The sequence below is a fragment of the Bradyrhizobium erythrophlei genome, assembly GCF_900129505.1.
Lineage (GTDB): Bacteria > Pseudomonadota > Alphaproteobacteria > Rhizobiales > Xanthobacteraceae > Bradyrhizobium > Bradyrhizobium erythrophlei_D.
Map to the genome: position 1 here is coordinate 3,673,730 of NZ_LT670818.1, position 448,358 is coordinate 4,122,087.

Sequence of the window (448,358 nt, forward strand, 5' to 3'; positions counted from 1 at the left end):
CAAAAGATCTTCAACGGCAACGCCCGCGCGCTGTACAAGCTTTGATCGCATGACCCGTCACATCGTTGCCCGCACCACGGAGATCCCGCCCGGCGGCAACAAGGTGGTCGGCGTGGACGGTCGCGACATCGTGGTGTTCCACGTCAACGGCGAATATTTCGCGCTGCTCAACCGCTGCCCGCACGCCGGCGCGCCGCTCGACAAGGCCGCCTGCGTGGCGCGGCTGACCTCGCCGGAGCCCGGGGTTTATCAGCGCTCGCGTGTCGGCGAACTGCTGCGCTGCGCCTGGCACGGCTGGGAATTCGACATGCGCACTGGCCAGTCCTGGTTCGATCCGAAACGCGTCAAGGTGCGGACCTATCCGGTCGTGATCGAGGACGGCGAGACGCTCGCCAAGGGGCCCTATGTGGCGGAGACGTTTCCGGTGCATATCGAAGACAGTTACGTCGTGATCGAGATCAACAGCCAATAAGGGACGTCATTGCGAGCGCAGCGAAGCAATCCAACTTCCTTTGCTGCCCAATGGATTGCTTCGCTGCGCTCGCAATGACGAAAATCTTAGCGCGCAGTTTTCCTTCGGCGACCTGTCACAGCCGCAGGTCCCGCGAGCACGTCGCCCGGGCGGTTTGAAGGCGGGGATAAGGTAACGATTTTCCGCCCCCCGTCGCAAAACCATGATCCCGGTGCTATAAGGCTGCCTGATTTTCCACGGCGGTGAGAAGAGAATGTCGAAGCAGTCGATGCGCGAGGAGGCCGAGCGCCTGATTCGCGAAACCATGGAACGCAAGACCATCGTCGTGAAGCAGGGCAATACCCGCATCGAGACGCTCTGCGGCAAATGCGGCGCGCCCAACCGGATCTCGGCGGAAAAAGGCGCCACGCGGGTGAAATTCGCCTGCAAGCAGTGCGGGCACCAGCAAGAGACGCTGTGACCGGCGACGCTGTGATGGCGACCGTGTGATAGCGACACCGTGATACCGAGGGTGTGAAGCCGGCCCCCGGCCGCTACTTCAGCACCTCGCAGACGGTCTGGTGATCGCGCCCGAGCATGCCGGCGTTGCGTGCTGACACCGCACTCCACCAGGCCTCCAGCGCCGTGCGGTCGCAGCGCAGCCTGACGCTCATGCCGTCGGCAAATCTGATCCAGGCCGCGAAGCGATGGCTCGGCACCGCGATCACGACCGGAATATCCGCGCTCAGCGCGCGCTCGACCAGATAGGACAGGCCCTTGCCCTCGCATTCCTGCCGTCCGAACCGGTTGACGATCACGAGGTCGGCGCCCTCATCGATCGCGTTGGCGATCTGGGCGCCGGCGTCGAGCAGCTTGCCGACATCCAGCCTGCAGCCGGTCGCGCCGGCCCCGAGGTTTTGAAATAGCTGCCGTTCCTCGCCGGTATGGACCAGCATCGCGGATAGTTTTGGCGCATCGACACAATGATGGCCTGTCTGCACAAGCCCGACCGCGCGATAGCCGCGAATGTTCAGGTCCGAGGCAAAATCATGCAGCACTCGATCAGGATCCTGATCCCGTTCGTAGACCAGTGCGGCAAGGTCGCATTGGGAATCGAACACGTCGGCATCTCCGCAAATTATGTGACCGGGGAGTGACCGCGGCGGCTTGGCTCTCCCTGCCGCGCGGGCCATTCGGAAACTTCGGTGTGTTTCGGCATATACCACTAAATCGCCCGCCAGACTACGGCCTGCCGGGCGGGTCCGATCAACAAACCGGGGCTAGACGCCGCCGACTGTAACGATATATTCGCAAGAATATAACGAAAAATTGTCCGGAGCGCGCCGATGAAGATCGACACCCAGGCCCTTACCACCTGCGAGGTCGCGGCCGATGGCGGCGCCGTTTCGCTCGGGTTCGTGGATGCCACCGGCGCGCCCGCGACCATCCGGCTGACGCTGAACCAGGTCGGCGCGCTGGCGATGACGCTGCCGGGTCTGATCGACAAGGCGCTGCAGGCCCGCTTCGGCGACCAGAGCCTGCGCTACGCCTACCCGCTGGCGTCGTGGCGCGTCGAGCAATCATCCGATCCCACCCAGACCATGGTGACGCTGCGCTCCGTCGACGGCTTCAGCGTCTGCTTTTCGATCCCGCGGCAGCAGCAGAGCGAACTCGGCGCGGCGCTGGTTGCGCATAGCCCGCCTGATGCTACGCTGCGGCCGCATTGACATCGGCATCCCGGGTTCGCGACTTCGTTGTGTGCCTGATGACGGGCGCCGCAAAGCAAGCAATCATGCGTTGCGGTGGACAGTAGACGGATCCTCCGACGCTCTGCGAACCCTGACACCGGTGCGCGCAGCCAGCATGGCCGGCGAAAGGCGCAAATATCGCAATCGATGTGTGGGCTATTTCACACCCTCAGATAGAGGATTGGACTAGATACGAGTTGATTGAGAGCAAGTGCCGTTCCGGTTTGGTATGATCAGGAGAGAGGCCATGCGTGCGATCAGGATTCTCGGAGTACTCGCAACGATCCTGGCGGCGACGTGCGTCGCCACGTCGGTGTCTGCTTGTCCCGCAGGGTACAAGGTGTGCGGGGGTGCCTGCTGCCCCGGCCGGTGAGCGTTGTCGATCGGTACCCGAGAGGAGGCAATCATGCGAAAAATGACCATGCTTGCGTTGGCCGCGGCCGTGTTGGCCGTTCCGTCGGCGGCGTACTACATGACGACGCCCACCAATGATCCTCTGGGCGACACGCTGCGAGGATATGGATTCGTACCGATCAATCCGCCGTCCAATCTGATGACCGTTGGATCGCTTTACTACGTCGATTCCAAGGTGAGGGACTTCACGACGATCTGTCCCGCCGAGAAATCGGATATCGAGGAAGCCGTGGTCTCGTCTCGCAGCCTGGAGATGCAGGAAAGTCTCGAACGCAACGGACAACTCGCCACCGGCGTCAAGATCGATGTGGGATGGCTGCTCAAAGGCAGTGTCGACAAGAATTATGTCGTGAAGGTGCATTCGTCGCTGACCGACGTCGTGCTGGACGAAATCCCGCTTGGCACCAACTGGTTGATTTTCGCCAAGCTGATGGAAAAGCCCCAGTGCAACCAAATTGCCATGCAATACCTTCGGGCAGGCGGTTACGTATGCCAGGGCCAAAAAATTCTGCGGGCCACCGCCGAGTTCAAGCTGGACCGCGACGCGCAGAGCAAACTCGGAGCCAATGCGACGGCAACTCCCGGCGATGTCAAGGACATCGTGAAACTTGCTGTCGAAACGCAGAGCGACCAGGCCGTGGTCGACAAGGAGGGCCGGCTGCTCGCCGGGAAGGCGTTGGAATACGGCGTCTCGATGACCCCTATCTGCCTCGCGCCACCGAATTCGCGCTTCGAACGTGTTCTTCCGCGCACGGCGCTGGGTCAGTTCACCAATTTCGTCCTGTTCAACATCCTCGAGCCAATCTTGCCGGCCAGACCCGACCATCTTGAGGTGGCGCAGGCTGCCAACGTCGAGGGACCGAAGTAAACGACCGCTCGCAACTCGAAAAAGCGGACCACAACGCGGCGTCGGATTCCCCGGACTCTTCGACGCCGAAGGTGCAAGCCGGCGGGGCATAGCGCAAGGCGTGGTCTCGGATCAAGGTACCCGGCCGCTCCTTCCGGTTTTGACGGCCCGAGAGATCGCAGGTCGGCGTCAGCCGGATGCCGCGCTAGGCGTTCGGGCGAATTCTCACCTGCACGTCGCGCGGTTTTGCCAGATAAGGCGACGAGGTGACCAGGACATCGGCACCCGCTTGCGCATAGGCGGCGGCATTGCCCGAATTGACCCCGCCGGCGACGGCGACCACGGGCCGGGGTCGCGCGCTTCGCAGCCGTTCAACCAGCGTGGCGACGTCAGGCGGTGCAAATTTCTCCAGCTGAACCACATCGAAACCCGCCTCCGCCGCGGCAATCGCCGCCGCGACGCTCGTCACCTCGATCACCAGCTTCTTTTCCGGACCAACCCGTCTCAGCCGCTCGACGGTCGCCGCAAGCTTCTCCTCGCCCAGGAAGCCACGGTGTTCGGGAAACACGAGCACCGTCTCGGACAGGCCCAGCCGGTGCATCACGGCGCCGCCTGCCTTCACCGCCGCGACCGCATAGCGCTTGGTGCCGGGTGTATTCTTGCGCGTGCAGGCCACGACGATGCCGGGAGAGACCGCAGTGGCGGCCTCGACGATCTCGCGGGCCGCGGTGGCGACGCCCGACCAGATCTCGATCAGGGTTTGCGCGACCTTCCAGCTTCGCAGCAATCCGCCGGCCGAACCTCGCGCCGTCAGAATGGGGGTGCCGGGCCGAAGCGTCGTGCCGCTGGTCGCCGAAAGGTCTACGCTGCACCCGGACATTTCGATGATGGCGGCGGCGTCCTCGGCAAGCGCGAGCACCATCGAATCGCGTGCGGCAAATTCCATCGTGCCCGCGGCGCCGCAGATGCCCAGCGCCTCGGTCGTGAGGTCGCCATACGGCACGTCGTCGGCCAGCAGGCATTCGAGTTCCGCGCGGGTTGCAACTGTCGGCATGGCAAGGCTCGCTTGACGCTATGTCCGCATGAATACATCGATGCCCGGACGATGTCAGCCTGATCGTAGCCCACAAAATCTCGAAACAGGAGCCTTGCGGCGGGGGACTGCGCAGCGAACTCGCCGACGCGGTCCTTGCCGGCCGCGCGGCGCTGATCGCGGTGTCGGAGAAATGCGTCGATGCCTCGAAGGATTTCACCGGCGAACGCGGTACCACGTTGCCCTATGCGCGCCGCGTCGTCGATGAATGGTGGCGGGTTTGCCGTCGCGATGCCATCATGCGCGGCATCCGCTGATGGCGCGTCCGGCGCCCGCCCTGAAACTACTTTCCGATCACGACGTCCGAAGACTTGATCACAGCCGACACGCTGTCGCCGACCTTAAGCGCGAGGTCGTCGACGGCCTCGTTGGTGATCGAGGAAAACACCGTCAGGCCGGAAGCGAGTTCGACCTTCACATGGGCCGTCGTCGTTCCCTTGGTGACGGCAACAACCTTGCCGGGAAGTATATTGCGTGCGCTCAATTTCATTTGTTCGTTCCTTGTTGACCCGGACAGCTTGATGGATTTCAGAATTCCCCAAGCGACGCGGGTTGCTCTGTCGGATTCTGCAAAACCGCTTTCGGCAGCCGTGCAGCAGTAGCCCACAATTCACGCGTTTCGTACTGCAACGATCCGGAGGTCATCATGACCGATTCTGCTCTGCCATCTGTCCCCCGGCATCGTCAACTGCCAATCGCCGTGATTTTGGGTGCCCACGAGATCGCCCCGGCCGGCCAGCCGGTCCTGGCGGTCTTTTCGTTGTCTGAAGCCGTGCGATCGCCGGTTTATGTCTCCGCGGGGGGAACGAACCGACCCGACGGGCAAATCAGCAAAAACCTGTCCAGCCCCGCCGCGAAAAATATTCTGGTTTTCCGAAGACCCAAATCAGCTTTATATCCGCCCCCGTCCCGTCCCACAGAGGGGCGGCTCGCGATCGTCACGAACGCGGGACGGGATGCGGTGGACGCTGATGTGCCTTTGACGAACGGCACCTGAGGCGGACGGCAAAATCGTGTGGTCCTGACGCCTCGACGCTGGCGTCAAGTTTGCGGGAAGCAATTTCCGCAAGCGACGGTGACAAGAAAGCCCGATCGCCGGGGAGAGTACGACATAAGCCGTAAAACCATTGCGCGGGGAATGCCGGGTGTTTCCCGGTGTGACCTGACAACGCGTGTGCGTTCTACCACACTCATTGCACACGCGGCTATCGGGCGCATCGGACGCCCGGCATTCCCTGCGCCCTCTGAACGGAGAGGGCGGAACGAGCAGGCAAGACTCGCGCGAATTGCGCGGCGAGATCGCGAAGGTGTGGCCATGGCTGTTTGAAATTTAACCTATGCCAACGCGTGCGTGCGAACGCGCTGCACTCTCACATCGTCCCTGCGAAAGCACTACTGCATGCACACATCTTTTGGTTCGCGCGACGGCTTCGACAAAATAGCGAGTCTTTTCAATGATCGCTGAATGAGCGACCGGAAAGCCGCTCCAAAGTCGGGGGTCATCTAAGTATCTGTATTTGAGTCGATTTTGGAGGTGTGGCATGCAGTAGTGCTTTCGCGGGGACGACGTTCAGGGATTTTCGCCCCAAAGGCCCCGATGCTTTCCTCACGCCCCTTCTACTGCCCCGGCAACTTCCCGACGCTGATCTCGATCGCCGCGTAATACGCCGCGAGATCCTCGATGTCCTTGTCGGACAAAGTCGGCGCGACCACGCTCATCGCGTCGTTCTTCCGCAGCCCCGATTTGAACGCCTGCAATTGCGCGACGAGATAGGGCTCGATCTGGCTCGCGATGTTCGGCGAGTCGGGGGTTTTCGAGAGGCCGTCGAGGCCGTGACAGGCCTGGCACATCATCGCCTTGGCGCGGCCGGCCTTGACGTCGCCGGCCTGGCTCATGCCGGAGGTCGCCGCGAGAACACAAATCGGTACAATCAGCTGGACGGCCAGCACGGCCGTCCTTGAAAACGCAATCATGACCATGGACCCTCGGGGAATTCGGACAGACGATGGAAGAAAATGGGATGGCCCCCATCCGTGGGGGCCATCCCGGAGATCGCGGACGTTACTTGCCGTCGTACCAGATCCGGTAGAGCGCGCCGACGAGGTCGTCGGACACCAGCAGCGAGCCGTCGGGCAGTTGCGCCACATCGACCGGGCGGCCGAGGTAATAGCCGTTGTCGTTCCAGCCTTCGGCGAACGGCTCGGATTTCCCGGCGGCGTGGCCGTCATCCTTGAGATACGTCACCAGCACCCGGGCGCCGACCGGCACGGTCCGGTTCCACGAACCGTGCTGTGTCGAGAAGATCGCGCCCTGATACTTCTTGGGGAACATGTTGCCGGTGTAGACGATCAGGCCGAGGTCGGCGGCGTGGGCGGCCTGCTCGACTTCCGGGAAGATCACGTTGGCCGGCGGCGTATCGTTCTTGTACTCGTTGGTGCGGGTGTGACCGCCGCCATACCAGGGAAAGCCGAATTCCTGGCCGATCGCGGTGATGCGATTCATCTCGCCGGGGGGAATATCGTCGCCCATGCCGTCGACCTGGTTGTCGTTGGTCCAGAGCGACTTGTCCTTCGGATTGAAGTCCATGCCGACGGGATTGCGCAGTCCGATCGCAAAGACCTCGCGGTTCTTGCCGTCGCGGTCCATACGGATGATGCCGCCGATGCCGAGCTTGCGGTAGGTGTCGACCTTCTCCTTGGCCGGCACGTTGTAGGGCTGTCCGAGCTGGATATAGAGCTTGTTGTCCGGCCCCACCCGGCAAACCCGGGCGGTGTGATTGTAGCTCTCATCCCCTTTCGGAATCAGCTCTCCTTCGGGAACCACGGCGCCGGCGACGACATCCGGGCTTTCATAGAAGAACTCGGCCGCGGCATATTCCAGCACCCGGTTTTGTTCGGCGATGTAGAGGAAGCCGTCCTTCGAGAAGCAGACGCCGTTGGGGATCTTCTTCGGCAGGGTCGGCGCGAATTCCTTGACCTCGTCGCCGACGCCGCCACGGGAGCGGTCGGTCACCACCCAGACCTTGGATTTGCGCGTGCCGACAAAGGTCGCGACGCCCTGCGGGCCGACCGCGATGTGGCGGGCATCGGGAACCAGCGCGTACAGCGAAATGTGGAAGCCCGGCGGCAGTTTGACCTTGGCCAGATTCTGTTTGACGGTATCGGCCTTCTGGCCGGTTTGCGGCACTTCGGGCCAGTCGATCGGGGTGCCCGTCTGGTGCATGGCACCCAGCGTATCGAGCGCACTCGGTGGGGTGGGCTGAGCAGGCTGCGCCGCCGCGGGAAAAGCGGCCAGCGACAAGATCGCAGCCGTCGTCTTCAAACTAAGCTTCATGGATTGCCTCCCTGTGTGATGCCCCCAATTCTAACGGGTGAACACCCGCCGCCGGGGAGTGCCGGTATCAATGCGCCGGCGCGCGCGATTGTCAAATGGCAACCGCTGTATTCCGCGACGAACAACGGCGGCCGTGCGGCGCGCGTGCGCCGGATTTGTGGAATGCTGCCCACACTCGCTCGCCTTCGCGCTTCAATGTTTTTAAATGGGAAACGCGCCAGCTTGCGCCGTTCGAACGGCGGACGTAACTATAGCGTCGTTCGGCACTCGCGCCGCAACATTGGAGAAGTGAAATGGCCTGGAAAGCACCGAAGATCCTTGAAGTCCCGGTTGGCATGGAAATCAACATGTACGCCTGCGCAGCGCGCAAGTAAGCCACGTTGCGACGACCTGCCCGGCTCCGGAGCGTCAGCCCTTAGTGTGGTGCCGTTTCCGGAGCCGCGGCGAGGCCGGCATCTCTCACTGATGCTCGCCTCACTGATCCCTCTTTCATTTATCCTTCACAAACGCAGCAAACGCCTCGGCGTAATCCGGATGCCAGCGCGACAGCGCGGGCCGGTTTTCGACGATGTCGCCGGCCGCCCAGAGAATCCGCCGCTCATCGAGCTGTCGCGGCACGTCGTTGTCCGGACAGAGAATATAGAAATCTCCGGCCCCGACCCGCTCGATCATGAAGTCGACGGTTTGCTCCGGCGTCCAGGCCCCGGCCGGCTTCTCGATGCGGCCTTTCGCGGTGAGACCGGTAAAGACGAAGCCGGGGATGAAAAGATGCGCGCTGATGCGGCCCTCGGCCGCGTTGCGCAGTTCGTGCTGCAGCGCTTCGGTAAACGCCTTCACGCCGGCCTTCGAGACATTGTAGGCGGGATCGCCGGGCGGGGTGGTGATGCCCTGCTTGGAGCCGGTGTTGATGATCAGCCCGGGCCGGCCGCGCTCGATCATGCCGGGCGCGAACACCTGCGCGCCGTGGATCACGCTCCAGAGATTGACGCCGAGAATGCGCTGCCAGTTCGCCAAGGGGCCGAAGATCTGGCTGCCCGGCTGAATGCCGGCATTGTTCATCAGGATATCGGCGCCGCCGAACCGTTTTCGTACCGCGGCCTCCAGCGCCGCGACGTCCTCGATCCGGCTGACGTCGACGGCGCTCGCCAGGATGTCGGCGGCCCCGCCAGGGGCCAAAGATGACAGTTTTGTTTCGGCCGCCGCGAGCCGGTCGCCGCCGAGATCGGCGATGCACACTTTCATGCCGAGCCGCGCGAACCGCATCGCCGCGGCAAAGCCGATGCCGGAGGCGCCTCCGGTGACGACGGCAACATTGTTCGGCGATATGGCTGGATGGGGCACGGTGGTTCCTCCCGATCGGGTGGGGTTGCGAAGGTCAACGATCGAACTATGCCGATGTGATGGCCACACCATGCACGAAACGGCATGGGAGGTCTTCGTCCGAAGCGAGCGCGGCGGCGGGAAGCACGCTTTACGGTTTTGCCTGGCCGCTGTAGGTTTTGAGATATAACGATCCCCACAACATCGATCGAGATCAAGGGAGTGCGAACATGGCTGTGACGCAGGCAATTCCGATCACACGTCATCCCTATGCGGATGGTTCCTACAAGAAAATGCTGATCGACGGTAACTGGGTCGACGCCGCCTCTGGGAAGCGCTTTGACACCCACAACCCCGCGACCGGCGAATTGCTCGCCACCGTCGCCGAGGGCGATGCCGAGGATATCAATCGCGCGGTTGCCGCGGCGCGCCGCGCCTTCGAAGGGCCGTGGAGCAAGGTCAAGCCGTTCGAGCGGCAGGCTTTGCTGCTAAAGCTCGCCGATCTCGTCGAGAAGAATTTTGAGGAGCTTTCGCAGCTCGATACGCTCGACATGGGCGCGCCGATCAGCCGCACCCGCGGCAACAAACTGCGCGTGCTCGGCATGCTCCGCTATTACGCCGGACAGGCCACCGCGCTGCATGGCGAGACCATCGAGAACTCGCTGCCGGGCGAAATCTTCTCCTACACCCTGAAGGAGCCTGTCGGCGTCGTCGGCGCGATCATTCCGTGGAACGGTCCGCTCGCCGCCAGTGTCTGGAAAATCGGCCCCGCCATCGCCACCGGCTGCACTGTGATCCTCAAGCCTGCGGAAGAAGCGCCGCTGACCTCGCTGCGGCTCGGCGAACTCGCGATGGAAGCCGGCATTCCGCCCGGCGTCGTCAACGTGGTGCCGGGCTTTGGCGAGACCGCGGGCGCGGCACTGGCTTCGCATCACGGCGTCGACAAGGTCGCCTTCACCGGCTCGCACGTGACCGGACAGTCGATCGTCAAGGCGTCGGCGGGCAATCTCAAGCGCGTGTCGCTGGAGCTCGGCGGCAAGTCGCCCGACATCGTGTTCGCCGACGCCGATCTCGACGCGGCGGTGCCGGGTGCGGCGATGGCGGTGTTCGCCAATTCCGGCCAGATCTGCAGCGCCGGAACGCGGCTGTTCGTCGAGAACAAGGTGTATGACGAGTTCGTCGGCCGCGTCGCCGAATTCGGCAAGAAGCTTCAGGTCGGCAACGGCCTCGACCCTAATACGCAGATCGGCCCATTGGTGTCGGCGCAGCAGATGGAGCGCGTCTCCGGCTATCTCGCCATCGGCCAGAAGGAAGGCGCTCACGCGCTGACCGGCGGGGCTCCGCTGACCGAGGGCGCGCTGTCGAAGGGTTACTTCGTGCCGCCGACGGTCTTCGCCAATGTTCACGACAATATGCGGATCGCGCAGGAAGAGATCTTCGGCCCGGTGATTTCAGCGATCTCCTTCAAGGATACCGACGAGCTGATCAACCGCGCCAATGCCACGACCTTCGGTTTGGGCAGTGGCGTCTGGACCAGGGACGTCAGCAAGGCGCATCGGGTGGCAAGAGCGCTGCGCGCCGGCTCGGTCTGGGTCAATTGCTATCAGGCGATGGACCCGGCGGTGCCGTTCGGCGGCTACAAGATGAGCGGTTACGGCCGCGAGTCAGGCAAGCAGCACCTGGAGGAATATCTCAACGTCAAGGCGGTCTGGATCAAGACCGCGTAGGCGGGCTTTGCGGGAAAGTGGGAGTGGCAGCGCTCGGCTGCCGCTCCCTTTGCGTATTTCAGCGGCTCAAGGCTTTTTTGGAGGGACTAATTTCTGCCCGCAACGCCACCAGCTCCTTGCGAACTGCGCTTGCGGCGGCGCGTTCGATTCGGCGGTACCGCGCGACGAGCGACGTGCCGAACGGCGTCAGCACCGCGCCGCCGCCATTCTTGCCGCCGGTCTGGCGTTCGACCGCGGCGTGTTTGCAGATGCGGTTGATCTCGTCCACCAGGTCCCATGCCCGCTTGTACGACATGTCCATCGCGCGGCCAGCGGCCGAGATCGAGCCGCAGGCCCGGATATTCTCCAGGAGCTGGATCTTGCCGGGCCCGATGCGCCCCTCGGTATCGAGGTCGATACGAACACTGAGGGAAGGAAGCGGTTTCGCGCTGGATTTTGCCATGGACAATTTGCTCTGATGGGCGAGGACGCCAGATTGCCATTGAAGCCTTTTGCGAACAAGGCGAACCGGTTACACATAAATATCGACAGAGATTGACGGGGCCCAGATGAATTTTCCCTCGCTGTTTTCACCATTGCAGGTCGGTCCCTACCGGCTCACTCACCGGGTCGTGATGGCGCCGTTGACGCGGATGCGAGCCGAACGGCCGAGCCTCGCGCCGCGGCCCCTGAACGCGGAATATTACGCGCAACGCGCGACGCCGGGTGGCTTGATCATCGCGGAGGCTTCGCCTGTCATGGCAGGCGGGTTCGGCAATCCCGGTGTGCCTGGCATCCACTCGGAAGCACAGGTCAAGGGCTGGCGCGCGGTCGTCGACGCGGTTCACGCCAGGGGCGGCTTGATTTTCCTCCAGCTCTGGCATGTCGGACGCGTCTCGCATTCCTCGTTCCAGCCCGGCGGCGCGCTGCCGGTCGCGCCCTCGGCCGTGCCGATTTCCGCCGAGCTGAAGACCATGACGGCTGATGGAAAGCCCGCTTCCTACGAGACCCCGCGCGCGCTCGAGACCAGCGAGATCGCCGGCATCGTTGAGGCCTTCCGGCAGGGGGCAAGCAATGCGATGAAAGCCGGCTTCGACGGCGTTGAGATCCATGGTGCCAACGGCTATCTGATCGAGCAATTCCTGCAATCGCGCAGCAATCTGCGCACCGACCGGTACGGCGGCGGAATCGAAAGCCGCGCGCGCTTCCTGATGGAGATCACGGAAGCCGTGATCGGGGTGTGGGGCGCGAGCCGCGTCGGCGTGCGGCTGTCGCCCTATGGCATCGCCAATGATTCCGGCGAAGCCGATCCGATGCCGCTTTACAGCCACGTGGTCCAGACGCTCAACCCGCTCGGGTTGGCGTACTTGCATTTCATCGAGCCGCGCTCGAGCGGCGCAGGGCGCGCCGAGGTCAACCATCAGAACGTGCCGTCGGCGATGGTACTGTTCCGCCCGATCTGGAAAGGGATCCTGATCACGGCAGGCGGTTTTACGGGCGAGACGGCGAACGCCGCGATCGCCGACGGTCACGCCGACGCCATCGCGTTCGGCCGCATCTTCATTTCCAATCCGGACCTGCCGCGCCGGTTGAGCCAAGGCCTCCCGTTGACGCCCTACAACCGCGCGACCTTCTACGGTGGCGAGGAGAAGGGCTATACGGATTACCCGGTCTATGGCGAACTGGAGCCGGCGTGAGATCTGATGTCATTCCGGGGCGATGCAAAGCATCGAACTACGATGTGCAATTGCACATCGGAGAATCTCGAGATTCCCCGATGCGCAATTGCGCATCTGAGGTCTGGTGCTTGACGCACCATCCCGGAATGACGGAGCCCGAGAGAGTTGAGATGTTCCCAGAGGATGACGCGCCGATAAAAAAGCCAAAAGCGGTTGCGCCGGGTAGGCCGGCTCAGGGCCAATGCCTGTGCGGCAGCGTCCGCTTCGAGATTGACGTACCGGCGCGCTGGGCCTGGCACGATCATTCCGCGGCGAGCCGGCGCGCGCATGGCGCGGCCTACGCCACCTATGTCGGAAGCTGGCGCAAGCGTTTCCGCATCACCAAGGGGGAGGCCGACATCCTCCGCTACGAGGACAAGGCCACAAAGACCGTGCGCAGCTTCTGCGCGCGCTGCGGCACGCAACTCGTCTACGAACGCGCGCGGTCGCCGCATATGGTGAACATCCCGCGCGCACTGTTCTCGGGCCGCACCGGCCGCCAGCCGCTCTATCACATCGCAATCGAGGAACTGCAGGAATGGGCCTATACCGGCGAGCCGCTCGTGCCGCTGAAGGGCTTTCCCGGCGTGGTCTGGCAGCGCTCGAAAAAGAAGAAGCGCACCGATCGTGAAGGGATGTTTTGAGCAGGAGCAATGGATTCGCGATGTCGAAACTCGCCCGGCTTCGTCCGCGCAGGGCAGCCATGACCGCGCTTCCTTGATCTCACCGTCTCCGATCGGCCATGATGCCAACGTCCCGTCGGTAACGGCCGCGGGAAGGGGAGGACTTTCATGAATCGCATCAGCGGGCGTTCCGCGTTCCTCGCATTGCTCAAGGACGAGGGCATCACGCATCTGTTCGGCAATCCCGGCACCACCGAACTGCCGATCATGCATGCTTTGAAGGAGCATCCCGACCTTACCTATGTGATGGCGATGCAGGAAAGCCTGGTGGTCGCCATCGCCGATGGTTTCAGCCGGGCTTCCGGCCGGCTGGTTGCCTGCAATGTCCATGTCGCGCCCGGGCTCGGCAATGCCATGGGCTCGCTTTTCAATGCGAGTTTCACCGGCACGCCGATGATTCTGACGGCGGGACAACAGGAGCAGGGCCACGGGCTGATGGAGCCGGTGTTGTACGGCCCGCTGGTGCAGATGGCGGAGCCGCTGGTGAAATGGGCGGTCGAGGTGACGCGGCTGGAAGACCTGCCGCGGATCGTGCGCCGCGCCGCCAAGATCGCGACCACGCCGCCGACCGGACCGGTGTTCATTTCGCTGCCCGGCGACATCCTCAATGCGGAGGCTGGGATCGATCTCGGCCGCTCCACCCGCGTCGATACCCGCGTCAGACCGTCCGATGAATCACTGCAGGCCCTCGCCGCGCGCATCCTCAAGGCCGAGCGTCCCGTCATCATCACCGGCGACGAGATCGTCAAGAGCGATGCGTTGAAGGAAGCAGCCCTGCTGGCGGAAACGCTCGGCTGCGCTGCTTACCAGTCGTCGACGCCCTACGGCGCAAGTTTCCTGTCGGAAAGCCCGTGCTTCATGGGTGCGCTGTCGCGCCTGCAGGCGCAGGTTCGCGAGGTGCTGTCGCCCTATGACCTGATGATCGTGCTCGGCGCCGATCCGTTGCGGATGTCGGTTTACAGCGAGGTCGACCCTTTGCCGGAGGGCACGCCGATCGTGCAGGTTGGCCTGGTCGAATGGGACCTCGCCAAGAACTACGGCGCCGAGATCGCGCTGAAGGCCGATGTCAGGGAAACCCTGCGCGTACTGGTTGCGGCGCTGAAGGCCGCCGGCGGCGCCGCACTCGAGGCCCGCGCCAAGCAAGGCATCGCGGCGCTGAAGCCGAAGAACTGGACGGCGCGGCGCGCTACCGTGATCGAGCAGATATCCAGGCACAAGGATCGCTCGCCGATCGATCCGGATTACCTGGCGCTGCAGGTGGTCGAGTCGATGCCTGATAACGCCATCCTGGTGGACGAGGGGCTGACCTCGTCACGGCAGATGCTGGCGCTGCGGCCGCATCGCGATCGCTACGGCTATCACGCGCTGGCGTCGGGCGGCATCGGCTGGGGACTGCCGGCGTCCGTCGGCGTCAGCATGGCGAACCCGCACCGGCCGGTGGTGTGCTATTCCGGCGACGGCAGCGCGATGTACTCGATCCAGGCGCTGTGGACCGCGGCGCATCAGAAGCTGCCCCTGACGGTGGTGATCGTCAACAATGGCGGCTACCGCATCATCAAGCAAAGGCTGCTGGCCTTTCACGGCGACGATCATTTCGTCGGCATGGATTTTGCCGATCCGCCGGTCGATTTTGTCGGCATGGCCAGGGCGCTTGGGCTGGAGGCGATGCGGATCACCGAGGCAAAGGATTTGAAGCCGGCGCTGTCGTCGGCGTTCAAGCGGCCCGGTGCGAAGCTGATCGAGGTGGTGGTGGATGGGACGGTGTGAGGCCGTCATTGCAAGGAGCGAAGCGACGAAGCAAACCAGCTTTTCTTCCGGGAAATGGATTGCTTCGCGGAGCCAGTCATCGGGGGCGCTTTGCGCCGACCCGTTGGCTCGCATGACGCTGAAAGAGCGGAGAACTACTCCGCCGCCTTCGCCGCGATGTGCGGACGATATCGCACGGCCGGATGCGGCGCGGCGAGGCGCGCGCGGCCGGCGCCGAACAGTTTTTCGCGCAGCGTTCCCGGCTGGTAGGCGGCCTTGTACCGCCCGCGCCGCACCAATTCCGGCACCAGCATATCGGCGATATCCTCGAAATCGCCGGGCGAGACCGCGAAGGGAACGTTGAGGCCGTCGACATCGGTCTGGTCGAACCAGGTTTCGATCGCGTCGGCGACCTTTTCCGGCGTGCCGACCGCAACCGGCCCGGCGCCGCCGATGCCGACATGCTGGGCGACCTCGCGCACGGTCCAGACCCGGTCCGGATCGGCGCGGGTGACGTTGTCCATCGCGCTGCGGCCGGCATCGTTCTCGATGTGGCGAACCTGCTGGTCGAGATCGTAGGTCGAGAAATCGACGCCGGTCCAACCCGACATCAGCGCGAGCGCGCCCTCCGGGCTGATGTGGCTGCGATAGTCGTCATATTTGGCTTTGGCTTCGGCTTCGGTGCGGCCGAGAATGACGGTGAACATGCTGAACATCAGGATCTCGGCCGGGTTGCGGCCGCCCTTGGCGGCGAGTTCGCGAATGGCGGAAACGCGCGGCGCGATCACCTTCGCCGAGGGTCCCGACATGAACACGCATTCGGCATGCCCGGCGGCGAACTGCCGTCCGCGCGGCGAGGTGCCGGCCTGGTACAGCACCGGCGTGCGTTGCGGCGATGGCTCGCAGAGATGAATGGCGTCGACGCGGTAGTTGCTGCCCTCGTGGCACACCCGATGCACTTTCGCAGGATCGGTGAAGATGCCGCGCGCCCGATCGCGCAGCACGGCGTCGTCTTCCCAGCTTCCCTCCCAGAGCTTGTAGACCACCTCCATATATTCGTCGGCGACATCGTATCGGTCGTCATGCGCGGTCTGCTTGTCCTTGCCGGCGCCCTTGGCGGCGCTGTCGAGATAGCCGGTCACCACGTTCCAGCCGATACGTCCCTCCGTGAGATGGTCGAGCGTCGACATCCGCCGCGCGAACGTGTAGGGCGGCTCATAGGAGAGGTTCGAGGTCACGCCAAAACCGAGATCCTTCGTGACTGCGGCCATCGCCGAGATCAGCAGCAGCGGATCGTTGCAGGGCGTCTGCGCGGCGTTGCGCAAGGCTGCGTCGGGACTGCCGCCGAACACGTCGTAGACGCCGAGCACGTCGGCAAGAAACAATCCGTCGAACCGCCCGCGCTCCAGCGTTTTGGCCAGATCGGTCCAGTAGGGCAGCCGGTTATAGTCCGCGGTGCGGTCGCGCGGATGGGTCCACAGCCCCGGCGATTGATGCGCGACGCAGTTCATGGCGAAGGCGTTGAGCCGGATTTCTTTCTTCATGTATCGATGGCCTCATTGGGAAGCTTTGGGCGCGTTGGCTTCCCCTCGAATTTGCCCAGTAGAACGCCGGGCTCTCGGCGGAAATTGTTGCACCCCGCTTTGTCCTAGCAAAGCAAATTGTCGGTGTCTTGCCACTTTCGGCCGGCATCGGTTCTCGATAGGTTGGCCGGCGCGAAGCCTCGCGACAGAGGAAAAAGGAAAACATGACCAGAATTGATGCGATCGAACGGGCGCGTCAAACGCTTCATTCCGGAGAATTCCTCGCCGATCTCGACCGCAGGGTTGGCTATCCCACGGAAAGCCAGAACCCCGGGCGGAGCGACGCGTTGCGGGCCTATCTCGTGGAGGAACTTTCCCCGGCTTTTGTGCGACTGGAGTTCTCCACCAAACTGATCGAATCGCCAACCGGCAAGAGTCCTTATCTGCTTGCGGACTATCGCGAGAGCGCCTCGGCGCCGACGGTTCTGATGTACGGACATGGAGATGTCGTCGACGGCATGGTCGGCGAATGGCGCGACAATCTCGATCCGTGGCGGACGACCGTGGTCGGCAATCGCGTCTATGGCCGCGGCACCGCCGACAATAAGGGCCAGCACAGCATCAATATGTCGGCGCTTGGCGCCGTGCGCGAGGCGCGTGGCGGCCGGCTTGGCTTCAATGTCAAATTCATCGTCGAGACCGGCGAGGAGATCGGGTCGCCGGATTTGCGCGAGGTATGCGAATCCTTGCGCGAGGAACTCAAGGCCGATCTGTTTCTGGCATCGGACGGACCACGGCTTGCCGCTGACCGCCCCACCATCTTCCTCGGCTGCCGCGGCGGGCTACGCATTCATCTCGATGTGAACTTACGCGACGGCTCGCATCATTCCGGCAATTGGGGCGGCGTGCTCGCGAATCCTGCGACCATCCTGGCGAACGCCATCGCAACCCTGGTCGACGGCCACGGCCGCCTGTTGCTCGATGCCTTGAAGCCGCCGCGGCTCACCAACCAGATCCGCGCCACCCTTGCCGACGTGAAGATCGAGCCCACGCAAGACGAGCCGGCGCTGGCGGAGAATTGGGGCGAGGAAGGCCTGTCGGCCGCCGAACGGCTTTTTGCCTGGAACACGCTCGAAGTGCTGGCGATGTCATCGGGCAATATCGACAAGCCGGCCAACGCCATTCCGGGCCGCGCGCAGGCCATGCTGCAACTCCGCTTTGTCGTCGGCACCAAAGTCGACGAGGTCGTTGACGCCGTCCGGGCGCATCTGCACGCCAGGGGTTTTCCGATGGTCGAGGTGCGCGCCACGCAAAGCTTTGCAGCCTCGCGAACCGATTTCGACAGTCCCTGGATCAACTGGGCGGCCGCCTCGATCCGGCAGACCACGGGAACGGCGCCGGCGGTGCTGCCGAATTTTGGCGGCTCGCTGCCGAACGACGTGTTTTCCGATGGCCTGGGACTACCGACGATTTGGGTGCCGCACTCCTATCCCGGGTGCTCCCAGCATGCGCCCAATGAGCACATTCTGCTCCCGGTAACCGAGGAAGCGCTCGGCATCATGGCGGGTCTGTTCTGGGATCTGGGCGAGATGCCGCACCCGTTCTAGCCGCTGGTTGGAATGCCGCCCGCGGCATCTCATTTGTCGCGTTTGACCAGGCGTTGGACGGCAAAATCGGCTTGTCGCCGGTGCGGTCCGGGGCCGGTTAACGGCCGAAAGTCACATTCTATTCCGGCCCGAATTATGCAAGCATCACGGAAGCTATCCAACGAGGAGAGGACGAAATGAAGCATTTGCCTATGATTGGCCTGGCGCTCGCCGCCGCGCTCTGCGGGAGCCAAGCCAGCGCCGAGGAGCTCACCGGGACCTTGAAGAACATCAAGGAAACCGGCGCGATCACCCTTGGTTTCCGCGACTCGTCGATCCCGTTTTCCTATCTGGACGACAGCCAGAAGCCGATCGGTTTTGCGATGGACATCTGCTACAAGATCGTCGACGCCGTGAAGAAGGAGCTCAGGCTCGACAAGCTGGAGGTCAAGCTCAATCCGGTGACGTCATCGACCCGCATTCCCTTGCTGGCCAACGGCACCATCGACCTCGAATGTGGTTCGACCACCAACAATGCCGACCGGCAGAAGCAGATTGCCTTCACCAACACCCATTTTCTGACCGCGAGCCGCTTCGTTTCGAAGATAGCCAACAAGCTCGACAAGATCGACGATCTCAAGGGCAAGTCCGTGGTCTCGACCTCCGGCACCACCAACATCAAGCAGCTCACCGAAGCCAACGCCGCCCGCAACCTCGGCATCAACATTATCCCGGCCAAGGATCACGCCGAGGCGTTCCTGATGGTAGAGACCGACCGCGCGGTCGCGTTCGTGATGGACGACATCCTGCTCGCGAGTCTGGTCGCCGGTTCGAAGGAACCGGGGGCCTATGTCATTTCCAGCGATGCATTCTCGAAGCCCGAGCCTTATGGCATCATGCTGCGCAAGGACGACCCGGCCTTCAAGAAGGTTGTCGATGGTGCCACCGCCGCGCTCTATACCAGTGGCGAGGGCACTAAGCTTTACGAGAAATGGTTCATGCAGAAGATTCCGCCCAAGGGATTGAATCTCAACGCGCCGATCAGCGCGGAGCTGAAGAACGAGTTCGCCAAGCCGTCGGATTCTCCCGATCCTGATTCCTACAAGGCGATGTGAGACCTCCCGGCTCATGCGATGGCCCGGCCATTGCATGAGCCCTTGGGAGATTTGGCGGCCGGAAGCAATGCGATTCCGGCCCGAATTTTGCAGGCATTGTCGCAGCAATTCAAGCGAGGAGAACACGAATGAAACGGCTGCGTATGGTGGGCCTTGCGGTTGCCGCCGCGTTCTGTGCAGGCCAAGCCAGCGCGGAAGAGCTCACCGGGACGCTGAAAAAAATCAAGGAAACCGGCACGATCACCATCGGCTACCGCGACTCGTCGATTCCGTTTTCCTATCTGGACGACAGCCAGAAGCCGATCGGTTTTGCGATCGACATTTGCTACAAGATCGTCGACGCCGTGAAGCAGGAGCTGAAGCTCGACAAGCTCGCGATCGAATTCAATCCGGTGACGTCGTCCACCCGCATTCCCCTCCTGGCCAACGGCACCATCGACCTCGAATGCGGCTCGACTACCAACAACGCCGACCGCCTGAAGCAGGTTGCCTTCACCAACACGCATTTTCTCACCGCGACCCGCTTCGTTTCGAAGAAGGCCAGCAAGCTCAACTCGATCGACGATCTCAAGGGCAAGTCGGTGGCGTCGACATCGGGCACCACCAACATCAAGCAGCTCACCGAAGCCAATGCCGCCCGCAACCTCGGCATCAACATCATGCCGGCCAAGGAACATGCCGAATCGTTCCTGATGGTCGAGACCGATCGTGCGGTGGCGGCGGTGCTGGACGATATCCTGCTCGCCAGCTTCGTCGCAGGATCGAAGGATCCGGACGCCTACGTCATCTCCACGGACGCGTTCTCAAAGCCCGAACCCTACGGCGTCATGCTGCGCAAGGACGACCCGGACTTCAAGAAAGTGACCGACGCCGCCACCGCGGCGCTCTATCAGAGCGCGGAAGGCCAGAAGCTCTACGACAAATGGTTCATGCAGAAGATCCCGCCCAAGGGGTTGAACCTCAATACGCCGATCGGTGCGGAGCTAAAGCATGAATTTGCCAAGCCTTCGGATTCCCCCGATCCGGATTCTTACAAGGCGATGTGAGTTCTTCCGGCTCACGCGATGGCGCGGTCATCGTATGAGGCGGGATCGGCGGCGTAGCTCTGGCGCACGGTAGGCTCTGTGAATTATCACTGGAACTGGCGAATCTTCTGGGAACCGGCCCCCAACGGGACCGGCACCTATCTCGACATGCTGCTGTCAGGGCTGGTCCTGACCATCGAGACCGCGCTGTGCGCCTGGATCCTTGCGCTGGTATCCGGTGCGATCGTCGGCGTGATGCGCACGCTGCCGTCGAAGACCGCGTCCTGGGCCGGCTTCGCCTGGGTCGAATTCTTCCGCAACATGCCGCTATTGGTGCAGCTGTTCATCTGGTTCTTCGTGTTGCCGGAACTTTTGCCGCAGGCGTGGGGGCTCTGGCTGAAGCAGATCCCCAACGCGCCATTCTACACCGCCGCGATCGGAATCGGTTTGTTCATGTCGGCACGCGTCGCCGAGCAGACGCGCGCCGGTATCAACTCGCTGCCGCGCGGCCAGCAACTGGCTGCGACCGCGCTCGGGCTGACGACGGCCCAGACCTACCGCTATGTGCTGCTGCCGATGGCGTTTCGCATCATCATGCCGCCGCTCACTTCCGAATTTCTCTCTACCATCAAGAATACCTCGGTGGCCATTACCATCGGCCTGATCGAACTGACCGGTGAGGCGCGCGCCATGCAGGAATTCTCGTTCCAGGTGTTCGAGGCCTTCACCGGCGCCACGGTGCTGTATCTGCTGGTCAATGTCGCGGTCGTCATCGCGATGCGCTTCCTTGAGCGCGCGCTGGCCGTCCCCGGCTACATCACCGGGAAGTGAGCCGGGCCATGTTCGCCAATTTCGACTTCGACGTGATCCGCCGCTCACTTGGATATCTGTTCTTCGACGGCATGACGTTCACGCTGACGCTGACGGGCCTCGGCGCACTGGGCGGCCTGATCTTCGGCACGCTGATCGCGCTGATGCGGCTGTCGGGCTTGAAGTTGCTGGGACGCGTCGCCGGGCTCTATGTCGACCTGATGCGGTCGCTGCCGCTGGTGCTGGTGATCTTCTGGTTCTATTTCCTGGTGCCTTATATCGGGCAGTGGCTGACCGGATCGTCGCGTCCGGTGCATGTCGGCGCGTTCACTTCCTCGCTGGTCACCTTCATCCTGTTCGAGGCGGCGTATTTCTCCGAGATCATGCGCGCCGGCATCCAGTCGATCTCGAAGGGACAGCCCGCCGCCGCGCAGGCGCTCGGTCTGACCTACAGCCAGACCATGCGCTATGTCGTGCTGCCGCAGGCGTTCCGGAACATGTTGCCGGTATTGCTGACCCAGGTCATCGTGCTGTTCCAGGACACATCGCTGGTCTACGTGTTGTCGATTCCGGACTTTCTGGGCGCGGCCAGCAAGGTCGCGCAGCGCGACGGGCGGCTGGTCGAAATGTATCTGTTCGCCGCGCTGGTCTATTTTGTCATCTCCTGTGCCGCCTCGTTCGGGGTCAGGCGCCTGCAAGCCCGCATCGCCTTCGTGCATTAGCGAGAACGTCATGATCGAGATCAGCCATGTCGACAAATGGTACGGGCCGAGTTTTCAGGCGCTGAAGGATTGCACGACCGGCGTTGCCAAGGGCGAGGTGGTGGTGGTGTGCGGCCCCTCGGGCTCCGGAAAATCGACATTGATCAAGTGCGTCAATGCGCTGGAGCCGTTCCAGAGCGGAAATATCATCGTCGACGGCATCAAGGTCAACGATCCCAAGACCGATCTGCCGAAGCTGCGTGCCCGGGTCGGCATGGTGTTTCAACATTTTGAACTGTTTCCGCATCTGAAGATCATCGAGAATCTTTGCCTGGCGCAGCAGAAGGTGCTGGGGCGGTCGCATGACGAGGCTGTTGCAAAGGGTTCAAAGCTGCTCGACCGCGTCGGTCTGAAGGATCATGCGTTCAAATATCCGGCCGAATTGTCCGGCGGCCAGCAACAGCGCGTCGCCATCGCACGCGCCCTGGCGATGGATCCGATCGCCATGCTGTTCGACGAGCCGACCTCGGCGCTGGATCCGGAGATGATCAGCGAAGTGCTGGACGTGATGGTCGATCTCGCCCGCGAGGGCATGACCATGATGGTGGTGACCCACGAAATGGGTTTTGCCAGCAAGGTGGCGCACCGGGTCATCTTCATGGACAAGGGTGAAATCGTCGAAGACGCGTTGAAGACCGATTTCTTCGGCAGCCCGCGCAGCGACCGTGCCCAGAAATTCCTGTCGAAGATCCTGTCGCATTGACGCTGCCGTCATTCCGGGGCGCGTCGAAGATGCGAACCCGGAATCTCGAGATTCCGGGTCTGGTCCTGCGGACCATCCCGGAATGACGCGGAACGACTCTGGTCGCGAATTCCGTTTCCAATTCGTCGATCAAGCTTTAAGAGTTTGCATGTACAATGCCGCATCCCCCCATCAGGAGAACTCGCTTGGAACAGATCGCTTACGTCAACGGGTCGTTTGTGCCGATGTCGGAGGCCAAGGTCTCGATACTGGACCGCGGTTTTCTGTTCGCCGACGGCATCTACGAGGTGGCCGCTGTGCTGGACGGCAAGCTGATCGACAACGCCTCGCATCTGGCGCGGCTGGAGCGCTCCGTTGGCGAGATCTCGCTGGCGCTGCCTGAGACCATCGAACGGATCCAGGAGATCCAGCGGGAGCTCATCGCGCGCAATAATCTCGCCAGCGGCCTGGTTTATCTGGAGGTGACGCGCGGCGCCGACAAAGGCCGCGACTTTGCATTCCCGAAAGGCGTCAAGCCGACGCTGGTCATGTTCACGTCCGTCAAGGACATCGTCAATGCGCCCTCGGCCAAGACCGGTATCGGCGTGGTCACGGTGCCCGACATCCGCTGGACGAGGCGCGACATCAAGAGCGTGGCGCTGCTGGCGCAGGTACTCGCCAAGCAGGCCGCCGCGGAAGCCGGCGCCGGCGAGGCCTGGATGATCGAGGACGGCAAGGTAACCGAAGGCGGTTCCTCCTCGGCCTTCATCCTGACGCAGGACGACGTAATCGTGACGCGGCAGAACTCGTCTGCGATTCTGCCGGGCTGCACCCGCAAGGCGGTGGTGGCGCTTGCCGAAGAACGTCAGCTCCGTGTCGAGGAGCGGCCGTTCACGATTGCGGAGGCGCTCGCGGCCAAGGAGGCCTTTGTCACCAGCGCCTCCTTGTTCGTGCAGGCAGTTGTGTCGATCGACGGCAAGACCGTCGCCAACGGCAAGCCGGGTCCGATGACCGCGCGCCTGCGCGAGATCTATGTCGAGTTCGCCAAGCAAACCGCGACGTAACTACGCCGCGGCCTTGGCCCTCACCGGCGGGATCGACCGGAAGCTGATGGCGATCCGGTTCCAGGCGTTGATGGTTGCCACCAGCATGGTCAGATTGACCGTCTCTTCTTCCGAGAATTGCTTGCGGACTTCCTCGTAGACATCGTCGGGCACGTGGGTTTCCGAAACCAGCGTCACCGCCTCGGTCCAGGCCAGCGCGGCGCGCTCGCGGTCGGTATAGACGGGGGCTTCCCGCCACGCATTCAAGAGATACAGCCGCTGCTCGGTTTCGCCGTGCTTGCGCGCGTCCTGGGTGTGCATGTTGATGCAGAAGGCGCACCCGTTGATCTGCGACGCCCGCGTCTTGACCAGTTCGATCAGCGACTGTTCGAGGCCGGTGCCCTGGACGTGGGCCTCCAGCGCGCCGAGCGCCTTGATCGTGTCGGGTGCGGCTTGATAGGCGTTCAATCGTGGTTTCATGGTCGTTCTCCTTTGACGTGAAGGGACTGAGGGATAATCCTAATGGGCGCCACCGGCTTCAAGATGGTTGGGCTTCTTCAGCAGCAGGGCTGCCATGAGCGCAACGATCAGCGCGGCGCCCAGCAAATAGAAGGTGTCACTGAAGGCCAGGATAAAGGCCTGCTTCTGCACGATGTGGCCGATCGCGACCACCGCGCGCTGCGAGGCCTCGGTGCGGTCGATGACGCCGTGGTTGACGAAGTACTGGGTGAGCGCTTCGATCCGCGAACGGGTCGCCTGTTCCAATAGCGACACCGACTGCATCAGCACGTTGGAATGATACTGCTCGCGCTTGGTCAGGAAGGTCTGCAGCATGGCAATGCCGACGGCGCCGCCGAGATTGCGCATCATGTTGAACAGGCCCGACGCCGAACCGGCATTCTCCGGCTCGATGCCTGCGGTCGCGACGGCGGATAGCGGCGCGAATGCCAGCGCCTGGCCCACGGCGCGGACGACATTCGGCCAGAACAGCTGGTCGGAACCGTAGTCCGATGTCATGTAGATGTTCATGAAATTGCTGGCTGCGAACAGCGCGAAGCCGACGCCGATCACGAGCCGCGGATCAAAGCGCTTCATCAGCCGCGGTACCATCGGGATCAACACCAGTTGCGGCAATCCGGTCCAGGCCAGCACCATCCCGATCTGTTCGGCATTGTAGCCCTGGATGCGCGACAGATAGACCGGCATGATGAACACCGAACCGTACAGCGAGACGCCGAGCAGGAAATTGGCGAGAACGCCGAAGCCGAAATTGCGCCGGCCCAACAGCCGCAGATTCAACAGCGGCGTTTTGGTCGTCAACTCGATGACCAGGAACAGCGCCAACGCAATGGCGGCAATGATCGACAGGCGGACGATGAAGGCTGAGCCGAACCAGTCGTCCTTGTTGCCTTCCTCGAGCACGGTCTGCAGCGCGGAAAGGCCGATCGCCATGGTGACGACGCCGGGCCAGTCGCCTTCACGCAGCAGCGAGAGCTTCATCGGCTTTGCTTCCAGAGAGAACCACAGCATGCCGATCATCAGCGCGCCCGGCACCAGGTTGACGTAGAAGATGTACTGCCAGCCCCAGTTTTCCGTGAGATAGCCGCCGATGGTCGGTCCGATCGCGGGCGCGAAGGTGGCCGACAGCGCGAACAGCGCCAGGCCAATGGGCTGCTTTGCCTTCGGCAATAGCGTGATGATCAGCGTGAAGGCCATCGGGATCAGCACGCCGCCCGAAAAACCCTGCAGCGCGCGCAAGCCGATCATCTGCGGCAGGTCCTGCGCCAGGGCGCACGCTGCGGAAAACAGCAGGAACAGGATCGCATTGGTCAGGAGATAGATCCGGATCGAGAACACCTGCGCGAGCCAGCCGCTCAAGGGAATCACCACGATTTCGGCGATCAGGTAGGAGGTCGAGATCCAGCCGCCATCGTCGATGCCGGCGCCGATCGCGCCCTGGATGTCGGCCAGTGACGCATTGACGATCTGGATATTGAGCACGGCCATGAAGGCGCCGAGGGTGGCGCCGAATACCGCAAGCCAGGTTTTGGCTGATACCGCGGACGTCGGCTGACTAGGCGCTGCGCTGATGCGCGGACGATCGGCCGGGGCGGAGGGAGCCGTGTCGATGGTGGTCTGGAGCGCGGTCATTGGTGTCTCCTCTTGGCTTGCGGAGGCAGAATGCATTGGGCGGCGTGTTTCGATAATCCGGGAAAAATTGGAAGGATTGTCCAGCAGGGATTGATGATGGCCCGCCGGAAAACCGGGATGCTCAGCTGCCGTTCGTGCGAACAAGAGCGGCGCCCGAGGCAAGCCGGTTCTGGGTTTCACGCTCGGCGAGCACGGTCGCCTTGGTGTCGACGGTCGGCTCCGCGGACATGCCCGGGCGCAGCAGCCCGGCCAGGCGGTGATCGTCGAGCGCGATCTTCACCGGCACCCGCTGCACGATCTTGGTGAAATTGCCGGTGGCGTTGTCCGGCGGCAGCAGCGCGAATTCAAGCCCGCTCGCAGGCGACAGGCTGTCGACATGACCCCTGAGCCTGGTACCGCTGAAGCCGTCGATGCTGATTTCGACGGGCTGGCCGTTGCGCACATAAGTGAGCTGGGTCTCCTTGAAGTTCGCCACCACATAGACCGCGTCGAGCGGGACCACCGCCATCAGCTGTGTTCCGGCCTGCACGAACTGGCCGACCCGCAGCGACCGCGCGCCGACGGTGCCGTCGACCGGCGCCGATATCTCCGTGTAGGAAAGGTTCAGCGCCGCCTGCTGTGCGACCGCGCGCGCCCGATCCAGTTGCGCGACGGCCTTGGCGCGGTCGGTGGTGAGAACGTCGACCTTCCGCTGCGCCGCCAGCAGACCGGACTGGCCGTGCTGAACTTGCGCGGTCTTCTCGCGTAGCGCCGCGTCGGTTTGCTGGGCACGCTGGATCGTGCCGGAGCCGCTCTTCATCAGATCGTCGTAGCGGGCGCGTTCTTCCTCGGCGAATTTCAGATTCGCTTGCGCCGCCGCGACGTCCGCGGTGCCCTGTTCGATGATCGGCTGCTGCAGGGCGAGTTGCGCATCGAGATTGCGTACCGCGGCCTCGGAGCCCGCGACGTCGGCCTGCGCCTGCTCCAGCGCGGTGCGGAAATCGCGGTCGTCGATCCGGGCCAGCAACTGCCCGGCCTTGACCGGCTGGTTGTCGCCGACCAGCACCGTGTCGATATAGCCGGACACCTTCGGCGAGATGATCGTGGAGTCGGCCTTGACGTAGGCGTCGTCGGTGGTTTCCAGGTAGCGCCCGGTGGTCAGGTAGCCGTAGCCGAAATCGGCCGTACCGGCGATTCCGAGGGCTACCGCCAGCGCCAGGGCCGCCCGCTTGATCGCCAGCCGGGACGGGAGGAGACTGGTTTTATTAGGTAAATCAGCGATATAGGATTGATCCGACATGGCATCCTCCTGAAACGGGAAGGCGTCCTCGCTAGAGGCCGTTTGAGATGCCCAATAGATGCAATGATCCCTGCGGTGTGATAATTGGAAAAAAAATGGAAGCATTATCCAGTGTCGACGGATAATCGGAGATGGGGATGGACCGGCTGACCAGTCTGACGGCCTTTGTCCGGGTGGTGGATAACGGCGGATTCTCGGCCGCCGGCCGCAAGCTCAACATGTCGACGACGATGGTGAGCAACCACGTCCAGGCGCTGGAAGAGCGGCTGGGTGCACGGCTACTACAGCGCACGACGCGCAAGGTCAGTCTCACCGAGGTCGGCAAGGCCTATTACGATCGCGCCACGCAGATCCTGGCCGATCTCGAACAGGCGGACGAGATTGCGGGCGCCTCGCAATCGACGCCACGCGGCACGCTGCGCATCTACGCCGCGACCCACATCATCCAGTTCGTAGCACCCGTGGTCGCCGAATTTCTCAGCTCATATTCCGAGGTCAAGGTCGACCTGACCATCGGCGAAAAAAACGTCGACCTGATCGACGAGGGCTACGATCTCGCGGTCCGGCTCACGCCGCCGCCGGATTCCAGCCTGATCGTTCGCAGCCTCGCGACCTGGCGCCATGTGCTGTGCTGTTCGCCGGCCTATCTGGAGAAACACGGACCGTTCCGGCAATTGTCCGAACTCGAGAATCATAATTGCATCCGCCACGAGCTCTATCCGTTTCAGGACGGCTGGCACTTCGTCGACCGCAAGGGGACGCCAGCAGCGGTGCGCGTGTCCGGCAATCTCGTCTCTAACAGCGGCGAGACGCTGCGCCGGGCCACGCTGCAAGGCGTCGGCGTTTGGCTGGGGGCGGGGTTTCTGGTCGGCGACGACCTCGATGCCGGCCGCCTGGTTCGTCTGTTGCCCGAATATCGGCCGGTCGAAATGGCGATGAACGCGATCTATCCGCATCGCCATCATCTGTCGGCCAAGGTCCGCAGCTTCATCGATCTCCTGGTCCAGCACAGCGCCGAACAGCAGAAGCTGATCAATCCCTATTCCTGATCGCCGCGCATGCATGGCGCTGCGCCGGCAGCCGTGATCTGTTATGGCGTCGTCGGGACGCGAAGCGAAACGGGTGCACATGGGAACTCAACTCAATTCAAAAAATGCCGCTCGTCTGTTCGCGCTTGCAGCATTGCTGCTGCCTGCGCTGTCGACGAGCTCCGCCTCGGCGGCTTATCCGGACCGGCCGATCAGGATCGTCGTGCCGTTTGCGCCGGGCGGCGGGACCGATGTGGTGGCGCGCACGCTGGCGCAGGAGATGGCCAGGGATCTCGGCGCGAGCATCGTCATCGAAAACAAGGCGGGGGCCGGGACCATCCTCGGCACGCAGGCGGTGGCGTCCAGTGAACCCGACGGCTACACGCTGCTGATGGGGACGTTTGCCAATGCGGTCAATCCGAGCCTAAAGGCCAGCCTGCCTTACGATCCGCACGCGGATTTCGCTCCCGTCGCGCTGATCGCGCGCTCCTTCAATATCGTCGTGGTCAATCTGAAATCCCCGTATCATTCGATCGCCGATCTGATCGCAGCCGCAAAGGCCGAGCCGGAAAAACTGTCCTACGGGACCTATGGCACCGGCACCTCGGCGCATCTGGCGGGCGAATTGTTCAAGAATCTCGCCAAGGTCAACTTGACCACGGTGCCGTACAAGGGCGCCGCGCCCGCTATCACCGATCTGATCGGCGGACGGATCCAGGTGATGTTCACGACGGTCGCCAGTGCCGCCTCGCTCGTCCAGGGCGGGCAGCTGCGCGCCTTGGCGGTGACCTCGGCGCAGCGCTCGCCGGCTTTTCCTGACGTGCCGACCGTCGCCGAGGCCGGCGTTCCCGGTTACTCCGCGGAGAGTTGGTATGGCCTGTTCGCGCCGGCTAAAACGCCCGCGGATGTCGTAGATCGCCTCAACAGATCCGCCGCCGCGGCGGTGCAATCCGAGGCGTTCAGGAAGCTCGGCGTCAACGAGGGCCTCGTCATGGTCGCGAGACCGCCGCAAGAACTCGACCGCTATTTCCGCGGCGAGGAGGCGCGCTGGCGCAAAGTGATCCAGGATGCCGGGATCACCGCCGAATAGCGGTTTCCCGCCGGAATATTTGCCAGTTGAGGGGGTTGCAGCCACTATCGACAGACTGGACAACGAAAACAAACGTCAACTGTGAGGATATAATGCGTTCGATCGTTTCGATGAGCCTGGCCGCCTGCGCCATGGCGGTACTGAGTTCGCCGAGCTTTGCCCAAACCCCGGCTCCGGCGGCGCCGCCGGCGCAACCTGCAGCAGGCGGAACGCCCGACGCGATTCCCTTCGACATTCCCTATGGCCAATCGATCGGGCTCGAACGCGCCAAGCAGGTGATGGCCGCGGCCGAAGCCGAAGCCAAGCGCCGAAACTGGAAGATGAACATCGCCGTGGTCGATACCAATGGCGAGCTTGTCCATTTCGAGCGGATGGAGGGTGCGCAGATCGCAGGCGTTGGGATCTCGCAGGGTAAGGCCCGCACCGCGGCCCGTTATCGTCGGGAGTCCCGGGCGTTCTACAATGCCTATGAAACCGGCCACGCCTATACCGGCACGCTCGATCCGACCCTGGTCGCGAGCCCCGGCGGGTTTCCGCTGGTCGAAGCCGGCAAGCTGATCGGCGCGGTGGGCTGCAGCGGCGGCACCGGCGATCAGGACGCCGCGATTTGCAAGGTCGGCGCCGAGGTTGTGAAATAGCGCGACACCTGTGCCGGACGCGGCACAGCGTCCTTCACGCTGCTCCGCAGAGCGGGGATCAACACCGACATATGGACCCCGGATCAGCAGCGCACCGCAGTGGCGTTGCGCTGCATCCGGGGCATACCCCGGTCGCCGCGCCGCAGTAGCGGCAAATTTGTCGGCCGGCGCAACAATTCGGTTCCAAAATCGTTTGATGCACGAAAGCCGGCTCGACAGGCCGGCAGGGATCCGGAGTACGTCCATGTGGCTATTGTTGCTGGTGCCGTTCGTCGGCCTGCTGTGGGTGCCGTTCTACAATTTCCTGGAGCCGGCACTGTTCGGCTTTCCGTTCTTCTATTGGTACCAGCTGGCATGGGTGCCGGTCAGCTCGCTGTTGATCTGGCTGGTCTATCGCAGCCGCGCTTCCGACGAAGCGCCCTGAGAGGGAGGCTGCATCATGGCCGATCGGATCGACTGGGTTGCGCTTGCGGTCTTCCTGTTCTTCTTCGCCCTCGTCACCGTGATGGGCTTCCTCGCCGCGCGCTGGCGATCGGGCCCGGTCAGCGCGCATCTCGACGAATGGGGTTTGGGCGGTCGGCAATTCGGCACCTGGATCACCTGGTTCCTGGTCGGCGGCGATTTCTATACGGCCTACACCGTGATTGCGGTGCCGGCGCTGGTCTACGCGGTCGGCGCCTTCGGCTTTTTCGCGCTGCCTTACACGATCATCGTCTATCCCTTCGTGTTCGCGGTCATGCCGCTGCTGTGGAAGACGGCGCATGCCAACGGCTATGTCACCGCCGCGGACGTGGTCCACGGCGCGTACAATTCGCACGGCCTCGAGCTTGCGGTTGCCGTCACCGGCATGGTCGCCACCATGCCCTACATCGCGCTGCAGCTGGTCGGTATGGGCGCGGTGATCAAGACCATGGGTCCGACCGGCGATTTGCCGATCATCGCCGCCTTCATCATTCTCGCGCTCTACACCTATAGCTCAGGCTTGCGGGCGCCGGCGCTGATTGCCTTCGTCAAGGACACCATGATCTATATCGTGGTGCTGGTCGCGGTTGTAGTAGTGCCGGCGAAGCTCGGCGGCTATGGCGCGGTATTCTCCGCCGCCAATGATGCGTTCGTGGCCAAGGGCGGCGACACCGGCCTGACCTTGAAGCCGTCGCAGATGCTGCCTTATGCGACGCTGGCACTCGGCTCGGCGCTGGCCGCGTTCATGTATCCGCATACGCTGACCGGAATCTTCGCCTCCAAATCGGCCGACACCATCCGGAAGAACGCGATCCTGCTGCCAGCCTATACGCTGCTACTGGGCCTGATCGCCCTGCTCGGCTACATGGCCCATGCCGCCCATATCAAGGTGACCTCGAACAATGATGTGGTGCCGGTACTGTTCCAGACGCTGTTTCCGTCCTGGTTCGCGGGCTTCGCGTTCTCGGCGATTGCGATCGGCGCGCTGGTGCCGGCCGCGATCATGAGCATCGGTGCGGCCAACCTGTTCACCCGCAATGTCTGGAAATCCTATGTCGATCCCGGCATCAGCCACGCCGGCGAGGCGGCGGTCGCAAAAATTGCCTCGCTGGTCGTCAAGTTAGGCGCGCTCATCTTCACGCTGTTCCTGCCGGTGCAATATGCGCTCGATTTGCAGCTGCTCGGTGGCTTGTGGATCCTGCAGACCTTTCCGGCGCTGGTCTTTGGATTGTTCACGCGCTGGTTCCGCGCCGAAGGCCTGCTGTTGGGCTGGGCCGCGGGGATTCTCTGGGGCTCGTGGACCGCGTGGGACAACGGGCTGAAGCCGCTCGCGACCATCGATCTCGGCGGCGCCAGTTATGTCTTCTATGTCGGGCTCGGTGCATTGATTCTCAACATAGCCGTTGCGGTGATCGCGACCACGGTCGTTGGGTTGATTTCGCCGGATCGCAGCCGCGCAGCGGTTCGGCCATAGGCACCGTCTGATCTTCCTAGATCTTCTCCGCAACAAACCGGTTGCGCAGCGTGCCGATGCCGGTGATCTCGATCTCGACGACGTCGCCCGCTTTCAGGTCGGGGGAGGCGCCATCGGTGCCCATCCAGATCACGTCGCCCGGCCACAGCGTGAAGTATGTCGTCAATTCGACGATGAACGGCTTGATGCCGAAGATCATGTCGTTGGTGCGGAAGCGGCCGGTCTCCTTGCCGTTGACCTTGACGATGGTTTCCATGCTGTCGAGATCGACCTCGGTTTCGATCCATGGTCCCATCGGCTTGAAAGTGTCGGCATTCTTGGATCGCCACAGCCCGCGATCGGCCTTCTGCCAGGTGCGCTCGCTGACATCGTTGCCGATGGTGTAGCCGAACACGCAGGACATCGCGTTGGCGTCGGTGAGATGCTTTGCCTTCTTGCCGATCACGACCACCAGCTCGCCCTCATAGTGGATCTTCTCGGTGGCGGTGGCCGGGATCACGACGTCTTCGTCATGCGCGATCAGCGCATTCTGCGCGCGGTAGCCGATTTCGGGGCGGTCGGGCACGTTGGGCACCTCGCCGCGCTTGTCCGCGGCTTCCTTGAGATGCTTGAGGTAATTGAGGCCGACGCAATAGAAGGTGCGCGGCATGACAGGCAGTTCGATTTTGACCTCTTTCAGGGCATGCGTGCGCTGGGAGCGCTGCCATTCCCCGAGAGGATCGCCGCTGACCGCAATCACGCGGTCGCCTTCGACGATGCCCCAGGAGGTCTGCCCATTCGCGGTGAACTGAAGCCAGCGCATGCTTTATCCTTATTGGTTTATTCCGCCGCGGCCTGCGGCTGCGTTTTCCAGGCGCCGGCTACGGGGCGCGGCAGACCCAAATTTTCGCGCAAGGTCTTGCCGGCATAATCGCGGTGAAACAGGCCGCGACGCTGCAATTCCGGAACCACGTGACGGACGAAATCCGCATACGACCCCGGCACATAGGTCGCGGCGATGACAAAGCCGTCGCAGCCGCGGCCGACGAACATCTCCTCCAGTTTGTCGGCGATCTCCTTTGGTCCGCCGACGACCGCGTCCGCGGTCTGGCCGCGGCCGGAGAAGGTGACGAAATCGCGCGCACTCGGGTTGGTCTTGCCCGAGGTCTTGAGCACGCCGTCGCGGATGCCGATGATGCCCTGCATGCTCTGGAGTTCTTCGGTCGTCAGCGGCTCGTCGATGCCCTTGGAGGCGAAATCGTAGTTCAGTCCCTCCGACAACAGCGACAGCGCGTCGATCTCCAGCGGCAGCTTTTCGATCAGCGCCATCTTGTCCTCGGCCTCGGATTTGGTCGCGCCACAGACCGGCGTGGTCAGGTTGCAGAGAAACATCTGGTCGGGATCGCGGCCAGCCTTGGCGGCCTCGTTGCGGACCGCGTCATAGCCTTGTTTGGCGCCGGCCAGATTGCGCGCGGCTGTGAAGATCACCTCGCCCCATCGTCCGGCAAAGCGCTGGCCGCGGCCAGAGGCGCCGGCCTGGATGATGACGGGATGGCCCTGGCTCGAGCGCGGCACCGTGAACGGGCCGCGCGACTTGTAGAAGGCGCCATGATGGCCGAGGCGCTTGACCTTGGTCGGATCGGCGAACCGGCCGCTCTTCTTGTCGATCAGCAGCGCGCCGTCTTCCCAGGAATCCCAGTGGCCGAGCACCACTTCCATGAATTCGTCGGCGCGGTCATAGCGGAAATCATGGTCGAGATGGGCATCCTTGCCCATGTTGTGGGCTTCGCCGTCGTTGACCGATGTCACCACGTTCCAGGCCGCGCGGCCGCCAGTCATCAGATCGAGCGTGGCGAAGCGGCGCGCGACGTCGAATGGTTCGTAATAGGTGGTCGAGCAGGTCGAGGCGAGGCCGAGATTTTCGGTCGCCATCCCCATCGCCGTCAGCACGATGACCGGGTCCATCTTGACGCAGCGGATGCCGTATTCGACGGTGTGGGCGTGGTCGTCGCCGTAGCGATCCGGCATCGCCAGCCGATCGTCGAAAAACGCCATGTGGAATTTTCCGGATTCCAGGATCCGCCCGATCTCCTGATAATAATCCGCCGACATCGAATCGTCGCGCGATTCCGGATGGCGCCATGAGCTCGGCAGGTTGGTGCAGTTCTGCGCCTGCAGGAAGCCGACCAGTACCATTTGCCGCGTCATGCTGTTCTCCCTGTGCCCGCCGGATGCGAAATCACCCGAGATCGAGTTCGGCGGTCAATTTGTATTCGCCCGCGAGCGCGCGCAATTTGTCCCAGGTGGCGTCTTCGATGTCGATGCCGGACGACCGGCGCTGCTGCTCCCGGAGATATTCGACCTCGCCCGGATAGAACACGCCGGTCGAGCCCTCCGAGGGCGGCGTCGCCTTGAGATAGCGCGCGAATTCGGCGACCTCTTTCTTGAAGTCCTTCAGGGGGCGGAACGCGGCGACGTTGAACACCGCCATGAAGCAGCCGTCATTATGCCGGCCGGTGGGTTCGACGCCGAAGCCGAGGCCGGTGAGGAGTCCGCAGAGCACCTCGACCATCGCCGCAAGGCCGCTTCCCTTGTAGCCCTCGGTGCCGCCGAGCGGCAGCAGCGCGCCGCCCTTGCGGAATGCCTTGGGATCGTTGGTCTGGCGTCCCTCGCTATCGACGATCCAGCCTGTCGGAATCTCCTCGCCGCGGGCGGCGGCAAGCTGGATCTTTCCGGCCGCGACCGCCGACGTCGCCATGTCCAGATAAAACGGCGCCTCGAGGTCCGACGGCACTGCGATCGAGATCGGATTGGTGCCGAGCCGCGCTTCGCGGCCGCCGAACGGCGCGACGTGTTTTGGCGAGCGGCCGGAATCGGCGGTGGCGATGCCGATCATGCCCTCGCGCATCGCCATCATGGGATAGGCGGCAAGCCGGCCGACATGGCTCTGGCGGAACACCGTGCAGGCCGCGACATTGGCGGTCCTGGCCTTCTCGATCGTGAGCGCCATCGCCTTGGCGTTGACGTGGAAACCGAAACCCCAATGGCCGTCGATCACGGTCGTGGTCGGCGATTCCTGCACGATGGTCCACTTCGCGCCGGGCACGATATGGCCGACCTTGATGCGGTCGATATAGGTCGGGATCGCGATCACCCCGTGCGAATCATGGCCGGCGAGGTTGGCGTTGACGCAGCCGATGGCGACGGCATGTGCTTCCTCCTCCGACGCGCCCGCCGCTCGAAGCAGCGCCGCGCCAAGGCGCGTCAGAGGTTCGGCCTGCACAAGCGGCATGGGGTTTCCTCAAGGGCTTAATGCCCGCGCGGGAAGCGGGTCTTGCTTGTTGTCGCCGGCATGGTCTCAAAGCGATCGCCTGTTAGCAATGACTTCAACTCAAAATCTTGGGTGCAATGCAGCGCCCACGTCTCGCTGCCTCCCGGCGACCGGTGGCGGCGCGGGCGATCGCGCCTGGCCGACCCGTAATTCTTCGGAGTTTTTCGCCTCGATATTCGTAGGCCATTTACTCTGAATCGCGACTTATTCCGGCCAATAACCGCGATTTAGGCCTCATTCGCGCAAATTCCCAGGGATTGGCAAGAATTGCCGAAGGGGTGCTAGTGGTTTTGGAGACGAACATCGCGCGTACGTTTGCGGCGTTGAGTGCAACCAACGAAGCAATTCTGTATGCGAAATCACCGGAGCAGCTATACCGTCAGGTCTGCGAAGCCGCATTTTCCAGCGGGGACTTCCTGGCGACGGCGATCTTTTTGCTCGAACCCGCCACCAACATGCTCCGGGTCGCCGCCGGCTTCGGCGACGACATCAAGCGGCTGCGCGCCATCGATATTTCGATTGCTGCGGATACCCCTGAGGGAACTGGGGTCTGCGGACAAGCCTTTCGCGACCAGAAGACCTGTATCAGCAATGACTACCTCAACGACCGCCGGTCGCTGGCGTGGCGGGAAGGGGCAACCGTGGCGCATATCGGCGCGGCGGCGGCACTGCCGCTAACCTGCGGCGGCCGCAGCGTCGGCGTACTCCTCGTCACCCAGCGCGCCGCTGGATCGATCACCGAACAGGTTGTCTCGCTTCTCGATCGGATGTCGGCGAACATTTCCTATGCGCTCGACAATTTCGAGCACGAGGCTGCGCGCAAGAGCGGCGAGCGCGCCCTGCGAAGGCTGAACCGGATGTTCGGCGCCATCAGCGCCACCAACGAGGCGATTCTTCGCGCCAAGACCAAACAGGAACTCTACCGGTTCGTCTGCGATGCCGCGGTTCACAGCGGAAAATCCGCCGCCACCGTGGTCCTGCTCGCGGAACCGAATTCGATCTGGCTGAAACCGGTCGCTGGAACCGGCGAAATTGTCGAACAGCTCAACCGCACGCGCTTCTCGATCGACCCCGGCAATATTTACGGGAACGGCATCTGCGGCAACGCCTTCCGGACGCAGAAGGCCTGCGTCAACAGCGACATCCTAAACTCGGCGCAGGCCCGACCGTGGCAGGAGTTGGGACGCGAAGTTGGCGTCACGGCCGGCGTTGCGCTTCCGCTCACAAAGGCCGGCAACAGCATCGGCGTGCTGCTGTTCCTGATCGGCAAATCCTGGGCCAGCGACGACGAGGTCATCGCGCTGATGGCGCGCATTGCGGAGAACGTGTCGGTCGCGCTGGAAAATTTCGATCGTGCCGACGAAAAGGCCAAAGCCGAAAGACAAAAGGATCGTCTGGCTGGCATGCTCGAGGCGCTCAGCGCGACCAACGAAGCGATCATGCGGGTCAAGAGCCGGGCGGAGCTGTTCGACGCGGTGTGCCATGCTGCGGTGCTCGGCGGAACGTTTACGTCCGCCACGCTGGCACTTGCGGAGCCCGGCGAAGAATTTTTGCGGATAGTCGCGACCAAGGGCACCGACTACGAGCGGATGCGAACCAAGCGCTTCGTCATTTCCGCCGACCTGCCCGCGGGGCGCGGACTGACCGGGACGTCGTTCCGTACCCGGCAACCCTGCATCATCAACGATTTCCTCGCGGATGAACGTACCTCTCACTGGCATCAGCAGGCCAGGGAAGACGGTACCCGGTCCGGCGCGAGCTTTCCTCTGCTGCAGAGAGGCGACAGGGCGATCGGCGTGCTTTTGTTTATCTCCCGTGACCGCGATGCCTTTACCGACGACCTGGTGGAGCTGCTGGCGCGACTGGCGGAGAACGTTTCATTCGCACTGGACAATTTCGACCGCGCCGACGAAAAGGCGAGGACCGAGGAACAGAAGGAACGGCTGACGCGAATGTTCGCGGCGCTGAGTGCGACGAATGAAGCCATCATGCGGGCCAAAACCCGCGCCGATCTGTATGAACTGGTATGCGTGGCCGCGTCGGCCGGCGGAAAATTCACTTCCACGACCATAGCGTTGCCTGTTCCCGGCAGCGATTTCCTCGACAACGTGGCCGCGGCCGGACCGACCGCGGAGACGACACGAAACGTCAGGCTCTCGATCTGCGCCGATCGTCCCGAGGGACGCGGACTCGCCGGCACGGCATTCCGCACACGGCAGCCCTGCATCAGCAATGATTATCTCGCCGACCAGCGCGTCAGTGCATTTCACGACATCGTTCGCGGTGATGGGGCAAAATCAGGCGCCGCATTTCCATTGATGGTTCGCGGGCAGCCAGTCGGCGTCATGATCTATCTGTCGGCGGAGAGAGATACGTTTGCGCCTGAATTCGTCGAGCTCCTGCAGCGGCTGGCCGAAAACGTGTCGTTCGCACTCGAGAACTTCGACCGCGCGGACGAAAAAACCAAGGCCGACGAGCGGATCGAGTACCTTGCGTCGCACGACAGCCTGACCGGTCTACCCAACAGGGAAACGTTCAACGAGCTGCTGCGTCATGCGATCGAGGCCGCTTTCCGCCACCAGCGGCAATTTGCAGTGCTTTTCATCGATCTCGACCGGTTCAAGGTAATTAACGATTCGCTCGGGCATGACGTCGGCGACATTCTGCTGATCGAGATAGCCGGCCGGCTGCGCCAATCGCTGCGTGCGAGCGATGTCGTGGCGCGGCTCGGCGGCGACGAATTCGTCGTCATCCTCGAGGAAGCTGCGGAACGCGATGACGTCGAACGCATTGCCCGTGATGTGTTGTCCGGTCTCGGCCAGCCGTCGCAATTGAGCGGCCATGAGTGCCACACCACTGCCAGTATCGGCATCGCGATGTATCCTTCCGACGGCGTCGATGTGCAGACGCTGACCAAGAATGCCGATATGGCGATGTATCTCGCCAAGGAAGACGGCAAGAACGGCTTCCGTTTCTTTACCAAGGAAATCAAGGCCCAGTCGATCGAGCGCCTGACGCTGGAAAGCGCCCTGCGCCGCGCCCTCGATCGTAATCAGTTCGAGCTGCATTATCAGCCGAAGGTAGATATGGCGACCGGGCGGATAACCGGCGTCGAGGCGCTGTTGCGCTGGACGCATCCCGGCCTCGGCGTGCTGCCGCCCATGCAATTCATACCGCTTGCGGAAGAAACCGGCCTGATCGTTCCGATCGGCCGCTGGGTTCTGAAGGAAGCCTGCGTGCAGAACATGGCTTGGCAGGGTCGCGGGCTACCGCCGATATCCATGGCGGTCAATCTCTCGCCGAGGCAATTTGCCGACGAACATCTTCTGGACGATATCGATGAGGCGCTGGTCGCGAGCGGCATGTCTCCGATGCTGCTGCAGCTGGAGGTCACCGAAAGCATGGTGATGCGGAATGTCCCCCGGGCGGTCAAGGTGCTCGACTCGATCCAGAGCCGCGGCATCCGTCTTGCGATCGACGATTTTGGAACCGGCTATTCGTCGATGTCCCTGATGAAGCAATTCCCGATCGACACCATCAAGATCGACCGTTCATTTGTTCGCGACCTGCCGAACGACACCGAGGACCAGGCTATCGCCCAGGCTATCATCAGCATGGGCAAGGCTCTGGGGATGACCGTCGTCGCCGAAGGCGTCGAGACCGCCGAGCAGGAGGCATTCCTGCGCGATCACGCCTGCGATGAAATGCAGGGTTACCTGTTCAGCAAGCCGCTCCCTTCGCTGCAAATGGCCGATCTGCTTCGCTCCGCGCCTCGCATGGTATCTCCACCGCTTCAGCCCAGTGCAGAAGGTCCCCCGGGAAAACCAGCTCCGCGGCCAAATCAGAAAAATGCCGCGACGGGGCGCTGATGGCTAGAGCGTTTTCGAGCGAAGTGGATACCGGCTCGCGTGAAGAAAACGCGTCAAAACAAAAACCTGGAGCCCGGTTCAGATCAATCAGAACCGATCAGGCTCTGGGCCGGGTCCGAGTGCCGCGCATGGCCCGGGAAATCGCCGGCCCAGGGCAGCGATGTCTGGTCGGCGAGGCAATTCAGAAAAACCTTGGCGCCATCGGCGAGCGTAGAGCCGTTTGGCAATTCCAGGCGGGCGCTCCAGTCGGCCGGCATCGGTTGCTGGAGGCCGAGCACCTCGAACGCCGATCCCCACCACCATGCCGGGGCGGCCGATCTGTCTTGCTCGGGGACGGCACGCCAGTGCGCGAATTCGCGTACCGCACGTTCGAATTGTACATTGGCGACTGGATGCATCGAATTCTCCCCGGAACCTCGATGATACACGCATTTTGATGCGAGCCAAAGCGCAGACGACGGCACGCATCTGAGCGGCCCGTTCACCTTGCAATAGGGTTCGGACGTAGTGAAGTTCCGAAAGGTGCAGGTCTAGCCGCTGTAATTTATGCTGCCGGAGGCAACGGCCCTACGTTCTCAGCGGGTGGGCCTTTTGATGCCAGGCCCAGGCGGTCCGGATGACGGCCGCCAGATCCGAATGCTGCGCGCGAAAGTTCAGGGTCTCGCGTGCCGCAGCAGGGTTGGCGACCAGATAGGTCGGATCGCCCGCTCGCCGCGGCTTGACGACATGAGGCACCTTGCGACCGGTCTCTGCTGCGATGGCGGAGAGAATCTCGCGCACCGAAAAGCCCGTGCCGGTGCCAAGATTAAAGGCGCCGCCGGCATGTCCCTGCATCAAGAGCTTCAGCGCCTCTACATGCGCCGTTGCCAGATCGGTGACGTGGATGTAATCGCGGATCGCGGTGCCGTCGGGCGTGTCGTAATCGTCGCCGAACACCGCGAAATCCCCGACATGGCCCTGCAGCGCCATCATGGCACGGGGAATGAGATGGGTTTCCGGATCGCGCAGTTCGCCGATTCCGCCGGCCGCGTCGGCCCCGCTGGCATTGAAGTAACGCAGGCAGAACGCGCCGAGCCGGTAGGCGCTGCGGTAATCCGCGAGGATGCGCTCGATCATCCATTTCGAAGCGCCATAGGGATTGATCGGTTCGCAAGGGTAAGTTTCGCTCAGGGCGTTGCTGTCGGCGTTGCCGTAGACCGCTCCGGTGGATGAGAAAACCAGGCGATGGCAACCCGCGGTGCGCATCGCATCCAGCAGCGACAGCGTACCAACCACATTGTTCCGGTAATATTTCTGCGGGTCCACGACGGATTCGCCAACCAGGCTCGCGGCCGCGAAATGCATCACCGCGACGATCTCGTGCCGGGCGAAGGCGCCATCGAGGGCGGCTTTGTCCAGCAGATCGCCGGTCACGAGCGGTCCGCCGACGAAACTGCGATGACCGGTCGAGAAATTGTCGAAAACCACGGGCTGGTAGCCGGCTGCGCGCAACGCGCGGCAGGCATGCGAGCCGATATAGCCGGCGCCGCCGGTGACCAGGATGGCCGGACCCTCACTCATATTGCAGCCTCATAACCCGCGGCCGGTGCCGCGGCTCTTGTTGAATAGCAGAAACAGCGCGCGCGGGTTGGTGGTAAAATAGCGCCAGAACAGGCGGCGCGGTTCCAGCCAGATCCGCCAGGCCCATTCAAGCCCGATGCTCTGCATCCACAACGGCGCGCGAATTCGGCTTCCCGACAGGAAGTTGAACAACCCGCCCGATGTCTTGATGACGCCGACATTGGAGAGCTGCGGCGTAAAATCCTCGACGAAGGACTGTTCGTAGGGAACACCGAGCGCCACCCACAGATAGTCCGGTGCCAGCGCGTTGATTTCGGCGACCTTGTCCCGCAGCGCTTGCCCCCTCAGATAGCCATGCGATCGTCCGACGATCCGCAAGCCGGGATACATCCTCCGGACGGTGCCGACCGCTGCGGCATTTTCCGCCTCGTCGGCGCCGAACATATAGAACGTCAGCCCCGCCGCTTGCGCCTTGCGCGCAACGACATGGAACAGGTCGGTGGTGGCAACGCGTTCCGGCAGCGGCGCCCTGGATTGCAGCCGCGACACCGTAACCAGCGGCTGACCGTCGGCGTTGATGAGATCGGCGCCACGGAACAACCGCCCCGTCATCGGCTCGGTCGCGCAGCGCGCCAGCACCTCGCCATTGGCCGAGGTGAGATACAGCGGACGGTCGATCCGGCGTGTCGGAAACACCATGTCGATCATGAAATCCGCGGTCTGCTCGATATCGAGCACGGCGAGCCGCAAGCCGCCCAGCGAGATTCGCGGGATGTTGGCGGTAGCGGCCCTTCCGACCGGATTGGCACGACGATCACGCATATTGTCTGCCTCGCTGGCGTTTGACGGCCGCGGGGGCGAGCTCGTTGAGGACGACGCCGACCAGCTTGCGCTCAGCGCCGCCGAGGGCCGCGATGACGTCTTCCATGCTGTCGTTGATGTCGAGATTGACCGGCAGGATCGCGATCAGGCCGTCGGCGACATCGATCGGCTTGCGGTCGGGCGCGGCCCAAGCCATCGCGGGCCCGTCGAGAATCACAAGATCATAGCCGCCGGCGGAACGCGCCTGCGCAATCGCCTTGCAGATGGCTTCGCTTGCCTTGGCGCCGGGCTCCCTGATCGCGGGCAGGATCGAGATGCCGTTGGTGGTCTTGATCGCGCGCGAAGCCTTGCTGCCGATGCTGAGCCAGCCGAGACGGCTCGGCTCGCTGGTGCCGAGGCCGCTCACCCTGTCCGAGAGCCCATGCGCTGCCGGATCGGCGTCGATCATCAGCACCCTTGCGCCGTCGCGTGCAGCCGCCAGTGCCACGTTCAAAGCGGCGATGTCCCGGTCCTCGCCGGCGCCGGCGCCAATTACGGCGATCACCGGCATGGTATTTCCGGGGGAACGCCGTGACACGGCCGCGCGCATCTCACGCATGGCATTGAGGAAGCCCATCAGCGGCACGGCCGCGCGCAGGGTTGGCCAGCCCACCCGCGTCAGGTCGGGGATCCCGCCCGTCCTCAGTATTCCGCCAAGCGTTCGCATCACGTCGGATTCCTGCAGGCGTGCGATCACCGGCTTTTCGACCGCTGCCAGCGCCGGCTGCGGCCTGGATCGAGCTTCAGGCGCTGGTTTCGACGGCGCCGGCGCTTTTTTGTCCGAGCTCGCCGGCTGCGGTTCGCCGGTGTCGGGCGACAGGCGATCGGTTGCGACCACCCAGGCGGAGGCGGCCAGCGCGCCCAACGTAAAGCCGATCATCGCGATCACGCTCATGGCCGGCGGGAACGAGCGGCGCCGCGGCACGGTGGCTTCTCCGATGATGCGCGCGCTCGAGGTGTTGAGGGTCTCCTGCTCCTCGGTTTCGCGCGAGCGCTTGAGGAAGGATTGATAGACGTCGCGGTTGGCGTCAACATCGCGTTCCAACTCGCGAAGCCGCACCGAGGCCTGGCTGAGCTGAACGCTCTGGCGCTTCTGGGCGTCCAGCGCCTTGCCGAGCGAGGCTTCGTAATCGCGGGCGCGAGTCAGGTCGTTTCTTGCCGACTGCGCGAAGCGTTCGACTTCCTCATTGATGGTGCGGCGCAGGTCGTCGACCTGCTTCTCCATCTGCCGCAGCGACGGATGCCGCGGCCCCAATTCGCCGGTGAGTTCCGCGTAGCGCTTGCGGGCTTCGGCATATTGCGCGCGCAGATTGGCGATGGTCGGCGATTGCAGCGCTTCCGGAATGGCGCCGGCGTCGGTCGCGGCGCGGCGGCTCGATTCGATCTGGTCGTACCGGGCCTGCGCATCGAGCGTCAGCGCGTGTGCCGCGGCGAGCCGCTGGTTGCTCGACGATAGCTGCTGATCGCTAATCGCGGTGTCCTGGGACCCGACGAAATTGTTCTGTGCCTTGTAGGTGGCGAGCGCGTTTTCCGAGTTGCGCAGCCGTTCCTGCAATTCCTTCAGCCGGCCCGACAGATCGGTGGTCGCCCGCCGCGCGGCAGTAGCCTGCGACTTCTTCGATTCGGCGAGATACGCGCTTGAAATTGCATTCGCGAGCATCGCCGCCTTGGCCGGGTCATGCGACCAGACCTCGACGTCGACGATGAAACTGCGATCGGTCTTCTTGACATTGATGTGGCGGCTGAGGATTTCCAGCGCCGCCGTCTCGCCGAGCTTGGCTTCCGCGGCGGAGCGGAAATCCAGCCCGAACAGGGCGAGCAGGGACGCCAGCACGCTCCTGGACTCGCCGCCGAACTCCGGATCCTTGTCGAGATGAGTGTCCTGTATCGCACGCAGCAGGACGCTGTTCGAAGTGATCAGGCGCGCCTGGCTTTCGACCACCATGGCGAGGCCGGAGAGATCCTGGGTGCGCGGCGTGAGCTCGCGGTCGACCAGTTGCAGTTCGCGGGGATCGACATAGAGCTGCGCGGTAGCGGAATATTTCGGCGTCAGGCTTTTGCCGATCGCGATCGCGGCGCAGGCGCAGATCAAGGCAGCCATCGCGATCGCTATTCTCTGTCGCCACAACAGTCGGGTGAGCTCAAGCACGCTGAAGCCCTTGGGGTCCCGCGGCGATGCCTGGCGGTCGTCCGGCCTGGCCTGAACTATCGGTTGGTCGTAGCTAAGCATGGGCCCCAGCTTCCATTCGAACTGCCGCACGCATCGGCTGAGGGGTTACTCTTCGGGTTACGCCACGCGCGCGCCGTTTCGGCATGGAACCAACGCAACAGGAAAAATTAACCATACTCACGGAGGGACTATTCACGGAAATCGGAAAAAAAGCGTTTAAGCGCCTGCGCATAGCGGCCTCTTCGCTCGATTTAAAACCGCGAGCAGCCGCACGCGGCGCCGTCTCGTGGCAATGGAAAATTAACCATCCGTTATCCATTCGCGCATCGCTTGCGGCGGGCGCAAGAAAGACCCGATCGACGCGCACGGCCGTCGCCGGCCGGCGGCGGACTTCTGCCCTGGCTCCGGATAGTGCAGCCTTCATAGTTCAGCGCTTTCGCAAGATCACGTGATAGTCGCCGTGCCGCACGTCGCGCTTTCCCGGAATCAGGAAATTCATGACGGTGGCTGCGGCATCAAGCAGGGCCGCCAGCGCCGGCTTGCGCGTCCGCATCTCCGGAAAGCGCGGGCTCTCGAATTCCTTCAGGTAGGTCACCTCGAGGCCATGGGCATTCGCGTAGGCTTCGAGATTCGAAAGCGTGACAAGCGGGTGGAAAAAGGTCGGGAACGGCGGCTCGCCGGGCTGGCCGGCCTGTTTCTCGCCGCGGACATGGCGGTAGAACCAGACATGGAACCAGTGCGGCGAATATTTGGTGACGACGCCGGAAAGCGAGTTCGGGTTCGGCGCGCCGATGAACATCAGCCCGCCTTGCTTCAGCGATTCGCAAAACCGGCTCAGCGCGGCCTCGACATCGGGCAGATGCTCGATGACGTTGTAGCAAATGACGAGATCGAAGCTGCCGGGCGCGAAGCGGTGGACCTGGACGTCGCCAAGGATGGCCTCCTGCGCGTAATCGTTGTTACGGATCTGGTCCTCGTCGATATCGACCACCGTGACGTGGGCGCGACGCAGCACGTCGAGCGGCAGGAAGCTGGTCGAGCCGCCGCCGGCTTCGTAGATGCTGAGTCTGGCCGGCGGCAGCCGGCTGCCGAGAATGCCGTGAACCGCGAGCAGGCTGTCGCGCGCCTCGCCGGGCGCCAGCTCGAGCAGTGCCTGCGGAAGCTCCGCCGCCGTCGCGCCGGCCATGACACGTAGATCGGCCGTAACATCGGCCGGCGCCGCGCGGGTGAGATCGATGGTGACTGTCTTGTTCACTGCTTCTTATCCGATGTTGATGTTGGCGAGTTTGGTTCTGAAGAGCGCGAGCACGAGTTTCAGACGGCGGCGTGTCCGCGAGACGTCGAGCAGCCAGCACATCGCCACATAGCTTGCGAGGCCCACGCCAACCAGAACGACGGATGCGGCGAGATCCGAAACGTGGAGGTTTCTGTCGAGGGCTCCCACCGTCAGTGCCATGACCAGTCCGGCGATCATCGTCAGCGCCAGCCGGCCGGGCGGAAATGGAACAGGGAATGCCACGCGGCTCAGGATCAGCGCGCCGGCAAATCCAATGACGTCGGCGCCGAGCCGGGCCCACGCGGCGCCCACGGTGCCGTGGCTGCCGATCAGAACGTAGGACAGGATCACATTGGCAGCGATGATCGAGGCGGTATTGATCAAATAAAACGAGTTGCGTCCCGAAAGCAGGAAGCTCGCGTGCAGATATTGCTGGGTCACGACCTGGAAGATGACGGCGACGGCCACGATTGGCATGGCCTGCGCGGCTACCTCGCGGAAATCAGCGCCGAGAACCACATTGGCGACGTGCGATGCAATGACGGCAAAGCCGAGGCAGGCCGGCAGCGTGATGCTGAGCAGCAGCTCCACGCATTCGCCGAGATGCGATCGCACCGCCGCGTCGCCCTGCTTGGCGTGGATTTGCACGGCGAGCGGAAAGAACGCCGCGGCCGCGCTCATCGCCGGCATCATCAGGGTCTGTCGGACCAGGTCGAGACCTGCGACATACTTTCCGGCTTCCGCGGCGCCGACGAGACCGGCGATCATGAATCGATCGGTGACGCTGGAGACGGCGAGCAGCGTCAGTGACAGCGCCAGCGGCAGGCCCTGCCGTGCCACCGCGGCAAGACCGGAAACATCGGGCTTGATGACCGTTCCCTGCCAGGCGGTCCGGGACTGAACCAGTACCGCCAGCAGATAGGCCAGGGCCGACGAGAGCAGCAGCAGGAATCCTGCCGGATTGTAAAGGGCAACGGCCGCGCCAAGGCAAAGTACCGCGGCGGCGCGAACCAGCGTGGCCTTCATCACCGTGAACGCCTTCAGGCGCGCGCGAACCAGATCCTGGGTCAGCTCGAACAGCCCGATCGCGAGCGCCAACACTACAGCGGCCAGCGCCGCCGAGACATCGAGGCCGACCAGGCGCCCCAATCCGTAAGCGATGGGCGCGGCGAGGCAGCAGATCAGATATCCCGATATCACGAGGCCGCGGACGTCGGTGCCGTCGTCCTTCGCGTGCCCGCTCAGGATCAGGTTGCGAAACCAGCCCGCCACGAAGACGCTGATCACCGACGCGAATCCGAGGCCGAGCAGATAGGTGCCGTAGTCGTGCGGCGAAAACAGCCGCGTGAAAACGAACACGCTGATCAGCCCCAGCAATGCCGAGAGGATATTGGCGGTCAGATTGATGCCGGCTTGTCCGATCAGCATAGCGCGGCGAGTCCTGCCCCGTTGCCGAGTGGAACGGAAGCCAGCCGCGCGGCTTCCGCGACCGCGGCCCGGATGGTCGCCACCGGCGTGCCGGAGAAAGATGCGACTGAGAAGGCGACGTCACCCTGATCGGCTCTGCGAAGCAGTTCGTTCAGTTCGCTCGGGCTGAGTTCGGGCGCATCCCAATAGCTGAGGCATGGCGTGCGCGAGGTGAGGGTGTGCTGGGCGGAAAGCCGCGCCTCGTTCTGCACGAAATAGCCGTACAGCATGTATTCCGAGAACCCGTGCGTTCGGCACAGCGCTTCGACCCAGTCGATACCGGTGACGGCCTCGATCCGCGAGACCATCGCGCGCACCGTCTGCTGGTCCCAGAGAATGACGTGGCCGATGAAATCGGGCGCCGGAAGTGGCGGTGGCGGCAATCCCAGGAGTTGATGGCTGATCTCGACCCAGTGCGCATGGTTGACGAAGCTGGATGTGACGGCGCCTGGCATGGTGAGGAGCGGAACCGGATTCGGCGCCTCAAACCGCGACAGGTCGAAATCCCGAAAGAACACGATGTCGGAATCCAGGACGCAAAATCGCTCGTGAGGCAGCGCGACGGCGGCCGCGATTTTCAGGAACTGCTGCACGTGCCAGCCGCTGACCGGCTTGGTCCGGAACGACCACCAATATTGGCGGCGCTTGCGCTGCACGAAACGCGGCAGCGGGCGCAGCCATCTGGGAAGGAATTGCGATGCCGGAAGAACGCCCCTGCGCTCGCCTTCGAAGCGGGCAAACAGCGGCAGGTCGCCATCCGGAACCAGCAGGTAGTGCTTCGCAAACGAACCGACGTGACGGTCGACACTCTCGCAGAGCAGGGTGCACAGCTCCAGGTCGCGCCCGTACGTTGGCGTTAACAGCGCGACTTGGTTCATCTTAACGGTCTCTCCGGCAGTAATATTCAGCGGCATCGGTTTTCTTAAGGGCACGGGTTCTCTGCGGTGAGAGACAGCAAGATCGGTGCCGGAGGGTTCCACCGCCTCCGCGGCGCTTCGAAGTTGGTTAACTCGACGCGCAGTAACCATTCCTTGCGCTGATGCGAGCGCGCCGCGCGATGCTGGACCGGTTATTGCAGTCATCGACGGCTGGTACCGAGATCAAAAGGCTGCGTGAACGCATGATTATACGGTCGCATTTCCGGCGTGACGTTGTTGCGCGCGGCAAGGAGCCCGCGTGGTCCGGTCGTTTTGGCACAACCGGAACGTCCGGGGTGTCCGCTTTTGCAACGCCGCCGACACCGCCGCGAGCGGTTGCCGCTGGCAGAAGGCTAACGGCTCCGTCGCGCCCTAGGTTTGAACGATGAAATACCGCGCCGATATCGATGGCCTGCGCGCGCTCGCGGTCCTTCCCGTGCTGTTCTACCACGCCGGCGTACCCGGCTTTCCGGGCGGCTTCGTCGGGGTGGATATCTTCTTCGTGATTTCAGGCTATCTGATCTGCGGCATGATCGATGGCGACATCCGCGACGGATCGTTCTCGCTCGCGAGGTTCTACAAGCGCCGGATCCTGCGCATCCTGCCCGCGCTGTTTTTGATGTTCCTGGTTACTAGCGCGCTCGCCTATCTTTACTGCCTGCCCGTCGAACTCGAGGACTATTCGAAGAGTCTCGCGAGCGCGGCCGGTTCGGTTTCGAACGTCTACTTCGCGGCGACCGCGGGATATTTCGACGCGCCCGCCGAAACAGAGCCGCTTTTGCACACCTGGTCGCTCGGCGTGGAGGAGCAGTTCTATCTGATCGTTCCGCTGTTGATGCTGCTTGCCTGGCGCGTTGCGCCGAAGCGGGCCGGGCTTCTGTTCGCCGCGGCTGCCGCCCTCTCCTTCGCGGCGGCTTTCGCGATCAGCTATCGCAACACCACGTTTGTGTTCTATCTCACGCCGTTTCGCGCCTGGGAGCTGGCGCTTGGTGCGCTATTGTCGATCAAATTCATTCCGGCGCCGCGGACCGAATTCAGCAAGAATCTTTGCGGCGGAATCGGCATGCTGTTGGTGCTCGGAGCGATCTTCCTCGGGTCGTCATCGGCCCCGCTGTTGCTGATGACATCGCTCGCCAGCATCGGCGCAACCCTCATCATTGCCTCCAGCGAACGCGGGACGTCGGCGGTGGGTAAATGGCTGTCGCTGCGGCCGGTGGTGTTCGTCGGCTTGATATCCTATTCGCTCTACCTGTGGCATTGGCCGCTGATCGTCTTTCAGCGGACGGGTGGGCTGCTTGCGGGCTCCTCCGGCGCGCTGACGAAACTGACCCTGATCGCCGTCTCGATCGGCATCGCCTGGCTGTCCTGGAAATTTGTCGAGATGCCGTTCCGCTCGAAGGCAAGGGACACTTCCGCGGGCGTCGTATTCGGCATCGCATCGACCGCGATGACATCGGTCGCAGCGCTTTGCGGCCTGGCGCTGATGGCAAGCGGCGCGCCGTTTCGGTTTCCCGAGCGGGTGGTCGCGATCGCCTCCTATCTCGCCTACGATCCTTCCCTGACCTTCCGCTCCGGCCATTGTTATCTCGCGACCAACCGGCAGCAGCTCGATGTGCAAACCTGCATGAAACTGGACGTGAAGCGGCCGAATTACCTTCTCGTTGGCGACAGCCACGCCGCCCATCTCTGGTTCGGCCTGTCTTCCGCCATGCCGGAAGTGAACCTGATGCAGGCGACGGCCAGTGCGTGCCGGCCGGCCGTCGAACGGACCTCGCTGCTCGATAGCCGGGCCTGCCCGAGGCTGATGCAGTTCGTCTTCAACGACTTCCTGGTCAACCACAGGGTCGACAAGATCCTGCTCGCGGCTTCCTGGAAGGACGAGGATATCCCGGGGCTGTCGGACACGCTGGAGACCCTGGTGTCGAGGGGGTTGGATGTCGTCGTGCTGGGGCCGATCGTCGAATATGACGGCGCGCTGCCGCGGCTTCTGGCCGACGAAATCCTGCGCGACTCTCCTTCGATCGCCAGCGCCATGCGCACACCGGGGATTGCAAAGCGCGATCGGGTGCTGAGGCGGACGGTCACCGCCAAGGGTGCGACCTATCTCTCGGTCTATGATTCGGTTTGCCGCGACGGCCGTTGCGATGAATTTGCGGAAGGCGACATTCCCCTGCAGTTCGATGCGGGTCATCTGACGGCCGAGGGGTCGGTCGAAGTGGGACGCCGGCTGGCGCCGTTCTTTGGCGGGAAGCTGGCGAGGGCGGACGATGTTTCGAACTGATCGACCCGCCGGCCGGAGAGGCTGCGGTCGCTGGATCACCAAAAAGCTGGCCGTGGCGCTGACGTTCTTCGCGCTCGCTGGAATGGCCGCGGTGGAAGGGGCGCCCCCTGCTGCTTCACGTATCGGGTCAGATTCGTCGAAACTGGCCGGCGCATTCGTCAACTGGGGGCTGGTCGGCCGCGAGCGTATGTTGCAGAGCTGGGAGAAATGGCTCAACCAGGCGCCGACATCGGTGGTGGGGCTAGACTTCTACGCCGAAAATACGTGGGATGATTTCACCCGATTGAGCTGGGTGCCGGGCATCTGGAAGAAGCTCAATCCGGAGCGCAACGTCGTCTGGTCGGTTCCGCTGACCGTGAAGGGGACGCCGCTCAAGGACGTCGCCGATGGCCTGCACGACGCCGAATTCGAAGCCGCCGCGAAAGCGATTTCCGACGCGCAGCCGAACGCCGTCATCCGTCTTGGCTGGGAGATGAACCTTGTTTCGATGGCCTGGTTTGCCAAGGGCCAGGAGGCCGATTACATCGCCGCGTTCAGGCGGGTGGTGCAGATCTTCAGGCGCCACTCCGTCGGCTTCAAATATGACTGGTGCCTGGGATGGGGAGCGCAGGACAGTCCTGCCGATCTCGCCTACCCCGGCGACGATTTCGTCGATTACATCGGCCTTGACGTCTACGATTTCAAATACGACGGCGCCGCCGGCGAGAGATGGGACAAGTTCTATCTGAAGGCACCCTTCGGCCTGCAATGGCACAGGGATTTTGCGGCCCGGCACGGCAAAAGCATGAGCTTTCCAGAATGGGGAGTCGGCAATTTCGGCGACAATCCGCTTTTCATCCGGAACATGCATGACTGGTTTGTGGCCAACGCCGACAGGATCGCCTATGCGGCCTATTTCGACGTCGATGGCCTTTGGCCGACGCAGATCGACAACGGCCGCTTTCCCAACTCGCAGCGGCTGTTCAGGGAGCTGTTCAAGCGCCGGTCATGAGTGGCCCCAGGCGCGCCGGTTTTTAACATTGGTTAACCCGTCCCGTTAACCGTCGCGAAAATTCTGTAGGGCAACCCACGCCGCTGGACCGGATATTGCAACCTTCTTTGCGTATGCTTTGGATGTCACGGCGGAGCCAGGCTGACCCATGTCGTTAGAGGCGTTTACCCGGCCCGATCTCTTGGCGAGCGCGGCCGAGACCCGGACGCTGGATGTTTTCGGTACAGCCGAGCCGTCCGGAGTGTCCGCATTTGCGACGGCGAAGCCGGACGCTTCCCGCGCCTGGGTAGCGGTGTCGCCTTCGCTCGACACCTCGATTCCGACCGTGGTCTGCATTCCCTGTTTCCGCCGGCCGGAGCATTTGCGCCTGACGCTGGAGTCGCTTGCCAATCAGCGCACCGACCGGCGCTTCGCGGTGGTCATGGTGGACAACGATGTCCTGGCGTGCGGCAGCGTACCAGTGGCCGCGGAATTTCTGGCATCCGGCAAATTTCCGGGCCTCTGTGTGGTCGAGCCGCGGCAGGGCAACTGCCAGGCCATCAATGCGGCCTTCGAGAGCGCACTGGCGACGTTTCCCGCCGCCGTTAACTTCCTGATGATCGACGACGACGAGATCGCTTCGCCGGATTGGCTGGAACGGATGCTGCGTGCAGCGGAAGCCAGCGGGGAGGACGTCGTCGGCGGGCCGGTATTTCCGGATTTCGATGACGAACGCAAACGCGGGCTTCGCCGTCACCCGGCTTTCTACCCGGCCTACGAAGTCAGCGGACCGGTGCCGGTCATTTACGGCTGCGGAAATTGTCTGATCACGCGCCGGGTGTTCACAAGGCTGGCGAAACCCGCGTTCGATCTCCGCTTCAATTTTCTTGGTGGGGGAGATACCGATTTCTTCGTCCGTTGCCGGCACGCCGGAATGAAATTTCACTGGGCCGCGGACGCGGTCATCACCGAAACGGTGCCGGTCAACCGGACCGATCCGCGCTGGCTTGCGCTGCGGGCCTTGCGCATCGGCGCTATCAATTATCACGTCCAGCGCAAATTGGCCCGGACCACCTGGTCGCGCGCCAGGCTCCTCGCCAAGATGCTGGGGTTATTGCCGCAATCGCTCTATCTCGCTGCAAGGCTGGCTGTCAGGGAGCACAAGGCCCTGATCGCACTGCATCCGATCATCGTCGCCGCAGGCAGCGCGCTGGCGGCGATCGGTATCGAACCGCAACCCTATAAAGCCTCGAAGATCGTGTCTTGAGCGAATTGGCCGCCACTTCCGAATTGCGGGCCGTCGTCGGAGAGCTGCGGCGTCAGCAGGTGATGGACCTGGTGCGCGGCGCCGCGTTCATAGGCACCCTGTTGCTGGCCTGGATAACACTGCATCCATTCGTCGACCTCGGTAACCAGCAGCTCAAGGATACCACCACCGGCAACGAGACGGCGACCTATCTGGTGTTCGGCGGCATCACCGTGCTGACGGTCGCGCTCGCGATGCGCGACAACATGCGGGGCCTCGCGACGCTGCTGACGCCGGCTTACCTCCTGTTTGGCGGCTGGATCGTCGTCACGGTGGTGCTGTCGCTGGACCCCGGCACCTCGGTCAAGCGCTTTGCGCTGACGGCCTGCGTCATTGCGGTAGCCGCGGCGCTGCCGCTGCTGGCGAAATCCCAGGGCGAATTGGTGCGCTGGTTCAGCATCGCCGCGCTGGCGCTGCTGGCGGTTTGCTATCTCGGGATACTGCTGGTGCCCAACCTGTCGATTCATCTCGCGACCGATATCCAGGAACCGCAGCTGGCGGGAAATTGGCGGGGCGCGTTCGGCCACAAGAATGTGGCGGCGTCCGTGATGGCGATGGTGGTGTTTCTCGGCATCTACGTCGTCCGCTCCGGCGCGTGGCTTTCCGGCGCCTCCGTCGTCGTGCTGGCGTCGCTGTTCCTGCTCAATACCGCCAGCAAAAGCTCGCTGGCGCTGATCCTGCTGGTGCTGGCGCTGACCTCGCTGACGTCAATCGTGCGCAGCTACTGGCTGCGCGCGGTGATGCTGTTGGCCCCATTGATGGTACTCGCGCTGCTCGGCGTCGGCACGGTGATGAATGAGAGCCTCGCCGCGATCGCAAAACTGCTGCCGCTGGATTCGAGTTTCACGGGCCGCACCGACATCTGGGAATTCGCACTGCAGTCGCTGCAGCTGCGCCTGGCGACAGGCTACGGCTTCGAGGCGTTCTGGGGCACCGACGCGATTCGCAATGTTCCGCAGGGCTTGGAGTGGGCGGAATACGCCTCGCACAGCCATAACGGATATCTCGACACCGCGTTGTCGATGGGGTTGCCGGGATTGGCATTGCTGATAGCCGTATTGGTCCTCGTACCCTTGAGGAATTTTCAGACTGCCGACAGCGGCGGCAACAACGGACCGCTGACAATGGCGTTCCTGCGCATCTGGCTGTTCGGCCTCTATCTCTCCTCGCTGGAGAGTTTCTTTCTCGATCGCGCCGATCCCACCTGGTTCACGTTTCTTGTGGCGGTGTTTGGCCTGCATTATCTGGCGCGATTCCGGGCGAGGGAGTGAGGCCGTCGAATTGCGCCCGCACAGCCATCGCGACCTCATGCCACCAGCCGTCGAAATCGAACCGGGCCTGCACCGAGGGTAATTCCAGCGCCGCCAGGATGCTGTCGGCATAGACCTCGTCATCCGATCCGCGCGGCACCAGTACGATCGCGCCGCGATCGATCAATTCCCTGAAACGCGGGTGATGGTCGAACTCGTCGGGCTCGGTCGGGCCGGTGACGATGACCGGGCGGCCCGTTTGCGCACAGGCAATGATGCTGGAACGCCGCGCGGTAAGGCCCTCATCGAGCGGGTAGCAGAAGGCGTCGACTTGGCTGAACAGGCCGAACACCTCATGGCCGGAGGCGACATAACCGCTGACCAGGACATCGTCGATGATGCCGAGTTCGGCGGCGCGGGCGTAAAACGTTTGTTCGACGTTGTCGACGCCGCGGATGAACGATCCGACATAGACGATCAACGGCTTCCGACCGCGCTCCCGCAGGATCGCGCCGATGCGGAGCAGCGCGTTCGGCTGCTTGCCCGGGTAGATCGATCCAAAATGGCCGATCACCAGTCGTCCATCCTCCCGCGCGGCGGCGATGCGCTGTCGCAATTTGGAATCGACGATCCCTGCGGGGGCTTCGATGTTCGGCGGCAGAGGTGCCAGCACGCATTTTCGCGCCGTCCAGCCGACCAGTGGATCGTCGGCGAGTTCGCGCCGCACCAGCGGCGAGAACATCACGATGGTGTCGGCAAGCAACAGCGCCGGAAGATAGGTGATGCGGCGCAGCCGGTGCAGGCCGGCCCATTCATGCAGGATCAGCATGACGCGCCGCCCGCGCAGCCGCGCGATCAATAGTGCCACGAGCGGCCGAAACAACACGCGCTTCCAGGCCACGATGGGGAAGTTGCAGACCACGTTCCGCGCCGACCCGATCGCGCGCCAGATCTCGGCGAGCGACCCTTCCGACCGGGTCAGGGTTAACGTGATGCAACTGCCGGGATCGAGCTTTTCGATGCCCTCGCCCAACAGGCGGGTGAATTGTCCGACGCCGCATTGCATTTGCGCGCCGGCGCCAAGAAACAGCGCTTGATATGCGGGTTCTGAAGCCATGTACGGTCGCGGCGCCTTCCTGAAGCGTTTTCGAGCGAGGTGGTAGCGGTTCTCACGAAGAAAAACACGTCAAACCAGACTCAAAAGTTCCGCATTAGCCATACATAGCAGACATTATCTTAACGTAAGCGGCGGTGATTGCCCCGGGCATCCATCTTGCCAGATAAAGGGGGCGGATCGGCCCTTCGCCTCATATCGGGACAAGGGACGCCCCGAGTTTGCGAGCGCATCGGGCGTTCCGGTACAGCGCGGAAAGCGCGCTGGATGAAGGTACGGGCGATAGGAATGGCAGAGACAGGTGCGATAGCGGTGCTGGCCGATGGGGGACATCCTACCGCGCGCGAAATATCCCGGGCGGAGGGGTTTCGAGTCGAGTTTGTCCGCGACTGGAAGCAGGCTTTCGCGCGCTGGAACGACATCGACTCGTCGACGCCGTTCCAGGATCGTCGCTGGCTCGATGCATGGTATGCGGCATTCGCCAATCTTTCCCAGGTCCAGCCGTTGATCGCCGTCGTCCACGACGCGGCCACGTCGGAACAGGTCGCCTTGTTGCCGCTGGTCCGGCGGATGCAGAACGGTGTCCGTATCGTGGAATTTGCCGACCTCAACCTGACCGATTACAACGCACCGCTGTTGGCCGCGTCAGCGCCGCGCAAATGCAGCGCGGGCGCACGTATTATGGCGCGATCTTCTGAGCGCGCTGAAGCGCCTGCCGGGCGGCGCCGATCTCATTCGGCTGCGCAAGATGCCGCTAGATCTCGCGAACGGGCCTAATCCGCTGGCGCTGCTCGATGGCGCAAGGCCGTGCCCGCTGAACGGCAATTTGGTCACGACCGGCGATGATTTCGACGCCTACCGCTATTCGCTGGAACGGACCGTCCGCAAGAACCTGGAGCGCAGCTGGCGCGTGTTCACGCGCGACCCTGCCGCACAATTCCGGATCATCACCGATCGCAACGAAGCGCTGCGCGTGCTTTCGACGATGGGGATCCAGCAGGGTGCGCGGATGCGGCACTTAGGTTTGAACTTCGTGCTCGACGATGAAACCTCGGTGGCGTTCTACCGGCATCTGGTCGGCGCAGGTCTGGACAGCGGCTATGCCGTGCTATCGGCGCTGACAGTCGGCGACGAAGTGGTGGCGACGTTGCTCGGCATTCGCAGCGGTTCGCGCTACGTGATGTTGCGCAGCAGCCATGCCGGCGAAAAGTGGTCGCATTGCTCGCCGGGCCGGCTGATCATCAAGCGCACGATGGCCGCGCTGCATCAGGACGGCGTCAGAAGCTTCGATTTCTCTATCGGCAATTATGCCTATAAGCGTCGGTTCGCGGTGGCGCCGCTGCCGCTCGTCGATCTCACCGCGGCATTGGGCTGGCGCGGAACGCCCTATGTGCTGCGCGACCACGCGGTGCGTCAACTCCGCCGCTTTCCGCGGCTGGCCGCCTGCCTGAGCCGCCTGATCGGAAAACGGCCGACGCGCGAAGAGAGCTAAATCAGCCGCACCACGCCCGGCTGGCCCAGTGCGCATTCCAGCGCGTCGCGGTCCCATTGCGCGGCGTTGGCCGCGGCTTCATAGGTGCTTTGCAGGAAATCGAGCAATGCCTGGTTCGGCTCAGCGGCGTTGCGTACGGCATCGTAGGGCAGAATGAATTCGCCTAACGCCTCGCTGAAGAATGCCGCGTCCGGCCGCACTTGGGTGGTGCGGAGGCCGGGTGGCTCCGGATAAGCTTAGGAATAGAACGCGGGATAGTCGATCGCGCCGCCGCCGGGCCAGAAGCCGGCGCTGCTCACCTCATGCGAATAGGCTTCGCACGCGACCTCGTCGGATAGATGCGGCACGCCGCCGGGATGCCGCGGCGCGCGTCGCCCCGAAAATCGCGTCACCGCGAGATCAAAGCTGCCCCAGAAGAAATGCACCGGGCTGGCCTTGCCGAGGAAGCCGGTGCGGAACTGCTTGAACACCCGGTCGGCATTGGTCAGGATCTGGAAGAACCGCCGCACTGCATCCGGGTCGTAACTGGCGTGCTGTTTGTCCTGGGAGAACCGGATCGGGTCCGGCAACTCGTTCGGCATCTCGTCGATGACGACGTGAATGCCAAGCTCCGCGAGCGCGGTCATGAGGGCGGCGTAGAAGCTCGAGACCGAGTGTCCGGCCAGAGCAAATTCCCGCGTGGTGCCGTCGCTGGTCGAAATCCGCAAGGCATGATCGATAAAGTCGAGATCGATCTGAAATGTGCCGGCGCCGTCTTGAATCGGCGAGGTCGTCAGGCCGCGCGCAGTGACGTACAGCGCGATATGCCATGAATGGTTCAGCCAGGGGGTGCGGACCAGGCGTATCTTGCCGATGATCTGGGTCCACAGATGCAGCGTTGCATAAGTCTCGCGCCACGCCGCGGCCGGCAAGTCAGGCCACGCGTTTTGCGAAGCGTCATTCATGGGTCACCATCTTTCATTGGCGTTTCCGCGCGAAAAGGCCGGGCGCGATCGGCCCGGCCTTTATATGCCAACTGACGGCTGAAAGGGATCGGTGCGTTACTTCTTCGCGTCCTTGGCGAAGGCGGCATCCACTTCGTCTTTCTTGATGCGGGCCGTGGGATCGCCGGGTTGGCCGAGATTTTGCTCCTCGGTGCCGTCCCCCATCATGCCGGGATGCGACGTGGCGGGCTTCTTCTTGGCGTCCTTGGGATCAGGCTTGCTGGTCATTTTTCAGGTCTCCGGGCGCGAATGCGCCTGAGCCAACCGTGCGAACACCGACCGGTTCCACGGAAGCACGGAATTGGGCATCACGAAAAACTTACCCCGGCGCCTCGAAGGGGAGGATGACCGATCACGACCCGGGACATTCCGGGCACCGCCGCTTGCCGCGCGAGGCACGGAACAGGCTGCGGCACCACCAGCGCCGCGCAACTGCCTGCACCGGATTGCGCGCCAGGTGATAGATAAAAAGAAGTTCGATCATGGCAAAGTCCGTCGTCCCCGGACGACACAGGTGGGACGGCATTCACGAATGAGAATGCCGCCCGCATCGCATCAGCCATGCATGCAGTTCAACCATGCAGTTTTTTGGCGGTCTCCGCGATCACGCGTCCTTGATAGCGGGCGCCGGCGAGTTCGTTCGCGGTCGGCTGGCGGCTGCCGTCGCCGCCGGTGATCGTGGTCGCGCCATAGGGTGAGCCACCGGTGACGTCGTTGAGCTCCATCTGGCCGGAGAAACCGTAGTTGAGGCCGATAATGGTCATGCCGAAATGCAACAGATTGGTGATAATCGAGAACAGCGTGGTTTCCTGGCCGCCATGCTGGCTCGCGGTCGAGGTGAAGGCGCCACCGACCTTGCCGTGCAGGGCGCCTTTCATCCAGAGGCCGCCGGCCTGATCGAGGAAATTCGCCATCTGCGACGACATGCGGCCAAAGCGCGTGCCGGTGCCGACGATGATGGCGTCGTAATTCGCAAGCTCATCGATCTTGGCCACCGGGGCAGCCTGGTCGAGCTTGTAATGCGACGCCTTGGCGACGGCTTCCGGCACCAGCTCCGGCACCCGCTTGATGTCGACCGTGGCGCCGGCCTCGCGCGCGCCTTCGGCGACGGCATTCGCCATCGCTTCGATGTGACCGTAGGCGGAATAATAGAGAACGAGAACTTTTGTCATGGTAGCGACCTTTTTGGTTGGGTGAGGAATGTTGTGGTTCAGGCGGGGGGTTGATCGAGGAACGTATAGAGCGCGGCGATCTGGTCGCCGCGAACGACGATCACGTCGAGCCCGGTGATTCGCTCTGGGTCTTCGGCGGGCCCGTAGCTCCAGGCCAGACGGCCCGAATCCGTGCGCACTTGAGCTGCGCCTCTCTCCTTGAATACGTAGCCGGGCAAGAGTTCATGCAGAGCCGCGACTGCCCCATCGAGCGCTTCGCGGCCTACGTGACGTTGGTGAGGATCGGAGAACACGACATCTTCGACGAAGATTTCTGCGATAGCGGCACGACGCCTTGACGTGTCGTTTTCTCCAAACACATCAAGGAGATTCCGCTTTAAAAGCGTTTCGATGGTTGATGTGTCGGCCATGAATGCCTCCCTTCAAAACGGATACGGTTCACGCCGCGTCGACCAGCACCAGTTCGGAATCCTCCAGCGCGGTGATCCTGAGCTGTTGTTCATCGCGAATCGCGGCGCCGTCGCGGGCGTTGACGCGCACGCCGTTGACCTCGACCGCGCCCGCCGCCGGCACCAGATAGAGATTGCGCGATGCGCGGGGCGCGTATTCGGCGGTCTCGCCGGCCTTCAGCGTGGTGGCAAGCACCCTTGCATCGGCGCGGATCGGCAGCGCGTCCTTGTCGTCCTTGTACCCGCTGGCGATGGTAACGAGCTTGCCGGAGCGATCCGGCTTCGGGAACGGCTTCGCGCCCCAGGTCGGCTGGCCGCCATCCGTCGTCGGCTCAATCCAGATCTGGAAGATCTTGGTCTTGGTCGGCTCCAGATTGTATTCGGAGTGGCGGATGCCGCTTCCCGCGCTCATCACCTGCACGTCGCCCGCCTCGGTACGGCCCTTGTTGCCGAGACTGTCCTGATGGGTGATCGCGCCCTCGCGGACATAGGTGATGATCTCCATGTTGGAATGGGGATGCGCGGGAAAGCCGCTGTTCGGCGCGATTTCGTCGTCGTTCCACACCCGCAGCGCGCCATGTCCCATATTGCCCGGGTCATAATAATTGGCGAACGAGAAGTGGTGTTTTGCCTTCAGCCAGCCGTGATCGGCGCCGCCGAGTTTTGCGAATGGTTTGAGTTCGATCATGGGATTCTTCCTTTGGAGTTTTGATATTAGTGCCGGCCGCGCCATGCGCCCGGCGTCGTACGAGAGGTTTCGAATTAGGCGCCGAAGCCGCCGTCGACATTCAGCACCGTGCCGGTCACGAACGACGCGCCGGGGCTGGCGAGGAAGACGACGCCGGCGGCGATCTCTTCCGCGGTGCCGAAGCGCTGCAGCGCATGCTGGCTGCGCTGGGCCTCGGCGAACGCGCCGCCGTCCTTCGGATTCATGTCGGTGTCGATCGAGCCGGGCTGCAGCACGTTGACGGTGATGCCGCGTGGGCCGAGGTCGCGCGCCGCGCCCTTGCTGTAACCGGCGATCGCGGCCTTGGTGGCGGCGTAGTCGGCAAGACCGGGAAACGAGGCGCGGGTGGCAATCCCCGACCCGATGGTGACGATGCGTCCGCCTTCGCCCATCAGCCGTGACGCCGCACGGATCGCGGTGATCACGCCGTGCACATTGATGGCGTCCTGACGGTTGAACGCCGCGACATCGCTATTGGCATCGTCGACCGCGCCGTTGACTGCCACGGCCGCGTTGTTGACGAGGATGTCGAGCCGCCCGAAATGCTTGGCGACATCCTTCACCAATTGATCGACTTCCGCGGACGATGCCTGATCGGCCCTGAAGGCGCGGGCTTCGACGCCCTTGGCTTTCAGTTCTTTTACGACCGCTTCCGCCTTGTCGGGGGAGGCGACGTAGCTGATAGCGACGTTGGCGCCTTCATCGGCGAGTGCGCGGGCGCTGGCTGCGCCGATGCCGCGCGAGCCGCCGGTGACGAGGGCAACCTTTGCCGTGAGGGTCTTGGCCATTGCATTTCTCCGTCGTTCGAATTCCGTTGACGTCTGGATATGGACTTCCCGGCGGCTTATAAATAGAAACTGTGGAAACGTATTGTTTCCATATTTGCTATAATGGGACGGCCCGCATGGCAAAACTTCCTGATTTCGAAGGCCTCGCTATTTTCGCGAAAGTCGTGGAATTACGGTCGTTTGCGGCGGCCGCCAGCGAGCTTGCGCTGTCCAAGGCCACGGTGTCGAAGGCCGTCACCCGGCTGGAAGAGCGGCTCGGCGCGCGGCTGTTCAACCGCACCTCGCGGCGCCTCGCTTTGACCGATGCCGGCCAAAAACTGTCCGAACGCGCCACGCGGCTTTTGGCTGACGGCGAGGCGGCAGAGAATGAGGCGCTGGCGCAGTCGGTGGCGCCGCGCGGGCTGGTGCGGTTCGCCGTGCCGATGACGTTCGGGGTCAAGACGGTAGCGCCGATCCTGCCGCAGTTTTTGGAGCAATATCCCGACGTCTCGATCGACCTGCATCTCAGCGACGCCATGGTGGATCTGATCGGGGAGGGTTTTGACGCGGGCCTGCGGATCGCGAGCTTGCCGGATTCCTCCCTCATCGCGCGCCGGCTGTGCGCGATGCCGCGCTACACCGTGGCGGCGCCCGCGTATCTCGAGCGTTACGGCCGCCCGACGCATCCGATGCATCTCGCGCAGCATAAGTGCCTCGGCTACGCTTATCTCTCGACGGCCGGCGTCTGGAATTACACCAATTCCGCCGGCGAGCAGGCGAGCGTGCGCCCCGCGGGACCGCTGCGCGTCAACAATGGCGAGGCGCTGATGCCGGCTCTATTGGCAGGGCTCGGCATCGCCGATCTGCCGGAGTTCATCGTCGGCGATGCCATCGCCTCGGGCGAGGTCGAGGTGATCCTGAAGGACTGGAAGCAGACCGAAGGCTCGGTGCATCTGGTGACGCCGCCCGGCGGCCCGCGCCCCGCGCGCGTCGAGGTGCTGGCGGATTTCCTGACCAAGCAGTTTGCGAAGGGAAAGAAACGGAAGTGACGAATGAAGCGCGGGCGCAGCGCCAAGGGCGTCTTTGCCGCACCCTGCGGTTCGGGCTATAGCTACACCTAACAACAAAATCAAAATCCCTGGGGGAAACTGTCGATGAATCGTCGTGAACTTCTGAAAGCCGCCGCGGCGTTGCCGCTGGCACAGCGCGTGCTCGCAGATCCCGCGTTCGCGCAAGGCGCGTGGCCGGCGCACAATGTCACCATGATCGTGCCGTTTCCGGCCGGCGGCCAGGCCGATCTCGCCGCGCGGCCGGTGGCGCAGGCGCTGGAGAAAATTCTCGGCAAGCCCTTCGTCGTCGACAACCGCGCCGGCGGCGCTGGCGGATCGATCGGCAACGCGGCGGCCGCGCGCGCCGAGCCCGACGGCTACACCTTGCTGATGACGCTGTCGTCGCTGGCGGTGCTGCCCGAAGCCGACCGCCTGTTCGACCGGCCCGCGCTCTATGAAGTCTCGCAATTCGCACCCGTCGCGCGCGTGCTCGCCGATCCGACGCTGCTCGCGGTGCCGGCCTCCGCGCCGTGGAAAACGCTGCAGGATTTCGTCGACGACGCCAAACAGCGTCCCGGCCAGATTCCCTACGGCTCCTCCGGTCCCTACGGCACGCTGCATGTGGCGATGGAGATGTTCGCCGCCTCCGCCGGCATCAAATTGCTGCACATCCCGTTTCGCGGCGCGGGCCCCGCGCTGACAGCGCTGTTGAGCGGCACGGTGCAGGCGCTGGCGGCGGCACCGGGCACGCTGAAGCAGCAGGTCGATGACGGCAAGATGCGGGTGCTGGCGAACTGGGGCGCGGAGCGGATTGCGAGCTATCCCGATCTGCCGACGTTCAGGGAACTCGGCTACAAGGATGTCGAATTCTACATCTGGGCCGGGCTGTTCGCGCAGGCCGCTCTGCCGGCGCCAATCATGACGCGGCTGCGCGAGGCGATGGCGCAGGCGGTGCAAAGCCCCGAGGTGACAAAAACCTTCGAGACCGCGGGCAGCCCGGTCGCCTATCTCGATGCACCGGAATTTTCGAAATTCGTCGCCGAGGATTCCGCGCGCCTGATCGCCGCCGTGAAAAAGATCGGCAGGGTGGAGTAGCAGCCGCCTACCGCGGTCGCGTGGTGCGGCAAACGCAAAAGCGCCGGCTGACCTTCCAAAATCCGTCGGCATCGGCGGCCGGTTCCGGCTGCGCGGGATTTAGGCAATTTCACATTTTATTGTCCGGGGCGAACCTTCCCATGCCTCATTTATTTCGAAGCCTGAGGGACCGGGGATAACCGCCAACTCCATCGTAAAAAGGATCGGATATGCGAGTGAACCGAATTGCCCTGAGCCTTGTGGTAGCGGCCGGCCTTGCCGTTCAAGGCGCGGCGTCCGCGCAGGAAAGCCGCGGAACCATGGAACAGCAGATGGCCTGCACGCCCGACGTCTGGCGTCTCTGCTTCGACCAGATTCCGGACGCCGGCCGGATTACGGCGTGCCTGCGGCAAAACACGCCGCAGCTGTCGGGCGCTTGCCGCGCGGTGTTTGAATCAAATGCCAGCGCGCAGCAACAGACGGCGCAGACTGTGCCGCAGCCGCGCCGGCGCCAGGCGCAGCCACAGGTACAGCCGCATGTCCAAGTACAGCCGCGGGTCTATGAGGTTTAGCCCGCGCCGCGGGATGACGACGACCAGTAGATCACCGTCAGGATTGGTGCTGGCAGACGTCGATCCATTCGGCATTGACGAGCTCAGCCATCCGCGCCGGCGTGATGCGCACGGCGCTATGGGTCGAGCCCGCCGCCGGCACCACCTCGTCGAATGCCCGCAGCGACACGTCGCAATAAACCGGCAGCGGCGTTTTCAGTCCGAACGGACAGACGCCGCCGACCTCGTGGCCGGTGATCCCGGCGACCTCGTCCAGGCCGAGCATCTTCGGTTTTCCCCCGAACAGGGCTTTCACTTTCTTGTTGTCCATCCGCGATGTGCCGGCAGCGACAATCAGCACCACGCGCTCGCCGACCCGGAGCGAAAGCGTCTTTGCGATGCGCCCCGGCTCGACGCCATAGGCCTCGGCGGCCAGCGCCACCGTCGCCGAACTTGACGGCGAATCGATCACGGCGATGTCGGGGGCTTTTTCCGCGAAAAACGCGCGGACCGATTCAATACTCATATACGAAAACTCGCATTCACGGCCGATGGGCGGCGACCACGCCGGGCAATTCCGACAAGGCGCGGATGCGGTAGTCCGGCTCCAACCCGAGTTCATCCATCTGCGTGCGGATCGCCTTGAACATCGTGAGCGGGGCCACGACGTCGCTTTTGACGCAGGCGAGCGCCATCGCCTCCACCGGCACCCGTTCGATCCAGGCGACGTTGAGGCCGAAGGCCTTGGCGCCGCAGGCGTCCCACGGGTTCGACGATACGAACAATACCTCGGCCGGCGGCACGCCGAGAACGGATTCGATCAGGGTGTAGGCCTCCGGCGCGGGCTTGAAGATCTTCCTGGAATCCACGCTGATGGTGGCATCCAGCACGCGGTCGAGGCCGCTGTTGGCGACCAGCGCATCGAGCATGGCGGGGCTGCCGTTGGAAAGGATGGCAAGCTTTCGATTTCGCATCGCTGCCAGCGCGGTTGTCGCGTCTGCATAGAGATCGAGATGCAGATATTTGTCCATGATCCGGTCGAACACGTCGTTGTCATGCGCGAGCCCGAGCACCCGCAGCGTGTAGGCGAGGGAATCCCGCGTCACGGCGGAGAAATCCTGATAACGCCGCATCAGCGACCGCAACCAGCTGTATTCCAGCTGCTTGATGCGCCAGATCTGCGTGACGATGTCGCCATAACCGGGAAACGCCTCCTCGGTCACGACCGCTACCGACTGAACGTCGTAAAGCGTGCCATAGGCGTCGAATACAACGGCTTTGATGGTCATCGGGAACTCGCGGTGGACATGTCGGAACGTGAGTGGATATTTCGCCAGCGCCGGAACGGATTATGGTTCTGCCGGGCGCCGCCGTCCATAGTGCAATACCACTCATGCGCAGGGCGGCAGTCACAAAGGAGATAGGTATGAAGGCCTGGCAGTTGCACCGGCTCGGTGGAGAGCTTCGTTTCAATGACGTGCGCACGCCGGAGCCGCGTCCGGGCAGCGCGCTGGTGCGGATCGAGGCCTCGGCGCTGATGTCGTACATCAAGGCCTATGTGGAAGGAAAATTGCCCGCCTACAATCCGCCGCCCGGCCCGTTCACGATCGGGACCAATGGGGTCGGAATCGTCGAGGCGGTGGGCAGGGACGTCTGGCATCTGAAACCGGGGCAGCGCGTGGTGCTGTCGTCGCATTTCGTCGCATCGGAGAATGTCGAGGATCCGGCGCAGGTCCTGATCGGCCTGACGGCGAGCCCGGACGCGGCGCCGGTTCTGGCAGATTGGCCGAACGGCACGCTTGCCGAATATGCACTGATGCCGGTTGAGGCGATCACGCCTGCGGAAGGACTGGACCACATCGATGCCGCCCAGCTTGTCGCCATCGGCCGCTGCATCATCCCTTATGGCGGGCTGCTCCGGGGCCGCCTCGCGGCCGGCGAGACGCTGGTCGTGAACGGTGCAACCGGTGCCTACGGCACGGCGGCGGTGCTGGTCGCGGTCGCGATGGGGGCGGGTCGTTGCGACCGGACGCGACGGAAACGCGCTCGAAGCGGTGGCGCGCGCCGGCGGTTCGCGCGTTATGACTGTCGTACTGAAAGGCGACGTGCAGAAAGACGCCAGCGCGCTCCGCGAGGCCTGCGGCGGCGGCGCCCACATGGCGTTCGACATGGTCGGCCAGGCGCGCGATCCGAAATCGACGCTGGCCGCGCTGCACAGCCTTCGCCGCGGCGGCAGGCTGGTGCTGATGGGAAGCATGACCATCGATCTGCCTGTTCCCTACACCACGGTGATGCTCAACAGCTGGGAAATCCTCGGCCAGTTCATGTACCCCGCGCGCGCCTACCGGCACCTGCTCGATTTGTTGCGTAGCGGGCTGCTCGACATCAGCCCGATCCGCCCGCGCGTCTATCCGCTTGCCGCTTTGCCGGAGGCGATGGAAGCAGCGGCCGACGCCGGCAATCTCGAATGTATCGTGATGCAGCCTTGAGCGCCGCAAGCTGCTTCAGATTCCCAAAAGCTTGCGCGCATTGGCCTTCAATACTTTCGGCCTGATGTCGTCGCGGATGTCGAGCTTGGCGAAATCCGCAAGCCAGCGGTCGGGCGTGATCACCGGCCAGTCCGAGCCGAACAGCATCTTGTCCTGCAAAATGCTGTTGATGTAGCGCACCAGGATCGGCGGGAAGTATTTCGGCGACCAGCCGGACAGGTCGATGTAGACGTTCGGCTTGTGGGTCGCGACCGACAGCGCCTCTTCCTGCCACGGGAATGACGGATGGGCGAGGATGATCTTGAGGTCGGGAAAATCCGCCGCCACGTCGTCCATGTACATCGGGTTGGAATATTTCAGCCGCATCCCCATGCCGCCGGGCATGCCGCTGCCGACGCCGGTCTGCCCGGTGTGAAACAGCGCGATCGCGCCGCCGTCGTTGATCGCCTCGTACAGCGGATAGGCCATGCGGTCGTTGGCGTAAAAACCCTGCATGGTCGGATGGAATTTGAAGCCCCTGACGCCGTATTCCTCGATCAGCTTCTTCGCCTCGCGCACGCCGAGCTTGCCCTTGTGCGGATCGATGCTGACGAACGGGATCAGCACGTCGGAATTCTCGGCGGCGACTTCCAGCATCTCGTAATTGTTGTAGCGGCGAAAGCCGGTCTCGCGCTCGGCGTCGACCGGGAAGATCACCGCGGCGATGTTCTTGGAGCGGTAATAGGCCGCGGTTTCCGGCACCGTCGGCGGATGCTTGTTGGGCGACTTGAAATAGTCGGCCATCTGCGCCTGGAAATCGTCGTAGCCGTCGTCGCCGTGCATGCCGCAGGGTTCCTCGGCATGGGTGTGGATGTCGATCGCCACGACGTCTTCGATGTTGGGCAGCTTCAATTTGGACATTTCACTTCCCCGGCGCAGGCTTGATTATGCAGGGCGAATTGATTATACGATATAACAAATTTGGCAAGTGGCCCGGAGTATCTGGCTCAATTTTCAGAAAGCCCGGCATGGTCATTAAGGCCGTCATTGCGAGCGCAGCGAAGCAATCCATCGTGCAACAGAAAGAGTGGATTGCTTCGCTTCGCTCGCAATGACGGTTTCAACACATGCACATTGACTCCAACACATGCGTATCACTCTCGCCGCGCAACGCGCCCGAGGCATGATAAAACTTCCGCCCCAAAGAGAGGGCGTGGGGAATGCCGGGTGCCCAGTGCACCCGCAGCCTCGTGTGCGAAGTGGTAGTAGAAGATGCACACGAGTATTCACAGCGGTCGCACCGGAAATCACCCGGCACCCCCGCACGCAATGGCTTTACGGCTTATGTCGTACTCTCCCCGGCGATCGGGCTTTCTTGTCACCGTCGCTTGCGAAAATCGCTTCCCGCAAACTTGACGCCGGCGTCGAGGCGTCAGGACCACACGATTTTGCCGTCCGCACGCAAAACGCTCTCGTCAGAAGCGCCGCTTGCGGCCACCGCATCCAGCCCCGCGTCCGTGACGATCGCGATACGCCCCTTAAGTGGGGTGGACGGCGGCGGATATACAAGTGATTTGGGGTTTCGGAAAACCAGAATATTTTTTCGAAAGGGGCTGGACAGGTAGAAACAGCTTGATCCGGCTCAGGAAATTAGATTTTACGCGCAAATCCGCTGGGCGGGGGCCGTAGCTTGAAGCCAGCGGGTCGGCGGGCGCGGAACATACGACACGAGGTTCCCGAAGGCGGCGCAGGTCAATTGTGTGCACTGTCACCGTAATTCAAAACCACGCCCTATGGCGGACTGATCGCGCCACCCTCGATCCACATCCTCCTGATGTTTGCCTGTACGCCAGCCGACGACTGGATGCGCAGTCCGGGCACCGTCAATGCCGGACAATCATGGAGCTACAACATCCCGGCGCGGCCCAGCGATGTCATCCGGCTCGAGGCCCGCGCGCTCGACAAGTTCATCAAGCGCGAGCGGCTGTTCGTGGTGCACGACAATGTCTTCTTCAACCAGCATGGCGAGGTGATCTGCTCGGGCCGTGGCTGGACCATCCGGCCGCAGTGACGGGGAGTGAAAATCATGACGACGAATTTCGAAACGCTTCAGGCCGGCGACACCATCGACGGGCCGACATTCGCGGTCAGCCGCGAATCCATCCGGCTGTTCTGCGATGCCTCGCTTGACTACAACCCGCTGCATCTCGACGACGACTACATGAAGGGCAATTTCGGCAAGACCAATTTCGGCGGCGTCATCATGCACGGCATGAACAATTTCGGGCTGATCTCGCGGATGATCACCGACTGGGCCTATCCGGCCGGCGCCGTTCACCGCCGCCTCGAAACCCGATGGGTCAAGCCGGTTCGGCCCGGCGACACCATCCAGCCGAGCGGAATCGTCAAGTCGAAGCAGGCCACCGCGAACTCGCGCTGGGTCCTGATCGACGTCATGGTGCGTAACCAGGCCGGCGAAAAAGTCGCCACCGGGGAGGCGATGGTCGAATTCCCGCGCTGATCGTTGCGAGGTGAAGGGCTCGCCGTTCACTCCGCCGGGACGCCGGTCGTTCCGCGGGTTGTCAGCCGGCTTCCCGGGGGCCGCCCGGCGAGATGGGCATTCGGCGCCACCACATCGGTCGCCAGTCCAAGCCAGGCGAGGAAGCGGATGGTCAGCCAGGTGTTGTCGATCTCCCAGCGGCGATGACCGTGGCGCGCCGAACGCGGATCGGCGTGATGGTTGTTGTGCCAGCCTTCGCCGTTGGAGATGAAGCCGACAAGGAAATTGTTGCGGCTGTCCTCGTCGGTTTCATAGTTCCGGTAACCCCACAGATGCGTCACCGAATTCACCGCCCAGGTGATATGCCAGACCAGCACCGTGCGTACGAACACGGCGAACATCATGATGCTGAGTCCGCTCTCGGCCGCAGCGCCCGGCGTCTGGCCTGACAGCCATGCCACGGCTAGTCCGGCGCCGAAGAACAGCGGCATCTGGCCAAGATTGATCCAGGCCAGCCAGTTGTTGCGCTCGAGCGCGAGGTAAAAACGATCGCGCAGGATGTCCTTGGCGTAGCGTTGGTAAATGCCAAGCCGTGCGAGCTCCGGCTGGTTGACCAGGATCCATCCCATGTGGGCCCAGAAGAAATTGGCCAGCGGGCTGTGCGGGTCCGGCTGCTCGTCGGCGAATTGATGATGCCTTCGGTGGACGGCGACCCAGCGCGCCGGCGTTTCCTGGAGGCAGGACATCGCGACGATCACCATGGCGTGTTCCAGCCATTTCGGACATTTCAGGCCGCGATGGGTGAGCAGCCGGTGATAGCAAAGGTTGATGCCGAACAGCCCGCACAGATGGGTGCCGAGCAGGGCGACGACGAGGCCGCTCCAGCTGAAATAGCCGGGCATGAAAGCCAATAGCGCCGCCGCATGATAGGCGCTGATCACGAGAATATGGGGCCAGTTGAACCGGAACGGTTTTACGCCCGCGGGCAGCGGCAGCCGCGCGGGCACGGCGAGCGGGAGGACGAGGTCAGCGGCGACCAGTGCCGCTGCCTTGGTTGCAGGCCGACGGGGTGTCGTCATAGCGAAATCGAGATACCAATCTCTGCGCCAGACGCAGTTGTCAGCCGAATAACCCCAACTCCTGATACACGAATTCTCGTGGGCGCGGGTATAAACCTTTGAGCAAATTTGCTTATTTTCCCAGGATCCGCCCCCGGGCCGGCCTCCCTGGAACGCAGATACCGGCCGCGCGGTGTCGTGTTTGGATTGACATTCGGCCATTCGATGGCTTAGAAACCGCCCGTCCCGGGTGGCTCGGCTACCGGCGGGATAAAGCCCATTTTGCCATTTTCGGCCTGTCCAACACGGCCTTTCAACGCATCAGGATTGTCCCATGAAGGTCCGTAACTCGCTGAAATCGCTGCGCGGCCGTCACCGCAACAACCGTCTGGTCCGCCGCAAGGGCCGGGTTTACGTGATCAACAAGGTCCAGCGCCGCTTCAAGGCGCGCCAGGGTTGATCGAGGCTTGATTCAGGGTGAGTCGAGCCTGATCCCGGCTATCCAACCCTTCGGCCCCTTCGGAAATTTCGCCCTCACGGGGGTTTGACGCGTTTGCTGCTTTGCAGCGCGTTTTTGCGGGTCTAGACTTTGAGGATGGCATTGAGATTCCCTGATCGCGGTCGTGCGGCCGCCATGCTCATTGCCGTCATGGTGGCGGCGGTGCCGGCGGTCGCGTCCGCCCAGGATCCGCATGGCGCGCCGCCGGCGCAGCAAAAAAGGCTCCCGGAACCTCCGAGCAAGCTGCCGAAGGTCGGTGCCGACAAGACCCGCGGACTGGACTTCCTGTTCGGCGCACTGAAGGTAGCGCCCGACGAAACCAGCGCGAAGCATGTCGAGGCCCGGATCTGGGCGCAGTGGCTGCAGACCCCGAGCGATACCGCCGCATTGCTGATGATGCGCGCCAAGGTCGCGATGGACGCCCAGCAGACGGACGTCGCGCTGAAACTGCTCGATGCCCTGGTCAAGTTGCGTCCGGACTGGGTCGAGGTCTGGAACCGGCGTGCGACGCTTTATTACCTGCAGAATGATTACGGCCGCTCGCTGCAGGATATCCAGCAGGTGCTGATCCGCGAACCCCGCCATTTCGGCGCGCTGGCGGGGCTGGGCATGATCATGCAGGATCTCGGCGACAACAAGCGCGCGCTTGATGCCTTCCGCAGGGCGCTCGCGATCAATCCGCACATGGACAAGGTGCCGGAGCTGGTCAAGACCTTGAGCGAAAAGGTCGAAGGCCGCGATATCTGATCGATTTCCCGGCGCGCTGTTCGCGTGCCAGCCACGGTCCCTCACGATCGATCGTGAGCCGGAGCATTTTGAGCCGGACCGTTGTGAGCCGGACCATTATGAGCCGGAGCCGACTTCGCCAATCCGCCGGCCGACGGCCAAGATCGTCGCGGCAGGCGGAACCGGGGCGTCTTCAAGCCAAGTCGAGAAGCCAAGTTGAGCTGATTTACCTGAAGAAGACGCGTCAAACGCAACAGGCCCTAGTGCAGCACCTCACTGCCGTGCTCGAACGGCCCGCCAAGGGCCACGGCCGCGTAAAGCTGTTGAAGCTCTGCCTCCAACTGCTCGTTGACCAGCAGCAGCGCCCTCAGCGCGCTATGCAGGTCGCCATTGCAGCTTGCCACGATCCGGTCGATGGCATTTTCGCTCGGTCTGGAACTCATCGAAGCACCCTCTAGTTGTCCCTGAACAAACAAATCCCTGGTGCCCGCTCCGCGTTCCTGTGGATTGCGTGGATAGGTCCCAACGACGACAGCCTGATGGCGCGCGCCCATCACTTCGCAACGCTGCGGCTGACCGATGAATATAAAGTTACTGATGACGGCGATATGAAGGCACGTTGCAGGCGGGTGCAAAAACCCGCACAGATTTTGTGGGTAACGGCAAAAACGGTATCCTTGTGGCAGAATGGGCGCCCACGAAACCGCACCGCTCCCGGAACCGTAGCTCAGGGGTGCCCACATTCATCCGGACATTGCAAATGATATCAATGGTTGTCGTGGCGGCGCTGGCGATCCTGGCGCTGATCACGCAGGCCGGGGTCCTTGTCCTGGAGCGCCTTTATCCTGCCCAGGGCAGGATGATCGAGGTCGCCGGCGCGAAACTCAACGTCCTCGAGATCGGGCCGCGCGATGCCGCCGGTCCGCCTGTCGTGATGATCCATGGTGCGAGCTCGAATCTCGAGGTGATGCGCGGGCCGCTCGGCGACAGGCTTGCCAAAAATCATCGGGTGATCCTGATCGATCGTCCAGGCCATGGCTGGAGCACGCGCGCGCGTCTGGAAGATTCCACGCCGGCCATTCAGGGCCGAATGATCGACGAGGCCCTTGATAAACTCGGCGTCGGATCCGCGATCTTCGTGGTGCATTCCTGGAGCGGCGCCCTCGGCGCGCGCATCGCGCTCGATTATCCCGAACGTGTCGCGGGCCTGGTGATGCTGGCGCCGGTCGCTTATCCATGGCGGGGCGGCGTCGGGTGGTACAACAGGGCCGTTGCCACGCCCTTGATCGGCCCGCTGCTCGCCTACACGGTCACGCTGCCGCTCGGCATCCTTCTGGCCGGGCCGGGGGCGCGCGATGTGTTCCTGCCGCAGATCATGCCGCCAAATTTCGTCGCCGATACCGCGACGCCGCTGTTGCTGCGGCCGCGCGAATCTCTTGCCAATGCAAGGGATCTGGTGACGCTGAAGGCGGCGGTTGACGAACAGGCGCCGCGCTACGGCAACATCAAGGCGCCGGTGGTGGTGATTTCGGGCGACGTCGACAAGACCGTGACGACCAGTATTCATTCCCTGCCGTTCGCAAGCGCGGTGAGCGATGCCAAACTGATCGTGCTGCCGGAGGTCGGCCATATGATCCAATACGCCGCGCCCGATCTCGTGACCGCGGAAATCGAAGCCCTGATCGGTGAGCGCGCACGGCGCGCCGCGGCTGTCGCCAAATAGGGCGGCCCTCAAACACGCAGGGCTCGATTGAAGCTGAAGCCTGGGTCTGCCGTGTTGGAACTGCAGCCGCGGGATGGTAAGCTGCCACCATGAAGAAGTCCGATATCATCTGCCCGCAATGCAATGCCGGTTACCGCCGGATTGAACTGGTTTCCATAGGTGGGCCAAGGGGCGAGTATCGTTGCCTGCTTTGCAACCATCTGCTCGAGGTTTTCGACGGCTCCACCGAAGTCGCCATTCGCCTCACGGTTCAGCCCGAAAAGACTTTCGAGCGAGGGTCCGAGTGAGCGTCGCGAGCGAGGCCGCCTCCGCTGGCGGCCTTACTGCTTTTGGGCGGCCGCAGTCGTCGGATTGGGGCCATCTTCCAGGCATCGGTTGATGGCCGCCGTCTGGTCTCGTGGCAGCACCTTTGCCACATCGACTTGATGACGGCATTGCATTTGCTTGATTTGCTCGGCACGGCGCTTTGCCGCAGCCTCGCGATACTCGGGAGCCACGGCATTCGGATCGACCAGCTTCTGCGCGAAGGCCGGTTCGGCGAACATGACCACGGCAACCAGACTCAACCGCCAAAACGATTTCATGGAAATGTCCTCAAGGCGTTTTCGAGCGAAGTGGACACCGGTTTGCATAGCGAAAACGCGTTAAAACAAAAGGCCAGGGTATCAGAAAAAGCCCGGACTGAGATCCAGTCCGTAGGACGCAAGCAGGAGAGACACGGTCAGGCCGACGCCGCAAAACATGATAATGGTCTTGAGCGTCTCGACGTCAACCCGTGTTCCGGATACGCGCGTAAGAACCTTTGCGAGAGCAGCCATTTGCGATCTCCAGGCTCGGCCCCCATCGTGGGGACCGTTCACCACTCGTAGCCCAGCCGGCGTTCGACGTGTGTGAACGAGGTCACATCCCGCCGGTGGATTCGACGAAATCGCAGCAAATTAATCGCTGCAGCGCAGGCGGAAAATGGTCGGCCGCGGCGTGATTTGAGCATCGACGGGCGGAGCCACCGACTGGCGAGAATCGCTGTGTGGGTGCAATCTGGCCGCTGGAGCCGGCGGGCCCCGGTGGGGTGCGGTCCGAGCCCGAGCCCATAACCAACAGCTGACACGGAGGGTTCATGCGACGCTTCGTTGTTTTAACCGTCGCAGCGCTGGCGATGACGTCCTGCTATCCAGAGGAGGAGGTGACGGGATCAATCCACAATAAATGCGCAACCGAGCTGTACAGCCGCTTCAATCCCAAAGCGATGGATCAGTGCATGGCGGTCTGCATCAAATGCGACCGTGGCACGACGACCACGTGCTCGACGTCGTGCACGCTCAAGGGCGCGCGCTGATTTCGCGGCCTTCGGCACCACCGTCGATGATGCCGAAAGATCGTCGTTCCTCGACCCGTTAAGCCGCTGAATCCCGGTTAACGGCGATCACGGCGCTACTGGCTCTTGATCTTGCCATCCTTGTCGAACTGCGAAATGAACGCCCAGAGATTGTTGATTTCGGTTTCGTTCTTGATGCCGGCGAAAGCCATCTTGGTTCCCGGAACTTTCGCCTTCGGATCCTTGATGTATTCCTTGAACTGGGCCTCGTTCCAGGTGATGCCGGAATTCTTGTTGGCGTCGGAATAGCTGTAGCCTTCGGCCGTGCCCGACTTGCGGCCGTCGAGGCCATTCAGTTCAGGGCCGACCTTGTTCTTGGCGCCTTCGCCGATCGAGTGGCAGGCCATGCATTTGTTGAAGGACGTCTTGCCGGCCGCAACGTCCTGCGCCAGCGCGCTCGATGCGGCTGCGGACGTTGCGATGACGAGCAGCGCGCTCAGGGTCGGGTTTTTCATGATGTGCTCTTCATGGGTTCGGGGGGAGGGGGCGACGATGCCGCAGCCCTTGTTGCATAGGCCGCTCGCGGTGGACAAGCCGTCAAAACGCCCAAGGGTTTCCTACGTCTTTCGGATTGCCTTCATTTCCGCGTGCGAGCTACCCAAAGCGGTCCAGACATGCTTGATTTGCCACGAGAAATCGGCGAGCAGAGAGTCGCTCGCCTGGTCAGGCGTCCCCGGGGAGAAGCAGACATGGCCATTCTGATGCCGGCATCGGATCAGGCGGTGTTGAACCGCCGCGAGGAAATCGTGACGGCGCTGCGCGCGATCGTGCCGGGCGAGGGCGTCATCGACAGTCCCGCCGAAATGCTCCCATACGAGTCCGACGGGCTGATGGCCTATCGCCAGCCGCCGATGGTGGTGGTGCTGCCGGACACCACCGAACAGGTCGCGCGGGTGCTGAAATACTGCTTCGAGCAGGGCATCAAGGTGGTGCCGCGCGGCTCCGGCACGTCGCTGTCGGGCGGCGCGCTGCCGCTTGCGGACGCGGTGCTGCTGGGCTTAGGCAAATTCAAGCGCATCCGCGAGATCGATTTCGACAACCGCGTGGTGGTGACCGAGCCGGGGGTGACCAACCTCGCCATCAGCCAGGCGGTCGCCCACGCCGGATATTATTATGCGCCCGATCCCTCGTCGCAGATCGCCTGCTCGATCGGCGGCAATGTCGCGGAGAATTCCGGCGGCGTGCATTGCCTGAAATATGGCATGACCACCAACAACGTGCTGGGCTGCGAGATCGTCCTGATCACCGGGGAAATCCTGCGGATCGGCGGCAAGTCGGCCGAGACCTCGGGCTACGACCTGATGGGGATCATCACGGGATCGGAAGGCCTGCTCGGCGTCATCACCGAGGTTACGGTGCGCATCCTGCAGAAGCCGGAGACCGCACGCGCCCTGATGGTCGGTTTTGCGCAAGTCGAGGCGGCCGGTCAGTGCGTGGCTGAAATCATCGGCGCCGGCATCATTCCCGGCGGCATGGAAATGATGGACAAACCGGCGATCCACGCCGCCGAGGCCTTTGTGCATGCCGGCTATCCGCTCGACGTCGAGGCGCTTCTGATCATCGAACTCGACGGCCCCGGGGTCGAAGTCGATGAACTGATCAGGCGGGTGGAAGCAATCGCGCAAGGCTGCGGCTCCACCACCTGCCAGATCTCCAATTCGGAGACCGAGCGCAATCTGTTCTGGGCCGGCCGCAAGGCGGCCTTTCCCGCCGTGGGGCGGATTTCGCCCGACTATCTCTGCATGGACGGCACCATCCCGCGCGGCAAATTGCCGGAGGCCCTGGCGCGGATCCGCGACCTCTCCGTCAAATACGATCTCCGCGTCGCCAACGTGTTTCACGCCGGCGACGGCAATCTGCACCCGCTGATCCTGTACGATGCCAACAAGCCTGGCGAGATGGAGCGGGCCGAAGCCTTCGGCGCCGATATCTTGCGGGCCTGCGTCGAACTCGGCGGCGTGCTGACCGGCGAGCATGGCGTCGGCATCGAAAAGCGCGATCTGATGCCGGAGATGTTCAGCGAGATCGATCTCAACCAGCAGCAGCGGCTGAAATGCGCGTTCGACGCGCAGGGCCTGCTCAATCCCGGCAAGGTATTTCCAACCCTGCACCGCTGCGCCGAGCTCGGGCGCATGCACGTCCATGGCGGCAAGCTGGCGTTCGCGGAGATTCCACGGTTTTAAAAGGCTTGGCGGGCCCTTGTGGCTTGCGATGCGGGTGGCGCGACATGGCTGACATCCCGATGCGTGCGACGATGGGGGCGGCGACGCAGGCGCGAAGCGCGAAGCGGCTGCTGTTTATCGACAACATCCGATGGACCATGATCATATTGGTGCTGAGCATGCACGCGTCTGACACCTACAGCCCGTTCGGGAACTGGTACTATACGGATCGGCAAGCGATGGGCCTCGGTGCGAAGCTTTTCTTCGGCGTCTACCAGAGCTTCCTGCAGGCGTTCTTCATGGCGCTGCTCTTCTTCATTGCGGGCTATTTTTCCGCGGCCGCCTACGACCGAAAGGGCTTCTCGCCGTTCGTGCGTGACCGGTTTATCCGGCTTGGATTGCCGACCCTGCTTTACATGCTGGTGATCGGTCCCCTGACCCAGTATTTCCTGTCGCGGACGTGGGGAACCGGCGGTTTTCTACACCAATGGCTGCTTCATCTCCAGGACGGGGAGTGGCTGTCGGAAACCGGGCCGATGTGGTTTTGCGCGGTCCTTTTGCTGTTCTCGGTCATCTACGGTTTGATCCGCCTGCGGGGATGGAACGAGCCCAGGATCGAACTCGGCAACAAAGGTCGCGACAGTCTGTCGATAGCCGCTTTCATCGCCCTCATGGCCGCGTCGACCTTTGTGGTTCGGATCGCCGTGACGGAGGATGCCTCCGTGCTCAATGTGCATCCCGGCGATTTCCCCCAATACGCCCTGATGTACACGGCCGGCGCGTTCGGCTATCGCGGCGGCTGGATTATGGGGCTGTCGGAACGTGTCTGCATTCTTTGGGCGTCGGCCACGCTGACGGCCGCGGTCCCCTTGTTCGCCGCGCTGCTTCTGTTTGGCGGCGCGCTGTCTGGCCAGACCGCGCAATATGTCGGCGGTTTCAACCCGGTCAGCGCCGGAAAATGCCTTTGGGAAGCGCTCGTCTGCGTCGGAATGGGCCTTCTGCTGCTCGCGGTCTATCGGCGCAATTTCGACCGGCAGAATGAGGGGGCGCGGTGGCTGTCGGACAATGCCTTCGGCGTCTATCTCATCCACCCGCCGATCCTGATCGGCTTTGCCATCCTTCTGCAAGGGCTCACGCTCCACCCGGTGGCGAAGGCCGCGGTACTGACCCTGCTCGCGGCTATCGGCAGTTTCGCCGCATCGGCGTTCGTCTTGCGGAAGTCGCCGCTGCGGCGGATCACCTAGAATTCGGCATGAGCCAATGTTTCGAGTAAGGGTCTCGCTTTGGCGGCGCTGATTTTTCAATCGTCATCCACGCGCTTGCGGAGTATCCATCATGTCCGGCCGACAGCAGCAACCTGGAGCTTGATCCAAAATCGTGGACACTTTGAAAGTACGTGACGCCAAGGACGTCGAAGAAGTGGTGCGCGCCGCGATCGCCGGCGAGCAGCCGCTCGAAATCATCGGCCACGGCTCAAAGCGCCTGATCGGCCAGCCGATGGCGACCAACGCGCTGCTCGACCTGTCGTCGCTCAACGCGGTGACCTCCTATGAGCCGAACGAGCTGATCATCACCGTTCAGGCCGGCGCGCCGCTCGCCGACGTCAAGTCACTGATCGATTCCAAAAATCAGCAGTTCGCCTTCGAGCCGATCGACACCGCGCCGCTGTTGGGCACGCCGAGCCTCGGCACCATCGGCGGCATGATCGGCGCCGGCCTCGCCGGACCCCGCCGCATCAGGGCCGGCGGCGCTCGCGATCATCTGTTGGGGGCGCACGGCGTGTCCGGTTTCGGCGACAGCTTCAAGGCCGGCGGCCGGGTGGTGAAGAACGTCACCGGCTACGATCTCTGCAAATTGCTGGCGGGGTCCTGGGGCACGCTCTCGGTGATGACGGAAGTGACCCTGAAGGTGATGCCGCGGCCCGAGACCGAGCGCACGCTGGTCTTGCGGGGGCTCGACGATGTCACCGCCAACCGGGCGATGACCGCAGCACTGGGCTCGCCGTTCGATGTGTCCGCCGCGGCGCATCTGCCGAACTCGGCGTTTCGCGCCGAAGGCAACGAGCTTGCCGGCCTCGGGTCGACGCGCGAGGCGGTTACCTTGCTGCGGCTGGAAGGGATTGCGGCGTCGGCCGCCCATCGCGCCGCTGCGCTCGACAAGCTCATGGCGCCGTTTGGGGCGGCACAGACGATCGATGACGTGGCCTCCGCCGCGATCTGGAGCTCCGTTCGCGACGTTGTTCCGTTCGCGGCCGCTGGCCCGCTGGGGGCGTGGCCGGTGTGGCGGATCGTTTGCCCGCCGGCTTGCGGCGGCGCGCTCGGCGAGCAACTCGCGCGCGACGCCGGCGGCGACGTGATCTACGACTGGGGCGGGGGCCTGATCTGGGCGGCGCTGCCCCCGAAGCCCGACGCTCAGGCCGCGCTGGTGCGCCAGCGCGTCGGGGCCGTCGGCGGGCACGCCACGCTGGTGCGCGCATCCGACGAGGTGCGCCGCAATGTCGATGTGTTCCATCCCCAGCCGGCCGGGGTCGCCAGCCTGAGCGAACGGGTCCGCCAAGCCTTCGACCCGAAGAACATCCTCAATCGCGGCCGGATGATACGAGGTTCCGCGGCATGAAAACCGAATTCAGCCTTGCCCAACTCGCCGATCCCGATATCGCGCAGGCCGACAAGATCCTGCGCGCCTGCGTGCATTGCGGGTTCTGTACGGCGACCTGTCCGACCTATGTGCTGCTCGGCGACGAGCTCGATAGCCCGCGTGGGCGGATCTACCTGATCAAGGAGATGCTGGAGAAGAACCGGCCGCCGACCGCTGATGTCGTCAAGCACATCGACCGCTGTCTCTCCTGCCTGTCCTGCATGACCACGTGTCCGTCGGGCGTGAACTACATGCATCTGGTCGATCAGGCGCGGGCCAGGATTGAAAGGGACTATCGAAGACCGCTTTCCGAACGGCTGTTCCGCGCGGCTCTCGCCTGGATTCTGCCGCGGCCCGGCCTGCTTCGCGCCGGCATGATTCTGGGACGGTTCGCCCGGCCGCTGGCCGCCCTGTTGCCGACCCCCAAAGCGGCATCGGGGACGCCGGCTTTATTGCGGCGAATCAAGGCGATGCTGGCCCTTTCACCGGCCAGCCTGCCGGCGGCCGGACCGGCTGGCGGAAGCGTTTTTGCGGCGAAGGGCGAACGACGCGGGCGGGTCGCCTTGCTGCAGGGCTGCGCCCAGCAGGTGCTGGCGCCGCGTATCAACCAGGCCGCCATCAACGTCCTGACCCGTCACGGCGTCGAGGTGGTGCTGGTCAAGGACGAGCAATGCTGCGGCGCGCTGACCCATCACCTCGGCCGCGACGACGACGCGCTGGCGCGCGCGCGCGCCAACATCGGCGTCTGGCTCAGGGAGGCCGAGCAGAGCGGTCTCGACGCCATCCTGGTGACGACGTCGGGCTGTGGCACCGTGATCAAGGACTATGGTTACATGCTGCGCGAGGACCGCGACTTCGCAGGTCCTGCCGCGAAGATATCGGCGCTGGCCAAGGACATCACCGAGTATCTCGGCAGCATCTCGCTGCAGCCGACGCAGCAGCACGGCGACATCGTGATCGCCTATCACTCGGCTTGTTCGCTGCAGCACGGACAGAAAATCACGCAAGCCCCGAAAGAATTGCTTTCCAAGAACGGATTCGTGGTGAAAGATGTCCCCGAGAGCCATTTGTGTTGCGGTTCGGCGGGGACCTACAACATTCTCCAGCCTGACATTGCGAACAAATTGCGCGATCGGAAGGTCGCCAATATTGCGATGGTCAAGCCGGACATGATTGCTGCGGGCAATATTGGATGCATGGTGCAGATTGCCGGCGGCACGTCAGTTCCTGTGGTGCACACGGTTGAGCTTCTCGATTGGGCGACAGGCGGTCCCCGGCCGGGATTGAACTGATCGTTGGGCCTTGAGCTTGAGGCGGACGACTTGAAACGCTCGATAGACATTGGTCGGCGGCAACAGGAGGATCACGATGGCTAAAGGCAAAAAGAAGAAGGCTGGCAAGAAGGCTAAAAAGGCCAAGAAGAGTCTGGTGACGGCGAGGAAGAAATCGGCGAAGAAGTCGGGTAAGAAGGCGGCCAAGAAATCCGCCAAGAAGTCCGCGAAGAAATCTGCGAAGAAATCGGCCAAGAAATCGAAGGCGGCCGCGCCGAAGAAATCCGCCAAGAAGGCCGCCGCCCCGGAGAGCCCGGTAAAGAAGGCGGCTGCCAAGCCCGCTATACCCAAGCCCGCTATACCCAAGCCCGTTAAACCCAAGCCCGTTAAACCGAAGCCTGCCGTTCCCGCGGCTGAGCCGACTCCGGCGCCCGCTCCGGCACCGAGCTGGGCCGCCCCCAGCCCCGCGCCGACATGGGGACATTCGGGTGAGAATTCATCGACCCCGTCCTCCACTGGCGGAGACGAAAGCAACTAACCGACTTGCCGGAGTTGCCGGAGAACTGGATTTCAAGGCCGCAGCGCCCGGCGCTGCGGCCTTTTTTACGGGGCCAACTCAACCTTTGATTCGATTGACTTCATCATGCATCCCCCAGGCCCGGCCAATTCCGTGGCGGAAATGTCGCCCAAGCGACGCTGAAACGGGTCAAAATTGTTGTCCGAATGCAACACCCGCTGACAACCTTCCCGAGAAAGCCCGTTCCGCCTAAAAAGTCGGCAGATGCTCGTCTTTTTTGCTTCACTGCGCGGGTGGCGCGTTCCAAATTGCGGCCACGTTAAGGAATTTCGCTACAGTCGGTTGTCGCTTGCCCTTGGGGGGCGCCGGAATCGGACTGATCTTTAAAATGTGATGGGGATCGTCATGAAGAAATTGGTTTTGTTAGCAACGGCGCTGGCAATGGTATCGGGTTCCGCTCTTGCAGCAGATATGCCCGTTAAGGCGGTCAAGGCTCCGCCGCCGGCGGCATTCGATCCATGGGATGTCGCTTTCGGCAGCGCGATCATGAACGATTACATCTTCCGCGGTGTCACTCAGTCCAACCACAACCCCTCGGTCGCTGCCTATTTCGAGCCGCGCTATAACGTTACCAAGGATCTGCAGCTCTACATCGGCACCTCGTTCGAGAGCATATCCTTCCCGAACCGCGCCGCGGCTGAGGTCGACATCTACGGCGGTATCCGTCCGACGTTCGGCGCGTTCGCGTTCGATATCGGCGTCTGGGGTTACCTGTACCCGGGCGGTAAGTGCTTTTTTGGCGCGCCCTTCGATACCGCTGGAAATGCGCTCAGCGCCGACTGCGCAAACCCGCTTAACTTCCTGCCCAACGGCAACGTCGCCAAGAAGGACGCGAGCTTCTTCGAAGTGTACGGCAAGGTTAACTACACCATCAACGACAACTGGCAGGTCGGAGTGAACGAGTATTATTCGCCGAACTTCCTCAACCTCGGCGCTTGGGGCAACTATGCGTCGATCACCGGCAAGTGGACCGCGCCGAGCACGACCTTCGGAACCAGCGGCGTTGGCATGTACGTCTCCGGCGAATTCGGCCGTCAGTGGCTCGGAACCTCGGATTCCTTCTACGGCGTCGTTCAACTTGCTGGCTTTCCCAACTTCACAAGAGGTATTCCTGAGCCCAGCTACAATACCTGGAACATCGGTGTCGGTTTCACCTACAAAGTGTTCACGCTTGATCTGCGCTACTCCGATACCAACCTGTCGAAGGGTAACTGCAACGCCTTCACCAGCGATTACACTGCCGGTGGAACGAACAACGTGACCTCGATCAATCCGGGCGGTGCGGGCTCGAACTGGTGCGGTGCAGCGGGCATCGCCAAGCTCTCGGCTGACCTGACCGCGATGACCAACCTGAAGTAAGTTTATTCCTTCGAGGCGACCGGGGCGGCAGAGCGATCTGCCGCCCCTTTTCGTTGGCGGCGAGGTTTCGCATGAGACGGGATTTGCGGCAGGTGGCGGCCGATGCGATCCGTCGCAACGATCGTCACAATGCGCTGGCGGGAGCGGTTGCCGGCGTCGGCGCGGCGATCGCGATCGGCGTCATGGAGTGGTTCTCGCTCGAATCGCACTACCCGCTGGTGATCATCCCGTTTGCCACCTCGATCGTGCTGGTCATCGGATCGCCCCAAGTGGAGCCGGCGCAGCCGCGTGCGCTGATCGGCGGCCATGTGGTTTCAACGCTGGTTGGCCTTGCCGTGCTCCATTGCACCGGGCCGCAGGCCTGGGCGGCCGCCGCTGCCGTCGGGTTGGCCGTGCTTGCGATGTATGTCACCGGCACGTTTCATCCGCCGGCGGGAATCAATCCGCTGCTGGTGGTCTCCAACAACCTGCCATGGTCGTTTCTTTTCGCACCGGTGCTGGCGGGCGCGTTGCTGCTGGCCGCCTTTGCTTATCTCTGGCACCGCTGGGTCCGCCGCCGGCCATGGCCGCAGCGCTGGCTATGAGGCACCTGGCCGGGCGGGGTACGTCAGGGGACCTTGACGTCTTCCTTGCGGTTCTGCAGTTCGAACCGGTCGCCGTCGCGGTTCAGCACCACATTGCGCTGGTGAAAGGCCTCCAGCGTCGAGCGATGGCCGATCGAGACGATGGTGGTGGCCGGCAATTTCTTCTCGATCAGTTTGTAAAGCGCCGCCTCCGAGGCCTCGTCGAGCGAGGCGGTCGCTTCATCGAGGAACAGATATTGCGGCTCGTGCAGAAAGGCGCGGGCAAGGCCGAGGCGCTGCTGTTCGCCCAGCGACAGCATGCGATTCCAATGCGCTTCCTCGTCCAGTCTTGCGGCGAGCTGAGGCAGGCCCACCGCGATCAGGACATCCCTGACCCGGTCCGAACTGAACGCGCCGGCTTCCGCCGGATAGACGATCGCAGCCTTGAGCGAGCCGACCGGAAAATACGGCCGCTGCGGCAGCATCATGAGCGTGGCCTTTGAAGGAATCGAAATCGAGCCGCTGCCGAACGGCCAGACGCCCGCGATCGCGCGGAACAAGGTCGACTTGCCCGCGCCGGATGGACCGGTGACCAGGGTGCGCTCGTTGCCGCTGATGCTGAAGCTGTCGGCTGCGACCAGCGGCGTTCCGTTGGGCAGGCTGACGACGAGTTTCTCGAGGTCGATGGCTCCGTGGCCGTCCGGCTTGACGTGAATGATGTTCTTGTCGACGTTCAGCGCGGCGGCATTTTCTATCGATCTCTCGAATCCGCTCAGACGTTCCACCACGGACCGCCATTCGGCGATCGTCCGGTACGAGGTGATAATGAACGACAGCGAATCCTGCACGCTGCCGAACGCGGATGCCGTCTGCATCATGCCGCCGAGCTGAATCTTCTCGGCGAAATAGGCCGGCGCCACCAGGATGTAAGGGAAGATCACCGCGGCCTGCGAGTAACTCGACGTGAATGCCGTCACCTTCTTGGTACGCTGCATGATGCCGATCCAGTTCTCGACCACCAGCGCGAAGCGCGACAACAGCCGTGTCCGTTCGGCCGGCTCGCCGCGCAGCAGTGCGATCTGCTCGGCGTTTTCCCGCGCGCGAACCAGATTGAAACGAAAGTCGGCCTCAAACCGCTGTTGCTGGAAGTTGAGCCCGACCAGCGGCCAGCCGATCAGATGGGTCAATAGCGTCCCGAGCAGCGCGTAGATCAGTGCGCCCCACACCAGGTAGCCGGGAATCGCAATGTCATTGCCGAACAGATGCAGCGGCGCCTCGTTGGATAAGCCCCACAGGATGAAGACGAACGAGGCCAGCGTCACGACCGAACTCAAGAGCCCGATGCCGAGCCCCAGCGTCTGCTCGACGAAACGCTGGGTATCGTCCGCGATGCGCTGGTCCGGGTTGTCGGCGGCGTCGCCGAGAAGCTGCATGCGATAATGATTGGCATCGTGCAGCCAGCCGCCGAGATAGCGGCCCGTCATCCACCGCCGCCACCGGATCTGAAGCCACTGATTGAGATAGAGCTGATAGACCTTCAATGCGACCCAGAACGTCGCCAGCACGCAGAAATAGCCGAGCTGGTACCAGAACACGGCCTGATTCCGCTCCTGCAGCGCATTGTAAAAAACATTGTTCCAGCGGTTGAACAGGACGGTGAGGAACACGCCCCCCAGCTCGAGGACAATGACCGCGGCCAACAGCCCGCGGCCGGCCCATTTATCTTCGGAGCGGAAATAAGGTGCGGCGATGCGCCATACCGCGGCGAGCGTCGAGCGAATGTTGTTCACAGATTGCCGTCTCCAAGAGATTGGCTTCAAAGGCCTGAAAGAATGGGAGAATTGGGAGAGCTTAGACTAAAGTCGTAGACCTCATGATCTGCGTTCGCTTGTCCCAGCCTCGTGATCAACCCTAGCATGGGTGCAACGGCGAGGGGCGGGGGACGTCCAGTTTTCGCGAGGTTGTGAGCGGATTTGGCATTTCCCAAATTCGCGGCCGATTTCGCGCATGGCAAAGACGCTCTCCTGCAACCACGCAGGCATGCCCGGCCGTCCACGCTGGTCGGGCCGCCGCATAATGGCGTGGGGAGGAAGTGCAATGTGGAACCAAATCTATAACCCGCTCGGCAACGCCGCGTTGTCGACGGTCGCCGCCGCAATCCCTGTGGTCACGCTGCTGGTCTTGATTGCCAGCGGCAAGGTCAAGGCTCACATCGCGGCCATCATTGCCGTGGTCCTGACCAACCTGATCGCGATCTTCGTCTTCACCATGCCGGCCAACATGTCGATTCGCGCGACGCTGCTCGGCGTCGTGGCCGGGTTCTTCCCGATCGGCTGGATCGTGCTGAACGTTATCTTCCTCTACCAGATTACGGTTGCGACCGGAAAATTCGAACTCTTGAAGCGCGCGGTCGGCGGCGTCACCGAGGACCGGCGCTTGCAGCTGTTGCTGATCGCGTTTTCCTTCGGTGCATTCTTCGAGGGCGCCTCGGGATTTGGCACGCCGGTCGCGATCACCGGTTCGGTCCTGATCGGCCTCGGCTTCTCGCCGCTTGCCGCTTCCGGCCTGTCGCTGATCGCCAATACCGCGCCGGTCGCCTATGGCGCGCTCGGCACGCCGATCCAGGGGCTGGCTTCGGTGACCGGTCTCGATCCCTACATTCTGGGCGCGATGGTCGGACGCCAGCTGCCGGTGTTCTCGCTGATCGTTCCGTTCTGGGTGGTATGGGCGTTCGCCGGCTGGAAGGGCATGAAGGACATCTGGCCGGCCATTCTGGTCACCGGCCTGTCGTTCGCGATCCCGCAATTCGTGATCTCGAACTACATCAATCCCTGGATCGTCGATATCGGCGCTTCCCTGATCTCGATGGGCTGCCTGATTCTGTTCCTGAGGGTCTGGCAGCCCAGGCAGCTCTGGCTGTCGCCGGCGCTGCGCGGCAAGGATGAATCGGCAGCCACCATGGCCGCCACGAAGCCCATGGATAAAACGCGGCTGACGCAAGGCGAACTGTGGAGCGCGCTGTTGCCATGGATCATCGTCTGCATCGTGATGCTGATCTGGGGCAACGGAGGTTTCAAGACCTGGGCGAACACCAACTTCGTCTGGAACTACCCGGTTCCCGACCTGCACAACATGATCAACAAGGTGCCGCCGGTGGCGGCGAAGCCGACGCCGGAAGGCGCCGTTTTCGGCTTCACCTATTTGTCGTTCACCGGAACGGGCATGCTGATCGCCGCGATCATCTCCGGCGCCCTGGCGGGCTTCTCGCCAATGCGGATGGTTGCGGAATATGGCCGTACCATCAGGCTGTGCGCGATCTCGCTGATCACGATCTCGGCGATGCTTGCGATCGGCACGCTGACACGGCTGTCCGGCGTCGACGCGACGCTGGGTCTGGCGTTTGCCGCGACCGGCGTGCTCTATCCCTTCTTCGGCACCCTGCTCGGCTGGCTTGGCGTGGCGCTGACCGGCTCGGATACGGCCTCGAACATTCTGTTCGGCAATCTGCAGAAGATCACGTCAGAGCAACTCGGCCTGTCGTCGGTGCTGATGGCCGCCGCCAACTCGTCCGGCGGCGTGATGGGCAAGATGATCGACGCACAGTCGATCGTCGTCGCGTCCACTGCCACCAACTGGTACGGTCATGAGGGAACGATCCTGCGCTTCGTGTTCAAGCACTCGATCGCGCTGGCGTGCCTGGTCGGCCTGTTCGTGATGCTGCAGGCCTATGTCTATCCGTTCACGGCGATGGTCCTGAAATAGCGCGCCATTCCAGCCGACACGAAAAGCCCCCGCGGGCGATGGTCCGCGGGGGTTTTGCGTTTGGAAAATTTTTGTGGCGGTCAATCTGGTCAATGTCGCGCCTGCCCATTAGAACAGCGCGCCGAGACAGTTTGAGGGATGAATGTTTTCAGTGACAGGTTTTGTGAGGCAGGCCGCAATCGCGCTGGCTTTCGCCACGGCTGCGTTTCATGTCGTCCCGGCTTGCGCCGACGAGGAGTTTCCGTTCGGGATGGTCATGACGCTGGAGGCCGCGCCTCAACCGGGATCGAAGCGGGTGCCGAACATGGAGATCGGCGACAATGGCGAGGCCGTGCTGGAACTGTGGTGCAAGGGCGCTAAGGGCCAGTTCTCGGTAGCGGGCAATACCGTGATCTTTGTCACCGGGCAGTTCGAGGATCGCGCCTGCCCGCCGGCCAAGGCACAGGCCGACGACGAGTTGGTTGCCGCGTTGAGCGAGGCCGGCACCTGGAAACGGCAGGGCGATCTCGTCACCTTTATCGGAACGACGACACTGCGCTTCCGTCTCGATACCAACTAGGGCGTTTTCAAGCGAATTGGACATCGGTTCGCGTTGAGAAAACGCGTCAAATCAAGAATCCAGAGCCCGGTTTCGATTCTATCGAAACGGGGCTCTGAGCGGCCTGACGAGATAAGCCGCAGCTTTACTTCCAAGCAGACTTATCCGAATCCCAGCGCTGGCCCTTGAATTCCTTCGCCAGCGCATCCACCGAGCCGTTGTCCTCGGTCTGGTCGCCTTCCTCGTCGCCGCTGGCTTCAGCGGCCAAATTGAGTTTGGCGCCCGCGGACTCGTCCGCCGTCGAAATCACCGGATTGCCGATCCACAGCATCAACTTGTCCGACCCGCCGGGCTTGTCGGGGGAGACCAGCGCCGTGACCTCGACCGTCTCGGTGAGGTCGAGCGCGGGATAGGCCTGGCTCGGCCGCTTGAATGTGAGTTGCAGCGTGCCGGTGTTGGCGTTCCAGGCGGCCGCGGACGATTTCGCCGCCAGCGTCCTGGTGAGGACGCCGGCGATCCCGGCGGCAAGCTTGTCCTTGTTGATCTTGTCGCCGTCGCGCCAGTCGACGGCGGAAAAGCGGATGGTGCGTTCCATGTCGACCATGCCGCTGGCCCAGCCGGCGGCGACCACGCCGGGCTGCGACTTGAACTTGGCAATCAGCGCTGCGGCGCGATCCGGGTCCGCCGACAGGGTGATGGTCTGCTCGCCGGCGCGCAGCGCATCGCAGGTGACGGCGAGGCTGCTGAGAGCAACCTCGAGATCCTGCCCCTTCAGGCTTTTGAGAAAATCCAGCGCCGCCTCCAGCTTCACCTTCACGCCGATCGATTCCGGCGACACTTCGCTGAAATCCTTTGGCGCCGATGTGATGACGTCGTCGACGGTCTGGTTATCCCTGAATTCCTTTTCACTGAGATCGGAATTGTCCGACGAGGCGACTTCGGTGACGGTTGGGCCGATGCTGATCTGGCCCTTGAATTCGAAGGTGTCGCCGGTCGGCTTGCGCGCCAGTTTGACCGTGACCGGCAATTTGCCGCCGAGGGTCTGCGTGGTTCCGGTCATGGCCTGACCGTTGACCGCGAGATCGGCGACGAAGCGGTCCTTGCGGTCCGAGCCCTTCTCGGCGGGATAGCAGACGTCGAGCACCGCCGAGGTGACCGTCTTGCCCTGCCGCGTCTCCTTGAGGATGACGTCGGCGTTGCCGTCCATCAAGCCGTCGATGGCCGTGAAATATCTGGTTTCGTTGGCGTTGGCAGGCTTGGTCGAAAGCTTCATCTGAGCAAAGGCAAGGTCCGACGACGCCGTCATCAGACCGACCACACAAAACAGAAGCGCGCGCATACTAAGTTCCCCGACAGCCAGAATCGGCCGCTAACGTAGAGCTTTTTGGCCAAAAAAGAAGGCCGCCCGGAGGCGGCCTTCTTCGATCCGTGATGTTGCCGTAAGGCTTTAGAAGCCCATTCCGCCCATGCCACCCATACCGCCGCCACCGCCGCCGGGCATCGCCGGCGCCGGCTCCTTCGGCAGTTCGGCGACCATGGCCTCCGTCGTGACCAGAAGGCCGGCCACCGAGGCCGCGTCCTGCAGCGCGGCGCGCACCACCTTGGCCGGGTCGATGATGCCCTTGGCGACCATATCGACATACTCTTCGGTCTGCGCGTCGAAGCCGAACGTCTCCGACTTGTCCTCGAGGATCTTGCCGACCACGATCGAGCCCTCGACCCCCGCATTCTCGGCGATCTGGCGGACCGGCGCTTCCAGCGCCTTCAGCACGATATTGATGCCGGCCTGCACGTCGGAGTTCTCGTTGTGGATACGGCCGACCGCCTTCTTGGCGCGCAGCAGCGCGACGCCGCCGCCCGGGACGATGCCTTCCTGCACCGCGGCGCGGGTAGCGTTGAGCGCGTCCTCGACGCGATCCTTCTTCTCCTTCACCTCGATTTCGGTCGCGCCGCCGACGCGAATGACCGCGACGCCGCCGGCGAGCTTGGCGAGCCGCTCCTGCAGCTTCTCGCGGTCGTAGTCGGAGGTGGTCTCCTCGATCTGCGCCTTGATCTGGCCGACCCGGGACTCGATGTCCTTCTTCTTGCCGGCGCCCTTGACGATGGTGGTGTTTTCCTTGTCGATCACGACCTTGCCGGCACGGCCGAGCATGTTGATCGTCACGCTTTCGAGCTTCATGCCGAGTTCATCTGATATCAGCTGGCCGCCGGTCAGGATCGCGATGTCTTCCAGCATCGCCTTGCGGCGGTCGCCGAAGCCGGGCGCCTTGACGGCGGCGACCTTCAGTCCGCCGCGCAGGCGGTTGACCACCAGCGTCGCCAGCGCCTCGCCTTCGACGTCTTCCGCGATGATGAGGAGCGGGCGGCCCGACTGCACCACGGCCTCCAGCACCGGCAGCATCGACTGCAGGCCGGACAGCTTCTTCTCGTGCAGCAGCACGTAGACGTCTTCCAGTTCGGCGGTCATCTTTTCGGCATTGGTGATGAAATAGGGGCTGAGATAACCGCGGTCGAACTTCATGCCCTCGACGATGTCGACTTCGGTTTCCAGCGACTTGTTCTCCTCGACGGTGATGACGCCTTCGTTGCCGACCTTCTGCATCGCCTGCGCGATCATCTTGCCGATCGCGGCGTCGCCGTTGGCGGAGATGGTGCCGATCTGGGCAACCTCGGACGACGAGGCGACCGGCTTGGCGCGCTTCTGGATATCCTTGACCACGGCGTGCACCGCGATCTCGATGCCGCGCTTGAGGTCCATCGGGTTCATGCCGGCGGCGACCGACTTGGCGCCCTCCCGCACGATCGCCTGCGCCAGCACGGTGGCGGTGGTGGTGCCGTCGCCGGCGGTGTCGTTGGTCTTGGAGGCGACTTCGCGCAGCATCTGCGCGCCCATGTTCTCGAACTTGTCGTCAAGTTCGATTTCCTTGGCGACGGTGACGCCGTCCTTGGTGATGCGCGGCGCGCCGAAACTCTTTTCGATGACCACATTGCGGCCCTTGGGGCCCAGCGTCACCTTCACCGCGTTGGCGAGAATGTCGACGCCGCGCAGCATGCGATCACGCGCGTCTCCGGAAAATTTTACGTCCTTGGCAGCCATTTGAATTACTCCTGATGAATTGGGTACGGTCGTTTGCCGCGCTTCCTCACCGACGTGCCCGGGGCGAAAGCGCGAAGCGCGTCTTCGGCCAATTGACCCGGGCATCCATGCTGTTCGGAAGAATCTTGCGAAGGTGATGGATTGCGGGGTCAGGCCCGGCAATGACGCGTGGTATGAGGCGGCTGTATTATTCGCCTCAGGCCAGTACGCCCATGATGTCGCTCTCCTTCATGATCAGGAGTTCCTCGCCGTCGAGCTTGATCTCGGTGCCCGACCACTTGCCGAACAGCACGCGGTCGCCGACCTTGAGGTCGATCGGAATCAGCTTGCCGGCTTCGTCACGGCCGCCCGGGCCGACCGCGGTGATTTCGCCCTGCGAGGGCTTTTCCTTGGCGCTGTCCGGAATGATGATGCCGCCCTTGGACTTTTCTTCGGCGTCGATACGTTTGACCACGACACGGTCATGCAGCGGACGAAATTTGGATTTAGCCATCACGGTTCCTCTTGCAGGCTCGGTTTTCGGATCTGGTCGCGAAGCGAAACTGGATCGGAATACGGGCGTATTCGACCCCCCAGCGGGGCAAATCAGCCCGTTTCCCTTAGCAATCGCTCTCTCGGAGTGCTAATTGTGCGGCCGGGAATATGGCTTGGCGCGGTTCCTGTCAAGCAAGCCGGGAGTTAATCCGTTGGTGAGGCCGATATAGGATGTTTGAGGAAGCCAAATCGGAGCGCCGGCGTATTTTACCGGACGTCATTGCTCCGACAGCAGTTTTACGCTTGGCTGCGGGACGGGCGCGGCCACGAATTTGTTCGGGGGAATATACTATGGTCAGGTCACTTAGCGCGCGGTCGGTTGCCAACCTGGGAATCGCCTCGGCGCTAGCGTTATTCCTGGGCGCGTGCGGAAGCTTCAGCCTGCCGTCCTTATCGTCATCCTCTCCCGAACCGGCTCCGGAGCCGGGCGTGGGGCCCGAAATGCCGGCGTCCATCCGCGCGGACGAAATTGTCGGCCGCTGGGGTCTCGCCTCCTACCAGAATCCCGCGGACCGGGCGCGCACCGAGGCGGCGGCGAAGGGGCAGTGCAAACAACCCTATGTGATCGGAGCCGGCACGTCGGGCGGCGTCATCATGCACCTGGCCGACCAGGCGACGCCGCAGGAGCTGCGGCTCAAGGGCAGCCCGGGCGGCAAGAACTTTATCGGTCCGCCCGGACCGGCCGGCGGCGAGCAGGATCGCGAGATCGTCTCGTTCGATGGACGGGTCCTGATCACCCGGTTCACCGACAAGGATGCGGCGACCCGCTACGGCAACATGGTCTATGTCCGCTGCTCGCCGCGGGCGTGAGCTGCTGAATCCGTCGGTGCATTTAACCCGACAAAAAACGCCGGCATCGGGCGGCGCAATTCGTCACGGACGACAAACAGGAGCGGTGCACACGTACGCGCACCGCTCCTTTATAAGTCTTCTCAGTTTGGAAGATTCTGTCGGTCCCCCACTACCAGGTTTTGAAGGAGGTTCTTTACCTCCTGCGCCCGGTCTTTGGCATAGTCGTCCGCGTCGTTCACGCAGGTGAAGCTTGCGGCTTGCGTGGGATTTCCCGCCTGGTACTTAACAACCTTCGGGTATGGGCACAAAGGCCGAGTCATAGCCACGCCTTGAGACGGGTCGCCGTTTTTGTACGCAGTGGCGAGCAATGTATCCGGCTCAGCGCGCTGTTCGACCCATTTCTCCAGAGCCGCGACCGCATCAAAATTGTTGGGACCAGGGCCACCACCACAGTGGCTCATTCCAGGCACCATGAACAATCGGAAATAGTCTGCGGTTTTGTGAATGTTCCCCGAATCGTTCGATAAAACGACGTTATTATAGTACTCGATGGGAAGGCTTTGGGCATTCAATGCGTCTATCCAGCCCTGGGTCATGATGAGCTTGTGACCAAGCTCCCTCAGTCTACTCAGATTCGGACTGGTAGCGTCGATCTTCGGGCTCAGCACTTGATCGACCCGCTTAGCGTCGCTGTCGTAGTTGAACGTCGTCCAATCCCAATTCGGGTTGTTAAACACCGTATTGGCGAGGAGGGGCTGAGCGAAAAATGCTATGAGCGAGCCTTGGATCAACGCCCACTGGCTCTCACTTCCCGGCGCAAAACCGGGATAAAGTTTCAGGCCGGTCCGCGGATTTGTGACCGGCGAATATAGATGCTTAACCGCGGCCAGCTGTGGCGCGGTAAGGCATGTGCCCGAGCTTTGACCCGCCGTGCAAAGAAGTGCCGACGGATCAAAATGACAATCTCGGGGATCGTTCAGGAAGGTATCCGTAACAAGCGCCTTCGCCGACGTGCAGGCGTTGAGCACCGCGGTATTTAGGGCGTTTAAGGTACTCTGCGGAACCAGGGCCGCCGGGTTTTGCGCGGACGGTAGGCCACCCCACAGGAAACTTTCCATGAGATGGGCATAATCCATCCCGGGAGAGCCGGCCCATAAGCCATCGAAATCCTCGGGATAGTATTCGGCTTCCTCCATGGCTTCCGCGCCACCGGTTGAACAGCCGGCGTAGTAGGAATATCGGATATCCTTCTTGTAAAACTGCTTGATAATGTCCTTTGCAGCGACCGTCATAAGATGGATGGAAGTATGCCCCCAATCATAAAGTGAGACCGGATTTTGCGCCCAGGGAAGCGGTGCGCCGATCGCTCCGATTGTACCCCCTTCGTGGCCGGTATCCGTAGTCGCCGCCGCAAAGCCGGCGTTCACGGGAGCGGCCAACGCTGCGTAACTTATGCTGCCGCCAAAGCCCCCGCTTCCTTGCGCCTCGTATTTGCCGTTCCAATCGGAAGCGGGCATCCATATTTCGATTTTGACTGCTTCGGTCGGCTGCGTACTTACGGTCGCGGCGACGCGACAAAACGCTGGCATATTGCCGACGTTTGTACCGTCGGGGGCGACGTAGGCGCCCGCGAATATCGATTGCGCCGCCGTAATGGTCGTATTGGCCACGTGTGCGTTTATCAGGCTCTCGCATGTAGCCGCGAATGACGCCGTCGGTGCGAGTGCGACTGACGACATCATAGCTGCAGCAAGTGCGGGAAGTAGACGATTGGCTTTCATCATTTGCTCCTTGAAAACGACAACTCTCCCACGACGCTTCAGATGAAGCGTCATCTTTTCGTTCGAAGCCTTTGAGGAGTTTTATTGAGGCGCGTCGCCCCCACCCCCCTTTTATTTTTCAAGACACGCCTTCTGCGTGCGTGCTCGATTCACTTGATTAACGCTGCTCCACCATCGATTTTGCAATTGAAACTTTTAGATCGCAGCAATAATCTTTCGTTATGGTTTTGGGTTGAGATGTACTGGCGCCTGATTTGAGGCTGAGATCGGTCGTCAGCGAAGCTGATCGCAGCGATGGTTGGTTGCTATTTCAACCGGCTTCAGTACGAAATCTGCGCGAAGCCGAAATCTCATGCGCGACTATATCCGGCAGATCCAGATCGAGCAGAGCTGAGCTCAAGCCTTTGCCGTGGGCATCAAGCGCGAGCGAGCGCGTCACGCCGCCGCCGAGCGCCAGGGTCAGTACAAAGTTGAGTGCCCCGATCGACGGCATTTCGTATCGCGTTACTTCGCCACGAACGATCTCTGCAAAATGTGCACTGACACGCTCAGCCGTAACATGCTGACACAGGAATTCGTAATTCTCCGAATCGAAGGCAATCACGGAAATATTCGAGATGTTTCCCTTGTCCCCGGTCCGGGAGTGGGCAATCTGACGAAGCTTCATCTGCCGTCTCCTAAAGGCGGTTGCTCAAGGATTGAACATTTGGAACGTCGGTATTGCGAATTCTTCTGGCACCAATACGGACGCGACGGCAATGATCTCTCGCGCCGACTTGAATGCACCGCCACCGCTTGCCGGACCGTTAGTGTAGAGTGTTTCCACCTCGTTGCCGATGCGCTCCGCTTCTCGAAGATTTTCGGTGCGGCCGGCAACGCGCAAACGAACTTCGTACGGCGCGCCGCCGCTTGACAGCATCGAGCCGTGCATTGAGTCTGCGCCTATTAGATCGAAACGGGACTCTGTCATTTGCACGCCGATCAGAGCGAGCCGCTCCCGGACGATTTCACGTGCAAGTTTGCCTCGTTCCAGCGCGCCTGGACCGGCATAGGAAATCTGGCCCTCACCGACATAACTGTCGATGTAACCAATGGAGGTTTTCAACTGACCTGTTTTTGGCTTCCCGCTGCCGCCCTGTACGCGCACTCGGTCCGGGCCGACCTGGGTCACGGTTACTCCTGAGAAATCACCGACCACATCGGGTTGAAGGTAGCGACTCGGATCATGCACCTCATAGAGAAGCTGCTCCTTGCAGGTCGCTTCAGTGACCGCGCCTCCCGATCCGGGTACCTTGGTCACGATGAGATCGCCATTTTCACTGATTTCCCCGATTGGAAACCCAAGCCGCGCCAAGCCCGCGACATCCTTGAAGCCCGGATCGGAAAAGTAACCACCCGTGATCTGGCCCGCGCATTCCAGCAAATGGCCGACGAGGGCGCCTCTGCCCAAGCGTTCCCAATCGTCCATTGCCCAGCCGAATTCGTGAATCAGGGGTGCCATGAACAGCGCGGGGTCGCCGACGCGACCCGTAATTACCACATCGGCACCCGCAGCTAATGCCTGAACGATGGGCGCCGCTCCCAAATAGGCATTAGCCGATAACAATCGATTGCCCAGATCCCTGACGCGTCCTTCAATTTCCAGAAATGGAAAATTGCCGCGCTCGCAGGCTTCCAGAACGTCGTCACCACCGACTGCAGCAACTCTCAGTCCCTTGATCCCGAGCTGCCTCCCGATCTCCGCAGTTCTGGCGGCTGCCGCCGCTGGATTCGCCGCGCCCATGTTCGTGATGATCCGGATACCCCGGGACTTGCAGATGGCGAGGATGGCCCGCATGCGCTGTTCGAGCATGGGATCGTAACCTGCCGTCGGATCCTTCAGCTTCTGTTGCTGTGCAAGCGCAATCGTGCGCTCGGCGAGGCATTCGAATCCGAGATACTGAATTTCGCCTTTCTCAGCGAGTTCGACCGCGGGCTCAATGCGGTCTCCAGAATAGCCTGCTCCGGAACCAATCCTGATCGTTTTCAAGGGAACTCCTCCAGAAGACCTACAACGGAAAGACGCCGAGCAGCACGCACGCGATCGTCATGACGACCGATGCGCCGAACAGGAACGGAAAGGTAAACTTCTGGTGGTCGCCGAGATCGATACCAGTCAAACCGACAATCAAGAAGGTCGCAGGCGTTAGCGGGCTGACGGGGAAGCCTGTGGTCATTTGGCCGAGCAGCGCAGCCTGGGCTATCTGCACGGGGGGCACGCCGAGCTGCTTGCCAACCTCGGCTACGACAGGAAGCACACCGAAATAAAACGAGTCCGGATCGAACAGCAGGCTCAGAGGCATTGAGATGAGTCCCAGTGCGACCGGCAGGTGATGCGCCATTTCTGCCGGCACAAACGTCACGGCCGTCTGCGCCATCGCCTTGAGCATTCCCGATCCCTGCATAATTCCGGTGAACACGCCTGCTGCCAGCAGGATACTGGCCATCATAAGCGCGGCCTTCGCATGTGCGTCGACCCGCTTTCGCTGCATATCGACGTTTGGATAGTTAATCATCAGCGCAATGCATGTTCCGACCATGAACATTAACGCCGGCGGAATTTTCTCACCCATGGCAACCATGGTTCCCAACACGGCCACCGTGAGGACGATGTTAATCCAGAAATTTCGTGGGCGCCGAAGATCGGCCTCATCCGCCGTAAGTTGGCGTTGCGCAGGAATTGCGTCGCTCTTCGAGCCGGTAAGGCCGAGCCGCCTTTCCTCCCGGCGTCCCAAAAGGTAAGCCGCGGTGAAGATGAAGGCGAGACCGACAAGTTGGACCCCGATCAGGGGATTGAATATCTCCGAGATCGGAAGCTTCAGCGCCGCTGACGCGCGGATCATAGGTCCGGTCCAAGGCAGGAAGTTGACGCCGGCTGCCATGGAGACGGCGCAGGCAAGAATGCGCTTGTCGATGCCAAGCCTGTCGTAAAGGGGCAGCGTTGCAGGAATTGTGATGAGGAAGGTCACTGCTCCCGAGCCATCGAGGTGGATGAGAAGCGCCAGCAAGGTCGTGCCCATCACGATGCGAGTGGGCCGCGTTCCAACTGTCCGCAAAATGCGGTCGATGACGGGATCCAGCATTCCGGCATCTGTGACGACACCGAAGAACAGGATCGCAAACACGAACATGCCGACGACCGGGGCAAGGCTTTTGAGCCCCTCGAGAACAAACTTGCTGGTATCGTAGCCGAAGCCTCCGACCAGTGAGGCGATGATCGGAATAGTGATAAGCGCGATAAGCGGCGACATTCGCTTGGAAATGATGACCGCCAACAAGACGACAACGGTCGTCAGGCCTAGAAGGGCCAGCATGGGATTTCCTCTTCAGAAAATATCTCGTTGACCAGCTGGGCCGTCGTAAGAACCGATGCAAAAAGCTTCGCAATAGCTGGTTCCCACAATTAGCGGGCGGTCATCTCATTTTGCAATTGAAATGTTCATATAGAAGCAATAACGTTTGGTTATGGATATAAACCTGCGCCAGGTTCGTGCGTTCGTTTCGGTTGCGCATCTGAAGAGTTTTACGCGCACCGCGCGGCTGCTTCACATCTCGCAGCCAGCGCTAACGGTCCAAATAAGAAAACTAGAGGAGGACCTTCAGATCAGACTGTTGGATCGCAATAGTCGAACGGTCGATCTCACACGGGTCGGCGTTGAACTTCTCCCGGTCTTTCAGCGCATACTCCACGAACTTGACTCGGTCGTCGTCGATACGCGCGCCCTCGCGACTACACAGCATGGCGTGGTGCGGATAGCCGCACTGCCTTCGTTCGCTGCCGGCATGCTTCCGACTGTCATTTCCCGGTTTCGACAGTCAAATCCCAGGATGACTTTCGTATTGAAAGACGTGGTCGCCAGCAGAGTTAACGACAGCGTGCGGTCGGGCCAGGTAGACCTCGGTGTTACCGGCGGCAAGGTTGCCGATCCTGAACTGGAGATTCTCCATACCTGGCAGGATCACATGCACGCCGTGTTTCCATCGGGACACCCGTTCGAGCGCAAGCGCCGGATTACGCTGGAGGATCTCGCGGAGGTTCCGTTGATCCTGATGGATTCGGAAACAAGTGTGCGTGCGATTGTTGATGCTGCCTTCGTCGCGGCCGGACGCCTTCCTATCCCAGCTTGTGAGGCGATCTACATGATGACTGCCGTGGGGATGGTCAAAGCCGGGCTCGGTGTCGGCATTCTGCCCGCGTCAGCAAAAGAGGTACAGGCCGAACCAAGCTTGGTGTCGCGCCTGATTGAGGACACGGCCCTCACACGACAGATAGCTATAATCAAGAAATTGAAGCGCACATTGCCGCCTGCCGCGCAATTGTTTCTTGATGAGGTACTCAAGGTCATTCGCGAACCGCTCGCCAAGGGCGACGTCAGTAAGGGCCGCGCTCGAAAGAAGCGGGCCTCTCTTCCCGGCTAGCCGAGGTCAAGATAACCGCCGATGGATTTGCGGATCGCCTTATAGGCAGCGATGTTTTTGAGAATCGAAGCCCTCGTCCGAGGCGTGATCAACGACGCGAGCTGCACGCGTTTTTTGCCGACGTTTTCCGTTTTATCCGGCGGTCAAAAGGATCAGTCGAACAGAGCGTCGATGTCGTTCTGCGAGGCGTGACCCTCGTCGCCGTCCAGCTTCGGGCCGTTCAAGAGCTTCGCGTCGCCTTCCCGGTCGTCGACGATCGGCGGCGCGTGCGCCTTGATCGCATCCACGCCACCCCAGATGTCCATCATGACGGTGATGTGGTTCTCGATGAACTTCATCGTGGTCATCACCTTGCTGATGCGCTGACCGGTGAGATCCTGAAAATTGCAGGCTTCGAAAATGGAGACGACGCGCTCCTGGATTTCCTCGCTGAGGATCTTCTGCTGGTCCGGTGAGGTCACCTTCGACAGCGCGCTCGACGCGTTATCGATCGCCTCGGCGGCTTCCAGGATTTGCTGGGTGGCTTCTTCGGTGCCGCCGACCACGGCGCCGAGTTCGCCATTGACCTTGGCCATCTCCTCGCCGTTGAAGCTCTTGCCGTGCAGCACCGCGATTTCCCGCTTGGTGCGGTTGATGGCGTCGTAGATCAGGTCGAGTTCAACCTTGAGCTTTTCGCACTGTTCGATCTGGGCGCGATAGGTTTCCAGCAAGGCGTAGGCCTCGGCGGCCTCGCGCGAAACCGAAGCATCGAGCGTCTCGACGGTCGCGCTACGGGCGCGGCCGGAGCTTCCCATTTGCGAGCGGATGGCGCGCAGCTCGTTCATGATCTCGCGATGCATGGGACCGACCTCGCCGTCAGCGCCGGCGGGCATCGGCATGTCGCCGCCGATGATTGCTTCTTCGATACGAAAGCGTCTGCGATGAATCGGCATGAGATTGTTCCTGACCTTCACTCCGTCCGTTTTAGGCAGATGCGATTTAACATCGGGTTCACGCCGGGAACTGTTGTCGAGTGCAAGGTTTGCCGCCGCACATCAACGATTAACCATGGGCGGCCATCGTTCATCGAAAATAAACGCTACCGGTCAAAACCGCGTCCAGTTGGCGGGATGGTGAATCCAAAAGCCGATTCTGTTTACCAAACCGACGCGGTTTTGATTTTAGTTGGTGGCGTGCAGGGGCGCTTTCGAAAGCGAGCGCCCGGCAAGGACAATTTCAACAAGACGAAACAGTACAGAGTACGTCGATGTTCAAAAGAATGTCTCTTGCGCTCCTTGCGAGCGCGTCTTGTCTCGGCGCCGGACTGCATCAGGCGCAGGCTATCGAAGCCGCGGCCGTCGGCGAGCCGACCGTGATCTACGCCGATCAACCTGCGCCGCCGCCCGCGCCGGTGCGGGTGGTCTATGCCGAGCGCTTCAATATGGGCGGCGGCTTCATCGAGTTTCTGTTCGGCGACGGACCGAACCAGGGCGAGCGCTATCAGCAGCAACCCGACTATCAGCGACCGCTCTATCAACGGCCCGGCTATCCACAACCCGGCTATCAGCAACCCGGCTATCAGCAGCAACCGTCGTACCAGCCGCAGGGCGCGCTGCTGCCGCAGCCGGAGCAGCAGGAAGAGGCCAGCGATCCCCGGCAGCGGCCGTTCGACCCGAAATACGAGAAACAGCTCGTCGACTATCACGGCACGGAAAGGCCCGGCACCATCGTCGTCGATACGCCCAACAAGTTCTTGTTCCTGGTGCAGGGCGATGGCAAGGCGCTGCGCTACGGCATCGGCGTCGGCAAGCCCGGATTCACCTGGTCGGGCGTCAAGGCGATCTCCGCGAAGAAGGAATGGCCGGACTGGACGCCGCCGCCGGAGATGCTGGTGCGCCGGCCGGATCTGCCGCGGCACATGGAAGGCGGCCCGCAGAATCCGCTCGGTGCCCGCGCGATGTATCTGGGATCGTCGCTGTATCGCATCCACGGCTCCAACGAGCCCTGGACCATCGGCACCAACGTCTCGTCCGGCTGCATCCGGATGCGCAACGAGGACGTCATCGACCTCTACGGCCGCGTCAATGTCGGCGCCAGGGTCGTCGTGATCTGATCGCCTTGCGACTGAGAAAACGAAACGGCCGCCCGATCGGGCGGCCGTTCTGATTGGTACCGTCCGAAAAATCGCTCAGGCGTAATCGCTGTCGCCGTCGTTGCCGAAGTCGTCGGAATCCAGATCCATGTCGTCGCGGTCGTCGTCATCGTTCGATGTCTGGTCATCGTTCGATGTCTGATCATCGTTCGAGGCCGTATCCAGCATTCCGGCGCGCGAATTGTCGTCGCCGCGATTTGCCGATGAACCGACGTCGCTAACTCCGGCGTCACGCGCCAAAGTGCTGCCGGATTGATCGCTCCAGGGGCTTGCGCCTGCAGCCTTGTCGCCAACGCCCGCATTGAGACCTGCGGCATCGCCGAAGCCGCGCTGGCCACCGCCCATCATCGAGCGGATGCTGCCAAGCAGCAGCGATCCGCCGATCGTTCCGGCCGCCGCGGCTGCTGCGGTGCCAAGGAACGAGCCGCCACCGCCGAGGGGGGGCGGCTGGGCCGCGCCATACGGCTGACCGTAGGAGGGAGGCTGACCATAGGAGGGTTGACCATACGGCGCCTGGTCATAACGTCCGGGCGACTGGGCCTGCTGCATCACTTGGCCACTGTTCCATACCGGACGGCTGGCGGGCGGCGGAACGTTCGGTACCGAACCGTGCGGCTGATTCTGTCCGTGGTCCTGCCCGAAGACGGCATCGCGCATCGAATCGAGAAACCCGCCGGACTGCTGTTGTGACGGCGCGCCGCCGGCCTCCAGTTCCTGGATACGGCTGCTGGCGCGCTTGAGCGCTTCGTCCTGGACCAGAACGGTCTGCACCAGCGCGTAAACCGCATTGGGCGCTTTCTGCAGGCCCTGCGCAATCGCGGAGGCCGCGTCCGGATCGCGCGGCGCACCCTCCAGCCTGGCGAGCCGGTCGAAAAGATCGTCGATCATCTGGCGTTCTTGCGGTGTCATGGATTCTCTCCTTCGCTCCGAAAGCGCAGGCGCCTGATGTAGGGGGGCTTTATGTCGCCAGTAGTGTGGGGTCCGATTAAATTTATGTGTCCTGCAACGCGTCCCGGAGCGGGCCGGGCGATCAGCCCAACGTAACTTTATTCGCCTCCAGGAGGCGCGGGAACTGCTCGCCGCCGAGGAAGGCATGCTCGTGCTCGCGATGGGTCGTCAGCGGGTCGAGGCTGATCAGGGTCTCATCGACAAAGCCGGGATGGCACATGATCAGGCCGCCGTCGGGCAGCCCGTCGAGAAACTGCGGCATCAGGGCGCCGAAATCGGGTCGTCTGGTGAAATCATAGGCGCCGGCGAAACCGGGATTGAAGGCGATCCCGGCCTGCGCGGCGCGGCGGCGGAACTGCGCGCTCAGCAGGTCCAGAACCAGCGCCTTGGGCGTGCCGAGCCGCCGGGCCAGCGGCTGGTTTCGCCCGCCCTGGCGCACCCAGGCCTCGGGCGCGGCCGTCTTCACCGCCGTCAGAAACGCGTCGCGCACCTGCGGGAATAGCTGCGCATGCTGGTGGCCGTCGACAAAGTCGGGCGCCCGGCCGAACCAATCGCGGAAGGCCTTTAGCTGCACCATCAGTTCGGCATGGATGATCTCGGGATCGAGCCGGCGCAGCAGGCCCGCGCGCAGCAGCTTCGGAAAGCCCGGGAACATGCCGCCGTCGAGCGGCCTGAAATGCATCGTCAGAGGGCGGAACGGCGCGGTCAGGGTGACGTGCAGGCCGATGGCGCAACGTGGACCGTTGGCGACGACGGCCTGAAGTGCTGCGATTTCGTCGCGGCCGATCGCAGGTCCAACCACCATCACCGATGTCGCGTTGAGACGGCCGCGTCCGATCAGATCGCGAATCGCGCGGTTGACGCCGGGGCTGAGACCATAATCGTCCGCACACAGCCAGATGCGGCGCGGCGCGGCGTCGCTCATTCGGCGGCCGTCCTTTCGCCGGCGCCCGTGCTTTCCTTGCTGCCTTCCTTGGCGTCGGCGCGCTTGTCCGAATGTTCGGCGACGAAATAGATCGGACGCGCCTTCAGCTCGGAAAGAATCTTCCCGATATATTCGCCGACGATGCCGATCATGATGAGCTGCACGCCGCCGATCGTCATCAGGCCGACTACCAGCGAGGGATAGCCCGGAACCGATCTTCCGGTGGTGAAGGTCTCCCACAGGATCGAAAGCCCGAACAGGAACGCGATGGTCGCGAGCACCACCCCGAGCAGGCTGGCAAAACGCAGCGGCGCCACCGAGAACGAGGTCAGGCCTTCGATCGACAGCCCGATCAGCCGGCCGGGGCTGAAGGTGGTGATGCCGTGCGCGCGTGCCGCGGGTTCGTAGTCGACGCGGATCTGTCGGAAGCCGATCCAGCTTGCCAGCCCCTTGAAGAAGCGGTTGCGCTCGGGCAATTGCCGCAGCGCGGCCACCGCGCGGGGCGACAGCAGGCGGAAGTCGCCGGCATCCTCGGGGATTTTTTGCCGCGCGCCCCAGTTGATCAGCGCGTAGAAGCCGTGCACGGCAAGCCGCCGCGGAAACGACTCATTGTCGCGATGCGCTTTGGCGGTATAGACTACGTCGTAGCCGCCATCGATCCAGTGGCTGACCAGTTGCTCGACCAGATCCGGCGGATGCTGACCGTCGCCGTCCATGAACAGGACCGCGCCGCGGCGGGCATGGTCCAGTCCCGCCATCAGGGCGGCTTCCTTGCCGAAATTGCGCGACAGCGACACTACCTGGACGTCGAGCGCATCGGCCTCGAGCGAGCGCGCGACCGCAAGCGTGGTGTCGGTGCTGCCGTCATCGACATAGACGACCTCGCAGGCAAGCCCGTAGCGCTGCCGCAGCGCCTTCGCCAGATCGGTCAAGCGTCCATGCAGCGGCGCAAGTCCGGCCGCCTCGTTAAAGACGGGCACGACGATCGACAGCCCCTGCGCCGCGGCGGTGGCCGCGGTGGTGGACAGGCTAGAAACATCCGTACCCAGCATCATCGATCAGGTTCCAATCCCCACTACATATGGCAATTGCTGCGCTTTGTCGCCACGGGGATAAGGCCGCGCGGCTGCGCCTCACTGCCGCAGGAATGCCTCAAGTCTGGCAAACAGCGGATTGTCGCGATCGAGCACATAGTCGAGCGACGCCACCGACACCGTGTCGGCGCCGTGCGCGCGAAGAAAACTGCCGAGCGCGTAAAGCTGCGCCGGTGGGCAGTGCAGCGTGACCATGCCGGAAGAGGTCGGGCCGCCGAAAGGCGACACCACGCCGAACCGGTTATGGGCTTCGGCCAGCAGCGCGGCGTCGCAGCCGGCAAAGCGGGTGCGGACCTCGCGATACTTGCTGGCGCGGGCGCGTGCGGCGATGTGGTCGAGGATGACGCGCGCGGTTTCTCTGGCCTCACTCGACCAGTCGGCGTCCCTGGATGCCACGAGGTTGGCCTGGCTGCGCAGGATGACGCCGTCGTCGAGCACCTTGAGACCGTTGGCGGCGAGCGTGGCGCCCGTTGACGTGATGTCGACGATCATCTCGGCCGTGCCGACCGCCGGCGCACCTTCGGTCGCGCCGGCGCTCTCGACGATGCGGTAGTCGACGACGCCGTGGGAGGCGAAGAAGGTCCGGGTCAAATTGATGTACTTGGTCGCCACCCGCATCCGCCGGTTATGCTGGGCGCGGAAGCCGGTGGTGACGTCGTCGAGATCGGCCATGGTGCGGACGTCGATCCAGGCCTGCGGCACCGCCACCACGACATTGGCGCCGCCGAAGCCGAGGCTGTCGATCAGCAGCACGCGCTTGTCGGCATCGGTAATGCTTTCGCGCACCAGATCTTCGCCGGTGACGCCGAGATGCACCATGCCGCGCGCAAGCTGCCAGGCGATCTCGCTCGCCGAGAGATAGGCGATCTCGACATTGTCGAGGCCCGCGATGGTGCCGCGATAGTCGCGGGCGCCGCGCGGCTTTGCCAACGCAAGCCCGGCCCGGGTGAAGAACGCTTCCGCGTTTTCCTGCAGCCGGCCCTTGGAGGGAACGGCGAGAACGAATGGCGTTGTCATGCGGAGCTCCCGCTTCCGCTCGCGCCGGGCTTGCGGCCGATTTTCGTCATCGCCTCGACCCAGACCGAGAAGCCGACCGCGGGGATCGGGGAAGGCGCGCCGAGCTGGGTCATCAGCCCGTCATAGCGCCCGCCCGCCACCAGCGGTTCGAGGCCGTTGCCCTTGGCATGCAATTCGAATTCGAAGCCGGTGTAATAATCGACGCCGCGCCCGAAAGCTGTGGAGAACCGCGTCGCCTTTGTGTCGATGCCGCGCCCGGCCATGAAGCCGATGCGGCTTTCGAACTGATCGATCGCAGCGTTGATGTCGAGTTTGGCGTCGCTGGCCAAAGCGCGCAGTTGCACGATGGCGTCGTTGGGGTCGCCGGCGATGGCGAGGAAACGCTTGATGATGCCGAGCGCGTCGCGCGGCAGGGCGCCGCCCTTCAGCGTCGATTGCTCGAGGAAGCGGTCGGCGATTTCCGCCACCGTGCGTCCGCCGACATTGGTGGTGCCGGCGATCGACATCAGGTCGGTCACCAGCGCGAGCGCCGCCTTGCGGTCGGAACCGGCGAGCGCGGCGAGCACGCCCTCGTATTCGTTGCGGCCGGGTCCGGTCGCGAGCGTCAGCCGCCCGAGATCCTGCTCGAGAGAGATCTTGCGGTTGAAATCCTTGATCAGCCGCCGCCGCCATACCGGATAGAGACCGAGCGCATCGATCAGCGCGTTGAACAGGGCGACATCGCCGGTGCGGATTTCGACGTCGCTGACGCCGAACGCCAGGGTCGCCTGCAGCGCCAGCGCCAGCATCTCGGCATCTGCCGCGGCGCGATCCTGCCGTCCGAAGGATTCAATGCCGGCCTGCAGGAACTCGCTCGGCCGGCCGCCGCGATAGCGGAACACCGGTCCAAGATAGGAAAATCCCGCCGGCTGGCCGCAGCGGTCGGAGGCGAGGTAATCCCGCGCCACCGGGATGGTCAGGTCGGGGCGCAGGCACAGCTCCTCGCCGTTGGCGTCGGTGGTGAGGTAAAGGCTTTTGCGGATGTCCTCGCCCGAGAGGTCGAGAAACGGCTCGGCCGGCTGCAGGATCGCAGGCTCCGCCTGGACGTAGCCGGCCTGGGCGAACGACAATAGCAGCGCGTCCGCCCATGCGGCGGATCCGGTCGCACGAGGGGCGGCGGTCAGGGTCATCTCGAAGTCCAAATCGTCCGAAAACGGTTACCAAAGCTTGAGCTGGCGCAGCCCCTTAGCACGGCTGCCGTCGGGTTTCGACAGGGATCGGCCAAGGATAGCCAAGGACCGCCAAGGATAGGCCAAGGATAGGCCAAGGATCGGTCAAGTGCCTTAACGATCCTCGCAAACTATCCGCCTACATGGTTACCGGTCCAGTCGCCCACCACGGCCTGGACCAGCGCCAGCGCCGCCACGGCGGCGGTATCCGCGCGCAGGATCCGCGGCCCCAGCGACAGAATCAGGGTTCGTGGTTGTCGCGTCAGGACCGCCCGCTCTTCCTCGGCGAACCCGCCTTCGGGACCGATCAGGACATCGATTCCGGTTCCAGCGGCGAGCTGGGCTTGCAGCGCCCGGACCGGATTGGCGACATCGGCGGCCTCGTCGCAGAAAACCAGCAGGCGCTGGCCGTCGCGCCCGCTCAAAAAGCGATCGAGCGTCACCGGCTCGGCAACGGTGGCAATGCTCAGGATGCCGCACTGCTCGGCGGCCTCGATGACATTGGCGCGCATCCGCTCGCCATTGACCCTGGATGCCTGGGTGAAGCGGGTCAAAACCGGCTGCAGCACCGCTGCCCCCATCTCGACGGCTTTCTGCACCATGTAGTCGAGCCGGGCGTGCTTGAGCGGCGCGAAGACGTAAGCAAGGTCGGGCAGGCGGTCCTGCGGCCTTGTAGATGCGACAACGCTGAGACTGTCGGGCCGTTTGCGGCCCGCGATCGAGGCCTGCCATTCGCCGTCGCGGCCGTTGAACACCAGGATGGTATCGCCGGCGGCCAGCCGCAGCACATTGCCGAGATAGTTGCTCTGGCTGTGCTCCAGCGCGACCGTTTCGCCGGTCGCCAGCGCGGCATCGACGAACAGCCGGGGCTGACGAAAATCGTTTTGAGGCATGCTCGATGGTCCAGTTCCTGCGGCCTTTTAGCCCAAAGGAGGACAATTAACCCAATAAATGGTGTCCAATCGCGGCCCAACGCCGTGCTCTCGCCAAATTCCACGGGTTGTTAAGAACCGGCAGGAATCGTAAATAGCCTCATCGGAAATCGCTCTTCCATCGGGAAGACGCTTGGGGGATCTTTGGACCTTGCCGGAGAAACAGCCTTGATCATCCGCCGCCTGATTGTGCCGCTGACAGTGGGCGTCGTGAGCGTCTGCGCCGGTCAGGCCTGTGCCCAAGGCGAATTCGTTAGACCGCAGTTGCAGGCGGACCCGGCGGAGGGCTGCAGGAGTGGATTTGCGTCCTTGCGTGAGGAGGCGGAGAAACGCGGCACCCTGATCAAGGCCGCAAGCGATCGCCATGCGCCTCCCGATGAGGCTTGCAAGCTGATCGGTAACTTTGGCCAAGCCGAAACCAAGATGATAAAATATATGGAATCATACGCTGCCAAGTGCGGGATCCCGGCGCAGATCTCGGACCAGCTCAAGGCCCGGCACCGGAACACCGAGACAATGCAGAAAAAGGTCTGCGCAATGGCGCAGCGAGTGCAGGGAAGGGGACCTGCAGGCCCGACGGGAGACTTTTGGACCTTGCCGGAGAAACAGATTTGATCATCCGCCGCCTGATTGTGCCGCTCGCCGCGGCCATCGTGATCGCCCATGCCGGTCAGGCCTTGGCGCAAAGCGCGTTTCCGGCGCCGCTGCCCAGCGGAGGCGTCATCAAGAACGATCCGGCATTTCCGCCGGTTAACGGCGCAGCCCCGTCCACCTCGGTCGGCGCTCCCCCTTCCAGTTCGTTTCCGGTGACCGGCGCAGCCCCAGTCGCCGGCTCGGCGTTCGAGCGCGGGCCGGCGCCTCCGTCGCAGGCGGGTCCCAGCGACGAGTGCATGAAGGGATTCCTGCCGCTGCGCGAAGAGGCGGAGAAGCGCGGCAAATTGATCAAGGTCGCCAGCGACCGTCATGCGCCGCCGGATGAAGCCTGCAAGCTGATCGGAAATTTCGGCCAGGCCGAGATCAAGATGATCAAATATGTCGAGACCCACGCGGCGAAATGCGGAATCCCGCCGCAGATTTCGGATCAGTTGAAGGCCGGCCACAAGAATACCGAGAAGATGCAGAAGCAGGTCTGCGCGGTGGCGCAGCAGGCTCAGCAAAGAGGCCCGGCCGGCCCGAGCCTGAGCGACGTGCTGGGTTCGTCGGCCGCTATGCCGGAGGCCACGGCCACGAAAAAGGGCGGCAGCACGTTCGATACCCTGAACGGCAACGTCCTCACCCGATGACCGGCATCGCATGAGCGACGCGGCCGGCCGCGTTGCTGACTCCACCGGCAATTGGGTCGACAGCCATGCGCCGCGATGGTCGCGGCCGTACTTGCGTCTCTCGCGTCTCGACCGGCCGATTGGCTCGTGGCTGTTGCTGATCCCGTGCTGGTGGTCGGCGGCGCTCGCCGCCGGCGTCGCCCACGACATCGGCCGGTTGCCCCTCGTCGTCGCGCTGTTCTTCGTCGGCGCCTTTGTCATGCGCGGCGCCGGCTGCACCTGGAACGACATCACCGATCGCGATCTCGACGCCAGGGTGGAACGGACGCGGTCGCGCCCGATTCCGGCGGGGCAGGTGAGCGTGACGCAGGCGCTTGTCTTTCTGGTCGTTCAGGCGCTGGTCGGATTGGCGGTGCTTTTGCAATTCAACCGCTTCGCCATCCTGACCGGCATCGCCTCGCTCTCCATCGTCGCGGTCTATCCGTTCATGAAGCGCATTACCTGGTGGCCGCAGATCGTGCTCGGCCTCGCATTCTCCTGGGGCGCGCTGATGGGATTTGCGGTGACGCTGGGCCGCATCGATGCGACGGCGGCAGCACTTTACGCCGGCTCGATCTGCTGGGTGATCGGTTACGACACCATCTATGCGCATCAGGACGCCGAGGACGACGCGCTGATCGGGGTCAAATCGACCGCGCTTCTGTTCGGCGCGCGCACGCAAGCCGCGCTGATCGTGTTCTACTCTCTTGCGGTGGTCCTGATCGGGGCGGCGCTCGCGCTGGCCCGCGCAGGCCTGCCCGCCTGGCTCGGGCTTGCCGCGTTCGCCATCCATCTCGGTTGGCAAATCTCGCGCCTTGAGATCGGCGATCCCGCTCTGTGCCTGCGCATCTTCAGATCCAACCGCGATGCGGGGCTGCTGCTGTTTGCAGGTCTGCTCGCGGACGCGGTGTTGCGGGCGGCGTTCGTCTAGTTTCAGGCAGCGTCAATCCCGCGCGATGATCTCGCGTTCGTTTCGGTGCAGGTTGGCCAGGTTGAGCAAATCGCCCGCACGCCGCCGCACCAAAAATTTCGGCCGCCGCGCGCGGATGGCGTTGTGACGACGTCGCCGTGCCGCCGGTTCGCGCAGTTTGTCCTCCGGCAATAGCGGGAGCGCGAAGATGTCGCTCCACATCTGCCAGGCGACGGCGATCTCTTCCCTGTCGGAGGAGACGCATAGCGGGATCGTCAATGACGGATCGCGATGAACCAGCACCAGCAGCTGGGCCTCGTCGAGGCCGCGCAGGGCCACGCCGAGAAAGTCGGATACGCGAAGGTTGATCGCCATCTGCATGCCGTGCAGGGCACGGCGCAGCACGATGCGTTCGCGATCAAGTTCGATGTGCCGCACGCCGCCGTCGGCACGGATATCGTGCGCTTCGAAGCGGACGGGCAGGGAAAGAGGGTCGAGCCGCAACGCGCGACTCGACCCGGCGGGGTTGATCCCGCTTGTTGCTGTTTGACGCCTCACGGCCCTTATCTCCCCGCCGGGATTATGTTCCCGGTCGACGTGCGAGAGCATGCCAGAGCGGCTTACGAAATCGCTTAAAAAGGCTGGTTAATCAGGCGTCACTTGCACTGCATCCGCCCGCATGATTGACAAGAGCTTGGCCGACATGATTGACGAGACCTTGCGGCATAATCGAAAATCTTTGGCTTTCGACGCGGGAAAATGCTTGAAATCCCTGTGAATCGGGCACATCTGGTGTGTTCCGCGATTGGCGTCCGGGCTTGCGCCAATCCTTTCTCCATCGCCGGGATTTTGTTCGTGAACTCTTCACCATCTGTCGTTTCGCCGCTTTCATCCGACGCCACCAATTCCGGCCTGTTCGATCAATCCGTCCTGAGCTCGCTGGCGGAGCGGCTGGTCGAGGCGGCCAAGCGCGCGGGCGCGGACGCCGCCGACGCGGTCGCGGTGCGCGGCGTTTCGCACGGGGTCGAGGTGCGCGACGGGCGCGTCGAGGAATCCGAGCGCTCGGAAGGCGACGATATCGGATTGCGCGTGCTGGTGGGACAGCGCCAGGCGGTGGTTTCGACCAACGACGTCAGCGGCGACGGCATCGCCAGGCTGGCCGAACGCGCGGTCGCGATGGCGCGCGTCGCGCCCGACGACAAATATGTCGGTCTCGCCGATCCGGCATTGCTGGCGCGCGATTTTCCGGATCTCGATCTGCTCGATCCCAAGACCCCCTCGACGGCGGAACTCGAACGCCGCGCCTGCGAAGCGGAAGCGGCCGGGCTCGCGGTCAAGGGCGTTACCAAATCCGGCGGCGCCTCGGCCTCGACCGGAATTGGCGGCATGGTGCTGGTGACCTCCACCGGCTTCCACGGTTCTTATTTGCGTTCGAGCCAGGGCATCTCGATGACGGCGATATCGGGCGAGGGCACCGGCATGGAGCGCGATTACGACTACACGTCGGCGCCGCATGCCGCCGATCTCGCCTCGCCCGAGAGCGTCGGCCGCAAGGCGGGCGAGCGCACGGTCGCGCGCGCCAATCCGCGCAAGGTCGAGACCTGCAAGGTCCCGGTGGTGTTCGACCCCCGGATTTCCGGCTCGCTGGTCGGCCATCTCGTCGGCGCGGTGAACGGCGCCTCGATCGCGCGCAAGACCAGTTTCCTGAAAGACCGTCTCGGCCAGCAGCTGTTTGCGAAGAACATCCGCATCATCGACGATCCCTTGCGCGTTCGCGGCTTGCGCTCGCAGACGTTCGACGCCGAGGGTGTCAAGGTGAAGAAGCTCGCCATTGTCGATGAGGGCGTGCTGACGACGTGGCTGTTGGACTGCGCCACCGCGCGCGAACTCGGCCTCGTCACCACCGGCCACGCCCATCGCGGCGTATCGTCGTCGCCCTCGCCCGGACCGTACAATCTCCACCTCGAGGCCGGCGAGCCGACGCCGGCCGAACTGATCTCGGACATCAAGCAGGGATTCTACGTCACCGACCTGATCGGCTCCGGCGTCAACGGCGTGACCGGCGACTACAGCCGCGGCGCGTCCGGCTTCTGGATCGAGAACGGCGAGATCACCTATCCGGTGAGCGAGGTGACGATCGCGGGCCATCTGTTCGAGATATTCAAATCGATGGCGCCGGCCAACGATCTGGAATTCCGCTACGGCGTCAATGCGCCGACCGTGCGCATCGAGGGATTGACGCTTGGCGGACGTTAGCACCGGCATCAGGCGCGACGATCTGATGAATCGCGACGCCGCCCTGCTGAGGGAAACCGTGCAGGAGGCCGGCGCGCTGGCGCTGTCGCTGTTTCGCACCGAACTGAAGAACTGGACCAAGGGCGCGTCGTCGCCGGTGTCGGAAGCCGATATCGCGGTCAACGACCTGCTGGAGCAGCGGTTGCGCTCCGCCACGCCGGGTTATGGCTGGCTGTCGGAAGAAAGCGCCCACGACGACAAGCGGCTTGGGAAACGGCTGGTTTGGATCGTCGATCCGATCGACGGCACCCGCGGCTATCTCGCCGGCCGCGAAGACTGGTGCGTGAGCGTGGCGCTGGTCGAGGATGCGTCGCCGGTGCTTGCCGCCGTATTCGCGCCGGCCAGCGGGGAATTCTTCTTTGCCGCGCGCGGACGAGGGGCTACGCGCAACAATGTCCCGGTTTATGCCACATCGGGCACCGAACTGGATTTTTCGCGGCTGGCCGGGCCGAAGCCGCTGGTCGAGCGACTCAACCGGTCGCCGGGCGAAATTACCCTGCACCCGCGAATCGGTTCGCTGGCGCTTCGGCTGTGCCGGGTCGCGCAAGGCAGCCTGGATGCCGCTTTTGCCGGCGGTCAAAGCCGCGATTGGGACCTTGCCGCGGCCAATTTGATCGTGCAGGAAGCGAATGGTAACATGACCGCGCTCTCGGGGGATCCGATCCTCTACAATCGCCGGGAAGTGGCGCATGGGGTGCTGGTGGCAGCGGGACGGGATCGTCATGGACGCATCGTCGAGCATTTTCGAAGCCATCCGTTGCCCTGAACGCGTACCCTGAGCGTCTTTGGAACCCTGAGCGGCTTTGGACTTGCGTCGGAAACCTGCCTGCCGGGCACCACATTGGGAAAAGGAATCATGCCAGATAGTGCCCAGCAATTGCTGCATCTCGTCATCGGAGGCGAACTGACCGACCTCACGGGCACGACCTTCAGGGATCTCGATAAAGTCGAGGTCGTCGGCGTCTACCCCAATTACGCCACCGCTTACACGGCCTGGAAGGCCAAGGCGCAGCAGACCGTCGACAACGCCCACATGCGCTATTTCATCGTCCACCTCCATCGGCTGCTCGACCCGGGTCACGACACGAAGCCTGCCAGTTGAAAAAGCTGCTTCGCAATGCGCTGCGCAGCAGCTGGGTCCAGCGCGCTGTGGGATTTCTCGCGGCCGAGTATCTGCGGCTGGTCTGGCTGACCAACAGATTCAGTTTCGATCCGGCCAACGTCTATGACATCGTCGAGCCGCAGATGCCGGCGATCTTTGCGTTCTGGCACGGCCAGCATTTCCTGACGCCGTTCATCAAGACCAAGGAGAGCCATCTCGCCAAGGTGCTGATCTCGCGGCACCGCGACGGCGAGTTCAACGCCATCGCCGCCGAACGGCTCGGCATCGGCACCATCCGTGGCTCCGGCGATCATGGCGGCGCGTTTCACCGCAAGGGCGGGGTCGGCGCGTTCAGGGAGATGGTGCAGGCGCTCGCGGAGGGCTATAACGTCGCCTCGACCGCGGATGTGCCGAAGCGCGCACGCGTCGCGGGGATGGGCATCATCATGCTGGCGCGGGAATCCGGACGGCCGATCATGCCCTTCGCCATGGCGACCAGCCGATTCGTCCGGTTGCGCAATTGGGACAGCACCACCATCAATTTGCCATTCGGGCGAGGCGCATTGGTGGGAATCGCACCGGTTCACGTGCCGCCGGACGCCGACGCCGAGACCATGGAAAGATTGCGCCTGCAGCTGGAGGCCTATTTGAACGAGGCGACCCGTCTCGCCTACGAGAAGCTTGGGCGGGCGGAGGCAGGTCCCTCGAAGGCAAGCCCTGCGAAGGCAAGTCCTGCGAAGGCAAGTCCTTCGAACGCAAGCCTGCCGACGAACAGCCTTCCGGAGAAAAGCCTCTCGGAGAAAAGCCTTCCGGAGAACAAGAGCCTTGGCTAACTCCCTGCCGATGACGCTGCGCGTCTATCAGAAGCTGTCGTCCGCGGTGGTGCCGCTGGCGCCGGCGCTGATCAAGCGGCGGCTGAAACAGGGCAAGGAGGATCCGGAGCGGATCGGCGAGCGCCGCGGCATGAGCCGGGACGTCAGGCCGCATGGGCCTTTGGTGTGGATCCACGGCGCCAGCGTCGGCGAGGTGCTGGCCGCGGCGGCTTTGATCGAAAAGCTGCGCGCACTCAACATCCGCATCCTCCTGACGTCGGGTACCGTGACCTCGGCCGCGATCGTCGCCAAGCGGTTTCCCGCCGACATCATCCATCAGTACGTGCCTTACGATTCGCCGCGCTACGTGGCGCGCTTTCTCGATCACTGGCGGCCTTCTCTGGCGCTGTTCATCGAATCCGATCTGTGGCCCAATCTGATCCTGTCGAGCGCGGCGCGGCGGCTGCCGATGGTGCTGATCAACGGCAGGATGTCGCATCGCTCGTTCCCGCGCTGGCGCAGGGTTGCCGACACGATCTCCGCGCTGCTCGGCCGGTTCGACGTCTGCCTCGCGCAGTCGCGGGTGGATGCCGAGCGCTTCACCGCGCTGGGCAGCCGCAACGTCGTGACCACGGGCAATCTGAAGCTCGATGTGCCGGCGCCGCCGGCCGATGCCGCCAGGCTGGAGCGGTTGACGGCGCTGACCCGCGGCCGCCCGATCATCGTAGCGGCATCGACCCATCCCGGCGAGGAGGACATCCTGCTCGAAGCGCACCGGGCGCTGGCGGGATTCTTCCCGCAGCTCTTGACCGTGATCGTGCCGCGGCATCCCGGTCGCGGCGAAGCGATCGCCCGCACCGTCGCGGCTTCCGGCCTGCAGGTGGCGTTGCGCTCGCGCGAGGGACTGCCGACGGCGGCTTGCGAGATTTATGTCGCGGACACCATGGGCGAACTGGGATTGTTCTATCGGCTGGCGCCAATCGTGTTCATGGGCGGATCGCTGGTCGAACATGGCGGGCAGAATCCGATCGAGGCGATCAAGCTCGGCGCCTCGATCGTGCACGGCCCTCACGTCTTCAATTTCACCGATGTCTACGAGGCGCTCGACAGCGCGGGCGGCGCGCGGCGGGCCGAGACGCTGGAAGCGCTGGTGAAACAGCTCGGCCAGTTGCTGGGCGACCCTGTGGCGCGCGAATCCTCGCTGGCCGCCTCGGAGCGCGTCGTCGAACAACTCGGCGGCGCGCTCGACCGTACGCTGGCCGCGCTCGAGCCGTATCTGTTGCAGCTGCGGATCGAAATGGGAGCGGCGAATGCGTGAGCCGGCCTTCTGGCACCGGCCGCCGTCGCTGTTATCCTCGTTACTGATGCCGCTCGGCGCGCTCTATGGCCTGGTCACCGCACAGCGCATGCAAAGCGAGGGACTTGAGGCCGGCATTCCCGTGATCTGCGTCGGCAATTATCACGTCGGCGGCGCCGGCAAGACGCCTGCGGTGCTGGCGCTGACCAAGCTGCTGCGCGATCTCGGCGAGACGCCGGTCGTGCTCAGCCGCGGTTACGGCGGACGGTTGCGCGGCCCGGTCAGGGTCGATCCGGCGCGGCACCGCGCCGATGATGTCGGCGACGAACCGCTGATGCTGGCCCGCACGGTGCCGGTCATGGTCGCGCGCGATCGCACCGATGGCGTCGCGCTGGCGAAGTCGCAAGGCGCGACCGTGATCCTGATGGACGATGGTTTCCAGAATGCGTCGATTGCCAAGGACGCCTCCCTGATCGTGATCGACGGCGAGCGCGGTCTCGGCAACGGCCGCGTCTTCCCGGCGGGCCCGCTGCGCGCGCCGCTCTCGCCCCAGCTTGCCCGCACCGACGCACTGATCGTCATCGGCGATGGATCCGCGGCCGCGCCCGTCGCCGCCGCCGTCGCCGCGGCAGGCAAGCCGGTGCTGTCGGCGCAGCTTCGTCCCGACGCGGCGTCGGTCACCTCGCTGCGCGGCAAGCGCGTGCTGGCCTTTGCCGGGATCGGCGACCCCAACCGGTTCTTCAGGACGCTGCGGGCCTGCGGGCTGGAGGTGGTGCGGCAACGCGCCTTTGACGATCATCATCCGTTTTCGGAAAGCGAGATCGCCGAATTGATCGCGCAGGCGAGAGGCGATGCGCTGACGTTGGTGACGACGGAAAAGGATCTGGTCCGGCTGCGCGACGTCGCAGGGGCGCAAGCTATCGTGGCGTTCCCGGTGACGCTCGAGTTCGCCGACCCCGTGCAGCTACGGAAGTTTATCGCCGGCCGGCTGTTTCAGGCCCGCGAAAAGAATTTTCGCACGAACAGCTGACACGTAAGGTGGGCAAAGGCGCATTTGCGCCGTGCCCACCATTGGCCAGATCAAGATAGACCGGACGTCATTTGGTGGGCACGCTGACGCTTTGCTCACCCTACGATCCGCGCCTGACGTTACGCCTTCAGCGCCCTCGGAAAATGCCGCTGCAGCACCGCGCTCGGGATGGCATAGGCCTCCTGCAGGTCGACGCTCCAGTATTTCAACTCGTCGAGCGGGATCCGCGCATCGGTCACGGCGCAGCGCACATAGGTCCCGGGCGAGATCACGCGGAAATCGCCATCCAGATATTGCACCTGCGCTTCGCCATTGCCCGAGGGGCCGAATTTATTGAGCACGGTTGAAGTCTCCGACCAGTTCCCGGCCGCCGGGGCCGGGCTGAATATTTTTTCGCAAACTGCGATTTATCATAAATAGGTCATGTTGTCCGCCGGTTAAACCCACCGATTTGTGATGAAATTTCGCTTCCTGCGCATGCTAGCCTTGCGGCGGTGGGGCGCTTTCATTAAGCATCATCGCGACCGGCAACGAAATGCGCCTTCTGTCAGCGATCATATTCCCGGCGCTTTTTGCCGTGGCTTTTGCCGCGGATGCGGCGCCATTGGCTGCCCCGCACCAGGTCGATATCCCCTCCGGCCACAGCATATTGCACGCGCAGCTCTACAAGCCCGAGGGCCAGGGCCCTTTTCCGGTGGTGATCGCGCTGCATGGCTGCGGCGGATTGGCCGGCCGGTCGGAGCCGGTGCAGCCCCGCTATCGTGATTGGGCCGAGCAATTGATCCGGGACGGTCACGCGGTGCTGCTGCCGGACAGCTACGGCTCGCGCGAACTCGGCCCGCAATGCCGCGCCAATGAACACAAGGTTCACGCCCGCCGCGAGCGGGTCGAGGATATCATGGCATCCCGGCAATGGCTGGTGGAGCAGCCCTGGGCGGCGCACGACCGCATCAGCCTGCTTGGATGGGCGAACGGCGCCAGCGCATTGTTGTGGGCGGTGCGTCCGCAACTGTCATCACACAGCGTCGAACCCGATTTCCGCTCGGCGATCGCCTTCTATCCGGACTGCCGCATTTCGGCGGGCCTGGGATGGAGCGCACGGGTTCCGACGCTGCTCCTGATCGGCGCCAAGGACGACGTCAGTTCGCCGCCGGCCTGCCGCCAGATGATCGACGGAGCGCACGGACGCAGCGCGCTGGCGCGGATCGTGGTCTATCCCGGCGCCTATCACGATTTCGACCGGGCGAATCTTCCGCCGCACGCCATTGCCGGCAGCGCTGACGCGACGGTGCCGGAGCACGGCTATCTCGGCACCGATCCCGAGGCCCGCGCCGATTCGCAAAAGCGCGTCGCCGAATGGCTGGCGCGGTGAGTAGTCTCTAAAACAAGCTGCCCTGATCGACCGGTTTTGCAGTGCGCTTGGGCGCGGCGGGCTTCGGCTCGTCCGAGGCCGGCTTCGCCGGACCCTTTGCCGCCGGGCGGTCCGCATCCGCGGTGGCCGCGACGCGTCCGTCGGAAAATTCCAGATCGAGCCGCGCCCCCGGTCCGACGCCGGCGGCGGCGCGCACGGCGCGGCCCTGCTCGTCGCGCACCAGGGCAAAGCCGCGCGCCAGCACGCTGCGATAGGACAGGGCTCCCAAAAGCTGCCCGCTATGGGCGACTCGCGCCTGCAGGCGCTGGGTTGCGGTTGCGAGCGCGCGCCGCGCCCGCTCGGCCAGGCGAGCCACGCGCTCGCGGTCGCGCGCGATGGCATTGCGCTGCGCCTGGGCGTTGGCGAGTTTTGAGGCCTTCAGCCGGATCTCCAATCCAGAGAAGCGGTCGCGGCGGTTGCGCAGCAGCGTCCGCGCCGAATGCGTCATGCGCTCGCCGGAGACGGTCAGCCGATGCCGCGCTTGCGTCAGCTGCCCGCGCAACACCCGCACGGTGAGCCGGGCGCTGACGCCGGCGAAATGGCGAAAATGCAGATGCGTATTGGCTTTCAGCGCACGCGGCAGCGAGGCGCTGGCACCATCCAGCCGCTGCCGCGGGATCGCCAGCAGTTCGCCCGCGGCGGGCAAGGCGCGGGCGGCCGCGCGCAGCTCGCTGCGGCGGCCTTCCTGGGCGCGCTGCCAGCACAGCATCGCGCGCCGCGCCATCGCGGTGACTTCGACGAACAGTTCGCTGCGCACGGGGACCGCCATTTCGGCGGCGGCTGTCGGCGTCGGCGCGCGCTTGTCGGCGGCGAAATCGATCAGCGTGATGTCGGTCTCGTGGCCAACCGCCGAGATCAGCGGAATCATGCTTTCCGCCGCCGCGCGGACCACGATCTCCTCGTTGAACGACCACAGATCTTCCAGCGAGCCGCCGCCGCGCGCGACGATCAGAAGATCGGGGCGCGGAATCCTGCCGCCTGCCGGCAGCGCATTGAAACCGCGGATGGCGGCGGCGACCTGTTCGGCCGAGCCTTCGCCCTGCACCTTGACCGGCCACACCAGCACGCGGCGCGGAAAGCGGTCTTCCAGCCGGTGCAGGATGTCGCGGATCACCGCACCTGTCGGCGAGGTGACGACGCCGATCACCTCCGGCAGCCACGGCAGCAGCTGCTTGCGCGCCTCGTCGAACAACCCTTCGGCGGCGAGCTTCTTCTTGCGCTCTTCCATCAGCGCCATCAGCGCGCCAACGCCGGCGGGCTCGATCGCCTCGATCACGATCTGGTATTTCGAGGAGCCGGGATAGGTGGTGAGCTTGCCGGTGGCGATGACCTCGAGGCCCTCCTGCGGCTTGAAGCGCATCCGGCTATGGACGCCCTTCCAGATCACCGCCTCGATCTTGGCGCTCTCGTCCTTCAGCGCGAAATAGCAATGGCCGGACGAATGCGGCCCGCGGAAGCCCGAGATTTCGCCGCGCACCCGGACATGCCCATAGGCATCCTCCACCGTCCGCTTCAGCGCGGAGGAGAGTTCGGACACCGTGAATTCCGGTGCGTTGATCAGGGCTTCGAGGGCGGCCATCTCGGACAATCGATTCGCGGTTTTGGGACAGGGCCACAAGGTAGGGATTTTGGCCGGCACCGCAAATCGGCGCTTGCAGGCGTGTTTACTCTGTATTACAGAGAACTCTGGAATTTTGGAGATTTCGCAAGGGAGGATTGCGTCATGATCACCAGGATGTTGTCAGTCGGCTTCAAGGCCGTTGTCTGGGGCCTTGCCGTGGTCGGTCTTGCTGGGTTGGCGTTGGCAGCGCTGATTGCCACGCCGCTGCGGCAGCCGCCGGAGCTGGTCTCGATCTCGGAGACGGCGCGGGCCGTCGATCGCAGTGGGATGCCGGGACTGGGCCGGTTTCACGCCCGCGACGGCATCGAACTGGCGTATCGACATTACCCGGCCCGCGCGCCGGCGACCGGGCAGGCCGCCGTCCTGGTGCACGGCTCATCGGGGTCGAGCGTCGCGGTCCACGCGCTGGCGAAGGGACTCGCCGAGGCCGGCGTCGAAACCTACGCGCCCGATATTCGCGGCCATGGCGCATCCGGCACCCGCGGCGATATCGTCTATATCGGGCAGCTCGAGGACGATCTTGCGGATTTCGTCGCCGAGATTCGCAAGACTAATCCCACAGCACCACTGACCCTGCTGGGTCATTCGGCCGGTGGCGGTTTCGCGCTGCGGGTCGCAGGCTCCCCGATCCAGAACCTGTTTGTGCGCACGGTGATGCTCGCGCCCTATCTCGGCTACGACGCGCCATCCAGCCGCCGGGACTCGGGCGGCTGGGCCAACCCCGACATTCCACGTTTCCTCGCTCTTTCGGTGCTGCACCGCATCGGCATCCTCTGCTGCGAGTCATTGCCGACCATCGCTTTCGCCGTCCCTGCGAATACCAGCGCGATCCTGGCACCGACCTATTCCTATCGCCTGATGCGCAATTTCGGAGCCTCGCGCGATTATCGCGAGGATCTCGCCCGCGCCGGCAAGCCGGTCGCTGTAATCGCCGGCGCCGTCGACGAGTTGATGGTGCCCGACAGGTACAAGGATGCCGTCGGCGAACGTGCCCAGGTCAGACTGATTGACGGAGTCAATCACATGGGAATCGTCAGCGATCCCGCGGCGAGTTCCGCTATCGCCGAGGACGTAACAAAAACAGGGAACGGGTCATGACGAGCATGGATTCAAGGGAAGCCTCCTCGGCGCTGTCGGACATCAACGATATCGCGCGCCGCGTTCGGCAATCGACGATCTACAATATTGCCAGCCTGATGTTGATCATGTGGGGCGCGCTGGTGTTCGCCGGCCACATCGTCGCTCATTTCTTTCCGCGGAGCGCGCTTCTCATCTGGCTTGCGGTGACCGTGCTTGGCAGCGCGGGTTGGTTCGCCATCAGTGCGTCGACGCGGGCGCGTACCGGCGTGCGGAGTTTCGATGCCCGTTTCTTCGCGGCGTTCCTGTTGTTCCTCGGTTTTGGCTATCTCTGGACGCTGGGCCTGGGGCATTTCACGCCACGCCAACTGGATACGTTCTGGCCGCTGTATTTCATGCTGGTTTACACGATCGCCGGATTGTGGATCGGGCCTGCCTTCGTCGCGATCGGGCTCGGCATCACCGCGCTGACCTTGGTCGGCTATTTTTTCGTCGGCGACTGGTTCCATTTGTGGATGGCCTTCGTCAATGGCGGCGGTTTGATGCTGGGCGGCCTCTGGATGCGGCGGAGCTGACGCCATGGCTGAACTCGACGACATCATCCACCAGCCGCTGCGGCTGAAGATCATGGCGGCGCTGAACGCCCTGCCGGCGGCAGCGCCGGGGCTGGAATTCTCCCGGCTGAAGAAGCTGACGGGCGCCACCGACGGCAATCTCGGCGCCCATATCGAAACGCTTTCGAAGGCAGGTTACGTCGCGGTCGAAAAGGCCTTTGTCGGCAAGAAGCCGCAGACCACGGTCACCGCCACCGCGGCCGGCCGCGGCGCCTTCGCCCGCCATGTCGCGACGCTGCAGGAGATCATCGCGGCCTCGGCCCGGCAGGCTTGACTAGGCCGTCATTCCGGGGCGATGCGAAGCATCGAACCCGGAATCCCGATCTAAAGGAGATGCGCCAGACAATCTCGGGATTCCGGATCGGCGCGTTTCACGCGCCGTCCGGAATGACGGTGTGCTCGATTAACTTCCCCCCTTGCAGGAGGAGGCGGACTCGTGCGACCGACAGCCGACAAAACCTGGTCTGGCTGATCGCATGCACATCCTCCTGCTCGGTTCCGGCGGCCGCGAACACGCTCTGGCGTGGAAGATCGCGGCTTCCCCGCTGGTAACAAAACTCTGGTGCGCGCCGGGCAATGCCGGCATCGCGCGGGAAGCCGAATGCGTGGCGCTGGATATCGCCGACCACGCCGCGGTGATCGGGTTCTGCAAACAAAACGCGGTGGCGCTGGTCGTTGTCGGTCCGGAAACTCCGCTCGCCGCCGGGATCGTCGACGACCTCGCCAACGCCGGTATCAAGGCGTTCGGGCCGAGCAAGGAGGCCTCGCAGCTCGAGGGCTCCAAGGGATTTACAAAAGCGCTCTGCACCGAATTCGCTATTCCGACCGGCGCATATGGGCGCTTCGACAACGCCGCCGACGCATTGGCCTACGTCCGCAAGCAGGGCGCGCCGATCGTGGTCAAGGCCGATGGCCTTGCGGCGGGCAAGGGCGTGGTGGTCGCCATGACCCCAGCGGAAGCGGAATCCGCCATCGCCATGATGTTCGACGGCGCGTTCGGTGCCGCCGGCGCCGAAGTGGTGATCGAGGAATTTCTCAGCGGCCGCGAGGTCAGTTTCTTCGCGCTGTCCGACGGCGACACCGCGATCGCGCTCGCCTCCGCCCAGGACCACAAGCGCGTGTTCGATCACGATGAGGGACCGAACACCGGCGGCATGGGCGCCTATTCGCCGACGCCGTTCGTGACGGATGAAATCCACAGCCAGATCATGAATCGCATCATTCTTCCCACCGTCGCCGGCATGAAGGCGCGCGGCACGCCGTTCTGCGGCGTGCTCTATGCCGGCGTGATGCTGACGGCCGAGGGCCCAAAACTGTTCGAATACAATGTCCGCTTCGGCGATCCGGAATGCCAGGTGCTGATGCTGCGGATGATGTCGGACCTCGTGCCGGCGATGCTGGCCTGCTGCGACGGCCAGCTGAAGCATTTCGACCTGCGCTGGTTTCCGGAAGCAGCACTCACGGTGGTGATGGCGGCGAAAGGCTATCCCGGCGATTACGCCAAAGGCACTCGCATCAAGGGACTCGACGACGCCGCAAACGTCGAGGGCGCCGAGATCTTTCACGCCGGCACGGTCGCGATGGACGGGCAAATTCTCGCCAATGGCGGCCGCGTCCTGAACGTCTGCGCGACCGGCAAGACGGTCGCGGAAGCGCAGCAGCGCGCCTATGCGGCGGTCGACCGCATCCGCTGGCCGGAAGGCTTCTGCCGCCGCGACATCGGCTGGCAGGCGGTGGAGCGGGAGAAGCAATAGAGGCGGCCGAACCCGGCGGGATAGGCTGGAATTGCTGGCTTGGCCGGTTGGTCCTGATTGGCACGACGTCCACGATGCCCGCTAACCGGACGTCGAGGGACATGCCAAAGTTCGGCGCGAATGATCCGACCGGACTCCGCGCCGCTTTGGTTTGGGGCAAAAATCAAGACGTATAAACGCCGCGCCGCGCGGGCCATCCAGCAGCGCATCGTGCTCTTTTGTGACAAGATGATCGGATATTCGCGGTCCCATCCATCGAATCGAAGCCGGGAGTACGATTAACTCTCTCCGCTCATGCCGCGACGCACGCCCTCAAGCATCGCCTCAACCCACCCCATGCCTTGACACGTGATCCGAGGCGGCTGAACCCTGATGATCGGCCCACAGTGTGGCCATCGATTACCCAGGGCCCTCGCTCCGCTGTTATTTCGTAATCATCCGGCTTGTGGGGGGTGGAGGCGCTGCTGCGGGTGAGATGGCAAATGTCAGCCATGTGTTCCAGCCGGTGGGCCGATCCGAGCCGCCAAATTCTGCGTAGCCCTTGAGATTGATGTAACCTTGAAGGGTCTCGCTAAGGGGGAACACGTAGCCAAACTGCGGCCCGATGCCGAACACCTGCGATTGGAAGCACCCGACGTGATCGCCCGAGCCGCTGTCGCAGCCGATGTCTTTGTAGGCGTAGCCAACCAGACCCACCTGAACCTGCTTGGTCAGGAATTGCGATGCGCCCCAATCGAAGTGCAGGTCGACGCCATTCTGATACTGTGTTGCAGTATTTTTGAAGTTATAGGTAAACCCAAGCACACCTGAGAACTCGTGGCCGGTCGCCGGATTGAAATAAGTGTAGCCACCGCCTGCGTCGATCGCACCGTGCCCGATACCTAAATTCGACAAGCGGTCGGATTGATAGGCTCCAACAGGTATGTCGCCGGTGATGTAGGTCATGTAGTTGTTAACGCCGGCATTCCAACGCAAAGCGAATTGTGGGACCAGATCGCCAAAGCCCCACGTCGTATCGCTGATACTGTCAGATCGCATGAACGGGATGCTACCGCCGCCCGGTCCCGTTAGGCTCCCCGCCAATTGGCCCGCCAGAGTGGTGCTTACGACACCGTAGGCACTCACAAGGGATGCGGAAGCCTGGCCGCCGAGCACCGGCGTTGCGAATACATAGGTCGGGATCACAAAGCCAAGATCGCCGGTGGCGTTGAGCCTCAAATTCAGATTTGCGTTTACTGTAGCGTTGGCCGGAACCCTGCCGAGCGTGAATTCACGCGCACGCGCGACGTCGGCGCCGGCCGAGACCGAGGTATGATAATAGATATTAGCCAGCGACCAACCCGGTTGCTGAGGAGCGGCTGCGAGGCTTCCAAAGAAACCGGGCACCCAGAAACTCACGCCGCCTTCATCGGCCAACGCACACTGGGAAAAAAACATAATCGCGGGTGCCAAGACGATTGCAGCAAGGCCAAGTCTGCGTCGATGTGCCGAGATAGGCCGCCGGCATTTCGCCGCAGTCAGCGCGATTCTCGCTGTCATATTGTGCCCCGCAAGTGTGTCGGCTACGAATACAACTCGCCGACATCGTAACCCTGGAGCAGGCGGGACTCACCAAGTAAATTCAGCAAGGGTTCAACTGCCAAAAAAAAGATGAACACTGCGGCCAAAGGGCAACAGTTACTACGGCTGGAGTGTGGGGGTTGCTGGCACGTTTGAGGATGCGATTGATGCGAATGCCAGAGGCGACTACGCAAAGGCTCTGCGTCTTATTCGTCCGCTGGCTAACGATGGCGACGCGGCAGCTCAGTTCAATCTCGGGTTAATGTATATCACTGGCCACGGCGTGCAGCAGGATGATGCTGCCGCAGCATTTTGGTTTCGGAAGGCTGCAGACCAAGGCGACGCCGTCGCCGAGTTTCTACTCGGCAACCAATACGCAAACGGCAAAGGCGTACCGCAGGACTACAGTGAGGCGATGATCTGGTTTCAGAGGGCTGCTGAGCAAGGCCATCCCCTCGCCAAGCTCTGTCTCGGGGTCATGTAGGCCGAAGGCAGAGGCGTGCCGCAGGACTATGTTCGTGCCTACATGTGGTTCAGTCTATCGGCGGCACAGGGTGAGCAAAGAGCGGTCAAGACTCTAGAAATGGCCGAACGGAGGATGACCCCAGCTCAGATAAACGAAGCGCAGAAGCTCGCACGCGACTGGAAGCCAGCTACGCAACCAACTCCTCATTAAAGCTCTGCGGCCTGTCCCCCAACTTGCAACCGGACGACGCCGCGCGGTCAGTTCCCCTGGGAACGCTATGGCACCGTCGGCCACATCGGCAGCTAACAAAGATTTTATTGGTGATGGTGCGGTTGTCTCTTATCTAAACAACGAAGGAGATAACCATGAAACTTACGGCAATGGCACTAGCCTGTGCGTTCGCGCTCTCCAGCACCTCCGCATTTGCCCACACAGTTCGTCACGAATCGAACGTCAGGACCCCTCCCATGTATAGGGATGCTGCGCCGAAAGATGGCAATCCAAACGGCAATTTCAGCGGGTACGGGAAACGCGATGTGTGGGGCCACTGGGGCGCCTACTATGGGCCCATGATCCCCACAGGCGCCGGCGGTCGGTGAATGCGCTAATGCGAGCGAGACCGTACGACGTCGAACGCACCTATGCCCCCAAGACGGCACGACCGCGAAGAAACGCTCCTCGCCGCCACCGACGAGGTGATCGAATGAGTGCGTTCACTTCCGCTCCTGGGCACCTTTCAGACCCCGCGCGATCTCTGACTTGAGTCCGAGATACGCTGATACGGGACATGGCCTATCCGCAGCTCAGCTAACCGATAAAGAATTTCAGGCCGCTGGCATGTCGCCTCCAAATCGCCGCGGGGCAGAAAAAGGACCCGACGGGCAAATCACTTGGGCAATTTACCGCCCCCTCTGTCCAGCCCAAATCGAAAAAATATTCTGATTTTCAGAAGCCGCAAATCAGTCCATATATCCGCCGTCTCGCGCCCACAGGAGGGGCGCTTCGCGGTCGTCACGGACGTTGGTGCGGGATGCGGTGGACGTGGAAGTGCCCGTGACGAACGGCACTGACGCGGACGGCGAAGTCGTGTGGTCCTGACGCCTCGACGCTGGCGTTCAAGTTCTTGAGAAGCAAGCTTCTCAGGGATGACGGTGACAAAAAAGCCGATCACCGGGGAGAGCTCGAAGTAAGCCGTAAACCACTGCGCAGGGAAGGCCGGACTGCTTCCGCTGAACCTGTATGCTCGTGTGCACTCTCTTTTGTGCTTTTTGCACGCGAGACCGCGGGTGCAGCGCGCACCCGGTCTTCCCTGCGCCCTGACGACCGGGGGCGGAACGTTTCCTCTCAAAACTCGCGCGAAACGCGCGGCGAGATCGCGAAGTTGTGTTTGCAGTTGTTTCTCTCCGTCGTCATCACCTGCGAATGCGGGTGATCCAGTATTCCAGAGACGTCAATGATCGAGCCGAGAAGCCGCGGCGTACTGGATACCCCGCCTTCGCGGGGTATGACGGCTCTGGTTGGCGGGCGACGCCTAAATCAAATCCCCGCCCGCCGCCGAGGCCGTGGTGCCGTGCTCGCGGAACGCCTTGATGACGTTGCGGCCGACCTTCCAGCGGTGCACCTCGTCCGGGCCGTCGACCAGCCGCTGCGAACGCACCTGGGTGTACCATTTGGCCAGCACGGTATCCTGGCTGAAGCCGAGCGCGCCGTGCAGCTGGATCGCGGTGTCGATGACGTGATGCACCATGTGCGCCAGGTACACCTTGGCGATCGAGTTCTCCTGGGTGAGGTCGAGCCCCTTTTCCGCCTTGTAGGCGATGTGCAGCAGCATCAGCCGGCCGATATAGAGCTGGCTGGCGCATTCGGCGAGCATGAACTGCACCGCCTGGCGGTCGGCGAGCAGCACGCCGAAGGTCGAGCGTTTTGTCACGTGCGCGACTGCCATGTCGAGCGCGCGCTGGGCTTTCGCGATGTTGTGCATGCCGTGGCGCAGCCGTCCATAGGCGAGGCGGTGCTGGCCCATGTTGAAGCCGTTGCCCTCGCCGCCGAGCAGATTGTCGGCCGGCACCTCGAGATCCCTGATTTCGATTTCGGAGTGGCCGCCGTGAATGGCGTCCGCGTGTGGGCCCTCGATCGCCATGTTCTTGATGTTGCGCTTGATCCTGTAGCCGGGGTTCGGCAATTCGACGATGAAGGTCGAATACTGCTTGTGGCGCGGCGCGGTGGGATCGGTCTTGGCCATCACCAGCGCGATGTCGGCGACGCTCGCCGAAGACGAGAACCACTTCTCGCCGTTGAGGATGTAATTCTCGTTGCCGTCCTTCACGGCGGACGTCTGCATCCCGGTAGCGTCGGCGCCGGCGGCCTTTTCCGTCATCGAAAAGCAGATGCGCTTCTCGCCGTTCAGCAGCGGTTTGAGGAATTTTTCCTTCTGATAGTCGGTTCCGTGGGCGAGGATGGTCAGCATCGAGGCGTCGTCGGGCCCCTGCGTGTTCATCGACAGCGCGCCCAGCATGCTTTCGCCGAGCTCCATCTGCACCAGCGCGTTGGCGAGCGGGCCGAGGCCCATGCCGCCATATTCCTTCGGCACGAACGGGCACCACAGCCCCTGCGCGCGGGCCCTTGTGCGCAACCTGCCGAGCACCTCGTCGAGCGGTTTGGTATCCAGCTCCTTCTCGGCGGGGATGCATTCCTCCTGCACCCATTTGCGCACCTTTGCGCGGATCGCCTTGGCCTCGGAAGGAATCTCGAAATCGATCGACATGGCGCTTCCCCGTTCTGCTTTGCTGTTGGTCGGACTTGCCGGATGGCATATATCCGGGACGTGCCAGCGGCAACGACAAACAAAGTTTGAAGCAAGAGCTCATCGTCGAAACGGCGATGCCGTGATGGCCGCGAAGGAGTGCCAGAGAGATGCCCGATCTCGCCGACCTCTACCCCGGTTACGCGTCCGAATGGATCAACACCAATTCCGGGCGCATCTTCGCCCGCGTCGGCGGCAACGGGCCGCCGCTGTTGCTGCTGCACGGCTTTTCCGAAACCCATGTGATGTGGCACCGCGTGGCGCCGCAGCTGGCCGACCAATTCACGTTGATCATCGCCGACCTGCCGGGCTATGGCTGGTCGGACATGCCGGAGAGCGACAAGGATCACATTCCCTACACCAAGCGCGCGATGGCGCAGACCATGATCGAGGCGATGGAGCAGCTCGGCCATGTGCATTTTGCACTTGCCGGGCACGATCGCGGCGGCCGCGTCGCGTATCGTCTGGCACTGGATCATCCCGGCCGGCTGTCGCGGCTGGCGGTGCTCGATATCCTGCCGACCTATGATTACTGGGAGCGCATGAACCGGCTCTATGCGCTGAAGATCTACCATTGGACCTTTCTGGCGCAGCCCGCTCCATTGCCGGAAACCCTGATCGGCGGCAATCCGGATTTCTTCTTGCGCCAGAAGATGGCGAGCCAGACCAAATCGAAAACCCTCGATGCGATCGACAAGCGCGCGCTGGAGCATTATCTCACCGCGTTCCGCGACCCCTCGCGCGTGCATGCGATGTGCGAGGACTATCGCGCCGGCGCCTATGCCGATTTCGAGATCGACAGGAAAGATCATGACGCCGGCAACAAGATCACGATCCCGATGCTGGCGTTGTGGGGCGACGCCGGCATCGCCAGATCAGCGGCGACGCCGCTCGACACCTGGAAGAATTGGGCAACTGATGTCATGGGTGCGCCGATCGATTCCGGGCACTTTCTCACGGAGGAAAATCCGGACGCGACCGCCAAGGCACTGAAGGCGTTTTTTGAGGCGTGAGGGGGTGCAAGTGGAGCCCCACACCCACTCGTCATACCCGCCATCGGGTCTCGCCTTCGGCGAGCCCGACGACAGGCTCCGCCGGGTATTCAGTACACCGCGGCCTATCGACCAATCCACTGGCGTCTCTGGAATACTGTCATCATCCGCTTACGCGGATGATGACAGCAGTGGTTGTTCTACCGTCGCACCCTGAAAAACTCCTTCAGCAGCGTCGCCGCCTCGGTCTCGCCCACGGCCGAATAGACTTCCGGCACGTGATGGCAGGTGGGCGAGGCGAAGAAACGCACGCCGGACTCGACCGCGCCGCCCTTGGGGTCGGGTGCGCCGTAATAGAGCCGCCTGATCCGGGCAAACGAGATCGCGCCCGCGCACATCGTGCAGGGCTCCAGCGTGACATAGAGGTCGCAATCGACCAGCCGCTCGGTCCCGATGGCCTCGGCGGCCTGCCGGATCGCCAGGATTTCGGCATGCGCGGTCGGATCGCGGTCGGTCAAAGTGCGGTTGCCGGCCGTGGCGATGACCTCGTAACCCCTGACAATGACGCATCCGATCGGAACTTCGCCGGCTTTTGCGGCGTTTTTCGCCGTTTTCAGGGCCAAATCCATGAAAGAAGGGGCGGTCATCCCTCGTATCATCGGAAGAAACCTGCTACTGGAGGGCCATTCAGCAAAAGTGGATACCGATTTTGCGTGAGATTGCGCCTTGAGCCAAGAGCGCGCGCGATGTCGCTATGACAGCCCATCCACATCCGCCTGATCGCCATTTCATCTTTAAACGAGAGACTATTCATGCCCCGCGATAACGACAAAAACAACGATTCCCGCGGCCGGCGTGACCGGCCGGGCGGCGGCAAGGGCCGTTCCGGCGCCGCGCGGGGTCCCGAGAAGAAGTTCGCCAAGCGCGCCGGCAAGGATTTCAAGGGCAAGGGTGAGGGCGAGAAGCGCCCCTATGCCGCCAGATCCGAGGGCGCCCGGTCGTACGACAAGAAGCCCTATGCGGGCGCCGGCAAGCCTTACGCCGGCAAGCGCGACGACCGCTCCCGCGAGGACCGTGGCGGCGAAAAGCGGTCCTACACGCCGCGCGGCGACCGCCCGGACTTCAAGCGCGATGACCGCGCGCCGCGTGGCCGGGATCGCAATGGCGCCCCTGGAGATCGCGGCGATGCGCGACCCGCCGCGCGTTTCCAGGACCGGAAATTCGGCGACAAGAAGCCGTACACGCCACGGGAAGGCGGCGGCGAGAAGCGGCCCTACACCCCGCGCGGCGAGGGTTTTCGCAAGGACGGCGATCGCCCGCGGGGAGACCGCCCGTATAGTCCGCGACCGCCGCGGGATGGCGATCGGCCGGCGAGAAAATTCGGCGGCGACAAGAAGTTTTCGCGCGGCGCGCCCGACCGTGGTCCGCGCAAGGATTTCGGCAGCCGCCCGGATCGGGGGCCTCGCAAGGATTTTGGCGGCCGCAACCGGGATCGCAACAGCGACCTGGGGGATCGCGGCGATTCAAAGCCCTGGCAGAAGCGCGATGCTGCTTCACCGGACCATGTCGGACGCAACTCGCGTCCCCCCCGCGACGGCGCCCGAACTTTCGAAAAGCGCAGTTACGACAAGCCGCGCTTCGACAAACCGCGTGAGGATCGCGGCGGCGACGAGCGTCCGCGGTTTTCGCGGCCGCGCGAGGATCGCCCGCAAGGCGATCGTCCGTTCCGCGAGCGGCCGAAATTCGATCGCCCCCGCGAGGACCGTCCGAAATTCGAGCGTCCACGCCGGGATCGCGACGACGACCGCGGGGAGGGACGCTCCTCCTGGCAGGAACATCCGCGCAGCGATGCCGACCGGCCGCGCCGCGACAATGAGGACGACAGCAAGGTTTTTGCAAAGCGCCCGGCCTTCGGCGGCCGCGGCGCCTATCGCGAGCGCGCGCCCGAGGAGCGGCGCACCGCGCGGCCGCCGCGGGTCAAGAAATCCGGCGAGCGCATCGCCAAGGTGGTGTCGCGGGCGGGTCTGGCCTCGCGCCGCGACGCCGAGGAATGGATCGTGCAGGGTCGCGTCAGCGTCAACGGCCGCGTCATCAATTCGCCGGCGCTCGATGTCACCGAGAGCGATGTCATCGCCGTCGACGGCAAGCCGTTGCCGCCGCGCGAGCGCACCCGGCTGTTCCTGTATCACAAGCCGCGCGGACTGATGACCACCCATGCCGACCCCGAAGGCCGGCCGACGGTGTTCGACAACCTGCCGGAAAATCTGCCGCGGCTGATCTCGATCGGCCGGCTCGATTTCAACACCGAGGGACTGCTGCTCCTGACCAATGATGGCGGGCTCGCCCGCGCGCTCGAACTGCCGGACACCGGCTGGCTGCGGCGTTATCGCGTGCGCGCCCATGGCGAGGTGACGCAGGCGCAGCTCGACGAGCTGAAGAAGGGCGTCGAAGTCGACGGCGTCAAATATGGTCCGATCGATGCTGTGCTGGAGCGCGATCAGGGCGCCAATGTCTGGCTGGTGTTTGCGATCCGCGAAGGCAAGAACCGCGAGGTCCGCAACGTGATGGCGCATCTTGGCCTCGAGGTGAACCGGCTGATCCGGGTGTCCTACGGTCCGTTCCAGCTCGCCGAACTCGAGGAGGGTCAGGTCGAGGAGGTCAAGACGCGGGTGCTGCGCGAGCAGCTCGGCGAAAAGATCGCAGCCCTCGCGGGTGCGGACTTCAACCGGCCGATGCCGGGCGACGTCGCGGCGGAGGCAGCGACCGATGAGGCTGCACCCCGCGGCAAGAAACCGTTCAAGCCGGCCGGCAAGAGCGGGCTGATCGCCGATCGCAAGGGCCGCCGCGTGCTGGTGCAGCGCACCGGCAGCGAGGAGGCGCGCGCGCGCAACGAGCTTGATGCTAGCGGCTACGGCCCGCCGCGCCGCCCGCAGCGCGGCTATCACGGCAAGCGCGACCTCAAGCCGCGGGACGAGTAAGGACCAATGCGCGTCGTCGGTGGACGCCTGAAGGGTCGCAATCTCGCGTCGCCATCGTCGCGCGACATTCGCCCGACGGCGGACCGCTTGCGCGAGTCGCTGTTCAATATCCTCGTTCATGCCTATGACGATCCGATCGAAGGCGCGCGCGTGCTCGATTTGTTCGCCGGCACCGGCGCGCTCGGCATCGAGGCGGTCTCGCGCGGTGCGGCGTTCGCGCTGTTCGTCGACAACGGCGCCGAGGCGAGGGCGCTGTTGCGCAACAATGTCGAGGCTCTCGGCCTCGGCGGGGTGACAAAAGTGTATCGTCGCGACGCCACCGACCTCGGTCCGGCGCACCCGATGGAGCCGTTCTCGCTGGTGTTTCTCGATCCGCCCTACCGCATGAAGCTCGCCGAAAAGGCGCTCGTCTCGTTGCGCGATGGCGGCTGGCTGACGCCGGGCGCGCTCCTGGTGGTGGAAGAGGCCAAGGCCGCGGCGTTCGCCGCGCCGGATGGTTTCGAGGAACTGGAACGGCGGGTGTACGACGATACGGAGTTCGTGTTGTTGCGAGGGGGCGAGGCGGGTGCCCGATCATAGCTCGTCATGCCCCGCGAAGGCCGGGCATCCAGTATTCCACAGACGTCAGTGATAAACTTCGAGCGGCGCGGCGTACTGGATCGTCCGCCTTCGCGGACGATGACGGCGGAGAAACGCCCCCTACCTTCGCCCGAACAGCTTCTCGATATCGCTCAGCTTCAATTCGACATAGGTCGGGCGGCCGTGGTTGCACTGGCCGGAATTCGGCGTGTCTTCCATCTCGCGCAGAAGCGCGTTCATCTCTTCCGGCTTGAGGCGTCTGCCGGCACGGACCGAGCCGTGGCAGGCCATGGTGGCCGCGACATGCATCAGCCGCCGCTCCAGCGGAAGTGCTTCGTCCCATTCTTCCATATGCTCGGCAAGATCCCGCAGCAGCGCGCCGGCGTTGGTCTTGCCAAGCAGCGACGGGGTCTCGCGCACCGCGACCGCGCCTGGACCGAAGGATTCGATCGCAAGCCCGAACGACGCCAGTTCCTCGGCACGGGCGAGCAGCCGCTCGATGGTGGCTTCATCGAGTTCGACGATCTCGGGTATCAGCAGGATCTGCCGCTGCACGCCGTTCCTCGCAAGCGAGGCCTTCAGCCTCTCGTAGACGATGCGCTCGTGCGCGGCGTGCTGGTCCACCACGATCAGTCCGTCGCGGGTCTGCGACACGATATAGGTCTCGTGGATCTGCGTCCGCGCCGCGCCGAGGGGACGGTCGATCAAATCCGCCGATGGCTGCGCCTCGAACCGCACGTCGGCGGTGGGCGTGCCGACATCAAATGCGGCCTGTCCGGGTTCGGCGAAGGCGGTCGCCGCCGAACCTTCGAAGCCAGGTCTTGGGCCGACCGGATAGGCCGGCGAGCGCCGCCAGTCCCAATTGCCGGGCCGCGGCGCAAAGGACGGGCGGAAGGAGGCGAGCGCGGCGCCGTCGCTGTTGGCGGCGGTGCGCTTGCCCTCGCGGGCCAGGCCCTCCTTCAGCGCGTGCACGATCAGCGCGCGCACCAGTCCGGCGTTGCGGAACCGCACCTCGGTCTTGGCCGGATGCACATTGGCATCGACCTCGGCGGAATCGAGCGTCACGAACAGCGCCACCACCGGATGGCGGTCGCGCGGCAGATAGTCGGAATAGGCCGCGCGCACCGCGCCGATGATGAGCTTGTCGCGCACGGGGCGGCCGTTGACGAACAGATATTGGCCGAGCGCGTTGGCGCGCGTCAGCGAGGGCACGGCGGCAAAGCCCTCGACCACGACGCCGTCGCGCTCGGCGCGCACTTCGATGGCGCAACCGCGAAAATCCGCCCCCAGGATATCGCCGAGCCGGGTCAGCCGGCCGCTGGCGCCGGGCAACGCGGCGGCCCAGGCGACCGGCGCGCGCTCCTCGCCGGCGAGCGTAAAGGCGATGTCGGGCCGCGCCATCGCGAGGCGACGCACCACCTCGCGGATCGCTTCCGCTTCGGTGCGGTCGGTCTTGAGAAACTTCAAGCGCGCCGGCGTCGCGTAGAAGAGATCGCTGACCTCGACGCGGGTGCCCTGGCCAAGCGCCGCCGGCATGATCGCGGATTTGATCCCGCCCTCGACCGACTGCGACCAGGCATGCGGCTCGCCGGCATGGCGCGTGGTGATGCCGAGCTTGGCCACCGCGCCGATCGAGGGCAGCGCCTCGCCGCGGAACCCGAGCGTGCGGATATGCAGCAGATCCTCATCGTCGAGCTTGGAGGTGGCGTGGCGATCGACGGCGAGCGCGAGATCGCTATGGCTCATGCCGCTGCCGTCGTCGGTGATGCCGATCCGCCGCCGTCCGCCACCATCGGTGAAGACATCGATCCGGCTGGCGCCGGCATCGATGGCATTCTCCACCAGTTCCTTGACCACGCTCGCCGGTCGCTCGACCACTTCGCCGGCGGCGATGCGGTTGACGACCTGTTCGGGAAGCTGGCGGACGGGCATTCGGATTCCAGGCGACTCGGGGAAGCGGAAGCCTCAATCTAGGGACTTTTGCAGTGCGGCGGGAGGGCGAAGGCGACTAATACCCAAGCGCTTTCGCCGGCTCTCCCGGCTGTTCACGGTCAGTCGGGCGCCCGTGGACCAGTCCAGGAAAGGCTCGTTCACGCAAAAAGGATGGGACGGCGGTCGCGCGCCCGATCCGCCTTCAAATGCACCTGAATGGCGGGAACATTGTGACCGGTGTCGACTGGGTATATCGTTTAGAAAAGTCAAAAAAGCGTCGGGAGGGATGTCCATGTGCCAGCTGTTCGCTCACCAGCCTCAACGGGACTATGAATCGCAGACCAGATCGCTTCGCATCGATGGTCATTCCACATCGATCCGGCTGGAGATGGCGTTCTGGGATACGCTGGAAGAGATCGCCAGCAAGCAGGACATGAGTCTCGCGAAATTCCTTTCACGCCTGCACAGCGAGGTTCTCGATCATTGCGGCGAAGTGCATAATTTCGCTTCGCTGCTGCGTTGTTCCTGCCTGATCTATCGGTCGAGAGCCGTGGCGGCTGCGCCCGATCTTTTGGACGGCCCGGCGCCGCGGCTGGTCGCGGCCGAATAGTCGCATCAAACGTCGACGGCTTCGCTCACCGGAATCGTCGCGGCCTTCCCGGATGCGCCATTGCGTATCCGGGGTAGCCGCTCGGGCGCCCGGCTAGATTTCCTTTCGCTGCATGGCGCCGGCGATGTGATCCGCCTGCCGGGTAGCAAGCGCCACGATGGTCAGCGTCGGATTGCAGGCCGCGCCGCTGGTGAACTGGCTGCCATCCGAAACGAACAGATTCTTGATGTCGTGGGTCTGCCCGAATTTATTCACCACACCATCCCTGGCCTTTGCGCTCATGCGGTTGGTGCCCAGATTGTGGGTGCTGGGATACGGCGTGGTCGGATAGGTAACCGTCGCACCGACCGCCTCGTAGACCGCGGCACCCTGCTTGTAGGCGTGGTTGCGCATCGCGACGTCGTTGGGGTGATCGTCGTAGTGGACGCTGGCGACCGGCAGGCCAAACTTATCCTTGGCTTTCGGGTCGAGCGTGACGCGGTTGGTTTCCTGCGGCATGTCCTCGCCGACCAGCCACATCCCGGCCATCCGTGGATAGCCCTCCATTGCTGACGTGAACGGGCGGCCCCAGGCGCCCGGATTGAGGAACGCCGCCATGAAGGGCAATCCAAGCGACAATGTTTCCATCTCATAGCCGCCCATGAAGCCTCGCGACGGATTGTGCCGCGCTTCATCGCGGATGATGCCCGCCATCGTGGTGCCGCGGTACATGTGAACCGACCTGTCGAACACCGCGTAGACGCTGCCGGTCATGTGACGCATGTAGTTGCGGCCGACTTGTCCCGAAGTGTTGGCGAGGCCATCGGGGAACATACTGGACGCACTGTTGAGCAGAAGCCTTGGGCTCTCGATCGAATTGCCGGCGACGGCGACAACACGGGCCTTCTGGCGATGCAGGTTTCCGGACACGTCGGCATAGAGCACGGCGACGACCTTGCCCGAGGCATCGTGCTCGATCTGCAGCGCCATGCTGCTGGGGCGGACTTCAAGGTTACCGGTCGCTTCGCCCTTCGGGATTTCCGCATAGAGCGTCGACCATTTCGCGCCGGACTTGCAGCCCTGGAAACAGAAGCCGATTTGCTGGCATGAGCCACGGCCGTCGCGTGGCTCACTGTTGATCGCCATCCGTCCGGTGTGGACTTCCTTGTAACCGAGCTTCTTGGCGCCGGCTTCCATCACCTTGAAATTGTTGTTGCCCGGCAATCCCGGAATGTTGTTGGTGCGGGTCACGCCCATCTTGTCTTCGGCCTTGGCGTACCAGGGCTCCATTTCGGCAAGCGTGATCGGCCAATCCAGCAGATTGGCGCCGGGCACGTTGCCGTACGTGCTCTTGACCCGGAATTCATGTTCGTCGAACCGCAGCGACGCGCCGGCCCAATGGACTGTCGAGCCGCCGACCGATTTGACGATCCACGCCGGCAGATTGGCGAAATCCTTGGCGACGCGCCAACTGCCCGATGTCGTTCGCATGTCGGTCCACGCCAGCTGTGTGAAGCTCTCCCACTCGTTGTTGATGAAGTCCTGCAGCTCGATGCGCGGGCCGGCCTCGAGGATCACGACCTTGACGCCCTTCTGCGCCAATTCGTTGCCGAGTGTTCCACCGCCGGCGCCGGAGCCGACGATCACGACTACGCCATCGTCATTTAGATCGAATTGTGCCATGTGCTGTCCTCCCAACTGATGTTCTGTCCGACGTCTTGCTCAGACCTTCGGCAGCCAGTCGATGTCGTTGAAACCGCGCTTGATGTAACCGCCATGTTCGGCGGACGAGCCCTCGTAGCCGAATTTCGGCCACAGCTCTTCCTGGTTGTAGAGAGAGACGACGAGGTCGGAGCGGACCTTCTTGAAGAAGTCGGTCTGCTCGATGCCCTGCAGCAGGACGACGCGGTCGGCCTCCCAGGGTACTTGCGCGTAGGCAACCTTGTGCCGGTCCTGCGCGTCCTGATCGAGACGCCGAACACCATCTTCAAGCAGCGCCTTGGTCGCGGGGTCCTTCGCGGCCTTGGCATCCCACGGCTTGATCGCCGTGATGTAGTAACTGTCGACCAGCATGTCGTGCGGATAGATATCGCGCGCCACCTTCACCAGCGTCTTCAATGTCGCGGGTGTCAGCGTGGTTGCATCAGCAGCCCACGCATCCTCGATGCCAAGCCCGGTGCTTGCGGCAACGGCGACGACAGGAACGGTGCTCGCCGCACCCTGCAGAAAGACCCGGCGGCTGTATTTGCCTCGACGATCGACTTCTCTCATGGGTATCCTCCATTGAACGTTTTTGTTGATTGCGTATTTAGCCGAAGCGACCACCTTTCTGGATCACCTCGATCTTGTAGCCATCGGGGTCGGAGACGAAGAAGAAGCGCGCCAGCGTGGCGCCGTCATGCTTGAAATCGCGCAGCGGCCCCGGCGACAGTTTCTCGCGCTCGAAGCGGGCGTGTTCGGCATCGAGATCGTCGATCACGACAGCGAGGTGGCCATATCCGTCGCCCACATCGTAGGGCTTCTTGCGATCGAAATTCACCGTCAGTTCGACCTCGAATCGCGACGACGGATGACGCAGGTAGATCAGCGCAAAGTCCGCGAATTTGAGATGGTCGGCCACCTCTAACCCGAACGCGCGCGCGTAGAAGTCGAGCGATCTGGCTTCGTCGAGTACGCGGATCATCGAGTGGACCGGCTTTGCCATTCAGTGCAGCTCCTCAAGATAACTCACGATCGCCGTGCGAATTTCGGATCTGGATTGCTTGTAGGGCATCACCGCGCCAGGAATCATCGCCTGCGGATCTGTCAGCCAAGCGTCGAGCCTTTGCTCGTCCCATTCGAATTTTGCCGTCGCAAAACCCGCCGAATAGCGAAATCCCTCGGCCGTTCCGGCCCCGCGTCCGACGATATTGAACAGGGTTGGTCCCTGCCGCGGCGGATCCGAGGCGTTGGTAGTGTGGCATGTGGCACATTGCTGCTTGAAGAGCGCGGCGCCGTCGGCCGGCTTTGCCGCCGGCAAGGACATTTGTGCCGATGCGACGCCGACAGTCGCTGTCGCGCTGCAAAATCCCAGTCCCATGGCGAGTATGACGCGTGGTGTCTTCATGGATATTACCGTTGGCGCGAACCGAGCTTAAGTCGTCGCTGACCCGCGGTGGTAGTAGCCGGCTGTTTTATGGTGCAACGAAATGGCCGCGGTGTCGCGAATGCTGCGCCGCGCAGAAGCCGCCTCTAGTCGTCCAGCCGCGCCGAGCCGCGCTTGGACTTGACGTCGCTGCGGCGCTTCTTGCCTTCCAGCCGGCGCTGTTTCGATCCCAGGGTCGGCCGGGTCGGCCGCCGCGGGGTGGGCCGCACCGACGCCTCGCGCAGGAGCTCGAGCAGCCGGTCGATCGCATCGGCGCGGTTGCGCTCCTGGGTGCGGAAGCGCTGGGCGTGGATCACGATCACGCCGTCCTTGGTCATGCGCTGGCCGGCGAGCCTGTTGAGCCGGGCCGCGACATCGGCTGCCAGCGCGATCCGGCGCGTATCGAACCGCAACTGGGCCGCCGTGGAGAGCTTGTTGACGTTCTGCCCGCCCGGCCCGGAGGCACGGACGAAGGAGACCTCGATGTCGTTCTCGTCGATGGAAAGGTCGCGGGAAATCCGCAGCATGGCGTCACCGGAGGGCCGCTTATCCCCCGATGGGATTCGGCTGAACGCAGGATAGCGGTTTTGTGCGGTGTGCGCTCGACGGATGGAAGGGGAGGGGCCCGTTCCTCGGACGTGGCGCAGCGCCCTTGGCCGTGGTGCGCCGCTGATCCGGGGTCCATCCGCGAATGAAGAGCGTGGGTCCCGGCTCTGCGGCGCACCGCCGCGAGGCGCTGCGCCGCGTCCAGGACATCGGACAGGAATAGTGGCTACGCTAGTCTTTCGCCGTCGGCGGCGGGGTCGCAGCCGCGGCCGCGGCGGGCTGGGCTGCGGCCTGCGGCGCGCGGCCGACAATCACGGTCAGCAGACCCTGGCCCCACAGTCGCTGCGCGGCCTTCTTGGCGTCGTCGAGGGTCACGGCGTCGACGATGGCGTTGCGCTTTTCGATGTAGTCGATCGGAAGCTTGTCGAGCTGGTATTGCAGCAGCGCGGAGGCGAGCTTCGAGGATGTATCGAGCGCCAGCATCTGGGAACCCTTCAGATAGGACTTGGCCTCGTCGAGCTCGGTCTGGGTCGGGCCATCCTCCGCGATCTTTCGGATTTCCTTTTCGATGGCGTCGACGGTTTCGCCGGCGCGATCGGCGCGGGTGCCGGTATTGCCGACGAACAGAGCGGAATGGTCCATCCACAACAGCGATTCATAGACCGAATAGGCGAGCCCGCGCTTCTCGCGGACCTCGTGATAGAGCCGCGACGACAGCCCGCCGCCGCCGAGAATGTGGTTGACGACATAGGCGGCCATGAAATTCGGATCGTGGCGCATGACGCCGGGGCCGCCGAAGGTCACGACCGTCTGCGGCACGTCGAGCGGGATGAACGCGCGCTCCGGCGGCTTGACGGCTTCAATGTCGGGGACCGGCGTCAGGCTGGCCTTGGCCGGCAATCCGCCGAAGGTCTTGTCGAGCAATGCGCCCAGCGTGCCCGGGTCGACGTCGCCAACCACGGCGATCTTCAGCGTATCCCTGGCCAGCACGCGATGGACATAGTCCTTCAGATCGGCGATCTCGATCTTCGGCACGCTTTCCAGGTTACCGTTGGCCTGCCTTCCATAGGGGTGGTCGCCATAGGCCATTTCCAGGAACTTGCGCCCCGCCAGCGCGGAAGGATTGGTGGTATCGCGCCTGAGGTTCGAGATTACCTGCGAGCGGATCCGTTCGACGTCGGCGCTGTCGAAATGCGGCGATGTCAGCGACATCCGCAACAGGTCGAACGCCTCGTCCTTGTTGTCCTTGAGCATGCGCAGGCTGCCGCGGAAGGAATCCCGCGTCGAAGCGAAGCTCAGTTCGATGGCGCGGCGGTCGAGCCGTTCGTGGAAGGTGTTGGAATCCAGATCCCCCGAACCCTCATCGAGCGTGTCGGCGACCATGTTGCCGACGCCGGGCTTGCCGGCCGGGTCCTGGGCGGCGCCGCCGCCGAAGGCATATTCCATCGCGATCAGCGGCACGGTCGCGTCCTGCACGAACCAGGCCTCGATGCCGCCTGGCGAAATCAGATGCTGGATCTTTGCCGCCGCGTGGGAAGGCGCCGACGAAAGCGACGCCGTCGCGAGGCCGGTTAAGACCATCAGGGCAAAGCGTCGTGCGAAAATTCCGATGTTGCTCACGAACGCTTCTCCTCGCGCTTGGCCGTGGTGTCCTTGATCAGATAGCCGGTCACGGAACGCTTCTTGTCGAGCCATTTCTGCGCGGCGGCTTGGACCTGTTCGGCGGTGACGGCGCGAATGCGGTCGGGCCAGCTGCGAATGTCCTCGATGCTCAGGCCCGTGGTCAGCGCGCCGCCATACCAGCGCGCCAGCGTCGCCTGGTTGTCCTGGGCGTAGATCGCCTCCGCGATCAGCTGGGTCTTGACGCGCTCGAGGTCCTCCGACCGTACCGGGTTCTGGCAGACCTCCGCGATCACGCGGTCGATCACCTGTTCGATCTGCGAGAACTCCACGCCCGGCTTCGGCGAGGCCGAGATCGAGAACTGGGTAGCATCGAGCGAGGTACCCTGATAGCCGGCGCCGGCACTGACCGCGAGCGGCTTGTCGACCACCAGCGCGCGGTAGAGATAGGAGTTGTTGCCGCTGCCCATCAACTGCGCCAGCACGTCGAGCGCCGGGCTTTCGCCGGCGGCGGCCGTGGTGGCGGAGGGCACCAGATAATAGCGCTTCAGGCTCGGCTGTTCGACCCTGGCATCGGCGAGCGTGACGGTGCGCGGCGCGACCGGCTCGGGCTCCTGCGGCCGTAGGCGCCGCGCCGGGATCGCAGGCTGCGGCGTAACCTGGCCGAAGGTCTGTTCCGCCATCGGGCGGATATCCTTGGCGTCGACGTCGCCGGCGATCACCAGGATCGCGTTGTTGGGGGCGTAGAAGCGCCGGTAGAACGCCAGCGCGTCTTCGCGGTCGAGCTTCTCGATTTCCTGGTGCCAGCCGATCACGGGGCGGCCATAGGGGTGATTGAGATAGAGCGCCGCCATGATCTGCTCGGTCAGCCGCGCTTCCGGATTGTTGGCAACGCGCATGTTGTATTCCTCGAGCACGACGTCGCGCTCGGGCAGCACGTTCTCGTCCTTCAGGATGAGGCCGGTCATGCGATCGGCCTCGAACTCCATCATCTTGCTCAACTGCTCGCGCGGCACGCGCTGGAAATAGCCGGTGTAGTCGACCGAGGTGAAGGCGTTCTCGTTGCCGCCGATCCGCAGCACGGTCTGGGAAAATTCGCCGGCCGGATGCTTGGCGGTGCCCTTGAACATCAGATGTTCTAGAAAATGCGCTAGGCCCGATTTGCCCGGCGTCTCGTCGGCGGAGCCGACCTTGTACCAGACCATCTGGGTGACCACCGGCGTGCGGTGATCGGGGATCACCACGACCTGCAGGCCGTTGCCGAGGGTGAAGCTTGCCGGGGGATCCGACGTCACCGTGGTCTGGGCGAGCGCGCGCTGCGAGGCGAGCGAGGGAACAATAACCAGCGCCAATGCGGCGGCGATCGGGAGTGCGATACGAAGTCGTGAAGTCATGGCGTGTGAAGTCATGGCGTGTGAAGTCATGGCGTGTCTTGACCGCCGTCAGCCCGGCTATCGGCCGATCGCGGTCGCTCCTTCTTGGCTTGAGCAATTTCGGGGCTGCAAAGCTCTGCCGCCGGTTCTGGATTCGAGACGTCGTCTCCGGTCATTCCGGCGAGCCCGGGGCAGGGGCCGACGTCAGCAGAAGCCGGCCGCAGCGACATGGCGCCAGACGTTCTCTGGGGCCCGCGCCACCGATCAATTGCCGACCTCTTTGCCCGTCATCACGTCGATATGCGTATCCAGCGATTTCCGGTCGTCCGGCCCGGTACCGTAAGCGAAATTCGGCGACGGCGTCTGGTAGCCGGCAGGTGGTTGGGTCAGGGTTTGGCGTTCCGGTTCGCCGGTGAACGGGACCGCCTCGGGCTTGTTGCCCTTGAATATGCCAAACAGGCCGCCGTTATAGCCGAGCTGGGCCGGGCTCAGCGCCGGGTTGGTGGAAACGCCCGGCTGGATCGGCTCGCTACTGGTGTGGGCCGGGGCGGCCGTCCTGCCGACATTGAGTTCGGCCGGGGTCAACGGACGCGCGGCTTCTTCGGGGGACTTGGCTCGTTCTTTCTTGCGCGCCGCGATCGCGGCCTTGCGCCGCGCCTCGTCGGGATCCTTCGGCCAGTTCGGATCCTTGATTTCGCCCCTGACGCTCTCCGGCGGTGGCAGATCGAGCTTGGGCGGCACCACCAGCGGGGACCGCTCGCGGTAGTCGATGCCCTTGTGCTCCATATTGGTGCCGCCGATGCCGGTCATGATGTTTTCGATGATCTTCTCTTCGAAGGTCTTGTCGTCCTCGTCGTCTTCCTGGGCGCGGGCGGCTCCCGCCGTCATCACCAGACCGACGCCGAGGGCGACCACGGCAAGCCGCAGGGCGCGCCTCGTCGTCTTCGACGAGTTCTGCACCATCCAACCGTTGGCTTCGGTGTCGCGCATCGCTATTCCCGTCCAAAGCTTCCGTGTGAGCCGCACGCCGATCAAGGCGCAAGCTTCGCACCTTCCGGGCACCATTCAGGGCTGCGTATCAGCCGGGATCAGGGCGCTTTTGCGGCGGGTACCCCCAGGAAAGAGTCATACAGCAGGCCCGCCACCCCGGCAACAATCGCCACGTCTGCGAGGTTAAACACGTACCAATTGAAGGGTTTTCCTCCGATCTCGACGTGGAACAGGGCGAAATCGACCACCGCGCCGTAGGCGAGGCGGTCGATGCCATTGCCGATGGCGCCGCCGATGATCAGGCCGAGCGCAAACGTCGCGAGCCGGCTCTGGGACCGGGCCATCCAGATCGCCAGCACGATCACTGCCACGACCTTGACCGCGAGCAGGATCAACTGGCCGGCCGCGCCCTCGTCCTGGAACCAGCCGTAGCTGATGCCGGTATTCCAGGCCAGCACCAGATCGAAGAACGGCGTCACCTTGACCGCGCCGTGACGGACGATATCGAACACGCGCAACAGCCACAGCTTCGACGCCTGATCGAGCGCGATCACGGCGAGCGCGGCGATGATTCCGGGGCGGAGGCGGGAGGTCAAACCGCCCCTCCCAGCTTCTTCCACTCCCGCAGCGCCTGGGCGTCGCGCGGCGAGACGTCGGGATATTCGGGGTCGCTGCCGACGGTGGGGAGGATTTTCCACGACCGCGCGCATTTGGTGCCGACGGCTTTTTCGACCACCACGGCGACGCCGGGCACGTCGTGGAGCCGGAACGCCGTTTCAGGCGCCGCGTCATTGCTCACCATCGCGTTCGAGGTGATGCAGACCTCGGCCAGGTCGATATCGAACAGCGTCCCGAAGATCTTCATGTCGGAGACGTAGACCAGCGGCGAGGCTTCCAGCGACGAGCCGATCCGCTTGGCCGCGCGCTCGACTTCCAGCGCGCCGGTGACGACGCGGCGGACATCGCGGATGGTCTCCCACTTCTTTGCCAGCGCATCGTCGCGCAGGCCTTCAAGCCCGTCCGGAAACAGCGTCAGGTGCACCGACGGCTCGGTGCCGGGCCGGAACAGCTGCCAGGCTTCCTCGGCCGTGAAGCTCAACACCGGCGCGAACCAGCGCAGGATCGCGTCGCAGATCATGTCGATCGCGGTCAGGGCTGCCTTGCGCGCCAGCGACGACGGCGGGTCGCAATACAGCGTGTCTTTCCGGATGTCGAAATAGAACGCCGACAGTTCGGTGTTCATGAAGGCTGCCTGACTCGCGACCACGGTCTTGTAGTCGAACTCGGCATAGGCCCTGGTCACGATCGCGGCCTGCTCGGCGAGCTGATGCAGCATCAGCCGCTCGAGTTCCGGCATGTCCGCGGGCGCGACCGCGTCACCGGGATGGAAGTGATGCAGCGTGCCGAGCATCCAGCGGATCGAGTTGCGCAGCTTGCGGTAGGTCTCGACGGTGTTTTTCAGGATTTCCGGGCCGATGCGCTGGTCGTCGGCATAGTCGGTGGCGCAGACCCAGAGCCGCAGGATGTCGGCGCCGGAGTCCTTCATCACCTTTTGCGGCTCGACAGTGTTGCCGATCGACTTCGACATCTTGCGGCCGTTCTCGTCCAGCGTGAAGCCGTGGGTGAGCACGACGTCGAACGGCGCGCGGCCGCGGGTGCCGCAGCTTTCCAGCAGCGACGACTGGAACCAGCCGCGATGCTGGTCGCTTCCCTCCAGATACATCACCGTGTCCGCGCCGCCATCGACCTTGCGCCTGATGCCGGCAAGGCCGGGGAAGTGCACGGGATCTTCCAGCACGAACGCGTGCGTCGATCCGGAATCGAACCAGACGTCGCAGATATCGTCGACCTTCTTCCATTCCTCGTTGGCGAGCGAGCCCAGGAAGCGTCCGCGGGCGCCCTCCATGTACCAGGCGTCGGCGCCTTCCACTTCGAAAGCATCCGCAATGCGCTTGTTCACGGCTTCGTCCTGCAGGATTTCGGCGGAGCCGTCGCCCTTTTCGCGCACGAACACCGCGATCGGCACGCCCCAGGCGCGCTGGCGCGAGATCACCCAGTCGGGCTTGCTGTTGATCATGCCGTTGATGCGGTTTTCGCCGGACTGTGGCACCCATTGCGTCACTGAGATTGCGTGCAGCGCGCGGGCGCGCAGCGTATCGCCGGACTTGGCCTCGCCGCCATCGGCAATATCCTTGTCCATCGCGATGAACCATTGCGGCGTGTTGCGGAAGATCACCGGCTTCTTCGAGCGCCAGGAATGCGGATACTGGTGCTTGAGCCGGCCGCGCGCCAAGAGCATGCCGGCGTCGACCAGCGCCTTGATCACGGCCTCGTTGGCATCGCCCTTCTCGCCCTTGTCGTTGATGACGCGCTTTCCGGTGAAGCCCGGGGCCTGATTGGTGAAGGCGCCGTTCTCGTCGACGGTGTAGGGGATCGTGGTCGAGATGCCGCGCGCTTCCAGTTCGCGCGCATTCGCCATCCAGACGTCGAAATCCTCGCGGCCGTGTCCCGGCGCAGTATGCACGAAGCCGGTGCCGGTATCGGCGGTGACGTGTTCGCCCGGAAGCAGCGGGACGGTGAATTGATAGCCGCCGGCGAGACCTTTCAACGGGTGCGCGCATTCCACCGCATTGATCGTCTCGGCCGGGATATCGCGGATCCTCTCATAGCCCGCAACACGCGCCTGCTTGAACACAGCTTCCGCCAGCGCATCCGCCAGGATCAGGAGATCGCCGTTCTTGGCCCAATTGTCGGCGGGCGCGTCGGTGACCCTGTAGAGGCCATAGGCGATTTTCGGCGAGAAGCTGATGGCGCGGTTGCCGGGCAGCGTCCATGGCGTGGTGGTCCAGATCACCACGCATGCGCCGGCCAGCGCGCCATGCACCGGCGACGTCACCGGAAACTTCACCCACACCGTATCGCTGGTGTAGTCCTCGTATTCGACCTCGGCTTCCGCCAGCGCGGTTTTTTCAACGACGCTCCACATCACCGGCTTGGAGCCGCGATACAGCGTGCCGTTGGCGGCGAATTTCATCAGCTCGCGCGCGATCTGGGCCTCGGCGAAGTAATCCATCGTGGCGTAGGGATGGTCCCAGTCGCCGATGATGCCGAGCCGCTTGAATTCCTCGCGCTGCACGTTGAGCCAGTGCGTCGCATAGGCGCGGCACTCTTTCCGGAACGCCACCATCGCGGCGGAGTCGCGGAAATCCGGCTTCTGCTTGCCCTTGGAGCGGTAGTTCTCTTCCTCGATCTTCCATTCGATCGGCAGGCCGTGGCAGTCCCAGCCGGGCACGTAGTTGGAATCGAAGCCGAGCATCTGCTGGCTCTTGGTCACGACGTCCTTGAGGATCTTGTTCAGCGCGTGCCCGATATGGATGTTGCCGTTGGCGTAGGGCGGCCCGTCATGCAGCACGAATTTCGCCCGGCCGCGGGCTTGCTCGCGCAACTTGTTATAGAGCCCGATCTCGTTCCACCTCTTGAGGATTTCCGGCTCGCGCTGCGGCAGGCCGGCGCGCATCGGGAATTCCGTCTGCGGCAGGAACAGGGTTTTGGAATAGTCGTTCGCTTCGGCTTTTTGCGGCTTTTCGGACATGAGGGCTCTGGTCTGGCTTGGAGGGCGCGTAATCGCGGGTGAACGAGGCAAATCCCGGTCTTGCGCCGAGCCGAAGCTCAGGCGGAAGCCGGGCCGCTAATGCCGATGGTGCGCCGCGCAAACATGGGGCTTTCCATAGCAGCCGGCCGCGGAAATCGCAAAGCCTGCCGGCCTTGAAGCCCCTGGCCGCTAACGCCGGTCATTTCGGCCGGGGTCGGGCCGGGTTTCCGGTGACCGTATCGCCGGAGGCGACGTCTCGCGTCACGACGCTGCCTGCCCCGATCACCGCGCCATCGCCGACCGTGATCCCCGGGAGGAGGATGGCTCCCCCGCCGATCCAGACATCGCGGCCGATACGGACCGGGCGGCCGAATTCGAGCCCGGCGCGGCGTGTCTCGGCGTCGCGCGGGTGATCGGCCGCATAAATCTGTACCGCCGGCCCGATCTGGGTGCGGTCACCGATCGTCACGTCCACCACATCGAGGATAATGCAGTTGAAGTTCAGGAACACGCCATCGCCCAGACGGATGTTGTAGCCGTAGTCGCAAAAAAAAGGTGGACGGATCACGGCGTCCTTGCCGACCTGGCCGAGACGTTCCCTTAGCAGGGTGTGGCGTTCGGATACCGGCAGCGCCAACGCTGCGTTGTAACGGACGAGCCACGACTTCGTGGCGGCTTGATCTGCTCCGAGTTCGGCGTCGGGGCGATAAAGCTCGCCAGCGAGCATTTTCTGCTTTTCGCTCTTGTTCAACCGATCATTCCTAGCCTTGGAAATGCATCGGGGGCCGCTTCCAGCATGGCGCGGGCACGTGCGCTGTCGTCGTTCATCTGGGTTACCAGGGCGACGACGCTGTCGAATTTCAGCTCCTCGCGGATGAAGCCGATGAAGGCAACGTCCAGCACGCTGCCATAGAGATCGCCCTTGAAGTCGAACAGGAACACTTCCAACAGCGGTGCGCCATTGTCGAAGGTGGGGCGGCGGCCGAAGCTCGCGACGCCATCGAAACGCACTTGGTCCTTGCCCTGGCCGCGGCCGACCCGCACCGCATAGATGCCGTGCCTGAGCCCGCAATTGGCGTCGAGGCGGATATTGGCGGTGGGAAAACCGAGGTCGCGGCCGCGCTTCTCGCCATGCATCACTTCGCCGGTGACGAACCACGGCCCGTCCAGCATTCTTGTGGCGTCGTCGATCTGGCCCTCCGCGAGCGCCATGCGGATCGCGCTGGAGGAGACCGGCCGTTCCTCGATATCGATGTGAGGCTGCACGTCGACCTCGATGCCGAGCCGGGGCGCCTCGTTGACCAAAAGGCTTGGCGAGCCGACGCGGCCCTTGCCGAAATGAAAGTCATAGCCGACCGCGATGCCGCTGATGCCGAGCCGCTCGATCAGATCGTGGTGAATGAAATCCTGCGCGCTGGTCCCGGCCCGCATCTTGTCGAAGGTCATGACCACGGCGCCCGCGAGCCCGGTCCCGGCGAGCAGCCGCAGCTTCGCGGCCTCGTCGGTGAGCCTGAACTGGGGGGTGTTCGGGCTGAAAAACCGGCGCGGATGCGGCTCGAAGGTCACCGCCAGCGCCGGCCGGCCGTGGCTATGCGCCATCTGCAGGGCGGCCCGGATCACCGCGCGGTGGCCGAGATGGACTCCGTCGAAATTACCCATCGCGACCACCGTCCCCTTTGGGATCGCGGCCGCGGGTGTGGTGTCGCGTATAACGATAAAGCCAGGCGTCATTTCAGGGATTCTTTAACCTAAATCGGATTGGCGGCGGGACCGTGACGCGGCGGCACCGATGAAGTCAAGCGACCCGCGGCAGCACCCGGCCGGGCCTGCGTCCATTTTCGGGTTAACGGGCTGTTTAACGGGTGATGCTACTGGTGGGGAAAGGGCTGCGGGGGGATCAACCCCGGGCAGGCTCGTTTGATCAGTGGCGTTAAAGTGTCGCGGGGAGTTCAAGATGGCGGTTGATACGTCGATGTCGGTTCTGGTGGTGGACGACTACAACACCATGATCCGGATCATCAGAAACCTTCTCAAGCAGCTCGGCTTCGAGAATATCGACGACGCCAGCGACGGCTCGGCGGCGCTGAACAAGATGCGCGGCAAGAAATACGGGCTCGTGATCTCCGACTGGAACATGGAACCGATGACCGGCTACGACCTGCTCAGGGAAGTTCGCGCCGATCCCAATCTCGCCACCACGCCGTTCATCATGATCACGGCGGAATCCAAGACCGAGAACGTGATCGCCGCCAAGAAGGCCGGCGTGAACAATTATATCGTCAAGCCGTTCAACGCCGCCACGCTGAAGACCAAGATCGACGCGGTGTTCCCCGATACCGTGAGCGCGTAAAGGTTTTTTCTCTTACCTCGCCCCGCTTGCGGGGAGAGGTCGCCGCGCTCTTTCGCGGCGGGTGAGGGGGACTCTCGGCGCATTCCTTATTCAAAGAACTTGCCGCAGCAGCCCCTCACCCCAACCCTCTCCCCGCAAGCGCGGGGCGAGGGAGAAGAGGGCCCTCCCCGATTTTTACCACCTCAGCTCGCGCGTCAGCGCCTTCGGCGGGTGGCCGAATAATTCCTTCACCGAAGCGGGGTCGAGCTGGTCGATGCCCTCGAATTCCTCGGCGTGGATGCCGCGGGTCACGAACAGGCAGTCGATGCCGAAGCCGTGCGCGCCGGCGAGATCCGTCCGCACGGAATCCCCGATCGCCAGCACACGGTCGAGCTTGATCGGATGGCCTTGGCGTTCGGCCGCGAGCTCGATGGCGCGCTCATAGATCGGCCGGTGCGGCTTGCCGTAGAAGATCACCTCGCCGCCCAGCTCGCGATAGAGCTCGGCGATCGCGCCGGCGCAATAGATCAGCCGGTCGCCGCGTTCGACCACGATGTCGGGGTTGGCGCAGATCAGCGTCAGCTGGCGCTCGCGGGCCTGCAGCATCATCGCGCGATAGTCTTCGGCCGATTCGGTTTCGTCGTCGAACAGCCCGGTGCAGACGATGTAATCGGCCTGTTCCAGCGGCGCGAGAATGGGATCGAGGCCGCGGTGGATCGAACTGTCGCGTTCAGGGCCGATCCAGAACAACTTGCGGCCGGGATGGCCGGCGATGAAATGCCGTGTCAGATCGCCCGAACTGACGATCGCATCATAAATCTCGTCGGCGACGCCAAACTTGCGCAATTGCCGCTGCACCGAATCCGCCGGCCGCGGCGCGTTGGTGATCAGGATCACGGTACCGCCCTGCTTGCGAAAATTATGCAGCGCCTCGCAGGCCTCGGGAAAGGCCTCCAGCCCGTTATGCACCACGCCCCAGATATCGGAGAGCACGACTTCCACGCTTCCCACGAGGTCGCGCAGTTTCTCGACGAATCGGAGTGACGTCATGGCGCCGCCGGCCGGTCAGCCCGGTCCGGCGATCCGGCGCGCCAGCGCGGCATTGCCGGTCGTCCGCGGGGGATCGATCGCCGGCCTATCGACGGAAACGGTTTTGCCGGTGCCATTGGATTCCTGCGCATTGGTCGGAGAGGTCCCGCCGGTAGCAGATGCGCCTTCGGGCCGCAACGGCCGGGGCGGCGCAAACAGAAACCCCTGGCCGAACCGCACGTCGTAGTCGAGCAAATCGACCACGGCGCGCTCTCCTTCGATCCGCTCGGCGATCAGGTCGATGCCGAAGCGGCCGAGCAGGTCGGAAAGATCGGAAGGGTGAATGTCGGAGCCTGCGTGCTGCCGCTGATTGAGCAGCAGCGCCGCCGGCACCTTGATGAAGCGGACGCCGCGGTCGGCGAGTTCGCGCGGCTCGATCCGCAGATCGGTGACGTGATCGATCGAGAAGCGGAAGCCGCGCTGCGCCAGCGCCGCGAGGTGCTCGGTCTCGATGGGCCCGAGATTGCGGAACGTGGCCTGCTTGAATTCGAGCACGAAGGACGGCGCCAGCGCGCGGTTGGCCTCGAGAAAATCCAGGCATTGCGTGAAGGTGGTGGGATTGCCGAGCGTCGCCGCGGCGACGTTGCAGAACACGCCGACGTCCTTGTTGCGCACCATCAGCCGGCGCAGCACCTGCACGCATTTCAGCATGACCATATTGTCGATCCGTCCGATCAGCCCGGCGGTTTCGGCCACCAGGATGAAATCGTCGGCGGCGAGAAGCTGATCCTTGTCGTCGCGCAGCCGGGTTACCGCCTCGTAGAAGCGCACCTTGCGCTGCGGCAGGGTCACCATCGGCTGCAGATAGATCTCGATCCGGTTCTCGTCGACGGCGCTTTTCACCGCGGCAAGAATCTGGGCCTGGCCGCGGGCGGGCACGGGAGCCGGCGGCGCAGGGGCCGGCGGCGCGACCGCGACCGGCGCAGCCGCAACGGGCGGCGGCGCGGCGTTCGCCGCCTGTTCCGACGACAGCGGCAGCTTACCCTGGTGTTCGTTGTCGGGCGTGTCGGCCGGCGCTGCGGCCAATGCGGCGGCGCCCGCCGCCAGCATGTCGTCATGGCTTGCGACGGATGCCGCGAGCTGCTTGACCAGCGCGCCGAGTTCGTTGATCTCTGCGGTTACGGCCTGGATCCGCTCGACGCCGGCGGAATTCGCCGACACCACCTTGCCCTCGATCGCGGCGAGGCGGCGGCCGAATTCGGCGACCTGGCGGGCCAGGTCGGCAGTGCCGCGCGACAGGTCCGCGATCTGGCTGCCGACGTCGGTACGGTCGCGCAGGCGCATCGATACGGCGTTGTAGAGGATCAGGAAGGTCAGCGCGGTGAGCGCCACGATCGCGGATTCTGTTCCGCTGATGCCGGCCACCGAATACAGAATCAGGCCGAGCGATGCTGCGACCAGCACCATGCATATGGCGATGAAAATCGTGGAAATGCGGATCATGTTGCGCGGAAGGCCCTCAAATCCCAGTGTCTGCCGGCAGAACGCGCCTCGCGCGAGCCCGCCAGCGCTTCCCCCAAGCGTTGCAACCTTAGCATTAATGTTGATTCGAAAAGCTAGTGTTCTTTCGACACGGCCGGAACTGCTTTTCCTGCTGTGTCGGCCATGACCGCGCCGCGGTCAGGACTAAGCCGGCCGGGATCTTGCGGTTATCCGCGGATGGGGATGGGGCGGCGGTTATTCCGCAGGGGACGGGCGCCGACGGAGCCGGCGGGATGACCGCAGTGGCGCCGCGCGCGGCCTCGACCCGATCGGATTTGACGGGACCGGGGCCTTGGGGGCGATGCGCAGGTGGTTGGTCAGGGAGTGGAACATGCGGCAGCGCTTCAATCCGGCGACGCCGATCGCCGCTGCCGCGATGGAACGTGGTTTGGATTCGAATGCTCCGCTGGAGTCGTAGCGTTCCCCGGATGCTGCGCGGCACGAAATGATGCGCTGCTGATCCGGGGTCCATCAGCATCGGGGCTGTGATGGGTCCCGGTTCTGCGGCGCACCGCCGAAGAGGCGCTGCACCGCGTCCGGGACACAGCGTCGCGGCGTGCTATGCCACCGCGCGGATCACCTTGGCGACCTTGCCGATGATCTCGCCGATCTGGTCTTCGGTGACGATCAAGGGCGGCGTCAGCGCCAGCGTATCGCCGGCGATGCGCAGCATCAGGTCGTTGTCGTGGAATGCGCTGTTCAGCGCATCGAAGCCGCGCTTGCCGGGCGCGTCCGCGCGCGGCGCGAGGTCGATGCCGGCCGTGAGACCGACCGTGCGGATATCCACCACGTTCGGCTCGCTCTTCAGCGACATCGCCGCGTCGGCGAATTTCGATTCGAGCCCATGGGCGCGCTCGAACAGCTTTTCGTCGCGGTAGATATCGAGCGTCGCCAGCGCCGCGGCGCAGGCGATGGGGTGGGCCGAATAGGTATAGCCATGGGTCAGTTCCACCATGTGCTCCGGGCCGCTCATGAAGGCGTCATGGATGGTGTCGCGCACCAGCACGCCGCCCATGGGGGCAGCACCATTGGTGATGCCCTTGGCGAAGGTCAGCATGTCCGGCAGCACGCCGTAACGCTCCGCGGCGAAGGCGAAGCCGAGACGGCCATAACCGGTGATGACCTCGTCGAAGATCAGGAGGATGCCGTGCTTCTGGGTGATCTCGCGCAGTCGCTTGAGATAGCCCTTCGGCGCCGGCAGCACGCCGGTCGAACCGGCCATCGGCTCGACGATCACCGCGGCGATGGTCGAGGCGCCGTGCAGATTGACCAGCCGCTCCAGCTCGTCGGCGAAATGCGCGCCATATTCCGGCTCGCCCTTGGTGAAGGCCTGCTTTTCGCGGTCATAGGTGTGCGGAAGATGATCGACGCCGGCCAGCAGCGTGCCGAACATCTTGCGGTTGTTGACGATGCCGCCCACCGAGGTTCCGCCGAAGCCGACGCCGTGATAGCCGCGCTCCCGGCCGATCAGGCGGCTGCGGGTGCCCTGGCCCTGGGTCTGATGATAGGCCAGCGCAATCTTGAGCGCGGTGTCGGCGGCTTCCGATCCGGAGTTGCAGAAGAACACGTGATCAAGGCCGGCGGGGGCGAGATCCGCGATTCGGCTGGCGAGTTCGAAGGCCTGCGGAATGCCGAACTGGAACGGCGGCGCATAGTCCAGCGCGGCGGCCTGTTTGCCGATCGCCTCGGCAATCTGGCTGCGGCCATGGCCGGCATTGCAGCACCACATGCCGGCGGCGGCGTCGATGATCTGGCGGCCGTCGACGGTGAAATAATGCATGTCCTTGGCGCCGGCGAGCAGCCGCGGGTTCTTCTTGAAGGCCCGGTTGGCGGTGAACGGCATCCAGTGCGCAGCGAGGTCGTTGGGCACGTTGACGGTGGCAGCGCGTGGGCTCTTGTCCAGCATGGTGGCCTCTTCAAGTTTTGGGGCGTGGCGGGTTAGCGGGCAAGCTATCAGCTTCGGTGCGCGACGGAAACGCCATGGAGCGCACTATTTCCGCCCAATCGGGCAGTTTTCTGGTCAGGTGCGACCGCGTGATGGCCTCGGCCACTCAGAGATCGGCAGCCCCGATCCAGAACACCTCGCCCTCGGAATCCTCGGTATCGAGCCAGAGCAGCGGCAATTGCGGAAAGGCGGCTTCCAGAACTTCGCGGCCCCGCCCGATTTCGCATAGCAGCCCGCCCTCGGGCGCCAGGTGCCGCCCGGCTTCCTGCAAAATGCGGCGGACAATATCGAGCCCGTCGGCGCCGCCGTCGAGAGCGAGTTTCGGCTCGGCGCGGCACTCGCGCGGCAGCTCGGCCATGCCTTCCGCGTCGACATAGGGCGGGTTGGAGATGATCAGGTCGTATTGCCGGCTGCCGACCGGCGCGAACAGGTCGCCGCGAAAGAGATTCAGGCGATCCTCGAGGCCGTAAATAGCGACGTTGCGGGCGGCGACGTCGAGGGCGGCCTTCGAAATATCGACCGCGTCAACTCGCGCATTCGGAAAATTCAGGCTGGCGAGGATTGCAAGACAGCCGGAGCCGGTGCAGAGGTCGAGCACACTCTCGACGGCGGCGGGATCATCGATCAGCGAGCCGTCCTGGTCGCTGTCGCCGGCAAAATGCGACTCCAGCAACTCGCCGATGAAGGAGCGCGGCACGATCACGCGCTCGTCGACATAGAACGGCAGGCCGCGCATGTAGATCTTGTTGACGAGATAAGCGGCCGGTTTCCGCGTGGTGACGCGGCGTTCGATCACCTCGAGGATCGCCTTGCCCTCGCGCGCGGTGATGCGGGCGGTGGCAAACATCTCGAACAGGTCTGGATGCAGATGCAGGGTTTCGCAGACCAGGAAGGCGGCTTCCGCCACCGGATCGGTGGTGCCGTGGGCGAATGCCAGCCCGGCCTCGAGGAAGCGGCTGACGGCATAGCGGACGAAATCGAGCACGCTCACGAGTTCGCCGGCGGGCACTTTTGGCAATGTCGCGGCGCGGCCGCGCTTCGCCGGCGGTTTGGCGCGTTTCGCCATCAGGATTTGGTCCAGCGCGCGGCGGCTTCGTCATCGTGGTGGCGCGCATCGACCCAACTGGTCCTGTCGGCGCTTTCCTCGCGCTTCCAGAACGGGGCGTTGGCCTTCAAGTAATCCATCAGGAACTCCGCGGCCTGGAACGCCGCCTGGCGGTGCTGGGACGAGGTTACGACCAGCACGATGTTTTCGCCCGCGGTGATGCGGCCGAAGCGGTGAATGACGGTCAGTCCTGTCAGCGGCCAGCGCGTCATCGCGGTCTCGGCGTGCCGCATGATCTCGGCTTCCGCCATGCCGGGATAATGTTCGAGCGTCAGCGCCGCGATCGCCTCGCCGCCTTCGCTGCCGCGGCAGATGCCGGAGAAGGTGACGACGGCGCCGATATCGGTGCGGCCCTTGGTCATTGCCGATATCTCGCGGGCGATGTCGAAATCGTCTTCCTGGATGCGAATGGTCACAATGGCGGTCATGGGATCATCGCAATGGTTCGAAGATGGACTTCTCTTTGAGCATGATCTTTTCGGAAAACCGGTTCCCACTTTTCCGGATCATGCTCTAGCCGCCGGTCATCGGCGGGAAGAACGCAATCTCGCCGGCGCCGGCGATCGCCGCATCCGGCTTGACATGGGCGTGGTCGATCGCGGCGCGGATCACCTTCGGCTTTTCGAATGCGTAGGCATAGGTCTCGCCGCGCTTCGAAAGCCAGGCGATCAGGTCGTCGACGGTGCGCACATCGGCCGGCGGTTCGATCGTTTCTTCCGATTTTCCGATCCGTTCGCGTACCCAGGCGAAATACTTGACCTTCATCCCTCGTCCTCCTCGATGAGGTGATGAATGCCGGCGCGAAAATAGTCCCAGCCGGTGTAGATCGTGAAGATCGCCGAGATCCACAGCAGCAACAGGCCCAGCTGGGTGACCACCGGGCCGAGCTGGGGGACGACGGCCCCGACCAGCTGGTCGCCGGCATCGCCGGCCAGCAGGAATCCGATCGCGATCAGCTGAATCGTGGTCTTCCATTTGGCGAGCTTGGTCACGGGCACGCTGACGCGGAGCGCGGCGAGATATTCCCGTAATCCCGACACCAGGATTTCGCGGCACAGGATCACGATCGCGGCCCACAGCGTCCAGCCGTGGATGATGCCGTCCGCGGCCAGCATCAGCAGGCAGGAGGCGACCAGGAGCTTGTCGGCGATCGGATCGAGCATCCGGCCGAACGCCGAATGCTGGTCCCAGATTCGCGCATAGTAGCCATCGAGAAAATCGGTAACGGCCGCCGCGATGAACACGGCCAGCGCCACCCAGCGCAGCCACAGCGGGCCGTCCATGATGGCCTGCGCGTAGATGCAGCCGACCACCACCGGGATGGCGGCGATACGCGCATAGGTCAGGATGTTTGGCAGGGACAGCGAACTGCGCGCGTTCCCCTTTGTCGTTGCGATGTTCATTCGTCTTACCAATACCGCCGAAGCCTGGAGGTCAACCATGGCTGCACCTGATCCGTCGGTGACGACGCCAGTATGACCCGAAATCCTGCCCACTCTTAGCCCGGTTGGGCGTGGAAAAACTCGAAAATCTTGCGCGCGCTTTCGGCGCTGACCCCCGGAACCTTGCCGAGATCGGCGATCGAGGCCCGTTCGATCTCCTTCAACGTTCCGAAATGGTGCAGCAAGGCACGTTTGCGTGACGGGCCGATGCCCGGGATCTCCTGCAGCCCCGCCTCGCGGATGTCCTTCTTGCGCAGCTTGCGGTGCGATCCGATCACGAAGCGATGCGCCTCGTCGCGCAGGCGCTGGATGAAATACAGCACGGGATCGCGCGGCTCCAGCTTGATCGCCTCCTTGCCCGGCATGAACAGGGTCTCGCGGCCGGCGTCGCGGTCCGGCCCCTTTGCGACCGCCAGCAGTGTCACCTGCGCAAGTCCAAGCGCGTCGAAAATCTCCTTGGCCGCGTTGAGCTGGCCCCGGCCGCCATCGATGATGACGAGGTCCGGCCATTGCGGGAACGAATCGTCGTCCGCCTTCGGGTCTGCCTTGTTATCCGCCTTGGGCTTGGCGGCGTCGCCATCCGCCGCCGGCGTCAACAGCCGCTTGAAGCGCCGCTGCAGCACTTCGCGCATCATCGCGTAATCGTCGCCCGGCGTCAGGCCTTCGGAGCGGATGTTGAACTTGCGGTACTGGTTCTTGGTAAAGCCGTCCGGCCCCGCCACGATCATGGCGCCGACGGCATTGGTGCCCTGGATGTGGCTGTTGTCGTAGACCTCGATTCGCTTCGGCGGATGCGGCAGCCCGAGCGTGGTGACGAGCCCCTGCAAGAGCCGGCCTTGCGTCGCGGTATCGGCGAGCTTGCGCCCGAGCGCCTCGCGGGCGTTGGTCAGCGCGTGCGTGATCAATTCCTTCTTCTCGCCGCGCTGGGGCGTGGTGACTTCCACCTTGAAGCCGGCCTTGATGGAGAGCGCGTCCGCCAGCAGCTCGCTTTCCTCGATCGCGTGCGACAGCAGAATGAGTTTCGGCGGCGGCTTGTCGTCGTAGAACTGGGCTAGGAACGAGGCCAGCACCTCTTCCGGGGTGAAGGATTTCTCCGCGCGCGGAAAATAGGCGCGGTTGCCCCAGTTCTGCCCGGTGCGGAAGAAGAACACCTCGACGCAGGAATAGCCGCCTTCCTGATGGATGGCGAACACGTCGGCTTCCTCCACGGTGCGCGGATTGATGCCCTGCTGCGACTGGATCGCCGAAAGCGCTGCGAGGCGGTCGCGGTAAAGTGCCGCAGTCTCGAATTCGAGTTCGGCCGAAGCCTTCTCCATCTCGACCGCCAGCTCCTTCTTTACGAGGCGGCTGCGGCCGGACAGGAACTCCCTGGCCTCGCGCACCAGTTCGGTATAGCCGGGAAAATCGATCTCGCCGGTGCAGGGGCCCGAGCAGCGGCGGATCTGGTAGAGCAGGCAGGGCCGGGTGCGGCTTTCGAAGAACGAGTCGGTGCAGGAGCGCACCAGAAAGGCGCGCTGCAGCGCCGTGATGGTGCGGTTGACGGCGCCGGCGGACGCGAACGGCCCGAAATACTGCCCGGGCCGGGTCTGTGCTCCCCGATGTTTGAGGATCTGCGGCGCCCAGTGGTCGCCGGTGATCAGAATGTAGGGAAACGACTTGTCGTCGCGCAGCTGCACATTGAATCGCGGCCGCAACTGCTTGATCAGATTGGCCTCGAGCAGCAACGCCTCGGTCTCGGTCGAGGTCGAGACGATCTCGACCGACACGGTGGCCGCGATCATGCGCAGGATGCGGGCCGGCTGCGGGGCGTTGACGCGCGCATAGGAGGAAAGCCGCTTGCGGACGTTTTTCGCCTTGCCGACGTACAGCACGTCGCTGGCCGCGTTCAGCATGCGGTAGACGCCGGGCGAGGTGGGCGCAAGCCGCACCGCTTGTTCGATCGCGGCATGGCCGACCGCAAGCGGGCCTTCCGCCACGCTCTCACCGGTCTCCTCGGGAACCTCCGGAAGCCGTGCCTCATCGTCTTCGTCAGTGGAGGCCATCGCGGGGTCGAGATCGGCAGCCGACAGGTCCTGCGGCGGCAGCTCCGCATTCCCCCCAGCCGGTCCGGAACCGCGCCGCGGCTTCCGCGGGGCCGGTGTTTTCGGGTCGTCGGTAGAATCGTGATCCATGGCCTCGAACTTAAGCGCCGGGAGCTGGCATCGCCAGACGTCGCGGGCCGCCCGGGGCCCGGTCTGCGACCGGCGCCCGTAACACTTTCTTAAGAATGCTGAGCGGGCGGTAACCGCCCTTAACAACCCTTTAACTTAAAAGTCTCGATAAATCTGATCGAAAAGAAGTGGAATTCCGTAACCATGTGGGCTCGCGGCGCGATGCGTCAGGCGAGCCAACCAGCGGTCACGGCAGTTGCGTTGGAGAGCAGGATGAGCAGGATCGCTTTGCGCGCGGTGGCCTCGATCGCCGCGGTCTGGACGGCGTCGGCGCAGGCCGGGGACCTGCCTTACCGCGCTCCTTACACCGTCAATCAGCCGCTCAATGCCTATAGCTGGGCCGGTCCCTATCTCGGCGGCAATCTCGGCTATAGCTGGGGCTCGGTCGACAACAACCCGACCAAGCCGTCGGGATTCGAGGGCGGCGTGCAGGCCGGCTACAACTGGCAGACCGGGCCGTGGGTGTTCGGCGTCGAAGGCGACATCCAGGCGACCGGCGCCGACGATACTTTCGCGCCCTGGAAGTTTTCCAACCCCTGGTTCGGTACCGTGCGTGGCCGTGGCGGCTATGCCTTCAGCAACATCTTCTTCTACGGCACCGCGGGCCTGGCGTTCGGCGAATTGCGCGGCCAGACGTTTGGCCTGACGGAATCCCGAACCAATTTCGGCTTTACCGCGGGCGTCGGCGCCGAATTCGGCCTCACCCAGAACTGGAGCGCCAAGGTCGAATATCTCTATGTCGACCTCGCCAACAGCAACTTCGTCGTCACCGGCGCATCGAATGGCTACCGGTTCGGAACGCTGCGCGCCGGCGTGAACTATCACTTCTAATAGCAACAAGAAAAGTTCCTGTCGCGACTCCCGGCCGTCAATCGCGGTCGGGATTTTTTTGTAGCCGACAAAATCTCGTACGTCATGGCCGGGGCAAGCCCGGGCATCACGTTGAATGGCGCAGCCCTACGACGAAATCACCAGGTTGACCGCTTTCGGGCCCTTGCCCTTCTTGTCCGGTTCGACCTCGAATGTAATGCGCTGTCCTTCGGTCAGGTCCTTCAATCCCGCCCGCTCCACGGCGGTGATGTGGACGAACACATCGCGGCCGCCGTCATCGGGCTTGATGAAGCCATAGCCACGTTCTCCGTTGAAGAACTTGACCGTACCAGTCATGGCCATCGGGAAACTCCTCCCCCGTACTGCTTCCGCCGCTGCGCGCTTGCGCACCGGCCCGACCGGACATTCGTGTTCGGAAAGCTTGGCCACCCGTCCGGATTAGGCACGCAATTGCCGATCCGTCTTCAAAAAGATTGTTCGAGGGCTTGTCAGTCCGCCGCTACCATTCGCGGAAGCGGAACGTGAAGCCGATCCTAATGGGACAGAGCATAATACGGTTCCCGGCAAATTGCCTACGGTCCAAATCGGAGTTTTCCCGGCGCGCGGCCGGGTGGATCCCGCCGTGGCTACGGTTTGGGCGTCTCGAGCCTGAACCGGGCTGCGCCGCCCTGGCCGAGCGGTTTTTCCAGTTCGGGCAGGATCGACTTCAATTCGCCGAGCAGCGTCCACGGCGGATTGACGATCAACAGGCCGGTGGAGACGAGCGCGGCGTCGGCTACTTGGGGGGCGACGCTGAATTCCAGGCGCAGGGCCTTTCCGGCGGGCTTGCTGCCGCCCACGACTTCGGCGACATGCCGCGCCAGCGTGTCGGTGGCCCGCCGGCTCTTGACCGGGTACCACAAAAGATAGCTGCCGGTCGGCCATTTGGCGCAGGCCTCCGCGAAGCCTTCGGCCAGCCGTTCGAACTCGTCTTTCTGCTCGTAAGGCGGGTCGATCAGGACCAGGCCGCGGCGCTCGTTCGGCGGCACGAAGGCCGACAATGCCAGCCAGCCGTCGAGATCGACCACGCGGGCCTGGGTGTCGCGGCGCAGCGCGTCGATCAGGCGCTTGCGGGCTTTCGGCTCGACTTCGCAGGCGGTCAGGCGGTCCTGCGGCCGCAGCAGCGCGCGTGCGATCAGGGGCGACCCGGGATAGGCCTTGAGATCGCGGTCCGGATTGAAGGCCCTCACGATGTCGAGATACGGTTTCATCAGCGGCAGCGTGGTTTCCGAAAAACGCGCCTGCATGATGCGCGCGATGCCGGTCAGCCATTCGCCGCTGCGCTGGGCTTCCTCGCCGGTCAGATCGTAGAGGCCGGCGCCGGCATGGGTGTCGATGACGCGAAACGGCGCCTGCTTCTCCTGCAGATAAGTCAGGATGCGCACCAGCACGATGTGCTTGATGACGTCGGCGAAGCCGCCGGCATGGAAGGCGTGACGGTAGTTCATGGGGGAGGGGTTACGACATCAGGCGTGGAAAGTAACCTGGAGTCATTCCGGGGCGATGCGAAGCATCGAACTCCGATGTGCAATTGCACATCGTAGAATCTCGAGATTCCCCGATGCGCGATTGCGCATCTGAGGTCTGGTCCTTCGGACCATCCCGGAATGACGTGTTCCGAACTTACCCGCCCCGCAGCGGCGGCATCACGACGTCGTCACGGCGGCAGGCGCGGCGGTCGAGTTCCTCGCAGGCGCGGAATTGCAGGTCCTTGCTCAGGCAGATCCGCACCTCGCTGAGCCGCTTGCGGTTGCAGGTCACTGATATCGCCGCATTGCTCAGGCCCGGATTGGCCTTGATGAAGGCCTCCTCGATGTCGGCCGGCGCAACCGTCTTTTCCTCCGACAATTCGAGATATTCCGGCGGAATTTTCACCGTCGAGCGGGCTTTTCGGATGGTTTCGAAATAGGCCCGCGCGCCAAGTCCCGAGCAGGTGCCGTGCTTGTCCCATTCGTTGAAAATCAACCCGGGCGCCGGCATCAGGTCCAGCATCGAGGTCATGATGTTGCGATCGAGCCGTGGCGAGGGCCGCTGGCAATAATCCGGGAAGCCGTGCTCATATTGCGGCCACAGGCCGTGGACCACGAAGGAATAGGGCCGTCCGCCGCACTGGGCCTGCGCCCGCCCCTCATTGCCGCGCTCGGCCGCCTCCTCGCAGAAGGACGGCGACCACGACAGCGACAGCACGTAAAAATCAAACTCGCCGGGGGCATTTTGCCGGCGGTCCTGCGCCGACACAGTTCCTGCCGCCAAAACCAGCAGACCCCCGGTGAGCAGTCCGAGCAGTCCCAGCGAGATCAAAAACCGCGAAATCCAGGCGAATCGAACATGCAACATGGTGACGCTCCCATACCCACGAATGGCCCGGAGCCTAGCAGCAGGTTGGAACATTTCAAGAACAAAATAGGAAAACAGGTCGAGCTTAGGCTCGGGCTCGCATTTCAGGCAGGAAGCAACAGCCGGGAATCAGGGCCGGGCGGCCCTGCAGTTGGGGCTAAAGGCCCAGTTGCGGTCGAGCCCGACCACGCACCATTCGACGCCCTGGTCGTAGCCGGCAAACCCGCCGTCCTCGATGATCGAGTAATGCACGGCACGGACCTTGCCGTCGCTGAGCATCGCCTCGGCGCTGCAATAGCGGCGCGGGATATTGTCCGACTGCCAGGGCCGGAACGCGGTTTCATGAACCTGGCCATAGGCGGTGATCTGCAGGCCGGAGTTCCAGAAGGTGCTTTCCTTCTCCCAGAACTGGTGGGTGATGGTCCCCAGCGCGCGCTCGCATTCGGCGACCCGCCCGTCATAACGCGGGCCAGATAGCCAGAAGTTCAGTTCCAGCGGATTGGCGGCCTGGGCGGGCTCGCCAAGGGACAACAGGCCGAAAAGCATAGCCAGTGCGGCGCCGAGGCCGGGTTTTTTCAACGATGTGAAGAGATCGCGCATGGGGAATCCGCCCGAAGAACCAACGGCCAGACGGTGCCGCGAAGCCCGCGCAAGGTCAAGTGCAACGCGGCAACACCTGCCGAGAACTCCACCGCGAAGGGCCGGCCGTTCTTTTCACGGGCTGCGATGCGCTCTAAGGTATCGCTTGAGCCGAATGGAGTCTGTGATGCGAATCATTGGGGCCGCGAGTCTGGTTGCGGTATGCGGGATGCTGGCGATCGCGCCGGCGCGGGCCGATTATGTGCCGCCGTTCAAAGGCAACGATACCGGCGGTATCATCGCCTATGCCATGGCCTCGCAGGTGGATGTCCGCCAGCTCGCGGTCGACCACTGCGCGTCCTACGGCAAGGTGGTGAAATTTTTGGCGGTGATCCCCCAATATGGCGGTTATATTTCCTTTGCCTGCCGCTGGGTGCCCTATGGCGCCAACGAGCGGCCGCTGGTCACCCGTTACTGAACCGGACCACCTGATCTGACCGAAGCTTTTCTTTCGGGGACTGCGAGAGCATGACGCGACGGCTTCTTTGGTTTTGTCTGGGGGCGAGCCTGCTGACGCTGGCAGCGGCGTCGGACGCGCGTGCGGTGGAAATACCCGTGCGCAAGGCGGGCCTGTGGGAACTGAAGATGGTCAAGACCGGTTCGCCGCTGCCGGAAATGACGATGCAGCATTGCACCGACGAGACCACCGACAAGGCGATGACCGACGCGGCCTCGCCGATGTCGAAGGATATGTGTTCCAAGAACGATCTCCAGAAGACCGCGACCGGCTATGTCAACGATTCCGTGTGCAAGGTCGCCGGCATGTCGATCACCTCGCATTCAGAGACCACCGGCGATTTCAATTCCGCCTACACCGTCAAGTCCACCTCGCACACCGAGGGCGGGCCGGCCGGCGCGCCGCGCGATACCACGACGACGATCGAGGCGAAGTGGCTGGGCGCCTGCAAGGCGGATCAGAAGCCCGGCGACATCGTGATGCCCGGCGGTTTCAAGATGAACGTCAAGGACGCCCAAAAGCTCAAGGGCCTGCTGCCGAAGTAGCCTCTTCTTCACCTCGCCCCGCTTGCGGGGAGAGGTCGACGCGCTCTTGCGCGGCGGGTGAGGGGGACTATCCACGAGTCCGGAATTTGTTGCTTGCCCCTCTCCCCGCAAGAGCGGGGCGAGGGAGTTCACCGCCGTTGCTGAGACAGATCGATTGCAATTGCTGCCTAGACCGGGATCCGCACCGTGGCGCGCAGGCCGCCCATCGGGCTGTCGCCGAGCGTGATGTCGCCGCCATGCGAGCGCGCGATGTCGCGGGCGATGGCTAGCCCCAGGCCGGTGCCGCCCTCATCCTGGTTGCGGGCGCCGTCCAGCCGCAGGAACGGCTTGAACACTTCCTCGCGCATGCCGGCCGGAATCCCCGGCCCGTCATCGTCGATCGTGACCGTCAGATAGCGGTGATCGCGGTGGCCGGTGATCGAGATCGCATCGGCATGACGCGCGGCGTTGGAGACGAGGTTGGCGAGGCAGCGCTTGAACGCCGCCGGTTTCACCGTCAGCACCGGCAGGCCGTGGAACGCCACGGTGGAGGCGTGGCCGTTGCGCTCGGCGTCGCTGCGCAACTCCTCCAGCGCCGTGGCCATGTCGGTCGGCTGCGCGTGCTCGCCGCTATCGCCGCGCGCAAACGCCAGATAGTCCTCCAGCATGCCGGACATCTCGTCGACATCGCGGCGCATGCCGTCGACCTCGGGACTGTCCCCGATCAGCTCCAGCTCCAGCTTGAAGCGGGTCAGGATGGTGCGCAGATCGTGGCTGACGCCGGCCAGCATCGCGGTGCGCTGCTCGATCGAGCGTTCGATGCGCGCCTTCATCTCGAGGAAGGCATGCGCGGCGCGCCGCACCTCGCGCGCGCCGCGGGGCCGGAAGTTCGGCGCCTCGCGGCCCTTGCCGAAGCTTTCCGCGGCGTCCGCCAGCCGCAGGATCGGCTTGATCTGGTTGCGCAGGAACAGAACCGAGACGATCAGCAGGATCGACGAGGTGCCGAGCATCCAGAAGATGAAGATTTCCGAATTCGAGGCATAGGCCGCGCTGCGCAGCGCGAAGATGCGCATCACGGCGTCCTCGAGCTGGATGCGGATTTCGACCTGGTTGGAGCGGCCGACGGTGTCGATCCAGAACGGCTTGCCGATCTTGCGGCCGAGTTCGACCGAGAGCGTCTGGTCGAGCAGCGAGAAGAACGGTTTCGGGCCGGGCGGGGGCAGGTCGCCGACGGGCAGGAAATCCACCAACATCTGCAGCCGTTGCTGGGCGATGCGGCGCAATTGCGCGCGTTCCTTGTCCTGCGGATAGGTCTGGTAGACGTCGATCAGGCTGGCGATGTCCTGCACGACGGCGGCCGACAGATGCCGGGTCACCGTGTTCCAGTGCCGCTCCATGAACACGAACGTCACCACCGACTGCAGCACCACCATCGGCACGATCATGATCAGCAGCGCGCGGGCATAGAGTCCCGTCGGCATCCAGCCCTTGAACGCGTTGCCCATCCAGTTGTTGGCCGCCCACACCCGCCGGGAGGCGGTGCGGAACAGGGTGATGCCGGTGTCGAGCGTGCTCATCTGACGGGGTTCACCTGCAACGGCTCACGGCGAGGCGACCAGGCGATAGCCGATGCCGCGCACCGCCTGCAGGAACAGGGGATTGGCGGGATCGCGCTCGATCTTGCGCCGCAGACGGTTGATCTGCACGTCGACCGCGCGTTCGTTGACGGTGCCGTTGCCGGTGAGCGCGCTGCGCGGCACGGTCTCGCCCGGCACCACCGCGAGAATGCGCAGCATCTCGCGTTCGCGGTCGGTGAGATGAACGGGCTCCTCGCCCTGCCGCAGTTCGCCGCGCTCCAGATGATAGACATAGGGCCCGAACGCGACCTGCTCCAGCGTCTGCGCCGGCGGCGGCGCGCTGCGCTTGAGGATATTGCCGATCCGCAAAACCAGTTCGCGCGGCTCGAAGGGCTTTGCCACATAATCGTCGGCGCCGATCTGCAGGCCCTCGATCCGGGCCTCCGCCTCGTGGCGCGCGGTCAGCATGATGATCGGCACCGAGGAAGAGGTGCGGATGAAGCGGGCGAGATCGAAGCCGGTCTCGCCCGGCATCATGACGTCGAGGATCAACAGATCGAAATGCAGGCCGTTGAGCTTGGCGCGGGCGTCGCTGGCGCTCATCGCGGTGGTGACGCGGTAGCCTTCGCCGCACAGGAAGCGCGACAATAGATCGCGGATGCGGCGGTCGTCGTCGACCAGCAAGAGATGCGGCGCATCGTCGGCCGGTTTCGGCGGGGTTCGCGTGAGGGTCGCTGCCTGGATCACGCTTATTCCTTTGCGGTTGCGGTGCCGGGCTTGAGGATCGTCTCCAGCACCTTGTCGGGATCGTCGTGATCGATCATCGCGCGCAGGAACGCGCGGACCGTGTCGGCGCCTTCGGGCGTGATGTTCCCGAGCGCGCGGTTGATGCGGTCGGTCTGCAGGCCTGCGAGCTTGCCCACCAGCGCCTCGCCCTTTGCGGTGGCAAAAAGAAGGCGCTGCCGCCGGTCGTTGTTGCCGGTCTTCTGCACGATATAGCCTTCGTCGAGCAGCTGCTTGAGCACCCGCCCCAACGACTGCTTGGTGATGCGCAGCACGTCCAGGAGGTCGGCGACCTTCAGGCCGGGATAGCGGTGGACGAAATGCAGGACACGGTGATGCGCCCGGCCGAACCCGAACGCCTCCAGTTCATGGTCGGCATCGCCGACGAAATCCCGGTAGGCGAAAAACAACAATTCGATGATGTCCCAGCGCAAATCGCCGGCCCTGGGGGCCGGGGACCGCCCGTCGGACGCCCGCGAATCAGGGTTGGGCGCGGCACTGGAGAAATTTATGTCAGCCATATTGACGTATCTTGGGTTCAATGTTACAAAACAATCAGTCTCGACGAAACATTAAGTCGTCTCGTCGGGAGTGATGGTTCGGGCGGCCGGAATAAGCCGCAGATGGCGGCCAGGGCCGCGAATGTGTTGACCGTGCGATTGTCGAGCGGCATGTCGGCAAACAATACTGGACTTCCGCCTTCCGCAAAAGCATGTCCTATGGGCCGTGCGGGCGGCAGGCCGGCCGCGAGGCCGGCCGCAGGCGTAGGGCCAGACCCAACCAACAGCGCTGCGGCGCCAGGCGCGTAATCAGCGCCAATCCGGGGGAGAGACCCATGGCAGTTTCGATCGAGCAGGCTCGGAGAGACAGGCCGGCGCCAGACATCGCGCCGGTTCCGACAGCGGGAAGCAGGGGAATGAGCTTGAAATTCGAAATCCAGCCCGCGGCTAATCCGACGTCCGAGCAGGAGCGCGCGGCACGGCTCGTGGACCCCGGCTTCGGCCGGATCTTCACCGATCACATGGCGGTGGTCCGCTACAATCAGGCCAAGGGCTGGCATGGCGCGCGCGTCGAATCCCGCGCGAATTTCCCGCTCGATCCGGCCGCAGCTGTCCTGCACTACGCGCAGGAGATTTTCGAAGGCCTCAAGGCCTACAAGCGCGACGACGGCGGCGTGAACTTGTTCCGCCCCGACGCCAATGCCCGGCGCTTCTGGAGTTCGGCCGAGCGCATGGCGATGGCGCCGCTGCCCGAGGCTGTGTTCATCGACGCAGTCGAAGAGCTCGTGCGCCTCGAGCGCGCCTGGGTGCCGGGCGGCGAGGGCAGTCTCTATTTGCGGCCCTTCATGATCGCGAGCGAGATCTTCCTCGGCGTCAAGCCATCCGCGGAATACATCTTCGCCGTCATCGCCTCGCCGGTCGGCTCCTATTTCAAGGGCGGACCTGCCCCGGTGTCGATCTGGGTGTCGGAGAACTACACGCGCGCCGCGATCGGCGGCACCGGCGCCGTCAAATGCGGCGGCAATTACGCCGCGAGCCTGCGCGCGCAGGCCGAGGCCATCGAACACGGCTGCGATCAGGTGGTTTTCCTCGACGCGGTCGAGCGCCGCTACATCGAGGAACTCGGCGGCATGAACGTCTTCTTCGTGTTCGATGACGGTTCGCTTTCGACGCCGCCGCTCGGCACGATCCTGCCGGGCATCACCCGCGATTCGATTATCGCGCTGGCAAAGGATTCCGGCACGCCCGTGCGCGAGGAGCCCTACACGATCGAGCAGTGGCGCGCCGATGCTGCCAGCGGCAAGCTGAAAGAGGCCTTCGCCTGCGGCACGGCGGCCGTGATCTCGCCAATCGGCAAGGTGTGTTCCGCGAGCGGCGATTTTCTCATCAGCGGGGGTGCTGCCGGCCCCGTCGCCATGGGGTTCCGCAAGAAGCTGGTCGACATCCAGTACGGCCGCGCGCCCGATCCGCACGACTGGATCAGAAAGGTGCTTTGACCGGCGCACCGTCATTCCGGGATGGTCCGCAGGACCAGACCTCAGATGCGCAATTGCGCATCGGGGAATCTCGAGATTCCGGGTTCGATGCTTCGCATCGTCCCGGAATGACAGCCCACCCGATAGATGCACCGGTTGCCGCGCCGCGCCTGCGCTGGTACCAACGCCCGCCATGGCCGAGAAACCGAAAAAACCCCAAAAACTCAAAGCCCGCCTGCCGCGCGGGCTGGAGGATCGCGGCCCCGCCGCGATCAACGCCACCCGCGCGATGGTCGAGAAGATCCGTGAGGTCTATGAGCGCTACGGTTTTGAGCCGGTGGAAACCCCGGCGATGGAGTACACCGATGCGCTCGGAAAATTCCTGCCCGACCAGGATCGGCCCAATGAGGGCGTGTTCTCGTTCCAGGACGACGACGAGCAGTGGATTTCGCTGCGCTACGACCTGACCGCGCCGCTGGCCCGCTATGTCGGGGAGAGATACGGAACGGATAGCCTGGTTCTTCCCTATCGCAGCTATCGTCACGGCTGGGTCTTCCGCAACGAGAAGCCCGGCCCGGGCCGCTTCCGCCAGTTCATGCAGTTCGACGCCGACACCGTCGGCAGCGCGTCACCCGCGGCGGATGCCGAGATGTGCATGATGGCGGCCGACACCATGGAAGCGCTAGGAATTGAGCGCGGCAGCTATGTGGTGAAAGTGAATAACCGCAAGGTGCTCGACGGGGTGATGGAGAGCATCGGGCTTAGTGGTGATGCAGGAGGTAGGCTCACGGTATTGAGGGCGATCGACAAATTTGATCGGCTAGGATCCGCAGGTGTGCGTCTTCTTTTGGGCAAAGGACGATGGGATGGGGGAGAGGAAGGAAAGGGCGACTTTACGAAGGGAGCCGAGCTTTCCGGCGAAGCAATCGATCGGGTGTTGCGGTTCGTCCATCCCGAATGCGAACTCGAGCATCTGACGTACGTGACATCTAACGACCCAGCGCCAACTAGCGACGAGCACATCTACACCGAGGGTGGCACGCCTCGCTTTCCCGATTTTGGAAAGACCTTGGAAGCTTGGTCAAGTCTTGTTGGCAACAGCGCTGTTGGGCAGGAGGGTGTTCAAGAGCTTACTGAAATGCTGAGCCTCTTTCGCTCCGCCGGCTATGGCTCCAGGCGGGTACGTATTGAATCGTCCGTCGTCCGGGGTCTCGAGTACTACACCGGCCCGGTCTACGAAGTCGAACTGCTGCTCGACACCAAGGACGAAAAAGGCCGCCCTGTTCGCTTCGGGTCGGTCGGCGGCGGCGGGCGCTATGATGGCCTGGTCTCGCGCTTCCGCGGCGAGCCGGTGCCGGCCACCGGATTCTCCATCGGCGTGTCGCGGCTGCAGGCCGCGCTGACGATGCTCGGCAAGCTCGACACCACACCTGAATTCGGCCCCGTGGTCGTCACCGTGTTCGACCGCGATCGTGTCGCCGATTACCAGAAAATGGTCGCTTCCTTGCGCGCGGAAAAAATCCGCGCCGAGCTCTATCTCGGCAATCCCAAGAACATGGGCAACCAGCTCAAATATGCCGACCGCCGCAATTCGCCTTGCGTGATCATCCAGGGTTCGGATGAGAAGGATGATCCCGCAGGCCCGCAGGTCATTCTGAAGGATTTGATCCTGGGCGCCGAGTTGGCGAAACTGGAAAAAGATCGCGACGAATATCTGCAGAAGCAGGGCGAGGCTCAAACCAAGGTGCCGCAATCTGCGCTGGTCAATGAAGTCCGCAAAATTCTTGAGAAGCATGGGGTGACGTGGAAGTAGCCTCAGTCGTCATGCCCGCGGGCATCCAGTACGCCGTGACGCCGGCGTTGAACACAACCGGCGCGGAATACTGGATCATCCGCTTTCGCGGATGATGACATCCGTGCAAGATGCGGCGCCGTTCGTAGCAAGAGCAAGGGAGTGACAAAGATGCCTGAAATCACCATCAGCATGGCCGCCGGCCGTACCGACGAACAAAAGGCCGGCATGATGCGCGACATCACGCAGGCGCTGGTGAAGAACCTCGGCGTCGATGCCGACGCCGTGGTCATCCAGATCAACGAAGCCCCGCTGGCGCACAAGATGAAGGGCGGCAAGACGTTCGTGGAACGCGCGGCGGCCGCGAAGAAGTAACGCTACAGCGCTAATGATCTTTGCATTGTCATTCCGGGATGGTCCGAAGGACCAGACCTGGAATCTCGAGATTCTCCGATGTGCAATTGCAGATCGGAGTTCGCGCTTTGCGCGCCCCGGTATGACGGACTGAATCCCATGGACGCGCGTGACATCATCACCATCGGCATGAGCGCCGAGCGCACGCTGGTCGTGCCGCCGGAGCGCACCGTCGGGCATTTCGTTCCGCATATGCCGATGGTCTACGCGACCCCGATGATGATCCTGGAAATGGAGATGGCATCCGGCGACGCCATCAGGGACTGTCTGCAACCGGGCTGGGTCACGGTCGGCACCGAGGTCGATATCCGCCATCTCGCGGCAACCCCGGTCGGTGCCACCGTGCGCACGACGGCGCGGGTGATCGCGGTGGAACGCCGGGTGATCCGCTTCGAGGTCGAAGCCTTCGATGACAAGCGCCGCATCGGCGAAGGCCGCCATGCGCGCGGGCTCGTCAATGTCGAGACGTTTACCAAGCGGTTGGGGACTGGGTAGTTACTTCGCCAATTCCTTCGAACGCCGCGTCGCCGCGGCGACGGCGCTGGTCAGCAGCGATTGCATGCCGCCTTCGCCCATCAGCACTTCCAGCGCCGCCGCCGTGGTGCCGCCGGGCGAGGTGACGTTCTGGCGCAAGGTCGCGGAAGCGAGATCCGAGCGAAACAGCAACTCGCCGGAACCGGCGACGGTTTCGCGCGCGAGTTTTGTCGCAAGCTGCTCCGGCAGGCCGGCCTCGACGCCGGCGCGCGCCAGCTCCTCGGCGAGCAGAAAGACATAGGCGGGACCGGAGCCGGAGACCGCGGTCACCGCGTCCATCAAACCCTCGTCGCCGACCCATTCGACCGATCCGGTGGCACGCAGCAGCGCGTCGGCGACAGCGCGCTGCGCAGCGCTGACAGTGTTCGCCGCGACCGCCACCGTGATGCCGCGGCCGATCGCCGCCGGCGTGTTCGGCATCGCGCGCACCACGGTGCCGCCGCAGACTTGCGCGATCGAAGCGATGGTCGTGCCCGCCATGATCGACACCACCAGCGTCGACGAGGCAACGAACGGCTTCAGGCCGGGGCCGGCCTCGCGAAACGTCTGCGGTTTCAGGGCGACCACCAGCGTGGCGGCATGGCCGACATCTTTTGCCGATGGATTGAGGCGAAAGCCCTTGGCCGCAAGTGCCATGATCTCCTCGGCAGGATGCGGCTCGATCACCGCCAATTGCCTGGGCTCGAGCCCCCGCGCCAGCCAGCCCGTCAGCATCGCCCCGCCCATCTTGCCGGCGCCGGCGAGCACGATGGGGCCTTCGACTTGCGTGAGCGCGCTAGCTGCAGTGACCGACGACGACATCAGAACATACTCTCTCGTCGTCCCTGCGAAAGCAGGGACCCATAACCACAGGCGGTTTTAGTTCATCGAGATATCTGCAACAAGCGCTGTGCGACGCAATTGCCGCCGCGGAGTATGGGTCCCTGCTTTCGCGGGGACGACACCTGTGTGTGGAGACGCAGGCGAAACGCCCTACGCCTCGCCCTCGGTGTCGAACATCGCCGCACTCATGGCTTCCGACGCGGTCTTGCCGGCCCAGACCACGAACTGGAACGCCGGGTAATAGCGCTCGCAGGCGTGGATGGCGCCGACCAGCATGCTCTCGCATTGCGCGGCGGAGGCGGTGAGCCCGCCGGGCAGCACCAGCGCCTGCCGGTACATGATCATGCCGGTATGGGTCCAGATATCGAAATGCCCGACCCATAATTGCTCGTTGACGGCGGCGATCAGCCGCTGCACTTCGCCCCGGCGGGCGGGCGGAATCTTCATGTCGAAGGCGCAGGCCAGATGCAGCGCCTCGATCTCGTTCATCCAGGTGAAGGACAATTGATAGTCGGTCCAGTCGCCTTTGGAGACGATCGTGACCTCGTCCTCGCCGGAGCGCTCGAACGACCAGTTGTTGTCGGCGGCGATGTCCTCGACGACCGCGAGCGGGTTGGTCCGGGAGTCGATGATGCCTTCGAGGAGGGACATGCCAGCTCGACCTTGCCTTTGCGGTTAAAGATACGATGGTTGCTACACACGCAGGCCGACACGTAATTGACGCCCGCTGCCAATTGCAATCCCTCGGGGTGCCCCGGAGCCTGCGCCGATCAAGTGATGTGATTTGCGGAATCGGCGCAACCGACCCCAGAGTCCATCCACAGGCAATCCGGAGATCTTCCACAGCTCTTCGAGCGCGTTAACTTTTGCCGTGAGAACAAACCAGAATCGGATTCGCGGGATGCGAGTCCGGCGCGCCGGATGCGCGTCATGCGGGGGCGGATCGGCCCGCCATCATCGTTGATTTGGTCATGGGGACATGCGCCTTGCCCATGGCAAGGTGCTTGCTGGCGACGCCGCCCTTCGCCATACTTGTTGGAGGCCGTCCATCCCGGGCGGCCGATGTTCTCAGGGCGGGGTGAAATTCCCCACCGGCGGTAAGGGTGACGAAGCCCAAGCCCGCGAGCGCCTCCTCCTCCCGGAGTTCCCTGGTTTGGAATCCCGTGGAGAAGAAGGGTCAGCAGATTCGGTGTGACTCCGAAGCCGACGGTTAAAGTCCGGATGAAAGAGAACGGTTGCGGCGGCCGCGCATGCACGTGGCCCGTTCGTTCCGTATGCCCTGATTCTGGTCCTGAAAGAGGAAAGCCATGAATCAGATGTTGCAAGATGCTCCCCAAAACGCTTCCGAACTACAAGACGCTTCCGAACTAAAAGACTCTCCCGAAACCATCGATCGCCCGCCTGACCCTGCGCATCCGCGCTTTGCAAAACCGCAGCGGGTCGCCTTCGTGCAATCCTCCTGGCACCGGGAGGTGGTCGAGGAATGCCGCATCGCGTTCCTCGCCGAGATCGCGGCGCGCCATATCAGCAATGTCGACGTGTTCGAGGTGCCGGGCTCGTTCGAGATTCCGCTGCACGCGCAGATCCTGGCCAAGACCCGGCGCTACACCGCGATCGTCGCGGCCGGGCTCGTGGTCGATGGCGGCATCTACCGCCATGAATTCGTCGCCGACACCGTGATCAAGGCGCTGATGGATGTGCAGTTGCGAACCGAAGTGCCGGTATTCTCCGCGGTGCTGACGCCGCAGCAGTTCCACGAGAGCGCGGCGCATTTCGAATTCTTCCGCAAGCACTTTGCCATCAAGGGCATCGAGGTCGCGGAAGCCTGCGCCAACACCCTGCTCAGCCTGGAGCGGCTGCGCGGTCAGGTTGCAGCGGGGATCATGTAACCGGCGGCGCGTTTGTCACCTCTCCCCGCTCGCGGGGAGAGGTCGCCCGGCGAAGCGCAGCGAAGTCGGGCGGGCGAGGGGGACGATTCGCGCATTCGGTATTCGTGGGAGCAGACTGTTGCGCCGCAGCAAAGTCGCCCGCGCGTTCTACCGCGCGGCTACAGCCAATTTTTTCCGGTCTCTGCCATCGCAACAGCATGCAGATACCTTTGGAAGCCTGCATATTTACGGGCAGTTATCCTTATTTCCGTATGAATTTGTCGGATGGAACGCTCGCAACCCGTCACGACATCGCGCTGGCCGGCATGGGTCAACGCCACCGGCTTGCTGATCGCGAGCTTTGTCGGGGTCGCGACGCTGTCGCTGCAGGCCCGGCCCGGCGCCGAGATTGTGGCGGTGGCCTTTCCGCCCTGGTGGAGTGCGCAACGGATTTTCGCAGCCGCGGCCTCAGCCGACGCCGCGATCGTCAGGACTACCGCCATACCTTCGATTCTCGTGGTGGAGCCGGACCACGACCAGGGATTGATGCGTCTACGTGAGGCCGGCGCGTGGCTGGCCATCGACCCGCAGGCGATCGCCGCCTGTCTCACGAAATAAGCCCCAAAAGGAATTTGAGCATGATCGTCGAGAGCAAGGAACTGGAAGCGCTGCGCGAAACCACCAGCAAGGCGCTGATCGCGCTGCTCTGGCTGCACCTTCCGATCGCGATGGCGATCGGCTTGGCGCGCGGCTCCGACTGGCTGTTGCCGGCGGTGTTCATGGCGGTGCTGGCCACTGCGGCGACGCTGTCATGGCAGATGGCAGGTAATGGGCTGTCGACCCGACTGACCTTTGCCGTCGCGCTGATGGGCGGCGTCTCGGTGTTCACCTTTCAGCTCTCCGGCTCCGCCTGGCAGATCGACGTGCACATGTATTTCTTCGCGGCGCTGGCATCGCTGGTCGCCTATTGCGACTATCGGCCGATCGTAATCGGCACCGCCGCGGTCGCGTTGCATCATCTCATCCTGAATTTTCTCTTGCCCGCGGCGGTCTTTCCGGGCGGCGCCGATCTCGGCCGCGTGGTTCTGCACGCGGTCATTCTCGGGATGGAAGCGGCCGTCCTGGTCTGGCTCGCCCACCAGCTAGCGCAGCTGTTCGAAGCCACGGCGCAGAAAACCGCCGAAGTCGAGGCTGTCTACGCCGCCGAGGCCCGCGCCCAGGCCGAGCGGATCGACGCCGACCACCAGGCCAAGCACGATCGCGACGCGGCACGGCGCAATCTGGCCGCCGACTTCGAACGCAAGGTCGGTCGTATCGTTGAGGCGGTGGCGGTCGCCGCCGGCGAGATGCAGGCCATCTCCGGTTCGATGAGCCGCAGCAGCGGGGAAACGGCGCGGCAGGCGGCCGCGGCCGCAACCGCCTCGACCCAGGCCTCGCACAGCGTCGGAACCGTCGCATCGGCCACGGAAGAACTCACCGCCTCGATCGGCGAAATCGGCAAACAGGTGACGCGCTCGGCGGACATCGCCGAAAAGGCCGCCGAGGAAGCGCGCCGCACCAATGCCGTCGTCGAGGGGCTGGCATCCGGCACCCAGAAAATCGGCGAAGTGGTTACGCTGATCCAGAGCATCGCGAGCCAGACCAATCTGCTGGCGCTGAATGCGACGATCGAAGCCGCGCGCGCCGGCGAACACGGCCGCGGCTTCGCCGTGGTGGCGAGCGAAGTGAAGGCGCTGGCCAATCAGACGGCGAAGGCGACGGAGGAAATTTCCGCGCAGATCCAGGACATCCAGAGCGCGACCGGCGAGGCCGTGACCGCGATCCAGACCTTCGTCGGCACCATCGCGGAGATCAACGAGATTTCCGCCGCGATCGCCAGTGCCGTCGACCAGCAGAACGGGGCGACACGCGAGATCGCCGGCAACGTTCAGCAGGCCGCCAGCGGCACCCTTGAGGTGAAAGAAAATATTCTCGGCGTCGAAAGGGCCGCCAGCGAGGCCGGCGTCGCCGCGTCCAAGCTGTTGGCGGCTTCGACCGGATTGTCGTCGCAGTCGGAGCATCTGAAAGCCGAGGTCAACGGTTTCCTCGGATCGATCCGCGCGGCGTAGCTTAGAGCGTTTTCCACCGAAAGCCTGCCCCGGACTTGATCCGGGGTGGACACCGGTTCGCGCGAAGAGACCGCGTAAAAACAAGAAACCGGAGCTTCGGTTCTGATTCGATCAGAACCGATCATGCTCCAAGATCAACTTTCGGTCATTTCCGCACCTCATTGTCATTTCCGCCACCGCGCCTATAAACTTGGCCGTGGGAGGAGGCACGCCCGTGGAGACGGGCGGCCGAGACGATCATGTTCGAAGGACACGATCCCTATCTCGTCGCGCTCTCGGTGGTGATCGCGATCCTGGGTGGCTACACCGGCTTTGGTCTCGCGGCGCGAATCCGCGGCACGCCCGGCGTGAGCCAGCGCGTCCTGCTGTCGGGCGCCGCCGCATTCCTCGCGATCGGCATCTGGACCATGCATTTCGTCGGCGTGCTGGCTGCGCCTATTCCGCCCGATGCCGTCTATCTCGTGCTGCCCACCATCGTCTCGTTCCTGATCTGCGCGCTGGTGGTCGGCGTTTCCCTGTTTTTCCTCTCGATCGGCGAGCCGTCGCAGCGCCGGGTGATCTCGTCCGCCGTGCTGCTCGGCGCCGGGATCGTGAGCATGCATTACGTCGGCATTCACGGGCTGGCCGGCAATTTCGCCATCCAGCACGATGGCGCGATGATCCTGCTGTCGATCGGAATCGCGATCGTCGCGGCCTATGGCGGCCTGCGGGCGTTCCTGGCCCGTCACGACGGCATCAGGCTGATCGCGAGCTCGATCGCGTTCGGCGTCGCGGTATCAGGCATGCACTACACCGCGATGTTCGGCATGCATTTTGTCCCGCTGTCGGAAGCAACGCACCAGCATGCGGGCGGACTTGCCGCGTCGCAGCAAATACTCTCGGTGATCGTGGCCGTGCTGTGTTTTGTGATCGCGGCCGGCTTCCTGCTGTCGCTGGTGCCGGATCCGCGACGGCAAGCCGCCGTGGCGGCTGCGGCCGCGATCGATCCCTCCGCTGCATCCCTTGTCGCTGCGTCGTCGCTGCCTGCAGCCGGCCCGGTCACCCCGAGCCTGCCGCGGCCGATGCCGGCGCCGCTCGGCGGCATCGGCCAGCCGCCGCGCGCCGCGCCGGCGCCGCGGCTGCCGATCGAGGGTGCCGACGGCACCCATTTCATCGATGTCGCGGATGTCAGAAGTGTTCGCGCCGACGCGCATTACACCCGGGTGCATGACGGCACCCGCGAGCGGATGTGCCCGTGGTCGATCTCGGAAGCCGAAGCCCAGCTCGATCCCGGCCTGTTCGTCCGGGTGCACCGCAGCCATATCGTGGCGATCCCGCATGTCAGCTTCGTCCGCAAGGAAGGCGATGGCGCGGTGATCGAGCTCGACGGCCCGTCGCCGCACCGGGTTCCCGTCAGCCGCGCCAAGATCGCCGAGGTCAAGGCGCGGCTGGGGCTGATCCGGCGCCACGCTTAGCGGTCACTTCGACAAGGACCGCAACCGGGCGAAATGGACAAGGCTCGCGAGAACCTCGCCATGGGGTCGGCTCGGCATCACTCGTGAAGAAAAACCGATAAGGTTCGCAACAGCTCCTTATAAGCGCGCGACCCGAGTTTTTCCGCGAGGGCTTCTTCGTGTCGCGCAATAAGTGACCGAAGCCGATCCAGCAGCGCCGCGCCAGCGGTCGTCAAATGCAGAACGTAATAACGACGATTGGTCGACGATGCGGTACGCGCCACCAGTCCTTGGCGTTCGAGGCGCTCGACCAAACGTCCCAGACCCGCGCGCTCGATCGAAAGGACCGACGCTATCGCAAGCTGATTGATCCCAGGATTGGTGTTGATGATGCTGAGCACGGAGTATTGTGCAATGCTTATGTCGAAGGGAGCCAACTGTCGACTGACATCCTTGAAAACCCATAATTGCGCTCGCCGAATGCGATAGCCCAAATTCTTCGAGAGGTCCCCAAGCGCGATTTGATCGTCCCGCAAGGGCGCCGGCGCCCTGACATTCCTTTTGCGGGTAGAGACTTTTCGCGACTTCGCCGGTTGTCCGATGAGGCGAGCGTCCTTGGCGGGGCTAGTCGTGCCTCGTCCGCTTTTAAATTTCATCAAAGAACCTCTTGAAGAAGCCGGCGATCAAGTCTCGGGAATTGATTTGTCGGTGTGCTTTATATCAGACCGCGCAAATTCCGCCCGAACTAATCACAGCCCCGATTCGCAACCCTGCACCTCTGTGGGCGGCCACGTAAACCGGATTGGATTGCGGGTCAAAGAATGCCGCGGTCCCGCACACCCGGCAGCCCTCGCATGTGCGAAATGGATCGACAATGGTCGACGCAGCCCCGCACATCCGCATTTGATGTTGACAGGGCTACATGGCCTTGATGTGATGAGCCCGCGACAACGAAGCTGCCGTCCGAAGAGCGGCTCGACGAGGAAACGTCCGTGCTTTCACAATTGGCAGCCTTACGGCTGCGAAAGCGGAATCTCGCGCGGCATGAGCCGCACGGGCCAGGAGCGCAGGCAACGCGCCATCGCTTCTACCTGTCGTTCTCGGTCTCGCCTTGCGGGCCCGGAACGACAATCACGGACAGTCAATCATCCTGGTCGGTCGGAGTGCTTGTTCGGCAGTCCCGTTCGGTTGCGCCGCCCGCGGCGTGGCCGAGTCAATATCGAGGAATTTCTATTCCGTCATCACAGGGGAGATTGACATGAAGCGTTTGTTCCTGGCGTCAACTATCGCCGCGAGTTGGATAGCATTCTCGACGCCGAATGCCCTGGCGGCAGGTCCTGGTGTCGTGCCGCGCGGCACATGTGCCGGCCTGATGGGGCTGCCGCTGCAAAACGCGCAAGTCCTGAGTGCGACGCAAAAGTCGGGCTATTGCAACGTTGTCGGCGTCATCAACAAGCGCGTCAGCGCTCAGGACCCCGATCATTTCACATATGGGATCGGGTTTTCGCTCAATCTGCCCGACACCTGGTTTGGTCGTTTCGAAATGATGGGTGGAGGCGGCACGGACGGCTCGCTCAACGCGGACCCGAAGGGTTCGGCCGGTGTCGAACTGGCGCAGGGATGGGCCGTTGCCGTCGATGACGGCGGTCATGAAGACAAAGCCGCCAACGCAGTCGGCGGATATCAAGACGACGATGCCAACGCCGGGGGCAGCGCGCATTTCGGCGTCGACGAGCAGGCCCGTATCGATTACGGCTACAATGCCATCGAGAAAACCGCGACAACATCGAAGTCGATTATCGCTTATTATTACGGACAGCAGGCCGCCTTCTCCTACATCATGGGCTGTTCGAACGGTGGCCGCGACGGAATGGTCGCTTCGCAGAAATTTCCCTGGCTGTTCGACGGTGTCATATCGCAAAATCCCGGCTTCAACCTGCCCCAGGCGGGGATTGCCGAAGCCTGGAACGAGCAGGCCCTTGCGCCTTTGGCGACCTCGAAGGATGTCAACGGGCAGCCCTTTATCCCCGATACATTCCCGTCTCAGGACCTTGAAGTCGCGTCGGCGGCGATCCTGGGCGCTTGTGACGCCCTCGATGGTCTCGTGGATGGAATCGTCGATAACTTCCACGCCTGCACCAATAAAAGGATATTCCCTGCATTGGATGCTGTGACCTGCGGCACCGGCGTGCACGGCGGGACGCCGCACGGGGGAACATGTCTCACCAGCGCGCAGGTCGGCGCGCTGAAGACGATCTATGCCGGACCGGTGAATTCGAAGGGCAAGCGGCTTTATTCAAACTGGTTCTGGGATGCCGGGATCTGGGCGCCGCCCACGGCGCCGGGACTCGGATGGACAGCATGGAATGTTGTAACCAGCCCTGTACCGAACGTGAACACGGCTGCGAACCTGACGCTTGGCGCCGGTGCGGTTCCGATGATTTTTGTTACGCCTCCGGTCGTGACGCCCGTTTCCGGGTCGGGCGGCCAGGAAGCCTATCTGTTCCACTTCGACTTCGATAAGGACGCGCCGAAGATTTTCGCCGAGACCAAGGAATATCCGCAGAGCTCGATGGACTTCATGACCGGGGTCTCTTTGAACCTGCGACCGTTCAAAAATCGCGGCGGCAAGCTGATTATCTCCTCCTCGGTGAACGACGGTATTTTCTCGGGAGCCTCCATTGCGCGCTGGTATCGATTAATGAACCGGGAAATGGGCGGGAAAGCGCCTGATTTCACCAGGCTCTTCATGGTGCCGAACATGGGTCATTGCGGCGGCGGCCCGGCGACCAACGATTTTGCCGTCAACGAGCTCAATGCCGTCACCGCGTGGGTTGAAAAAGGTACCGCGCCGGACCGAATTGTCGCCGCCAACCACAATACGAGCTCTCCGTTTCCGAGCGGGGGATTGTTCGATTTTCGAATCGCGCAGAATTTCCCGGCCGGTGGAACGCGTCCCCTTTGTCCCTATCCGCAAATTCCGAAGTACAAAGGCGCCGGTATGACCAATGATGCGGCCAATTTCGTCTGCGTCGGAGAGCTGGATCGGTTCAAGTTCGATGACAATGATGCTGACGACGACGACGACGGCCTGGACCACGGCGGAGACCGTCGTTAAGCGCGTTGCGGTGCAACGGCGCGCAGCTTCTCCGCTGCGCGCCGCCGGCCGAAATGAATAGAAAGAACGCCTGTTTCGAACCATTTCAGTTATGCCGCGGGCGGCCGCCATCTACGCAGGCGTCCCAGCTAAGGGGGCGTCGTCTTGGCCGCTCTTACTCGTCGAATTCCGCCGGCGTGCCAAATATCAAGGCATCGTTTAACGATCCCAGCCTCCGGCAGGGGGTGACGGAGGCCGGGTACTGGAGCCCGAAATTCTCGCATCGCGACAATTTCGGGCGGGCGCTTCTCTTCCATAGGATTTGCCAAGGCAGTCCTAACCCCAACCCTATCCCAACGCACTCGCCGCAAAGAGCGGGGAGAGGGAGAAGCACCGGCGATATCAGTTAGGTCGCAACGCCTGACGCATTTCGTGCCGCCAGGTCCGCCGTTCGTGCGAATTCCCTCCGCTGGTGACCTTGCGGCCGCCGCCGCCTTGCCTGCGAACAATTCCCATAAGAGCCTCCGCGCCGACGTCTGAAATCAAACGCGCATTCCGCAAAACTGGACTTCCGGCTTTGCGGCCGGAATACGCGCCAAAACACAAAGACGCATGGAGGAAACGATGATTCCTGGCCCGTTCAGCTATCACCGGCCTGAGACTGTGGCCGATGCGGTCAAACTGCTCGCGACATTGGGCGACGAAGCCCGCCCCCTTGCCGGCGGCCACAGCCTGGTCCCGATGATGAAGCTCAGGCTCGCCACCCCCGAACATCTGGTCGACCTGCACGGCATCGCCAGCCTCAAAGGCATCCGCCGCGACGGCAACAAGGTCGTGATCGGCGCCATGACCACCCAGCATGATTTGCTGGCGTCGGACGAAATCGGAAAATCGCTGCCGATCCTGCACGAGACCGCATTTCTCATCGCCGATCCCCAGGTGCGCTACATGGGCACGATCGGCGGCAATGTCGCCAATGGCGATCCCGGCAACGACATGCCGGCGCTGATGATGACCTTGGGCGCGAGCTATCGGCTCGAAGGGCCCTCTGGCGCCCGCGAGGTTGCGGCGTCGGAGTTCTATCAGGGCGCTTATTTCACCGCGCTCGAGCCCGGCGAGATCCTGACCGCGATCTCGATCCCTGCGCCGGCCGCCGGCAGCGGCTACGCCTACGAAAAACTGAAGCGCAAGATCGGCGATTACGCCACCGCCGCGGCGGCCGTGATGCTCACAATGGCCGGCGGCAAGGTCGCCTCTTGCGCGATCGGCCTTACCAACCTGCATGAAACGCCGCTGCTCGCGACCGACGCGGCCAAGGCCGTGATCGGCACCAGCCTGGATGCGGCGAGCCTGAAAAAGGCCGCGGCCGCGGCGGAGGCGATCATGTCGCCGGCGTCGGATGCCCGCGGGCCGGTCGAATACCGCAAGCATGTCGGCGGCATCATGGTGACGCGGGCGCTGCAGCGCGCCGCTTCGCGCGCAAGCTGAGAGGGGGAGGGAACAAAAATGGCAAAGACCCATGTGACCATGAAAGTGAACGGCGCCGAGGTCGAAGGCCTCGTCGAACCGCGCACGCTGCTGGTGCATTTCATCCGCGAGAACCTGCTGCTGACCGGCACCCATATCGGCTGCGAGACCACCCATTGCGGCGCCTGCACCGTCGATCTCGACGGCATGTCGGTGAAGAGCTGCACATTATTCGCGGTGCAGGCCCAGGGCTCCGAGATCACCACCATCGAGGGCGTCGCCAATGCAGACGGCACGCTGTCGGCGCTGCAGGAGGGCTTCCGCATGATGCACGGCCTGCAATGCGGGTTCTGCACCCCCGGCATGATCTTGCGGGCGCAACGATTGCTGCAGGAGAACCCGCGGCCGACGGAAGAAGAAATCCGGATGGGCATCTCCGGCAATATCTGCCGCTGCACCGGCTATCAGAACATCGTCAGGGCAATCCAGTACGCCGCCGACAAGATCAATGGCGTTGAATTCAAGGAGGCTGCGGAATGAACGACATGACTCCCACGCGGGAACAACGCGAAGCCAGTCTCGAAGGCATGGGCTGCAAGCGCAAGCGGGTCGAGGATGCGCGCTTCACCCAAGGCAAGGGCAATTATGTCGACGATCTGAAACTGCCGGGCATGCTGCACGGCGATTTTGTCCGGTCGCCGCATGCCCATGCGCGGGTGAAATCGATCAACAGCGACGAGGCTTTGAAAGTGCCGGGCGTATTGGCGGTCATCACCGCCGAGACGCTGAAGACCGTCAACCTCGCCTGGATGCCGACCTTGGCCGGCGACATCCAGATGGTTTTGGCCGACGGCAAGGTGCTGTTCCAGAATCAGGAAGTCGCCTTCGTGGTCGCCACCGACCGCTATGCCGCCGACGACGGCATCAACAAGGTGGTGGTCGAATACGAGCCGCTGCCGGTGGTGATCGATCCGTTCAAGGCGATGGACAAGGATGCGCCGGTCCTGCGCGAGGATCTCGCCGGCAAGACATCAGGCGCGCACGGGCCGCGCAAGCATCACAACCACATCTTCGAGTGGACCGTCGGCGACAGGGATTTGACCGACGCCGCGTTCAAGAAGGCCGATGTCACGATCAAGGAGATGATCTCCTATCACCGCACCCATCCGTCGCCGCTGGAGACCTGCCAGTGCGTGTGCTCGTTCGACAAGATCAGGGGCGAGCTTTCGATCTGGGGCACCTTCCAGGCGCCGCATGTGATCCGCACCGTGGTGGCGCTGATCGCGAAACTTCCCGAACAGAAGATCCATGTGATCTCGCCCGACGTCGGCGGCGGTTTCGGCAACAAGGTGGGCGCCTATCCCGGCTATATCTGCGCGGCCGTCGCCACTATCGTCACCGGCAAGCCCGTCAAATGGGTCGAGGACCGCATCGAGAACCTGACCGCCACTTCCTTTGCGCGCGACTATCATATGACGACCGAGATCGCCGCGACCAAGGAAGGCAAGGTCACCGGCTTGCGCGTTCACGTGCTCGCCGATCACGGCGCGTTCGATGCCTGCGCCGATCCGTCGAAATGGCCGGCCGGCTTCTTCAACATCGTCACCGGCTCGTATGACTTCCCGACGGCGCATCTGTCCGTCGACGGCATCTACACCAACAAGGCACCGGGCGGTGTCGCCTACCGCTGCTCGTTCCGGGTGACGGAGGCGGCCTACTGCATCGAGCGCGGCATGGACATTCTGGCGCAGAAGCTCGGGATGGATCCGGCGGAACTGCGGCTGAAGAATTTTATCCGGAAAGAGCAGTTCCCGTATCACTCGGCGCTGGGGTGGGAATACGATTCCGGCGACTATCACACCGCCATGAAGAAGATGATGGACACCGTCGACTATGCCGGCTTGCGCAAGCAGCAAGCGGCACAGCGCGAGGCGTTCAAGCGCGGCGAGACCCGCGAGATCATGGGCCTCGGCGTGTCGTTCTTCACCGAGATCGTCGGCGCCGGCCCGTCGAAGAATTGCGACATCCTGGGCATCGCGATGTTCGACTCGTGCGAGATCAGGCTGCATCCGACCGGCGCCGGCATTGCCCGGGTCGGGACGAAGAGCACCGGCCAGGGCCACGAGACCACCTGGGCGCAGATCATCGCCACCGAGATCGGAATCCCGGCCGACAACATCATGGTCGAGGAAGGCAACACCGACACCGCGCCCTACGGGCTCGGCACCTACGGCTCGCGTTCGACCCCGGTGGCGGGCGCCGCGATCGCCATGGCGGCTCGCAAGATCAAGGCCAAGGCGCAGATGATCGCCGCCTACAAGCTCGAGGTCCACGAAGGCGACCTCGAATGGGACATCGACGGTTTCCGCGTCAAGGGTCTGCCGGAAAAAACCATGTCGATGAAGGACATCTGCTGGGCGGCGTACAATTCGGTGCCGCCGGGCATGGAGCCGGGCCTGGAGGCGGTGAGCTATTACGATCCGCCCAACATGACCTATCCGTTCGGCGCCTATATCTGCGTGATGACCATCGACGTCGATACCGGGGTCTACAAGATCAAGCGCTTCTACGCGCTGGATGATTGCGGCACCCGCATCAACCCGATGATCATCGAGGGCCAGGTGCATGGCGGGCTGACCGAGGCGTTTGCGATCGCGATGGGCCAGGAGATCCGTTACGACCCGGAGGGCAACGTCGTCACCGGCTCGTTCATGGATTTCTTCATGCCGACCGCGGTCGAGACGCCGCATTGGGAGACCGATTTCACCGTTACCCCGTCGCCGCATCACCCGATCGGCGCCAAGGGCGTCGGCGAAAGTCCGAATGTCGGCGGCGTGCCGGCGTTTTCCAACGCCGTCAACGACGCCTTCTCGTTCTTAGGCTCGACCCACATCCAGATGCCGCACGACTACTGGCGCAACTGGAAGGCGGCGAAGAATCTGGGAGTGTTTGCGGCGTGATGATCTTCTCCCCTCCCTCCACGCGCTCTCGCGCGTGGCGGGGAGGGGTCGGGGGTGGGGGGTCTATCCGCTTGCTCCTCTGGCAGAGAGTTTGCCGAGCCGCCCCCCACCCCCGACCCCTCCCCACCGCGTTCCGCGGGGGGAGGGGGGAAGAAGCGAAGAGGAGAACGCTCCGACCATGAACAACCGCGAGGAGATCGCGCAATCGCTGGCGAAATCCGGCTATATCGCCGACGGCGAACTTGCGACCGCGATCGCGCTGATGCAATTGCTGCGGCGGCCGCTGCTGCTTGAAGGCGAGGCGGGCGTCGGCAAGACCGAGGTGGCAAAGGCGTTGGCTGGTGTGCACGACACCGAACTGATCCGGCTGCAATGCTATGAGGGGCTGGATCAATCGGCCGCGCTCTACGAATGGAACTACCAGCGGCAACTGCTTTCGATCCAGGCGCATCGCGGCGGGGATGCCGACGCGATCGAGGACCAGATCTTCTCGGAGAAATATCTGCTGGAGCGGCCGCTATTAGCCGCGATCCGGCGTGCCAAACCGCCGGTGCTGCTGATCGACGAGATCGACCGCGCCGACGACGAGTTCGAGGCGTTCCTGCTCGAACTGCTGTCGGATTTCCAGGTCTCGATCCCCGAACTCGGCACGATCTCCGCGATCACGATCCCACATGTGGTGCTGACCTCGAACGGCACCCGCGAACTCTCCGATGCGCTGCGCCGCCGCTGTCTCTATCATTATGTCGATTATCCCGACGTCGATCGCGAGGCCCGCATCATCATGGCGCGGATCAATGGCGCGACCGCGTCGCTGTCGCTACAGATCGCGCGCATGGTCGAGGGCATCCGGAAAGAAGAGCTGCGCAAGGTGCCGGGCGTCGCGGAGACGCTGGACTGGGCGGCGGCGCTGGTCGGCATCGGCGTGCGCGACCTGCAGGAGACGCCCGAGACGGTGCACGAAACCCTGATGTGCCTGTTGAAGACCCATGAGGACAAGTCGCGACTGACCCGTGAAGTCACGGAACGAATTTTGGGGAAGGTCGCATGAGCTGTTGCGGCGATAGTCCCGGCTATGACGATCTGGACGAGGTTTCAAAACTCGTCGCGACCAAACTTGCCGCGTTCCTCAGGACGTTGCGCGACAGCGGCTTTGCGGTCGGCCCGAGGGAAGGCCAGGATGCGGCATCCCTGATGGCGGCGGGCTATGTCGGGAAGCCGGGACTCTTGCGTTCCGCGTTCAAGCATCTGTTCTCGGCGCGCAAATCCGACTGGGACCGGTTCGACGGGCTGTTCGATGCGTTCTGGCTCGGCAAGCGCGCGCGCTCGCGATCCCGGACCATCGGCTCGACCAGGACGGCCAACAGCCCGTCGCTGAAAAGCCTGCAGGACCGCAAGTCCGAGCCGGCCGGCGGCGCCGCCGCTACCGACCAGATTCCATCCGATGGCAACGACGCGCCCGAGGATCGCGGCGGCGAAGGCCGCATGGAAGGTGCCTCGCGCGCGCAAAATCTTTCGGAAGTGGATTTCCGCAAGATGGCGGACCCCGACCAGATCGAAGAAGCCCACGAGGTCGCCGCAAGGCTGGCAAAAACCATGCGGACACGGCTGACCCGGCGCGATCTGGCGCGGCGTCGCGGCTACCGACTCGACCTCAGACGAACGATCCACAGCAATATCAGCCATGGCGGTGTGCCGATCAGCCTCGTCAAGCGGCAGCACAAGCCAAAACCGCTGCGGCTGGTGATGCTGCTCGACGCCTCCGGCTCGATGAGCATGTATACCGGCGTGTTCCTGCGCTTCATCCACGGTATGCTGGACGAGTTTCGCGAGGCCGAGGCGTTCCTGTTTCATACCCGGCTCGCCTACGTCTCCGACGCCATGAAGGAAAAGGACGCCGGCCGCGCGCTCGACCGGCTCTCGATCATGGCGCAGGGCGCCGGCGGCGGCACCAAAATCGGCGAGAGCCTGCAGACCTTCAATCGCTGGCATGCCGCGCGCGTGCTGCATTCGCGCTCCTGTGTGATGATCGTGTCCGACGGCTACGAGACCGGCGACGCGGCATTGCTCGGCCGCGAGATGGCGGCATTGGCCAGACGCTGTCGCCGCATCGTCTGGCTCAACCCGATGATGGCCTGGGAGGGCTATGCGCCCGAAGCCGCCGGCATCAAGGCCGCGCTGCCGTATGTCGATCTCTACGCGCCGGCCAATACGCTGAAAAGCCTGACCGAGCTCGAGCCGTACCTGGCGAAGCTGTGAGGAGCACATCCATGACAAAACATGTCGAAGTGATGGATCTGGTGGCCCAGCTCAAGGCCGCCGAGGAAGCGTTCGTGCTCGCTACCGTGGTGCGCACGGTGTCGGTGACCGCGGCGAAGGCCGGCGCCAAGGCGATCATCCGTCCCGACGGCACCATCGTCGCAGGCTGGATCGGCGGCGGCTGCGCCCGCGGCGCGGTGCTCAAGGCCGCCCGCGACGCGCTTGCCGACGGCGAGCCGCGCATGGTCTCGGTGCAGCCGGAAAATCTGCTCGCCGAGCTCGGCGTCAAGCCCGGCGAGAACCGCGACGGTGTCCGCTTTGCCAGCAACATGTGCCCGAGCAAGGGCACCATGGACGTGTTCGTCGAGCCGGTGCTGCCGCATCCTTCGCTGGTCATCCTCGGCGTCAGCCCGGTGGCGCTGTCGCTGGCCGCGCAGGCCCGCCAGCTCGGCTATCACGTCACGGTCGCGGCGCCCGCGGCTGACCTGACGGACGCGCCCGATGCCGACATGCTGATCGATGGCTTTGCGCTCGGACATTTGCACGAGGCGCGCCGCTTCGTCGTGGTCTCCACGCAAGGCAAGGGCGATGAAGCCGCGCTGCGGGCGGCGGTAAGGACGGACGCCGCCTATCACGCCTTCGTCGGCAGCCGCCGCAAGATGGCAGCCCTTCGCGAAAAACTGATCGGCGAGGGCATCGATGCCTCAGCCCTCGACCACATCAAGGCCCCCGCCGGCCTCGACCTCGGCGCCATCACGCCCGAGGAAATCGCGATGTCGATTTTGGCCGAGATCACGATCGAGCGCCGGCGCGGACAGCGAGCTCCAACCAACAAGTGAACGCTTAAGGAAATGCCACCATGCAGATGAAGGACAGCCAGCGCATCCCCGCGCCAAAGGACAAGGTGTGGGCGGCGCTCAACGATCCCGAGGTGCTGAAGCAATGCATTCCGGGGTGCCAAAGCCTCGAGATGTCGTCGCCGACCGAGATGACCGCGACCGTTGTTTTCCGGGTCGGTCCGGTCAAGGCGACGTTCGGCGGCAAGGTGACGTTGTCCGATCTCGATCCGCCAAACAGCTATCGCATTTCCGGCGAAGGATCCGGCGGCGTCGCGGGGTTTGCCAAGGGCGGCGCCACCGTGCGCCTGGAATCCGAAAGCCCTGACGTGACGATGCTCTATTACGACGTGGACGCCCAGATCGGCGGCAAGCTGGCACAACTCGGGCAGCGGCTGATCGATTCGACCGCGAACAAACTGGCGGGCGAATTCTTTTCGGCGTTCGGAGCGGCGGTCGTAGGTCCCGCGGACGTTCCGACGGAAGCGGACGCGCCGCGGAAGGGCTGGATCGGCAGGTTGACCGGCGCCGGTTGAAGCACGGCGAAGACAGCGCGCTCTGCGCGCACCCGACGGCATCGGGCGGACTTGAAGCCCGCCTGACCATGCTGCCGCTTTCAGTTGGTGATGCGCTCGTTGTCGTAGCAGCCATCCGACGGCAGGGCACAGGACGCGGCGTCGACACGCGGCGCGAACTGCGCGTTCTGGCCGGTCCTCCACGCGGCGACGTGGCGCTGCACCGTCGTGCGCGGCGAAAGCTGCGTCCGCCCAGTGTGGGCTAGGGCAGGGGCGGCGCCCATCGTGGCGAAGCCGAGCGACAGACCGATGATTGCAAATGCGGTAACTCTGCTGTTGATTCCGGACATGGCGATGTTCCTTCGTTTATGCGTCGTCTGCCGACCCGTCCTATCGATGACCTGAAGGTGGGCCCGGCCTGGCTTGATTTCCAACGCTTTTTCTCGCTCGAAATCATCTCGGATTATGATTGATCGAAGGCGCGCGCCGGCGGCGCCGCGGGCAGCGCGGGACGAAGCCGTAGGCGGTCAGCGGGGTTCGCCGGAGAACGGCTGCCGCAGCGCGGAGAGCCGGTCGAGCGCGGCTTGCGGCAACGGACCTTTCTGGACCGCGGCGAGCGCGTCCTCGAACTGTTGCGGCGTCGCCATGCCGACCAGGATGGTGCCCATCGCCGGGTGAGACAGTGCAAACCGCGTGGCGGCTTCGGTCAGGCTGGCGGCGAACCCCTCCTTGACCAGCGGCATCAGGCGGCGCGCGCGATCGACATCGGCCTCGTAGCTCATGGCCGAACCGATCGGCTCGGGCGCCGGACCCGCGATCGGGTGACGCTCGGCCGAGCCCGACAACGCGCCGCCGGCCAGCACGCGGATGCCGACGACCCCGACGCCCGCGGTCCTGGTGTGATCGAACATTCGTCCATAATCCTGTGCCGGATAGTTCGCCGGCAATTCCTCGCCCGCCGATGGATTGAGCATGTTGTAGACGATTTGGGCGCTGTCGAAGACGCGGGCATCGATCACCTGATTCAGTGCCGCCGTGTCGCCGACCGCCGTCATCCCGAGAAAACGAAGCTTGCCCTGCTGACGCAGGCGGTCGAAGGCCGGCACCACGTCGTCGAGCACCTGCCGGACGCTCAGCGCATTTCCGCCGCCTGTTCCGGTAATCGGATTGTGCAGGTGAAAGATGTCGACCCGCTCGAGCCCCAAACGCGCCAGGCTGCCTTCGAGCGACATCGCGACGGCATCGGCGATGCGGCCGTAATCGCCGGGCGGCAACCGCACCTTGGTGCCGACGGCAATGTTGGCCGGCTTCAGCTTTTGCAGAATACGGCCAAGGTTGCTTTCCGACTCACCGTTGCCGTACTGCACCGCGGTGTCGAAGTAGTTCACGCCGGCGGCGATTGCGCGTGCGATGACACGCTCCTGCTCGGCGGGATCGCCGCGCATCATGAAGCCACCCACCGCGCCGCAGCCGAAGCCCAGCACCGAGAGCCGCATTCCGGTGCGCCCAAAGACCCGCAATTGCATCGATGTTCCTCCCACTGACGGCATGCACGATATCGCAAATTACCCCTCAACACAGGCCCCTTGTCAGGCGGGATGAATCGATGCTTATTCCGCTGGTTCGCCCGCACCTCTGTCGCGGAAAAAATCCTGATGCCGAAAATCACGATCGTCGAAACCGGTCTCGTTTCACCCGAGCGTCGCGCGCGGCATGGCTCTTTTCCGCAGATGTTTGAGCGGATGATCAGTCAGGCGGATGCCTCGGCGAGCTTTGCGACGGTTCGCCTTGTTGACGGAGAAGCGCTGCCCGATCCAGCCGGGCTGGAAGCCATCCTGATCACGGGATCGTCCGCCGGCGTCTACGACGATCTCGACTGGATCGCGCCGCTCGAGCGTTTTGTGCGCGCGGCGTATCAGGCGAGAGTTCCAATGGCTGGAATCTGCTTTGGCCATCAATTGATCGCTCAGGCGCTTGGCGGAACGGTGCGCAAATCGGAGAGGGGCTGGGGGATCGGGCGCCACGTCTATCACGTCGTGCCCGATAACGGTGTGATCGACGGAGAGAAGATCGCGATCGCCTGTTCGCATCAGGACCAGGTCATCGAGCCACCGGCCGGCGCAACGACGATTCTGCATTCGGCGTTTACGCCGCATGCGGGACTTGTCTATGCCAACGGCGCTGTTCTGTCGGTGCAGCCACATCCCGAATTCACCGCGGCCTTCGCTCATATTTGTTGCGAGAAAGCCGGCCAGGACAGCGCTCCCGAAACATTGGTCGCGACGGCCAAGGCTTCGCTGCAACAGCCCCTCGATAGTGCCGACCTCGGCCGCGCGATCGCGCGCTTTCTGGCAAAGCCCCGCACATCGTGAGCCGTTCCGCCTGCGGTCGTTACGACGCGCCGGCTCCCGCGGGGATTGCATCGAAAGCCACACAGTCGTTGCCGTGCTGCGCCGTTGCAGCGCGGGGCTCCCGGTGCGCTTTATTCCCCGCGCCGGTCGCATACGTCCGTGCTGAACCTTTTGTCCGCTGCGCGTACCTATCGTTGGCACTGCGTCTGGGGAGACTGCATGACTTCGTTCCGTCCCACCGAAATCGGCCAATTGGCGATTGAAGCGAAACTCAACCTTGTCCTTGGGGCGGAGGCCTACGACAGGGTTTTTCCCGGCTTCGAGGTCCTGGAGGTCGTTGACGGAGAACTGCGCGCATGGGCTCCCTCGGAGCATCAGGCAGCCGTTATCGACATTCGGTATTCCGGCATGGTCGCCTGGATTGCGCAGACTGTGTTCAACAGCCCCATCCAGCGGGTCAACGTCCTGTTACGCGGATTGAAACACGACGGTTGCGAGCAGCCCGCCTTCGGGGCGGGTAGCCGGTTTCATGGAGACGTGGACAGGCTCCGCGAGGACCAGCGCTGACTCGAAGCTGGCATCGCGAACGACGACCCATTTGCGCAGCGTCGGCCCGCCTGACCGATCCGGGCGCCGTCACAGCGGATCGTTGCGCGGGACCCCGGGCTCTCGGGCAGCCGGACGCTGGGACGGATCGCGGCCGAGCTTCGATTTCAGCTCCATCAGATCGGTGAAGACGTCGGCCTGGCGCCGCAACTCGTCGGCGATCATCGGCGGCTGGCTGGAAATGGTCGAGACCACGGTGACCCGCACGCCGCGGCGCTGCACCGCTTCCACCAGCGAGCGGAAATCGCCGTCGCCGGAAAACAGCACGATCTGGTCGACATGCCCGGCGAGCTCCATGGCGTCGACCGCAAGCTCGATATCCATGTTGCCCTTGACCTTGCGACGGCCGCTGGAGTCGACGAATTCCTTGGTCGCCTTGGTGACGACGGTGTAGCCATTGTAGTCCAGCCAGTCGATCAGCGGACGGATCGACGAATATTCCTGATCTTCAATGACGGCCGTATAGTAGAACGCGCGCAACAGGGTGCCGCGGCTCTGGAATTCCCTGAGCAGCCGCTTGTAGTCGACATCGAAACCCAGGGTCTTGGCGGTCGCGTAGAGATTCGGCCCGTCGATGAAAAGCGCGATCCTGTCGGAGTGCTCCCGCGCCATGAGGAATCCTTCTTGCCGACCGGCATGCCCAACCGGTCAACACCATCAAAAGTTATTTTAAGTGTCAAGGAGTCTCTGCCGCGCGCGGGAGGCAAAGCGCTTCATCGTGCTTTCCATGCAACGCCGGGGCGGGGCGCGTTTTCAGCGGCTGCATCCGGCGGTCGGGTCCGAGCGCGCTGACACTTGGCTAAATAAGGCAGGCTCGTCCTTGCGCGAGAACGACCATCGGCGTTTCCGCACCGGCGCTACGCCCCCTTGACGCGTCCGCCCAGGAAATAAGTCAGCATCTCGCCCTTACCTTTCAAAGCCACCGGCCCGCGCAATTCGCAATGAAATGTATCCCTGATTTTTTGATACGTTGTCTCCGAAATCTGAATGCGACTGGGCAACCCGGAAGACTCCAGGCGGCTTGCGGTGTTCACGGTGTCGCCCCATACGTCATAGATCGACCTGTGCTGGCCGATCAGGCCCGCCACCACTTCCCCAGAATGGATTCCTATCCGCGCTTCGAGCGTTTCGCCGAATCGTTTGCCGGTATCGCGCACCGCATCGATCATGCCGAGCGCCATATCGGCGATGGCGTGCGCGTGACCGGGACGTTCTTCCGGTATTCCGCCCGCAACCATGTAGGCGTCGCCGACCGTTTTGATTTTTTCCAGCTTAAGCTCCTTTGCCAAAGCATCGAAAGACGAAAACAAGCTGTTCAGGAGGTCGACGATGCGCGCCGGCGAACATCTGCCGGCAAGGGTGGTGAAATCCACCAGATCGGCGAACAGGATGGTCGCATCGGCAAAGCTGTCGGCGATCGCAACGTCGCCCTTTCGGATGCGGTTCACGATCGTTTCTGGCAGAATGTTCAGCAACAGCGCTTCGGTCTTGCCCTTCTCGACCCGCAACTCGTCGATGAAAGCCAGTTCGCGATCGCGTAGCCGCTTTCGCTCCAGCGACGCTCCAATGCGCGCGCCGAGCAGCACGGGATCGAAAGGCTTCGGAATGTAATCTTCGGCTCCCGCCTCGATGCAACGAACGATGCTGTCGATCTCGTCCAGCGCCGAGATCATCATGACCGGAATATGCTGGTCAACTGGATGAGCTTTAAGCCGTTTCAGCACCTCCAATCCATTTATATCCGGCATCATCAGATCGAGCAGGACGAGGTCGAATTGGGATTTGGCCACTGCCTCCAGAGCCGATCTGCCGCCGTCAGCCGTATCGACGGCATGCCCTTGGCGCCGAAGCCTGCGTGAAAGCAGTTCGCGATTGGCCTCCGTGTCATCGACCACGAGGATCCGACCCGACAGTAGATTGGGCATGTGCTTGGATGTGATCGGCTGAATCGACCGCATAATCTCGCCGACCAGATCGCGAGATGCCTCGGCCGATGGAGCTGTGCCGGAAGGCCCCGGATTTCCCGTAGCCGTCGAGCCAATCAGATTGTCGATTTGCCCGAGCAGTTGGTCGGCGGCGGCCACAATCCTCGCGATATCGCCAAGCAGATCTTCGCGACCGCTTTCGCGGGCGTCCTCCATGATCAATTCGCTGTAGCCCTTGACGGCGTTGAGGGGCGTCCGAAGTTCATGTCGGAGCGTGGTCCTGAGGGCCGCAGAATTGTTGTTTCCAGCTCCCGACGAAGCTTGCGTAGCCAAGTTCACCAGCTGACCGAGCTGTTCCCGGAGCAAAAGGCCGGCCGAATGGACGCGTTCAAGGTCCGAGACCAGCGACTTGTCCTCGCTGCGGCGGGCGTCCTCGATCAGGATTTCGGTCAATTCCAGAATGGTAGCAATGGGGGCCGCGAATTCCTGGCGCAGGAAGGCAGCGCGCGCACGCTCGAGGCGCTGGTCGGGATCAGTCACGTTCGTTCTGAACCAACATGGTTTTCCCTAATGGCGCGCCAGCAGCGCGTCGATCTTTTCGAGCAGCCGCGGCATTTCAATCGGCTTGGTGTCGTAGTCGTCGCATCCGGCGCCGAGCGCTCTGTCGCGATCACCCGACATGGCATGTGCCGTAAGCGCAATGATGGGAATACGAGAAGACGTTTCAGCCGCCTTGACGCGCCGCGTCGCCTCCCAGCCGTCGATGACCGGCAAGCTCATGTCCATCAGAATCAGATCTGGCTTTTCACTTTGAGCCATGGCGACGGCTTGCTCGCCATCCACTGCCATCACAACTTCATATCCCTTGCGGAGCAGGCGGCGCGAAAGCATGTCGCGATTCATTTCATTGTCTTCAACCAGTAAAATCTTCGCCATCAAATCACCATCACGTCATCGCTTGACAATTACATCTCGGTATCGGCGCGCGCCGGACGCCGGCCCACTGCTTTGCTAATCGCTGTTGCAATATCCCTGTCGATTGAATCGCCTTTTTCGATAATGGTACGCACCGCCAGCAGGCCTCGTTCGGCCACGGTCAACTGCTTGGCGGTGATAACCACCACCGGGACATGCCGCCAAGCAGTGTGACTGTTGAACGTATCGAGGAACTCGAAACCATCCATCTCCGGCATCATCAAGTCGAGCAGGATCAATGCCGGTGGCGGATTTTCCGCGAGCCAGGACAGCGCCAACCGTCCATTGGTCACCTCTGCCACTGTTAGACCCATCCTCTCGATTGTACTACGCACGGTTTCGCGGGTCGCCAAGTCATCCTCGACAAGCAGGATAGGGCCGTCTCGAGACAGGAGATGGCGCAGCAGCGAGGTGAGTTCCGCGCGATCGACCGGCTTGGTCATGACTTCGGCCGCGCCCAGCGATAGACCAATGCCCCGATCCGGCGCCACCGTGACCATGACGACCGGGATATCGCGAAGTTCGGGGTGGGCCTTGAGGGCTCCCAGCACGGCCCAACCATCGGTTTTCGGCATTAAAACGTCGAGCGTGATCGCGTCCGGCCGCAGTTTGAGGGCAAGTTCGAGCGCCTCGTCGCCGCCGCGCGCCTGGACGGTGCGGTAGCCCTCGCGCCTGAGACTTGTCGTCAGCAAATCCCTCGAAGCGGCATCGTCGTCGACGATGAGCACCGTGACGGACGCGGGGTCCTCATGCGGGGTGGGGGATTGCTCCACTGCTGGCTCGTTTGCCGCCTCTATCTGCGGCGGGCCGGCCGCCTGATCGGGAATGACGATGGTGAAGGTCGAACCTTCTCCGACCCGGCTCGCAACCGAGATGTCGCCGCCCAACAACCGGCAGAAATGCCGCGTGATGGCAAGACCGAGGCCGGTCCCGCCGAATTTCTTGGTGGTCGACGCATCGGCCTGGCTGAAGGCTTGAAACAGGCGGCCAAGCTGCTCCGGGCTCATGCCGATGCCCGTATCCGAGATCGTCATCCGGATCATCGCTCGATCCGTACGTTCAATTGCGAGCGTCAGTTTCCCGTTCTGGGTAAATTTGCTGGCGTTGCTGAGGACATTGAGGAGGCACTGCTTCACCTTGGTGCGGTCGGTGCGCATGCTGCCGATGTCTTTTGCCACGCGAAGCTCGAGGGTGTTGCCGGTTTTGGCCACCAGGGGCCTTATGATCGCTCCCACCTCTTCGAGAAGGGACGAAATGTCGATCTCCTCGATGAATACTTCCATCTTGCCGGCTTCGACCTTGGAAAGGTCGAGGATGTCATTGATCAGCCCCAGCAGATGACGTCCGGCACCTTCGATTTTCTTGAGGTCGGGTACGAGCTGCTCCTGGCCGCCGTCGGCCGCGTCTTCCTGCAGGATCTCGCTGTAACCAATGATGGCATTGAGCGGGGTCCGCAGTTCGTGGCTCATATTGGCCAGGAACTGGCTCTTGGTTCGATTGGCGACTTCCGACAACTCGCGCGCCTGCTCGAGTTCGAGGTTGTGCTGCCGCAGCTCGGTAATGTCGGAGTAGACCGCGACGGTTCCGCCACCCAGAATACGGCGCTCGCTGATGCGAATGTAACGGCCACCATACCGGTATTCGGCAAACCCGCCTGAATGCTCGCGCCGCGCCAGCCGCTCGGCGATCCAGTCCTGCGGACTCTGGCTGCCAAGGTCGACCAGCGAACGCGAGACCACGGCCTCAAGCAATTCTCCGAAGGTCGTTCCTTGCCTGATGATGTCGACAAGGCCCGGGTAAATGGCGCGGAACTGCTCGTTGAACAGAACGATCCGGTCCTCGGAATCGTACAGCACGAAGCCTTCGGAGATGGTCGCGATCGCGGCGGCTATGGTTTTTCGCTGCGTCTCGGCTTCGGCCGCGAAGCGGTCGCGTTCCCTCAAGCTATCCCGAAAAAGGGCGAGGGTGCGCGCCATGGCGCCGATCTCATCAGACCCCGCGGAAGGGATCGGTACCGACAGATCGCCGGCGCTGAGGCCGTCGATTGCGCCCACAAGGCGGTGAAGCGGGACGGCGATCGAACGCAGAATGATGAATGTTAGTGCAAAGCCCAAAGCCAGGATGAAAAGATCGGCGATCAGTGTTCTGTTCGTCACCGCAGTCACGTCGCTGACGATTCCGTCTCGCTCGGCCGTAAGCTCGCCGCGCAACTCGTTGATGAGCGAAGTCAGGAGTTCGTCGACCCTGACACTGTGCTGGCGAGCCTGTGCCAGCAGCGAATTGCCGATGACGCGCTGGTCGTTGGTGTACCGATCCACGGCATCGTTCGCGGACTTCTCGAATTCGTCGCGCTCGGTGCGAATCTCCGCCACAAGCTTGGGTTTACGCAGCGCCAGCCGGTCAAGGTAATCGTCCATGCGGCTGCGTGCCGCCGCAGCGCTGCGCTCCGAAGGGGTAAGCAGGCTCACCGCCAGATCGGTGAGCCAATAGCGCATTTCACCGAACGCAATGCGGGCGCCGTTCGCCGACTCGATGACGCCGCTCAGTTCAGTTTCGGTTGCGACGGCAGTCGAGTTCTTTGCAAGCGTTCGCATCAGATATAGATTGGTCGCGATCAGCATGCACAGCAGCACGCCCGACAATATGATGAGCCTGGCGCGAATGGTGAGCCGGGACATCACTCGCGAGCCCCGGCGGCGGACGTTGCGACCCATCCTCGGCCGCGGCCGGGAGGGCGGCCGCAGCCTTCGCACGATGATCGGGGAAACCGCCACATTGCCGGCTACTGCTTGAAGAGCGTGACGCTGATGATCGCGCCGAGATCGCCTTCCTTGCCACCCTCCTTGGGGTAGCCGGTAATATCGGTTTCGCCTTTCGGCGATCCGTGACAACTCAGGCACGAGCCCGCATAATATTCCGGCATCATCATCCGGTACGCCGGCCGCCCCTTTGTATCCACTTCGGCTGCATAGGCCTGCCCGCGCGGCCAGTCCGCCTGAAGGAGCTTGCCACGGATAACTTCGCTTTCCCACGGGTCGGGCCGCGACTTCCGGTTCCTTACAAGCTGTTCGGGAGCCGTTACCTTGATTTGCGCCTCGCTCTTGGCGTGGCTTTCAAATGACTCGTTGACCAGCCGGGCAAAGACCGCCGGGATAAAGGCTTTGAACCCAACACCCTTCGCATTGATGGTTGCCTGATTGGCATCGGTGGCTTCGACGATGGCGTCCATCTGGGCATGCATGAGCCTGCCGAGACGCGACGCCGGGTCGATACTCGCGGGATCCGTTCCCGTGGTCTTCTTGAAGATCTCGACAGCCTGCTGCAGCACCACCTGTCCGGTTAGTCCTTTGTCGCCGAGATTGGGATCGTTGATGCGGGTCTGATTGCTGGAAATCACCTGGCGCGCGGCACGGAGCATGTCCGCCAGACTTTTTGCCGTATTCGCATCGTCATCCGGTCCAGCTTGCAGAGGTTCTACCGAAAAAAGGCAGCTCACAAGAAACGCGCCGAGAAAAAGTCGATTAAAAGAGCAGGCCCGGTTAATCCGTTCGCTCATGTTAAATCTCCCAAATCCAATGATGATCCGTAACACCAATTGACCTGAGACGAAATAGTCTGCCGATTTCATTCAATCGATGGTCCGCCGCGTCGAAAGCCGCCGGCTCCGCTGCGCCATCCGGCCTCGAACCGCTCGGCACCGATGCGCTGCTGGCGGGTCCTTTGTGGCCGCCCGACGGGCAAATCAGTGAATCGCCTGTCCAGCCCCATTCGCAAAAATATTCTGATTTTCAGAAGAAGCAAATCACGTTATAGCCTTCCCCGTCCTGTCCCACAGAGGGGCGGCTCGAGATCGTCACGAACGCGGGACAGGATGCGGTGGACGCGGATGGCGCCTGAGACGAGGGCGCCTGGGGCGGACGGTGAAGTCGTGTGGTTCTGACGCCTCGACGCTGGCGTCAAGCTCGTGAGAAGCAAGCTTCTCAGGGGTGACGGTGACAAGAAAGCCCGATCGCCGGGAAGAGCACGAAGGAAACCGTTAAAACCATTGCGCGGGGAATGCCGGGCGATTCCGGTGTGACCTGACTAACGCGTGTGCTTTTTACTTTCTACCGCTGCACACGCGGCTATCGGGCGCATCGGGCGCCCGGCATTCCCTGCGCCCTCCGATACGAGAGGGCGGAACGAGCAGGCCAAACCTCGCGCGAAACATGCGGCGAGATCGCGAAGGTGTGGCTGACGTTGTTTGAAATTGAATCCATGAAATCAATGGCGTGCGAACGCACACACCACAATCGTCATCGCCCGCCAACGGGTCGGCGCGTCGCGCCGCCCGATGACAGGCTCCGGCGGGCGATCCAGTATCCCAGAGACGCCAGTGATTGAGCCGAATCGCCGCGGCGTACTGGATACCGCTTCCGCGGGGTATGACGACTGCTCGTGCAGCGCACGTTCGCGCGCCGTGTTAGCTCACGATCATGCGGAGAGAGGCGTGTCGCCTCAGTCGAATAAACTCGACACCGACTCTTCCGACGCGGTGCGGGCGATGGCTTCGGCGATCAGCGGCGCGATCGACAGCGTGCGGATGTTCTTTGCCTTTTGCACGGCTTCGGTCGGCAGGATCGAGTCGGTGATCACGAGCTCTTTCAGCCTCGAGCCGATGATGCGGGCGGCGGCGCCGCCGGACAGCACGCCGTGGCTGATATAGGCGTAGACATCCTTGGCGCCATTGGCGAGCAGCGCTTCGGCGGCGTTCACCAGCGTGCCGCCGGAATCCACGATGTCGTCGATCAGGATGCAGGTGAAGCCGGCGCAGTCGCCGATCACGTTCATCACTTCGGATTCGCCGGCGCGTTCGCGGCGCTTGTCGATGATGGCGAGCGGGGTGTTGATGCGTTTGGCCAGCCCGCGCGCGCGCACCACGCCGCCGACATCGGGCGACACCACCAGGACGTTGCCGAGGTCGAAGCGTTCCTTGATGTCGCGCGCCATCACCGGCGAGGCGAAGAGATTGTCGGTCGGAATGTCGAAGAAGCCCTGGATCTGCGCGGCATGCAGGTCGAGCGTCATGACGCGGTCGACGCCGGCATGCGTGATCATGTTGGCGACCAGCTTGGCGGAGATCGGCGCGCGCGAGCCGACCTTGCGGTCCTGCCGGGCATAGCCGAAATAGGGCACCACCGCGGTGATGCGGCGCGCCGAGGCCCGGCGCAGCGCGTCGGTGATGATCAACAGCTCCATCAGGTGGTCGTTGGCCGGAAACGACGTCGACTGGATGATGAAGACATCGGAACCGCGGACGTTTTCCTGGATCTCGACGAAGATTTCCATGTCGGCGAAGCGCCGGACCACGGCCTTGGTCAGCGGCAGGGCCAATCCGTTGGCGATGGCCTGCGCCAGCGCCGGGTTGGAATTACCGGCGACGAGCTTGATGGAGCCATTCTTGGCCGACATCGTTGCTTCTCCCCGCGCCTTGCTGGAGACAATATTCAGCATATTGGGATACCCACGAGACCGGCAAGTTGACGGCGTGGTGATATCAAGGAGTTAGCTCGGCTGGCAACCCATAGGCTCGGTTTTCCCAGGCAAAAATGGCAGCCATGCCTTGATTGGCTAATGGGTGGTGTAGCCGAGCGCGCTGACGCTGAATTGGCCCGAGGCAGGCGAGGGCGGGTCGTCGGCGCTGGCGACGGCGGGGCCGCGTTTGTCGGGGACCGGGGCCGGCGAGGGGGTATCCGTCGGGGCGGTTCCGTTGATCATGGCGCTGAGGCCGCTGAAGCCCGCCTGCGCGATCTTGCGCAACACCAGGTCGTCGGCCGCGGTCCAGGCGTCGCGCCCGGCCTTGCCGGCCGATTCTTGGCCGGAAAGGCGAAGTGCGCGCTGCTGGTCGCGGTCATAGACGTCCCAGACCCAGGCGATGACGGTGCGGCCGTGATCGACCTGGGCAGAGAGGTAGCTCTTCACACGGTAGGCGGCGCCACCTTCGCGCGAGACGATCGAGAGGCTGCGCAGCTTCGATTCGCTGTCGAGCACGCCGACCATGCGGTCGAACACCTGCGGTGGCGGTCCATCGATCGATTCGAAGGTGACGGTGGGGCCCGCGCCGGTGCTGGCCATCGCAAAAGAATCGCTCGCCACGCCACCGCCAGCGCAGCCGCCGAGCGCGGAAGCGATCGCGAGCAGCATGGCGGCCACGGCCGCACGCGGTATGGTCCGGCAGGCTGTCGCGGCCCGAAACAAAATTACTGACGTGTCCCTCATCACGCCAAGAGCGATATCGTTAAAATGCGTTAAGGTCTAGGGCAGGGATTATGGCGGCGAACGCAAAAGTCCAATTGTGCTATTCGCTGGCCAGCGCGATGGCGTGAACGTGGCGGCCGTAGTCCGGCTCGTTGCGGTGCACCGAGCGGCGGTAGCTGTAAAAGCGCTCGTCGGAATAGGTGTCGACGCCGATATCGTCGATCATCAGGACACCGGCGTTTTCCAGCCGCATCCGGATGAAGCCGGCGAGATCGAACATGGCGTGGCCCTCGCGGGTGGCCGGAAGAAAGAACATGGCGTTCTCGGCATCGGCCTCGAGGAAGCGTTCGACGAATTCGCCGCCGACTTCATAGGAGTGCTGGCGGATCAGGGGGCCGATGGCGGCGACGATGCCGCTGCGCTCGGCGCCGAGTTTTTCCATCGCCGCGACGGTGGATTCCACAATGCCCGTCAACGCGCCCTTCCAGCCGGCATGCGCAGCCCCGATCACGCGCGCGCTCGGATCGACGAACAGGATCGGCCCGCAATCGGCTGCGGTCGCGCCGATGGCGAGCCCTTCGGTGCGGGTGACGATGGCGTCGGCGCGCGGCCGCTGGCCCTCCCAGGGACCTGCCGCCACCACCGCGTCGGGCGAATGGATCTGCCACACGGTGAGAAAATTCTCGGGTGTGACGCCGATCTGTTCCGCCATCCTTCGGCGGTTTTCCGCGACCTTGCCGGGATCGTCGCTGGAGCCGGTGCCGCCGTTGAGGCTGGCGTAAAGGCCGCCGGACACGCCGCCATCGCGGGTGAAGAAAGCGTGGCGCAGGCCGGGAATGGCCGAGAGCAGCGGCGAAGCGAGCGTCACGGCCGTTCCGCCGCTTCGTCCGGCTGCCCGTCCTCGAATCCCGCCAGCGAAGTGAGGTGGGGTTCGGAGACCGCGAGCACCTTGAACATCGACCCCATGCCGCCGCGGCCGCCGCCGATCAGCCGTTTCAGCGCGCTGGAAATATCCTCGGAAACCTCGTGGCTGGCCTTGGCCATCAGGGTCACCGCGCGGGTTTCGACGCCGAGCCGTTTGAGGAATTCGCCCTGCGTCACCGGGCCGTGGACGCGCGCGCCGATATCCTCGGCGGCACACGCCAGCGCCTCGAAATCGACATGGGCGGTGACGTCGGCCTGGCCGGGATTTTTCAGGGGATCGGCGAAACTGTGCCGCGCGATGGCCTGAAAGGTATCGCCGGCGTCGCTGCGGAGATGGCCGTAATCGATGATCAGCGCCGCACCGTCCTGATCGCGCACCCGGCTGGCGATTTTCATGATCTCGGCGTCGGGCCGCCATTCGAACACGGCCCCCTCGGGAGCGGCGCGCACCAGCGGCGGCATCAGCACCTCGAAGCGCGGGGTCGGCTCGCTGGCCGAACCGAACACCAGCTTGCCGCCGGCGTCGATCTCGACGGTGCGTTCGTGCCATCCGCTCTCGCCCCGCACCATCTGGTGGATCGGCAGCACGTCGAAATATTCATTGGCGAAGATGACCGCGGGTCCGTCGGGAATGTCGTCGATGGTGTCATGCCAGGCGATATTGCGCACGCCCGACAGCGTCGATTTCTGCTTTTCGCGCAGCACCGGATTGATCTCGACCAGATGGACGCTGAGCGACTGATAGAGCGGCGGCAGAACCCGCAACGCGCGCAGCGCATCCGCCATCATGGTGCCGCGGCCGGGTCCGAGTTCGATCAGCCGCAACAGCGACGGCGAGCCGATCGCCTTCCAGACCGAGGCCGCCCACAGCCCCAGCAATTCGCCGAACATCTGGCTGATTTCGGGCGCGGTGGTGAAATCGCCCTCGCGTCCCAGCGGATCGCGCGAGACGTAATAGCCGAATTGCGGATGCGTCAGGCACAGCTCCATGTAGCGCCAGACCGGCATCGGCCCGGAAGTCTTGATCAACTTCCTGATCTCGGATTGCAGCGGCGAAGATTCGGTCACGGCCTGCTTTCGGCTGGGGTCTGTTGGCGCTTCGGCGAGCGCCATGCCAGCACAATAATGATGGCCCCCGCAATAACCATCGGCACCGACAACAGCATGCCCATGGTCAATCCGCCCCACAAAAATCCGAGCTGCGCGTCGGGCTCCCGGAAGAATTCGCCGGTGATACGCGCAAGGCCGTAGAACATGATGAAACTGCCGAGGATAAGCCCCGGCCGCTTCAGGGCACCGAAACGGATCATCACGGCCAGAATCGTAAACAGCACGATGCCCTCGAGGCCCGCCTCGTAAAGCTGGCTCGGATGACGCGGCAGCGGCCCGCCATTGGGAAACACCATCGCCCAGGGCACGCTGGCATCCGCCGGCCGGCCCCACAACTCGCTGTTGATGAAATTGGCGAGGCGGCCGAGGAACAGACCGATCGGCCCGACCGCGGTGGTGATGTCGCCGAGCGACATTATCGGGATGTCGTTCTTGCGGCAAAACAGGATCACGGCGGCGACGCAGCCGAGAAAGCCGCCGTGGAAGGACATGCCGCCCTTCCAGAGCTCGAAAATTTCGGCCGGATGCGCGACGAAGAACGGCAGATTGTAGAACAGCACGTAGCCGGTGCGCCCGCCGAGGATGATGCCGAGCGTGACCCAGAGAATGAAATCGTCCATCTGCGGCAGCGTGATCGGCGCCGGCCCGCCCCACAATCTTTCGTTCTTGATCAGCGAGCGCGCGTAGACCCAGCCCAGCACGATGCCGCCGATATAGGCCAGCGCGTACCAGCGGATTGCGAACGGTCCGATCGAGATGGCGATCGGGTCGAACACCGGAAAGGCGATGGTGAGGAAGGGCATTGGGCCTGCGGCTTACTTGGAAAAAGACTTACTTGGAAAGATTGCGGCGATAAAGCACCAGCAGCCGCTCCCAATGCCGCTCGGCGGCGTCGCGGTCGTAGATCGGCCGCTTCGGAAACGCAAAACCGTGATGGGTGCCGGGATAGATCTCGATTTCGGCGTTGGCGCCCTTCATCGATGCCGTGACTTTGTCGATGATCTCCTGCGGCGCGTAGATATCGGTTTCGGCGCAGCCGAAGTAAAGCTCGGCCCTGGTCTTGCTTGCGGCCAGATGCGGGCTGTCGGGCTGGTCGGTGGCCAGGTGCGTGCCGTAGATCGATGCCGCGGCCTTGACCCGGTCCGGGAAATGCGTCGCGGCGTTGACGGCGTATCGTCCGCTCATGCAGTAGCCGACCGTGCCGACGATCTCCGCGTTCGCGGCCGGCTGCTTGTCGGCATAGGCGAGCAGTGCGGCGGTGTCCTCCATGACCAGGGGAATGTTAATGGAGTTCATGTAGCCGAACATCTGCTTGCGTTCAGGCGCGTCCGGGTCCGGCGGTATCGGTCCCAATTCCATGACACCGGACCGGTAATACAGATTCGGCAGCATCACGTAATAACCCGAGGTGCCGAGCCGGCGCGCCATGTCGCGCAGTTCCTCACGGATCGCCGGCGCGTCCATGTAGAAGATGATGACGGGAAACGGCCCGCCGCGTTCGGGATGCGTGATGAAGGTGGTGGTATGGCCGTCCTTGGTCGGAATTTCGATTTGCTGGTCGATCATGGGGCGCTTCTGCTCGCTTGTCGGTTTTGCGATTTTTTTGGCTCTGGCAATCGATACGATTGCAAGGAAACCAGGACATTGACAAGGCAACAGGCCGTGTCAGGCGGCCAGATCAGCCTTGAACTGCGCCGTCCGGATCGCCATTGTCTGATGGAACAACCTGTGCGCAGCCGACCGGAGATCAATCAGAGATGACCCAGACCAACAATCGTTTTTTCGACGAGATCGGGCGTCTGATGAACGACGCCGCCGGCGCCGCCCAGGGCGTCAAGCGCGAGGTCGATGCGGTGGTCCGCAACCAGGCCGAAAAAATCCTGCGCGACCTCGACATCGTCAAGCGCGAGGAGTTCGAGGCGGTCAAGGACATGGCGCGGCTGGCCCGCGAGGAAAACGAGACGCTGAAGGCGCGGATCGCGGTGCTGGAAGTCAAGCTCGGCATTTCGCTCTCGGCGCCGGATGTCGGCAGCCCGAAGACGGGCGGCTGACGTCCACTGGCTCAGATGGCAAAAGCCAAGCGCGATCTGCCGGTTGTTGCTTTTAAATCGCAGCAGGCTTGGGATTCGTGGCTGACGTCGCAGCCGGCGGATTCGAACGGTCTGTGGCTCAAACTGGCCAAGAAATCATCCGGGATAGCCAGCGTCTCAAAGCCGGAGGCGATTGATACGGCGCTTTGTCATGGCTGGATCGACGGCCAGCTCGACAGTTTCGACGACGATTACTGGCTGATCCGCTTCACGCCGCGTCAATCCACCAGCAAATGGTCGGAGAAAAACCGAACCCGGGCGCTTGAGCTCGTCAAGTTGAGGCGCATGAAGCCTCCCGGATCGAACGAAATCGAACGCGTAAGAAGGACGGCCGCTGGGACGCCGCCTATGCGCCGCAAAGCACGGCGCAGGTGCCGGACGATCTCCGTGCTGCCCTTGCGAGAAACAAGGAAGCAGGAAGCTTCTTCGAAACGCTCGACAGCACCAATCGCTACGCGATCCTTTACCGGATCGGCAGCGCTAAAAAGGCCGAGACCCGGGTGGCACGCATCGAGAAATTCGTCACGATGCTCATCGAGGGCAGAACTATCCATCCGCCAAAGTCCCGAAAGAGAGCCTAGCCTGGCGGGCCAAACCCGGTCCGCCCGGCGCCCGCTCGGGCCCCGGGGTGCAGAAAAATCCCCGGATTTCCTTGTCATTTCCGGCCTTTGGGGCTAGAACGCCGCCACGTCCGCAGCCCCCGCACCCCTGGAGGCTTGCTGTGGAGTGCAACCGGGCCGCGATGCGGCCTTTAACTTTTTAGAAAACAAGGACTTAGAGAGATGGCGACCGTCAAGGAATTGAAGGCGACCGCACGTCCGAAGAGCGGCAAGGGGGCCGCACGGGCAGAGCGTCGCGCCGGGAGAGTGCCCGGAGTGATCTATGGCAACAACCAGCCCCCCGTGACCATTTCGGTCGACGATGCCGAACTGCGCCAGCGCATTCTGGCCGGCCGGTTCCTGACCACGATTTACGATATCGATCTCGAGGGCAAGAAGCATCGGGTGATTCCACGCGACTTCCATCTCGATGCGGTGCGCGATTTCCCGATCCATGTCGATTTCATGCGGCTCGGCGAAGGCGCGACCATCCGCGTCAGCGTTCCCCTGCGCATCCAGAATGCGGAAAGTGCGCCCGGTGTGAAGCGCGGCGGAACGGTGAACATCGTCACCCACACCATCGACCTGGAATGCTCGGTCGATAACATTCCGCAATATGTCGAGGCTGACGTGGGCGGACTGGAGATCAGCCACTCGCTGCATCTGTCCGACATCAAATTGCCGGCCGGCGTGAAGTCGCTGTCGCGTGAAGACGTGACGCTTGTGACCATCGTGCCGCCGTCGGGCTACGCCGAAGAGCAGAAGGCGGCTGCGGCTGCTGCGGCGGCCGGTACGCCGGCGGCTGGTGCTGCGGCTGCGCCTGGCGCGGCTCCAGCGGCTGGCGCTGCCGCGCCCGCGGCGGGTGCGGCTCCTGCGGCTGGTGCGAAGGCGCCTGCGGCCGGCGCCAAGGCGCCTGCCGGCGGTGGCGACAAGAAGAAGTAATCGAGCGCGGGATGCCGCGTCATGCGACTCTTTGTTGGGCTCGGCAATCCCGGCGCGAAATACGCGCATAACCGGCACAATATCGGCTTCATGGCCGTCGATGGAATTGCGCGGCGTCACGGTTTTTCACCGTGGCGCCGCCGCTTTCAGGGCGAGACGTCGGAAGGTACGCTCGATCATGAGAAGGTCGTGCTGCTGCGGCCGACGACCTTCATGAACGAGTCCGGGCGCGCGGTTCAGGAAGCCGCGAATTTCTTCAAGCTCAGCGCAGGCGAGATCACCGTGTTTCAGGATGAGCTCGAACTGCCGCCGGGCAAGGTGCGCGTCAAAGTCGGCGGCGGCATCGCCGGCCACAACGGCCTGCGTTCGATCTCCTCGCATATCGGCAACGACTATCGCCGGGTGCGGCTCGGGATCGGTCACCCCGGCATCAAGGAACTGGTGCACGGACACGTGTTGTCGGATTTCGCCAAGAGCGACATGCCGTGGGTGGAGGCGCTCTGCGAAGCGGTCGCCGACAACGCCGGACTGCTCGCCAGCGCCCGCGATTCGACGTTCCAGAACAAGGTGCATCTGGCGATGCAAGCCAAGGGATTTTTCGACAAGGAAGATGGCGGCGCTCCGTAACGCGCTTCCGGTCGTGACCAACAGGTTTCAGGACTCATCATGGGATTCAAATGCGGTATCGTCGGATTGCCCAATGTCGGCAAATCGACGCTGTTCAACGCGCTGACGGAGACGGCAGCTGCGCAGGCGGCCAATTATCCGTTCTGCACCATCGAGCCGAATGTCGGCGAGGTCGCGGTGCCCGATCCCAGGCTCGACAAGCTCGCCGAGGCCGGCAGGTCGGCGCAGATCATTCCGACCCGGCTGACGTTTGTCGACATCGCGGGGTTGGTGCGCGGCGCGTCCAAGGGCGAAGGGCTCGGCAACCAGTTTCTCGCCACCATCCGCGAGGTCGACGCGGTCGCCCATGTGGTACGCTGCTTTGAGGATTCCGACATCACCCATGTCGAAGGCAAGATCGCGCCGCTCGCCGATATCGAGACCATCGAGACCGAGCTGATGCTCGCCGATCTCGACAGCCTCGAGAAGCGCGTCGACAATCTCGCCAAGAAGGCAAAGGGCAGCGACAAGGAAGCCAAGGAGCAGCTCGACCTCGTCAACCGCGCGCTGGTGCTGCTGCGCGAGGGCAGGCCGGCGCGATTCCTCGAGCGCAAGCCCGAGGAGGAGCGCGCCTTCGGCATGCTGGGTCTCCTGACCTCCAAGCCCGTGCTGTATGTCTGCAATGTCGAGGAAGCGTCCGCCGCCAAGGGCAACAAGTTTTCGGAAGCCGTGGCCGAATACGCCAAGAAGGAAGGCGCGGTCGCGGTGACCATCTCCGCCAAGATCGAATCGGAGATCGCGACGCTGTCGCGCGAGGAGCGCACCGAGTTTCTGGAAACGCTGGGGCTGGAAGAGGCCGGGCTCGACCGCCTGATCCGCGCCGGCTACCAGTTGCTCGACCTCATCACCTATTTCACGGTCGGGCCGAAGGAGGCGCGGGCCTGGACCATCCACCGAGGTACCAAGGCGCCGGCCGCCGCCGGCGTCATTCACACCGATTTCGAAAAAGGCTTCATCCGCGCCGAGACCATCGCCTATGCCGACTATGTCGGGCTCGGCGGCGAGGCCGGCGCGCGCGACGCCGGCAAGCTGCGGCTGGAAGGCAAGGAATATGTCGTCGCCGATGGCGACGTCATGCATTTCCGGTTCAACAATTAACGCATCTGGCCCTGATCGCGGATGGCGCCGAGATGCTCGTTGATGCGAAACACGATCAGGATGAATTCCGCGGCGATGCGCGAAAACACCACGCTGACGACCACGCTGGCGATCGATGACAGCAGCAGGATGAACCCGCCGAACGGGCTGATGGCCATCTCTGCCAGGCCGACAAAGATGCCGCGGAGGCCGAACAACACGATCAACGCGATCACCAGCCAGTAGAAGGTCTTGATAATGGTGGGCGTAATGAAGCGGTCCCGCCTGTACCGATACGCGGAAGTCCCTCTGCTGCAACGATTTCTTCGTTTGAACGAGGGGTTGGAAAAAGGTTGAAATCTCCCATAACAGCCGAAAGTCTTGCATATAAGCTTATGTCGTAAGGTTTAGCATTCTCGGTCGGATGGACGATAATGCTGTCAATAATATTCCCGAACGCCATGCGGCACTCAGGATCATCGGAGTTACGCTTGAGTTTTTCATGCAAGGTTTCGATGTTCTTACCAAATGCCTTGATGACGTTAGGGTGTAAGGTCGTGACGTTGCTTTCAGCACCGAGCAAACGAATGCGTTCCTCTAGGCCCTTTCGTTCAATCTCTTTGGCCTTGAGCGACGCCAACAACTCTCTTGGCATGTCATCTTCCTCGTCAAGCGTCCTTACCAGTTTTGCAATCTGAATATTGAGACGGTCAAATTGTCTAACGGCTGTTTGCCGTGCTCCGCTGTTTTCCCTTTCGAGCCGTGCAAATTCGAGAGTCTTTTCCCGTGCCTTCTCTTTGAGAAATTCAGGGTCAACCAAATGCGAACACATGCTATCGACCGCCAGCTTCGTCAGCTTTCCAAGGTCATAGCTTTTGCTATGTTTACAAGATCGGGAGTTGTAGGAAGCCGAACACCCGATACGTTGTCCATTCCGGGATGACGCCGTGATCGACATTTGACCATTGCATTCGCCACACCGCAGCAATCCAGACAAGAGATGCAATTTACGCGGCACAACTGCCCTTTCAGACTGACCGCTTGCCACATGGATTTTGTTTCCGCGTGCCTTGCGGAGTGCATGGGCAGCATCCCATAATTTTTGATCGATGATACGAAGATGAGGAACTTGTGCCGTTATCAAATCGTCATCGTCGGCTTTACGCGTGATGACTTTTCCGGTTTCCGGATTTTTGATGTTGGTGAACCGGTTTTTCACATATTCGCCGATGTAGAGCCGATTGTGAATAAGTCCGCGCTTATGTTCACCACCGACAATGCTCTGAAAATTCCACCGCTCGGCACCTGATGGTGAAGGTATTTTATCAAGCGAGAGTCCGTCCGCTATTTGACGTGGCGATTTTCCGTTGACGTACTCTGTGAAAATACGAACCACAATCTTGGCTTCGACGGGATTGATGACGCGCTCCCCCGGTTCATGTTTGACCAAATCATAACCATAGGCGAGGGCACCGGCGACCAATCCTTCACGCGCAATGCCATCATGACCCCGCTTGACACGTTCGGCTAATTTTTTGCTGTAGCCGGGATTGCTGATGCCATCGAAAGCGATCTGCATTTCGGACACTTCGCCGTTGGCAGGTGTAATAATCTTCACGCCATGAAATTGCAGATGCTGGAAAATCCACGGCAGGTCAGCTTGGTTACGTGATAAGCGGTCAGTGGCTTCAACCACTAGAACATCGAATTCTTTTCGCTTCGTTGCGGCCATCAGGTCGCGCAAGCCGTCGCGGTCCAACATTGACGCACCAGATTTCGCCTTGTCTGAAAATCGATGGACCACAGTGAGACGTTCACGTTGCGCATACTTTTCGCAAACCGCGAATTGATCGGTGATGGATCGATCTTTCTGCATATCACTCGAAAACCGCGCATAAAGAACGGCCCTAGATGCGGCTACGATTTTCGGCTTTGCCATCGGTCTTATCTTTCATCGTTGTTGTGGATCATGGCGTATTCTTCGCGGGCTTCTAATCGACCAAGTACCCTTGCTAATTCGAGCCATTGTTTTTTATGGCAAGGATGATCGGGGCTTCGTTCGTCGGACGGGTCGAGTCGTCTGACCGTGCCCTGTTTCTTGTTGTTGTCATTGGCCGGTTTCATTCCATTCTTAGCAGAAACCCCGTTGAGTCGCGCTTTCATTTCCCCGTCCCCATAATAAAAACGCCGCCCGGAATTGGGCGGCAGGTTGGCTTGTTGGTGTTTGGTGTTTGCACTTCGTTAAGCGAATCGAAGATTCCGCCATCGGTTGTCGGGCCGGGCTAGCAGTGAGCATTCTTGTTTCCTAGTTCGGTAGGACGGCATGAAAAAACCGCCCGTGCTAAATCGCACGAGCGGCCTGGTTGTCTTTAGTCTCGTTAGTTGTGGCAATAAGGCTCAAGACTGGCGTTGGCCCAAGTCTGAGGGTCGATAAATCCATCCCACTTCACAAGCGAAGCACATCCGCTGGCACTCACAATATCTCCCGCTATGCCACCTTCGGTATCGGCTTCAATAACTCGGTCACCGGGTGAGGGTGACCACCGTGTCATTTCACCGGCCGGGTAATCGCGTTCTTCGTCTCGTTCCATTGAGACGACCTGAAATTTGTCACCGTCCTTGCGGAAAATGTAGCCGATACCTTCCGGTGTGCGAACGTATGCGCCAGTCTGAATAGCCCCGCTCATATGCAGTCCCTTTCATGGAACGAGTCGGGTGACCCGCCCCGCGAACATCACCGCACGTCTTGCATGTAGCCGTCAACACCTAAGGTGTAGCCAAAATCACTACACAACCTGTGAGATTTTGTAGCTGAGATCGACACACACAACCTGCGCGACAGGCGTCGGAGAAAAGTGGTAGAAGCAACAACAAGGGACTAGCGCAAGTTGAGCGGGTGCCGACGAATATGAGCGCGGATGATGAACGATATCCCGCCATCCGAACGTCTCGCTTATCCGAAGACTCTTGGCGAATAAAGAGGGACTGTTGGCCAATGCCTTTGCACGAATTTGCACGCGCCAAGCTTGATGAGTTCTACCAGGCGATATCGCCTTGGGAGAGCGGTTATCAAACGAACAGCTTTACGTATGTTGCCGTCAGGCAAGGTGCGGATTTCGTTCTGGTTCAAGGTGCACTTTGGCTGAATACGGTCAATTCTAAGATTCCGTACACGCACTTCGAGTCGGAGAATGTGCGAGGTGGTCATTTTCATCTTTCCGAACTGGAGATGGACTATAGGCAATTGGTCGACGCGCTCATTTCCGGAAATCTAAACACTCCTCGCGGGACGTTGACTTTTCCAGTAGCAGGGAGCGGCCATCATTCCGTCCTCTACACCCCAGTTCATCCGTCGGCGACACAGTCACAGAGCCGGGTGAATGTCGTTCGGATAGGGGGCGCCGAACAAACCGTTCAAAATCAGCAACCCAATCTTGACTGGGAGCTTAGAGGCGCGTCAACGCCCTACGACGGATTGAATGATCTCTTGACGGAATACGGACTTGGCGCGCTGTTTGGCGATGTAATAAGCGTTGAAATCATCGCAACCACTGTTATGGGAATCGAGGAAAGTTCGACAGTATCGGGGACAGTCGCTTCGATAGGTGTGAGATTGGCATCTACATTGTCGACAAAAAGCGCTTCTGTTGGGTATAGAGTGTTTAGTCAAGGCAAGGTCATTGCTCGCTCAATATTGTTGGGAGAGCGGATGGATTGGCACTCTGCAAATGGAATGCAGATCGGTAGAGCGCAGATAGACGTTCCGCTTGCTGCCGTCGTTCACTGTTTTGCCAATTATGATTCGAATACACAAAACCATTGGTGGATCACTGATCCAACTACCGCTCAAAATGCGCGTCGAACCGTTTATCAAACATTTGACGATCAACTTTCCGTTCTGCAAGACTTCATAAACAAAGCCGCAGGACGTGGAAGAAACGCACGCGATCTAGAAAGTGGCGTCGCGTGGCTATTTTGGATATTGGGTTTCAGTGTCGCGCATCTAGGCGGAACCGATAAAACTCAAGATGCTGCAGATTTGATATTCGTGAGTCCCAGCGGCCACTTTGCAGTGGTAGAATGTACAACAGGCTTGCTCAGAGCCGACAACAAGCTTCCACTACTCATTTCGCGAGCTGAGACCGTAAGGAAAAATCTCCACGCGTCGAATCAAGGTCATTTGAAGGTACTTCCTGTCATCATTACGTCCCGACCCCTCAGCGAGATACGCGCCGATATTGAGCAGGCTGAAAAGCTAGAAGTACTGGTCATCGCGCGTGAAGCTCTGGAAGAGATGATCACGAGAACCTTAGTGGCCCCAAATGCCGACGACCTTTTTGCTCGGGCCGAAAGAGCAATAAGAGATGCAAGAGAGCGTCACGATCTGAGTAAGGTTGAGAATTAATTGGCCATTGAACGTCTTGGAGTTAAGTCACCATCGCTTGGGATGACGGCGAGGTTGAAACGGGGTGCGGAAGAAATAGTTGCGCTTCCGGAGTCGGGGGATGGTATGTCGACAGTTCATAACTTGCCTGCAACACCAGCTTTTCGTGACGAGCGCCCTGACTCGCCTATTTCAGAAATTGCTCTGCGGGTGATCGTTGAGCGCAACGATTGGCAGTTTGAAGTCGTAGGGACGGCGACTCTGATTTCAGGCCACCTTGCAATAACCGCAAATCACGTTTTGGAACATGCCTTGCGAAAGTACGGTGCTTTGCAAAAGGATGACAAACTAATCGAAATCGATTCGTTCGAATTGAAACTTTGGCAAGTGTTGCCCGGACCCATCTATCGCACTTGGAAAGTTTTTGCAGCGTGGCCTTGCGCCACCGACGTTGTCATACTTCATCTAGGTCTTGATCGAACTAGTTTACCCGATCAGAAAATCGAATGGAAGCAACCGCGCCTACGTGTTCTACCGCCCCCGATAGGGGAAACAGTGGTTGCTTTCGGCTATCGCGAATCCCATGTCAGGGTGACGGAAGGCGACGGACAGCACCACATCGAGCTAAACGACCGCCCCACGACTTCGATAGGCAAGATTAGAGAGGTTTATTCGTCCGGGCGAGACTCTGTCATGCTTCCATTCCCCTGTTTTGAAATTGAAGCGCGTTTTGATCCCGGTATGAGTGGAGGCTTGGTTATCGACGAGGCAGGTGCAGTCTGTGGCTTAATTTGCGCGAGCTTGCAGCAGAGCGACGTGAACGCATCCCCAATTAGCTACGTGGCTTCGCTTTGGCCGATGTTAAAGACGTTGATATCGGCTAATCGAGGCGACGGATATCCGAAGGATGGTTCCTATCCCGTAATTGACCTAGCGATTGACGGTCTGATCTGTGTTACCGATCTTCACAATCTCGATCCCGCTTTGTTCCCAGACAAGCAACTTTCAAAATGAGATCAATCACCGATCCCGCGCCAACTTCCGCCGTCCCCAATGCTTCTCTTTCCGAGCCGGATCAAACACGCGCTCCACCTGCCGGTTCAACGCTCGCATGACGCCGATCCGCGCAAACATTGTCGGCCCGTCGTGCTCCGCAACAAGAAGCAACGCCTCCATCGCGGCTTGCCATTCAGCGGCGTTGTGCTCTGCCTTGGGCAGCTTGGTGATGTAGAGCGCGGCGTCGCGGAGGGTGAGCAGTGGCTTGCCCTTGGGCAGTGGGATTGGTTCGTCGAATTTTTTATCCCATGACATAAATTGTCCACCCGACCGCTCTGCCTCAGGCGACCGGCTCCGTCTGCCATTTGCCTCCAACTAATTCCATTCCGAACTTGTCGCGTCCCTCCGCTATGAAAGCATCCAAATCACCGGCGCGGCTCGGAATACATGGGACTTCGCTACAAACTGGCATTATGAAGCCACGGCGACCCGACCTAAAATAGATGCCAACGCCGCGTGTTTCGGTGTTGGAGGCAAGCAAAGTAAAGCCGCCTTCTGGCTCCCACGGAAAATGGGACGCTTCAACTGCCTGCATATATTCCAGTTGCTTCGAAATCCGCGCATCGACAACGCGAATTACGCATCCACTGATCGCTCCTACCGTAACAGCCTTCTTACCGACCGTATCTCGCGACAGAGCCTCCATAGCGTTCGACACGATATCGAATTCCTTTTCGCTCTCAGTCACAGCTATTTCGACGCCGGCATCAAGGCGAACTGGCGGCCCTGCGTAGGGCTGTCTCAGTTCAGTGTATCTCTGATAATCTGATTGCAAGCCAATATAGGCTCGACGGCATTCTAAAACCTTGCCATCGGTGATGCGGAAAAGTTGTTTCGTCTGCCCATTGAGCAAGGCGAGAAATTCACACCCGTCTAGACCCTCCCGATTTGCAATCCACTCGACAGGATCGATGTCCCGATTTTCCGATAAGGCAGCTTTCATTTCGCAAATTGCCCCATACGCCTCTTGGAATTTACCGGCGTAGGCCACCGCGACCGTCCCGCTGAGTACCTGGACCTTTAAGCTGTGGAACTCACCGTTCACGGGTCCCACATCATCGGGCAACTGGAAATGTTCATGGCTTAATAGCGTATCGCCCACCATAAAGCCGATATCGCCATCGGCGTAACCAACGACTAACGTCATGGGATTGATCCTCCAACGCATCATCAGCAATTCGCGTTCAGCACCAGCGTTCCGTACGACCGGAGCCGGGTAGTCCACGTTACCTTGTCGCGCGCGATACCGGGGCAACCACAACTGAGGTTTCAGTATCTCCCTTAACGTCTTCGAGCCTAACATCCTCCACGTCGGTGGCCATTAATTCGGGTTGCCCAAAGACTTTCATTGCTTCAACTACTTCTACGACGGGGAATTCCCGACGCTCTTCTAGTATTCTGCAAATTTCGCGATCTACCGGGCGAGGTAGAATAGACTCTTTTGGAATCTTAGCATCCGCATTCATAAATGCCTGAACGACGCGCCACGCCTCATAAAAAATCTGCATGAAATCGGCATCATGATGAAGGGGACAAATCACCAAGCCGCGATGTTCGTCCAACCTCACTTTATCGCTAACTCCTTGGCGAGTGGGGACTATGCCAATTCGTAGTCCCGCCGCCCCTTCGAGTTGCGCCGGATTGATTTTTACACTTGTGCCTACCCATTGTTGACTATCTAACGATCCGACGAAAAGATCGGCTTTCCACAAGCCACGAATTGACGACGGTAGAGCCAATCTCGTTGTTGGTCGTCTAAACGCTGCGGCAAGCATATTTAAACGTCTCAGAAGTTTCGGAGGTTGCCCGACTTTACCGGCTAGGGTGCGAGATTCGTCCGTGAGGATATTTTTGGCGGTAGCGATCAATTGAACTGCACCTGATTTCTCGATTCCAAAGAGAATCGACTTAGTCTCGTTTGGCCTAATCCTACAGAATCTCATCGCGTCATGAATTCGCTCAGTTACCCGAGCATCACCATTGTTCATCGCTTCGTGGACAGCATACTCAAAGCAAATTCCCACGTCGCCATCGCCGGGTCTGTATAGACGTGGCAACATTTTTAACTTGACGTCTGAGGCACCTCCCGCTTCAGCAACAACGTCGGCTTTCAGTGCGTTAAGGACACCAGATAGAATAGGTCCAACCACCGCTGTGAGAGCCAGAACGTCATCGGCTACGGCATTAAGCTGCTTTTCCCTACGAACCTTCATTATCGCCCCCAGCAGATTACTAGAGGGAAACATGCCATATTTTTGGACTGAAGGTGAACGTTTCTGTTCAGATTGCGAAATAACTTCCATTATCTTCTTTCTATTCCCCGGTGCAGCGGTCCCCGATTCGCCCGTTGACCTGTCCCCACCAGCCACCGCCAGCGGGGCGACGTTCGAGATTGTTTTTGAATTGCTAAATCGATTTGCTGTGCTACACGCTCGACTCCAAAAAAAAGGAATCAAACGTTGGCCAAGAAGAAAAAAGTAGTTCGTCTCGCGTGGTCGAAGGATGACTTACGTAATTTGAAGTCGATGGCCCGAGACAAACAAGGCGTTGCCAAAATCGCCAAGGCATTGAAGCGCACGCCCGGCGCAACGACCGTCCAAGCGGCCAAGCGTGGAATATCGTTGAGTACAACGTAATCAAAGCCAGTCCCAACTTTTTGCGACCGCTTCCCGGAATTTGCCCGCCTACCTCGCCAGCCAGTAAGAAACCGTGCCTTGACAGATTGGGAAGCGCGACACACCTTGAATTCAGGCCAACAATTGCGTTGGCCTCTAGCAGAGGAGATACCATGGCTCCACCTGCAAAGGCTCGCCGCAGTGACCGCTGCTGCAATGTTCGGGCACGAGCGTAGCGGCTAACACACGAACGGCGTTCCGGGAGCGGCCTATGGGCCTCATCAGTTAGGCATGGACCAACTTGGCCCCTCCCGGAGCGATTGCCGTCCTATAGAAAATCCCGGAGCCGGGCAATTTCAGGAATAAGTCTTGCGGTCAGGACGGCGCTGACCAGTTCTCCCTGTGGAGTCGTATGAATCTCGTAAAGGTGTTGCTGGGCTGTTGGCTTCGCCATGAATTGCCGGATGCAATAGTCCAAAGTGCCATCCACGATTAGATAAGGGCGGGCACCTTCGGCGGCACTAATGCGCTCGCCATTTCGTGACGGCCATTTTCGCAGAATTGCAGGGGCATCAAAATTGATTCGATTCGTATCGTCCATGACGAGGACCTAATACAGATTGCAAATGCATCGCAAGCTTTGCGAACCGGAACAACTACCTCGGCTCCGGGTACTGCATCCCCGGCTCCCAGCGAAAGTTTTCACTATCGCCAGCGCGGTCCCATAATTCTTGCAGCACAAAGCCATGATTGAGGCTAACCAAGAAGCCGGCTTTGCGATCACCATCTAGCCACGCTGCATGATGTTCGCTGATTGCGCCGCGATGTTTGTTCGTTCTACGTTTCGGCATATCTTTTATCCTCTGTTGCTGCGGAGAGAAGGCGGGCGATTGTCGGGAGCGGAGTCCTCGCTCAAATCGAGTTCGCGACACAGCCTTGCGAAGGCGATGGTGGCTGCTTCACCGACCGACACGGCAGGATGTTTTCTCGGCGCTCCGAAACGATCGTTATAAAAGAGTCCGTGCTCTGCAATGGTCTCTCTTGCCGTTATAGCTCGGTCCCAGGAATCCGCCGCGAGCGTGAGTAACTTCACGTGGTGAGGTTCGAGTTCGTATTCGGCGTGGACGCTTTCCCACCAAACCTGCGTTGGCTTGCGAAGATGGGTTGGCGCTTTGGTTGTTGATTTCTTCAATGTTAGTTTCCTTGTAGTACAAAAAGTGTTTTGAACGGGAGGGCCAGCCGTTCAACTTGGGCCTGTGGCCGGTGTCGGGTGCTCATGCTGTAGAGATGGGATGCCCCCACCCGTCCCGCACTTCCAGTGGGGGATTGGTGTGATGCTGTGTCGCGACTACACCTTCGTTCGGCTATGCCTTGGAAATCGAATGTATTCGGGATCGAGCAGAGCTAGCAAATCGATAAAAGCGTTCTGCAAATTCGTAAGCCGCTCTTTAGCTTGGTCGAGATTCTGATTGAGCGACGCGACATCACTCTCTAAATCGTCGATCAACGGATCGGTGCCCTTGGTGAATTTCGTAAGGAACGCGCCATATCCAACGCACTCAAGGCCTGTTGGGCTGGTCACGATAAACGCCTCGCCTATCGCCCGTTGTTCACCTGCAAATATGCGAAGTGTCTTCGATTGCTGATCTGTGCGCCAGATGCTTTCGATCCTATCTTGAAGTTCTTGCAACTGCCGCGTCTTCTCGCTACCTCCCAAATCAATGAACTGAATCTGCCGGCGCACCATTTCAGTCCAACACAAGTATTGTCCCATTAAGAAGGCCGTATTGTTGATGACATATTTCTTTTCCCTTTCATCGCCACGGACGAGATAGGCGCCGGATAAGGTCTTGCTTTAGTATGTTGTAAATTCGGCTTTGTAGATCGAAGGCGGCCCGGGCGAGCGGCTCGCGTAGCTTCGACATCTCTTTTTCCCGTTGAGATGCGTCTTGAAGTTTTTGGTTATCTATTTGCAACACGGCAATAGCTCTCGCGTTATCACTTGATTGACGCGAACCTATGTAAGTGCCTACGACAGCGGCGAGCGAGGCGGTCGCAGCAATAACCGCGACAATAATCTCAACTTTCATGACGCCCCCTTGAATGCGCTGACAGATTGAATTGTGAGATTAAACAACTTCACTCGTCAAGCAACGGCACCACTAAGCCTTCGGCCAACCAAACGGTGAGCCGCCGGTTGAACGAACGCACAGGTGATGCAGCCAAGGCGCTGGCGTCGTGAAAAATAGGGTTTTGGGGTCATATTCTGAATTGGGAATTTGCGTGCCATGAGGCGGTTCGGTCGGCACCAAATCGCTTACGTGAAGATAGGTCGTCCCCCCTACGTACAAGCCACAGCGCGGCTCTGTGGGGGGCCATACGTATGCTGGCTACCCATGTGGCTGCCGTAGCAAACCAAGCCACAGGCTGGCCGTTGTGATGGTTGGCCAGCGCCCGGCTATTCGCCACCACCAGCCACGTCAAAAAACGAAGTAGCGGTGGCAGCGACGGCCCGGTTTCCACCGGGCGGCGGTGCTTCCACCGCCACGGGGGGTATGGGGGGTGGCAGCACACACGCGGTGGAAGGCGGTGGAAGCCGGTGGTAGGTGCGGTGGAGGGATCGGTGGAACCCCCCGGCTAGTGAACGGTCGTGTGGCCAGTTTCCACTAACCGCGACCGTTGCCGGGATGGTGAGCCTTCCGTCACGACCTTAATGCAACCGGAATCCAACAGCCTCTGCATTGAGGCGGCAAGCTTGTCTTTGCTGTATCCTTTTGCCTTGGGGTGCTTGGCCATCTTCGCAGGCGCATACGAAGTGCCCGTAATAATTCCAACGTTCTGGCCTTGCGCCGTGAAGATGCCAAGCAACTCAAGAAACAGTTTATCGACCGTCGAATTGAACAGCGACTCAACAACAGGATCGCCGCCATTGTCCAAGACATAAATGCCGTCCTGCCATCGCATTTCGATCTTTTCGCCTACCTTGCCGTGGTTTGCCTTAACGATTGTCAGGACTCTGGTTTCCGGTGAAGTTATTTCCAGATAGAGACGGCTCCGAACAGAGTTGTTCCAAGCGGTGCTGCCTGACGTACCGGTGCCGCTGTTCATGCCGGTGAGACTAGGATGGCTCAAAAGCAAAACGGCGCAATCGACATCCATCGCAAGTCCGCGAAGCATCGAAACGAACTTCCGCACTTGCGCCCGGTTTATCTCGTCACCACCGAAAACATCGGCACTCGGGTCGACCACGATTAGCTTTGGCCGCAAAACCATCGCTTGCGAAACAAGCTTCGGATAGATCACGGTCGCAGCAAGGGTTCCTTTCCGGTCTGGCTCGGCCAGTACAGCGTCTAGACCGGCCATCGGAATAAGCCGTATCCCGTCTAGGTCCGACAACTGCTTTCCCGACTCCGATACAATCGTTTCTAAGCGTCTGTGAAGCTCGTCCGCTTCATCTTCCGCGCCGTAATAGAGACACGGACCGATAGCCACGTTCTTGCCGAACCATGACAGGCCAAGCGAAGACGCGGCGATCAGTTGCAGGACGATTTCCGTTTTGCCGGAACCACCATCGCCGCTTAGATTTGTCACCGTGCGATCTGGAATCCACCCTTCAACGAACCACTGCCGCTCCGGTACTGACTTGCCCTGCCAATCGCGGGGATCAATGACGGGGAGTGAACTAGCGTATCCGGCCTGCGCTTTGATGTTCTGGTTTGGCGAATAGGCTATAGCCTGTCTGAGTGTTCGCACGTTGCTCATGCCGCTACCTCAAATGCTATTCTGTCTAGTGCGGCTCGCTCTGCGGCATCGCAATCAAGGAAGAGCCGTTCGGCTGGACCCACGAAAGCAAGTTCCGAGATTTCGCAGGCGTGTTCGTATCCTTCAGCAATAATGCACGGGGCATGTTGCAACAGCGGGAAGAACGATTTCGAAAGCGGCAAGATACCTTCGCAGTTGGCCAGCAGCCAATTGATTGGGTTCTTATAGACCCGCAGCGGGCTATCCAATTTCGTACGCCCTTGGGCAGTGCTACCGATGTACTGGCCGATCCCGGTGACACAGCCCCAAACAGAGTGGTCGTGGCGGGATATCGCCAGCAAATCGACCATACGGAAGTCTTCGTAGACCGGCAGGACGACGGCAAGCCCACCTGTATGTGTTGGTGTGAATGTCCAATGATACGTATGGAGCGCAAGCAAACCCAATTCGAAGCGCCCACGCATCATAGCGGCTTGTCCGACGATGGTGTCAGAAACGTAACGCCAATCTAACCAAGCCTGTGCGCGTTCAGGACGGTGTTTGTGCCCTTCGAAGAGTTGTTCAGCATCTATGTTCGAACGCCAATACGGTAGGGTCGTGTCGCGGTGGTAAAAAGAAGTCATTTCTAAAATACTCAACTCGCTGTCGCTGGTTCCGACAACACGTCGAGCAGATGATCCACGAACGAAGGGAAATCTTTGATCTTCCTCGTGAAGCCAACTTGCCTTGCAGCGATGCTTATCGATTCGCGCCAAGACTCGGACGCCCATCCCGCATAGGGCTGGAGTCGGAGCCAATCGGTGAGTTCAGCGGAATCAATGGCAAGTTTTGCGAGGCATTGGCCAGCGCGAGCATTGCGAGGGTCCGAAGGAAACTTGATCGCGAGCTTTTTTCGCCATCCACCTGTGTGGTTGAGTCCAAAGATCAACGAGTCGATGCAATCAACTTTTTCTATTTCATTAGTCATGTTAATATTTCAAAGATATTGCCGCGAAATTGCGGCAGTCGTGCGCACGAAAATGCCAGCGGTGCGCTTGCTGGTCGTGTTAGAGCAATGCCGGTCACCGGCTCGTAGCTGCGGAGAAAAGCTACGGCCGGATTCCAAGCATCGTGCTGCCGTCATCCAATGCCGGGATGAAACATTGAGGGGCGCACAGATTCGAAACGTTTATGGCTGGTTACTGCAGCTTGCGAAGCTCGCGAAGGAAGCCACGGCTCGCGCCTTCGCTCGCAAAGGTCTTGGCGTCATCAGCGAGCGAACCTACGTCGTCCGCGTTACGAATCTCAGACCATACCTGCCGCACGGCACCAACGTAGCAGGCACTTATCTCTAGGAGCACCGCAGATTTAATGAGCAGGACTCCATCGCTGCGAAGGGAGGCCTGCAGAAGATGGTAGCCCACGCTCAGTTGGTCGCGCCCCTCAAGCCTATCAAGCACGCCGTCCTTGAGATGAACCCGCATCGCGAGTCCAGCTTCACAGTCGTGAACCTCTAGATCGCCGTCATCTTGATCTGCCATCGCCTTTTCTGAAAGCAAGTGATCTCTGAGAAAGAGCAATCCCGTCAAACTTCCGGCAAAGCATCCCGGAAGAAATATCTCTCGGACGTCGGTCTTGTAGTTGGTGTGCTCGACGTTGTAGTGACAAGCCCAACCCTGCAGAACCTGTTGCTTCTGAGGCAAGGCCTTGCGAGCCACGCCATCGTCTCCGACCAAATAGCGCCCGGGGGCAAGGTGGCCGTAGATCACAGCCGCATCTCCTTCGGGACTGCCGAAATATGCCCGTCATTCTTCGCCGAGCGGAAAAAGTCCGCCATGTCGGAGTAAGGGTCGTTCGGTGCCCCTAGGAACGCGGCGGGAAGATTCAGGCACAGACCATGGAGACCACCATTATCGATCAGATGGCTCTTCAAATTGAAAAGCTCGCTCCAAACGGAAAGCGCCTCAAGCTGCTTCTGGCAGAAAGTTTTCATCAAAGCATCGTGCTTTGGACGCATCTTCTTAGAGTACTCTATTGCGAGCTTCATTTTCTCGCGCTGTATCTCTCCCGTTAGAAAATCTATGGCGTCCAAAGTAGCGGACAATTTGATTTGCTCGCTGTCAAGCTGCTGCTGGATGCTGCTAGGCGTAACAATCACCTCACCGGCTAGCGTTCGTTCAATCGCTTCTTTCTTTCGGGCAGCTTCGTCTCGGTTGTCGGCAGATACGACTTGCTTTTTCATCGTGGTCTTTAAAAGGCCGATGCGAGCCACCGTCGTGGTGTCTGCGTCCCAGGTTGTAGAGGACGTTTCGTCATAACAACTGGCCGGGGATAGCAGCTTGGTAAAATTCCAAATTTTGGCTCGTGATTGCGCACTACTGGCTAAAAGCCGGGCCTTGTTTTGGGTATCATCCGTAAGTTTATCGGACGTGAGGATTGGATCGGGATTAGGCTTAGTCATATGATCTTTCATTGTTGAGGACGGCGTCCACCTGTTGGACGATTTGATTGCAATTCACGATGATGACGCATGCCGAATTGCTGATCTCGGAAATCGAAGTATCGGCAAAGCAATTTTTCACGGTCGCACCATCTGGTGTCACCACCAGATGGGTGGTGCCATGGGCGAACAATTCTCCGGGCGCGCGGTTGATATTTCCGACGTCGGAGAATTCGAAGGCCACGCGCGCCGCGTGTGGGATGGACAACCCGTTACGGTGTAGCTGTTTCATGGCGGCGGCCTGATAGGCGCGTGGCCTTGACAGGCCAACACGGGAGCCGCTGCCGCTTGGTCTCTTGTCGGCTCCGCACAACTTGAGCGCTCCTAATGCAAAGCACTGGCTCAAAGCCCGTTGCTTCATTCCGGCGGCACCTGCGACGATGCGCGTCGGCCACGTTTCGACCATTTGAAATCCTCGCTTTGTGTTTTGTTAGCTGCAAAAAGAAACACCCCCGGCGCGGTGACACCGGGGGTGTGAAAGTCTGCTTTTGGAAAAGCCGGAAGAATCTAACTTCCATACTTAGACTATAACGGTTTTGCCACGACCCCCTCCCGGGCCCCCCTAAGCGGCTTTCGATGCAAAGGTGTCGAAGCGGTGATTGTCGTTTGCAGGCAATGGCTTATCGGCAAGCTTGATGACTAAACCGGCTGTCTGGTTCTGGTAGGCGTTCCCCGCCAAAACACCTAACGTGCCCTTTATGATGTCATCGACTGAGAATCCCGGCCGGTCGACTCGTATTTGTCTGGCGCGGATTTGACTTTGCCACACCGAAAAGGCGCGGTCCTGTCGTCCGAGTCCCTTCCTGATCGACTCCGCGAGCCTCAATCCTTCAATGATGCGTTGACGGCCAACTGCTGCCGCAACGTCTTTGCCTTTGCCTTGCCCGAAGCTCTTCATATCCTCGTGGCTGGCAATGGCGCGAATGACGGGATGCCAGAGCGAGCGCATTCCAAACATCAACATACGAATGATCTTGCCGGATTCCGCCCGTTGATCGAGGTCGGGAAAATCGACCTGTGGCAGAAGAGGCGGACCCTCGCGCCGCAGATCGTTAACGTCGATTTTGGCTAGCTGATCGATTTCACGCAGATCATCTATAAGCCGACCGATTCTGTAGTTGTCTCCTTTGATCTCAAGACGGTGCGTTATTCCGTCCACGTCAGTCACTGTAGCGTTTCCACTTTCGTCAGTCGCACAGATATTGAAATTCTTAAATCCGAATCCTTCGTTTCCTGCTTCATCGGGCGCTTCATCATCCGGCCCGGTAGGTGCGCCAGTTCCTTCCGTGCTTTGTGATTTTTTGTCGCCGACGTAAATGTTAAGTGGCGGAAGCGCTTCCGCTGGCGTCGTCGTGACTCGAAAGTGCTTGTCGATCCACAGCGCAGTATTCCAGAGCCTGCCGTTCTCTTCCTCGTTCTTGCCAAGACGGCCCGCAATATATTCTGCATACAAATGGTAAGCGCCGCGCTTCTCATCATCGGTACCGGCGCGGCCAGAGGGCGGGCCGAGATATTTTGGCGCGGGTTCGTTCTCGATTGGATATGGATGGTCGTCACCGTCCAGCAGGCATTTCTCGCGTTCTCCCGGTCGGAGAAAACCTACACGCGAACTTCCTGAACGTCTTATGGCGATTTTCGGCGGTACGTCGATATCGCCAGCATTGAATGAAGGGTCAGCGGTCTTGTCGATAGCATTGAGAAATTCGTCGTCCATAATATTTTACTTTTCCAAAAATGATTCCCGCTGCCTTCGGCATGTCAGGTCGCGCCCACGTTGTTCGCGGTGTTGTTAGTCGCCCGCTAACGGGCGTAATGCCTCCTTGCAAAGACGAGGCTATGGCAGCCAGCCGCGAAGCGAGCGCATTGCCGATTGCTAAGACTGTTTTGCTGGTGCCGCGTGTCCCGTCGCGGCGGGCATTCAAATCATTTGGCGCTAATGGCGCGCCTCAACGTTCGGGTTGTAGCAAAATTCGCTGCCAAAATCCACGTGTTTCCATAGAGATCGTGCGTCCGACACCACCGCCCCCTGCAACACGCGAACCGGCATCGGGTGAGAGGCTAGCTGTCTAGCAGCGGGGCCATGCCGGTGCGCTGATCCGTGGCAGCCGCCCGGCTATGGCCGCTCGGGCTTTAGCTGGGGCAGGGGTTTGAACCTTGAGCCGCTGGCGGAGACTTACCTACTAGAGCAAGTTAGGAGGGTCCGATGGCTCGCCACTGGCGAAAACCTTATCAGCCAAAGTCCCAATTCAACTCGATTGCAGTTTGGACAATCGGCGCATGTGTGGTGCTGGCAGTGCTCGTCGTTATAGCTCGGCACGGTTACGTTTAGGTTTGGCCTGTACCGGCAGCTTTGCCGCCCGGCCAACAGGCTAGCGGCGTTCCCCTTGGTCGCGGATGGCGCCGAGGTGCTCGTTGATGCGGAACACGATCAGGATGAACTCGGCGGCGATACGCGAAAACACCACGCCGACCACCACGCTGGCGATCGACGACAGCAGCAGGATGAACCCGCCGAACGGGCTGATGGCCATCGCCGCGAGGCCGGAAAAGATGCCGGACAGGCCGAACAGGACAATCAACGCGATCACCAGCCAGTAGAAGGTCTTGATGATCGTCGGAGTTATGAATCTATCCCATTGAAAAAGGTCTCGAAATTCAAACATTTCGATTCCCCCCGAACATCAAGTAGCTCTCCAACGGCCCAATAAAATCAGGTCGTTTTGCTGTATCGGTACAGTCTGGCGTAATGAAGCGGTCCCACTGAAACAAATCCCGAAATTCAAACATCGGTCGTTCTCCCCCAGCACGTCGAATATCAGCTTCGTTGCAACCCGGCCAGAGACGGCGCAGGGCCCAGCCCCGAATGTCGTCCCGGGCAAGGTCGGGGACACCGAAGAGCGGTACCCGCCCGCAGAGCACGAGCCATGCGGGCAGGCCGCTTGAGATTGCCGCAAAGTGCGGCCACAATCGGGCTTCCCTCGCCACAATCCCCCGCCATGACCCTGACCTTCGAAGATTTCCCGCCCGGCCATTTCGGCACATTCGGTCCGCGCCGCGTCACGCGCGAGGAGATCCTTGCCTTTGCCGCCGAGTTCGATCCGCAGCCAATGCATCTGGACGAAGCGGCGGCGGCGAAATCGATGCTCAAGGGCCTGTCGGCCTCGGGCTGGCATCTGTGCTCGATCACGATGCGGATGATGTTCGACGGATATATCGGTCGCACCGCGTCGCTGGGCTCGCCCGGCGTCAACGAATTGCGCTGGCTGGCGCCGCTTCGTCCCGGCGACGACCTCACGCTCGATATCGAGGTCATGGAGGCAAGGGTTTCGCGCAGCCGCCCCTCGACCGGCATCGTGACCTTCAAGGCGCTGGTCCGCAACGCGGCGGGGCAGCTGCTGTGCGAAATGGTGTCGCCGATCATCGTGGAGCGGCGCGCCGGCGCGGCAGAGCAGGCCGGCTAATGCGCTTTTTCGAGGATATCAAGATCGGGCAGCGGCGCGAGGTGGGATCGTTCACCTTCACCGCCGACGCCATCAAGCACTTTGCCGCGCAATTCGATCCGCAGCGCTTCCATCTCGACGAAGAGGAAGGCAAGAAATCGCTGTTCGGCGGGCTCGCGGCCTCCGGCTGGCATGTCGGATCGGTTTGCATGAAACTGATGGTGGCCGACGGCAAGCGCCAGGCGAAGGAGGCCCACGCGCGCGGCGAGAAGGTCGCGATCTGGGGACCGTCGCCGGGCTTTCGGGAACTGCGCTGGATCAAGCCGGTGCTGGCGGGCGACACCGTCAGTTTCTCCAGCGAGGTCGAGACGCTGCGGACGTCGGATACCCGCCCCGAATGGGGCATCGTCCAGGTCCGCAACACCGGCACTAATCAGCGCGGCGAAGTGGTGTTTTCGTTTCTCGCCACCGCCTTCGTGCCGCGGCGGAACCCCGCTGCCTGATTCGGCGCGGCGGCGTGGCCGGAACGATTCCCCTGCTAACGCATTTTGAACTTTGTGCCGGTCATAGTCACAGCGGGACATATTTTTCTGAGGGGATGACCATGGCTGACCGCACCGGCTTGAAATTAGTCGGCTTTATCTTCGCCACCGTGACGCTGGTGGTGATGCTCACGACCGGGATGGTGGTGAAGGGCTACGCCGACGGCGCGTATTCGCTGGAAAGCACGCTGGTCGCGGGCCAGTAGGTCAGGATTCGCTAACCATGGCGCCAGATCGCGAGCCCAATCAGCGGCTATAGATCAGCGCCAGCACGACCACGGCCACGACCAGCAATCCGACAAAGCGGATCATGATGGTGCCCATCCGGGGTGGTTCAGTCCGCATCGGAATGGGATCGGTTTTGTCCGGCCGAACGGTCTTCATCGAGATCTGTCCCCCAAAAGAATCCGCTGCCGGCGACAGCGCCTGCTCTTGGTCGCGGCATGGGCCCGGCAAGTTCGGGGGATCGGTCAACCATCAGCGCCATCCCGGGGTTGGTCCTTCGGACCATCCCGGAACGACGCGAATGACGGTAGGGTACGGAAAAGCGTCAGCTGTTGCGAAGCCCGTCCGCGGTGCGCTTCCACTGCGCCACATTGTCGGCGATCATGCGTGTGGATTTCATCGCGGCCTGGCTGAGCTGGGCATAGCCGGAGATCTCGCGCTGGACGCGCTGGCCTTCGGCGTGCAGCAGGTCGCGCAGGCCTTCCAGTTCGGAGATCAGGTTCTCGATCTCGCCGAGCGAAGTGCCGGCGACGCGCTGGATCAGCGAGTTGACGTTGTTGACGGTGGCCTCCGCGCTGGGTTCGAGTTGGGCCTCGCTGCCGGAGAGCATGCTCGGCGCGCGGCGCAGATAGGCGATGTCGTTACGCACGAAATCACGGATGCCGGCCTCGACTTCCGAGACCGCGGCGTGGTTGGAATCCTCTTCAGTCGATTCGGTCGATTCAAGCTTTTCAGAACGAATGGCAGTCATCGGCTGTTCCCCTGTTCGCGTGGCGATGCGAGTGTCCCCCGCACGACGAAAGTTGCAGTGGGGCTATCTGGGCTGCCGATTTTGACCGCATCGGGGCCAATCTGCGGCAATGCTCGATCTTTACTGCGATGCAGCGGGAACGCACGGGAACCGCCGCGCGCCGATCCAGGCGCTCACCAGCTGTGCTTGTATCCGGCGGTGAGGCTCTTGCTGGTGGCGCCCAGCGGCGTCTCGCCGATCGAGCCCGAGATGCTGACGCCGTCGAACAATTTCTGTTCGGCGCCGATCTTGCGCAGCCATTTGTCGTCGGTGGAGGAAAGCGTCTGGCCGGCGACCAGGCTGGTGCCGGTGTCGGCGATGTTCAGCCTGGCCGACTGCTCGGTCTCGTAACTTCGCGCCGCCCGCGCGACGATTCCGGGGACCGGCAGGATGCCCTGCTGGGTGACGTTGTAGCCGTTCTGCAGGGTCAGCGAATACTGATCGCTGAGCGGCAGCGACTTGCTCAGGGAGGTGCCGAGCTTGCTGCTCTCCTGGCCGGGGTCGACGCGGGCTTCGACCGCCGTCTTGTCCCAGATCGATCCGACGCCCGGGGCGGTGATCGCGGCCCACGCGGTCCCGGAGGATTGCGGCGCATTGCCGCCATTGGCGACTTTCTCCGCCAGCAGCTCCGACATCGTCGAGGGCTGCGGCGCTACCGTCATGTCGGCGCCGATCCGCGTGTCCCAGAATGGCGAGAGCGGCTGCTTCACCGAGACGCCGGCCGAGCCGTTGGCATTGTTCTTCGACGACCACGACATGTCGCTGCCCGCGGCCTGGGGCGAACGCGATTTCGAGACCGGGCGGGTGGCCAGCGTGGAGGCGTCGACGTTGAGCTGGCTCCAGTCCAGTTCGAGGCCGTTGATGTCGGCGTCGTCGGCATCGGGCATGGCGGCGGGTTCCGCCGCGGGTGCTTCCTGATCTTCCGCTGCCGGCACGGTCTGCGCGCGGGCCTGCAGCACCGGCGCCATGCCGATTCCAGCCGCGAGAATCAGCAATCCCGCCCAGCCGCACCGTGTTCTGGAAATCATAGCCCTGCCCGCATTCCAAGTGAGGCGACCATGCGGGGACATCGGCGCAAAATTGTGGCGGGGCTGATCACGCGCGAATCCATTCACCTCGTCATTCCGGGGTGCGCGTTAGAACCTCAGATGCGCAATTGCGCATCGGGGAATCTCGAGATTCCGGGTTCGATGCTTCGCATCGCCCCGGAATGACGGCTTAGCTAGGCGAACGACGAGATCCTCGGCAAATGAATCGGACGCCCGAGCGCCTGCTCCACCAGATCGAAGGTATCGACGAGAATGCGGATGTTGGAGAGCTTGCCGGCCTTGAACTGCGCGAAATGGGCGATCCGCAAGCTGATCGGCTTGTCGGAATCCAGTGCCGTCAGTGAATAGCGCAGCATCGATGACGCCGAATCCACGCCCAGCATGATGGTCTCGCGATCGAAGCGGCGAACCCGGACGTTGTCCGCGATCTGCCGGATCACTTCCAGCACCGCCGCCTTGCCGCGGCGCGCGCCGAGGAACGGAAACATGTCGATCGGGCCGTAGATCGCCCAATCGACATCGTCATCGATCAGGTCTTCGATTTCGTCGTGCCGGCGCTCGTTGATCGCGCGATGCAACGCGCGTGAGAAACGCCAGAGGCTGTGCTCTGTCATTTTTTTCCGCTTTCTGAACTGGATTTTCGAATCAGCAAATGGCCCCGACGGGGTCGTCAATGACGCCGGGCCTGGATGCTGCACTTCACGATTGATCCCTTAAATAGAATCATCCGGCCGAAACACAACGCTTAATATTGCATTGCACAAATGCGGGCCGCTTCCACACATTTACGTGTCGTGGCGGCGCAGCGGTTCCCGTTCGATGGCGATTTCGGCGTCGCGCAGCGCGATCACGCCGAACAGCGCCGCGCCGCCGAGCCCGCCGATCGCCGCACCCAGCGGCATGAAGGTGAAGAACACCAGCATGCCGCTATAGCCTTCAAAACTGCTGGTTTTGAAGATTTCGACCCATGCCAGCCCCGCGCCGATGCCGAGCGCGGCGCCGCCGAGCGCGCCCAGCACCAGACCCAACAGCGCGAGCAACGCAATCTTCATGAGGGTGTCTTTGCCAGTCGGTGTTCGCTTTAGCCCATGATGGGTCGCGGCAAGGACAGCAAGGTTCAACCCGGCGCGGAAAATGGAACTGGGCTGTCATTCCGGGATGGTCCGCAGGACCAGACCCGGAATCCTGGGATTCCCCGATGCGCAATTGCGCATCTGAGGTTTGCGTCGGAGCCAGTCATCGGGCCGCGCTTTGCGCGGACTCGTTGGACGCGCTCCGGAATGACGAAGCAAGCTTAGCCTTCGCGCGGCCCGCGTTGCGCCAGCACCGCGGCGATATCGGTTTCGAGCACCTGCTGCACCAGATCGAAGGAATCGATGATCTCGCGGATCTGCGCGATCCGGCCTTCGCGCAGGGTGTAGAACACCGCCACGTCGAACTGCACCACGCGCTCGTTGCTGCGTTTGGTGAAGAACGCGCGCAGATAGGCCGCGACCTTGTCGCCCTCGGCGACCAGGATCGGCGCCTCGTAGCGAATGCTGGAATAGCGGTCCTGGACGGTCTTCCACATCTCCCGCAGCTCGGCCTTGCCGCGGCGCGGCCCCATATGGGGCAGGATATCGATCGGCGCGTGGGTGAGGAAATCGACGTCGTCGGCGCAGTGCCCCAGCGCGGCCTCGATATCGCCGGCCGAGAAATCATCGAGAAGCGAGAGCACGCGCTGGCGGTTGAGTGGCTCGGTCATTTGTTGTTCTCCGCCGGTGTTTGGCCCGGCTCGCATTTCCGGTTGCATTGTGAGGTTTATTCCACCGCGATCAACCGGCAAAAGGCCCCCGTTGCATTTGACGTTAACAGTTCAAAAATGGTTCACAGCCTATGGCTGTATTTCCGGACATTGCTGTGCGGTGCCTTGCCGCAGTCGTGGCGCAGTCCGGCGGCGCCGGCGGTTTTGGTTCGGGTGAGGGAAGGCAGAGCGGCTGCAGGATCCCACACGCCAAATGGCTGCCGCCTCGCATAAGACTTCACTTTTCAAATAGCCCGGCCGTCAGCGGCCCTGAACACCGTCATTGCGAGCGCAGCGAAGCAATCCATTCTTTCTTTGCGCGGTGAGATGGATTGCTTCGCTGCGCTCGCAATGACGGCGAGACATACTTTCGCGATCTCGCCGCAGCTTTTGCGCGAGTTTTGGGCCTTACGTTCCGCCCTCTGCCGTCAGAGGGCGCAGGGAATGCCGGGCGCCCGATGCGCCCGATAGCCGCGTGTGCAATGGTAGTGGTAGAACGCACACGCGTTAGTCAGGTCACACCGGCAAAACACCCGGCACTCCCCGCGCAATGGTTTACGGCTTACTTGCTCTTCCCGGCGATCGGGCTTTTTTGTCACCGTCATCCCTGAGAAGCTTGCTTCTCAAGAACTTGACGCCAGCGTCGAGGCGTCAGAACCACACGACTTCGCCGTCCGCCTCACGCGCCATTCGTCAAAGGCGCATCCGCGTCCACCGCATCCTGTCCCGCGTCCGTGACGATCTCGAGCCGCCCCTCTGTGGGACAGGACAGCCGCGGTTCTTAAAGTGATTCGCGATTTCGGAAAACCAGAATATTTTTGCGAAAGGGGCTGGACAGGGTGCGAGTGATTTGCCCGTCGGGTGGGGTGGATGGAGTGGACGGGAGAGATTTTCTCGCCGTCATTCCGGGGCGCGAAGCGCGAACCCGGAATCTCGAGATTCCGGGTCTGGTCCTGCGGTCCATCCCGGAATGACGGATTACACTTCAACGGAAGCCAGAAATTCCTCGGCCTTCTCACGCGTCGGAAAGCGGCCAAGCTCGCGATAGTCGGGATCGTCCTCGGCCGTATCGGGCGAACGAATGGCGACGAATTCGCCGCCCTCCTGCTCGATAAGCTCTGTTAGATCTTCGCTGTCGAAGGGTGACATGTGCCGCGCCCCGCAATGCGGGCAGTCGTCGTCGCACGTGCACGACCATTCATCGGTCCATCTGCGTCTGCAGCGGTCGCATTTGTAGAAGTTGAGAAACCAGGCCATGCAAATCTCCCGGAGTATGACCCGAGTGCAATAAGAAAATAAGAGATTAGATGCCGTCATTGCGAGCGCAGCGAGGCAATCCAGCTTTGCCAAGTAAGAAGGAAAGGATTGCTTCGTCGCTGCGCTCCTCGCAATGACGGAAGCGCGAGCGGATTCTACGAACGCAGGCGATAATTACCACGCGACACGAAATCGATAAATCCCCGGTCCCGTAAATATTGAAGCTGCTGGCGTATCTTGGGTTTGACGTTCTGGTTGCCGGGATAGAGATCGCCGAGATGCCGCTCGAAGGCATAGACTTCGTCAAGCGTGAACTCGCGCTTGCCGAGCGACTCCACGCATTTCATGACATCCAGCAGCCAGCCGCGCGTCTCCGGCGATTCATTCCTGAGGAAGAGCGTCTTTTGCCATTCGGCAAGCACCAACTCCTTCGCGCGAATGATCCCACCTTGGACGATGTGAATTTTGCCCGACTCGGGAACGCGATCGAGCAGGATTTTCGAACCAATCCATCCGGCTCGGCGTGCGGTCGCTGCCAGTGGCTTGCGTTCCTCGATGATCTCGCGGACAAAGAAATGCTTCGGCACGATGAACAGGTTCACGACCGCAAGCGATTTGAGATCGTAGTTCATCAGCAGAAGGTTGGGATTGTTGCTTACGGCGAGACGTTCGCATTTGGTCTTGAACTCGCCATCCAGGACCTTCGCGCCGAATTTCCCTTTCTGACTCTTGAGTTCGAATTCCTCGGCGCAAAACGTACAAAAGAAATCCGCCAGCGGGCTGTTATTCGGAAAGGCAGATATCTTTGCATTGCCGCAATGCGGGCAGTATGCCCACGCGCTCACCCAGGCTTCCGTCCATGCGCGGGCACTTTGCGAGCCGCTGGAATAGGACGATTGCGATTCCTCGAAGCCGAGTTTCATTGCTGCAGCCTAACCAAACCCCATCGAATTGCTAGCGCTGCGTGACGGCTACCTCTTCTTCCACCCACCCCGATGCCCCGGCGCACCGCCGGTGGAGCGCGGGGCGGGTCCGAATTCGGGGCCGGACTGGCGGGAGTCGGTGGGCTGGAAGATCTTGCTGCCGGGGCCGCTGTCGTCGAGCGAGGGTTTTCGCGGTGTCGCCCGGTTGGGGCGGAAGGGCAGGGATTCCGGGCCGTGCATTTCGTCGAGATGGGGTTTGTGGACTTTCGAGGCTGCGCTGCTGGCACTGCCCGTGGATCGCCCCTCACCCCGACCCTCTCCCCGTGAAGAACGGGGCGAGGGGGAAGACGCGCCGCCACGCTTTTTCATCGCGCTTGCCGGCAGGTTGGCGGCTTCGCCGTACTTCTTCGCTCCCGCATAGGCGCCGGCTTTGCCTTGCACGGTGCGCTGTTTGGCGGTGGGATCGTCGACCACGGCAAGCTCGGTGGCGCGGAGGCGCTTGACTTCGTCGCGCAATCTGGCGGCTTCCTCGAAGTTCAAATCGGCGGCGGCTTCGCGCATCCTTGTTTCGAGATCGCCGAGCACGGCCTCGAAATTGTGCCCGATCGAGATGATGTCGTCGGTCATGTCGTTGCCGCCGATTTCCACCAGCACATGGTCGCGCTCGTAGACGCTGTTCATGATGTCGCCGATGGATTTCTTGATGCTTTCCGGCGTGATGCCGTTGAGCGTGTTGTATTCGACCTGCTTTTCGCGGCGGCGGTCGGTCTCGGCGATGGCGCGCTCCATCGAGCCGGTCATCTGGTCGGCGTAGAGGATCACCTTGCCGTCGACGTTGCGCGCGGCGCGGCCGATGGTCTGGATCAGCGACGTCTCGCTGCGCAAAAAACCTTCCTTGTCGGCGTCGAGGATCGCGACCAGCGCGCATTCGGGAATGTCGAGGCCCTCGCGCAACAGGTTGATGCCGACCAGCGCGTCGAACGCGCCGAGCCGCAAATCCCGGATGATCTCGATCCGCTCGATGGTGTCGATATCGCTGTGCATGTATCTGACACGGATACCCTGCTCGTGCAGATATTCGGTGAGGTCTTCGGCCATGCGTTTTGTCAAAACCGTGATCAGGCTGCGATAGCCCGCCTGCGCGGTGGCGCGAACCTCGCCGACGAGGTCGTCGACCTGGGTGCGCGCCGGGCGGATGTTGACCGGCGGATCGATCAGCCCGGTGGGGCGGATCACCTGCTCGACGAACACGCCGCCGGACTCATTGAGCTCCCACGCCGAGGGCGTCGCCGACACCGCGACGGATTGCGGGCGCATCATGTCCCATTCCTCGAAGCGCAGCGGGCGGTTGTCCATGCAGGAGGGCAGCCTGAAACCGTATTCGGCCAAGGTCGCTTTGCGCCGGAAGTCGCCTTTGAACATGCCGCCGATCTGCGGCACGGTGACGTGGCTTTCGTCGGCGAACACCAGCGCGTTGTCGGGGACGTATTCGAACAAAGTCGGCGGCGGCTCGCCGGGGCGGCGCCCGGTGAGATAGCGCGAATAGTTCTCGATGCCGGCGCAGCTGCCGGTCGCTTCCATCATTTCGAGATCGAACGTGGTGCGCTGCTCCAGCCGCTGCGCTTCCAGGAGGCGCCCCTGGTTGTTGAGCTGGTCGAGCCGCATCTTCAGCTCGGACTTGATCGACTTGATCGCCTGCACCAGGGTCGGCCGCGGCGTCACATAGTGCGAGTTGGCGTAGATCTTGATGAATTCGAGCTCGTCCTGCTTGTGGCCGGTGAGCGGATCGAACTCCTCGATATTCTCCACGGTGTCGCCGAACAGGTTCACGCGCCAGGCGCGGTCTTCATAGTGGGCCGGGAAGATGTCGATGACGTCGCCGCGAACCCGGAAGGTGCCGCGGGTAAAGTCGGCCTGGGTGCGCTTGTATTGCAGCGCGACGAGGTCGGCGATCAGCTGGCGCTGGTCGATGCGTTCGCCCTTCTTCAACGCGAAGGTCATCGCGGTATAGGTCTCGACCGAGCCGATACCATAGATGCACGACACGGACGCGACGATGATGACGTCGTCGCGCTCCAGCAGCGCCCGCGTCGCCGAATGGCGCATGCGGTCGATCTGTTCGTTGATCGAGGAATCCTTCTCGATATAGGTGTCGGTCCGCGGCACGTACGCTTCGGGCTGGTAGTAATCGTAGTAACTGACGAAATACTCCACCGCGTTGTCGGGAAAAAAACTTTTGAACTCGCCATAGAGCTGCGCGGCCAGCGTCTTGTTCGGCGCCAGGATAATGGCGGGACGCTGCGTCGCCTCGATCACCTTGGCCATGGTGTAGGTCTTGCCCGAGCCGGTGACGCCGAGCAAAACTTGCGTGCGGTCGTTGCGCGCGATGCCCTCGACCAATTCCTTGATCGCGGTGGGCTGGTCGCCCTTCGGCTCGTACTCGGACTTGATCACGAAGCGGACGCCGCCTTCGGATTTTTCCGGACGCGGCGGCCGATGCGGGGTCCAGACCTTGACCTGGCCGTCGTCGCCCTTGAATTCGGGGCGGCCCTCGCGGATCAGCGCGTCCAGCGCGTCCGCGGTGGCGGCGACGCCAAGCGCCTCCATCTTGTTGCGCGGCGGCCTCGCCATCGCCGCGGCGTCTTCCTCCTCGGTGGTGAAGCCGAGTTGCTTTGCCAGTTCGGGATCGAGCGTCGGAATGGTGGCGGATGTGCCGTAATTGGCCGGCGCGAATTCGCGCTGCGGCGCCTCGCCGAGGCCGCTGTTCTCTTCTCCTCCCTTCTCTTCTCCCCTCCTCCCGCGAAGCGGCGGGGAGGGGTCGGGGGTGGGGGGTCGTGCGGCAGACTCTCGCTCTCGATCTGGCACCGGATCTGCCGAAGCACCCCCCACCCCCGACCCCTCCCCGCCACGCGCTTCGCGCGTGGGGGGAGGGGAGAAGGAAGAAGAATCGCGCGTCGTGACAGCATCCTTCTTCGCCACATCATCACCACTCCCGCGCGTCGAGGCGCGCGCGCGATGCGCGGCGGCCTCGCCGCCGGCGCGGCGATCCCAGGAATTATCCGGCGGCGGCTGCAGTCCGGTACCGGAGCCGAGGCCGCTCTCGCCGCGATTGATCGCGGGATTGAGCAGTTCCGCCAGCGCCGGCCCGATCGGCTGCACGTCGGGGCGTGACGCCTTGGAAGACGCCCTGGAACCCGACTTCGGTTTCGGGGGAGACGCGGGTTTCTTCTGCGATTTAGGTTTATCTGGGGGAGTCGCCATGGTCGGAATATGGGCCTCCCCGCTCGCCGATGGAAGACCGCACCCCTCCGAACTCGACCGCCGGCCTGGCCCGCCCGCAGGTCGGGTCACCCCGACACCCGTAGTTGCAGCGGAAAAGATATGCATCTAGCATGGTTGCCGGCTGCCGTCCGTGCGACGGTTCGTTGTGTGGCGCCTGGCAGGGGGAAGCACATGCGGAAGTTCAATCTGCCGCTCGTGGCGGCAAACCTCAGCGTGGATACCGCGCTGAAGACGGCGATCGACGCCAAGCGCTCCGGCGTCGTGCTGAAAACCAAATCCGGCGGCCTGCGTCTGGTGCATTACGAAGACCTGGTCGGCGCCTCCAAGAAAAAGATCCCGCTCAGCAAGGTGGACTTCGTTCCGATTCTGGACATGGCCCGCACCAGGAAGGCCGGGCTCGTGTTCGATGCGGTCAAATCCGCCGGATTGAAAATCGGCTATAGCGGCGTAAGCGGCAGCGATATCGCGAACCTCCTGGTCCTGGGGGGAACGCTCGCCAAAGGCTATGTGAGCGCTTCCACCGGAACCCGGTGCACCCGCCCGGGCAAGCCTCCGGGCCGACCCGACCGCAAGTGGTACCATTATTATCCGCCGGAAGATCGCGACGCGGCGGCCCCCGACATCTGCACGATATGCAGTGCGAAACTTCTGTAGGGGGATCGCGTGCTCTCCACCTTGCTCAGCCAGCTTCAGGGTTATTTCTCCAAATACTTCGTCGTCGGCAGTTTTTCGCCGATGCTCGCATTTACATTCATCAACGGTGCGGCGGCTTATTTCGTCGTCGAGCCCTGGCATGCGTGGGCCGACGACAACATCCTCAAACCCACCGTCACCGGTGGCGCATTTCTGACCGCAAGTATCGTGGTTGGAATCGTGCTTGCGGCCTATGTGCTCTCGTCGCTGAGCACTTTTCTTCGCCAGGTGCTGGAGGGACAATGGTGGGCACGTGTCGCGGGCTGGTTCGTTCCTGCCCAGAACAAGCGCCGCCTGCAACTCCTGGATTCGCTGGCCAGGTCATTCGAGGAGATGACCGACCTCAATCAGATGGATGAGACGAAGAAGAAGCTCGCCAGGGCGAGAGCCATCGGAATCGTGCCTCCCGGCACGGGGCTGTTTTCGGCGGGCGCCAATGACCCGATTGAAACCAGGCTCACGGCGCTGGAAGCGAGGCTCAGAAACCACGAGATCATTGCCGCCGCGGAACTGACTGAGGTGGCCGAGTCGCTGGAAACGCGCCTGCGCACCTACAACGCGGATCTGGGCGAAACGCTGGATGAGGAACACCGGCGGCTTTCGAAGCTGATCAAATATGCTTCCGATTTTTTCGCTCCGGATGCCCGTGGACTGCATACGCGATTGCAGAACGAATTCAATTCGAATTTCGGCGGCGCCCAGAACATGGCGCCGACCAAGATGGGCAATATCGCAAATACGATCCAGAGCTACGTGATGCGCCGTTATCGCTGCAATCTGGAAGTCCTGTGGAGCAACCTGATGCAGATCGTGCAGAAGGACGAGAAGGCGCAGGCCACGCTGATGGAGGCGAAGACCCAGCTGGACTTTCTGGTCGCATGTTGCTGGCTGACGCTGCTAACGGCCGCCATCTGGTCGGTGGTCGCGTTCGCCATTGCGCCGAGCCGATGGGGCTTCCTGCTGGCCGCGCTCGGTGGCCCGCTTGCCGCCTATCTCTGGTACCGCGCCGCCGCCGAGCAGTACCGCAGCTTCGCCGACGTCGCGATGACCTCGTTCGATTCATTCCGTATCGACTTGCTGAGCGCGATGCATTTGCGAACGCCAGCCGACGTGGAAGATGAACGAACCATGTGGGAAGCCATCGACAAGCTGGCGACGTTCGGCGAGCAGCGTAATTTCCGCTACGAAAAACCGGCCGCGCCGGCAAAATGAGCAGGAGCAGGGTGCGCAGGGCGAAGTGAGCAGGGCAGGCGAGTCTTGGTGAATGCGCAAATTTTTCCGAGAGCAGACCACGCCGGGGAGGGTGCTGGTCGCTGTCTATGCGCTCTGCGTGGTGGTCCTCAGTTTCTTCGTGGCGGATCGCCCGACGTTCCCGTCTTTCAAGGCCGCGCGCGCACTGGGCGCCAATACGCGGCTCACCGAAGTCCATCTGATCGCGCCGGCGGCCAGATCGATCGGCGACAGGCTGCAAATCAAGCGCGCCCGCGATCGCCTCGGCGGAAAGTACCTGGCCCGCGATTTTTGCAGAGGCGAAGTGGTTGACGAGGATGCGTTGCTGGCGTGGCCAGACTTCAGGGATGCCCCAGTGACGCTCGTGCCGCTGGGCGCCGAACCCGATCTGCGTCTGCTCAATCAGGGCGCGATCGTGGAAGTCTCGGTTGGCAACGCGCGCAAGCAGCTTGAGGTGCTCGCCGTCGTGCAGTCGGACGGGAAGTGGGTTGCAATGTTCCCTCAAGCCGCCATCGGCGACACTTCCAAGGAGGAGCCGAAGCTCGTCCGCGTCATATCGTTGCCCGGGGCTCCGCCCGGCGCATCGACCGCGTGTCCCAAGCCGGCAGCGGTAGCAACGCCATCGCCGTCGCCGACGGGATCAAAGCCGTCGCCAGCGCCAGCGCCGACAACGGTACTAACGCCATCGCCGACGCCGACGGGATCGACGCCGTCGCCCCCGCCGCCCCCGGCACCGACGCCAACACCAACGCCGACGGGATCAACGCCGTCGCCCACGCCGCCCCCGGCACCGACGCCAACACCAACACCAACGGGATCAACGCCGTCGCCTACGCCGACCCTGGTACCGACGCCAACACCAACGCCGACGGGATCAACGCCGTCACCCACGCCGCCCCCGGCACCGACGCCAACACCCACGCCGACGGGATCAACGCCGTCACCCACGCCGCCCCCGGCACCGACGCCAACACCAACGCCGACGGCATCAACGCCGTCGCCCACGCCGCCCCCGGCACCGACGCCAACACCAACGCCGACGGCATCAACGCCGTCGCCCACGCCGCCCCCGGCACCGACGCCATCGCCGACGCCGACGGGATCAACACCGTCACCCACGCCGCCCCCGGCACCGACGCCAACACCTACGCCGATGGAATCAACGCCATCGCCCACACCGACGGCGGGGCCAACCTCGCCTCGGGCGTTAGATGAGAAACCAGCGGGTTGCCCGGCTCCGGCTGTGCGGCCACCTCTGCCGGCAACCAAGGCATCTTGGTCCACTTCCAGAAGGCAACATCACACGCGCACCAGGCACAGGCGGGAGGATTCAAAATGGGACAGCCGACTTGGCGGAAAATCGCGACGGTGTCGGTGCCGGAAAACAAGACGGGTCTCTGGACGCCGGCGCTCGATTACGTCACGCAGGGAAAGCTTTACAAGATAACGGTCGAAATGAAGCCTGATCCGGCTGACGAGACCAAACAGGTGCCGCAAACCTGGAAACCCGAATCGGGAAGGGTCTGCACGGCCGACGGCGACCCAACGATCGCTCGCAAGGATCCGTTGATGATGGACTCCTGCGCAGCCGGAGCAATGATTGGGAAGGTTGGCGGCAGCTCCGCGGATACCAAAGCAGACAAGGACAAGCTCGTGTTGTTTGTCGTCGGGCATCACTGCGTGTTTTGCGTCAGCGACGCAGCGAAATGCGGCAGCCTGTATTTGGCGGTAAACGACGTGCCGGGAAGCCAGGGAAGGGTCGAGGGTCAAATCGAGGTCACGATTTTCGAGGCGCTCTGAGGGCAATTTGCGCGGGCTGCGGATGGACGCGGCCTTACCTTAACCGTCATATGCAAGCCAACGGGTCGGCGCAATGCGCTACCCGATGACAGGCTCCGCGAAGCAATCCATCTGGCAACGCCAAGGGAATGGATTGCTTCGTCGCGTTCGCTCCTCGCAATGACGGTGGGAGACATCGCGGTCTCTTGTTCAGATCGATAAAACCTATCTACAATGTCAGGACGATGATCCTCGCCTGTGTGATTTTAAGGGAACCCCCGTGTCCGCCAAAGTAAATCCGCTCGCCGGCAAGCCCGCCGAGCCGTCAATGCTGACCAACGTGCCGCGGCTGGTGACCGCTTATTTCGCCAGCAAGCCCGATCCTGCGGTGCCGGCGCAGCGGGTGGCATTTGGAACCTCGGGGCATCGCGGCTCCGCCTTCAACCATGCCTTCAACGAAAACCATATCCTCTCCGTCAGCCAGGCGGTGTGCGATCACCGCAAGGCGAGCGGCATCACCGGGCCGCTGTTCGTCGGCATCGATACCCACGCATTGGCGGAGCCGGCGCTGGCGAGCGCGCTCGAAGTGTTCGCGGCCAACGGCGTCGAGGTGATGATCGACGCGCATGATGGCTACACGCCGACGCCGGTGATCTCGCACGCCATCCTGACCACCAACAAGGGCCGCGCCGATGGCCTTGCCGACGGTGTCGTGATCACGCCGTCGCACAACCCGCCCGAAGACGGCGGTTTCAAATATAACCCGCCCCATGGCGGGCCGGCGGATACCGACGTTACCGGCGGTATCGAGCGCGCCGCCAACCGTTATCTCGAAGACGATTTGAAGGGCGTCAAGCGCATCCCCTATGACCGAGCGCGCACATCCGCCTGCGTGCATCGCTATGACTATATCGGGCCCTATGTCGCCGACCTTGCCAATGTCGTCGACATGGAGGCGATCCGCAGCTCGGGCGTGAAGATCGGGATCGATCCGCTCGGGGGGGCTGCGGTGCGCTACTGGCAGCCGATCATCGAGCGCTACCGCATCGACGCGACCGTCGTCAGCGACGCGGTCGATCCGACCTTCCGCTTCATGACGGTGGACTGGGATGGCAAGATCCGGATGGATTGCTCGTCGCCTTATGCGATGGCGCGGCTGATCGGGCTGCGCGACCAATTCGATGTCGCCTTCGCCAACGACACCGATGCCGACCGCCACGGCATCGTGACCCGCTCTAACGGCCTGATGAATCCCAATCATTACCTCGCCGCCGCGATCGCCTATCTGTTCGAACATCGCCCGCAATGGCGCCGGGATAGCGCGGTGGGCAAGACCATCGTCTCCAGCGCGATCATCGACCGCGTCGCCAGGAAACTCGGCCGCCGGCTGGTCGAAACCCCCGTCGGCTTCAAATGGTTCGTCGACGGGCTGATCGACGGCTCGTTCGGATTCGGCGGCGAGGAAAGCGCCGGCGCCTCGTTCCTGCGGCGGGACGGATCGGTGTGGACCACCGACAAGGACGGCCTCATTCTGGGTCTGCTGGCCGCCGAGATGACGGCACAGACAAAGTCCGATCCGAGCCAGCTGTTCGACAAACTGACCGGCGAACTCGGCGTGCCCTACTACGAGCGGATCGACGCGCCCGCGACGCCGGCGCAGAAGAATCTGCTGAAGGCGCTGTCGCCGGAAAAGCTCGCGATCAAGGAACTCGCCGGCGAGCCGGTGCGCTCCGCGCTCACGGCCGCGCCCGGCAACGGTCAGTCCTTCGGCGGCATCAAGGTCTCCACCGACAATGGATGGTTCGCCGCGCGGCCCTCGGGCACCGAGGACGTCTACAAGATCTATGCCGAGAGTTTTGTGAGCGCGGCGCACCTGCGGCAGATCCAGCAGGAAGCGCAGGCCGCGATCGCGCTGGCGTTCAAGGGCTAGATTTAGGCTGAAGGGGCCTGCGGCGGCGAGGCGGTGTCGACCGCATCCTGATGGATGTGGCCGCACTTCGTGCATCGCAGCGTCCAATGTTCGAGGCCCAATCGCCCGGGGATGATTTGCTGGACCACCAGGCGGGTGCTGCACAGCGGACAATCGGGCAGCGCCAAGGCTGCAGCATGCGGGATCGACTTGGCCTGGGAGGGCTTGGCGTGGGAAGGCTTGGCGTGGGAAGGCTTGGCCTTGGAGTTGGGCATGGCGGGGGCTCAGTTCTGGATCTGACTAACAGGCGGCGGCCTGCAGTTCGGGTTGCGGCAATGGCCCGGCGTAGCGCTTGAGCTTGAGCTGGTCGATTTGCGCCTTCGCATCCGCGATGGCCGTGTCCGGATCGGACCAGGCGAAACCGATCTCGAGGATTGAAAACGAAACGCCGTCGATGTTGACGGGCTTCAGGTCCGCGCGCCGGATCCTGGCGTGCCACAAGCCTTGTCCCGCCTCGAAAGCCTCGATTTTAAAACCGTCATGAAAACAGTGCATGTCCCGACTCCGCCTATTGGGGGTTGAGGAAACCATGAACCGCCCAAAACGGATGTGAACTCGTTCACATGCCCGCCATTTTCTTTAATTGCAGGACTTTTGTCTTTTAGCTGCAAAGGCTTGAGGCCGCGCGATGGGGGCCGGCTCAGCCGGCGTGGCGTGCCATTCTGCCGGCGGGCCTGCCGCGCGCAGCCGGTTCCGCGGCGGCGCGGATGATCCAGCGCCGGAACGCGGTGAAATCGCGCTGGTCGGTGCGGAAGCTGCGATAGACCAGGTACCAGCGCATGCCCTTCGGCACCGACAGCGCGAACGGCGCCACCAGCCTTCCTGCGGCGAGGTCGTCGTCGATATAGGGCCGGATGCCCATGGCGATGCCGAGCCCGTCAACGGCAGCCTGCAGCGCCTGGCCGTAATATTGGAGCTCCGGTCCGCGCGCGCTCACCCGCGTGATGCCGGCGGCCTTCAGCCATGAGGGCCAGTCGTCGGGCGAATGCGCGACACGCAGCAGCGCCGGCCCCTTGAGGTCACCCGCGCGTTTCAATGGCGCCGCCAGCCGCGGCGCGCAGACCGGCAACAGATCGGCCGCGAACAGCGGTTCGGCGACCAGGCCCGGCCATTCGCCGTCGCCGAGCTTGATGCCGCAGCTCCAGTCGTCGCCGAACGGCGCCGCAGCACCTCCGGTGGTGATGCGTACGTCGATGTCGGGTTCTGACTTGCGAAAATCCGCCAGCCGCGGGATCAGCCATTTCATCGCGAAAGTCGGACCGACGCCGAGCGTCAGCACCCGGACGCTTCCGGGCGCGGTGACCTGCGCGGTGAGACTCGCCAGCGCATCGAAGATCGGCGTCAGTCCGCTCTGATAGGCGCGGCCCGCCGCCGTCGTCACCAGCCGGTTGGCCTTGCGCTCGAACAAGGCGACGCCGAGCCGCTGCTCCAGCAGATGCACCATCCGGCTGACCGCCGCCGCCGACACGTTGAGCTCGGCACCGGCGCCGGCAAAACTGCCGGTTCGCGCCGCCGCCTCGAACGCCTTGATGCCGTTGAGAAACAGCAGCCGTCGCATTCTTACCCTCAGGAAAACTGATGCCAGGCCAAGATAACTCAGTTTGTCCGGTCTGTCCAAGCGAGGCAGAAATAGCTTGCGGAGATTCGAATGACGACGCTGACGATAAGCCTGCTTGGCCTCTTGATGGTCGCGACGGCGTTTCTGTCCGGTCTGTTCGGCATGGCCGGCGGATTGATCCTGATCGGCGTGCTGCTCACCCTGATGCCTTTGCCGTCCGCGATGGTGCTGCACGCGATCACGCAGATGGCTTCCAATGGCTGGCGCGCCCTATTGTGGCGCAGCCACATCCGGTGGCGGCCGGTCGCGATCTATCTGATCGGATGCGCGGTCGCGCTCGCCGCATGGTCGATCACCCGCTACGTGCCGGGCAAGCCGATGGCGCTGTTGCTCTTGGGGGTGACGCCGTTCCTGGCGCGGCTGACGCCATCGAGCCTGAAGCCCGATCCCGAGAGCATCTGGCAGGGCAGCTTCTACGGCTCGATCTGCATGGGGCTGATGCTGATGACCGGCGTGTCCGGTCCGCTGATGGACACCTTCTTTCTCGGCGGCAAATTCGACCGCCGCGGCATCGTCGCGACCAAGGCCAGCTGCCAGGTGGCCAGTCATTTCGTGAAGCTGGTCTATTTCGGCGGCATCATCGATTCCGCCGCGACGCTGGATCCGGTGCTCGCCGGCGTCGCCGTGGTGGCGTCGATGACCGGCACCACGCTGGCGCGGCGCATCCTGGAAGCGATGACCGACCTGCAGTTTCGCACCTGGGCCGGGCGTCTGATCACCACGGTGGCCGGCTATTACATCATCTACGGAAGCTGGCTGTTGTTGTTTGCGCGCAGCGACGCGCTGGCCTACTGAGGGAGAAAGCCGATGACCGGGATGGCGGATCCACTGGTGCTTGACTTCGTCGAATGGATCGCGCGGGAGCCGCGGGTCTATTCCGAGGTGATCGCGACCTGGCGGACGTCGTGCCCGCGCCTCACGATCTGGGAAGATGCGGCCGACCGCGGCTACGTCGCGCGCGAAACCATCGCGGGTTTCGGCCTGATCGTGACGGTGACCGAAGAGGGCGAAAAACTGCTGCGCGAGCACGGCCGCCTCGGTTGATGCATCAATTTGCGGCGAGGCGATTGACTTCGACTTCCCGTTGCGGTGAACTTCATGCAATCGCATCCAATCTGCGCCTTCGATTGGATGCCGGCTGAACAACGCCAGCAGGACAGGAACGCCCCATGATCGACCTTTATTACTGGACCACGCCGAACGGTCACAAGATCACGATGTTTCTCGAAGAGGCGAGGCTGCTCTACAAGATCTACCCCATCAATATCGGCAAGGGCGACCAGTTCAAGCCGGAGTTTCTCAAGATCGCGCCGAACAACCGGATCCCGGCGATGGTCGATCACGCGCCGAAGGGCGGGGACAAGCCGATCTCGATCTTCGAATCCGGCGCGATGCTTTTGTACCTCGCCGAGAAGACCGGCAAGTTCCTGCCCTCCGACATCTACGGCCGCTACGACGCGATCCAGTGGACGTTCTGGCAGATGGGCGGGCTCGGACCGATGGCCGGTCAGAACCATCACTTCCGCAATTACGCGCAGGAAAAAATCAAATACGCCATCGATCGCTATGTGAACGAGACCAACCGGCTCTACGGCGTGCTCAACAAGCGCCTTTCCGACCGCGAGTTCATCGCCGGTGACTATTCGATCGCGGACATGGCGAGCTATCCCTGGATCGTGCCGTACAAGAACCAGGAGCAGAACATCGACGACTTCCCGCATCTGAAGCGCTGGCTCGAGACCATCCGCGAACGCCCCGCCACCCTGCGCGCCTACGCCAAGGCCAAGGAGGTCAATCCGAATTTCGGCCAGCCCGCGATCCGCACCGAGGAAGAGCGCAAGCTGTTGTTCGGGCAAACCGCGGCGGTGGTGAAGTAGCGTACTGTTGCCGTCATTCGCGCAGTCGTCATCATCCGCGAAGGCGGATGATCCAGTAAGCACAAGCGGTAGCGGTGCACGCGAGGTCACGGCGTACTGGATGCCCGGCGGAGCCTGTCATCGGGCTCGCCGAAGGCGAGACCCGGTGGCGGGCATGACGATGGTGGGTAAAACCGTCGTTGCGAGCGAAGCGAAGCAATGACGGTTGTGAGATCGGGCGAAGGACCAAATCAATGACTCTAAAACTCTTCGAACTGGTCGGCACCGACGATCAACGTCCGTTCAGCCCGTTCTGCTGGCGGATTCGGATGGCGCTGGCACATAAGGGGCTGTCGGCGGAAACCATTCCCTGGTGTTTCACCGAAAAGGACGCCATCGCCCCGCACAAGTCCGAAAAGGTGCCGGTGCTGCTCGACGGCGACAACTCGGTCGCCGATTCCTGGGCGATCGCGAATTATCTCGAGGACCGCTACCCGGACCGGCCCTCGCTGTTCGGTGGCGCCGGCGGCCGTGCCATGGCCCGGATGATCAACTGGTGGGGCGACATCGCCGTGGTCGGCGGCATGTTTCCGCTGATCGTCGCGGACATCCCGCCGCATCTGAAGCCGGTGGACGCGGATTATTTCCGCAGGAGTCGCGAAGCGCGTTTCGGCAAGCCGCTGGAAGAGGTGGTGGCCGGGCGTGACAAAGCCGTCGAAGGCTTTCGCCGCGCGCTCGACCCGATGCGGCTGACGCTGAAGACGCAAGCCTTTCTCGGCGGCGATACGCCGAACTACGCCGACTATATCGTGTTCGGCCCGTTCCAGTGGGCGCGCGTAGTCAGCCCGTTCATGCTGCTCGCCGAAGGCGATCCGGTCTACGCATGGCGCGAGAAACTGCTCGATGCCTTCGACGGCATGGCGCGCAAATCGCCGGGCTATCCGGTGTAGCGTCTTCTCAATGGCGGCCCGCGGACCGCCGCATCTGTGCGCCAGTTGCCGCCGGACAACCAGGCCGACGGCGACAACAGTAACGCCGTCGATGCCGTCATGATCCAGCGCGCGAACCAGTCGGGCAGGAAGATGTCCGGCGTCGTGCGATGACGATTGTTCCTGTTCCTATGGCACTATGGCCGCGGGCGTTCCGAATCGGCCGCCTTGCGCAAACAATCCCGGCACAGGCAATCCTCGCCATCGAGCGGCATCGGCAGGCGCGCGGTTTCCTCGGCGCACCAGCACGGCCCCGCCAGGCTGCAGGTGAATTCCGTTCCACAGCGGGAACAGCTGAGACGGCGCGAGGCCTGCATCTCCAACTTGTTTGTCATCAATCCAACCGAATTGCGCGGTGAAGTCTTCATGTCCGGTTCGTGCCGAACCGCGCCACGTTGCCCGTCCCAATATACGCGCTGGATCGCCCAAGGGAAATCCGATGGCCCGCGACAGCGTGTCGGTGAAGCCGATAAGGGCTGGTGGCGCAAGTCTTGCTGTGCTTGTGTTTTCCGCTGGCCTCTCGGCGGAATTGTCGGATTGCGCGCACGCGGCCGTTCGGCATCGAACAAAACCATGTCGGTGTTGACCGGTCCCGCCCGGGAATAAGGAGATCAAGCCATGTTCATCGCCATGAATCGTTTTCGCGTCGCCAAGGGCTCCGAAGCCGCGTTCGAGCAGGTCTGGGCCTCGCGCGACAGCCATCTCGACAAGGTGCCGGGCTTCGTGGAGTTTCATTTGCTGAGGGGGCCCGAAGCCGAGGACCACACGCTCTATGCGTCGCACACGATCTGGGAAAATCGCGCCGTGTTCGAAGCGTGGACCAGGTCAGATGCGTTCCGCGCGGCGCATCAGAAGGCCGGCGACAACAAGCCGCTCTATCTCGACCACCCGCAATTCGAGGGATTCGAGGTTTGCCAGACAGTGGCGCGGCCGAAGGCCAGCTCGGCGGCGGGTTAGAACCATCCCGTCGTCCCGGCCAAGCCAACGGGTCCGGCCTTCGGCCGGCCCGATGACAGGCTCCGCGCGAACCGGGACCCACAACCACGAATGCTCGCTATTGAACGGGCTGGAGCAACAGCTCATCCGATCTCTAATTTCGGTGGTTATGGGTCCCTGCTTTCGCAGGGACGACAACGTCCATGTTGTGCGATCTATTTCACCCCTTCGTGATCTTGTCGATCTCCGAAAGCTCCTCCGCGCTCAGCGTCCAGCCGATCGCCTTCACGTTCTGCTCGATCTGCTCGACGCGGGTAGCGCCGGCGATCACGCTTGCGACCTGCGGCCGGGCCGCCAGCCATGAGAAGGCGAGTTCGAGCATGGTGTGGCCACGCTTCTCGGCAAAAGCCTGCAGCTTCTCGACGATGTCCTCGTTGCGCGGCGTGACATAACGATCGCGGATCGCGGGCATCTTGGCAAAGCGCGTGTCCGCCGGTACCGCGGCGCCGCGCTTGTACTTGCCGGTGAGGAGTCCGCTGGCGAGCGGAAAGAACGGCAGCAGGCCGAGATTGTATTCTTCCGCCGCCGGCAGCAGATCCTTTTCGATGTCGCGCACCACGAGGCTATATTCATCCTGGCAGGAGACGAACCGGCTGACGTTCATCTGCCGCGCGGTGAATTCGGCCTCGGCGATGCGCCAGGCCGGGAAATTCGAATTGCCGATGTAGCGCACCTTGCCCTGCCGGATCAGGTCGTCCAGGGCGCGCAGCGTCTCCTCGATCGGCGTCAGGGAATCGTAATCGTGCTGCTGGTAGAGATCGATGTAATCGGTCTTCAGCCGCTTCAGGCTGGCCTCGACCGCGGACATGATGTAGCGCCGCGACGCGCCCTGCTTGGTGCCGTCCGTGCTCATCGGCTTGGAATACTTCGTCGCCAGCACGATGTCCTTGCGGCGGTCGCCGAGCACCTCGCCGAGCACGGTCTCCGAACCGCCCATGCCCGCATAGATGTCGGCGGTGTCGAACAGCGTGATGCCGAGATCGATCGCCTTGTGGATCACCTTGCGCGAGGTTTCCAGATCAGTGCGCTGGCCGAAATTGTTGCAGCCGAGGCCGACGGCGGAAACACGCAGGCCGGAGCCGCCGAGGTTACGAATTTGCATAGGATCGATCCTGTGGGGAATGACGTGCGAGACAGCCATGCATTGTGGCGCGCAGGCCGCGAGGCCGCAAGGCGCCGCGCGCCATGGCGCCCATGCAGATCAGGCCGGTTCCGGTAGCGGTTGTTCGGAGGCGGCCGGCATCGCCGGCGGCGCGGCGCGCAGGGCCGCCGCGGTCATGCGCCGGACCGATTTTTCGGCCTCGCGCGCAATCGCCTTGCGGTCGGCGCGCCGATCGTACGCGACCGCCTCGCCCCAGCTCACGGTGACATCGACCGCACCCGAGGCCAGCACGCGCATCAGATGCGGCATCAGGTCGGCGTCGCCGTACCACGCCACGCGCTCGCGCAAGGCCCGGCCCATCGGCACGCCGCCGAACCCGATATAGGCCAGCGACATCGGCTGCACGGTGATGCTGGTATGCTGGGTGGTGTTGCCGAGCGCATGATGAACCGCGCCGACCAGCGCGGAGCGGAACGGCAGCACGCGGTTGCCGTCGCTCGATGTGCCTTCGGCGAACAGCACCACCGCATCGCCGCCGAGCAGCCGGCCGGCGATCTCGCTGGTGGCGGCGCCGGTCTGATGCCGCGCCTGCCGGTTGATGAAGACGGTCCGCTGCAGTTTCGCGAGCCAGCCGAGCAGCGGCCAGCCTGCCACTTCGCTCTTGGCGACGAACACCACCGGCGATAGCGCCGATACGACGGAGATGTCGAGCCAGGAGACATGATTGGACAGGATCAGCGCGGGACTTGCGGTCGATCGTACTCCGACCTCGCGAATCCGCACGCCGATCAGCGCGCAGAGAATGCGGTGGTAGAGATGCGGAATGCTCCGCTGCAGCCGCAGGTCGAAGGCGAGCCCGATCAGCTGGAACGGCAGCAGCAGCAAAGTCAGTGCGAAAAAAGCGAGAGCGATGAGCGCGACACGGATCATGAAGGCGGCTTGCCCTGGAGCGCGGGATGCGGGCGCTGGATTGGCGGCGCACAACGCAACGCGACCGAACGGAGGACCAAAAACAGATCCCCAAAAAAAGTGCGGCCCCGGTCAGACGCGGCGACTGACGGGGACCGCTGGGGCGCGTGATCTGTGACGGGGGGCCTGATCAGACGCGAGGTGAAAACTAGTCCCGGTATGTTACGCGCCAATGACAGCCGGACTTATCCACAGGCCCGGATAGGCGCGGAAGATTTGGCCGGAAGCCGCGACACGCAAGCCCGTCAGAACAGCTTGCGGTACACGACGAATCCGGAATGCTCCGCCACCTTGTCGTAAAGCTGCATCGCGGTGAGGTCGGTCTGGTGGGTCTGCCAGTACACGCGTGGTGATCCGGCAAGCCTTGCGCGTTCATAGACGCCATGGATCAGGGCTCCGCCCAGGCCCTTTCCGCGGGCGGATTCGGCGGTGAACAAATCCTGCAGATAGCAGACGGGCTCGATAGCCGTGGTGCTGCGGTGAAACAGGTAGTTTGTCAGGCCGAGCAATTGTCCGCCGCTTTCCGCGACAAGACCATGGACCGGTTCATGGGCGTCGAAGAAGCGCGCCCACGTCATTCCTGTCGTCTCGGGAGCAAGCGCGGTGGCACCGGCCCGCCCGTAAAACGCATTGTATCCGTCCCACAACGGGAGCCATTGGTCGTAGTCCTGCCGGGTCACCGGGCGGACAAACACCTCGCCGGGAATTTGGGATTTTGCATTCATGGGGGAGCAATCCGAAGGGCACGCGCGAGTAGCGATGATCTCGCTCCCTTACTAGGGACACCGCCGCGATGGATCAATCCCGTTCGCAGCGGGAGCGCGGCACCGTGCCGTCGGCGAGCCTGATCTTTATCGGCGTTGAATCACCCGCGCGTGACCCGCGTTTCAACTCGGCGTGATCAGTTTGCTGGCAATCCATTTCCGGCCACCTATCTGCAGCAGGCAACACGAAGGACAGGACATGACGGACTCCGCGCTTGTGGTGGGTGCCAGCGGTATCGTCGGCAACAATCTCGCCAGACATCTGCGGACACGCGGCTGGCAGGTGCACGGACTGGCGCGACGGCCGCCGCCAGCCGTGGAGGGTGTGACGCCGCTGGCGGCGGACCTGCTGGACCCGGCATCGCTCCGCGCCGCCTTGCAGGGCTTGCATCCGACCGACGTCTTTCTCAGCGCTTGGCTGCGACACGATACCGAGGCGGAAAACATCAGGGTCAACCGTGCCATGGTTCGTAATGTGCTCGACGCATTGTCGCCGGCCGGTTCGGTAAAGCACGTGGCGCTGGTGACCGGATTGAAGCACTACCTCGGTCCGTTCGAGGCCTATGGCAAGGGCAGTCTGCCAGCAACGCCGTTTCGCGAAGACCAGCCGAGGCTCGATCTGGAAAACTTCTACTATGCGCAGGAAGACGAAGTGTTTGCCGCGGCCGCGCGCGACGGCTTCGGCTGGAGCGTACACCGCCCGCACACCATCATCGGCTACGCGATCGGCAACGCGATGAATATGGGCGTGACACTCGCCGTCTACGCGACGATCTGCCGCCAGACCGGCCGTCCCTTCTTGTTTCCGGGCTCGGCGGCGCAATGGAACGGCCTCACGGACATGACGGACGCGAGGCTGCTTGCCCGCCATCTGGAATGGGCCGCCACGACAGCGGCGGCGCGCGATCAGGCATTCAACGTCGTCAACGGCGACGTATTCCGCTGGAGCTGGATGTGGACGCGGCTGGCCGGCTGGTTCGGTTTGGACCCCGCGCCGTATCCGGGCGAGGCAACGCCGCTCGAACGTCAACTGACGGACGCGGCTTCGATCTGGACCGAGATCGCCCGGCGGCATGATTTGCGGGTCACCGACCTCTCGCGCGTCACCTCGGCCTGGCACACCGATGCCGATTTGGGTCGCCCGATCGAGGTGGTCACCGACATGAGCAAGAGCCGCAAGCTCGGATTTCGCGAATATCAGGCAACCGACGACAGTTTCTTCGACCTGTTCACCCTGTTGCGTGACGAGCGCATCATTCCGTAACCCGAGCGTGTCGTTTGCGCCAGCCGGTTGCGCGGCTGGTTCGCGTTCTTCCCGTCACTCCGCGGCACGCTGGTGCCGACCATCATCGTGATTTCGGCCGCGCAGCGAGCGGTAATATTCGGCCTTGGCGGGATCGTCGGTGTGGCGGACGAGGTCGGTGATCGGCGTGTAGCTCAGCATGCGTCCGCCGTCCGGCAATGCCGTGCAGCAGAAGCGCAGCACCTTGCCGTCGGCGAGCTTGATATTGATCGGCGTGGAATCGCCGGACCGGATCATCTCCGTGCGTCTTGCAATGAAGGCGCTCAACTCTTCCTCCGGCATTTCGAAGGCGCCGGTGTCGCGGCCGTGATACATGAGCGCGATGAAGGGCGGCTTGCTGTCGGCCTTGTCATCGGGCAACGAAAAATAGTCGCGGAAGGCGCGGTTGATGAATTCCGCGCGGGTGTCGGAATCGAGCAGCACGATGCCGATGTCGAACTGGTCGAGCGCCGCCGACAGCCGCGTGGCCGTGGCATAATGCGTGCGCTCCCAGCCGAACGCATCCAGCATCCTTTGCCGCAGCAGGCCGGTGATGGCGGCGGTGCCGCCCGCCGTGATCGACAGCGTCGCCAGTTGAAGCAGATCGGCCGTGTCGTAGCCGGATGCGGTGTGGCGGTTGAGGAAGAACAGCGCGGAAAAGGCGACCGCGATCGCGGCGCTGATCAGGCTCGAGGCGAGGCCCGAAAGCGAGCCCGCGAAGGCGACGATGCAAACGAACAGCGGCGCAGGATTGGGAACGGCTGCGAACTGGCGATCGACAAGGATCGCGATCAGCGCCGTCGCCGTCGTCAGAGCCGGACCAGAGATTGCGCGCCAGTCGAATCGCATGCCTTGTTCTCGTTCCGCCACGAGAGTAAGGCGCACAGCTTGCCTGATAGTTGCATTTGCGGGGGGCTTTCTCGCGCCATCATTAAGGAAGGGTTGACCCGAAGGCCGCGGTTTTCCGCTTTTACTGGATCAAATGATAGCGAAGGCGAGCCGAGGGGGCCGCGCTCAATTCCGGCGGGAAGGCAGGCCGCTTCCTCCGGGCTGCGGCAGCACGGCGCGACCGGACTTGTGATCTGCGAGCGGCCACAGAGCATCCTCGCCGCGCGTGCCGCTGACGAACAACAGCGATGCCGCCAGCAGGATCGCGGTTGCCAGCATCAGGGTAACGAGTACGACCGGTGTCTTCATCCTTGCCCGCTCGCGATGCCGAGCATCGCGCGTTGTCGCGCAAAACTGCGAATGGCCTGGAAAAAATCTCGACTATGCGGGAAGCGGCATGGCCACCGAGACCTTGATCGACAGCACCGTGAGGGTGACGATCAGGCATAGCGACAACGAGCCGATGGCGAGCGTGGCTGCGACGGCATCCATCAGTCGGGTCGATGCAACTGGCGCGGAGCGGCCATTAAAGCCTGCAGCGCCGGGCGACCGTTTCATGGCCTTTAAGATCCTTCAAACGCGGGCCGAATCACCCGCAATCCCCAATGGATCGCTGGAATCGCTGGCTATTTTGCGGCGGACAGCGCCGGAAGATGGCTAAAAGACGGCAGCGGAAGCGGTTATGCCCGCTACTCCCGCTGTTATCCCCGCTATTTCCTCAGGCCTCGGCGGCGATGCCGGCCTGGTCATCGACTTCGGCGCCCGGGCGCCAGTCCATGCTGACAAAGCCCGGGGTCTGCTCGACCCGGCGCAACCAGGTGCGGATCGCCGGAAAGGCTCCGAGGTCGTAGTCGCAGCGGTCGGCGACATGGGTGTAGCCGTAGACAGCGATATCGGCGACCGTGAGCTGACCGGCGGCGAAATACTCATGGGTCTTGAGGTGATTTTCCATTACCTGCAGCGCGGCATAACCGCGCTCCATCCAGTCTTCCAGCGCATGCGTCTGCAGGTCGCGGCCGCCCTTGACCAGCGCCAGCCAGAAATAGGCGGCGCCGATATTCGGCTCCAGCGCGTGCTGTTCGAAGAACATCCACTGCAGCGCCTCGGCGCGTTCGATCCGCGATTCCGGCGCCAGCGGCGTACCGCCGCAGACATACCAGAGGATGGCATTGGATTCGGCGAGGTAGCGTCCCTCCGCGACTTCCAGCAGCGGCACCTGTCCGCTCGGATTCTTGGCAAGGAAATCCGGCGTGCGGCTCTCGCCGCGCAGGATGTCGATCTCGATGGCGCGATAGGGCGCGTTCAACAGCGCCAGAGCAAGGCGGACCTTGTAGCTGTTGCCGGAGCGCTGCATCGAATAGAGTTTGTACATTCGGTTTCGTTTGATTGGTATGAAGACGGACTTTGATTGACGAACGAGCTTGGATTGACGAACGAGCTTGGCCCCGCGGGCGCGGAGCGATTGCTTTGTCACCCCTCAACGCGGCTAAACAATGATGCCGATGTTGTTGCGTCGCAAGGGCTGCAAGATGGAAAAGCTCGAAAACCTCTACCGCACTGCAACCGCGGAGAACACTTTTCCAACACGCCGGAACAACTCAGATCACGCCTGCGCGAGTCCGTGCGCAGCCGAGCGCGCAGGATCCAGTACCGCCCGCCGCAAGGTGAAAACGTAAAGTGTTAGCAGCACCAGCAGACCGAGGGGTATGCCGGTGAGCCCAGCGACGCTGCGCGACAATAGCGGCACGATCCATGCGGCGGCCAACAGGCTGATCTCGAACGGGCTGAAGCCGCGGCTCAAGCCGTGGCGGGCGAAGAAGGCGATGGCAACCGCGAGCACGACAAGGTCGTAATCGAGCACATAGGGCGTCGCGAGCAGGCTGGCGGTGGCGAGCGCCGAGGCCTTGAGCTCGAAGGCGGCATCGCTGTGCCACAGCCACGCCAGCGTTGCGGCGAGCGTGAGCGCCAGCGCGCTCTGTGCCGCATACGCGCCATGGACGCTCGCGCCCCACATCCGCACCGCGGAGAAGATCGACTGGATTTTTTCCCAACCGGTGCCGCCCTGTTCGAGCACTACGGTCTGGGTGAAGGTCATGGAATCCGCGAAGGCGTGCCAGACGCCGCCGCCGAGGGTGACAAAACTGACCGCGAGCAGGGCGGCAAGGGTGGCCACGGCAGCAGCGATCGTGCTCCATCGTCCGCCGGCCAACAATGCTACCGGAATCAGGACGCCGAATTGCGGCTTGTAGGCGAGGCACCCGATCAGCACGCCGGCGAGCCACGGCCGGCGATCGAGCAGCTGCAGCGCGCCGCCGAGCAGCGCTGCGGTGAGAAATCCGTTCTGGCCGTGACCGATATTGACGAATACGCCGGGGAAGGCGGCCGCGGTCAACAGCGTCTCCGGCCGGGGCAGGATCGCGCGCGTCGCCGCGAGGTAGGCGGCAAAGCTCGCTACGACCCAGATCGCCAGGCCCCACGCATAGGGAAACGCGGCCACGACGAAGGCGACGGCGAAGAAGAACGGCGGATAATGCCAGCCGAAGAACGGTACCTCGCGGCCGAATACCGCGTTCTCCTCGGCATGCTGAAGCGCCGGGACATAGGCGTCGGCGGGGCGCCCCTGCCAGATCAGCGTTCCCGCGGCGTAGACGTTGGAAAAATCGGTCCCGATCGGCTTGCCGTTGCGGTCGATCAGCCCGTCCGACGAGGCGATCCATCCGGCCGCCGCAATGACGCAGAAAACGAGCAGGATCAGGCTGTAACCGCGGATCCGCGCGGCGGTCAGCCACCGACCGGATTGCACCCCTTGCCAGAAATAAGTCATTTCGCCGCGGAATTTTATGAATGTTGCGCCACTCTAGCGGGGCGCCCTTTAAGGTTTCCTAAAGTTCGGCCGTATTGGGCCAAGCTTCTTGCGATGCAGCGTGACCCGCTTTAGGGTGCCACGATCCCAGAAAATAGAGTCGTGGATCGTGAGCCGCACATGGTGTGTTGCCGATATCCAAGGAGATGATGATGCCGTTTCTGTCCGCTGCGCTTGACCGTGTGAAGCCGTCCGCGACCATCGCGGTCACGGATAAAGCACGCGCGCTCAAAGCGGCCGGCCGCAACGTCATCGGCCTCGGCGCCGGCGAACCCGATTTTGACACCCCCGCCAACATCAAGCTGGCGGCGATCCGTGCCATCGAGGCCGGCAAGACCAAATATACCGACGTCGGCGGCATTCCGGAGCTGAAGCAGGCGATTGCCGCCAAGTTCGAGCGCGAGAACGGTCTCTCCTACAAGCCGAACCAGATCATCGTCGGGACCGGCGGCAAGCAGGTGCTCTACAACGCGCTGATGGCCACCATCAATCCGGGCGACGAGGTCATCATTCCGGCGCCCTATTGGGTGAGCTATCCGGAAATGGTGGCGCTCGCCGGCGGCGAGCCGGTGCCGGTGATCTGCACCGCGGAGCATGGTTTCAAGCTGCAGCCGGATGCGCTGGAGAAGGCGATCACGCCGAAGACGAAATGGATCATCCTGTGCTCGCCGTCGAACCCGACCGGCGCCGCCTATACGCGCGCCGAGCTGAAGGCGATCACCGACGTGCTGGTCAGGCATCCGCAGGTCTGGGTGATGACCGACGACATGTACGAGCATCTGGTCTATGACGAGTTCGTGTTCACGACGCCGGCGCAGATCGAGCCGAAATTGTACGACCGCACGCTGACCGTGAACGGCGTGTCGAAGGCCTATTGCATGACCGGCTGGCGCATCGGCTATGCCGGCGGACCTGCCGAACTGATCAAGGGGATGCAGACGATCCAGTCGCAGTCGACCTCGAACCCCTGTTCGATCTCGCAATGGGCCTCCGTCGAGGCCCTCAACGGCCCGCAGGATTTCATCCCGGTCAACAACAAGGCGTTCAAGGAGCGCCGCGACCTCGTGGTGTCGATGCTCAACCAGGCCAAGGGCATCGATTGCCCGCGGCCGCAGGGCGCCTTCTATGTCTACCCGTCCTGCGCCGGAACCATCGGCAAGACCGCGCCGTCGGGCAAGGTGATCGCCAACGACGAGGATTTTGTCACTGAGTTGCTGGAGACCGAAGGTGTCGCGGTGGTGCAGGGCTCGGCGTTCGGGCTCGGCCCGGCGTTCCGGATTTCCTATGCGACGAAAAACTCCGATCTTGAGGACGCCTGCAAGCGCATCCAGCGATTTTGCGGCAATTTGAGATAGTCAAATCACTACTCCAACAGTAGCCGCCGAACTCTTGATATTTTGGCGGCAACTTTTCGAAAGCGCCTTGTTTTGGACACGGCGCTTCCATTCTGTCCCCGCGCCAAGACAATGCGTCACAAGTCAATTCGTCACTCGGGGAACCAACTCATGCGACTCTCGACACTCACCCTTGCCGCTACCTCTCTCGTTGCGTCGATCGCCAGCGCCAACGCGATGCCACCCGTCCGCGCCGGTGTCCTGCAATGCGAGGGCGGCCAGAATGTCGGCTTCGTCGTCGGTTCGGCCACCAGCCTGCAATGCGTGTTCCAGAGCGATGGCCGTCGGCCGGAGCCCTACACCGCGACCCTGCGCCGCCTTGGGCTGGATCTCGGGATCACCGACCAGACCAAACTGACCTGGGCAGTGAACGCGCCGACCACGCGGGTCGGCTACGGCGATCTCGCCGGCAGTTACGGCGGCGTCGGTGCCAACGCCTCGGTCGGGATCGGCGGCGGCGGCAACTTCCTGGTCGGCGGTTCGGCGAATGCCTACGCGCTGCAGCCGATCAGCCTGCAAGGCCAGACCGGGCTGAACGTGGCGGCCGGCGTGGCCTCGATCGAACTAGAGCCGGTGGCGTTCGGCCATGGCGGCTATCGCCATCATCATCATCACCATCGCCATCACGGCTGAGACATCGCGATGCTGACGAAGAGGCCCGCGGAAGCGGGCCTTTTTTGTTGTGGGTTCGTCATTGCCGCAAATATGGCATGGTCGCCGATGTTGTGTCATAGAAAAGCCAGCGCCCGGGGTATGGCGCTGCCCTGACTCCTTGCTCGCATCACACCTTTTCAGCCGGAGATTCCTTATGCGCCGTTCCCTTACCCTTGCCGGATTAACCGTCGCCACGCTGGTCGCATCGATCGCCGGCGCCTCGGCGCAGCAGCCGATGGCGCGCGTCCAAGTCGGCGTGCTTGAATGCCGCGGCGGTGCGAGCGTCGGCTTCATCGTCGGCTCCGTGACCAACCTCGGTTGCGTGCTACGCATCGATGGCTTGCCCGAAGACCGCTATATCGCGACCATCCGCAAGGTCGGCGTCGACCTCGGCATCACCCAGGAATCGGCGCTCGCCTGGGGCGTCTACGCGCCGGTGGCGCGGCTCGGACCGGGCGATCTCGCGGGCACCTATGCGGGCGCGCAGGGCAGCGCGTCGGTCGGCGTCGGGGTCGGCGGCAATGTGCTGATCGGCGGTTCGGACAATTCGATCGCGCTGCAGCCGCTCAGCGTGCAGGGCCAGGTCGGGCTGAATGTCGCGGCGGGGCTTGAGAGCCTGGAACTTCGGCCGGGTCGGTAATTCTTTTAGATCCCTCGCCGCGGGCTTGCCGGGCGAGGGATTTCTTTCCGCGAACGCCAATCAGTGGCGGGAAACTCCCGCGTCGCGCAATGCACTGCAGCGACGTTTTTCCGTCTTGCCAAATCGGCGGCGGAGGGCGAGCATCTTGTCCGCCGACCCAATCAAGGGCCGAGCTCCCAACAAGGAGGCGGCGATGGGACAAGACGTCAGAAGTCCCCGCGGCCCACGGTGCATTGCGCTGGTGGGCCCTTTCCAAAGCGGTAAAACCACACTGTTGGAAGCGATTTTGGCGCGCACGGGTGCGATCCCGCGCACCGGCAGCGTCGACGCCGGTACTTCCGTAGGCGATTCCAGCGCCGAAGCTCGCCGCCACAAGATGGGCGTTGGTCTGACCGCTGCCACAACGAGTTTCATGGGCGAAAGCTACACTTTTATCGATTGTCCCGGTTCGGTCGAGTTCGCGCACGACATGCGCGCCGCATTGCCGGCGGTCGATGCCGCGGTCGTGGTCTGCGAAGCCGACGAGAAAAAGCTGCCGCAGCTTCAGCTGATCCTGCGCGAACTCGAGGATCTCGGCATTCCGCGCTTTTTGTTTCTCAACAAGATCGATCGCGCCAACAAGCGCATTCGCGAGACGCTCGCGACCTTGCAGCCGGCGTCGCGGATTCCGCTGGTGCTGCGCCAGATCCCGATCTGGAACGGCGACTTGATCGCGGGCTTCGTCGATCTGGCGCTGGAGCGCGCCTTCGTCTACCGCGAACACAAGGCCTCCGAAGTCGTGGCGCTGGAGGGCGGCGATCTCGATCGCGAGAAGGAAGCCCGTTTCTCGATGCTGGAGAAGCTCGCTGATCATGACGACGCGCTGATGGAGCAGTTGCTGGAGGATATTCAGCCGCCGCGCGACGCGGTGTTCGACGATCTCGCCCGCGAATTGCGCGAAGGGCAGATCTGCCCCGTTTTGCTCGGCTCGGCCGTGCGCGAGAACGGCGTGCTGCGCCTGATGAAGGCGCTGCGCCATGAAGCGCCCGGCGTGGCCGACACCGCGCGGCGTCTCGGCGTGCCCCAGACCAGGGACGCGACGGGCTACGTGTTCAAGACCGCGCATCTGCAGCATGGCGGCAAGCTGTCGCTGACGCGCCTGTTCGCGGGCCATCTCGATGACGGCGCGACGCTGCATGCGTCCTCCGGCGAGAGCGGGCGGGTGTCGGGCATCTCGAACGTCAACTGCGCCAATGACAGCAAGCGTGCCGCCGCGGAAGCCGGCGACACCATAGCGCTCGGCAAGCTCGACACCGTCAAGACCGGCGACACGCTGTCGAGCGGCAAGACCGCGCCGAAGGCGCTTGTCACAATCGAGCCCCTGCCGCCGGTCTTGTCGATGGCGATCGCGGCGGGCGACCGCAAGGACGACGTCAAGCTCGGGCAGGCGTTGTTGCGGCTGAACGAGGAAGATCCCTCGCTGACCATGATCCAGAATCCGAGGACCCATGACATCGTGCTGTGGGGACAGGGCGAAATGCATCTGCGGGTCGCGCTGGAGCGCCTCAGCGAACGCTTCGGCGTCAACGTCAAATCGCATCCGCCGGCGATCGGATATCAGGAGACCATCCGCAAATCGGTCACCCAGCGCGGCCGCCACAAGAAGCAGTCGGGCGGCCACGGCCAGTTCGGCGACGTGGTGCTGGAGATCATGCCGCTGCCGCGCGGCGGCGGATTCGAGTTTCACGAGAAGGTCGTCGGCGGCGCGGTGCCGCGCAATTACATCGGCGCGGTGGAAGAAGGCGTGGTCGACGGCTTGCTGCGCGGGCCGCTCGGCTTCCCCGTCATCGACGTGCAGGTGACGCTGACGGACGGTTCCTATCACAGCGTGGATTCCTCGGATCTCGCCTTCCGCACCGCGGCGCGGATCGGCATCTCCGAGGCGCTGCCGCAGTGTCAGCCGGTGCTGCTGGAACCGATCCATGTGGTGGAGATCGTTTGTCCGACCGAAGCGACCGCGAAGATCAACGCCATCCTGTCGGGACGGCGCGGCCAGATCCTCGGCTTCGACACCCGCGAGGGCTGGCCGGGATGGGACCGTGTCCGTGCCATGATGCCGGAAGCCGAGATCGGCGAATTGATCGTGGAATTGCGCTCGGCCACCGCCGGCGCCGGCAGTTTCACGCGGGCGTTCGACCGCATGGCCGAGGTCACCGGCCGCGCCGCCGACCAGATCATCGCCGCGCATCGCGTCGCGGCGTGATCAGCCCGTCAGCTTTCGCGCGGCCTTCCGCAGGTCGGCGTTGATGCGTGTTTGCCATCCGCTGCCGGTCTTGCGATAGGCCGCGAGAACGTCGTGGTCGAGACGAAGCTTCACCGCCTCTTTTGGATTTTCCAGCGGCGGCCGGCCACGTTTGATGATTTTGTCGCCATGGCGAATTTCCGCGCGATCGAGCATCTCCTTCGTCAGTTCAGGAGCCTCGTCATATTCGGCCTTCGTGATGCGATGGGCATCAACTTTGGCCAAATCGCTTTTGATAGATCGCTTTCTCGCGGTCATTGCACATTCTCATCGAGATGACATGCCGAGCATCGCTGCGCGGCGTCCAAACAACCATCACCATTCGATCAGCAAGAAATCCAATCGTCTGGAAGCGAGTCTCGCCATAGTCCCGCCGCGTGTCTTGCACGGTGATCGTCGAGCCGGCAAAGACGATCGCCGCATCAGCAAAATTCAAACCTGCTCTCGCTGAGAGCAGCTTGGCGCTTTGCCGGATCAAACGTGATCTTCACGAGATTAATTGTACCCCCATTTAATAGCTCGCGTCAAGCCTCCCGTTGGAATGGACTGGTTAAAGGCATTTTCGGTGCCGCTTCCCAAACGAGCCGCTTTCATGAACACTGGTGTCTCGCACTGCGGGGCTGGTTTCCAGAGCAATGCTTGATACACGCCGCAATATTTCGTTAGCCTGCGCGCTGAGCGCGCTGGCCGGCTATGTCGACGGCATCGGCTATTTGTATCTCGGTGGCCTGTTCGTCTCCTTCATGAGCGGCAACTCGACGCGGATGGGCGTGAACCTCGCGCAGGGCCAATGGATGAATGCGGCGGAGGCGTTCGGCGTGATCGCGCTGTTCGTGATCGGCGCTGCCGTCGGCAGCCTGATGGTGCTCGGCCGGGGCGTGCACCGGCAGCCATGGGTGTTGCTGGTGGAAGCGCTGCTGCTCGTCGCTGCCGGGTTGGCGGACGTCTTCGGCATGCCGAATACGGCCATCGCCGCGATCGTGCTGGCGATGGGATTGGAGAACGCGGTGTTCCAGATCGAGGGCGGCGGCGGCCTCGGCGTTACCTACGTCACCGGCGCGCTGGTCAAGGTCGGCCAGCTCGTGGCTGCGGCACTGACCAGCGGGGCGCGCTGGGGCTGGGTGTCCAACCTCTTGCTGTGGGCGGCGCTGGTGGCGGGCTCGGTGTGCGGCGCGCTGGCTTATTACTGGATCAATCTCGCCGCGATCTGGTTTGCCGCGGGCGGCGCACTGGCCCTGAGCGCCATCGTTGCGGTTACGGTGCACCGATAGCATTGACAGCGGGCGCGGCTTGCCCGATTTGAGCACAGCGACAACATCCGCATACGCGGTGCATTGCAACAGGACCGGCAATGACAGCCATGGCAAAACCCCGCGCCGCATGCCTGATCGGATGGCCGGCGGCGCATTCGCGCTCGCCGCTGATCCATCATTACTGGCTGCAGACGCTTGGCCTTCCGGGCGGCTACAACATCGAGGCGATCCCGCCCGAAGGCCTTGCCGAATTCGTGCTGCATCTGAAGGCGCATGGTTTCGTCGGCGCCAACGTCACGATCCCGCATAAGGAGCGCGCGCTGGCCCTGACGACGCCGGACGAGAGGGCCCGCGCGGTCGGCGCCGCCAACACGCTGTGGTATGAGGGCGACGAACTGCGCTCAACCAACACCGACATCGAGGGATTCATCCATAATCTCGACGCCTGCGCGCCCGGATGGGACGGAGCCACCGGCGATGCGCTGGTGCTGGGCGCCGGCGGGGCGGCGCGCGCCGTGGTGTTCGGACTGATCGAGCGCGGCATCAAGCGCGTCTATCTGGCCAACCGGACTGTCGAGCGGGCCCGTGCGCTGGCCGATCAGTTCGGCGTCCAGGTTCATCCGGTATCGTGGGACGCCATCGGCGAATGGCTGCCGCGGGTCGACTTTTTGGTGAACACGACGTCGCTTGGCATGCACGGCCAACCCGCGCTCGAGATCGATGTCGGCCGGCTGCCGCCGCATTCGGTCGTCGCCGATCTCGTCTACGTGCCGCTGCAGACGCCGTTGCTGGCGGCGGCGCGGGCGCGCGGATTGCGGATCGCCGATGGCCTCGGCATGCTGCTGCACCAGGCGGTGCGCGGGTTCGAGCTCTGGTTCGGACAGCGGCCGCAGGTCACGCCGGAGCTTCGCGCGCTGATCGAGGCCGATCTCACAAAACTTTGAGCCGGAATATCATTGCAGCACCGGGGTGTCCGTTCTTAGTTCCCTCAATCGGAGACCCGTTCATGCCCACTCGCCGTTCAACGCTCATTCATCCGCTTGTCATAATCACTGCCGTCGCCGCGTCAACCTGCTACGCGATCGCGCAGCAGCCGCCAACGCCGTCGCGGGTTCGCGGCACGATCGAAGCCGTCGACGGCGATGTGCTCGCGGTCAAATCGCGCAGCGGCGAGGATTTCAAGCTGCACATGGGCGCCGACATGCGCGTGGTCGGCATCACCAGCATTTCGCTTGCCGATATCAAGGTCGGTTCCTTCATCGGTGCCACCACGGTGCCTGGACCCGGTGGCGAGGCCGACGCGGTCGAGGTGCATGTGTTTCCGGAAGACATGCGCGGCACCGGGGAGGGATCGCGGCCGTTCGATCTGCGTCCCAACTCGACCATGACCAATGCGACGGTGGCCGAGAGCGTCGTCAGCAATGATGCCCACACGCTGACGGTCAAATACAAGGACGGCGAAAAGAAAGTCGTGGTTTCGCGGGATACGCCGGTCGTGACCTATGTTCCGGCCGACAAGTCCGAGCTCAAGGCCGGCGCCAAGGTGATCGCCTTCATCAAGAAGCAGCCGGACGGCTCGTTCGAGGCCAATCGCGTCAGTGTCGGCCTCAACGGGCTGACGCCACCGATGTGACCTCTTTGCCTGAGCCAGGTGAGGCACACCGCGCCGAACGACCTCTCACGGTTGTGTTATCCCGGAATAGCCCCGGCGCCGCGGTGTTCTTCCTCTGGTCGACCGAGTATGGGGAGGAGATGGCTATGCTGGGAATGTCTTCATTGTTGCCGCGCGCGCTGGCTGCGCTGGCGGTGCTATCGGTGCTGGGATCGGCAGTGTCGGCCCAGCAGCCGCCGGCGGTGCGCATTCGCGGCACCATCGAGGCCGTCGACGGTCCGCTGCTCACGGTGAAATCGCGCGAGGGCACCGACATGAAGGTGCGGCTGACCGACAATGTCGCGGTGTTCGGCGTCGCCAACATCGCGATGTCCGAAATCAAGCCGGGTTCCTATATCGGCGTCTCCGCGATGCCGGAGCCCGACGGCACCCAGAAGGCGCTCGCCGTTCACATTTTCCCGGAGGCGCAGCGCGGCGTGGCCGAAGGTTTCAGGCCTTGGGATCTGCGCCCGAACTCCACCATGACCAACGCCACGGTGGCGCAGACCGTCGAGGGCACCGACGGCCAGAACATCCTGGTCAAGTACAAGGACGGCGAAAAGAAAGTCGTGGTGCCGCCGGGGACGCCGATCGTCACCTTCCTCGTGGGTGACAAGTCGGAACTGAAGCCGGGCGCCAAGATCATCATCTTCGGCGCCACCCGGAAAGACGACGGCACGCTGGAAGCCAACCGCGTCAATGTCGGCCGCGACGGCATCACGCCGCCGATGTGATTGCAGAGACGTCGAGCGCAATCCCGTCAACGGGTCGTCCCTGCGAACGCAGGGAATGGGCTTGTTGGCCCGGCAGTGCCTGATTGATCCGCCGGTGGTTATGGGTTCCGGCTCGCGCTCGCTTGGCCGGGACGACGACGGGGAATCAAACCGCGATTACGTGGTCGTCGATCTCGGCGATCTTGTTGACGCCGCACAGCCCCATGGTGACGCTAAGCTCGTTGGCGATCAGGTCGATCGCCTTGGCGACGCCGGGGCCGCCAAAGGCGCCGAGGCCGTAAATATAGGCGCGGCCGATCATGCAGGACTTGGCGCCGAGCGCGAGCGCGCGCATCACGTCCTGACCGGAGCGAATGCCGCCGTCGAACAGGATCTCGATCTGCGAGCCGACGGCGTCGGCGATCTCCGGCAGCACTTCGATCGACGACGGCGCGCCGTCAAGCTGCCGGCCGCCATGGTTGGACACCACCATCGCCTGCGCGCCGGTCTTGACCGCTTCCTCGGCGTCCTCGACGTCGAGAATGCCCTTGATGATCAGCTTTCCCGGCCAGATGCTGCGGATCCAGTCGACGTCCTTCCAGTTCAGCGACGCGTCGAACTGCGAGGCGACCCAGCCCGACACCGAGGCAAGATCCTGCCCGCCCGGCAAATGGCCGGCGATGTTGCCGAAGTTGCGGCGCTTGGCGCCGAGGATGCTCATGACCCAGCCGGGCTTGGTGGCGATGTCGATGATGTTGCTCGGACTGAACAACTTCGGCGGCACCGTCATGCCGTTCTTGATGTCCATGTGCCGCTGCCCGATCACCTGCAGGTCGACGGTCAGCACCAGCGCGCTGCATTTCGCCGCGATCGCGCGCTCGATCAGCGCTTTGCAGAAGCCGCGATCCTTCATGACGTAGAGCTGAAACCAGAACGGCTTTTCGACGTTCTCGGCGACATCCTCGATCGAGTTGATCGACATCGTGCTCAGCGTGTAGGGAATGCCCGCGGCCTGCGCGGCGCGGCAGGCGAGAATTTCACCGTCGCCATACTGCATGCCGGTCGATCCGACCGGCGCCAGGATCAGCGGCAGGTTCGATTTCTCGCCGATGATGGTGGTCGACAGATCTCGCTGTGAAATATCCACCAGAATGCGCTGCCGGAACTTGATCTGCTGCAAGTCCTCGCGATTGGCGCGTAGCGTTTCCTCGGCGTAGGAGCCGCGGTCGGCATAATCGAAAAATGCCTTGGGCACCTTTCGCATATGAACCTGGCGCAGATCTTCGATGCAGGTAATGTGCTTCATGAACGTTCCCGGCCTTCTGGTATCTTGCCTTCTTGTATTCGGCGCTTTCACTGTTCATCTAGCATGCTTGAGGCCACCGCAAAATCATTCGCGGGGGGACAGCGGAAACCAGGAGGCATCCATGACCGGACCACGCTCGGATCCCAAAGAGGCCAAAGGCAACGAGAAGCGCCGGCTGGACGAGGCGCTGGAGGAGGGGTTGGAGGAGACGTTTCCGGGCTCGGACCCCGTGAATGTCACCCAGCCGGCGCCCTCGAAGGGCGACCACTACGTCAAGCGCAGCAACTAGCGCCGGCGCGGCAAACGGTTCCATTTTTAGCATAATCCTTGAATTAACAACGGCTTAACGGTCGATTACGGATTCGGCCGCCGGTAATGATTCATCATATTTTTTGAAGCCATTTTAGTCCCGATGGCATTATAAGGCTTACACGCCGGGATGGCGGGCGTTCAAGACTTCGCGCCGGGTGGGATTTGAGAAGCCTCGATAGCTGCTGGGGGGACTATGAGCCGCAAATACTTCGGTACGGACGGGATTCGGGGCCGTGCCAATGGCTTGATCACGCCGGAGCTGGCGCTCAAGGTGGGGCAGGCGGCCGGACTGGTGTTTCAGCGCGGCGAATACCGCCATCGCGTCGTGATCGGCAAGGACACGCGGCTTTCCGGCTACATGATCGAATACGCGATGGTGGCCGGCTTCACCTCCGTCGGCATGGACGTGCTGCTGCTCGGCCCGATACCGACGCCGGCGGTGGCGATGCTGACCAAGTCGATGCGTGCCGATCTTGGCGTAATGATTTCCGCTTCGCATAATTTGTTCGAGGACAACGGCATCAAGCTGTTCGGCCCGCAGGGTTTCAAGCTTTCCGACGACGTCGAAATGCAGATCGAGCAGCTGTTGGACGAGAGCCTCGACAAGAAGCTGGCGCAGAGCGCCAGCCTCGGCCGCGCCCGCCGCATCGACGGCGTCCATGACCGCTACATCGAATTCGCCAAGCGCACGCTGCCGCGCGATCTCAGCCTCGACGGCCTGCGCGTGGTGATCGATTGCGCCCACGGCGCGGCCTACAAGGTGGTGCCGGAAGCGCTGTGGGAGCTGGGCGCCGACGTCGTTCCGATCGGCGTCGAACCCGACGGATTCAACATCAACAAGGAATGCGGCTCGACCTCGCCGGAAGCGCTGAGCCGCAAGGTGCGCGAGATGCGCGCCGATATCGGTATCGCGCTCGATGGCGACGCCGACCGCGTCATCCTGGTCGACGAGCGCGGCCACCTCGTCGACGGCGACCAGTTGCTGGCTGTGATCGCGCAAAGCTGGAAGGAAGACGGCCGCCTAGCGAAACCCGGTATCGTCGCCACCGTGATGTCCAATCTGGGACTGGAGCGCTTTCTCGAAGGCCAGGGCATTGAGCTCGTGCGCACGCCGGTCGGCGATCGCTACGTGCTCGAGCAGATGCTGAGCCGCGGCTACAATCTCGGCGGGGAGCCCTCCGGCCACATCATCCTGTCTGACTACGCCACCACCGGCGACGGTTTCGTCGCCGCCCTTCAGGTGCTCGCGGTGGTGCAAAAACTCCGCCGCCCGGTGTCGGAGGTCTGCCACCGCTTCGATCCCCTGCCGCAGATCCTGAAGAACGTGCGCTACCGCAGCGGCAAGCCGCTCGACGACGCCGAGGTCAAGTCGGCCATCGTGGACGGCGAGAAGCGGCTCAACGGCCAAGGCCGGCTCTTGGTCCGCTCCTCCGGAACCGAGCCGGTGATCCGCGTGATGGGCGAGGGCGACAACCGAATCCTGGTCGAGGAAGTGGTCGATCACATCGTCTCCGCGCTCGGCCACGCCGCGGCGGCGTAAGCGCTGTTCTTTCGAAACGCGCCTGATCTCGCCGGCAAACCGTTCACGCTCGCGCGGATCATGCGAACGCATCGCAGCCATAATCTAATGGTGCTGGTCGGCGCGGCGCCGCCATCGTAGAAAAAACTAGGCGCGCCGAATCCGTCGGGAATATTCATTGAACAAGACCGTCATCGTCTCCGAAGAAGCACTGGTCGCGCCGGTGCCGGACGTGACGGTCGCAGGAAGCGCTGCCGCGGCGGGGCCAGCCTATGTCGTGCTGGCGGGAATCAGCTTCTCGCATTTTCTCAACGACACCATGCAATCGCTGATCGCGTCGGTCTATCCGATCCTGAAGGACAGCTACGCGCTGGATTTCGCGCAGATCGGCATGATCACGCTGGCTTTCCAGTTCACCGCGTCGCTGCTGCAGCCGGTGATCGGACATTTCACCGACAAGAAAGCCCAGCCGTTCTCGCTCGCGATCGGCATGGGATTCACGTTCCTTGGATTGCTGCTGCTCAGCGTCGCGCAGCGATATTCGGTCATTCTGGTGGCGGCATCGCTGGTTGGCCTGGGCTCGGCGGTGTTCCATCCGGAATCCTCGCGGATCGCGCGGCTTGCCTCGGGCGGCCGCTACGGCTTTGCGCAATCGGTATTCCAGCTCGGCGGCAGTTTCGGGACCTCGATGGGACCGCTGCTGGCGGCGCTGATCGTGGTGCCGTTCGGTCAGCCGAGCATCGCGTGGTTTTCCTCGATCGCGTTCCTGGCGATCGTGATCCTGTGGCGGATCGGGCAATGGTACAAGCCGCAGATCGCGGCAAAAAGGGCGGTGCCGATCCATCTGCATCCGGATGCGCCGAGTTCGCGCCGCGTCATGATCGCGCTCGGCATATTGGTGGCGCTGTTGTTCTCCAAGCAGCTCTATATCGCCAGCCTGTCGAGCTATTACATCTTCTATCTGATCGAGAAGTTCGGCGTCTCGACCCAGGCCGCCCAGTTCTATTTGTTCATCTTCCTCGCCTCGAACGCGGCGGGTGCGTTCTTCGGCGGACCGCTCGGTGATCGCTTCGGCCGCAAATACGTGATCTGGTTCTCGATCCTCGGGGCGCTGCCGTTCACGCTGGCGCTGCCCTATGCCGGCCTGTTCGCAAGCGCGGTGCTGACGGTGTTCATCGGCCTGATCATTTCGTCGGCGACGTCGTCGATCATCGTATTCGCGCAGGAATTGATGCCGCACCGCTTCGGCATGATCTCCGGGGTGTTCTTCGGGTTTGCGTTCGGCATCGGCGGTCTCGGCGCCGCGGTGCTCGGCAAGGTCGCCGACCACACCGGCATCGCCTTCGTCTATCAGCTCTGTGCGTTGCTGCCGGCGATCGGGCTGCTCGCGGTGTTCCTGCCGAAGCTTCCCAAAACCGCGCGCTGATTGTCGGAAGCGGCGCCCGGCGCCGGCGGCCTCGCATCAATACATTATTAGCGATTGTAGCGGTGTCGTCCGCTTTCGCGCTGGCAACTTCCTGAAACAAAAATCTGCGGCAGCGCATGTTGACCAGATCGAGATCGGGTTTCGCGGCCATTCGTGCGGCAAATATTGAAATCGCGCGGCCATCCTGTCGCAGGCCACCCGCGCCGGGCCGATCATCCGCAACGGATTATCAACGTTAATAATTAGGGTTAAGTGGCGCTTAAGCATTTGCTGCCATCGTCCGGCCGTGAGTTTTTCGATGTGAGGCCGCCGTTGCCTGCCTCACCGGCCAAAAGGACGAAGCCAATGCGTAGCGTTAAGTGTCTCGTTGCCGCCGGAGCGGCATCACTGTTGTCGTCGATGGCGTTCGCCGCCGATATGCCGATGATCACGCCGCCGCCGATGTACGCGCCGGCCCCGCCCGCCGATTTCGGCGGCTGGTATTTGCGTGGCGATTTCGGCTTCAGCAATCAAAGCATCAGCAAGCGCGACTATTATTCATATCCCAACCTGTTGTCCCTGCAGCAGCAGAATAGTTTCGATACCGGCGGCATCTTCGGTGTCGGCGTTGGTTATCAATTCAACAACTGGTTCCGCGCTGACGTGACTGCGCAGTACCGCGGCAACGCGAACTTTCACGGGGTCGACCTGACGTCCTATCCCGACACCGGCACCGTGCAGCGCGGCAGCGATGCCTATAGCGCCAGCAAATCCGAATTGGTTTTCCTCGCCAACGTCTATGCTGATCTCGGTACCTGGTGGTGTGTGACGCCCTATATCGGCGCCGGTGTCGGCACGTCGCGCAACACGATCTCGAATTTCACCGATATCGGCGTCAACGGGACCTTCCTCTTCGGCACCGTTCCGGGGCTCGCGTCGGCGTCGAGCGCGTCGAAGTGGGACCTCGCCTGGGCACTTCATACCGGTCTGGCATATCGGGTGACCCCGAACGTGACAGTCGAACTCGGGTACAGCTATATGAACCTCGGCGACGGCGTCACTGGTGCGCTGGTGACCAAGGACGGTGTCACCGCCAACCAGGCGATGACCTTCAAGGACATCACCTCGCACGATCTGAAGCTCGGCGTGCGCTGGAATTTCGAGAGCGAGCAGCCCGTCTATGCGCCGCCGCCGCTGGTGCGCAAAGGCTGATCACGCCTCTCGACTATTAATCATTGTCAACGGCGCGGGATCTTCCCGCGCCGTTTTGTTTTGCGCAAAACGCGCGGCGACAACCATTGGTTAAGGTTAACGGGCGATGATCGGCGCCAAGCCATGGTGGGTTCGATGGAGTGTTGCGATGCGTAGGTTTGTACTGGCGGCGATGATGTTCGGTGCGGTGTCCAGCGCGCAGGCGGCGGACATGCCCGATTTCCTTCGCGGCAGTCTCCCGGCAGGACCCGCGCCCACCCGAAACTGGTCTGGCTGGTACGCCGGCGGCCAGGTCGGGTATTCGTGGACAAATACGGACTATGGGAAGACCGTCGTTTCCATGACCAATGATCTATTTCGCAGCACTACGCTGCAAGCTCCAGTGTCTCAACTTACTTTACTGGGCCGGGTCAACGGACAAAGCCCGGCGTTCGGAGCTTTCGTCGGACGCAACTTTCAGTTTGACGACATCGTCTTGGGCGTCGAGGCAAACTATAATTATCTGTCCAGCCTTGCCACATCAACCGCCGCGAGTTTGGGCCCGATTCAAGTCGCTGAGCCGACGCTGGTTCTGCCGGCCGGTGCCACTGCCGCAGACGGTGTGACGCTGAAAGGTAGTGCTGCACTGCAGGTCAAGGACGAGGTGACCTTCCGTGGCCGCGCGGGCTGGGCAACCGGCGATTTCCTGCCTTATATCTTCGGCGGTCTCGCGGTCGGTCGAATGGACGTTACACGCACGGTATCAAGTTCTGTGACCAGGACAATCAATTTTGCCAATGGAACTTCGACCAGCTTTCAGCTTCCACAGTTTGCGCTAACCACGACCGATGGGCGATCCAACAACTTCGTGGCCGGCTGGACCGCTGGTCTCGGCATGGAATATATGTTGTGGGATTGCGTGTTCCTGCGCGGCGAATGGGAATACATCAAGTTTTTGTCGATCAAGGACAGCGTGGTCACGCAGAACAGCGTGCACGCCGGGATCGGCTACAAGTTCTGATCGGTGCTTTCGCGTATCGCCGGCGGATTTTATTGACATAGCCAATCGCGCCTGCTGCTCTGTCGTTCCCCTCAACAACGGCGGTGCGCCATGAAAATCTACGGCGACAGCAATTCGGGCAATTGCCTGAAGGTGAAGTGGGTCTGCGATGCCCTGGCGTTGCCCTACGACTGGATCGATGTCGATACGCTGAAGCACGAGACCCGAACTGCGCAATTTCTCAAGCTCAACAGCGCGGGCCAGGTGCCGGCCGTCGCGTTCGACGACGGCCGCGTGCTGGCGCAGTCCAACGCCATCATCCGCTATCTCGCGCGCGACAGCGATCTCATTCCCAAGGATGCCTTTGCTGCAGCCAAGATGGACGAATGGCTGTTCTGGGAACAATACAGCCACGAGCCCTATCTCGCGGTGTGTCGTTTCCAGATGAAATATCTGGGGAAGCCTGCCTCCGATCTCGATCCCGACAAGGTCAAGCGCGGCTACGCGGCGCTGGCGCGGATGGAGCATGAACTCGCCGCGACGCGGTTTCTGGTCGGCGACAGTCTCACGCTCGCCGACGTCTCGCTGCTGGCCTATACGCGGCTTGCGCGTGAGGGCGGCTTTCACCTCGACGGCTACGCCTCGCTGCGGCGCTGGATCGGCGAGGCCGAACGGTCGCTGGGACTGAAGCCGGTCCGCTAGACAAATACTGGAATCTTCATGGTGGCAAATTCCGCTGTTATCATCCGACGCGCGCACCGCGACGACGTCCGAATCGTCGTCGCGATGCTCGCGGACGATCCGCTCGGCAGCGGGCGCGAACGGATCGAGGATCCGCTGCCGCCGTCCTATCTCAGGGCATTCGAGGCGGTCGAGAGGGATCCGAACATCCAGCTCGTGGTTGCCGAGCAGGGCGGTGCGGTGGTCGGCTGCCTGCAGCTTTGCATTCTGCCGGGATTGAGTTCGCAGGGCGCCTCGCGCGCCCTGATCGAGGACGTTCGCGTCGCCAGCCATTGCCGCAGCCGAGGCATCGGCGAGCAATTGGTGCAATGGGCGGTCGCGGAAGCGCGCGCCGGGGAATGCAGGCTGGTCGAACTGCTCACCCACAACACCCGCATCGACGCGCAGCGCTTCTACAAGCGGCTGGGATTCCAGCCGAGCCATGTCGGCATGACATTGCGGTTCTGAGCGCCGCTCCGCCGCGCGCTTCCGATGATGGTGCGACGGCAAGCTGCCTGAAACCCGCGGGCGCGCAAACCCGCTGTTAACTCAACAATCTGAACGGCCGCAATATCGCCCCTTTGTAACCACCCTTTGTTCAGACCTTCGCCGCAAGCATGCACCTCGAAGGTGAGGTGCGGCATGCCGCCAGTTGCAGGTCTGATGATGGGCGGGTTCGCCGCCTTTATCATGGTGACGCTTGTTCGCGCCTTGCGCGACGGCGTCATCTTCAGCGACGGCATCGGCTACGATATCCACCAGCAGCCGACGAAGTTCGCCTCGACGGCAGCCCTGCACGGCACGGGCGCGTTGCTGTTTGCCTGGCTGGCCGCGCACGATCTTTATCGTCTCGTTTTGCAGCCCTGATTCCCGTGGCCATTGAGCTCGTTGCGATTCCGGTTTCACGGTTCAATTCGGTTAACACGGAATAAACTACCCAGCCTTCCATAATTTTTTCGGCGGAACCAAACGTGGCATGATGGTGTATCCCGTCGGGCTCGGGCAGCTTGGGGACCGCACATGAAGATTTATTCGATTGTCAGGATCGGCGACGAGTTCGTGGTGCGGGCGGGGGAAAAAAGCGTCTTGAAGGTCGCGAGCCGGCGAAGAGCCGCTCAGCTCGTCACCGATGCGGCGGAGTTGCTGGACTCGCTAGGCAGCCCGCAACTGTCGCCGCAAGATCCCGCCGAGCCATCAATCGCCTGTGATCCCGAGATCATACCTGATCCCTCCGAAGCTTCTTGACGATTCCAGTCGATTCCCGTAATCACTGCGGCGGGACACCTCCCCCCAACGGGAGGCTAGCTATCTGGAAGGATAGATCATGACTGCAGCGAAGCCCGCTTCGCGGCCGAATGTGCCGCATTTTTCCTCCGGCCCCTGTGCCAAGCGCCCCGGCTGGACCCCCCAAAATCTCAAGGACGCCGCGCTCGGCCGTTCGCATCGCGCGAAAATCGGCAAGGCCAAGCTCAAGCTCGCGATCGAACTGACCCGCGAAGTGCTTGAGGTGCCGGCGGGTTACAAGATCGGCATCGTGCCGGCGTCCGATACCGGCGCGGTCGAAATGGCGCTGTGGTCGCTGCTTGGCGTGCGCCCCGTAACCACCATTGCCTGGGAATCCTTCGGCGAAGGCTGGGTCAGCGATATCGTCAAGGAATTGAAGCTCAAGGACGTCACCAAGCTGCATGCCGGCTATGGCGATATCCCCGATCTCTCCAAGGCCGATCCGGCCAGCGACATCGTTTTCACCTGGAACGGCACCACCTCCGGCGTGCGCGTTCCCAATGCCGACTGGATCAGCGCGAGCCGCGAAGGCCTCACCATCTGCGACGCGACCTCCGCGGCGTTCGCGCAGAAGCTCGACTGGCCCAAGCTCGATGTGGTGACGTTCTCCTGGCAGAAGGCGCTCGGCGGCGAAGCCGCGCACGGCATGCTGGTGCTGAGCCCGCGCGCGGTCGAGCGGCTCGAGACCTACAAACCGGCTTGGCCGCTGCCGAAGATCTTCCGCATGACCAAGGGCGGCAAGCTCAACGAAGGCATCTTCGAGGGCGAGACCATCAACACGCCGTCGATGCTGTGCGTCGAGGATTATCTCGACGCCTTGAACTGGGCGAAGTCGGTCGGCGGCCTCAAGGGCCTGATCGCGCGCGCCGACGCCAATGCCAGGGCGCTCGCCGACTGGAAGGCGAAGACGCCGTGGATCGATTTCCTGGCGAAGGATCCGGCGATCCGGTCCAACACCTCGGTGTGCATGAAGGTCGTCGATCCCGCCATCACTTCGCTCTCCGCCGACGCGCAGGCGGACTTCTCGAAGAAGCTCGTCGCCCTGGTGGAGAAGGAAGGCGCCGGTTACGATTTCGCGCATTATCGCGATGCGCCGGCGGGCCTGCGCATCTGGTGCGGCGCCACGGTAGAAGCCAGGGACGTCGCGCTGCTGACGCAGTGGATCGACTGGGCGTTCGCGGAAACCAAGGCGCAGCTTCCGAAGGCGGCGTAATTTCTCTTTCCTGACCTCTCCCCGCTTGCGGGGCGAGGTCGGCGCACCCGGATCGGCGCTCGCGCCGTCCGGGCACAAGCTCCGCGCCGGGTGAGGGGGACTCTCCGCGAGTCCGAGTCTGTCGGTAGAGCCCTCACTCCAGCCCTCTCCCCGTGAGAACGGGGAGAGGGAGAAGAGATTGTATCGTTGGCAACCGCCTCTTTGCGAAAGACGGTTCAAGCCACTCATCAACGTTCTCGTTTCAGGAAAACCCTCTCCCATGACAAAACCCAAGGTTCTCATTTCCGACGCGCTGTCGCCTGCCGCCGTGCAGATCTTCAAGGATCGCGGCATCGAGGTCGATTTCCAGCCCAATCTCGGCAAGGACAAGGAAAAGCTCGCCGAGATCATCGGCAATTACGACGGGCTGGCGATTCGTTCCGCCACCAAGGCCACCGCGAAGATCATCGAGAAGGCGACGCGGCTGAAGGTGATCGGCCGCGCCGGCATCGGCGTCGACAATGTCGAGATCCCGGCGGCCACGGCGAAGGGCATCATCGTGATGAATACGCCGTTCGGCAATTCGATCACCACCGCCGAGCACGCCATCACCCTGATGCTGGCGCTGGCGCGAGAGATTCCGCAGGCCGATGCCTCCACCCAGGCCGGCAAGTGGGAGAAGAACCGCTTCATGGGCGTCGAGATCACCGGCAAGACGCTGGGCGTGATCGGCTGCGGCAATATCGGCTCGATCGTCGCCGACCGCGCGCTCGGCCTGCGCATGAAGGTGATCGCGTTCGATCCGTTCCTGTCGCCGGAGCGCGCCAAGGACATCGGCGTCGAGAAGGTCGAGCTTGAAGAGCTTTTCAAGCGCGCCGATTTCATCACGTTGCATACGCCGCTGACGGAGAAGACCAGGAACATCATCGGTGCGGCCGCGCTCGCCAGGATGAAGAAGGGCGTGCGCATCATCAACTGCGCGCGCGGCGGGCTGGTCGACGAGCAGGCGCTGGTCGATGCGCTCAACTCCAAACATGTCGCGGGCGCGGCGTTCGACGTGTTCGTCGAGGAGCCGGCAACTTCGAACGTGCTGTTCGGCCATCCCAACGTCATCTGCACGCCGCATTTGGGCGCAGCCACCACCGAGGCGCAGGAGAATGTAGCACTTCAGGTCGCCGAGCAGATGTCGGACTATCTGTTGAGCGGCGCGATCTCCAACGCGGTCAACTTCCCCTCGATCACGGCGGAAGAGGCACCGAAGCTGAAGCCGTTCATCGAGCTCGCGGAAAAGCTCGGTTCGTTCGCCGGCCAGCTCACCGAGACCGGCATCTCCAAGGTGCAGATCACCTATGAAGGCCATGTCGCCGAAATGAAGATCAAGGCGATCACCTCGGCGGTGCTGTCGGGCCTGCTGCGGCCAATGCTGGGCGACGTCAACGTGGTCTCCGCGCCGGTGGTCGCCAAGGAACGCGGCATGGTGGTCGACGAGATCGTGCGCGCGGCGCAGAGCGACTACGAAAGCCTGATCACCGTCACCGTCACCACCGAGCGGCAGGAGCGCTCGGTGTCGGGCACCGTCTATCACGACGGCAAGCCACGGCTGGTCGATATCAAGGGCATCCGTGTCGATGCCGAGTTCGGCAAGTCAATGATCTACGTCACCAATGAGGACAAGCCGGGCTTCATCGGCCACTTCGCCGGCCTGCTCGGCGATGCCAAGATCAACATCGCGACGTTCCATCTCGGCCGCACCAAACAGGGCGGCGACGCCATCGCGCTGGTCGAGGTCGACGGTGCGGTGCCGCCGGACGTGCTCGCCAAGGTGCAGGCGCTGCCGCAGGTGAAGCAGGCCAAGGCGCTGAAATTCTAGAGACGCGGGTGTCTTGAACTCTCCCGCGCCACGGCAATGCCCAAGGCGGCGCTATCGACTCGGTTTGGCCTGATCCCTGATATTGGCTAACACGCCTTCGGTGTTGTCAAAGCAGTCGCCGCCCGGCGATATGGTTTCGATCTGGGCGATCACCGCCTTCAGGCCGGCGCAGGTTTCGACCAATCGGAGTTGAAGCGCTTCCACCTCGATCAGCTTGTTCCTGAGACCGGCTAGGAGCTTGTCGCGGTCCCACTCCGCCTTTCCCTGCGGCGGCAGGAGATTGCGGATTTCGTCGAGCGAGAACCCGGATTGCTGGGCGGTGACGATGATCTCCAGGATCTGCCGGGTCTCGCGCGAGTAGCGGCGATAGCCGTTGAGTCCCCTGTCCGAGCCGATCAGGCCCACCGCCTCATAGTAGCGGATACGCGAGGGCGCCAATCCGGTCTCTTTCGCCAGTTCGCCGATCTTCATTTCAGTGTCCCATCAATGTCCGGGATTTCCTTGGCCTGGATTCTCGCTTGACATTAAAGTTAACTTTAACGTTAGAACGGTGCCACCGTCAATCGAGATACATCATGTCCCCGTTCGAAATACTCGCGCTTCCCAACGGCACCGTCATCCCCAACCGCATCGCCAAGGCGGCGATGGAGGAAAACATGGCCGATGACGCGCACGCGCCGTCCGCTGCGCTCATCCAACTCTATCGGGCGTGGGCCGACGGCGGCGCCGGCCTGATCCTGACCGGCAATGTCATGATCGACCGCCGCGCCATGACCGGTCCCGGCGGGGTCGTTCTCGAGGACATCAGCCAGCTCGAGGCATTTCGCAATTGGGCGCGGACTGCGCGGGCAAAGGGCGCGCAGGTCTGGATGCAACTCAATCATCCCGGCCGGCAGATACGGAAAAACCTCGGCCAGGAAACCTGGGCGCCGTCCGCGGTGCCGCTCGATCTCGGCAAGCATTCGAAATTGTTTGCGACGCCGAAGGCGATGACCGAGCGCGATATCCACGAGGTGATCGCGCGTTTCGCCAACGCGGCAAGGCTCGGCGAGCAAGCCGGCTTCTCCGGCGTCCAGATCCATGCCGCGCACGGCTACCTCATCAGTCAGTTCCTGTCGCCGCTCACCAACCGGCGCACCGACCGCTGGGGTGGTCCGCTGGAGAACCGGGCGCGGCTTCTGCTCGACACCGTCAAGGCGGTTCGCGCGGCCGTGGCGCCGACTTTCTCCGTCGCGGTCAAACTGAACTCGGCCGATTTCCAGCGCGGCGGCTTCGACACGGCCGACGCCAAGCGCGTCGTCGAGATGTTGAACGGGTTGCCGGTCGATCTGGTGGAACTCTCGGGTGGAAGCTATGAAGCGCCGGCGATGCAGGGCAGCGCACGCGACGGCCGCACCCTGGCGCGGGAAGCCTATTTCCTCGAATTCGCGCGCGACATCGCAGCCATCGCCAGGATGCCGGTGATGGTGACCGGCGGCATTCGCCGCATCGGTGTCGTGCAACAGGTGCTCGACGGCGGCATCGCCATGGCCGGCATCGGCACCGCGCTCGCCATCAAGCCGGATCTGCCGAATGCCTGGCGCGAGGGCGAAGACCCGCGACCGGAGATGGCGCCGATCGCATGGAGCAGCAAACCGCTGGCTTCGCTCGCCGCGATGGCGGTCGTGAAATTCCAGTTGAGGCGGTTGAGCCGGGGCCGCAAGCCGAACCCCGGCGTGTCTCCCTTCAGAGCGCTGCTTCTCGGTCAACTCCGGACAACACTGCTCACCCGCAAGTACCGCCGCTGGATGGCTTCGTCGGGACCCGCGGCCATGGCCGTGCCGTTGGATCTTCCGGCATCTTGAGGACCAGGCGAGCATGATGTGAAATGGATACCGGCCTCCTCGAAAGTCGTGGAGGCCCCGTGTCCGGCTTCGCTTCGGCGCCTATTTGTTGTTCGGCTCCATTTTGCGTTCGGGCAGCGTGAGGCTCACGGTCTCGCTGGTAATCACCCGATGCGTGGGGTCGGCGAGTTCGAACAGCACCTTGTGCGGGCCGGGCGTCAGCCCGACCACGATCACCGTCTCGCCGCTGGCGTCGACGAAGTGCCAGGGTGCGTCGTCGACGGTGATATGGAGATGGCCGATGCGCGGCGACACGTCGAGGGCGCCCTTGCCGAACACCGGCACCACGCGCAAATTCTCGGTCCGGTACTGGATGAAGACGAGGCCCTGGGCGAGTTGTTCGGCAAGCGGCGGATCGACGATCAGTTTCGCCGGAGGCTCGTTTTCGATCGCCACCAGCGGCGAGGGGCCGCGGATGTCCCTCGCGCTTTGCGCAAAGGCGCTCGCAGAGAACACCGTGCCGGCGGCCATCGCCGCCAGCATGCTGACTGTGGGGTGCATGATGATCCCTCCGATTGGGGCGCGGTCTACGCGACCTTGCGCCCGAGGAAGTCGCGGATAATCGGCACCATTTCGTCGAACCTGTCCTCAAGCGCGAAATGGCCGGTGTCGATGAGATGAAATTCGACTTTCGGCAGATCGCGCTTGTACGGATGCGCGCCGTCGGCAGGAAAAATGTAGTCGTTTTTGCCCCATACGATCAGCGTCGGCGGCTGGTGTTTACGGAAATACGCCTGCACCGCGGGATACAGCGGCAGGTTGGTGCGATAGTCGTAGAACAGATCCATCTGGATTTCGCTATTGCCCGGCCGGTCGAGCAGGGCCTGGTCTTGCACCCAATTGTCTGGCGCAATCCGGCTCACATCAGACATGCCATCCGTGTACTGGAATTTCGTTGTCTCCGGCGTGACCAGTTTCATCAATGCCTGACGGCTTGCGTCCGATCCGTCGGCCCAGTATTTCTTGATCGGATTCCAGAACTCCTTCAACCCCTCGTCATAGGCGTTGCCGTTCTGCACGATCAGGCCGGTGATGCGTTCGGGATGTTTCAACGCCAGTCGCCAGCCTACCGGCGCGCCGTAGTCCATAACGTACATCGCGTAGCGCGCGACGCCGAGTTGATCGAGCAGGCCGTCGACCAGTTCGCCGAAGCGGTCGAAGGTATAGGCGAATTTCGTGCGATCCGGCATGTCGCTCTGCCCGTAGCCGGGATAATCCGGCGCGATCACGTGGTAACGATCCGCCAGCGCAGGGATCAGGTTGCGGAACATGTGCGACGAGGTCGGAAAGCCATGAAGCAAGAGGACTGTGGGCGCGTCCTTCGGTCCGGCCTCGCGGTAGAAGATCTTGATTCCGTCGACCGTCTTTGTCCGATGGTACGTGACGGGATAGGCCGCGGCCTGTGGGGTGCGCTCGGGTTTCGCTGATGCGGCACGCGGCCATGCGACGGCCGCCAGCCCGGAAAGTCCGAGTACGAGCCGCCGTCGATCGAGTGTCGGGGGCCTGTCCGCAAGCTCAGTGACTTTCATTTCAACCTCCATGTTAAAAACAGTCGGTGAAGCGGTGGGGGCCGCGGTTAAACGCCTTCGTAAACCAGCCGTGTGAAGAAGCCGGGATCGATCACGAACTGACCCCATTTCACATCGAACGCCGCGCTCGGTTTCGCCGCGACCGCTTCGTCGCGCGACATGCCCTGCTTTTTCAGCTTCGCGACGTTGTCCCTGACGGTGGCCAGCATGTCTCGGAATTCCCGCAACTCGGCCTTGTTGCTGACCGGCTTGCCGTGACCGGGGATGATGATGGTGTCGTCATTTGTCGCCGCCAGGCTGGCGTCGCAGGCGGCGATCGATCCGTCGATACTGCCGCCGGTCGAATAGTCGATGAACGGATAGATGCCGTTCCAGAAGGTGTCGCCGACGTGAACGACGTTGGCCTCGGCAAAGGTGACGGAGATGTCGCTGTCGGTATGGGCGGGCCCGTAATATTTCAGGCCGATCGTGGCGCCGTTGAGTTTGAGGCTGTGCTCCTTGTCGAACACCTCGCCTGGAATTCCGCCCGATGCCAGCGGCAGGAAATTGTAGTCCCAATCCTCGACGCGCTGCACTTCCGAGAGATATTTGCGGGTGTTCGCATGCGCGATGATCTTGGCGCCGGCCGCATTCAGCCATGCGTTGCCGTCGGCATGATCGAAGTGCCAGTGCGTATTGACGAGGTGGGTGACGGGGTCGGCGCCCAGCGCCTCGAGCGCCTTGGTGAGTCGAGGACGCGACACGCTGATGCCGGCATCGATCAGCACCTTGCCGTCGGGGCCGGTCAACACCGCGATGTTGCCGCCGGAGCCTTCCAATACGCTGATGTTGTCGCGCAGCCTGTGGGTCGCGATCGGCGATGTCGCGGCGCTGTCCTTGATCAGGCTGACGAGGCCGCGCGCCTCGGCAAACGCCTCGCGGGGGGTCAGCCAACCGGCGCCGGCAGCGTAGGCCGCTCCCCCGACGCAGCACAGGCAAAAGCCGCGCCGCGACAACAAATGCTCCCTCGAACTTTTCATGATGCTTCGCTCCCTGCCGAAAGGAGTCTATGCGGCCGCTTCGCTAGCTGGTCTTTCCACTTCGAACGAACGCAACAGTTCAGTGGCCGGGCGCGTCCGTGTGCGTGGCCATCACTCTGTTCTGCGCCTGCCGCGATTGTGGGCAGCACGGCCACGACCGCTTCCATGCCGCCGATCGAAACGTCGCAGCGAGGCGCAGGCTGTTGATCGGCACAACGTCTTTCCCGATAGCTCATGCGAAAGCTCCAGCGCGCCAACCGCTACCGCATTGCAGCGCCACCGGGCAGTCCCTATGATTGGGAAGTAACTTCTCGGAAATTGGAAAGACGAACAGATGGACCGCTTGGAGGCGATGTCGGTCATCGTTGCCGTCAACGAAACGGGCAGTTTGTCGGCGGCCTCCCGCCGGCTGCGGTCGCCGGTCGCAACCGTCAGTCGCAAGGTCGCCGAGCTGGAGGCGCGCCTGAAGGCGCAGTTGTTTCAGAGGTCATCGCGCCGGCTGACGCTGACGGATGCGGGCCGATCCTATATCGAGGCCTGCAAGCGCATCATCGAACAGGTCGATGACGCCGAGCGGGAAGTGTCGGGCGAATATCGAATTCCCAAGGGCGATCTGGCGGTCACGGCGCCGTGGGGGCTTGGGCACATGCACCTGCTGCCGATTGCCGTGGAATTCCTGAACGCCTATCCTGAAATCGCTTTGCGGCTGGTGTTGACCGACCGCGTCGTCAACACGGTCGAGGAAAATATCGACGTCTCGATCCGGATCGGCGCCCTTCCGGACAGCAGCATGATTGCGACCCGCGTCGGTTCGGTCCGGCTCGTGCTGTGCGCGAGCCCGGCCTATGTCGCGGCGCGCGGACTGCCAACCGATCTCGGCGACCTCGGCGATCACGATTGCATCACCGTCGACAGTATGGGCGCGGCGCGCAGCTGGAAGTTTGTCAGAGGCGGGCGTGAAATCACCGCGCCGATCCGGACTAGGCTGACAGTGAGCGATTCGGAGGCCGCGATCGAGGCGGCCATTGCCGGTGCCGGCATCACGCGCGTGATGTCGTACAAAATGGAGGCCGCGCGGCGGGCGGGCGCCCTTGTCACCATGCTGGAGGCGTTCGAACTCGAACCGTTGCCGATGCATATCGTCTATGCTGAACGAAAGCCGATGCCGCTGAAGCTGCGCGCCTTTCTCGATTGGGTGGTACCCCGCCTCAAGGCCCGGCTGGCCTAGCGGGGAACGGAAATCCCTCCCCAAAGAGAGGGTTTTCCCGCCGCGGTGAGCTGACTTCGGGTCGCCGTCTACCTCGCCTTGAGGAAATCTCGGGCCTATAGCAGCACGAATTCTTTGCGCCCGCCTTGTTGGGATCGCGGCTCGACGAGAGCGGCAATTGTTATCGTCGCCGCAGACCGATTTGGTCGTAGCGCGGTGTGGCTAACTATTCGGCCCCCGCTCCATGCTGACGGGTTGCCAGCGCTTGAGCCCGGTATTCTGCAGCACCGACGGGTTGACGCAGCTGACCGGCCACATGCCCTGCAGCACCAGCGACAATTCATAGCCGACGCGGCGCTTGCGCGCCTCGTCGAAGCGCGCCGAGGCCGAGGCGACGTGCGCCGTCAGCGTGACGTTCTCCATGCCGAGCATCGGATTGTTGTGCGAGGGGGGTTCGGTTTCCAGCACGTCGAGGGCTGCATGCGCGATCCAGCCCTCCTGCAGCGCCTTGATCAGCGCCTCCTCGTTCACGGTCGCGCCGCGGCCGGTATTGATGAAGATCGCGCTCTTCTTCATTTGGCGGAAATGAGCCTCGCCCAGCATGTGCTGAACTTCGGGGCGCGCCGGCGCGTGCATCGAAACGAAATCGGATTGCGACAGCACCTCCGACAGCGTCGCCGGAAGCACGCCGTGATCGGAAATCAGGGTCTCGGCGATGAAGGGATCGTAGGCCATCATCCTCAAGCCGAAGGGTGCTGCGCGTTTTGCCACCGCGCGTGCCACCCGGCCGAACGAGATGAAGCCCAGCGTCTGACCCATCAGCCTCGGAATCTTCAGAAGCGCCGAGCGGCCTTCGGCCCAGCGTCCGCCGCGGACCATCTTGTCCTGCTCGATCAGGCGGCGAAATCCCGCCAGCAGCAGCATCATGGCGTGGTCGGCGACTTCCTCGATGAAGGTGTCGGGAATATTGGTGACGGGAATGCCGCGCGCGGTGGCGGCCTTGACGTCGACGCTGTCGACGCCGACGCTGCCGAGCGTGATGACCTTGCAGTTTTCCAGGGCATTGATGATCTGCTTGGAGATCGGGAGGCCCTTGGCATAGATGGCGTCGGCAGTCCGGGCGGCTTCGATGAATTCCGCCTCATTGGCGGGCGCCTCGACGATCTCGGCGCCGATCGGATCCAGCGCCTCCTTTTCAAACGCGTAGCCGCCTCCGGCGACCGTGAAGCTCGCGCCCTTCGGCGTTACAACTCTGAATTTAGGCATTTCCCTTTTTCTCCCGATTTGACGCTTCGGTGTTGGTTATGGCCGCGAGACGCCGCTCTCGACTTCGGCCGTCCTGACCAGCATCGCATACAATCCCGGCTCCTTCAAAACAGCCCGGCTCTGCCGCGGGTAATTCTACGGAGGGGATGCCCTGCATTGTAAGGGAACGCTAAGGGGTCTCACTATACCTTGATGCGATAATCCGCCAATCGCCCGTACCTCTCCCCGGAGACCTCCCGTGAAACTGACCAATCTGACGATCACCCCCAAGCTCGGCATCTTGGTGGGCGTGACCCTGTTCGGCCTGTGTATCGCCGGCGCTCTCGCCGGCTATCTGATGCAGCGGGAGATGCTCAACGCGCGGATCGATCAGGCGCATGCCATCGTCGACATGGCGCGCAACATGGCCGCGGGATTGCGGAAAGAGGTCGAGGCCGGCAAGCTCACGAAGGAAGCCGCGCTGGCGGAATTCGGCCGCCGCGCCAATACGATGACCTTCGACAACGGGGCCGGCTACCTGTTCGGGACGACCTATGACGGCATCACGGTGATGTCGCCCGATCCCAAGCAGATCGGGACCAACCGTATGGAGGTGGTGACCAACGGCCGCAAGCTCTCCCACGAATTGATGGATGGCGTGAAGGCCAATGGCGAAATCCTGCTGACCTACGAATACGTCAAACCCAACGAGGACAAGCCGACCCGCAAGATCGGTTACGCCGTCAACGTTCCCGGCTTCGACATGTATCTCGGAACCGGCGCCTATCTCGACGATCTCGACGCCAAGCTGAAGCCGATCGTGTGGCTTTTGGGCCTCGCGATCCTCGGCATCGCGATCATTTCGGGCAGCATCGCCTGGATGATCAGCCGCAGCATTAGCATTCCGCTCGGCCAGCTCGGCGCCCGCATGAAGGCGCTGGCCAATGGCGAATTGGAAGGCGATATCCCCGGCATCGGCCGTGGCGACGAGGTCGGGGCGATGGCCGCCACCGTCCAGATCTTCAAGGACAACGCGTTGCGGATTCGGGGCCTGGAGAAGGCCGAGGCGGAGACCCAGGAGCGGGCGGCGGCCGAGCGCCGCGCGGCGATGGAGAGCCTCGCCAATGATTTCGAACGCAGCGTCAACGGCATCGTCCGTTCGGTGTCGACGGCGGCGGCCGGCATGCAGACCACCGCGCAATCGATGACGGCAACCGCCAGCGACGCCAGCGCGCGCGCCGCGACCGTCGGATCGGCCTCCGAGAGCGCCTCCAACAATGTCGGAACCGTCGCGGCTGCTGCAGAAGAATTGTCGAGCTCGGTGGCGGAGATTTCCCGCCAAGTGACGCGCTCGAGCGAGATCGCCAGCAAGGCCGTCGGCGATGCCGAACGCACTAATGCCACGGTGCAGGTGCTGTCGACCGGCGCCGAGAAGATCGGCGAAGTCGTAAAACTGATCCATTCGATCGCCGCCCAGACCAATCTTCTGGCGCTGAACGCCACTATCGAAGCGGCGCGTGCCGGTGAATCCGGCCGCGGCTTCGCGGTGGTTGCTTCCGAAGTGAAGGCGCTGGCCAACCAGACCGCCAAGGCCACCGAGGAGATTTCCGCCCAGGTCGCGGCGATGCAGTCCTCGACCAGCGACGCGGTCGCGGCGATCAGCGGCATCACCCAGACCATCGGCCAGATGAGCGAGATCACGGTCAGCATCTCGACCTCGATCGAGCAGCAGGGCGACGCGACGCGCGAGATCGCGCGCAACATCCAGCAGGTCGCGGCCGGCTCCAGCGAGATCAGCGCCCACATCGGCGGCGTCACCACGGCGGCTTCGGCGACCGGCAAGGCCGCGACCGACGTGCTCACCAACGCCCGCGAGCTCGACAACCAGTCGGGCATGCTGCGCAGCGCCGTCGACGGCTTCCTCGCCAAGGTCCGCGCCGCGTAAGGCCGGACCGCGGCACTCGATTCCAGCATTCCGGTCAACCTCACGCACATGCCGTGCGTGAGGTTGATGGCCTTTCTCCGGTACTTCTACGGTAGCGCTTCGTAACGAACCCCTAAGGGGGCCCGTTTACCGTGATGCGAACCATTCCGCCTGGCGCGGCCCGCCCACAATCCCCGGAGACGCCCCGTGAAGCTGACCAATCTGACGATCACCCCCAAACTCGGCATTTTGGTGGGTGTGACCTTGTTCGGCCTCTGCGCCGCGGGCGTGCTCGCAGGCTATCTGATGCAGCGCGAGATGCTGAACGCGCGGATCGATCAGGTTCGCTCCATCGTCGAAACGGCGCGCAACATGGCGGGTGGCCTGCAGAAGCAGGTTGAGGCCGGCAAGCTGACCAAGGAAGCCGCGATCACCGAATTCACCAACCGCGCGAATACGATGACCTTCGACAATGGCGCAGGCTACATGTTCGGCTCGACGATGGAAGGCGTCACCTTGATCGGCCCGGATCCCAAGCTCTACGGTCTCAACCGTCTTGACGTGGTGACCAATGGCAGGGGGATCGGCCGCGAATGGCGCGACAACATCGCCGCCAAGGGCGACTACACGATGTTTTATGAGTTCAACAAGCCGGGCCAGAGCGTCGTGCTCCGCAAGGTCGCCTATGCGGCGGCGATCCCCGGCTGGAACATGTATGTCGGAACCGGGGCCTATCTCGAGGATCTCGACGCCAAGATGAAGCCGATCGAGTGGTTGTTGGGTTTTGCGATCCTCGGCATCGCGATCATTTCGGGCAGCATCGCCTGGATGATCAGCCGCAGCATCAGCATTCCGCTCGGCCAGCTCGGCGCCCGCATGAAGGCGCTGGCCAATGGCGAGCTGGAAGGCGACATCCCCGGCATCGGCCGCGGCGACGAGGTCGGGGCGATGGCCGCCACCGTCCAGATCTTCAAGGACAACGCGTTGCGGATTCGCGGCCTGGAGAAGGCCGAAGCGGAGACCCAGGAGCGGGCGGCGGCCGAGCGCCGCGCGGCGATGGAAAGCCTCGCCAATGATTTCGAGCGCAGCGTCAACGGCATCGTCCGTTCGGTGTCGACGGCGGCGGCCGGCATGCAGACCACGGCGCAATCGATGACGGCAACCGCCAGCGACGCCAGCGCGCGCGCCGCGACCGTCGGATCGGCCTCCGAGAGCGCCTCCAACAATGTCGGAACCGTCGCGGCGGCTGCGGAAGAATTGTCGAGCTCGGTTGCGGAGATTTCCCGCCAGGTGACGCGCTCGAGCGAGATCGCCAGCAAGGCGGTCGGCGATGCCGAACGCACCAACGCCACCGTGCAGGTGCTGTCGACCGGCGCCGAGAAGATCGGCGAAGTCGTAAAACTGATCCACTCGATCGCCGCCCAGACCAATCTTCTGGCGCTGAACGCCACTATCGAAGCGGCGCGTGCCGGTGAATCCGGCCGCGGCTTCGCGGTGGTTGCTTCCGAAGTGAAGGCGCTGGCCAACCAGACCGCCAAGGCCACCGAGGAGATTTCCGCCCAGGTCGCGGCGATGCAGTCCTCGACCAGCGACGCGGTCGCGGCGATCAGCGGCATCACCCAGACCATCGGCCAGATGAGCGAGATCACGGTCAGCATCTCGACCTCGATCGAGCAGCAGGGCGACGCGACGCGCGAGATCGCGCGCAACATCCAGCAGGTCGCGGCCGGCTCCAGCGAGATCAGCGCCCACATCGGCGGCGTCACCACGGCGGCTTCGGCGACCGGCAAGGCCGCGACCGACGTGCTCACCAACGCCCGCGAGCTCGACAACCAGTCGGGCATGTTGCGCAGCGCCGTCGACGGCTTCCTCGCCAAAGTCCGCGCCGCGTAAGGCTCGCGCCGGAAAACCGGCCAGCCGCAACTCTATGCGGCGGCCGACGACTGCCGCGAGGCGATCACCACGCCCGCGAGCACCAGCATATAGCCGACGAGGTGGAACAGCCGCGGCTGCTCGCCGAGCAGCAGGATCGCCATCGCCGAGCCGAACACCGGCACCAGGTGAAAGAACGGCGCGGCGCGGTTCGGCCCGATCAGCGCGATGCCGCGGTTGAAGAACAGATACGCCAGCGTCGAGGGAAAGATCACGACATAGATCAGCGTCGCGACCGTCAGGGCGTCGAACTGCAGCCTGAACCCGGTCGAATATTCGAAGGCCGCGAACGGCATCAACAGCAAAGCGCCGCAGCCGGTGGTAAAAACGATCAGCGACAATTGATGCGTCTTCGGCCGGCGCGGCATCAGCGCCGAATACAGGCCGAACGCCAGCAGCGCGCCGCCGAACATCACGTCGCCCTTGTTGAACTGGATGCTGGCCAGCGCCCCAAGATCGCCGCGCAGGATGATGGTGAGAACGCCTGACAGCGAGATGGCGATGCCGGCGAGCTGCGCCCAGGTCAGCCGCACACCGAACAGGGCCAGCGACCACAGCGCCACGAACAGCGGTCCGGAAGACTGGATCAACAGCGCGTTCAGCGCCTGGGTATATTGCAGCGCCCAGTAGGACAGCGCGTTGTTGATGGCAAATCCGGTCGCCGAAAGCACCACGATGAGCGGCAGCCGCGCCCGCAACGCCCGCCAGTCGTGCCGCAGATGCGGTCTGGCGAACGGCAGCAGCATCAGGAACGCCCCAATCCACCGGACGCAGGACAGCGTCATCGGCGGCACATGGCCGGCCACATAGCGCGCGAGCACGATATTGCCGGCCCAGAACAGCGAGGTCAGGCTCAGCAGCAGATAGGGCTGGTTGTTGAGCCACCTGACGGGATCCGGGGCGGGCGGGGCTGGCGCGGGTTTGGTCATCGGTGCAGGTCAAGTTGTGCCGGATTCACGCCGCGCGACAAGTGCCGCGCCCGCAATGCTACAATGCTCGGACTTTACCGGGCGCAGCGAAGGAGCCGGCCATGGCCGTGGATCTGTTGAATATCAGGGGACTCGAGGACATGGCGCACCGGGGGCCTATCGTGATGGTGAACCTGATGCGGTTCCGCGATCGCTCGCTCGATGGCGACGGCTCGGGCTGGGACGCCTATTTGCGCTACAGCGCGCTCACCGTGCCGATGATCAAGGCACGCGGCGGCATGCTGTTGTGGACCGGCGACGCCAAAGCGGTCGCGCTGGGCGGGCAGGACGGCAACCAATGGGATTATCTGGCGCTGGTTTACTATCCTTCGGTCGCCGCCTTCATCGACATGATGACGTCGCAGGATTACGAGCATCTGTGCGATCCGCACCGCCGCAACGGCTGCGCGGAGCATGTGATCATCTGCACCAAGGAAGTCTACAGCAAGTTCAAGATCGGGTAGGGGGAAACAGGCGTCGCGAACCCTGCGCCGTCAAAGGGCGGGACTGCCGAACCAACCACCGACCTCATCCTGAGGAGCTTGCGAAGCAAGCTTTCGCCGGGACGACAGCAGGAAATCAGCTGATCTCCTTGCGCACGATCGCGGCGGCGTCGCACATGGCCTTCAGCTTGCCGAAGGCGGTCTGGCGCGGCATGTATTTCATGCCGCAATCCGGCGCCGGAATGAGCCGCTCGGCCGCCACGTATTTCAGGCCGTGCCGGATGCGGTCGGCGACGATTTCGGCGGTTTCGACCTCGGGATTGCCGAGATCGAGCACGCCCAGCATGATCTTCTTCGACGACAGGTCCCGCAGCACGCCGAGATCGAGTTTCGGCTGCGCCGCCTCGATCGAGATCTGGTCGGCCTTGGTGTCGGCAAGTTCGGCCAGGAACGAATAGCCAGCGGGCTTGGTCGAGCCCGGCACCACGGCGGCGTAGCCGAAGCACAGATGCACCACGGTCGGCACCGTGATGCCCTGCAGTGCGCGGTTGATCGCCTTCACCGCATAGCGCTTGGCCAGGTCCGGATTGTTGCGTACCCAGGGCTCGTCGAGCTGGATGACGTCGGCACCAGCCTTTTGCAGGTCAAGCGCTTCGGCGTTGACGGCCTCGGCGAAGGCCATCGCCAGTTCTTCGTCGTCCTTGTAGAACTCGTTGCTGGCCTGCTGGCTCATGGTGAAGGGGCCGGGCAGGGTGATTTTCGCCGCGCGATCGGTGTTGCGGCGGAGAAACTCCATATCCCGCAATTCAACCGGCTGGGTCCGGCGGACGGGGCCGACGACCCGCGGCACCGGTGTTTCATGGCCCGACCGCGACACGATGATCGCGGGGTTGTCGATATCGATGCCCTCGAGCGCGGTCGCAAACCGGTTGGAATAGCTTTCCCGGCGGATTTCGCCGTCGGTCACGATGTCAATGCCGGCGCGCTCCATGTCGCGGATGGCGACGATGGTGGCGTCGTCCTGCGCTTCCTCGAGATGCTCTTCCGGCAGCCGCCACATCGCGTGCATGCGCGTGCGCGGAACGGATTTCGACAGCATGGCGCGGTCGACCAGCCATTCGGGCTGCGGATAGCTGCCGACAACCGTGGTCGGCAGCAAATGCTTCGGCATGTTCACGATGCTTCTCCTTGTTGTTGTGCTGACAGGCGCCCGCGCCTCAGGCCGCGCGTTCGGCCGAGGCTGCGACTTCGTCCTTGACCGGATTGCGCAGGATGCCGATGCCGGAAATCTCGACCTCGACCACGTCGCCCTCCTTCATCCAGAGCGGCGGCGTGCGATAGGCGCCGACCCCGCCGGTGGTGCCGGTGACGATGACATCGCCGGGCGCGAGTTCCGTGAAGGTCGAGCAATAGGCGATCAGCGCCGGCACGTCGAACACCAGATCGGAAATCGGCGCGGCCTGCACCTCCATGCCGTTGAGGCGCGTGGCGATGTTTTGCCGGCTGATGTCGGGGATATCATCCGTCGTCACCATCCACGGCCCGAAGCCGCCGGTGCCCATGAAATTCTTGCCGGGCGCGAATTGCGAGGTGTGCCGCTGCCAGTCGCGGATGCTGCCGTCGTTGTAACAGGCGTAGCCGGCGACGTGGCTCAGCGCCTTGTCGCGCGAAATGCGGCGGCCGCCCTTGCCGATGATCACGGCAAGCTCGCCCTCATAATCGAAGCGCTCGGATTCCAGCGGCCGGATCATCGGCTGGCCGCTGCCGACCTGGCTGTTGGCGAAGCGGGTGAAGATCATTGGATGCGGCGGGGTGGGATGGCCGCTCTCGGCAAGGTGCGTGGCGTAGTTGACGCCGATGCAGAAGATCTTGTCGGGATCTGGAATGGTCGGCAGCAGTTCGACGGCCGCCAGCGCATGGTCCGGCCGCTCGCCCTGCAGTTTCTTCAGTTCACCGAGGCCGCCATGCGCCAGCAGCGACTTCAGCGTCGGGAAATTCTTCAGCCGGCGTCCGGCATCGATGATGCCTGTGTCGGTCACGATGCCGTAGCTTGCGGCCGAGCTGGCCTTGAAACTTGCGATCTTCATGGAGCAGCACTCTCTTCTTCGATTGACGATACATAGGATTTGATGGGCAGCACGATCTTGCCGGCGCGGATCGGAACGCAGTCCGGCGGGAAATCCTGGCGGAAGCGGGCCCCGGCCGCGGCGGCGGAATCGAGGAATTTTTCGAGATGGCGCATGGCGCCGGTTGGGAGATCGTGCAGCACCATCAGGCTCCAGGCCTGCGCGCCGCACTGCGCCAGCGCGCGAACGGTCCAGCCGTCGGGATCGTCCCAGTCGCGCGGGATGGCGTTCCACAGCACGCAGCTATAGTCGTTGCTGCAGAGATGATCGACCACCGAGGGTTTTAACAGCCGCGCATCGAGATTGCCGCCGCCGCCGAACGGCCGGAACCAGCGCTGCGGATGGGCGAGGCCGTCGATCAGGCGTTGCGTGCTGGCGATTTCATGTTCGGCCGCGTCGGGATCGTGCTGCAGCCCGAGCGGCAGCGAATGCGTATAGGTGTGGTTGCCGATCCAGTGGCCCTCGTCGCGGGCGCGCGCCGCCAGCAGGCGGCGTTCGGGATCGGCCAATTTATCGCCGATCACGAAGAAGGTGGCCTTGATGCCGCGCTCGCGCAAGACGTCCAGCACGAGCGGCGTCACCTCCGGCTCAGGACCGTTATCAAACGACAATGTCAGGTCGAACACTCAGATTTCTCCGTCAGGTCGCCGGCTGGATGGCAACGGCAGCAATGTCCTCGGCCGCGCGCTGGCCGGCGCGGGTGCCGGTCTGCCAGATCGAGGCCTTGCGCTCGATCCATTTGATCGCGGCGTTGAAGGCGATCGCCATCGCCAGCACCAAGAGGACGCCCGCGAACACATGCGGGCTGTCCAGAATGGTGCGATAGCGCGAGATCAGATAGCCGATGCCGGCCGAGGAGATCAGCATCTCCGACACCACGACGCCGACAATGACCAGCGCGCCGCCGACCCGAAGGCCCGACAGCACGGTCGGGATCGCCGCCGGAATGATGACGCGGATCAGCCGCTGGCTCAAGCTGGCGCCCATGCTGCGCGCGGCCAGCACCAGTTGCGGATCGATGGTCTGGATGCCGGCGGCGGTCGCCAGCATGGTCGGCAGGAAGCCGTAAATCGACGCAAACGCGATCTTGGATTCCGAGCCGATGCCGAGCCACACGGTGAAGACCGGATAGAGGATCACCAGCGGCACCGCATAGAGCGAGGAGATCATCGGCATGATCAGGATGCGCGGACGCGGCAGGCTGCCGACGATGGCACCGGCCAGGATGCCGCCGCCGCAGGCGAACACCATGGAGACCGCAACTTCGTACAGCGTCACCATGAGCGCGTGGCCGTATTCGCCGGCCTCGTTCCAGCCCGCGGCGATGGTCGAGGACAAGGACGGCAGGAACAATTCGGGGATCAGGCCCGCGCGCGGCAGCAGTTCCCACAACACGATGAGGGAAATGACGATCAGGCGGCGCAGCGTGGTCGACGACATCGCTTGCCTCACGCCGATTTGCGGATATGGCGCCATATGCGGTCGCGCAGCGTTCCAAAGGTATCGCCCGAGAGCATCTCATAGGTACGCGGGCGCGGCAGCGGGATCGTCAGCTGGTCGACGATGCGGCCCGGACGGGCCGACATCACGATCACCTCGTCGGCGAGATAGACCGCCTCGGTCAGGCTGTGGGTGACGAACACGACGGTCTTTCCGGTCGCGGCCCAGATGCGCAGCAACTCGTCGCCCATGGTCATGCGGGTCTGTTCGTCCAGCGCCGCGAACGGCTCGTCCATCAACAGCACCGGCGGATCCTGCACCAGGCCGCGCGCGATCGAGACGCGCTGCTTCATGCCGCCGGACAGCTCGTGCGGATGCCGCTTGCCGAAACCTTCGAGGCCGACCAGCTTCAGCGCATCCTCGGCCTTGGCGCGCCGCTCAGCCTTGGCGACGCCGCGCAGCGCCAGCGGGAATTCGACGTTCTCCTCCGCCGTCAGCCAGGGAAACAGGCTCGCCTCCTGGAACACCACGCCGACGCGGTTCGGATCGGGCTGCGGGATCGGCGCGTCGTTGATCAGAATGGTGCCGGCTGTCTGCTGGCGCAGGCCCGCCATCATCATCAGCAGCGTCGATTTTCCGCAGCCGCTCGGTCCCACCAGCACTACGAAGCGGCCGGGCTTCACCTCGAGCGAGATGTCCGACAGCGCCACCACATCCTGCGTCGAGGTCTTGAAGACCTGGCTGACATTACTGACCTTGATCGCGCCGGCGCGCGGGGCGGGCTTGAGCGGGGTTATGTTCGCCAATGGCTGCATCGCGATTCTACCGATCTGACCAGTTCGTTGAATGTCATGGCAATCGCGGCGATCATGACTACGCCGGCGAGCAACTGCTTCATCTGGAAGTTCTCACCCCAGGTCGCGATCTGATGGCCGATGCCGTCCCGCGAGGCATACATCTCGGCCAGGATGACGCCGGTGAGGTTGAAGATCATGGAAATCCGCAGCGCCTCCAGGAGCACCGGAAGCATGCTGGGCAGATAGACGCGGAACGCCGTCTGCAACGGCGTCGCGCCGTAGGAGCGGGCGACGGTGAGGTGATCGGGCTTGACCGATTCCACCGCCGTGGTCGTCGACATGATGACGATGAAGATCGTCGAGAAGAAACCGAAGCCGACCTTCTGGGAAAAGCCGACGCCGAACACCAGGATGAACATCGGCAGGAAGATCGATTTCGGAATGCTGAAGGCGAAGAACAGCAGCGGTTTTGCCACCTCGGCGAAGTAGCGGTTCTCTGCGATCAGAAATCCGATCGCCGTCCCGCAGGGAACGGCGAGGATGAAGGCGATCAGCACCTCGCTCGCCGTTACCGCAAGATCGTTGCGCACGCTGGCGCGCTGCAACAGTTCCCACAGCGTCGCCAGCGTATCGGAAGCCGATGGCAGCAGGCGCGGGTTGACGATGCCGGTCCGCGACAAGAATTCCCACGCCGCGAGCACCGCCACCACGATGGCGATGCGCGCAAGCTTGATTCCGAGCGTCCCGGCCATCGCCACAGCCTCAGAGCCTGGTCGGAACCGGCTTGAATTGCGTCGACACGATGTCGGCCGCCGGCACCAGATCCTTCATGCCGCCGAGTTTTGCCATATCAAGCGACAGTTGCATCGCCTCGACGGTGTTGGGCGCGCCCATGTTGCCGTCGGTTTCCAACTTCATGATGGTGTTTTCATATTCCAGCGCGGCGATGTCGGCCGGGATCTCATAGAGTTCGGCGATCAGCTTGACGGTGGTCTCCTTGTTGCCGCGCATGAAGGCGAGCGCGCCGTACAGCGCGTTCAGCGTCTTCTGCACCATCTCGGGCTTCTCCTGGCAATATTTGTCGGGCGCGATCCATCCCGCGGTCAGGCTCGGCGGCACGGCCGTGGCGTAGTCGATGAGGGTGCGCGCCTCGCCGGATTTGGCGATCTGGAAGCTCAGCGGCGAATACACCACGGCGGCATCGACATTGCCGGCCAGCAGATTGGGCACCAGGCCGCCGCCGCCGACGGGCACGCGGGTGAAGTCGATCTTCCCGTCCTGGATGGTCCACAGCGCCAGCAGGTCGGAACCGGAGCCGGCCGACGTGATGGCGACCTTCTTGCCGTTCAGATCCTTGACGTCGAGCGTCGAGTTCTTGAGCACCATCAACTGCCAGCCATAATTGCCCATGCAGGCATTGCCGACGACCTTCGACATCACGCCCTTCTTGCGGCCGGCGGCCGGCAGCGACGGCGCATCGAGAATGACGTCAGCAGCACCGGCCGCCATGGCCTCGAAGGTCTCCGCGCCGCCGCGATAGATCGTGAGCTCGGCGGTGATGCCTTCCTTCTCGAACAGTTTTTGCCGTGCCGCGGTCTCGGCGATGGTGGTCGGCCAATAGGTCTTGGTCGGCAGGCCGATACGGACCTTGTCCGCGGCTCTTGCGATACCGGGGATGACCAGCGCGGTCGATGCGGCCATGGTGGCCAGCAACTGGCGGCGTGTGATGCTCATTTGACGTTTCCTCTGTTTTTCTTTGTGAGTTGGGTCGGAGTCTTTGCGCTCCTCGGTTCAAACGGTCGTCGGCACCTCCGAAATCCGGGGCGCGGCAAGTTCGACGAATTGCATGGTCGTCAGGAAGTGTGTCGTCAGCGCCGCCACGGCGGCGTCGGCATCGCGCCGGAGCACGGCATGGACCACCGCGGCGTGTTCGGCGGCGACGTCGCGGGATTTTCCGGTCTCGCGGATCGAAAGCCGGCGATAGCGTTCGCTTTGCTCGTGCAGGACGTCGCGGAATCCCAAAAGCCAGTGCGAACCGCAGGCATTCACCAGCGCCCGGTGGAAGATGCGATGCCGTGCGATCCAGACCTCGTTGTGCTTCATCGGGTCGCCCGGATCACGCTGCGGAACGGCGCAGAGCGCGGCGAAGGATGATTCCACCGAATTGAGCCAGGCCTGATCGCCGCGCTCGATCGAGCGGCGCAGCGCCAGGCCCTCGATGTCGATGCGGGTGCGCGTCACGTCTTCGAGGTCGGCGGGCGACACCGGGCTGACCCGAAAGCCGCGCTGGTCGGAAGCCTGCACCAGTCCGTCGGCGACCAGCCGCGACAGCGCTTCGCGCACCGCCGCGAGGCTTACCGAGAACTGCTTCGCAAGACCCGCGATGTGCAGTTTCTGGCCGGGAACGAGCTTGGTCGAAAGAATGTCGCCGCGCAGACGCTCCAGCACAGCAGAGGTTAGGCTCCTCGGCCCGTCGCCTCGCTGCACATCAAAACCGAACGCGGCACTATCCATGACGAGCAAGATGACAGGCCGAAAAACAATCGTCAATCGAAAATCGATTTTTTTTGCTAGCCAGAAAGGGCGCGCCCGCGGGCTGTGCGACTATCGCCGCTTCGCCGCCGAATGCGTGCCGGCTACCAGCGGATCGAGAGCGCTGTGGCAGGCGGATTTCAGGAGTGCACATACCTGGTCGACAGGGCGATCCCGGCTGAGCATCGCGAACATGGCGAAGCTCGTCAGAGCGAAGATCATGTCGACGGCGTCTTGTTGTGCCCGAGCTGACGCCGACTTGCCGGCGGCCCGCTTTACCAATGCGGTGAATGTTTTGCGCCGGCGCTCGTTGCGCTCGAGCAAGGCTAGCGCGAATTCCGGGTCGGTCGCCATCGCTTCATGCAGCCGGCCGACCGCCCGGTCCCGATTCCAGAACGCGCAGAAGATCTCGACCAGCCGGTCGAGCGCCGCGCGCGGATCCGGCATCGCCATCGCGTCGGCGATCTCCATGAGGCCGCCTTGCTGCGCGATGTCATCGAAGACGGCTTCGAGCAATCCGCGCCGCGATCCGAACTGATGATACACGGTCAGCCGCGTCACGCCCGCTGCCTTCGCCACCGTATCCAGTGAAAAGCTGGTGATGCTCGGGCCCTCACGCAGCGATCGGGCCGCGGCTTCGATGACACGAGTCCTTTTCTCAGTCGCCGCAGCCGTCCGCACAGAACTCACATACCGGCGCGTCGACATTCTCGGTCTTTCGCCATGCTCTTGACTAATTGAATATACAATATGTATATCTAATTGCAACGCCATCCAGGAGCGATGCCATGCAGATTGCAATCATCACAGCCGTGTCACTTCACATTCTTTCCTCCGTGTTCTGGGCGGGCACGAGCTTCACGCTGGCACGGACCGGAGGCATCGGCGGCGAGAAGCTTTTTCGCCCGCAGATGGGCGCTGCCGTGATCGCCGTTCTCACCGGCGGCTATCTCGGGCATCTGGTCCATGCCGGTAACTTTGGCACAGCCGAGCACGTCCTGGCGGTGGGGGCGCTCGCTGCGCTCCTCGCGGCGGGCGTACAGGGGGCCATTGGCGGACGGGCGGTCAGAAGCCTGCGAAACGGAACGAGCGACGAAGCCCGCGCGCGGTCGCACATCGCCACGGCCCAGCGCGCAGCAGCCCTGCTGCTCGCGCTGACCGCCGTATGCATGGGAGCGGCACGTTACCTCTGAAACCCAGCATCGTTCGCAGCCCATCCCCTGGTGAGAGCGCTTGCCAGGCCCCGGCTGAACGCGCGCACCCATGCACGCGCCAGCGCCGGGAGTGTGGTGGCCTAGAGCCTTCGAACCAGGTCTGAAGAAATCTCGCTGACGCTGCGGATGCCGAGCAGCGCCATGTCGCGGTCGACCTCGTCCCTGAGCAGCGTCAGCGCCCGATGCACGCCGGCCTCGCCGGCGATGACGGCGGCGTACAGCAACGGTCGGCCGACGAAGACGAAATCGGCGCCGAGCGCGAGCGCCTTGAGCACGTCGGTGCCGCGGCGGATGCCGCCATCGATCATCACCGTCATGCCGTTGGCCTCGGCGGCGATCTCGGGCAGCGTGCGCAGCGAGGAAATCGTATGGTCGAGTTGGCGGCCGCCATGGTTGGAGACGAGCACGCCGTCGACGCCCGACTCCCGCGCGATCCGCGCGTCCGCCGGCGCGATCAGGCCCTTGACCACGAGCTTGCCCTTCCAGCGCTTGCGGATCAGCTCGACATGCTTCCAGGCGAGCTGGTCGCGCTTGCCGATGTTGCGCATCAGGTTCTTCGCGAGCACCGGCGGTCCGCGCATCGCGTCCATGTTCTCGAAATGCGGCATGCCGTAATTCATTAGCGTCCGCGCCCAGATGCCGAACAGCCAATGCGGATGGCTGACCGTATCCCAGGCGATCTGCGGCGTGATCGCGAGCGGGACCTGAAAACCGTTGCGGATGTTGTTCTCGCGGTTGGGCGGCACCGGCACGTCGGCGGTGACGACGAAGGTGTCGTAACCGGCCTCCGCGACCCGGTCGACCAAGGGCTCGATGCGCGCGGCGTCGCCGGCCAGATACGCCTGGTACCAGGCCGCCGGGTTCTCGCGCCTGACGTCTTCGAGCTTGATCAGCGACGAAGCGGATAGGCACATCGGCACATTCATGGCCGCAGCGGCCCGCGTCAGCACGATGTCGCCGCGATAGGCGCACAACGCGGCCGAGCCCATCGGCGGAATGCCGAACGGCGCCGCATAGGTCTTGCCGAACAGGGTCGTGGTCTGGTCGCGGCCGGAGACGTCGTTCAGCACCCGCGGCACGAAACCGTATTCGTCGAACGCGCGGCGATTGTCGCGCAGCGCGGCGTCGGTCTCGACCGCGCCCGAGATGTAGCCATAGAGGAATTTTGGCAGCCGGCGCCGGGCGGTGGCCTCGAAATCGTCGAGCGAAAGATAGCGGCGCAAGCTCTTCGGCACCGCGCTTTCGGCGCGCTGCACGGTCGGCTGTGGGGGAGTCGGGCTTGACGTTCTATCGTGCATGAGGGCAAGCGATCCGCGTTGGTGGCGTCGGCAACGATGGTCCGACAAGACAAAATCGTGGTCAACCTCGGCTTCAGCGTTTATTCGCCGAGTCCGCGCCGGCCTGCTTCCGCGACGCTACAAAAACACCCGTCAACACCAGCGCAAAGCCGACGATGTGGAACAGTTGCGGACGCTCGCCGAGGAAGACGATCGCCATCACCGATCCGAACACCGGCACGACGTGAAAGAACGGCGCGGCGCGGTTGGCGCCGATCAGCTGGATGCCGCGATTGAAACAGAGATAGGCGATGGTGGAGGGGAACACCGCGACGTAGAACATCATCAGAAGATTATTGGTGTTGAACTGCATCACCGGGCGCGTCAGCAATTCCCAGATCAAGAATGGAATGAGGCAGGCCGCGCCGCAGCCGAAGGTGAAGCCCACGAACGACAGCCCGTGAATCTGCGGCCGCTTCAGCGTCAGCACCGAATAAAGCCCGAAGATCACCAGTGCGACGGTGAAGATGAGGTCGCCCTTGTTCAACTCGATGTTCCTCAGCGTGGTGAGGTCGCCGTGCAGCAGGATCACCAGCACGCCGGTCAGCGACACCAGGATTCCGCAGGCCTGCGCCAGCGTCAGCCGGACGCCGAGCAGGGCCAGCGACCACACCGCGACGAACAGCGGCCCGGCCGACTGCAGGAGCAGCGTGTTCAGCGCCTGGGTATATTCGAGCGCCCAGTATTGCAGGGTGTTGAAGACGCCGATACCGGTGATGGAGAGCACGATCATGGTGCCAAGCTTGGCGCGGATTGCGGCCCAGTCGCGTTTCAGATGGTTCCAGGCGATCGGGAGCACGATGAGAAACGCCAGCGACCAGCGCAGAAACGACAATGTCACCGGCGGAATATGCCCGGCGGCGAGGCGGCCGACGATGGCGTTGCCGGCCCAGCACAGAGCGGTGATGCAGAGCAGCAGATAGGGCTGGTTGGCAAGCCAGTTGCCGGAAGAGGCAGCGCCGGTGGTTTGGCCGGAGGCAGACATGGAGCGGGAGTTGGCCTGGGTTCGAACACGCCGCAGCCATCGGTCCGACGTCACCCGCCCGGACCGGTTTTGGCCCGGCCCGCTCACAGACACGGATTTTCAGCCGGGTTCAATGGCGCAGGATGCATCGCGACCATGCGCAAGGCAGGAATCCGGTTTGCACTGCGGTGTCCTGGAAATCGACGGCGCCCGTTCCATTCTGCGGCGATGTGGCGAAACTTCATTCTCGCGTTGGCGATCGGTACGGCCTCGAAATGAAATCGGATCAGCTCCCCCTCACGCCGTCAGCGCCACCACGACCGCCTCGAGCGCCCTGACCGCTTCTTTCGGATCGAGTTCGACCTGTAATCCGCGCTGTCCGCCGTTCAGATACACACTGGTCTCTTCAAGCGCCGCCGCCTCGATCGCGGCCGGAACCTGCTTCTTCTGTCCGAACGGGCTGATGCCGCCGACATGGTATCCGGTCAGCCGCTCGGCGTCGGAGGGGCGCATCATGCTGGCGGCCTTTCCGGCAAATGCCGCCGCCAGCTTCTTCATGCTGACTTCGCGATCCGACGGCACCACGACGCAGACCGGCTTGCCGTCGACCTCCGCCATCAGCGTCTTCAGCACCCGGTGCGGCGCGACGCCGAGCGCCTCGGCGGCGTGCAGGCCGATACGGTCGGCGTCGGGATCGTAATCATAGGTGTGCAGGGCGAATTTGACGCCGAGCCTGGTGAGCGCCTGCGTCGCGCGGGTGGTTTTCGACATGCTGTCGCTCCGTCGTCGGATATTGCCGCAGAGATAGCAATTTCCGAGGCCGGGCGTCACGACCTGGCCCGCCGCGGCGATCGGATCATCGAAGCGGTGGACGGCCGGATTCAACCGTGAGCGGCATCCGCTGCCATTCTCCCGACACAAATTTTCGGGGGATATCAAGGGCTTGAACCCGGTATCCAGGCCGGCCAAAGCCCCGTTCTTGCTTGCGTCGCTAGCCCGCTTCCTTTATCCCGTGGGCTGCCTCGCATGCGAGCGGCCCTGGCCGTGATTTGGGCTGGGCGCATGATCCGGAAAAGCAGGCCCGCGGACTTGATCCGCTGGGCGCGGTTTTTCCAAACGGGTCATGCTCGTGTGAATTCAGTGGCAGAGGGAATACCTGCGAATGGCCAATGTTGTCGTCGTCGGCGCCCAGTGGGGCGACGAAGGGAAGGGCAAGATCGTCGACTGGTTGTCGGAGCAGGCCGACATTGTCGTGCGCTTCCAGGGCGGCCACAATGCCGGCCATACGCTGGTCATCAACGGCGAGACCTACAAGCTGGCGCTGCTGCCGTCGGGTGTGCTGCGGCCCTCGAAGCTTGCGGTGATCGGCAACGGCGTGGTGTTCGACCCGCAGGCCTTCCTCGACGAGGTGAAGAAACTGAGGGGCCAGGGCGTCGCCGTCAGCCCGGAAAACCTGCGCGTCGCCGAAAACGTCACGCTGATCCTGCCGCTGCACCGCGAACTCGATGCGCTGCGCGAATCCGGCAACGCGGTCACCGCGATCGGCACCACGCGGCGCGGCATCGGGCCGGCCTATGAAGACAAGGTCGGCCGCCGCGCGATCCGGCTGATGGACCTCGCCGATCTCGACACGCTGCCGCACAAGATCGAGCGCCTGCTGTCGCATCACAACGCGCTGCGCCGCGGCCTCAATCTGGAAGAGATCGACGGTGCGGGAATTTTGAAGGAACTGACCGCGCTGGCACCGCAGCTTCTGCCTTACGCCGAAACGGTGTGGCGGCTGCTCGACATCAAGCGCCGCGAGGGCAAGCGCATCCTGTTCGAGGGCGCGCAGGGCGCGCTGCTCGACGTCGACCACGGTACCTATCCCTATGTCACCTCGTCCAACACGGTGGCGGCGCAGGCCGCGACCGGCACCGGCATGGGCCCGGGCTCGGTCGGCTACGTGCTCGGCATCTGCAAGGCCTACACGACGCGGGTAGGCCAGGGGCCGTTCCCGACCGAACTGCATGACGAGATCGGCGAGGAGATCGGCCGTCGCGGCAAGGAATTCGGCGTCAATACCGGGCGCAAGCGGCGCGTCGGCTGGTTCGACGCCGTGCTGGTGCGCCAGACGGTGCGGACCTGCGGCATCAACGGCCTGGCGCTGACCAAGCTCGATATTCTCGATGGCTTCGACAGCATCGAGGTCTGCGTCGGCTACCGCCTGGACGGCAGGGAAATCGACCATCTGCCGGCCGGCGAGGGCGCGCAGGCCCGGGTAGTGCCGATCTACGAGACCATCGAGGGCTGGAAAGAGCCGACCGCCAACGCGCGTTCCTGGGCGGATTTGCCGGCCCAGGCCATCAAATATGTCCGCAGAGTGGAGGAACTGGTGGGCTGCCCAATCGCGCTGCTTTCCACCAGCCCCGAACGCGAGGATACTATTCTGGTACAGAACCCGTTCGAGGCTTAACAAGATGCTACCGCAAGGCCCACATTGTTGAGTAGAGATGGCTGACTACTACCCGCTGATCGCCCGCGCTATTGCCGGCCTGGATCCCAGTGCTCCCGGCGAGAGCCGCCGCGCGCTTTACGAGCGGGCCCGCGCCGCGTTGATCGCGCAACTGCGCAGCGTCGATCCGCCGCTGAGCGAATCCGAAATCACCCGCGAGCGGCTGTCGCTGGAGGAGGCCGTGCGCAAGGTCGAGTCCGAGGCGGCCCAGCGCGCCCGTGAGGCCTCGCGGGCCGGGGACGCTGCGCGCTCCGGGGACGCTTCGCGCTCCGGGGATGCTGTGCGCGCGGCCGGAGGCGGCGGCGACCGCGCCCGTGCCGGCGATGCCTTCCGCGCCACCACCAGGCCCTCGCCGCGTCCGGCCGAACCGGCGCTGCCAGCCTCAGACTCGCCATCCTCAGTCCAGCCATCCGGGGCGCCATCGCGCCCCCGTCCGCCTGCGCCGCCGCCATCGGCATCGCGAAACGAGCGTCCGCCGCTCGGCCAGGATGACCGTCCGCAGCGCAATCTTCGCGCCGATGCGCCGCCACCGCGCCCGCAGCCGTCGCAGCCGCAGGTCGGGATGCAGGAGCCGGCGCTGCCGCCGACCCGCGAACGATCGGGCTCGCCGCGCCGCGGGCCCGACAACAACGCGCCGCAGGCGCCGGGCATGCGCGGCTTTCGCGATATCGCCGCCGACGCCGACGATCTCGGCCGCGCCGCGGCGCAGGCCAGCCGTGCCGCGCGAAAGACCTATGCCAACGTGCCGTCGCCTTCGCCGGAGTTCGACCGGCTCGAGCCGAGCATGGAGAACCGCGGCGCCGATCCCGACCAGCCCTATTCCTATGACGAATCCGCCGAGGAGGCCGAGCGCTATGCGCCGCCGTCGTCGCGCTCGCGGATCGGGGCCGACCGCGAGCCGAAAAAGCGCGTCCGCACCGGCGCGGTATTTCCGTTCAAGAGCGCGATCGCCATCGGCGTGGTGCTGATCCTGGTCGGCGCCGGGATCCTGTGGGGCAAGTCGCTGGTGACGACCGTCAGCGGCCTGTTCAAGCCTTCGACACAAGTGATGGAAGCGCCGAAAGACGCCTCGCCTTTGACCAAGCCGAAGATCGCCGATCGCGTCGGCCAGCCCTCGTCCTCGGACGACCAGGTCGCGCCGGTAGCGCAGAAGGTGGTTTTGTATGACGAGGATCCCTCCGATCCCAAGGGCAAGCAATATGTCGGCTCGGTGATCTGGCGCACCGAACCGGTCAAGGCCGCCGCCGGCCAGAAGGCCGATATCGCCGTGCGTGCCGACATCGAAATCCCCGACCGCAAGTTCAAGATGACGATGTCGTTCCGCCGCAACACCGACACCTCGCTGCCCGCCAGCCACACCGCGGAGCTGACCTTCATCCTGCCGCCGGATTTCACCGGCGGCGGCGTCGGCAACGTGCCGGGCATCCTGATGAAGTCCAACGAGCAGGCCCGCGGCACGCCGCTCGCGGGGCTTGCGGTCAAGGTCACCGACGGTTTCTTCCTGGTCGGCCTGTCCAATGTCGACGCCGATCGCGCGCGCAATCTGCAGCTCCTGAAGGAGCGCTCCTGGTTCGACGTGCCGCTGGTCTATGTCAACCAGCGCCGCGCCATCATCGCCATCGAAAAGGGCGCCCCCGGCGAGCGCGCCTTCAACGACGCATTTGCGGCGTGGGGGGAGTAGGCCAGGCCTGCATCCGTCAAGCCCTGCAAACTTCGCGAGGTGGACATGAAGCGGTATCTGATCTTTGCGGCGCTCAGTCCGCTGCTCGGCGGATTTATCCTGCTGTTCGTGACCACCTACATGTCCGGCTACTGGACCCACACCGATTGGTCCGAGGTGGCGAAGCTGTTCGTGGTGTTCGCCAAGACGCTGCAATACAGCTATCTGTTCGGTCTGCTGCCGACCCTGATGATGGCGGCGGTGGATGATATATTATGGCACGTCAGGCGCGTCAGTCCGGTGCTGCGCATGCTGATCGTTGGCGTGCTGTCGTTCTTCGCCGCCGAACTGCTGTACGGTTCGCGCGGGCCGGACAGCGGCCTCGTCCAGTTCCTGCTCTACGGCCTGGTCGGCTTCATCCCCGCCGTGATCTGTTCATGGCTGGCGCATGAGGCGATCGACGAACTGGCGACGGTCGTCCACGAGCAACCCGCCGCGGAAAGCAAGTAAGTTTCCCAGCGGCGAAAAGCGGCGGACCGTTCGGCCCGCCGCTTGACGTTTCAGCAGACGATCAAGAGCCCTCAGCGGCCGTTGCCGCGGCAGCCGCCGCCCGGGCCGATGTGAAAGCCGCGCGGGCAGGCATGCGCCGCCGGATTGGCGAAGTTGCGCAGGCATCCGCCGTAGGGGCCGCGGTGCCAGCCCGGGCCGCATCCGCCCGCAACCGCGATGACGTCGCTGTCGGCAGGCGCGAGCGGCGCCAGCGGCATCGCATGGGCGGCGCCCGACAGGGTGCCGAGCAGGAAAACGGCTACGATCAGTCTGTTCATGAATATCTCCGTTCGCATCGATTGAGGGGGATACGTGTCAGCCGCCGGCGAAGGCGAGGCCGGCACGGACTTCACCGATCGCCTGATCGATCAGCGTCAGGCCGCGTTCGCGGTGACCGCCCTTGTTCGGGGTCGCGGCGGCGAGTTCGGAACGCGCCGATTGCAGCAGCGCAATGCTCTCGGCCATATGCGGCTGCGCGCCGATGGCATAGCCGATGCCGACGCTGGCGGCGATAGCCGTGCCGAGCAGCATCCTGGGCGCGTAAGATGACGTCATGTCGTTTTCTCCTTTGGCGTTTTTTAAATCGCGGGGGACGATCCGGGTGAGGGAATGCGGTGCCGGCGCGAAGCACCTGCGGCCGCATCGCCGCATCGGTATGTCAGGGCATCGGCCCGGTCTTGGACTGGCGGGCGTCAGGTGACCGCGGATTTGGACTGTCCGGCGCTATTTCATTCACAGGCAAGTGTTGATAGCCTTGGCAAAGCTTCAGGCCGCGTTCACCTCGGGTGGGCAAATTATTCGCGTCGTCTTTTTTTGGTTTTTGCCCGTCGATGTCCGTGATCAGCAAGACGCTTTCGACCGACATGCTGCCGCAGGGCCTCGACGACCGGCAGCGTTTCCTGTTCTTCGCCGAGCTGTTCGAACATTTCTCCAACACCGGCGAGCTCGATCCGGCTCCCGATGTGCCGTTCCGCGCCGCGATGAATTCCATCCATATCGGCACCACCATGCTGGGCCGCTGCGACGGTACCTTCACCACGGTCAGGCGCGAACGCCGCCAGGTGCTGCAAACCAATGACGACCGCTATTGCCTTGCGCGCAACACCGGCGATCGCGCGGCGCAGGTGGTGCATCGCGGCCGCGAATTCACCATGCGGCCGGGAGCGATGGTGCTGCTCAAGCTCGACGAGACGTTCTTTTCCGCCGACGGCGCCAGCTACAAGCGTTTCACCAATGTGCATTTGCCGATGGCGGCGCTGAGGGCCGTGGTCGCGGGCGTCGACGATCTGGTCGGGCGCGAGCTCGAGCCCGGCGGCGCGCTGTCGCTGGCGATGGACTACAGCGACCTGCTGCTGCGGCACCCGGCGGCGGTCGACGAAGCCGGAATGGCGATCGCGCAGCATCTGATGGATCTCGCCAGCCTCGGCCTCGGCGCCCGCGGCGAGCTTGCGCTGGCGGCGCAGCGCGGCGGCCTGCGCGCGGTCCGGCTGAATGCGGTGCTGGCGATTCTGTCGCGGCGCTTCGCCGAGCCGGACTTTTCCGCGCACAAGCTCGCAGCGGCGGCCGGCCTGTCGGAGCGCTATGTCAACGAGCTGTTGTATGAGACCGGCGCCGGCTTCACGATGAGGCTCAACGAGCTGCGGCTGCGCAAGGCGGCGGAGTTGCTGGCCCAGCGCGGCGAGCGGCGGATCAGCGATATCGCCTTCGAATGCGGCTTTAACGATTTGTCGTATTTCAACCGCTGCTTCCGCCGCCGCTTCGGGCTGACGCCGTCGGCGGCGAGCGGACCCTAACCGCGACGGCATGACGCAACTTGCGCCCGCATCGCGCGTTACCCATGTGATGTCCATGTCGAATGAAGAGATTCTCGTCCCCAATCCCGCGCGGTCAGGGAAAAACTCCCGCGCCCATTTTGGCGGGACGCATCCGCGCGGCCCGATCATCGATCAGGACGGGCGCGAAATTCCCGAGGCCTCGCTCGGGTCCCAGTTCCAAGGCTTCGGCTCTGATGACTTCCGCTCTGAAGGCTTCCGCTTCGATGGCTTTCGCTTCGATTTCGGTGGCGCCAATCCGTTCCGCAACCTCACCCGCGAGCAGCGGCTGGCGCGGCTCGACGCCATCGCGAAGCTTCTGGACATCGCCTTCATCCTGCCCGGCACCAAGATCCGCTACGGCGTCGACGGCATCATCGGCCTGATCCCGGTGGTCGGCGATCTCATCGCCGCCGCACTGTCGCTATGGCTGGTGCGCGAGGCGCGCGCACTCGGCGCGCCCTGGCACATCACGGCGCGGATGCTCGGCAATGTCGCGATCCAGGGCGTGGTCGGAGCGGTGCCGGTCGCCGGCGACGCGTTCGACGTGCTGTTCCGTGCCAACATCCGCAATGTGCGGATGCTGCGACGCTGGATGGACAAGCAGGCGCGTTAGCGCATGATCCGGAAAAGTGGATACCGGTTTTCCGAAGAGATCAAGCGCAAGAAAACAACCGCGTGGCAGCGCGATCAAGCGGCCTCGGTGTCGGCCTTGTCGCTGGCGGGTGCCGGCTCGGGCTTGCGCGGGCGGCGCTCCAACGGGAAATCCTGGCTTTCATACAGCGTGCGGATGCCGCTCTGATCGAAGCGGGCCTCGTCAACCTGCAGATAGGCACCATTCAGCGAATCCGCCGGCAACTCCTCGATCGCGAAGCGAACCGCTTCGGCCGCGGTGCCAAATCGCCGATACGCGAAACCCGCCCGCTTCTTCTTGCGGATCGCGGCGGGAAACAACTCGGCAGCAGTATTGAAGCTGAAGGAAGCCATGGTCAGGGACCTCTGATCTTTTTAGTGAGAACGCGATTGCGAAATCGCGAACGGATCGCACGGACGCACCTGGCGGCGCCGGTACACGGTACACGTCATTTCAGGACAGCCTTTAATATAGGCCTGTTTGACAGAAATGCGACTCCTGAAGCGCCCGATGATGAATCCGGGAACCTTGGGTCGGGATCCAAAATAAACCCTTTTATTTCAATGTGTTGCCAAGGATTACAGCTTGCCGAGCAGCAGCAGGATCAGGAGCACGACCAAAATCACCCCGCCGATCCCCATGCCGGAATGGCCCATGCCGTAGCCGTAGCCCCCAAACCGGCCGCTGAAGCCGCCCAGGAGGTAAATGATCACGATGATGATGAGTATCGTTCCGAGCGACATGGCACACTCCCCGAAGGTGACCGGCAGATGACATTCCGTCACCCCGCCCAGAGAAAAGCATATCGCGGGATTTGGTTCCAGCGAAGGAACCCTAGCGCCGTCGTTCCGGGGCGATGCGAAAGCATCGAACCCGGAACCTCGAGATTCCCCGATGCGCAATTGCGCATCTGAGGTCTGGTGCTAACGCACCATCCGGGAATGACGAGTGAGCCTACTTCGGCTGCAGCTTCAGCGCGGCCGAATTGATGCAATAGCGCAGGCCGGTCGGGCCGGGGCCGTCCTCGAAGACGTGGCCGAGATGGCCATTGCATTTCGAGCACAAAACTTCGGTGCGGACCATGCCGTGACTGACGTCGCGCTCCTCGTCGACATGGCTCTCCGCCGCGGGTGCGGTGAAGCTCGGCCAGCCGCAGCCGGAATCGAACTTGGCGTCGGATTCGAACAGCGTCTGCCCGCAGCCGGCGCAGGTATAGGTGCCCGCCCCGTGCTCATGCTCGTATTCGCCGGAAAACGGGCGCTCGGTCGCCTTCTCGCGCAGCACCGCGTACTGCATCGGCGTCAATTCCTTGCGCCACTCGGCCTCGCTCTTCTCGACCTTGCCGGTCATCGTCTTGGTGTCGGACATGTGATCTCCGTGAGTTGCAAATCCCGTCAGTTGGTGACCTTGGCGCTGCTCACCAGCGTCGGCTTGTCCTGATAATTGTCGGCGAACAGCTTCTTCAGGTTCTCGACCTTCGGGATGTCGTTATAGGCAATATAGGGCTGGCTCGGGTGCAGCGTCAGGTAGTCCTGGTGATAGGCTTCCGCCGGAAAGAACCCCTGCAGCGGACCGACCTTGGTCACGATCGGCTTCCTGTAGACCTTGGCGGCGTTGAGCTGGGCGATATAGGCATCGGTTACCTTCTGCTGCTCGTCGGAGGTAGTGAAGATCGCCGACCGGTATTGCGTGCCCGAGTCCGGTCCCTGCCGGTTCAGCTGGGTCGGATCGTGCGCGACCGAGAAGAAGATCTGCAGGATCTTGCCGTAGCTGATCTTCTTCGGGTCGTATTTGATCTCGACGGACTCGGCATGGCCCGTGGTCCCGGTCGAGACGGTTTCGTAAGAGGCGGTGGCCTTGCTGCCGCCGGCATAGCCGGACACGGCGTTGACGATGCCGGCGGTGTGCTGGAACACGCCCTGCACGCCCCAGAAGCAGCCGCCGGCAACGACGACGGTCTGGATGCCGTCGGCGGCCTTGGCGTCCATAGCGGGAGCGGGGATCACGACGGCATCCTCCGCGGCCAGCGACGGCGCGATCGCAACGGCGGATATGGCCAGCGCGCCGAGGGCGGCGGCGCAGAGCGCAAGGCGGCTGAATTGGCTACGGGACATCGGATTTCCTCTCGGCGGATGAATGGGCAGTCTAGGGCGGTGGCCGCTATTCGCAATCGGAGCCGGCCTGCCCGACGTTCCAAAATACGCAGCCGGACGGCACTTGTTACCGCCCGATGGACACGAGTCCGTGAATAAATCGCGCCGGTCCAGGGCGTCAGCGCGGAGAGCGGCGCGTGCCCGCCTTTCGGGAGCGCGAGCGACGAAGCTATGGATTGCTTCGCGCGCGCCCGAGAGTATCAGCAACCGCACGACGGCTATCCCATTTTCGAATGAGAATTCTGCATGAGCGAGCATCCTCCTCCAGAGACGGTGCATTGGCCGAAAGACGCGATCTTCACCGTCGGTCATTCAACCTTGCCCATCGAGCGTTTTGTCGCCCTGCTGCGAGCCTATGGCATCGAACGCCTCGCGGACATCCGGACGGTGCCCCGTTCGCGCCACAACCCGCAATTCAACGACACCGCGCTGGCTGGCGCGCTGGCGGCCGAGCACCTCGAATATATACCCATGCAAGCGTTGGGCGGATTGCGGCATGCCCGCAAGGATTCTCCCAACGCCGGCTGGCGCAACGCCAGCTTTCGCGGCTACGCCGATTATATGCAAACGGACGAATTTCAGGCGGCGCTCGACAGGCTCATTCAGATAAGTCGTGAAAAGCGCGTGGCCATCATGTGCGCCGAAGCGGTGCCCTGGAGATGTCACCGTTCTCTGGTTGCCGACGCGCTCGGGGTGCACGGCGTGCCGGTGATCGAGATTTTGTCGGAGAGCAGCTACCGCGCGCACAAGCTCACACCGTTTGCGCATCTGGACGGAACGCGAATCACCTATCCGCCCGCGCAAGCCAAGCTATTGTAGTTACTCCAGCTGCTTTGCCAGGACGCGAACGTGCAAACGCGGACCCAGTCGGGCGTGGGAATTTTCATTTTGTCGTCGCGAAGTAGATCGTTGGCAAGCAGGCGCTTTCGTCATTGCGAGGAGCGTCAGCGACGAAGCAATCCACACTTGCTGTGCTGCCCCATGGATTGCTTCGCGGAGCCTGTCATCGGGCGCGCATTCGCGCGACCCGTTGGCCCGCAACGACGCTGATCTACTCCTCATCGGCGCCCGGCATCTGCCTGAGCATAAAATGACCGAACGCGGAGGCGATGGGTTTGGCGGGATCGTCCTGCCAGGCTTTTGCCTCGAACGCGACGACGCGGCGGCCCTGCTTGACGATCGAGACGTTGGCGTAGCTGTCCAGCGCGCGGCCGGAGCGCAAATAATTGACGGTCAGGGCGATCGGCTTGGGCAGCGCAGAGACGGCGAGCTCGCGCGTCACGCCCACGATCGCGGTGGTTTCGAGGAACGCGCCGGTCATGCCGCCGTGGATGGCGGGCAGGATCGGATTGCCGATGATCTTTTGCGAGAACGGCATCACTAGCGTGCCGTCGTCACCGACGCGGATGCCGAGACAGCGCGCGAACGGGCTGTTGGCGAACGGGCCGGCGGGATCCTCCGGCGCTTCGAGCGCCGGCGGCGCGCCGTCGTTCAGCCGCACGTCGGTCAACATGTTGGTCCGGTTCGCGCCAATCATGAAGCAGGCCGTCGCGGTGGCGACGGGATCGTTCTCGGCGTCCTGGTAGGCCGTCGCGCGCACAAAGGCGATCGAGCGGGTGACGCGGTAGCAGATCGAATGCGCCTTGATGTCGAGGCCGGGCGTCGCGGGCTTCTGGTAGTCGATCCGCAGGTCGAGCGTGGCGATCGCGCGGCTGCCGTCGAGCGCGAGCTGCACGGCCATGCCGCAGGTCTCGTCGAGCATGGCGGTGACGACGCCGCCGTGAAGCACGCCGGTCTCGGTGTCGCCGACAAAGACGGGGCGGTAGGGCAGGCTTGACCAGGCCTCTCCTGCAGCCGCGCGGTCGAGCCTGAGTCCGCTGATATGGCCATAGACGGAACGGCGCTTGCCGATGGCTTCCACGAGTTCGTCAAACGGCAGCGGCATGTTGGCTTTCGAGGATCAGGACATGGCCTGTCCGAGGGTCTGTCGAGATTCATCGGGAGTCTATCACGGCTTCGGTCCGAAAAGGCGCCGACAGAGACTCGCTGCAACGTGCAAGGAAAACCGGGAACCGGCGGTTACAAATGTATTGACACCAGTCAATACATTGATAAGAATAAGGCTATGAACAAAATAGCCTTGATCACCGGCGCGACGCGCAATCTCGGTTTCTCGCTCGCCGAAGGGTTGGCGCAGCGGCTCGATCCCACCGACACCGTGTATTTGACGGGACGCGACCCGGCTCGCGTCACCGAATCCGTGCATCGTCTGTCGAAGGTTCGGGCAGAGGTGTGCGGCGAACCCATGGACGTCGCCATGCCTGACGCGGTCGAACGCCTCGCGGACCTGCTGGCGGCGCGGCATGGCGGCGTCGACATCGTCTTTTCCAATCATTACGCGCGGGTGCAGCCGGACGACGACCCGCGCGTCGTGATCGATCACTATGTCGAGGCTAACAATCTGGGCACGACTAACGTTCTGCGCAGCTTCGCTCCCATGCTGCGCGACGGCGGGCGGCTGTTGGTGGTTGCAAGCCGAGCCGGCAGCCTGCGCGCGCTGGCGCCGGCGCTGCATCCGCGGTTCGAAAACCTGCAATCGCTCGACGATGTCGATCGCGCGGTCTGCGGCTGGCGTGACGCGGTGCGCTCCGGCCGCGCACCTGGCCAGGCCTGGCCGGCCTGGATCAACATTCCGTCCAAGATCGGGCAGGTCGCGGCCGTGCGCGTACTCGCAGGCCAGCGCCGCATCGACGATTTGCGGCGCGGAATCCTGATCGCATCGATCTCGCCGGGTCTGATCGATACCGGAGCCTCGCGTGCCTGGCTCGACCTTACCGGCGCCCCCCAACCCGACGAGGTCGCAGGCCCGCTTCTGGATCTTGCGCTCGACCCCTCGCCGCACGAAGCATTCTATGGCGAACTCGTCCATGTCGGCCGGGAAGAACCGGGCCCGTTCGCCTCGGCGGTACGCAGCGGGTCGATCGTGCCATGGAAGTGAACCGCAAAAGCAAATCATCCGGGCACAAATCTTCCCCCCGCAACCCCGTCGACCACAAGTCCTCGCCGCGTCCGTCTTCCGGGCAGGAGCGCCTCGGCATGCTCGTCAAGCGCGCCGAGCAAGCGATGGTCCGGGCCAAAAGCGCCGCCTTGAAATCCGTCGGGTTGACCCCGTCGCAATACGTCGCACTGTTCGAACTCGATCAGCAGCCGGGCATCACCGCGGCGACGCTGGCACGCGCCTGCCTGGTTACGCCGCAGGCCATGATGATCCTGCTCAATACCATGGAGCAGCAGGGCCTGATCACGCGGTCATCGCATCCACGACATCCCAACGTGCTCGAGCTGCACGTGACCGATGTCGGACGTGAGGCGCTTCACACCGCGCATGGGAGGGTCGACCCGATCGAGCGGCGGGTGTTCGGCGTTTTTTCGCCGAAAGACCAGATCGCCTTTCGCGAGTTTCTGTCGCGCTTCATCGAGGCGTTCGAGGGGAAGTGACTCCTGAGAATGTCCGTTTCGCCGTCGCGGATTTACCAGCAGGTCCGGTGCAGTGCCGGCATTCCGGCCGTGGCATTCACTTCGAGCATGGTGTGTGTCCGGCATCTTGGACCAGACCGCTGCCGCGACGCAAAACATCACGCGGGGCCGACCGGGCGATATGTTCCTTCGGTCGTCGGCGACCCGACGGGCAAATCAGTCACCAGCTCTGTCATTGGCTTGTCCAGCCCCTTTTGTAAAAATATTCGGATTTTCCGAAGACCCAAATCAGTTCTATATCTCCGACCGTCTCATCCCGCTTACGAGGGGCGGCTCGCGATCGTCACGGACGTTGGGAGGAGATGCGGTGGACGCTGATGTGCCTTTGACGAACGGCGCGTGAGGCGGACGGCAAAATCGTGTGGTCCTGACGCCTCGACGCTGGCGTCAAGTTCGTGAGAAGCAAGCTTCTCAGGGATGACGGTGACAAGAAAGCCCGATCGCCGGGGAGAGTACGACATAAGCCGTAAAACCATTGCGTGGGGAATGCCGGATGTTCCCGGTGTGACCTGACTAACGCGTGTGCGTTCTACCACACTCATTGCACACGCGGCTATCGGGCGCATCGGACGCCCGGCATTCCCTGCGCCCTCGTTGTTTGGGAGGGCGGGACTAACGACAAACCTTGCGCAAAACATGCGGCGAGATCGCGAAGTCATGCACAGTGCGCTCCCCTCCCTCCACGCGCCCTTGCGCGTGGCGGGGTCCGAGGCGAGCAAAGCTCGCTCTCGAGGTCGGGGGGAGGGGAGCGAGCGTTTCCGTCGGCTTGTTTGACAATTGAATCCGATAGCCGGGCGGAACCCGAACAAGACGCTGGCCCAGCCCGGGCTTGAGAATCCGGTTCGTGAATGGGCTATTTCGCCGTGAGCCTCCGGAGGGCCGATGCTTTGTGCAAAGCGACATGGTCAGTCTTATCGCTCTTGATTTCATATTGCGGCTCATCCGGACTGGCGTGATGGGTGTATCCTTTGTAGCCCACGTCCGCTGTGTGCACCTTGATAATTCTGCCGCTGACGCGTCCGGCCTCGGAATTCCAGCTGACGTGGTCGCCGACTTTGAAGGGTTTCGCCATTTCAACCTCCGCGAGGTTCCGGCCTCACACCACGATGCTGAGCCTTTTCGCCGCCCGCGTGATGCCAGTGTAAAGCCATCTTGCGCGGCTTTCCTGGAACGCAAAGCTTTCGTCGAACAGCACCACGTCGTCCCATTGCGAGCCCTGCGATTTGTGCACGGTGAGCACGTAGCCGTAGTCGAACTCGTCATAGGGCTTGCGCTGTTCCCACGGGATGGTCTCGATGGCGCCGCCAAAACAGTCGCCGCGCACCGAGACCTTTGTCACCTTGTGGCCGAAATCCTCATCCGGCATCAGCCGCATGGTGATGATTTTCGACTTCGACTGCGCGCGCGACTTCACCCGCCACAGCCCGCCGTTGAACAGGCCCTTTTTGCGGTTGTTGCGCAGGCAAACCAGCTTGTCGCCGGCGACCGGCAACGGATCCTCAATGTGCTGCTTCTGCCGTACCCGCATGTTGTAGGCGCGGCGGGTGTTGTTGCGCCCGACCAGCACCTGGTCGGCGCTCATCACCCGCGCCGGATCGAGTTCGCCGCGCGACACCACCTCGCTCTCGCCGTAGCGGCCGATGTCGAGTTCGCGGCCCTCGCGCACGTCCATCGACATCCGCACGATCGGATCGTCCTGCGCCTGGCGATGCACCTCGGTCAGCATCGCGTCGGGCTCGCAGTCGGTGAAGAAGCCGCCGCCCTGGATCGGCGGCAATTGCGCGGGATCGCCGAGCACCAGGAGCGGACAGTCGAACGACATCAAATCGCGGCCCAGCTCGGCATCCACCATCGAACATTCGTCGATCACGATCAGTTTGGCCTTCGAGGCGGGCGCGTCGTCCCAGAGTTCAAAACTCGGCTGTTCGACCCCGGATTCGCGCGCGCGGTAGATCAGCGAGTGGATGGTGGAGGCATTGTCGCAGCCCTTGTTGCGCATCACCAAAGCGGCCTTGCCGGTGAAGGCCGCGAATTTCACCTCGCCGTCGACGCCGTCGGCGATGTGGCGCGCCAGCGTGGTCTTGCCGGTGCCGGCATAGCCGAACAGCCGGAACACCGGCGGCGTGCCGTTCTTGCCGGGTTTTGCCTTCAGCCAGTCGGCAACGGCCTTCAGCGCGGAATCCTGATGCGGCGTAAAGGTGGTCATGGGGTCTCGGCGGGAGAGGTCGCGCTCGAGCGGCGACTCGCTGCCGCAAAGCTAACCATTCGCGGCGTCAGCGCAAGCGGGCCTTCCGTGCTGCGGAAATTGCCGAGGCTGGACACGGTCCAACGCGGGAATAGACTGCCGGAAAACACAACAAGCCGGCCCACGGGAGTGGCGTCATGAAATTCGGCATCTTCTACGAGCTGCAACTGCCGCGTCCCTGGGCCGCTGGCGATGAACTCAGGCTTTATCAGGATGCGCTGACGCAGCTGGAGACCGCCGACCGGCTCGGCTACGACTACGCCTGGGTGGTGGAACATCATTTCCTGGAAGAATATTCGCATTCGCCCTCGCCGGAATCGTTTCTCGCGGCCGCCAGCCAGCGCACCAAAAACATCCGGCTCGGCCACGGCATCTTCCAGCTCACCACCAATCATCCCGCGCGCGTCGCCGAGCGCGTCGCGGTGCTTGATCTCCTGAGCAATGGCCGCGTCGAATTCGGCATGGGCGAGAGCGCCTCGATTACCGAGCTGACGCCGTTCGGCCGCGATATGGAAACCAAGAAGGAAGTGTTCGAGGAGGCAGTGCGCGCCATCTTCCCGATGTTTAGGGACGGCGGCAGCGAGCATCACGGCAAGTATTTCGATATTTCCCTGCGCAATGTGGTGCCCAAGCCCGTGCAGAAGCCGCACCCGCCGCTGTGGATGGCGTGCTCGCAGCTTCCGACCAACGAGCGCGCCGGCCAGAACGGCTTTGGCGCGCTTGGCTTCCAGTTCGTCAGCGCGGATGCCGCACATGCCTGGGTGCACGCCTATTACAATGCGATCACGAAACGGCTGAAGAAGCTCGCCGATTACCAGATCAATCCGAACATGGCGCTGGTGTCGTTCTTCATGTGCGCGAAAACCGACGAGGAGGCCCGCGCACGCGCCGATGGCGCGACCTTCTTCCAGTTCGCGCTGCGCTTCTACGGCGCCTCGCAGAACCGCCAGCGCCCGGCGCCGGGCACCGTCAACATGTGGGACGAATACCACAAGTGGAAGCGCGACAATCCGGAAGCGCAGGAGGCGGCACTGCGCGGCGGCCTGATCGGATCGCCTGAAACCATCGCCAGGAAATTGCGGCGGTTCCGCACCTCGCATATCGACCAGGTGATCCTGCTCAACCAGGCCGGCAAGAACAGCCACGAGCACATCTGCGAGTCGCTTGAACTGTTCGCCAGGGAAGTGATGCCGGAATTCCGCAGGGATCCCGAACACGAGGCCTGGAAGGCCGGCGTGATGAGCGGCGCGATCCAGCTCGAGGAAATCGACACCGAAGCCTTCAGGGATCGCTACGGCAAGCTGGCGGTGAATGTCGCAAAGCCGAGCGTCGCGGCGGCGGGATGACGGCTTGCGCCGGGTAGTGTCCCAGGGCGGCGAAAAAATTGAGCTGCGCTCGATCCGATTGGTGAAAAAAATGGGGCGTCGTTCGCCGATGCGGCAGGGCGTATATTGCTATTTTTGCGGGGTTATCGACACTTCTTTCGATCAACCTCATGCTGAGACCGAGCGATTGGGGTGCGAGCCCCGATCGGATTCAGGCGGGTTGAGGAAGTCGAATGTCGGATTTTGCAGTCAAGGTATCGGAGCCGATCGTGCTGAAGGCACGATTGAACGAGGACTGGCTCGCCGTCGTCATCGGTCTGGCTGTGTTCGCAGCCGCTCTCGTCAGCATCAGCGGAACCGACCTCCTGGGCTGGGCGATAACGACGTCGGTCTATACCAACCTCTCACAGGCGCTGAGCCCGTTTGCAAAGACCTATGCGTGGCTCGGCGGTGGCGGTTCGCTGCTGGCGACCTACGCGGCGCTTCTTGTTGTGCTGAGCGCCGGCGTGATCACGCTCGGCGCGGATGTCAAGAAGTTCGCGATCGCGTTCACCGCCGTGTTCGCCATCGCCTATGCGAGCTGGATCGCCGGCAGCTATGCCTACATCGCCGTGGTGACGCCGGCTGAGCAGCAGAAGTTCGGGCTCGCCTGGTCGCTCAAGCTGACCAACGAGGGCGGATTCATCGTGGCGCTGCTCTGCGGTTTGGTCATCGCCAACTTCTTTCCACGGTTCGCGGAATGGCTGAAGGAGGCGATCCGGCCCGAGCTCTATATCAAGATCGCGATCGTCATTCTCGGCGCCACTGTCGCGGTCACCGCGGCCGGCCGCCTGAATCTGGCGTCTTCGCTGCTTTTGCGCGGCGCGGCCGCGATCGTCGAGGCCTACCTGATCTATTGGGCGGTGATCTATTACATCTCGCGCAAATGGTTCGGCTTCAGCCGCGAGTGGTCGGTGCCGCTCGCCTCCGGCATTTCGATCTGTGGCGTGGCCGCGGCGATTGCAACGGGCGGGGCCATTAGGGCCCGGCCGGCGGTGCCGATCCTGGTGTCGTCACTGGTTGTCGTGTTCGCTGTCGTCGAAGTCCTTATCCTGCCGTTCCTGGCTCAGACATTCCTGTGGCAGGAGCCGCTGGTGGCCGGCGCGTGGATCGGTCTCGCCATCAAGACCGACGGTGCCGCCGTCGCCGGTGGCGGCATCACCGAGTCGCTGATCATGGCGAAGAACGCCGCGGAGGGCATCAAGTACCAGCCCGGCTGGATTCTCGCGACCACGACGACGGTGAAGATCTTCATCGATATCTTCATCGGAATCTGGGCCTTCATCCTCGGCTATATCTGGACCAACCATATCGACAAGGGGCCGGACAGGGCGAAGCCTTCGGAGATCTGGCAGCGCTTCCCGAAGTTCATTCTGGGCTTCCTCCTCGTGTTCGCCGTGTCGCTCTGGCTAGCCATCGGTTCGACGCCGGAAATTGCAAAAGCGCTGCCCGCCGCCGCGGGCGAGGCCAACATCTTCCGGGTCATTTTCTTCGTCCTGACCTTCTTTTCGATCGGCGTGATGTCGGACTTCCGCAAGCTCTGGCAACAGGGTTTCGGCAAGCTCGCGGCGGTGTATTTCGTCAGCCTGTTCGGTTTCGTGATCTGGGTCGGGCTCCTGATCTCATGGCTGTTTTTCAGCGGCTTCAAGCCGCCGCTCGCCAGCTAGTACAAAGGGCAAAGCTGATGTCGCAACCGGATCTCAAGGACGAACTCAACGCAACGGCGGTCGAACCGCTGCTGCCGATCGAGAAGAAACTGATCGGCTGGAGTCTCGGTCTGGGGATCGGACTGCTGATCGTCCTGATCGCGCTCAACCATTTTGTTCCGATCAAACTGTAACCCCGTCGACATTCGGCGACCGGATGGGGTGGCGCCGATGCCACCGCTGGTTCGCTGCCTGGCCCCTCCTTGATCTCAACCTCCGCGCCGAAATGGTCCATTATGAACGCTCCATTCCCGATCCAGTCTGGAGCGCCCGTGCTGCCGAGCGACCCGCAACCTCGCCCCATCATTGCGTTCGCCGACGTCAGCAAGGTTTATCCCGCGCGAAACGGCTCGGCCGAGGTTGTCGCGCTCGAAGCCATCGACCTGCAGGTGCCGGAAGGCGCCGTCGTCGGCGTTATCGGCCGCAGCGGCGCGGGCAAGTCGACGCTGATTCGTCTGATCAACGGCCTGGAGCGCCCGGACCGCGGTCATGTGCGGGTCAATGGAATCGACGTGACGGCGCTCGACGAACGACGGTTGCGTGAGGCCCGCCGTTCGATCGGGATGATCTTCCAGCATTTCAACCTGCTGTCGTCCCGAACGGCCTTCGAAAACATCGCATTGCCGCTGGAAATTGCCGGTTGCGCCGGGTCCGAAATCGCCGGGATCGTCGAGCCGCTGCTGGCGATGGTCGGGCTCGCCGACAAGCGCGACCGCTACCCCGCGGAGCTGTCCGGCGGGCAAAAGCAGCGGGTCGGCATTGCGCGTGCACTGGCGACCAAGCCGAAGGTGCTGTTGTCGGACGAGGCGACGTCCGCGCTCGATCCGGAAACCACCGACCAGATTTTGTCGCTGCTGAAGACCATCAACGCCGAACTCAAGCTGACGATCGTGTTCATCACCCACGAAATGTCGGTGGTGAAGAAGCTCGCAGACCGCGTCGCCGTGATCGAGAGCGGCCGTATCGTCGAGCAGGGAACGACCTACGAAATATTCGCCAACCCGCGCCACGAAACCACCAGGAAATTTCTCGGATCGGTCACCGGCGGCAACGCGCCGGAATGGCTGCTCGCCAAGCTGCGGTCCGAACGCCGGCCGGGCGACTGCGCGGTGCTGCACGTCGCATTCGTCGGCGCGCGGGCCGACCAACCGGTGCTGTCGCGTCTATCGCGCGCGCTTGCGGTCGACGTCAACATTCTGCATGGGCAGGTCGAGACCATCGCCGGCCATCCCTTCGGATCGCTGTTCATTTCGGTTCCATCGGATCCCGGCGTTGTCCGCAGCGTCATCGCCGAACTGCATGCGAGCCAGAATATCGTGGAGCACCTTGGTTATGTCGCCTGAACTGACCCAGCTCATTGCATGGTCGACCGTCGACACCTTGGTGATGGTGGGATTGTCCGGCCTGTTCGGAACGCTGATCGGACTGCCGCTCGGGATTTTCCTGGCCACAAGCCGGACAAACGAGCTGTTTCCGGCGCCCGCCGCCAATCGCATTCTTGGCCTGGTCGTGAACGCCACGCGCTCGACCCCTTTCATCATTCTCGTAGTGGCGATTGTGCCACTGACCCGCTTTATCGCGGGAACCTCGATCGGCACCCGCGCGGCGGTGGTGCCCCTGACCATTGCCGCTATTCCCTTCATCGCGCGCGTCGTTGAAGCCGCCATCCGCGAGGTCGATCAGGGACTGGTCGAGGCCGCACGCGCGTTCGGCGCCAGTCCGTTGCAGATCGTGCAGAAGGTCCTGTTGCCCGAAGCCATGCCGGCCGTGACGCTGGCACTGACCCTGACCCCGTAAGCCTGCTCGGCTTTTCGGCGATGGTCGGAGCGGTGGGCGGCGGCGGGCTGGGCGATCTGGGGATTCGCTACGGTTACCAGCGCTTCATGCCGGATGTCATGGCGACCGTCGTGCTTGTGCTGATCGCGCTTGTGCAGGGCGTGCAGACCGTGGGCGAAGCGATCGCGCGCCGACTCGACAAGCGCACGCGGAATTCATGAATCACATCAAACCACAGGAATAGACAGATCATGTCGCTACGTCATCTCATCGTCTCGGCGGCCGCCCTGGTTGCGGTCGCGACCGCAGCCCGCGCCGAGACCATCAAGGTCGGCGCGACCGCCGGCCCGCATGCCCAGATCCTCGAGGCCGTCAAACCGATCGCCGCGAAGAATGGTCTCGACATTCAGATCGTCGAGTTCACCGATTACGTGGTGCCCAATGCCGCGCTGGACGCGGGCGATTTGCAGGCGAATTCTTTTCAGAACCAGCCCTATCTCGACAACCAGAAGGCGGACCGCGGTTACAAGATCGAAGCGGTCGGCCTGACCGTTAATTTTCCGATGGGCGTCTATTCGAAGAAATACAAGAGCTGGGATGCGATACCCGCGGGCGCGACGCTCTCGATCCCCAACGATCCGACCAATGGCGGTCGCGTTCTGTTGCTGCTGCAGGACAAGGGCGTTCTGAAACTCAGGCCGGGTGTCGGATTCAAGCCGACCGTCGCCGACATCGTCGAAAATCCGAGGAAGTTCAAAATCGTGGAAGTGGATGCCGCACAGACGGCGCGAACCCTGGACGACGTCGACGCCGCAGCAGTCAACACCAACTATGCCACACAGGCGGGTCTTGATCCGGTCAAGGATGCGATCCTCCGCGAGGATCCCAAAGGACCCTATACCAATCTGCTCGCGGTGCGCGCCGCCGACAAGGACAAGCCCTGGGTCAAGCTTCTGGTCGACAGCTATCACACGCCCGAGGTCAGGGAGTTCGTTCTCACCAAGTTCAAGGGTGCGGTGCTGCCGGCCTGGTAGGGGGTCAAGCGGCGACCTGCGCAGTCAGCCTTGCAACGCCGCCAGCAATTCGTCGGGCCGTTCCACCATCATCATGTGGCCCGCGCCGGGCAGCACCACGGTGCGTGCCTTCGGCAGCGCAGCGGCCAGCGTCTTGCCGGTTCTCGCGGGGGTCATCATGTCGCGTTCGCCCAGGATCAGCGTCGCCGGCACGGTGATCCTGGCCGCGGCGGCCAGCGCGTTCTGATAGGCGTTGCAGGCGGACAGATCGTTGAACAGTACGCCGGGCCGGCATTGCTCCAGCACGCGCTGCGCGCCGGAATGCATCCACAGGCCGGGCGCCAGGCTTCCGCCCAGTTCCGCCTGGTAGCCAAGACCCCAGATCGAGACCATGTCGACGGCGTCATGGTCGTTGGCTTCGGCGGCCTTCAAGAGATCCGGGCCGACCGTCATGGTGGCCGCGGTACCGATCAGGCTGAGCGCGGAAACACTCGCCGGATGCCGCGCGGCGGTCTCCAGCGCGATCAGCGATCCCATGGAATGGCCGACCAGGTGCACCGTCGAGACGCCGGCGGCATCGAGCAAGGCTGCGGTCCAGTCGGCCATGGCGGCAATGGTTGGCAGCGGCGCGCCGGCGGAGCGGCCGTGGCCGGGCAGATCCGGTGCCAGCACGCCATGGCCGTGATGCGCGAACCAGCGGCTGTGAAGAGCCCAGGTGGTATGGTCGAAGCCGGCGCCGTGCAGGAAGACGACGGTCGGCAGCGACGTGTCGAATTCCCGGCCGCCGGTGGCGACGAATGTCTCGATGCCGTTCACGGACAACTGCATGGCTCAAACCTTCTGCGAAACACGGAGCGCCTGGCCGAGATCGTCGATGATGTCGGCGGCCGCTTCGATGCCGATCGACAGCCGCACCAGTTCCTCGCCGATCCCGGCGGCCTTGAGCTGGGCGGCATCCATCTGCTGATGGGTGGTGCTGGCGGGATGAATGACCAGGGTCTTGGCGTCGCCGACATTGGCTAAATGGCTCACCATCCGCAACGCTTCGATGAATTTCTTGCCGGCAGGCCGGCCGCCCTTGATGCCGAAGCTGACGATCGACCCGGCACCGCGCGGCAGCAATTGTTTTGCGAGCTGATAATCGGGATGGCTCTCCAGCGAAGGATGCAGCACCCAGTCGACCGCCTTGTTCGCGGCGAGGAAGGCGAGCACGGCCTGCGTGTTGGCGACGTGGCGCTCCATGCGGATGCCGAGCGTCTCGACGCCCTGCAGCAGTTGAAACGCGTTGGTCGGCGACAGGCAGGCGCCGAAATCGCGCAGGCCTTCGGTACGCGCGCGCATGATGAAGGCGGCGGGGCCGAACTGCTCGTCGAAGACGATGCCGTGATAGCCGGCATAGGGCTCGGTCAGTACCGGAAACTTGGCCGAGGCGCGCCAGTCGAACCGGCCGCCGTCGATGATGACGCCGCCGATCGCGATGCCATGGCCGCCGATCCATTTGGTGGCCGAGTTCATCACGAGGTCGGAGCCGAGCTCGATCGGCCGGCTGAGAAAGGGCGTCGCAAAGGTGTTGTCGATCAACAGCGGAATTTTTGCGTCGTGCGCGATGGCTGCGACTTTCGGGATATCCAGCACCTCGAGTCCGGGATTGCCGATGGTTTCGCCGATCACCAGGCGCGTGTTGGGCTGGATCGCGGCGCGGAATTCATCCAGCGCGCGCGGCTTGACGAAGCTCGTGGTGATGCCGAAGCGGGGCAGGGTATGCGTGAGCAAGTTGATGCTGCCGCCATAGAGCGAGGAGGAGGCGACGATGTGGTCGCCGGCGTTGAGCAGCGTCGCGATGGCGAGATGCAGCGCCGCCATGCCGCTCGCGGTGCATACGGCGCCGACGCCGCCCTCCAGCGCGGCGAGCCGCTCTTCGAGCACCGCCGTGGTCGGGTTGGAGATGCGCGTATAGATGTGCCCGGCGCGTTCCAGGTTGAACAGGGCCGCGGCATGGTCGGCATCCTGAAACACGTAGGAAGTGGTCTGATAGATCGGGACCGCACGCGCGCCCGTGACGGGATCCGGGTGCTGGCCGGCGTGCAGGCTGAGCGTCTCGAAGGCGGGCGGCTTGGGTGCGGGCATGGGGAATCTCGGAAGGCGGTGCGGTTTGGCAGGATCGGCTAGTTGCACCCATTTGCCACAAAAACACTTCGATTGTTAGCCCGTTGCTTGGGGCGGCTCGGCTTTCTTAATGGCTGGCTGCGATCGATGACGTTCCAATTGCAACCCGGTGCCGATCCGATGGCACTGCCTAATTTGCGATTAACAACTTCACGTGATGCAAGCGACAAGAAAAATGCGTCGCGGCCGAACTTCATCTTGCAATAAATCCATCGTCGCCGCCCTGCGGCGCAGCGCGCTCATTGCTATTTTTGCAGAGCACTCGACACCTCATTCGCGCCGCACCATCATTTCTTCATCGAATGATCGCGTACCGTCGCGCTCGTCGTCAGGAGATCGGAATGAAGCGTCGTGAATTCTTGAAACTTTCGCTTGGAGGCGCTGCGGTCGCAGCAGTTTCGCGTGAGGCGCGGGCGCAGGCCGGCGTCAGGGAAATCCGCGTCGGCTACCAGAAGAACGGCGTGCTGGTGATCGCGCGGCAACAGGCCACGCTGGAGAAGCATTTTGCTTCCCGGGGGATAGCCGTGAAATGGATCGAGTTCTCCTCGGGGCCGCCGATGCTGGAGGCGATGAACGTCGGCAGCGTCGATTACGGCGCGGTGGGCGATTCGCCGCCGGTCTTTGCGCAGGCCGCGGGCGCGGCCATCGTCTATGCCGCGGGTCAGCCGATCACCAACGGGCAGGGCATTCTCATCCCGAGCAATTCTTCGATCCGCGGCATCGCCGATCTCAGGGGCAAGCGCGTCGGCTTCACCAAGGGTTCCAGCGCCCACAATATCGTCGTGCAGACCCTGGAAAAAGCCGGGCTCACCTATGCCGACATCACGCCGGTTTATCTGACCCCGCCGGATGCGGGGCCTGCGTTCGCCAATGGCAGCATCGATGCCTGGTCGATCTGGGATCCGTATTTCGCGATCGGCGAGACCACGCAGAACGGCCGCATCCTCGTCAACGCCTCAGACATCACCAAGACCAACTCGTTCTATATCGCCAACCGCAATTTTGCGAAGAGCCACGGGCAGGTGTTGCAAGAGATCATCGACGTGACGACCGCGACCGCGAAGTGGGCCGAGTCGCACCGCGAGGAGGTGGCGAAAGCGCTGAGCGCGGTGACCAACATTCCCCTGGACATCCAGACGGTCGCCGCCAACCGCTCGTCCTTTGCCGTCGGTCCGGTCACCGATGACATCATCACGACCCAGCAGGGCGTCGCCGATCGCTTCTTCAAGCTGGGTCTGATTCCAAAACCGGTTGCGGTTCGCGATGCGGTCTGGAAGCCGGTGCAGACCTGATCCGAACCCCTTCACAGTGAATTTAGACATCGTTTGATGAAACGAGTCATCCACATCAGGAGACCGTAATGAAGCGTCGGGAATTCTTGCAATTGTCGTTCGGAACCGTCGCTGCGGCTGCGCTGTCATCGCGTGCGAGAGCCGAAGCCGCGCCGAAGGAGATCCGCATCGGCACCCAGAAGGGCGGCTACTTTCCGGCGGTGCGGCAGCGGCATACGGTGGAAGATCTGTTCAAGCCGCTCGGCATCGAAATAAAATGGATCGATTTCCAGTTTGGGCCGCCGCTTTTGGAAGCGATCAATGTCGGCAGCGTCGATTTCGGCTATGTCGGCGACTCCCCGCCGATCTTCGCGCAGGCCGCGGGCGCCAGGATCCGCTATGTCGCCGCCGTCAAGTCGGACGGCACTACGCAGGCGATCATCGTCCCCCAGGATTCGCCGATCAAGACGCTCGCCGATCTCAGAGGCAAGCGGATCGCGTTCGGCAAGGGTTCGAGCGCGCACAATCTATTGGTCGCAGCACTCGAGAAGGCGGGAATTGCCTGGAGCGATATCACGCCCGCTCCGCTCGCGCCGGCCGATGCGACGGCGGCCTTCGTCAAGGGATCGGTCGATGCCTGGTCGATCTGGGATCCCTATCTCTCGCTGGCCGAGCTGAAGGACCACGCCCGCGTGATCGCCTTCGACAAGGACATCCACAAACCCAACGCCTTCTATATCGCGGGTTCCGACTTCGTGGAGAAGTACCCCGCGCTGGTTGCCCGGCTCAACGGCGTGTTTGCCTCGGAAGGCGTTTGGGCCGACCAGCATCATGAGGAGGTCGCCAGGGCACAGGCGGAGGCGACGGGGGTCGATATCGAAGCCGTGAGGCGCTTCGTCGACCGTTCGAATTTCCGCGTCGTTCCGGTCGACGACGAGGTGATCAGGAGCCAGCAGGCGGTCGCTGATCGCTTTGCGCGCCTCGGCCTGATTCCGAAGCCGGTCAAGGTTTCGGAGATCATCTGGAAATGGACGCCGGGCTCCTGAAAACTCCCTAACACACCAGCAATTCGGACGCGGCAAGGAGGCCGGTCACATGAGCACGCATCAATCATCGAAGGCCAACATTCTCTGGTTCCTGCCGACCCATGGCGACGGCCGCTATCTCGGCACCACGACCGGCGGGCGTGAGGTCAACTTCAACTATCTGCGCCAGATCGCGCAGGCGGCGGATCAGCTCGGCTATTTCGGCGTGTTGCTTCCGACCGGGCGCAGTTGCGAAGATTCCTGGGTGGTGGCATCGGCGGTCGCGCCCTGGACCGAACGGCTGCGTTATCTGGTGGCGGTGCGGCCCGGCCTGCAGTCACCGAGCGTCGCTGCGCGCATGACCGCGACGCTCGACCGGGTGTCGAACGGACGGCTCCTGGTGAATGTCGTCACCGGCGGCGACCCCGTCGAGAACAGGGGGGACGGCGTCTTCCTCGATCATGACGAACGTTATGCCGTCACCCGCGAGTTCCTCAACGTCTACAGCGATCTTCTTGCCGGCAAGACCGTCAATGTCGAGGGCAAGCACATCCGCATCGAGGACGGACGCCTGTTGTTTCCGCCGGTGCAGTCGCCGCGTCCGCCGCTCTATTTCGGCGGATCGTCGGATGCCGGTATCGATGTCGCCGTCGATACCGTGGACAAATACCTGACCTGGGGTGAGCCGCCGGCGCAGGTCGCCGAAAAGATCAACCGGGTGAAGGCGGTGGCCGGCAAGCGCGGTCGCAAGCTCTCGTTCGGCATCCGGCTGCATGTCATCGTCCGCGAAACCAATGCCGAGGCGTGGAAGGCGGCGGACGAATTGATCCAGCACGTCACCGACGAGACCGTGGCTTCGGCGCAGAAGATATTTTCGCGCATGGACTCGGTTGGCCAGCAGCGCATGGCGCAACTGCACGGCGGACGCCGCGACAAGCTCGAGATCAGCCCGAACCTTTGGGCCGGCGTCGGCCTGGTGCGCGGCGGCGCCGGCACCGCGCTGGTCGGCGATCGCCAAACCGTGGCGGCGCGCATCAAGGAGTATCAGGACGTCGGCATCGATACCTTCATCATGTCGGGCTATCCGCATCTGGAGGAAGCGTATCGTTTCGCCGAACTGGTATTTCCGCTGCTCTCGCTAGAGCAGCCGAACAATGTGACGACCATTCGCGCCAATACCGGGCCGTTCGGCGAGACCGTCGCCAACGAGCATCGGCCGCTGGTGAAGGCGTCGCAGTCATGAACCTGATCGAAAGCCTTCCGCGGGTCCGCAGTCTGCGATTGCCACGGGCCGATGCGCTGGTGCAGTGGATCGTGCCGCTGGCGATCCTTGTGGTCTGGCAGGCCGCCTGTTCGACTGGATGGGTGCCGGCGCGTGTGCTGCCGGCGCCGAGCGACGTCGCGGTGGCGGGCTGGAAGCTGCTGCTGTCGGGCGAGTTGGTACGCAACATCTGGGTCAGTTTCTGGCGCGCGGGCATCGGCTTTGTCATTGGCGGCGGCATCGGCTTTGCCTTTGGGCTGGCCAATGGCCTGTCGCAGCTCAGCAACAAGCTCACCGACACCTCCTTGCAGATGGTGCGCAACATCCCGCATCTCGCCTTGATCCCGCTGGTGATCCTTTGGTTCGGCATCGATGAATCCGCGAAATTGTTTCTGGTCGCGCTCGGCGTGTTCTTCCCGATCTATCTCAACACCCTGCACGGCATCCGCACCGTCGATCCGCAGCTGATCGAGATGGGACGGATCTACGGCATGACCAACGGCGAATTATTCCGGCGCGTGATCTTCCCGGGGGCATTGCCGTCGATCTTCGTCGGCATCCGGTTTGCGCTCGGCATCATGTGGCTGACACTGATCGTGGCCGAAACCATCGCGGCCTCCTTGGGCCTCGGCTACATGGCGATGCAGGCGCGCGAATTCATGCAGATCGACGTCGTCGTGCTCAGCATCCTGATCTACGCCTTGCTGGGGAAGCTCGCCGACAGTGCCTCGCGCGTGCTCGAGCGGCTGACGCTGTCCTGGCATCCGGCGTTCCAGAAACAGTGAGAGGATACATGCAGGAAGCCCTTCAATTTCTGTCAGCGGATGCCGAGCCCGTGGATCGCGCGGATTTCCTCGAACAGGCGCGGCTGCTGCGGCGGGGGCCGGAAACGTCCTCCCGCGGCCTCCCGCTGACCATCCGGGCCTTGCGCAAATCGTTCGGCGACAACGAGGTGCTGCGCGGCATCGACCTGCACATTGCCGCCGGTCAGTTCGTGGCGATCGTCGGCCGCAGCGGCTGCGGCAAGAGCACGCTGCTGCGCCTGATTGCGGGTCTCGAAACCGTCGACGCCGGCACCATCGGCTTTGGCGAAGACGCGCGGCCGGAAGACATCCGCGTGATGTTCCAGGAGCCGCGGTTGTTGCCGTGGGCGCGGGTGCTGTCGAACGTCGAAGTCGGCCTCGGCCGCCAGCGTGCCTCGGCGGACGCGCAGGCGCGCGCCGAGCGGGCGCTCGGCGAGGTCGGGCTTGACGACAAGCGCGCGCAATGGCCGGCGGTGCTCTCCGGCGGCCAGAAGCAGCGCGTGGCGCTGGCGCGGGCGCTGGTCAGCCATCCCCGCGTGCTGGCCTTCGACGAGCCGCTCGGCGCGCTGGACGCCCTGACGCGCATTTCGATGCAGCGGTTGCTGGAGCGGGTCTGGCGGGATCAAGCCTTCACCGCGATCCTGGTCACCCATGACGTCGCCGAGGCGGTCGCACTGGCCGATCGGGTACTGGTGATCGAGGACGGCCGCATCGCGCACGATGTCAGTGTCGATATCCCGCGGCCGCGCCGGCGCGGCTCCGCCGAGCTTGCCGCGCTGGAAGGCTCGATCCTGCGCGATCTCCTGAAATCCGGGGACGATCCATCAGACCAGTGAGGCTGCCATGAATTCCGCCGTCCGCACCATCAAGATCGATCGCGAGGCTTCCGCCGGCGATTTTCGTAGCGCCATGCGGCATCTGGCCGGCGGCGTCAGCGTGATCACGGTCGGGCGGGGGACGGAAATCACCGGCATGACCGTGACCTCGGTGTCGTCGCTGTCGGTCGATCCGCCGACGCTGATTGTCAGCATCAACCGGGAATCGTCGTCCTGGCCGCTGCTCAAAACCTGCGGCTTCTTTGGCGTGAATATCGTGAACGCCGACCAGCTCGATGTCGCCGAGCGGTTTTCGGGCAAGGACGGCCTGAAGGGCGCGGCGCGCTTCGCCGGCGCCCAATGGATCACGCTTGTGTCGGGTGTGCCATTGCTCGCGGGGGCTTTGGCGGCCATCGACTGCGAGGTGGAGGACTTCGTCGAGCGTCATTCCCATGCCATTGTGATCGGGCGGGTAACGGACATGCAACTCTCGCCACGCGGCGCGGCGCTCACCTACTGGCAGGGGCAATATGTCGCGATTGATCGGGACGAGGATGCCATCAGGCTCGCCGATGTCAGCCTTCCGGCTCCGCGCGCACTGCGACGGACCTGACACGGCGATGGCGAAACGCCGGCGCCTTGTGGGCCGGTGCCCTGCCGGCTGAAGGGCGACAGCACGTCCCCCGCGGCAAGGCCATGGCGTTTTGCCCGTCCGCGGACTAGAAAGCGCGCGGTATTCCGCGACGCGGGGGTGACTGTGGCATGCGCAGACCCTTTCAAGCGTTCGCTCGGGCAGAGTTTGCATCGGATGAAACGCATCGCGGTCTGGGTTTTCTACGGCATCGGTGCGCTCGCGATGCTTTATCTCGCCCTCTACGCCTACGCGACGTTCACCGGACGGGACCTGCAACCGGGCGATCCGATCCACATCTTCCGCAAGCCCGACGCGCCGGATTATTCGGCGGCGAGGGATGGTGCTTTCGCCTGATGGCGGGACAGGAAGGTGCGGCCTGTCATAAACCTGTCGGTCCGCAAAACAGTTTCGGCGCGAGGTGATCCTCGCGCCGGATTCATTCTAACCTGCGGCAATGCCGGAGCGATTACACCGGCGCGGCGGCGCGGTGGTAGTCGCCGGCGCCGGCGGGCGTGATCGGCAATCCACCGTCGGCATATTCGTTGAGCTTGTTGCGCAGCGTGCGGATCGAGATGCCGAGGATATTGGCGGCGTGGGTCCGATTGCCGAGGCAATGCTTGAGCGTTTCAAGGATGAGATCGCGTTCCACATCGGCTACCGTACGTCCGACCAGGGCGCGGGTCACCTGTTCGGCGGCGAAGGTAGCGTGCGCTACCGCCGGCACGGTCTTGGGCGAGTCGAGACGGTCGCCGTCCGGTGTCAGGATGGCGTCGACGCCGATCTCGTCGCCCTGCGCCATCAGCACCGAACGATGCATGGTGTTTTCCAGCTCGCGGACGTTGCCCTGCCAGCGGTTCGACGTCAGCACGCGCCGCGCATCCGCCGAGATCGGCCGCAGCGGCACGCCGTTGGCTTCGGCATATTTCTTGGCGAAATGCTGTGCCAGTTCGAGAATATCCGCCGGGCGGTCGCGCAAGGGCGGTATCTTCAGGTTCACGACATTGAGCCGGAACAGGAGATCCTCGCGGAACGTGCCTTCGCGCACCGCTTCGGCCAGATTGCGGTTCGAGGTGGCGATGATGCGGATGTCGACCGGCACCGGCCTGGTGCCGCCGACCCGGTCGATGACGCGTTCCTGGATCGCGCGCAAGAGCTTGGATTGCAGCCGCACGTCCATTTCCGAAATTTCGTCGAGCAGCAATGTGCCGCCGGTGGCTTCCTCGAATTTTCCGATGCGGCGCGCTATGGCACCGGTGAACGCGCCCTTCTCGTGGCCGAACAGTTCGGACTCCAGCAGGTGCTCGGGGATCGCTGCGCAATTGATCGAGATGAACGGCTTCTTGGCGCGGTTGGAGCGGCTATGCACATAGCGCGCCAGCACCTCCTTGCCGGTGCCGGATTCGCCGGTGATCATCACGGAGGCATCGGAGCCAGCGATCTGCTGCGCCAGCTTGATCACCTTGGCCATCGCTTCGTCGCGGTACACCAGGTCGCGGGAATCGTTGGCGACGGCGGCGAGTATCGCGGCGATCAGTTCGGGATCCGGCGGCAGCGGGATGTATTCCTTGGCTCCGGCGTGGATCGCGGCGACCGCCGCGCGGGCGTCATTGGTGATGCCGCAGGCGACGATCGGCACGTGAATGTGTTCGGCCTCGAGCCGCATCACCAGATCGCGGATGTCGAGGGCGACGTCGACCAGCAACAGGTCGGCGCCCCTGCCGCCGCGCAGCACCCGCATCGCCTGTTCATGGTCCTCCGCATGGGTCACGGAGGCGCCATTGTCCATCGCGATCTTGGTGGCTGTCGTAAGCTGGCCCTTCAGTGTGCCAACGATGAGAAGCCGCATGATAATCTCCTGTTCGTCTGTTCGCGCCGTTCGGGCGCCCTATCGTTAAGGAGCGCCTTAGCCGCGTTCCGCCTTGATGATTTCCGTCATGGTGACGCCGAGCTTGTCTTCCACCAGCACCACCTCGCCGCGCGCCACCAGGCGGTTGTTGACGTAGATGTCGATGGCCTCGCCGACGCGGCGGTCGAGTTCAAGCACGGTGCCGGGCCCGAGTTTCAACAGCTCGCCAACGTCCATTTTGGAGCGGCCGAGCACGGCCGAGACCTGCACCGGCACGTCGAACACGGCTTCGAGGTCGGCGGCGACACGCGAGGCCTGTTCGTCTTCATTGTAGCCGATGTCGTCGATCGCCGGCGCGTCGGCGGAGTTGAGATCCGGAAGCGGAACCTGTGTGTCGGTGTCACTCATGATTTAGGTCCCCATGGCCTCAATTTGCGGTCTGATCGCGGGACGCGATGTAGCGCCCGACGAGTTCGTTGATCTTGCCGTCGATCGCGGCGCGCTCCAGCACGACCCCGCCGTCGGCCCACTCGATCTTGCAGTCGCCGGCCTCGATCTCCGGCTCCGCCAGGATGACCAGACGGCCCTCGAAGCCGCTTTGCTTGGCCAGCCGCTCGATCCGTTCGCGCGCGGTCTCGTAAAGGGAATCGTTGATCCGGACCACGAGATGCGGCGTCGATACCAGATGCGAGAAGCACTCCTTCACCAATCCGGTGATCTCGCCGAGCGGCTCGCGCGCGATCAGCTCGTTGCACAGCTTGCGCGCGACCGCGACGGCGACGTCGACAGCCTCGGTTTCCATCCGGGTCTCGATGCCGGAAAAACGTGCCGCGATGCCCTTGATGGCGATTCCGATCTCCTCCAGCGCCAGCGCGGTGCGGCGGTCGCTTTCCGCTTTCGCCTCGCGCTGTCCGGCGTCGTGACCGTCGCGATAGGCGCGGGCCTCGGCGGCGGCGATCTTCTGGGCGATTTCGATCGCCGTGGCCGGCCGCTCGCGCGTCTTGTCGGGCGCCGAGAAGTCCATGTCGAACAGGAATTTTGCGGGAGCGGCCATCAGTACACCAGTTCGTCGTCGGCGCGGTTCTTGGTCAGCGTGATTTCGCCCTTGGCGGCAAGGTCCTTGGCGAGATTGACGAGCAGCGCCTGCGCCTCGTCGACATCGCGCAACCTCACCGGCCCCATCGCGGCCATGTCGTCGAGCAGCATCTTGCCGGCACGGGACGACATGTTGCCGAGGAAGAAGCCGCGGACTTCCTCATTGGCGCTCTTCAGCGCGATCCCGAGCTTGTCCTTGTCGACGTTGCGCATCAGCGTCTGGGCGGACCCGCTGTCCAGCTTGATCAGATCGTCGAAGGTGAACATCAGCGCCTTGATGCGTTCGGCGGCCTCGCGGTTGTCCTCTTCCAGAGAGGTAATGAAACGGGTCTCGGTCTGGCGGTCGAAATTGTTGAAGATTTCCGCCATCACCTCGTGGGCGTCGCGGCGCCTGGTCTGCGACAGGTTCGACATGAATTCGGTGCGCAGCGTCTGTTCGACGCGCTCGATCACTTCCTTCTGTACCGCCTCCATCTTTAGCATCCGGTTGACGACGTCGAGCGCCATGTCCTCGGGCAGGATCGCGAGCACGCGCGCGGAGTGTTCCGGCTTGAGCTTCGACAGCACCACCGCGATGGTCTGCGGATATTCGTTCTTGAGATAGTTGGCGAGCACCTCTTCCTGGACGTTGGAGAGTTTCTCCCACATGTTGCGGCCGGCGGGGCCGCGGATTTCGTCCATGATGCCGGTGACACGCTCGGCGGGCAAATATTGCTGCAGCAGCCGCTCGGTGGCGTCGAACGTTCCCATCAGCGCGCCGGATGCCGACATCCGCGAAACGAATTCGATCAGCAGGTCTTCCACCACGTCGGCCTCGACGGTGCCGAGCGTCGACATGTGGATCGACAGCTCGCGCACCTCGTCGTCGTCGAGCAGCGACCAGACCTTGCCGCCATATTGCTCGCCCAGCGCCAGCATCAGGATCGCGGCTCGCTTCGGGCCGCTCAGCTTCGGTCCCCTCGGGCGGTTGGCCTGCCGGGCCGCCAAACTGGCGATGACGGTGGAAATATCGTTGGAGTTTGTGGTCTGCGGTACGGCCATTTCAGATCACGCCGGCTGTTGCTGTTCGCTGAGCCATTGACGAACAATGGTCGCGGTTTCGTTGGGATTACGCTCGGCCAGTTCGCCGACGCGATGCACCGACTGGGCGTGGACCTGGCCCTGAACTTGGGCGACGTCGATCATCTGCGCAGTACCGCCGGGAAGCAGAGCGGTCGCGTCCTCACCGCTGCCGTCGGTCAGCGCAGGGACCGAATTGCCGGTGAGGGCGGCGACCTCCTCGGAGGCGAGGATGCGCTTGACCAGCGGCCGGATCACCATGAACAGCACCACCAGGCTGAGCAGCATCATGACGCCGAGTTCGATGACGTACATTACGTCGTCCTTGGTGAACTGCAGCATGCCGAGCAAGCCAGTCGGTTCGGCCAGCGGAACGGTCGCCGGGGCTTCGGCGAATTTGAGGTTCACGACCTCGACCTGGTCGCCGCGCTTCTGGTCGAAGCCGATCGCCGAGCGCACGAGGGCCGCGATGCGGTCCAGCTCTTCCTTGCTGCGCTCCTTGTAGATCAGCTCGCCTTTTTCGTCCTTGGTGTAATTGCCGTCGACCAGCACTGCGACCGAGATGCGGTTGACGCGTCCCGCCTCGGTCACCTCGGTCTTGGTGGTGCGAGAGATTTCGTAATTGTTGGTTTCCTCGGTCTTCTTGCTCTGGTCGCGCGCGGCGGCGGCATTGTTGTTGTTCTGGTTGCCCGGCAATTCGTTGTTGACGGTGACCTGTCCGCTATTGTCGGCGGTCAGACTGGATTCTTCCCGGGTCTGGCTGGAGCGCAGCACCCGGCCTTCGGGATCGAACTTGTCCGAGGTCTGGGTGACCTTGTTGTAGTCGAAATCGGCCGAGAGCTGGACGCGGGCACGGCCGGCGCCGACCACCGAGGACACGATCGACTCGACCTCGCTGCGTATCCGCTTCTCGAAGCCGGCGCGGCGCTCGTCCGCGATTGAGTTGTCGACATCGGTGCTGGAGCCGGCGCCGTCGGCGAGCAATTGGCCGGCCTCGTCGACGATCGAGACCCGCTGCGGCTTCAGGCCGTTGACGGCGGAGGCGACCAGATGGCGGATGGCCCTGATCTGCTGGGGTTCCAGCGCACCGCGTACCCGCACCACGATCGAGGCCGACGGCTCGGGCGTCTCGCGCGAAAACAGCGGTCGTTCCGGCAACACCAGATGAACCCTGGCCGCCTGGACACGGTCGATGGCGCGGATGGTACGGGCCAGTTCGCCCTCCAGCGCGCGCAAATGATTGATGTTCTGAACGAAGCTCGTGGTGCCCAGCGCGTCGGATTTGTCGAAGATCTCGTAGCCGACGCCGCCACCCTTGGGCAGGCCGCCCTCGGCGAGCTTCATGCGCAGCCGGGTGACCTTGTCCTTGGGCACCATGATCACGGCGCCGTCGTTGCGGATTTCATAGGGAATGGCCTGGCGGTCCAGGTCCTTGATGATGGCCGAGGAGTCCTCGAAGCTGAGATCGGTAAAGAGGGTAGTCAACTGCGGTGTAGTGACGCGCATGATGACGAAGCCGAAGAAGCCGATCAGCGCGGCCGTCACCGCGATCATCGCCATCAACCGCGAAGCACCCAGACCCTTTAGGAAGCTTACGAGACCCTGCACCAACCGCCCCTGAGATTCGGCCCCAAGAGCCGACTGGGCAATTATTGCCTATGGGATGGTTTCGATATGGTTAACGAAGGTTAAGGGCCCGGACGAAACTTGAATATCAAAAAAATCGGCTTCGCAGAACGAAGCCGATTTTGATCAAATACCAAAAGTTTTGAAGAGGGTTTATTGGCGATATTGCTGGATGCGGGTAGTGCGCAGTCCGGCAAGGCCGTGCTGATCGATGGAAAACTGCCAGGAAAGGAATTCGTCGACGGTCAGCGTGTAGCGGCTGCAGGCTTCCTCAAGGGAGAGCAGACCGCCGCGCACTGCGGCCACGACTTCGGCTTTACGGCGAATAACCCACCGTTTGGTCCCGGGCGCGGGCAAATCCGCAATTGTTAACGGACTGCCGTCGGGCCCGATGACGTATTTTACCCTCGGGCGATGGGGTTCTGTCATGGCGTACTCACAAACTCTCAACCACTGAACTCACCGCAACAACCTACGCCCTGCGGCTTAAAATTTGCCTAAGCCCAAGGCTCCAATGCAAATCTCCTTGGAATCGTCGTAATTTCTCGTGCCTCCCCTTGGAACCCTGAGCTAATTTTTCCTGGATTGCGTCTAGAAATTGTGAATCCGCCGGTGGGTACGCAGCGGCCCGCCTCCGTTGCCTGCTGATCGCCAGGCGCAACGGGGCCGCTGAATATCGCGGGAATGCCGGCTGCCGCAGCTTCCGCGACGGCCTGATCCGTCAGCTGGTGATGCTCTTGACCTGGCTGACCGTGTAATTCTGGCCGTTGATCGACAGCAGAGGCGGCGATTGGGTGAGGTCGACCGAATTGACCACGCCCTGAATCTGCGTGGTTACGGCCACCGTATTGCCCGCGCTGTCGGCGGCGGTCGCGGTCAACTTGTACTGGCCGTCCGGCCACTGCGTGCCGTCATTGCCTTTGCCGTCCCAGGCGAAGGTTTGATTCTGCCCGGCCTGGACGGAGTAGCTGTTGCTGTAGACGGTCTGCCCGGTGCTGCTGGTGATGGAGATGCTGACGTTGGAGTTGGTGGGAACGCCGAGGCTCCAGGTGGCCGAGCTCTTGGTCAAAGCCGCGGTGCTGCCGTCGACCACCGCGGTCTTGCCGACGAAACCCAGCGCCTGGGTCGATTGGGCGGTCTGCTGCAGCGAGACCAGCGTGGTCAGCTGGTCGTTGGTCTTGAGCTGCTGCTCGACGCCTGCGAACTGCACGAGCTGCTGGGTGAACTGGTTGGTGTCCAAGGGATCCAGCGGGTTCTGATTCTGCAATTGCGTGGTCAGCAGGGACAGAAACGTCTGGAAATTTCCGGCGAGCGTGCTGCCGGCGGTCGAACTCAGAGACGAGGAACCGGAGGAAGATGAACTCGCTGGCGTCGTTCCCGAAACGATCGGGCTGGCGGTAGTTGCTGCTGTTGCTGACATATCCGTCTCCTCAGACCCTGATGTCGACGCCGCTGCTCGATCCGAGCATGCGGCCATAGGTTCGTCCGGCGGTCACCGCCGGGATCGTGTCGTCTTCGCTGATCACCAGCCGCTGGGCGTTGCGGCCGCTGTCATTGCCGTTGTTCTGTCCGGAAGAGGACTGGTCGCGCAGGCTGAATTGCAGGCCGCTGTCGCCGGTCTTGAAGCCGGCATCGTCAAGCGCGCGCTGCAGCTGGGGCGCGTCCTGGCGCAACATCGACAGCGTTTCCGGCTTTTCGACCGTCAAATGCGAGGTCACCTGGCCGTTGTGATCGACGTCGATGCGGACATCGATGCGGCCGAGGTCGGCGGGATCGAGCCGGATTTCGAAATGGCTCTTGCCGGCTGTTGCCGAGGCGGCAATTTCAACGGCAAGCCCGCTCAATGGCACCGGTGCATTGGTTGCCGCCGTGACGTTCAGTGCGGGCGCGGGAGCGGCAGCGGCCACCGCGGCGGGCAGCTGCGGCTGGATTGCGCCCGCCAGCTGGCTGCCGGAATCCAATGCATCGGTCGACGTCTGGGCCGCCGTCGCGTTGACCGGCGCATGGTCGTGGGTCGAGGCCGCAGAAACAGAGGCGGATGCCGCGTTGGCTTCGACCTTCGCCGCGTCGGCGCCGTCAGCACCGGCTTGCGGTTTGGCATTAGCCGCCGCTGGCGTGGCATTTGTCTGTAGCGTCGAGCCGAGCGCGTCCGTCGTGGCCGGATCCGACTTGGCCGATTTGGTGTCCGGGGTCGCCGACGCCGTTCCCTTCGACTGTACGGCGCCGGGCGTCTTGAGCAGCGTGGCCTTCGGCGCCGCCGGCGCTGCCGCGGCAATCGCCGCGGACAATCCTGTATCCGCCGCCGTGGTCGCGTCGGCCTGTGTGGCTGGCTGCTTCGCCGTCGTGACGACGGACGTGGCTGCCGCCGCTTGAACGACGGTCTTGCCTGACATTGCGGCAGCGGCAGAGTTTGCAGTCGCCGATGCGCCATCTGCTGTGGCGGTGCCGGGATCGGCCTTGATCTGTGCCGGCGACGCGGCGGCCTGAGCTGCGGCGGCTGGAGCGCTGGCTGCTGCGATCGCCGCCGCCGCGATGGCAAGCGGCGCCGTCGGGTTGCCGGTTGCCGCCGGTGCAGCGGCAACATCCGTGGATGCGACGGTAACTTGGATCGCAACGGCGACCGGGTTCGGCGTCGTCGCAGATGGGATGCCTTGCTGGGCCGGTGTGGCCTGATCGGTTGCGGAAGCCTTGTCGGAAGACGGCTTGTCGGTCGTTTTGGCGCTACCGTCTTTCGAACTGTCGGACTTCGCCTTGGACCGCGGAGCTGGTGCCGTATTGGCATCGGCGTTGGCGTTGGCGGTGCCGTCGGAAGCCCGTTGGGCGCTGGCGTTGCGGTCGTCGGAGGCGTTTTGTGCGGGCTGGTCGGCAGAGGTGTCGCGCGGCCGGCTGTTATCCTGGCTTGCCGTCGCGTCATCAGCCCTGCGCTGCGGCGGCGCCGGCGTGGCACCGGTGTCTGGGGGCAGGCTGGAATCGACCAGCGCCCCGAAACTATCGTTCAGCTGCGACGGGTCGGGCCGCGCGGGCTTCGGCTGCGTGGCCTGGAAAGACACGCTTGCTGCTGGATCTGACGTGACGTTGAACACGGGGCGCAGCCTCTCACAAAAGGAACCTTCCAGAGATCAGCAAGGACCGGGCCACCGCGGTCCACAGAATATATCCATATATTTCAATTGCTTAAGGGGGTGTCAGGAATACTACGGAGCCGTGCGGGCGGGCGCCTTTTCTGCCCGGCGGCAAGTTTTGCCGTTTCGGGCCCGCAAAACGCCAGCGGCCATGATTGCCTGCCGGGAATACGGCCTATATTAGAGAGCGGCGCCTCGGCCGTTTCCGGCAAGGCCTGCTCGCCTTGCCGGAAACGTTCCTGGGCTTCTCTAATCGCAAACGGGCTTTTTTCTCGCCGCGAGACGGCTGCCTGGTCGCGCGGGATTCGAACCCGCCGCGATCGCATCAATGACCGGAACCATGCTCAACAGTCTGGATCTCAAGGGCCGTCCACAGGACACCAGGGTCGTCGTCGCGATGTCCGGCGGCGTCGACTCTTCGGTGACGGCTGCGCTGTTGAAGTCCGAAGGTTACGACGTCGTCGGCATCACCCTGCAGCTTTACGATCACGGCGCGGCCACTCACCGCAAGGGCGCCTGCTGCGCCGGGCAGGACATCCACGACGCCCGTAACGTCGCCGAGCGGATCGGCATCCCGCATTACGTGCTGGATTACGAGAACCGCTTTCGCGAGTCGGTGATCGACAATTTTGCCGACAGCTATGCATCGGGCGAGACGCCTGTGCCCTGCATCGAGTGCAACCGCTCGATCAAGTTTCGCGATCTGCTTTCGACCGCCCGCGAGCTCGGCGCCGCCGCGCTCGCCACCGGACACTATGTTGCTTCGCGCCGCCTCGCCGACGGATCGCGCGCGCTGGTCTGCGCGGCCGACGCCGACCGTGACCAGAGCTATTTCCTGTTCGCGACCACGCGTGAACAACTCGATTATCTACGCTTTCCGCTCGGCGACATGACCAAGCCGCAGACGCGCGAACTGGCGCGGCGCTTTGGCCTTAACGTCGCGGACAAGCACGACAGCCAGGACATCTGCTTCGTGCCGACCGGGCGTTATACCGACATCATCGGCCGGTTGCGGCCGAACGCGATCGAGCCCGGGGACATCGTCGATCTCGACGGTCGCGTCATCGGCAGCCATCAGGGCATCGTGCATTTCACCGTCGGCCAGCGGCGCGGACTGGGCATCGCCTCCACGGCGCCGCTTTATGTGGTGCGTCTCGATGCGGCCAGCCGCCGCGTCGTGGTCGGTCCGCGCGAGGCGCTGCGGATGGATCGCATCACGCTGCGCGACATCAACTGGATCGGCGACGGCGCGCTCGATTCCGCGGTCGGCGAGGGGCTCGAGATCTTCGTGCGGGTGCGATCAACCCGCGCGCCGCAGCCGGCATGGCTGCGTGCCGCCGGCGGCGGCTACGAGGTCGAACTCGTCGCCGGCGAGGAGGGCGTATCCCCCGGCCAGGCCTGCGTGTTCTACGACGCGCCGTCCGGCCAGGCCCGCGTGCTCGGCGGCGGATTCATCCAGAGCGCGGCGGCGAAGAGTGCGGTTGCCAACGGCCCCGCCCGGCGTCCGCTGGTCGAGGCCATGCGCGGCTAAGGTTTTCAGGGCGGGGGCATGGCTGCAGATATCGACCGCGCGGGGGTCGCAAAGGCTTATGGGCGCTGGGCGCCGGTCTACGATCTCGTGTTCGGCAAGGTTTTCGACGCCGGCCGTCAATCCACCATCGCGGAGGCCGACAGGATCGGCGGACGGATTCTCGATGTTGGCGTTGGCACCGGCCTTTCATTGTCGGACTATTCGCCGACCACGAAATTATGCGGCGTCGATATTTCCGAGCCGATGCTGCGCAAGGCGCAAGCCCGCGTGCGGGCGCTCGGCCTCAAGAACGTCGAGACGCTTGCGGTGATGGACGCCAAGAGCCTCGCGTTCCCGGATTCGTTTTTCGACGCGGTGGTGGCGCAATATGTCATCACCGCGGTACCGGATCCGGAAAGAACGCTCGATGACTTCATCCGGGTGCTGAAACCCGGCGGCGAACTCATCCTGGTCAATCACATCGGCGCCGAGAGCGGGCCGCGCCGCGTCTTCGAATTGGCGTTCGCGCCGCTGGCGCGGCGGCTCGGCTGGCGGCCGGAATTTCCCTGGGCACGGCTGGTCAACTGGGCCACCAAACATGGCGGCGTCACCCTGACCGAGCGCCGCCCAATGCCGCCGATGGGACATTTTTCACTGATCCGCTACCGCAAATCGTGAAGCTCGACCTGTCCCGCGGGGAACTTGCACGCGCCCTGGCCGTTTTCAGGGGATGCAGATCAAACAGTCACTTTATCTCGCTTGCGCGCTGATGGCTTCGCCCGGCGTTGCGGTCGCGCAGTCCCCGCCGACTCCGGCGACGCCGCCGGCCCAAACCGCGCCGCCCGCGCCCGCCGACAACTGCTCGCCGATGCAGCCGGTGCCGCCGCGCGGGACCATCGCGCCGGAGGGTTCGACCACGGGGCAGGCGGCCGAGTCGCTTGGTGACAGGCTGGCAAAGTCCGACGGCGTATTGTGCCCGCCAAGCGGCGTCGACCCGGAAATCCGTGCGCCGACCCCGGAGACCGGCAACACGCCGGTGATCCCGCCGCCCGGCAGCCCCGGCGGCGATCCCCGCGTGCGGCCGAAATAGCCGCTGAGTACAAGTACTTGGCGGAGCGATGGGGTTTGCTTGACATGCCCAAGCCCTGCTTCTTATATGCCGCGCGTTCGCGACCGCGGCAGTCAAGGCCGTGCCGTCGGATGCCGTGGCGGGGTAGCTCAGCTGGTTAGAGCACGGGAATCATAATCCTGGGGTCGGGGGTTCGAGTCCCTCTCCCGCTACCACTAGTCCCCCACCCACAGAACGCCTCAAGAACGGAGCGCCCAAAAGCTCCTGTAGGCGGCCTTTAATCTCTACTTCAAAGCCCTTCACTCCGGGTTCCGCGTGCACCACGACGCTGTGAAGAAGCCGCCGCAGGGGCGCGATTAGTTCGGGCCGCTCGGCTGCCTCTTCGTCGTCTAACGCTTCACGCATTGCCGCAACGTCTTTCAGATAGTTCTTGATTGCGGCCGGGTGGATCGAAACCAACTTCCTCTTGTCGTCCGCTGCCATGAGTTGTTCCGCGATGGAAGCCTTCTCAGCGTCCAAAGCTTGGGCCTTGGGAATGATGGCATCGGCAGGCAGGCCCTGTGCGATGGAGTCGACCAAACGACCTAGCTCGCGCTTTATCTCCCCGAGACGGCGTTCAAGCTTTGCGCGGTCTTTGACGGCGCCACGGGCCAGCTGCGTGCGTTCGTCATTATATGCCGTCAGATAGACCTTGAAGTAATCGGCGTCCTTCAGCACCTCGCGCAACCCATCGAGAACGGCAGCTTCGATCTTGCGGCGATGAACCATGCGGCTATTCGTGCAGGACCCGCTCTCACGGTAGGTTGAACACTGCACGCGCGGTTCGCCACGATGAAGACCGACCGACCCCATGCCGCCGCCACACGTCGGGCAGCGGAGCAGGCCGCTCAGCAATCGCGCGACGCGATGCTTCGGCTTCGTGTGCGGTATGATGCGCCGCTTTGCCTGGACCGCCTCCCATGTCCCATCGTCGACAATGCGGAGATGCGGCGCGGCTGATCGCTTGTGCTGTGTAATGGGATTCGGTCGCGAAAGCCGTTTGCCGGTCTCCGGGTCTTTGACCATACGGACCTTGTTCCAGACGATCTGCCCAACATAGATTTCGTTCAGGAGAATGCCGTTGCCGCGCTGAACGCTGCCGTAGATCGTCGAAGCGTTCCAGCGAATTCCGTGCGGCGGTTCGACCCCGTCGCCGTTCAAGCGGCCAGCGATGTCGCGAGCCGTGTAGCCATTGGCGAACTCCTTGAAGATGCGGCGAACGATCTTGGCCTGATCTTCGACTATCTCAAGCTCGCCTGCGCGCCCGGCTATCGGTCGATAGCCGTAGGCTTTGCCGCCAGCATGCCTGCCGTCCCTAATAACGCCTTCCATACCGCGCCGCGTGTGCAGGACTAGGTTTTCGATAAACATCTCGCCCATCAACGCGCGTAACGCGCCGTCAATCTTGGTCACCTTGCCCGTGGCAGTGTGAATCGTGATGCCGAGAAATTCGAGGCTCTTGCGTGCGGTGTGCCAATCACCTTGGTCCCGCGAGATGCGGTCAATGTCTTCAGCCACAAGAACGTCGAAGCTCTTCGCTTCGGCTGCACGCATCATCTTCTGAAAGCCCGGCCGGTTCGCAGCCGACGTACCCGAGATAGCCCGATCATCGAATACCGCGACAACCTTCAGTCCTTCGCGGGCGCATAGCTCGCGACAAAGCGCAATCTGGTCTTCAATGGATTTATCGTTCTGGTTTTCAGAAGAGAAGCGGGCGTAGATAGCGGCGCGAAGCATCAGTTCAACTTCCTAGATTGGGCCTCGTGATCTTGGCGCGCCGCGTACCTAGCCAAAGCCTCAACGAAGGCGACAATGTCGGGGTCAAGTGTACCCCGGCCGTTGCGCCTGGGTAAGCCCTGTGGGGCCGCCAAGACCCCTCCCGGTCCACAGGTATTCAGGCCTTTTGGGCCCGATTGAGATCCAGAGTGGGGAAAACTAGCCATAGCGATTCACCAACGCCGAACAGCTCGCGGCTGCCCGGGAAGTTCGGAGGAAACAGTACGGCCCTAGCGGGAGACGCGCGGACCGCGCTTTTGCGGTTGCGTTGGTTTTGTTTTCCGCCCGAGCGAGAGATGCGTTCGGGTTCTGAGGTCAGGCTTATTCCGAAAGGTCCCGTTTCTGCAATTTAAAACACAGTCGGACCTTTTGGACGGTCCGCGTCGGGGCGAACCGCGAGGCACCAAAGCCTTATCGCCCCTCAGGTCGGCGGGGGGGCAGCCGGGAAAAGTAGTCGAAAAAGCCAATCTTTTTTGGCCCCATGGCTCAAAACGTTCGGCCATGTGTTGGAATATCGGAAGAGGGTAGCAACGGCTTTTAATTGCTCGATTGAGCCGAACTGTGTTTTTAATTGCCCGATTGAGCCGGACTATGTTTCTCTACTCAAGTTACGGGGCCAGCCGCTCCGAAGTTACCTCGCGCAAGCCGTAAGCTCTCGCGCCCCTAGGGGTTAAAAAGCGAGGCCGTCCCGCGAGCGTCCCGACGGGGAAATACCCGCGTCGGGCTGGTTCAGACAACCATCACACCTAACCGATCTTGACGGCACTCGAAAGCTGCATGCTTTCGGCCGATGATGGAGCCACATCTATGTCTATCGATACCAACACGTCCACGTGCGATCTTATGTTCATGAGTGACATCCGTGCGCACTACGGGCGCACAGGCCGCCCGGCCTCGCGGAGTTTCATTTATGAAGCAGAAGCGCGGGGTGACATTCCGCCTTCAGCAAAGTTCGGCCATCAACGCGTATGGTCCCGCAAGGCCGTCCAGGCCAAGGACGCCGCGCGTTTCGGGGCCGCAATAACAGGCCACAAAGCGGCTGCCGCCTAACACCCCAAAATCCCGCGCCACGCCCTTCGCGCCACACCGCGCGAACAGCCCGACGTGCGCGCCACCACCGAGAGCGACGACTATGCCGAAGGTTTTACCCCTGACGCGGCAACGAGTAAGCCTCGCGCCCGCCAACACCACGACGCGCCTCGCGAACTAACGCATCTACCAACTTTGAGGACAGAAACATGACCACTTCCAACAATTCCGAGATTATCGCGCTCTGCCTTCTCGTCGACTGCGACGGCGTCGCGCCGTACATCGCCTGCCGTGAGGACAGTGACGAACCGCAGCTATATGACGTTGACTATGACGCCATGTACGACGTCCAGGATTATGAGGCACGGGGTCTGAAGTCTCGCATCATTCCGATATTGCGTCACCGCAGCCGACATGGTCTCGACTTCGTTACAACCGGCGACTGCGCCGTCGCCCCGGCTGGCTTCAACGAGATAAAGGACGACGAACCGGCTTATGCCCCGTGGTGCTCCCGCGTGGATGCATGGTCTCGACTTCGTCCCCGGCGTGAAGAACCGAGGCGCCTGAGATGAGCCTTGAACGCAAAATGCTGCGCATGCGCGCCCAACTTCTGAAGCACGCAAAATCGTTGCCTCAGATTCCCTTCGACCAAGTGCAGAAGCCCGGCACCGTAACGCATGCGATTTTCGCGCACGATGCGGCATGTCGCGCCGCGCGAACGCATCGGCTTACGGATTGTAGCTGCGCCGCCGATGTTTCTTTTCACCGCGAACCGGCCGAGTGAGCATAATGACGACCAATGTAGTATGCTTGCCGGACAATACGAAGGCCCGAAGGCTGACTAACCGCGAAATCGCAGACGTGCTCGCCTCGGCTGGCGTGTATGTGTTTCAGACGATAGCTAAAACGCCGATCACGCCGCGATTCAATAGGGCTGACGACGCGCTCACGGTAGCCGAGGTCGAAGAAGCCGTCGAAGAGTTCGAAACGAAGCACAAATACAAGCCGGTACAGGTTGGGGCCACGCGTGATCCCAAAAAGATCAAAAAGATGTACATGCGCAACATCGACGCCATGTGGTCGATCTCGTGCGGGCCGAGCAGGATTGTAGTTATAGACGCCGACCGAAAGGACGGTGGACCGGAAAAAATCGCAGCGCACTTCGAGAAGCATGGTCTGCCCGAAGGGTGCGTCGTCGTGCCGACTCAGAGCGGGGGCCGACACTACTATTTCAGCGACCCCGATGGTAAGTTCACTAACAGCGCAGGACTTCTAAAAACGGATTACGGCTGCGACGTTCGCGGTAGGGGCGGTCAGTGCGTTGCGCCGGGCAGCATTCGCGAGGACGGCAAGAGCTATGGCACTAGGAAGGATCTTCTGGCGCTTCGAGATGCGATACGCGACGGCACGCTGCCGCAGTTGCCCGATCATATCGTCGAGCTGATCGGCTCCGCTGGCGCAGCAAGCAAGAGCGTAACCGAGACCGAGCTGCTCCCCATCATCCAAGAGCTGCAAGAGACCGATTGGCCGGATCACGCCGATCTGTTCGATCCCGATCTCGGAACCTACGATCTCGAAGCGCTAAGGGCGAGCAACCCCGCGTTCGCCGAAGCGTACGACAACCCCGACAGCGATGTCTCCACCGGAAGGTGGGCGCTCGCGCAGGCAGTGTTGAAGAAGATCAGGATGCCCGTCACCCACCTCGCGGTGCTCTATGAGGGATGGGGCCACGCAGGCAACCAGACCGACGACGGCAAGGGCAGTGGCAACTACAATCTGCGCGACATCGCTCGCGAGTGGTACAAAAATCAAGGCGTGTACCAATCGGATGGCGCGGCGATGGGCGCTGTCGTCGACCCTGACGAAGAGTCCGAGCCGGAGCCGCGTGGCCTTCTATCATTCGCAGCGGACATCGCGCGCTTCACGGACCCCGAACATATCATCGAGAACCTGTGCGCGCCCGGCCAGCTCGGCATGATCCACGGCGCGTCGAACGTCGGCAAAACCTTCGCGGTGATTCATTGCGGCGAAACGGTTGTCGCCGGAGACAAGTATTTCATTCGCAACGTCGAGCAGTCCGGCGTGCTCTATTGCTTCGGCGAAGGCCGCGAAGGCTTTCGCAACCGCCTCGCCGCCTACCGCCGCCACCACAGCGGCCTAGACAACAAGGGTATGATTGTGCGCGACGGTATCCCGAACCTCGGCACGAAGCTCGCCAGGGCGATCAAGGAACTGTCCAAGGCGATTGACGAGTCGAACGAGATGTACGCCGAGCACGGCATGAAGCCGGTCAAGCTGGTGTTTCTAGACACGTTCGCCAAGGCGATAGCTGGGGCGCAAGAGAACGACACGTCGGTCGTGCAGCCGATCCTCAACGCGCTGCGCAAGCTGGCGCGCGACAAGGGCGTCTGCATCATACTGATACATCACAGCGGCAAAGACACGATGCTCGGCGCACGCGGTTCGAGCGCCATCATCGCCGACATGGATTTCAATCTTGAGATCGTCGACCACAACGAGGCGAAGAAGCGCAAAATCAAAGGGGTCAACCCCGGCCAGCTTGCGATCATCTCGCCGAAGATGCGCGACGCCAATAAGAGCGGCATCCACGTCTTCAAGCTCGAAGAGGTCGAGCTAGGCCATAACAAATGGCACAACCCCGTCACGTCGATGGTTGTCACCCCCATCCTGCCGTCCGATGGCGCAGCCATGGGCGCTGTGACCGATGACGAAGAGCCCGCCGCGACTGCCGACGCCCTGACGGCCGATCAGAATCGCCAGGACGAGGCGAAGCGCCAAGCGTTGCTGGTCAAGGTGCGCGAGGCGATGTCAGGCGTGTCCAAGATCGTCGGCGCAGAGCTGCAAGCGCCGCTCGCCGAGATCGAGCGCAAGCTGAAGGTTCTCGACGATCTGAAAAAGGATAGCGGCACGAACTACGCTCGCGAGCTGAAGCAGCTTCTATTCCGTGGCGAGCCCGCCGAGCTGCTCGACAATGGCTGGCTGAGATTCCAACCGGGCACCGGCCGCAAACCGAGTTGCCTGATCTTCACGCCCAAGAGGAACACATGACGGGGGCACCCGATTTTATACGCGGCGGCCAGGGCTATTGGAAGGTCCACAACGTGCCCCACGTTCGCAAGCTCGACGGCCAGCCCACAATGCTGACCGTTTGGAAATCCTTCTGTGCGAAGTGCGGAGGCCCGTTCGAGACGACCATCAGCGCCGCCGACGAGAGGGGTCCGCAGAACAGACGGTGCTTCGATCACCGCGCGCCGGGCAGGGCGGTCGAGCGTCGGAAACGGAAAAAGAAGAAATAGAGCCGCCTCCCGGCGGTTTTCTTTTGGGTCGGAATCAGCCTGTTTCCGAGGCGTCCTAACAGCCCTTGATGAATTGAAGCCGTTGAAAACATAGGGGTTCTAGGTTTTCGCTTCAAACGCATCAACGGTAAGCACGGATCGCGCGTACGGTTCGGGAGGGCTCGGCGACAGCGGTTTGAAGCGTTTGAAGCGATGGCTTGATGAATTGTAGTATTTGAAATCATTTAGCTTTTAGCTTTTCGCTTCAAACGCTTCAAACTCATCAAAAATGGCTTTTCGGCTCCAACGCTTCAAACTCATCAAGCACCCCCCCTACAGAGTAGGGGGTGCTGGTGGAAGCGTTTTGAAGAGCCAAACGTCGGACAGTCTGAAAGTCGCAACGCCGCTCAGTTCGTTAGTATCGCTTGTGAAGAAGGTGGGGTGATAAAACACTTCGTTACCGGAGCAGCATGATCGACCCCCATGCTTTCACCAACCCGTAGCGCCTTCACGATCTGCTTTCGCTGCGCGGGTCTCAACGGGATGAAACACCCAACTGGATCATCTAAAATCTTTGGCGGGTAGCACCGAGCCTGCGCATGTTTTCAATGGCCCCGCAGCGCCCTTCTAACCGTCCTCTCATGCGTTTGTTTGCGATGGATGGGGGGTTGGGGTCTGCTTGTGGCACGCGCCCCCTAAACCGCCCCCTTGCGCCCTTCGACCTTTCGTATGTAGCACCGTGCAATTTAACGCGCGGGTCCCTCCCGGCGGGGGGTGGCCCACCGGGGGCATTCGCCGCCCCCGAGAAATCGCACCACTTTATCGAAAATCGTGACTCTTGATCGCGCGGCGGTTGGTCGAGTTATTGCTTCCCCAGACGGCCCATGCTGCCTCTATTCGCGATGCGCTCGTATAAACCCCATTCAGCTGTTGGCCTCCACCGTTGATGGGTCATTCAGTCGGGCAGGGTTTGTAGTGCGGCCGTGTCGTCTCACCAGGTGCAGGTGATGGCTTTCGATGTTTGACGGGCATCTGACAGCTCATCTATCTATCGCGGGGTGAAGCCGCCGGCGCAATTGCGGACGGGGGAAATAAAGGCGACGCTAGGTGTCATTCCAAAATGCGCTAACAGGTTGCGACAACCGAGGCGAGCCGATAAGATATATTCAATTCAGGCCTGCATTGCGGTTAAGCTTGTGTGGTGACCAATGATGCTGACTTTACGCGCGCTTGCATTCCCCACTACCGTCGGTGTTTACCTCCTTCTTTCGTTTAGCCAGGTTTTCGCCGACGGTGCTTCGCTTCTCGCCGAAGGAGAGGTCGTCGAGACGGTATTGTCTGATGCTATGCCCAATGAAGCTGGGAAATGGGTCACCAAAGTACAGCAAATATTCAATTCGGATTTGCAGAGGATTGAACGACGAGAATATGAGTATTTTGATCCTATCCCAAGTCGTCAATTAGACGTCACCTGGTATCCAAAAGTCTTTAAGCTCGACAAAGCAGGCCGAATTACTGGCGTTGGTCGTTTAGTGTGGAGAGAGCGAAGCAGTTTGGTCTGGGACCCTAACGGTATTGTCGGTATCTTCGACGGAGAAATGCGACAGGGGCGTCCCAATGGCCAGGGCGAATGGATCTCCAATGCGGGTCTCGTGTACGACGGCGCGTGGAAAGATGGGAGGCCCAACGGTTATGGGCGTCTGAAGCTGCCGAGCGGCGAAGAATATACGGGTGAACTTGCGAACGGAAAAGCTGAGGGTAAGGGCCGTGTGTTTGACGTAACGGGAGAAGTTTTCGAAGGAACGTTTTCTGGCGGCCTGCGCCACGGTCGAGGGACGAGTTATCTCCCGTCAGGTTTTTCATACAACAGTATTTGGGCTCGGGGCGTAGAAGAGCCGCTCTCTCGTCGTGTGCGGCTTGCGCAACTCGGTTCATCGGGATTGGGCTCAGAAGATTTCCGCTTCGGCGTCACTGTTCAGGAAAAGCCGCGTTTGCGAGGAACAGTAGCTGACCCTGAAACCTTTGTGACGTATCATGCCTCGGTCGGCAAAGAGGTGAAGGTCGAGCCTGCCAACAAAGATCTTATGGCTATCTGGAAAGGGAACGGCGAGATTCAGACGGAGCCGGGTGACGAATTCCGCGACGGTTTGATCGGGTTTAACAAGAAATATATCGACTCTCTTCCGCCGACTTTTGTCTTGGAATTTCAGAACCGCTCTTCAAGTCCAATTGAAATTCGGTCGCTGAAACTAGATGTCGCAGAAAGCCGTACCGATCTCCAACCTGCTATTCAGATGATGGTTTCGGGCGACTACATTTGCCAAGGCGACACCTTCTCAGCTATGTACAAACTGCAGAATTTCGGTTGGTCACCGGCAAGAGGCGCCGAATTGCACTTCTCTTTTATTTCACCGGATCAAAAATCTGTGCCGCAGCCGCAGGTTACAAAGCCGATTGGAGATTTTGCTGGTAACAAAGAGGTCAACTTAGAAAGTGAATTGGCGCAAGCACACGTTAATGTGGCGCGGCTTAAGCAGTTAGCGAAGCGCGGTATCCCCTGTCCATCGGGTAGCTTGAATGCTTGCTTGGAAAACGCCCGGTCAAATCCGTTGTTTGGTACGCTCGGGCCAAAGCTCGGGCTAAATCAGAGCCAAATCGTTGTCAATGCTGCCGGATCTCTGCAATACAGTTGGGTAGATAGCCAAGGGAAAGAACACAATCGCTCGTCTCCTTTCAGGGTAGCTGTTGGGCTTGGGAAAATTGTCGAGCAGACGGAATGCGGAGAGGGACCTGCAATTCAACCAGTCAAAGTGGATTCAACGAAGCTAGATCTTGACAAGACGAATTATACTATTCCTATCCAATTTGAACGAAAGATTGAAGCAAAGAAGATGGCTCGCTTCACGCTTCCGCTTGATGCAGTGAAGTCCTCAGAGCATTCTTTCCGCATCATTGCGAATCTCTCGGATGGACGTGAGATAACGTCGCTGCCAATTAGGCTTTTATATTACCGTCCAAAGCCTCTGGCGGAAAACTAGCGGTAAGGAGTTGGGTTAGCGGCAGCGCCCAGGTCGTAGAAATTAGGAATCGGTATCAACCGAGCAGCGAAGGTGCCTTGTTTAAATACGCGCAGCTCTAACAAAGCGCCGCTTCCACGTGGGCTTCGCTGATCAAATAAAAAATTTCCTAGTGAATAGACCATCAAAGATTGTCCGCTTCCAACCATAGCTAGGTTAGTGCTCGCCTGGTGGCTATGTGCACCTATCACCAAATCTATGCCGCAAGATGCAAGGCGTTCCGCAATGTCTTTTTCTTGCTGTCTCGGCGACGATACATATTCAGCCCCCCAATGCACCAGGGCAACGAGGGGTGGTGCAGCTACCACATTGCAAACCTTTTGGATGGAGCTCTTCAACGAGCTGCTATCGGGCGCTATAACAGCATAATTTTTGAAGTCGCCTGAGCCGACGAAGTTTAACGTCAGCAATCTGAATGCACCAAGGTCGGTAACGCCCATGTGGTGGAGTCCGCGAATATTTCTCCGACTCAACGCTTTTTCGCTTGCTGCCATGCCATCCGACCCAAGATCGAAGCTATGGTTGTTCGCCAACCCGGCTGCAGTTGCGTTGATCTCCTGCAGGATCGGTCCTGCTAGCCTATCGTCCATTATATGACGCTCAGTGGGCACACCAATTGGTGGGTCATCGGAGATCACGCCCTCAAGGTTCACGACCATCGGGAGGCCATTCGTATGGTGTATTATCTCGCTGACGATAGTCGCTCTTGCAACAGAGTTAAAAAGCAATGGATTGAACCCGCGCCCGAGGAAGACGTCGCCGCCGAAGAACGTGGTCTGTTGATCTTTGTACATTAGCTGAGACAGATCAGCAGGATCTTTCGCGTAAGCAGTAACAACATAACTTGTCGAAGGTGCGTCGTGATCCGTATATTCGGATGAATTCCTATTCGCTAACACTGCCGAGTGGCTGCCAAAAACATCGCGCTGCAGTCGCATCTGAACATACTGCGCCGCTTTTGAATCGAGATGGTCCGCTTGACGTAGGTCCGCAATTATTTCGGGGTCACCTTGTGAAATGACGTTTAGTGTTTCTTGATCTCGAAATCGCGCGACCCTAGGCAGTAGGTAGTGAGAGTAGTCCGTGGATTGGACAATGAGTGTGCGAGGCGTAATGATTTGCGTGAGCAAATCAACAATCGCTTTCCATTGCGTTTCGTCCGCTTGAACCTGCAATGCTATTGGGACAATCGGTGTGTCAGGAAATACTGCCCGTAGAAAGGGCAGTACGGCAGTAATTCCATGCTCTTGCGAGAAAAGATCAGAATCGTCCACCAAATCCGACCTCTGTATCAGAAATGTAGCTGCTGCTACATCGGTGGATGTTGGCCCGAAGGCCGTCTCAAAGTCGCGCCGAGTAGTCGCAATGGGAAGGCGGCTCTTTCTGAAGTGGTCGGGGGAAATTACGACTATGTGGTCGTACTTGTTCCCCGCTGCTGCCCAGATCCCTCTCGCGATCAGATCCGCAGCGAGCAAATGATGTGGGACGGTAACGCCTGTGATCGGCAAGGGTGTCGAACGTGTTGGACGTTCTCTCTCCAGAGCATCGCTAAAGACAGAGGTATCAGCCGGATTCCGAGGAAAGCGCTCGAGGACATCCGAAGCATTTGCAGCAGTATTTGCGATGCCGACAAATATTAAGGCCAGCACACCGGAGTACTTACTACGTCTCATTGTTTCTTTCCCCGCACTGCCTTGCTGTCAAATTAGTGTGCTACTATAAGTAGCGTATCTGCACAGGGTTAGCTAGTTCGTGATGAATTTGGACCTTACGCCACCGGGCGCTCCGATTGAACAGGAGCAAAAGGAAGCTACTGAGGCGCTGGACGCCGGGCGAGAAGCTTTAGACAGCGCAGCAGCAATTAGCTCGGCTCTCTGGCTGTCATATCTCTTTCTCTCTTTCTATCTCGCAATCGCCGTGGGGGCTGTGACGCATTCAGATCTGTTGTTCGAAAATGCAGTGAGGTTGCCATTTTTGAGCATAGAACTGCCCTTGGTTGCTTTTTTTGCAGTAACACCAATTTTGTTTTTAATTATGCATTTATACGTCCTCACGCATTTCGTACTTCTTGACCAAAAAGCCCAGCGCTTCATTGAGGTGTTATACGAGCGGTTTCCAGCTGCAGGGCTACCGGGAATGACAGACGAAGAGTGTCGGGTAGCGCGCGAAAGAGTTCGCAAAGCGCTCTCCATGAATATCTTTATTCAGTTCATGGTGGGCCCGGACGGCGTTCGCAACGGCTATTTCGGAGCTCTATTAACGGCAATTGCGTGGATAACGCTGTTAGTATTGCCGCTGATACTGCTGCTTGGTTTGCAGATCCAGTTTTTGCCGTTTCATGAGACGTGGGTTACCTGGGAGCACCGGTTTGTACTTGTAGTCGATATAGCATTCATATGGTGCTTTTGGGAGCAGATAGGGGGTAAACCACTCGTCGATGGAGGAGTTGGGACGAGCATTCGTTGGGGGCGGGCGCTATCGAGCCTTATTGTTTGTGTTGCGATCATTTGGTTTTCTTGGGCCGTTGCGACGTTCCCAAGTGAGTGGCAGGGAGCCGCAAGCCCTTCGTTTTTAAGAGCTGCGTTATTCGAAGGCCCGATTGATCCGAACACCCATCGACGCACGAGCATATGGACGAACAGTCTCGTGCTACCACGCCTTAATATATACGATCTCCTCAAGGTGGATGACCCGAAGAAGAGCGATTGGCGAAAGTATTTGCTATCTGTCCGCGGTCGCGACTTGCGTGGGGCGATTTTCGATGACTCGTTTTTGGAGAGAACGGATGCGCGAGGAGCAGAGCTTCAGGGAGCATCATTCTCGGCGACCGATCTTCGATCTGTCTCGTTAAATGATGCACATCTCCAAGGGGCGGATTTGTCGAACGCGAACTTGGCTGGTGCGAGCGCGATCCGCGCTGAATTCGCGGGAGCTAGCTTAATCGGGGCGAATTTGCGCGGAGCTAACTTCTCGTTCGCGCGCTTGCAAGCTGCTAATCTTTCTTGGTCGATTTTAAACGGAAGTATATTCCAATCGGCCGATTTGCGAGCGGCTAAATTGTTTGGTGCGCAGATTCGTGGTGTGTCGTTTGTCGACGCTCAATTGCAGGGCGCCATTTTTGATGAGGCGAGGGGCTCCGTTGTTTCCCTTGATAGAGCACTGCTTTGGCGAGCATCGTTTCGAAAAACAACGTTGTCTCAGTTGTTCGGCTCACCCAAATGGCTGCCTTTACATATAGCCGGTGCTGCATGGGGGCCAAAAACTTACGAAGAGCTTGTAGGTGTCCTTGCTTCGGTACCAGCTGATCGAAGAGAACAGGCGCTGATCTTGGTGAAAGCTCTTGATTGTTCAAACTCGGGGCAATCGGCCGCATGTGATCCATCGGTAGAGGCCTCAAGTGAGGTAGCGGGTTGGAAAAATCAGATCACGGGCTTGGTAGTTGCCGCACCAGTGTTTGAAAAGTCGCTAGCTGGGCAATACTCGGGGTTGATTTGCAATGGGGAGGGAGATGCTTCGGCAATTCTTCGGTCGTTGGCAAGGGCGGGAGTTCCACAGGCCGGTGGTAAGGCAAAGTTTGTTGGAATGTTAGCGACCGGACCGGAGGTTAATGGGCTGGTCAAGGAAATCCTTGACGAGAAAAAGTGTAAGATCGCCGCTCACCTCAGCGATGAAGATCGGTCGGCTCTGGCGACGCTACTGAGCGGTCAACATTTTACCGCCGACGGGCTAGAAGAGCCAGAGTTGAAGTGAAGGTCGCGATTGATGCTAGCGGCTCTGACCTAATTGTCTTCTCCCCGGAATTGGCTCCTTGTCGCGGCTTCAATCGCCAATACCGCGTCCCGTTTCTCTTCGAACATATGCCAGCGCGCATAGACCGCGTTCCTGCGCGGCTTGCCGACTGAACCGTCGGCTGAACTCCTCCTTGAGAGGATTCTGGCCAAAGTCGACACCCTTTGTGCGGAGCGCGACCGGCTCAAGAAGGACTTGCCGGGTCATACGATGTCTCAATCGACCAGTACGCGGAAAAAGGCTTTGGGGAATCGTGAGTTCTTTTTGAACAAGCCGCATGGGATTGGCGGTATTGGCAATGAAGACAAACTTTAATCACTGAGTAAATTGGAACGGCAGATAAAGGCACAAGTTATTCAAGCGCGGTCAATCTTGACCTCAAATAAGGGTGTAACTATATGCTCTCTATCAATCAAACTAACTTTGCCGATTATGTCGGCAGGACTATTCGCGCCCAAAAGGCCTCTGAGGTCTTGGAAGGTGTAGTACGTGGCCGCAGTAATGCTGTTGTGGCCGATAAGAATGGGAAACCTGTTCATCCGATAGAAATCGAAACCAAAACCGAGATCATGGCAGTCGTGCTCGATGACGGTTGGACTGTAACTCTGAACTAAAGTGATGGCCCCTTCGGGGGCCATTGCCTTTTGACCTTCGAGCAGCGCCGATACTTACCCTAGTTCCACGCCACTGATTGCGCAGTGGGGCCGCCTGTCCCCGGGCGAGAGAGTTAAGCTGTCAGGGCGGTCCGGCGTGATGTAATACGGACGCGTGCAAGCCGTGCCGCTCTATCTGCCCGAAATTGTGCTTCTGTAAGGAGCACTGTCAGTAAAGCCTTTTCGATGTCACCTTGATTGGCGATCAGGTCGTATCTTTCGCGGGACCAATCGGCTCCCGGTATGCTCGCCGGTTCGGGCAATTTTAGAAAGCCGGTGAGCGCCATTCTGTAGAGCAGTGGCGCATAGCCAAAGAGGTTTCGCTTCGAGCGTTTCACGATCAGACCGTTCGCGTCTACAGAGTTGCCGTGGAGAAAGTCATTTCTCACCCGATAAATTTCGCCGTATATCCAGCATCCCAGATTGCGCCTGCTTCTCGATAGGTAGGGTATGAATTGTTTTCGCTTTGTCTGCTTGCCTCGCCAAGGGGTGTCGCCGAGTTTGTCGTATACATCCCACAGGCGAACTTGTCCTCTCCCGTGTGGGTCAGAATTTCGAAAGCGCTTACCTACAGACCGATGTTCCGTCCCAATGCGAAATTGGTAAGATCGGCGCCCGCTGGAATTTTGGATGCAGCAACAGCCATATTTAGGGATCTGAACCAGGCGCGGTCCGCCCATGTAGGCTTCTGCGAGCCGTAACGTATGCGCCACCGTTCCAATAACGCCCCTAAGAGTGGGGCATCAGCGCTCATGTGGTTGAATTCGAGCGGCGACAGAATAGGAGACGATTGCCCTTAGGCAATAGGAGGACGGGCGTCCACTCGTGCATGATTATCAACCCCCGAAAGCTGGGTTATACCCTGGTTGAGATGGCCAAGAAGACTGCCCCTGTCGAATTCAGTGAAGATATTGCTCTCAGGGTGTGCGGCTTCATTTCAGAAGGCCCTAGGGGCCTTTCTGCCCATCAGTCTCTTTCCACACGTCGGGACCGCCAAAATACTTCTTTTTCCAAACATTCAGTTGTTGCAGGTAAATGGCCTTCGTCGTGAGCGTTCTCTCGTCTACGTCCTTGAAAGAGGCCGAGAAGACGGCGCCCGCATTGCAGATCATCTTGACCGCCTCGCCCATCCAGGCCTCGAAGTTCAACTCGCGATAGAACGGCCCTATTTCCCCCAGCATCTCGTTGACCGTCATTCTGAAGCCGCTTGGGGTCGCATGTGTGGCATAATGCGAAATGAGATCATAAATCTCCTTGCGCTTCCCCTCTTTGAAACCATCGCGTGAGTCGAGCGCGTTTCTAATCGCATTGGGACCGTACCTCCCTTTTAGTTCCTGTTGGCTCGCATTCTTCCACCCTGTGATCTGGTCCGGGCTGCTTCCCAGATAGTCGACAAGGAAGAACGTTTCGAGGAAGTCACGAAGAGATGAGAACGCGCTTTGATAGTACCCCGAGTAAGCTAGTTTGATCGAGGCGGCAGCCGTATTGAACAGTCTGATTCCGAGAAACTGCATCGTCAGTTCGTCGTCGCTCTTGTGCTGATACTCATGCAGGAGTGCCCATATCATATTCATCGCCTCTCGGATGATATGAATGTGGTCTCTCAGGTCGTCCCTGGATGCCACGAACTTTTGATGCTCGCCACGTAGTCGCTCCTCCTCCCGGTGAAGAGTTTCAAGATTGTCGGTAACTTTCAGTATGGCCACCGGCTGTTTCCGTTTGAAAAAACGCGCCAAATAAGCGCAGATTCGCATCTGCAAACGTTTCATAGCATAAGCCGCGCGCTCGCGCTCTGGCCTGGCTCGCCATAACCCATCTTCGCAAATTCGTGTTGTGGCAAAAGTTCATCACGACTAGAATCCGAGCACAGGCGGAGGATACGAACTGCGGGACCGCATGCTCCGAAAGGCGTGCGGTTCTTTCGTGTTGATGCGGGCAGGCGAGTTGCCGGGTGATCCTGAAGTCGAAAAGCCTTACGGTCTCGCAGACGTGTTTGATTGGTATCGGGATTGCCCCGAGCAGATCGAACGGGCGGTGATAGGCGCGCTTGAATCATCAGGACCTCGTCGCGCTCGGCTACTTTTAAATGGTTAACGATTTCTAAGGATGCTATCGCTAACCTCCCGCGTGTGGGGGATTAGTTATGAACGAGTGGGGCTTTGCGGCGGAGGTAAGCAAGTGGTGGGAGAAGGCAGCCGCCGCTAATCCAGTTTGGCGCTTCAATAAGGTGCATGTCGAGAAAGAGGTTCCGGGCGGTAGGCTGCGGAGCGACTTGGTTGTATTTGGCGATGCGCCTGCGCTTTGTGGCGAGATTCGCTTGCCGGATCACCAAAACTCTTCTCCGTTAGACTTCGACAATCTCAAGGACGCTGTAAACAAGGCGCAGTCTCACGGCTGCCGATGGGCCTTTACGTCGGACGCGAAATCGCTGTTTCTCATCGACACACTTCAAACCGGCTCGCTCATAACGAAGATCGTTCACAAGGAAGTCTTAGGCGACGCGTTCAAACGCGAGGACCTCGACGATCCGCAGGTCTTGCAGAGAATCTCAAAGGCATGGATAAGCGCCTTTCATGATATAGCCCCCATCGTCGCCGGGATAACAAAGCCGGTCGGCATGGCGGCTGACGCCCTGTTTGTCGAAGCGCTCCGAGAGCTGATGTCCGCGCCTGTTGCGGCGATCCGCGACGCATTGCACGCGAAGCGATCTACCAACACCAAGTTTCAGAACGAACTCATTGAGTGGATGGTCGATGAACAAGGATGGGCGCATGATCCTTCGAGGTGGGAGGAAGAGATCAATCGCGCGGCTAAGTTGACTGCGTACGTATTTGTTACACGCTTGATGTTCTACGAAGCGCTACGCCGCTCTAAGCCCCAGCTTGGTCCCTTATCGTTTCCGCCGGAGCCGAATAACAGTAGCAAGCTCGCGGCTCAGATGCTGACGTTTCAGCTTGACGAAGCACGGCGGCTGTCGGGTGACTACGACACGCTGTTCTCTTGGGATCGCGTGTCAGAGTACGCGCTGATAGCGGATGCTTGCGTGCCATTTTGGCGACGCATGATTCAGCACATAGAACATTTTGACCTCAGCACTATCGACCACGACATTCTAGGGCGCCTCTTCGAGCGGTTGATTGAGCCTCATGAACGTTACGAGTGGGGCCAGCATTACACCTCATCCGATGTTGTCGATCTGATGCTATCGTTTGCGCTGAAGACCGGGGAAGGAAACGTACTCGACCCTGCGGTTGGCGGCGGGACATTCCTGGTTCGTGCCTATGTCAGGAAGAAAGCGTTGCAGCCGGGCAAGACTCATCAACAACGCCTCGAAGAGCTTTTTGGGACCGATGTGTCTCGCTTCGCCGCGACCATTGCAACGGTCAATCTCGCAATCCGGCAATTGGAGTTTGAGAACAACTATCCTCGAGTCGCAACAAAGAGCTTCTTTCGTACCGAACTCGGCGAGGAATTGATGCAGTTGCCGCTTCAATCGACATCTGCAAGCTTGCCGGTGAAGAGTCCGGTTACTCTTCCGCCTATGCGCGCCGTCGTGGGAAATCCGCCTTATGTGCGAATCCACAAGCTTGGCCGCGACCGGCAGATGGAGGCGGCAAGCATTCTCGGGCGAAGCGGTCTTGTGCGATCTCCGTCGAGAATGCCGAAGTCAGCAAACTACCATGTATACTTTTGGTTTCACGGTGCGAAATTTCTCGAACCGGGCGGTTATCTAGCGCTGTTAACTGCGGGCGAATGGCTGGATAGCGACTATGGGGTCGTGTTGCAGGAATGGCTTTTGAACAATTTTAAGATTGAAGCCTTCATCGAGAGCGGCGCTGAAGCCTGGTTCTCGGAAGCGCGAGTCGGAACAGTCGTGACTATAGCAAAGCAATGCTCTGACGAAGCGGAGCGCGAGGCTAATTTGGTGCGGTTCATCACGCTTCGTCGAACACTTCGATCCTTAATCGGACTGCATGAATCCCTCGAAGCCCACATTGGTGCAGTTGACGGGCTTCGGGACAAAATATTGAATTTGTCCGGCGACGGGGAGTCCAATGATATGGATTGGAGCGTGGTGTCCCAGGCGGCGCTACGTTCACTAGGCAGCAAGATGACAGCTAACGCGGAATGAAATGTGATGCGTGACAGCAAGCAGCCGACAAGCCTACTGTCTCCGGCCCATCCCCCCTACATTGGGGCGGCTTGGCGCGCACGCTTTTTGCGAGCGCCAAAGGTCGCATTGGAGTTGGCTGGGAGACCCGACTTTGTGGCCTTGAGCGAGGTTGCAACAATCAAACTTGGATTGAAGACAGGAGCCGATAGCTTTTTCTTTCTTGAGCGGATAGATGACTCCGGCGCGGGCAAACAACTGATTTCCCGGCGCGGACTAGTGACGGTTGAAGGGGCGGACGGCTGGCGCGGCGAAGTATCTGCCGCAGACCTGAAGGCAGCCGTTTTGAATCCGCATCAACTTTATTTAGGCGATGATAGGTCGTTCGCCACCCCTGACGTTCCGAAGCACTATTACCTTTATCCCCGCCCTGGCAAATTGCGATACGGGTTGAATGAATATGTGAAGCTCGGCGAGTTAAAGGGAATCCACGCGGGCGAATTGGTGAAGAGTAACGCAAGTGATGTCGGCTGGTATCGACAAGCTCGAACGTTGGTCGCAAGTGAATGGGTGTTGCCCTACAATTCCGCGTACGACTACGGCGCTTGGCATAATCCAAGCGGGGCGGTTCTCAACGGTCGTTTCGTCGGCGCAGAGCCGCTTGATCCTCAAGCGAGCGAGCTGCTAGGCGCGGTTTTGAATAGTACCTTCGCTGCAAGCGGAAGACTACTCGAAGGCGTCGCGACAGGCGTCGAAGGGGCGTTTGATGTTGGTCCGCCCGCTGCCCGTCGCGTCATGGTCCCTGACTTCAGGCGTTTCGGTGAAACTGCATCAAAGAAGGTCCAGAAGGTGTTTGCCGCTATCCGCAAGGGTGGAAGGATGCTGCCCGCTCCGTCGGCAAAAGGCCAAGTGGATCACCTCCGACGAGATTTAGATACTGCTCTGCTTCTCGGTATGGGTTTATCGGCGGGACAGGCAGCGGCAATGTTGGATAGTCTGTATTCGAGCTATGGACGGTGGCGCGCGAACATCGAGCAAGTAGAGATGCAAATGCGGGCGAACAGGCGGCAAATGCACGCCACGGGCCAAGGCCGGGATCAAAAGCCTGCCGAGGTCGCTGGGAAACGCGTTTGGGAGGAAATAGAGCACGACATTCCTCTCTATCCAAAGAGCTTCCTATCGAAGAACGAAGTACTGGAGGTAGTAAATGTGCCATCAACAGCCAGCTTGTCAGAGACTGAGCCGCTTTTTGATGCGGGTGTGGTCCACCTGAAGAACAAGGCTATTGATCTAGGCTCTTACGACCGTGTTCGTTACGTCGCAATGCTGCGCACTCTCGGAATCGTTGGAAGCGTTGAAGTCCCGACTTCAGCGTCGAGAGCACGAGCGATCTGCGAGTTGTTTGAGAAGGATCAGAAGCGTTTTGACGAGTTGGCGCTCCCTCAAGCAGCAAAGTACATTTCGGGCGCAGATGCTGTCGCAGAGGTGGTGGAGGCGGCGCGAAAGCACTGGTATTCAGCCAGCCGCAGGAGCGCTCTAGCCAAGCCCGAGGGTGAGAAGCGAGCTTCGAAGAAGCTCAACTGAATATGAGACGAGCATTTGCTCTAGTGCTTTTGCTCGTCGCTCCCGCTAGTGCGGGCGTTTTCGCCGAGACGATAGGACGGGCAGTCGTGATTGACGGCGACACGTTAGAAATTCACGGCACCCGAATGCGGCTCTGGGGAATTGACGCGCCTGAATCTTCTCAGCTCTGTCGCAACGATGAGAGCTTGCAATACCGATGCGGCGCGAAGGCCGCGAAACGCCTTCATAGGGCGGCGGCCGGTTAATTGCTCACCCGTGAGCCTGGATCAATACGGGCGAACCGTTGCTAGGTGTTCGATTTGATGGCGTGGACGTTGCGGAGTGGTTGGTGCGCAATGGGCTCGCGCTCGATTGGCCGACGTACTCCAAGGGCAAGTACGATGCGGCACAGCGCGACGCTGAGCATGCGGGACGGGGGATATGGGAAGGCAGCTACGTCGAGCCGTGGCTATTTCGAGCGTGTATCAGGCAAGGCGGGAAGCCGGGCGACTGTTCGGACGATGCGAATTCGCATCCATGATCGATCAAAGCCTACTACTTTGACGTCGGGGGCGTCGGTGTTTCAGTGGTGGGGAAATATGTAAAGTCTCCGTGCTTTTCCAAAATCTCTATCCCTACAACCTTTATTGCAACCCACGCCGCTTCACCCATTCTATAAATCTCCGCCGGGTCGATTTCAGATTTGTTTCCGAAAACTTTGTCACCAGTTGGCGTGCCTTTGCCGCGCACCCATTTTTGCGTGTTGCTGTGAAATCCAATTGCGTCGTGAACTATGTGGTTTCGAAAATCCATGATTTCGTGGATTGTCCCGAATGCCGCTTTCAGGCCGGTCGCCTTTAGATCGATTCCGTTTGCAACCGCCGCTTCTTTCAAGAGTGCCGCCTTTGCGCCTCCGGCTGTCTTATTCAACAAAAAATGTGCCTGAGCTTGCGGCACTCCGGTGAGAACAGCCAAAGCTTGAATCATCGTATTTTCTATCATTCCAAGATCGAGGATGAAGTGCCCGATAGCTTGTTCGATGATCTGGCGCTCTGGATCAACAGGTTTGTTCATTTCGAAATCCTCGGATAAGTCTGGAAGTCACCCGGCGTTATCGCGCAGTCGGCTCGCGCGTAAGGGGCGAAAGCCTAATCGCGCCTTGCGCAGCCGCCACGGTCTATGAGAACATAATGTCCAGCGGGACCACAGCACGGTGTGACGCCATGACGCCTGAAGAAGCTCTTCGCAACATTTTAAAGCTCGTTGAGGGATCGGACGAGGTTGAAGATGCACACGCGCTGCAAATCCTCTTGCAGAGCATCAAGACTTTGGCCGAGAAGGGATTGGGTCGTTCGAACTGACGCTTCAAAGCTTCACGCTTGCTCGATTGATCTTGCGGTATGTGTTTGCGCCCCGCCAGCGGGGGTCTTTAGTGATATTTCATTGCTTGATCGATAATCGTATAGCCTTTGTATGCCAGCGCCGCTGTGCACGGGTCGATTGGCTGACCAACGGCTGTTGCGGTAGCTATGTTGTCTTGGGCCATCTTGGCAGCTATCGACCACTTATAAAGCACGGGATATGCCATTGTCATGAATTCTTTATCAGTAGGGAATTTCTCGGTGCATGAAGCCATGGTATCGAAATTAGATGCGGGCTTATGGGCGCAACAAACGAGAAGAAGAGCGAGAGAAACAATTAAAGGACGCAACAACATCGCAATAATAAGCCGCATCAGAACGTTCCCCCAAAGCCCGAACAGTTATAGACATCAACCTGAAGCTGTGCGCAAGGGGCCGAAGGCTTTCACGCGCGGTGGCGGCCGGGCGGAGCAACAGAGGTTTTGGAATGGGCGAGGTTTGGAGCACGATTGGCGTTTTTGCACTTGGAGGCGTTGGCTGGGTGGCTACGTCTTTCATCGGTAGTCCATTTCGTCAATTCTATGACTTACGGAGCGAGGTAATCCAAAAGAGCGTGCTCTACGCTAACGTCCGAGCCTCGGCAAAACAGGATCGCCCCGAATACAAGTCACATGTCGAGTTAGACGATGCCGACCTGGATAGGCTGCGCAAGGCGCAAGAGGAATTTCGCGACCTCGCGGCGCGGATGCGGGCCTTTGCGTTGAACGAACCTTTTGCGGTGCGTCTTGTTAAGTGGTGCGGCTATGATCCTCTGAAGGCCAGTTCCGCACTTCTCGGCGTGTCGAATACAATCGACACTTATGGCTTGGATCGCGCCGCCGCAGCAAAAGCCCTTGAGAAGGTCTTGCATTTTCGGACTGTTGAATAGGGCGTGATGCAGAAGGGGACAGGCGCTCTGATCGCGAGCAAGCAACAGTGGGGCGGAAATGTTTGAAGCGAAACAGCGGACGGTCGCAGACATTGCCACGATGTTCGCGACGGAAGACCCAGCTTTCAATTATTTCCATGCGGAGCTTTTTAGTTGTATTCCGCCAGAGCCACAAAAGTTTTCCGAATTTATTTCCGCACTTCGCATCAAACGGGCAGCGTTCCCAAACTCGCACCCAGCGACGGCTGTTTTGGGGAATTTAGCTAGTTGCGTTCCCCTTCAATCGAAGCAAGTGATGGCCGTGATGGACGACGGTCAATTAAAAATCCTTGCTCAACTATCCGAGCTGAAGCTCCCCGAGTGCAACTACTTCGCGCTGATTTCTCCCGTTGAAAACATTGACGGGCGCACAAGCTATGCAATGGGGATTGAATCAATAAATTTTATCAGATCGTTGATCGCGTTGGCCTTCGGGAAACTGCCCTTTTATACCTGGGTCGCCGACTTCGATTTTAACGCAAACGGCGTGTTAGCGATGCGGGGAGACATTGTACGACTGCCTATGCATGGCGACCTCTTCAGAATTGTGGACGCGGCATTGATGAATGAAATCGCTGAGCGGCTTGCCGTGCAGCAGGCTGACTATCGAAAGCGTCTGCAACGGGCTTGCAACTTTTTTGATTCAGCGTTGGGCCAAAAAGACGAGGCATTTCGTTTCTCGTCGTATTGGATTGCGTTAGAAATCATCGTCGGGGGCAAAAGTGACGCGATCAGGTCGAAATTGTCAGTCGCGTATGGACAGCAAAATAAATCGTTCGCCAACGAGAATTTGTTTTTCAAGGAAATTGAAGGTATCCGCAACAACCTGATTCACAAGGGCGATTTTGGTCTACTGACCTCGTATCAGGAACGGCTCATGCAGTTATATTTTTGGGATATTGTAATTCACGAAATAGGACTCAAGCCGCGCGGACTTGCGCTATTGTTTGCCAGAAGCGGTCTAGTGGCAGAAGAAAAGAACCGAGTCGTGTAGGCACGCTCAGGCCGCTAGCGCTTCGCCAACCGGCATCAACGCCGCCTAACGGCTTCGCGTGCTCTTTGGGGATGAGGCAGGGGGCGGTTAGAATCAATTTCATGAGCTGGATGACGGCGCGATGTTCGCTTCAGTCTTGGACCGCGCGGCTGTTTGTCGGGAGCTTCTCTTTGACTCTCGTAACGAAACGAGCATTCGACAGCGTCCGGTCGCAATAGTCCTCGCGCTCTCGCTGCATCCGTTCCTGAACTGCCTTGAAGTTCGCGACGCGCCGCGTGATCTCATCACGTTCCCGCCGGTGAACGGGCCATGGGCTCCAGCCGTGCAGGGCGAGGGGAATCAACAAACGCGCGCTCGACCAGCTTCAGCGGCACACAACGGGCTTAACGTTTGCGCCACCCACCGTCTTGACGATAGCCATCGTCTCTTCGATCAAAGCGTTAAGTTCGGCTTGCCATGTCATCGTAAACGATCCCCCGCTTAATTTGAACATGCGGGGGTTCTGCGGTCAAACCGGACCTGTGGATAAGCTGCGAGCAACCTCCTTCTCGATTGCCAAAACCGATTCGCGCTTCTCTTCGAACATGTGCCAGCGCGCATAAACGCCAGTTACGCCCTTGTCGTTATGGTTCAGAAGCGCCTTGACGAAATCAACCGGCAGCCGACCCGCCTGCACGATGGTTGCCGCCGTCCGCCGCAGATCATGGGGAGTGAAAGCTAATAGCTCATTGTCCGCCACGATGCGCCGGACAGCTTGGCTTAGCGAATGCCGTGACGCCCTCGAACTTGCTGCCAAACACCAGCTTATTGTCCGCACCGGGCGTTTCATCCTGGCTGGCCTTAAGCGCTTCGCCGATCAGTCGCACAGCGGTGGGCGATAGCGGGACCGTATGTTCAGCCTTCTTGTTCTTCGTGCGCGCGGCCGGAATGATCCAATGTGGCGCGGGGCCTTCGAGGTCGTGAAACTCGGAGCGCATCATGTCCGCGACGTTGGGCTGTCAGTAGGATGAGCCGCAGAGCCACGCTGATGGTCTCACGTAGCGTTCGCAGAGTTCGCCAAATGTCAGGGCCGTTTGCGCCTGCGCCGACCGAAGCGATTATCGCTCTTGTCCTCGGTCGGATCGAACAGAAGCCTGTCAAACTCAGAATTAATCGCGCGTACTACCTGAAGATCGTAACGTTCGCGAGGCGGAGTGATAGGTATTGTTCACATTTGCAAGTTCAGCATAAATGTAATTGGGGATAGCTTGATACTTAAAAGAAATCTGGTAGAAGGGCGCCTCACACAAATCAGGAGCAAGTAATGGCGAAGAAAATTGCGCGTCGTGAATGGACCAAGGCTGACATGAAGGAGCTAAAGGCACACTCGAAGGCGCGTACCCCGGTAGTGAAGATTGCAAAGATGTCCAAGCGCACCATTGGCGCATTGCGAGCAAAAGCTGTGACGATGGGCATTGGCCTCGGTCATCAGCGTTAAGCCGCTTCAAACTCCGCATTTACCTCGGCATTTCGATTAAACAGGCGGATCTGCCCTTCATTGGTAGCTTGGTCCGCCTTGTACGCTGAAGGCTGTATCTCAAACCACACCCGCATCAAGAGCCTGTCGCCAATGTCGGGCGATTCGTCCCAACACCTCTTTCACTTCCTCTTTTGGTATCAACCGCAATAGCGTTTTTTTATTAGCGTCCTTCTCCTTAAGCGTCGCTGAGACTTCCTCTATGATAATCTCCCGGTGTCCTTCGGCACTCGCGCGCATTTTGTGGTCATTAATAAGTTCTGCCAGCTTCTAACCGCATGCGATTTGAGGTTGGCATAGTTGTTTCTGGTGCCAAGCGTCGCGCCTAGCTCAACCGACTGCTTAGGCTTGCCGTCCAACTGCCCATGATGGCGCGACGGTTACGGGCAGTGAAGTTGCACCAAAGCATTACGCGTGAGGTGCGCCCTACGGCTTATTTCGAGTCCCTTGTTAGCGCTGAGGGCGTCTCGCGCATAATGGTTACCGTCGTTCAGTTCGGCAGGCAATCGGAGTCTAGGTGATGGGGTGCTCGGAACGTATTCACTATGCGCCGCGTTCGGGCGCTACCTACGAAGCGCCGCTAGATAACTTAATTCCGGCTTTGATGAAGCTGCGGGATTGCGAGAACAGTCTACAGACGCTCATTCTGAACGACTCGTTGCCGGATATAATCCTGCTGGGCAGAGTCGCGTAAGCAGTACAGCCCGCGCGTCGCGGTCAAGACGCTCGTTAAGGGTTGCGATCCACTGTTTCTTGAACGCTGTCTTGGCAGCGCAAGGCGCGTGAACTGATGACGCGCTATGCGGAGGCCGAAAATGTCAGGTTTGTGAGGTGTGTCGGCTAACCCCCATTACGGCCAAATCGTGCGAAAGTATCGGAATTGAAGGCCAGCTTCTTGGGGGAGATTCTATGTCGATTACGACCTTGCCGAACGACGATAAAGCGCGCTTAGCACGTGTCGGCCTAACGGGCCCCGACGCACCGCTTCCGCTAAGCGACGCATGCGAGATCTATTTTTCTGGTCGTATCAGTGTGGCAACCCTCAAGGCAGAACAGAAGCGAGGCAACCTCGAAATCTACAAGATTGGAAGGCAATATTTTACTAGCTTCAACCAAATAAAAGTGATGATGGAGAAATGTCGCCTTCCAAGCGAGTCGCGTCGTGCGAACGCGCATGAAAGATTAACTGAAGAGGCGAAAGCGCGTGTTGCACTTGCTTCGGCACTATTGACGGCCAAGAAATTGAGAGCAGCTAGGAGAAAGAAGGTCGAATAAGCACCAGGCGCTATCACGCCTTCAATTCGATCTCGGGTGAGGAATACGAACTGCGGGACCGCATGCCCGGAAAGGCGTGCGGTTCTTTCGTGTTGATGGTTGCGGGCGAGAAGCTGGGTGATACTGGAATCGAATTGGTTTATAGTCTTGAGGACTGTCTTTGGATGGCTGTGGGACTGTCCGTGCCAAATCCAGCAGGCCGTGATTAGCGGGGCGGGTAACTCGTCAAAGCGAATGGACGCACCAAGCCTCGACCCTAGTTGGCAGGAAATCGGTCAGCTTATGTTGGATAAGATCACAAAGATTGTCTCTATTGGAACGGTCGTTGGGCTTTATCTAACGGCACTGTTCAACATCGGTTATTTTTATGTCGTCGGTTACCATTTCATTGGGCTCGTCGACATAAGCAATGTCGCGTACACGTTCGGCTTAGTGGTCTTTTTTCTGCTCGTGTTTTTGCTTCTTACCGGATTCGTATCGATACTGGCTGAACAACTGTATAAGGTTATCTTATTGCTCAGCGAAAAGGTCCGAAAGATTTTGGCGGCAATTCTCGCGGTGATTATGCTAACGGGAGTGCCTCTAGGTCTGTATTTTTGGGTTCTTGCAGTACCAGGACACTTCGCTAGCGGGCTGATAATCCCTCTCGCTGGGATTGCCGCCGGTGCTATCGCTTATGTCCAGTGGAAAAAGGGAACAGTTCCGGACTGGAAGCTCGTTGGTGTGTCTATTGTTTTTATAAGCTTTGGAACCATCGTTGTCGGCGGCCTGATCTCTAAGTTTCAAATTGCGAGCGTTGAAGTGCATTATGACATCATCACAAAAACCGGATCATTTTCAGATGTTAGACTGGTCCGTTCCTCTTCAGCCGGAATAATTTTTTCTCAGCTTGGTCGAGTCATGTTTGTCCCAATGGGGGAGGTCAGATTCTTATCTGCCACGGGTAGCGAGATGAGGTGATGGCTACCTTTGTGCCGGACAGTCTAGCGGGGAGGGACTAGCCCGAGTAAGTTCTAAATCGCCCGTGCCGCACGCCGCGCAAATACCCGCGTGAGACGCTTGCCTCTATCTCGGCTTCCAAAAATTCATTCGCAACCAACAACGCCTTCACGGCTTCGCGCGCGTCACCACCGCACACCGCGATTGCCTGATCTGCCGCCGCTTCTAATTGCTCCGCGCCAGATTGTGGAATAGGCGCGGGGCTTTGCGACATTGAGCTACCCAGCATTGACAGCCGGCTCGGGATGTTCTCATTATGTTCTTATGGAGTCAAGGGGTCAGCACCGAACCTCTGACGAGGCGCGCCGGGTAGGATGATAGCAATGGATTCAGATAAGAGTTTGGGCCGTATCGCGGTCGTGAAAGACCTAATGCACTTTTTCCATTTGCCCGGCGGAGAAACGCTCGGCAACCTCGCAGAGGAGAGAGCTAGAAAACGAAAGCAGGAAGCGATTGATTCAATTGTTCAAGAGCTTGAAAAGGGCACTGACGTTGTATCTGCATTTGACGAGAAGGAAGTGCCAGAGTTTGTCGACATGGCGCTGAGACTAATAGATGCGATTGAAAAGGGCACCGCAAAGCGCAACCTACGTCTTCTCGCTCAAGTGATCGTAGGGCTAAAGAAGAACAGATTGTTTAAGTTCGATAATTTTCAAAAATGGGCGAATATCTTGGAGACATTGACCCGCGATGAGCTTCTGGTTTTAGGCAAAGCCTATGTCCTCATGCAACGCGAAGTTCACGTCTGGTCTTTGCTTGTCGAGGAGCTTGTACCAAACACGTTTCCGGCAAATGGAGAACTAGACGCAGTTTGCGCGGGCCTCTTGAGAACCGGGCTAATGTTGCCGGTGCCTGCATTGGGCAACTTGTCCTATCAGCCCGCAAAGGCACTCTTGGAACTTGGAAAATTAGCTCTGCTCGATCCCGGCAGTGATGAATAGCTCGCGTGGTGCATTCAGGCCCACTTAGTGCCCCACAGCACGCAGATTTCGCGGAACGTGTCTGCGTACTCTGCCCTGAGCCTCTTGATTGCGGTTTCGACTTCGTCCCCGAGGCGTCCGCCGTCGCTAATGTTCAGGTAAACCAAAAGCACGGGTTTTGTTGGGTATTCTTTGTCAGCCTTCTTCTTAATGCTTTTTGCAAGTTCACTCGCGATTGTTTCTCCGAGGTACGGGTCAAAATGGCGAATGCCTTGTTGGTCGGCTCCGCAACGGTACTCGTCGCCGCGCTTTCTGGCTGGCTCCATAACTTCAGTCACTTCGATGTCGATTATTTCGTCCGCGCTCCGAAACTGCCCGTCGTTCAATCCCTCCCGCTGTCTGGCCAGCCGAACGGATTGCACGGTGCGATGCTTAGTAAATTCAGCAATAGGAATCGCGTCGCGTAGAAAGCCCGCGTTGGCTTTGTTGAAAAGCGTGGATGACTTAACGAGAGGTGCGAAGTTCTCGACTTTGACCGCAAATTCTTTAGGTGTTTGCCAGCGTGCGAGAGCCTCTTGCGCTTCGTTCATCTCAGCATCAGAGGGCTCGCGCTCAGTGCAGTCCGTCGTCATACGGTTGGCCTTTTGGCTGCTAGCCGAATATGCGGGGCTCGAATTTCAGGTAGTTCTATTAGCGAGTATCCGCTGAACCTCCTTGATCATGTTCGCCACATCCGTCTCGGAGAACCGGTCGTAATGACCATGCGCGGCGCTATTTCTAATGTCCGCAAGCGCAGTGATCTGCTTTTGCACCAGCTTGTTGTACACATCTGCTTTCGCTAGATCAGCGTTCATTTTGTCCAGCTTGCCGATAGGAAGAGCATTATCGACACACATCTCGCGCAAGCCAGCCTCCAGGACGACGCCCGCAGTAACAGCGGCGGCAGGGACGTAGCCGGACGATAGAAGTTCGCTCGCTTGCTCAAGCTCGCTATCGAACACTTCCGCTTGAACGAGAAGCTTTAGCGAATTCAGATAACCGCCTTCATAATCTTCCTTCGCCGCGTCAAGGACGGCGCGTAACTTTAGGAAAATTCCGTGATTAGTTAGGTACATGCTTGTCTTTTCGCACGCGACAAATTGCTTGAGATGCACGGACTCTGGCCCGCACACGGCTGAAAGCAGATGCCTCACTTTCACGCTCCAATTGATTAGTTGATTTTGATCGATGAAGTGGCCTTCGAGGGGCTGGCGTTCGAATCTCTTCGACGCTTCGATAGCGTCCGCCTGTTGACATAGTTCCTGAAATCGTCGCTTGAAGTTTTCGGCCATCGTTGTTCCCTGGCTTGTTCGGTACTGTAGGCCGCGCTGCACGGGGCGTGAGGCCGGGTGATTATTCTGACGATGTAAAAATGGACGTAGAAGGCGGTTTGCCCCGGCCCCAAGAGCCCGAAGTATCAATCGTGGGCACCAGCGCAAAGCTGGTTATAGGTTTTTACGAATAACTGAGCTTGCTGCTGATTAGGAGAACCTTCAATCATCACTGCCGTGAGAGGGATTAAGAACACAAACGCCTTGTTACCGGAATAGCCTCCAAAGTCGTTCTTAGAATTTATCGTGCCACATACAACCGGCGTATAGTAGTCGTTCATTTTTCGATCTGAGTAGAGGCTCATGGGGCCGAAGGTGGCAGAGTCTGGATCACGGAGCTGCTGCTTAACCGCCATCTGCACCACATCCGGGCTGTATTTTACGTCGGCTGGATCGGGGCGCGTTTTCATAGACTTCAACTTTTCGGCTGCCGACGACTTCCCCTGCTGATCGGCGGCTTTTGCTCCGACAGCCATAGCTATTTTCAAATCATCAGGACTCATAGTCTTAGGCAGTTCGCCCCCGTGCTTTGCCGCGACCCCTGCTTCCATTGTCTTTTTGATCTGATCGCGCGAAGCGTCTGACGCCGCCTGCTGATCGGCAGTCTGGTTTAGAAGTTTGCGCGGTCCCGAAAAAACGGAAAGGCCGACTAGGCACCAAAAGACCACTACACCCCAGCCTGACACCCCGAACGGCTGCTTACGGGAGACGCGACGGATCGCCAGAACGGTGCCCCAAATCGCCAGTGCGAGGATGAGAACTGAAAAAGCGAGCATCCTCAAAACTAAAGAATCCAAAATAGTCCCCCCGGCTTTTTGCAGGCGACGCGGTTTGCTATTTGCAGGCGATTTCTAGATCGTCCGTATCGCGCAGCGTGTCGTCTTTTTCGTTCGCCTTCAAATTTACGAACTTCATGTTTACCCGTGGCGGCACCGCGAAGTCTACATCCAGATACGCCGTTCCTAGCTTCATGGTGCTTTGGATGCGCTTCGCCGTAACGGCGCTCGTGATTAACGCTGAAACCAATACACCACCGCTTGTCGCCTTCGCGGCAATGGCGTTCACCTTCTGAATGTCGGCATTGCCGTTTGACTTCAGCCTCAGCCGCGCTTTCGGCGGCAATCCCCATGTGACTTTGAAGGTCGTCACTTCGTAATCCATCGCTTCAAGGATCGGCAGCGTTGAATAATTCCGGACGATTTGCCGCTAGAAGTGGCGGATTGCGTTACACGGTGCGCACCGCGCATATTTTTATCGGAAAAAAACGGCTGGCGGCAGTTGGAAAATAAAACGAGCGCACACGAACCCTGTGCCGCTCAACTACTCACATTTGAAAGGGACAAGATGTTTTTGCTGCACTGTCAAGTCCACTGACCAATCTCAATTTAGTTCTGCCATATAATCATAATGACTCTGACGCAAAGAAAAGAAATAGTGTTGTGGATAAGGGAGACGCTGACATGAACGATTGCACGATAATGGAACTGCAGTGTTTGGAGCGGGCGAAAGTAGACCAGCTCAACAGAGGAAGATGGATTGCACAGGCAGAACGTTGGCACGAACTAGCGCGCGTTCAAAGTTCTTGGCGTCGTCAGAAGAAGCCCCTCCAGCAGGCGATGATGCATGCAGGGCCGATGGCAACGCAACCGCGTCAGCAGAGCTAGCGCCCTTATAGCCGAGCGGAACTAACCGCCGGTCACTCGGTGTAAATCACCAACATCGCCAAACGTGTATGGCTCGCGATAGAAAACGATTGCGGCTTCCATTGCGAAGTTTGCGATGTGGCGGTGGACCCATAGGCGCCAACTAAGGCGGCTCATGCGGGGTCGGGAGCCAAGGCGTTTAGCTCGCCCACTTTACGTGCGGCGATTTCAATCCTTCCTCGCGTGATGGCACTTTTGGTATGAGCGACGGCAGCCCACGTCTCGCCGTCTCGCTGTATCGTTATTGGCACTCTGGCATAATGACCATTTAGGCGGAGGCGCACTAACGCTACGAGTTCATCATCTCTCCGCTGTATCTTCTTGACAACAACGGTTTGCAAAACCCACTCCCGGCCGCCCCTTTTCAGATGTAGGCCCGTTAAGGTTTCTTGTCTGTCCGGTGCCTGACATGGGCGAATTAACACGACGGGTCCTCTTTGCGGTGCCTTCCTGCCGTTACGCGGCTGAAACAGATTATTAATGGGTGAGGCACGAAGCGTGCCCTGTTTGCCTTCGTGTGGTCGCGAATTGGCCAGTCTTTGCCGCGAATATCTGCGAGTCACGTTACCGTGCTGGTCCGTGACCCGGCACGGTCCTGCCTACCAGCCCCCAGCCCGAAGGCGGGACCGTGTTCTTTGGCCCATCGTGACTGAACCTTGAGCCGTTGGCGGAGACTTACCTATCAGAGCAAGTCAGGAGGGTCCGATGGCTCGCCACTGGCGCAAACCTTATCAGCCAAAGTCCCAATTCAACTCGGTTGCAGTTTGGACAATCAGCATGTGGGTAGTGCTGGCGACACTCGTGGTCATAGCTCGGCACGGTTACATTTAAGGTTGGCTTGTACCGGCAGCTTTACCGGCGTGTCGGTCTGCGATGAGATCGCCGATAACATCGAAGATCATCTGACAGGTGAACAGACCATGCGCCGCGTGGTCCGTTGCCAAAGCTGTCATGAAAGTGAGGCGCCAACTGAGGCGGCCTATTCCTGGGCAATGCGGCGCTGTTCACGCACGATCGCATTGTATCGGTCGATTTGGCCAGCAAGTCTTGACCAGCTAGAGGAGATATTTCTCAGAATCCCGGCTTGATCCTTGCTCTGCGCTAATTTCCCTAGGCGAAGACATTCCTCCGCCTGCTCTTTGCAATGTTTTGGGCTGTCCATGGCCTCTCTCCCGGAGACATCTAGACATTTGGGAGTACCCCGAAATTGCCAGCTCATTCCGGTTCCCATTCATGATATGTTCGCTATTTTAAGGCGAATCTATGACATATCGTCAACTTATGAGTGCGCCTCTAAGCTAGGACAGGGCGAAATTCGGACAGCCGACTCCTCTAATTTGGACACAGGCCCTTTACGAACAGCATCAGGGGATCAAAGGAACGGACCAAGAAACGAGAACTTTCCAGAAACCCGGCTCGGGGCGGGGGGTGTTTCGGATGGGTCGTCCGCACTCCCGTTGCTTATCCTAGCTTGTCGGCAGTCTTTCTTTTACTCTCGCAACGAAACGAGCATTCGACAGCGTCTGCTCGCAATAGTCCGCGCGTTCCCGCTGCATCCGTTCCTGAACTGCCTTAAAGCTCGCGACGCGCCGCATGATCTCATCCCGCTCGGAGCCCGCCGACGACCAGTCCATGGGCTCCAGCCGGGCGGGGCGAGGGGACTCAGCAAACGCGCGGTCGACGATCTTGAGCGGCACAATGGGCTTAACGTTCGTGCCCTCCACGGCCTTGACGTGAGCCATCGTCTCTTCAATCAAAGCCGCAAGTTCAGCTTGCCATGTCATTGAAATGCCCCCCGCGCGGAGCTTGGGCCCGTGCGGGTGCTGCGGTCAAACCGGACTGCGGAAAAAGCTGTGGGCAACCTCCCTCTCTATTGCCAAAACCGCTTCACGCTTCTCAGTGAAGGCGCTTTTCGCACTGGATCAGGCCGCTCGGTAAGTCTTTGAAAATAAACGCTCTAAACGGGTGGGGGACTGCATGTAGCCCTCTCCCGCTACCAACGTTTTCAATCACTTAGCTTGTATCGAAAAAGCGCTAGTCATTGGCTAGACATCTGTGCGCACCCCAATAGTTTTGGGAAGGGCGGTACCAGATTTGAAGATCGCTATCCGGCGATCAAGTTGCCAGAGTTCGACATCATTGACGTCAGCTAGTTGTTCGGCCCGCTCTCTTGCTGCCTGCTCGTCGGCACAATAAAGATTGGCCGCGCTTATAATGTGGCTGTGTTTATCCAAAAGGTAAGCCCGGTAGTGCAGCATCCCCACGCCCCCCAAGCGTCGAAAACAATACCACTCACGCGGCGGCAATGCTGCTCCATCGCCAGCCATCCACCACAACGCGATCGGCATTGCATTCTTTGAAGTGAACGGTCAGTTCGGCCTCCGCTAAGCGCTCCCAGTACTCCGCTTCCGCGATAAGCCTCCCTCTCTTGGCAGGGTTGTATGCAGCCTGTTGTCGACATAGCGAACCCATAGCGCGCAAGCGCCGAACCTTTTTCATTGTCACCTCCCCAGCCTTGTTTTCCACAAGCTTATTCGTTCTCTTTGCTTCAGAGTTATTACTGTTATCCGACAGAACTATTTTTATTGGGCGCGGCTCTTAGAGCCGTTCGTGTTCCGACAATGGAACTCTTATCATTGATTTTGAGTCACCTTATTGATTCCAGACCCGCGCCAATAGTCGAGTTGGGAGCAGGGAAAACTTGGTTCAGTCCAACAGTCCGTGTTCAAACTAAGACGTATCAGTTACGAAGCAGATTAAATGCTCGTCACAGATCGGTAGGTGCGGGGAAGGCGAGCCAGTGAGACCAGTGCTTGGCAGCGCGAAGGCAAAAATTTCTTCCTTGCCAAAATCAAAACGGCTTAACTGAAATTGAGAAATTGCAAGATTCAACAGCGTGATTTGCCGCGCATGCTTCGCGTCTCACGCGACAAATCCATCCTCTCCGAGGAATTGACAAGATGGGCAAGCGCTTTGCCCTGGCCGTGTCGCCGCTCCCTCCTGCCCTTGGAAACCTATTGGCGGACAAAGCGTCGTTACATATTTGAGAAAAACGCGGTGACAGATTACCTGCCTTCCAGTACGTGGATGCAAGCCCACCCCCTGCCTATTGTCCGGCTCTGTCGGGCGATAGGCAGGGGGGTGTCGGCAACGTCACCGATCAATAACCACGCAATCAGCACGACCGATCAGCGCATGCTGAAGGCAAAGACAAAAGAAAAAACAAACAAAACAACAAACGTCGGGCTGAAATGCTGCGGTAGCTGTCAAGCGAAGTCATTGCGACCTCTAGCAATTTTCTTCGGCGCCCCTGGATCGTGGATATGGGTACAGTGTCTAGGGGTGTGTGAAGGGAATATCCAAAAGGAGCAATTCCCCCGACCACCTAACTAGAGCAGATGTGGCATAAGGGCGATACGTCCCCTTTCATAGCTTTCCCAAACAGCGGGCGTTTCGGTAGGAAGTTCGTGGCCCCTTCCATAGCGCGGCAGACGGGTGTAGCTTTTGCTCATTGAGCTGCCAACGGAACGTGCCGAAGTTCCGTGAGTTAATGGCGGCGTTGATGCCGACGGCAGGCTCACAGCACTTCTCACAATTTAAACTGCTTCTCCTCGCTGGCTCATCAGGTAGCCAATCAGGTAATGCGCCCGCAAACCACTTGCGGCGCCCAACCACGCATGGAGGGATCCAATGTTCCGCACAATTATCATCGGCGCGGTGTCGGCTCTTATGCTCTCAGCCGCCGCGTTCGCGCAGCAAGGGGGCACGGCCCAGGAGGCTCGGGCCATGCTCGACAAGGCGGTCGCCGCTGTAAAAACGGACCAGGCCGTGGCGGTGGCGATGTTCCTCAAGGGAGAGGGCGGGTTCTTGGACCGCGATCTTTATCCATTCTGTTTCAGAATCGCTGACGGGAAGACCCTCGCCAGTCCGAAGGCTGTTCCAGCTGGCACGGACGTTAGAACACTTAAGGACGCCACCGGCAACGCGTATGGTCTGGCAATCTACGCCGCGGCGCAGAAGCCGGAAGGTCAAATCACTGAGCTGCAGAGCTACATGTTTCCAAAGCCGGGCACCACCACGCCGACGTTTCCGAAGGTGAGCTTCGTAACCAAGGTCGGCGATCTGGGCTGCGGTGTCGGTTATTACAAATGAACGTTCCGAGCCCAAACGATCTCGTGGGGCGACGACCTATGTTGCCGAACCTTGACAATGAACCCGCTCGGCTTCGGCTCGGCGGGTTTTTTCTATCAACGCGACCGTCCTCATCGAGACCGTTACATTAGCCGATCCAAATTAAAGGGACCCGGTTGAAGTCGTTCGGCAGGACCGTGTTGAAGCCTTTGCGGCGGGCGCTGGGACTTAGCAAGGCGACTGTTTCCTCAATCGCCAAACGAGTGCAGTTGACACGACCGAAGTCGAAACGAGATCGGCTAGGGCCATTGCGCACCTTTGAAGCTAGCTAACGCATTCTCCGAATCCCACCGATGCAACAGATAGTTAATATTGCTCTCGTCGATCATGAATTTAATGGCGGAAACCGCGAAATATATTCCGAGCACGATACCGGAGGCCCAATATGTTTCGACGCCTGATTTCCACACGAAGAGCGAACCGAGGAAACTTAGCATTCCAGCCAGTTCGCAGAATTGTCGGCGACGCATCGTCTTTTTCAGATCGTCATCCCAAAGCTTATATAGCTCCGCAGGACTCCCCCCGTACTCACAGAGGTTTCGATGCGTCATCGCCATGAACCGCCCCCGCTCAGCCCCGTCCTCAGTCGCGGTCGTTTCCGCGCTGGTTGCCCCAAAAGCCGGTGCAACCTAACAGGTTGAGTGGTTGCCCGCTAGGCGAGTTGCAACACTGCAACCGCCGTGATGGCTTCGCGCGCTCTTTGGGGATGCGCCACCGGAATCAATTTGATGAGTTAGATGACGACGCGACGCTCGCTTCCGTTTTGGACGGCGCGGCTGTCTGCCCGCCGATTGGCTCCTGGTTCAAGTAGCGAAGAAACTCAGGGGCCAAGAGTTTGCTTCCAATCAGAACGAAGGCATCCACAGCCGCAACCATAATTTTGATATCGATGCCCTTGGCGGAAGCCGCAACGAGAAAGGAAAACGCGACTAAGTAAAGTATGGTCACGAGCATTAAGATGAGACCAAGAAAGCCTGTATCGATGCCCTCATCTTTTTCGTCAAAAAAGGCGCTGTGGCAGAAGAAGAGAACGATCACTCCGAACGTGATAAGGAATGCGGCCCCCAAACCTATTCCAAACCACTGCCAAGCCTGCTCCTGAAGGGGCTCGGATTGCAGAACGTTTGCCAAGGCGTCCATAATCGTCACCGCCAATTTCCTTCAGGCGATTCTAACTTGTCGGCAGCCGTCCTTTGGCTGTCTCAACGATACGAGCATGTGACAACGTCCGCTCGCAATAGTCCTCGCGTTCCCACTGCATTCGTTCCTGAACTGCCTTAAAGTTCGCGACGCGCCGCTTGATCTCATCCCGCTCGGAGCCCGCCGACGACCAGGCCATGGGCTCCAGCCGGGCGGGGCGAGGGGACTCAGCAAACGCGCGGTCGACGATCTTGAGCGGCACAATGGGCTTAACGTTCGTGCCCTCCACGGCCTTGACGTGAGCCATCGTCTCTTCAATCAAAGCCGCAAGTTCAGCTTGCCATGTCATTGAAATGCCCCCCGCGCGGAGCTTGGGCCCGTGCGGGTGCTGCGGTCAAACCGGACTGCGGAAAAAGCTGTGGGCAACCTCCCTCTCTATTGCCAAAACCGCTTCACGCTTCTCAGTGAAGGCGCTTTTCGCACTGGATCAGGCCGCTCGGTAAGTCTTTGAAAATAAACGCTCTAAACGGGTGGGGACTGCATGTAGCCCTCTCCCGCTACCAAATTCTAATGCCAGTCACCCGTGCGTGAAGTCGCCGGGTTTCAATCCCAGAGCTTGGACAGCTACCTCCGGAAGCGGTCCCCACGCTTCGACCGTTTCATTCGGGGCCATCATTGCCTCGACGATTGCCTTGGCCTTTGCCGGATCCTGTTCGGCCACATAATAGAGCGAGCGAACAGGTGAACCGCCTTCTAACGGTTCAGTTGTTACGAGGACAACCTGACCATTTGCCATGTCCTCATATACCACCGTCGCGATACCGTTTCCACGATCGTAACGACGACCTATGGACCGGCCGCTCCCGTCGTTCGCCTCCGACGCCCCCGAAGCGTCAAGAGCCTTGATCTATCAATGCCGCCGAATGATCGGCTAGAATATTTGAAAAATCACCCATAACTGACAACCAGGGAGAGCGACGATGGCAACTTATGTTGTGCTTGCCAACTTCACCGACCAAGGTGTCCGTAGCGCCAAGGACTCACCGAAGCGGGCAGAAGCCTTCAGGAAAATGGCCGAGACATTTGGAGTGACGGTGAAAGAGCTGTTCTGGACGCAGGGACGGTATGATATTGTCACAATCCTCGATGCGCCGGATGAGTTTGCCGCCACGGCGCTCAACTTGAATCTGAGTGCCTTGGGCAACGTCCGCACCGAGTCTTTGCGAGCGTTCTCGGCGGCGGACATGACCAAGATCGTCGGCAAGATGATCTGACCGTCGGGTCAGCACCGAGACCTGATATCTTCGCTACAGGAAGCTGGTTGACGCGTCGAAGACGCCAACCGAGCGCGTCAACCGCTGCGCAGGCTGATGCCCAAGGTCTTGACCCGCGCGATCGGAGAACCCAGTTGATGCCGGCTCGCTGCAACTGGAGTGACTGAGGATGAGTCCACCAGCCACCGATTTTATCGCGACCGAGGAGCGCTTTGGCGCCCGGAACTACGAGCCGCTCGGCGTCGTTCTGTCGCGCGGCGAGGGCGTCTGGGTGTGGGATACGCAAGGCAACCGGTATCTCGATTGCCTCTCCGCCTATTCGGCGGTGAATCAGGGTCACTGCCATCCGAAGATCCTGGCTGCCATGGTGGAGCAGGCGGGCAGGCTGACGTTGACTTCCCGTGCCTTCCACAACGACCAACTGGCCCCCTTCTACGAGCAGATCGCGGAGCTGACCGGCTCCCACAAAGTATTGCCGATGAACAGCGGTGCCGAGGCGGTGGAGAGCGCGATCAAGTCCGTGCGCAAGTGGGGCTACGAGGTGAAGGGCGTACCGGACGGGCTCGCCGAGATCATCGTCTGTGGCGACAACTTCCACGGACGCACCCTTGCTATCGTCGGCTTCAGCACCGATGCGGCAGCACGCGAGCATTTCGGGCCATTCGCGCCGGGATTCAGAATCATTCCCTTCGGCGACGCCAAGGCGCTGCAGGAGGCGATCACGCCGAACACGGTTGCCTTTCTTGTTGAGCCGATCCAGGGGGAGGCCGGCGTCATCATCCCACCATCAGGCTATTTCACCAGGGTACGCGAGCTCTGCACCGCGCACGACGTGATGCTGATCCTCGACGAGATCCAAACCGGGCTCGGCCGCACCGGCAAGCTGCTCGCCGAGCAGCACGATGGCATTGAGGCGGACGTGACGCTACTCGGCAAAGCGTTGTCTGGCGGCTTCTATCCGGTGTCGGCCGTTCTTTCGAACAACGCGGTGCTCGGTACCCTGAAACCCGGCCAGCACGGCTCGACCTTCGGCGGCAACCCGCTCGCCTGTGCGGTGGCGCGGGCAGCCCTGCGGGTGCTTGTCGAGGAGGGGATGATTGAGAACGCAGCCGTTCAGGGCGCGCGCTTCCTCGATGGCCTCAGGAGCATCCGCGCCAATACGATTCGTGAGGTACGCGGACGCGGGCTGATGCTGGCGGTCGAGCTTCACCCGGAAGCAGGCGATGCACGTCGCTACTGTGAGGCGCTGCAGAGCAGAGGCATCCTTGCCAAGGACACCCATGGACACACGATCCGCATTGCCCCACCGCTTGTGATCACCAGCGACCAGGTCGACTGGGCGCTGGAGGAGATCGGAACCACGTTGAGGCAGGATTTATCATCTCGGTAATTGAGCGAAGAAACAGATGACTGCTCACGCGGCGCAGCGTCGGTAGGAAAAGAGGGCGCTGGCTGTTGGAGCCCGGCGGGTGGGTGGTTTCCTTCCCGAGGGGTGAGGTGCATGCGCTCGTGACGCCATTGCTCCAAAGCGTTGAGTGAACGGGCGTCGACAAGGCCACCAACGGTTGTCCCCGCTCAAACCGCCTTCGCCTGATACGCCGCCAAAAACATCCGGGTCGCGCTTTTGACCACTTCGGCGATGCGCTCGGACGAAGGCGGCGGCGCGGCCTGGAAAATGAAGCGCAGGAACAGCGACGCCTGGCACATCTGCATGAATTGCGAGGCCGCGAGCTGGCAGTCGGGGATCGCAATCTCACCTGCCTGCACATGCGCTTCGAGATAGGCGGCGAAGCGGTTGATGGTTTTTTCCAGCACCTGCTCGTAATAGCGGCGGCCGACCTCCGGCATCCGCTCGGCAATCGCCATCACGGTGCGGATCGCCGACCCGCCGCCCGGCCGGCATAGCAATTCGATATAGGCCTGGCCGAACTCGCGCAGTGTGGTGGGAACGTCGCGCTCGGGAGCGAAATTGAAAGCGACCTTTTGCTGGTCGAGCATTTCCTGCTCGACGATGGCTTCGAACAGCCGGCTCTTGTCGGCGAAATAGACGTAGAGGGTGCCCTTGGAGACCCCGGCGGCGCGCGCGATCTCGCCCATGCTGGCGCCGTCAAAACCCAGATCCATAAACACCTTGCTGGCTCCGGCGAGAATCTGCCGCCGCTTGGCGCTATCTTCGTCGCCAAGGACGTGGACCGTTGTGGTACGATTGGCTGCAACCATTAGTTTAGCTTTTCTGGAAAGATTGCCGCTTCGGAAACGGCTCGGAAGGAACTGCCCTGTAGGGTTGTGGTATAGTAATGTAGCTTGACCGAACCGTTCGGTCAATGCTAATTTGTAAATCGGTGGTGCAGCGAGGCCTGTGTGGGCCCGGCTCGCAGCGCGAATTTGTAATGGGGAGGCCTTGATGGCCGCAGCAAGAGACCAAGCCGCGCGTATCCTTCGCACCGAGCCGAATACGGCAGAGGGCGATGACGCCTCGCGCGACGCGGCGGCTCTTGCCGAGCAGCTTCGGGTCCATCTTTCGGACGAGACCGCGCGTCGCCACGCGGAGGCGCCAGTGAGCCCGGCCATCGAAAAGCCCGGCGTCGAGCACCCTGCCGCCGCCACGGGCGCTCCCGCTGCCACTGCGCCAAAACCGGGAAAACGCAAGCGGGTGCTGACCGGCATCGTCGTGCTGCTGGCGCTCGCCGCCGCGGCCTATGGCATCAATTATGTTCTGGTCGGACGCTTTTACGTCTCCACCGACGACGCCTATGTGCGCGCCAACAACACCACGCTCGGCGCGCGGGTGTCGGGACACATCGCCGCGATTCTTCCCGGCGACAACGCCGTGGTCCACACCGGCGACGTGATCTTTCGGATCGACGATGGCGATTATCGCATCGCGGCGGATGCCGCGCGCACCAAGATCGCTACCCAGGAGGCGACCATCGAGCGCATCGGCCGTCAGGTCACCGCCTTGCAAAGCGCGGTCGAGCAGGCGCAGGCCCAGTTCGTTTCCGCCCAGGCTGGCCTGAAGCGCGCCGATCTCGACTTCGACCGTCAGCAGGCGTTGAGCGCCAAGGGGTTTGCCTCGCACGCGACCTATGAAGTGTCGGAAGCCGGGCGCGACCAGGGCCTGGCGGCGGTGAGGGCGGCGCAGGCCGCCTACGACGCCGCGCGCGACAATGTCGAAGTGACAAAGGCGCAGCAGGCTGAGGCCCGCGCGCAGCTTGCGGAATTGCAGACGTCGCTGGCCAAGGCCCAGCGCGACCTCGACTTCACCTCGGTGCGCGCGCCGGTCGACGGCACCTTCTCCAACCGCCTGGTCAATACCGGCGACTTCGTCGTGGTCGGGCAGCGGCTCGGCAATGTCGTGCCGCTCAACGATGTCTTCATCGACGCCAACTTCAAGGAAACGCAGCTCAAGCGCATCCGTCCGGGCCAGCCGGTGACTATCTCGGTCGACGCCTACGGCCATCGCAAGTTCGCAGGCTTCGTCGACAGCATCTCGCCGGCGGCGGGCTCGGTGTTCACGCTGCTGCCGCCGGACAACGCCACCGGTAACTTCACCAAGATCGTGCAGCGGCTGCCGGTGCGCGTGCGCGTGCCGAAGGATGTCGCCAAGCAGAACCTGTTACGCGCGGGCATGTCGGTCTATGCGACCGTCGACACCCGCGAGGGCGCGGCCGACGCCGACAGCGAAGCCGATCTGGACTCGCCGACGATGATCCACCCGCAATAAATTTCCAGGACCTCGGGCGATGTGCCCGATTGTGAGCATCTGAGATCATGGCCAACGCCACCACCGCCCCGCCTGCCATGATGGCCGCCCCCCCGGTGGCTTCCGAACGCATTCCGCCGCGCCGGCTGATCGCGTTTCTGATCATGGTCTTCGGCATGTTCATGTCGATCCTGGACATCCAGGTCGTCTCCGCGTCGCTCTCCGAAATCCAGGCGGGCCTGTCGGCGAGTTCGAGCGAGGTGTCATGGGTCCAGACCGCGTATCTGATCGCGGAAGTGATCGCGATCCCGCTGTCCGGATTCCTGTCGCGCGCGCTCGGCACGCGGATATTGTTTGCGATTTCGGCCGCCGGGTTCACCATCGCGAGCTTCCTGTGCGGGTTCGCCTCGTCGATCGAGCAGATGATCGTCTGGCGCGCGATCCAGGGGTTTTTGGGCGCGGGCATGATCCCGACGGTGTTCGCCTCGGCCTATACGGTCTTTCCACGTTCGAAATTCTATATCGTCGGCCCGATCATCGGTCTGGTCGCAACGTTGGCGCCGACCATTGGCCCGACCGTTGGCGGATACATCACCGACGCGATGTCGTGGCACTGGCTGTTCTTCATCAATATCGTCCCCGGCATCGGCATCACCATCGGCGTGCTGGCGCTGGTCGACTTCGATCAGCCGAATTTCGCGCTGCTCGACCGTTTCGACTGGTGGGGCCTGATCTACATGGCGGGCTTTCTGGGCGCGCTCGAATATGTGCTCGAGGAAGGACCGCAATATGAGTGGCTGCAGGACACGTCCGTCGCGGTCTGCGCCGCGGTTTGCGCGCTCTCGGCGATCGCCTTCTTCTACCGCGTGCTGACGGCGGACGAGCCGATCGTCGACATCCGCGCCTTCACCGACCGCAATTTCGCCATCGGCTGCCTGCTGTCATTCTGCATCGGCATCGGCCTTTACGGCCTGACCTATATCTACCCGCGCTACCTGTCGGAGGTGCGCGGCTACAGCGCGATGATGATTGGCGAAACCATGTTCGTTTCCGGCATCACCATGTTCCTCACCGCGCCGATCGTCGGGCGTCTGATGCTGCGGTTCGACATGCGGCTGATCATCGCCGCGGGCCTCGTCATCTTCGCGCTCGGCTCCTATCAGATGACCTGGATCACCCGCGACTACGATTTCTACGAGCTGCTGCTGCCGCAGGTTCTGCGCGGCATCGGCATGATGTTCGCGATGGTGCCGACCAACAACATCGCGCTCGGGACCCTGGCTCCGGATCGGGTCAAGAACGCCTCCGGTCTGTTCAACCTGACGCGCAATCTCGGCGGCGCGGTCGGGCTTGCGCTCATCAACCAGGTGCTGAACGACCGCACCGACCTGCATATCGTCCGGTTGCAGGAGAGGGTGACCTGGGGCAACGCCACCGCGACCGAAACGCTCAACATGTTCACCCAGCGGCTGCAGGGCATGGGTGACGCCGCGTTGATGGCGATGAAGCAGTTGACGCAGATCGTGCACCGCCAGGCGGTGGTGATGGGATATGGCGACGCCTTCTTCATGCTGACGGTGTTCTATCTCGGACTCTCCTTGCTGGTCATGCTGCTGAAAAAGCCGGTCTTGGCGTCGACCGAACCGGCGCACTAAAGCCTTTTCCGTTTCGATAGAATCGAAACGGGGCTCTAGATTCTTGATTTGACGCGTTTTCTTAACCCGAACCGGTCTCCACTTCGCTTGAAAACGCTCTGACGGTTGCGAGGTTGCAAATCACAAGCGATGCATTTATAAGCACCATATTGTCGCTCGAACCGGGGAGGATTTGCATGATTTCGTCATATTCGCAGATCGAACGCCCGCGTCCGATGCTCGTGCTGGACGTCCGTTCGGGCCCCGCATTTAAAAATTGGCGCGCGATCTGATCGTGCTCAAGCGGGCCACCTCCGTCAGCAGCGATCGGGCCTGACATCCCGGTCTCCCCAAGCTTCCCGGTAAGTCACTGATTTTTTTTTAACGACGCCCGCGCCCGGCCCGATGCCGTCCGCACGTCAAGCAATGGAGCCGGAGTGCGCGCCAGCCGCATCCGGATGACGCCATGACCGCCTCTCGCGACAACCGCCCCGCCGCCATCCGCGTGGTGCTGCCCTTCGTGTTCCGCCACTGGCTGAAGCAGCCGGCCGGCACCGCCATCATTGCCGGCGGCTTCCTGGGTGCCACCGTGGCCGATCTGTTCATGCCGGTATTCTCCGGCCATCTGGTCGACGCCATGACTTCGGGCGCTTCCGACCCGGCCGCGCGACGGGCGGCGGTCGCGGCTTTCGCCGCGATCGTCGCGCTCGGGCTTGCCTCGATGGTGCTGCGCCTGCTCGGATATCAGGCCATCGTGCCGTTCACGCTGCGCATCATGTCCGACGTGGCGCGCGGGGCCTTCATGCGGGTGCAGCGCTTCTCGACCGACTGGCACGCCAACAGCTTCGCCGGCTCGACCGTGCGCAAGATCACCCGCGGCATGTGGGCGCTTGATCTGCTCAACGACACCATCCTGATGGCGCTGTTGCCCTCGCTGGCGGTGCTCGTGGGATCGATGATTTTGCTCGGGCTGCACTGGCCGTCGCTCGGCTTGGTGATCGCCGTCGGTTCGGCGATCTACGTCCCGATGATCGTGCTGTTCTCGACGCGCTATGTGGCGCCGGCGGCACGGATCTCCAATGCCTGGGACACCCGGGTGGGCGGCACGCTGGCCGATGCGCTGACCTGCAACGCGGTGGTGAAATCGTTCGGCGCGGAGCTGCGCGAGGAAGCGCGGCTGGCCCGTGTCATCAGCCGCTGGCGCAGGCGCGTGCGGCGGACCTGGCTGCGTTACAACTACACCGCCGCCGCGCAGCTCTCGGTGCTGCTGTGCCTGCGCGCTGCCGTGATCGGCGGCGCCCTGCTGCTGTGGATCGCGGGTCGCGCCTCGCCTGGCGACGTCACCTATGTGCTGACCAGCTACTACATCATCCACGCCTATCTGCGCGACGTCGGCATGCACATCAACAATCTGCAGCGTTCCGTGAACGACATGGAGGAGCTTGTCGCCATCCATGACGAGGCGATCGGCATTGCCGATGCGCCTGGCGCAAAACCGATCGACATCGAGGGCGGCCGCATCCAGTTCGAGGAAGTGACGTTCCATTACGGCGGCCACCGCGCGCCGCTGTATGACGGGCTGTCGGTGGACATCCGCGCCGGCGAACGCGTCGGCCTGGTCGGGCGCTCCGGATCGGGCAAGACCACATTCGTAAAACTGGTGCAGCGGCTTTACGACGTCTCCGGCGGCAGGATCCTGATCGACGGCCAGGATATCGCGCAGGCGACGCAGCAATCGCTGCGCAGCCAGATCGCCATCGTGCAGCAGGAGCCGATCCTGTTTCACCGTTCGCTGGCGGAGAACATCGCCTATGGCCGGCCCGGCGCCTCCATGGCGGCGATCGAACAGGCGGCACGGCTTGCCAATGCGCATGAGTTCATCCTGCGGCTGCCGAAGGGCTACGGCACGCTGGTCGGCGAACGCGGCGTCAAGCTGTCGGGCGGCGAGCGGCAGCGCGTCGCGCTGGCGCGCGCGTTCCTGGCCGACGCGCCGGTCCTGATCCTCGACGAGGCGACGTCGAGCCTCGATTCCGAATCCGAAGCGCTGATCCAGCAGGCGATGGAACGGCTGATGAAGGGCCGCACCTCGATCGTGATCGCGCATCGGCTGTCGACGGTGCGCAGCCTCGACCGCATCCTGGTGTTCGACCGTGGCGAAATCGTCGAGCAGGGCAGCCATGCCGCGCTCGCGGTTCGTCCGGGCGGACTCTATCGCGGGCTGTTCGAGCGGCAGGCGACGGAATTCACATCGATCTCGGCGGCGGGGTGAGGGCACCGGCATGAAAGACCTCACGCAAGGCTCCATCGTCAGCCACATCCTGACCATGGCTCCCCCGATTTTCGCCGGCATGATCATGATGATGCTCTGCGGGCTGATCGATCTGTATTTCGTTTCCGGCCTCGGGGACGCCGCCGTCCCCGGCGTGGCGGCGGCCGGCAACGCCGGATTCCTCATCAACGCGCTGATGCAGGTGCTCAGCGTCGGAACAGTGGCGCTGATCGCGCATGCGGTGGGGCGCAAGGATCGCGCCGATGCCAATCTGGTGTTCAATCAGGCGCTCGGCCTGTCCGTGGCGTGCGCGCTGCTGACATGGATTGCCGGAACGGTCTTCGCGCGCAGCTACATGCGCGCGGTCGCTGCGGACGATGCCACGATCGAAGCGGACACAATCTATCTGATCTGGTTCATCCCGGCGCTGGCGCTGCAGTTCGCTTTCCTGGTGATGTCGTCCGCCTTGCGCGGCACCGGGATCGTGCGGCCGACCATGATCGTGCAGGCGGTCGCGGTCGGTATCAATATCGTGCTTGCTCCGGTTCTGATCGCGGGCTGGGGCACCGGTCGCGCCCTGGGCGTCGCCGGCGCGGGCCTTGCGAGTTCGATTGCGGTGCTCTTCGGCGTGGTGATGCTGTGGATGTATTTTCGCCGGCTGGAACGCTATGTCGGTGTCAATCGCCGGCTGTTGCGCCCGCAGCTCAGGGAGTGGAAACGCATCCTGAACATCGGCCTGCCCGCCGGCGGCGAGTTCGCGATGATGTTCGCCAATATGGGCGTCATCTATTACGTCTTGCGGGATTTTGGCGCGGCGGCACAGGCGGGCTTTGGCATCGGATCGCGCGTGATGGGCCTCATTCAGGTGCCCGCGATGGCCATTGCGTTGGCGGCCGGACCCATCGCCGGCCAGAATTTCGGTGCCGGCAACAGCGTGCGCGTGAGGGAGACGTTCAGGAAGGTCGCGCTGATAGGAACCGCCTTGATGATCACCGTTACCATGGCTGCACAATGGAGGCCGGATCTGTTGCTGGGCGACCTTGCCAAAGACCCCGAGACGATGGCGGTTGCTGCGCTGTTCCTGCAGATGGTCTCCCTTAATCTCGTCGCACAGGGGTTGATCTTCGTGTGTTCAAGCATGTTTCAGGGCTTGGGCAACACCAGGCCGGTGCTGTTGAGCTCCGGCGCACGTCTGATCACCTACGCGATGCCGGTGATATGGCTGTCCGCGCAGTCGGGTTTTCGCATGGTGGACGTGTGGCGCCTGTCGATCGTAACGACGACGTTGCAGGCGGCATTGAGTTTGTGGTTGCTGCGCCTGGAGTTCAACAAGCGGCTGCGTTGATGGCTGGGCTTAAGGCAATTGTCCTCTGGTTTCCCAGAGATCGAGTAGCATTCGTCAACGGCTGCATGATCATGTTGGGCTCGTTCGGCGCCATCACGGCCACCGCGCCGACCGATTGGCTGCTGAATTGGATCGGCTGGCGGAGCCTGTTCGAAGTTCTGACGATCGCGACGCTTGTGGTTGCCGGGCTCATTTATTTTGCTGTGCCGAAGTCCGACGGGGGTTCCAAGAACTCCGTCTCTTCTGGCAAACCGCTTACTTTGCGTTGCATCTTTTCGGATCCGCGCTTCCTGAGAATTGCGCCTCTGTCTGCAACTTGCATCGGATCGTCCTGGGCAATGCATTCATTGTGGGCCGCATCCTGGCTCGCTGACGTCGAAGGATTCGACCGGCAAGGCGTGATCAATCAGCTCTTCACGATGGCGATTGGAATCAGCCTTGGCGCATTGCTGATGGGGACGCTGGCGGATCGTCTGCGCAAACGTGGCATAGCGACCGAAGCTCTATTGGCAGTGTTCGGGGCGCTATTCATGCTGGCCGAACTCGCGCTAGTTCTGCGCGTGCCGCTCCCATGCATTCTGCCTTGGTCCGTCGTATCGGTAGTGGGAGCAGCGACCGTGCTGAGCTATGCGATCATAGCAGATTACTTTCCCATCGAAATCGCCGCGCGTGCCAATGGCGCGTTGAACCTGCTGCATTTCGGCTGGGCGTTCACAGTCCAATATGGGATCGGACTAATCGTTAACCTATGGGCGTCTCAAGATGGGCACTATCCCATGATCGCTTACCAGGCCGCGTTCGGTTTAAACCTCACAATTCAAGCGGCTGCATTGATCTGGTTCGCGCTGCCTTGGCTCAGAAACTTCGTCCCAGTTGCGAGATCGGACGTCCAAGTTAGCTTTGCGTCTGCGACGGCTGAAGGATCTATACTTGAGCCCTCTCACGTAGTGGATTGGTGAGGCGGCGGGTCGGTTGGTTGGCGCGCGTGGACGTCACTAGTCTCTGATTGCTCGGTCAGGTTCTGTGATATAGGGGTCGGCAAAGCTCCGCGCGTTCACGCACTAATCCGTATCTTCTGCCATGGCAATGTCCGCCTGCGGCCCAGGCCGTGTGGAAACGTTTTTCGTACCCCAATAACTGCAAGCAACCGGGCGTGACGGACCTCGACGCGACCGGCTGAGCCTATTTTTGCTGTATCGAGTCTGGAGTCAATCCGGGCGCAGCCTCGGGCCGTGCTGAGCGACCTTAGCGGTCTCACGGCGCGCACCATGACACGCTCTTCAAGCCCGGATCGCTGCGAGGAACGGTTTGATACCGACGATGTTCATCACGCGCGTGAGGTTGTAGGCGAGCACGTGCAGCGCCATCTCAGTCGCCACTTTGGGCAGCGTCTTCATCAAAAAGTGCGTCGCCCCCATCCGCATCTTCAGCGTGCCGAACGGATGCTCGACTGTCTCGCGGCGAGTACGCATCGCGTCCGGATTCTTGTCCAGGCGGGCCTGCACAGCATCGACAACGTGCTCGTGTTCCCAACGCGTGATGCGGCGTTGCGGTCCCTTCGTGCACTGAGCCTTCAGCGCGCAGGTCCGGCACGTGTTACTCCAATAGCGGTGCAGGACCAAAGCGGTGGATGAGCGTCTCACCGGCTAGACAAACGTAAATGTCCTCTTCGGCCACATGGCGGAAATCCTGCTTGCCGAAGCGGCCTTCGGACTTTGCCTCCGATGTCTGCGGTTTTGGCAGCGTGACCGTGATGCCAGCCTCTTCGCATGCGAGGATCTCCTCGCCTTTGAAGTAGCCGCGATCGGCGAAGGCTTCGAGGTTTTCTGCCTCCAATGCCGCCTTCGCTTGGTTGGCCATGTTCCCAAGATGCGACTTGTCGGTGCCGACGTTGGTCACCTCATGCGCGACGATCAGATGGTTCGTCGTATCGACGGCCGCTTGTACGTTATAGCCGACCATCCCAGAGCCGCGCCCGCTGGTCGCCATCGAGCGGGAATCAGGATCGGTGAAGGAGACCTGCTGATCGGGCGCTCACACCGCCCGGCATGGCAATCGGCGCCTTGAAGGGCAGCTGCGGTCCACCGGTTGTCGCGAAAGAACAATACCGACGGCAAGCATCTCCTTCTCAATCGCCTTGAGGCGCTTGACCTCCTCTTCGAGCTTGATCAGCTTCTCCTTGAGCCGCGTGGTCCTGGCCACAAGCTCCTCCGACGGCACCTCACCGGCAGCTGTCTGGCAATCGGCTGTGTCAAGTTGGCTCAGATAGCGCGCAACGCTCTCCTCGATCTGCGCCAGACGCCGCTCCTCTTTCCCTTCGTGAAGTTGTTGTCGCGCGAGTTAACCGCCTTGAACTTGCTGCCGTCGATCGCAACGCTCGCTTTCGCCAGCAGACCCATCTTGCGGCACAAGGCAACGAATTGCGCGCAGACCTTCTTGATGGCGGGGCCGTTGTCTTTGCGGAAATCGGCGATGGTTTTGTGATCCGGAACGAGCCGTCCCGTCAGCCACATCACTTCCAGATTGCGGCCAGCCTCACGCTCCAGCCGCCGGCTCGATTGGACCCGGTTGAGATAGCCATAGATATAAAGCTTGAGCATCGCCGAAGGATGATACGCGGGCCGGCCGGTCGCCGCCGGGTTGACGCCATCGAACCCCAGCTCGCGCAGTTCCAGCGCATCGACGAACACATCGACCGCGCGAACAGGATTGCTCTCGTCCACCCAATCATCAAGGCATTCCGGTAACAGTGTCGTCTGCTGGCGATCCGCCCCTTGAACGAAACCCTTCATCATCCCCCCCGCGATTCAGCAAGGGAATCATGGCATCGGTCAGGTTTTCACACAGTCTGGACCCAGAGCTGAACTCGCGGCCGAGCCTCCTGTTCTTTTGGACGGCTTGCGGGCGCAACCTTACGACGCCGTGTCTGCACTTACCGGCAGGGTGAACTGAAACGTGGCACCGTGGGGTAGGTTTGCCGTGGCCCATAGCCGGCCACCGTGGCCTTGCATGATCGAACGGCAGATCGAGAGTCCCATCCCCATGCCGCTGGATTTGGTGGTGAAGAAGGGGTTGAACAACCGGCCCGCATTCTCGGCGGAGATCCCGGTGCCGCAATCCGTCACGCTTAGGATCACCTGGCGTGTCTCGTCCTGGCCTGATCGGATCACCAGTTTGCGCGACCGATCCGTGACCGATTGCATCGCTTCAATGCCATTCATCACCAGGTTGATAATCACCTGCTGAAGTTGAACTCGATCACCCAGGACCATGGGGAGAGGGGACGCCAACTCCGTTCGCAACAACACCTGGTGGCTGATCAACTCACGGTGCACCAGCGCGATGGTCTCCCTGACGACGTCATTGACATCGAGTGGTACCATTTCAACGTCGGATTTTTTCGCCAGCGCCCGGACGCGCTGGATCACCTCACTCGCCCGATTGCCGTCGCTTATTACCCATTCCACCGAGCGGCGCGCCGCGTCCAGGTCGGGAACTGCCCGATTAAGCCAGCGCAGACTGGCCTCTGCGTTGGCGACGACGGCAGCGAGCGGCTGGTTCACCTCATGGGCGATCGAGGCTGTCAGTTCGCCCAGCGACGTCACGCGCGTTACGCGTGCGAGCTCCATCTGGGCATCGAGCAGGCGCTGTTCGCTGGCGCGCAGCTTCTCTTCCGCCCGCTTGCGCTCGGTGATGTCGTTGAAAAGGATTCCGACGCGTCTGCGGCTCGCGTCTTCGACCCGGAAGGCGTAAACGTCATACCAGCGTCCGAGTTGTTTGGCTTCATTTTCGAAGCGCATCGGCTCGCCCGTGAGGGCGATCCTGCCGTAAATGTCGAACCAATGTTCTTCGTGCTGTGGCGCGATCTCGCGCATCCGTCTGCCGGCGGCATTCTTGATTCCCGTCTGCCGTTCAAACGACGGGCTGATTTGCAAAAACCGATAATCGACCGGCTTTTCGTTCTGGTCGAACAAAACTTCAATCGTGCAAAAGCCCTCGTCAATCGATTCGAACAACATGCGGTAGTTCTGTTCCGACTCGCGCAATTCCACCTCGGCCCGTTTTCGCTCGGTCATGTCGAGCACGAAAGCGACGCCTTCATCTCGGTTCCAATCGAAAATCGCGCGGGCGACCACAACCGGCACGCGGCCGCCGTCTTTGCGAAAGTACTCCTTTTCGCAGGGTCGGACGCTTCCAGTCGTATTGAGCTCTGCAAAGGCCTGATCGTCGACATCGCGCCATTCGGCCGGCGTCAGCTCCGTCCATCGCAGCGAGGTGAGATCCTCCCGGGTATATCCGACGATATCGAGAAAGGCCTGGTTGGCTTCGATGATCCGGCCGTGAACATCCCAGATCACAATCCCGACGATGTTCGAGTCGACCAGACGGCGGATCCGGGCCTCCCGCTCCCCGAGATCGCCGTAGAGACGGGCGTTCTCGAGCGAAATCGCCGCTTGTGACGCCAGCATCTTCAGGACCGAGATCCGGGCGGGCGTGAACACGTGCGATGCCAAATTGTTCTCCAGATAGAGCACGCCGATCAGCTTGGACTGTTTCACCAGCGGCATACAGAGGACCGACCGAGCACGCTTCTGGCAGATGTACTCATCTGTCGAGAACGGATCCTGCGCCGAGGCGTCATCAAGGATCACGCTCTCCCGTGTCCGGATCACGGTGTGGAGCACAGCTTCGGGAAGCTCGGCCGGCGACGGGGCCGCGTCGCGAAGCGTGACCTCAACCCGGCCGCGGCCGGTCGTCGCTTCCGCCGCGATCTTTGGCTCGTCGGCCGGGAACAGGATGAGCAGCCCACGCGCAGCACCGGCATGTTCGACTACAATTCGCAGCAGCGTCTTGATGAGTTCAGCGAGGACGATCTCCCCGGACACCGCCTGCGCGGCCTTGAGCACCGTCCCGACATCCAGCCGCTCGACGGGCGCGCCAATGGTAGTAGTGGGAGATGCAGGCACTGGTGCGTCTCGGAGATGCGGATGAAGCCTTTCGAGTTGCCGCACCTTGCCGTCGGCTCCCCAACGCAGATATCCGTGGCGGGCGTCCTGCAAATACACACGGGCAATCTTCTCGAAGCCATGCGCCGCGTAGAAGCGGGAAGCGAGTTCATTGGCGAGCGCCTCATTGTGAACAAAGCCGTTGGCGCGCGCCGAGCGGATGGCCTGTTCGTAGAGGCGTTCGGCATCGAACTTCCGGCCTTCGAGGCGCGCGATCTCGGCGCCGATCAGCGCGACGCGGTTCTCGAAATTATCTGGGCAACTTGCCGCCCAGAGCTGGAGTTGCCTCTGATGCGTAGCGACAGCGTCCAGGCGCTGCTGCCGCTCGCCGGTTGGTGCGGAATCGCAGGAGGCGGCTTGAGACAGTGCGCCGAAGAAATGGTATTCCGCCGTTTCGAGCTGTGACACCGAGGTCCACAACAACCGTTGTGCTCTCGACCAGGCCTCGATGGCCGACGCATAGTCGCCGGCAAAGAAGCGCGCCTGGAGCTTGCGGATCCAGTACCAGCACTCGACGAACGCCAAATCCGGATTTTCTGAAAAGCGGCGCTCGATCCGGGACTCATCAAACTGCTCATCGTCGAAGGAGCCGAATGTCGGCGTCAAGCCGCGCAGCGTGCGGATCAGCCCGAGTTGGGGGGCGATGGAGTCAATGACAAACCCGAACCGCGCCTTCTGCGCGAACGCGAGGCCGCGCTCGGCTTCGCGTTCCACCTCGGCAAGCGGATCGCCCGCGGCGAGAAGGTTCGCGTTCAATTGGTTGCCGCAGTAGGCGGCGTAAGTGAGGTCGCCGAGCTTGTTTGCTGCCTCGAACGCGCGGTGCACCAGATCGCGGCCGGCGCGGACGTGTCGGATCCAGGGCACAACGCCATATCCAAAGTCCATATAGGTCCTGGCCTGGAAGCGCGTCAGTCCGCGTCTTTCGACCAGGTCATAGCCGAGCTGACCGAAGCGATATACGGCCGCCTGATAGTCGCCGAAGCGCGCGCGGGCTATCATGGATAGCCAGACATAGGCGCTGCACGAAGCGGCGCAGTTGCCGCGCTCGAGGCTGAGATTGACTCCCCGGCAGGTGATCAAGGCAAGCAGGTTCGCATCCGTATAGAATGCAGGCACCCCGATCTTGGCGAGAACGTCCAGCGTCGCAAGCGATGCCGGGTCGCTCATCAAAGGCAGATCGATTAGAGACTCGATCGGGCGCCCCCCGAGCTGCGACCAGATCCGTTCGTATTCGCGTCGCGTTTCCTCTTCCGTCGGATGCGGTGACCAGTCGATGCCCAGATGCCGGAGGTAGTCGAGGCCGACGGCGATGGCGCGGCTGCCCTGATCGAGGGTCGTGTACAGATCCACGCGCAAGCACGCGACCGTGGCTCGTTCAACGGTAGTTGCGGCTCGGGTGGATATCGCCGCCAGGCGCTGCTCCGCTTCCGTCAGCGCGCCGGTGAGGAACTCGCATTCGCCCCGGTTCAGCTCCAGCGCGAAGGCGAGCTCATACCGGCGTTCCCACGAGTCTTCCGGCAGCAGGGTCGCTCCGGTGATGAGATATGTGAGCGCGGATGCGTAGGCGGCTGAGGCCTTGGCGCGCTGGCCCGCAAGCAGATTGAACTCTGCCAGCTGCTCACGCTCATCGCGTGACGTGATCAAAGCGGCGCCGCGGTTGAGCTGATTGACGATTTCGAAGATGGCCTCTTTGCGTTTCTCTGGAGGGGTATGCGCCGCGAGCAGCCGTCCGACGCGCAGGTGCGCCTCGGCGCGCAACCTTTCCGGTATGAGGGAATAGGCGGCTTCCTGCACTCGGTCGTGGGTGAACTTGTATGAGCTCCCCGAATGTTCGACCAGCTCCAGACGAACGGCGTTCCAGAGGTCCGAACGGACGTCCGCGTTCGATTTCCCGAGAACGATCGAAAGCATCGTGATCTCGGCGGCGTTGCCGAGGCAGGCGAGCTGCTGCAACGCCGCCTGGGTCTCGACGGGCAGGCGGGTCAACTTCCCGACCATAAGGTCCACCACATTGTCGGTGTACCCTTTGGCGTGAAGGCGATCGAGTTCCCAGCGCCAGCGCGCCGCGTCGTGATCGAATCGGAGCAGCCCTTCTTCGGCGAGCGCAGAAACAAACTGAATCGCGAAGAACGGATTGCCGCCGGTTTTCTCGTGTACCAGTCGGGCCAGCGGGGCAGCACCGCCCGGCGTGCACCCAAGTGTATCCTCAATGAGCCGGCTCAGGTCTTCGCGGGCCAGCGGCGCAAGACTGATCTCCTGCACGCGCGCTCCTGCCTTGCGGATAACATCGAGCGTACGCAGAAGCGGGTGCGCCGGACTGATCTCGTTGTCGCGGTAGGCGCCGACCAGCAGCAGGTGCCGCACCTCCGGGTTGGTCACCAGATGTGCGAGGAGGTCGAGCGTTGCGGCATCGAGCCACTGCAAATCGTCAAGGAACAGCGCGAGCGGGTGCTCCTTGCGCGCGAACACGCCGAGGAAGCCCCGGAACACCAACTGGAAGCGGTTCTGCGCGTCCTGCGGCGGCAGCTCCGCGACCGGGGGCTGTTTCCCGATCACGAGCTCCAGCTCGGGAACGAGGTTGACCATGAGTTGACCATTCGGGCCCAGCGCATCGATCAGGGCGTCCCGCCAGCGGGCAAGCTCTTCCTCGCTCTGGCTGAGCAGCGAGCGGACCAGGCTCTGGAAGGCTTGGCCCACCGTCGCGTACGGGATGTCGCGCTTGTACTGGTCGAACTTGCCAGAGGCGAACAGGCCGCGCGGCGGCACCAGCGCCTTGTGGAGTTCGTTCACCACCGAGGACTTGCCGATACCGGAATAGCCGGACACCAGTACGAGTTCCAGGGTGCCGGTCGCCACGACCCGATCGAAGGACGCGAGCAGCGCCTCGATCTCGCGCTCCCGGCCGTAGAGCTTCTCCGGGATCCGCAGCCGGTCGGAGGCATCGTGCGCGCCCAGCGCAAACGGCTCGATCCGTCCCTGGGACTCCCATGCCGCAAGACAGCGCCGCAGATCGGCCTCGACACCGGCGGCGGTCTGGTAGCGCTCCTCGGCGGTCTTGGCGAGGAGCTTCATCACGATTGCCGAGAGCGCGATCGGGACGTCCGCGACCCGCTCGTGGGGCGGCACCGGTTGCCGCGCGATATGGCAGTGCACCCACTCCATCGGATCGGCAGCCGTGAAGGGAAGCTGTGCCGTCAACATTTCATAGAAGGTGACACCCAGGGCATAGAGATCACTGCGGGAGTCCACCGAGCGGTTCATCCTGCCGGTCTGTTCCGGCGCCATGTAGGCAAGCGTGCCGGCGATCACCGCCGGCGGCGCGGGGATTTGGTGCTCGCGCGGCAGACGCGAGGCAACGCCGAATCCCGTCAGCCACACGCCGCCGCTTGCAGTGTCCGCCAGGATATTTGCCGGCTTGATGTCCTTATGAATCAGACCTCGCTCATGCATCCGGAGCAGCGCCCCCGCGAGAGGGATCGCGATGCGCAGGAACTGCGGTACGCCCAGTGGCCGGCCAAGCAGTCGATCGACCGGCGCTCCACCGGGATCCTTGAGTACCAGCGTCAAGCGGTCCTTGTAGCGCGTCAGCGCGACCGAACGCGCCGCCCAGTCGGCATCAAGTTCGGCTTTGAGCGCATATTCGTGTTCGAGCCGCTCGACGCTACCGGGCGAGGTTTCTTCTGCGGCAACGAGCAGGATCGGCGCCAAGCCGTTGCCGGAGCCCCGGTAGAGAGCGATGTCTCCCTCCCGCAGCGGCGAGAAAACGTAGCTCGAGAATTCCTGCACGAGGGCCTCCTGCCAGGAGGACTACTCTAGTCGTTGATTAGGTTACATTTGCTCTCATCCGTCAATCCAAAGACAGACGCCGAAAAAAGCGATCGTATCAGGATCGGTGCCATATTACGGCTGGACGATGACGAGAACCGCGCCGGCCTTTTGCTAAAACCGAGATGCCTTGTCGAGGAGGAGCGTGCCGACATGACTTCCGTTCCTGGCACGAAACGGTCATTGCGGTGCCGCCGCCGGATGTCCGTTATGATGATATCGAGACAAAAGATCACTCGGACGTCACCTCGGGATTGATTCCAAGCTTCTTGCGGGCGGTAAAAGCGTCGAGAAATTCCTGAGAGGCGACTTGATCCGCCAAGCTTCGCAGCTTCTCGGCCGAGACTGGCCCTAAGACAGTTTCCACGCGGCGGTTCGCCGCTGCCCACAGCAGGTACGCCTCCCGGAGCCGGGCCTTGCCCAAGCGGGTCAGAATGCCCCGCTTCGTGCGCCGGTCCTGGGGGTCTTGCCGCAGTTCAACCAGCCCGTCCCTAACGAGCGGCCGCAGCGCGTGCGTTAGCGCCGAGATTCCAATTGCTAACCGCTCCGCCAAATCCTGCAGCGTCGGCCCTTGCTGACCGCGGGCCAGTTCACTGATCTGCGCGAGCACACCGGCCTGCGTGGCCTTTAGTCCAATCGGGGCAAGCGCCTCATCATACAGTTGGCCGAGGCGACGCGCCGCTCGGCGCAATGCGTTGTTCGTACAAGAAAAATCGGCCGGCACAGCGATCGCCTCCATGCCCTGTCATCCAGATCGACCGCTGGACGACCACGCTTCTTTCCCATGCGTGTAAAATATAGTTGAGCACTGTACCATTGAAAAGGGGTTAAGCTCGCCCAAATAGTTTAGGGCTCAACCAATGGAGAACCCCCATGTCTGTGGCCAGTTTCAAGAAAATCGCAGTCGTTACCGGAGCGTCCTCAGGTATCGGCGCCGTTTATGCCGACCGCCTCGCCGCCCGGGGCTACCATCTCATCCTCGTGGCGCGACGCGCCGACCGCTTGGAAGCCCTCTCGAAGAAGATTTTGAAGACCTATGCTGGCGCCAACGTTGAGGTGATGGCCGCTGACCTCGCGAAGGAATCCGACCTTATCCGTGTCGAAAAGGTCCTCGCAACGAACCCGGCAGTGCGCATCCTCGTAAACAATGCCGGACTTGCCAGGCTTGCGCCGATTGCGCAGGCGCCCGTGCAACAATCCCTGGCCCAGATAGCGCTGAATATCACTTCGGTAACGCGCCTCACTCATGCTGTTCTTCCGGCACTGCTGTCGAGAAATGACGGAGTGATCGTCAACATCGCCTCCGTGTTAGCGATCCATTCGCTCCCGGTCAGCTCCGTGTACAGCGGGACCAAGGCGTTTGTGCTGAACTTCAGCCGAGGCCTTCAAGACGAACTGGTCGGGACTGGCGTAAAGGTCCAGGTGGTCCTTCCCGCCTCGACAGCAACCGAAATTTGGGATGCATCTGGCGTTCCGCTGTCAGCCTTGGACCAGGACACCGTGATGTCGGCGGAGAATCTGGTGGACGCCGCTCTGTCCGGCCTCGACAAGGGTGAAGCCATCACATGGCCCACTGTGGCGGACGCGAGCCTTTGGGACAAGTACGACGCCGCCCGTTCGACGCTGTTCGCCGCCACCCAGACCAACAAGCCGGCCGCGCGCTACAACGCAATATGACATCGCTCACGGAGCGCAAGACGCTTCTGCTTTGGTCAAACTCTCGAGAGTTGTTGCGATGAGCGACGAATCTTCTACGAGCCTCTCGACCGCAAAAAGCGGATCGAGTGGTCACGAATTACTACAGTCTATCGAGGGACGCCGTCGGCGCCAGAGGGGACACAAGTTCTGGCGCTTTCGCTGCTTAAGGAAATGAGGTCGACGCCGACGACCCGCGCCGTCACTTTCATTCAACATCAGGATAACATCGTGCCGTTCACTCACCTGGACATCGGCGGTCCCGTCGCCACGCTCAGCCTCGATCATGCCGGCGGCAACCGGATCAACTTCGATATGCGAGTTGAGCTAAGGGAGGCTTTTCAACGAATAGAAGAGAGCCCGGCACGGGCTCTCCTTATCCGGGGCGAAGGCGGCGACTTCTGTCTTGGCGGGGATATACGTGACTGGCCAGGCGCTCCCGCGGAGTTCCTGCGGCCAAAGATACAGGTGTTCGCCGAAGCGCTGGACCATCTAAAACGCCTGCCGATTCCAACCATCGCTGCTGTGCAGGGCGGATGCATCGGCGGTGGGTTCGAACTCGCGTTGAGCTGCGATCTGATCCTCGCCGCAAGGTCCGCCCGTTTCGTATTTCCGGAAGCGCGTGTCGGCATCGTGACTCTGCAGGGCGGCATGATGCAAATCGCCGAGCGTGTCGGCAGCGCGAAAGCCGCCGAGATGGTGTTCCGTTCCGAGCCGGCGACTGCCGAACAGATGCTGCAGTGGAACGTGGTCAACTGGATCGTAGACGACGCCGAGCTCGAGTCGCAAGCCGCCGCGCTGGCGACCCGGCTCGCCGAGGGACCGACAAAAGCGTTCGCTGCGACCAAGGCGCTCTGGCGCATGCAGGCGGAGGAGGGCGTGAAGGCCGCCAAGGCGAAGCTCTACGACCTTTCGATACCGCTTTTCGAGACCGAGGATGCGCGGACAGCCCTGCGCGCTGCCGCCGAGGCGATCAATTCGGGCAAGCCGTTCCCCAAGGCGACTTTTGCCGGCAAGTAAACCCGGCGGCGAGATGCCTGATGTGCCTTCTTGGACCTCTATCAGGTAGGGAATGGATTTCTCTCCGCAAATCCTTCCTGGTGCCAATAAGGATAGGTCGGGATGACCCGGCTGGCCTTATCCAGGCGCTGAACTTGATCGGGCGTCAGCGCCCAGCCAATGGCTCCGAAATTTTCCGACAGTTGCGTTTCGTTGCGCGCGCCGATGATGAGGCTCGCGACGGTGGGACGTTGAAGGAGCCAATTGAGTGCGATCTGAGTCACCGATTTCCCTGTCTCGCTGGCGATCTCATCGATCGCCTCGATGATGGTGAAGAGATGCCCGTCCTCCACGAAAGGACCGTCTCCGGGCCTCAGGCCGCGCCGGCTGCGCTGAGGCACGGATACGCCCCGCCGGATCTTGCCGGTGAGGCGCCCGGACGCCAAGGGGCTCCAGACGATCGCGCTGACCCCCTGGTCGAGCCCGAGGGGCATGAGTTCACTTTCGTATTCGCGGTTGGCCAGCGAATAATAGGCCTGATGCGCGACATGGCGTGGCAAATTGTAACGCTCCGCCACCGCCAGCGACTTCATCAGATGCCAGCCCGAAAAGTTCGAGCAGCCCACATAGCGGATCTTGCCGGCGCGAACGAGATCGTCGAGGGCACTCAAGGTCTCCTCAATCGGCGTCCTGGCGTCGAAGCCGTGAAGCTGAAAAATATCGATATAGTCAGTCCGCAGGCGCTTGAGGGCTTTCTCGCAAGCGTTGATCAGATGATAGCGCGAAGAACCCACGTCATTGGCGTCGTCTCCCGAGCGGAAAGCTGCCTTCGTTGAGATGATAACGTGATCACGCCTGCCTTTGATCGCCGCGCCGAGGATCTCCTCCGCAAGCCCGGCGGAATAGATGTCGGCGCTGTCGAACATGTTCAGGCCAAAGTCGAGGCACATGTCGGCGAGGCGCGTCGCCTGCTCCGTCCCGGTATCACCCCAAGCGGCAAAAAAATCGCCCCTGCCGCCGAAGGTAGCGGTTCCAAGGCTTAGGGCCGGAACGCGGAAGCCGGAACGACCGAGATATCGATAGTCCATTGGTTTTCTCCAACTTGGTTTTCATTCGACGGGCTTGTTCGAGCCGGGGCGGGAACGACGTTCGGCTTGCCTGGCTTGGACAGGGTCACGAAGAGAAGTGATGCGACGAGGCAGAAGGCGCCGGCCGGCCGCAAGTGTCGCTTCTCAAATCGATCATGATATCTCCGGAATATTTACCGGCCGGTCGATGCCAGCGCCGTTTCGAAAGTTTCGGTGAAGTCGTTCGCTGCGAGAAACTGCATCACTACGCGCAAGTCCTCGGATTCGGTGGCTCCAAACGCGGCTTCGAAGCTCCGCTGCGCGGCCTCCCAGAGGGCATCCGATTTAAAGAGCCTGGACCGTCCCAAGGGGGTCAGACTGATCAGCCGGTTGCGCCGGTCCTGCGGATCGACAGCGATCGTGACGAGCTTTTCGCGGGTGAGCGGCTTCAAGGTGTGAGCAAGACCGCCGGCGTCCATCACCAACGCGTCGGCAAGTGCGCCGACCGTCGTCGGCTCGGAACGCCCGATTTCCGCCAGTATCGCACGCTGCGTCGTCTTCAGGCCGCTCGGTGCGAGCGCAGTATCGTAAAGCTGCGAGATTCGTCGCGAAGCCTTTCGCAATTCCGTGCAATGGCAGCGTCCTGCGCTTTCCGGTCGTGCGTACCGGGTTCTCTCGTTCATGTGATGGTCTCCGTCTTGATTTATGAGCATATGCTGATATCCTGCCAAATGCAAGCATATGCTGGTATCAACTGGAGCGCTCAAAATGCAGTTCATGACCCTGTTCTCCTGGCATCCCGATAGGGGGGAAAAGCCTGCTCCCGCAGACCTCAGGGAGGCGGAGTTCGAGATGATACGTGACCTCTACGCGGTCGGTTTGGTTCGACAAATCTGGCTTCGCGGTGACGCCGGAGGCGCCTGCGCAATTGTGGAAGCCGCTTCGTCTGACGAAGTCGCGGAAAAGTTCAACGCGCTTCCTTTCATCCGCGAAGGCTACCTGCAGTCTCCGATGATCGTTCCACTGAAGCCATATTCCGGCTTCGCTCCCCGAAACTGATGGTTCATCCGACAAGCTTGAGGAAGATATGCCGAAACTCGATGGAAAGATCGCTGTCATCACTGGTGGAAACTCCGGAATTGGCCTGGCGACGGCCAAGGTTTTCGTGAAAGAAGGCGCGCGCGTTTACATCACGGGCCGCAGGCAGGCAGAACTCGATGCCGCCGCCGCCCTTCTTGGACCGAGTGCCAAGGCCGTCCAGGGCGACGTCTCCAAGCCGGCCGATCTCGACCGCCTCTACGGCCAGATCCGCAGTGAAGTAGGACGTGTCGACGTCGTTTTCGCGAATGCCGGCGTGGTCACCAAGGCGCCACTCGGCAGCCTGACGGAGGAGCACGTCGAGAATCAGCTGGACGTAAATGTGAAGGGTGTGATCTGGACCGTCCAGAAGGCCCTGCCTCTGATGGGGCCGGGGGGCTCGATCATCTTGAACGCCTCGATCGTCGCCTCAAAAGGCTGGGCCGATTGGAGCGTCTACAGCGCCTCAAAGGCGGCGGTCCGCAACTTCGCCAGGACATGGTCGTCGGATTTGCGGGGCCAGGGCATCCGGGTCAACGCCATCAGCCCTGGCGTGATCCCGTCACCCGCGCACGAAAACGCCGCCGCCAGCCGTGACGCCCTGAACAGCTTCATGGCTTACGCGGCAAGCATAACGCCCCTTGCCCGAACGGGAACCGACGAGGAGGTTGCGAAGGTCGTCGCCTTCCTGGCCTCCGACGACAGCAGCTTCATCGCGGCCAGCGAGATCTTCGTCGATGGCGGCATAGCCCAGATCTGACGAACATGCGGTCCGCTCTCTCACCCACGTCCACCCACCTCGCCGGCTCCGGCACGTTGGACTGCAGGTCAACTTGAGGCATCGCATCCAGCGTTTCGTACAAGGTCCATCAACATTGAGACGGAGCCTATGTCCATGCTCCTTGATTCAATCAAAATCGGTCGACTGGACGAAGAGGCGCAGCCCTCCGCGTACCCCCGACGCGGCGTTTTAAAGGCGGGTTTGCTTATTGGGGCGGTCGTGAGTGTCGCGATGAAGGCGGGCGTGGCTGATCCACCGCACGCGCGTGATGAGCGACAACCCGAGGCTGTTCGATATGGAGAAAGGAGATCAACGATGCCGTTGGCGAGAATAGATTTGGGTAAGGACGCGCCGCCCGAGCGTATCCGCGTAGTGAGCGAAGCGATCTATCGTGCCATGGTTGAGGTCGCCAATGTACCATTGCACGACAAGTTTCAGGTAGTAACGCGTCATGCTCCCGACGAAATCATATACCCCGAGGAGGGTTATCTCGGCCTGAACTATACACGCGACCTCATCATCATACAGATCACCTGGGTCAGCGGGCGTTCGGTCGACGTGAAGAAGAAATTCTTTCGCCGGATCGCTGACGAGATCCACGAGAAGGCTCATGTGCGAAAGGAGGATATCTGGATCAACCTGGTCGACACAAATCGTGAAGACTGGTCGTTCGGCGACGGCGAAATGCAATATGCGCCGAAGTGACATGCAACGCACAACGTCGCCTCGGGCGAAACGGGGTTCGTTCGAAAAAGAAATTCGTCCATAAGGAGAGATCGATGCCAACCTACGTGTGTTACCTGCCAAGAGACCGGTTCAGCCCAGATCAAAAACGTCAGATTGTGGACGCGATCACCTTTCGCCATAGCGAGGCGACCGGCGCCCCTTCGTATTTCGTGCAAGTGGTAATCGAGGAGGTCCAAGCGGATCGCTATTTGGGCGGCGAAAAGACGTCTGATCACATCTGGGTCCGCGGTGACATACGTACCGGTCGCACCGAGGAACAGCGGACTGGCTTGATGACGAAGATGATGAAAGACATCAGCCTCATCACGAGCGTTAGGCAAGAAAGCATCTGGATCTATCTTTGCAACCTGGACCCCACAGATATGATCGAATACGGACACGTTTTGCCCGCGCCAGGGCAGGAGAAGGCCTGGTTTGAAAGTCTTCCCGGGTCCCTCAGGACCTACCTGGCGAAGCTGGGAACAACAAAGGCAAACTTTGAGCTTTAATCCTTCAAGGGGGAGGGCCGCGCAAACCGCTTCCAATGTTGGCACAAATCGGAAGAGTGCCCACAAGTCAAAGCGAGAGGATGCGACCTTCTCGCGCAGCGAACCAAAAGCAATCGACATCAGAATTTCGCTGCGAGCTTCGCGCAGAAAATGCTCTTAGATGATGTCGAGATAGCGTTTCATCGCGGAATAGATAGTCGGCGCGAATTTTTTGCCGTTACGCCGCGACCGCAGTATTCGCCAAAGCTCGAATGACCGCTTCTGGCGCAAAGCGGCCATTCGTGCGCAAACAGGATCCCGTGACAGATCAGGAAAAGGTGGAGAGTCTATCAGTTTGGAATCAGGCTCGGGGAGGGGCGCTTAGCCTCAGGATATCGCGCTATATCGTAGATTCGGCCGGATGTAGGACGTGGAGGGATTCGAAATCGACAAGTTGGGTGCAATTGATCTGCGAATTGCAGCGCGACTGGCAGCGCAAGGAAACCGTGGCCGGATTCCCGCGTATCCTGTTTGTGGTCGAAGGGCACTAATCCTCTGGACTTAACCGGTCGCCGAGTTGTCGGGGTAGGCCAACGGACGCGACCGCCAACAACGCTATAACCTTCTTGCGCATCATCATTCTCCGTCAGAGATATCGCTCCCAACCACGACGCCCCTTGCAGGTGACACTCGTTTTGCAAAATCGCCACTGACCTTAGCAAGTCCCGTCGCTCAACTCTGCGCGACCCGCGCCACGTTAAATTTAAAGTCAGGAAGGAGTTATGCGCGGGTCGCGCGCAGCGCGCTCAAGCGAGTCCACCGTTACAGATGTAACTTGGATTTGGTGTCTCCTAACAGAAGCAACCGCTTAAAAAAAATTCGAACCTGAACAAAACTGAAAAGCGGTGATGCGGCTAAGCAGTTGTTCTGATCTTCTCCACCGGAAGGGCGACGCGCGCTAACTCACTCACTGTGAATCCGCATCACGCACCACTGATAGTCCGGCGAGCGCCTCTCCGGAAATCCTGCGCACTCCGCTGCACACCGTGAGATGCGATGAAGATCCGATCCCATTCCGAGAGCCATATCGTCGAGCTGGACGACCGTTCGCGATGGCAGATCTTCCCGGGTGACCTCGACCTCACCCTGAACTGGAAGCCGGAGACGGACCTCACGGTCGTCCCCATCGACGACGAGGTGAGTTCTCACGCGCTGATAGGCGAGGGCGGAAGGGTGCGCGTGATACCCGCCGGCGAAAGCTGGCCGGTAACGGAGGTGAAGTCCGTGCTCAAGGACGGTTGATGCCGGTCTCGTCCTGAGCGAACTATCTGTTCTGCGATTTCCCTAAGGCAGCCGCACGACCGACATCCGTCCGCAATCCTCGCATCAGAGCGCGCTCAGGTCGTCAGGAACTTTGCCGAATTTCCGGATCACCGTCGCCTCACCGAGGTCGCCGGGCGCGGGATCACTCGTCCGGCTGAAGGCGACTGAGCCGCAGACAAGGGGCCCATTGCCGTGACGAACGACATAGATTTCGCAGGCCGGAAATCAATCGCCTCGGGAAAAACGATGGGCCGCGAAGGCTGCTGGTGAGCCTTGCGCGCCCATCCAGAGTCGACTCAGCCGAACGCGCTGGAGCCTACGTCGCCGTTGTCTGGCCCGCCGCGTCCACGGCCTTTCCAGTCGCTCCATCGTCTGCGCCGCTGCCGGCGCTTGAACGCGTAGGTCACCGTGTCCGCGGACTGCCCGGCATCGAGGGACTGCAGCGCATCGATGATGTCGTCGTAATTGACGACATTCCCCGTTGCGGTAGCCCGTAGCGCTGGATTGGACTCGATTGCGCATGCGTCTGACGCCCAGGATGCGAGCACCGAGCGTTTTTCCGCGGCCGTCATGTCGGTATCCCGCACGACATCGAGCGGGTGGCGAAAGGCCCTCGAAGGGTGAAGTAGGGCATCAATGTCGAACGGTACCTTCCTGGCTTGAAAGCTCTGCTCCATGACTGTTCTCCTTCAAAACGCGGGCGGTTTCGAAGAGGCTTCACCAACCGCCCGCCACCATCAGGGTCTGCGCGCTCACCGATTGAACGCCCGGAGTTCAACTGTGTCAGCCGTTGCGGTCGATCGGGATGCGGCGGACATTGTTTTTCGCTTCAGGGGATCGCGGCACCGTAATGGTCAGCACGCCATTCTTGAACGCGGCTGAGGCTCTGTCCTCCTCGATGTCCTGCAGCGGGATGCGCCGTTCGAAGCGGCCGTAGTACCGCTCGCTGAAACGGCGGGCCTTGTCTTCCGATTCCGTTTTCTTCTCGCCCGAGATCGAAAGAACGCCGTTTGCGATTTCCAGGCTGACGTCTTTCTCGTCGAGACCGGGCAGTTCGGCGGTGATGCGCACCTCCTTGTCCGTCTGGTCGACGTCGATCTGGGGCCAGCCCAGCCCATCCAGGGCGCGGGTCGGCCCGAACGGCGCAAGATCGAACCCGCGAAACACGTCGTCGAACATGCGATTCATCTCGCGATGCAACGCAAAAAACGGATGGATGTCGGTACCACGCTGGAAACCGACCTCGCGGCCTCTGTTGTTCCAGGGAATGAGATCCTTGATGGCCATCGCTGTGTCTCCTTCAATCAAGCGACTTCCGCCGCGGATCGGGCCACCGCGGAAGTCAGTTCGATGATGTGAAGTCTAACGTCGAGATCAGGCCGCCTTGCCGTCGATCTGCCGGATGTTCGAAGCGGACGAACCCTCGATCGAAATCCGACGCGGCTTCATGGCCTCCGGGATCTCGCGGACCAGTTCGATCTGCAGCAGGCCGTTGTCGAAGGCCGCGCCCTTGACCTGGACATAGTCCGCCAAGCTGAACTGCCGCTTGAAGGGCCGCAACGAGATTCCCTGGTGCAGGAACTCGCGCTGGTGTTTCTCGGCTTTCCGGCCTTCCACGGTCAGCACGCTTTGTTCTGCGGTGATCGCTATCTCGTCGGGTGAGAACCCCGCGACCGCCAGCGAGATCTGGTAGCGGTCCTCGCTCAGGCGTTCGACGTTGCACGGTGGATAATTGTCCTCCGTGCCGCCGTGCTGCGCGGCATCCACGAGGTCGAATAAGCGGTCAAAGCCGATGGTCGACCGCCAAAGGGGAGCAAAATCGTAGGTAGTCCTCATAGCCAAATCCTCCGTTGAGCAAGATGGGTACGAGCAGGCGTCGGACACCTCCGGCGCCCGTCTCCGCCGAGCCCCCGAAGGGCGCCCGGACCGCTTGTCGCGGCATGCAAAAAACTAGAAAAAGTGCTCCCGGTTTCAAGAGGCTTGCGGATTTTTTTCGCGGTAACTCGGGAGGCGGGCCCGTTCCAGGCTTGGCCCGTGTAAACCCGTAAGGCGCCGTAAGTTCTCAGACCGGCCGCGGGGGCAGGGCGTCCATCGAAGAGGAAGCGCTGCGTTCCTCTCAGGTTTCAATCCGAGGCCCCGGCGCCGGCGCTCCAGAAGCGCGTCATTGCGCGTGCTCGACCGATGGCCAGATCAACGATCGAATTCGCCAGGCTCCGCACGCGGTATTGCGGCTGGAGCGCGCCTTAGCAATTGCGGCCCGCGCGTATCGCTGCGCTCGCGCGGTGGCGGCCGCTGGGATGGATCCCGGCCAACTTTAACTCGCAACTCCATCAGGTCGGTGAAGATGTCCGCCCTGCGGCGGAGTTCGTCGGCGATCATCGGCGGCTGGCAGGAGATTGTGGAGACGACCGTGACGCGGACACCATGGCGCTGCACCGCCTCGACCAGCGAGCGGAAATCGCCGTCGCCTGAGAACAGGATCATCTCGTCGATCTGTCCGGCGAGCTCCATGGCGTCGACCGCGAGCTCGATGTCCATTACCCTTTACTTTGCGGCGACCGGAGGAGTCGACGAATTCCTTAGTAGCCTTGGTGACGACGGTGTAGCCATTGTAATCGAGCCAATCGAGCAGCGGCCGGATGGAGGAGAACTCCTGATCCTCGATGGTGGCCGCGTAGTAGAAGGCGTGCATCAGTGCGCCGCGGCCCTGAAATTCCTTCAACAGGCGCTTGTAGTCGATGTCGAAGCCGAGCGTCTTGGCCGTGGCGTAAAGATTGGCACCATCGATGAAGAGCACAATCTTGGTGGGTACGGATAACATTCTGACGGCTCGAATTGGGTCCCGGTACGGGCATGCGCCCCCACGGGCTCTGGTTAACCGAAGCGAGTCCGAAGTTGAGGCGGGGGCGGCTCTTGGTTTGCCGCTCACTCGAATTCTTTGCAACCGTCCGAATCCGAGCTCCGGGAAGGCAAGCTATCTCTAATCGTTTGTGGGTTCAAAACCTTTTTAATAAACGCTTGAACCAGCGCTGCGCAGCAAAGACAATGTTATGACCGATAAGCGATAGCGATGCCGGATCAACTCCCGCTTTTCGAAATCCGCCTGAGAAAACGTCGGCGGGCATGTAGGTGGTGCCGGTGCACGACCGAAGGCCGTGCTGTCATGCAGGGGTCTGAAGGCAGCCGAGCCGCCGCCAAGTATCAGGCCAACCGCGCGCTGTTTCTGATGCTGCTGCCTTCGGTGTATCGACCGCCCCGGCTCGGCCATCCGGCCGCGAGCACCTCACGCCGAAGCCGTTCATCCGCCAGTTGACAGGGCTGCGGCCGTTTATTTTTTGGGCTCCGGTTGCTCTCGGAAGCGGGCGGCCCTTCGTGGACGCCCAACGGATAAGGCATCACAGCGCGCTCAGATCGTCCGGCACTTCGCCGAACTTGCGCATCACCGTCGCGTCACCGAAGTCGCCCGTCGCTGGATCTCCCGTCCGGCTGAAAGCGACCGCGCCGACGTGGCCGGGTCTGCGGGACAGCGCGTCAGCCTTCATCACGACGGCGGACGGGTTGAAGCACTCTACCGCCTCTCCGGCGGCGATGCCGTCGTCGGCCGCGACGAGGGGGAGGGCGACGTAGTAGGTGACCTCGCTCATCCCGCTCGGCCTTTGTTCGCCCCCCGGCCTGGTCCGGACGTCGACGCTGCGAAGGTGCTTCAACTGGACCGCAAGAGCCTCTTCGGCGGTCGCGGCGATGGCGCTCCGGCCAAGCATTTCTTTCAATTCGTCCGACGGAAGCTCCCGAAGCCTTGCGCTCAGATCTTCGGGCAGCGACACCCCGAAGCGCGCGTGCAGCACGATCCCGATGCTTTCAATTCTGCACTGCCTGCGCACGCGCTCGACTGCTTCCCGAAAGAACGGATTCTTGTCCAGATCGATCGTGGCCGTCATGGATGTGCGCTCCCGAACTCGGATCGGCGGGCCGAGCCACATTGTTCCTTGTTTGTTCCCGGCTAGTCAAGCCCATGACTCGACCTCCGCTGGCGCCGCGGGCCCCGTTAACGATGAATCGGCGGCAGGGTCGGCGGGATGTCGGAACCAGCCGTCCCCGTTCGTCTTGAGTCCGTGCCGCCCGAAACGGAGTACCGCGTAACATGGCCCCGCGCGCCAACTGGAAAGGCTTCCTGCGTCTGTCCCTGGTCACCTGTCCGGTCGCGCTGTACCCGGCCACCTCGGAGAGCGAGAAGATCACGTTCAATCAGCTGAACCGTCAAACCCGGCCACCGCATCAAGTATCTGAAGGTCGACGCCGACACCGGCGAAGAGGTGCCCAACGAAGACATTGTAAAAGGCTACCAACTCGAAAAAGATCAGTTCATTGAAGTGACCAAGGAGGAACTCGAGGAACTGGCGCTGGAATCCACGCGCACGATCGAGATTGACGAGTTCGTCGACCGCACCGAGATCGATCCCCGGTATCTGATCCGGCCGTATTATCTGGTGCCCGACGGCAAAGTCGGGCACGACGCTTTCGCCGTGATCCGTGAAACGATCCGCGAGATGGACAAGGTCGCCATCGGCCGCCTGGTATTGACCAACCGCGAGCACATCATCGCGCTCGAGCCGCTGGACAAGGGGCTCATGGGTACACTGCGTCAGGTCGCTATTGCGCCCGATCAGGTGCGCGATCCCTTTGAGAAGAACGTCCCCGGAATCGGAGTCGGCCGCGACGGCTGCCGGACGCCGATGCAATGGAGCGCCGCGCCCCATGGCGGCTTCTCGGAATTGACGCCGTGGCTGCCGTTGGCCGATGATTTTGCCCATGAGAACGTGGTCAATCTCGAGGCGGATGAACGATCGATCCTCAGTCTCTACAAGGCGCTGATCAATCTGAGAAAGAAATGGCCGGAGCTCGTGACCGGCGACTATGTGCCGATGGCGGCAGAGGAAGATTTGTTACTCTACCGCAGGCAGGGTAGTGAAGGCTCGGTCGTGATCGCCTTGAATTTGGGAGCAGAGCCGGTTTCGCTCGCGTCGGATGCGCGGAGAAACTGCTTTCAACCTTGATGGACCGGCGAGGCGAGAAATTGGAGCGCGTGCTGGATTTGCGGGACAATGAAGGTGTGATAATTGGTACGTCAGGCACTCACGCCGGGTGACTGGCCTTGCCGGCGGCGTCGGTATCGATATCGCTGCGTTTGAGCAAATAGTCGAGGCCTCCCACCCGATACCAGCGATATCCATAGGCTTCGAGAAGGAGCGTATGCTTGCCGCGATCGTTGGCCTCGCTGTGATCCTCGCTCAGCAAATTGACCAGAAGTTTTCCCTCATCCCCGGCCAGGCCGACCGTAAAAGAGACCTCGCGCGGCTTGTCATCGAAATTATGCACGAACAATACCGAATTGTTGCGCCAGTCGTAGCGAACGACCAAAGCGGCCGGGTCGCGGGTCGCGATCACCTGGAAATCGCCCCAGCCGATTTCCGGAACTTCCTTGCGCATCCGGATCATGCGTTCGGTCCAGTTCAACAGCGAGTTCGGATCGCGGCGCTGCTTGGCGACGTTGACGTGCTCGTATCCGTAAGGCCCTTTGTCGATCACCGGCAAAACAGGTTTGTCACTTTCCGTGAATCCAGCATGCGGTTCGTTCGACCATTGCATCGGCGTCCGCGCGCAGTTGCGCTCGGGCAGATCGAGATTGTCGCCCATCCCGATTTCGTCGCCGTATCGAATGACGGACGTTCCCGGCAGCGTGTACAGCAGGCTGTAGGCAAGCTCGAGGCGGCGCCGGTCGCCGCCCAGCATCGGCGCGAGCCGGCGCCGGATGCCGCGCTCGTAGAGCTGCATGGTTTTCTCGGGGCCAAAAGCCCCGAACACCACTTCGCGCTGGTCTTTGGTCAGACGGCCGAGATCGAGTTCGTCGTGGTTGCGCAGGAAATGGCCCCATTGCGCGGTGGCCGGGCGCGGTTTTGTCTCTACCATCGCCTTGGCCAACGGGCGGGAATCGGCGGAGGCCAGCGCGTAAAACAGATGCTGGTTGACATGAAAATTGAACATCATGTGCATGCGGTCGCCGTCCTTGCCGAAATATTCCATGTCGGTCTTGGGCAGCACATTGGCTTCGCCGAGAATGATGGCGTTGCCTTGCCGCCATTGCAGAAATTCCCGGAGCGATCGCAGCATGTCGTATTGCTCGACCGGGGTCCGGACCTTCGGTCCCTTGGTGGCGATCACGAACGGGACGGCGTCCATGCGGAAACCGGACACACCGGCCTGAATCCAAAAACCCATGATCTTGAGGATCTCGGCCTGCACATGGGGGTTCGACGTGTTGAGGTCAGGCTGGAAGTCATAGAAGCGATGAAAATACCAGCCCCGGGCTTCCTTATCGTATGTCCAGGTGGATTTCTGTACGCCGGGAAACACCATGCCCTTGCCGGCATTGGCAGGCTTCTTGTCGGCCCAAACATACCAGTCGCGATAGGACGACTCCTTCGAGCTTCGTGCCTCGCGAAACCACTTGTGCGCGTCGGAGGTGTGATTGACGACGAGATCGATAATGACGCGGATGCCGCGTTGCCGGCAGCCATGGGTGAACTCGACAAAGTCGCCGAGCGTGCCGTAGCGCGGATCGACACCGTAATAGTCCGATATATCGTAGCCGTCATCCTTGCCGGGCGACGGCTGAAACGGCATCAGCCAGATCGTGGTGATCCCCAAACCTTGCAAATAATCCAGCCGGCGTAACAGACCCTTGAAATCGCCGATGCCGTCGCCGTTGGCGTCCATATAGGTGCCGACGGAGAGACAATAAAAAACGCTGTTCTTGTACCAGAGGTCGTCGATCATGATCGCGCAGTTTTTGATCAGCCTTTTTGGCTGGTTTCTATCAAGCTGCTACCCCTCGCAGAGTTCCCCGGCCTTTGGTTGGTTATGCGTAGAAGAGACGTGGCCCGAAGCTGGGAAGATTATTTGACGATGCGCGCCTCTCGCCGCAGGCGCCATAACAACACTGAGGCAAGAAGCCAGCCCACCGCGCCCAGCGCCAGTGACCCGAAAGCCAAAGTCGGCGCGAGCAGCCATACGCCCAAGCCAAATGCCGCGAGACCAATGCTTCCCAATCCGGCTCCGGCGGCATCAAGAGCCGCGGCATCGGTTCCTCTGCGGTATCCGGAAAGCCCGAGTTCTTGCTTGCGTTCGCGCTCGTGTTTTTCAATGAGCGTCGCGCTCGCACAAAAGATTGCAGGGAAGGCGAGAAACAGACCTCCTGCTTCCGGGCCGAAAATGTTGGCCACGGCTCCGGCTAGAGTTGTTGCCAGTCCACCAAGCACAAAGCGCAAGACGTATTCGTACCAGCGGCCTTGCTTGAATGCCGACCATTTTACGCGAACAACCATCGTCAGCCCAGAAAAAGCTGTTTGGATCCGAGAGCGATAGCGAGCCATGGCAGGATAGCAGTTGTCGTCGCAGCCAGCGCGGACCATCGCGCACGCATCAGAAGCTGGCAGACCACGAAACTATGAGTGGCGAGCGCCAGTGCGCCGAGGACCATGGACCGTCCCTCGATCGACACGTAGTCGCCGCCTTCTTTCCAGAGCGCCAAACTAAGCGTGGCGAGAGCCACGGAAGGTGCTGCACCGAATAAGCCGGCGAAGCTTTTCGGACGCAGGACATCGCCCAGCACAGCAAACGCGGACACGACGATGCCACCGGCCAGAAAACGAAAGAGGTATTCCATCAAGTTTCTCAATGCGGAAGCCGCCGTGGGTCGCAGATACAGATATGAACCTTTTGTGAAGCCCTGCGTTCCCTTAATCAAACCCCAGTTTGATCATACCCGATGGCTCTCATTACTGTCCGGCCTACACGACTCGACAAAGACATCGCTCGTGGTATCGCGCGACACGCCGACGTTCCCATCGAGCGAACCGCCGAGGTTTTGACATGGGGCGCAGACGAACACCTGCTCATCGCAGCCGCGACCATCAGCTGGCTGCTCACCCGCCGGTCGGAACAGCCACTACGCCGGCTGAGCACGCACTTGCTGCTATGTTCGCTGTCGTCCGCAGTCCTGCCGCATATACTCAAAGCCGTCATCGATCAGGAGCGACCTGACCGCCGCACTGTCCGGGGACACTGGCGCGGCGTCCCGTTTTCCGGAAAATCGGAGGACGCGTTTCCGTCCGGTCATGCCCTGCACGTCGGCGCTCTGGCGTCCGCGGCGACGCTATTGCCTTCGAAAATCCGAAATTTGGTTTGGGCAGCTGGCGCGTTGCTTGTCGGCACACGCGTCGTCCTGCTGGCCCATTGGTTCACCGATGTGCTGGCGGGCCTTGGTCTCGGCGTCATCGTGGAACGTCTCTTGCGGCGGATGACGAAGCCCATGCCTATCCATGGTGGGCCGGGGCGCGCTGATAAGGGCTGACAAAATTTTAAACACAACGGAACCGAGATAACGCTGCGGAGGTCGGTTTCGTTCAGGCGTTGCCGTGTTCCATCAGCAGCGCATAGGTTCCCCCAAAATCGAACTGGGAACAGATTGACGGCCCGTGCTTCGAGCCAGCGGATATTGGCGGCGGATGATAGATCGATTGAATCGATGGAAGTCTGGTCACGACGGCTCGCAAACGATGGTGGACGTATTTTGCGGACGCGCTGGCTTCAATTCAAGCGCGCCAAAGGGTCGCATCGACTTCAATTCCGGTCGTTGCGGCAGACGCTCTGTTTACCGGGATAGCCGCTTGATCGTCTTGATTGCGTGGGCCGGGCCGCGCCATCCCAGAAATTCAAGCTTCTTGTCTTCGAGCGCATCTGTGGCTTCGAAAAATTTCTCCAGCTCCTCAACCGCCCGTGCTGGAAGATGCCGCACGTCCTGCAGATCGCCCTCAAAAGGTGAACGGTCCGGCACCGCGAAAATTCGGTCGTTCCTTTCTTTCCTACGCTTGGTGGTCTGAACAACTTCGAGCACCCCGATCGGCTTGCAGCGGAGAATTAAGCCGGGATAGGTCCCGGCATCGTGGATCACAAGAATGTCGAGAGGATCGCCGTCTTCAGCCTGGGTCGATGGGACGAATCCCCAATCATAGGGATATGTCAGTCCGGCCAATAACGGCTTTGCGAGAGTGAATGCGCGATGCTTCGGGTCAAATTCCAGTTTGCAATGACTTCCGCGAGGAGTCTCTACCACCGCGTTGATATGCGTCTTGTCGGCCCAGGTTGGAAGCTTTGTGAGATTCGGCATCTAAGGGCGGCACTCTCACTCTTAATGATCAAACCATACGCAATCAGATGGGCGGCGGTTTTCGCGCTACACCGATGATTTCTCGACAGCAAAACTCACCGCGATCGTCACATAAACCGGCGAGCGGCGCCGAAGTTCCGCGTTGCGCCGCAAACTCCCAGCGACCTTTCGGTTGTGTCTGACGCGGTGAGTACAGCAAGCGCTCGCCATCAGGCGATGGGCTGGGTGCGGATATTTCGCGCCGGATCGGGACGGTGACCCGCTCCCCTATGGGGTGATTCGATTTCTGGGGAAAGAGAGTCGGATCGTAAGGCCTTCCGGCTCCCACTCGCGTGAAATCTCGCCGCGCAATTGATCCCTCACGGTCGCGCGGGCGAGCATCGTGCCAAATCCCTCGCTACCGGTAGGGCTGTCGATCGGCGGTCCGCCGCGTTCGCGCCATGTCAAGGCGAACTGGCCGTCGGGCTCGGAACAGGCGATCTCAATGTGGCCCGCGGAAGTAGAGAGAGCGCCGTACTTGGCGGCGTTGGTCGCGAATTCATGCAGAAGCAGCGCGAACGTCGTCACAAGGCCGCCCGCAAGTCGCATATCCGGTCCAGTGATCGCGACCCGGGCCCGTTCGATGTCGGTTTGCCCTTCGTAGGGCGAGAGGATCGTCCGGATCAAGGCGTGCAGTGTCGTCGACTGTTCGATGCGCTTGCCACCCTCGGAGGTCACTGGCAGTGTCAGCGCATGCGCGCGCGCCAGCGCCCCCAATCGGTCCCGCACCGCCGACGCGAGTTCGTCCGGCGTAGCCGCCGAGCGTGCACTGATGGCCACGACGCCACTGGCCAGCGCAAACAGATTCTTGACGCGGTGGTCCAACTCGCGCAGCAGCAGGCGCTGCTGCTCCTCAGATCGCCGGCGCTCGGTGATGTCACGGGCGATTTTCGACGCGCCGATGATCTTGCCTTCCGGATTTCTGACCGGCGACACCGTCAGCGAAATATCGACGGTGCTGCCGTCCTTGCGTTGCCGAACGGTTTCATAATGGTCGATGCGCTCGCCGCAGCGAATGCGGGCCAGGATGCTGGGCTCCTCGTCGTGCCGTTCGGCTGGAATGAGGATTGTGATTGGCTTGCCGATCACTTCTTCCGCCGTATAGCCGAACAGCCGCGCCGCGCCGTGATTCCAGGTCGTTATGATGCCGTTGAGGTCCTTTGTCACGACGGCATCCTCGGAGGACTCGACGATCGCGGCGATGCCTCGATAGCGGGCCTCGCTTTCGCGCAACCGCTGTTCGGCCTCGTGGCGGTCGGTGATATCCACAAGCGTGTTCACCGCGCCGATCAAGGCACCGGAGGCGTCGAAAAGCGGCGACGGATAGGGAATGAACGGTACGCGCGTGCCATCGGGTCGCTCGGCGATCGCCTCCATGCCTCTGACGGGACGCTTTTCCTTCAGCGCCAACGCCATCGGGCACTCGTGGTGCGGCAACGGCATGCCGTCGGGCCAATACATTTTCCATGAACCGCAGAACTCGCTTTTGCCGAGTTCCGGACGAACCCCCCAAAGCTGCGCCGCGGCCTCGTTGTAGAAGGTGATCCGTCCTGCGGCATCTGTCGTATAGACCGCCACGGGCAATGACTGAAGGATCGCATCGGAGTCTCGCCCGCGTCCGTTCAGATATGGCCGGCCGGCAGGTTGCTCGGGTTTCGCGCGGAAGACATTTACGGCTCCGGCGACGCAGCCGAAGCGGTCCTTGATCGCTTCGATGCTTACAAGCGCCACAATGCGCGTTCCGCCGGGCCGCTCGATAATGATTTCCTGATCGCGCAACCCCTGCCCGGTCGCGAGCACTTCAGCCATTGGGCATTTCGCATGAGGGATCAAGGGGCCCTTCACGCCGTAGAGGCGATAGGAACCGCAGAAACGAACCGTGGGATCGCCGATCTCCGGCGAACGACCCCATAGCTCCGCGGCGGCGCGGTTGTAGCGGACGATAAGGCCATCCTGATCGCAGACATAGACGCCGACTGGCAGCAAATCCAGCAGCTGATCGGGAAGGTCCAGTACATGCTCGTCAAGCAAGACCGGCAACGGAGTAGCGAACCCCATTTGATCGGCAAAGCTTGTCATGGATGCTCTCCGGTACGTGGACATCCCGATATCAAATACGCCACTCCACTAGCGCCGGTCAAAGTCAACGTACCAATTAACTCCAACCCCGACAGGTGGGTTCCAATTAGCTGGAATCACTGCCCCTCTAGGGAACCACAGTGAATGCCGCATCGTTGCGTTTCGCCGATCCGCAGAGTCGGGGCCCGGAGTAACGGCCGGCGCCTGAATGGAGAAAGGCGGCCCGAGGGCCGCCTTTCTTTTTCGTGTGCGCCCGGCATGGGCATTGACTTTGAGGTGAAAGTCCTCTCGTGAGCTGGTCACAGCGAGCGAAGTGAACCGCAGAGCGTCGGACCGTGAGGCCGGCGTGAAGGAAGCGGGGAGCGAAGCTGCGGGCCGACGAACGGGAACCGGATAGAAGGCGGAGCCGAGCAGGGCGAGCGGGCACGTAACCGCGAAGCCCTCGTGACCAAGGCAAGGCGACGTAGATCCGGCGGTCGTGCAGCGAAGGTCGATGTTCTTACCCGGGGAGATCTCGCCTTGCGCCTGAAAGGGCGACGATGGCCGTGAGGCCAGCGGAGCGAGAAGTCAGCAGAGGCCATAGTAGTTTTGTCGAAGCCTTGGCGGCTGCAGGACGAAAGGCCGAACCATGGGAAGGGCGAAACGCCTGTGGACCCCGAGGACGCCATGTCACAGAAGTCGGACCAAGGTCCGGGCGCACAAACGGTCGGCGCGGTGAAGCCGCAAGGGCCGCGCTTGCGTGTGGAAGCGTCCCCGGCTGGCAGCGGCAACGAGCGCCTGGGAAGCAGCGACCTGATGGAGCAGGCGTGCGAACGCCAGAACCTTCGGGCCGCATTGAAGCGCGTTCGACAGAACGCGGGAAGTCCCGGCATCGACGGAATGACGGTCGAGGAGTTGCCCGATCACCTGCGCGGGCACTGGCCGCGTCTGCGCGAGGAATTGCTCGCCGGACGCTACCAGCCGCAGCCGGTGAGAAGGGTGACGATCCCAAAGCCCGGCGGGGGCGAGCGCGAGCTTGGCATCCCGACGGTGCTTGACCGCCTTATCCAGCAGGCCCTGCTGCAGGTCCTGCAACCGCTGTTCGACCCAACCTTCTCGGATGCGAGCTACGGCTTCCGGCCCGGACGGAGTGCGCACGACGCGGTTCGTCGCGCGCAAGCCTATGTGCAGGAAGGCCGCAGCTTTGTGGTGGACATCGACCTGGAGAAGTTCTTCGACCGGGTCAACCACGACATCCTGATGGGAAGGCTGGCCGAGCGGATCGCGGACCGTCGTGTGCTGCGGCTGATCCGCCGCTACCTCAATGCGGGCGTGCTCGCCAATGGGGTGGTGATCGAGCGGGAGGAGGGAACGCCGCAAGGCGTGCTGTTGGACGAAGTCGACAAGGAGCTGGAGCGACGGGGACATGCCTTCGTCCGCTACGCCGACGATCTGAACGTCTACGTTCGGACGCAGCGCTCGGGCGAACGGGTCATGGCCTCGCTGCGAAAGTTGTTCGGGAAGCTGAAGCTCCGTGTCAACGAGACCAAGAGCAAGGTGACGCGCGCCACGGCATCAAAGTTCCTCGGCTTCTCGTTCTGGATAGCCACGGGACGGACGATCCGGCGGCGCGTGGCGCCACAGGCCATCAGACGCATGAAAGAGCGCGTGCGCGAACTCACCCGGCGCAGTGCCGGACGGAGCCTCGCGCAGATGTGCAAACCTCTTGGAACGTATCTATCGGGCTGGAAAGCTTACTTCCGGCTCGCGGACACGCCACGAGCGTTCGCCGACATCGATGGTTGGGTCCGCCACCGCCTTCGGGCGGTGCAGCTCAAGCACTGGAAACGAGGCGAGGTCATTTACCGCGAGCTGCTCGCCCGCGGGATGCCTCCCGAAGCAGCCAGACGGGTTGCCGCCAACAGCCGACGCTGGTGGCACAACTCGGCGATGGCGCCCAACATGGCGCTGCCGAACGATCTCTTCAAACGGCTGGGAGTCCCTAAACTTGCCAGTTGACCTCAACCCATCGAACCGCCCGGTGCGGACCCGCATGCCGGGTGGTGTGGCAGGGGACGCGGAGACACAATCTCCGCGCCCCTATGCCGATTAGTCGATCTCTTCGATGATCGTACGCTCGTGCGGCTCAACCACGTAGGTTCTGTTGTCGCGCTCGATATAGCGATACTCCCGTAGCGTCGGCGATTCCCGATAGACCTCCTCGGGGAAAGATCTGATCTCCACCGAATCCGGCAAGCGATCACCAACGCGGACCCGGGTCGAAGAGGTGCTGCTGCCGGTGGTGCGCTGTTCTGTCCGGGCAGACCGGGCGTGTTTGCGAATGACTTCCCTGTCCGTGTCGGAAAAGCTCATCTTGCGAGATGCAGGCGCGGCGGCAGTCGCTCGGCCCGTGCGTGGTAGCACGTCGACGATTTGGTAGCTCGACGGGTCGACAATCACGACGTCATCGCGGACGACAAAGAAATTGTATCCGCGATATTGTGGAACAACCTCGACAACATCAGCGGGAAGCGGTTGGAAGCGCACGTCCCTTGGAACCACCGTTCCGACCGACAATGAGAAGTTGACGTTTTCCACCGGCCTCGCATTCAGCTTGGTAATCGACTCAGTGACGCGGGTGCGCTGGCGGTCATCCAAATTGGCCGAGATGTTGACGTTGGACGAGCGCGACTGCGCGGTGCCGGTTTGGTTGTTCGACGGTTGAGCCGCCGTGTTGGTCTGGTTGTTAGACGGCTGGGCCGCTGTGTTAGTAGAGGGTTGGGTTCCGGCGTTGGTATTCGTGTTGGTGTCGCTGGGCGACGACTGCGTCCGGTTGGTTGCCGGAGGAGCCGTGTTGGTTTGCGCCTGGGACGATGAGTTCGGCTGTTGGGCAGATTGAGTCTGTGAAGGCGCCGCTGCATTGTTATCCTGTCGCATCTGCGAAGGAGGGGAAGCCTGGTTTGACTGGGCTTGCGAGCGCGGAGAGTCAGTGTTGCCCGTGGCCGGGGTCGATTGGCTTGTCGTCGTTTGCGATCTTGAGGTCGCGGAAGGCGATGACTGCGTGTTCTGGGCCGTCGGCGTCGAACTCTGCGAAGACGGTGTCGAAGAGGACGCCGACGGCGCTGACGAATTCGAATTGTTCTGACTTTGCGCCGCCGGAGGCGAGCTGTTTCTTGGCTGCTCGCTCGGTGATTGCGCGTATGCGCCGGCGCCGAGCATCAAACCGATGGTAGTCGTAATCAACAAACGTTCCCTCATGTTTCACTCCTTGTGCTGGTGTTGGCTTAAAGGCCGCAAAACTAACTCTCGCGGGCAACGCGCTGTTCCAGATCGCCGCTGCAATCTCCTCGTGGCGAGTTGGAACTCGCGATCGGGGTTGCCTGCTTAGCGACGCGTTTCGATCTCGGGAACGAAGATGAGTTGCAGGCTTTAACCTAAGGGCAGTAACGGACGGAGGAACCCATGAGGAAATTAGTAGTCACGGTACTGGCGGGCGCCGGCGCCCTGTTTGCCGGCAGCGCAGCAAACGCAGCTGACATCTATACGAGCAGCGAATACGCAAGTTCGGATCTGCCGGTCGTGCAACCCGTGCGTATGATCTGTAGCGATGACGGACGATGCTATCGCACTCGCGGCGGCAGCCGCGTCATCATCCGGGATTCTTATAACTACGCACCGCGCGAGCGATACATCGAGCACCGTACCTATCGTGACTGGGATGACGGTCCGCGTGCCGGCGTCGGCTTCCGGGCGCCGGGCGTCAGCGTTGGAGTAGGCGTCGGCGACGATCGTTGGTAAGGCAACTGACTCAGGAGGAAGAACTGCTGAACCCGCCGGCAAACCTGCGCGGCGGGTTCTTCGTTTGCATGGGGGCGCCCAAGGGCAAAGCGGAACGAAGCGATTCGGATGCCGTTGACCCGCAATTAGGGAAACGCCGCTCATGCATCGCACAAATCATCCGCCCCTTCGCAATAAAATCAACCTGACAGATTCGGCTCAGGTACGGGCGTGGGCCCGGAGGCTCGGCGTATCCGCTGATGAATTGAAGGCCGTTGTCGAAAAGGTGGGTAACTCGATCGCGGCGGTAACCAAGGAAATTGAGCTTCAACGCGGCAAGTTGCCAGGCTTCACCGGAACCGACCCAGCGTAAATCCGTCGCACCGGGCTGCACGACCCCAAAACCGCCCCGCCGAACGTTGCGAGGCGGCTTCCTTATGGGATTATCAGTTGTACTTGAACTGCGGCATCGCCTTCAGCTGATCCTTGGTGGCGTTGAAGACCGCGTGATCCGGATACCATTTTTCATCCGCCGACCGATTGGCGCGATTGGCTTCGCCAACCGTGGATTTGTCGGCAGGCGCGGTCGATGACGTGCGGACGGGCTCATTGACCCATCTCAATTTTTCCATCGGCACCGCGACATAATGTTCACCCATGCCGAGGAAGCCCCCAACGCCAAGGACCACGTTATCGACCTTGCCGGACTTGTCGACGATCAGCTCCTGAATGTCGCCAATCTTCTCGTTGTTGTCGTTGTAGACGTTAATGCCGATCACCTTGGAAGCCCGCCACTGGCCATCCCTGTGGACTGCCGTATTGACATTGGACCGATCGGTGGTGGCGTTCTGTGCAAAGGCCGCACCAGTCAAAAGCGTGGCGCCAACCAATGCAGCTGCCAGATAGTTCGATTTCATTTTCATCTCCAGTGTGAGTGTGGGTGTGTCTGTCGTCTTGGTGGATCAACGAAATCAGCTGTTAATGATGCAGCAGCATGATCAAGATGATCAGGGGTATCGGTATTCCGAGCAGCCATAGAAGAATCGGCATAAGATGTTCCTTTCGTTTCCAGGGTTGTTAGCCAAGCCATGCTCTCTTGCCCCAAGTGCCATCACGCAGCCCGCCGCCCTCGGTCGCCGCCAGCGCAGCTGAAAAGGCGCCGATGAAAAGCGAAAGCGTTAGCCAGATCGATAGATGCACGGCAGCTTTGCGGGCCGTTTCGAGATCCGCCTTGACTTGAGCGATCACATCGCCGACGCGCCGGTCCGCCTCGACCTGACTGAGCCCAGTTCGGGCAGCGACCACTTTTGCGATATAGCTACGATCGGCCGGAGAAGGTTCGGCCCCATTGCGGAAGTCGGCCGTCAGTAGCCGACTGAGCTCGCGTCGCGTTTCGGCGCTATTGGTGTTCTCAGGGGAGGGGTTGTTCGGCCGCAGCAGCATATCGACATAGCCATCCATTGGACTCGCGGCCTGCGGCGAGCCGGCCGCCTGCACTGCGCCCGACGTCGCACTACTGATCAACGAACTGGCGGGCGAAGCGAGCAGGATCGCGCCGAGCACGGAAGCCAGTGCCCACGCCAGAAAACCATGCGCGGTATCTCGAAAAAGAACTTCGGAGGACCGCACTCCAATCCATCGGTTGCGCAGCCGGCCCGCCAGATAGCCGCCGACCGCCGACGAGATCATCGCCATCACGATGAAGTAGAGCCCGGTGCCGATTTCGAAACTGGTTGCGGAAACGCCAGAATTGGGCCATGGCGAAACCACGGAAAATCCGAGGCCCGCTCCGAATGCCAATAAAACCGATGTCAACGCGCAGGAAGCGACTGCGCCGGCCACCACAGCCGCCCACGAGACTCCGGCGCTCGATGGCTCCTCAACCTCGCTCACTATCGCCGTGTCTACTTCCCCAATCTCCTCGAGTACCCCAGCGGGTCGCATTACCTGGTCCATAAAAATACTCCCAACATGTTGAATTCGATGTCGGGAAAATGTTGGAATGTGAGGAAAGTTCCTCCAACGGAATTTGGTTTAGCTTGATGTCGCCGCGACGACGCCCACGCTTTCACCCCCGTGTGGTTCGCAGCCGCAAGATGGCGCTGTAGCGGCGCCGTGATAGGCGCTCGCGCTGGCGAGGATCCGCCGGCAACTGGAATCAGCTTTGCGAGGTATCGGCGGCAGGCGTGACCACTTGTCGCGGCAATCTCGTTGGCGGAGTACAATATTGGTCGATCCGGCCACGCACTGGATCGTCCAAACTATCGACCAACTCTGAAACCGACGGCCTAGCTTTGGCGAGGCCGTCGAGATTTTCAGGCAAGCTCTCGGGCGTCCAAATGATCGGGCTCACGGCAACGTCGAAAACCAATCGTCAACGTCCTTGCGGGCTTGATCTTTTGCATAGCCATAACGCTTTTGCAGCCGACCTTCGAGCTGATCGCGCTGGCCGTTGATGGCGGTTAGATCATCGTCCGTCAGCTTGGCCCACTTCTGTTTGACCTTGCCCTTGATCTCTTTCCAATTCCCTCGATTCCAGTCCATGACGCATCCTTCCGTCTTCCAGAATTGGGCAACGCTCCGGTTGGTATCAGGTTCCTAGTCGGCGCTTGAGACCGCGACCGAGCGGCGAAATGAAGGGGCTCCCGAAGGACGAGCACTGCGTTGCGCTGCGGCGAAGGGCTCAATGCGTCGGAACTTTTTGCCGATGAAACCCGTTCTCACTGCGTTGTTAACAAACGGAGCGGACCATGAAATACGCATTGGCAATTATCGCAGTGGCAAGTCTATGCGCCGCTGTACCGGCGAGCGCGGAAGACGTTGGCGTTGGGGTCGGAGTTGGCCCAGTTGGAGCCGGCGTCACAGTAGGCGCGGACCACCGCGATCGAGATCGTGAGCGAACAACCATCATCAAGGAGCGCGAACCCCGTGACACCACGGTTATCAGGGAACGCGAGAGAGAGCCGGATCGTAAGGTCATCATCGATCACGATCGCAACTAAGCGGACGAATTACCTTCCAACCTGTTGTCTGCTTATCGTAAGACTAACCCGCTCGTTGATTTCCATCACGGGCGGGTTTTCGTTTGCCGACGTCATCGGTGCTACTTCCAAAATGGTTTTGCTGACGCAAGCCTCTTGAACGATGCGACGGCGGCAGCCATAACTGTGTTGATGCGGGCTTCCTCCTGGCCCGTGAGGACACCTGCGGCGAACGCCCGTCGAGCGCGGTCCTGGGCTTTTGTACTCGGCGCGGGCTCCGTCGCGATTTCCGCAGTCAAGTGCTCATGCACGCTGATGTCGTTGAGGTCGCCAAGGCAGTCCCGCACTTCCCCGAGCGCCGAGAGGAACGCTGTGCTGTGCGCAGCCTTGACACCTTCTTGCCGGAGAGCACCGTTTCGAAGAATTGGGCCGCATAGCGAAGCTTTTTGGCCTGTATGCGAAGCTTGTGTCGCCTGTGTGGATCTAATTTCGTCAGCAGCCGGCCAGCGCCACTTCGACCTTCGATCCCCCGACCTCGAGCGGGTAGGTCGTTCGGCGCACTCTGGTCTCGAATATCGGCCGCAGCGATGGCCGGTGCGGCGCACCCGAAACGTCACGCCGTTTTTCCGCAGCGCAAACTTGTCCGTGTCGAAGTGAAGTAGAGCGAGACCTGCGTCACCTGTTTCGGAGGCGTCATATGCCGCAGGGAACGAGCTTGCTTAGCCTCATTACCTCCGAGGAGGGAAGCTCAAGCTTGACTTCGGTTTCAACTAGCGGCGGCACGGAAGGCGTTCCCAGATGATGCTTTGACAAGCGCTTGAATGGCCAAAAGTTGCAGACCGCATCCGCACAGCAATGAATTTCCCGAAACGTCGCCGGCGGCGCTGCCCGATTCCTAAAGCCGTTCAATGGCGGTCCGGCGGGCATGGATGTCACTCCAGTCTCAGAGCCGTCAGCCCGCCGGTTCACGCCGGCGGTTTTTTCGGCGATATCGCAACCAAAGAGGTCTGCGAAGGTTCAGGGTTGGCTGGGTGGCCATTTACAGGAGCGCTCCATGTGCGATTACAGCGTACATGCGGTCGCAACTCGTCCCGCAGAGGTCGCGGAAACGTTGGTGTCAACCAAATTCAAATCTACAACGACCAGGGGCTTTGCGAGCCCGGGCAATCCGCAGGTTGCGGTCTGCCTTCGTCCAGGAACCGAGCTCGCATTCGAGAATGACGTTCAAGCCGGCGGTTTTTTGTTTCGGAAGAAAATCGGCGATCGGCTGGCACGGTTTCGCCAGGTCGCCCTCGACCAGCCGAGCCGCCATCACGACGCGCTGGAATTTTCAAATGGTGCAGTCGTTCTGGTCACCGATCTCGCAGTTGGACAACGGGCCACGGTGCTGCAATTGCCTGCAAGCCCAATGGATGAAAAGATTAAGACGTCCCAACCCGCGGCTCGATATGAGGCTGCTGATATCTGACGGGCTTTTCGCGATGCCGACGTACCTGGCCCCTCACGGTTTGGCCCGCCTTGGATCCAAGGCGGGCGGTTGTTGGGCCAATAGACCTACTCTGAAAATCAGGGAATGCTGCCTTTCGGGCAATGACGGTCGGTGACCAGCCGCGGCACCCTGCGCCGATACATTCGATCGAGCGCATGCACCACATCGTTCTTGTCGAGTACCGCTATCAGACGCTCCATGGTTCGCGCCGCGTCAGACTGCCCCGCCTCAATGTATTCCCCAAGGATACGCCTGGCGTCCTCGATAGCGCGCAGGACCGTCTCTTGGTCGGGATTATTCATTACACCGAGCAACTCCACAGAACAGGGATTCAAGATCCGAAAGGCTCGTTGGTTCCGTCGCGCTCTGTAGCACTGCCTCGGCGAGCCATCGCTGATTTTGCAGAAACGCTTTTCGTCAGGGGTCTCTGCGAAGGTGAGGTGGCTCGTCATAGCCGCGCCGGCTGCTATAGAATACAGGGCCATCAGCGCCATGCCGACCAGCGCAACAGCTAGACCGCCTATTACCAACGCTATGTAGTTGTCGGATGGCATCGGTTCGCCCGGGCCCGTAAGACCGGCGTAGGCATACCAACCGACCGTGGCCAACAGCCCCAGCAAAACAGCTATTGCCAAGATGGTGGCGCCCGTGCGCATGGCAGTCTCCATTGGCAGGATAAGCGGTGGCAGAAGATTCGTTCCGGTCCTACGCGGAACAACTCTCTGGCCGCTGGATTATTTATAAGGTTGGGATTGAAGAGCCTAACCCGCATAGCTCCGCCACATCCCCCAGGCCAGGGCTATGCACTGTCCGAAATAAGCGCGAGCCGGCCATGATTGACCCCGTTGAAGATATTTGCGCCCCCGCCGCGATCGAGCGGGCCCTTAGCATCTTTCGAGAGCTGCGCGAGCAAGATCAATCAGTCATTCTGCAGGCGCGAAAGATACTCACGCAGCATATTTACGCGATGATTGACAAGGGCGAGTATGACGAGCAGCGGTTAACCGTGAGCGGTCTTGCGCACCTCAAATCCATCGAGCGCGACCATGCGATAAAATCGGCTCATGGTACTCCAACCAAAAAGCGAAGCCGTAGATCGTCGATTTCAAGCGAAAGTCAGATTTGAGTCTTGCCGGCGCCGGCCGACAAGTACCGCTCCGCGTTCAGCGAGGGCCATAACCATACTTGCGAATTTGCCGGCCGCGCCAACTGAGGAGGACGGTTATGACCACCTTGAGCGCATGCAGGATACTCCTCGCGTCGTTCGTCTCTGGCGCGCCGGCTCGAAGACGGCTCCAAGTGGGTCGCCGAAACTTCCCCAAGTGGGTCGCCGAAACTTCTCCGCGCGAATCAATCCGATCTGTTGAGAAGCCCGGTCAGGGACGTGATCGAGGTTGGATGAGCCGCCAGCCATTCCTCGCTCTGCGCGATGTCCACGTAGTGTGCTGCCATCCTCAAGAGCCGGTCGCGGACCTCGATATTCTCTTCGTGATCCGCCCGGTCAGTAAGTTCAGCAGCGCGCCGCAGGAGTTCCGATGGATCTGTCATCACTCTACCTCAGTATTGAGGGGGCGGGCCGTTGAGATGCGGAAAGCCTCATGCCCTAAGACGCCAAGTCCGCCGACCCTTTACGCGAATGCTTGTCCGAGCTGGGTGCGTTGTTGCTTGAACCGCTTGTACGCCGCAATGGCCCGGTTGGAGAGCGCGAGCCGGCTCGCCGCGCCGGATCATCAGTCCGATGGTGTCGTAGAGAAATCGGCTGGCAACAGCCGCATCTTCAATCTCACCGGTACGTTCAAGATAGTCCCAGGCAATCTGAATTGAGTTCTCTATCAAGACCGGCAGCGGTTCCATTTTTCCATCCTCGAAAGCTTAGTAGAAAACGACTTTCGCAGGCGTCAGTTCCTATTTAACCGGCCGATCTCCCGATCGAGCAACCAAGCCTGGCCTTCGCACAATCCGCATCTTGAATGCACACGCGGAGATCAAATTAGGGCCCGATGATTTCGAAGCCTTGTCGACCGGCTGTTTTGACATTCAGTCGTGGTGGAACGGGCTGGAAGATCGAACGCGGCTTGTGGTTTTTGCAGAACAAGAGAGAAGCAGGGAACGATTGCGTTTTGGAAGCGTTTGCGTCTTCGAATCGTTTGAAGCGCACTGCTACACTGGAGGATCGCAATGGGAATCTTTACGCAAGACATCAAGACGATGGATGACCTTTTCCTGCACGGCTTGCAGGATATCTACTATGCCGAACATCAGATCACCAAGGCGCTGCCGAAGATGATCGACAAGGCCACCAATCGTGATCTCGCCAACGGCTTGAAAGCGCATCTTGAAGAAACAAACAAGCAGATCGAACGGCTGGACAACGTCTTTCAGAAACTCGACAAGAAGCCGAGCAGCACCCAATGCCCGGCGATCGATGGTATCATCAAGGAGGCAGATGAGGTGGTCGGCGAAGTAGCCGACAAGGCCGTGCTTGATGCGGCGATCATCGCCGGTGCACAAGCGGTCGAGCACTACGAGATTTGCCGCTACGGCACCCTGATCGCCTGGGCGCAACAGCTCGGACACGAAGAGGTGGTCCGCTTCCTGACCACCAATCTGAACGAAGAGAAGGCCGCCAATACCAAGCTCAACACCGTGGCGCTTCGCAAGGGCGTCAACAGCAAGGCATCGACCGCAGCTTGATGAGTGAGCGCTACATTGTCGTCCAGCTGAAAGGCTCGAGGGGTTCGGGGTTTTCAGCTGGGCCATGATGCGGACATGACAATGCCTTCCGGGACGGAGACATCAAGGCCGCCGGTCTCAACGACGCGGGACGAGCTTCTCTATCGCCTGCGACAACAATCCCTGCTGGGCGAATTCGGCCGATCCGCGCTACAGACCCGCGACATGAGGCAGATACTGCAGCGTGCCACCGAACTTTGCGCCCAGGGTTTGGAAGCTCGATTCGCCAAGGTGCTGGAATATATCCCGGACGAGAAAAGGCTTCTCATCCGTGCGGGCGTCGGATGGCCGGCTGGCACCATCGATCATGTCTCTCTCGGGGCTGATGTGGAATCGCCCGCTGGTTATGCCTTTCACACCGGGAAGATAGTGATTTCTAACCACCTTCAGGAGGAGACCCGCTTCCGGACGCCGCAGTTGCTGGCGCAGCACGGCGTCAGGCGCGCTATCAATGTGCTCATTGCGCGTGGCGGCGAAGGCCACCTGCCGTTCGGCGTGCTGGAAGTCGATAGTGCTGATCCCGGTCAATTCGATCTTGCGGACGCCGATTTCCTGGCGGGCTTCGCCGGACTACTCGGCATCGCCATAGAGCGGCAGCATGCCGATGCGGAACTTCAATCCTCCCTCGATCACCAGGCCATGCTGACGCGCGAGATGAGCCACCGCGTCAAGAACAGCCTCGCATCGGTGGTGGGGCTGCTTCGCGTCCAGGCCCGCAGCGCCCAATCGGAAGACGTCCAAAATGCCCTCAAGGACGCGGCTTCGCGCATCACCACGATCGCGCAAGTGCACGATCACCTTTGGTGCAGCAAGCAGATCGGATTCGTCGACATCGCCGACTTTGCCGGCGAGCTTTGCCACAAGCTGCAGGAAACCTCGCCCGGCCACAAACTCCACTGCAAATTCGGCAACCTGATGATTTCGGCGGACAAGGCGGTTCCCCTTGGTCTCCTCATCAATGAGCTTGTTACCAATGCCGTCAAACATGCTTACCCCGATGGATCGGGCGAAATCCATGTCTCGGGCGAACAGCGCGGTGAGGATCTGCACGTCGAAATCTCGGATCAAGGAATCGGCCTCCCGAAGGATTTCGATATTGACCAGCCGCGGGCAAGCCTCGGCTTCAAGGTCATCAAGAGTCTTCTCGGTCAACTCGACGGACGCATCACGGTGTCCTCAAACGAACCGAAGGGCGCAGCCATCCAACTGGACGTGCCGCTCGACCTTCCGTCATGACGAAGGAACCAGACCGTATCCGTGCATTCCCCGTGAGGCCACACGCACGGAACGCAGTCGGCCACCAGCGGTTTCGTTCACTCTCGACAGAAGGAACGTGGACCTCGACGCATTAGCGGCCCTCATCATGCGCAGGATTCCTTTTTGGAGAATCGGAACACTCGGCGGGGAATCGAGGCTCAGATCGTGGCAGATACACCGTCAAGACAAGTGGTCCTCATCGTCGAAGACGAAGCCCTGGTCCGCATGACCGCGGTCGACATGATCGAGGAAGCCGGGTTCGAAGTTGTGGAGGCCACGAATGCCGACGAGGCGATCCTCCTGCTTGAGGCCCGGCTCGACATCACCGTGGTTTTCACCGATATCGAAATGCCGGGTTCGATGAACGGCCTGAGGCTCGCTGAGGCCGTCAGGGGCCGATGGCCGCCTATCAAAATAATCGCGACATCGGGCCATTGCGTCGTACGTGACGGCGACCTGCCGTCTGGCGGGCTGTTCTTGGCAAAACCTTACAGCCCTACCCAGATTTCCAGCGCATTACGGGAGGTCACGGCCCAGGCCTAATACTGACAGATACCGAACAGATAACTCGGCACTCCCCATTGAAGGCAGGATGGATAAAAACTGTCCCAACTGTTTTGTCATGCGTGGGTCTGCGTGGCCATCTCGATAGGGCATGGTCCGAAAGCTTGGCTGCTGTGCGGGCGGGGGTCCCAGCTCGGGCGCCTGTCCGGATTTAACGCAACGCCATAAGCACTAGTTTCAGCTTGATGCGTTTTGCGGTTTCACTGGCCTATTTTGAACGCGCCAAACGCCCCGCCTTGCGCGCGACCGCAAGGACGAGGTCGATGGCGGCCGGCTGGAGGTCTCCCGCCACAGCCATCGAAACGTTCATCTACTTGCTTCGTTCTCGGTGGTTCGTTTCCATTCGAAATCGTTAAGTACAGAAGTGCACATACTCGGCAGTCATTTTAGTGTACGTCAGCTCATCACCGCCCGGTCTCGGTAATATTCGGTGACCGAGAGCGTTGTGCTCCTCACCTGATCCATCAGCGGAGCATCACAGGCCTGCTTAGACTCGCCCCAAACCATCGATCGTTGTTTCCGATCGAACGGCCTCGTTGCCCCTAAGTGTCAGGGCCGCATGATGCTGGCACGAATTCAACCTGGTCCTAAGGGATCCATGTGCGGTCGTTCGAATGCCCGAAGTTCGAACATGTCTAGAAAGCGCTGGGCGAGGAGTCGGCGAACACGGGCTGACGGCAGGCGGGCCTAAACCGTCCAAATGAGGAGCGCCGTCATGGTGCGTTTGAAATCGGAATGGACAGAGGAAGACAACGCGCGCCTGAAAGAATTTGTAGCGCAAGGCGCGTCAATCATCCGTGCCGCCGCCGCGCTCGATCGCAGCATTAGGAACGTCCGTATACAGGCGCGAAAGCTCGGAGCGCCGTTCCCTCCAATGCGGATTTTTCGCAAAAAGTTTGTGGATGCGCCGTCGAATTCCTGGCTAAAAAGAACGCGCATTTAGAATAAATGGGGCCACGTCAGTTAGCGGCTTTTTGATATGCCCCCACCAAGCGCCATCTGCCGGGGGCACCTTCTCCGGAGACCATCGCGCCGTTGCGCGTCCGCAGGAAAGCGAGAGCTTGATATGGAGGCTTGATATCATCCGGACAACGAGAGGTGAGGCCCTTCTTTCTTAATTACCAACGGCGATAGCCGCGGTGGTATCCGTACCTCGACGCACCGTATTGCCGACTCCGACGAAGAAGTTGCTCGATCGAGCTTATCGGAGCTAAAGATCCGCCGCACCGGTCCAAGTTGAGGCAGTTTCATCGGCCAGACTTGTTCAAGATTTCTAACGGAGCCTTGTGCTTTGCAAAGGCATGAGTAATTTCCGCACCCAACAGGATGATTTGCGACGAATAATAGACCCATATCAAGATGACAATGATCGATGCTGAGGCCCCGTACGTAGACTCCAATCCTTGCTTGCCGATGTAAAATCCTATGGCGGATTTCCCGAGTTCAAAAAGGACGGCAGTAACGACCGCTCCGAGCCAAACGTCGTACCAATCAACGGCCGCGTCAGGGAGCCACTTGAACATCATCGCAAAAAGCAACGAGATGACGCCAATAGATGCCATAATGGTAACGAGGTGCAAAAGCCACTCCTGCACATGTGGAGCGGCATATTTCCCAAAAGCTGCAAGCCCGGCGGTTACGAGCAGTGATACCAAGAGGAGGAAGCCCAGTGCGAGGACCGCGGCGAGTGAAACGATATAATTACGGATGAAGTGCCAAATGCCGTCGCCCGACGTTTCGCCCACCTCCCAAACGATATTCAGAGCGTCCTTAAGCTGGACCACGACCCCAATGGCTGCGAAGATCACGGCTCCCAGGCCGAGCAGCGTTGCGACAAAGCCCTCTCGGGGCCGACCTGCATCCGCCAACATCGCCTGAACCGCTTTCGCACCGGTGTCCCCAAGCATGTCTTTGATCGAGGACGCCACCCGTCCGCTGACGGCCTCTTGACCGAAAAAGAATCCGGCAACGGCGATGGCGATTACAATGATTGGTCCAAGCGAGAACACCGAGTAATAGGCGAGAGCCGCGCCTTGTCGAGAATCTTTATGGCTGGACCAATTTGCAGCCGCCTCTTTTACAACTGTCCATAACATTGCCGCGCCTTCATTGCCGACGGAAGAACTGTCCTCGATTCGAAGAACCCGATGCCGGTGGAAGGGCAACGGGTTCATCGTAACCCTTGTCCAATTTGACAAGGCGGAAGACTGAAATCCGTTCCCTACATCATGCGTCGTTATTCAGTGTGGGGAGCATAGTCGGGCGTGCATCGTGTTGCGCGGAAGCGCTCTACCGGTTCGACTTCCTTTGCTGGCGGCAATGGAATTACCCGTCTTGCACATCGCCATGGGCCGCGGGTTCTCATCCAACGTGCTGCTGATCCGCATGACGCCGCTATCCCACCGACGTTTCTCGGGTGCCTGGGTAGTTAATCAACACGCAGTTCATGAAGCGCGCAGCAAAGTTGCAACGGTCGTACCAAATTTTTCCGTTGCCACAAACCGACCTTCGTTTCCCGTGTCGTCGGAACCGCGACGGACGCAGAGAAGGCACATCCGAAGCATTATCGTCGCCTGCCAAGAAGATAGCCCTAACGCGCCCCGTTCCTAAGAATAAGAGGGCAGCCGAAGGCCCGCCCTCTTTGACTCATCAGAGTAGACAATCTCGTGAGTCTGGGGAGGGGGATAATCCCGGGCACCACATTGCGGCCCGGTACGCTGGGTTCAGAATCTTTCGCCTAGTGCAATTAGCAGGGCTGCCCGCTCCGTGCTGGCGGTTCCTACCCTCATCTGCTTCCATTGCAGGAAACATGTAGGCCACCTCCGCTACGAAAATGTTTTTCGGTGCCTTCGCGCGGCGACCCTACCTCGCTGGCAAGCCAGCCCCGGCGTCAGTATTCACGATGAGGCTGCTACCTTGGTCGATATGTCTCTGCGACGCGCTGCGGGTAGCGGGTGGGCGAACACCGAAGGCGGTGACCGCCCATAGCTTGATCGAAAGCGAGACACGATTACGCAGTAAGAAAGTTTTCTAGAAATGCGCCTGTGGCCCGCATTGTCGTGTGTCTATTAACCGACCCTAGGCAGATTTCTTCCGCTTTCCGGCAGGGCACAGAGCCGCCTCGCTCGCCGAAGGCCACAGTTGAGGCTTTTGCAAACCCAAGAATCGCTCCGGGAGCGTTCGTTGGGAACTAATGCCATCAGTAGGGGTTCAGGCGTCAAATAAGTTGGTGACAGAGGATTGCGTCATGCCACAGACCGACACCCGTTCGTTGCAGCAGATCAAACGCGAAACAGAGCAAACGCGGGCCGGCCTGACCGATACCGTCGAGCAGCTCCGTACCAACGTGGCGGAGACAGCGAGCGACATCCGCCAGCGCATCAAGCCCGACGCCATCAAGGCGGAGGTGTCGGAGTACATCAAAAGCAGGGGAGAGCGGCTGCTAAACGACGTCACTGCCGCCGCCCGCAGGAATCCGATGCAGGCCGTGGCGGTCGGAGCAAGCGTCGCGTATCCACTGCTGCGGCTGGCGCGAACCATACCGTTCCCGGTGCTGATGGTGGGCGCGGGCCTGTTTCTCGCTGGATCCAAAACCGGGCATTCCGCCACGCGAAAGGCCGGTGAAATGGCGTCCGATATTTCGGATGAGGTCGGCCGTCGGGCCCGCGAATTCGGAGATCAGGTTGGAGAATCGGTATCCGCTGCGAAGGCGTACGCGTCCGACCAGCTTGATCGCGTAAGCGCCGCCGCATCCGGCGGAACCGATCAGGTGAGCCGGGCGGCCGATGCGGCGGGGGCTACGCTCGCCTCGAATTCACAGAAGCTTCAAGAGAAGGCGGCGGAGTCCGGAACCTCAGTGCCCAATCGCGCGACCGATCTTAGGGACGCTGGCATCCGTACAGCCAGTTCGGCCGCCGCGACTGTCCAAGCCTTCGCGTCCGGCGCAACATCTGTCGGTCAGAGGGCGATCGGCACCACCACAGATGCCGGGCTGGATGCTGCCAGGGCGGTCCGTGACAAGGCATCCGATCTCACCGAACGCGCGGGAAAGACTTTCTTCGGAACGATCGAACAAAATCCACTGTTGGTGGCGGGCGTCGGCGTACTGGTCGGCGGTCTGATCGCGGGCGCGCTGCCCCGCTCCGACGTCGAGGATGGCCTCGTTGGCGACGCCAGCACCGAAATAAAGAGACGTGCTCAGGACGCCGCATCGCAAGGTTTCGAGACCGCTAAGAACGCCGTCGGTGAAGTCGTCGACGAAACGACCCGGCAGGCTCAAGAGGAAGACCTTACGCCCGACGGCATAGGAAAGGCCGCACAGGACATCGGACAGCGGGTGCGGCGCGTTGCGGAGACTGCGGTGACGACCGCTTTCGAACCGACACATGACGATCATCAACCAAGCGCTCTAGGAGGGACCAACCATGGCTGACCAAATATTTAGGAGCATGGATCAACCGGGATCTGGCACCGCACCTCATGGCTTCGAAAAAGCCGCCACCGCGGCAAAGACCGTGACCGACCAGGCAGTTTCCGCCGGGCGCGACTTGAAGGACAAGGCGATCGATATGGCCGGGTCTTCCTCGGAAGCGATCAAGGGCCACGCATCGGACTTCGTAGATGCCGCAAAGGATGTCGCATCGCATGCAACGGACAAGCTCAAGCAGACCGTCGACGGTCAGAAGAGCGCCGGCGCGGAATACGTCGGCAGCCTGGCTGATACGATCCGTCGCGCCGCCCGGGAATTTGACAGTGACCTTCCGATTGCCGGAACCTACATCCGGCAGGCAGCCTCTCAGGTCGAAGGCGTCGCCGAGACGATCAGGACGGGAAACTTCAATGATCTGGTGAAGGGTGCACAATCGTTTGCGCGCCGGCAGCCAACCGCGTTCCTCGGAATGGCGGTGCTCGCCGGGTTTGGTGTCGTGCGATTTCTGAAGAGTTCCGCGAATGACACGGAAGGCTCGGGCTCCCGTCAGGACAGATTTGCGGGGAGCGTCCCGAACCAGTCACATGCAGATAACAAAGGTTATCGCGATGAATTCACCAAATAACCGATCGATACCGGAGCTTTTCAGCGATGCGGTCGGACAGCTTGCCAAGCTCGTCGGCAATGAGTTTGAACTGGCACGCGCCGAGCTCTCGGAAAAGGCAAGCCAGGTCGGCCGGGCCGCCGCCATGATCGGCGCGGGCGCAGTCGTCCTGATGCCGGCATTGGTGCTATTGTTATTCGCGGTTTCGGCGGGGTTGATACGGGGCGGGTTTTCTGAGCCCGTCGCCTACCTAGTGACAGGAGCGGGCGCGGCGCTGGTTTCGGCAGCGTTGATAGCAGCTGGATTGAGCCGCCTTTCCGGTGATGCCCTCAAACCCTCGGTGGCGCTCGATCAGGTGCAACGCGACAAGACCGCGGCTAAGGAGATGGTGCGATGAGTGATGTTTCGGAGAAAGGATCGGACTTCATCCGTAATCTCGGTGATGCCGCGCGCCAAAATCCGCTGTCGGCGGCACTGATCGGCATGGGCGTTTTGTGGCTTTTCACTGGTGGCCGAACCGTGGAAAGTGCAGGGGAGTTTGTCCGCAGCCGAGTCGATCGTATTCCGAACGCGGGCAATGGCGGATTCGAGGCCGCCGGTTCCACCCTGAAGTCGGCCGCCGGTTCGATTGGCGGCGGAATCGGTTCAGCGACCGAAACTTTGCAGGAGGGCGCTGCGGCCGCACTCGATAACGCACGCCGCTTCGGAACGAAGCAAGCCAACGCCGTTTCCGACTATGCCGGATCCATTCCCGGAGCAGGTGTGGAGATGTTCGAAACGGCCCGATCCAATCTGACGGAGCTATTCAAGGCGCAGCCATTGGCGTTGGGCGCTGTCGGGCTCGCGATAGGCGCGGGGATTGCAGCCGCGTTGCCGCCGAGCGAGGTGGAAGCCGCTTATCTTGGCGAAACCAGCGACACCGTAAAATCGAAAGCCGCCGAGTTCGCTGCCGAACAAACCGACCGGGCAACCAAAGTTGCAGAAGGAGTGATGGGAGCGGTCGCTGAGGAAGCTCGCAAACAGGGCCTCACCATCGAAGGCGCAAAATCAGCCGCTGCCGAAATCTCGGCAAAAGTCGGCCGCGTCGGCGACGCGGCGGGCAAGAGCATTTCCGACCGGGTGACCTCGACCAAATGATTATACGCGACAGGAAAGTTTGATTTGCTTTGGCACCACGAATACGGCGGGCACGTTCTTCGAAGCTGCCTGAGGAATCGGCCGAGTGATGTTTTGATAGTTCCAGTATTACGTTTTGAACAGCATTTTCGGCGAAAGAGTCGGTGCGCTCTAGGAACATTTAGGAGCACTACGGATTGAAGAAACAATCGAAAACTTAGGAGGACACCATGGCTATTGAAGATCGAGAGACGGGAAATCTCATTGGCAGTGACAAGGTGGAGGGCACTGCGGTTTATGGAGCGGACAACCAGAAGATCGGCTCCATCCAGCGGGTCATGATCGACAAAACGAGTGGTAAAGTCTCCTATGCTGTATTGAGCTTTGGCGGCTTTCTGGGCATCGGCGATGACTATTATCCCTTGCCCTGGCAGTCGTTGAAGTACGATACCAACCTTGGTGGCTAGGCTCAGCCTCTGGGCTCCGCTCCTTCCAAGTAGCGCTGAGACCTGTTTCTGGATCGTGGGGTCGTGGAAAGTGTGGCACCGGCTAAAAGGCAGTGCATTTCATCTTGCCTTTTCTCCAGACGGCAAAAGTCTAGTAGACTCTGTGCGGGGACTTAGGTTTTGGAAGTTGGACGGCTTCGAGCCGCGTCAACAATTCCAGATTCCAGATCACGACGTTGGCGGCGTATGCAGTTTGATCTACTCGCCGAACGGTCGAATGGTTGCATCAGGCTGCTATGATCGAATTATCCGCCTTTGGGATGCCGAATCTGGAAGCCTCATTCGTGAACTAGTGGACGACGAGGTTCAATCGCGATCCGACTCTGGCGTTGTTCATTTAGATAGCGGCCGCTCTATTGATACCGATATGTACGCCGTGCGAACACTAGCCTTCTCGCCCGACGGGAGCATTCTAGCGACCGGACGTAATGACGGAATCATCCGTCTTTGGAACACTGATCCACGTTTTGATCGTGCGCGCGCGAGGATTAAAGCTCTGTCGGATGACGCTTACAAAGCTTCGTGACGCGCGGAGTGTAGGGAACGCGTCGCGCTTCTTAGCAAAGTGCCGACGATGGCCGAGTGGATTGAAGGTTAGCAAGCCGTTGTAGTACTCGCGAAGCAGTCGAGCTGATTTGGGCATGTTTTATCGGCGTTTCTGCAGTTGCCCTTCGTCTCCCCCTAGCGAGCGCCAAAAGATTGTTCCGACCCACAAATAGCGTTGGCGCTGGGATACTCGGGTGGTATCAAGCCAAGCGGCAGACGTTCAAGTTATTCAATAAAAATGCGGGTTTCTGTTAGCCGGCAGGTCCTCTCTTCGGGCGCACCAGCGCCGAAGAGATTTACGTGGAGCGCGAGCCGGACGCCTACGACGTCTCAGGGTTTTGCAGCCGCAAGCACTTGATTGATTAGATCCGCGATGCTGTTGCAGCCTGCTTCGCGAGAGCCTTGGTGATCTGCTGCGCCGCTTTGGTAATGATTGGGACGAACTCACGCTTCGCCTGAGTGATCGTCCAGCGTGCAGTTGGAACAGCGATGTTGACCGCTCCAAGCACCCGGCCGTCATGACCGAATACCGGCGCCGCAATCGACAAGTCGCCAACGAAGGCTTCCTGATTATTGATGCAAAGGCCTCGCTTACGCACGTCGGCGAGAATCCTCAAAAGGGCTGCCATTCCGGTTACGGTATGAGGCGTCTTCTTCTCGCGGAGCGACTTCTCTAAAATCGCCTTAGCCTCGTCCTCTTCGAGATTTGCAAGAATCGCCCGTCCCGGCGCGGTGCAATAGGCCGGCAGACGGGAGCCGACGGCAAGATTGACGCAGACAACGTGACGGCTGGGGAAACGCAGAACGTACACGACGTCTTCCCGATCCAGAACCGTGAGGTTGACCATTTCACCCGACTCACGGTTTGCGGCGTCGAGGAACGGCCTTGCCTGATCACGAATGAAATCAGCGCTGAGATATGCGCGCCCGAACTCGAGCATCTTGGGGGCAAGGCTGTATGATTTGGTGGTCGCATCTTGATTGACATATCCAAGTGCCCGCAACGTAAAGAGGAAGCGCTGTGTCGCGCTTCTGCCAAATCCGGTCAGCGGCGCAAGCCCCGATAGTCCGACCGGACGCCCGGCCCGGTTGAGAGCCTCGAGAACGCGAAAGGCCTTCTCAACCGAAGCAACGTACAGGCCGCTATCGGCGTTGTCGCTGCCGCAAGGGGCTGCGCTGCGTGACTCGGCCCTGGGGCGGCCCGGGCGGGATCGGATCATATCAACTCCGTGATTATTCCTGGGAGCGCAAGGCCTGGTAGAGGTTCGCCGATTTTCCTGTTGCACCACGGAACGCTCGCTCATCGTTGACAGAGTGATTGTATAGCGATTTACTAAGATCGCAATGCGATAGTCATTCACGGAGTCCGATTGCAATGCGAGCGGTAGCCTGGCGGTTTGCGCGGCCGTCTAAGATCGTCCGGAAAGCCAGCGTTTCAATTGAGCGAGCTGGGGTTGGGTAGCTTATCCCTGAAAAATCCGGCCGGTTGAAGCTCCTCCCGTAAAACAAGAAGCAGATCGAAGATGAACAAGAATGACGTGTTCTGGTGGATGGCGGCGCCATTGGCGAAGTTGCCTCAGATTCCGGTACGACCCACAGCGGACGTCGTCATCGTCGGAGCCGGATATACGGGCTTGAGTGCGGCCATCCGGCTCGCGCGTGCCGGACGCTACGTTCTAGTGTTCGACCGGGATCATCCGGGCGAAGGCGCCTCGACGCGCAACGGTGGAATCACGAGCGGCAATCTTCGTCCAGGTTTCGCCGAGCTCAGCCGACGCTTCGGTACACAGCGGGCTTCGGCCATCGTCGCCGAATCCAAGGCTGCTCGCGAAGATCTCTATCGCTTTATAGCTGAGGAAAAGATTGCTTGCGATTTCGCCCTTACAGGACGCTTTGCCGGAGCGTCTGCGCCAGCCGACTACGAGAGGTTGGCGCGTGAAGCGGAGATGTTGAACCGGACACTCGGCATCGAAGCCCACGCAGTCCCTCTCGCGGACCAGCGGGCAATGCTCGGAACCGACTATTATTTCGGCGGTGCGGTGCGCATGGACATCGGCGGACTGCATCCCGCTAAGCTGCACCGGGGCATGCTGGACCTTGCAATTGCAGCAGGCGTAATTGTGCATGCGAAAACCGCTGTCCTTGGCATTCGCAGCGACCGTGAGGGGTTCGAGGTCAAAACTGCCCGCGCCTCAGTCCGCGCACGGGACGTCATTGTCGCCGTGAATGGGTATGTCGACGCATCCGACCGCTGGCTGCGCCGGCGACTCGTTCCGGTGCGCAGCCGCATCATTGCGACCGAGCCATTGTCGCCGAACCTGATGGTGGAGCTGATGCCGCGGCGGATGATGTGCAGCGAGACGCGCAAGCTTCACTATTATTACAGACCCTCGCCGGACGGCGACCGTATTCTGTTCGGTGGCCGCGATGGCACGATCGCCGGAGATCCCGATTGGCCCACCGAGAGCCTTCGCCGCGCCCTTGTCGACATCTTTCCGGTGCTCGATGAGACTAGGATCACGCATACATGGTTCGGCAATGTCGCGATGAACCGGGACATGGTGCCGCGCATATTCACAAAATCCGGTCTTCGGTATGCCGCGGGCTACTGCGGTTCCGGTGTCGTTTGGGCGCGCTGGGCCGGCGAGAAGGCCGCCCGGCAAATCCTTGGCGACGCATCGGCTGCATCGGCCCTGGATTTTCGTCCTCCCGCGGCTGTCCCGCTGTTTAACGGCAAGCCTTGGTTTATGCCGGCGGTATTCGGTTGGCTCAGCCTGCAGGATAAGCTCGCTCGCCGGCGATTGCCGGCGACGCGGCAGGCCGGACCGCCGTCAAGGCCGGCTCGGTGAACTCATATGCCTGACTTCGTGCAAGTTCGGGCAACGATGTGAAACGATAAATTTAGGGGGATTTATGATCGAGAATCTGAGCAAGCGTCCTTCGCGTCGCCGGGTGATCGCAACGATCGGTGGAGCGATTCTGGCGACGCCCTATGTGTGGTCAAAGCGTGCCTGGGCCGCTCTGCAACTTCCTGTTCGCACGCCAGGCGGAAGCTTTGACGAAATCAAACGTGAACATGTGTATGAGCCATTTCGAAAGGCAACCGGTATCGAGATTATTCCGGTCCCTGCGACGGTCCCCAAGCTTCTGGCTATGCATCGGGCAGGCCAGATGGAAGTCGACCTGATCGATACTGGAGATGATGCGCTGCTTGAACTCCATCTCGCCGGAGCGCTGATGCCGATCGACTACGGCGCTTTCAGGTTGACGAACCCCGATGATCTGGATTCTGCGGTGAAGAGAAAGGAGCAGGTCGGAAATTTCGTTTACGCGATGGTCAAGGGATTTCGCGTCGACGTCTTTCCGAAAGGTAAGGAGCCAAAATCCTGGGAGGAGTTCTGGGATATCAAGGCTTTTCCCGGACCGCGCACCATGTCGGACATGGCGTCGGGTGCACCCAATCTCGAATTCGCACTCATCGCCGATGGCGTGGTGCCAGACAAGGTCTATCCCATCGACATCGATCGGGCGTTCAAGTCGATGTCGCGCGTCCGGCCAGCTGTCACGAAATTCTGGGACACAGGGGCGCTTTCTACGCAGATGTTGATCGACAAGGAGGTCGTCCTCGCTTCGCTCTGGAGCACCCGTCTTGGCGTCGCCATCGACAGGGGCGCGCCGCTCGGGGCGCAATGGAAAGAGAACATGGTGCTGATCCAGTCCTATGGCATTCCGACCGGCTCTCGAAATGTCCAAGCAGCGCAACAGTTTATAGATTTCAGTCTGCAGCCCGACATTCAGGCGAACTGGATGCGTGCCTACAAGGCCGTCCCTGTAAACCGCAAGGCCTATGCATCAACCGCCCCCGAACTGATCAATCCGCAAACGAACCAGCCTTGGACCCAATCAGGTTTTCCGCAGGACATCGATTGGTGGGCCGCAAACCGCAATCGGGTGAACACCGCCTGGTCCAAATGGATCGTTGGTTAGCACGCTCTTCCATTCACGAAAAAGCAGCAAGAAGGAAAAGGAAACTCATGTTTACGGTTGTCGATACGGGACTCGCGCAGTCCAAGGCGCCGGTCAATGGAACGGTACGCGCAGGCAACATGATTTACACCGCACAGGTCCCGCGCGATCCGAAAACCGGCGAGATGACTGGCGGGGACATCAAGGTTCAGATGCGGCAGACCATGACCAATCTCAAGCAGGCCATCGAAGCCGGTGGCGGAAGGCTCACCGATGTCGTTCAGGTTCTCGTCTATCTCATTGATGGGGCAGATGGCGCCGGCATGAACGAGGTCTACAAGGAGTTTTTTCCGGCTCCCTATCCCAGCCGGGCGACTGTCGTCGTGAAAGAGCTCATGGGCCCCACGATGCGGGTTGAACTCATCGCTCATGCCTATCTCGGTTCGTAGCGACATGAGCGCTTTGCTCTCGATCATCATGCCGCGGGTCCGAAATTCATGAGCGCGGTACAGCCATTGACGATGGGGGAGGGGGCAATCTCGTTACGTGCGGTGACGAAGCGCTATGGCGAAGAGCGCGTTGTCGACAATGTGTCCCTCGACATCAAGCCGGGGGAATTCTTCTCGCTTCTGGGCCCGTCCGGCTCCGGCAAGACCACCACGTTGATGATTATTGCCGGCTTTGCAGACGTGGACGAAGGGCAAGTTCAGGTCGATGGCGTCGATATTGCCGGCGAGTTGCCGCAGAAGCGCGGCTTTGGAATGGTGTTCCAGAATTACGCGATCTTTCCTCACCTCAACGTCTTTGAAAATGTTGCCTTTCCTTTGCGGACCCGACGCGTGCCTGCCGAAGAAATCAAACGGCGTGTTGCGGAAGCTCTGGCGTTGGTGCGCCTTGAGCGGTTTGGCGAGCGTTTCGGCCCCCAATTGTCCGGCGGTCAGCAGCAACGTGTCGCCATCGCTCGCGCGATCGTATTCGATCCGAAGGTCGTTCTTATGGACGAGCCTCTCGGCGCGCTGGACAAGAACCTTCGCTACCAGATGCAAGTCGAGATCAAGGATATTCAGCGCCGCCTCGGAATGACGGTCGTGTACGTCACCCACGATCAGGAGGAGGCGATGAATATGTCGGATCGAATCGGGATCATGAACGGCGGGCGGGTCGAGCAGGTCGGTACGCCCCTGGCGATCTACGAGGAGCCGGCGAACACGTTCATTGCGCGATTCTTGGGCCAGGCAAATCTCATCGCGGGTGAGCTCAAGGGGGTTTCCGACGGTGTCGGCACGTTTGCGATAGCCGACCGCTCGATCGTTCGGGCGCGGGTGAACGTATCGCCGGCTGCCGCCCCGAACCTGTTTGTCCGACCCGAACGCATATCATTGCACGACAATGCGCGGGCTGGGCCCGACACCGGAATCAATCGGGTGGCCGGCCGCGTCCGGCGCATGTCCTTCCTCGGCAACATCGTGCGCTATACCGTTGATGTAAGCGGCGCCGAGTTCACGGTTGACGTTCAGAATTCCGGGGCAAGGCGCTTCGCCGTTGATCAACCGGTTGCATTATCGTGGGCCGTCGACGACAGCCTGCTTCTTGAGGGACGATCATGACCGCGCGGCGGCTTTCCGGTCCGATCCTGCTGCTTGCGCCCGCTATCGTCATGCTCGGGCTGCTCTTCATAGCGCCGCTGCTCTGGTTCTTCATCAGCGTGTTCTCGCAGGAGAAGAGCCTTGCAGATCTCGCCGAACGCTTCGCTGATGTGCTGACGTCCCGACCCGTTATGCTGGCGCTGATCACGACGAACTGGATTTGCATGCTGGTGACGGCGACCGCTCTCGTGGTGGGCTATCCGATCGCCTACTATATGGCAAACCGTACTGGCTGGCGTTTCGCGCTTGTACTCTTTTGTATCATCGTGCCCTATTTCACCAGCGTGATCGTGCGGACCTATTCCTGGATGGTTTTGCTCGGGCGCAACGGCATCATCAATCAGGCGCTGCAGTCGATGGGATTGATCGACGTGCCGCTACAACTCCTGTACAACAAACTCGGCATCATGATCGGGATGACCTATGTCCTCCTGCCTTACATGATCCTCACGCTTTATGCCGCGATGCGCGGGATTGATCCCACGCTGACGCGCGCAGCTTTCGGGCTTGGCGCAAGTCGCCTCTACACATTCTGGCGGGTCTACTTCCCGCTCAGCTTGCATGGCGTGATCTCCGGCTCGCTAATCGTCTTCATCCTTGCCATTGGATTCTTTCTGACGCCGGCCTTGATGGGGGGTCCGGCAGACGTAATGATTGCCATGCTGATCCAACGATCCGTCGAGATCACGCTGGATTGGACGACCGCTGCGGTCATGTCCCTGGTGCTCCTGGTCGTTACTCTCGTCCTCTACAGCGTCTATTACCGATTGACGGACGTACGCCAGATGATGGGAGCTTGAGATGGCGACCCGGCCAAGCTTCGCACTCCCATTCTACATCGGTATCGCCTGTCTCGTCATGATTATCCCGATCGTGATCGTATGTGTTCTCGCATTCAGCGGCGACGGGTATCTGCGGTTTCCGCCGCAATCGTTTTCGCTTCGATGGTTCGCTACGTTTTTTGGCGACGGTCGCTGGCGTCAGTCCCTCTGGTCGAGCGTCTTCATCGCCCTCATTGCCTGCACGAGCTCGACCATACTCGGCTTCCTCGCGGCCTATGCGCTGGTGCGGGGTGAGTTTAAGGCGAAGAAGTTTCTACTGTCGTTCATGTTGTTGCCGGTGATCGTTCCGCACGTCATCACGGCAATCGCGATGTATTTCCTTACCGCCCGGTTCGGTCTCGTCGGCAATCTCGTATGGATTGGGCTCTGCCATGCTGTCGTGACGCTGCCGGTCGTTCTGTTGATTCTTCTCGCGTCGCTGCAGTCGGTGAACATCAATCTGGAGCGAGCCGCACTCGGGCTGGGCGGCAACCGCCTTTATGTTTTCAGGAGGATTGTGATTCCCCTGGCTTTCCCGGGCATTCTCTCCGCGGCGCTCTTTGCCTTTCTCGCGTCGTTCGACGAACTCGTCATCTCGCTCTTCCTCGCCGGTGTCCGTGCTCAGACGCTGCCGGTGCGAATCTGGAACAGCCTTCATCTGGATATCGAGCCGGTGGTCGCCGCCGTCAGCGCATTTCTTATCGCCGTCACGGGGGCCGTTCTCCTGCTTGATGGCGTCATTCGCGGCATACGCGTTCGCAGGTCCGAAGGATCGGACCGATGAGTTACCCCCACATCGGCGCGAGGCTCTTCCACGCTCGCGCGATCGCTTCCGCGCGATATGCAGACCTCCCAGATCTTCCAGCAGGAACATGACCTGATGACCGTCACCCCTTCGGACCAATCCATCTCTATTATCGGCGCCGGCGTCGTCGGCCTCTCGACTGCCCTTTATCTGCAGCGCGCAGGTCGTTCGGTGACGGTGATCGATTCGGCTCAGCCGGCCAGCGGCGCTTCCTTTGGCAATGCCGGCCTGATCAGTGCCGATACTTCGGTGCCGATTGCGCTGCCGGGCATGCTCCGCAAGGTGCCGAGTTGGCTGATGGACCGCCTGGGTCCGTTGTCGGTCGATCCACGCTACTTTCCGACGGCATTGCCTTGGCTCTTGCGCTGGATCGAGGCCGGTCGGATGCCGCGGATTCTTCAGATCTCGGATGCCATGCGCTCGCTGCACAGCCAAACCTTCGAGTGTTGGAAGGAATTGCTGGGGCAAAGCCGCTATCACGACCTCGTTCGGCCACTGGGTCAGGTGCACGTCTGGGAAACCGAACAGGAAATGCCCGGTGCGGCGCTTGAACGCAGCCTGCGCGAACGCCAGGGAATTCGTTCCGAGCGTCTGACCGCGGACGATCTGCGTCAGATCTTCCCCGGCCTTAGCCGGGCGGTCACGCGTGGGCTTCTCCTTCCGGGTAATGGCTATACTGTCAATCCGCAGCGGCTCGTCCAGACTCTCGCGGCGCTGCTCACGGAGGCGGGTGGCACGATCGTCTCCGAACGAGTGATGAAAATTATCCCGCGCGAACGTGGCGGCTACACGCTGATGACTAACACGGGTTGGCACCTCTCGAAGGAACTGGTGGTCGCCGCCGGTGCATGGTCAAGTCAGCTTCTCGATCCCCTCGGAACGCATCTGCCACTTGAGACCGAGCGCGGCTACCACGCCATGCTGACGTCTCCGGGTATCACGCTGAAAATGCCGATCTCCAACAAGACCAGGGCTTTCGGCGTAACCCCGATGGAGCATGGCTTGCGGGTCGCGGGAACGGTGGAGATAGCAGGACTCAACGCTCCTCCGAACGAAGAACGTGCGAAAATTCTCCTCGAGCACATCAAGGGGATGTTCCCGGACGTGGATACAAGGGAGCACCGAATGTGGATGGGATTTCGTCCCTCGACGCCGGACAGTCTCCCGATTCTCGGCGAAATGCCGGGACGACCCGGACTCTACCTTGCACTCGGCCACGGGCATTTCGGCATGACCGGCGGGCCTCCGAGCGGCAGGATCGTCTCGCAGTTGATCACAGGCACGCCTCTTGCCATCGACATCTCGCCGTATGCTCCAACGCGTTTCCAGCGCGCGAGTGCAGGCGTCGACCGGAGGATGAGTTGAAGGCTCGCCAAAGCATGTCTACGTAGTGGTGATGCCTTTTTGCCCTTCGTCCGAATTCGCCGCGCGCACGAACCCGACGGCGCCAGGCCGTCGCCATTCGCGCAGGTTTTCTGCTGGTCGGCCACACCCGTCCAGCTTCGCTCTTCGCATTCATCCGTGCCTTTTGGGAGGCTGTAGGAGATAGTTTGCTGACATTGGTCGAAGTTTATGCTGGGGGGTCCAAAGCCAATGAATAGATATTGCTCAACCGTCCGCAGGTAAAATTTATAAAGTAATTTTAAATACATAAGAGTTCGTAATTTTTATCCGGAATGGCGCGCCATTTGCGTACAAAACCATGAACATTCCCGTTCTCGACCTTTTTGCCTGCGAGTGTACCGAAAAGCTTATAAGTTCATCAAATAGTTCGAGGCAGCGACCAAACGCCGACCCTGTTACCGTAGTCTCGCCAGGCAAACGTCCGAGCGTCCGGAGCAACTCCCGGTATGGTCAGCAGGTGACCTTTGCCTGCGCCGAACGCGAAGTGTTCGATGTTGAGGCCGAGATAGACCGCCAGCCGCTTGCCGTCCGGCCAAGAGTAGTCCGGGCGGTCAACGATCGGCGAGTAAGCATAACGATCGTGATAGGGAAGCTGCGTATGGGTATTCCTGCGAAACGAGGTTTGTGACTGGGCAGTGGCTCATGTTAGCAGGAAACCGGTCCCGAGGCCTTCCGCTGCCAGGCGCCGACCAAGCGTTGGCGCCGGCCGGTCACAGGTTACGCAGCGGCACTCAAGAGCATTTCAGTCGGCGCCTGCTCGATTGAGCGAATGGGGATTTGGCAGGAAGCGTGAGCTCGGGTTGTGAGGAATCCAAGCCGACCTGATGCGATTGGGCCGGACCATCGCCACCACAGACTCCGACCGGAGTGCCGTTTGCCTGCCTCAAGGACTGCAATGCATAGGCGGTCGGCACAGTATTTGCTTTGCCAATTCATTCAGTCGATCCCGCAACTTGATCGCGGTCATGGAGCCGAGATGCCCACCAAACCATTTCACTTGGCCTGGTTCCTTCAGGGATCGAGCGTGCAGGCCTGGGGCGAGACCTGGACCGGACACATCGGCCAGACCTGGATGAAGCCCGAGCTGTTCCTGAACGTGGCGCGCGCGCTTGAGCGCGCCTGCTTTGACTACATTCTGCTCGAAGACTCATCCTATGTCGGCGAGAGCTTCGCTGGCTCGACCGAGATCTATCTCAGGAACGGCATCGCCGTGCCGCGTCAGGATCCGTCGGTGGTGGCCGCGCTGATGACGCAGGTGACATCGCGCATCGGCATCGTGCCTACTTTTGGAACATACGCCTATCACCCCTATTTGCTCTCCCGTCTGGTGGCGACGCTCGACCAGGTGTCGGGTGGGCGCATCGGCTGGAATGCCGTCACCGGCAGTTCGGACTTCGCGGCCATGAACTTCGGCATGCCGGGCATGCCGGAGCACGATCTGCGCTACGACATGGCTGACGAATACATGGAGGTCTGTAATGGCCTGTGGGACTCTTGGGAGCCGGGCGCTGTTATCGCCGATCGCAAGAGCGGCGTGCTGATCGACCCCACCAAGGTCCACGCCGTCAACTACAACGGCAAGCATTACAAGACGCGCGGGCCGCTCAATTCCGGGCCGGCGCCGCAGGGCCGGCCCGTGATCGCCCAGGCCGGCGGCTCGCCGCGCGGACGCAAGTTCGCGGCCGCCCATGCCGACACGATCGTGGTCCATGTCAAGGGCATCGAGGCGATGCGCGCCTACCGCGACGACGTCCACGAGCATATGATCGCATGTGGCCGCAAACCTTCCGATTGCAAGGTGCTCTACCTCATCAACCCGATCCTCGGCGACACCATGCAGGACGCCCAGGAGCGCAAGAAGAGGCGGGCCGCGATCGCGATGGAACGCATCGAGGAGCGGCTCGCGCATTTTGGCAAGGTGACCAATATCGATTTCGGCAAGTTCGACCTCGACAAGCCGCTGCCGGACGATGTGACCACCAACGGCCACCAGCAGAATCTCGAGCAGTACCGCCTCATGGCGAAAGGGCGCTCGATCCGGGAGACGATGGCGAGCTTCAATGCGGTCGACCTGTCGGTCGAGCTCTGCGGCACGCCCGACGCCGTCGCCGCGCGCATGGGCGAAGTGATGCAGGAGGTGGGCGGCGACGGATTCCTGTTCTCGATGCCCAATGTCAACAGGCGCACGCTCGCCGAGATCGAAGACGGGCTGGTGCCGGCGCTGCAGGATCGCGGCCTGATGCGCACCGCCTACGAGCACAAGCATTTCCGCGACAATCTTCTGGCGTACTGATCACCCTAAGCAGGAAGGCAGAAAGCCGTCATGCGCAATCATCGTTCTCCAACCAAATTCAGCCGCCGCGCGGCAATCGGCCTGCTGGGCACAGGCCTTGCGGCGCCGTTCATCCGCCCTGGTCATGCCGAGGCGGCATGGCCGGAGCAGACCACGATTCCCGACATCCTGAAGGGCAGCGGCGAGGTCCGCGTCGCTACCTTCGGCGGCACGATGCATGAGACCCAGCAAAAGGCTTATTTCGAGCCGTTCGAAAAGCTTTCCGGCATCAAGGTGCGTGCGTTTCCCGGCACGAACCCGACCAAGATCAAGGCCATGGTCGAGACCGGCAACGTCGAATGGGACATCGCCCAGCTCAGCCGCGGCTCGATCATGAATCTGCAGAAGCAAGGCGACTACTTCGAGAAGATCGACTACTCCCTGATCGACGACGGTGTCGACGCCGCGTACCGCTTCGAATACGGCCTCGAGATGCTGGTGTGGGCGCAGGTGATGGCCTATCGGACCGACGTCTTCAAGGGCGACGCGCCCAACGGCTGGGCGGACTTCTGGAACACCAGGAAGTTTCCCGGCGACAGGGCCATGGGCGGCACCGGCGCCGGCGGCTGGCCGGAGATGGAATTCGCCCTGATGGCGGCCGGCGTGCCGGCCGACAAGCTCTATCCTCTCGATATCGACAAGGCTTTCGCAAGCTATGACGAGATCAAGAAGGCGGTCGTCAAATGGTGGGACACCGGCGCCGTGCCGATCCAGCTTCTGACCGACCGCGAGGTCGCCATGACAACCGTCTGGAACGGCCGCGTCGCGGCCCTGCAGGCGGCCAACGTTCCGGCGGCCATATGCTGGAATCAGGGCCTAATGAAGCGCGACGCCTGGGGCATCCCCAGGGGTGCCAAGAACGCCGCGAATGCCATGAAGTTCGCAGCCTACTCCACCATGGCGATTCCGCAGGCACGCATCGCTTTCGGAATCCCCTACGGTCAGGTCAACGCCAAGTCGAACGACTACATCCCGCCCGAACGGCTGGCCGTGCTGCCCAGCGCCCCCGCCATCAAATCGCAGCTCGTGAACTACGATTTCGATTGGTGGATCGACAATCGCGACACCGTCGTCAACCGCTTCAACAAATGGCTTTTGAGCTGACAGCGATGACCGGGGCTGGCCGCGGCGCGTCGGTATCGCTCAGCAACCTGGAAAGGAGCTATGATCGCGTGGCCGCGGTGGCCGGCGTTTCGCTCGACATCCTCTCGGGCGAATTTCTGACGCTGCTGGGACCGAGCGGATCCGGCAAATCGACGACCTTGATGATGATCGCCGGCTTCGAGACGCCGACCGGCGGCGACATCGCTATCGACGGGAAGTCGGTCGTCGCCGTGCCGCCCTATCGCCGCAACATCGGCATGGTGTTCCAGAACTACGCTCTGTTTCCTCATCTCACCGCGGCCGACAATATCGGATTTCCGCTAAAGCAACGTGGCGTCGGCAAGGCTGAGCGGGAAAAGCTGGTCCGCGAGGCGCTGGCGCTGATGCAATTGCCTGACCATGGTGAGCGCTACCCGCGCCAATTGTCCGGTGGCCAGCAACAGCGGGTCGCTCTCGCGCGCGCCATTGTGTTCAAGCCGCGCCTTCTTCTGATGGACGAACCCCTGGGCGCGCTCGACAAACAGCTCCGCGAGAACCTGCAACTGGAGATGCGCCGCCTTCATGCCGATCTGGGCATCACCTTCATCTATGTCACGCACGACCAGGAGGAAGCTCTCACCATGTCGGACCGTATCGCCGTCATGAATGCGGGGCTGGTGGCGCAGGTCGGACGACCTGAGGATCTGTATGACCGGCCGGGCAGCCGCTTCGTCGCCTCCTTCCTCGGCGAGTCGAATTTCCTGCCGGCCATCGTGCGCGGCATCGAGGACGATGTCGTGGTGGCCGAGTGCGAAGGGGCGATCATCCGCGCTTTGTGTCCTGGCCGGCCCGCCACGGGCGAGAAGGTCATGCTCACGACGCGTCCTGAGCGTATCCGCTTCGCCGACGGCGCCTTTGCTTCGACCGCTTCGCAGAACCGTCTCAGCGTCACCGTGACCGAGGCGGTGTTTGCCGGCGAACGCTGCCGCTACATGTTGCAGGCACGCGACGGCACCACGATGGTGCTGAAAGAGCCGTCGAGTGCGGCGATCCGGCGCCGCGCGGTCGGCGAGCGGACGGAGATCGCCTGGTCGGTCGCGGATACGATCCTTGTCTGAGGGGGTCGAAATCCGTTTCGAAGGACTAGCCGCCACGCGGCAGAGCGGCCTGCGGCTGCCCTGGCGACTGTCCTCGCGGCCGGTCATGCCGCTGCTGCTGGCGGCGCCGCTTCTGCTCTTCATGCTCGTATTCTACGCATTGCCGGTGCTGTCGATGTTGATGCGCAGCGTCAACGATCCCAGCTGGACGCTGTCGCAGTATGCGTCCCTGACGGGCGACACAGTGTTCCTGAAAGTCTTCTCGAACACACTTTACGCGTCGTTGACCGTCACCGGGGGGGCCCTGTTGCTGGGCTATCCTGTCGCTCTCTCGCTGGTGCGTGCGCCGCGCTACGCGCCGGTGATCCTGATCCTGATCCTGCTGCCATTCTGGACCAGCGTGTTGGTCCGCAGCTACGCCTGGATGGTGCTGCTGGGCCGGCACGGCCTCATCAATGAGGCGCTGCTCGCGGCTGGCATGATCGACCAGCCGTTGCGCATCCTCAATACGCCGCTGGCGACCCAGATCGCGATGGTTCACATCCTGCTGCCCTACATGGTTCTCCCGATTGCCAATGCGCTCCGACAGATCGATCCGTCGCTGGCACGCGCGGCGTCCGGGCTTGGCGCCACGCCGTGGGCGACCTTTCGGCAGATAACGCTGCCGCTCTCCATGCCGGGCGTCGCCGCCGGCGTGCTGCTGGTATTCGTGCTGGCGCTGGGCTTCTACATCACGCCGGCCATGGTCGGCGGCACGCGCGAGATCACGCTATCGATGCTGATCGCCCAACAGGTCGATCAGCTCAACTGGGCCTATGCAGCGACCCTTTCGGTCGTGCTGCTGGCAACGGCGCTCGCCATCATCGCGGCTTTCTACCGGCTGCCTGGTGTCGGCCATACGCTCCGAACGAGCGCACGATGACAGTCGCCCGCGTGCTGCCGGCGACGCTCGTAGGCCTAATCCTCATGTTCCTCGCCTTGCCCATCGTCGTCGTGATGGTGGTCTCGTTTTCTTCGGCGACCTACCTGACGTTTCCACCGCCGGCTTTCGGGTTGCGCTGGTACAGGGCCTTTTTCGCCAGCGACGATTGGTTGCGCTCCACCTGGCTCAGCCTCTGGGTCGCAGGCTCCGTGGTCGTCCTGGCGACGCTGCTCGGCACGCTGGCAGCGCTTGGCATCGCCCGCCTGCCCAAAGCACTCCGCGTTCTGGCCTCTGCGCTGATCCTGTCGCCTTTGATCGTGCCGGTGATCGTCGTAGCCATCGGCATCTACTACGCCTTCGCCCGTTACGGCCTGGTCGGCACGCCGGCCGGCCTGATCCTCGCCCATACCTGTCTTGCGGTGCCCTTCGTTGTCACCAGCGTGAACGCCAGCCTGGCGGGCATTGACCCCCGCCTGGAGCAGGCGGCGCTTAGCCTCGGCGCCACACCCACCGGCACTTTTTTCCAGATCACGCTGCCACTGATCCGCCCTGGCGTTCTGGTCGGCGCCCTGTTCGCCTTCATCACATCGTTCGATGAGCTGATCATTGCGCTATTCATATCCGGCTCGGGCGCGGTCACGCTGCCGCGCCGCATGTGGGACGATTTGCTCTATCAGATCGAGCCGACCATCGCGGCGGTCTCAACCCTGACCATCGTGCTGACGGTTGTGTTGATGGGCTGCGCCCACCTCCTGCGAGAGCGAGCGCCCACCTGACCCTGGCCGAGCCGAGACGCCGCGGTTATAGTTGACGGTACGGGAATTTCCTTGGACGCCAAGTCGTTCAATTTCTGTATGGGCGATCGTCATAAGGGGCCTTGCCAATTAATGAAGCCATTTTTGGCTAACGACTGCCTAGCCTCTTGATTTTGTTGCTTTCCCTGGCTTCCCTAGGAAGTCCCATCTTGATCCGACGACGCCTTCAGAAACCGTCGAATCACCTCAAATGATTACCATCAGCGAGTGTCGGTATCGGTGGTTGCGCCTCCCCGCAACCACCGATACCGACGCTCCCCCTTGTGAAAGCCGCGGGAGCGTTCTTCTTTGTAACCATCCCAATCGCTTGTCTCGAAGCCTCGTTGGACCCCTTTCTGGCGCAAAGCGGACCTACGCCTCCGCTGTCAAAGGCCGTTGTCGGCTGTTGCGCTGGCTCTCGCGCAAGGAGTGCAGCTACGCCTCGTTCAAAGCTTGCGCGATGTCCGCGATCAGATCAGACGGGTGTTCGATGCCGATCGACAGCCGGATCGTGGAGTCGAGGACGCCTATTTTATGGCGTATGTCAGCCGGAACGCCGGAGTGGGTCATGCTTGCGGGCAGGCTGGCAAGCGATTCGGTGCCGCCCAGGCTCACCGCCAGCTTGAAGATTTGCAGCGCGTTCAAGAATTTGAATGCGGCAGCTTGGCCGCCGACAATGTCGAAGGAGAACGTGGAGCCAGCGCCGGTGCATTGCCTCGCGAACAGACGGCCGGCGGGGGAGGCCTCTTCGTGGTGAGCAAGGTAGTGGACTTTCGCGACCTTGGCGTGGTCGCGCAGGTAATCCGCCACAAGCCGCGCGTTTCTGTCAGCCTTTTCCATGCGGATGCTCAGTGTTTCGAGCGACCGGCTGATCATCCAGCAGGAATGGGGGTCCAGTTGGGTGCCGATGGCGCCTCGCAACGCCTTGATGTCTTTCATGAGGGCTCTCGAGCCGAGCGCGGCGCCCGCGATTAGGTCGGAATGACCGCCGATATATTTGGTTAGCGAGTACAACGAAAGATCCGCGCCGTGTTCGATCGGCCGCTGAAACACTGGCCCCAGTAGTGTATTGTCGCAGGCGACGATCGGCGTGTGCCCCTGAGCCTGGCCGATCATCTCGGCAACGCGGCGGACCATCGCGATATCGACAAGGCCGTTGGTGGGATTTGCCGGGGTTTCGATGAAAATCATCGCTACCCGGCCTTTGAGCAGGGCATCTTCCGCCGCCGTCCTGACCGCGGCTTCGTCGATGCCGTCGGCAAAGCCGACCGCTCCGATGGAGAGGCCTGCAAGCGTCTTCGCAAGCAGAGTTTCCGTCCCGCCATAGAGCGGTTGAGAGTGCAGAATAACGTCGCCAGGGCGGGCGAACGTGAGAATCGTGGTCGCAATCGCCGCCATGCCGGACGAGAACAGCGCGCATTTCTCGGTGCGCTCGTAGACCGAGAGCCTGTCTTCGACGATCTCGCTGTTGGGATGATTGAACCGCGAATAAACCAGGCCCGCACCCATCCCCTCGGGAGGCTCGCGCCGACCCGAGACGAAATCGAAGAAGTCCTGTCCGTCTTCGGCGGTCCTGAAGACGAAGGTCGAGGTCAGAAAGACCGGTGGTTTGACGGCTCCTTCCGACAGTTGTGGATCGTAGCCGTAGTTCAGCATGAGCGTTTCGGGATGCAGCATGTGGTTGCCGATGTGGGTCTTCGACGGAAATGGCTTCACCATGGCCTGCCTCGCTGTCAAGACGATGCGGTCAGGAGCGGCGGATGCGACGGCACCCAACGGCTCCGGTCAACGTTGCCGGGATCAGCGTAGCAACATCCGGGACTGATTTCACCGCGCTTAACGCGATTTCGCAGCGCTTATCCGGGCTCTCTGTTAGGAAAGATCACATTCGAGCGCGTCGCGAACTAGTTGCCGCGCATTTTTTGATCAGCCCAATTCTTGAGATCGCCGACTGTCAGGACCTTTAGGAATGGATTGGCCCGGATAAGTTTGTCGCGGGTGGTCCGACCACTGACGTCAGCGGAGGCCATGAGGGAGGCAGCGTCGGCACTCTCTGCACCGGAAAGCAGAGCCACGGCGCCTGCCGGTCCGGCGAAATAGGTCAGGTACAGAGAACCTGGCGTGACAGGCAGGCCGCGCTTATTCAACATAGCGGCATATTGCTCGAGCACTCGCGTAATGATTTCTCGAGCAAGCTCTGGATCCCGCCTTAGCTCTAAAACTTCCTTGTCGCTGCGGCCTCGGATTAGATCGCGTCGATGCTTTCGGATGGCTTCGTGCCAGGTATCTTCAAGGAATTGACCGGTCCCTGCGGCACTTGACCGTTTGTTCTTTGTATTACGGTCACCATTCGATTCGATCGCGATGATGCGCTCTACTAGGGCCTTTACGCCACTTTTTTCGATTGGCTCCCGATTTAAGTAAGTGCCCCGAAATAGATAGAAACTTGACATGAAAACCAGCGCAATTGCCATTGCCAAGACGAGGGTTAAAATTTCGGCGGAAAGCCATTCTCGCGATGCTGTAGCGGACCCACGCTCGTCCGGGCGAGGCGGCCTGATTTCGTCAGCGTCCCCTATATGCTTTGCGTTATGCACGAGGTGCGGCGGGCTGGCGCCTGCCATCTCGACGTCCAACTGGAATTGCGCGGCTAGGTTTTGCATCCGGGCGACAGGTTCAATGCCTCGAGCAAGCCAGCAAAGGCATTTGGCCGACAGGGCTTGATCTTGATCTCGGCACTCGCCTTTGGCCGATCCGTCTTCGCAGCTTTCTTCGACTCTTGGTGCTTCGGCCTAGGCTTCGGCTCTACGACAACGACCTTTTTCTCATTTGCGCCGAGCTTGTGCTGATTAGTTATATTTGGAACCCGTTGTGGAACGATGGTTGTCATGTCCGGTTTAGCAAATGGTCCGAAGGATGACGGCTGAGCCAGTGCGTCATATTGCAGAAATGGAATTTCGAGCCGATCGGTTTTCGTTAAGGTACCGCGAGAATCGCTCATGCCAACTGTTGTTGATTGTGCGAGCGGCTCACCAGCAGCTTTTGTAGTGCGCGGCGCTGTCTCGAGCTCCATGATAGCAAGTGTGCTGACGCCAACAAGGATGAGAGCCGCTCTCATCATGATCGTTCTCTTCCCGAACGAAGATCTTTGACCAGAGTTAGCCAAGTATATTCTCGCTAACATCGGAAATATTTGCGCGACCGAATAAGGCGGCTTAGCGGCAGAACTGAACTGGCCGCGGCGGCAGCGAGATAAGAATAGCAATAGGGTTAATAGCGACACCCGCAAGCAGACTACTGACGTGGGTTGCCGTTTGAACGCTTCCTTTGCTGCCGTCCTGCATACTTCAAGCGACTTGCTGGACGGCACACCTACGCCTCTACTGTCGTGTGGCGCCGGTAATGCGACTCCGGCCCATGCAGTTGCAGCAGCTCATAACGCGGTCATCCGCGTAAAGCTGCAAAACTGGCACTTTTCGGACATGCCGCGAATTCCGGAAAGCGGAAGTTCGATTTCGAGGCTGCCAAGGGCAGCTTATGGCACAAAGCGGCCGTTCCTTAGTACGCCGCTGTCACCTATGGGCTAACTTGGAAGAACAAGAAGCAGCAGGTCTTTCCTCGCAGGGCATCCTTGAACTGGCCGACCTGCGGAAGCCCACCGCGAGAATGGCCGTTCAATACCGCCGCCCTCAGCTCCTCAAGAAGTCGTTGGCTGCGATCAGCCCCTTCAGCATCTTCCGAGCGTCGCCGCCGCAGGCGGAGATGGCCTGGCCGGCGGCCACGTCCAGGTCGACGGAAGATTACGCAGAGGCTTGGGGCGCAGCGGGCGCACGAGATGGGCCAATGGCTGGTAGCCAGGACCGTAGGTTCCCACGCGCTGGAATGAAAAACAGCCTTTGCATCAAGGGATTGACTGACACTCTCTCCGCCAGATCATATTGAAATATAAAGTAAATCTTTGTTTTTCGATGGTTGATCCCCGGATTGCTTCTGGGCGGGACAGGGTTTTGGAGAGCCAGTGTGATCCGTCCTGAAATTCGGTCGAGAGCCCAGCTTAACTGCGCTTTGCCTTTGTTTCTGCACCCTTCACACCAACGCGATACCGCGCACAGACCCATTGGTGCAGGTCGACTACGTGCGCGTCGTAGATTTGGATATTGGGGCGAGCAAATCGGACATCTGCGCGATCAGAGTGGTCATCATTTCGGAGCGCGCCGGCAGAACTCGAGCCTGCAACCGCGCGTTGGTATAGAAACAGCTATGGAAAACGTCGAGTCTACCGGTCGTCCGGCGGTTGATCGCTAAAGAACAACACCGAGGTCGGGGGTTCGACTCCTTCCACGCTACGCGGCGCTACGATTTGCTACGCCAAATTACGATTTCTGCGCTTGATGACGACGTCCGGGGGCGTTCACGCGGGAAACAGTCGACCCGGCGCTTATGGTGCGAAGCGGACGTTGGCTGAAGCTCTAACGTCAGTGAAGTACAACAAGAGACCTGCACCCAGCGATTGATCGAATCGCCGCCAAGCCGACGCTGCTCGAAGCTGCGGGAATGATGACGAAGTCGCCTGGCTTTCACTTGAGTGTCGAAAATGAGTGCGCCGTAGGCAGCGCGCGCCGGTCATCAGGCCCGCCTTGTGGTCGACAAGCACAAGCACGGCGTTCGCTGACGCCAGCGGCTCGTATAGCTCGTTGGGCTGGTCGTCACAATGTTTCCTATCGTCAAGACGGGCTTCGAAATCGGCGTCTTCGGCTGTCGCGATCGGGTAACGAAGCGCCTGTCCCGCGTCTCCTTCTGACTCCTTTAGTCGAGACTGCGACGATAGTGGGTTGGAGTGTGGCCGGTCAGTCGATGGAATGCGGCGGTGAATGTACTGGTCTCGCTGAAGCCGACATTGAGCGCAATCGCGGTGACGGACAGCTCACGATTCGCCAGTAGCTGCTTGGCACGCTCGATCCGGCGATTGGCGTGATATCTGTGCGGCGGCATGCCGAAGGAACGCTTGAACGATCGGGAGAAATGGAACGGACTTAACCGTGCCAGTTCGGCGAGGGTCACGAGCGGGATGTCGTCGGCGACATGTTCGTCAATATAGGCGGCCACCTGCTTTTGCTGCCAACACGCCAGACCGCCACGGCTGACCGGCGCGTTAGGCGCCGCGTCACCGTTGATGCGAACCAGTTCGTGCGTCAGCAGGACACCGAGCGCCTCGGCGTATCGCCGGTGTATCGAGTTCGGGTTCTCGACCAGCGATTTGAGCTTGAGCGCGATCTCCCACAGGTCACGATCGTAAAAGAACAGGCGTGGCTTGAACTCGACCTCGGCAAACCGCAGCGCGGGATCGGCGAGAGGCCCGCGCGGATCAATGTAGATGTAGGTTGTACGCGTCAGCGCGCGCGGTCTCTGCGATCCGTGAAAATCATGGCCAGCAGGAACGAAAGTCAGCTTCCGCGTGAAATCGCGCAAGGTCGACCGAGGCAGGCCCTCGACAAAAGTCTCACCGTCGTAGCGCTCAGCAAGCTCTGCCGCAATGAGCAGATGGCAGGGAGCCCGGAATCCATATTCAAAGGGCCTGTGTCGCACGGCCTGGACCGTTTCCACGTGCACGCCCCGCAATGCCGCGGAGTGGCGACGAAAAATCTCAGGTGGCGAGAAGTCAACACTCGATCGAGCTTCAACATCCGACTGCAACGGAGCCGCCGCGTGAAATTCGGGGATCGGAGATACCGGAGGCGAAAGGGAAGCGCTTTGACTCAAAGTCACTTGGGCGCGATTGGCCATTGTTCGATCTCACTCGTTGCTGCTCGATCTCACCCGCTGCCCGCCTTGCGGCCGCTGCATGCGAGATAGCGCGACCGCACAATCCATCAAGACGCGTGCTACCGCTCTCACGGCGAGTTGAAATTCGAGCGTCACGAAGATTTGACCTCGCATGGACATCTCCATCGACGGGTGTAAGCGCTCACAGCATCATCGCCGCGTACCCATGGCCTGAGGGAATTTGCGCAAGGCCGGCCCAACGGCAGCAAGACGGCCAAAGTCATCGTCGAGGTCTGTCCATAGTTCTAGAAGGCTGAACCATGTGAGCACGGGCGTCGCGCCTACTGCCGCCGACCATTGGCAGGAACCCGGCGCATCGAATCGAACCACACAGCCAGACCAAACACAGCCAGACCCAAGGAGATTGCA

The 448,358-nt window shown here is 61.9% G+C and carries 453 protein-coding genes, 1 tRNA gene, 10 pseudogenes and 1 riboswitch (1 of these 465 cut by a window edge); of the genes and pseudogenes, 230 read left to right on the forward strand and 234 right to left on the reverse strand.

The window, feature by feature from the left end; all coding sequences use genetic code 11:
* The 3 genes from B5525_RS16920 to B5525_RS16930 all read left to right on the forward strand — a co-directional run.
* A protein-coding gene (locus B5525_RS16920) for an amidohydrolase family protein (protein ID WP_079573456.1) crosses the window boundary here: on the forward strand, positions 1-45 show its end. The gene continues 1,062 nt to the left of window position 1, outside the view; only the last 45 of its 1,107 coding nucleotides appear in the window; its start codon lies off the left edge, out of view; the stop codon is at positions 43-45.
* A gap of 4 nt (positions 46-49) precedes the next feature.
* A complete protein-coding gene (locus tag B5525_RS16925) occupies positions 50-472 on the forward strand; it encodes a Rieske (2Fe-2S) protein (RefSeq protein ID WP_079567028.1) in 423 nt (140 codons plus the stop codon).
* Between the two features lie 253 nt (positions 473-725).
* Positions 726-932 (forward strand): hypothetical protein, encoded by a 207-nt coding sequence (locus B5525_RS16930; protein ID WP_079567029.1) that lies wholly within the window; start codon positions 726-728, stop codon positions 930-932.
* Positions 933-1,005: 73 nt separating this feature from the next.
* Here B5525_RS16930 and B5525_RS16935 read toward each other — a convergent pair whose 3' ends face one another.
* Positions 1,006-1,572 (reverse strand): DUF2478 domain-containing protein, encoded by a 567-nt coding sequence (locus B5525_RS16935; protein WP_172899903.1) that lies wholly within the window; start codon positions 1,570-1,572, stop codon positions 1,006-1,008.
* A gap of 225 nt (positions 1,573-1,797) precedes the next feature.
* Here B5525_RS16935 and B5525_RS16940 point away from each other — a divergent pair, with 225 nt between their 5' ends.
* Together B5525_RS16940 and B5525_RS16945 are read left to right on the forward strand one after the other, a co-directional pair.
* A complete protein-coding gene (locus B5525_RS16940) occupies positions 1,798-2,178 on the forward strand; it encodes a hypothetical protein (protein WP_079567031.1) in 381 nt (126 codons plus the stop codon).
* 427 nt (positions 2,179-2,605) lie between these two features.
* Positions 2,606-3,481 carry a hypothetical protein gene (locus B5525_RS16945; RefSeq protein ID WP_154073269.1) on the forward strand — a complete coding sequence of 292 codons (876 nt, stop codon included), beginning with the start codon at positions 2,606-2,608 and terminating at the stop codon, positions 3,479-3,481.
* Between the two features lie 184 nt (positions 3,482-3,665).
* On the opposite strand, the gene modD is transcribed toward B5525_RS16945, so the two are convergent.
* Positions 3,666-4,514: a ModD protein gene (gene modD / locus B5525_RS16950; protein WP_079567033.1), complete on the reverse strand. Its 849-nt coding sequence runs from the start codon at positions 4,512-4,514 to the stop codon at positions 3,666-3,668.
* Positions 4,515-4,621: 107 nt separating this feature from the next.
* On the opposite strand from modD, the gene B5525_RS16955 reads away from it, so the two are divergent.
* Positions 4,622-4,810, forward strand: a complete 189-nt coding sequence (locus B5525_RS16955) for a DUF2478 domain-containing protein (protein ID WP_244568048.1) — start codon at positions 4,622-4,624, stop codon at positions 4,808-4,810.
* A 26-nt stretch (positions 4,811-4,836) separates the two neighbouring features.
* Here B5525_RS16955 and B5525_RS16960 read toward each other — a convergent pair whose 3' ends face one another.
* On the reverse strand, positions 4,837-5,043 hold the full coding sequence (locus B5525_RS16960) for a TOBE domain-containing protein (protein WP_079567035.1): 207 nt from the start codon (positions 5,041-5,043) through the stop codon (positions 4,837-4,839).
* A 156-nt stretch (positions 5,044-5,199) separates the two neighbouring features.
* Between B5525_RS16960 and B5525_RS43985 the strand changes: the two genes are divergently transcribed.
* Positions 5,200-5,550, forward strand: a complete 351-nt coding sequence (locus B5525_RS43985; RefSeq protein WP_154073270.1) for a hypothetical protein — start codon at positions 5,200-5,202, stop codon at positions 5,548-5,550.
* 620 nt (positions 5,551-6,170) lie between these two features.
* Here the strand turns inward: B5525_RS43985 and B5525_RS16965 are convergent.
* Positions 6,171-6,533, reverse strand: a complete 363-nt coding sequence (locus B5525_RS16965; RefSeq protein WP_244567927.1) for a c-type cytochrome — start codon at positions 6,531-6,533, stop codon at positions 6,171-6,173.
* 82 nt (positions 6,534-6,615) lie between these two features.
* Positions 6,616-7,887, reverse strand: coding sequence for a PQQ-dependent sugar dehydrogenase (locus tag B5525_RS16970; protein WP_079567036.1), 1,272 nt, complete (start codon positions 7,885-7,887; stop codon positions 6,616-6,618).
* Between the two features lie 293 nt (positions 7,888-8,180).
* Between B5525_RS16970 and pqqA the strand changes: the two genes are divergently transcribed.
* Positions 8,181-8,261, forward strand: coding sequence for a pyrroloquinoline quinone precursor peptide PqqA (gene pqqA, locus B5525_RS16975; RefSeq protein WP_079567037.1), 81 nt, complete (start codon positions 8,181-8,183; stop codon positions 8,259-8,261).
* A 115-nt stretch (positions 8,262-8,376) separates the two neighbouring features.
* Here pqqA and B5525_RS16980 read toward each other — a convergent pair whose 3' ends face one another.
* On the reverse strand, positions 8,377-9,228 hold the full coding sequence (locus tag B5525_RS16980; RefSeq protein WP_079567038.1) for an SDR family NAD(P)-dependent oxidoreductase: 852 nt from the start codon (positions 9,226-9,228) through the stop codon (positions 8,377-8,379).
* Between the two features lie 209 nt (positions 9,229-9,437).
* On the opposite strand from B5525_RS16980, the gene B5525_RS16985 reads away from it, so the two are divergent.
* On the forward strand, positions 9,438-10,934 hold the full coding sequence (locus B5525_RS16985) for an aldehyde dehydrogenase family protein (protein ID WP_079567039.1): 1,497 nt from the start codon (positions 9,438-9,440) through the stop codon (positions 10,932-10,934).
* Between the two features lie 58 nt (positions 10,935-10,992).
* Here B5525_RS16985 and B5525_RS16990 read toward each other — a convergent pair whose 3' ends face one another.
* On the reverse strand, positions 10,993-11,376 hold the full coding sequence (locus B5525_RS16990) for a winged helix-turn-helix domain-containing protein (RefSeq protein WP_079567040.1): 384 nt from the start codon (positions 11,374-11,376) through the stop codon (positions 10,993-10,995).
* 106 nt (positions 11,377-11,482) lie between these two features.
* Here B5525_RS16990 and B5525_RS16995 point away from each other — a divergent pair, with 106 nt between their 5' ends.
* The 3 genes from B5525_RS16995 to B5525_RS17005 all read left to right on the forward strand — a co-directional run bounded on the left by B5525_RS16995 (position 11,483) and on the right by B5525_RS17005 (position 15,081).
* Positions 11,483-12,610 (forward strand): alkene reductase, encoded by a 1,128-nt coding sequence (locus tag B5525_RS16995; RefSeq protein ID WP_079567041.1) that lies wholly within the window; start codon positions 11,483-11,485, stop codon positions 12,608-12,610.
* Between the two features lie 152 nt (positions 12,611-12,762).
* Positions 12,763-13,275 carry a GFA family protein gene (locus B5525_RS17000; RefSeq protein ID WP_079567042.1) on the forward strand — a complete coding sequence of 171 codons (513 nt, stop codon included), beginning with the start codon at positions 12,763-12,765 and terminating at the stop codon, positions 13,273-13,275.
* Positions 13,276-13,422: 147 nt separating this feature from the next.
* Complete coding sequence (locus B5525_RS17005; RefSeq protein WP_079567043.1) at positions 13,423-15,081, forward strand: thiamine pyrophosphate-binding protein; 1,659 nt, start codon at positions 13,423-13,425, stop codon at positions 15,079-15,081.
* A gap of 134 nt (positions 15,082-15,215) precedes the next feature.
* Here the strand turns inward: B5525_RS17005 and B5525_RS17010 are convergent, their stop codons facing one another.
* Entirely contained in the window at positions 15,216-16,604 is a 1,389-nt protein-coding gene (locus B5525_RS17010; protein WP_079567044.1) for an LLM class flavin-dependent oxidoreductase, read from the reverse strand.
* Positions 16,605-16,807: 203 nt separating this feature from the next.
* Here B5525_RS17010 and B5525_RS17015 point away from each other — a divergent pair, with 203 nt between their 5' ends.
* From B5525_RS17015 to B5525_RS17045, 7 genes are all read left to right on the forward strand, one after another.
* Positions 16,808-18,190 carry a M20 family metallopeptidase gene (locus B5525_RS17015; RefSeq protein WP_079567045.1) on the forward strand — a complete coding sequence of 461 codons (1,383 nt, stop codon included), beginning with the start codon at positions 16,808-16,810 and terminating at the stop codon, positions 18,188-18,190.
* A gap of 176 nt (positions 18,191-18,366) precedes the next feature.
* The gene (locus B5525_RS17020; RefSeq protein WP_079567046.1) at positions 18,367-19,284 is read left to right on the forward strand and encodes an amino acid ABC transporter substrate-binding protein; all 918 of its coding nucleotides are present in this window, start codon (positions 18,367-18,369) and stop codon (positions 19,282-19,284) included.
* Between the two features lie 128 nt (positions 19,285-19,412).
* Entirely contained in the window at positions 19,413-20,330 is a 918-nt protein-coding gene (locus B5525_RS17025; RefSeq protein ID WP_079567047.1) for an amino acid ABC transporter substrate-binding protein, read from the forward strand.
* Between the two features lie 78 nt (positions 20,331-20,408).
* Positions 20,409-21,140: an amino acid ABC transporter permease gene (locus tag B5525_RS17030; protein ID WP_079567048.1), complete on the forward strand. Its 732-nt coding sequence runs from the start codon at positions 20,409-20,411 to the stop codon at positions 21,138-21,140.
* Between the two features lie 8 nt (positions 21,141-21,148).
* On the forward strand, positions 21,149-21,841 hold the full coding sequence (locus B5525_RS17035) for an amino acid ABC transporter permease (RefSeq protein ID WP_079567049.1): 693 nt from the start codon (positions 21,149-21,151) through the stop codon (positions 21,839-21,841).
* 10 nt (positions 21,842-21,851) lie between these two features.
* Positions 21,852-22,583 carry an amino acid ABC transporter ATP-binding protein gene (locus B5525_RS17040; protein ID WP_079567050.1) on the forward strand — a complete coding sequence of 244 codons (732 nt, stop codon included), beginning with the start codon at positions 21,852-21,854 and terminating at the stop codon, positions 22,581-22,583.
* A gap of 185 nt (positions 22,584-22,768) precedes the next feature.
* Positions 22,769-23,626 (forward strand): D-amino-acid transaminase, encoded by an 858-nt coding sequence (locus B5525_RS17045; RefSeq protein ID WP_079567051.1) that lies wholly within the window; start codon positions 22,769-22,771, stop codon positions 23,624-23,626.
* Here the strand turns inward: B5525_RS17045 and B5525_RS17050 are convergent, their stop codons facing one another.
* The 3 genes from B5525_RS17050 to B5525_RS17060 all read right to left on the reverse strand — a co-directional run bounded on the left by B5525_RS17050 (position 23,627) and on the right by B5525_RS17060 (position 27,035).
* Positions 23,627-24,085 carry a carboxymuconolactone decarboxylase family protein gene (locus B5525_RS17050; RefSeq protein ID WP_079567052.1) on the reverse strand — a complete coding sequence of 153 codons (459 nt, stop codon included), beginning with the start codon at positions 24,083-24,085 and terminating at the stop codon, positions 23,627-23,629. It lies immediately after the preceding gene.
* Between the two features lie 39 nt (positions 24,086-24,124).
* The gene (locus tag B5525_RS17055) at positions 24,125-25,756 is read right to left on the reverse strand and encodes an MDR family MFS transporter (protein WP_079567053.1); all 1,632 of its coding nucleotides are present in this window, start codon (positions 25,754-25,756) and stop codon (positions 24,125-24,127) included.
* Positions 25,757-25,877: 121 nt separating this feature from the next.
* Positions 25,878-27,035, reverse strand: a complete 1,158-nt coding sequence (locus B5525_RS17060; RefSeq protein WP_079567054.1) for an HlyD family secretion protein — start codon at positions 27,033-27,035, stop codon at positions 25,878-25,880.
* A gap of 137 nt (positions 27,036-27,172) precedes the next feature.
* Between B5525_RS17060 and B5525_RS17065 the strand changes: the two genes are divergently transcribed.
* The 5 genes from B5525_RS17065 (at position 27,173) to mctP (ending at position 31,727) form a co-directional block, all read left to right on the forward strand.
* Positions 27,173-28,084: a LysR family transcriptional regulator gene (locus tag B5525_RS17065; RefSeq protein WP_079567055.1), complete on the forward strand. Its 912-nt coding sequence runs from the start codon at positions 27,173-27,175 to the stop codon at positions 28,082-28,084.
* Positions 28,085-28,163: 79 nt separating this feature from the next.
* The gene (locus B5525_RS17070) at positions 28,164-29,153 is read left to right on the forward strand and encodes a tripartite tricarboxylate transporter substrate binding protein (protein WP_079573460.1); all 990 of its coding nucleotides are present in this window, start codon (positions 28,164-28,166) and stop codon (positions 29,151-29,153) included.
* Positions 29,154-29,245: 92 nt separating this feature from the next.
* Entirely contained in the window at positions 29,246-29,791 is a 546-nt protein-coding gene (locus tag B5525_RS17075) for a GlcG/HbpS family heme-binding protein (RefSeq protein ID WP_079567056.1), read from the forward strand.
* 244 nt (positions 29,792-30,035) lie between these two features.
* Entirely contained in the window at positions 30,036-30,215 is a 180-nt protein-coding gene (locus tag B5525_RS17080; RefSeq protein ID WP_079567057.1) for a DUF3311 domain-containing protein, read from the forward strand.
* Between the two features lie 15 nt (positions 30,216-30,230).
* Positions 30,231-31,727, forward strand: a complete 1,497-nt coding sequence (mctP, locus tag B5525_RS17085; RefSeq protein ID WP_079567058.1) for a monocarboxylate uptake permease MctP — start codon at positions 30,231-30,233, stop codon at positions 31,725-31,727.
* Positions 31,728-31,743: 16 nt separating this feature from the next.
* Here the strand turns inward: mctP and B5525_RS17090 are convergent, their stop codons facing one another.
* From B5525_RS17090 to B5525_RS17100, 3 genes are read right to left on the reverse strand one after another with little or no spacing between them, the layout of a single operon-like run.
* Positions 31,744-32,529: a fumarylacetoacetate hydrolase family protein gene (locus B5525_RS17090; protein WP_079567059.1), complete on the reverse strand. Its 786-nt coding sequence runs from the start codon at positions 32,527-32,529 to the stop codon at positions 31,744-31,746.
* Between the two features lie 17 nt (positions 32,530-32,546).
* The gene (locus B5525_RS17095) at positions 32,547-33,914 is read right to left on the reverse strand and encodes an LLM class flavin-dependent oxidoreductase (protein ID WP_079567060.1); all 1,368 of its coding nucleotides are present in this window, start codon (positions 33,912-33,914) and stop codon (positions 32,547-32,549) included.
* A gap of 31 nt (positions 33,915-33,945) precedes the next feature.
* Entirely contained in the window at positions 33,946-34,998 is a 1,053-nt protein-coding gene (locus tag B5525_RS17100; protein WP_079567061.1) for an Ldh family oxidoreductase, read from the reverse strand.
* Positions 34,999-35,327: 329 nt separating this feature from the next.
* Between B5525_RS17100 and B5525_RS17105 the strand changes: the two genes are divergently transcribed.
* Entirely contained in the window at positions 35,328-38,906 is a 3,579-nt protein-coding gene (locus B5525_RS17105) for a bifunctional diguanylate cyclase/phosphodiesterase (protein WP_079567062.1), read from the forward strand.
* Positions 38,907-38,989: 83 nt separating this feature from the next.
* On the opposite strand, the gene B5525_RS17110 is transcribed toward B5525_RS17105, so the two are convergent.
* The 7 genes from B5525_RS17110 to B5525_RS17140 all read right to left on the reverse strand — a co-directional run bounded on the left by B5525_RS17110 (position 38,990) and on the right by B5525_RS17140 (position 47,118).
* On the reverse strand, positions 38,990-39,304 hold the full coding sequence (locus tag B5525_RS17110) for a hypothetical protein (protein WP_079567063.1): 315 nt from the start codon (positions 39,302-39,304) through the stop codon (positions 38,990-38,992).
* Positions 39,305-39,473: 169 nt separating this feature from the next.
* Entirely contained in the window at positions 39,474-40,466 is a 993-nt protein-coding gene (galE, locus tag B5525_RS17115) for a UDP-glucose 4-epimerase GalE (protein WP_079567064.1), read from the reverse strand.
* A gap of 9 nt (positions 40,467-40,475) precedes the next feature.
* A complete protein-coding gene (locus B5525_RS17120) occupies positions 40,476-41,288 on the reverse strand; it encodes a WecB/TagA/CpsF family glycosyltransferase (protein WP_079567065.1) in 813 nt (270 codons plus the stop codon).
* A complete protein-coding gene (locus B5525_RS17125; RefSeq protein WP_079573461.1) occupies positions 41,281-43,557 on the reverse strand; it encodes an exopolysaccharide transport family protein in 2,277 nt (758 codons plus the stop codon). Before B5525_RS17125 ends, B5525_RS17120 begins: the two co-directional genes overlap by 8 nt.
* Positions 43,558-43,924: 367 nt before the next feature.
* Positions 43,925-44,752: a class I SAM-dependent methyltransferase gene (locus B5525_RS17130; protein ID WP_244567928.1), complete on the reverse strand. Its 828-nt coding sequence runs from the start codon at positions 44,750-44,752 to the stop codon at positions 43,925-43,927.
* A 6-nt stretch (positions 44,753-44,758) separates the two neighbouring features.
* Positions 44,759-46,201, reverse strand: coding sequence for a lipopolysaccharide biosynthesis protein (locus B5525_RS17135; RefSeq protein WP_079567066.1), 1,443 nt, complete (start codon positions 46,199-46,201; stop codon positions 44,759-44,761).
* Positions 46,195-47,118: a DUF6492 family protein gene (locus B5525_RS17140; RefSeq protein ID WP_079567067.1), complete on the reverse strand. Its 924-nt coding sequence runs from the start codon at positions 47,116-47,118 to the stop codon at positions 46,195-46,197. The genes B5525_RS17135 and B5525_RS17140 overlap by 7 nt, the downstream gene beginning before the upstream one ends.
* Before the next feature lie 424 nt (positions 47,119-47,542).
* On the opposite strand from B5525_RS17140, the gene B5525_RS17145 reads away from it, so the two are divergent.
* The 4 genes from B5525_RS17145 (at position 47,543) to B5525_RS17160 (ending at position 52,985) form a co-directional block, all read left to right on the forward strand.
* Positions 47,543-49,438 carry an acyltransferase family protein gene (locus tag B5525_RS17145; RefSeq protein WP_079567068.1) on the forward strand — a complete coding sequence of 632 codons (1,896 nt, stop codon included), beginning with the start codon at positions 47,543-47,545 and terminating at the stop codon, positions 49,436-49,438.
* A complete protein-coding gene (locus B5525_RS17150) occupies positions 49,425-50,429 on the forward strand; it encodes a glycoside hydrolase family 26 protein (RefSeq protein WP_079567069.1) in 1,005 nt (334 codons plus the stop codon). The genes B5525_RS17145 and B5525_RS17150 overlap by 14 nt, the downstream gene beginning before the upstream one ends.
* Positions 50,430-50,577: 148 nt before the next feature.
* Positions 50,578-51,675 carry a glycosyltransferase family 2 protein gene (locus tag B5525_RS17155; protein ID WP_079567070.1) on the forward strand — a complete coding sequence of 366 codons (1,098 nt, stop codon included), beginning with the start codon at positions 50,578-50,580 and terminating at the stop codon, positions 51,673-51,675.
* Positions 51,672-52,985 carry an O-antigen ligase family protein gene (locus B5525_RS17160; RefSeq protein WP_079567071.1) on the forward strand — a complete coding sequence of 438 codons (1,314 nt, stop codon included), beginning with the start codon at positions 51,672-51,674 and terminating at the stop codon, positions 52,983-52,985. Before B5525_RS17155 ends, B5525_RS17160 begins: the two co-directional genes overlap by 4 nt.
* Here the strand turns inward: B5525_RS17160 and B5525_RS17165 are convergent.
* The gene (locus B5525_RS17165) at positions 52,924-54,081 is read right to left on the reverse strand and encodes a glycosyltransferase (protein ID WP_154073272.1); all 1,158 of its coding nucleotides are present in this window, start codon (positions 54,079-54,081) and stop codon (positions 52,924-52,926) included. The two genes, B5525_RS17160 and B5525_RS17165, sit on opposite strands and share 62 nt — an antisense overlap.
* Positions 54,082-54,366: 285 nt before the next feature.
* Here B5525_RS17165 and B5525_RS46340 point away from each other — a divergent pair, with 285 nt between their 5' ends.
* Positions 54,367-54,855 (forward strand): hypothetical protein, encoded by a 489-nt coding sequence (locus B5525_RS46340; RefSeq protein ID WP_244567929.1) that lies wholly within the window; start codon positions 54,367-54,369, stop codon positions 54,853-54,855.
* On the forward strand, positions 54,827-55,570 hold the full coding sequence (locus tag B5525_RS46345) for a GNAT family N-acetyltransferase (protein ID WP_244567930.1): 744 nt from the start codon (positions 54,827-54,829) through the stop codon (positions 55,568-55,570). The genes B5525_RS46340 and B5525_RS46345 overlap by 29 nt, the downstream gene beginning before the upstream one ends.
* Here the strand turns inward: B5525_RS46345 and B5525_RS17175 are convergent.
* The 7 genes and pseudogenes from B5525_RS17175 to B5525_RS17195 form a co-directional block, all read right to left on the reverse strand.
* A pseudogene (locus B5525_RS17175) lies at positions 55,567-56,514 on the reverse strand (DUF5996 family protein). The gene B5525_RS46345 and the pseudogene B5525_RS17175 sit on opposite strands and share 4 nt — an antisense overlap.
* A gap of 96 nt (positions 56,515-56,610) precedes the next feature.
* A complete protein-coding gene (locus B5525_RS45370) occupies positions 56,611-56,781 on the reverse strand; it encodes a hypothetical protein (RefSeq protein WP_172899904.1) in 171 nt (56 codons plus the stop codon).
* Positions 56,782-56,905: 124 nt separating this feature from the next.
* Positions 56,906-57,037 (reverse strand): hypothetical protein, encoded by a 132-nt coding sequence (locus tag B5525_RS47200; protein ID WP_276328853.1) that lies wholly within the window; start codon positions 57,035-57,037, stop codon positions 56,906-56,908.
* A gap of 88 nt (positions 57,038-57,125) precedes the next feature.
* Positions 57,126-57,725 carry an NAD(P)H:quinone oxidoreductase gene (wrbA, locus tag B5525_RS17180; RefSeq protein ID WP_079567072.1) on the reverse strand — a complete coding sequence of 200 codons (600 nt, stop codon included), beginning with the start codon at positions 57,723-57,725 and terminating at the stop codon, positions 57,126-57,128.
* A 38-nt stretch (positions 57,726-57,763) separates the two neighbouring features.
* Positions 57,764-58,135, reverse strand: coding sequence for a nuclear transport factor 2 family protein (locus B5525_RS17185; RefSeq protein ID WP_079567073.1), 372 nt, complete (start codon positions 58,133-58,135; stop codon positions 57,764-57,766).
* Between the two features lie 28 nt (positions 58,136-58,163).
* Positions 58,164-58,862 carry a pirin family protein gene (locus B5525_RS17190; RefSeq protein WP_079567074.1) on the reverse strand — a complete coding sequence of 233 codons (699 nt, stop codon included), beginning with the start codon at positions 58,860-58,862 and terminating at the stop codon, positions 58,164-58,166.
* A 74-nt stretch (positions 58,863-58,936) separates the two neighbouring features.
* Entirely contained in the window at positions 58,937-59,689 is a 753-nt protein-coding gene (locus B5525_RS17195) for an SDR family NAD(P)-dependent oxidoreductase (protein ID WP_079567075.1), read from the reverse strand.
* Positions 59,690-59,805: 116 nt separating this feature from the next.
* Between B5525_RS17195 and B5525_RS17200 the strand changes: the two genes are divergently transcribed.
* The 3 genes from B5525_RS17200 to B5525_RS17210 all read left to right on the forward strand — a co-directional run bounded on the left by B5525_RS17200 (position 59,806) and on the right by B5525_RS17210 (position 62,363).
* On the forward strand, positions 59,806-60,717 hold the full coding sequence (locus B5525_RS17200; protein WP_079567076.1) for a LysR family transcriptional regulator: 912 nt from the start codon (positions 59,806-59,808) through the stop codon (positions 60,715-60,717).
* A 105-nt stretch (positions 60,718-60,822) separates the two neighbouring features.
* Entirely contained in the window at positions 60,823-61,812 is a 990-nt protein-coding gene (locus B5525_RS17205; RefSeq protein WP_079567077.1) for a tripartite tricarboxylate transporter substrate binding protein, read from the forward strand.
* Positions 61,813-62,021: 209 nt separating this feature from the next.
* A complete protein-coding gene (locus B5525_RS17210) occupies positions 62,022-62,363 on the forward strand; it encodes a hypothetical protein (protein WP_079567078.1) in 342 nt (113 codons plus the stop codon).
* 37 nt (positions 62,364-62,400) lie between these two features.
* Here the strand turns inward: B5525_RS17210 and B5525_RS17215 are convergent, their stop codons facing one another.
* Together B5525_RS17215 and B5525_RS17220 are read right to left on the reverse strand one after the other, a co-directional pair.
* A complete protein-coding gene (locus tag B5525_RS17215) occupies positions 62,401-62,868 on the reverse strand; it encodes a YbaK/EbsC family protein (protein ID WP_079567079.1) in 468 nt (155 codons plus the stop codon).
* Positions 62,869-62,884: 16 nt separating this feature from the next.
* On the reverse strand, positions 62,885-63,631 hold the full coding sequence (locus B5525_RS17220; RefSeq protein ID WP_079567080.1) for a haloacid dehalogenase type II: 747 nt from the start codon (positions 63,629-63,631) through the stop codon (positions 62,885-62,887).
* Between the two features lie 248 nt (positions 63,632-63,879).
* Between B5525_RS17220 and B5525_RS47835 the strand changes: the two are divergent.
* Together B5525_RS47835 and B5525_RS45840 are read left to right on the forward strand one after the other, a co-directional pair.
* Positions 63,880-64,122 (forward strand): annotated as a pseudogene (locus B5525_RS47835) (alcohol dehydrogenase catalytic domain-containing protein); the annotation flags it as partial.
* A gap of 274 nt (positions 64,123-64,396) precedes the next feature.
* Positions 64,397-64,831 carry a zinc-binding dehydrogenase gene (locus B5525_RS45840; RefSeq protein ID WP_244568049.1) on the forward strand — a complete coding sequence of 145 codons (435 nt, stop codon included), beginning with the start codon at positions 64,397-64,399 and terminating at the stop codon, positions 64,829-64,831.
* A gap of 15 nt (positions 64,832-64,846) precedes the next feature.
* Here B5525_RS45840 and B5525_RS17230 read toward each other — a convergent pair whose 3' ends face one another.
* On the reverse strand, positions 64,847-65,731 hold the full coding sequence (locus B5525_RS17230) for an amidohydrolase family protein (RefSeq protein ID WP_079567081.1): 885 nt from the start codon (positions 65,729-65,731) through the stop codon (positions 64,847-64,849).
* Between the two features lie 913 nt (positions 65,732-66,644).
* Between B5525_RS17230 and B5525_RS17235 the strand changes: the two genes are divergently transcribed.
* Both B5525_RS17235 and B5525_RS17240 read left to right on the forward strand, forming a co-directional pair.
* Entirely contained in the window at positions 66,645-66,881 is a 237-nt protein-coding gene (locus B5525_RS17235) for a MaoC family dehydratase (RefSeq protein WP_244567931.1), read from the forward strand.
* Between the two features lie 15 nt (positions 66,882-66,896).
* Positions 66,897-67,331, forward strand: a complete 435-nt coding sequence (locus B5525_RS17240; RefSeq protein ID WP_079567082.1) for a MaoC family dehydratase — start codon at positions 66,897-66,899, stop codon at positions 67,329-67,331.
* A gap of 26 nt (positions 67,332-67,357) precedes the next feature.
* Here the strand turns inward: B5525_RS17240 and B5525_RS17245 are convergent, their stop codons facing one another.
* The gene (locus B5525_RS17245) at positions 67,358-68,389 is read right to left on the reverse strand and encodes an acyl-CoA desaturase (protein ID WP_079567083.1); all 1,032 of its coding nucleotides are present in this window, start codon (positions 68,387-68,389) and stop codon (positions 67,358-67,360) included.
* A gap of 313 nt (positions 68,390-68,702) precedes the next feature.
* Between B5525_RS17245 and ykgO the strand changes: the two genes are divergently transcribed.
* Positions 68,703-68,828, forward strand: coding sequence for a type B 50S ribosomal protein L36 (ykgO, locus tag B5525_RS17250; protein ID WP_002718645.1), 126 nt, complete (start codon positions 68,703-68,705; stop codon positions 68,826-68,828).
* 174 nt (positions 68,829-69,002) lie between these two features.
* Positions 69,003-69,614: a tetratricopeptide repeat protein gene (locus tag B5525_RS17255; protein ID WP_154073273.1), complete on the forward strand. Its 612-nt coding sequence runs from the start codon at positions 69,003-69,005 to the stop codon at positions 69,612-69,614.
* Between the two features lie 239 nt (positions 69,615-69,853).
* Here the strand turns inward: B5525_RS17255 and B5525_RS17260 are convergent, their stop codons facing one another.
* Positions 69,854-70,036: a hypothetical protein gene (locus B5525_RS17260; RefSeq protein ID WP_079567085.1), complete on the reverse strand. Its 183-nt coding sequence runs from the start codon at positions 70,034-70,036 to the stop codon at positions 69,854-69,856.
* 317 nt (positions 70,037-70,353) lie between these two features.
* Between B5525_RS17260 and B5525_RS17265 the strand changes: the two genes are divergently transcribed.
* Together B5525_RS17265 and B5525_RS17270 are read left to right on the forward strand one after the other, a co-directional pair.
* Positions 70,354-71,316, forward strand: a complete 963-nt coding sequence (locus tag B5525_RS17265) for an alpha/beta fold hydrolase (RefSeq protein ID WP_079567086.1) — start codon at positions 70,354-70,356, stop codon at positions 71,314-71,316.
* An 89-nt stretch (positions 71,317-71,405) separates the two neighbouring features.
* A complete protein-coding gene (locus tag B5525_RS17270) occupies positions 71,406-71,603 on the forward strand; it encodes an MJ0042-type zinc finger domain-containing protein (RefSeq protein ID WP_079567087.1) in 198 nt (65 codons plus the stop codon).
* 33 nt (positions 71,604-71,636) lie between these two features.
* On the opposite strand, the gene B5525_RS17275 is transcribed toward B5525_RS17270, so the two are convergent.
* On the reverse strand, positions 71,637-71,900 hold the full coding sequence (locus tag B5525_RS17275; RefSeq protein ID WP_079567088.1) for a hypothetical protein: 264 nt from the start codon (positions 71,898-71,900) through the stop codon (positions 71,637-71,639).
* An 81-nt stretch (positions 71,901-71,981) separates the two neighbouring features.
* Positions 71,982-72,134, reverse strand: coding sequence for a hypothetical protein (locus B5525_RS45375; RefSeq protein WP_172899905.1), 153 nt, complete (start codon positions 72,132-72,134; stop codon positions 71,982-71,984).
* A 299-nt stretch (positions 72,135-72,433) separates the two neighbouring features.
* Between B5525_RS45375 and B5525_RS17280 the strand changes: the two genes are divergently transcribed.
* Positions 72,434-72,652 carry a hypothetical protein gene (locus tag B5525_RS17280; RefSeq protein WP_079567089.1) on the forward strand — a complete coding sequence of 73 codons (219 nt, stop codon included), beginning with the start codon at positions 72,434-72,436 and terminating at the stop codon, positions 72,650-72,652.
* A gap of 95 nt (positions 72,653-72,747) precedes the next feature.
* On the opposite strand, the gene cycA is transcribed toward B5525_RS17280, so the two are convergent.
* Positions 72,748-73,146, reverse strand: coding sequence for a cytochrome c-550 CycA (gene cycA / locus B5525_RS17285; protein ID WP_079567090.1), 399 nt, complete (start codon positions 73,144-73,146; stop codon positions 72,748-72,750).
* Between the two features lie 234 nt (positions 73,147-73,380).
* Here cycA and B5525_RS17290 point away from each other — a divergent pair, with 234 nt between their 5' ends.
* The 4 genes from B5525_RS17290 (at position 73,381) to glcF (ending at position 78,782) form a co-directional block, all read left to right on the forward strand.
* Positions 73,381-74,874 carry an FAD-linked oxidase C-terminal domain-containing protein gene (locus B5525_RS17290; RefSeq protein ID WP_079567091.1) on the forward strand — a complete coding sequence of 498 codons (1,494 nt, stop codon included), beginning with the start codon at positions 73,381-73,383 and terminating at the stop codon, positions 74,872-74,874.
* Positions 74,875-74,918: 44 nt separating this feature from the next.
* Positions 74,919-76,097 (forward strand): acyltransferase family protein, encoded by a 1,179-nt coding sequence (locus tag B5525_RS17295; protein ID WP_079567092.1) that lies wholly within the window; start codon positions 74,919-74,921, stop codon positions 76,095-76,097.
* A gap of 133 nt (positions 76,098-76,230) precedes the next feature.
* Positions 76,231-77,469, forward strand: a complete 1,239-nt coding sequence (locus tag B5525_RS17300) for an FAD-binding protein (protein WP_079567093.1) — start codon at positions 76,231-76,233, stop codon at positions 77,467-77,469.
* Positions 77,466-78,782, forward strand: a complete 1,317-nt coding sequence (gene glcF, locus B5525_RS17305; protein WP_079567094.1) for a glycolate oxidase subunit GlcF — start codon at positions 77,466-77,468, stop codon at positions 78,780-78,782. The genes B5525_RS17300 and glcF overlap by 4 nt, the downstream gene beginning before the upstream one ends.
* Here glcF and B5525_RS43995 read toward each other — a convergent pair.
* Entirely contained in the window at positions 78,711-79,097 is a 387-nt protein-coding gene (locus B5525_RS43995; protein ID WP_154073274.1) for a hypothetical protein, read from the reverse strand. The two genes, glcF and B5525_RS43995, sit on opposite strands and share 72 nt — an antisense overlap.
* A 586-nt stretch (positions 79,098-79,683) precedes the next feature.
* Between B5525_RS43995 and B5525_RS17315 the strand changes: the two genes are divergently transcribed.
* A complete protein-coding gene (locus B5525_RS17315; protein WP_079573465.1) occupies positions 79,684-80,697 on the forward strand; it encodes a TorF family putative porin in 1,014 nt (337 codons plus the stop codon).
* A gap of 71 nt (positions 80,698-80,768) precedes the next feature.
* Positions 80,769-81,281: an HPP family protein gene (locus tag B5525_RS17320; protein WP_079567096.1), complete on the forward strand. Its 513-nt coding sequence runs from the start codon at positions 80,769-80,771 to the stop codon at positions 81,279-81,281.
* Positions 81,282-81,304: 23 nt separating this feature from the next.
* On the opposite strand, the gene B5525_RS17325 is transcribed toward B5525_RS17320, so the two are convergent.
* Positions 81,305-83,050 carry an ABC transporter ATP-binding protein/permease gene (locus B5525_RS17325; protein WP_079567097.1) on the reverse strand — a complete coding sequence of 582 codons (1,746 nt, stop codon included), beginning with the start codon at positions 83,048-83,050 and terminating at the stop codon, positions 81,305-81,307.
* Between the two features lie 307 nt (positions 83,051-83,357).
* On the opposite strand from B5525_RS17325, the gene B5525_RS17330 reads away from it, so the two are divergent.
* Together B5525_RS17330 and B5525_RS17335 are read left to right on the forward strand one after the other, a co-directional pair.
* On the forward strand, positions 83,358-85,022 hold the full coding sequence (locus tag B5525_RS17330; protein WP_079567098.1) for an L-lactate permease: 1,665 nt from the start codon (positions 83,358-83,360) through the stop codon (positions 85,020-85,022).
* Positions 85,023-85,272: 250 nt separating this feature from the next.
* On the forward strand, positions 85,273-85,581 hold the full coding sequence (locus B5525_RS17335) for an META domain-containing protein (RefSeq protein WP_244568050.1): 309 nt from the start codon (positions 85,273-85,275) through the stop codon (positions 85,579-85,581).
* Between the two features lie 124 nt (positions 85,582-85,705).
* Here the strand turns inward: B5525_RS17335 and B5525_RS17340 are convergent, their stop codons facing one another.
* The 3 genes from B5525_RS17340 to B5525_RS17350 all read right to left on the reverse strand — a co-directional run bounded on the left by B5525_RS17340 (position 85,706) and on the right by B5525_RS17350 (position 89,150).
* Positions 85,706-86,899, reverse strand: coding sequence for a hypothetical protein (locus B5525_RS17340; RefSeq protein WP_079567100.1), 1,194 nt, complete (start codon positions 86,897-86,899; stop codon positions 85,706-85,708).
* Positions 86,900-87,007: 108 nt separating this feature from the next.
* On the reverse strand, positions 87,008-88,657 hold the full coding sequence (groL, locus tag B5525_RS17345) for a chaperonin GroEL (protein ID WP_079567101.1): 1,650 nt from the start codon (positions 88,655-88,657) through the stop codon (positions 87,008-87,010).
* Positions 88,658-88,853: 196 nt separating this feature from the next.
* Entirely contained in the window at positions 88,854-89,150 is a 297-nt protein-coding gene (locus B5525_RS17350; protein WP_079567102.1) for a co-chaperone GroES, read from the reverse strand.
* Between the two features lie 332 nt (positions 89,151-89,482).
* On the opposite strand from B5525_RS17350, the gene B5525_RS17355 reads away from it, so the two are divergent.
* Positions 89,483-90,001, forward strand: coding sequence for a hypothetical protein (locus B5525_RS17355; RefSeq protein WP_079567103.1), 519 nt, complete (start codon positions 89,483-89,485; stop codon positions 89,999-90,001).
* Between the two features lie 122 nt (positions 90,002-90,123).
* Here the strand turns inward: B5525_RS17355 and B5525_RS17360 are convergent, their stop codons facing one another.
* The 4 genes from B5525_RS17360 to B5525_RS17375 form a co-directional block, all read right to left on the reverse strand.
* The gene (locus tag B5525_RS17360; protein ID WP_172899906.1) at positions 90,124-91,764 is read right to left on the reverse strand and encodes a tannase/feruloyl esterase family alpha/beta hydrolase; all 1,641 of its coding nucleotides are present in this window, start codon (positions 91,762-91,764) and stop codon (positions 90,124-90,126) included.
* A gap of 310 nt (positions 91,765-92,074) precedes the next feature.
* Positions 92,075-92,431, reverse strand: a complete 357-nt coding sequence (locus tag B5525_RS17365) for an AtuA-related protein (RefSeq protein WP_079567104.1) — start codon at positions 92,429-92,431, stop codon at positions 92,075-92,077.
* A gap of 24 nt (positions 92,432-92,455) precedes the next feature.
* The gene (locus B5525_RS17370; protein WP_079567105.1) at positions 92,456-93,793 is read right to left on the reverse strand and encodes an acyclic terpene utilization AtuA family protein; all 1,338 of its coding nucleotides are present in this window, start codon (positions 93,791-93,793) and stop codon (positions 92,456-92,458) included.
* Positions 93,794-93,812: 19 nt separating this feature from the next.
* Positions 93,813-95,117: a CitMHS family transporter gene (locus B5525_RS17375; RefSeq protein WP_079567106.1), complete on the reverse strand. Its 1,305-nt coding sequence runs from the start codon at positions 95,115-95,117 to the stop codon at positions 93,813-93,815.
* Positions 95,118-95,268: 151 nt separating this feature from the next.
* Here B5525_RS17375 and B5525_RS17380 point away from each other — a divergent pair, with 151 nt between their 5' ends.
* A complete protein-coding gene (locus B5525_RS17380; RefSeq protein WP_079567107.1) occupies positions 95,269-96,222 on the forward strand; it encodes a LysR family transcriptional regulator in 954 nt (317 codons plus the stop codon).
* A gap of 152 nt (positions 96,223-96,374) precedes the next feature.
* Here the strand turns inward: B5525_RS17380 and B5525_RS17385 are convergent, their stop codons facing one another.
* Complete coding sequence (locus B5525_RS17385) at positions 96,375-97,154, reverse strand: protein phosphatase CheZ (RefSeq protein WP_079573469.1); 780 nt, start codon at positions 97,152-97,154, stop codon at positions 96,375-96,377.
* Between the two features lie 314 nt (positions 97,155-97,468).
* Between B5525_RS17385 and B5525_RS17390 the strand changes: the two genes are divergently transcribed.
* Positions 97,469-98,314, forward strand: a complete 846-nt coding sequence (locus B5525_RS17390) for a L,D-transpeptidase (RefSeq protein ID WP_079567108.1) — start codon at positions 97,469-97,471, stop codon at positions 98,312-98,314.
* A gap of 75 nt (positions 98,315-98,389) precedes the next feature.
* Here the strand turns inward: B5525_RS17390 and B5525_RS17395 are convergent, their stop codons facing one another.
* From B5525_RS17395 to B5525_RS17420, 6 genes are all read right to left on the reverse strand, one after another.
* Entirely contained in the window at positions 98,390-99,262 is an 873-nt protein-coding gene (locus tag B5525_RS17395) for a DUF2076 domain-containing protein (RefSeq protein WP_079567109.1), read from the reverse strand.
* 121 nt (positions 99,263-99,383) lie between these two features.
* Complete coding sequence (locus B5525_RS17400; RefSeq protein ID WP_079567110.1) at positions 99,384-100,226, reverse strand: ChbG/HpnK family deacetylase; 843 nt, start codon at positions 100,224-100,226, stop codon at positions 99,384-99,386.
* Entirely contained in the window at positions 100,223-101,281 is a 1,059-nt protein-coding gene (locus tag B5525_RS17405) for a glycosyltransferase family 2 protein (protein WP_079567111.1), read from the reverse strand. The genes B5525_RS17400 and B5525_RS17405 overlap by 4 nt, the downstream gene beginning before the upstream one ends.
* 78 nt (positions 101,282-101,359) lie before the next feature.
* Positions 101,360-102,337 (reverse strand): ATP phosphoribosyltransferase, encoded by a 978-nt coding sequence (gene hisG / locus B5525_RS17410; protein WP_079567112.1) that lies wholly within the window; start codon positions 102,335-102,337, stop codon positions 101,360-101,362.
* On the reverse strand, positions 102,334-103,506 hold the full coding sequence (locus B5525_RS17415; protein WP_079573471.1) for an ATP phosphoribosyltransferase regulatory subunit: 1,173 nt from the start codon (positions 103,504-103,506) through the stop codon (positions 102,334-102,336). The genes hisG and B5525_RS17415 overlap by 4 nt, the downstream gene beginning before the upstream one ends.
* Before the next feature lie 170 nt (positions 103,507-103,676).
* The gene (locus B5525_RS17420; RefSeq protein ID WP_079567113.1) at positions 103,677-104,438 is read right to left on the reverse strand and encodes a 16S rRNA (uracil(1498)-N(3))-methyltransferase; all 762 of its coding nucleotides are present in this window, start codon (positions 104,436-104,438) and stop codon (positions 103,677-103,679) included.
* Positions 104,439-104,735: 297 nt separating this feature from the next.
* On the opposite strand from B5525_RS17420, the pseudogene B5525_RS17425 reads away from it, so the two are divergent.
* The 3 genes and pseudogenes from B5525_RS17425 to ubiA form a co-directional block, all read left to right on the forward strand.
* Positions 104,736-105,056: pseudogene (locus tag B5525_RS17425) on the forward strand (hypothetical protein); the annotation flags it as partial.
* Positions 105,057-105,091: 35 nt separating this feature from the next.
* A complete protein-coding gene (locus tag B5525_RS17430) occupies positions 105,092-105,760 on the forward strand; it encodes a hypothetical protein (protein ID WP_079573473.1) in 669 nt (222 codons plus the stop codon).
* Between the two features lie 10 nt (positions 105,761-105,770).
* Positions 105,771-106,709, forward strand: a complete 939-nt coding sequence (gene ubiA / locus B5525_RS17435; RefSeq protein ID WP_079567115.1) for a 4-hydroxybenzoate octaprenyltransferase — start codon at positions 105,771-105,773, stop codon at positions 106,707-106,709.
* A gap of 12 nt (positions 106,710-106,721) precedes the next feature.
* On the opposite strand, the gene B5525_RS17440 is transcribed toward ubiA, so the two are convergent.
* Positions 106,722-107,246, reverse strand: a complete 525-nt coding sequence (locus B5525_RS17440; protein WP_079573475.1) for a DUF6101 family protein — start codon at positions 107,244-107,246, stop codon at positions 106,722-106,724.
* A 297-nt stretch (positions 107,247-107,543) separates the two neighbouring features.
* Here B5525_RS17440 and B5525_RS17445 point away from each other — a divergent pair, with 297 nt between their 5' ends.
* From B5525_RS17445 to lpxK, 6 genes are all read left to right on the forward strand, one after another.
* Positions 107,544-108,944 carry a TldD/PmbA family protein gene (locus B5525_RS17445; RefSeq protein ID WP_079573478.1) on the forward strand — a complete coding sequence of 467 codons (1,401 nt, stop codon included), beginning with the start codon at positions 107,544-107,546 and terminating at the stop codon, positions 108,942-108,944.
* A 25-nt stretch (positions 108,945-108,969) separates the two neighbouring features.
* Positions 108,970-109,749 (forward strand): 3'(2'),5'-bisphosphate nucleotidase CysQ, encoded by a 780-nt coding sequence (locus B5525_RS17450; RefSeq protein WP_079573479.1) that lies wholly within the window; start codon positions 108,970-108,972, stop codon positions 109,747-109,749.
* A gap of 90 nt (positions 109,750-109,839) precedes the next feature.
* The gene (locus B5525_RS17455) at positions 109,840-110,085 is read left to right on the forward strand and encodes a DUF4170 domain-containing protein (RefSeq protein WP_079567116.1); all 246 of its coding nucleotides are present in this window, start codon (positions 109,840-109,842) and stop codon (positions 110,083-110,085) included.
* On the forward strand, positions 110,082-110,918 hold the full coding sequence (locus B5525_RS17460) for a lysophospholipid acyltransferase family protein (RefSeq protein ID WP_079567117.1): 837 nt from the start codon (positions 110,082-110,084) through the stop codon (positions 110,916-110,918). The genes B5525_RS17455 and B5525_RS17460 overlap by 4 nt, the downstream gene beginning before the upstream one ends.
* A 10-nt stretch (positions 110,919-110,928) precedes the next feature.
* Positions 110,929-112,215, forward strand: coding sequence for a 3-deoxy-D-manno-octulosonic acid transferase (locus tag B5525_RS17465; protein WP_079567118.1), 1,287 nt, complete (start codon positions 110,929-110,931; stop codon positions 112,213-112,215).
* Entirely contained in the window at positions 112,208-113,224 is a 1,017-nt protein-coding gene (gene lpxK, locus B5525_RS17470) for a tetraacyldisaccharide 4'-kinase (protein WP_079567119.1), read from the forward strand. The genes B5525_RS17465 and lpxK overlap by 8 nt, the downstream gene beginning before the upstream one ends.
* Before the next feature lie 119 nt (positions 113,225-113,343).
* On the opposite strand, the gene B5525_RS17475 is transcribed toward lpxK, so the two are convergent.
* A complete protein-coding gene (locus B5525_RS17475) occupies positions 113,344-113,565 on the reverse strand; it encodes a DUF2093 domain-containing protein (RefSeq protein WP_079567120.1) in 222 nt (73 codons plus the stop codon).
* Positions 113,566-113,759: 194 nt separating this feature from the next.
* Here B5525_RS17475 and B5525_RS17480 point away from each other — a divergent pair, with 194 nt between their 5' ends.
* On the forward strand, positions 113,760-114,596 hold the full coding sequence (locus tag B5525_RS17480; RefSeq protein ID WP_079567121.1) for a dienelactone hydrolase family protein: 837 nt from the start codon (positions 113,760-113,762) through the stop codon (positions 114,594-114,596).
* A gap of 7 nt (positions 114,597-114,603) precedes the next feature.
* Here the strand turns inward: B5525_RS17480 and xseA are convergent, their stop codons facing one another.
* Positions 114,604-116,214 (reverse strand): exodeoxyribonuclease VII large subunit, encoded by a 1,611-nt coding sequence (gene xseA, locus B5525_RS17485; RefSeq protein ID WP_079567122.1) that lies wholly within the window; start codon positions 116,212-116,214, stop codon positions 114,604-114,606.
* 144 nt (positions 116,215-116,358) lie between these two features.
* Here xseA and B5525_RS17490 point away from each other — a divergent pair, with 144 nt between their 5' ends.
* The 4 genes from B5525_RS17490 (at position 116,359) to purD (ending at position 119,701) form a co-directional block, all read left to right on the forward strand.
* Entirely contained in the window at positions 116,359-117,354 is a 996-nt protein-coding gene (locus B5525_RS17490; RefSeq protein WP_079567123.1) for an alpha/beta hydrolase, read from the forward strand.
* Positions 117,351-117,908, forward strand: coding sequence for a hypothetical protein (locus tag B5525_RS17495; protein WP_079567124.1), 558 nt, complete (start codon positions 117,351-117,353; stop codon positions 117,906-117,908). Before B5525_RS17490 ends, B5525_RS17495 begins: the two co-directional genes overlap by 4 nt.
* Before the next feature lie 4 nt (positions 117,909-117,912).
* A complete protein-coding gene (locus B5525_RS17500) occupies positions 117,913-118,221 on the forward strand; it encodes a winged helix-turn-helix domain-containing protein (protein WP_079567125.1) in 309 nt (102 codons plus the stop codon).
* 202 nt (positions 118,222-118,423) lie between these two features.
* Complete coding sequence (gene purD / locus B5525_RS17505) at positions 118,424-119,701, forward strand: phosphoribosylamine--glycine ligase (RefSeq protein ID WP_079567126.1); 1,278 nt, start codon at positions 118,424-118,426, stop codon at positions 119,699-119,701.
* A gap of 423 nt (positions 119,702-120,124) precedes the next feature.
* On the opposite strand, the gene B5525_RS17510 is transcribed toward purD, so the two are convergent.
* Positions 120,125-121,138, reverse strand: coding sequence for a SphA family protein (locus B5525_RS17510; RefSeq protein ID WP_244568051.1), 1,014 nt, complete (start codon positions 121,136-121,138; stop codon positions 120,125-120,127).
* 256 nt (positions 121,139-121,394) lie between these two features.
* Here B5525_RS17510 and B5525_RS17515 point away from each other — a divergent pair, with 256 nt between their 5' ends.
* On the forward strand, positions 121,395-121,745 hold the full coding sequence (locus B5525_RS17515; RefSeq protein ID WP_079567128.1) for a tetratricopeptide repeat protein: 351 nt from the start codon (positions 121,395-121,397) through the stop codon (positions 121,743-121,745).
* A 1,513-nt stretch (positions 121,746-123,258) separates the two neighbouring features.
* Here B5525_RS17515 and B5525_RS17520 read toward each other — a convergent pair.
* Complete coding sequence (locus B5525_RS17520) at positions 123,259-124,491, reverse strand: acyl-CoA dehydrogenase family protein (protein WP_079567129.1); 1,233 nt, start codon at positions 124,489-124,491, stop codon at positions 123,259-123,261.
* Between the two features lie 149 nt (positions 124,492-124,640).
* Here B5525_RS17520 and B5525_RS17525 point away from each other — a divergent pair, with 149 nt between their 5' ends.
* Complete coding sequence (locus B5525_RS17525; protein WP_079567130.1) at positions 124,641-125,543, forward strand: alpha/beta fold hydrolase; 903 nt, start codon at positions 124,641-124,643, stop codon at positions 125,541-125,543.
* Between the two features lie 179 nt (positions 125,544-125,722).
* Here the strand turns inward: B5525_RS17525 and B5525_RS17530 are convergent, their stop codons facing one another.
* Complete coding sequence (locus tag B5525_RS17530; protein ID WP_244567932.1) at positions 125,723-126,169, reverse strand: nucleoside deaminase; 447 nt, start codon at positions 126,167-126,169, stop codon at positions 125,723-125,725.
* Positions 126,170-126,334: 165 nt separating this feature from the next.
* On the opposite strand from B5525_RS17530, the gene B5525_RS17535 reads away from it, so the two are divergent.
* Together B5525_RS17535 and rsmD are read left to right on the forward strand one after the other, a co-directional pair.
* Positions 126,335-128,500 (forward strand): pseudouridine synthase, encoded by a 2,166-nt coding sequence (locus B5525_RS17535; RefSeq protein WP_079567132.1) that lies wholly within the window; start codon positions 126,335-126,337, stop codon positions 128,498-128,500.
* A 6-nt stretch (positions 128,501-128,506) separates the two neighbouring features.
* Positions 128,507-129,079: a 16S rRNA (guanine(966)-N(2))-methyltransferase RsmD gene (gene rsmD, locus B5525_RS17540; RefSeq protein ID WP_079567133.1), complete on the forward strand. Its 573-nt coding sequence runs from the start codon at positions 128,507-128,509 to the stop codon at positions 129,077-129,079.
* A gap of 120 nt (positions 129,080-129,199) precedes the next feature.
* Here the strand turns inward: rsmD and mutL are convergent, their stop codons facing one another.
* Entirely contained in the window at positions 129,200-131,011 is a 1,812-nt protein-coding gene (gene mutL / locus B5525_RS17545; protein ID WP_079567134.1) for a DNA mismatch repair endonuclease MutL, read from the reverse strand.
* Between the two features lie 292 nt (positions 131,012-131,303).
* Here mutL and B5525_RS17550 point away from each other — a divergent pair, with 292 nt between their 5' ends.
* Positions 131,304-131,621, forward strand: a complete 318-nt coding sequence (locus B5525_RS17550; RefSeq protein WP_079573481.1) for a ribbon-helix-helix domain-containing protein — start codon at positions 131,304-131,306, stop codon at positions 131,619-131,621.
* 93 nt (positions 131,622-131,714) lie between these two features.
* Here B5525_RS17550 and B5525_RS17555 read toward each other — a convergent pair whose 3' ends face one another.
* The 12 genes from B5525_RS17555 to B5525_RS17610 all read right to left on the reverse strand — a co-directional run bounded on the left by B5525_RS17555 (position 131,715) and on the right by B5525_RS17610 (position 144,576).
* Complete coding sequence (locus B5525_RS17555) at positions 131,715-133,283, reverse strand: GMC family oxidoreductase (RefSeq protein ID WP_079567135.1); 1,569 nt, start codon at positions 133,281-133,283, stop codon at positions 131,715-131,717.
* A gap of 39 nt (positions 133,284-133,322) precedes the next feature.
* Positions 133,323-133,871, reverse strand: a complete 549-nt coding sequence (locus B5525_RS17560) for a Twin-arginine translocation pathway signal (protein WP_079567136.1) — start codon at positions 133,869-133,871, stop codon at positions 133,323-133,325.
* Positions 133,872-133,908: 37 nt separating this feature from the next.
* Positions 133,909-134,304 carry a VOC family protein gene (locus B5525_RS17565; protein ID WP_079567137.1) on the reverse strand — a complete coding sequence of 132 codons (396 nt, stop codon included), beginning with the start codon at positions 134,302-134,304 and terminating at the stop codon, positions 133,909-133,911.
* Positions 134,305-134,625, reverse strand: coding sequence for a c-type cytochrome (locus B5525_RS17570; RefSeq protein ID WP_079573483.1), 321 nt, complete (start codon positions 134,623-134,625; stop codon positions 134,305-134,307).
* A 206-nt stretch (positions 134,626-134,831) separates the two neighbouring features.
* Complete coding sequence (gene arfB, locus B5525_RS17575; RefSeq protein ID WP_079567138.1) at positions 134,832-135,251, reverse strand: alternative ribosome rescue aminoacyl-tRNA hydrolase ArfB; 420 nt, start codon at positions 135,249-135,251, stop codon at positions 134,832-134,834.
* Between the two features lie 250 nt (positions 135,252-135,501).
* The gene (locus B5525_RS17580; RefSeq protein ID WP_244568052.1) at positions 135,502-136,851 is read right to left on the reverse strand and encodes a M16 family metallopeptidase; all 1,350 of its coding nucleotides are present in this window, start codon (positions 136,849-136,851) and stop codon (positions 135,502-135,504) included.
* A 35-nt stretch (positions 136,852-136,886) separates the two neighbouring features.
* Positions 136,887-138,284: a M16 family metallopeptidase gene (locus tag B5525_RS17585; RefSeq protein WP_079567140.1), complete on the reverse strand. Its 1,398-nt coding sequence runs from the start codon at positions 138,282-138,284 to the stop codon at positions 136,887-136,889.
* Positions 138,285-138,527: 243 nt separating this feature from the next.
* Complete coding sequence (locus B5525_RS17590; RefSeq protein WP_079567141.1) at positions 138,528-139,253, reverse strand: hypothetical protein; 726 nt, start codon at positions 139,251-139,253, stop codon at positions 138,528-138,530.
* Positions 139,254-139,351: 98 nt separating this feature from the next.
* Positions 139,352-139,849 carry a signal peptidase II gene (gene lspA / locus B5525_RS17595; protein WP_079567142.1) on the reverse strand — a complete coding sequence of 166 codons (498 nt, stop codon included), beginning with the start codon at positions 139,847-139,849 and terminating at the stop codon, positions 139,352-139,354.
* A complete protein-coding gene (gene ileS / locus B5525_RS17600; protein ID WP_079567143.1) occupies positions 139,846-142,845 on the reverse strand; it encodes an isoleucine--tRNA ligase in 3,000 nt (999 codons plus the stop codon). Before ileS ends, lspA begins: the two co-directional genes overlap by 4 nt.
* 199 nt (positions 142,846-143,044) lie before the next feature.
* On the reverse strand, positions 143,045-143,596 hold the full coding sequence (locus B5525_RS17605; RefSeq protein ID WP_154073280.1) for a sugar O-acetyltransferase: 552 nt from the start codon (positions 143,594-143,596) through the stop codon (positions 143,045-143,047).
* The gene (locus tag B5525_RS17610) at positions 143,593-144,576 is read right to left on the reverse strand and encodes a bifunctional riboflavin kinase/FAD synthetase (protein WP_079567144.1); all 984 of its coding nucleotides are present in this window, start codon (positions 144,574-144,576) and stop codon (positions 143,593-143,595) included. The genes B5525_RS17605 and B5525_RS17610 overlap by 4 nt, the downstream gene beginning before the upstream one ends.
* A gap of 223 nt (positions 144,577-144,799) precedes the next feature.
* Here B5525_RS17610 and B5525_RS17615 point away from each other — a divergent pair, with 223 nt between their 5' ends.
* A complete protein-coding gene (locus B5525_RS17615; protein ID WP_079567145.1) occupies positions 144,800-145,195 on the forward strand; it encodes a response regulator in 396 nt (131 codons plus the stop codon).
* A gap of 174 nt (positions 145,196-145,369) precedes the next feature.
* On the opposite strand, the gene B5525_RS17620 is transcribed toward B5525_RS17615, so the two are convergent.
* The 8 genes from B5525_RS17620 to uvrC form a co-directional block, all read right to left on the reverse strand.
* Complete coding sequence (locus B5525_RS17620; RefSeq protein WP_079567146.1) at positions 145,370-146,224, reverse strand: TIGR01459 family HAD-type hydrolase; 855 nt, start codon at positions 146,222-146,224, stop codon at positions 145,370-145,372.
* Positions 146,225-146,239: 15 nt separating this feature from the next.
* Positions 146,240-147,706 (reverse strand): EAL domain-containing protein, encoded by a 1,467-nt coding sequence (locus tag B5525_RS17625; protein ID WP_079567147.1) that lies wholly within the window; start codon positions 147,704-147,706, stop codon positions 146,240-146,242.
* A gap of 598 nt (positions 147,707-148,304) precedes the next feature.
* Complete coding sequence (locus B5525_RS17630) at positions 148,305-149,651, reverse strand: aspartate aminotransferase family protein (protein WP_079567148.1); 1,347 nt, start codon at positions 149,649-149,651, stop codon at positions 148,305-148,307.
* Between the two features lie 145 nt (positions 149,652-149,796).
* The gene (gene prmB, locus B5525_RS17635) at positions 149,797-150,756 is read right to left on the reverse strand and encodes a 50S ribosomal protein L3 N(5)-glutamine methyltransferase (RefSeq protein WP_079567149.1); all 960 of its coding nucleotides are present in this window, start codon (positions 150,754-150,756) and stop codon (positions 149,797-149,799) included.
* Positions 150,756-151,223 (reverse strand): molybdenum cofactor biosynthesis protein MoaE, encoded by a 468-nt coding sequence (locus tag B5525_RS17640; protein WP_079567150.1) that lies wholly within the window; start codon positions 151,221-151,223, stop codon positions 150,756-150,758. The genes prmB and B5525_RS17640 overlap by 1 nt, the downstream gene beginning before the upstream one ends.
* 85 nt (positions 151,224-151,308) lie before the next feature.
* Positions 151,309-151,560: a molybdopterin converting factor subunit 1 gene (moaD, locus tag B5525_RS17645; RefSeq protein ID WP_079567151.1), complete on the reverse strand. Its 252-nt coding sequence runs from the start codon at positions 151,558-151,560 to the stop codon at positions 151,309-151,311.
* Positions 151,557-152,198, reverse strand: coding sequence for a CDP-diacylglycerol--glycerol-3-phosphate 3-phosphatidyltransferase (gene pgsA / locus B5525_RS17650; RefSeq protein WP_079567152.1), 642 nt, complete (start codon positions 152,196-152,198; stop codon positions 151,557-151,559). Before pgsA ends, moaD begins: the two co-directional genes overlap by 4 nt.
* Before the next feature lie 95 nt (positions 152,199-152,293).
* Complete coding sequence (gene uvrC, locus B5525_RS17655) at positions 152,294-154,408, reverse strand: excinuclease ABC subunit UvrC (RefSeq protein WP_079567153.1); 2,115 nt, start codon at positions 154,406-154,408, stop codon at positions 152,294-152,296.
* A 252-nt stretch (positions 154,409-154,660) separates the two neighbouring features.
* Between uvrC and B5525_RS17660 the strand changes: the two genes are divergently transcribed.
* Entirely contained in the window at positions 154,661-155,278 is a 618-nt protein-coding gene (locus B5525_RS17660) for an outer membrane protein (protein ID WP_079567154.1), read from the forward strand.
* Between the two features lie 126 nt (positions 155,279-155,404).
* On the opposite strand, the gene B5525_RS17665 is transcribed toward B5525_RS17660, so the two are convergent.
* The 4 genes from B5525_RS17665 to B5525_RS17680 all read right to left on the reverse strand — a co-directional run bounded on the left by B5525_RS17665 (position 155,405) and on the right by B5525_RS17680 (position 158,254).
* Positions 155,405-155,620 (reverse strand): cold-shock protein, encoded by a 216-nt coding sequence (locus B5525_RS17665; protein WP_028350729.1) that lies wholly within the window; start codon positions 155,618-155,620, stop codon positions 155,405-155,407.
* A 284-nt stretch (positions 155,621-155,904) separates the two neighbouring features.
* Positions 155,905-156,765 (reverse strand): 23S rRNA (adenine(2030)-N(6))-methyltransferase RlmJ, encoded by an 861-nt coding sequence (locus B5525_RS17670; RefSeq protein ID WP_079567155.1) that lies wholly within the window; start codon positions 156,763-156,765, stop codon positions 155,905-155,907.
* Positions 156,766-156,940: 175 nt separating this feature from the next.
* Positions 156,941-157,654 carry a ribonuclease T2 family protein gene (locus B5525_RS17675; protein ID WP_079567156.1) on the reverse strand — a complete coding sequence of 238 codons (714 nt, stop codon included), beginning with the start codon at positions 157,652-157,654 and terminating at the stop codon, positions 156,941-156,943.
* 129 nt (positions 157,655-157,783) lie between these two features.
* Complete coding sequence (locus B5525_RS17680; RefSeq protein WP_079567157.1) at positions 157,784-158,254, reverse strand: hypothetical protein; 471 nt, start codon at positions 158,252-158,254, stop codon at positions 157,784-157,786.
* 166 nt (positions 158,255-158,420) lie between these two features.
* On the opposite strand from B5525_RS17680, the gene B5525_RS17685 reads away from it, so the two are divergent.
* Together B5525_RS17685 and B5525_RS17690 are read left to right on the forward strand one after the other, a co-directional pair.
* The gene (locus B5525_RS17685; RefSeq protein WP_079573487.1) at positions 158,421-158,711 is read left to right on the forward strand and encodes a hypothetical protein; all 291 of its coding nucleotides are present in this window, start codon (positions 158,421-158,423) and stop codon (positions 158,709-158,711) included.
* Positions 158,712-158,761: 50 nt separating this feature from the next.
* The gene (locus B5525_RS17690) at positions 158,762-159,295 is read left to right on the forward strand and encodes a DUF3617 domain-containing protein (protein ID WP_079567158.1); all 534 of its coding nucleotides are present in this window, start codon (positions 158,762-158,764) and stop codon (positions 159,293-159,295) included.
* A 167-nt stretch (positions 159,296-159,462) separates the two neighbouring features.
* Here B5525_RS17690 and B5525_RS17695 read toward each other — a convergent pair whose 3' ends face one another.
* From B5525_RS17695 to B5525_RS17705, 3 genes are read right to left on the reverse strand one after another with little or no spacing between them, the layout of a single operon-like run.
* On the reverse strand, positions 159,463-160,851 hold the full coding sequence (locus B5525_RS17695; RefSeq protein ID WP_079567159.1) for an ATP-binding protein: 1,389 nt from the start codon (positions 160,849-160,851) through the stop codon (positions 159,463-159,465).
* 24 nt (positions 160,852-160,875) lie between these two features.
* Positions 160,876-161,604: a response regulator gene (locus tag B5525_RS17700; RefSeq protein ID WP_079567160.1), complete on the reverse strand. Its 729-nt coding sequence runs from the start codon at positions 161,602-161,604 to the stop codon at positions 160,876-160,878.
* The gene (locus B5525_RS17705) at positions 161,601-162,155 is read right to left on the reverse strand and encodes a MarR family winged helix-turn-helix transcriptional regulator (RefSeq protein ID WP_079567161.1); all 555 of its coding nucleotides are present in this window, start codon (positions 162,153-162,155) and stop codon (positions 161,601-161,603) included. Before B5525_RS17705 ends, B5525_RS17700 begins: the two co-directional genes overlap by 4 nt.
* Before the next feature lie 395 nt (positions 162,156-162,550).
* Between B5525_RS17705 and B5525_RS17710 the strand changes: the two genes are divergently transcribed.
* From B5525_RS17710 to B5525_RS17725, 4 genes are all read left to right on the forward strand, one after another.
* Positions 162,551-163,630, forward strand: coding sequence for a branched-chain amino acid aminotransferase (locus B5525_RS17710; protein ID WP_079567162.1), 1,080 nt, complete (start codon positions 162,551-162,553; stop codon positions 163,628-163,630).
* 172 nt (positions 163,631-163,802) lie between these two features.
* Positions 163,803-165,422, forward strand: coding sequence for a histidine--tRNA ligase (hisS, locus tag B5525_RS17715; RefSeq protein ID WP_079567163.1), 1,620 nt, complete (start codon positions 163,803-163,805; stop codon positions 165,420-165,422).
* 150 nt (positions 165,423-165,572) lie between these two features.
* The gene (locus B5525_RS17720; RefSeq protein ID WP_079567164.1) at positions 165,573-165,776 is read left to right on the forward strand and encodes a tautomerase family protein; all 204 of its coding nucleotides are present in this window, start codon (positions 165,573-165,575) and stop codon (positions 165,774-165,776) included.
* A gap of 138 nt (positions 165,777-165,914) precedes the next feature.
* Complete coding sequence (locus B5525_RS17725) at positions 165,915-166,310, forward strand: thioesterase family protein (protein ID WP_079567165.1); 396 nt, start codon at positions 165,915-165,917, stop codon at positions 166,308-166,310.
* On the opposite strand, the gene proC is transcribed toward B5525_RS17725, so the two are convergent.
* Entirely contained in the window at positions 166,311-167,150 is an 840-nt protein-coding gene (proC, locus tag B5525_RS17730; protein WP_079567166.1) for a pyrroline-5-carboxylate reductase, read from the reverse strand.
* 171 nt (positions 167,151-167,321) lie between these two features.
* Entirely contained in the window at positions 167,322-167,822 is a 501-nt protein-coding gene (locus B5525_RS17735; RefSeq protein WP_079567167.1) for a YbjN domain-containing protein, read from the reverse strand.
* A 409-nt stretch (positions 167,823-168,231) separates the two neighbouring features.
* A riboswitch (FMN riboswitch) is annotated at positions 168,232-168,408 on the forward strand.
* Between the two features lie 70 nt (positions 168,409-168,478).
* On the opposite strand from B5525_RS17735, the gene B5525_RS17740 reads away from it, so the two are divergent.
* The 4 genes from B5525_RS17740 to B5525_RS17755 all read left to right on the forward strand — a co-directional run bounded on the left by B5525_RS17740 (position 168,479) and on the right by B5525_RS17755 (position 172,601).
* Positions 168,479-169,060: a 6,7-dimethyl-8-ribityllumazine synthase gene (locus B5525_RS17740; RefSeq protein WP_079567168.1), complete on the forward strand. Its 582-nt coding sequence runs from the start codon at positions 168,479-168,481 to the stop codon at positions 169,058-169,060.
* Between the two features lie 264 nt (positions 169,061-169,324).
* Positions 169,325-169,657, forward strand: a complete 333-nt coding sequence (locus B5525_RS17745) for a hypothetical protein (protein ID WP_079567169.1) — start codon at positions 169,325-169,327, stop codon at positions 169,655-169,657.
* Between the two features lie 20 nt (positions 169,658-169,677).
* On the forward strand, positions 169,678-171,147 hold the full coding sequence (locus tag B5525_RS17750) for a methyl-accepting chemotaxis protein (protein ID WP_079567170.1): 1,470 nt from the start codon (positions 169,678-169,680) through the stop codon (positions 171,145-171,147).
* Positions 171,148-171,386: 239 nt separating this feature from the next.
* Complete coding sequence (locus B5525_RS17755; protein WP_079567171.1) at positions 171,387-172,601, forward strand: MHYT domain-containing protein; 1,215 nt, start codon at positions 171,387-171,389, stop codon at positions 172,599-172,601.
* 77 nt (positions 172,602-172,678) lie between these two features.
* Here the strand turns inward: B5525_RS17755 and B5525_RS17760 are convergent, their stop codons facing one another.
* On the reverse strand, positions 172,679-173,236 hold the full coding sequence (locus tag B5525_RS17760) for a MarR family winged helix-turn-helix transcriptional regulator (protein WP_079567172.1): 558 nt from the start codon (positions 173,234-173,236) through the stop codon (positions 172,679-172,681).
* A 716-nt stretch (positions 173,237-173,952) separates the two neighbouring features.
* On the opposite strand from B5525_RS17760, the gene B5525_RS17765 reads away from it, so the two are divergent.
* The 8 genes from B5525_RS17765 to B5525_RS17800 all read left to right on the forward strand — a co-directional run bounded on the left by B5525_RS17765 (position 173,953) and on the right by B5525_RS17800 (position 183,735).
* Complete coding sequence (locus B5525_RS17765; protein ID WP_244567934.1) at positions 173,953-175,698, forward strand: tannase/feruloyl esterase family alpha/beta hydrolase; 1,746 nt, start codon at positions 173,953-173,955, stop codon at positions 175,696-175,698.
* Positions 175,699-176,301: 603 nt separating this feature from the next.
* Positions 176,302-177,165 (forward strand): FAD binding domain-containing protein, encoded by an 864-nt coding sequence (locus B5525_RS17770; protein WP_079573489.1) that lies wholly within the window; start codon positions 176,302-176,304, stop codon positions 177,163-177,165.
* Positions 177,166-177,183: 18 nt separating this feature from the next.
* Complete coding sequence (locus B5525_RS17775; protein ID WP_079567174.1) at positions 177,184-177,684, forward strand: (2Fe-2S)-binding protein; 501 nt, start codon at positions 177,184-177,186, stop codon at positions 177,682-177,684.
* Positions 177,681-180,104: an aerobic carbon-monoxide dehydrogenase large subunit gene (locus B5525_RS17780; protein ID WP_079567175.1), complete on the forward strand. Its 2,424-nt coding sequence runs from the start codon at positions 177,681-177,683 to the stop codon at positions 180,102-180,104. The genes B5525_RS17775 and B5525_RS17780 overlap by 4 nt, the downstream gene beginning before the upstream one ends.
* Positions 180,105-180,282: 178 nt before the next feature.
* A complete protein-coding gene (locus B5525_RS17785; protein ID WP_079567176.1) occupies positions 180,283-181,155 on the forward strand; it encodes an AAA family ATPase in 873 nt (290 codons plus the stop codon).
* Positions 181,152-182,363, forward strand: coding sequence for a vWA domain-containing protein (locus B5525_RS17790; RefSeq protein ID WP_079567177.1), 1,212 nt, complete (start codon positions 181,152-181,154; stop codon positions 182,361-182,363). Before B5525_RS17785 ends, B5525_RS17790 begins: the two co-directional genes overlap by 4 nt.
* Positions 182,364-182,374: 11 nt before the next feature.
* On the forward strand, positions 182,375-183,202 hold the full coding sequence (locus B5525_RS17795) for an XdhC family protein (protein WP_079567178.1): 828 nt from the start codon (positions 182,375-182,377) through the stop codon (positions 183,200-183,202).
* A gap of 20 nt (positions 183,203-183,222) precedes the next feature.
* Complete coding sequence (locus B5525_RS17800) at positions 183,223-183,735, forward strand: SRPBCC family protein (protein ID WP_079567179.1); 513 nt, start codon at positions 183,223-183,225, stop codon at positions 183,733-183,735.
* A gap of 80 nt (positions 183,736-183,815) precedes the next feature.
* Here B5525_RS17800 and B5525_RS17805 read toward each other — a convergent pair whose 3' ends face one another.
* Positions 183,816-184,064, reverse strand: coding sequence for a hypothetical protein (locus B5525_RS17805; protein ID WP_079567180.1), 249 nt, complete (start codon positions 184,062-184,064; stop codon positions 183,816-183,818).
* Positions 184,065-184,241: 177 nt separating this feature from the next.
* On the reverse strand, positions 184,242-185,240 hold the full coding sequence (locus B5525_RS17810; protein ID WP_172899907.1) for an aldo/keto reductase: 999 nt from the start codon (positions 185,238-185,240) through the stop codon (positions 184,242-184,244).
* Between the two features lie 129 nt (positions 185,241-185,369).
* On the opposite strand from B5525_RS17810, the gene B5525_RS17815 reads away from it, so the two are divergent.
* On the forward strand, positions 185,370-186,086 hold the full coding sequence (locus B5525_RS17815; protein ID WP_079573491.1) for a type 1 glutamine amidotransferase: 717 nt from the start codon (positions 185,370-185,372) through the stop codon (positions 186,084-186,086).
* A gap of 198 nt (positions 186,087-186,284) precedes the next feature.
* Complete coding sequence (locus B5525_RS17820; RefSeq protein ID WP_079567182.1) at positions 186,285-186,632, forward strand: hypothetical protein; 348 nt, start codon at positions 186,285-186,287, stop codon at positions 186,630-186,632.
* A gap of 69 nt (positions 186,633-186,701) precedes the next feature.
* Here B5525_RS17820 and B5525_RS17825 read toward each other — a convergent pair whose 3' ends face one another.
* The 11 genes from B5525_RS17825 to B5525_RS17875 form a co-directional block, all read right to left on the reverse strand.
* Entirely contained in the window at positions 186,702-187,283 is a 582-nt protein-coding gene (locus B5525_RS17825) for an NYN domain-containing protein (RefSeq protein ID WP_079567183.1), read from the reverse strand.
* 245 nt (positions 187,284-187,528) lie between these two features.
* Positions 187,529-189,049: an adenylate/guanylate cyclase domain-containing protein gene (locus tag B5525_RS17830; RefSeq protein WP_172899908.1), complete on the reverse strand. Its 1,521-nt coding sequence runs from the start codon at positions 189,047-189,049 to the stop codon at positions 187,529-187,531.
* Between the two features lie 114 nt (positions 189,050-189,163).
* Positions 189,164-189,532, reverse strand: coding sequence for a response regulator (locus B5525_RS17835; RefSeq protein ID WP_079567185.1), 369 nt, complete (start codon positions 189,530-189,532; stop codon positions 189,164-189,166).
* Between the two features lie 29 nt (positions 189,533-189,561).
* Positions 189,562-192,249, reverse strand: a complete 2,688-nt coding sequence (locus B5525_RS17840; protein ID WP_172899909.1) for a response regulator — start codon at positions 192,247-192,249, stop codon at positions 189,562-189,564.
* A gap of 104 nt (positions 192,250-192,353) precedes the next feature.
* Entirely contained in the window at positions 192,354-193,127 is a 774-nt protein-coding gene (locus B5525_RS17845; RefSeq protein ID WP_079567187.1) for a Tll0287-like domain-containing protein, read from the reverse strand.
* Between the two features lie 941 nt (positions 193,128-194,068).
* Complete coding sequence (locus B5525_RS17850) at positions 194,069-195,022, reverse strand: ribose-phosphate pyrophosphokinase (RefSeq protein ID WP_079573493.1); 954 nt, start codon at positions 195,020-195,022, stop codon at positions 194,069-194,071.
* 159 nt (positions 195,023-195,181) lie between these two features.
* Complete coding sequence (locus B5525_RS17855) at positions 195,182-195,829, reverse strand: hypothetical protein (protein ID WP_079567188.1); 648 nt, start codon at positions 195,827-195,829, stop codon at positions 195,182-195,184.
* 79 nt (positions 195,830-195,908) lie between these two features.
* On the reverse strand, positions 195,909-196,676 hold the full coding sequence (gene pgeF, locus B5525_RS17860) for a peptidoglycan editing factor PgeF (protein ID WP_079567189.1): 768 nt from the start codon (positions 196,674-196,676) through the stop codon (positions 195,909-195,911).
* Positions 196,673-197,740 carry a class I SAM-dependent methyltransferase gene (locus B5525_RS17865; RefSeq protein WP_425305315.1) on the reverse strand — a complete coding sequence of 356 codons (1,068 nt, stop codon included), beginning with the start codon at positions 197,738-197,740 and terminating at the stop codon, positions 196,673-196,675. The genes pgeF and B5525_RS17865 overlap by 4 nt, the downstream gene beginning before the upstream one ends.
* 56 nt (positions 197,741-197,796) lie before the next feature.
* Positions 197,797-198,645, reverse strand: coding sequence for a prolipoprotein diacylglyceryl transferase (gene lgt / locus B5525_RS17870; RefSeq protein WP_079567190.1), 849 nt, complete (start codon positions 198,643-198,645; stop codon positions 197,797-197,799).
* A 28-nt stretch (positions 198,646-198,673) separates the two neighbouring features.
* The gene (locus B5525_RS17875; protein WP_079567191.1) at positions 198,674-199,408 is read right to left on the reverse strand and encodes a dienelactone hydrolase family protein; all 735 of its coding nucleotides are present in this window, start codon (positions 199,406-199,408) and stop codon (positions 198,674-198,676) included.
* A gap of 191 nt (positions 199,409-199,599) precedes the next feature.
* Between B5525_RS17875 and B5525_RS17880 the strand changes: the two genes are divergently transcribed.
* The 5 genes from B5525_RS17880 to ychF all read left to right on the forward strand — a co-directional run bounded on the left by B5525_RS17880 (position 199,600) and on the right by ychF (position 203,237).
* Positions 199,600-199,893, forward strand: a complete 294-nt coding sequence (locus tag B5525_RS17880) for an accessory factor UbiK family protein (protein ID WP_079567192.1) — start codon at positions 199,600-199,602, stop codon at positions 199,891-199,893.
* 410 nt (positions 199,894-200,303) lie between these two features.
* Positions 200,304-200,513: a YdeI/OmpD-associated family protein gene (locus tag B5525_RS46350; RefSeq protein ID WP_244567935.1), complete on the forward strand. Its 210-nt coding sequence runs from the start codon at positions 200,304-200,306 to the stop codon at positions 200,511-200,513.
* A 201-nt stretch (positions 200,514-200,714) separates the two neighbouring features.
* Positions 200,715-201,473, forward strand: coding sequence for a 50S ribosomal protein L25/general stress protein Ctc (locus B5525_RS17890; RefSeq protein WP_079567193.1), 759 nt, complete (start codon positions 200,715-200,717; stop codon positions 201,471-201,473).
* A 21-nt stretch (positions 201,474-201,494) separates the two neighbouring features.
* Positions 201,495-202,100 carry an aminoacyl-tRNA hydrolase gene (pth, locus tag B5525_RS17895; protein ID WP_079567194.1) on the forward strand — a complete coding sequence of 202 codons (606 nt, stop codon included), beginning with the start codon at positions 201,495-201,497 and terminating at the stop codon, positions 202,098-202,100.
* A 39-nt stretch (positions 202,101-202,139) separates the two neighbouring features.
* Positions 202,140-203,237, forward strand: coding sequence for a redox-regulated ATPase YchF (gene ychF / locus B5525_RS17900; RefSeq protein WP_079567195.1), 1,098 nt, complete (start codon positions 202,140-202,142; stop codon positions 203,235-203,237).
* Here ychF and B5525_RS17905 read toward each other — a convergent pair.
* The 4 genes from B5525_RS17905 to B5525_RS44010 form a co-directional block, all read right to left on the reverse strand.
* Positions 203,234-203,488 (reverse strand): DUF4282 domain-containing protein, encoded by a 255-nt coding sequence (locus B5525_RS17905; protein WP_079567196.1) that lies wholly within the window; start codon positions 203,486-203,488, stop codon positions 203,234-203,236. The genes ychF and B5525_RS17905 overlap by 4 nt on opposite strands.
* Positions 203,449-205,155, reverse strand: coding sequence for a recombinase family protein (locus tag B5525_RS17910; RefSeq protein WP_079567197.1), 1,707 nt, complete (start codon positions 205,153-205,155; stop codon positions 203,449-203,451). The genes B5525_RS17905 and B5525_RS17910 overlap by 40 nt, the downstream gene beginning before the upstream one ends.
* Positions 205,156-205,160: 5 nt before the next feature.
* Entirely contained in the window at positions 205,161-205,379 is a 219-nt protein-coding gene (locus B5525_RS44005) for a hypothetical protein (protein ID WP_154073284.1), read from the reverse strand.
* 215 nt (positions 205,380-205,594) lie between these two features.
* Positions 205,595-205,903 carry a hypothetical protein gene (locus B5525_RS44010; protein ID WP_154073285.1) on the reverse strand — a complete coding sequence of 103 codons (309 nt, stop codon included), beginning with the start codon at positions 205,901-205,903 and terminating at the stop codon, positions 205,595-205,597.
* A gap of 308 nt (positions 205,904-206,211) precedes the next feature.
* Here B5525_RS44010 and B5525_RS17915 point away from each other — a divergent pair, with 308 nt between their 5' ends.
* Complete coding sequence (locus B5525_RS17915; protein WP_079567198.1) at positions 206,212-207,621, forward strand: hypothetical protein; 1,410 nt, start codon at positions 206,212-206,214, stop codon at positions 207,619-207,621.
* Positions 207,622-208,614: a S1 family peptidase gene (locus tag B5525_RS17920; RefSeq protein ID WP_154073286.1), complete on the forward strand. Its 993-nt coding sequence runs from the start codon at positions 207,622-207,624 to the stop codon at positions 208,612-208,614.
* 6 nt (positions 208,615-208,620) lie between these two features.
* Here B5525_RS17920 and B5525_RS17925 read toward each other — a convergent pair whose 3' ends face one another.
* The 3 genes from B5525_RS17925 to B5525_RS17935 all read right to left on the reverse strand — a co-directional run bounded on the left by B5525_RS17925 (position 208,621) and on the right by B5525_RS17935 (position 210,959).
* Complete coding sequence (locus B5525_RS17925) at positions 208,621-208,911, reverse strand: hypothetical protein (protein WP_079567200.1); 291 nt, start codon at positions 208,909-208,911, stop codon at positions 208,621-208,623.
* A gap of 25 nt (positions 208,912-208,936) precedes the next feature.
* Entirely contained in the window at positions 208,937-209,803 is an 867-nt protein-coding gene (locus B5525_RS17930; RefSeq protein ID WP_154073287.1) for a hypothetical protein, read from the reverse strand.
* 79 nt (positions 209,804-209,882) lie between these two features.
* Positions 209,883-210,959 (reverse strand): hypothetical protein, encoded by a 1,077-nt coding sequence (locus B5525_RS17935; protein WP_197687931.1) that lies wholly within the window; start codon positions 210,957-210,959, stop codon positions 209,883-209,885.
* Positions 210,960-211,115: 156 nt separating this feature from the next.
* On the opposite strand from B5525_RS17935, the gene B5525_RS45380 reads away from it, so the two are divergent.
* Entirely contained in the window at positions 211,116-211,292 is a 177-nt protein-coding gene (locus B5525_RS45380) for a hypothetical protein (RefSeq protein ID WP_172899910.1), read from the forward strand.
* 307 nt (positions 211,293-211,599) lie between these two features.
* On the opposite strand, the gene B5525_RS17940 is transcribed toward B5525_RS45380, so the two are convergent.
* The 11 genes from B5525_RS17940 to B5525_RS17995 all read right to left on the reverse strand — a co-directional run bounded on the left by B5525_RS17940 (position 211,600) and on the right by B5525_RS17995 (position 220,175).
* Complete coding sequence (locus B5525_RS17940) at positions 211,600-211,872, reverse strand: hypothetical protein (protein ID WP_079567202.1); 273 nt, start codon at positions 211,870-211,872, stop codon at positions 211,600-211,602.
* Positions 211,873-212,127: 255 nt separating this feature from the next.
* A complete protein-coding gene (locus B5525_RS17945; protein WP_079567203.1) occupies positions 212,128-212,463 on the reverse strand; it encodes a P27 family phage terminase small subunit in 336 nt (111 codons plus the stop codon).
* Between the two features lie 156 nt (positions 212,464-212,619).
* Positions 212,620-213,015: a hypothetical protein gene (locus B5525_RS17950; protein ID WP_154073288.1), complete on the reverse strand. Its 396-nt coding sequence runs from the start codon at positions 213,013-213,015 to the stop codon at positions 212,620-212,622.
* Between the two features lie 70 nt (positions 213,016-213,085).
* Positions 213,086-213,361 (reverse strand): hypothetical protein, encoded by a 276-nt coding sequence (locus B5525_RS17955; RefSeq protein WP_079567205.1) that lies wholly within the window; start codon positions 213,359-213,361, stop codon positions 213,086-213,088.
* A 547-nt stretch (positions 213,362-213,908) separates the two neighbouring features.
* Complete coding sequence (locus tag B5525_RS17960; RefSeq protein WP_079567206.1) at positions 213,909-215,033, reverse strand: AAA family ATPase; 1,125 nt, start codon at positions 215,031-215,033, stop codon at positions 213,909-213,911.
* On the reverse strand, positions 215,030-215,788 hold the full coding sequence (locus B5525_RS44015; RefSeq protein WP_154073289.1) for a hypothetical protein: 759 nt from the start codon (positions 215,786-215,788) through the stop codon (positions 215,030-215,032). The genes B5525_RS17960 and B5525_RS44015 overlap by 4 nt, the downstream gene beginning before the upstream one ends.
* A 423-nt stretch (positions 215,789-216,211) precedes the next feature.
* On the reverse strand, positions 216,212-216,781 hold the full coding sequence (locus B5525_RS17975) for a hypothetical protein (RefSeq protein ID WP_079567209.1): 570 nt from the start codon (positions 216,779-216,781) through the stop codon (positions 216,212-216,214).
* Positions 216,778-217,473, reverse strand: coding sequence for a hypothetical protein (locus B5525_RS17980; protein WP_079567210.1), 696 nt, complete (start codon positions 217,471-217,473; stop codon positions 216,778-216,780). The genes B5525_RS17975 and B5525_RS17980 overlap by 4 nt, the downstream gene beginning before the upstream one ends.
* Positions 217,466-217,918, reverse strand: a complete 453-nt coding sequence (locus B5525_RS44020; protein ID WP_154073290.1) for a hypothetical protein — start codon at positions 217,916-217,918, stop codon at positions 217,466-217,468. The genes B5525_RS17980 and B5525_RS44020 overlap by 8 nt, the downstream gene beginning before the upstream one ends.
* Positions 217,919-218,074: 156 nt before the next feature.
* Positions 218,075-219,226, reverse strand: a complete 1,152-nt coding sequence (locus B5525_RS17990) for a hypothetical protein (RefSeq protein WP_079567212.1) — start codon at positions 219,224-219,226, stop codon at positions 218,075-218,077.
* Positions 219,227-219,881: 655 nt separating this feature from the next.
* The gene (locus B5525_RS17995; protein ID WP_079567213.1) at positions 219,882-220,175 is read right to left on the reverse strand and encodes a DUF4282 domain-containing protein; all 294 of its coding nucleotides are present in this window, start codon (positions 220,173-220,175) and stop codon (positions 219,882-219,884) included.
* 333 nt (positions 220,176-220,508) lie between these two features.
* On the opposite strand from B5525_RS17995, the gene B5525_RS18000 reads away from it, so the two are divergent.
* The 3 genes from B5525_RS18000 (at position 220,509) to B5525_RS45385 (ending at position 221,700) form a co-directional block, all read left to right on the forward strand.
* Entirely contained in the window at positions 220,509-220,973 is a 465-nt protein-coding gene (locus B5525_RS18000) for a MaoC family dehydratase (protein ID WP_079567214.1), read from the forward strand.
* Positions 220,973-221,455, forward strand: a complete 483-nt coding sequence (locus B5525_RS18005) for a MaoC family dehydratase (protein WP_079567215.1) — start codon at positions 220,973-220,975, stop codon at positions 221,453-221,455. Before B5525_RS18000 ends, B5525_RS18005 begins: the two co-directional genes overlap by 1 nt.
* 101 nt (positions 221,456-221,556) lie before the next feature.
* A complete protein-coding gene (locus tag B5525_RS45385; RefSeq protein WP_172899911.1) occupies positions 221,557-221,700 on the forward strand; it encodes a hypothetical protein in 144 nt (47 codons plus the stop codon).
* A 40-nt stretch (positions 221,701-221,740) separates the two neighbouring features.
* On the opposite strand, the gene B5525_RS45390 is transcribed toward B5525_RS45385, so the two are convergent.
* The 9 genes from B5525_RS45390 to uvrB form a co-directional block, all read right to left on the reverse strand.
* Entirely contained in the window at positions 221,741-221,878 is a 138-nt protein-coding gene (locus B5525_RS45390; protein WP_172899912.1) for a hypothetical protein, read from the reverse strand.
* Positions 221,879-222,044: 166 nt separating this feature from the next.
* Positions 222,045-222,470: a hypothetical protein gene (locus B5525_RS18010; RefSeq protein ID WP_079567216.1), complete on the reverse strand. Its 426-nt coding sequence runs from the start codon at positions 222,468-222,470 to the stop codon at positions 222,045-222,047.
* A gap of 173 nt (positions 222,471-222,643) precedes the next feature.
* On the reverse strand, positions 222,644-223,537 hold the full coding sequence (locus tag B5525_RS18015; protein ID WP_079567217.1) for a hypothetical protein: 894 nt from the start codon (positions 223,535-223,537) through the stop codon (positions 222,644-222,646).
* Between the two features lie 194 nt (positions 223,538-223,731).
* Positions 223,732-224,172: a nuclear transport factor 2 family protein gene (locus tag B5525_RS18020; protein ID WP_079567218.1), complete on the reverse strand. Its 441-nt coding sequence runs from the start codon at positions 224,170-224,172 to the stop codon at positions 223,732-223,734.
* Between the two features lie 171 nt (positions 224,173-224,343).
* On the reverse strand, positions 224,344-224,610 hold the full coding sequence (locus tag B5525_RS18025; protein ID WP_079567219.1) for a hypothetical protein: 267 nt from the start codon (positions 224,608-224,610) through the stop codon (positions 224,344-224,346).
* 242 nt (positions 224,611-224,852) lie between these two features.
* A complete protein-coding gene (locus tag B5525_RS18030) occupies positions 224,853-225,302 on the reverse strand; it encodes a nuclear transport factor 2 family protein (RefSeq protein WP_079567220.1) in 450 nt (149 codons plus the stop codon).
* 1,017 nt (positions 225,303-226,319) lie between these two features.
* A complete protein-coding gene (locus B5525_RS18035) occupies positions 226,320-226,598 on the reverse strand; it encodes a hypothetical protein (protein WP_079567221.1) in 279 nt (92 codons plus the stop codon).
* A gap of 155 nt (positions 226,599-226,753) precedes the next feature.
* Positions 226,754-227,521 (reverse strand): DpnI domain-containing protein, encoded by a 768-nt coding sequence (locus tag B5525_RS18040; RefSeq protein WP_079567222.1) that lies wholly within the window; start codon positions 227,519-227,521, stop codon positions 226,754-226,756.
* A gap of 48 nt (positions 227,522-227,569) precedes the next feature.
* A complete protein-coding gene (gene uvrB, locus B5525_RS18045) occupies positions 227,570-230,782 on the reverse strand; it encodes an excinuclease ABC subunit UvrB (protein ID WP_079567223.1) in 3,213 nt (1,070 codons plus the stop codon).
* 192 nt (positions 230,783-230,974) lie between these two features.
* Here uvrB and B5525_RS18050 point away from each other — a divergent pair, with 192 nt between their 5' ends.
* From B5525_RS18050 to pgm, 5 genes are all read left to right on the forward strand, one after another.
* On the forward strand, positions 230,975-231,457 hold the full coding sequence (locus tag B5525_RS18050) for a hypothetical protein (RefSeq protein ID WP_079567224.1): 483 nt from the start codon (positions 230,975-230,977) through the stop codon (positions 231,455-231,457).
* Between the two features lie 9 nt (positions 231,458-231,466).
* Positions 231,467-232,708, forward strand: coding sequence for a hypothetical protein (locus B5525_RS18055; RefSeq protein WP_079567225.1), 1,242 nt, complete (start codon positions 231,467-231,469; stop codon positions 232,706-232,708).
* Positions 232,709-233,317: 609 nt separating this feature from the next.
* The gene (locus B5525_RS18060; protein ID WP_154073292.1) at positions 233,318-233,941 is read left to right on the forward strand and encodes a hypothetical protein; all 624 of its coding nucleotides are present in this window, start codon (positions 233,318-233,320) and stop codon (positions 233,939-233,941) included.
* Positions 233,942-233,953: 12 nt separating this feature from the next.
* On the forward strand, positions 233,954-234,526 hold the full coding sequence (locus tag B5525_RS18065; RefSeq protein WP_154073293.1) for a hypothetical protein: 573 nt from the start codon (positions 233,954-233,956) through the stop codon (positions 234,524-234,526).
* A 307-nt stretch (positions 234,527-234,833) separates the two neighbouring features.
* Positions 234,834-236,435, forward strand: a complete 1,602-nt coding sequence (gene pgm, locus B5525_RS18070) for a phosphoglucomutase (alpha-D-glucose-1,6-bisphosphate-dependent) (protein ID WP_244568053.1) — start codon at positions 234,834-234,836, stop codon at positions 236,433-236,435.
* Positions 236,436-236,437: 2 nt separating this feature from the next.
* Here pgm and B5525_RS18075 read toward each other — a convergent pair whose 3' ends face one another.
* The 3 genes from B5525_RS18075 to B5525_RS18085 form a co-directional block, all read right to left on the reverse strand.
* On the reverse strand, positions 236,438-236,689 hold the full coding sequence (locus B5525_RS18075) for a hypothetical protein (protein ID WP_244567936.1): 252 nt from the start codon (positions 236,687-236,689) through the stop codon (positions 236,438-236,440).
* 25 nt (positions 236,690-236,714) lie between these two features.
* Complete coding sequence (locus B5525_RS18080) at positions 236,715-236,969, reverse strand: hypothetical protein (RefSeq protein ID WP_079567228.1); 255 nt, start codon at positions 236,967-236,969, stop codon at positions 236,715-236,717.
* Between the two features lie 145 nt (positions 236,970-237,114).
* Entirely contained in the window at positions 237,115-238,032 is a 918-nt protein-coding gene (locus B5525_RS18085; RefSeq protein WP_079567229.1) for a LysR substrate-binding domain-containing protein, read from the reverse strand.
* A 90-nt stretch (positions 238,033-238,122) separates the two neighbouring features.
* On the opposite strand from B5525_RS18085, the gene B5525_RS18090 reads away from it, so the two are divergent.
* The 4 genes from B5525_RS18090 (at position 238,123) to B5525_RS18105 (ending at position 240,898) form a co-directional block, all read left to right on the forward strand.
* Complete coding sequence (locus B5525_RS18090; protein WP_079567230.1) at positions 238,123-238,887, forward strand: sulfite exporter TauE/SafE family protein; 765 nt, start codon at positions 238,123-238,125, stop codon at positions 238,885-238,887.
* 12 nt (positions 238,888-238,899) lie between these two features.
* Positions 238,900-239,136: a hypothetical protein gene (locus B5525_RS18095; RefSeq protein ID WP_079567231.1), complete on the forward strand. Its 237-nt coding sequence runs from the start codon at positions 238,900-238,902 to the stop codon at positions 239,134-239,136.
* A 125-nt stretch (positions 239,137-239,261) separates the two neighbouring features.
* Positions 239,262-239,969 carry a glutathione binding-like protein gene (locus B5525_RS18100; protein WP_079567232.1) on the forward strand — a complete coding sequence of 236 codons (708 nt, stop codon included), beginning with the start codon at positions 239,262-239,264 and terminating at the stop codon, positions 239,967-239,969.
* A 233-nt stretch (positions 239,970-240,202) separates the two neighbouring features.
* Positions 240,203-240,898, forward strand: coding sequence for a glutathione S-transferase family protein (locus B5525_RS18105; RefSeq protein ID WP_079567233.1), 696 nt, complete (start codon positions 240,203-240,205; stop codon positions 240,896-240,898).
* Between the two features lie 176 nt (positions 240,899-241,074).
* On the opposite strand, the gene B5525_RS46355 is transcribed toward B5525_RS18105, so the two are convergent.
* Complete coding sequence (locus tag B5525_RS46355; RefSeq protein ID WP_079567234.1) at positions 241,075-241,272, reverse strand: cysteine-rich CWC family protein; 198 nt, start codon at positions 241,270-241,272, stop codon at positions 241,075-241,077.
* A 283-nt stretch (positions 241,273-241,555) separates the two neighbouring features.
* Here B5525_RS46355 and B5525_RS18115 point away from each other — a divergent pair, with 283 nt between their 5' ends.
* Positions 241,556-241,894 (forward strand): antibiotic biosynthesis monooxygenase family protein, encoded by a 339-nt coding sequence (locus tag B5525_RS18115; RefSeq protein ID WP_079567235.1) that lies wholly within the window; start codon positions 241,556-241,558, stop codon positions 241,892-241,894.
* Positions 241,895-242,093: 199 nt separating this feature from the next.
* On the opposite strand, the gene B5525_RS18120 is transcribed toward B5525_RS18115, so the two are convergent.
* The 3 genes from B5525_RS18120 to B5525_RS18130 all read right to left on the reverse strand — a co-directional run bounded on the left by B5525_RS18120 (position 242,094) and on the right by B5525_RS18130 (position 244,729).
* On the reverse strand, positions 242,094-243,035 hold the full coding sequence (locus tag B5525_RS18120) for an aldo/keto reductase (RefSeq protein WP_079567236.1): 942 nt from the start codon (positions 243,033-243,035) through the stop codon (positions 242,094-242,096).
* A 99-nt stretch (positions 243,036-243,134) separates the two neighbouring features.
* Positions 243,135-243,965, reverse strand: a complete 831-nt coding sequence (locus B5525_RS18125) for a lysophospholipid acyltransferase family protein (RefSeq protein ID WP_079567237.1) — start codon at positions 243,963-243,965, stop codon at positions 243,135-243,137.
* Positions 243,966-244,249: 284 nt separating this feature from the next.
* Entirely contained in the window at positions 244,250-244,729 is a 480-nt protein-coding gene (locus tag B5525_RS18130; RefSeq protein ID WP_079567238.1) for a GNAT family N-acetyltransferase, read from the reverse strand.
* Between the two features lie 238 nt (positions 244,730-244,967).
* On the opposite strand from B5525_RS18130, the gene B5525_RS18135 reads away from it, so the two are divergent.
* Positions 244,968-246,032: an SDR family oxidoreductase gene (locus tag B5525_RS18135; RefSeq protein ID WP_079567239.1), complete on the forward strand. Its 1,065-nt coding sequence runs from the start codon at positions 244,968-244,970 to the stop codon at positions 246,030-246,032.
* A gap of 54 nt (positions 246,033-246,086) precedes the next feature.
* Here the strand turns inward: B5525_RS18135 and B5525_RS18140 are convergent, their stop codons facing one another.
* The 5 genes from B5525_RS18140 to B5525_RS18155 form a co-directional block, all read right to left on the reverse strand.
* Complete coding sequence (locus B5525_RS18140; protein WP_079567240.1) at positions 246,087-246,899, reverse strand: PAS-domain containing protein; 813 nt, start codon at positions 246,897-246,899, stop codon at positions 246,087-246,089.
* A gap of 165 nt (positions 246,900-247,064) precedes the next feature.
* Positions 247,065-247,247: a hypothetical protein gene (locus B5525_RS18145; protein WP_079567241.1), complete on the reverse strand. Its 183-nt coding sequence runs from the start codon at positions 247,245-247,247 to the stop codon at positions 247,065-247,067.
* A gap of 72 nt (positions 247,248-247,319) precedes the next feature.
* Positions 247,320-247,496, reverse strand: coding sequence for a hypothetical protein (locus tag B5525_RS45395; protein ID WP_172899913.1), 177 nt, complete (start codon positions 247,494-247,496; stop codon positions 247,320-247,322).
* 160 nt (positions 247,497-247,656) lie between these two features.
* Positions 247,657-248,310: a glutathione S-transferase family protein gene (locus tag B5525_RS18150; protein ID WP_079567242.1), complete on the reverse strand. Its 654-nt coding sequence runs from the start codon at positions 248,308-248,310 to the stop codon at positions 247,657-247,659.
* A gap of 231 nt (positions 248,311-248,541) precedes the next feature.
* Entirely contained in the window at positions 248,542-249,762 is a 1,221-nt protein-coding gene (locus B5525_RS18155; RefSeq protein ID WP_079567243.1) for a glycosyltransferase family 87 protein, read from the reverse strand.
* A 191-nt stretch (positions 249,763-249,953) separates the two neighbouring features.
* Here B5525_RS18155 and B5525_RS18160 point away from each other — a divergent pair, with 191 nt between their 5' ends.
* The 4 genes from B5525_RS18160 to B5525_RS18175 all read left to right on the forward strand — a co-directional run bounded on the left by B5525_RS18160 (position 249,954) and on the right by B5525_RS18175 (position 254,731).
* Positions 249,954-251,156, forward strand: a complete 1,203-nt coding sequence (locus tag B5525_RS18160; RefSeq protein WP_079573501.1) for a pyridoxal phosphate-dependent aminotransferase — start codon at positions 249,954-249,956, stop codon at positions 251,154-251,156.
* 150 nt (positions 251,157-251,306) lie between these two features.
* Positions 251,307-251,828: a DUF992 domain-containing protein gene (locus tag B5525_RS18165; protein ID WP_079567244.1), complete on the forward strand. Its 522-nt coding sequence runs from the start codon at positions 251,307-251,309 to the stop codon at positions 251,826-251,828.
* A 175-nt stretch (positions 251,829-252,003) separates the two neighbouring features.
* Complete coding sequence (locus tag B5525_RS18170) at positions 252,004-252,489, forward strand: DUF992 domain-containing protein (RefSeq protein ID WP_079567245.1); 486 nt, start codon at positions 252,004-252,006, stop codon at positions 252,487-252,489.
* 193 nt (positions 252,490-252,682) lie between these two features.
* Positions 252,683-254,731, forward strand: a complete 2,049-nt coding sequence (locus B5525_RS18175; RefSeq protein ID WP_079567246.1) for an elongation factor G — start codon at positions 252,683-252,685, stop codon at positions 254,729-254,731.
* Here B5525_RS18175 and B5525_RS18180 read toward each other — a convergent pair whose 3' ends face one another.
* Both B5525_RS18180 and B5525_RS18185 read right to left on the reverse strand, forming a co-directional pair.
* Positions 254,732-254,995: a BrnA antitoxin family protein gene (locus B5525_RS18180; RefSeq protein WP_244567937.1), complete on the reverse strand. Its 264-nt coding sequence runs from the start codon at positions 254,993-254,995 to the stop codon at positions 254,732-254,734. It lies immediately after the preceding gene.
* The gene (locus tag B5525_RS18185) at positions 254,982-255,248 is read right to left on the reverse strand and encodes a BrnT family toxin (RefSeq protein WP_338075287.1); all 267 of its coding nucleotides are present in this window, start codon (positions 255,246-255,248) and stop codon (positions 254,982-254,984) included. Before B5525_RS18185 ends, B5525_RS18180 begins: the two co-directional genes overlap by 14 nt.
* 157 nt (positions 255,249-255,405) lie before the next feature.
* Here B5525_RS18185 and B5525_RS18190 point away from each other — a divergent pair, with 157 nt between their 5' ends.
* From B5525_RS18190 to B5525_RS18205, 4 genes are all read left to right on the forward strand, one after another.
* Complete coding sequence (locus tag B5525_RS18190; RefSeq protein WP_079567248.1) at positions 255,406-256,041, forward strand: YoaK family protein; 636 nt, start codon at positions 255,406-255,408, stop codon at positions 256,039-256,041.
* An 89-nt stretch (positions 256,042-256,130) separates the two neighbouring features.
* Positions 256,131-256,967, forward strand: a complete 837-nt coding sequence (locus B5525_RS18195; RefSeq protein WP_172899914.1) for a shikimate dehydrogenase — start codon at positions 256,131-256,133, stop codon at positions 256,965-256,967.
* Positions 256,968-257,029: 62 nt separating this feature from the next.
* Positions 257,030-257,656 (forward strand): hypothetical protein, encoded by a 627-nt coding sequence (locus B5525_RS18200; protein ID WP_079567250.1) that lies wholly within the window; start codon positions 257,030-257,032, stop codon positions 257,654-257,656.
* A gap of 134 nt (positions 257,657-257,790) precedes the next feature.
* Positions 257,791-258,408 (forward strand): hypothetical protein, encoded by a 618-nt coding sequence (locus B5525_RS18205; RefSeq protein ID WP_079573503.1) that lies wholly within the window; start codon positions 257,791-257,793, stop codon positions 258,406-258,408.
* Between the two features lie 145 nt (positions 258,409-258,553).
* Here B5525_RS18205 and B5525_RS18210 read toward each other — a convergent pair whose 3' ends face one another.
* Complete coding sequence (locus B5525_RS18210) at positions 258,554-259,693, reverse strand: alpha-hydroxy acid oxidase (protein WP_079567251.1); 1,140 nt, start codon at positions 259,691-259,693, stop codon at positions 258,554-258,556.
* 121 nt (positions 259,694-259,814) lie between these two features.
* Here B5525_RS18210 and B5525_RS45400 point away from each other — a divergent pair, with 121 nt between their 5' ends.
* From B5525_RS45400 to serA, 11 genes are all read left to right on the forward strand, one after another.
* Positions 259,815-259,982 carry a hypothetical protein gene (locus tag B5525_RS45400; RefSeq protein ID WP_172899916.1) on the forward strand — a complete coding sequence of 56 codons (168 nt, stop codon included), beginning with the start codon at positions 259,815-259,817 and terminating at the stop codon, positions 259,980-259,982.
* 216 nt (positions 259,983-260,198) lie between these two features.
* The gene (gene glmM / locus B5525_RS18215) at positions 260,199-261,545 is read left to right on the forward strand and encodes a phosphoglucosamine mutase (RefSeq protein ID WP_079567252.1); all 1,347 of its coding nucleotides are present in this window, start codon (positions 260,199-260,201) and stop codon (positions 261,543-261,545) included.
* 157 nt (positions 261,546-261,702) lie between these two features.
* Complete coding sequence (locus B5525_RS18220; RefSeq protein ID WP_079567253.1) at positions 261,703-262,950, forward strand: MFS transporter; 1,248 nt, start codon at positions 261,703-261,705, stop codon at positions 262,948-262,950.
* A gap of 345 nt (positions 262,951-263,295) precedes the next feature.
* Positions 263,296-264,141 (forward strand): outer membrane protein, encoded by an 846-nt coding sequence (locus B5525_RS18225; protein ID WP_079567254.1) that lies wholly within the window; start codon positions 263,296-263,298, stop codon positions 264,139-264,141.
* A 148-nt stretch (positions 264,142-264,289) separates the two neighbouring features.
* On the forward strand, positions 264,290-265,141 hold the full coding sequence (locus B5525_RS18230) for an outer membrane protein (RefSeq protein WP_079567255.1): 852 nt from the start codon (positions 264,290-264,292) through the stop codon (positions 265,139-265,141).
* 90 nt (positions 265,142-265,231) lie between these two features.
* Positions 265,232-265,822 (forward strand): glutathione S-transferase family protein, encoded by a 591-nt coding sequence (locus B5525_RS18235; RefSeq protein WP_079567256.1) that lies wholly within the window; start codon positions 265,232-265,234, stop codon positions 265,820-265,822.
* A gap of 18 nt (positions 265,823-265,840) precedes the next feature.
* Positions 265,841-266,308: a GNAT family N-acetyltransferase gene (locus tag B5525_RS18240; RefSeq protein WP_079567257.1), complete on the forward strand. Its 468-nt coding sequence runs from the start codon at positions 265,841-265,843 to the stop codon at positions 266,306-266,308.
* A 174-nt stretch (positions 266,309-266,482) separates the two neighbouring features.
* Positions 266,483-266,707: a hypothetical protein gene (locus tag B5525_RS18245; RefSeq protein WP_154073294.1), complete on the forward strand. Its 225-nt coding sequence runs from the start codon at positions 266,483-266,485 to the stop codon at positions 266,705-266,707.
* Positions 266,708-266,860: 153 nt separating this feature from the next.
* A complete protein-coding gene (locus tag B5525_RS18250; RefSeq protein WP_079567259.1) occupies positions 266,861-267,085 on the forward strand; it encodes a hypothetical protein in 225 nt (74 codons plus the stop codon).
* A 79-nt stretch (positions 267,086-267,164) separates the two neighbouring features.
* Positions 267,165-268,337, forward strand: coding sequence for a phosphoserine transaminase (locus B5525_RS18255; protein WP_079567260.1), 1,173 nt, complete (start codon positions 267,165-267,167; stop codon positions 268,335-268,337).
* 259 nt (positions 268,338-268,596) lie between these two features.
* The gene (gene serA / locus B5525_RS18260) at positions 268,597-270,186 is read left to right on the forward strand and encodes a phosphoglycerate dehydrogenase (protein ID WP_079567261.1); all 1,590 of its coding nucleotides are present in this window, start codon (positions 268,597-268,599) and stop codon (positions 270,184-270,186) included.
* Positions 270,187-270,237: 51 nt separating this feature from the next.
* Here the strand turns inward: serA and B5525_RS18265 are convergent, their stop codons facing one another.
* Positions 270,238-270,657 carry a MerR family transcriptional regulator gene (locus tag B5525_RS18265; RefSeq protein WP_079567262.1) on the reverse strand — a complete coding sequence of 140 codons (420 nt, stop codon included), beginning with the start codon at positions 270,655-270,657 and terminating at the stop codon, positions 270,238-270,240.
* Between the two features lie 104 nt (positions 270,658-270,761).
* On the opposite strand from B5525_RS18265, the gene B5525_RS18270 reads away from it, so the two are divergent.
* Positions 270,762-272,030, forward strand: a complete 1,269-nt coding sequence (locus B5525_RS18270; protein ID WP_079567263.1) for an NADH:flavin oxidoreductase/NADH oxidase family protein — start codon at positions 270,762-270,764, stop codon at positions 272,028-272,030.
* Between the two features lie 81 nt (positions 272,031-272,111).
* Here B5525_RS18270 and B5525_RS18275 read toward each other — a convergent pair whose 3' ends face one another.
* Genes B5525_RS18275 through B5525_RS18285 form a run of 3 tightly spaced genes read right to left on the reverse strand, consistent with a single transcriptional unit; the run spans position 272,112 to position 274,617 of the window.
* Entirely contained in the window at positions 272,112-272,570 is a 459-nt protein-coding gene (locus B5525_RS18275; RefSeq protein WP_079567264.1) for a DUF6130 family protein, read from the reverse strand.
* A gap of 26 nt (positions 272,571-272,596) precedes the next feature.
* Positions 272,597-273,598, reverse strand: a complete 1,002-nt coding sequence (locus B5525_RS18280; protein WP_079573505.1) for an alpha/beta fold hydrolase — start codon at positions 273,596-273,598, stop codon at positions 272,597-272,599.
* Positions 273,599-273,645: 47 nt separating this feature from the next.
* Positions 273,646-274,617, reverse strand: a complete 972-nt coding sequence (locus B5525_RS18285; protein WP_079567265.1) for an MBL fold metallo-hydrolase — start codon at positions 274,615-274,617, stop codon at positions 273,646-273,648.
* A 334-nt stretch (positions 274,618-274,951) separates the two neighbouring features.
* Here B5525_RS18285 and B5525_RS18290 point away from each other — a divergent pair, with 334 nt between their 5' ends.
* Positions 274,952-275,845, forward strand: coding sequence for a LysR family transcriptional regulator (locus B5525_RS18290; RefSeq protein WP_079567266.1), 894 nt, complete (start codon positions 274,952-274,954; stop codon positions 275,843-275,845).
* 201 nt (positions 275,846-276,046) lie between these two features.
* On the opposite strand, the gene B5525_RS18295 is transcribed toward B5525_RS18290, so the two are convergent.
* The gene (locus B5525_RS18295; protein ID WP_079567267.1) at positions 276,047-277,090 is read right to left on the reverse strand and encodes a C-terminal binding protein; all 1,044 of its coding nucleotides are present in this window, start codon (positions 277,088-277,090) and stop codon (positions 276,047-276,049) included.
* 238 nt (positions 277,091-277,328) lie between these two features.
* On the opposite strand from B5525_RS18295, the gene B5525_RS18300 reads away from it, so the two are divergent.
* Both B5525_RS18300 and B5525_RS18305 read left to right on the forward strand, forming a co-directional pair.
* The gene (locus B5525_RS18300) at positions 277,329-279,014 is read left to right on the forward strand and encodes a methyl-accepting chemotaxis protein (RefSeq protein ID WP_079567268.1); all 1,686 of its coding nucleotides are present in this window, start codon (positions 277,329-277,331) and stop codon (positions 279,012-279,014) included.
* A 186-nt stretch (positions 279,015-279,200) separates the two neighbouring features.
* Positions 279,201-280,886: a methyl-accepting chemotaxis protein gene (locus B5525_RS18305; RefSeq protein WP_079567269.1), complete on the forward strand. Its 1,686-nt coding sequence runs from the start codon at positions 279,201-279,203 to the stop codon at positions 280,884-280,886.
* Between the two features lie 32 nt (positions 280,887-280,918).
* On the opposite strand, the gene B5525_RS18310 is transcribed toward B5525_RS18305, so the two are convergent.
* Positions 280,919-281,854 (reverse strand): DMT family transporter, encoded by a 936-nt coding sequence (locus B5525_RS18310; protein WP_079567270.1) that lies wholly within the window; start codon positions 281,852-281,854, stop codon positions 280,919-280,921.
* Positions 281,855-281,955: 101 nt separating this feature from the next.
* Between B5525_RS18310 and B5525_RS18315 the strand changes: the two genes are divergently transcribed.
* Complete coding sequence (locus B5525_RS18315) at positions 281,956-282,357, forward strand: DUF1330 domain-containing protein (RefSeq protein WP_079567271.1); 402 nt, start codon at positions 281,956-281,958, stop codon at positions 282,355-282,357.
* A gap of 115 nt (positions 282,358-282,472) precedes the next feature.
* On the opposite strand, the gene B5525_RS18320 is transcribed toward B5525_RS18315, so the two are convergent.
* The 9 genes from B5525_RS18320 to B5525_RS18360 form a co-directional block, all read right to left on the reverse strand.
* Positions 282,473-283,507 carry a uroporphyrinogen decarboxylase family protein gene (locus B5525_RS18320; protein WP_079567272.1) on the reverse strand — a complete coding sequence of 345 codons (1,035 nt, stop codon included), beginning with the start codon at positions 283,505-283,507 and terminating at the stop codon, positions 282,473-282,475.
* A 46-nt stretch (positions 283,508-283,553) separates the two neighbouring features.
* The gene (locus tag B5525_RS18325) at positions 283,554-284,423 is read right to left on the reverse strand and encodes a fumarylacetoacetate hydrolase family protein (RefSeq protein ID WP_079567273.1); all 870 of its coding nucleotides are present in this window, start codon (positions 284,421-284,423) and stop codon (positions 283,554-283,556) included.
* Positions 284,420-285,088, reverse strand: a complete 669-nt coding sequence (locus tag B5525_RS18330; protein WP_079567274.1) for a polysaccharide deacetylase family protein — start codon at positions 285,086-285,088, stop codon at positions 284,420-284,422. Before B5525_RS18330 ends, B5525_RS18325 begins: the two co-directional genes overlap by 4 nt.
* A gap of 13 nt (positions 285,089-285,101) precedes the next feature.
* Positions 285,102-285,902: an ABC transporter permease gene (locus B5525_RS18335; protein WP_079573507.1), complete on the reverse strand. Its 801-nt coding sequence runs from the start codon at positions 285,900-285,902 to the stop codon at positions 285,102-285,104.
* Positions 285,903-285,910: 8 nt separating this feature from the next.
* Positions 285,911-286,717, reverse strand: coding sequence for an ABC transporter ATP-binding protein (locus B5525_RS18340; protein ID WP_079567275.1), 807 nt, complete (start codon positions 286,715-286,717; stop codon positions 285,911-285,913).
* The gene (locus B5525_RS18345) at positions 286,696-287,451 is read right to left on the reverse strand and encodes an ABC transporter permease (protein ID WP_079573509.1); all 756 of its coding nucleotides are present in this window, start codon (positions 287,449-287,451) and stop codon (positions 286,696-286,698) included. The genes B5525_RS18340 and B5525_RS18345 overlap by 22 nt, the downstream gene beginning before the upstream one ends.
* A 10-nt stretch (positions 287,452-287,461) precedes the next feature.
* Positions 287,462-288,433 (reverse strand): ABC transporter substrate-binding protein, encoded by a 972-nt coding sequence (locus tag B5525_RS18350; protein ID WP_079567276.1) that lies wholly within the window; start codon positions 288,431-288,433, stop codon positions 287,462-287,464.
* A 57-nt stretch (positions 288,434-288,490) separates the two neighbouring features.
* Positions 288,491-289,147, reverse strand: a complete 657-nt coding sequence (locus B5525_RS18355) for a GntR family transcriptional regulator (RefSeq protein ID WP_244567938.1) — start codon at positions 289,145-289,147, stop codon at positions 288,491-288,493.
* 156 nt (positions 289,148-289,303) lie between these two features.
* The gene (locus tag B5525_RS18360; RefSeq protein WP_244567939.1) at positions 289,304-289,810 is read right to left on the reverse strand and encodes a TetR/AcrR family transcriptional regulator; all 507 of its coding nucleotides are present in this window, start codon (positions 289,808-289,810) and stop codon (positions 289,304-289,306) included.
* A gap of 209 nt (positions 289,811-290,019) precedes the next feature.
* Here B5525_RS18360 and B5525_RS18365 point away from each other — a divergent pair, with 209 nt between their 5' ends.
* Positions 290,020-290,424 carry a hypothetical protein gene (locus tag B5525_RS18365; RefSeq protein WP_079567278.1) on the forward strand — a complete coding sequence of 135 codons (405 nt, stop codon included), beginning with the start codon at positions 290,020-290,022 and terminating at the stop codon, positions 290,422-290,424.
* A gap of 101 nt (positions 290,425-290,525) precedes the next feature.
* On the opposite strand, the gene B5525_RS18370 is transcribed toward B5525_RS18365, so the two are convergent.
* The 3 genes from B5525_RS18370 to ybaK form a co-directional block, all read right to left on the reverse strand.
* Positions 290,526-291,680 (reverse strand): alpha-hydroxy acid oxidase, encoded by a 1,155-nt coding sequence (locus B5525_RS18370; RefSeq protein ID WP_079573513.1) that lies wholly within the window; start codon positions 291,678-291,680, stop codon positions 290,526-290,528.
* A gap of 136 nt (positions 291,681-291,816) precedes the next feature.
* Positions 291,817-292,767 (reverse strand): DMT family transporter, encoded by a 951-nt coding sequence (locus B5525_RS18375; RefSeq protein WP_079567279.1) that lies wholly within the window; start codon positions 292,765-292,767, stop codon positions 291,817-291,819.
* 276 nt (positions 292,768-293,043) lie between these two features.
* Positions 293,044-293,517 (reverse strand): Cys-tRNA(Pro) deacylase, encoded by a 474-nt coding sequence (ybaK, locus tag B5525_RS18380; RefSeq protein ID WP_079573515.1) that lies wholly within the window; start codon positions 293,515-293,517, stop codon positions 293,044-293,046.
* Between the two features lie 391 nt (positions 293,518-293,908).
* Here ybaK and B5525_RS18385 point away from each other — a divergent pair, with 391 nt between their 5' ends.
* Genes B5525_RS18385 through B5525_RS18395 form a run of 3 tightly spaced genes read left to right on the forward strand, consistent with a single transcriptional unit; the run spans position 293,909 to position 297,410 of the window.
* Positions 293,909-295,201, forward strand: a complete 1,293-nt coding sequence (locus B5525_RS18385; RefSeq protein WP_079567280.1) for an adenylosuccinate synthase — start codon at positions 293,909-293,911, stop codon at positions 295,199-295,201.
* A gap of 37 nt (positions 295,202-295,238) precedes the next feature.
* A complete protein-coding gene (locus tag B5525_RS18390; protein ID WP_079567281.1) occupies positions 295,239-296,921 on the forward strand; it encodes a hypothetical protein in 1,683 nt (560 codons plus the stop codon).
* A 45-nt stretch (positions 296,922-296,966) separates the two neighbouring features.
* A complete protein-coding gene (locus tag B5525_RS18395; RefSeq protein ID WP_079567282.1) occupies positions 296,967-297,410 on the forward strand; it encodes a DUF5413 family protein in 444 nt (147 codons plus the stop codon).
* 71 nt (positions 297,411-297,481) lie between these two features.
* Here B5525_RS18395 and B5525_RS18400 read toward each other — a convergent pair whose 3' ends face one another.
* Together B5525_RS18400 and B5525_RS18405 are read right to left on the reverse strand one after the other, a co-directional pair.
* Positions 297,482-297,727, reverse strand: a complete 246-nt coding sequence (locus B5525_RS18400) for a GCG_CRPN prefix-to-repeats domain-containing protein (RefSeq protein ID WP_079573517.1) — start codon at positions 297,725-297,727, stop codon at positions 297,482-297,484.
* Positions 297,728-297,764: 37 nt separating this feature from the next.
* Entirely contained in the window at positions 297,765-298,004 is a 240-nt protein-coding gene (locus B5525_RS18405; protein ID WP_079567283.1) for a hypothetical protein, read from the reverse strand.
* 275 nt (positions 298,005-298,279) lie between these two features.
* Between B5525_RS18405 and B5525_RS18410 the strand changes: the two genes are divergently transcribed.
* Positions 298,280-299,242 carry an AraC family transcriptional regulator gene (locus B5525_RS18410; RefSeq protein ID WP_079567284.1) on the forward strand — a complete coding sequence of 321 codons (963 nt, stop codon included), beginning with the start codon at positions 298,280-298,282 and terminating at the stop codon, positions 299,240-299,242.
* 49 nt (positions 299,243-299,291) lie between these two features.
* Positions 299,292-299,876: a DUF4112 domain-containing protein gene (locus B5525_RS18415; protein ID WP_079567285.1), complete on the forward strand. Its 585-nt coding sequence runs from the start codon at positions 299,292-299,294 to the stop codon at positions 299,874-299,876.
* 74 nt (positions 299,877-299,950) lie between these two features.
* Here the strand turns inward: B5525_RS18415 and B5525_RS18420 are convergent, their stop codons facing one another.
* The 4 genes from B5525_RS18420 to msrA all read right to left on the reverse strand — a co-directional run bounded on the left by B5525_RS18420 (position 299,951) and on the right by msrA (position 302,008).
* Positions 299,951-300,247 (reverse strand): hypothetical protein, encoded by a 297-nt coding sequence (locus B5525_RS18420; RefSeq protein WP_079567286.1) that lies wholly within the window; start codon positions 300,245-300,247, stop codon positions 299,951-299,953.
* A 225-nt stretch (positions 300,248-300,472) separates the two neighbouring features.
* Positions 300,473-300,637, reverse strand: a complete 165-nt coding sequence (locus B5525_RS18425) for a DUF3309 family protein (protein WP_079567287.1) — start codon at positions 300,635-300,637, stop codon at positions 300,473-300,475.
* Between the two features lie 211 nt (positions 300,638-300,848).
* Positions 300,849-301,262 carry a peptide-methionine (R)-S-oxide reductase MsrB gene (gene msrB, locus B5525_RS18430; RefSeq protein ID WP_079567288.1) on the reverse strand — a complete coding sequence of 138 codons (414 nt, stop codon included), beginning with the start codon at positions 301,260-301,262 and terminating at the stop codon, positions 300,849-300,851.
* A gap of 26 nt (positions 301,263-301,288) precedes the next feature.
* Positions 301,289-302,008, reverse strand: coding sequence for a peptide-methionine (S)-S-oxide reductase MsrA (msrA, locus tag B5525_RS18435; RefSeq protein WP_079567289.1), 720 nt, complete (start codon positions 302,006-302,008; stop codon positions 301,289-301,291).
* Between the two features lie 357 nt (positions 302,009-302,365).
* On the opposite strand from msrA, the gene B5525_RS18440 reads away from it, so the two are divergent.
* On the forward strand, positions 302,366-302,866 hold the full coding sequence (locus B5525_RS18440; RefSeq protein WP_197687932.1) for a DUF488 family protein: 501 nt from the start codon (positions 302,366-302,368) through the stop codon (positions 302,864-302,866).
* A 232-nt stretch (positions 302,867-303,098) separates the two neighbouring features.
* Here the strand turns inward: B5525_RS18440 and B5525_RS18445 are convergent, their stop codons facing one another.
* Positions 303,099-303,992, reverse strand: a complete 894-nt coding sequence (locus tag B5525_RS18445) for a PaaI family thioesterase (RefSeq protein ID WP_079567291.1) — start codon at positions 303,990-303,992, stop codon at positions 303,099-303,101.
* Between the two features lie 180 nt (positions 303,993-304,172).
* Between B5525_RS18445 and B5525_RS18450 the strand changes: the two genes are divergently transcribed.
* Together B5525_RS18450 and B5525_RS18455 are read left to right on the forward strand one after the other, a co-directional pair.
* Positions 304,173-305,045: an SDR family NAD(P)-dependent oxidoreductase gene (locus tag B5525_RS18450; RefSeq protein ID WP_079567292.1), complete on the forward strand. Its 873-nt coding sequence runs from the start codon at positions 304,173-304,175 to the stop codon at positions 305,043-305,045.
* Positions 305,046-305,143: 98 nt separating this feature from the next.
* A complete protein-coding gene (locus B5525_RS18455) occupies positions 305,144-305,545 on the forward strand; it encodes a MarR family winged helix-turn-helix transcriptional regulator (protein ID WP_197687933.1) in 402 nt (133 codons plus the stop codon).
* An 892-nt stretch (positions 305,546-306,437) separates the two neighbouring features.
* Here B5525_RS18455 and B5525_RS18460 read toward each other — a convergent pair.
* Together B5525_RS18460 and B5525_RS18465 are read right to left on the reverse strand one after the other, a co-directional pair.
* Positions 306,438-306,656, reverse strand: a complete 219-nt coding sequence (locus B5525_RS18460; RefSeq protein ID WP_079567294.1) for a DUF2945 domain-containing protein — start codon at positions 306,654-306,656, stop codon at positions 306,438-306,440.
* 24 nt (positions 306,657-306,680) lie between these two features.
* Positions 306,681-307,790: an ATP-dependent DNA helicase gene (locus tag B5525_RS18465; protein WP_079567295.1), complete on the reverse strand. Its 1,110-nt coding sequence runs from the start codon at positions 307,788-307,790 to the stop codon at positions 306,681-306,683.
* A gap of 176 nt (positions 307,791-307,966) precedes the next feature.
* Between B5525_RS18465 and B5525_RS18470 the strand changes: the two genes are divergently transcribed.
* From B5525_RS18470 to B5525_RS18490, 6 genes and pseudogenes are all read left to right on the forward strand, one after another.
* On the forward strand, positions 307,967-309,175 hold the full coding sequence (locus B5525_RS18470; protein WP_079567296.1) for an LLM class flavin-dependent oxidoreductase: 1,209 nt from the start codon (positions 307,967-307,969) through the stop codon (positions 309,173-309,175).
* Positions 309,176-309,387: 212 nt separating this feature from the next.
* A complete protein-coding gene (locus B5525_RS18475; RefSeq protein WP_172899919.1) occupies positions 309,388-310,860 on the forward strand; it encodes a putative sulfate exporter family transporter in 1,473 nt (490 codons plus the stop codon).
* Positions 310,861-310,877: 17 nt separating this feature from the next.
* Positions 310,878-311,033 carry a hypothetical protein gene (locus B5525_RS45405; protein ID WP_172899920.1) on the forward strand — a complete coding sequence of 52 codons (156 nt, stop codon included), beginning with the start codon at positions 310,878-310,880 and terminating at the stop codon, positions 311,031-311,033.
* A 102-nt stretch (positions 311,034-311,135) separates the two neighbouring features.
* Complete coding sequence (locus tag B5525_RS18480) at positions 311,136-312,242, forward strand: methionine ABC transporter ATP-binding protein (RefSeq protein ID WP_079567297.1); 1,107 nt, start codon at positions 311,136-311,138, stop codon at positions 312,240-312,242.
* A pseudogene (locus B5525_RS18485) lies at positions 312,232-312,896 on the forward strand (methionine ABC transporter permease). The gene B5525_RS18480 and the pseudogene B5525_RS18485 overlap by 11 nt, the downstream one beginning before the upstream one ends.
* A 30-nt stretch (positions 312,897-312,926) precedes the next feature.
* Positions 312,927-313,709, forward strand: a complete 783-nt coding sequence (locus tag B5525_RS18490) for a MetQ/NlpA family ABC transporter substrate-binding protein (RefSeq protein ID WP_079567298.1) — start codon at positions 312,927-312,929, stop codon at positions 313,707-313,709.
* A 24-nt stretch (positions 313,710-313,733) separates the two neighbouring features.
* On the opposite strand, the gene B5525_RS18495 is transcribed toward B5525_RS18490, so the two are convergent.
* Positions 313,734-314,516, reverse strand: a complete 783-nt coding sequence (locus tag B5525_RS18495) for an alpha/beta fold hydrolase (protein WP_079567299.1) — start codon at positions 314,514-314,516, stop codon at positions 313,734-313,736.
* Between the two features lie 3 nt (positions 314,517-314,519).
* Complete coding sequence (locus B5525_RS18500; RefSeq protein WP_079567300.1) at positions 314,520-315,815, reverse strand: O-acetylhomoserine aminocarboxypropyltransferase; 1,296 nt, start codon at positions 315,813-315,815, stop codon at positions 314,520-314,522.
* A gap of 380 nt (positions 315,816-316,195) precedes the next feature.
* Here B5525_RS18500 and B5525_RS18505 point away from each other — a divergent pair, with 380 nt between their 5' ends.
* From B5525_RS18505 to B5525_RS18535, 7 genes are all read left to right on the forward strand, one after another.
* Complete coding sequence (locus B5525_RS18505) at positions 316,196-317,146, forward strand: sulfonate ABC transporter substrate-binding protein (protein WP_079567301.1); 951 nt, start codon at positions 316,196-316,198, stop codon at positions 317,144-317,146.
* A gap of 68 nt (positions 317,147-317,214) precedes the next feature.
* On the forward strand, positions 317,215-318,171 hold the full coding sequence (locus B5525_RS18510) for an aliphatic sulfonate ABC transporter substrate-binding protein (protein WP_079567302.1): 957 nt from the start codon (positions 317,215-317,217) through the stop codon (positions 318,169-318,171).
* A gap of 49 nt (positions 318,172-318,220) precedes the next feature.
* On the forward strand, positions 318,221-319,393 hold the full coding sequence (gene ssuD / locus B5525_RS18515; RefSeq protein ID WP_079567303.1) for an FMNH2-dependent alkanesulfonate monooxygenase: 1,173 nt from the start codon (positions 318,221-318,223) through the stop codon (positions 319,391-319,393).
* Positions 319,390-320,196 (forward strand): aliphatic sulfonate ABC transporter permease SsuC, encoded by an 807-nt coding sequence (ssuC, locus tag B5525_RS18520; protein ID WP_079567304.1) that lies wholly within the window; start codon positions 319,390-319,392, stop codon positions 320,194-320,196. Before ssuD ends, ssuC begins: the two co-directional genes overlap by 4 nt.
* A gap of 8 nt (positions 320,197-320,204) precedes the next feature.
* The gene (locus B5525_RS18525; RefSeq protein WP_079567305.1) at positions 320,205-321,050 is read left to right on the forward strand and encodes an ATP-binding cassette domain-containing protein; all 846 of its coding nucleotides are present in this window, start codon (positions 320,205-320,207) and stop codon (positions 321,048-321,050) included.
* Positions 321,051-321,057: 7 nt separating this feature from the next.
* Entirely contained in the window at positions 321,058-321,642 is a 585-nt protein-coding gene (locus B5525_RS18530) for a flavin reductase family protein (RefSeq protein ID WP_079567306.1), read from the forward strand.
* A gap of 195 nt (positions 321,643-321,837) precedes the next feature.
* Complete coding sequence (locus B5525_RS18535) at positions 321,838-322,017, forward strand: hypothetical protein (protein WP_079567307.1); 180 nt, start codon at positions 321,838-321,840, stop codon at positions 322,015-322,017.
* Between the two features lie 112 nt (positions 322,018-322,129).
* On the opposite strand, the gene B5525_RS18540 is transcribed toward B5525_RS18535, so the two are convergent.
* The 8 genes from B5525_RS18540 to B5525_RS18575 all read right to left on the reverse strand — a co-directional run bounded on the left by B5525_RS18540 (position 322,130) and on the right by B5525_RS18575 (position 330,339).
* Positions 322,130-323,509, reverse strand: coding sequence for a sigma-54 interaction domain-containing protein (locus B5525_RS18540; protein WP_079567308.1), 1,380 nt, complete (start codon positions 323,507-323,509; stop codon positions 322,130-322,132).
* A 57-nt stretch (positions 323,510-323,566) separates the two neighbouring features.
* Positions 323,567-323,917 (reverse strand): flagellar motor switch protein FliN, encoded by a 351-nt coding sequence (gene fliN / locus B5525_RS18545; protein ID WP_079567309.1) that lies wholly within the window; start codon positions 323,915-323,917, stop codon positions 323,567-323,569.
* Positions 323,918-323,936: 19 nt separating this feature from the next.
* Positions 323,937-324,563, reverse strand: coding sequence for a FliH/SctL family protein (locus B5525_RS18550; RefSeq protein ID WP_079567310.1), 627 nt, complete (start codon positions 324,561-324,563; stop codon positions 323,937-323,939).
* On the reverse strand, positions 324,563-325,645 hold the full coding sequence (fliG, locus tag B5525_RS18555) for a flagellar motor switch protein FliG (RefSeq protein ID WP_079567311.1): 1,083 nt from the start codon (positions 325,643-325,645) through the stop codon (positions 324,563-324,565). Before fliG ends, B5525_RS18550 begins: the two co-directional genes overlap by 1 nt.
* 6 nt (positions 325,646-325,651) lie before the next feature.
* Entirely contained in the window at positions 325,652-327,271 is a 1,620-nt protein-coding gene (gene fliF, locus B5525_RS18560) for a flagellar basal-body MS-ring/collar protein FliF (protein ID WP_079573521.1), read from the reverse strand.
* A 171-nt stretch (positions 327,272-327,442) separates the two neighbouring features.
* Positions 327,443-327,718 carry a DUF1153 domain-containing protein gene (locus tag B5525_RS18565; RefSeq protein ID WP_002714638.1) on the reverse strand — a complete coding sequence of 92 codons (276 nt, stop codon included), beginning with the start codon at positions 327,716-327,718 and terminating at the stop codon, positions 327,443-327,445.
* A 292-nt stretch (positions 327,719-328,010) separates the two neighbouring features.
* A complete protein-coding gene (locus B5525_RS18570) occupies positions 328,011-328,709 on the reverse strand; it encodes a flagellar hook assembly protein FlgD (protein WP_079567312.1) in 699 nt (232 codons plus the stop codon).
* A gap of 10 nt (positions 328,710-328,719) precedes the next feature.
* Complete coding sequence (locus B5525_RS18575) at positions 328,720-330,339, reverse strand: flagellar hook-length control protein FliK (RefSeq protein ID WP_244567940.1); 1,620 nt, start codon at positions 330,337-330,339, stop codon at positions 328,720-328,722.
* A gap of 412 nt (positions 330,340-330,751) precedes the next feature.
* Between B5525_RS18575 and mnmA the strand changes: the two genes are divergently transcribed.
* The 4 genes from mnmA to B5525_RS18595 all read left to right on the forward strand — a co-directional run bounded on the left by mnmA (position 330,752) and on the right by B5525_RS18595 (position 333,205).
* Positions 330,752-331,942, forward strand: a complete 1,191-nt coding sequence (mnmA, locus tag B5525_RS18580; RefSeq protein WP_079573523.1) for a tRNA 2-thiouridine(34) synthase MnmA — start codon at positions 330,752-330,754, stop codon at positions 331,940-331,942.
* Positions 331,943-331,960: 18 nt separating this feature from the next.
* Positions 331,961-332,599: a class I SAM-dependent methyltransferase gene (locus tag B5525_RS18585; RefSeq protein ID WP_079567314.1), complete on the forward strand. Its 639-nt coding sequence runs from the start codon at positions 331,961-331,963 to the stop codon at positions 332,597-332,599.
* A 52-nt stretch (positions 332,600-332,651) separates the two neighbouring features.
* The gene (locus B5525_RS18590) at positions 332,652-333,011 is read left to right on the forward strand and encodes a hypothetical protein (protein WP_079567315.1); all 360 of its coding nucleotides are present in this window, start codon (positions 332,652-332,654) and stop codon (positions 333,009-333,011) included.
* A 117-nt stretch (positions 333,012-333,128) separates the two neighbouring features.
* Positions 333,129-333,205 (forward strand) — tRNA-Met (locus B5525_RS18595).
* Here B5525_RS18595 and B5525_RS47840 read toward each other — a convergent pair.
* A complete protein-coding gene (locus B5525_RS47840) occupies positions 333,162-334,253 on the reverse strand; it encodes a recombinase family protein (protein WP_425305316.1) in 1,092 nt (363 codons plus the stop codon). The two genes, B5525_RS18595 and B5525_RS47840, sit on opposite strands and share 44 nt — an antisense overlap.
* Here B5525_RS47840 and B5525_RS46360 point away from each other — a divergent pair.
* Positions 334,161-334,385: a hypothetical protein gene (locus tag B5525_RS46360; protein ID WP_244567941.1), complete on the forward strand. Its 225-nt coding sequence runs from the start codon at positions 334,161-334,163 to the stop codon at positions 334,383-334,385. The genes B5525_RS47840 and B5525_RS46360 overlap by 93 nt on opposite strands.
* Positions 334,386-334,421: 36 nt before the next feature.
* Here B5525_RS46360 and B5525_RS47845 read toward each other — a convergent pair.
* Positions 334,422-334,766: pseudogene (locus B5525_RS47845) on the reverse strand (recombinase family protein); the annotation flags it as partial.
* Between the two features lie 1,277 nt (positions 334,767-336,043).
* On the opposite strand from B5525_RS47845, the gene B5525_RS18610 reads away from it, so the two are divergent.
* The 4 genes from B5525_RS18610 (at position 336,044) to B5525_RS18630 (ending at position 342,168) form a co-directional block, all read left to right on the forward strand.
* The gene (locus B5525_RS18610) at positions 336,044-336,406 is read left to right on the forward strand and encodes a hypothetical protein (RefSeq protein WP_079567317.1); all 363 of its coding nucleotides are present in this window, start codon (positions 336,044-336,046) and stop codon (positions 336,404-336,406) included.
* The gene (locus tag B5525_RS18615; RefSeq protein WP_079567318.1) at positions 336,403-336,618 is read left to right on the forward strand and encodes a hypothetical protein; all 216 of its coding nucleotides are present in this window, start codon (positions 336,403-336,405) and stop codon (positions 336,616-336,618) included. The genes B5525_RS18610 and B5525_RS18615 overlap by 4 nt, the downstream gene beginning before the upstream one ends.
* 5 nt (positions 336,619-336,623) lie before the next feature.
* Positions 336,624-338,903 (forward strand): AAA family ATPase, encoded by a 2,280-nt coding sequence (locus tag B5525_RS18620; protein WP_079567319.1) that lies wholly within the window; start codon positions 336,624-336,626, stop codon positions 338,901-338,903.
* A gap of 1,438 nt (positions 338,904-340,341) precedes the next feature.
* Complete coding sequence (locus tag B5525_RS18630) at positions 340,342-342,168, forward strand: MORN repeat-containing protein (protein ID WP_172899921.1); 1,827 nt, start codon at positions 340,342-340,344, stop codon at positions 342,166-342,168.
* On the opposite strand, the gene amrB is transcribed toward B5525_RS18630, so the two are convergent.
* Positions 342,165-343,880 (reverse strand): AmmeMemoRadiSam system protein B, encoded by a 1,716-nt coding sequence (amrB, locus tag B5525_RS18635; protein WP_079567322.1) that lies wholly within the window; start codon positions 343,878-343,880, stop codon positions 342,165-342,167. The genes B5525_RS18630 and amrB overlap by 4 nt on opposite strands.
* Positions 343,881-343,962: 82 nt before the next feature.
* Between amrB and B5525_RS18640 the strand changes: the two genes are divergently transcribed.
* Together B5525_RS18640 and B5525_RS44025 are read left to right on the forward strand one after the other, a co-directional pair.
* Positions 343,963-345,957: a pentapeptide repeat-containing protein gene (locus B5525_RS18640; RefSeq protein WP_079567323.1), complete on the forward strand. Its 1,995-nt coding sequence runs from the start codon at positions 343,963-343,965 to the stop codon at positions 345,955-345,957.
* 437 nt (positions 345,958-346,394) lie between these two features.
* On the forward strand, positions 346,395-346,610 hold the full coding sequence (locus B5525_RS44025; protein ID WP_154073296.1) for a hypothetical protein: 216 nt from the start codon (positions 346,395-346,397) through the stop codon (positions 346,608-346,610).
* Between the two features lie 113 nt (positions 346,611-346,723).
* Here B5525_RS44025 and B5525_RS44030 read toward each other — a convergent pair whose 3' ends face one another.
* Together B5525_RS44030 and B5525_RS18655 are read right to left on the reverse strand one after the other, a co-directional pair.
* Positions 346,724-347,038, reverse strand: a complete 315-nt coding sequence (locus B5525_RS44030; RefSeq protein WP_154073297.1) for a hypothetical protein — start codon at positions 347,036-347,038, stop codon at positions 346,724-346,726.
* Positions 347,039-347,596: 558 nt separating this feature from the next.
* Positions 347,597-348,355 (reverse strand): hypothetical protein, encoded by a 759-nt coding sequence (locus B5525_RS18655; protein ID WP_154073298.1) that lies wholly within the window; start codon positions 348,353-348,355, stop codon positions 347,597-347,599.
* 437 nt (positions 348,356-348,792) lie between these two features.
* Here B5525_RS18655 and B5525_RS18660 point away from each other — a divergent pair, with 437 nt between their 5' ends.
* Positions 348,793-350,781: an HsdM family class I SAM-dependent methyltransferase gene (locus B5525_RS18660; protein ID WP_079567327.1), complete on the forward strand. Its 1,989-nt coding sequence runs from the start codon at positions 348,793-348,795 to the stop codon at positions 350,779-350,781.
* Between the two features lie 6 nt (positions 350,782-350,787).
* On the forward strand, positions 350,788-352,344 hold the full coding sequence (locus tag B5525_RS18665) for a hypothetical protein (RefSeq protein ID WP_079567328.1): 1,557 nt from the start codon (positions 350,788-350,790) through the stop codon (positions 352,342-352,344).
* A 534-nt stretch (positions 352,345-352,878) separates the two neighbouring features.
* Here B5525_RS18665 and B5525_RS18675 read toward each other — a convergent pair.
* Entirely contained in the window at positions 352,879-353,397 is a 519-nt protein-coding gene (locus B5525_RS18675) for a hypothetical protein (protein WP_079567329.1), read from the reverse strand.
* Between the two features lie 149 nt (positions 353,398-353,546).
* Here B5525_RS18675 and B5525_RS44035 point away from each other — a divergent pair, with 149 nt between their 5' ends.
* Complete coding sequence (locus B5525_RS44035; RefSeq protein WP_154073299.1) at positions 353,547-353,684, forward strand: hypothetical protein; 138 nt, start codon at positions 353,547-353,549, stop codon at positions 353,682-353,684.
* Positions 353,685-353,752: 68 nt separating this feature from the next.
* Here B5525_RS44035 and B5525_RS18680 read toward each other — a convergent pair whose 3' ends face one another.
* Complete coding sequence (locus B5525_RS18680) at positions 353,753-354,058, reverse strand: hypothetical protein (RefSeq protein WP_079567330.1); 306 nt, start codon at positions 354,056-354,058, stop codon at positions 353,753-353,755.
* 113 nt (positions 354,059-354,171) lie between these two features.
* Between B5525_RS18680 and B5525_RS18685 the strand changes: the two genes are divergently transcribed.
* Positions 354,172-354,612, forward strand: coding sequence for a hypothetical protein (locus tag B5525_RS18685; protein WP_079567331.1), 441 nt, complete (start codon positions 354,172-354,174; stop codon positions 354,610-354,612).
* A 58-nt stretch (positions 354,613-354,670) separates the two neighbouring features.
* Complete coding sequence (locus B5525_RS18690; protein WP_154073300.1) at positions 354,671-355,645, forward strand: HEPN domain-containing protein; 975 nt, start codon at positions 354,671-354,673, stop codon at positions 355,643-355,645.
* Between the two features lie 508 nt (positions 355,646-356,153).
* On the opposite strand, the gene B5525_RS18700 is transcribed toward B5525_RS18690, so the two are convergent.
* Positions 356,154-356,384, reverse strand: a complete 231-nt coding sequence (locus B5525_RS18700) for a tyrosine-type recombinase/integrase (RefSeq protein ID WP_244567942.1) — start codon at positions 356,382-356,384, stop codon at positions 356,154-356,156.
* A complete protein-coding gene (locus B5525_RS45410; protein WP_172899776.1) occupies positions 356,371-356,625 on the reverse strand; it encodes a hypothetical protein in 255 nt (84 codons plus the stop codon). The genes B5525_RS18700 and B5525_RS45410 overlap by 14 nt, the downstream gene beginning before the upstream one ends.
* A gap of 323 nt (positions 356,626-356,948) precedes the next feature.
* On the opposite strand from B5525_RS45410, the gene B5525_RS45415 reads away from it, so the two are divergent.
* The 4 genes from B5525_RS45415 to B5525_RS18720 all read left to right on the forward strand — a co-directional run bounded on the left by B5525_RS45415 (position 356,949) and on the right by B5525_RS18720 (position 360,376).
* Positions 356,949-357,122, forward strand: a complete 174-nt coding sequence (locus tag B5525_RS45415; RefSeq protein WP_172899922.1) for a hypothetical protein — start codon at positions 356,949-356,951, stop codon at positions 357,120-357,122.
* 948 nt (positions 357,123-358,070) lie between these two features.
* Positions 358,071-358,436, forward strand: coding sequence for a hypothetical protein (locus B5525_RS18705; RefSeq protein WP_079567335.1), 366 nt, complete (start codon positions 358,071-358,073; stop codon positions 358,434-358,436).
* Between the two features lie 282 nt (positions 358,437-358,718).
* Complete coding sequence (locus B5525_RS18710; protein ID WP_154073301.1) at positions 358,719-359,396, forward strand: hypothetical protein; 678 nt, start codon at positions 358,719-358,721, stop codon at positions 359,394-359,396.
* A 362-nt stretch (positions 359,397-359,758) separates the two neighbouring features.
* Complete coding sequence (locus tag B5525_RS18720; RefSeq protein WP_079567337.1) at positions 359,759-360,376, forward strand: type II secretion system F family protein; 618 nt, start codon at positions 359,759-359,761, stop codon at positions 360,374-360,376.
* Between the two features lie 14 nt (positions 360,377-360,390).
* On the opposite strand, the gene B5525_RS18725 is transcribed toward B5525_RS18720, so the two are convergent.
* The 8 genes from B5525_RS18725 to B5525_RS18755 all read right to left on the reverse strand — a co-directional run bounded on the left by B5525_RS18725 (position 360,391) and on the right by B5525_RS18755 (position 365,927).
* Entirely contained in the window at positions 360,391-360,945 is a 555-nt protein-coding gene (locus B5525_RS18725) for a hypothetical protein (RefSeq protein WP_154073302.1), read from the reverse strand.
* A gap of 87 nt (positions 360,946-361,032) precedes the next feature.
* Complete coding sequence (locus B5525_RS46375; protein ID WP_079567339.1) at positions 361,033-361,686, reverse strand: DUF4145 domain-containing protein; 654 nt, start codon at positions 361,684-361,686, stop codon at positions 361,033-361,035.
* Between the two features lie 125 nt (positions 361,687-361,811).
* Entirely contained in the window at positions 361,812-362,522 is a 711-nt protein-coding gene (locus B5525_RS18735; protein WP_154073303.1) for a hypothetical protein, read from the reverse strand.
* Between the two features lie 37 nt (positions 362,523-362,559).
* Positions 362,560-362,886 carry a hypothetical protein gene (locus tag B5525_RS18740; protein WP_079567341.1) on the reverse strand — a complete coding sequence of 109 codons (327 nt, stop codon included), beginning with the start codon at positions 362,884-362,886 and terminating at the stop codon, positions 362,560-362,562.
* Positions 362,887-364,407: 1,521 nt separating this feature from the next.
* Entirely contained in the window at positions 364,408-364,590 is a 183-nt protein-coding gene (locus B5525_RS44040; RefSeq protein WP_154073304.1) for a hypothetical protein, read from the reverse strand.
* 304 nt (positions 364,591-364,894) lie between these two features.
* Positions 364,895-365,212 (reverse strand): hypothetical protein, encoded by a 318-nt coding sequence (locus B5525_RS18745; RefSeq protein WP_079567342.1) that lies wholly within the window; start codon positions 365,210-365,212, stop codon positions 364,895-364,897.
* A 261-nt stretch (positions 365,213-365,473) separates the two neighbouring features.
* Positions 365,474-365,686: a hypothetical protein gene (locus B5525_RS18750; RefSeq protein ID WP_079573529.1), complete on the reverse strand. Its 213-nt coding sequence runs from the start codon at positions 365,684-365,686 to the stop codon at positions 365,474-365,476.
* 34 nt (positions 365,687-365,720) lie between these two features.
* Positions 365,721-365,927 carry a hypothetical protein gene (locus B5525_RS18755; protein WP_079567343.1) on the reverse strand — a complete coding sequence of 69 codons (207 nt, stop codon included), beginning with the start codon at positions 365,925-365,927 and terminating at the stop codon, positions 365,721-365,723.
* Between the two features lie 1,191 nt (positions 365,928-367,118).
* On the opposite strand from B5525_RS18755, the gene B5525_RS18760 reads away from it, so the two are divergent.
* On the forward strand, positions 367,119-367,580 hold the full coding sequence (locus B5525_RS18760; protein WP_079567344.1) for a cache domain-containing protein: 462 nt from the start codon (positions 367,119-367,121) through the stop codon (positions 367,578-367,580).
* A gap of 278 nt (positions 367,581-367,858) precedes the next feature.
* Here the strand turns inward: B5525_RS18760 and B5525_RS18765 are convergent, their stop codons facing one another.
* The 4 genes from B5525_RS18765 to B5525_RS18780 form a co-directional block, all read right to left on the reverse strand.
* A complete protein-coding gene (locus B5525_RS18765) occupies positions 367,859-368,176 on the reverse strand; it encodes a hypothetical protein (RefSeq protein WP_079567345.1) in 318 nt (105 codons plus the stop codon).
* A gap of 163 nt (positions 368,177-368,339) precedes the next feature.
* Positions 368,340-368,768, reverse strand: a complete 429-nt coding sequence (locus tag B5525_RS18770) for a hypothetical protein (protein WP_244567943.1) — start codon at positions 368,766-368,768, stop codon at positions 368,340-368,342.
* A gap of 22 nt (positions 368,769-368,790) precedes the next feature.
* The gene (locus B5525_RS18775; protein WP_079567346.1) at positions 368,791-369,108 is read right to left on the reverse strand and encodes a hypothetical protein; all 318 of its coding nucleotides are present in this window, start codon (positions 369,106-369,108) and stop codon (positions 368,791-368,793) included.
* Between the two features lie 228 nt (positions 369,109-369,336).
* Complete coding sequence (locus B5525_RS18780) at positions 369,337-369,555, reverse strand: hypothetical protein (RefSeq protein ID WP_079573531.1); 219 nt, start codon at positions 369,553-369,555, stop codon at positions 369,337-369,339.
* A 184-nt stretch (positions 369,556-369,739) separates the two neighbouring features.
* Between B5525_RS18780 and B5525_RS18785 the strand changes: the two genes are divergently transcribed.
* Together B5525_RS18785 and rocD are read left to right on the forward strand one after the other, a co-directional pair.
* Entirely contained in the window at positions 369,740-370,033 is a 294-nt protein-coding gene (locus B5525_RS18785; protein WP_079567347.1) for a GYD domain-containing protein, read from the forward strand.
* A gap of 169 nt (positions 370,034-370,202) precedes the next feature.
* Entirely contained in the window at positions 370,203-371,423 is a 1,221-nt protein-coding gene (rocD, locus tag B5525_RS18790; protein WP_079567348.1) for an ornithine--oxo-acid transaminase, read from the forward strand.
* Between the two features lie 185 nt (positions 371,424-371,608).
* Here the strand turns inward: rocD and B5525_RS18795 are convergent, their stop codons facing one another.
* Positions 371,609-372,253, reverse strand: a complete 645-nt coding sequence (locus B5525_RS18795; protein ID WP_079567349.1) for a TetR/AcrR family transcriptional regulator — start codon at positions 372,251-372,253, stop codon at positions 371,609-371,611.
* A 184-nt stretch (positions 372,254-372,437) separates the two neighbouring features.
* Between B5525_RS18795 and B5525_RS18800 the strand changes: the two genes are divergently transcribed.
* Complete coding sequence (locus tag B5525_RS18800) at positions 372,438-373,757, forward strand: HlyD family secretion protein (protein WP_079567350.1); 1,320 nt, start codon at positions 372,438-372,440, stop codon at positions 373,755-373,757.
* A 47-nt stretch (positions 373,758-373,804) separates the two neighbouring features.
* On the forward strand, positions 373,805-375,391 hold the full coding sequence (locus B5525_RS18805; protein WP_079567351.1) for a DHA2 family efflux MFS transporter permease subunit: 1,587 nt from the start codon (positions 373,805-373,807) through the stop codon (positions 375,389-375,391).
* Positions 375,392-375,452: 61 nt separating this feature from the next.
* On the opposite strand, the gene B5525_RS45420 is transcribed toward B5525_RS18805, so the two are convergent.
* Positions 375,453-375,710 carry a hypothetical protein gene (locus B5525_RS45420; RefSeq protein WP_079567352.1) on the reverse strand — a complete coding sequence of 86 codons (258 nt, stop codon included), beginning with the start codon at positions 375,708-375,710 and terminating at the stop codon, positions 375,453-375,455.
* 126 nt (positions 375,711-375,836) lie between these two features.
* Here B5525_RS45420 and B5525_RS18815 point away from each other — a divergent pair, with 126 nt between their 5' ends.
* The 3 genes from B5525_RS18815 to B5525_RS18825 are packed head-to-tail and all read left to right on the forward strand — an operon-like array spanning position 375,837 to position 379,943.
* On the forward strand, positions 375,837-377,639 hold the full coding sequence (locus B5525_RS18815; protein WP_079567353.1) for an ABC transporter ATP-binding protein: 1,803 nt from the start codon (positions 375,837-375,839) through the stop codon (positions 377,637-377,639).
* Positions 377,640-377,649: 10 nt separating this feature from the next.
* Positions 377,650-378,984, forward strand: coding sequence for an MATE family efflux transporter (locus tag B5525_RS18820; RefSeq protein WP_079567354.1), 1,335 nt, complete (start codon positions 377,650-377,652; stop codon positions 378,982-378,984).
* Positions 378,984-379,943, forward strand: a complete 960-nt coding sequence (locus tag B5525_RS18825; RefSeq protein WP_079567355.1) for an MFS transporter — start codon at positions 378,984-378,986, stop codon at positions 379,941-379,943. The genes B5525_RS18820 and B5525_RS18825 overlap by 1 nt, the downstream gene beginning before the upstream one ends.
* 321 nt (positions 379,944-380,264) lie before the next feature.
* Here the strand turns inward: B5525_RS18825 and B5525_RS18830 are convergent.
* The 3 genes and pseudogenes from B5525_RS18830 to B5525_RS18840 form a co-directional block, all read right to left on the reverse strand.
* Positions 380,265-381,776: pseudogene (locus B5525_RS18830) on the reverse strand (IS1182 family transposase).
* Between the two features lie 120 nt (positions 381,777-381,896).
* Positions 381,897-387,743: an AAA family ATPase gene (locus B5525_RS18835; protein ID WP_079573533.1), complete on the reverse strand. Its 5,847-nt coding sequence runs from the start codon at positions 387,741-387,743 to the stop codon at positions 381,897-381,899.
* Positions 387,744-388,047: 304 nt separating this feature from the next.
* Positions 388,048-388,554, reverse strand: a complete 507-nt coding sequence (locus tag B5525_RS18840; RefSeq protein ID WP_079567356.1) for a MarR family winged helix-turn-helix transcriptional regulator — start codon at positions 388,552-388,554, stop codon at positions 388,048-388,050.
* Between the two features lie 134 nt (positions 388,555-388,688).
* Here B5525_RS18840 and B5525_RS18845 point away from each other — a divergent pair, with 134 nt between their 5' ends.
* Positions 388,689-389,492 (forward strand): SDR family NAD(P)-dependent oxidoreductase, encoded by an 804-nt coding sequence (locus tag B5525_RS18845; RefSeq protein ID WP_079567357.1) that lies wholly within the window; start codon positions 388,689-388,691, stop codon positions 389,490-389,492.
* Between the two features lie 249 nt (positions 389,493-389,741).
* Positions 389,742-390,530, forward strand: coding sequence for an enoyl-CoA hydratase/isomerase family protein (locus tag B5525_RS18850; RefSeq protein WP_172899923.1), 789 nt, complete (start codon positions 389,742-389,744; stop codon positions 390,528-390,530).
* Positions 390,531-390,571: 41 nt separating this feature from the next.
* Here B5525_RS18850 and B5525_RS18855 read toward each other — a convergent pair whose 3' ends face one another.
* Positions 390,572-391,597, reverse strand: a complete 1,026-nt coding sequence (locus tag B5525_RS18855) for an aldo/keto reductase (RefSeq protein ID WP_079567359.1) — start codon at positions 391,595-391,597, stop codon at positions 390,572-390,574.
* Between the two features lie 173 nt (positions 391,598-391,770).
* On the reverse strand, positions 391,771-392,355 hold the full coding sequence (locus B5525_RS18860) for a MarR family winged helix-turn-helix transcriptional regulator (RefSeq protein ID WP_244567944.1): 585 nt from the start codon (positions 392,353-392,355) through the stop codon (positions 391,771-391,773).
* Between B5525_RS18860 and B5525_RS18865 the strand changes: the two genes are divergently transcribed.
* The 5 genes from B5525_RS18865 (at position 392,345) to B5525_RS18890 (ending at position 395,950) form a co-directional block, all read left to right on the forward strand.
* Positions 392,345-392,635 (forward strand): hypothetical protein, encoded by a 291-nt coding sequence (locus B5525_RS18865; protein ID WP_172899924.1) that lies wholly within the window; start codon positions 392,345-392,347, stop codon positions 392,633-392,635. The two genes, B5525_RS18860 and B5525_RS18865, sit on opposite strands and share 11 nt — an antisense overlap.
* 28 nt (positions 392,636-392,663) lie before the next feature.
* Positions 392,664-393,413, forward strand: coding sequence for an SDR family NAD(P)-dependent oxidoreductase (locus B5525_RS18870; RefSeq protein ID WP_079567362.1), 750 nt, complete (start codon positions 392,664-392,666; stop codon positions 393,411-393,413).
* Between the two features lie 135 nt (positions 393,414-393,548).
* On the forward strand, positions 393,549-394,139 hold the full coding sequence (locus B5525_RS18875) for a tautomerase family protein (RefSeq protein ID WP_244567945.1): 591 nt from the start codon (positions 393,549-393,551) through the stop codon (positions 394,137-394,139).
* A 74-nt stretch (positions 394,140-394,213) separates the two neighbouring features.
* Entirely contained in the window at positions 394,214-394,669 is a 456-nt protein-coding gene (locus B5525_RS18880) for a tautomerase family protein (RefSeq protein ID WP_079567363.1), read from the forward strand.
* Positions 394,670-395,704: 1,035 nt separating this feature from the next.
* Positions 395,705-395,950, forward strand: coding sequence for a hypothetical protein (locus B5525_RS18890; RefSeq protein WP_079567364.1), 246 nt, complete (start codon positions 395,705-395,707; stop codon positions 395,948-395,950).
* Between the two features lie 317 nt (positions 395,951-396,267).
* Here the strand turns inward: B5525_RS18890 and B5525_RS18895 are convergent, their stop codons facing one another.
* Both B5525_RS18895 and B5525_RS18900 read right to left on the reverse strand, forming a co-directional pair.
* Positions 396,268-396,648 carry a hypothetical protein gene (locus B5525_RS18895; protein ID WP_079567365.1) on the reverse strand — a complete coding sequence of 127 codons (381 nt, stop codon included), beginning with the start codon at positions 396,646-396,648 and terminating at the stop codon, positions 396,268-396,270.
* 106 nt (positions 396,649-396,754) lie between these two features.
* Positions 396,755-397,240, reverse strand: coding sequence for an Hsp20/alpha crystallin family protein (locus tag B5525_RS18900; protein ID WP_244568054.1), 486 nt, complete (start codon positions 397,238-397,240; stop codon positions 396,755-396,757).
* On the opposite strand from B5525_RS18900, the gene B5525_RS46380 reads away from it, so the two are divergent.
* Entirely contained in the window at positions 397,166-397,330 is a 165-nt protein-coding gene (locus tag B5525_RS46380) for a hypothetical protein (RefSeq protein WP_244568142.1), read from the forward strand. The genes B5525_RS18900 and B5525_RS46380 overlap by 75 nt on opposite strands.
* 15 nt (positions 397,331-397,345) lie before the next feature.
* On the opposite strand, the gene hspB is transcribed toward B5525_RS46380, so the two are convergent.
* The 3 genes and pseudogenes from hspB to B5525_RS18915 all read right to left on the reverse strand — a co-directional run bounded on the left by hspB (position 397,346) and on the right by B5525_RS18915 (position 399,615).
* Complete coding sequence (gene hspB / locus B5525_RS18905) at positions 397,346-397,807, reverse strand: small heat shock protein HspB (RefSeq protein ID WP_079567367.1); 462 nt, start codon at positions 397,805-397,807, stop codon at positions 397,346-397,348.
* Positions 397,808-398,161: 354 nt separating this feature from the next.
* A pseudogene (locus B5525_RS18910) lies at positions 398,162-398,792 on the reverse strand (NYN domain-containing protein).
* Between the two features lie 574 nt (positions 398,793-399,366).
* Positions 399,367-399,615 (reverse strand): hypothetical protein, encoded by a 249-nt coding sequence (locus tag B5525_RS18915; RefSeq protein ID WP_079573537.1) that lies wholly within the window; start codon positions 399,613-399,615, stop codon positions 399,367-399,369.
* Positions 399,616-400,112: 497 nt separating this feature from the next.
* Here B5525_RS18915 and B5525_RS46385 point away from each other — a divergent pair.
* A pseudogene (locus B5525_RS46385) lies at positions 400,113-400,611 on the forward strand (Ku protein); the annotation flags it as partial.
* Positions 400,609-401,117: pseudogene (locus tag B5525_RS44045) on the forward strand (DUF3459 domain-containing protein); the annotation flags it as partial. The pseudogenes B5525_RS46385 and B5525_RS44045, both read left to right, overlap by 3 nt.
* On the opposite strand, the gene B5525_RS18925 reads toward B5525_RS44045, so the two are convergent.
* The 3 genes from B5525_RS18925 to B5525_RS18935 all read right to left on the reverse strand — a co-directional run bounded on the left by B5525_RS18925 (position 401,105) and on the right by B5525_RS18935 (position 403,697).
* The gene (locus tag B5525_RS18925; protein ID WP_079567368.1) at positions 401,105-402,805 is read right to left on the reverse strand and encodes an alpha-amylase family protein; all 1,701 of its coding nucleotides are present in this window, start codon (positions 402,803-402,805) and stop codon (positions 401,105-401,107) included. The pseudogene B5525_RS44045 and the gene B5525_RS18925 sit on opposite strands and share 13 nt — an antisense overlap.
* A 119-nt stretch (positions 402,806-402,924) precedes the next feature.
* Positions 402,925-403,353 (reverse strand): DUF3147 family protein, encoded by a 429-nt coding sequence (locus B5525_RS18930; protein WP_079567369.1) that lies wholly within the window; start codon positions 403,351-403,353, stop codon positions 402,925-402,927.
* Positions 403,354-403,355: 2 nt separating this feature from the next.
* Positions 403,356-403,697, reverse strand: a complete 342-nt coding sequence (locus B5525_RS18935) for a DUF3147 family protein (protein ID WP_079567370.1) — start codon at positions 403,695-403,697, stop codon at positions 403,356-403,358.
* 99 nt (positions 403,698-403,796) lie between these two features.
* On the opposite strand from B5525_RS18935, the gene B5525_RS18940 reads away from it, so the two are divergent.
* A complete protein-coding gene (locus B5525_RS18940; RefSeq protein ID WP_079567371.1) occupies positions 403,797-404,381 on the forward strand; it encodes a phosphatase PAP2 family protein in 585 nt (194 codons plus the stop codon).
* A 300-nt stretch (positions 404,382-404,681) separates the two neighbouring features.
* On the opposite strand, the gene B5525_RS18945 is transcribed toward B5525_RS18940, so the two are convergent.
* The gene (locus B5525_RS18945) at positions 404,682-405,197 is read right to left on the reverse strand and encodes an inorganic diphosphatase (RefSeq protein ID WP_079567372.1); all 516 of its coding nucleotides are present in this window, start codon (positions 405,195-405,197) and stop codon (positions 404,682-404,684) included.
* Positions 405,198-405,464: 267 nt separating this feature from the next.
* Positions 405,465-407,315: a PAS domain S-box protein gene (locus B5525_RS18950; RefSeq protein ID WP_244567946.1), complete on the reverse strand. Its 1,851-nt coding sequence runs from the start codon at positions 407,313-407,315 to the stop codon at positions 405,465-405,467.
* A gap of 666 nt (positions 407,316-407,981) precedes the next feature.
* On the opposite strand from B5525_RS18950, the gene ltrA reads away from it, so the two are divergent.
* Positions 407,982-409,313: a group II intron reverse transcriptase/maturase gene (ltrA, locus tag B5525_RS18960; protein WP_079567373.1), complete on the forward strand. Its 1,332-nt coding sequence runs from the start codon at positions 407,982-407,984 to the stop codon at positions 409,311-409,313.
* A 90-nt stretch (positions 409,314-409,403) separates the two neighbouring features.
* Here the strand turns inward: ltrA and B5525_RS18965 are convergent, their stop codons facing one another.
* Positions 409,404-410,231 (reverse strand): DUF1236 domain-containing protein, encoded by an 828-nt coding sequence (locus B5525_RS18965; RefSeq protein ID WP_244567947.1) that lies wholly within the window; start codon positions 410,229-410,231, stop codon positions 409,404-409,406.
* Positions 410,232-410,280: 49 nt separating this feature from the next.
* On the reverse strand, positions 410,281-410,610 hold the full coding sequence (locus B5525_RS46390; RefSeq protein ID WP_244567948.1) for a hypothetical protein: 330 nt from the start codon (positions 410,608-410,610) through the stop codon (positions 410,281-410,283).
* A 146-nt stretch (positions 410,611-410,756) separates the two neighbouring features.
* On the opposite strand from B5525_RS46390, the gene B5525_RS18970 reads away from it, so the two are divergent.
* Both B5525_RS18970 and B5525_RS18975 read left to right on the forward strand, forming a co-directional pair.
* A complete protein-coding gene (locus B5525_RS18970) occupies positions 410,757-411,092 on the forward strand; it encodes a hypothetical protein (RefSeq protein ID WP_079567375.1) in 336 nt (111 codons plus the stop codon).
* A gap of 142 nt (positions 411,093-411,234) precedes the next feature.
* The gene (locus B5525_RS18975) at positions 411,235-411,444 is read left to right on the forward strand and encodes a DUF3606 domain-containing protein (RefSeq protein WP_079567376.1); all 210 of its coding nucleotides are present in this window, start codon (positions 411,235-411,237) and stop codon (positions 411,442-411,444) included.
* Between the two features lie 73 nt (positions 411,445-411,517).
* Here B5525_RS18975 and B5525_RS18980 read toward each other — a convergent pair whose 3' ends face one another.
* From B5525_RS18980 to B5525_RS18990, 3 genes are all read right to left on the reverse strand, one after another.
* Entirely contained in the window at positions 411,518-411,988 is a 471-nt protein-coding gene (locus B5525_RS18980) for a PRC-barrel domain-containing protein (protein WP_079567377.1), read from the reverse strand.
* Positions 411,989-412,148: 160 nt separating this feature from the next.
* A complete protein-coding gene (locus B5525_RS18985) occupies positions 412,149-413,027 on the reverse strand; it encodes a hypothetical protein (RefSeq protein WP_244567949.1) in 879 nt (292 codons plus the stop codon).
* Positions 413,028-413,420: 393 nt separating this feature from the next.
* Positions 413,421-413,615, reverse strand: a complete 195-nt coding sequence (locus B5525_RS18990; protein ID WP_079567378.1) for a CsbD family protein — start codon at positions 413,613-413,615, stop codon at positions 413,421-413,423.
* A gap of 206 nt (positions 413,616-413,821) precedes the next feature.
* On the opposite strand from B5525_RS18990, the gene B5525_RS18995 reads away from it, so the two are divergent.
* Positions 413,822-414,073 carry a hypothetical protein gene (locus B5525_RS18995; RefSeq protein ID WP_079567379.1) on the forward strand — a complete coding sequence of 84 codons (252 nt, stop codon included), beginning with the start codon at positions 413,822-413,824 and terminating at the stop codon, positions 414,071-414,073.
* A 274-nt stretch (positions 414,074-414,347) separates the two neighbouring features.
* Here the strand turns inward: B5525_RS18995 and B5525_RS47850 are convergent, their stop codons facing one another.
* Complete coding sequence (locus B5525_RS47850) at positions 414,348-414,641, reverse strand: CHAD domain-containing protein (RefSeq protein ID WP_079567380.1); 294 nt, start codon at positions 414,639-414,641, stop codon at positions 414,348-414,350.
* Between the two features lie 465 nt (positions 414,642-415,106).
* Here B5525_RS47850 and B5525_RS19005 point away from each other — a divergent pair, with 465 nt between their 5' ends.
* Complete coding sequence (locus tag B5525_RS19005; RefSeq protein WP_079567381.1) at positions 415,107-415,520, forward strand: hypothetical protein; 414 nt, start codon at positions 415,107-415,109, stop codon at positions 415,518-415,520.
* A 98-nt stretch (positions 415,521-415,618) separates the two neighbouring features.
* Here the strand turns inward: B5525_RS19005 and B5525_RS47505 are convergent, their stop codons facing one another.
* Positions 415,619-416,197 carry a hypothetical protein gene (locus tag B5525_RS47505; protein ID WP_338075290.1) on the reverse strand — a complete coding sequence of 193 codons (579 nt, stop codon included), beginning with the start codon at positions 416,195-416,197 and terminating at the stop codon, positions 415,619-415,621.
* Between the two features lie 176 nt (positions 416,198-416,373).
* Between B5525_RS47505 and B5525_RS19020 the strand changes: the two genes are divergently transcribed.
* Complete coding sequence (locus B5525_RS19020; RefSeq protein WP_079567383.1) at positions 416,374-416,667, forward strand: hypothetical protein; 294 nt, start codon at positions 416,374-416,376, stop codon at positions 416,665-416,667.
* Between the two features lie 224 nt (positions 416,668-416,891).
* On the opposite strand, the gene B5525_RS19025 is transcribed toward B5525_RS19020, so the two are convergent.
* Positions 416,892-417,089: a hypothetical protein gene (locus tag B5525_RS19025; RefSeq protein WP_079567384.1), complete on the reverse strand. Its 198-nt coding sequence runs from the start codon at positions 417,087-417,089 to the stop codon at positions 416,892-416,894.
* A 630-nt stretch (positions 417,090-417,719) separates the two neighbouring features.
* Between B5525_RS19025 and B5525_RS19035 the strand changes: the two genes are divergently transcribed.
* The 4 genes from B5525_RS19035 to B5525_RS19050 all read left to right on the forward strand — a co-directional run bounded on the left by B5525_RS19035 (position 417,720) and on the right by B5525_RS19050 (position 421,038).
* Positions 417,720-418,235 (forward strand): ferritin-like domain-containing protein, encoded by a 516-nt coding sequence (locus B5525_RS19035; protein ID WP_079567385.1) that lies wholly within the window; start codon positions 417,720-417,722, stop codon positions 418,233-418,235.
* 75 nt (positions 418,236-418,310) lie between these two features.
* Positions 418,311-419,510 (forward strand): sensor histidine kinase, encoded by a 1,200-nt coding sequence (locus B5525_RS19040; protein WP_079567386.1) that lies wholly within the window; start codon positions 418,311-418,313, stop codon positions 419,508-419,510.
* 246 nt (positions 419,511-419,756) lie between these two features.
* Positions 419,757-420,074, forward strand: a complete 318-nt coding sequence (locus tag B5525_RS19045) for a response regulator (RefSeq protein ID WP_244568055.1) — start codon at positions 419,757-419,759, stop codon at positions 420,072-420,074.
* Between the two features lie 736 nt (positions 420,075-420,810).
* The gene (locus B5525_RS19050; RefSeq protein WP_079567387.1) at positions 420,811-421,038 is read left to right on the forward strand and encodes a hypothetical protein; all 228 of its coding nucleotides are present in this window, start codon (positions 420,811-420,813) and stop codon (positions 421,036-421,038) included.
* Positions 421,039-421,342: 304 nt separating this feature from the next.
* Here B5525_RS19050 and B5525_RS19055 read toward each other — a convergent pair whose 3' ends face one another.
* Positions 421,343-422,269: a YihY/virulence factor BrkB family protein gene (locus B5525_RS19055; RefSeq protein WP_244567950.1), complete on the reverse strand. Its 927-nt coding sequence runs from the start codon at positions 422,267-422,269 to the stop codon at positions 421,343-421,345.
* 1,073 nt (positions 422,270-423,342) lie between these two features.
* Between B5525_RS19055 and B5525_RS19060 the strand changes: the two genes are divergently transcribed.
* From B5525_RS19060 to B5525_RS19085, 6 genes and pseudogenes are all read left to right on the forward strand, one after another.
* On the forward strand, positions 423,343-424,527 hold the full coding sequence (locus tag B5525_RS19060) for a hypothetical protein (protein ID WP_079567388.1): 1,185 nt from the start codon (positions 423,343-423,345) through the stop codon (positions 424,525-424,527).
* Positions 424,528-424,543: 16 nt separating this feature from the next.
* The gene (locus B5525_RS19065) at positions 424,544-425,149 is read left to right on the forward strand and encodes a YtxH domain-containing protein (RefSeq protein WP_197687934.1); all 606 of its coding nucleotides are present in this window, start codon (positions 424,544-424,546) and stop codon (positions 425,147-425,149) included.
* Positions 425,133-425,525, forward strand: a complete 393-nt coding sequence (locus tag B5525_RS19070) for a phage holin family protein (protein WP_079567389.1) — start codon at positions 425,133-425,135, stop codon at positions 425,523-425,525. The genes B5525_RS19065 and B5525_RS19070 overlap by 17 nt, the downstream gene beginning before the upstream one ends.
* Positions 425,522-426,265: a hypothetical protein gene (locus tag B5525_RS19075; RefSeq protein WP_079567390.1), complete on the forward strand. Its 744-nt coding sequence runs from the start codon at positions 425,522-425,524 to the stop codon at positions 426,263-426,265. Before B5525_RS19070 ends, B5525_RS19075 begins: the two co-directional genes overlap by 4 nt.
* 209 nt (positions 426,266-426,474) lie before the next feature.
* Positions 426,475-426,708, forward strand: a pseudogene (locus B5525_RS19080) (PRC-barrel domain-containing protein); the annotation flags it as partial.
* Between the two features lie 169 nt (positions 426,709-426,877).
* Entirely contained in the window at positions 426,878-427,276 is a 399-nt protein-coding gene (locus tag B5525_RS19085) for a WD40 repeat domain-containing protein (protein WP_154073306.1), read from the forward strand.
* Positions 427,277-427,658: 382 nt separating this feature from the next.
* On the opposite strand, the gene B5525_RS19090 is transcribed toward B5525_RS19085, so the two are convergent.
* On the reverse strand, positions 427,659-428,516 hold the full coding sequence (locus tag B5525_RS19090) for an IclR family transcriptional regulator (protein WP_172899925.1): 858 nt from the start codon (positions 428,514-428,516) through the stop codon (positions 427,659-427,661).
* A gap of 303 nt (positions 428,517-428,819) precedes the next feature.
* Here B5525_RS19090 and B5525_RS19095 point away from each other — a divergent pair, with 303 nt between their 5' ends.
* The 12 genes from B5525_RS19095 to B5525_RS19150 all read left to right on the forward strand — a co-directional run bounded on the left by B5525_RS19095 (position 428,820) and on the right by B5525_RS19150 (position 442,148).
* Positions 428,820-430,145 carry an NAD(P)/FAD-dependent oxidoreductase gene (locus tag B5525_RS19095; RefSeq protein WP_079567394.1) on the forward strand — a complete coding sequence of 442 codons (1,326 nt, stop codon included), beginning with the start codon at positions 428,820-428,822 and terminating at the stop codon, positions 430,143-430,145.
* A gap of 64 nt (positions 430,146-430,209) precedes the next feature.
* Positions 430,210-431,283 (forward strand): extracellular solute-binding protein, encoded by a 1,074-nt coding sequence (locus B5525_RS19100; RefSeq protein WP_079567395.1) that lies wholly within the window; start codon positions 430,210-430,212, stop codon positions 431,281-431,283.
* 47 nt (positions 431,284-431,330) lie between these two features.
* Complete coding sequence (locus B5525_RS19105; protein ID WP_079567396.1) at positions 431,331-431,711, forward strand: RidA family protein; 381 nt, start codon at positions 431,331-431,333, stop codon at positions 431,709-431,711.
* Positions 431,712-431,759: 48 nt separating this feature from the next.
* Positions 431,760-432,869: an ABC transporter ATP-binding protein gene (locus B5525_RS19110; protein ID WP_079567397.1), complete on the forward strand. Its 1,110-nt coding sequence runs from the start codon at positions 431,760-431,762 to the stop codon at positions 432,867-432,869.
* A complete protein-coding gene (locus tag B5525_RS19115; protein ID WP_079567398.1) occupies positions 432,866-433,708 on the forward strand; it encodes an ABC transporter permease in 843 nt (280 codons plus the stop codon). Before B5525_RS19110 ends, B5525_RS19115 begins: the two co-directional genes overlap by 4 nt.
* A gap of 1 nt (position 433,709) precedes the next feature.
* Positions 433,710-434,513, forward strand: a complete 804-nt coding sequence (locus tag B5525_RS19120) for an ABC transporter permease (protein WP_079567399.1) — start codon at positions 433,710-433,712, stop codon at positions 434,511-434,513.
* Positions 434,514-434,609: 96 nt separating this feature from the next.
* Complete coding sequence (locus tag B5525_RS19125; protein WP_079573546.1) at positions 434,610-435,899, forward strand: NAD(P)/FAD-dependent oxidoreductase; 1,290 nt, start codon at positions 434,610-434,612, stop codon at positions 435,897-435,899.
* Positions 435,900-436,914: 1,015 nt separating this feature from the next.
* Positions 436,915-438,231: an NtaA/DmoA family FMN-dependent monooxygenase gene (locus B5525_RS19130; protein ID WP_079567400.1), complete on the forward strand. Its 1,317-nt coding sequence runs from the start codon at positions 436,915-436,917 to the stop codon at positions 438,229-438,231.
* A gap of 30 nt (positions 438,232-438,261) precedes the next feature.
* Positions 438,262-439,374, forward strand: a complete 1,113-nt coding sequence (locus B5525_RS19135; RefSeq protein WP_079567401.1) for an ABC transporter substrate-binding protein — start codon at positions 438,262-438,264, stop codon at positions 439,372-439,374.
* 5 nt (positions 439,375-439,379) lie between these two features.
* Complete coding sequence (locus B5525_RS19140) at positions 439,380-440,471, forward strand: ABC transporter ATP-binding protein (protein WP_079573548.1); 1,092 nt, start codon at positions 439,380-439,382, stop codon at positions 440,469-440,471.
* Positions 440,464-441,372, forward strand: coding sequence for an ABC transporter permease (locus B5525_RS19145; RefSeq protein ID WP_079567402.1), 909 nt, complete (start codon positions 440,464-440,466; stop codon positions 441,370-441,372). Before B5525_RS19140 ends, B5525_RS19145 begins: the two co-directional genes overlap by 8 nt.
* Positions 441,369-442,148: an ABC transporter permease gene (locus B5525_RS19150; protein ID WP_079567403.1), complete on the forward strand. Its 780-nt coding sequence runs from the start codon at positions 441,369-441,371 to the stop codon at positions 442,146-442,148. The genes B5525_RS19145 and B5525_RS19150 overlap by 4 nt, the downstream gene beginning before the upstream one ends.
* A 453-nt stretch (positions 442,149-442,601) precedes the next feature.
* Here the strand turns inward: B5525_RS19150 and B5525_RS19155 are convergent, their stop codons facing one another.
* The 4 genes from B5525_RS19155 to B5525_RS19175 all read right to left on the reverse strand — a co-directional run bounded on the left by B5525_RS19155 (position 442,602) and on the right by B5525_RS19175 (position 447,950).
* A complete protein-coding gene (locus B5525_RS19155; RefSeq protein WP_079567404.1) occupies positions 442,602-443,885 on the reverse strand; it encodes a cystathionine gamma-synthase family protein in 1,284 nt (427 codons plus the stop codon).
* A gap of 185 nt (positions 443,886-444,070) precedes the next feature.
* Positions 444,071-444,790: a lytic transglycosylase domain-containing protein gene (locus B5525_RS19160; protein WP_244567951.1), complete on the reverse strand. Its 720-nt coding sequence runs from the start codon at positions 444,788-444,790 to the stop codon at positions 444,071-444,073.
* Positions 444,791-444,816: 26 nt separating this feature from the next.
* Positions 444,817-445,287, reverse strand: a complete 471-nt coding sequence (locus tag B5525_RS19165) for a hypothetical protein (RefSeq protein ID WP_079567405.1) — start codon at positions 445,285-445,287, stop codon at positions 444,817-444,819.
* A gap of 1,685 nt (positions 445,288-446,972) precedes the next feature.
* Positions 446,973-447,950, reverse strand: coding sequence for an AraC family transcriptional regulator (locus B5525_RS19175; RefSeq protein WP_079567407.1), 978 nt, complete (start codon positions 447,948-447,950; stop codon positions 446,973-446,975).
* Positions 447,951-448,358 lie beyond the last annotated feature (408 nt).

What these genes read in the sequence shown, in the direction of transcription:
- B5525_RS18985 (WP_244567949.1), bottom strand. Translation starts at nt 413,027, where the DNA reads ATGGACCAGGTAATGCGACCCGCTGGGGTACTCGAGGAGATTGGGGAA.
- B5525_RS18680 (WP_079567330.1), bottom strand. Translation starts at nt 354,058, where the DNA reads ATGCGGCTTATTATTGCGATGTTGTTGCGTCCTTTAATTGTTTCTCTC.
- lpxK (WP_079567119.1), top strand. Translation starts at nt 112,208, where the DNA reads ATGCGTGAGCCGGCCTTCTGGCACCGGCCGCCGTCGCTGTTATCCTCG.
- glcF (WP_079567094.1), top strand. Translation starts at nt 77,466, where the DNA reads ATGAAAACCGAATTCAGCCTTGCCCAACTCGCCGATCCCGATATCGCG.
- B5525_RS18855 (WP_079567359.1), bottom strand. Translation starts at nt 391,597, where the DNA reads ATGGACTATCGATATCTCGGTCGTTCCGGCTTCCGCGTTCCGGCCCTA.
- B5525_RS17210 (WP_079567078.1), top strand. Translation starts at nt 62,022, where the DNA reads ATGCGAGTGAACCGAATTGCCCTGAGCCTTGTGGTAGCGGCCGGCCTT.
- B5525_RS18500 (WP_079567300.1), bottom strand. Translation starts at nt 315,815, where the DNA reads ATGCCCGCACCCAAGCCGCCCGCCTTCGAGACGCTCAGCCTGCACGCC.
- B5525_RS45370 (WP_172899904.1), bottom strand. Translation starts at nt 56,781, where the DNA reads ATGACCAGCAAGCCTGATCCCAAGGACGCCAAGAAGAAGCCCGCCACG.
- B5525_RS18750 (WP_079573529.1), bottom strand. Translation starts at nt 365,686, where the DNA reads ATGCTGCACTACCGGGCTTACCTTTTGGATAAACACAGCCACATTATA.
- B5525_RS17495 (WP_079567124.1), top strand. Translation starts at nt 117,351, where the DNA reads ATGACGAGCATGGATTCAAGGGAAGCCTCCTCGGCGCTGTCGGACATC.
- B5525_RS18660 (WP_079567327.1), top strand. Translation starts at nt 348,793, where the DNA reads ATGAACGAGTGGGGCTTTGCGGCGGAGGTAAGCAAGTGGTGGGAGAAG.
- B5525_RS17550 (WP_079573481.1), top strand. Translation starts at nt 131,304, where the DNA reads ATGTGCCAGCTGTTCGCTCACCAGCCTCAACGGGACTATGAATCGCAG.
- B5525_RS18050 (WP_079567224.1), top strand. Translation starts at nt 230,975, where the DNA reads ATGCGGAAGTTCAATCTGCCGCTCGTGGCGGCAAACCTCAGCGTGGAT.
- B5525_RS17520 (WP_079567129.1), bottom strand. Translation starts at nt 124,491, where the DNA reads ATGTCGATCGATTTCGAGATTCCTTCCGAGGCCAAGGCGATCCGCGCA.
- B5525_RS44025 (WP_154073296.1), top strand. Translation starts at nt 346,395, where the DNA reads ATGCTCTCTATCAATCAAACTAACTTTGCCGATTATGTCGGCAGGACT.
- B5525_RS17260 (WP_079567085.1), bottom strand. Translation starts at nt 70,036, where the DNA reads ATGAGTTCCAGACCGAGCGAAAATGCCATCGACCGGATCGTGGCAAGC.
- B5525_RS18255 (WP_079567260.1), top strand. Translation starts at nt 267,165, where the DNA reads ATGACTGCAGCGAAGCCCGCTTCGCGGCCGAATGTGCCGCATTTTTCC.
- B5525_RS17375 (WP_079567106.1), bottom strand. Translation starts at nt 95,117, where the DNA reads ATGCTGGCCCTTCTAGGCCTGACGACCGTTGTCGTCTTGTTGGCGGTC.
- B5525_RS17380 (WP_079567107.1), top strand. Translation starts at nt 95,269, where the DNA reads ATGGATATAAACCTGCGCCAGGTTCGTGCGTTCGTTTCGGTTGCGCAT.
- B5525_RS17690 (WP_079567158.1), top strand. Translation starts at nt 158,762, where the DNA reads ATGACGCGACGGCTTCTTTGGTTTTGTCTGGGGGCGAGCCTGCTGACG.
- B5525_RS18345 (WP_079573509.1), bottom strand. Translation starts at nt 287,451, where the DNA reads ATGGCCGGGACGCTCGGAATCAAGCTTGCGCGCATCGCCATCGTGGTG.
- B5525_RS16990 (WP_079567040.1), bottom strand. Translation starts at nt 11,376, where the DNA reads ATGGCAAAATCCAGCGCGAAACCGCTTCCTTCCCTCAGTGTTCGTATC.
- mctP (WP_079567058.1), top strand. Translation starts at nt 30,231, where the DNA reads ATGGCCGATCGGATCGACTGGGTTGCGCTTGCGGTCTTCCTGTTCTTC.
- B5525_RS44010 (WP_154073285.1), bottom strand. Translation starts at nt 205,903, where the DNA reads ATGAGCGGGGCTATTCAGACTGGCGCATACGTTCGCACACCGGAAGGT.
- B5525_RS18840 (WP_079567356.1), bottom strand. Translation starts at nt 388,554, where the DNA reads ATGGAGGCGATCGCTGTGCCGGCCGATTTTTCTTGTACGAACAACGCA.
- B5525_RS17015 (WP_079567045.1), top strand. Translation starts at nt 16,808, where the DNA reads ATGACCAGAATTGATGCGATCGAACGGGCGCGTCAAACGCTTCATTCC.
- B5525_RS18525 (WP_079567305.1), top strand. Translation starts at nt 320,205, where the DNA reads ATGCAGGAAGCCCTTCAATTTCTGTCAGCGGATGCCGAGCCCGTGGAT.
- B5525_RS17630 (WP_079567148.1), bottom strand. Translation starts at nt 149,651, where the DNA reads ATGCTGGACAAGAGCCCACGCGCTGCCACCGTCAACGTGCCCAACGAC.
- B5525_RS19025 (WP_079567384.1), bottom strand. Translation starts at nt 417,089, where the DNA reads ATGACAGATCCATCGGAACTCCTGCGGCGCGCTGCTGAACTTACTGAC.
- B5525_RS17290 (WP_079567091.1), top strand. Translation starts at nt 73,381, where the DNA reads ATGGCCATTCTGATGCCGGCATCGGATCAGGCGGTGTTGAACCGCCGC.
- B5525_RS18320 (WP_079567272.1), bottom strand. Translation starts at nt 283,507, where the DNA reads ATGCCGAAGCATTTGCTGCCGACCACGGTTGTCGGCAGCTATCCGCAG.
- ltrA (WP_079567373.1), top strand. Translation starts at nt 407,982, where the DNA reads ATGTCACAGAAGTCGGACCAAGGTCCGGGCGCACAAACGGTCGGCGCG.
- B5525_RS19050 (WP_079567387.1), top strand. Translation starts at nt 420,811, where the DNA reads ATGGTGCGTTTGAAATCGGAATGGACAGAGGAAGACAACGCGCGCCTG.
- B5525_RS17625 (WP_079567147.1), bottom strand. Translation starts at nt 147,706, where the DNA reads ATGATCCGCATTTCCACGATTTTCATCGCCATATGCATGGTGCTGGTC.
- B5525_RS17365 (WP_079567104.1), bottom strand. Translation starts at nt 92,431, where the DNA reads ATGAAGCTTCGTCAGATTGCCCACTCCCGGACCGGGGACAAGGGAAAC.
- B5525_RS18245 (WP_154073294.1), top strand. Translation starts at nt 266,483, where the DNA reads ATGCCGCCAGTTGCAGGTCTGATGATGGGCGGGTTCGCCGCCTTTATC.
- B5525_RS18665 (WP_079567328.1), top strand. Translation starts at nt 350,788, where the DNA reads ATGCGTGACAGCAAGCAGCCGACAAGCCTACTGTCTCCGGCCCATCCC.
- B5525_RS17100 (WP_079567061.1), bottom strand. Translation starts at nt 34,998, where the DNA reads ATGCCGCTTGTGCAGGCCGAACCTCTGACGCGCCTTGGCGCGGCGCTG.
- B5525_RS18020 (WP_079567218.1), bottom strand. Translation starts at nt 224,172, where the DNA reads ATGACAGAGCACAGCCTCTGGCGTTTCTCACGCGCGTTGCATCGCGCG.
- B5525_RS17805 (WP_079567180.1), bottom strand. Translation starts at nt 184,064, where the DNA reads ATGTCCGGAATCAACAGCAGAGTTACCGCATTTGCAATCATCGGTCTG.
- B5525_RS18455 (WP_197687933.1), top strand. Translation starts at nt 305,144, where the DNA reads ATGCTCGTCAAGCGCGCCGAGCAAGCGATGGTCCGGGCCAAAAGCGCC.
- B5525_RS46375 (WP_079567339.1), bottom strand. Translation starts at nt 361,686, where the DNA reads ATGGCCGAAAACTTCAAGCGACGATTTCAGGAACTATGTCAACAGGCG.
- B5525_RS17145 (WP_079567068.1), top strand. Translation starts at nt 47,543, where the DNA reads ATGAAATACCGCGCCGATATCGATGGCCTGCGCGCGCTCGCGGTCCTT.
- xseA (WP_079567122.1), bottom strand. Translation starts at nt 116,214, where the DNA reads ATGGCCGCCCTCGAAGCCCTGATCAACGCACCGGAATTCACGGTGTCC.
- hisG (WP_079567112.1), bottom strand. Translation starts at nt 102,337, where the DNA reads ATGACAACGCCATTCGTTCTCGCCGTTCCCTCCAAGGGCCGGCTGCAG.
- B5525_RS17220 (WP_079567080.1), bottom strand. Translation starts at nt 63,631, where the DNA reads ATGACCATCAAAGCCGTTGTATTCGACGCCTATGGCACGCTTTACGAC.
- B5525_RS17790 (WP_079567177.1), top strand. Translation starts at nt 181,152, where the DNA reads ATGAGCTGTTGCGGCGATAGTCCCGGCTATGACGATCTGGACGAGGTT.
- pgsA (WP_079567152.1), bottom strand. Translation starts at nt 152,198, where the DNA reads ATGAACATCGCAACGACAAAGGGGAACGCGCGCAGTTCGCTGTCCCTG.
- B5525_RS18400 (WP_079573517.1), bottom strand. Translation starts at nt 297,727, where the DNA reads ATGAACAGACTGATCGTAGCCGTTTTCCTGCTCGGCACCCTGTCGGGC.
- B5525_RS16995 (WP_079567041.1), top strand. Translation starts at nt 11,483, where the DNA reads ATGAATTTTCCCTCGCTGTTTTCACCATTGCAGGTCGGTCCCTACCGG.
- B5525_RS17665 (WP_028350729.1), bottom strand. Translation starts at nt 155,620, where the DNA reads ATGGCCATGACTGGTACGGTCAAGTTCTTCAACGGAGAACGTGGCTAT.
- B5525_RS18015 (WP_079567217.1), bottom strand. Translation starts at nt 223,537, where the DNA reads ATGATTTCCAGAACACGGTGCGGCTGGGCGGGATTGCTGATTCTCGCG.
- B5525_RS18160 (WP_079573501.1), top strand. Translation starts at nt 249,954, where the DNA reads ATGCCGTTTCTGTCCGCTGCGCTTGACCGTGTGAAGCCGTCCGCGACC.
- B5525_RS18480 (WP_079567297.1), top strand. Translation starts at nt 311,136, where the DNA reads ATGAACGCTCCATTCCCGATCCAGTCTGGAGCGCCCGTGCTGCCGAGC.
- B5525_RS18620 (WP_079567319.1), top strand. Translation starts at nt 336,624, where the DNA reads ATGACGACCAATGTAGTATGCTTGCCGGACAATACGAAGGCCCGAAGG.
- B5525_RS18540 (WP_079567308.1), bottom strand. Translation starts at nt 323,509, where the DNA reads ATGCGGCTTCTCATCGTTGGCACACTGAAGGGCCAGCTTACGACAGCC.
- B5525_RS19155 (WP_079567404.1), bottom strand. Translation starts at nt 443,885, where the DNA reads ATGGTGAAGCCATTTCCGTCGAAGACCCACATCGGCAACCACATGCTG.
- B5525_RS17090 (WP_079567059.1), bottom strand. Translation starts at nt 32,529, where the DNA reads ATGCGCTGGCTTCAGTTCACCGCGAATGGGCAGACCTCCTGGGGCATC.
- B5525_RS16965 (WP_244567927.1), bottom strand. Translation starts at nt 6,533, where the DNA reads ATGGTCATGATTGCGTTTTCAAGGACGGCCGTGCTGGCCGTCCAGCTG.
- lgt (WP_079567190.1), bottom strand. Translation starts at nt 198,645, where the DNA reads ATGCCCTTCCTCACCATCGCCTTTCCGGTGTTCGACCCGATCGCCATC.
- B5525_RS18465 (WP_079567295.1), bottom strand. Translation starts at nt 307,790, where the DNA reads ATGACCACCTTTACGCCGCATCAGGATTCCGCGCTGAAGGCCGTTGCC.
- B5525_RS18805 (WP_079567351.1), top strand. Translation starts at nt 373,805, where the DNA reads ATGGCCAACGCCACCACCGCCCCGCCTGCCATGATGGCCGCCCCCCCG.
- B5525_RS18210 (WP_079567251.1), bottom strand. Translation starts at nt 259,693, where the DNA reads ATGAAGCACATTACCTGCATCGAAGATCTGCGCCAGGTTCATATGCGA.
- B5525_RS18630 (WP_172899921.1), top strand. Translation starts at nt 340,342, where the DNA reads ATGCTGACTTTACGCGCGCTTGCATTCCCCACTACCGTCGGTGTTTAC.
- B5525_RS18845 (WP_079567357.1), top strand. Translation starts at nt 388,689, where the DNA reads ATGTCTGTGGCCAGTTTCAAGAAAATCGCAGTCGTTACCGGAGCGTCC.
- B5525_RS18610 (WP_079567317.1), top strand. Translation starts at nt 336,044, where the DNA reads ATGACCACTTCCAACAATTCCGAGATTATCGCGCTCTGCCTTCTCGTC.
- B5525_RS17710 (WP_079567162.1), top strand. Translation starts at nt 162,551, where the DNA reads ATGAGCTTGAAATTCGAAATCCAGCCCGCGGCTAATCCGACGTCCGAG.
- B5525_RS17480 (WP_079567121.1), top strand. Translation starts at nt 113,760, where the DNA reads ATGCGCCTTCTGTCAGCGATCATATTCCCGGCGCTTTTTGCCGTGGCT.
- purD (WP_079567126.1), top strand. Translation starts at nt 118,424, where the DNA reads ATGCACATCCTCCTGCTCGGTTCCGGCGGCCGCGAACACGCTCTGGCG.
- B5525_RS45415 (WP_172899922.1), top strand. Translation starts at nt 356,949, where the DNA reads ATGGCGAAGAAAATTGCGCGTCGTGAATGGACCAAGGCTGACATGAAG.
- B5525_RS18115 (WP_079567235.1), top strand. Translation starts at nt 241,556, where the DNA reads ATGTTCATCGCCATGAATCGTTTTCGCGTCGCCAAGGGCTCCGAAGCC.
- B5525_RS19020 (WP_079567383.1), top strand. Translation starts at nt 416,374, where the DNA reads ATGATTGACCCCGTTGAAGATATTTGCGCCCCCGCCGCGATCGAGCGG.
- B5525_RS17745 (WP_079567169.1), top strand. Translation starts at nt 169,325, where the DNA reads ATGGAACGCTCGCAACCCGTCACGACATCGCGCTGGCCGGCATGGGTC.
- B5525_RS18510 (WP_079567302.1), top strand. Translation starts at nt 317,215, where the DNA reads ATGAAGCGTCGGGAATTCTTGCAATTGTCGTTCGGAACCGTCGCTGCG.
- ychF (WP_079567195.1), top strand. Translation starts at nt 202,140, where the DNA reads ATGGGATTCAAATGCGGTATCGTCGGATTGCCCAATGTCGGCAAATCG.
- B5525_RS17135 (WP_079567066.1), bottom strand. Translation starts at nt 46,201, where the DNA reads ATGCTGATCGGACAAGCCGGCATCAATCTGACCGCCAATATCCTCTCG.
- B5525_RS18505 (WP_079567301.1), top strand. Translation starts at nt 316,196, where the DNA reads ATGAAGCGTCGTGAATTCTTGAAACTTTCGCTTGGAGGCGCTGCGGTC.
- B5525_RS17825 (WP_079567183.1), bottom strand. Translation starts at nt 187,283, where the DNA reads ATGGCGCGGGAGCACTCCGACAGGATCGCGCTTTTCATCGACGGGCCG.
- B5525_RS17240 (WP_079567082.1), top strand. Translation starts at nt 66,897, where the DNA reads ATGACGACGAATTTCGAAACGCTTCAGGCCGGCGACACCATCGACGGG.
- B5525_RS17640 (WP_079567150.1), bottom strand. Translation starts at nt 151,223, where the DNA reads ATGACCGCCATTGTGACCATTCGCATCCAGGAAGACGATTTCGACATC.
- msrA (WP_079567289.1), bottom strand. Translation starts at nt 302,008, where the DNA reads ATGTCCCGTAGCCAATTCAGCCGCCTTGCGCTCTGCGCCGCCGCCCTC.
- B5525_RS46340 (WP_244567929.1), top strand. Translation starts at nt 54,367, where the DNA reads ATGGCAGAGACAGGTGCGATAGCGGTGCTGGCCGATGGGGGACATCCT.
- modD (WP_079567033.1), bottom strand. Translation starts at nt 4,514, where the DNA reads ATGCCGACAGTTGCAACCCGCGCGGAACTCGAATGCCTGCTGGCCGAC.
- B5525_RS45410 (WP_172899776.1), bottom strand. Translation starts at nt 356,625, where the DNA reads ATGATGCGCTCCGAGTTTCACGACCTCGAAGGCCCCGCGCCACATTGG.
- B5525_RS18460 (WP_079567294.1), bottom strand. Translation starts at nt 306,656, where the DNA reads ATGGCGAAACCCTTCAAAGTCGGCGACCACGTCAGCTGGAATTCCGAG.
- B5525_RS19060 (WP_079567388.1), top strand. Translation starts at nt 423,343, where the DNA reads ATGCCACAGACCGACACCCGTTCGTTGCAGCAGATCAAACGCGAAACA.
- B5525_RS18800 (WP_079567350.1), top strand. Translation starts at nt 372,438, where the DNA reads ATGGCCGCAGCAAGAGACCAAGCCGCGCGTATCCTTCGCACCGAGCCG.
- B5525_RS17320 (WP_079567096.1), top strand. Translation starts at nt 80,769, where the DNA reads ATGAGACGGGATTTGCGGCAGGTGGCGGCCGATGCGATCCGTCGCAAC.
- B5525_RS47200 (WP_276328853.1), bottom strand. Translation starts at nt 57,037, where the DNA reads ATGATCGAACTTCTTTTTATCTATCACCTGGCGCGCAATCCGGTGCAG.
- B5525_RS18420 (WP_079567286.1), bottom strand. Translation starts at nt 300,247, where the DNA reads ATGGCTTCCTTCAGCTTCAATACTGCTGCCGAGTTGTTTCCCGCCGCG.
- B5525_RS16970 (WP_079567036.1), bottom strand. Translation starts at nt 7,887, where the DNA reads ATGAAGCTTAGTTTGAAGACGACGGCTGCGATCTTGTCGCTGGCCGCT.
- B5525_RS17835 (WP_079567185.1), bottom strand. Translation starts at nt 189,532, where the DNA reads ATGGCGAAGATTTTACTGGTTGAAGACAATGAAATGAATCGCGACATG.
- B5525_RS18235 (WP_079567256.1), top strand. Translation starts at nt 265,232, where the DNA reads ATGAAAATCTACGGCGACAGCAATTCGGGCAATTGCCTGAAGGTGAAG.
- B5525_RS18570 (WP_079567312.1), bottom strand. Translation starts at nt 328,709, where the DNA reads ATGTCAGCAACAGCAGCAACTACCGCCAGCCCGATCGTTTCGGGAACG.
- B5525_RS47505 (WP_338075290.1), bottom strand. Translation starts at nt 416,197, where the DNA reads ATGCGCACGGGCGCCACCATCTTGGCAATAGCTGTTTTGCTGGGGCTG.
- B5525_RS17530 (WP_244567932.1), bottom strand. Translation starts at nt 126,169, where the DNA reads ATGACCGCCCCTTCTTTCATGGATTTGGCCCTGAAAACGGCGAAAAAC.
- B5525_RS17980 (WP_079567210.1), bottom strand. Translation starts at nt 217,473, where the DNA reads ATGACTAAGCCTAATCCCGATCCAATCCTCACGTCCGATAAACTTACG.
- B5525_RS17490 (WP_079567123.1), top strand. Translation starts at nt 116,359, where the DNA reads ATGATCACCAGGATGTTGTCAGTCGGCTTCAAGGCCGTTGTCTGGGGC.
- B5525_RS18995 (WP_079567379.1), top strand. Translation starts at nt 413,822, where the DNA reads ATGAAATACGCATTGGCAATTATCGCAGTGGCAAGTCTATGCGCCGCT.
- B5525_RS17720 (WP_079567164.1), top strand. Translation starts at nt 165,573, where the DNA reads ATGCCTGAAATCACCATCAGCATGGCCGCCGGCCGTACCGACGAACAA.
- B5525_RS17765 (WP_244567934.1), top strand. Translation starts at nt 173,953, where the DNA reads ATGGGGCTGCCGCTGCAAAACGCGCAAGTCCTGAGTGCGACGCAAAAG.
- arfB (WP_079567138.1), bottom strand. Translation starts at nt 135,251, where the DNA reads ATGCTGCGGATTTCCCGCGACCTTTCCATCGACGAGAACGACATCGAG.
- B5525_RS18100 (WP_079567232.1), top strand. Translation starts at nt 239,262, where the DNA reads ATGATCGACCTTTATTACTGGACCACGCCGAACGGTCACAAGATCACG.
- B5525_RS17660 (WP_079567154.1), top strand. Translation starts at nt 154,661, where the DNA reads ATGAGCAGGATCGCTTTGCGCGCGGTGGCCTCGATCGCCGCGGTCTGG.
- ykgO (WP_002718645.1), top strand. Translation starts at nt 68,703, where the DNA reads ATGAAGGTCCGTAACTCGCTGAAATCGCTGCGCGGCCGTCACCGCAAC.
- B5525_RS17620 (WP_079567146.1), bottom strand. Translation starts at nt 146,224, where the DNA reads ATGACGTCACTCCGATTCGTCGAGAAACTGCGCGACCTCGTGGGAAGC.
- B5525_RS18385 (WP_079567280.1), top strand. Translation starts at nt 293,909, where the DNA reads ATGGCCAATGTTGTCGTCGTCGGCGCCCAGTGGGGCGACGAAGGGAAG.
- B5525_RS17610 (WP_079567144.1), bottom strand. Translation starts at nt 144,576, where the DNA reads ATGACGCCTGGCTTTATCGTTATACGCGACACCACACCCGCGGCCGCG.
- hisS (WP_079567163.1), top strand. Translation starts at nt 163,803, where the DNA reads ATGGCCGAGAAACCGAAAAAACCCCAAAAACTCAAAGCCCGCCTGCCG.
- B5525_RS17935 (WP_197687931.1), bottom strand. Translation starts at nt 210,959, where the DNA reads ATGGAAGTTATTTCGCAATCTGAACAGAAACGTTCACCTTCAGTCCAA.
- B5525_RS17795 (WP_079567178.1), top strand. Translation starts at nt 182,375, where the DNA reads ATGACAAAACATGTCGAAGTGATGGATCTGGTGGCCCAGCTCAAGGCC.
- B5525_RS19045 (WP_244568055.1), top strand. Translation starts at nt 419,757, where the DNA reads ATGACCGCGGTCGACATGATCGAGGAAGCCGGGTTCGAAGTTGTGGAG.
- B5525_RS19065 (WP_197687934.1), top strand. Translation starts at nt 424,544, where the DNA reads ATGGATCAACCGGGATCTGGCACCGCACCTCATGGCTTCGAAAAAGCC.
- B5525_RS17775 (WP_079567174.1), top strand. Translation starts at nt 177,184, where the DNA reads ATGGCAAAGACCCATGTGACCATGAAAGTGAACGGCGCCGAGGTCGAA.
- B5525_RS17500 (WP_079567125.1), top strand. Translation starts at nt 117,913, where the DNA reads ATGGCTGAACTCGACGACATCATCCACCAGCCGCTGCGGCTGAAGATC.
- B5525_RS17760 (WP_079567172.1), bottom strand. Translation starts at nt 173,236, where the DNA reads ATGAAATTTAAAAGCGGACGAGGCACGACTAGCCCCGCCAAGGACGCT.
- B5525_RS17150 (WP_079567069.1), top strand. Translation starts at nt 49,425, where the DNA reads ATGTTTCGAACTGATCGACCCGCCGGCCGGAGAGGCTGCGGTCGCTGG.
- B5525_RS18085 (WP_079567229.1), bottom strand. Translation starts at nt 238,032, where the DNA reads ATGCGACGGCTGCTGTTTCTCAACGGCATCAAGGCGTTCGAGGCGGCG.
- B5525_RS17820 (WP_079567182.1), top strand. Translation starts at nt 186,285, where the DNA reads ATGACTTCGTTCCGTCCCACCGAAATCGGCCAATTGGCGATTGAAGCG.
- B5525_RS18250 (WP_079567259.1), top strand. Translation starts at nt 266,861, where the DNA reads ATGAAGATTTATTCGATTGTCAGGATCGGCGACGAGTTCGTGGTGCGG.
- B5525_RS17000 (WP_079567042.1), top strand. Translation starts at nt 12,763, where the DNA reads ATGTTCCCAGAGGATGACGCGCCGATAAAAAAGCCAAAAGCGGTTGCG.
- B5525_RS45395 (WP_172899913.1), bottom strand. Translation starts at nt 247,496, where the DNA reads ATGAAACGGTCGCCCGGCGCTGCAGGCTTTAATGGCCGCTCCGCGCCA.
- B5525_RS18760 (WP_079567344.1), top strand. Translation starts at nt 367,119, where the DNA reads ATGTTCCGCACAATTATCATCGGCGCGGTGTCGGCTCTTATGCTCTCA.
- B5525_RS17350 (WP_079567102.1), bottom strand. Translation starts at nt 89,150, where the DNA reads ATGGCTAAATCCAAATTTCGTCCGCTGCATGACCGTGTCGTGGTCAAA.
- B5525_RS17215 (WP_079567079.1), bottom strand. Translation starts at nt 62,868, where the DNA reads ATGAGTATTGAATCGGTCCGCGCGTTTTTCGCGGAAAAAGCCCCCGAC.
- B5525_RS19100 (WP_079567395.1), top strand. Translation starts at nt 430,210, where the DNA reads ATGATCGAGAATCTGAGCAAGCGTCCTTCGCGTCGCCGGGTGATCGCA.
- uvrB (WP_079567223.1), bottom strand. Translation starts at nt 230,782, where the DNA reads ATGGCGACTCCCCCAGATAAACCTAAATCGCAGAAGAAACCCGCGTCT.
- B5525_RS18980 (WP_079567377.1), bottom strand. Translation starts at nt 411,988, where the DNA reads ATGAAATCGAACTATCTGGCAGCTGCATTGGTTGGCGCCACGCTTTTG.
- B5525_RS17125 (WP_079573461.1), bottom strand. Translation starts at nt 43,557, where the DNA reads ATGCTTAGCTACGACCAACCGATAGTTCAGGCCAGGCCGGACGACCGC.
- B5525_RS18405 (WP_079567283.1), bottom strand. Translation starts at nt 298,004, where the DNA reads ATGACGTCATCTTACGCGCCCAGGATGCTGCTCGGCACGGCTATCGCC.
- B5525_RS17955 (WP_079567205.1), bottom strand. Translation starts at nt 213,361, where the DNA reads ATGAAAGTTGAGATTATTGTCGCGGTTATTGCTGCGACCGCCTCGCTC.
- B5525_RS17185 (WP_079567073.1), bottom strand. Translation starts at nt 58,135, where the DNA reads ATGGCCGACACATCAACCATCGAAACGCTTTTAAAGCGGAATCTCCTT.
- B5525_RS18230 (WP_079567255.1), top strand. Translation starts at nt 264,290, where the DNA reads ATGCGTAGGTTTGTACTGGCGGCGATGATGTTCGGTGCGGTGTCCAGC.
- B5525_RS17735 (WP_079567167.1), bottom strand. Translation starts at nt 167,822, where the DNA reads ATGTCCCTCCTCGAAGGCATCATCGACTCCCGGACCAACCCGCTCGCG.
- B5525_RS18870 (WP_079567362.1), top strand. Translation starts at nt 392,664, where the DNA reads ATGCCGAAACTCGATGGAAAGATCGCTGTCATCACTGGTGGAAACTCC.
- B5525_RS17395 (WP_079567109.1), bottom strand. Translation starts at nt 99,262, where the DNA reads ATGACACCGCAAGAACGCCAGATGATCGACGATCTTTTCGACCGGCTC.
- B5525_RS17815 (WP_079573491.1), top strand. Translation starts at nt 185,370, where the DNA reads ATGCCGAAAATCACGATCGTCGAAACCGGTCTCGTTTCACCCGAGCGT.
- B5525_RS18280 (WP_079573505.1), bottom strand. Translation starts at nt 273,598, where the DNA reads ATGAAAGTCACTGAGCTTGCGGACAGGCCCCCGACACTCGATCGACGG.
- pqqA (WP_079567037.1), top strand. Translation starts at nt 8,181, where the DNA reads ATGGCCTGGAAAGCACCGAAGATCCTTGAAGTCCCGGTTGGCATGGAA.
- B5525_RS18535 (WP_079567307.1), top strand. Translation starts at nt 321,838, where the DNA reads ATGAAACGCATCGCGGTCTGGGTTTTCTACGGCATCGGTGCGCTCGCG.
- B5525_RS18135 (WP_079567239.1), top strand. Translation starts at nt 244,968, where the DNA reads ATGACGGACTCCGCGCTTGTGGTGGGTGCCAGCGGTATCGTCGGCAAC.
- B5525_RS18490 (WP_079567298.1), top strand. Translation starts at nt 312,927, where the DNA reads ATGTCGCTACGTCATCTCATCGTCTCGGCGGCCGCCCTGGTTGCGGTC.
- B5525_RS18295 (WP_079567267.1), bottom strand. Translation starts at nt 277,090, where the DNA reads ATGCCTAAATTCAGAGTTGTAACGCCGAAGGGCGCGAGCTTCACGGTC.
- B5525_RS17040 (WP_079567050.1), top strand. Translation starts at nt 21,852, where the DNA reads ATGATCGAGATCAGCCATGTCGACAAATGGTACGGGCCGAGTTTTCAG.
- B5525_RS18915 (WP_079573537.1), bottom strand. Translation starts at nt 399,615, where the DNA reads ATGAGCGAGGTCACCTACTACGTCGCCCTCCCCCTCGTCGCGGCCGAC.
- B5525_RS17675 (WP_079567156.1), bottom strand. Translation starts at nt 157,654, where the DNA reads ATGTTGCATGTTCGATTCGCCTGGATTTCGCGGTTTTTGATCTCGCTG.
- B5525_RS18325 (WP_079567273.1), bottom strand. Translation starts at nt 284,423, where the DNA reads ATGAAGATCGCAAGTTTCAAGGCCAGCTCGGCCGCAAGCTACGGCATC.
- B5525_RS17390 (WP_079567108.1), top strand. Translation starts at nt 97,469, where the DNA reads ATGTTCAAAAGAATGTCTCTTGCGCTCCTTGCGAGCGCGTCTTGTCTC.
- B5525_RS16930 (WP_079567029.1), top strand. Translation starts at nt 726, where the DNA reads ATGTCGAAGCAGTCGATGCGCGAGGAGGCCGAGCGCCTGATTCGCGAA.
- B5525_RS17525 (WP_079567130.1), top strand. Translation starts at nt 124,641, where the DNA reads ATGCCCGATCTCGCCGACCTCTACCCCGGTTACGCGTCCGAATGGATC.
- wrbA (WP_079567072.1), bottom strand. Translation starts at nt 57,725, where the DNA reads ATGACAAAAGTTCTCGTTCTCTATTATTCCGCCTACGGTCACATCGAA.
- B5525_RS17810 (WP_172899907.1), bottom strand. Translation starts at nt 185,240, where the DNA reads ATGCAATTGCGGGTCTTTGGGCGCACCGGAATGCGGCTCTCGGTGCTG.
- B5525_RS19075 (WP_079567390.1), top strand. Translation starts at nt 425,522, where the DNA reads ATGAGTGATGTTTCGGAGAAAGGATCGGACTTCATCCGTAATCTCGGT.
- B5525_RS18010 (WP_079567216.1), bottom strand. Translation starts at nt 222,470, where the DNA reads ATGACTGCCATTCGTTCTGAAAAGCTTGAATCGACCGAATCGACTGAA.
- B5525_RS45400 (WP_172899916.1), top strand. Translation starts at nt 259,815, where the DNA reads ATGACCGGACCACGCTCGGATCCCAAAGAGGCCAAAGGCAACGAGAAG.
- B5525_RS18140 (WP_079567240.1), bottom strand. Translation starts at nt 246,899, where the DNA reads ATGCGATTCGACTGGCGCGCAATCTCTGGTCCGGCTCTGACGACGGCG.
- B5525_RS44005 (WP_154073284.1), bottom strand. Translation starts at nt 205,379, where the DNA reads ATGAAAGCGCGACTCAACGGGGTTTCTGCTAAGAATGGAATGAAACCG.
- B5525_RS17845 (WP_079567187.1), bottom strand. Translation starts at nt 193,127, where the DNA reads ATGAGCGAACGGATTAACCGGGCCTGCTCTTTTAATCGACTTTTTCTC.
- fliN (WP_079567309.1), bottom strand. Translation starts at nt 323,917, where the DNA reads ATGAGTGACACCGACACACAGGTTCCGCTTCCGGATCTCAACTCCGCC.
- B5525_RS17915 (WP_079567198.1), top strand. Translation starts at nt 206,212, where the DNA reads ATGCCTTTGCACGAATTTGCACGCGCCAAGCTTGATGAGTTCTACCAG.
- B5525_RS18410 (WP_079567284.1), top strand. Translation starts at nt 298,280, where the DNA reads ATGTCCGTGATCAGCAAGACGCTTTCGACCGACATGCTGCCGCAGGGC.
- B5525_RS17200 (WP_079567076.1), top strand. Translation starts at nt 59,806, where the DNA reads ATGGCAAAACTTCCTGATTTCGAAGGCCTCGCTATTTTCGCGAAAGTC.
- hspB (WP_079567367.1), bottom strand. Translation starts at nt 397,807, where the DNA reads ATGAGGACTACCTACGATTTTGCTCCCCTTTGGCGGTCGACCATCGGC.
- B5525_RS18000 (WP_079567214.1), top strand. Translation starts at nt 220,509, where the DNA reads ATGACCCTGACCTTCGAAGATTTCCCGCCCGGCCATTTCGGCACATTC.
- B5525_RS19150 (WP_079567403.1), top strand. Translation starts at nt 441,369, where the DNA reads ATGACAGTCGCCCGCGTGCTGCCGGCGACGCTCGTAGGCCTAATCCTC.
- B5525_RS17120 (WP_079567065.1), bottom strand. Translation starts at nt 41,288, where the DNA reads ATGCGTGATCGTCGTGCCAATCCGGTCGGAAGGGCCGCTACCGCCAAC.
- B5525_RS18120 (WP_079567236.1), bottom strand. Translation starts at nt 243,035, where the DNA reads ATGCAAATTCGTAACCTCGGCGGCTCCGGCCTGCGTGTTTCCGCCGTC.
- B5525_RS18590 (WP_079567315.1), top strand. Translation starts at nt 332,652, where the DNA reads ATGCAGATCAAACAGTCACTTTATCTCGCTTGCGCGCTGATGGCTTCG.
- B5525_RS17570 (WP_079573483.1), bottom strand. Translation starts at nt 134,625, where the DNA reads ATGTCCTTGCCGGCGGCAAAGCCGGCCGACGGCGCCGCGCTCTTCAAG.
- B5525_RS45385 (WP_172899911.1), top strand. Translation starts at nt 221,557, where the DNA reads ATGGCTGACCGCACCGGCTTGAAATTAGTCGGCTTTATCTTCGCCACC.
- B5525_RS17880 (WP_079567192.1), top strand. Translation starts at nt 199,600, where the DNA reads ATGACCCAGACCAACAATCGTTTTTTCGACGAGATCGGGCGTCTGATG.
- B5525_RS17940 (WP_079567202.1), bottom strand. Translation starts at nt 211,872, where the DNA reads ATGGACGATACGAATCGAATCAATTTTGATGCCCCTGCAATTCTGCGA.
- B5525_RS44020 (WP_154073290.1), bottom strand. Translation starts at nt 217,918, where the DNA reads ATGGTCGAAACGTGGCCGACGCGCATCGTCGCAGGTGCCGCCGGAATG.
- B5525_RS18445 (WP_079567291.1), bottom strand. Translation starts at nt 303,992, where the DNA reads ATGCCGCTGCCGTTTGACGAACTCGTGGAAGCCATCGGCAAGCGCCGT.
- B5525_RS18155 (WP_079567243.1), bottom strand. Translation starts at nt 249,762, where the DNA reads ATGACTTATTTCTGGCAAGGGGTGCAATCCGGTCGGTGGCTGACCGCC.
- B5525_RS17840 (WP_172899909.1), bottom strand. Translation starts at nt 192,249, where the DNA reads ATGTCCCGGCTCACCATTCGCGCCAGGCTCATCATATTGTCGGGCGTG.
- B5525_RS17025 (WP_079567047.1), top strand. Translation starts at nt 19,413, where the DNA reads ATGAAACGGCTGCGTATGGTGGGCCTTGCGGTTGCCGCCGCGTTCTGT.
- B5525_RS17565 (WP_079567137.1), bottom strand. Translation starts at nt 134,304, where the DNA reads ATGGCAAAGCCGGTCCACTCGATGATCCGCGTACTCGACGAAGCCAGA.
- B5525_RS18585 (WP_079567314.1), top strand. Translation starts at nt 331,961, where the DNA reads ATGGCTGCAGATATCGACCGCGCGGGGGTCGCAAAGGCTTATGGGCGC.
- B5525_RS17750 (WP_079567170.1), top strand. Translation starts at nt 169,678, where the DNA reads ATGATCGTCGAGAGCAAGGAACTGGAAGCGCTGCGCGAAACCACCAGC.
- B5525_RS17995 (WP_079567213.1), bottom strand. Translation starts at nt 220,175, where the DNA reads ATGTTTGAATTTCGAGACCTTTTTCAATGGGATAGATTCATAACTCCG.
- B5525_RS19040 (WP_079567386.1), top strand. Translation starts at nt 418,311, where the DNA reads ATGACAATGCCTTCCGGGACGGAGACATCAAGGCCGCCGGTCTCAACG.
- B5525_RS18775 (WP_079567346.1), bottom strand. Translation starts at nt 369,108, where the DNA reads ATGACATGGCAAGCTGAACTTGCGGCTTTGATTGAAGAGACGATGGCT.
- B5525_RS17455 (WP_079567116.1), top strand. Translation starts at nt 109,840, where the DNA reads ATGCCAGATAGTGCCCAGCAATTGCTGCATCTCGTCATCGGAGGCGAA.
- B5525_RS17195 (WP_079567075.1), bottom strand. Translation starts at nt 59,689, where the DNA reads ATGGCCAAGACCCTCACGGCAAAGGTTGCCCTCGTCACCGGCGGCTCG.
- mutL (WP_079567134.1), bottom strand. Translation starts at nt 131,011, where the DNA reads ATGCCCGTCCGCCAGCTTCCCGAACAGGTCGTCAACCGCATCGCCGCC.
- B5525_RS18990 (WP_079567378.1), bottom strand. Translation starts at nt 413,615, where the DNA reads ATGGACTGGAATCGAGGGAATTGGAAAGAGATCAAGGGCAAGGTCAAA.
- B5525_RS17355 (WP_079567103.1), top strand. Translation starts at nt 89,483, where the DNA reads ATGGTCAGGTCACTTAGCGCGCGGTCGGTTGCCAACCTGGGAATCGCC.
- B5525_RS17280 (WP_079567089.1), top strand. Translation starts at nt 72,434, where the DNA reads ATGCGACGCTTCGTTGTTTTAACCGTCGCAGCGCTGGCGATGACGTCC.
- B5525_RS18270 (WP_079567263.1), top strand. Translation starts at nt 270,762, where the DNA reads ATGTCCCCGTTCGAAATACTCGCGCTTCCCAACGGCACCGTCATCCCC.
- pth (WP_079567194.1), top strand. Translation starts at nt 201,495, where the DNA reads ATGCGACTCTTTGTTGGGCTCGGCAATCCCGGCGCGAAATACGCGCAT.
- B5525_RS17075 (WP_079567056.1), top strand. Translation starts at nt 29,246, where the DNA reads ATGCGTTCGATCGTTTCGATGAGCCTGGCCGCCTGCGCCATGGCGGTA.
- B5525_RS46380 (WP_244568142.1), top strand. Translation starts at nt 397,166, where the DNA reads ATGCAACGCAAAAAACGGATGGATGTCGGTACCACGCTGGAAACCGAC.
- B5525_RS18705 (WP_079567335.1), top strand. Translation starts at nt 358,071, where the DNA reads ATGTCGATTACGACCTTGCCGAACGACGATAAAGCGCGCTTAGCACGT.
- B5525_RS18945 (WP_079567372.1), bottom strand. Translation starts at nt 405,197, where the DNA reads ATGCCGAATCTCACAAAGCTTCCAACCTGGGCCGACAAGACGCATATC.
- B5525_RS19120 (WP_079567399.1), top strand. Translation starts at nt 433,710, where the DNA reads ATGGCGACCCGGCCAAGCTTCGCACTCCCATTCTACATCGGTATCGCC.
- B5525_RS18130 (WP_079567238.1), bottom strand. Translation starts at nt 244,729, where the DNA reads ATGAATGCAAAATCCCAAATTCCCGGCGAGGTGTTTGTCCGCCCGGTG.
- B5525_RS18530 (WP_079567306.1), top strand. Translation starts at nt 321,058, where the DNA reads ATGAATTCCGCCGTCCGCACCATCAAGATCGATCGCGAGGCTTCCGCC.
- B5525_RS17155 (WP_079567070.1), top strand. Translation starts at nt 50,578, where the DNA reads ATGTCGTTAGAGGCGTTTACCCGGCCCGATCTCTTGGCGAGCGCGGCC.
- B5525_RS18425 (WP_079567287.1), bottom strand. Translation starts at nt 300,637, where the DNA reads ATGTCGCTCGGAACGATACTCATCATCATCGTGATCATTTACCTCCTG.
- B5525_RS45375 (WP_172899905.1), bottom strand. Translation starts at nt 72,134, where the DNA reads ATGGCTGCTCTCGCAAAGGTTCTTACGCGCGTATCCGGAACACGGGTT.
- B5525_RS18550 (WP_079567310.1), bottom strand. Translation starts at nt 324,563, where the DNA reads ATGGCCGCTCCCGCAAAATTCCTGTTCGACATGGACTTCTCGGCGCCC.
- B5525_RS18685 (WP_079567331.1), top strand. Translation starts at nt 354,172, where the DNA reads ATGGGCGAGGTTTGGAGCACGATTGGCGTTTTTGCACTTGGAGGCGTT.
- B5525_RS19165 (WP_079567405.1), bottom strand. Translation starts at nt 445,287, where the DNA reads ATGATGAGAGCGGCTCTCATCCTTGTTGGCGTCAGCACACTTGCTATC.
- B5525_RS19160 (WP_244567951.1), bottom strand. Translation starts at nt 444,790, where the DNA reads ATGGCAGGCGCCAGCCCGCCGCACCTCGTGCATAACGCAAAGCATATA.
- B5525_RS18150 (WP_079567242.1), bottom strand. Translation starts at nt 248,310, where the DNA reads ATGTACAAACTCTATTCGATGCAGCGCTCCGGCAACAGCTACAAGGTC.
- B5525_RS17110 (WP_079567063.1), bottom strand. Translation starts at nt 39,304, where the DNA reads ATGCATCCAGTCGCCAATGTACAATTCGAACGTGCGGTACGCGAATTC.
- B5525_RS18950 (WP_244567946.1), bottom strand. Translation starts at nt 407,315, where the DNA reads ATGACAAGCTTTGCCGATCAAATGGGGTTCGCTACTCCGTTGCCGGTC.
- B5525_RS18285 (WP_079567265.1), bottom strand. Translation starts at nt 274,617, where the DNA reads ATGAAAAGTTCGAGGGAGCATTTGTTGTCGCGGCGCGGCTTTTGCCTG.
- mnmA (WP_079573523.1), top strand. Translation starts at nt 330,752, where the DNA reads ATGCTCAACAGTCTGGATCTCAAGGGCCGTCCACAGGACACCAGGGTC.
- glmM (WP_079567252.1), top strand. Translation starts at nt 260,199, where the DNA reads ATGAGCCGCAAATACTTCGGTACGGACGGGATTCGGGGCCGTGCCAAT.
- B5525_RS18640 (WP_079567323.1), top strand. Translation starts at nt 343,963, where the DNA reads ATGAATTTGGACCTTACGCCACCGGGCGCTCCGATTGAACAGGAGCAA.
- B5525_RS17875 (WP_079567191.1), bottom strand. Translation starts at nt 199,408, where the DNA reads ATGATCGACCAGCAAATCGAAATTCCGACCAAGGACGGCCATACCACC.
- B5525_RS17340 (WP_079567100.1), bottom strand. Translation starts at nt 86,899, where the DNA reads ATGCGCGCGCTTCTGTTTTGTGTGGTCGGTCTGATGACGGCGTCGTCG.
- B5525_RS45420 (WP_079567352.1), bottom strand. Translation starts at nt 375,710, where the DNA reads ATGTCAGGCCCGATCGCTGCTGACGGAGGTGGCCCGCTTGAGCACGAT.
- B5525_RS17705 (WP_079567161.1), bottom strand. Translation starts at nt 162,155, where the DNA reads ATGGCTGACATAAATTTCTCCAGTGCCGCGCCCAACCCTGATTCGCGG.
- B5525_RS17420 (WP_079567113.1), bottom strand. Translation starts at nt 104,438, where the DNA reads ATGCCTCAAAACGATTTTCGTCAGCCCCGGCTGTTCGTCGATGCCGCG.
- B5525_RS19125 (WP_079573546.1), top strand. Translation starts at nt 434,610, where the DNA reads ATGACCGTCACCCCTTCGGACCAATCCATCTCTATTATCGGCGCCGGC.
- B5525_RS17770 (WP_079573489.1), top strand. Translation starts at nt 176,302, where the DNA reads ATGATTCCTGGCCCGTTCAGCTATCACCGGCCTGAGACTGTGGCCGAT.
- pgm (WP_244568053.1), top strand. Translation starts at nt 234,834, where the DNA reads ATGCTGACCAACGTGCCGCGGCTGGTGACCGCTTATTTCGCCAGCAAG.
- B5525_RS17005 (WP_079567043.1), top strand. Translation starts at nt 13,423, where the DNA reads ATGAATCGCATCAGCGGGCGTTCCGCGTTCCTCGCATTGCTCAAGGAC.
- B5525_RS18005 (WP_079567215.1), top strand. Translation starts at nt 220,973, where the DNA reads ATGCGCTTTTTCGAGGATATCAAGATCGGGCAGCGGCGCGAGGTGGGA.
- B5525_RS17855 (WP_079567188.1), bottom strand. Translation starts at nt 195,829, where the DNA reads ATGAGGGACACGTCAGTAATTTTGTTTCGGGCCGCGACAGCCTGCCGG.
- B5525_RS18145 (WP_079567241.1), bottom strand. Translation starts at nt 247,247, where the DNA reads ATGAAGACACCGGTCGTACTCGTTACCCTGATGCTGGCAACCGCGATC.
- B5525_RS44040 (WP_154073304.1), bottom strand. Translation starts at nt 364,590, where the DNA reads ATGGACAGCCCAAAACATTGCAAAGAGCAGGCGGAGGAATGTCTTCGC.
- B5525_RS16940 (WP_079567031.1), top strand. Translation starts at nt 1,798, where the DNA reads ATGAAGATCGACACCCAGGCCCTTACCACCTGCGAGGTCGCGGCCGAT.
- B5525_RS19110 (WP_079567397.1), top strand. Translation starts at nt 431,760, where the DNA reads ATGAGCGCGGTACAGCCATTGACGATGGGGGAGGGGGCAATCTCGTTA.
- B5525_RS17725 (WP_079567165.1), top strand. Translation starts at nt 165,915, where the DNA reads ATGGACGCGCGTGACATCATCACCATCGGCATGAGCGCCGAGCGCACG.
- B5525_RS18415 (WP_079567285.1), top strand. Translation starts at nt 299,292, where the DNA reads ATGTCCATGTCGAATGAAGAGATTCTCGTCCCCAATCCCGCGCGGTCA.
- B5525_RS17230 (WP_079567081.1), bottom strand. Translation starts at nt 65,731, where the DNA reads ATGTCCAAATTGAAGCTGCCCAACATCGAAGACGTCGTGGCGATCGAC.
- B5525_RS16945 (WP_154073269.1), top strand. Translation starts at nt 2,606, where the DNA reads ATGCGAAAAATGACCATGCTTGCGTTGGCCGCGGCCGTGTTGGCCGTT.
- B5525_RS18825 (WP_079567355.1), top strand. Translation starts at nt 378,984, where the DNA reads ATGGCTGGGCTTAAGGCAATTGTCCTCTGGTTTCCCAGAGATCGAGTA.
- B5525_RS18170 (WP_079567245.1), top strand. Translation starts at nt 252,004, where the DNA reads ATGCGCCGTTCCCTTACCCTTGCCGGATTAACCGTCGCCACGCTGGTC.
- proC (WP_079567166.1), bottom strand. Translation starts at nt 167,150, where the DNA reads ATGTCGTCGTCGGTCACTGCAGCTAGCGCGCTCACGCAAGTCGAAGGC.
- B5525_RS18225 (WP_079567254.1), top strand. Translation starts at nt 263,296, where the DNA reads ATGCGTAGCGTTAAGTGTCTCGTTGCCGCCGGAGCGGCATCACTGTTG.
- moaD (WP_079567151.1), bottom strand. Translation starts at nt 151,560, where the DNA reads ATGAAGGTCAAGTATTTCGCCTGGGTACGCGAACGGATCGGAAAATCG.
- B5525_RS45390 (WP_172899912.1), bottom strand. Translation starts at nt 221,878, where the DNA reads ATGAAGACCGTTCGGCCGGACAAAACCGATCCCATTCCGATGCGGACT.
- B5525_RS18275 (WP_079567264.1), bottom strand. Translation starts at nt 272,570, where the DNA reads ATGCACCCCACAGTCAGCATGCTGGCGGCGATGGCCGCCGGCACGGTG.
- B5525_RS17255 (WP_154073273.1), top strand. Translation starts at nt 69,003, where the DNA reads ATGCTCATTGCCGTCATGGTGGCGGCGGTGCCGGCGGTCGCGTCCGCC.
- B5525_RS17615 (WP_079567145.1), top strand. Translation starts at nt 144,800, where the DNA reads ATGGCGGTTGATACGTCGATGTCGGTTCTGGTGGTGGACGACTACAAC.
- B5525_RS18745 (WP_079567342.1), bottom strand. Translation starts at nt 365,212, where the DNA reads ATGACATGGCAAGCTGAACTTGCGGCTTTGATTGAAGAGACGATGGCT.
- B5525_RS18740 (WP_079567341.1), bottom strand. Translation starts at nt 362,886, where the DNA reads ATGGATTACGAAGTGACGACCTTCAAAGTCACATGGGGATTGCCGCCG.
- B5525_RS18880 (WP_079567363.1), top strand. Translation starts at nt 394,214, where the DNA reads ATGCCAACCTACGTGTGTTACCTGCCAAGAGACCGGTTCAGCCCAGAT.
- B5525_RS17295 (WP_079567092.1), top strand. Translation starts at nt 74,919, where the DNA reads ATGGCTGACATCCCGATGCGTGCGACGATGGGGGCGGCGACGCAGGCG.
- B5525_RS17695 (WP_079567159.1), bottom strand. Translation starts at nt 160,851, where the DNA reads ATGAGCACGCTCGACACCGGCATCACCCTGTTCCGCACCGCCTCCCGG.
- B5525_RS18475 (WP_172899919.1), top strand. Translation starts at nt 309,388, where the DNA reads ATGTCGGATTTTGCAGTCAAGGTATCGGAGCCGATCGTGCTGAAGGCA.
- B5525_RS17680 (WP_079567157.1), bottom strand. Translation starts at nt 158,254, where the DNA reads ATGCGCGATCTCTTCACATCGTTGAAAAAACCCGGCCTCGGCGCCGCA.
- B5525_RS18175 (WP_079567246.1), top strand. Translation starts at nt 252,683, where the DNA reads ATGGGACAAGACGTCAGAAGTCCCCGCGGCCCACGGTGCATTGCGCTG.
- B5525_RS18965 (WP_244567947.1), bottom strand. Translation starts at nt 410,231, where the DNA reads ATGCGACAGGATAACAATGCAGCGGCGCCTTCACAGACTCAATCTGCC.
- B5525_RS17580 (WP_244568052.1), bottom strand. Translation starts at nt 136,851, where the DNA reads ATGGTCTTAACCGGCCTCGCGACGGCGTCGCTTTCGTCGGCGCCTTCC.
- B5525_RS17140 (WP_079567067.1), bottom strand. Translation starts at nt 47,118, where the DNA reads ATGAACCAAGTCGCGCTGTTAACGCCAACGTACGGGCGCGACCTGGAG.
- B5525_RS17800 (WP_079567179.1), top strand. Translation starts at nt 183,223, where the DNA reads ATGCAGATGAAGGACAGCCAGCGCATCCCCGCGCCAAAGGACAAGGTG.
- B5525_RS18820 (WP_079567354.1), top strand. Translation starts at nt 377,650, where the DNA reads ATGAAAGACCTCACGCAAGGCTCCATCGTCAGCCACATCCTGACCATG.
- rocD (WP_079567348.1), top strand. Translation starts at nt 370,203, where the DNA reads ATGAGTCCACCAGCCACCGATTTTATCGCGACCGAGGAGCGCTTTGGC.
- B5525_RS17910 (WP_079567197.1), bottom strand. Translation starts at nt 205,155, where the DNA reads ATGGCAAAGCCGAAAATCGTAGCCGCATCTAGGGCCGTTCTTTATGCG.
- B5525_RS18105 (WP_079567233.1), top strand. Translation starts at nt 240,203, where the DNA reads ATGACTCTAAAACTCTTCGAACTGGTCGGCACCGACGATCAACGTCCG.
- B5525_RS18890 (WP_079567364.1), top strand. Translation starts at nt 395,705, where the DNA reads ATGAAGATCCGATCCCATTCCGAGAGCCATATCGTCGAGCTGGACGAC.
- B5525_RS18290 (WP_079567266.1), top strand. Translation starts at nt 274,952, where the DNA reads ATGGACCGCTTGGAGGCGATGTCGGTCATCGTTGCCGTCAACGAAACG.
- B5525_RS18195 (WP_172899914.1), top strand. Translation starts at nt 256,131, where the DNA reads ATGGCAAAACCCCGCGCCGCATGCCTGATCGGATGGCCGGCGGCGCAT.
- B5525_RS17265 (WP_079567086.1), top strand. Translation starts at nt 70,354, where the DNA reads ATGATATCAATGGTTGTCGTGGCGGCGCTGGCGATCCTGGCGCTGATC.
- B5525_RS18040 (WP_079567222.1), bottom strand. Translation starts at nt 227,521, where the DNA reads ATGAAACTCGGCTTCGAGGAATCGCAATCGTCCTATTCCAGCGGCTCG.
- B5525_RS18725 (WP_154073302.1), bottom strand. Translation starts at nt 360,945, where the DNA reads ATGAACGAAGCGCAAGAGGCTCTCGCACGCTGGCAAACACCTAAAGAA.
- B5525_RS19035 (WP_079567385.1), top strand. Translation starts at nt 417,720, where the DNA reads ATGGGAATCTTTACGCAAGACATCAAGACGATGGATGACCTTTTCCTG.
- B5525_RS17360 (WP_172899906.1), bottom strand. Translation starts at nt 91,764, where the DNA reads ATGAAAGCCAATCGTCTACTTCCCGCACTTGCTGCAGCTATGATGTCG.
- B5525_RS17850 (WP_079573493.1), bottom strand. Translation starts at nt 195,022, where the DNA reads ATGTCGGCCAAGAATGGCTCCATCAAGCTCGTCGCCGGTAATTCCAAC.
- B5525_RS18095 (WP_079567231.1), top strand. Translation starts at nt 238,900, where the DNA reads ATGACCGGGATGGCGGATCCACTGGTGCTTGACTTCGTCGAATGGATC.
- B5525_RS43985 (WP_154073270.1), top strand. Translation starts at nt 5,200, where the DNA reads ATGACCGATTCTGCTCTGCCATCTGTCCCCCGGCATCGTCAACTGCCA.
- B5525_RS16985 (WP_079567039.1), top strand. Translation starts at nt 9,438, where the DNA reads ATGGCTGTGACGCAGGCAATTCCGATCACACGTCATCCCTATGCGGAT.
- B5525_RS17415 (WP_079573471.1), bottom strand. Translation starts at nt 103,506, where the DNA reads ATGACCCTGACCGCCGCCCCTCGTGCGACCGGATCCGCCGCATGGGCG.
- B5525_RS18615 (WP_079567318.1), top strand. Translation starts at nt 336,403, where the DNA reads ATGAGCCTTGAACGCAAAATGCTGCGCATGCGCGCCCAACTTCTGAAG.
- B5525_RS18690 (WP_154073300.1), top strand. Translation starts at nt 354,671, where the DNA reads ATGTTTGAAGCGAAACAGCGGACGGTCGCAGACATTGCCACGATGTTC.
- B5525_RS18710 (WP_154073301.1), top strand. Translation starts at nt 358,719, where the DNA reads ATGTTGGATAAGATCACAAAGATTGTCTCTATTGGAACGGTCGTTGGG.
- galE (WP_079567064.1), bottom strand. Translation starts at nt 40,466, where the DNA reads ATGAGTGAGGGTCCGGCCATCCTGGTCACCGGCGGCGCCGGCTATATC.
- B5525_RS18930 (WP_079567369.1), bottom strand. Translation starts at nt 403,353, where the DNA reads ATGGTTGTTCGCGTAAAATGGTCGGCATTCAAGCAAGGCCGCTGGTAC.
- B5525_RS18780 (WP_079573531.1), bottom strand. Translation starts at nt 369,555, where the DNA reads ATGGCAAATGGTCAGGTTGTCCTCGTAACAACTGAACCGTTAGAAGGC.
- B5525_RS18925 (WP_079567368.1), bottom strand. Translation starts at nt 402,805, where the DNA reads ATGATCGACGACCTCTGGTACAAGAACAGCGTTTTTTATTGTCTCTCC.
- B5525_RS18815 (WP_079567353.1), top strand. Translation starts at nt 375,837, where the DNA reads ATGACCGCCTCTCGCGACAACCGCCCCGCCGCCATCCGCGTGGTGCTG.
- B5525_RS18565 (WP_002714638.1), bottom strand. Translation starts at nt 327,718, where the DNA reads ATGACAGAACCCCATCGCCCGAGGGTAAAATACGTCATCGGGCCCGAC.
- B5525_RS17740 (WP_079567168.1), top strand. Translation starts at nt 168,479, where the DNA reads ATGAATCAGATGTTGCAAGATGCTCCCCAAAACGCTTCCGAACTACAA.
- B5525_RS17070 (WP_079573460.1), top strand. Translation starts at nt 28,164, where the DNA reads ATGGGAACTCAACTCAATTCAAAAAATGCCGCTCGTCTGTTCGCGCTT.
- ssuC (WP_079567304.1), top strand. Translation starts at nt 319,390, where the DNA reads ATGAACCTGATCGAAAGCCTTCCGCGGGTCCGCAGTCTGCGATTGCCA.
- B5525_RS17465 (WP_079567118.1), top strand. Translation starts at nt 110,929, where the DNA reads ATGACGCTGCGCGTCTATCAGAAGCTGTCGTCCGCGGTGGTGCCGCTG.
- cycA (WP_079567090.1), bottom strand. Translation starts at nt 73,146, where the DNA reads ATGAAAAACCCGACCCTGAGCGCGCTGCTCGTCATCGCAACGTCCGCA.
- B5525_RS18875 (WP_244567945.1), top strand. Translation starts at nt 393,549, where the DNA reads ATGCTCCTTGATTCAATCAAAATCGGTCGACTGGACGAAGAGGCGCAG.
- uvrC (WP_079567153.1), bottom strand. Translation starts at nt 154,408, where the DNA reads ATGGATCACGATTCTACCGACGACCCGAAAACACCGGCCCCGCGGAAG.
- B5525_RS18975 (WP_079567376.1), top strand. Translation starts at nt 411,235, where the DNA reads ATGCATCGCACAAATCATCCGCCCCTTCGCAATAAAATCAACCTGACA.
- B5525_RS17065 (WP_079567055.1), top strand. Translation starts at nt 27,173, where the DNA reads ATGGACCGGCTGACCAGTCTGACGGCCTTTGTCCGGGTGGTGGATAAC.
- B5525_RS17780 (WP_079567175.1), top strand. Translation starts at nt 177,681, where the DNA reads ATGAACGACATGACTCCCACGCGGGAACAACGCGAAGCCAGTCTCGAA.
- B5525_RS17020 (WP_079567046.1), top strand. Translation starts at nt 18,367, where the DNA reads ATGAAGCATTTGCCTATGATTGGCCTGGCGCTCGCCGCCGCGCTCTGC.
- B5525_RS17510 (WP_244568051.1), bottom strand. Translation starts at nt 121,138, where the DNA reads ATGTTTTTTTCCCAGTGTGCGTTGGCCGATGAAGGCGGCGTGAGTTTC.
- B5525_RS19115 (WP_079567398.1), top strand. Translation starts at nt 432,866, where the DNA reads ATGACCGCGCGGCGGCTTTCCGGTCCGATCCTGCTGCTTGCGCCCGCT.
- prmB (WP_079567149.1), bottom strand. Translation starts at nt 150,756, where the DNA reads ATGGCGAAACGCGCCAAACCGCCGGCGAAGCGCGGCCGCGCCGCGACA.
- B5525_RS16960 (WP_079567035.1), bottom strand. Translation starts at nt 5,043, where the DNA reads ATGAAATTGAGCGCACGCAATATACTTCCCGGCAAGGTTGTTGCCGTC.
- B5525_RS44035 (WP_154073299.1), top strand. Translation starts at nt 353,547, where the DNA reads ATGACGCCTGAAGAAGCTCTTCGCAACATTTTAAAGCTCGTTGAGGGA.
- ubiA (WP_079567115.1), top strand. Translation starts at nt 105,771, where the DNA reads ATGAGCGACGCGGCCGGCCGCGTTGCTGACTCCACCGGCAATTGGGTC.
- B5525_RS17165 (WP_154073272.1), bottom strand. Translation starts at nt 54,081, where the DNA reads ATGGCTTCAGAACCCGCATATCAAGCGCTGTTTCTTGGCGCCGGCGCG.
- B5525_RS17190 (WP_079567074.1), bottom strand. Translation starts at nt 58,862, where the DNA reads ATGATCGAACTCAAACCATTCGCAAAACTCGGCGGCGCCGATCACGGC.
- B5525_RS46355 (WP_079567234.1), bottom strand. Translation starts at nt 241,272, where the DNA reads ATGACAAACAAGTTGGAGATGCAGGCCTCGCGCCGTCTCAGCTGTTCC.
- B5525_RS18395 (WP_079567282.1), top strand. Translation starts at nt 296,967, where the DNA reads ATGAAGCGGTATCTGATCTTTGCGGCGCTCAGTCCGCTGCTCGGCGGA.
- B5525_RS18335 (WP_079573507.1), bottom strand. Translation starts at nt 285,902, where the DNA reads ATGTCGTCGACCACGCTGCGCCGCCTGATCGTCATTTCCCTCATCGTG.
- B5525_RS18025 (WP_079567219.1), bottom strand. Translation starts at nt 224,610, where the DNA reads ATGAAGATTGCGTTGCTCGCGCTGTTGGGTCTGGTGCTGGGCGCGCTC.
- B5525_RS18970 (WP_079567375.1), top strand. Translation starts at nt 410,757, where the DNA reads ATGAGGAAATTAGTAGTCACGGTACTGGCGGGCGCCGGCGCCCTGTTT.
- B5525_RS17050 (WP_079567052.1), bottom strand. Translation starts at nt 24,085, where the DNA reads ATGAAACCACGATTGAACGCCTATCAAGCCGCACCCGACACGATCAAG.
- B5525_RS18265 (WP_079567262.1), bottom strand. Translation starts at nt 270,657, where the DNA reads ATGAAGATCGGCGAACTGGCGAAAGAGACCGGATTGGCGCCCTCGCGT.
- B5525_RS17535 (WP_079567132.1), top strand. Translation starts at nt 126,335, where the DNA reads ATGCCCCGCGATAACGACAAAAACAACGATTCCCGCGGCCGGCGTGAC.
- B5525_RS17405 (WP_079567111.1), bottom strand. Translation starts at nt 101,281, where the DNA reads ATGATGCTGGGTACGGATGTTTCTAGCCTGTCCACCACCGCGGCCACC.
- B5525_RS17330 (WP_079567098.1), top strand. Translation starts at nt 83,358, where the DNA reads ATGTGGAACCAAATCTATAACCCGCTCGGCAACGCCGCGTTGTCGACG.
- B5525_RS18190 (WP_079567248.1), top strand. Translation starts at nt 255,406, where the DNA reads ATGCTTGATACACGCCGCAATATTTCGTTAGCCTGCGCGCTGAGCGCG.
- B5525_RS17275 (WP_079567088.1), bottom strand. Translation starts at nt 71,900, where the DNA reads ATGAAATCGTTTTGGCGGTTGAGTCTGGTTGCCGTGGTCATGTTCGCC.
- B5525_RS18785 (WP_079567347.1), top strand. Translation starts at nt 369,740, where the DNA reads ATGGCAACTTATGTTGTGCTTGCCAACTTCACCGACCAAGGTGTCCGT.
- B5525_RS18675 (WP_079567329.1), bottom strand. Translation starts at nt 353,397, where the DNA reads ATGAACAAACCTGTTGATCCAGAGCGCCAGATCATCGAACAAGCTATC.
- B5525_RS17060 (WP_079567054.1), bottom strand. Translation starts at nt 27,035, where the DNA reads ATGTCGGATCAATCCTATATCGCTGATTTACCTAATAAAACCAGTCTC.
- B5525_RS18200 (WP_079567250.1), top strand. Translation starts at nt 257,030, where the DNA reads ATGCCCACTCGCCGTTCAACGCTCATTCATCCGCTTGTCATAATCACT.
- B5525_RS18080 (WP_079567228.1), bottom strand. Translation starts at nt 236,969, where the DNA reads ATGCACTGTTTTCATGACGGTTTTAAAATCGAGGCTTTCGAGGCGGGA.
- B5525_RS19095 (WP_079567394.1), top strand. Translation starts at nt 428,820, where the DNA reads ATGAACAAGAATGACGTGTTCTGGTGGATGGCGGCGCCATTGGCGAAG.
- B5525_RS17235 (WP_244567931.1), top strand. Translation starts at nt 66,645, where the DNA reads ATGTTTGCCTGTACGCCAGCCGACGACTGGATGCGCAGTCCGGGCACC.
- B5525_RS18895 (WP_079567365.1), bottom strand. Translation starts at nt 396,648, where the DNA reads ATGGAGCAGAGCTTTCAAGCCAGGAAGGTACCGTTCGACATTGATGCC.
- B5525_RS19105 (WP_079567396.1), top strand. Translation starts at nt 431,331, where the DNA reads ATGTTTACGGTTGTCGATACGGGACTCGCGCAGTCCAAGGCGCCGGTC.
- B5525_RS17315 (WP_079573465.1), top strand. Translation starts at nt 79,684, where the DNA reads ATGAAGAAATTGGTTTTGTTAGCAACGGCGCTGGCAATGGTATCGGGT.
- B5525_RS19055 (WP_244567950.1), bottom strand. Translation starts at nt 422,269, where the DNA reads ATGAACCCGTTGCCCTTCCACCGGCATCGGGTTCTTCGAATCGAGGAC.
- B5525_RS19070 (WP_079567389.1), top strand. Translation starts at nt 425,133, where the DNA reads ATGAATTCACCAAATAACCGATCGATACCGGAGCTTTTCAGCGATGCG.
- B5525_RS17865 (WP_425305315.1), bottom strand. Translation starts at nt 197,740, where the DNA reads ATGCCGGTCTGGCGCTACATGGAGCTGTGCCTGACGCATCCGCAATTC.
- B5525_RS18470 (WP_079567296.1), top strand. Translation starts at nt 307,967, where the DNA reads ATGAAATTCGGCATCTTCTACGAGCTGCAACTGCCGCGTCCCTGGGCC.
- rsmD (WP_079567133.1), top strand. Translation starts at nt 128,507, where the DNA reads ATGCGCGTCGTCGGTGGACGCCTGAAGGGTCGCAATCTCGCGTCGCCA.
- B5525_RS18940 (WP_079567371.1), top strand. Translation starts at nt 403,797, where the DNA reads ATGGCTCTCATTACTGTCCGGCCTACACGACTCGACAAAGACATCGCT.
- B5525_RS18125 (WP_079567237.1), bottom strand. Translation starts at nt 243,965, where the DNA reads ATGATCCGTGTCGCGCTCATCGCTCTCGCTTTTTTCGCACTGACTTTG.
- B5525_RS17385 (WP_079573469.1), bottom strand. Translation starts at nt 97,154, where the DNA reads ATGCCGATTCATCGCAGACGCTTTCGTATCGAAGAAGCAATCATCGGC.
- B5525_RS17990 (WP_079567212.1), bottom strand. Translation starts at nt 219,226, where the DNA reads ATGGACGACGAATTTCTCAATGCTATCGACAAGACCGCTGACCCTTCA.
- ileS (WP_079567143.1), bottom strand. Translation starts at nt 142,845, where the DNA reads ATGTCCGAAAAGCCGCAAAAAGCCGAAGCGAACGACTATTCCAAAACC.
- B5525_RS18765 (WP_079567345.1), bottom strand. Translation starts at nt 368,176, where the DNA reads ATGGCGATGACGCATCGAAACCTCTGTGAGTACGGGGGGAGTCCTGCG.
- B5525_RS18340 (WP_079567275.1), bottom strand. Translation starts at nt 286,717, where the DNA reads ATGCAGCCATTGGCGAACATAACCCCGCTCAAGCCCGCCCCGCGCGCC.
- B5525_RS17585 (WP_079567140.1), bottom strand. Translation starts at nt 138,284, where the DNA reads ATGACTTCACGACTTCGTATCGCACTCCCGATCGCCGCCGCATTGGCG.
- B5525_RS19135 (WP_079567401.1), top strand. Translation starts at nt 438,262, where the DNA reads ATGCGCAATCATCGTTCTCCAACCAAATTCAGCCGCCGCGCGGCAATC.
- B5525_RS19005 (WP_079567381.1), top strand. Translation starts at nt 415,107, where the DNA reads ATGTGCGATTACAGCGTACATGCGGTCGCAACTCGTCCCGCAGAGGTC.
- groL (WP_079567101.1), bottom strand. Translation starts at nt 88,657, where the DNA reads ATGGCTGCCAAGGACGTAAAATTTTCCGGAGACGCGCGTGATCGCATG.
- ssuD (WP_079567303.1), top strand. Translation starts at nt 318,221, where the DNA reads ATGAGCACGCATCAATCATCGAAGGCCAACATTCTCTGGTTCCTGCCG.
- B5525_RS17335 (WP_244568050.1), top strand. Translation starts at nt 85,273, where the DNA reads ATGGTCATGACGCTGGAGGCCGCGCCTCAACCGGGATCGAAGCGGGTG.
- B5525_RS18795 (WP_079567349.1), bottom strand. Translation starts at nt 372,253, where the DNA reads ATGGTTGCAGCCAATCGTACCACAACGGTCCACGTCCTTGGCGACGAA.
- B5525_RS17890 (WP_079567193.1), top strand. Translation starts at nt 200,715, where the DNA reads ATGGCGACCGTCAAGGAATTGAAGGCGACCGCACGTCCGAAGAGCGGC.
- B5525_RS18310 (WP_079567270.1), bottom strand. Translation starts at nt 281,854, where the DNA reads ATGACCAAACCCGCGCCAGCCCCGCCCGCCCCGGATCCCGTCAGGTGG.
- B5525_RS17960 (WP_079567206.1), bottom strand. Translation starts at nt 215,033, where the DNA reads ATGAGCAACGTGCGAACACTCAGACAGGCTATAGCCTATTCGCCAAAC.
- B5525_RS17010 (WP_079567044.1), bottom strand. Translation starts at nt 16,604, where the DNA reads ATGAAGAAAGAAATCCGGCTCAACGCCTTCGCCATGAACTGCGTCGCG.
- B5525_RS17785 (WP_079567176.1), top strand. Translation starts at nt 180,283, where the DNA reads ATGAACAACCGCGAGGAGATCGCGCAATCGCTGGCGAAATCCGGCTAT.
- B5525_RS17560 (WP_079567136.1), bottom strand. Translation starts at nt 133,871, where the DNA reads ATGAGAGAAGTCGATCGTCGAGGCAAATACAGCCGCCGGGTCTTTCTG.
- amrB (WP_079567322.1), bottom strand. Translation starts at nt 343,880, where the DNA reads ATGAGACGTAGTAAGTACTCCGGTGTGCTGGCCTTAATATTTGTCGGC.
- B5525_RS17055 (WP_079567053.1), bottom strand. Translation starts at nt 25,756, where the DNA reads ATGACCGCGCTCCAGACCACCATCGACACGGCTCCCTCCGCCCCGGCC.
- B5525_RS18205 (WP_079573503.1), top strand. Translation starts at nt 257,791, where the DNA reads ATGTCTTCATTGTTGCCGCGCGCGCTGGCTGCGCTGGCGGTGCTATCG.
- B5525_RS18495 (WP_079567299.1), bottom strand. Translation starts at nt 314,516, where the DNA reads ATGCAGTTGTCCGTGAACGGCATCGAGACATTCGTCGCCACCGGCGGC.
- B5525_RS18865 (WP_172899924.1), top strand. Translation starts at nt 392,345, where the DNA reads ATGCAGTTCATGACCCTGTTCTCCTGGCATCCCGATAGGGGGGAAAAG.
- B5525_RS18375 (WP_079567279.1), bottom strand. Translation starts at nt 292,767, where the DNA reads ATGTCTGCCTCCGGCCAAACCACCGGCGCTGCCTCTTCCGGCAACTGG.
- B5525_RS19140 (WP_079573548.1), top strand. Translation starts at nt 439,380, where the DNA reads ATGACCGGGGCTGGCCGCGGCGCGTCGGTATCGCTCAGCAACCTGGAA.
- msrB (WP_079567288.1), bottom strand. Translation starts at nt 301,262, where the DNA reads ATGTCCGACACCAAGACGATGACCGGCAAGGTCGAGAAGAGCGAGGCC.
- B5525_RS19130 (WP_079567400.1), top strand. Translation starts at nt 436,915, where the DNA reads ATGCCCACCAAACCATTTCACTTGGCCTGGTTCCTTCAGGGATCGAGC.
- B5525_RS17450 (WP_079573479.1), top strand. Translation starts at nt 108,970, where the DNA reads ATGAATCGCGACGCCGCCCTGCTGAGGGAAACCGTGCAGGAGGCCGGC.
- B5525_RS17270 (WP_079567087.1), top strand. Translation starts at nt 71,406, where the DNA reads ATGAAGAAGTCCGATATCATCTGCCCGCAATGCAATGCCGGTTACCGC.
- B5525_RS17930 (WP_154073287.1), bottom strand. Translation starts at nt 209,803, where the DNA reads ATGACGTTAGTCGTTGGTTACGCCGATGGCGATATCGGCTTTATGGTG.
- B5525_RS16925 (WP_079567028.1), top strand. Translation starts at nt 50, where the DNA reads ATGACCCGTCACATCGTTGCCCGCACCACGGAGATCCCGCCCGGCGGC.
- ybaK (WP_079573515.1), bottom strand. Translation starts at nt 293,517, where the DNA reads ATGTCGAAAACCACCCGCGCGACGCAGGCGCTCACCAGGCTCGGCGTC.
- B5525_RS17590 (WP_079567141.1), bottom strand. Translation starts at nt 139,253, where the DNA reads ATGCGCGACACCGAAGCCAACGGTTGGATGGTGCAGAACTCGTCGAAG.
- B5525_RS46345 (WP_244567930.1), top strand. Translation starts at nt 54,827, where the DNA reads ATGCCGCTAGATCTCGCGAACGGGCCTAATCCGCTGGCGCTGCTCGAT.
- B5525_RS17035 (WP_079567049.1), top strand. Translation starts at nt 21,149, where the DNA reads ATGTTCGCCAATTTCGACTTCGACGTGATCCGCCGCTCACTTGGATAT.
- B5525_RS17685 (WP_079573487.1), top strand. Translation starts at nt 158,421, where the DNA reads ATGCGAATCATTGGGGCCGCGAGTCTGGTTGCGGTATGCGGGATGCTG.
- B5525_RS17925 (WP_079567200.1), bottom strand. Translation starts at nt 208,911, where the DNA reads ATGTCATGGGATAAAAAATTCGACGAACCAATCCCACTGCCCAAGGGC.
- B5525_RS18165 (WP_079567244.1), top strand. Translation starts at nt 251,307, where the DNA reads ATGCGACTCTCGACACTCACCCTTGCCGCTACCTCTCTCGTTGCGTCG.
- B5525_RS17095 (WP_079567060.1), bottom strand. Translation starts at nt 33,914, where the DNA reads ATGACGCGGCAAATGGTACTGGTCGGCTTCCTGCAGGCGCAGAACTGC.
- B5525_RS18030 (WP_079567220.1), bottom strand. Translation starts at nt 225,302, where the DNA reads ATGACCGAGCCACTCAACCGCCAGCGCGTGCTCTCGCTTCTCGATGAT.
- B5525_RS17670 (WP_079567155.1), bottom strand. Translation starts at nt 156,765, where the DNA reads ATGAACTACCGTCACGCCTTCCATGCCGGCGGCTTCGCCGACGTCATC.
- serA (WP_079567261.1), top strand. Translation starts at nt 268,597, where the DNA reads ATGACAAAACCCAAGGTTCTCATTTCCGACGCGCTGTCGCCTGCCGCC.
- B5525_RS18720 (WP_079567337.1), top strand. Translation starts at nt 359,759, where the DNA reads ATGGATTCAGATAAGAGTTTGGGCCGTATCGCGGTCGTGAAAGACCTA.
- B5525_RS18755 (WP_079567343.1), bottom strand. Translation starts at nt 365,927, where the DNA reads ATGAAAAAGGTTCGGCGCTTGCGCGCTATGGGTTCGCTATGTCGACAA.
- B5525_RS19090 (WP_172899925.1), bottom strand. Translation starts at nt 428,516, where the DNA reads ATGATCCGATCCCGCCCGGGCCGCCCCAGGGCCGAGTCACGCAGCGCA.
- B5525_RS18075 (WP_244567936.1), bottom strand. Translation starts at nt 236,689, where the DNA reads ATGCCCAACTCCAAGGCCAAGCCTTCCCACGCCAAGCCTTCCCACGCC.
- B5525_RS19175 (WP_079567407.1), bottom strand. Translation starts at nt 447,950, where the DNA reads ATGGCCAATCGCGCCCAAGTGACTTTGAGTCAAAGCGCTTCCCTTTCG.
- B5525_RS18390 (WP_079567281.1), top strand. Translation starts at nt 295,239, where the DNA reads ATGGCTGACTACTACCCGCTGATCGCCCGCGCTATTGCCGGCCTGGAT.
- B5525_RS17245 (WP_079567083.1), bottom strand. Translation starts at nt 68,389, where the DNA reads ATGACGACACCCCGTCGGCCTGCAACCAAGGCAGCGGCACTGGTCGCC.
- B5525_RS18860 (WP_244567944.1), bottom strand. Translation starts at nt 392,355, where the DNA reads ATGAACTGCATTTTGAGCGCTCCAGTTGATACCAGCATATGCTTGCAT.
- B5525_RS18315 (WP_079567271.1), top strand. Translation starts at nt 281,956, where the DNA reads ATGGCCGTGGATCTGTTGAATATCAGGGGACTCGAGGACATGGCGCAC.
- fliG (WP_079567311.1), bottom strand. Translation starts at nt 325,645, where the DNA reads ATGGCCGTACCGCAGACCACAAACTCCAACGATATTTCCACCGTCATC.
- B5525_RS17205 (WP_079567077.1), top strand. Translation starts at nt 60,823, where the DNA reads ATGAATCGTCGTGAACTTCTGAAAGCCGCCGCGGCGTTGCCGCTGGCA.
- B5525_RS18350 (WP_079567276.1), bottom strand. Translation starts at nt 288,433, where the DNA reads ATGAGCATCACACGCCGCCAGTTGCTGGCCACCATGGCCGCATCGACC.
- B5525_RS18090 (WP_079567230.1), top strand. Translation starts at nt 238,123, where the DNA reads ATGACGACGCTGACGATAAGCCTGCTTGGCCTCTTGATGGTCGCGACG.
- B5525_RS18365 (WP_079567278.1), top strand. Translation starts at nt 290,020, where the DNA reads ATGCAGATTGCAATCATCACAGCCGTGTCACTTCACATTCTTTCCTCC.
- B5525_RS17755 (WP_079567171.1), top strand. Translation starts at nt 171,387, where the DNA reads ATGTTCGAAGGACACGATCCCTATCTCGTCGCGCTCTCGGTGGTGATC.
- B5525_RS18240 (WP_079567257.1), top strand. Translation starts at nt 265,841, where the DNA reads ATGGTGGCAAATTCCGCTGTTATCATCCGACGCGCGCACCGCGACGAC.
- B5525_RS18035 (WP_079567221.1), bottom strand. Translation starts at nt 226,598, where the DNA reads ATGGCCTGGTTTCTCAACTTCTACAAATGCGACCGCTGCAGACGCAGA.
- B5525_RS17555 (WP_079567135.1), bottom strand. Translation starts at nt 133,283, where the DNA reads ATGGCACAATTCGATCTAAATGACGATGGCGTAGTCGTGATCGTCGGC.
- B5525_RS18450 (WP_079567292.1), top strand. Translation starts at nt 304,173, where the DNA reads ATGAACAAAATAGCCTTGATCACCGGCGCGACGCGCAATCTCGGTTTC.
- B5525_RS17080 (WP_079567057.1), top strand. Translation starts at nt 30,036, where the DNA reads ATGTGGCTATTGTTGCTGGTGCCGTTCGTCGGCCTGCTGTGGGTGCCG.
- B5525_RS17400 (WP_079567110.1), bottom strand. Translation starts at nt 100,226, where the DNA reads ATGAGCGACGCCGCGCCGCGCCGCATCTGGCTGTGTGCGGACGATTAT.
- B5525_RS45405 (WP_172899920.1), top strand. Translation starts at nt 310,878, where the DNA reads ATGTCGCAACCGGATCTCAAGGACGAACTCAACGCAACGGCGGTCGAA.